Genomic DNA, 461,373 nt, shown 5'->3' on the forward strand with positions numbered 1-461,373 from the left:
CCTCTGCAGCGTTCCCGACTTTCTGCGCGATCGCAGATGTGGAGAGTAGCAGCACGCATGCAATAACACGCAGTGTCAAATGGGCTGCACACAAAGCATTTCTCTTGGGGAAATAGCTCACTGAAACGTACTCCGAAGTAGTAAGCCAGGCCTTGATATGAAGGATAACTGGTTGTCCTTGATTCACCATCCACGGCAATCGCATTCGAAAATCCTCCTAACTCCCGAGGATTATCGCTTCCAACGCCTCTTGTGACCAGCCGGCGACTTTTCGTTTTAGCATGGGAAGCGGCGGACAATCCTCTACTCATCTCAAGCTACAAAATCACCCAGCTGCACTCAACAATCCCCTTGGCAATTACCCGACAACCGGGTGCTCACGCAGACGTGAGCCCCCGGTTAAACCCGAAGCAAGAAGTTGCCTGCCGGCAGGCAGATGGGTTACGCTTCCACTATCTCAGCCTGGGAGCCATCTGCCCGAGAACGCGATGGCCAGCGATACCGATATTTCGGTAGATGTCTGTGGTTTACGCTGAGTAGGTAGCGAAAGCTCTCATTGGCGTTCGAATCCCCGCTCGGGCATTCGCTCACTCTCGTCAGGTGCATCTCGCCACACCACCGTTTGCTGATGCGATTTGCGACTATCAACCTGGCTTAGCAAGACCAGGTGCGTCAAAACGCCCCCGACCCGTCTTGCAGCGAACCTCTTCCGCGTTACGAAAACCGACAGGGCCCGCCAAGCAAACATCGACCAGAAACCGGTTGAGAGAGGTTGCCACATTGAATGGCTTGCAATACATTGGCTAACCATGCAATCTTCGCCCACGAAAAAAGAGGACTGGAACGATGAGCACACTCTATTCAACCACCGTCACTGCCACAGGCGGACGTAGCGGACGCGTTACCAGCGATGACGGCTTGCTCGAACTCGATCTTGCTATGCCCGAACGCCTGGGGGGCAAAGGGGGGGCAACCAATCCCGAACAACTGTTCGCGGCGGGCTATGCCGCCTGTTTCGGCAACGCTGTCATCCATGTGGCTCGTAGCACGCACAAGATCACCGATGACGATGTGACCGTGACCGGGACTGTCTCCTTGGCGCCGAACGGCAGCGGCGGGTTTGCGCTAGAGGTTGCACTCGATGTCGCCATCACGGGCGTCGACCAGGAAACGGCTGAAAAGATCGTCGAGAAAGCGCACCAGACTTGCCCGTACTCGAACGCGGTGCGCGGCAATATCGATGTCGTGCTTTCGGTTCGCAACTCGGCATAGGCTCTCGCAAAATGGCAAAGAAACACCTTCCGTCAGGTGCAAAGGGGGATGAACTGTTGCGGCTCGACCAGCAACTATGCTTCCCCCTCTATGCGGCGACCAATCTAATCCAGCGTCTGTATCGCCCGCTGCTAGAACCGCTTGGCCTTACTTATTCGCAATACCTAGTGATGCTGGTACTGTGGGAACGCGAGCCGTTGACGGTGCGCGAACTGCAAGGGTGCCTTCATCTCGATGTCGGCACGCTCAGTCCGATGCTCAAACGCATGGAAAGCGCCGGCATGATCACACGGCTGCGCGATCCGCAGGATGAGCGCCGCGTGCTGATCGCGACAACGGCACAGGGTAGTCAACTAAAAGCCAAGGCGCGGAACATTCCGCATGCGCTTGCGAAAAAGACAGGGGTTGAATTGAACCAGATCGAAGACCTGCGCGATCTAACTCGTGCGTTGGTTGTCCAGTTGAGCGAAGCAGCTGAGAGGTAACCGGTCTGAGCTGCAGCAACCGCTCGCTCTTGCCAGATTATCAAATTAGCAACATCGATTCAGGCGAGCAGTCAGCGGGTGTTTGCAACGTTTTGGAGACATCCCTATTAGATCAATATTTGTGCGACGAATGGCAATCGCATAGCCTGGGTTAGCGGCTAAACGTATCCCCGCAATTACATCCCAGCAGGACCTGGTGCGTCGAGACGCGTCCTCCGTTTCTAGCTCTTAGCTTTGATCATGCGAATCGTCATCCAAGCGCCTCTGCAGGGATGAAGTGAACTGATGTCTGACGGTACTGCCAGCAGTGAGTATTGCTGTAAGTAATTCAAGTCCGCATTGCTACAATACTCGCCGTGCTGTTATCGTTTGACTCGCGCCGACATCAACAAGCGTAATTTAAAGGAGTAGATTGTCGTCATGCATCAATTAGAAATGAATCGATCTTGGGGTGCATGCTGCAAGAGTCGAAGCGGCTTTTCGATGATTTTGCCAATCTCTTTTGGCAGGGCTCTGGCGGTTTTGGCCGTTCTTGTTTTCGGCTCATTACCAGCGCATACCGTAGCAGCCGATGATGTTAGCAATGCCCTCTCGGCTCTTGGGACAGGCTACGATACCAATCGACGCGCTTTCGATAATGTAATCTGTCACTACCAGGTCATTCAGGGGAAGTCGTCTCGCGATGTTGCTGAAATCAGGAAAAATGGTCCCGACAAGGCGTTGGCCAATTTGAACTGTACCTGGGCCGCAAGTGGGGACAACGTTCGCCTTACGAAAGTTCCCGAATCCAAGAACGGTTCACCTTATGACCTTTCAGGCGCATACCTGGCAAATCGCCGCTTTCAACTCTCTTTTCATGGTGAGATGGGGGCCGGCTCCATCCACTCGCCAGACAATCCTGCCCAAGGTTATGAAGGCACACCCTTTGACATGGGAATATTCGCACAAAACGAAGTCTTAAGCCCTGGGGCATTGATATCAGCAAACCGAAAAGCTTCCACTAAGACTCTTCGATACGATGGAGAAGTAGAGGAGGACGGCATGAGGCTCGAAAAATTCACGCACGTCAACCAAGGCTCAGACCAAAGAGAGCATTTCAACTGGGAATATCTGCTTGACCCCATGCGTGGCTACTTGCCGGTGAGAGTCAGGCTGCAAGAGAGGAAGACTGGCAACGTAACGCTAGAGGCATACATCGAAGAGATTGAGGAAATAGAGGCTGGAGTATTTTTTCCCATGAAATCAACCGTCGTCACCTATTTCCAAAATAAAGATGGTTCTGTCTCGAAACAAAAGTTGGTCAGGCAGTTTGTCGTAAAGGACATTGCTATCAGGACTCCTTCTGAGAAAGAGTTATCCCTGGACCTTCCTCGAGGGGCCATTGTAAACGACAACATCGATGGCAATTCCCAGTTGGTATTCCAAAAGCCAAGGTCGTTCCACGTATCAGATCTTGAAAGGCTCTACCACGAAACACGCCAGGCAATCCTCCGAGGTAGACTATTTTGATTTTAGGTACTCTGCGGCAGCGCAACCCTGCAAAGACAAATCATTGAAGACGCTGGGTTACGCTTTCGCTGGCGCAGCCTACGTGAAATAAACCTGGTTGATTCTTCGGTAAGCCCACCTTACCAGGCGCGTAAGCAGGAAGCCGTAGGCTATCCAAGGTAGGCCAACGATTAGCGTGTAGGTTGCCAGGGCGATGGCGTTGGAGGGGAATTGGACACCATCAAAGAACCAAAAGCTCCACGGCAGATCGGCGATGAAAAAGGGAATCCAAACCATCTGCCCTGCATCGATATCAGGACCACCGATCGGCACCTGCACCAGCAGTAACCCGTAGATCAACACGGCACACGCCCGCAACAGGTAAAGCGCGATGCCGATGCCCCCTGCCAAGAGCAAGCCGTTTGCCGAAGGCAAATAGGTCGACGCATTCTGGTTGCCTTTGGGCGTTGCGAACGGGTTGTCCATGTTGTGTCTTGGGGGATGCGATTCGCCAGAAGTAGGATGCATAGCCTGGGATTAGCGGCTGCGTGTTCCCCTACTGTAGTCATAGAAGGGGGCTAGAACGTTGGTTTGTCTCCACGGTAATCCGCTACGGCTACTTCCGATCCTACTGCCCTATTCGTGGTTGATCGCCTGCTTTTGCCCTCGATTGTTCTGATTCGCCCGCTTTTTCTCTTGCACCGGTTTCTCGCGCCTAATGGGGGCCAATCCTCCGCTACAGCCGATACAATCCAATCTTGTTGATATAAAACTCAATTTTTGGGCTAATTTTTCCCTCAAGCCATGTTAGCGGGAATAAATTGCTTATCAAACTAAGAAGACGAGTTTAGCGATTGGTTGTTCCTAACAGCTTGGTTGCTGCGGCTAGAGAATCCCTTCACTTAATCTTCCCCGGTGCGGTGGCCTGCATTCGCTTGAGCCCGACGCGCTGGAGCATGCCCCCAATAGCTCGTCTGCGACCTCGCGTCGCGCTTCGTTTCGAGGTTCCGATGTATTTCAAATTCAAGTGCCCCGAGTGCGGTCAATCCCTGAAAGTTCGTCAAGAGTTAGCCGGTCAGAAACGGAATTGCCCCTACTGCAAAGCGACCGTCCGGATTCCGCATGCCGAGGAAGTCGCGGACGACTCGCCGAACTTGCCTGAGTTCGGCAGCGAATCTGGGGTCAGCGCTGGCGGGCTCGATCTAAGCAACCTGCAAACCGATTCCCCTTCCTCTCGCAAGAACCTTACGCCGAGCAAGAAGGCAGCCACCGCCAAGCCGAAAGCGTCGGAAGGGAGTTCTTCGTCCGAGGGGGACTTTACCGACCCGAGCGAAATCAACCTGGTGCCGACGGCCCTGGTTGGTCTGGCAGGGGCGGTGGTCTTTATGCTGCTGATGATTCCCCTGACCGGCACCTACTTCGGTGACTTGTTCATGAAGGGTGGAATCACGGGGGTTGGGATTCAAAGCATCTCTAGCTTCCTCTTTTTCTGGTCGCTGGCGATCCTCTGGCAGAAGCATCGCAAAATCGCGCGGCAGCGTGACTACTTGCTGATGGACGTGTTGCCGACCGATATCTCGCAGGAAATCACCGTCGAGAAGGTTGGGGCGTTTCTGGAAAACATCCATAGCCTCCCTGGCGAACATGGCGAAAGCTTCCTGGTCAACCGCGTCACGCGCGGCCTGCAGCACTTTCGCGTGCGGCAAAGCGCTGCCGACACGGCCACGATGATGTCTTCGCAGTCTGACATCGACGCCAACAATGTCTCGTCCAGCTACACACCACTGCGGGTGCTGATTTGGGCGATTCCGACGATGGGGTTCATCGGGACGGTGCTGGGGATTAGCCTGGCCGTTTCGGAATTGGCTGGCTCGCTCGGCGGGGGTGATTTAGAGAAGCTCACCGAGTCGCTGCAAGGGATGTTTGGTGGTCTGGGAACGGCGTTTAATACCACGCTGGTCGCGTTGGTGATGTCGATGATTATCAAGTTCCCGATGTCTTCGCTGCAGTGGAGCGAAGAAGGCGTGCTGAACTGGGTCGACGAGTACTGCAACGAGAACCTCTTGCGGCGGCTGAAAGATGGCCGCGAAAAGGTCGATGATAAACCGACCAGCCCGTACGATACCAAAATCTTCCGCCGCGCCGTCGAAGAAGCGATGGCAACCCAGCAAGCCGAGCTAGAAGGATGGGTCAAGAAGCTGGAACTGGTCGGCCAAACCATCACCCAGCAAACGTCCGACGGCTGGAACGAGATTAACAAAAAGATCTTGGTAAGCCAGCAAGACACCACCGGCAAGATCATGGATCAGGTCCAAGCTCGCACGGTTGATATGCAGAAGCGACAGGAAGAGCAGCAAGCGTTACTGCAAGACCAACTGAATCAAATGCAGGAAGTCAGCGCGCAGCTGCAAAACACGCTCGGCCAGTTGGCCAGTGCCTCGGTCGATTCGCACGTGAAGGTCAACGAAACGATGACCGACACTTCCGAACGCCTGGAAAAGTACCTCGGCGGCGTCGAGAAAGGGCTTTCGAGCCTCAGCGATGTGCTGGGAAAACTTGGCAACGAACAAGTCATCGTACAGCAAGTCGAAGCCCCGGCGGTCAACGGCAAAGGAGGAGGCTGGTTCGGTTTCGGGGGCGGCAGCAAAACGAAGACGCGCCGTAACGGGAGACGATAAATGGGACGGCGAAATAAGGAGACAGGAGAAGACATTTCGCTTTTCCCCTTCCTCAGCGTGCTGGCCTGTGTGATCGGTACGCTGGCAATGGTGATTGCCATGATCGCGATCCAGTCGCTCGACAACGACACCGTCGATCGGGCGATCGAGTACCAAAAGAAAGAAAAGGAACTCGAACAAGGCAACCAGGAACTCGCTAAGCTGCGGGAAGCGCTCAAAAAGAAAGAAGCCGAGCTCAGCAGCGAACGCTCCGAGGAACAACGTTCGCTGGAAAACGCTAAGAAGCGTTTGGCCGAACTGTTAGCCAAGCTCGAAAAAACGAACGAAGAGCTTTCGAAGATCTCTGTCGAGGGGCCCAAGGTCGACGTGGCCGCCCAAAACGAAGAGATCGCCAAGATGGAAGCAGAACTGAAATCGCGGCGGGAAAAAATCGCCCAACTCACCGCGCAACTCCAAGACCGCAAGTCACCTCCTGAGGAAGCCGAAGTTTCCATCGTCCCTGGCGGTAGCGGTGTTGGCTTCACGCCAACGTTTGTCGAGTGTGACGAAGGACGCATCGTGATTCACGATGGCGGCCAAACGACCCCGGTTCGCACCGCCGAACTGAACACCAACCCCGACTTCGCCAAGGTGTTGGAAGAAGTCAAAAGCGATGAAAAAGGGACGCTGGTCTTCCTGATTCGCGACGACGGGCTCAGCACCTATCACACAGCCCGCAACTTCGCCAATGCCAAGGGAGTCCGCAACGGCAAGCTCCCCGTGATCGGCGATGGCCGGATCGACCTGAGCTACTTTAAGAAACAAGCCAAGAACTCGTAAGCAGAAACACTTCCCCGCCATGGCCAAACGCAAAGCCGCGCAAGAAGATGAGGGACTCGACTCCCTGCTCGATACGATGTTCAACGTGGTGGGCATTCTCATCATTGTGTTGGTCGTGGTCCAGATCGGGATGCAGCAATCGGTCCAGCAAATCGCCAACAGCATCAGCGTCGACCCCGCCGCATTAGAGAAGCTGATTCAAGAGCTGGAAGAAGTCCACCAGGACAAGCTGAAAGTAGAATCCAATATCCAAGAGCTTAACCCCAACGAAGCCGACCTGGCCGAACTGATCAAACGCATCCAGTCCGAGACCGACAGCAAAGAGGCGGTGCTCAAATCGCAGCAAGGTGAACTCAAACAGGCCCTCGTCGCCCAAGAGAACGCCTTAGAAATGCAAAAAAAGGCTGAACAGAACAAAGAGGAGCGGCAAAAGCTCTCCACCGAACTGGGCAGTTCTCTGGAACAAATCGCCAAGCTCGAAGCGACGCTCGACGACACACCACCCCGGGCCCAGCGTCCGGCCAAAGTGGTGAACTTGCCTGATCCACGACCTGCCCCGGAAGGCATCAAGGAAGCAATCTTTGTTTGCAGTGGCAACCAGGTCTATCCGATTGTGATCGATCCGATCCGCGACGCTGCCAAGAAGCGATCCGAGTACCTGGCCGAGAAAGGGCTGCGCAAGTATGTCGACGATCCGCAGCAGGGGATCAACGCCGAGAAGTTTGTGAAGGACTTCAACGAACGTCCTTTCCAAGACGACTACTTCCGCATCGAGATGTACGCCGCCGGACGCGATCCTCGGCTGCGGCTCGAACCGAAAGAGAACGCTGGCTTCAAGATCGCCGAGATTCAAAGCCCCCGTTCGCGCTTCCGCAAGCTCTTAAGTCAGGTCGATCCAAACCAGTTCTACTTCAAGTTCATCGTGCTGCCCGATAGCTACGAAGCGTACGTCGAAACCCGCCATGTCACCGACGAAATGGGCTATCTCAGCGGTTGGGATCCACAAAATCAGGACTGGAAGTACACCACCTGGGTCGGCGGCAAAGTGAAGTTTGGCCCGGAACCTCCTCCGCCTGATCCGAATGCCCCCAAACCACCCCCGAAACCCCCTGGTCCGAAGCCGAACGTGCTCGACTAGCGGAAAATTCGCCAAAAACATTGCCAGGGTGACTCTTTATGCCTCTGCAGATGGGCCCTGGGCTGGTTTTGCATTAAACCAGCATTCGCTTCCCTCAAACCAGTCCTTATGGATTAGTTTACTTCATTGCTATTGGGGGGTTATTTGCGCGAAAAAACCACCTGCCTGGGAAAGATGGGGGCTCTTGGAAAAATATACCAAATCGTCGATCATCACCATTGCTTTATGCTTCGAGGGTGCTTATCAATCTACCTACGGCTTATTCAGTACCCCCTAATTCCTACGTCATTCGGAAACCCAATGAGACGAACATTTGCCCTTACAACCACTGTGGTTGCGGCACTTTTGGCCCTGACGATCGCGCCTTGCTGTGAGGCAGGCATCCTCACTGGCAACGAGTCCGGCAACACGCCTACCGGCAGCAACAGCTTCAACTACGACGGCACTAGCTACGACTTCATCGCCAAGTTCGACAACGGCCAACCGTTCCCCTTTGCGGACTTCACCTTTTACACGCTCGATCCCACTGGCTCGACTAGCTATACCTGGAATCAAGACGGAGATTGGGGAACGCACACATTCTCGGAAGTCGAGTTTATTCCTGGCACGACCAATCCCCAAGACATCCTCGATTCCATCCTGGGGCAAGAAATCGCAGGCTTCGAATATCACGGTACCACCAACATCGATTACTACTTAGTCAAAGCCAGCAACGAATATTCCGTGTGGGAGTACCAACCAGGGTTTAACCAGTTGTTCCTGGATGACGACGGCCAGCCAGGAGGTGCTCCTTGGGTTTCTGGTAAAACCCAAGGCATTTCCCACATCAGCTTTTATGGCAACCCGGCCGTCTCTTCTGTCCCTGAGCCAGGCTCGCTGGCCTTGTTTGGGCTAGGGGCACTAGGCATGGGCGCGATTGCCCGTCGCCGGCTGAAGAAACAAGCCGCCGCCTAACACGTCGGCTACCACCATAACAACCACGCATGAACGCGTCTCTTTCCTTGCCGAGAGAGACGCGTTTTTGCTACGCCATACGTTTTGCTGGCCACGGTAACCAAACCGTGGCAAAATGATCCTGCTCCCATTCCGACAAACAATCAATTGCAGCACTTGTGGCGGAACGTGCGTCTCGGATGATTGAATTTATGTAAGCCAGCCATTGGTCACGAAGCGATGAAAGCAGACTTCTTTTTCGACGAGACCTGCAACGGCCATCTGCGCGATGGCGAACAGATGGTGTGGCGCGGCTCTGCGCGGGGAAGCATTCCGCAAAATATCTGGATCACCAGTGGTTACTTCACCGCGACCGGAATCTTAGCAGGGCTGGCCAGCAATGCATTTTTTCCGCCACGCAGTTTTTCGCAAACGGCCTGGGGCGTGGCCTTGTTATTGGTAGCGTTCTTCGCGCTCTATCAAGCTGTCATGCCTCATGTGCGGACGTTGGCTATTATGCAGAAGACGCGATATGTCATCACCAACCAGCGAGCGCTGATTCTGGACGGCGTCGTAGAACTGCCTAGCGGATCGGTTGCCAGCGATCCGGTCACCGTTCGCTCGATCTCGCCAGAACAGTTGGCCCTGCGCACGAAGCCTGCGGCCAACGGCACCATCTTGCTAGGTCACGATGAAGTTGACAGCCTCTGGCAACGGTCTCCTTGCCGATTCGGTTTCTACGCCTGCAGCGAACCCGAAGGCGCCGAGATGGAAATTCGTCGGTTGCTGGGAGAACTTCCTCAAGTAGTTGAACACTCGGAACAGCCCCTGGATGGCCCTATACCCACGTTGGCTAGTTCATTCAATAAACGGCAGATAGGGCGTTTCGAGCGAGATATCTAGGCCAGGCTGAATAGGCATGCCGAACGCGTGCTTGAGGACTTCCTGGCTAATCCTGCATTTCCTCTCTGGCGAGGTCTGGCCTTGGTAGAACTTCGAGGCTTTTTCGAGTTCTCCTTTTTCAACCAACGCCGCAACCAAAACGCCGGTCAAAACTGGCTTGTAGCTATTATTCTGCGCACGCTGCAGCATCCGCTCGATTTCTTCGGTCGACATTAACCGTGCAAAGACTTTGAATTCCTCGGTAGACTCACCTTGGGAATCTTGGAAATGGTACCAATCCCCGGCATTGCTGAGTTCCACTTCGATCGCATGCAGAAACGCTTGTCTTGCGAAGTCGGTCATGCCGGCCTGATCGGCGACTTTGCCGATCTGTAACGCCACGTGATGGGTTTGCTTTGGATCAGTGGAACGCAGCACTTCGCTGGCTTTCAACAGTTGCCGCTCGGCCAACCGCTTGTTCCCTTTGGCCAACGCCACTTCTGCTTCCGCCACCCAGCGGATGATGCCAGCGTCGTACGCAATGGCAGCCTTCGTCTTATATTTCGAATACCCCGGCTCTTCTGGTGTTCGCCGTTTACGCAACACTTTCAGACACGACTCCGCGTTTTCACGCACATCGGCTTGTCCGATGGTGGTCAATAGCTTTTCCGCTTCGTCGTACTTCTTCTCGCGAGCGTACTCCACGCATATCGCATGAATCGCAAAGTCCTTGGCCTGGGGATCGGCGTCCGAGATTTTCGGCAATAGCTGGAGCGCGTCTTGAGTGTCACCACGCTTCGCTTGGGCAGCCACAATCAATTGCAGAGCGATTGCCTTATCTGGCTCGGTCAGTTGGTCGGCCAATTGCAGGGCATAATCAACCTGATCGGCACGAGAAGCCCACTGCGCAACAAGCAGGTAGTCCTCGACGGTCAACTGACGATGCGACTCGATCCAGGACCAAGCTTCATCGAAACGCCCCGCCATCACCAAAACACTCGCCACTCGCCGGACATCATCTTCAAAGGACGACTCGGAATACAAATCGTCGTTTTTATCTACTTGAACCAGAGCCTGGGTAGCGCTCTCCTTCAGCCGGGTGACCCACTTACCGCGTTCCGCCAAATCACCTTGAGCCGCCGCAGGGCCGTTGTTGCCGAGCAGCACCACGGCCGTGAGTACCGCTAGGAGAATGCCAGATTTCTGTTTTCTTTTGGTCACAGCTCTGTTCCTTCGCAAATCTTCTCGCAGCTTTTCCCGCTCGTTCCGATCGTATCTCATCGCTCCCCAGAGAGCAAAAAATGAGGGCAATTCGAGGCCAAAGAACTTAATGTCAGGTGGATAGCATTCTTCCTAAGCGTTTCATTGCAAACAACTTAGCGACTTATCCCGCACCCCCAAATTGACAACCGGGCATTCATCCGGCATACTTTCATCTCTGGCAAACGAAATTTCGTTTACCCCGGGTAGACCAGTTTGAATTATTCGTTAAACTGGTGCTTTCCTAGATGAGGGAATTGGGTCCTTAAGGGGATCTCACTTTCCTTTTGCGGGTGTAGCTCAGTTGGTAGAGCACAACGTTGCCAACGTTGTTGTCGACGGTTCGAATCCGTTCACCCGCTCTTACTTTTGATTGCTCTGCGATTGTTGCCTTTCCAGGCACACGCAGTGCATCAAAAACATCTGGTGGATGTGGCTCTTGGCAATTGCTTTTGCCGCATCGCCACGTTTTATCCGAGACGCTGTAACGCTTAAAACAGAGCGACGAGTCTCGCGGCGTGGGTGAGGACAAACCCACCCATTCTGCTCTGACATCGCTTGCTTTTGAAACCCGCGAACGATGCGGGGTTTCTTGTTATTCACCCCCAGATTTTGCGGAATCGCTGAATGAATTCGCCTGACATTGAAAACGCCGAAGGCTCGGTCGCTGAAGCGGATGCCCCTAAGAAGTTGACGCTGGACGTCAAAGTCGACGCTCCTAGCTCCTGCCAGCGGCATGTCACGGTTACCGTCTCGCGCGAGGACATCGATCGTTATTTCGATGTCGCCATCGAGGACATGATCCCCAATGCCGCCGTGCCTGGTTTCCGCAAGGGTTTTGCCCCTAAGAAGCTGGTCGAAAAACGCTTCCGCAGTGAAGTGAAAGACCAGGTCAAGGGAACGCTGCTGATGGACAGCATGACCCAAGCTACCGAAGAACAATCGTTCTCGGCCATTAGCGAGCCTGACTTCAACTACCAGGTCATCGAACTACCGGACGAAGGGGACCTGACCTTCGAATTCGATATCGAAGTCCGCCCCGAGTTCGACCTGCCCAAGTGGAAAGGTCTGAAACTCGAAAAGCCGAGCAAGTCGTTCGAGAAAGAAGACATCGACAAGCACCTGACTCAGGTTCTCAGTCGTTACGCTTCGTTGGCTCCGTATGAAGGTGCCGCCGAAAAGGACGACTACCTGGTCTGCAATCTGACCTTCAAGCACGACGGCAAAAAGATCGAACATGCCGAAGAAGAGCAGATCCGTCTTCGCGACAAGCTGAGCTTCCAAGACGCCAAGTGGGAAGACTTCGGCAAGGAAATGGACGGCGCCAAAGCAGGCGACAAGAAGACCGTCACCCTGACCATCAGCGACGAAGCTGCCAACGAGCAAATGCGTGGCAAAGAAGTCGAGATGGAAATCGAAGTTCTAGAAGTGAAGCGGATGGAACTTCCAGAAATGGACGAAGCTTTCCTGAAGCAGATCGGCGGCTTCGAGAGCGAAGGCGACCTCCGCGACTACGTGAAGTCCGACATGGAACGCCAGTTGGCCTACTACCAACAGCAACGTCTGCGTCAGCAAATCACCGAAGAGCTGACCAAGGACGCCGGTTGGGATCTGCCGCCAGAACTGCTCAAGCGTCAAGCTCGCCGTGAACTGGAACGAGCGATCCTCGAACTCCGTTCGGCTGGATTCGGCGAAGATGACATCCGCGCTCACGAGAACGAGCTGCGTCAAAACAGCATGGCTTCGACTCGCAAGGCTCTGAAAGAACACTTCATCCTCGAGCGAATCGCCGAAGAAGAAAAAATCGAAGACTCGCCGCAAGACTACGACATGGAAGTCATGCAAATCGCAATGCAGCGTGGCGAATCGCCTCGCCGTGTGCGTGCCCAGTTGGAAAAGGGTGGCATGATGGACGTGCTGCGGAATCAGATCATCGAACGCAAGGTGATCGACCTGATCAACAGCGAAGCGACCCACACCGAAACGGACGCCGACCTGCAGCAAGGCAACACCGCTGCGGTTAACATCCTGATCTGTGGCGAAGGGGAAGAAGCTGCCCCAGCCGCCGAAAAGGAAGAAGCTTCGGACGCCGAATAGTCCGCACCGCTTTGAAGTAAATCACGCATCAGCCCTGGTCAAACGGCCAGGGCTGATGTCGTTTCTTGCCTTTCCTATCTTGCCGCACCACGCATCTTGTGCGACTTTTACCGATCTCACATTTCATGTTCAAATCCAATTGTTCGTAGACTGGCACCTCGCGCAGTCTTCTGCCAGCTCCAACGGAGCGACCGTCAATAGCCAGGGGCGGAAGCCCCTGGCACGCGATCACAAGAACACAACGAGCCCCAACGGGGCGAACGTAGTATCGAGTTCAGCACGACGAACGCCCCGTTGGGGCTTGTTTTCTCGACCGACTCCAGGGGCTTCCGCCCCTGGCTATAAACGGCCGGCCCTGTGGGCCTTAGGTCAATTGTCAGCAGACGCAGGCAATCACAAAGATCGATTCCCGTCCGCAACACTTCATCCGTGGTCATCTTCCTGCCAGAGTCCCGGTTCACGACATCGTGTCTGCCGGTGATAGCACCCTTCATTCCTTGAATTTCGACGTTCACACACGCCGAAACTTTAATGCTGGCAAAATTTTCCGGCTCGTACCGGTTAGCAAAAGTACAAAAAGTTCGCCGCCCCCCTGTCTAAGTGTCTTCTACGGTTGTCTTCCCTGGTTAAGTGGAGACAATAACAGGGTACTTCTCGATGTTTGCTTCGCCGGAAGCGGACCGGGCGGGCAGGTGGGTTTGTTCCAGTGCCACGGCGTCCTTTCGCGGCACTTTTGAAATGGAAGGATCGACGACCATGAATTTTGACTATCTCAATGCACCCGTCGGGCCCAAGGCGATGGCCTACGCCGAATACCAACGGCAGCGTCAAATGACGCTGAACGATCTCTTGCTGGAGAATCGGATTATCTTCCTGCAAGGCGAGATCTACGACGGCAACGCCAACCAGTTGGTGATGCAGTTGTTGTACTTGCAGAGCGAGAATCGCCGCAAGCAAATTCACTTCTACATCAACTCGCCTGGTGGCAGTGTCACCGCGACGATGGCCATCTACGACACGATGAACATGCTCTCGTGCCCGGTTGCCACGTACTGCGTTGGCTTGGCGGCCAGCGGTGGGGCGATCTTGCTGGCCGGTGGTGCTGCAGGCAAGCGGTTCATTCTGCCGCACGCCAAAGTGATGATCCACCAACCGCACGGCGGCGTCGGTGGCCAGGTTTCGGATATCGAAATTCAAGCCAACGAAATCATCAAAACCCGCGAAGAACTCAACAAGATCCTCGCCCAACATTGCGATCAGCCGATCGACAAGATCGCCAAAGATGTCAACCGCGACTACTACATGAACGCCCAAGAGGCTAAGGAATATCGGATCGTCGACGAAATCCTCAACAAGCCGCCCGCCGAGGTAGCTGAAGAGGAATAAGGCCGCGCCAACCTACCCTCTTCCTCTTGGCCCTGCGGGGAGAGGACTAGGGCGAGGGGGAACCAAGCACACGCCAACTACTTTCAACGAAACTCGACATTCCGATACCTAAACACACATTCCAGCTACTGGAGCCTATACCATGCCTCTGATTCCTTACGTGGTGGAAAAAAGCGGACGGGAAGAACGCGTCTTCGATATCTACAGCCGTTTGCTGAAAGACCGGATCATCTTCCTGGGCACTGGCGTCAACGACGAAGTCGCCAACCTGATCGTCGCACAAATGCTCTTCCTGCAATCGGAAGACCCCAAGGCCGACATCAACCTATACGTCAACTCGCCTGGCGGTAGCGTCAGCGCCGGGATGGCCATTTACGACACCATGCAGTTTGTGACCTGCGATGTCGCCACCTACTGCATCGGTCAGGCCGCCTCGATGGGCGCCGTCCTGCTCACCGCCGGTGCCGCTGGCAAACGTTACGCGTTGCCCAACGCCCGCGTGATGATTCACCAACCGCTGGCCGGCATGCAGGGTACCGCCGAAGACATCCTGATTCACGCCACCGAGTTCAAGCGGATCAAACGCCGCATGAACGAAATCTTGCTGAAGCACACCGGCAAGCCAATCGATCAGATCGAAGCCGACACCGACCGCGACCGCTTCCTCAGCGCCGCCGAAGCCGCCGAATACGGCCTGATCGACAAAGTGGTCGAGCACATGACCAGCTAACGACGGTTTGGCTCCACAATAGAATCGACAAAAGCTGCCTGGTATCGTACCTGGCAGCTTTTTTTGTTGGTTACGTTTTGTATTTTAGATGAGGCCCCCAAATGCCGAGCACCGGCTTGTCTTCGCTGACTTACGCCGGATGCCATACTCACGCCTGCAAGAGCGTGGCACCCTGGCCAAGAATTATTGTTCGACACGTGAACACTTACATCGGACAATTTCCGCTTGAATCGATGCGTTTAGAATTTTTACCACTCCGAATTTCAAGCGGGAGAGGGGATCATGCAGATGGTTGCTTGGGGGGATGCGGCGAATACGATTGACCTGTCCGACGAATTACTAGGTTATCCGCTCGTCACCCCGCAATGGGCTCCGCTGGTGCCCTTAGCCGAGCACCATTTGCCTGAATTTCCGACGTATGCATTGCCGGAAACTTTGCGTTTGTTTGTGGAAGCGGCGGCAGCGGAAACCCAAACGCCAATCGACTTGGCCGCGATGCAGTCCCTTGGGGTTTGCAGCGCGGCGATTGCCCAGAAGGTGCGGATAAAAGCTCGACCTGGGCTCGTGCAGCCGACCAATTTATTCCTCGCTTCGTTCACCGACGGCACCCTACGCGAAGAAGATTTGCTTGCGCGCCTGCGCCAACCACTGATCGATCTTGAAGCCGACCGGGTTGACGCCGCCCACGCCGAAATCGCCCAGGCCCAAACATTGCGGCGGCAAGATATGATTCGTCTTCGCCTGAACGAAAAGCTTGGTCCCGATGGAACTTCGTATCGCGATAAAGCCGTGCAAATTGCCCGGGAGATCGCCGAAAACCCTCTGCCAGTCATGCCGCGTCTGTTGGTCGACGACCGCACACCGCAGCACATCGAGACGCTGCTAGCCGAACAAAACGGCCGCTTGGCCTGTTTCTTTGGCGAAGGGGCGGTGCTCGATCAATTCACCGGTACCACCTCGCAACGGCAACTGGCCCGCCATCAACTTTTTCGTCAAGCCTATCGAGGCGACACCATTCAGGTCGACCTCCCCCGTGGAAACCGGAAAGTGTTACGCCAGGCCTCGCTGACCTGCGCGTACGCGATTCGTCGCGACACGATCGAAGCGTTACAACAACGCCGCACGCGGCGTGGGCGTGGGCTACTCGATTGCTTCTTATTCTCATTACCATCCAGTAATCTCGGGCGGCGCGAAATTGCCGCCCCGGCGATCTCTACCGCAGCTTCGGTCCACTATAAATCGCGGATTTGCTATCTCGACGCAATCGAAGGCCCTCTTACGCTGCAACTGGATGAAGAAGCCCGCGCGCTATTTGAAACGTGGGAAACAGAAGTCGAAGGGATGTTGTCCGGTGACGATTCGCGCGAAACGTTCCGGGCCTGGCTCGATCGGCTGCCAGCCAACATGCTGCGTGTTGCTGGCGTCTTGCACTGCTATGCCGGTTGCGTTGTGCCAGACATTCCGACCCAAGTCTCGGTCGATGTCATCCGTTCGGTCATCGAAATCGGACGTTACCTGATTTCGCATGCCGAGGCCGTGCTGGGCACCATGCACTGCCACGATGCCAACCCCGTCGATGGTGCCCGGTACCTTGCGCAGTGGATCAAGCAGCACCGCATCCGCGTTTTCACCCGTCGCGAAGCCCACCAACGCAGCCGAGCTCGCTTTACTTACGTCGAGCAAATCAACGCCCCGCTGGCCGAACTCGTCCGTCGTGGCTATCTGCGTGTGGTCGAAGAACCAAGCGACAACAAACGCCCAGGCCGCCCTCTCACTCCGCGCTACCACGTCAACCCAGCAGTCTTTGCCCCGCCCGAAGAAGTGCCTGAGGAAACGCCTGATCCGAGTTTTGAGTATGAAACCGATTCGCTACCATCTGACGTTTCAAACACCCCGACTGCGAACCCCACAGCTGCGCAGCCAGCGGCCCAAGAGAGGAATCTCGCCTCGGTTACGAGCGACACCAACCAGCCCGTGGGTTCGCAACTGAAAGAATCGAACGCAACGCAGCCGAGTTTTGAGTATGAAACCATTTCGCACAAACCGACCGCTTCCCCCCTCAAACCGCGAGCCATCCCCCGCCGCAAACCCCGCAAGCTGCCCAACAAACGCCGCCGCCGTAAGTAAAGCAGGCTGAAACGAGGACCAGACTGCGAATGGTACGGCTAGCCCCGTCCGTCTACGATTTCATATTCATCTCAATCATGCGCAGGCCTGCTATGGCCAGGCCATTTTGGGGATTCATTTCAATTGCCTGGCGATAGCAAGCGGCCGCTTCCTGGGTGTGCCCTAGTTGCAAGTGGCAATAGGCAATGTTGCATAGGTCCATCTCGCGATAACTGATCGCCGAAGGAGACATCAAGACGAACGCTCGATAGCGATCGATCCAAGAATATTTCGTGAAGAACTCCAGGCTTCGCTGATAAGCTACGATGGCCTCTTCAAATCGAGATTGACTCGTTAATCTCAACCCGCGGCGGTGATCGTGCGGAACCAGATAACGAGAGCCCATCGAATAGACCAAGACAATGGGAATTCCAATCGTAATGCCACGATCTTTCGAGCCGGTAAGGAAGACAACCAGCAAGTAAACGCATACGTAGATCAACATCTGCGGCAAAACAGAGAGCCACGAGATCGAACGATAGGTCGGTAGCGACGCCATTGATGATTCTTTCAGGTCTAAACATTTGCCGATTTGCACAACGAGCTCTTAATTTAATGTAGTCGGCTGGGTTAGCGAAGCGTAACCCAGCGATCTTGTCCCAACGCACACACGAATCAAGATCTTCCCTATACCAGCCGGTCCGCACCGCTTCGTTGGAATCAACAGATCGGATCGGCGTGTGGCCGCCGGTTTGTCTTCGCTGGGTTACGCTGGTGCTAACGCCAGCTTGCGTGACGGCAAACGGGGCACGGATCGAGTAGCCTTTCAACGCTTTTCGTCATGGTTGCCGGAGAGGAACTTTTCTAGCTCTTTCAAACCGTCGACGTGTTGTTGGAGTTGCGGAGGGACAGGCATGCCGCGCATCGTTTTCATGGCTTCTTCCATTTGTTTCCGCTGGGTCTGCACGACATCTAAGGGCGTTTGGCCATTGGGGCCCGGGCGGTCTAGGTCGGCGCCGGCTTGGATCAGCATTTTGACGATTTGCTTCGAGCCCCGCTTGGCTGCGGCATGCAGCAGGGTGCCGTTCTTGGGGTTCGCTTCATTCACATCCGCTCCCAATTCAAGCAGCGCTTGCACATTGTCGGCTTTGCCTGCCATCACCGCCATCCGCAGCGGCGTGCCGTTTTCGGCCTCGGCGGGTGAGGCCAAGATGTTCGCTCCTAGCTCGACCATGGTGCGTAAGACATCCGGCGACGCATTACTAGCGGCGAGTGCCAAGGGTGTCACCATATAAATCGGATTCGTCTCGTTGATGTCGGCTCCTTCCGCTACCAGTCGCTTGATGGTCGCAATGTCTCCTTGCATGGCAGCTTGGTGCAGCGGCGCAACAGGGATGGTCATTGGGTTCTCCTCGTCCAAAATTTCTTCACTGAAGGGCAGGTCGAAGGTATTGGGATGATCGCTGGCAGGTAAGTTGGCGGGCGGGAACTTCCCTGTCTCTTGCTTTCCCCTTACATCATGGCAAACAGCCCCAAAAACACGAGCCAAATCGCGCCGACCACGGCGTTGACGACCAGCGATTGCACGATCTGCTTGCGAATCTCAGGCGAAAACGTCCAACTCAGCCGCAGTGCCGCAAACAGCAGGAACAAAGAATAGAGCGTACCGAACAGGGGAATCAAAATCCCCAGCACGGCAGCATTGGCCGACTGAATCACCAGGTCGTCCGCTTCCTCCTGAGCCAGATTCGCCTCGTCGTCGATCGGTTCCTGCATCTGGCGCACGAGAGGCGGGGCGTATGGGTTGGTCTGGGTTGTCCCGCTTGCTGGCGGCAGCAAAGCGTTGTCAGGGTCGGTCGTGTCGCTTCCGCTTGGCTCGCTTGCCAGGTCCGCAACTTCGGGAAAGGGCGCCTCGACTTTGCTCCGTTCTTGCCCACACGACCAACACAAATCGAAGCCAGCATCGACCACTTCTTCACAAGCTCCACAAAACCATGGGCTGGTCTGTGGATCGCGTGATTCCTGAATCAATGCTTGCAACAGCTTCGAGGCCCGCTCGGCATCGACCGTCCGTACGACCAGCTTGACGTCTCCTAGAGCCGTTCCGATATAGCTCAAGCTCGTCTTGAGATCGGCCCCTTCGAGAAACGCGTCGATACCATTCCAATTGAGTACCGCTTTGGCATGCTCGGCATCGGCGGCGTTGAGCCAGCTGGCAATTCTTTTGAATTCAGGAGAGGGCATCGTCAGGCAGTCCTCGGTTGTTTGATGTCTGCGCACAGAAGTTGATGCGCTCACATCGACAAGTGCCTCGAAAATACACCTTCCATGTGGCATGTCAAACAATTTTTCGTCGGATCATGTCGTTTCGAAATGCCAAAGGCCACCGGTTGGTGGCCTTTGGTTCCGTGAGGAAGCATTCTGGTGGTAACACGCCCTTCACTTAGTAGTCGATCTGGCAGCGAACCGCGTAGATGTCGGCGAAGCTGCTGCCGTAGGTCGGATCGTTCAGGTCCGAGTAAATATAGTTGAACTGAAACTTCGTATGAGCATTTAAATACCAGTTCACACCCAGCGTCGTGTTGCCCATCTGACGGCCAGGCCCAGGCGAACCACTGGCGGCCAGCCAATTGCCGTTGAAGTCGGCGAACGAGTACCGAGCGGCCAGTTCCCACGCACCCCAGTTGCCACAGTACGGGTTAAAGTCGTGCCGCGGCACGACTCGACCGAACACGGCGTTCTTCTTATTGTACTGCAGGCTCTCACCGGTCAGGCTATAACGGACCAACGCATAGGCGTTCTCGATGACCTGAGTCGGGGCGTTGCCGCGCTGATTCAACCGAGTCCAACGGGCTTCCGATTGGATCACGAAACGGCCATACTTGGCAGCCAGTTCAAAGTTGATCGAGTCCACATGGTTGACCGAAACGAACCCAGTATCGATGAACGGCGGCACGCTGATCGAAGGATTCGGCGCGACGTCCACCACCTGAATTTCTGGTTGCGAAAGGAACCGCACTTCGTTCTGTGACGGGTTCGCGTAGTAGTAATCGATGCCCATGTGAATCAAACGTTCGCCATCGCTGGCATAAACCGGCAGCATCGTCAAACGCCCAGCCCCAGCGTATCCGCCGTTATCGCCGGCGTTGTCTCCAAAGCCATCGCTCGGGTAACGAAACACCGAAGCCGCCCAGGTCACGCGGTCTGGCTCGTTGCTGCCAAAGAACCCCAAACCGGTTTGCCGGAAAGGAGCCACCGAGAACCCAGACGAGCGTTCCAAAAACGGTAGCTCGCGAATGCTGGTCAGCTCGGACATCCCATAAGGTTGACGCCAACGACCGATGCGTATGTTCTGAAAGAGGGGCGCGTTGCTATACTGAGCCCATACGTCGACAAACGTTGCCTGGCTCGAAGCGAAGTCGAACTCCATGATGTACGAGAAGTTCTCGGCCAAATCCCCCTTCGCTGCCAGACGAGCACGACGGAAGTCCCACCCATCTTGCAGGTCACCATTGGGACCGAGCGTGGTGCGGTTGGCTTGGTTTTGATTAAACCAAACACCATCTAACTGAAAGAACCCCGTTAACTGAACCGTGGGGTATTTCTTTCCGTCTGCCGGCGGGATGCACGGCACTAACGACCCATTGTTTCCAATGATCCAGCCAGCTTCCTGAGCCGGCACCATCCCAGCCTGGCTGCTTGCCTCGACTTGGGTGCGTAGCATCTGAATCTCATCTTCAAGCTGCGAAAGACGCGACTCGATATCGGTATCTGGTTGAAGATCTTGACCCACTAAAGGTGCCACGACGCACAGTAGCGCCAGCATCGACAGCAGCTTGACCTGCCAAAACGTTTTCATCTGAAACCCGTCAGTATATCTAAGAGTGGCTTCTTCCAACGAAATCTCAGTGGGGATGCCAATACCATCGGCGTTTGGCCAAATCGATTTCACTTTGACTACTAAGCGAGAGTCCAGAACGTTGGAAAACTAGAAACAACTTTATTGATTAAGGGAAAACTCCCATGCATCGATTGCATCGCTAGCCGCTCGCGTATCCTCTAGTTGGCGGGTTTGATAGCAAGCAATTCAACGCTCCGCCGGGAATCGCAAATTACCGCATGCTATCGCGGCATTGGGTTTGACCTGGGTCGTCATTTATCGTACTTATGCCGCATGCGCGTCAGGATCTTTAACCAATCGTGACGTCACGTGGCCAATTTGCCAGGAAAGTTTCAGCGACGTGCTATCACGTTTTACTGCAATTCGACTCGCTGCGATCTGGGTATCGCTGTTCGCCATCGTCGGTGGTTGCCGTTCCACCGATCCGTCTGTCCAATTGCTCGAACACGAATCGCGCGGCCTGGAAGACAAGGTCTATCACCTGCACGACATCGTGCAGCGGAAGGAAGCCGAAATCGCTTCGCTCCGCCGCGAGAACGAAACGCTCCGCAAACAACTTGGTCTGCCGCAAGGCAATACGGCCGCTTCGATCGAAGAAGAGTTGGTACCCGCGCCAGCTTCCCGTTCGATGGATATCAACATCGAAGAGCTCGAAAACTCGATGAGCCCGGTGATTGAAATGGGCATGTCGAGTAATTTGCCCGAACTAGAAAGCGTAGCTCCTGGTCCTGAACTAATGGCCGGGCCGATGCTGGAAGAGTTGCTGCCGCTGCAGGAAGTCGTGACCGATCGCGTCGTCACTAAGATCTCGCTCAATTCCAAGCTGACCGGCGGCTACAACGTCGACACCAAGCCAGGCGACGACGGCGTGATGGTGGTAATCGAACCGCAAAACGCAGATGGACAATATGTTGACGTGGCCGGCCCCGTCTCGGTAGTCCTGCTCGATCCGACCTACTCTGGCAAAGAAGCGTTCGTCGACCGCTGGGATTTCGATGCCACCTACTCCGCCGATCACCTACAATGCACATTGCTGGGCAAAGGGGTTCATCTGAAAATTCCTTGGACCGAAGGCCCGCCTGAACACGAAAATCTGCAGTTGCACGTCCGCTTCACCACCGAAGATGGCGAAGTGCTGCAAGAGAAGAAAGACATCAAGATCGATCTGCGTGGAGGCACTTCGCAAAGCTGGACGCCAGCCACGATCCCGCTTCCCGGCCCCCGCACGGCGGCCAACCCCGCAAAAGTCAGCGACGAATCTTCGCCCGAAAAACCAGGCCCGCTCAAGAAACCGCTCTGGAAACCGTTTCGTTAGACAACACGAAATTGCTGGAATAGCCTTCGCAGCCTTCTTATTGCGGACTCTGCCGCCAATCGAATAATCAGGTGGAATTGCCCACGAACAAATTGGCTTGGTGCAAATGCACAATTCTCAATTAGGCACAGCGGTATAATGCCCGCGTCGCACCACTCTTTGCCTTCATCTTGTGGTTCTAGCAGCTTGCATCATGCTTGGAATGCGTTGCGACACCTCGCCACGTTAAAGGTTTCACTTCGCGTCGTTCTTGTTTGCCGGGTACGCTGGCGTTAGCAACCGCTGCCTCCGTTGGCAGAGCATCGCTTTCGAAACGAAAAAAGGAACGCGGGTAGGCGTTCCTTTTGTTGGTTGAATCGTCCGACTAGGGTCGGCGAGGTCCAGGCCCTAAGCGCTTTTGCGCTGCTGCGGAGCCTCGAGGTTGGCTTCGATGCCGTAAAAGCGGGCAATCGACGACACGACGGCTCGTTGTTCGGCGTCGGTCAGCTCGGGGAAGATGGGCAAAGCCAACACTTCCTCAGCAGCCTTTTCGGTTTCCGGCAGCGGGGAAAGATCTTCTTTCAAGCTGGCGAAGCATTGTTGCTGATGCAGCGGGACCGGGTAGTAGATCTCGCTGCCGATCTTGTGATCGGCCAGGTGCTTGCGAAGCTGATCGCGGCCACCACGCGGAACGCGAATCGTGTATTGGTTCCAAACGTGATGGTTGCCTGCTTCTTCGGTCGGCAAACCAACCACCAAATCCAATCCGCAGTGTGCGAACAACTGGGTGTACTTTTGGGCGTTCTGTCGACGCATTTCGGTCCAGGCCGCCATGTGCTTCATTTTGACATTCAGGGCGGCAGCCTGGAGCGTATCTAAACGGCTGTTGATCCCGACCAATTGGTGGTAGTAACGTGGCTCCATGCCATGGCCACGCAACAACTTCAACTTGTTGGCGAACGCTTCGTCGCTGGTGACCAGCATCCCGCCGTCACCCATGCCACCCAGGTTCTTGGTGGGGTAGAAGCTGATGCAACCGGCTAGGCTCATGCTGCCGGCGCGCTGTCCGTTGTGTTCGGCTAAAATGGCTTGGGCGGCGTCTTCGATCACCGGAATGCCATGCATTTGTGCGATCTTGTTGATCTCGGTCATGTTGGCACATTGGCCGAACAAGTGCACCGGAATGATCGCTTTGGTGTTGGGCGTGATCTGCTCTTGCAGGCGAGTTGGGTCGATGTTGTACGAGCCTGGTTCGATGTCGACAAACACCGGCTTGGCTCCCAAACGCCAGACGCAACTGGCCGTCGCGAAGAAGGTAAAACTCGGCACCAGCACTTCATCGCCGGGGCCGATTTCCAAGGCCATCATCGCCAGCAGCAGGGCGTCGCTGCCTGAGGCACACCCAATACCAAACTTGGTCTGCGAAGCGGTCGCGCAGGTTTCTTCCAACTCGAACACATCCGGGCCAAACAGAAACCGGCCAGAGTCGAGAACCGACTCGAAAGCGGCCATGAACTCTTCTTTCAGAGGCGCGTTACCGCGGCCGATATCGAGCAGTGGAACTTGAGAAACACCGGTTGAGGCCGGGCCTTTGTTTGCTGTCGTCATCCCTGACTTCCTTGCTGTTTTTCGGACTTAGGCCACGTCCGGTTCCAGTGTTTCCTGCACTCGCTCAAACGCGGCAAGCGAAACGATAGGAGGATTGCCAAATAGGGTCAAGGGCAAGAGAAACGACCTTGCCCGCTTTGGACCCGCAAGCGCGTTTTGGATCGTGATATCACCCTTCTGAAGCCGCTAGCAACTACGCTAGCAGCCCGGTTCGCCGCTCTGCTTTTTCGTTGGCCTGCCAAAACTGGCCACTGGCGACATCCAAACAAGTCAACCAACCGTCCCCGTAAATCCAGGTATCAATACAGATAGAATGCCCCACGTTGAGCGGCCAGCCCGACTTCTGCGAAGAGTGCCCGCAGATCACCGTCTTGCCGGAACAGTGCGGGCCGTTGTTGGCAAAGCGTTCCCAAAAGAGGACCGAATCGGACTGATCTGCCAGCGACAAACTAGGCCAGGCGTTGGCATGCACAAAGATATGGGTGTCGGTCTCGTGGTAACGCCGACACGTTTCATCCAGAAACAACCAATGCGATTCCGGAATGCGGGCCATGTGCTCTGGCAGAAACTCTTCTTCCGGCGGACCGTACGAAAGCAGCGTTTCTTCACCCCCATACATCGCCCAAGTGTGAAAGGCCATCTCGTCATGGCGACCTTCCTGCATCATGATCTCGTGGTTACCGCGCAAGCAGACCACGCTGTGCTGCTTCTGCAAAGCCAGAATCCGTTCGATCACTCCCTGGGAATCGGGACCACGATCGACGTAGTCCCCCAACGTGACGATTTGGTCTTCTACCGCCGGGTCCACAAATTCCAGCAAGGTATCCAGGGCGGTGAGGCATCCATGAATGTCACCGATAGCCAGCGTTCGCAAAGTAGTCCTCAACTTTTCAATCAGGAAATAACCAGCACAAACCTTCGCCCGTCCCGTAGGGTACGCTATGCGCACCACGGATACATCACCGGTTCCAAACGAGCCATTGGTCCGCACAGCGGACCCTACGGGCTAATCGAAGCGAAAATCGATACAGCACGGATCGGGAACGTCGATCTGATGTCCGTTGGACTTCAACGTGCCGTTCTCTTGATTGATTTCGTAGACCACGATATTGCCCGAATTTTGGTTGGCGATCAGCAGGTGCTTGCCTTGGGGGGCAATCTGAAAACTGCGTGGGGTTTCGCCCATCGAACTCACGTGCTCGACAAAGGTAAGTTTGCCCGTTTCCTGATCGACGTCAAACACGGCAACGCTATTATGACCTCGATTCGAGCAGTAAAGCCACTTGCCGTTGGGGTGCAGAAAGATCTCAGCGGTCGTGTTGCTACCGTCGAAATCTTCCGGCAACGTCGACAACTTCTGCACGTGCTTGCTGTTGCCGGTCTGCGGATCGAACTCAAACACGTCGACCGTCGAGGCCATTTCGTTCAGCACATAGATCTTGTCGCCCGCTTGGTTGGTGGCCAAGTGCCGCGGCCCTGAGCCAGGCTTGATCTCGATGAACGCTGGGTCGTGTGGCTTGAGTTCCCCCTCGTCGGTCACGTCATAGATCATCACCTTGTCGACACCCAGATCAACACCCAACGCCAATTTAGTGCCTGGCACCAAATACATGCCATGGGCATGTGGCCCTTGCTGGCGGCTTTTGTCGATACTGGAACCAACCTGCTGCATCACGCTTGCCGCTGGCTTTAGCTTGCCGTCCTCGGTCACTGGCAACGAGGCAAACGAACCACCCCCGTAGTTGGCCACCAAGACGGTCTTCTCGTCGGGGCCCAGCAGAATGTGGCAAGGACCGCGTCCCCCAGAAGCTTCCTGGTTGAGCAGCTTCAGCGTGCCGTCTTCGTTAATCGCGAAAGCTGAAACGGCTCCGGACGCTTTGTCTTTGAAGTTCGAGACCTCACCCACGGCATACAAATGGGTGTGATCCCCGTTAATGGTCAGAAACGAAGGGTTATCCAGTTCGGCGGCCAGGACCGGTTGAGAGAGCGAACCATCTTCCAAGTTCAAGGAACTTAGATAGATGCCTTGGCTGTCCCCTTTGGTGTAAGTGCCGATGTAAAAGGGCTGGCTGCTATCTTGGGCATTGGCCAACGAACCTAGCGGCAGCAAGCTGCAGAGGGCCAAGGCCGAAAGAACAAGTTTAGACGAGATCATCGTGGGTGCTCCAGGTCTGGGGGTAATCCCTCTATCGTAATCTCGCTTGTCCTTCTTTTCATCTCCCCTGTTTCGCCCGATTTGGCTTGTCCGAAGTGAGCCACTATGGGAAAATCGTAAGAATCCCACCTTCGTCGCCATCCCCCTGAATTGTCATATGACCCGAACGCTTCTTGCTACGCTGTGCTGTCTGCTTGCCAATCTAGCGCAAGGTGCCGCGCCAGAACGTATCGATCCGAATCAGCCTGCCTACCGCCAACCGGAAGACATGGTGCTGACCCCCGATGGCCACTATTTGTTGACGGCCAACCGAGGGAGTGGCACCCTAACCATCGTCGACCGCCTGCAGCAGCGCGTTGTGGCCGAGTGGAAGGTCAGCCGAAGTCTGGTTCATTTAACCCTGCTTTCTGGCGACCGGCTGCTAGCGATCGATCCGGTCCAGCAAGAAGCGATTCTCCTGCACTTGATCGATAGCCAACTAACGGAACTGGGGCGAGTGCCGCTGCCTTACTCGCCGGTTCGCGCGGCTGTCTCTCCTGCTGGCTCCCAAATTGTGGTGAGCTGTGTCTGGCCGCGCAAGCTTGTCTTGTTGAAACTCGACGACGAGCAGCTTTCCGTTGAAAAAGAATTGATCTTGCCCTTCTCGCCGCGTGAAGTCTTGTTTGAACCAACCGGTCAAACGTTGCTGGCCGCTGACAACTTCGGCGGCAAACTGGGCTTGGTCGACATGGCCTCGTTCACGCTGCGGCATGTCCGCGAGTTCCCGGCGCACAATATTCGGGCGATGGTTCTTTCTCAGGATCAGACCAAGCTTTTGTTCGCCCATCAAATGCTCAACAGCCTGGCCGTAACCAATAGCAACGATATCCACTGGGGCCTGGTGATGAGCAACGACCTGCGGTGGGTAGACCTAGCGCGGGTGTTGAACCCGGAAGAAGATTTTTACAGAGAAGGGTTCATGCACCCAATTGGTCAGCCAGGCAAGGGGGGCGGAGACCCAACCGACATTGCCGTGATCGACGCCGACCAGGCCATCGTTACGATGGGCGGCACCGGCCAAGTGGGCATCGGCAAACACGAGTCGTACGGGCTGTTCCGCTCTACCGTCGGCGAGCATCCCACCGCCGTGGTCGTTTCGCCCGAGAAAGATATCGCCTACGTCGCCAATGGTTTTGAAGATTCGATTTCGACGGTCAACCTAAAGACCGCCAAAACGAGCGGCAAGTTTCCCCTGGGCGTGCAGCGCGAGCTGACAGAACGGGAACGTGGCGAGAAGCTGTTTCACAATGCTCGGCTGTCGATGGAAGGGTGGATGTCGTGTCATAGCTGCCATACCGACGGCCACACCAATGGCCTGGCCAGCGACAACCTGAGCGATCGTTCCTACGGCGCGCCAAAACGGATTCTCTCGCTGCTGGGCAAGGCCGACACGGCGCCCTTCGGCTGGCTGGGCGTGTCCGATACGCTGAAAGCTCAGGCCCACAAGTCGGTCGAACTGACGATGCACGGCGGAAAACTGGCGGACGAAGACGCTCAGGCATTGGCGACCTACATGGCCAGCTTGCCCTTGCCCCCTCCGATCGACCAGTTGCAAGCGACCCGCGATCAGGCCGCGGTCGAGCACGGCCGACAGATCTTCCTGCGCCAGAACTGCATCAAATGCCACGCCCCACCCAAGTACACCGCGCCAGAACTGTACGACGTGGGCATGGAAGACAAAGAACGCAACCGCGCGTTCAACCCACCATCACTTCGCGGGATCGGCCATCGCGATACTTACTTCCACGATGCCAGCGTCACTTCGCTACGTGATGTCTTCGAGGTTCACGGACACCAGTTGCAGACCGAACTCAGCCAGCAACAACTCGACGATCTGCTCCACTTTCTACGCAGCTTGTAGCCGAGCCAGCAGCAGACGCTGCCCTGGGGCAGGCGGCTGGCTTATTCGCTCTCGGTGGCGAGCTGAACCTCTTTCGCACGGAGGCTCTGATATTTCAGGAAACCGACATACCCGACCGCCACGATCACCACATAGATCAGGCAAAGCTCCCAGTTGTAGACGCTGAGTGCGATCAGCGAGATCATGGCAATCACCAACGCGACCGCCGGAAAGATGGGATAGAAGGGCACCTTGAAAGGACGCTCGAGGTCGGCGTGGTTCTTACGCAGGGCGAAGAAGGCGATCATCGACACCACGTACAACGTCAGGGCCCCAAAGCAGGCAATCGTGATAATCTCGGTTGTCTTGCCGGTTAACAGGGCGACAATCCCTATTCCCGTGTTCACCAGCAATGCGTTTACGGGTGTCTTGGTACGGGGATGCACCACGCCGACAAACGGCGTGACGTAATGCTCGCGTCCTAGTTCCAAGGTGGAACGGCTAGCGGCCAGGATGATACCGTGGAACGAAGCAATCAATCCAAACAAGCCGATCGTGATCAGCAGGTGATACAAGACGCTCCCTTCCCCCACGATATGTCCCAAGGCCAACGGCAACGGTGAATCAGACGGCTCGGCCCCAGGACTGGGATAGACGATCGCTTCCCAACCAGCCACGCCGACCGCCGAGGTGAAGACAAGCAGGCAAAGCACCACCAGCGTGGTGATCGCCGAGCCAAAACCCCACAACACATCGCGTTGCGGGTTCTTGGCTTCCTCGGCCACATTCGCCACGCCTTCGATCGCCAGGAAAAACCAGATTGCAAATGGGATCGCGCGGAATGCCCCTTCCCAGCCGTTGGGCAAGGCGTTGATAGTCAGATTCTCTAATTTGAATGCCGAATAGCTTACCCCGGCGAACAGCAGCAATTCGAGCACGGCCAGCACGGTGACGAACAACTCGAAGTAAGCCGCCGAACGCACCCCCACGATGTTCAGCCCGGTGAAGATCACATAGGCCCCAATGGCAATCACAGTCACGTTCAACTGCGGAAAGAACGCGTTGAGATAGGCACCAATCGCAAAGGCAATCGCCGGTGGGGCGAAGACGAACTCGATGCTTTGGGCGATCCCGGCCAGGTATCCCCAATGCTTCCCCAGCCCCAAGCGGGCATAGTCGAACGCCCCGCCAGCTTTGGGAATGGCACAGGCCATCTCCGTATAACTGAACGTAAAGGTGACATACATAATGATGATAAAGAAAGTCGCCACGGCCAAGCCGAGCGTTCCTCCTTCGGCCAGGCCCAAGTTCCAGCCAAAGTACATGCCAGAGATCACGTAGCCGACGCCGAGCCCCCACAGCATCAACGGGCCAAGTGTTTTCTTCAGTTCGCTATTGGGTTCGGTCATCAAGTCGTTCGTCGATAAATAGGTCTTTTAAGGAAACGCCAGAGAGCTTGCGGCGGAGCGATTCTCCGATCAGAAAGCTCAACTTGTGGGCCGCGTGCTCGTGGGGCAAGCCTTCGCGGCGAATGTTAGAGATGCAGTTTCGTCGTTCGTCGGTATTTCCAGTGCGGGGCGCATAAGTAAGATAAACCCCCATACTGTAAGGAGACGTTAGCCCAGGCCGCTCGCCGATCAAAATGACCGAGAGCTGACTCCCCAGCAAATCACCAATCGAATCGCTTATGGCCACGCGTCCCTGACGCACGATAGAAATCGGTGCCAGGCGATAAGCCTGCAGCAGCGGAAGCAAGCACTTCAACAATGCAACCGCGTTCCGCTCGATAGCGATCGCGGAGAGACCATCGGCGATGATAAGGTTGATTTCGTATTGCTGCCTGGGTCGCGCACGCAGGCTGGCCTCCGAGGAATCACTTAGCAGCCGCCCTAAGTCAGGCCGCTGCACATACTGCTGCCGGTCGTGGGCTTGGCTGTCCAGCAGTATCACCTCCTGGCCGAGGTCTGCCAGTTCCGTTTGCAGCTTGTCGACATCCAGATCGGCCCAGACGGCATCGCTGGCCAAAGCATGATCGGTGCGAAAGTCCAGCATTTGCTTCGTGGTCAAGCTGCTGCCGGTGCGTCCCATACCGATGCGGGCCTGGGTAAACACCCGGTATTTTTCCCAGATGTCGTTTTGGTTCATAGGATCATCAACCGATGCCGTGCTGCTGCGGGAAGAAGCTTGCCGTCGTCGCCAATCAGGTGCATGCCCTGTAGCCAGGCTTCGAACTCAGGGGCGTGCTGCAGCCCCAACAGTTCGCGAAGGTAAAGCTGATCGTGATACGAGGTACTTTGATAATGCAGCATGACATCGTCTGCCCCTGGCACCCCCATCACAAAGTTGCAGCCCGCCATGCCCAGCAGCGACAGTAGATTGTCCATGTCGTCTTGGTCGACGTTGGCGTGGTTCGTATAGCAAACATCACACCCCATCGGCAGCCCCATCAGTTTGCCGCAGAAGTGGTCTTCCAGACCAGCTCGGATGATCTGCTTGCCGTCGTAAAGGTATTCTGGCCCAATGAAACCGACCACCGAGTTGACCAGCAGCGGCTGATACTTCCGCGCCACGGCATAGGCCCTGACCTCGCAGGTCTGCTGATCGACCCCGTGATGCGCGTTGGCCGAATGAGCGCTGCCCTGGCCGGTTTCAAAATACATGCAGTTCTGCCCGACGCTGCCACGTCCCAGTTCCAGCCCGGCCTGGTACGCTTCGTCCAGCATGGCCAGCGTGACGCCGAAACTATCGTTGGTGGCCTCGGTGCCGCCGATCGATTGGAAGATCAAATCAACCGGGGCGCCAGCTTCGATCAGCTCGATGGTGGTGGTCACGTGCGTCAAAACACACGTTTGGGTAGGGATCTCGAAACGCACACGCAGTTCGTCGAGCATCTCCAAAAGGTTCCGCGCGATACGGGGATCGTCCGAGGCGGGATTAATGCCGATGACCGCATCCCCCACCCCGTACAATAGGCCATCGATCGTGCTGGCCAAAATGCCTTTCGGGTCGTCGGTCGGGTGATTCGGCTGCAGCCGTGTCGAGAAGTGCCCGGCCAGCCCCAAGGTATCGCGAAAGCGCGAAACAACGCGGATCTTGGCGGCGGCCAGGATTAGGTCTTGGTTCGACATCAACTTGCTGACCGCTGCGACCATCTCTGGCAAGAGACCAGGGCGAATGCGTGCGATCGCTTCGTTGTCGGTCTCGTACGACAACAACCAGTCGCGAAACTCTCCGACCGTCAACTGGCTGATCTCGGCAAACGCTGCGACCTCGTGCTGATCGACCGACAACCGTGTGACCGAGTCCAACTCGTACGGAATGACCAGTTCCTGCAGAAATTGAGCCAAGGGGACATCGGCCAACACATGCCGAGCGGCCATTCGCTGCTTGTTGTTCTCGGCAGCCAAGCCAGCCAGTCGATCGCCGGAACGCTCGGGCGTTGCCTTGGCAAGAACGTCTTTAAGATCGGGAAACGTGTACGAAACGGTCCCAATACGATGCTGATACTTCATGATCCCACGATAAAGAGGCTGGCGAATGTCGCCTTATCGTACCCCATCGCTTCACGCGAATGCACTAACACAATGCGCAAAGTTCTAGGATTCTTACTGCCGGCCCCAACAGCCGTATCTGGCTGCCGGTTGGTTTGCACGCCTCGCCAGCAAGCCAGCACTTGATGAAGAAACCGTTCAGACCTCAAACGAGCTTTCCCCTGCTGTCGTTGGTTAACACTCGCTTCATGAAACGTGCTAAGGCTCTTTGCCGAGACGTTAAAAGCCCTCTATCGTTGCCTCGTTTTCCCTGCCGGTTGGCAGAGCATTTATCTACCAAATCGCTAGATTTTACGGCTGCTAAGTTTCCGCGAGACGCACGTTAACAATCGCTTCAGACGCCGTGCATAACATCAAATCTATTGCGTGTATTGTCACTACTGGCCTGAGCTGATCTGGCTATTCTGAAACGGCATTAACACGGCGGTCTTTCACGCCTGCTTGCAGTTGCTGGCAGGAGTGCCTGGTTTCGAGCTCTTGGAAACCCGCAGGGCGAATCGATCGCCGCAGGTGATTTGTGTCGTTTATCTCGGTCCACGATTGGCTTGGCCCAGTGCCAAGCCGAAGAGGAGAACCCATGGTGGGAAGGCTTTGTGTCTTGCTCGGTTTTTTGAGTCTGCTGGTTGGCTGCGGCGATCCGGCGCTGCATCCGATTACGGGCAAGGTTTCGCTCGATGGCAAAACCTACGAGCGGTTGCTGGTCTATTTTCATCCGCTGGATCGCAATCCAGATCAGTTCTCGATTGGCGTGGGCGAGACCGACAAAGATGGCGTGCTGCTGCTGCGAACTACTGCTGGGCCTGGCATCGCCGCCGGCACCTACCGCGTAACGTTCTCTTGCATTCAAGCAATACGCGGCGGCAAAACGGTCACACTCGGGGCCGCTTCGGAAAAAGCGGATGATGACCGCAGCCTCGTTACCAAAGATATCGTTCCGACTCCTTATGGCTCGAAGACGAACAGCCCGGTCGAGTTTGTCGTGAAGTCAGGCGAGAACGTTTTTGAGTTCGACATTCCTAGCAAATAGTCGTTTCATTTTACATCTTACGTCTCCTACAAAGGGAAAGCTCTCATGTCGATTTCCAGCACGAAACGAGGCGCGTTCACCCTCGTCGAGCTATTGGTCGTGATCGCGATCATTGGTGTCTTGATTTCTTTGCTCTTGCCGGCAGTGCAACAAGCTCGCGAAGCCGCGCGGCGAATGCAATGCAGCAACAACTTGAAGCAACACGGCTTGGCCGTACATAACTTTGCTTCGACCTATAAAGACCAACTGCCGATGCTCGGTGAAGCCCAAGAAGGGGGCCATTGGACGGCTTTCATCCTGCCGTACATGGAACAAGCCAACATGTACGAAGCGCTCACCTTCGGTTCGACCAACTGGGCCGCAGGGACCGCGATGAGCAATCCTTCGATCACCTCGGCCAACGCAGCCGAACGGCAAATTGCTGCTTGTCAAACCAAGCTCGAAGCGATGACCTGTCCTTCGTCCACCGTCACCATGCCGATTTACGATGCTTCTGTCTATTCGCCACCTTGGTTTGTGGCCGCTCGGCAGCCAGCGAACTATCTGGGTGTGGTCACCGGCATTCAGCCGAACGACTGGAAACCGAGTGCAGGCTGGGGTCGATCAGGCATCGGCTCGTGGACCGACGCCAGCGGCAACTCGCACCCGACCAAGGGGCATTATGAACTCGACGGCGTGTTCATCACGCGTCCTTCTAAGACATCCCGCATTGCTCAAGGGGGCATGGGGGGCGCTTGCCGGATGGCCGACATCACCGATGGGACTTCCAATACGCTGATGATTGGCGAAGCCGAACCAGACCCACAGTTGCAAACCCTGGCTTCGGTATCGGAAAACGCCAACACCGGGCGCAAAGACCACTGGGCCATCGGTGGCGACGACTTCGACAACTGGGAAGGAACGGACTGGTCGGAAATGGGTGGCTCGACCGGCGTGCGGATTAACTACCCTCGTCCCCAAGGTTCGCCCAACGATGCCTCCGATAGCGATCCAAACTGGGCAGCGTACGAAGTCAGCTTCAGCAGCCGTCACCCAGGCGGATGCAATTTCGTTTCGGCAGATGGCTCGGTCCGCTTCATTACAGAAACCATCAACGCTTCGATCTACAGCGCCCTTGGGACCCGCAGCAACGGAGAAGTCGTGACGACCCAGTAGTCGCCAGCATTAGCGAACCTTCGCATCCACTATAAGGACGCCTTTCTTTGCGAGAGGCGTCCTTTGTACGTGATGAACCCTGCCAAATTTTCGCCCCGCACGATCATCAATCGGCGGTCAGCTTCACTGTTCCTTCTTTGGCTCAACCAAGATCTCTTTCAACAGCCAATCGCCGGCCAGTTTCGGCCACTGGGTAACACGCTGCTCGGTGGGGCGCAGGCCGTAGCCGTGGCCACCTTGCGGGAAGATATGCAGTTCCGCCGGAACATCGTGTTGCTTGAGACCTAAGTAGTAGGCCGCACTACCGGTCGCAGAGACGCGGTCGTCGCTGGCATGAACCAAGAAGGTCGGGGGCGTGTTTTCGTCAACGCTGGTTTGCGGTGTCAACTCGGCTGGTTGCCCCTCTGGGTTCAAGTAAGCAGGATAGATCAGCAGGGCGAAGTTCGGGCGAGGATCAAGCTGATCAACCGCATCGACTTCTTCGTAGGTGTTCTCTGTGGCGTTCGACGTAACGGCAGCCAGATTGCCTCCGGCCGAGAAACCGAGGATGCCAATTTTGTCAGGGTCGATCTTCCAATCGGTCGCATGCGCCCGAACCAGACGAATGGCGCGTTGGGCATCTTTCAGCGGATTCTCATGCGGTTCGCCTTCTTTCGCCCGAGGCACACGATAGTGCAAAATCACCCCAGTGATACCAATCTCGTTGAGCCAGGTCGCGACTTCGGTTCCTTCTAAATCGTACGCCAAGATGTGGTAGCCCCCGCCAGGACAAATTACGACGGCCGCTCCGGTGTCTTTGGCCGGGTCAGGCTTATAGACGGTCACGGTTGGTTTCGTTACCTTGGTCACCTTGCGACCAATTCGCTCGTCGATCACCTCTACAATTTCCTCTTTCTCACCTTTCCCCAGCCCCGGCACTTTGCCTTCCGGCCAAATCGCCTCGCTGATTGGTTCGGCAGCGGACAAGGAAGATACCATCAGCAACACAAAGAGGCAGCTCGATCGTAGCAGGGTGTTCATGGGGAAGATTCTCGACTGGAAGAGGTGTCAGAAAAAAAGTGGGGTAGGCACCAAACGTGGTTAGAATGGTATAAGCTTCTGAGCGTACCCTTCCGCTAAGCCGTTTGCAAACCTTCCTGAGGGGAACAAACACCAAAGGGCTTTGCTTTTAGGCACGCGGTTTGCAAAAGCCTTTTTCCCATCAGCCCCCACAAACTTCGCTCGATTGAAGGTTTGGTAAATTACTTTGCCATAATTGGTAAAGAACGTGATAATATACCCCGATAACCCTTGCGGAACGGGGACTGATTAAGCATTAATAGTATGCTGACACTTCCATTTACTTTCTGACTTTAGGAACCCTACCCATGGGTGGCAAAGCCGTTGCCGTCGTTTTGCTCGATGGCCAGTCGGCGGGCGGAACGTACCTTCTTCGTTGCATTACCGATGCTCTTGAAGGGGACACACTTCCCAACTTGACCTTACTTCCCACCACGCCCATCGAGGCCCTGCACGAGGCGCAAATCACTTCTCCGCATGGGGTTATGTTCCTTGGAACTTCGATAGCCCAGCGAGACACCGAAATTGGTCGATTGACCGATATCGATCTCTGGAATCCCCAAGAATATAAGCACGAGTTGTTGAATACTTGGCATCGCAAGCTGACCAAGGGGAAGAAGGAAAACACGATCCCAGCTAACGCGCGAGCTCTCTTCCTGCATCACGAAGAGCGAATCGAACCGGAGCAGTTGGAATCGGTTATCCTACCGATGGTTCGCCGCGTTGCGCTCTGGACACGATTCTGGAACAATCAGCAACATCGCAAAAAGGCTTCTGCCTCGTAATCCTTGGCGGTTGCTGCAATGGAAACGGCGTGGTGCGATCCTCACCCGCCGCAGATGCTGCATGGTTTGCCCTCTTCGGCGTTGCAATACTTCCCCCGCTTCGTCTTGCCAAAGTGTTTGCAAGACGCGTTGTGCCGCACACCGCTCGAGGTGTTAAGCCAGAATTTGGTGGGGGTCGTTGGCTCGGATGGATCTTTCTCAGCGGCCACTTCTTTCCGCCGCTTCTCATCTAAACGAAAACGCCACGGCTGTTGTGGCTCGTGATCTTGCCACAGCCCGACTTTTTTCTCCGCCGCTATGGCCTGCGTTTCGGCCAACTGCTTGTCGCCGCTGAAATGACGATAGTGCCAAGCCCATCCGTCGGTGATCATTTGCCGATTGACCCATTGCCCATCCAGGTAAACCTGGCCCAGAATTCTTCCATAACTATCGCTCTTCTCGTAAGTAACGAGCACCTGTTTGCCATAAACCAAACGGTTGAGCGATTGGCGACTTTTGTTACCGTAAGCCTGGCCACTTTCGGGCGCGTCGATTCCATCGAGGCGAATACGATGTTCGGTCTTCTTGTCGTCTAACACGACGATCGTGTCGCCATCGGCAACATAGATCACTTTGCCGCGCAATAGGTTAAGTGGATGGTCCGTTACCCATTGCCGATCCGCTACGGATAGCCGTGCCTGCGGAATAAGCACGATTTGCCCAGATTGTGGCAACAACGCGACCTGATCTTCTTCGAGGTACGCCAAGCGATATTTTGCGAGAATTTTATCTTCGTGGTCGTGCCACTCGCGCAGCAAATCGACCAGCGGTGGATCTGGCTGGGCTTGGGCCAGGGTGAAAGAGAGTGGCAGCAGTGCCAGCACGAGCCCACAAACAAACGCAATCGTTCGATTCATCAAGAGAAACTATCTTGCTCGACGCAGATACCGCGCACTTTGATCTGCGCCGAGCGAAGATAGCCTTTTCCATTATAGGTTTACTTGTTCAAAGCGGCAGCCGCTGCGTTTTGGAAATCCTTGCGCAGCTCGCTGGCATCGCTATTGGGGAAGTTCGATCGTTGCACGAGCAAGATATAGGCTCGCTTCTTTTCAGGGTCGCCCCAGCTTTGTGTGCCGAATGCTCCCCCATGACCGAAACTACCTTTGCTGAGCGACTCGGTAACACCTTGCGGCTCTTGCACCACGCAGTAACCTAGTCCCCAGCCGTTGCCCGGCGTGAAACCGGTAACGATGTCACCTGTTTGCAACTTGGTAAGTTCTTTCACCGAATCGCGGCTGAGGATCTTAGCATCGCCTAAGAAACCGCCGTTGAGCATCATGTTGTAAAATTTCGACAAGTCGCGAGCTGTCGAATACAAACCGGCACTGGGGTTGGGGTACGGGTCGGTCTCGAAGTTACCGATCCAGCTATCCGCTTCGGTCAACTCGCCTGAGTCCTTGTCTTTTGCGTACAAGGTTGCAATCCGAGATTTTTGCTTTTCGTTGGGGTGAAAGGTGGTCGCGTTCATCTTTAAAGGGTCCAAGATACGCTCTTGCAGGAACTCGCCGTAGGGCTTGCCGGAGGCAACTTCGATCACGCGGCCAACCACATTAAGCCCAGGGCTATATTCCCACTTGGTACCTGGCTCGTAGCGCAGTGGTCGCTGAGCAATTTCCTTGGCGGTGCTTTCAAGCGAACCAACCACCCGTTGGCTTCCACCGAGACCAGCGGTGTGCGTCAGGCACTGGCGAACCGTGATTGGCTTATCGAGCAGTTTGCCATCGAGTTTCACCTCGGCGAACTCCGGGATGTACTTCGAGACGGGATCGTCCAGGCCAACTTTGCCTTCTTCGACCAAGGTCATTAGGGCCGTTGCGGTGATCGGCTTGGTCATTGAAGCAATCGCGAACATTGCCCCAGGTCGCATCGGTTTGTCTGCTTTCAAGTTCGCCTTGCCGAGCCCGCTGAGGTGAACGACCTTGCCATCTTCGATCACCAAGGTAACGGCGCCAGCGACATCGTTGTCGTTGATATGCTTGGCAACCGCTTCGTTTACGCTTTCGATCGCCGGCGGCTTGCGTCGTTTTTCCTGCGCCAATGCTGGGCAGGCCACTGCCAAGCACAACAATACGGTCAGAACACGGCTAAGTGTCCAAGGAGAAGCAAGCATCGCAATCATCCTACTTACGAAACATGTTTTGGAGGGGAAAGCCGCAGCCTACCGCAATCCATCGCTCTGTCAAGCTTCTCGTTCCCCCCTCTTCCTGGCCAGTATCCGCCGCAAATTCAGGATAAAGTGCGGCTAATTCCATTGAGTCAAGCGAGCTATTCTGCCTAGAATAGCTGATGGATCGTGTTTGATCCTCAACCTCTATCTATGGTGCCCATGCGACGCATTGGTAGTTACGCTCTGATTACCACCTATTTGGTGGTGCAGCTGTTCGGCCAGGCCATACATGCCTGGAGCGGCTGCGAACATGCGCACCTGCCAGGGCTGATGGCGTCGCACGCCACGCTTGCTCACCATGGTGCCTGTGGCCAGGCCGATGACCATGGTCATCGTCATCTTCAAGTTGCCGACACGCATTGCAACTTAGCCCAGCCCGGCCAAGACCCTGGTTGGAATGCTGGTCATCAGCACCGTCTGACGATCGACGGCTGTTTGCTTTGCCAGCACTTGACACTGGGCCAGATCGCTCCGACGACGACCCACCTTGTCGACGCATCAATCCCTCTCGAATCGCTTGTTCTCCAATCGTCGCGTCCAACTCTTAACCGATGGCTTGGACCGAATTCTCCCCGGGCTCCTCCGGTAGCGTAACTTGAAACGAGCGCACTGCGGCGCTGTTTGTCCGTTTGTCCCGCTAGGGAAGACGGTTTCAATCTGGCATGGGGCTAACCAATTGGCTGTCCCCTAAGCCTAAGTTTCCTGAACGCTCAAGCTCTGCACCATTCGTGTCTGGGCTTCTGGTGTACCGAAGCTATCCCTACATTTAATATCGCCAACGTGCTTCGCGCGTTTGGCTGCCCATACGAAAGAGAATTCGCATAATGTCTTCGCGCAAAGGTTTTACACTCGTCGAGCTGTTGGTGGTGATTGCCATCATCGGCGTTTTGATTGCTCTTCTTCTTCCTGCGGTGCAACAAGCCCGTGAAGCGGCACGCCGGATTTCGTGCTTCAACAATTTGAAGCAGCTTGGTCTGGCAATGCACAACTATCACGACACATTTGGCTCGTTCCCCAGCGGCTATATCGCGACCAATACCGATCACAAAACGCCATTGGCCACCGGCAACCCTGGTTGGGGCTGGGCGTCGTTGATTTTGCCACAGATGGAACAGCGCAACTTGGCTGATTCGATCAACTTTCGTTTAAGCATCTTGGACCCTAGTAACCAAGCTGCCCGCACGACACTAATGCAAGCCTATTCCTGTCCGAGTGATCGCGCACCGGAGGTCTTTCATATTCACGACGAAAGTGAGAACGAGCTAACCGAACTGGCTTCTGCAAATTACGTCGGCTGTTTCGGCACGACAGAAATCGACGTCTGCGAAGGCTTGGCCTCAGGCCAGAAGTGCATGGGAACTGGCATGCTCGATCACAACGGTCGCTACGGCATGAAGGACGTAATCGACGGAACCAGCAACACGATGATGATCGGCGAACGGGCCTCGCCCCTTTACAGCGACCACGTCGAACTTAGCACCTGGGTTGGAGCCGTCAGTGGCGGAGAAGAAGCGGCTGTGCGAATCTTAGGGATTGCTGACCATCCGCCAAACAGCCAGTACCACCAACACAATGGCAGCAGCGGCGGTCACGAACACCAACACCTCGACGACTTCGGCAGCCGCCACCCCGCCGGCACCAACTTTGTCTTCGCCGACGGTTCGGTTCATCTCATCACCGAAACGATCGACGTCGCCGTCTACCAAGCCCTCGCCACCCGCGCCGGCGGCGAAATGGTTTCCGGCGATGCGTTCTAAATGCTGGCTCTGATGTTTCGCGACCATGCCCATGATGCTGTGGGCATGGTGGGGACATTGTAATTGATCTCGATCGTAAGGGTTGTCTCTAGCTTGCAATTTCAGCAACAACTCTTCCGGCTAACTGTGCGGCAAAAGTTCGCAAGCTAGTCATAGTGTCGATCTCCGAGTACGTGCCTTTGGCAGCATGTACCTTAGAACTCAACATGAATGCCGCAGCGTCGCAAAGCTTCTCTTGCATTAGCTTCTTACAAAGCAAATGGTAACGATCTGCATAGGATGCTCCTATAAACTCTTCCAAGACAGGAAAGTGAGGGGATCGATCATTAACAGGCCGACGGGATTTCGGACAATCTTCTAGCAACATCATCCAGCCAACAAATGGTTTCACTTGGTCGCCCAACGCTCCCTCTCGGTATGCTGTATCGAGATCAACTGCTGTACCGATGGCCTCTTCTGTCCTGTTGTTAAAGTTATTGCCAAACGACCCCACTTGGCTCTTAAATTCAACTGCCGCAATCAATCGCCCCGCATGTGTTACCAGCAAGTCCCACCTTTTCGTTGGACGATAGAAGCCTGGCAACGTTAGAAGAGAACTCGTCAGATGCAAACTGCTTTTTGGCAATCCATGTGATGTTACCACATCGCAAATCAGGCGGACGAAACCATCCATATTCTTGCCGGCAGTCACTTCAGCACGCGTCCCCTGATCGGAACGCCCGATGTCCTTCTGCCGATCGGCAGCCGATTGTCGTGCTTGCCAAAACAGTCGAACTGCCCTGCGAGTCTTTTTGTCGAAATCACCGAGATCGACACTCATGACACCCCCTCACGTGCATGAGACGCGAGAACTAATCGCTGTGGCTTTGTGAGGTCATACAGCTTAGAGACGAGGCTGATTCCATCCTCCCAAGCTCCTGCTTGGCCTGCTTCAATTAGCTCTTTCTGCAGGGGTGCAGCAATCGTCCTCCACATGGGTAAACGAATGCGTCGTAAGTGCTGAGCCTGAAATCGAAGATAGCCACCTCGCATCTTCGTTGAATAGTTCGCCACAAACAAATACGCAATCCCGGTGGAAAGCACTAACTTCAGCGCTTCAATGTCCCATTCTCCTGCGGTGATGAAATACAAATTGTGGTGTGGATAGAGCTGGCCACTTTCAGCGACAACATTGGCTGCCCCTTTGATATCTGGGATCAATAGTTTGGGCGTATGCGCTAGATCTGCCCGAATTCGATCGATCGTACGATACCAATTTGCCGGTGCTTTCTTGACAACATGCCTCTTACAAAGTTCTTCTCGTCGAGCATTCAGATAATTTCTTAGTTTAGGATACCTATCAAGTTCGACTAGCTTTCCTGAATCTGAAAATGGATTAACAACCCCCAGGCCTTGCCACTCAACTTGCCCCCCGGCAATATCTTTCGTGGTCGCTAAAGGGAGCTTACGGTCTTCTTCTACGTCAAGTTGATCGTAAGGTGCAATGAAAACACGATCTGCTCCCGTAGCCACACCAATCCCAACCTTACAACCGGTTTGTTCAATCGTCGGAAAATCATGCTCCAAATGACGCAGCAGTTTAGAGCTATCGCACTGCGTCATGATCCATGGTGAAGCCCCATCCGAGAGAGCTTCAACGGTAACCACTTCTTCGTCTTGGATCTTAGTACCGCTGCTCAATTTAGATGCGAGCATTTTTAAAGATGATTCGTCTCCACTGGCCCTAGAAACAATTTTCGTCGGACCTGGATTCGAGTTCCGGATAACGGTAATTGCTGGATAAGCAATCACGTCTGAGGAAAATGCATCAACACAATTCATGTCGACATAACTCTCAACATGAAACCCCTCGGCAACTTTTCTTCTTAAAGGGCCGCCATACCGATTCTTCGTCCACCGGTCTGCGCAGATGAATCCTAGCTTCCCTCCGTCTGCCAATAGGTCTAACGAGCGTTCGATGAACGGGACGTAGATATCGGCGCGGTCGTAAATCGTCTTGTAACGTGCCCGGTACTCACGCATCAGCGTTTGGGGAATGCGTTCAATCCGAACATAAGGTGGATTCCCAACAACAAAATCAAATTCACCTGGAATCCGTTCAAGCAGAAAGTCGCCTTGGACAAGCCAATGGTCAACCAGCTTAACAGCCACCCTTCGTATCAGCCCAAAGTCGTTAAGAAGTGCTAATACGGCTGCCCGGGTCTTTTCATAGGAATCTGGATGTAGTTCGATTGCCCAAATCGACATCTTAAGCGAATCCGGATCGCTAGTCCCCAATTGTTGCCAAGACGATAACAATCGTCGCAAGGCCGGCAAGAGAAAACTACCATGCCCAAAAGATGGCTCTAAAAATCGCTTTTCAAACAAGCGATGTTCTGCCTGATATCCTGCTAAATCGAGGATAAATTCCACAATCGCAGGTTTCGTAAAAACAGCGCCTCGTTCCTCGATTCCTGAAGTCGCAAGATTCTTGATCGACGCCTCAACATCGTCCATACCTGGGAGCATCGTTTGATGCAAAACGAGTTTACGAGGCATGATCGGGCCATTGTTCGGTCAACTTGTCACTTGAAAGCAGAATCTTTGCTGCATTTTAGCAAGCAAAAAGTGCGGTAGCCACCACTCAGAGAGGTTTACTTTCATGTGCGACCAGCAGGCTTCACGCCGCATAGTGTGAAGCTTGTGATGGTGTTAGTAATCGATGCCTTGCGAGGATTGGATCTGCTGGTCGTAGTCGTACCGCTTTTCCCGCATCGTTTCGCCGCCGCCGGAGTAGCCTCCTCCGAAAGCCCCGAACAGCAAGTCCGATACCGCGCAGCCAGTATTGGCGGTTAGAAGCAGCAGACCAACCAGTAGTAACACTCGTTGCGTTAGATTACCACGTTTCATTTCATGAACGCTCTGTTTGGGGTACCGAGTAAAGCGGAATCCTCATTCGCTATTTGCCAAGAAGGCGATGAATACCCAAAGAGGGGATCTGAAACAAGAGAAGTTAGGGGTGTGGCTTTCGCTAGCAATCAATCGGCATAGAAATAGTAGAACGTCACCCACAAGCAAACAAAGTGCAGGTACTGATCGAAGCCGACCGTGGCGAAGAAAGCGTGCATGTTTTGCCGCTTGTAGAAATAAGACGTGATGCGGCTGGTGATGAAATCGACCACGAAGTGAAGCACCCCGTTGGCCAGGGCAAACCCAATCCCCGGCGCGATTCCCAGCAGCGGCAAGCAGCAGATCCCCAAGACCGCCGTGTACGTTCCGACATGGGCCGAAAGCGCCCCCAGGTTCGAGCTCTTATTCTCGGCCATCCACCGACTTTGACAAAGAAAGTCGGCGACCCAGTGGATTAACATCACGTATAGCATCAAACTGCTTCGCAAGAGAATTCAAGGAGTGAATCCGAGCCTGGTTTCCTCCTCTTCAATAAACATCGGTCCACATGGAGATAGTGTGGAATAATCGACTTTAGGCTCAGCCAACATCGTTGTCTCTTGCAAGCGATTACCGGAAAGGCCGCAAAGTCGCTTAACCATGTTGGAAATCTGGTGATGGCTATAGACCATCTGAGGAGATCCCAATCCATACACGATCATTGGGACACCTCGTAGGTCCGGCAGGTTCTCGGCTGCCAGCAACTTTTGTGTCGGTAGGGCAGTCAGCGACCAGGCCAACACAATTGTGATCGTCAACAATCTTCGTGCCATCATCGTTCTCTCCCGTTGGGCCCCCAGAATTGCTTTCGCGGCAGGCTACCAAATGGGGAGACGGCGAGACAAGCGGAATTAATTTGCTCGGGGATGGGCATACGAGCGCAGCAAGCCGCACTGCGGGCAGCAGTACGAGGTAATCAATCGCGTTCCTTTGGGCTCGAACCAATAGAACTTGAGGCAAGTACCAAACGTTGCGTTTCCCGGGAACCAACGTGCCTGTTGAAGCTCGCCGTATCCTCTGTCCGGTATGAACCCCTTCACCATCGAGACGTCACAATCAGGGCATTTGATTACTTGTTCCATGAGTTTTCATCCTAGTAGGCTGTTAATTTCCTGCTTCGAGAGCGATTTCTTGAGCATGGGCAGAGGGCAACGCGTGAATCCGCAGGCATATCCAAGAGGTACGTCGAGAAATTCAACTGACTGCTAACCAATCTCGCCACCTGCGAAACCACATTCACACGGAAGGCGGATGGCCGAGTAGCGGACTTTGCCGCACGCTGCACATCGCCCGCAGCATTGGCAGATCTTCACTTGGCACTGCGGACACACTTGGTAGACTTCCGCCCGTAATCGGCCACAACCCAAGCAACGACCACAGCCGGCACAAACGGGATTGCGCGAATCGACCGTGGCGAGGCAGCCTGGGCATTCGATGAAATAGGGTTGCGACATAGTAGGTTGCTCTCTTGCTGCTCGCTTTCCGAATGGGAATCGCCTATTCTCAAGGGAATGATCCCCGTTCCGGCATCCCACCTCAAGGCCAACTCTCATGAAGATATTCGCTTGCCTGGCTCCTTTCTTGGCGCTAATCGCGGCCGTTTCTATCCATGCCGAAGAGGCCCCCACCAAGAACCGTTTGCGGCTGGAGACCAGTGCCTATTTGCAGATGCACGCCGAGAACCCGGTCGATTGGTACCCGTGGGGAGAAGATGCCCTGGCCAGGGCGAAGAAGGAGAACAAGCCGATCTTTGTCTCGATTGGTTACGCCAGTTGCCACTGGTGCCACGTGATGGAGAAAGAGAGCTTTTCCGATCCGAAGATCGCCGCTTTCCTGAACGAGCATTTCGTCTGCGTGAAAGTCGATCGGGAAGAACGCCCCGATGTCGATGCGGTTTACATGCTGGCCGTCCAGGTCATGTCGCGCAGCGGAGGTTGGCCGCTGAATGTCTTTCTGACGCCTGATGGCAAACCGTTCTTCGGTACGACCTATCTTCCGCCGGAAGATCGCGAAGTGGAGTTGCCTGACAACCAAGGCGTCGGCCTGGTTCCTGGCTTTTTGACGCTGGCCAAACGAATTGCCCAGGTTTGGCAAACGGAGCCGCAACAATTGCACGACGCCGGCGATTCGATCACCCGTGCCCTGAAGCAGGTGATGGGACGTCCCCTGCTTCCGCCAGCTTTGGCCGAGAAGGATTCGATTTTGCGAACCTTCGACGAACAATTGGAAGACGAGTTCGATGCCCGCTTCGGTGGGTTCGACTTCGACGAGAACAATCCCAACATTGCCAAGTTCCCGCAGCCTTCGTACCTGACGTACCTCGCGCGGCGGCAAGCGTGGGGCGATGCTGCGGCTGGCAACATGCTGAAGCTAACCTTGGAAAAGATGGCCGCTGGAGGTATTCACGATCAAGTCGCTGGCGGCTTCCATCGTTACAGCACCGACCGGCATTGGCAGATCCCCCACTTCGAGAAGATGCTGTACGACAACGCCCAGTTGTTGCCGATTTATGCGGCCGCTTCCGTGTCGCTGGACGAACCAAAGTTCGCCGCCGTGGCCCGCGATGTGGCCGATTTCGTCCTGGCTGAAATGACCGGGCCGGAAGGCCAGTTCTATAGCGCGCTCGATGCCGACTCGGACGGCGAAGAAGGGGCCTACTATCGTTTCACGCCGGAAGAGTTGCAGAAAGAATTGACCGCCGACCAGCTTCGCTTGGCAGAACAAGCATTCGGAATGAGCGGCCAGCCCAACTTCGACGACAAGTATTACGTGCCGCAGTTCCATGGGGCGCCGGAAGCGGACAAGTTGGCACAGTTGAAAGCTTCGCTCTTGGCTATCCGGAAGCAGCGTAATCGGCCGTTTCTCGATCAGAAGGTCATCACCAGTTGGAACGGGCTCATGATCACCGGCCTGGCTAGGGCAGGGGAGACGTTGCACGAACCACGCTACACGGCTGCCGCCGCGAAGGCCGCCGACCATTTGCTGAAGACGGCCCGCACGAAGGAAGGTCGCCTGCTTCGCACGCCGGATACCAAGGCCGAACATCCCAGCGCGTACCTCGACGACTACGCGATGCTGATTGAAGGGCTGCTGGCCTTGCACCAAGCCACCGGCGAGCAGCGTTGGCTTGACGAAGCGGTAGCACTGCAAGCCATCCAAGAGCAGCACTTCGGCGACGAAGCTGGCGGCTACTTCTTCACGCCTGACGACAACTCGAACTTGATCGTGCGGGGTAAATTGTTTTCCGACAGCGCCTTACCGTCAGGCAACGCGGTCGCGGTCGGCAACTTAAAAACCTTCGCCAAGCTGGTTCCCGCCGAAGCGGAGAAGTATAACACTTTGGCCGAGAAAACAATCGAGGCGAGCGCTCAGCTATTGAACACGCACCCCAACAGCACCGCCCGCATGGCGGCAGAGTTGGTTCGACCTGAATGAACATGCACGAGACCAACCCGTATGTTTCCCCCCAGCACGAAGAAGAAGCTGCGGCAGCGGCGTTTGATCCGACGCGACCCAAACCGTGGTCGGTGCTGAGTTTGCTTTCTACCTTGCTTGTCGGAGCCGTGGTTTGTTCGTCAGTGGGGCTGACGATTTACAAGTGGGCGCATGCCTCAGGGGCGCCGCAGCCGGGGGACGAAGCGGACTTGGTGATCTTGGTGACGCTGCAAGGGTTTGTGCTGGCGTACTGGGTCGCGGCAGGCAGCGGGCATATTGTGGTGCGGTCGGTCTTGGGGACGCTGCTGTTTGCTGGGCTGTACGGCGAATTAGTGCTGGTTGCCTATGATCCGGTCTTTCCGTTCATCCCGCTTTGCCTGGGCGCGCTGACTATGACGGCCCTGGTCGATACCCTTTTGCTGGCGATTAGCTCTCGGCGATCCGTACGGAACGTGTTCGCTTCGTGCATGAAATTTATCATTCCGGTCGTGTTCTCGCTTGGTTTGATCTACTGGCTGCGGTGGTTCTACCCGAACAGTTGGCTAGTTCGTTCTCGTGCGCTCAGTTTGGAAATGACCGTCCCGGTAGCCGTAATGTTGGGAAACTGCGTCGCAGCCGGAGGCATTTTCCTGCTGACCGCCAAGCATCGTCTGGCGTGGCTGGGATGGTGGATCGGAGGCGTAACGTTGCTGGTCGTGCCGGTGATCGGCGCGATCATGGAAATGAATGTCGAAGGGGCGTTTTCCATCAAATTAGAATCGATCCTGTTGCTGCTGCTGTTAGAATTCGTTTCTCTGCTTGGTATCTACGTCACCCACCGCACTCTGCGGAGCTACGGCGGGGCGCTGGTGACGGTGCCTACCACAGATGACGACTAGCAGACTATCCTGATTGGACAGGGACCGATTGGGGGTCGTCGTCTTCATCAGCATGCCCACGAAGACGTGAACTTGGCACCGCTCAGACCGAGTTTGGCAAAGCACTAGTTTCAACCAAAAAATGTTTTGCCAATCACGCGGATCGCTTCCGGCAGAAACCACGCCCCCATGGCCAAAATGCCGATCCAATGGACCGCATCACGGTGACGACCATTTTGCCAACCATCAAGGATGCTCAGCACGATCAGATACGCCAATCCCAACGGGTAATTCCAGGGAAACCATCGCAGCAAGAGGCTCAGACCAGGAAAAGTAGAATCAAAGGCCGTCCAGATCTGGGCATAAATGATCATCCCTAAGAAGACCGTAAACCGAAATAACATTATCCACCAGTACCGCGGTCGAACCGGTAGCAGCAACCCCACGCCAAGCAGGGCGATCCATGCAGTGATTGTCAGGCACCCGCTGACCACGAAATAGATCTGAAACTCTCCGAACGGCGCCGGCGTTTGAAAACAGTAATAGTGGTAATCCCACGCGACGTTCAATAAATGCCACGGGGCAAGCACTCCGATCAGACATAACAGCCAATGCCCTGGTTGCCACGTGCTGAACATCGCCTCCTTGGGTTGTCGAGAGAATCGATAGAAGGCAAACAACCCTGTTCCCAAGCACAGTGCTTTGATCATTTGTGCAGCCCACAAGGCGAAATGAATTTCACTCGGTTCAAGCCACGGGGTACTGAATCGTTCCGCTCCGATCATCAACCCACAAAGGAAAGTCCACACGAAGAGATCACGCAACGATAGTGTTAGCTGGCCCTGGGCAGCGTGCTCTTCCACAAGCAGTTCCTCCCCGTTCAAAAAGCAAACAGTCTCAGCCGGACCAACAACGTCAGCGTGAAATACAAAAACGTCATCACGCAGCCGACCCAGTGCAGCCAATCGCGCGTGGTAGGTGTCGTCAGGCGATCCCAAATCGTTAGGCCAATCAACAAGAGAACTCTCAAGCTAGTCCCGACCTGCCCCGCCAGATCCGCCGATCTCATCGTAAATGACAAACGGAGATGTGGCGGAAGGGACGGGGTACTCGCCATCGAATGCATGGCATAGAACAAAAATAAGAACGCTACCATTTCCAAAAACGGGGAAAGGAGCAAGATTCGCCATGGCCACCTTACCGGCAAGATCAATCCAGCCGCCAGAAACAACAGGTGACGCAGGGCGACAACAAGAAACAGATAGCTCATGGTCGTCAGCACGTCTTCCGTGACCGTATCGAACGATACGAAGAGCCAGCTTTGCAAACGCCGGTCGATAACCAGCAACACGAACAATATTCCTAGCAGGCATAACAACCAGTGCCCCGGTTGAAAGTCGATGGGGACCTTTCGCCACCACCGCCAGGCAAAGTACCAGCACGCCCACATGCCGGTGGCTTGCGTAAGCGAAGTTGTTAATGCAATGAAGGTGGACAACGATAGTGAACTGGACGAATTGCCGAGACGATTCAGCCACAACACCACGGCAATCGCGGCGGTTGCAGCGAAAAGATCTAAGAGCGACAGCTGAATGGGTGTTTTTACTTGCGGTTCAATTTCTCTCAACAGAAAAATCCCTTCCAACTAAGCTTGGTAAATCGCAAACAACACCAGATCCGAGCCCTCACAACACGCAGACCGCCGCCGCCAGGGTTGTCCACACGAACAAATCGAGCAGGGAAAGCCTGGGCGGAGCGCTATTGCTTGAGTGGATTTTTTCCATCGGCGACTTCTCAGCGCGAAAAAAAGTTATCTCAGCATGACGGAAATTTGTGCTATTTTCCACTTTTCCTTGCAGAAATAAACCAACCTCCAGAAGTTGTCCGTTTCAGAGACGCGAAAGCGATTGCTCCGCGAAAAATCGCTTTTAAGATGGAAATGCCCCCAATTTAATCTTTATCGGCGATTTCGAAATGATGTCATTTTTCCGCACCGTTTTACTTGGCCTTTGTTCGTTTTGTTTGGTCTCGCCCCTGCTGGCGCAAGGGACGGCCGAAGATTATCAGCGAATGGAACAAGTTGCCCGCGCTGCTCAAGGCAAAGTCTTTCGCGACAACGTCGTCCCGCACTGGTTCGGCGAGAACGACTTCTTCTGGTATCGCGTGAACAGTGGCCCGCAGCAACACGAGTTCGTGTTGGTCGATGCCGCCGCTGGCAAACGGGAACCGGCCTTCGATCATGCCCAACTGGCCCAGCAGCTTGCCGAGGAACTCGGGCGACCAATCACCGCTGAGACGTTACCCTTCCAGGCGATTTCCTTTTCCGACGACCTGCAATTGGTAACGTTCCGTGTCGGCGATCAGGCTTATCAATATCAGCGTACTGCAAACAAGCTGAGCAAACTGGAAGGGGGTGCGTCTGTTCTCACCAACGATCAGATCGGTCGGAGGCCTTACCCTTCGCTCGATAAAGGGGGCGAAGTAAAGCTGGTAATTCAAAACAATTCGCCGGAAACGATCCGCGTGTTTTGGGTCAACCGCGATGGCCGGCCTCAGCACTACGAAGACCTAGAAGCGAACGACGATTTCCAACAGCGCACGTTCGTCGGGCACGTCTGGCTCGTCTTGAATCAGCGCGGCCAGGCGATGGCATTGTACGAAGCGAGCGACGGCGAAAATCATGTAAAGATCGACGGCAAAACGGTATGGGACCTGCCCCGTCGAGGCCGCGGTCGGGGTAATTTCGGCGGACCACGCCGCATCACTCGAACTTCGCTAGATGGAACGTGGACCGCTTCCATCAAAGACCACAACCTGGTCGTTAAGAATACCAAAACCGACGAAACCACTCGTTTGACCGAAGACGGTACCAGCGATAAGTACATGAACGATCGATTCTATTGGTCGCCTGACTCGCGATACTTGATCGCCATGCAAGTCACCCCAGGGGACGACCGGCATATCTATATGGTCGAGTCTTCGCCGAAAGATCAACTGCAACCCAAACTGCACGAACACAGCTACGCCAAGCCAGGAGACAAGCTCGATATCGATCGTCCCCGTCTGTTCGATATGGAAAAGGGGGAAGAGATCCCGGTTGATAGCAGCTTGTTCGAGAACCCTTGGGATCTTTCCCGTTTGCACTGGACCGCTGATAGTGGCGAGTTCCGCTTTCTGTTCAATCAGCGCGGGCACCAAGTAATGCGGCTGCTGGCCATCCAGCCTGATGGCACCGTGCGGACGCTAATCGACGAAGTGAGTCCGACGTTCATCGACTACACCAACAAAGTTTACCTGGACGAACTGGAAGAAAGCGACGAACTGGTTTGGATGTCGGAACGAAGCGGTTGGAATCACCTTTACCTGATTGATGCCGAGACCGCGGAAGTGAAGAACCCGATCACCAGTGGCGAATGGGTAGTGCGGGAAGTAGAACAAATCGATCCTGAGAAACGCCAGATCTGGTTCACCGCCGGTGGGATTGTACCGGGGCAAGATCCTTACTACATCCATCATTGCCGCGTAAATTTCGATGGTAGCGACTTGACGGTACTTACCGAAGGAGACGGTACGCACAGAATCGACTATTCGCCTGATCATCGCTACTTGATCGATAAGTACTCGCGCGTCGACCTGCCGCCAGTCCACACATTACGAAAGGTGGAAGATGGTTCGCTGGTTTGCGAATTGGAGCAGGCCGATCAATCCGCCCTGCTGGAAACCGGCTGGAAACCGACCGAGCGTTTCACCGCCAAGGCCCGCGATGGGAAGACCGACATTTACGGTGTGATTTACTTCCCCACCAATTACGACCCGGCCAAGAAGTATCCGGTGATCGAATACATCTATGCCGGACCGCACGGGGCGTTTGTGCCGAAGCAGTTCTCGCCGCGCAGCCAATGCCGCGAAATGGCCGAGCTTGGTTTCATCGTGGTGCAGATGGATGGTATGGGAACCAATTTCCGCAGCAAGGCGTTTCAAGATGTCTGCTGGCAGAACCTGGCCGATAGTGGCTTCCCTGATCGTATCTTATGGATGCAAGCTGCGGCTGAGAAGTTCCCCAGTATGGACCTCGACAAGGTCGGCATCTATGGTGGTTCGGCTGGCGGGCAAAGCGCGCTGGGGGCGATGCTTTCGCACGGTGATTTCTACGACGCAGCCGTCGCCGATTGCGGCTGTCACGACAACCGGATGGACAAAATCTGGTGGAACGAACAGTGGATGGGGTGGCCAATCGGCAAGCATTACGAAGAACAATCGAACGTCACCAACGCTCATAAGCTGCAAGGTGATTTGTTTTTGATCGTCGGCGAGCTCGATACCAACGTCGACCCAGCCAGCACCATGCAGGTGGTGAATGCCCTGGTCAAGGCCAACAAAGATTTCGACCTGCTGGTGGTCCCGGGCGCCGGTCACGGAATCGGCAGTGGCAGCTACGGCATGCGGCGGACGCGTGATTTCTTCGTGCGTAAGTTGCACGGAGTGGAACCACGACGGTAAAGTATTGCCTGTTATTGGATGCCGAGCAGCAAGACGACGGCCGCCAGGTACGGATAAAGCATCAAAAGGCTCCACGCCGCAACGCCGGCCCAGTGCATCCAATCGCGAGGCTGTTCGTTCATCACGCCGTCCCACAGAGCTAGAATCAAAATCGGCAAGGGGCTGATCGTGGAGATTATGCCGTAACCCCATATCACAACCGTGTAGGTTGTACTTCCCGAGGGAATTAGTAGCGGCTGGAAGATCGCAAAGTAAAGCTCCAACACCAGCGATAACGAACGGGTGATTGCTTCGGGAAAAAGCGCCAAAGTCCACACATGCCGCATGGGAGCAAAGAAGATTACGCCCCAGATCGCCAGCACTGCGGCCAATAAAAACACGTAAGGAAAGCTCTGCTGAATCAGTAGACCAACGGGATTGGGATAAGGATCGATTCGCCAAAAAATCTCGAGCACAAGCTTCGATAAAATCGGCGACAATCCAACGCACCCAACCAAGCACAACAGCCAATGCCCTGGCTGCCAGGGGATGTTTCGTCCTTGCTTCCACCACCAAATGCGCAGGCCCAAACCACTCAGCCCGGCGCTCCAAATGACCAATTTAATTCCCACCAGGCTGTCCCAAGCCAAATCTTCAGAGCGGGAATTTCCTTGACGCCAGAACTCGATTAGCACCGCACAAATGGCCACCCACACCAGCAGCATTCGCAGCGTGAACGGGGGCATGCCAGAATCGTCTGTGGTTGCTGCAATATCGTCTGCGTTTGGCTGGTCAGGGTTCAAGGGTCGGCTCTCATTTATCAGGCGGGCAGGGGATACAAGCTCTTCAAATTAACCATTCGCTAATTCCCCCTGGAAATTTAGGCACCTGTCGAATGTTTACCCAGAATTCGACTATCCTAGAACCTATACTCGTAGATTATCTCTCTCGAAAGTAAAACTTCACCGTTCGTTTTACGCATCCGTTAGGTTATAACAACTCCGTTTCCCCAGCCCCACATGGTGGAATGAACGAAGAGGAACCAGCCGACGAAAACGACTTATCCCCCAACGCCGTGCTGAAGGTACGCGATGTCAATCGCACGTTCACCATGGGGGAAGTCGAAGTCGAGGTCTTGCGAGATCTTTCGTTCGATATTTACGACGGCGAAGTCTTGGCGATGGTCGGGCCGAGTGGTTCGGGCAAGTCGACGATCTTAAACCTGATCGGCGGGCTCGATCAGCCAACCGCCGGGCAGATTCTGTTTGAAGGGACCGATCTGGCGAAGGTTTCTGCCAGCCAGCTGACGCGATACCGCCGCCAGCACGTCGGGTTCGTGTTTCAGTTCTATAACCTTGTGCCCAACTTAACGGCGCTCGAAAACGTGCTGGCCGCTGCCCAGTTGGCCAGTAAGCCGCTCGATGCTGAAGAGATGCTGGCCAAGGTGGGTCTGGCCGAGCGGATGCACCATTTCCCTGCGCAGCTTTCCGGTGGCGAACAACAACGCGTGGCAATTGCGCGGGCCGTAGTGAAAAACCCGAAGCTACTGCTCTGCGACGAACCAACCGGAGCGCTCGACTTCACCACCGGAATTAGCGCGCTCGAACTGCTGCTGCAGTTTAATCGTGACTTGGGGACGACCATCTTAATCATCACCCACAACACCGCCTTGGCCGATGTGGCGCATCGCGTGATTCACTTGCGTAGCGGCGAGATTGTCAACGTGCAAGTGAATGCTCAGCCCAAGCCGCCAGCGGAGATTGTCTGGTGAGCATCTTGAATCGCAAACTTCTCCGCGACTTGATTGCAGCCCGAGGTCTGTTGATTGCCATCATCAGTATCATGATGCTCGGTACCGGCTTGCTGGTTGGCATGCAGTCGACCTTCACCAACATGCAAGCCGCCAAAGACCGTTACTATCGCCAGTGTCGTATGGCCGATTTTTGGATTGATTTGAAGAAGGCACCGCTGGCCGAATTAGAGGTTCTACAAGACATACCAGGCATTCGTAACTGGCGCGATCGCATTCAATTTCCCGTTACCGTCGATATCGAACAACGCATCCGCCCTTTAAACGGCACCGTGATCTCGCTGCCCGATCAGCGGCAGCCGGTGACGAATGATATTGTCTTGATCCGAGGAGATTATTTCTCAGACCGGGGCGAGCCAGAGGTGATTGTCAACGACAAGTTCGCCGAGGCCAATCGCCTGCATCCAGGGCAGAAGATTCATTTGCTGCTGAACAACCGCCGCGAAGAGTTTCTGATCGTGGGGACGGCCATCAGTGCCGAGTTTACCTACCTGATCGGTCCTGGCAGCTTAACGCCAGACCCCGAGAACTTCGGCGTCTTCTATTTGCCTCGTCGGCAGATGGAAGAACTGTTCGACTTTGAAGGAGCCGCCAATCAGGTCGTTGGGCACTTTACGCCTGGGATTGGCAACGACCGTCAGGCCGTACTCGACTTGGCCGAACGGCGGTTGGAATCGTCTGGCTTCATCAGCGCGACCTTGCTGAAGGACTTCACCTCGAACTATTTCGTCAGCAACGAGATCGACCAACTAAGCAACATGGCAACCGTTCTGCCAGGCATGTTTCTGGCGGTAGCGGCTGCCATTTTAAACGTGCTAATGACCCGTTTGGCCCGACAACAGAGGACCACCATCGGCACGCTGAAAGCAATCGGCTACAGCGATGCTACGATCTTCTGGCACTTCCTGAAGTTTGGAGCGGTAGTGGGTTTGATCGCGGGGATGCTTGCGAGCGGGATCGGTACGCTGCTGACTTGGATGATGCTGGCTCAATATCAACAGTTCTTTCAATTTCCCGACTTGCGAAACGGATTCTTTCTGCAAACGCATTTGATCGGTTGGAGCGTTAGTATCGTGTGCGCGGTGCTCGGCAGTCTGTATGGAGCCCGGCAGATGCTTCTCTTGCAGCCAGCCGAAGCAATGCGTCCAGAACCGCCAGCCAAAGGAGGACGGGTCCTGGTAGAAAGGATCACGCTAATTTGGAATCAGCTATCGCCCGGTTGGCGGGTGACGATTCGTTCGATGATTCGGCAACGTTCCCGCACAACAATTGCGTTATTCGCAGGCACCGTGGGGGCCGGCATCTTGGTCAGCGGTTTGATGATGATGGAAGCGACGGAGTACTTCATCCGCGACGAATTCGAACGCCGCAATCGCAGCGACATCGAGTTGACCTTCAAAGACGCCCTCGACCGCCAGGCCTGGTACGACCTTTCGCACCTGCCGGGGGTCGACTTGGTGGAACCGCAGTTCAATCTCGCGTGTGATTTCGTGAACGGCCCTTACAAGCGCCAAGGGGCGATCAACGGCATCTTGCCTGACGCGCAATTGACCGTACCGACCGACGAAGCCAAACGGCGGATTGCGATTCCCAGTGTCGGCTTGGTGATGGAGCGCCGCCTGGCCGACCACTTGCAGCTACGCGTGGGAGACATCGTCGAAATACGCCCAAAGTCAGGTCGCCGCAATCCGCTGCACGTTCCTGTGGCGGCGATCAGCGATAGCCAGTTTGGTTTGAATGTTTACGCCGACATGGAGTATCTCTGCCGCATTCGGGATGAGTCGTTCGCGATGAGCGGCGCACAGCTCAAGATCAATCAAGCCGACCACGCCCAGCGCGAACTCTACCTGAGCTTGAAACAGATGCCGGCGATGGAAGCGATTAACTCTCGCTTGGAACTGATTAAGAACATGCGAGATACGATCATCGAAAATCAAAACATCTCGATCGGAATCATCGTGGTGTTCGCCGGAACGATATTCTTTGGCAACGTGCTCAATGCGTCGTTGGTGAATCTTTCCGAGCGGCAACGAGAAGTCGCCACAATGGGAGCGATGGGCTATACCCGCTGGGAGATCGGGTTGCTTTTCTTACGAGAAAGCCTCGTGATCAACACCATCGGTGCGGTGCTGGGGATTCCGGTAGGATACTTCTTGATTCACTTAATGGTTCAGATGGTCGATCAAGACTTGATTCGTTTTCCTGTGGTCACGGCGTCTTGGATCTGGATTTCCGTCTTTGCGACCGCCTTATCGTTCACGCTGTTGGCTCACGCCGTGGTCCAATGGCAAATCTATCGCATGAATTGGCTCGATTCGTTGAAGGTTCGTGAGTAGCACGGCACTACCGCCATACCACGCATCGTGGGAAAATATCGCCATGTACAAAACCATTGCCATCGTCGTCGCGGTTGTCATCGTGGGTGGATTGCTCTACCTCGCCACACGAGACCGAGGGCCTCAAGTGGAGGTGGTGACCGCCGCCGAGTTGCCGATTCAAGAGTATATCGACGAACAAGGTAAGACACGGCTTCCTCGTATTTATAAGATCTCGATGCCTTTCGCAGCACGGGTTGGCGAGATCACGTTAGAAGAAGGAGACCACGTTCAAGCGGGCCAAGTGGTCGCCGAGATCGTGCAGGAAGACGTACAAGCCGAGTACGCCGAAGCCCAAGCAGCCGTCCAGCGGCTAACGGCCTCGATTCGAGAAACGGCGGACAAATCGGTTGAAACCACCACCAAACAGCAAGCAGAGTACTTCGTTCAATCGATGATCAATACGGTGGAATCGGCCAAAACGCAAATGACGGCCAGCCGGTCTCGCTTCGAATATGCCACCACGTATCTAGAGCGGGTGCGGAAGTTGATCCCGCAAGGCGCCAAGACCGAAGACGACCTCGACCGGGCCCAACTGCAGAAGGTCGAAAACGAAACGGAATATCAAACCGACGCGCTCACCTATCAAGCGATCTTGTCAATTGATGCCGCAACCAAACTTCTGCCCAGCATGGTGAGCCAGTTTATCGATCGTAAAGACTTATCTGTTGCCGTGCTCCAACAAGAGAAAGCGGAAGCGGAAGCCCGTCTGCGCACGGCAGAGCTACGCTTGGCCCGCTCGAAAATGACCAGCCCGGTCGCTGGGATCGTGTTGCACAAAGAGTTGACCAGCGAACAACAAGCGGCTGCCGGAACGCTGTTGTTAGAGATCGGGCAAATGGATCAGTTGGAAGTCGAAGCAGAAATCCTTAGCCAAGACGCCACCCGCATCCGGCCTGGCAATCGGGGCGAAATTTTTGGCCCTTCGCTCGGCAAGCAAGCCGGGGCAGGGGTGCCACTAACGGTCGATCGTGTTTACCCAGCTGGCTTCACCAAAGTTAGCTCGCTAGGTGTCGAGCAGCAGCGAGTGCTTGTTATTCTGCGATTCGACTCGAACCAGATACGACAAATTTTGGAAGAACATGGCCTGGGCGTTGAATACCGAGTGCAAGTTCGGATTTATACGGAAGAGAAACCTCAAGCGTTGGTGATCCCTCGCTCAGCCATTTTTCGAGACATGAACGGCAACTGGCAAGCTTATGTTGAATTGGGCGGGCGGCTGGAGAAGAGAACCTTAAAACTTGGCTTGATGAACGATTTGCAAGTCGAAGTTTTAGACGGAATCGAGTCAGGCGAGCATGTTCTGGTCTCGCCAGAGTCGTCCCTTTCCGCTGGCGAAACGGTCTCGCCGGTGCTTCGATCGGAGAATAGGCGAGTCCAATAAAAAAACCCCACAGACGGGGCAGTGCCTGTGGGGCCCGATGCCTGTCATGCGAACATGACCGGCTTCATTTTGATTTACTCTGATTTAATCGGGGAAATACCGAAATAGCAACTAGTTGGGACAACATCTCAACTAGTTTACCGGCTTCACTCAGCAATTAAAAAGAACGTTAGAATATGGTCTTTATTGGCCAATGGTATACCCAACACGAAATTTTCTTTGCTTTTTCACAGAAATATAACCAAACACGAGGATTGCAACTCTCGTGACAAAGGGACAAATTTTGTCAGGTGGGTGGGGGTAGGAAATGGGCCGATATTGTTGTCGAATGTAGCGCAACACAAAGTTCCAAAATCGGGCACCGCCTGAAAAATCATCTATTACAACATGGAGGATTGCTAGCAACCTCCAGAAGAAGTGGAGACGGATGTCCTCGATTAGCATTGAACCAGTCGTTAACAAACGCCAACAAAAAGAGTTTATTGATCTCGCTTGGGCCCTCTACCGCGAAGATCCTCTCTGGATTCCTCCTTTGCGGCAAAATATTAGCGAGCTAGTCAATTTTTCTGCTCATCCGTTCTATGCTCGTAACAAGGTGCAATGCTTCCTCGCACGCCGCGAAGGCAAAGTTGTAGGTCGGATCGCGGCCATCTTAAACGTGGGGCACAACGAACGATACAACGAGAAACGTGGCTTTTGGGGGTTCTTTGAATCGATTGACGATACCGAGGTCAGCGGGGCTCTGTTCGATGCCGTGAAATCTTGGTTTGCCGAGCAAGGCATCTACAAGATGCGCGGACCCACCAACCCTTCGCTAAATCACGAAATAGGGACTCTTGTCGAAGGGTTTGATACCTCGCCTGCTTTCATGATGACCTATAACCCGCCCTACTACGAGAAATTGATCGTCGATTACGGCTACGAAAAAACCCAGGACCTTTACGCTTTCTGGGGACATCTGAACATGCTGGAAGGTTTAGATCCGAAGCTCAAGTTTATCGTCGACGAAGCTAAGCAGCGGTTTAATCTCAAGCTCCGTCGAATGGATCGGCGACGTTTCAAAGAAGACGTCTACACATTCCTCGACATCTATAACCGCTCGCTCGTGGGAACATGGGGCTTTGTCCCGATCGATAAGGCGGAAGTCGATAAGATGGCCGCCGACCTGAAACATCTGCTGGTTCCTGAAATAACATCGGTGTGCGAAGTCGACGGTCAGGTAATTGGCTCGATGTTCGGCATGTTGGACTACAACCCACGTATTAAGCAGATCGACGGTCGCCTGTTTCCTTTCGGTTTTTTCCGTCTGCTGTGGAACAAGAAAGCGATCAAGAACATGCGGCTCATTTCGACCAATGTGGTCCCTGAGTATCAACGCTGGGGAATTGGGTTGGTGATTTTAGAGCGGCTCGTTCCAGATTTAAGAGCTTGGGGCGTCGAAGAAGTCGAGTTCTCGTGGGTTCTGGAAAGCAACCATCTCTCGCGAGCTTCGCTCGAACGGGGCGGGGCCAAGAAGTCGAAAACTTACCGTATCTACGACTACGCACCGGCTGAACGAGAAGCACTTACCCCCTAAAAGAAAGAGCTTTTCTTCTCCTTAGGTCGCTTCTTCGGCATGCAATCTGCGTTTGCGTTTGGGTAGGTTATCGATATACTAATGCTGGCATGATTATGAATGCCCCCAATTACTGTCTACTAAGTTGAAATCCTTAGGAGTGTTATGTCTAAGAAAGAAGAGGCCCTCGAAGTCGAAGGCACAGTTACCCAAGCCCTAGCCAATACGCGTTTCCGCGTGCAGTTGGACGTTGGCCCGACGGTCATGGCGCATGTGGCTGGCAAGATGCGTAAGCACTTTATTCGTATTGTTCCTGGCGACCGCGTCCGGGTGGAATTGTCCCCTTATGACATGACCAAGGGACGAATTGTCTTCCGAGAGCGCTAAAGCTGGCGCCGCGAGATTCCTTCTACTCTCTCGCCTGTCCCAATCGCAGGAAGCTGACTAAGCCCATCATGCGCGTCAGCCAACACGGGGACTAAGTAAGTAAGATATCTGATACTGCGCGCTCAGTTCGTTCGCGCATGGCCCATGCCTGATCGTTTTTTCGTCCCATAACACCGATTTTTCGGTCGGGGAACCGGGGCGATTACCTAATGTTTCCAAGTTTCGAGCCGGTTTTTCCCCAGTGCGTCTGAAACTTATGTGTTGATCTAGGAGTAGGCTTGGTATTGAGGTGCGCGCCGTTAGGGTGCTTCACATCATTGTTAGCTTGCTGATTGACCCTGGCCTACCGGGCGCCTTGGCTTCAATGGGGCCTCGGTCTGCGGTACATTTTAGAAATGGTCCCCCAATCGGGCAGCCAACCGTCAGGTATAGTTCCTAGTTGGATGGGGTCACCAATCCAAGAATCAAAACCTCTCAGGAGACGGATGCAGTGAAAACGTTGATTCAAAAAAGTCGCCTTGTATGGGGCCGACTAGCTCTCGCGAGCATGTTGCTATTGGCCATGCCGTTGGCAGCGCTTCATGCTCAAGAAGCCGAAACGAAGCCGGTAGCAGTCATATCAGTTTCGCCGATTAAGAAGATCTTAGCGGACACGCAGTACCTGGCCGACGCTGCTGGGCAAAGTGATTTCGGTCGTATGGCCGCCATCATGAGTTCTCCGTTCACCCAGGGAATCGACAAGACACGTCCTATCGGCGTTGTTGTGATGACCAATGGGCAAGAGTTCTCTCCCTTGGCGTTCATCCCGGTCACCGACATGGACTCGCTACTGCTGATCATCAAAGAGCAGTTCGGCCCGGCGCAAGACATGGGTAACGACGTGAAGATGCTTCCCACACCCATGCCTGTCTTCGTGAAGCAGTCTGGCGATTGGGCCTTTGTTGCCATGGACATGGACAAACTGTCCAATGTGCCTGCCGCCCCAGCCGACCTTTTGAAAACGCTGCCAACCGACTACGACTTCGCCGTTCAGCTTTACCCTGGCAATGTGCCGGAAATCTACCAGAGCATCATGGTTTCCCAAATGAAGGCCGGCGTCGAGCTGTCCTTGGAACAAGAGCCAGATGAAACCGATGAAGAGTTCGCCGCTCGGAAAGAGCAAATCAATGCTCAACTGAACGATATCAACCGGCTTTTCACCGAAATTTCGGATTTGACGATCGGCTGGAATGTCGACGCGAGCCAACAAGCCACTTACATCGACGTCAAATACACCGCTGTCGAAGGTAGCCAACTAGCCGAACAATTGGCGCTGAACACCAACCTGACGACCGAGTTCAGTGGTTTCAATAAGAAAGGTGCTGCGTTTAACCTGATCGGTTCGCAGAAGACCCCACCAGAGGAAGCTGAAAAGCTTGCCAAGCAAATTGACGACGCCCGCGAGCAAGCAATCCGTCAACTTGAAACCGATGGCGAATTGGAAGGTGAAGAACTGGAATCGGCCAAGAAGGTTGTCGATCTGATGATCGATACGCTAGTTCAAACCATTCGTACCGGCAGCATGGACCTGGGCATGATGGTCGACCTGGACGGTGGTAAAGCGGTTGTCCTGGCTGGCATGCACGTTGCCGATGGCAAGCGTGTTGAAGATGGCTTCAAAGAACTGATGAAGCTGTTGGAATCAGAGAAAAATGTCCCGGAAGTGAAATGGGATGCGGAGTCTTACCAAGCAGTCCGTTTCCACGTGATGGAAATCCCGATGGACGATGCTCCGCCAGAAGCCAAAGAAATCTTGGGTGCTAAGCCTACGCTTGTTGTTGGTATCGCCGATAAGAGCGTCTACTTCTCGTTTGGTAACGACTCGGTTGCCCGCTTGAAGAAAGCCATCGACGACTCGGTCGCCGGCACCGCGACTCCTCTCAACAAAATGATGGAAATGAACATTTCCCTCCTGCCAATCTTGACGTTGGCTGAGAAGCACGACAAGAAGAACGCAGCTGCCCTTAACGCCGCGGTCGAGGCCCTGTCAGCTGGCAACGATCAAATCTTGCTGAAGAGCGAAGTTAACGGCTTAGAGGCCCGCGGTCGGTTCATGATTCAAGAAGGCGTGATCAAAGCATTCGGCGCCGGAATGGCTGCTCAGAATGCAGCTCGCGACTTCGATCAGGAAGAAGCTCCTGCTTTCTAAGCCAGAAGCCTAAATTCCGCAGCAAACCATCTGGGGGGAGACCTTTTTCCAAAAAGGTCTCCCTTTTTTTGCGCCCGGTGGGCTAAATCGTGTGTCGCACTACAATAATGTTCACGTATTCTTGCCTGTTTCAACCATGGTTATCGACATGCCACAAGTCCCCACATTCTCAACTTCGCGCCAGGAGATCGCCGGCGTCAGCGTTACGCAGCTTGCCGCCGAGTTCGGCACCCCCACTTACGTTTACGACGCCGCTAAAATCATTGAACGGATCCACGATCTGTCTGCGTTCGATGTGGTTCGTTATGCCCAAAAGGCCTGCTCGAATCTGGCCGTTTTGAAACTGGTTCGGGAACATGGCGTTGTTGTGGACGCAGTTAGTGCCTGGGAAATCCGCCGTGCATTGGCTGCCGGGTTCGACAAGCATGGCGACCCGCCACCGATTGTCTACACAGCCGATATCTTCGATCGCGAAGCCCTTGAACTTTGCGTCGAACATGGCCTGCACGTCAACTGCGGCTCGCCTGATATGATTCGCCAGCTGGGCGAAATGGCCCCAGGCCGCGAGATCACCTTGCGAATCAACCCTGGCTTCGGTCACGGTCACAGCCAAAAGACCAACACCGGTGGTCAACAATCGAAGCACGGTATCTGGCACGAACAGCTCAGCAACTGCTTGATGCTGGCCGATGCCAACGGTCTGCAGATTACCGGGCTGCACATGCACATCGGCAGCGGGACCGACCTGCATCATCTTTCCCAGGTATGCGATGCCATGGAAAAAGCGGCCCTGGAAGTTGGCCGCAGCATCAAAACCATCAGCGCCGGGGGTGGCCTGCCGGTTCCGTACAACAGCGAGCAAACCTACGTCGACCTCGATAAGTACTTCGAGCTGTGGGATGCGACTCGCAAGCGTTTGGAAGAGGCGTTCGGTCATTCTCTCTCGCTTGAAATCGAACCAGGCCGTTACCTGTCGGCTGAAGCTGGATACCTCATCGCCGAGATCCGCGCTGTTAAGGAAATGGGGACCAACCTCTTCTACGTCGCCGACGCTGGGTTCAACAACCTGGCCCGACCGATCATGTATGGGGCTTATCATCCAATCTCGGTCGCCCGCAAAGATGGTCAGGCATTAGAAGCCACCAACGACGTGATCGTCGGTGGGCCGCTCTGTGAATCTGGCGACATCTTCACGCAGGAAGAAGGGGGCTTCGTTAGTGCCCGTAAGCTTCCTCCGGCCACAATTGGCGATCTGCTGGTAATCGAATGTGCCGGCGCGTACGGCTACTGCATGAGTTCCAATTACAACTCGAAACCACTGGCCGCCGAAGTGATGATCGAGGACGGCAAGGCCCGCGTTATTCGTCGCCGCCAGACGTTCGAAGGCTTCATCGCCGACGAAATGGTTTAGTAACCCTAGGCAGGAATCGATCTCTCTTATGCCCCGTAATATCGAAATCAAGGCCCGACTCCTCAGGCGATCCGACGTGGAAGATCGGATCGTCCCCTTGGCGGACTCCGGCCCGGTGGTGCTAGAGCAGGTCGATCACTTCTACCGTGTGCCGGAAGGGCGTTTAAAACTACGAGAGATCAACGGCGAACATGCCGAGTTGATCTTTTACCGCCGCCAAGATTCAGCCGGTCCGAAAACCTCCCACTATCGCCGCGTCCCCATTTCGCATCCAGAATCACTGGAGGCACTGCTGACCGATGCCCTGCAATTGATTGGCTTGGTCAAGAAAACGCGGACCCTTTACCTGATCGGGCAAACTCGCATCCATTTAGATGAAGTCGAAGACCTGGGAAGCTACCTCGAACTAGAAGTCGTGCTCGACGACGACCAGTCCGAGATCGTTGGCCAAGCGATCGCCAAGGATCTGATGGCGACGCTCGGGATATCTGAAGACGATTTGGTCGCAGGGGCGTACATCGATCACCTGGGGGCCTAAAAAGGTCAAACTGTCCACTTCTGGCTTGCGCAAGTTAGAGCTAAAGGCATGCTGGCGAAGACGACGGCACGGCACCTGTTTTACTCTTCCTCATCCCCAAATCGAAAGCTACGCGGTGGCATCTTCCCGCCGCAAGATCTCTAGCAAACCAGACTGCGGCGCGGTGACCGTGCGGTGGCGGTTCCAAGCGGCGCAAATCGTACGATAAGGCTGAAATTTCCGAAGCGGACGGTAGGCAATTGTTTTATCAGCAGGATCAATCGCCATCTCTGGCAGCAACGAGATCCCCAGCCCCAAACGAATCATCTCTTGAATCGTCGAGATCTGGGCGCTTTCGCAGACAACGTGCGGCTGGAACTCTTGCTGGCGGCAGAAGCCCAGGATCTGTTCTCCCAGGCAGTGGACTTCATGCAGCAGCACGAACGCCTCTTGGCGAACCTGGCTGAAAGAAACCGACGGTTTCTCGGCCAGCGGGTGGGCAGGGGGCATCGCTACCAGCAGCGATTCGCGAAACAACGGCTCGACCTCTAACCGCTGGTCTTCGATTGGCAAGGCCATGATTGCCACATCAAGCGTACCTTTTAGCAGCCGTTCTAAGAGGTGATCGGTGTAGTCTTCCACAATCGTGAGCGTGACCTGAGGCAACGCTTCGCGGAAGTGGCAGATGATTTGCGGCAAGAGAAACGGAGCAATCGTGGGTAAAGCTCCTAGCCGTAGTGAGACCGCTTCCGGCCCCTCTGGCTGTTTGAACCAGCCTTCTGCCGAATCGACTTCTTTTAATATCCGACGAGCCCGAGGCAGTAGTTCCTTCCCCGAGTCGGTCAGCACGACGCTACGCCCGAGACGATCTAACAGTCGCGTTCCCAGTTCGCGTTCCAGCTTAGCGATTTGCTGGCTAAGCGACGGCTGGGTCACGAGGCACTGCTCGGCCGCTCGGGTGAAGTTCTCGAGTTCGGCAACCGCAACGAAATACCTTAGCTGATGGATTTCCATAGGAAACACTTATCATCCAAATAGGAACAAGATATTTCCGTTATAACTCAAGCCTCGTTACCTTGAAAGCTATGGATACCCGCAAACAGGTAAACGCTGCGCCACCTCTTTAGCTCAGAGGCTTGCTTGGTGCGGACAGCCATAAAGAATGCGTTGGCCGGTATTTGTCGATGTGTGGGAACGGTGACTTTGACCCGGCCAACGCGTTTCTTTTTTGGGAACGGCTCTATTTCTGATCGAGCTTCCAGGTCGGATGATCATCGCCGGCTAAATGCGGATCTTGAAGCAAGGCCAACGCTCGGTCGCGGAGGCAACACGTGGGCCCATCGGCCCGGAGTTCATCGATATGGGAAATCTGGTCAAGCGTGTTCAGCGTATCGAGAAAATGACGCGACTCGAATTGCTGTAAAGCAAGCTCGAACTTTTGGCACAAGTGATTCCACTGGCCATCGGTTGTTGTCGCTAGTTGATGAACCCGAATCGGTTCCGGAATGTTGACGACTTGAATCGAACCAAGCTGCCGCGTTGGCATGCTGGCACGTAACGCCAAGCGAGTTGCGTCGGTAATTAAGATATTGGGCGGTTGGTAGGCGGCTCCTGTTTCCAGTTGCGCTCGTTTCGGACAGAAGTGCTTTGTGGCCCCTTGAACGCGGCTGGCAATGTTGACGGTTGGTCCCAAGGGCCCCCACATATATTTGTACTCGGTCCCTTTCTTTCCCACGACACAATCGCCGGTGTTGATTCCTATGGTCAAGCCAAAAGGAAGCAAGTGCCGTGGAATGCGATCCGACCAACTCTCGTTTAGACGCTCGAGCTTGCCAATCATGTCGACCGCCGCTTGGCAAGCCAGATCGGCATGGTTGGGCTGCGCGTCTGGGGCACCCCACATGGCGACCATTTCGTCACCGACATATTCCAGCAATACTCCGTCGTACCGAATGACACTCTCGGAGAGTTCCCCCAACACATCGCGCAGCCATTCCATGGTGCGGATCGAGCCGATTGCCGAACTGATGGTGCTGAACCCACGGATATCGCAAAAGAGAACCGAAATGTTCTCTTCCCGCGTTTCAAGCAACGTTTCGTCATACAAAATGCGATCGGCGATCCCCGGCGGAAAGAACTGGGCCAGGCAGACTTGATGTTTGGCCGCCTCTTGTTCTTGCTTCAAACGCTCGAGGCCAACCGTTAGGCAGTCGCGAATCACTTCGACAAACTTCACTTCGCAATCGATTAAGACATCGTCCCCCAGCATGCCTTGTTGCTTCGTAGCGTACAGAGCGCCCACCACAAAATCGTGCGACAAAACAGGCGTAACCACGATTCGCTGAGAAACGGTTGCTTCACCAAACGAAGGGGGCGTCGCCCAGGTTTTACGATGCGACCAAACGTATTCGAGTGCTTTGCTGTCGAAGTGGGGCTCCTCGTTGCGACCTGAGTCGTAAGCAGGCCAGGTCGCTTCGCATTGCCATTGATTGGTGGTCGGATCGAGCCCCAAGTAAGAACACGAATCGAAGTTGCCCAGGTTGCAAACCTTTTCAGCGGCTGTGATGAAAAAGTCGGGCGAACTGGCTGCTTTCTCTAGCACGGCACTGACCGCGCTTAAGATACGTTCGATGTCGGCACTCGAAGGCCCGTGCGGCGTCGCGTAGCCGTCGGTCATTCGGCTTTGACGTAGCAGCATCGCCACATCAGTCACACTTTGCGAAATGCTGGTTTGGTTATGTGTTGGCTGGGGGAATTCCTTTTCGGCAACCACTCCATTGACGCCAATTTCGATCGCAATGTTTTTCGCGACCATTAACCGAATGGGCTGACGCTTCAAGTCTTCGACAACAAACGTGCGCACTTGATGATGAGCGATGCGTCCCTCGCTGGTCGGAACGATGTCGACTTCATGCGTTCCAATATTGCCCACCCGCATATAATTTGCCTGCGGGTCGAGAGCCAGATCGAGAGACCGCCGCGAGACCTCGCGTCGCTCGTAGGGTGTGACAATCAGCTTGCGGTGGTTGGTAAAGGTGATGGTCCGAAAGGGATTTGGATCTCCCTTGGTGACATCCTGCCGCCCTATAATCAGCCGGTCCGATAGAATCAGCTCTTTGACCTCGCGGCCCAATTGATCGTCAAAGATCGTTTGCTGCTGGCCATCCAGAAAAACCCGCAGCGCAACCTGGATAGGTATCGGAGAAGCTGGTGTATTTGAAGAAGGAACTTGCATCGCGGTCGAAGCACATCGCTAAAAGTGTCAAGCAAGAGGATCCGCTATTTGGCCGAGATAGCGATGAGTGCCATCCTATACGTTTTTTATCGTCAGATTCCCACGTAATTTTCTCAACAATACCCGAAAGATCGCTAGTTTACCAATTCCCCCGATTTGGCAAGGTCACTGGATCGTCGAGGGGAACTGGGATGATGGTATCATTTCAATTGTTCCCATCCACCTGGGGGATAAAATAAAATCAGGCGCACGCTGCTCGCGACTTTTTTTCCTTTTTGACGAGTGTGCCATGGATCTTATCCGGTACCTTTTCGGCTCCTCGAAACGAGACATTTTTGCCCAACGCTTACTACGCCAGGTTCAAGAAGCTGGCGAAACGCGCGAGGTTCGTTATGATCGCGATACCTATCAATTTCTTTTTTTCGATCAGGGAGAGCCGGCCGGTGTCACCAATCTGAACAACATCTTCGGCGAATACGATCGCCTGCCAGTCCACCAGCGTGATGCCTTTCTGACGAAGATTGCTCGGGCAATTCTATCCCACCATAAACCGATTCCCGAAGCTTTCGAAGATGCCCAGTGCGACATTCTGCCCATTGTCCGCAACCGTGCCTATCTGGAAATCGGCAACCTACAGCGTCGTTTGCAGGGTCAAAAGCCGATCTTTCACCAGCATGTCGAAATCGGCAGTCATCTGCTAGCCATGCCGGTTTACGATCTTCCCGAAACCACGCGAAGCATCGATCCCGAGTTGCTTAAGCAGTGGGGTCGCTCGCTGTACGAGTTGATGGAAACGGCATTGGAGAATCTTAACCAAGTCAAAACTACCATCACTACGCTGGACGAGCGGGTATTTTTATTTCGTAATCAAGACAATTACGATGCCTCGCGTTTACTGATGCTGGACCGCATTCGCAATCTGCCACTGCTTGGGCTGCCGGTAGCGATGGTACCGACGCGTGACTGCCTGCTGATTACCGGCGATGAAGACGACATCGGACTCCAACTGATGGTCGACCTCACGAAGCAGCATCAGCAAGATCCACGACCGATTAGTTCTACTGCTTGCCGCATGACCGGCGAAGGGTGGCAAACGTGGCTTCCTCCGGTGGGGCATCCCTTGCACCAAGCGATGCTGGAGTTGCATTTACAAGGGCTTTCTAACGAATACCACGAACAGCACGAGGCGATCGAAATTGCCTTGGCTCAGTCAGGCCGCAAAGGTTTTGTCGCGAATCACTACCTCTTTCGCGATTTAAATTCCCGCGAGCTGTACTCGTATTGTGTTTGGCCTGAGTGTCCCTACGCGTTGCTCCCCGAGACCGACATCATTGTGTTCATGGACCAGCATCACATGAAACCGCTCGCTAGTGGCCGATGGGATGTGGTTCAGGCAATCCTTGGTTCCAAAATCGAGAACCTAGAAACGTATCCACCACGTTATCGTGTGCTGAGCTTTCCGACCGCAGACGAGCTGAAGCAAATCGGTTCGCTACCACGTTTCTGTCTGTAAGTTTCCTGCGACTGCTAGCGGCGGGAAAATTGATCTTGGCCCAATCGAGTGGCTCGCTATACTTGTGCCGCCTTGAACTGTGCCCACATGGCAAGCAATTACGGGACCAGTGCGATTTGGCCGAGAGGGATACATGCGGATTCCGACTACTATCAAAGTAACGTTACCAACCATTCTGCTGTTCGCGCCATTGGGCTTGGCCAGTGCCGACCCGATTCGTCTGATGCTAGACGAAGCGGATCGCCCGATCCAAGAAGCAGTGTTAGCGCCCCCAGCAGAGCCAGCGAAAACGGCTGCGCCAGCCGTTCGGCGTCCTTTCTCCCTTTCGCTGTCGGCCGATGACGAACCCATTACCCCCAATGCTTCGTCGAAGGTTCGCCTCGTTTCGGGTGAATCGCCACCAACGCCTGACCACCCCTTAGATGTCCAGGTGATTTCTTCGCCGCCAATCCGAAATAGCCTGCGCGAAGCCCACGGCCCGTTGCGAGTTCGGCGTATTCATCAAGAAGAAGTCCAGGAATCCTTACCTTCGGTAGAAAAGCAAACCTCTTCCGACAAACCGATTCGCGCGATGGTCGTCGCTGATGAAGGTACGCCGAGCGCCACTTTGCATGATTCGCCGGCACCCCCCAGCGCTCGCTTTACGTTGAACACTCAACCGACAGCCGGCCAGCCAGAATCGTTTCCGCCAGCCTCTCCGCATGAGACCGCTCCACCTATCGAAGAACCGGGCTTGCCGATCGGGAACGTAATCCCTGGCCAGACGCCGCTTGCCCGCTTGGATCAAGAGTGGGGCGAACCGGCCAAGCAGCGCCGTATCGATCAAGACAAACGGGTTCGGTTGTACGAAAATCGACCTGGCTTTTCCCAAGTCGAAGTCGCCGTGGATGGCGAGAAGATTATCTCGCTACTGCTGATTCCAGCGCAGCCGATGTCTTTGGACGAAGTCGAAGACCAGTTCGGTCTGCGTCAGATCGATCCGGCAGACGTTCGCGATGCCACAGGCCGCAGCTTGGGTTGGATCTATCCCGAGAAAGGGATCATGCTTCCTCAGCCAGCCGATTCCAATTCGACCAAGATTGATCGCATCTTGGTTCAAGCGGTTTCGCCGGAAGGATTCCTGATTCGAGCCCGAGGCCGCTCTGCTTTGGTGTATCGCGATCGGTTGGAAGACTATCGCCAGGCCTTGGCGGTGGAACAACACAGTGCAGAAGCTTGGTACGAAACTTCCAAGATCTTAGAACAAATCGGTCGCACGGAAGAAGCCTTCGAGGCCTCGCGGCATGCGATCGCTGGTATCGGCGCTCAGCCAGAGCATCGCCTGCATCGTGGTCGCCTTTCAGCCACGCTGGGCAACGTTGACGCGGCGATTCAAAGCACCAAACAAATCGCGGAAGATCCGGCCGTCGCCAAACAAGTTCGTGCAGCGGCCTATTGCCAATGGGGCGACCTGCTGCAAATCGCTCGTCCAGAGAGTAACCAGGAAGCCGTTTCGCTGCATGTGAAAGCGATTGAAACGGCCTCCCCTTTGGTGAATGATCCGAATCGTGACATCCGCCGCGCCGCCAAGCAGGTTCTGATCGACGCGCATTTGTCGCTGGCCATGGATATTGCCACGGGTGATTGGGAAAAAAAGCCGGAAACCGTCAATCAGTGGCTTAATCGAGCCAAGATCTACGTCGACGATGTCATCACCAACGAAGAGGGGACCGAACTTCTACGTTTGAAACTACAAACCCAGTCGCTCGCGGCCCAAAGTTCCTTTCTCCATAAATTCGATCCTAGTGAAGGTGTCGACCAGATTGTGGGGAGCTATCGCGAGCTCGTTCGTAAGTCGGACGATCCATTCCTTCACCGGGCGATCGAATGGCAAGCCGGATTGGCGCTGGCCAAAGCGGTGACCGTCGAAAACGAGCGGGGGCGCTACCTCGAAGCACTCGCCTTGAGCGACCAAGCAAAAACCTATATCAAAGCTGGCCTCGTCGGACGCGATTTGAGCAAGGAAGATCATCTGCTGCTGGGAAATGTTTTCTTCCGAGCTGGGACGATCCAAGCTGTCCAGAAGGAAAACCACCACGCTGCCGCGGACTGGTACGACCTAGCCCTTCCTCACTTGACCGCACCCAGCCTCAAAACAGATTCGCCTGACATCCGCGGCGAAGCATTGGTGAGCATGGGCGTTTCCTACTGGACGATCGGGCATCGTCAGCGAGGGGTCGAACTGAGTGAACAAGGAAAATCGCTCATCGAGTCCGCGATCGCTCAAGATCCCAGCTTGAGGAAGAAATTGGTCGTTCCGCTTGATAATCTGGCCCAAATGTACCGCCAGTTGGGCGATACCCAACGTAGTGAGCAATACGTCGCTTCGTCGAAAGAGATTCAGCAAACCCTCGGCACCGGCCAGGTCCAACGATAAGGGTTGGTTTCCCTTAGCCATAGCGATATCGGGCGGCTTCTTTTATGATAGAAGTAGCGAGCGAAACCTCGCGCGCGTTGCGTTTCTCGAAATAGCCGCTGCGAGTTGGATATGGTTTTCGAGCATATCGAAAAGCTCAAACGAGAGTACACCGACAAGTACGTCGCCATCGCGAATATGGTGCCAGAACTCAAGCGATTTGAAGGTCGCACCGGAGTCGTTCGTACCGTGAACATGAGCGGTCGCGCTTTGGTGGAGTTTCTCGGGTCAAATGACATTTCGTGGTATGATATAGACGTCGACTTTCTGAAGATCGTCCCCCCGCCGGAACCGACTTCAGAGAAGAAGCCTGCTGAAAAAGCAGCTGCCGACAAGCCTGCGTCCCCGCAAACACCCGCCCAGAAAAAGCCAGCGACCAGCTCCGCCGATATCTTGGCGATGGCCCGTGGCAAGGCGAAACCCCAAGCTGCGAAAGCCGCCAAACCAGCCGATTCCAAGCCCAGCACGGCCGATATTTTGGCCTTGGCACGAGGGAAGGGGAGTGGGGCTCCGGCCGAAAAAGCTCCTCCCACAGAACCAAAAGACACGAAAACGCTTTCCACCGCCGAGAAACTTGCCCTGCTGCGTGGCGAAACCAAACCGCCGGCTGCCGAGGCAAAAAAGGAAGACGATCCTCCGCAAAAGCCAAGCACCGCCGATATCCTGGCCATGGCTCGCGGTAAGAAAGCTGCGGCTGAAAAGACCGAGAAAAAAGAAACTGCCCCCAAAAAGCCAAGTACAGCCGATATTCTCGCTATGGCACGGGGAAAGAAAAAGAAGCCCGAAGATAAACCGTCACCCGAGCCTGACGAGGAGAACCCTTCGCAGCCGTAAACCACCATGGAATCGCGTTTGCCAAGCGAACACAGGGGGAATCAATGTTGTCCCTGACAACGGTTTCCGAAAAACGATAGCCTGACCTCAATTTGATTTATTGCCCCGCTGAGCCCGCGCATGATCCTTTTGATCGACAACTACGACTCGTTCACTTATAACCTGGTCCAGCGCTTGGGCGAGATCGATCCGACGCTTGATTTGCAAGTGTATCGCAACGATCAAATCGACTGCGCGACGATCGAAAAGCTGAAACCAACCCACCTGATCGTTTCCCCCGGACCTTGCACGCCGAACGAAGCTGGTATTTCGGTCGAAGCCATCAAGTATTTTGCCGACAAATTACCTATATTGGGTGTTTGCCTGGGGCATCAATCGATGGGACAAGCGTTCGGTGGAACGATTGTTCGAGCTGAACGCCTGATGCACGGGAAAACGGACGAGATCTACCACGACAGCCAAGGCTTGTTCGCCGACATGCCTAACCCGTTTATTGCCACGCGCTATCATAGTCTGGTGATTAAGCCCGATACCTTACCCAGTGATTTCGAGGTCGCCGCTTGGAGCGTGATGCCCAATGGCGAGAAAGAAATCATGTCGATTCGCCACAAAACACTCCCCTTGCTTGGTCTACAGTTTCACCCGGAAAGTTTCCTTAGTGAAACGGGGACCGATATGTTGCGTCGCTTCCTTGAGATTCAACCAGTGTCAAGTTAAACCGTATTTATCAATACTTTGAACGCAGTTTCCAGGACAATCAGATCCGCCCCGTGCCCTGACTGCTGAACATGGGAGTCACATCATGCATTCCGTCGAAGAGGCTTTGGAACTGATCGGCAAGCATTCGTCCCCTCTGCCAGACTATGAATGTGATGCCGTCGAAGCCCTGGGCTCGGCCATGGCCGAAGACCTGACCAGCGAGCAAGATTCGCCCGCGTTCGACAAATCGATGATGGATGGCTACGCCGTCATCGCAGCCGACCTGGAAGATGGCCCAGCGAACTTGGAAGTCGTTGACGAGATCGCCGCCGGCGTGACCAGCGTGGAAGTGATCCGCCCTGGTACCTGCGCCCGCATTATGACCGGTGCCCCTATGCCTCCGGGGGCAGATGCCGTCGCATTGGTCGAACATACCCAAATCGACTCTGAAAATGTTCATCGAGTCATGATTACCGAGGCGGTAACGCCCGGTAAGAACGTTCTCAAGCGAGGCAGCCTCTTAAGCAAGGGGCAGGTTGTTCTCTCCGCCGGTTCGCGGATTCGCCCGATTGAAGTTGGTATTCTCTCTGACATGGCGAAAGGCCGGGTGACCGTTCATCGTTCTCCGTCGATTTCCATCATCAGCACCGGCGACGAACTGGTCAGTGCCCAAGAAGAGCCTATCTCTGGCCAAATTCGCAACAGCAACGGTCCCATGCTCGAGGCCATGGCCATCGAAGCAGGTGCTCAGGTGATCCAGCTTGGCATCGTCAAAGACAAACGCGAAGACTTAGCCGCCGCGATCTCAAAAGGGTTGGAGTCGGACATTCTGATTCTCTCTGGCGGTGTCTCTTCTGGCGTGCTCGATCTGGTTCCCGCGGAGCTAACCGCCCACGGCGTCGAGCAGATTTTTCATAAGGTCTGCATCAAGCCCGGCAAGCCGCTCTGGTTTGGCAAACGCGTTTCCGCAGGGAAGACTACGCTCGTGTTTGGTTTGCCTGGGAACCCGGTTAGTAGCCTGGTCTGTTTTCATCTGTTTGTGCGTTGTGCGTTGAACCAATTGCAAGGCCGTGCCGAGGAACCACTGCATGTGCCAGGTTTCCTTTTGACGCGTGATTTCGTCAATAATGGCGACCGGCCCGTCTATTTCCCGGCAATGGCCTGCCGGAAGGAAGGCGCCGGAGCAACACTTTCGCCGCTAAACTGGAAAGGGTCAGCCGACCTGGCCACCCTCGCCAAAGCCAATGCCTTGGCTATTTTCGCACCTAATTCCGAGTATGAAGCTGGCCAATTCATCTCGGCGATAATGATCTAGATCGCGAGCGTACCGGTTGGGAAATCACTTCTTCTGGGTTAAACTCCTCCTTAGATCGAGGGGCCTGGCCAGGTAAGCCCCGTTTTAATTTAGGGGCGCGAACATTCGGAAGAGGAAGTGAGTCAACTCTCGCGATTGGCAAGAACTTGGTTCGAAGAGGTTTGGAATCGTCGTAACGATGACGCTATTTTCGAACTCACGGCGGAAGATGCGATCGGCTACGCCGAGTCGGATGTTCGCTATTTCAGCATGCACGCTTTTAAAGAATTCCGCGACAACGTCTTGGCCGCCATGCCTGATTTGAAGATGGATATCGAGGCGATCATCGAACAGCCGCCTGATGTCGTGGTGCGATGGTTCCTGACCGGCACGCACACCGGACGAGGCTTTGGCTTCCAACCAACCCATAATCGGATTACCCTGCGCGGCATGACTTGGTTTCGGGTCAATCAAGACAACAAGCTGACCGAAGGGTGGGACTGCTGGAACCAAGGACGGATGTTACAAACTTTCATTGGCGGTGGACCTGGCATGCCACCGGATGACGAGACAGACGATTCCGATCGATAGCCCGCCGCGCAACTCGCTGAGTGTGACTTGCCAACGAATCGACCTAGGACGTTGGCCGAAAACTGCTTAGATTAGGGGCTTTCTGTTGCCCCGAACTCGTTGTGAGCCCAACCAGCGTGCCCCAGACTGAACCGCAGCCGAAGCCCATTTCCCCTGCGCTAACGTGGCGCGGCGTTCTTCTATTTGGCATGGCCAGCGCTTTGCTCTTGGCGCTGGCATTTCCTCAGGCCAACCTCACCCTGCTGGCCTGGGTTGCGCCGATTGGCTGGCTGATACTGATTCGAGCCGAAACGCTTCCGAAGCGGGCCTATTGGTTGATCTATCTTTCTGGCTGCCTTTTCTGGCTGACGGTGCTGTACGGCATTGGTAAGGCGCATTGGGCGACACGCGTGTTTGGTTGGCCAGTGCTTAGCGGCTACTTGGCCGTTTATCTGCCTCTGTTTGTTGGCCTCAGTCGTCCTATCGTACATCGCTTGAGAATCCCAATCCCGCTCGTTGCCCCCGTGGTGTGGACCGCGCTAGAGTACGTAAGAGCCTATTTTGCAACCGGGTTTTCGATGGCCCAATTGGGGCATACTCAAGTCGATATCCTCCCTCTCATTCAAATCGCTTCGATTACCGGGGCTTACGGAGTTAGCTTTTTAGTGATGTTGGTTGCATCACTGTTGTTGCTGCTGGTCCCACAGTGGGAAGCTGGCGTGGCAAATCGCGTAAAGCCCAAGTGGACCCACCAGGTGGCGTTCGTTGCGGCAGTGCTGCTTATCGTAGGCGGCTCGTATTTCAGCGGACAACATTGGCTGCAGGAAGGTGAGCGGCTCGATGCCGAGAATATCGCCCAACGCAGAGACTCAGGCCAAGCGGCCGTGCGGATCGGCTTGGTTCAAGGTTCCATCGATACTGTCTTCGGCGACCCAACCCAATCGGAGCGAACGTTTGATCAGTATTCGAAGTTAACCGATATGCTTGTGGCCGAGCAACCCAACCTCGATCTGATCGTCTGGCCCGAGACAACGATGGGGCCGCATATGGTTTTTGAAATCGCCAGCGACTTTGCTCCGCCTGCCGCTTGGAGCACTTCAGGCGAGCGTGTGAAGCAAGACATGCTGCAAAGAATCCACGGCTTCCAAGGATTTCTGCACGATTTAGCCGTCAATCGATGGCGAGCGCCCCTGTTGCTGGGGACGTCGGTCATTCGGTACGGCAACCAAGTGGTCGATCACTACAACGCCGCGATTCACGTGGGAGACGAGGGGAGCATTGTAACCCGCTACGAGAAGACGCATCCCGTCATGTTCGGCGAATACGTGCCGTTGGGCGACTGGTTCCCGTTTGTGTACGACTGGTTACCGATTGGTGGCGGCTTGACGCCTGGCCAAGGGCCGATTGTGGTGGATGTGTCAGGGGTAAATCTTGTTCCGTGCATTTGTTTCGAGAACACGGTTCCTCAACTTGTCGCCAACCAAGTTCGCACCATCACTCAAGCGGGAAAAAAAGTCGACGCGTTGGTAACCCTAACCAACGACGGTTGGTTTTGGGGGACCAGCATCTTGGACCTGCATTTGACGTGTGCCCGCTTTCGTGCCGTCGAAAACCACCGTCCGATGCTGGTCGCCGCCAACACCGGCGTCTCGGCCGTCATTGATGCTCAAGGCAAAGTTCAGCAGTACGCGCCCATTCAAAAGACGAGCTATTTGGTGGCGGAAGTCGTCCCGACCGCACGCCCCCTTTCTCCCTATACCCGTTACGGTGATTGGTTCGCCATGGGCTGCTTGCTGCTAACAGCCCCCCTCTATCTAGTGGCCCTATTTCTCAATAAGCGAATCAAACAGCCCAGCCCGCATGATCCGCAAAACATACCCATTCAGGGGTAATGAAACCGCAAATAGGTGGCAAAACGTTCGGCTATCCGGAATTCTGTGCGGGAAATCCGTCGTAAAACGTTATCGTCGTTTATATTAGAGTCAGAGGACATGGCGTTGACGCAACAAGGTTCCGATTTTGCAGCCATATTTCCTAGAACCCCCAAACTAATTTTCCCGATTTGTTGACACTGTTCAAACCCCAGAATTATACTGGCCCTAAATACTCACGCATCTTGTCCCTAATCACACATCCAGTACCTTTCGAGAGTGACCTCGGAAGAGCTGCTTTTCGGTTGTTGGATCCGTCAACCTGCATGGACGCGGCTTGCTTATCACACGTGGATTCTTCCACAGAAGCTGCGAGCGACGTGAAACCGATCCCGGCAAGGCCTTGGCGGAAGCCATTGAAGGAGTCAAATCCATGAAATTGATCGGAAATATCTTTACCTTCCTCATCCTAATCATGAGCTTGGTCTTCATGACCGTAGCGATGATGACGTACGCCACGCACAAGAACTGGCGAGCGGAAGTGAAAGGGGATGGCGCCGGTAAGGCTGGGCTCGAGAAGATGCTCAACGAGCTCAAAGCCCGGGAAACCGCTTTGCAGGATCAACTGCAAAAGGTGCAGATGAAGCTCAAACAGGAACGTGTCGCCCGTGCTTTTGCTTTGTCGGCTTTGGCTGCCCGTAACCAATTGCAGCAAGCCAACCTGGCCCGTCTCGATCAAGAGAACGAGCGTCTGGTTAAGTCAGAAGCCGACATGAAAACGCTGCTCGAAGTGGCGGAAAACAACTCCAAGAACCTGAAAGAAGAAGTTGCTCAACTTCGTACCGATATCAAGACTGCCCAAGCCGATCGTGACAAAAGCTTCGGTGAAGTGGTTGCCCTTACCGACAAAGTGCAGCAGTACAAGGTCGAGCAGGAACGCTTGAAAGAACGCGAAATGCAGATGGCCCAGCAAGTCGCCCGGATGGGTAAGGTGCTGGCCGCTAACGGGATGAATGAATTCACCCCGGTCGATAACATTCCACCACGTTTGGATGCCAAGGTCTTAGCCGTCAACGACAAAGACATGGTTGAGATCTCGGTGGGTGCCGACGATGGGATTCACGAAGGCAACACGCTCGATGTCTTCCGTGGCGATACCTATCTCGGCCGTATCATCATCAAGCAGACCCAGCCTGATCGTGCGGTTGGCGAAATTATCAGGGACTATCGCCGCGGCGTGATCAAGAAAGGTGACAATGTCTACACCAAGCTCGGATAAGTCAGGACGCAAGTCCCCGTTAAATATCTATACCGTTATGCTGATGTTGTCATTCATCGCACTGACAACCGGCTCGATCTTGTTGTTCATGGAGCTTCAACGCTACGGCAGTTGGCCTCAGTGGACCATCAAATAAGATCAGCTAGGCAGAACACGAGTCCATCAAGGCGAAGCTGCATGCTTCGCCTTTTTCGTTTCTTGCAAGTTCTTCAGACGTTCCCGAGAAACAATTTGCGTTACGCGATTGCCGAGCGATGGATTGCCCCAAGTTCACCGGCCAGACGGATGACTTCGCGGTGGCTGCTATAGTACAAGCGAGTCGGCAAAACCATGTTGATATGGTATTCGACCCAGACCCGATGCTGGTCTGCATCGAGATGGAGCACGATCCGTTGCCGGGCATATCGTTCCGGGCCTAGCAAAGTCGACCAAAGATTACCGCGCCAAAAGGTTAGTGGGGCGCGGGCAATTACCTGGGCATTGGTCGCTTCGTAGAAAGCAATCGCCAGGGGAACAACTTCGGCCATTTCCGGCACATAGAACTCATACCGGTCGACGAACCAACTTAACGTGATCCCACGAAAGATATCGGTAGCGATATAAGTCTCAGCCGTCTTTTCCGGCTGAGGAGAACGGAATGGATTGTCGTTTTCCATGAACGCACCCCAGGCAAAGCAATCTGGTCATTGCCTTTTATTGTAGTGCGATACGACAACCGCAGCATCTTTTGATACCAAACAACCGTCTTGATTACCTAACAAACTCTAACCGCTCTGTTTTGTTGGCTGTTCTTCTTGGCGATGTACTTGCGGCGTGGGGCTCCAGCCGGCTTCGAAGAGCATATCGAATAAATGCGCCTTCGATTCCACGCTCGTTTTACGGAAGATGCTTGATCGACGGAATTGAACCGTTCTTAAGCTCAATTGCAAGCGATCCGCAATCTCTTGATTGGTACGCCCTAGGAACATCAATTCCAGTACCTTCATCTCCTCGTGTGAGAGATCTTGTAGCAGCTGATTCGCTTCCAATCGGCGAAGATGCTTCTCGAAGGTTTGCTGGTTCTTTTCCAAGGCCAGACGAATCGCCTCGATCAATCGAGACGTATTACAAGGCTTCTGAAACAACTCGAATGCACCGAGTTTCATTGCCTGTACGGTCGTGGGAACATCGGCATGCGCTGATAAAAAGATTACGATCAGCGGATAACCGGCATGATTGATTCGACGATGGACTTCCAGCCCCGAGATACCCGGTAAACGGATATCTAAAACAACACAGCCTGGTTGAGATGCCTGGACTTGCTCCAGAAACTCTTCCCCAGAGCTATAAGTATAGGCGGTGAGCCCAACCGACCTAGCAAGCTGCAAAAGAGCTTCTCGCGCGGCTGGATCATCGTCGACGAAATGGACAATCGATAGTTCTGAAGTCATGGGATGCAAACTGCCTACCCGGAAAAACGGACATGCCTGTTTTACCTCTAGTCATGTTGCTGCCCTTGATTTAGTTCAAAACCAAGCTGAATTCTCGCTGCCCCTTGAAAGTGAATCATCTCATAAGATGGGTCACTATCCAGCAAGATCTTGGATCAGAACTTATTTGTATGTTTGGTCTTTGGCGGTCCAAACCAATAGCTGATTTTAGTTTGGCTCTGCGGATCGAACAGTGTCACAAAAACCTGATCATACTTTCTGCCAGTTTCTTCTTTCAAACCTTACATCGGATTCCGCAGCCAATGCCTCAAACAAAAGCTACGTCATACCTGTTTTACGAAGATAAATCTACACAACCTTGGTAATTTGGCGTATTTACTGCGCCTTGCCCGCAATACCCTACCTTTTCTCTGGCTAAAAATAGGGGCCTATGACAAATATAGGCTCTGAATCTGCTTCCGAAGAAGCGAATTAACTGATTATTGAGGCATTTTCTTGAAAACTATACCATTGCAATTTTTGCTCCAAACGGGCGATCTAATTCCCAAAATTGCGGATATCCTCCTCCCTCATCCGCATTATTACCTCAATTGTCAGGACATTTCTCTTACATAGCCAACGAAAAATAATTGTCGTCCGCGTTAATTACTCAAAATGATCGCGGTTAATTTCTGTTTCTTGATCACTAAGCTTCAAATCGAAAAAGGGACCAACGAGAGCATCGGAACTTCTGATGTCGTCGGTCTGAGAGAGATTCATTTGGGCGCGAAGAAACCAATAGCAGGTCGCCGCAGAATGCAGAAAGGCCCCAAACTTGAAGTTTGGGGCCTTTAGGTTGTTTAGAGATCAAACAAACGCCTACGGCAGTTGGTTCTCGTCGCGATCTTCTGGCAGACGAACGAGCATCCACGTTTCGTCTCGCTGCGTTCCGTAATGCACCAGCACCGAAGACGCTTCTTGCGACAGATTGTAGATGCCTGTCTCCATCACGGTGGAAGACGTTTCTCCAATCATCCAAGCCACACGTTGGGTGGCCGGATCGACCTTCCCCCAAATCGGTAACGAGTTGCCCGTCGTAGCGTTGTAGTAGGTGCCGGCGATCAAGCCGTCCTTGTCGACAGCCAATTGCAGATAGATACTCCCATCGCCAGTCTCGGTGTCGGTCAGGACGAACACTCCCAGCGGTAACCAATCTTCCGGGCTTCCGTTTCCTTGTATCGGCGGGCGGCTTTGCAGTTGCTGTCGCCCTTCATTCGCCAACGCGATGGCTTGCAATGCGTACTGCTCGCGAGTTGCGATCGGCTCGTCTTGCACATAGATATACTGCGTGTCGTAGACAACCGTCGTTCCGTAGTCGTAGTACACCGGATAGGTCGGATAGCTACCCCAGAAACCGCACGTGCTTAGCCGATAAGGGGATCCCCACGACCACCAGTAACCAGGACGTGGCGTGTACGTGAAGAAGAACCAATTGTTGAGGTAGCGATTGTTTGGCCGCCAGTTGTTGTTCCAACCGTAGTGGAAGTGACGATAGCTGTTGTTGCGGACATTCGACGCGTGACGGTACCAGTTATTGGGTACGTGATGCCAATCGTTCTTACCCCAACGCCCGTCCCAATTCCGGTCGAACTTACCGTTGGGATGGCGATCGTAGTGCCCACCGTGATCGCGATTGTGCTTTTCGGCGGTAACCAATTGATTGCGAATCTTGTCGCGATCGAGCGAACCCCGACGCTGCACTTCTTGCAAGTTTTCGCGGAATTTGGGGTCTCGTTGAGATCGATCACGCCAATCGAAATCAGGGCGTACGTTTGGCTTGCGATTGCCTAATTGGTTGTTGTCTGGGCGATTCCCATTAGGTCGATTTGCCCCAGGTCGGTCTCCTATCGGAGGCCGCTTGCTGAAATCGGGGCGGTCACGATTTTCCATATCAGGACGTCTTGGCGAATTATCGCGTTCGGCCTGTGGGCCTCGATTACGGTCCGATGGTTTCGGAAGTTTGCTGTCTTGACCACGGTTCAAGTCACGCAGTCGATTGCGAATGTCATCCATGTTGCCAGGTTGAAATCGATTATTGGACGGCCCACGCGGGTTTTCTCGCATGTCGCGCAATCGATCTTGAAGTGAAGGAGTCGCCCCTTTGTCCGGACGACCTGGAGTTTGTCCTCGACCAGCATCGGGACGATTCCGATCGGCTGGTTGATTGCGTTGAAAAACGTCACGCACATCCTTGGGCATTTGACGATCGCCGTTACCAGGCCGCGATCGATTGTTGTCTCGATTAAAGTCGGGACGATTGACCTGAATGCGTTCAGGCTTGGCGTTCGGTCGATCTGGGCGATTGGGTACGTTTAACCCGGGATTGCCTCGCTTTGCATTTGATTCAATCCGCTGACGCATACCATCGAACGAGGCAGGAGTACGCGAAGGCTTCGTATTTCGACTTGGCCCTTGTACTTCACCACGGCTTGGTCGTGAAAAAGGTTGGCTGGGACGGGCACCAGGAGCTTGTTTTGCTCGGGGTGAAGCAGATGGCTGAGGCTTAGGAGCCGACCGGCCACGATCTTGGTTAGCACTCGGCGACGGACGCGAACGTTCAGAGCGGCCTTGGCTGCGGTGCTCTGATCGCTGCGATTCACCTTTCGATTTTCCTTTGTCTTTACCTTGAGCTTCAGCAAACGATGGAAGCCCAATCAGACAGATCAGCAGACCTGTCAGCCATAACGAGCGGGGGGGCATTGCGATACTCCTTATTTTGTATCTTCAACCTTAACGGTTCTCTTATCTACTTCTCGCAAACATCGCGCTGATCAAGCGAAATGAAACGCGCCAAATGGCAGAGCATTCGGAGTTGATTAAGGTTACGCATGCTTTATGCCAACCACGCAGCCGGTGACGCCAAAGCCCTCAATTGCAGCAAAACAGGCTAATTGCAACGCTTATCCGGGTTATCTTCCGGTAGGGAGGCTGATGAAGAAGGTCATTTTGATAACAACTATTTCAAAATGAGTCGCTTTATTCCCGTCCGCAACTTCTTTCGCAAACTGAGTTTCTCTTCGTTCAGCTTGACCGCCAAGTGACCAACCGTGTCCTAGACTTTAGGAGAATCTTTTCAGAATGTGACCTTGGCATCGATTTTGCCTTGTTCTTTGACTGGCCTATGAAACAATGACTTTGTTTTGTTGATGGGCTGACCAGAAGACAAAATCAACTTATCAACACGAGAAGGGGGGATCTATATGTTTCGAAGTCTTTTGATTGCTGGGGCGGTCCTAGTTGCGCCGCTATTCACCACGACGTTTGCCCAGGCCCAAGTCGTGACAACGGTGGCGCCTCCGATTGCGGTTGGCTATGTGCCAGTTCGTACGGGGCTGTTCGGGCTTCGAACGACCATGAAACCTGTGCTCGTCCCCGGAGCGGTGACCACCTATGTGGAAAACCCGGTAGTGACAACGAACTACCTTCCCACAACCACTTATTACCAACCGGAAGTGACCACCTACTACCAGCCGGAAGAAACCACGACCTACTACGCTCCGCCGGTGGTTAACACCACTTACTACGAGCCGCTCAATGCTCAACCAGCCCCTTTGGCGCCGGTGACGACCTCTTATTACCAACCGGCGCCTGCCAATACGTACTACCGCAAGACGTACTGGTACAGCACTCCGGCTCCAGTGCCGCGATCTGTTGGCATGCCGATTATTGGGTACTAGTGCCCACCCTGAAATAAGAATTTCCTGGGAACTGCCCTCCATTTGGTGGGCAGTTTTCATAGGCTGAAATCGCGGCTACCGACTTCAGGGCTCTTTTCCGGTCGACTACACTGGAAGGACTTCTCATCGGCTGCGGTGAGGTTTGGCTCAATTATCTATTACCGCCCCCTTAGCGGTTTTCCGCTCAACCAGGAGATTCCCCCTCATGAAATTGCATCGCTTGTTCAGTTTTGCCTTGCTGCTCGCCCTTGCGAGTGTTGGTTCCCTTCGCGCTGAAGAAAACGAAGCCCAAGACTCTGGCAAGGAAGGGGAGTGGATCCAATTGTTCAACGGTAAAGACCTGACCGGCTGGACACCCAAAATCCGCTACCACGAACTTGGCGAAGACCCGAACAATACCTTCCGCGTGGAAGACGGTTTACTGACCGTTTCGTACGACAAGGGTTACGACAAGTTCAACGAAACGTTCGGACACCTTTTCTACGAGAAGCCGTTTAGCAACTATCGCATGCGGGTTGAATACCGTTTTCTCGATGGTCAATGCCCTGGCGGTCCTGGCTGGGCGTATCGTAACAGCGGGGTGATGATCCATGGCGAAGATCCTAAGACCATGGGCAAAGATCAAGACTTCCCTGCTTCGATTGAAGTCCAGATTTTGGGTGGCAACGGCAAAGACAACCGCACCACCAGCAACCTTTGCACACCAGGCACCAACGTGGTGATGGATGGCAAATTGTTCAAGCCCCACTGCACCAGCAGCACTTCCAAAACGTATCATGGCGATCAATGGGTGACCGCTGAAATCGAAGTCCATGGCAACGGAACCATCAAGCACATCTTAGATGGCAAAGTGGTTCTCGAATACGAAAAGCCCCAACTCGATCCGAGCGATGCCCACTCGAAGGAACTGATTGAGAAAGCTGGCGGCGAGTTGATGCTCTCTGGTGGTACCATCTCGTTGCAATCGGAAAGCCATCCGATTCAGTTCCGTAAAGTTGAAATTATGCCCCTGGACGAATAGTCCTAATAGCGAACGGATTCGATGAAAACCTTCACGCTCTTCAATGGTCGCTCTGGCGGTGCCCAATCTGTTGGTCCGCAAGTTGAAAAGCTCGCAGAGCGTGATTCGACCACTTGGATCCGCCTCGACGATCTTCCTGAAGAGGAATTGGTCGCGCGGATCGAGCGGGAGAAACCAGATCGTGTGATCCTGGTAGGTGGAGATGGCACGATTTCCAAATCGCTCGGTTTGCTGGCCGCGCCGAGCGAACTTCAGTTCGGAATCGTGCCGACCGGTACCGGCAACGACTTGGCTCGTTCGCTGGCAATTCCGCTTGACGATGTCGAAGCAGCGTGGAACCTGGCGATCGGTGGAGAGGCCCGTCCGATGGATTTGCTGGAAACGTCGGTCGCAGAGCCGAAGCTGCTAATCAACGCCGTCACAGCAGGTATTGGCGGTGTGGTCGCCCGCGAGATTGCATCCGATAGCAAGCAAACCTACGGGGCGTTTGCGTATTGGCTGCAAGCGTTATCGGTGCTTTCCGATCCGCCCGTGTTTCAAATTCGTATGCGCCTAGACGAGCACCAGGTCATTGAACAAGACGTCTACGCGTTCTGCATTGCGAATGGTCGGTGTGCTGGCGGAGGTTTTGTGATCGCTCCGACAGCGAAGTTAGACGACCATAAACTTCACGTCACCATTTTGCCAGCTCTTTCGATGGTCGAAATGTTCGACGCCGGGCTGAACTTCGTGTTGACGAACGAAGACGTGGAAGAGCGAATCGTAACGTACGAAGCGGAAACGGTCGAATTCCATTCGTCGCCGGAAATTCCTTGCAGCCTTGATGGCGAGCAAGGAACGCATAGCCAGATGAAGTTTCGCATCATCCCGGCCGCGCGAAGGGTGGTCGGCGGCCCGGACGCTGCGTTTAGCGATCATTCGTAGTATTAAACAAGCCTACTGCTTGTCGGCTTCCATCTTTTTACGCATCTTCAATTCGTGCGCCAGAAGCCATTCGTACAGCTCTTCGTTGTCGTACGTTTCCGTCCAGCTATCGTGGCCGGCTTCGGGATAGGTCGTCAGTTTGGGATCGCCTCCCTTTTCTTTCAACAGGCGAACCATCTTCTCCGAGTGATCGACATTCACGACCGAATCTTTGCCGCCATGAAAGACCCAAGTCGGGATCGTGACAATCTTCTCGACAATCGTTTCGTCTGAAGGTCCACAAATCGGGGCGATGGCAGCCAGCTTGTCAGGCACAGCCCCGGCAACTTGCCACGTCCCACGACCACCCATGCTTAGCCCGGTCACGTAGACGCGGTTATCGTCGACATTATGAATCTGCATAATGTGATCCAACAGCGCGACCACGTCCTCGGTCTTCCACCAGGTTCCCTTCGGACATTGGGGCGAAATGATAATGAAGGGGAAGTCCTTACCATTTTCGATCAGCTTCGGCGGGCCATGTTTTTTGACCAAGCTCAGATCGTCTCCTCGTTCGCCGGCGCCGTGCATAAAGAGCATCAATGGCCAATGTTCTTTTTCTTCGTAGCCCTTGGGAAGGTACAGCAGGAACTTCATTTCCCGGCCGTCTCCCAGATCAAAAGTTTCTTCCGATTGCCGGGCCGGTTCTTTTTCTTCGGCAGCTGAAAGCGTTGGAACTGCGGTACACAAACATAGTGACACGCCGAGTGCGAGCAGGTATTTCATAGAAAATCCTTGTAAGATGGGATAGCAAATGTGGTTCTCTATTCTACTTCACCTAATCGGCCCATTGCCACGCGGCTTTGGCGAAAGCTTTGCCAGTTCGAATTGGCTTTGCTACAACGAAGCTTTATTGACGTTTGTGCCAACAATCGATAGAGGCTGCCCCTAAGGATGCTTCGTCCAGTTGAGATTCCGTCCGCAGACTTCCATAGCTTCCAAGCCCTGAAATTGAGTTCCTATGTCGCACAGCTATGCCATTCTGCGTGAAGCCGATTGCCAGATCGAACCGGCTCAGGTCGCTTCCATCTTGGCTCCTTTGTTGGGCATGGCACAGGTTGAAGTGCGTCAAGCGCTACACGATCGCCCCGGAATGCTGGCCTGGGATTTGCCGCTCGAGGTCGCTCGGGAAGGTGCCCAAGGATTAATTTTGGCTGGCATGCCATGTCGCGCCGTCCGCGACGATCACCTGATTGCTGTGCCTGAGGTTCCTCGGAACACGATTCGCTCGGCGGTCTTCGAGGGAGAACACTTCGTCTTTCGCTCGGCAGAATGGGAAGGGCATGTGCCGTGGGAGAACATTCGGTTGCTAGATATCGTACAAGAGGTGAAAGCCGCTACTGAACTGATTGGCGACGTCCCCAGCCATCTCGGTTCCGACCCCCGCTCGAACCAACGCCACGTCCGCCGCACGAAAATTGATGTCAGCGTGTTCCTTGAGATTATCTGTACCGATCCTGTTTTGCGGATGCGAATTGATCGCAGTTTGTTCAACTACAAATCGACCGGCCTGACCATGCACACCAACCGCGAGAAGAACTTCCGTGCACTGTGCATCGCGCTGAACCTGCGCTGCCCCGCCGCGCTGATGGGTCCTGGTTTCCACTGGATTGCCAACGGCAACAACTCGCATCACGCCTCAGGCAATACCCGCAAGAAATTCGAGAACTTCGCCACGTGGCTTTTGACGGTTGAAGCGTAACCAGCAGAAAGACCATTTCATGCATGCCCTGCTGAGCCGGTTAGCGATCCTCAAGATGCTGCACTGGGTTACCTGGTGCGTGCTGCTGGTGACGACGCTCGTCTTAGTGTTCATCATAGTGCCAGGCGATCTCGTGCAGTACAGCCAAATTCCTTGGCCGACTCCCTGGGAGCAGCAGTGCGAGAAACTTCGCCTAGCTACCAACGAAATGGCCTACGCTTTCGACCCGCGCGATCGCCAGCTAGTCGCGATGGGGACAACGCGTGTTTCTACCAAAGTTTACCAGCATGGCTGGCCCAGCCCGTTTTTGGCGCGGGCCTTGGCTTTCAAGGTCGATACGTCCGGCCAGGTGAATCGCACTCAATCCGAACCGCTCATTCGGTTTAAGAGTTCGTTCTCGCAATGGGGCGGATCGCTGCACCATGATGTATCGTGGAGCAACTACGACAACTGGCCGTTCGAGATCGATGGTTGGCTGATTCTCCCTTGGTCGCTTCTGCTGGACGTTGCTGTGGCGACTGCGATATTGGCTGTTGTCGGAGGGCTAACCGAGTGGCGACTTCGCCGCAATGGAGGTCTCTTTCGGTTTCACTTGGCCGATCTCTTGGGTGGTCTTACATTGATTGGCGTAATATTGGGCTTCTATGTTTATCACGCTAACCTTCAACGAATAGAACACTTGGGCGAAGAGTACTCTTTCGTTCCCACTTACAACATCGAAGGAAGCTTCCATGCCGGCGTCCGATACGTAGGCCCTGTGTGGATGCGGAAGCTGGCCGGAAACCAATACTTCCTGCCGCTCCTACATCATGTCGATTCGGTCGCGGTTCGCGCCGACGAGAATTGGAATTCGATCTACAGCGAGCTTCCCAAGTTTACCTACCTGACGAGTCTGGATGCCCGGCACCAGTTGCCTTTGAAAGCTTTAGATCTTGTGGAACAGTGCCCGAGTCTAAAACATTTTGCGCTGCCCAATCTCGATCGGGACTCGCCGACTCCGCTCTCTCAGCAGGGAGAACCGTTGTTTCAGATCGAAGACTTGGCCCGGCTGGAGAAGTTGAACTTGATATCGATCCGGCTCCGTGGCGATGCCTATTTTGCCGAGCAAATCGAATTGGTTGCGACGTTTCCGACGCTTCAGCAAATCACCTTGGAGGGGGCCGCCGCTTCGCAAGAAGAGATCGAGAAGATTAAGCGCGATCATCCTGATATCGAATTCATTGTCCTGCCTAGCCCGCGGGTTTGGCTGTATCCTCCGCCAACTCCTGCGACCCCCATCCGATGACATTCCGAGGAAAATCGGGGTGCCGCGTCTATCGGTTCATCCGCAATCATTGCCGCGTCACCTTTCCTTGCCGTTTCTGATCATGGCTAGCCTTTTCCCTTTTTGGCACGCGCAGTGGCGCACACCATTGCTTGGGACAGAGGTAGCCTAGATGGACAAAATCTCTTGATGCCACTACGCCAGCTAGGCCATTTCCGGCCAATGAGTCGGTATGTAATCCGATGGTGAGTATTTCGATCAGATCTGTTGCAGGCAAACTAAAAAAAGCGACCCGAGAGAAAAGCTCTCTCGGGTCGCTTCATTGAATTGGGTTTCGCTGGGCGTCGTGAATTAACGACCGCCGCGATATCCACCGCGGTCGCCACGATCGCCACCGCGACCGCCGCGATCACCACCACGACCGCCACCGCCGCCACCAGGACGACCTTCGCGTTCGCGGGCTTCGTTCACGACCAACTTGCGGCCGTCGATGTCGTAACCATTCAGAGCGTCGATCGCCGCTGAGGCATCGGAGTCTGAATCCATTTCCACGAAACCGAAGCCACGCGATCGGCCAGTTTCGCGATCGGAAATGACGCTTACATAAGCGACATTACCATACTGGGAAAAGAGGTTTTCCAAGTCGGTACCGGTGTAGCTGTAGGGAAGGTTCCCCACATACAGTTTCTTCTTCACGGATCGTAAACCTACTAGCAAGAGAGACAGAAAATCGGAAACGATCGATTCGCCCGATCAAGCGTCGCACCCTTACCCCCGGTAAGGGCTCGGTGCGTCATTCACTTCATCTAGCAGTGGCCTCAGGCCCACCGCGTCTTTCCGTTGCCAAAATCGTCAACTAGTAGGTGGCTCGAGCGATGCCATTTGGCATCCGAACAAACGGACGAACTCGGGCGAGCAGGCCCTATCCGCCATTAGATCTCTCAGAAAACACATCTAACAGGTCGAACTTTGCAGGCAGACTGATGGCCATGCGTAGATTCATCATGAATGTATCGACCCCCGAGAAGTGGAGTCAATGGGAATTCTTGACGTTTGACACGGTTTATTCGAAACTATTAGAAATTCATGTTCGGGTAACCAAAACAAGCACTTTGGATTCGCCATAAGGCCATTTTCTGGTCACCAATTTACGGCGATTGGTGCATCAATTCTATAGCTAGAAAGTGCACGATTACCGGGTTTTTACGCGAAAGCTGCTGACATAGACGTCGCTCAGCTTACCGTCGTCGATCAGACGGTTCAGCTCTTTTAGCAGCCGTCGGCGAAACATAACCAAGTCGGGATCTTCCAATTCCTCGATGGTGGACTCGCGGGAAACGATCATTACCCGATCGCGAATCCGGATTTTCTTCTTCTGGAACTCTTCTTCGAGTTTGGTCAGGTCTTTCTCGTCTACCAGTCCCGCTAACGAGAAATCGAACCGCGTTTGTGTGTTGGAAGCTGGGTCAAAAGCCCGAAACGCGTATTCTCCGATTGCGATCTCGTGCGGTGGCAATGCTTCTTCCTCAGCGGTCGCATCGTTCGCTACCGTTTCCGGTTCTGCCCCGCAGCCCAATAGCAAAGGCAACAGCAACGCTCCGATCAGAAAACCCCATACGTAGCCGGTTCTCATTAGAAACGCTCCAAAACGACATTCGAGAAAACAAACCGCTTGATAACTCCTTGGCCCATAAACTCTTCGGTGAAGTCGCGTAATTGCGATCGAATCAACTGAAGTTCGGGATCGGCTAAGTCAATTAAGTTGGCATGCCGACAAGTCCGGATGATTTCGTCCGAGATCTCTCCTTTACGCTCTTCCAGAAAGGCTTTGACTTTCTCTTCGTTTTCCTGGGCAACCAGGCAATGCAATTGATAATGCAGGGCAACGCTCTCTTGGTACTCGGTCAAATCGGGCTGACGGCTCGGATCATCGGCGACCAAGACCGAAACGTTGAAGTCTCCCAAGTCGATCTCGACCCAGTCTCGTTTTTCCAACGATAGCAACAACTCTTCATCTGCCGAGGCGGACTGCTCGCAGCCACATAGCGCCAACGCCCCCACCACCAGGAGCAGTGCGGTTCCAGATCTCAGATCGAGTTGATTGGCCCACTTCCAGGCGAAATTCATCGGCGTTGCTAACCCATGCTAAAAACCGGCGAAAAGACTTGCGCCATGAAAGTATAGGTCGCCACTGCTTAGCGTCGAACAACTTCCCTTGTTTTCGCGCAGGACCGCAGTTCGGGTCTTAGAGTCTAGTAGGTAAGTAATTTCACTGAAATAAGTTACAACGCCTGGGCCGTACTTTTGCTGGGGCCCTATTCGCAACCTAAACTTGAACGTAAATCGGGCAAATTCCTTGGGACGGGCGTTCTTGCATGGCCGGCAGATTGAAGCAAAGAAGAAATTCTGTAACCCTATGGACACAAATAGGTTGCGTTCTTTTTTCGATCGTTGCTGCACTGCAGATCGGCTGTGGCACGCCCTACGTTCAAGGAGAGAAAGATGCCAAGGACATGCCGGACGCTTTGGTCCCGGTAGAGGTCGATCTCGGCATGTTCGATTGCACGATCCCCAATCCGAAGACGAACAGCACGATCTTGGTTGACTTTCATGCGTTCATAAAGCTGCCTAGGTACAAGAGTTACGAACTAGAGCCGATCCTTGAGAGCCACAAAAGTCGTTTTCGACACAACATGGTGCTGCGGATACGGAAGTTCAACCGAACCGCATTGAACGAGCCAGATCTGACTCAACTGAGGGAAGCGCTCCGAGCCTCACTCGACGAGTTGCTGCCCGATAACAAGATCGAGATGATTGGCTTCTACAGCTTTCAATTCTTGGAAGAGTAGGGGGGCTGTTTGCTGCTCGCGCATGAAAAAAGGGCCCTCTTAGAGAGCCCTTTTCTTGCACGGTGACAAGCAATTTCCGGCGAGAATTATTCTTCCTCGTCGTCGTCCCAATCTTCGTCGTCTTCTTCATCATCGTCGTCGAAGTCGTCGTCGTCTTCTTCGTCATCCCATTCATCGTCTTCGACTTCTTCCCATTCGCTGTCTTCTTCTTCGTCGAGGTCGTCGTCTTCTTCCTCGTCGTCGTCATCGTCGAAGTCATCGTCCCAATCTTCATCGTAGTCGTCGTCTTCGTCGTCATCTTCATCTGGGATTTCGTCGTCGGCCCCATCGTCGTCGTCATACAACTCGTCTTCTTCGTCTTCGATAGGCGGGGCTTGTGCGGACGGTTCTTGCGGGTTCCAAATTGCCACAGGCATGATTTCGGATTCGCCGCTATAAGCCGGGGAATTTGGGGCAAGTGTGATTGTCACCGATGTCTCCTTGTGATCGTCAACCTGAGAGGCCGTAGACGCCTCGGTCTCGGCTTCGAATCGTCGAAACTCGTCTTTACGGGGCAAATCGTCCAAGGACCGAAACCCAAACATTCTCAAAAACGCGGCGGTTGTCGCATAAAGGAAAGGTCTACCCAATTCCTCGCTGCGACCGCGAATTTGAACCAAGTCTCGGTCCATCAATTGGCGAATAATCTCGCCACAATTAACACCACGTATCGCCTCGACATCTGCCCGCAGGACAGGCTGCCGATAGGCAATAATCGCCAGTGTTTCCATGGCCGGAGTCGACAACCGAGTCGGGTCATCGCTACCAACCACCCGCCGAACCCAGTCGGCGAACTTTCCCCGAGTCAACAACTGGTATCCGCCAGCTAACTCCTCCACGCGAAACGCACGGTGGGCGGCGTCATATAGCCGATTCAGGGAACGCACTAGTGTACGGGCTTCGGTTCCATCCGCCAAGTTGGCAAGCTGGGCCAATTTGCGAGAACTTAGTGGTTGTTTGGCGAGGAACAAAATCGCCTCTAACCGCTGCATTCGACGGTTCCGCACGACCGATGCTTTCGCCTTGATCGGTCGCTTTCGCCGTTTTCTTCGGCAAACTCGGGCCAGTTTCTTGCGGGCATTTCCAGAACTGTTTGCGCAGGCGATCAACTGCCCCCAACGACGGGCGGTAAGTCGAATACCAAATTGTGAAGTTGACCGCCGCAATCGAAATATCTCGTGCAAGAGAAAAACCGCCCAGTCCTCTTTCTAGCGGAATGAGAGCAAAGGTCAAATGGCAGGTTTATCCGGCCTATACGGCAGAATTATTCCCTGCCAGCAAGCTCTGAACGAAGCTGAGCCGCTTCCTTTCTCGCTTACGGCCAAAGCGCCAATGGCTTTCTCCTAAGAATAAATCAAAGCACTGCCCTTCGCGCCGTGCGGCAAGAAAGGCATGCTAAACTGAATGCAGCGTAACACCTGGGGAGGAATTGCGCACTCTGGTCATTTGTCGCTTCCAGCAGGATAGGACCTATCTATGCACCAGCAGAACGATCCCCATGGCAAATCCCCTGCGAGTACCAAGACGCAGGAAAATTGGGACGAGCTTACCTTAGACCAGCTTGAAGAGCGGCTGAAATGTTCGCTTGACGGCCTCACTTCCGCTGATGCTCAGCAACGTTTAGCCGATCGCGGCTACAACGAGCTGACGGAAGTCGAGACCAACTTCTATCTGAAATTTCTATCGTATTTCTGGGGGCCGATTCCCTGGATGATCGAAATCGCGGCCATTTTGTCCGCTTTGGTTCAGCACTGGGCCGACTTCTTCATCATTCTAACCTTACTCATCGTCAACGCGGTGGTTGGCTTTTGGGAAGAATTTCAAGCTGGCAACGCGATTGCCGCACTAAAATCGAAACTGGCCCTCGGCGCACGCGTCAAACGAGACGGCAAGTGGCAGCAGGTACCAGCTCGGGAACTGGTCCCTGGCGATCTGATCCGCATTCGCCTGGGCGATATTACCCCCGCCGATGCCCGCTTGCTGGCAGGGGACCCGATTGAAGTCGACCAATCGGCCCTCACCGGCGAGTCGTTGCCGGTCACTCGTAAGACGAACGACTCGATTTTCTCAGGCTCGATCATTCGCCAAGGCGAGACCGATGCACTCGTCTACGGAACCGGCGCCGATACGTTCTTTGGACGAACGGCCAACTTGGTTCAAGCCAGCAATACAACCAGCCACTTCCAGAAAGCCGTTCTGAAAATCGGTGACTTTTTGATTGTCATCGCGGTAGTTTTAGTGGTTTTGATCTTAATTGTGGCCCTATTTCGTGGCGATCCCCTAGCCGAAACGCTTCAATTTGCCCTGGTTTTGACCGTGGCGGCCATTCCGGTGGCGATGCCAACCGTGCTTTCGGTCACCATGTCGGTCGGAGCCCGACTACTCGCTCAAGCAGAAACGATCGTCAGCCGTTTGGCCTCGATCGAAGAGCTCGCCGGGATGGATGTGCTTTGCTCGGACAAAACCGGAACACTCACCAAAAACGCACTGACCTTGGGCGAGCCCTTTCTGCTAGCAGGAGTCACCAAAGATCAAATCCTCCGCGCGGCGGCCCTGGCTTCGCGGGCAGAAGATCGAGATGCAATCGACCTGGCAATTTTGGCCGGGGCAAAGGGAGCGGTCGAAGGTACGCTGCCTGCGATTGAACATTACCAACCGTTCGATCCTGTGAGCAAACGGACCGAAGCGAAGTTTCACGAAAACGATGGGACAGCCCATTGCGTAAGCAAAGGGGCTCCGCAAGTGATTCTGGGCTTGGCGGACAACGCCGATCAGATTCAAGCGTCCTACGAAGAGGCAATCGATCAGTTCGCCCAACGAGGTTTCCGCTCGCTGGGTGTCGCCCAAACCGATGCCAATGGAAAATGGCAAGTTCTCGGCGTGCTTCCTTTGTTCGATCCACCCCGGGACGACTCTGCCACTACCATTGCCCAAGCCAAGCAAATGGGCTGCGACGTGAAAATGGTGACCGGCGATCAGGTTGCCATCGGTAAGGAAATCGCCGGGCAGCTAAACATCGGCACCAATCTTCTTGATGCGAAGATCTTCAAAGATGTCGACTACCACCACTCGGCCCGTATCGATCAAATGATTGAAGACGCCGATGGCTTCGCCCAAGTTTATCCGGAACACAAATACCACATTGTGGACGTTCTGCAGGAACATGGGCACATTGTGGGCATGACCGGAGATGGAGTGAACGATGCCCCAGCGCTGAAGAAAGCAGACTGTGGCATTGCCGTTTCTGGGGCAACCGATGCTGCCCGCGCCGCCGCTGATATCGTGCTGCTCTCGCCAGGTTTGTCGGTGGTGATCGATGCGATTCGGGAGTCTCGCAAAATCTTTCAACGGATGAACAGCTACGCGATTTATCGTATTGCCGAGACGATTCGCGTGCTGCTGTTCATGACCCTTTCGATCCTGGTTTTCAACTTCTACCCGGTGACGGCGGTGATGATCGTGATGCTGGCGTTGTTGAACGACGGCGCGATTTTATCGATCGCTTACGATCGCGTTCGCTATTCCAACCAGCCCGAGAAGTGGAACATGCCGTTAGTCTTGGGAATTTCCAGCGTGCTGGGCTTGGCTGGCGTGGTCGCTTCGTTTGGCTTGTTCTATTTAGCCGAACGAGTTTTCAAGCTCGACTCTGCCACCATCCAGTCGCTGATCTATCTCAAGCTTTCGGTCGCCGGTCAGTTAACGATTTTCGTCACACGAACCCGTGGCCCGTTCTGGTCGATCGCGCCAGCCAAAACTTTGCTATTGGCCGTTTTAGGAGCCCAGTTGGTGGCCACATTGATCGCCGTATACGGTGTCTTCATGGCGCCCATCGGTTGGGAAAAAGCGGGGCTGGTTTGGATTTACGCCTTGTCGTGGTTCCTGGTGAACGATCGCCTGAAGCTAATCGCCTATCGCCTGTTCGATCCCAGCGAAGAAGCCTGGCTCGATAAAGCAGGCACCCCCATCCATCGCCTGCTGGGTCGGTTCCACCGTTAATGCTAACAAAGGTTTCGAACAAACCCCTTCGAAGAGAATGAGCTTATGTCTCGTGCCAAATGATGTAGACGGTCAACGTTCCATCACCGTTATCAACGTAAGCAGCCTTCATGAATCTGACGTTCGGTAGGTTGTAATTAGCACCGATCAAGCCTGACGAGGGTGGATCCCACCAGACTTCGTCCGATCCGCCATTGAAAACATAATTTGGCTGCATCAACAAAGCATCAACCGGTGGCGAAAGAAAGAGTTTGCTCACATCGTTGGTATGCGCCACAAACTTGAACTCCACATAGCGATCGATCCCGCTGAGTAGTTTGAAACCTTGCGGCTCAATAATAATTTGTGGATTGAGGTACATCTCCGAGCGGCAGTACTTCACATGCTCTGCCGTTGGCTTTGTGGTGGAAATGTTGGGACCGAAATCGAGGCAGCCGCTCAGCAGCAAGGCCCCGATGATGATCGCAGGCCAGGCATAATATTTAGTCATTCAATGGTTTCTCGCACACGACCTTAGGGAGCGATCAGCATGCGGAGATTTTCCAGGGCCTCGTCACGTTGATCGGAGTGGAGCGAGTATTCTAGCAGCTTCATCCGCAACAAGCGCTTGATGGCTGGGTTATCGGTTTGCTGCATCATGTCGGTCACCACTTCGCGGCGTTCCTGCCGATTGCGAATCAGTTCCGGCAGATATTCAAGTGCGAACGAAGCGGACAAGACTTCGTCGCTGGCGATGCGAGCTTGGGCCGAGAGACGCTCGAATTGAAAGGGATATATCTGCGGATCACGAGGCCGACGATCCCAGTCCATCCGATCGTCAATCTCGCGTCGCTCTGGCCGATCACGATCCATCCGCCGATCTGCCTCACGATCGCGCGCTTCTCGTTCTTGCCGCACCCGATCGATACGATCTTGAGCGACAGCCGGTTGCGGTGAAAACAATACCACAGCAAACAAAACCATCAGCCACGGCGAAGTCATTGAAGTCGTCATTCGAAAAATGGTCAGCATGATAGGGAATCTCCGGGGAAGATTGAAAGTTGTTTCTGGTCCGCAATGCGGAACCTACATTACAAACGTTGAAAAAGCTCTCGTAGGGTCCGCTGTGCGGACCGAAAATAGATCTGATAAATTCATCCTCATTCGCCGATGGGTAACTTTTGCCACCGCTGTTCATCAGGGGGCAAACGTCCCCAATCAGGTTCATACAATCCTGCTTCCACCCAGCGATTGAATGTTGAATGAGGCCACTCCCCAGGGGCTAAGGCGTGTCCATGTTTCGCTGGGTTCCAATGGATGTAGTCGAGGTATGCCCGGTATTCGTCTTCATCTTGAACCGTATGCTCCCAAAACCTTCGTTGCCATACGCCAAACCGACGGTTCCGGCGACGCGATCTCGATGTCGCTTGCTGCTTTCCTCCTAAACGAAGGTACTCGCGACTGAACTCTTTCTTGATCCATCCCCATCGCAACGAATATCGATCGTCTCCGCGTGGTAGGCCCCAAACCGCATGAAGGTGATCAGGCAGCAAGACCATCGCTTCGACTCGAAATGGCCATCTTTGCTTTGCCTCGCGTAATAATTTGCCAAGTAATCGTACGTAGGTTGAATCGCGAAAGATTGGTGCCCGGTTTTCTGTTACCAGGGTGAAGAAATACATCCCGCCGGGAACTCGCGCTCGTCGATAATTTGGCATCGAGCTAACCTTATGAGCGTGTCGGTCCGCACAGCGGACCCTATTGGAGCCATATCTACGTTCACACGGTAAGGTCCGCTGTGCGAACCAAAAAAACATTACAACCAACCCTTACCGCCCAGCCGGCACAACCTTCTCATTCTGCAGCTGTTTGTTAACGGCGTAACCATCCAGAAAAGCGTAGGTTACGCCCGTACGAAAAAGCAAAATCGGCGCAGTCTTGGTCGATCTCTGCCGCAATCGGGCAGGCGTGACGAATCGAAGACTTGTTATTCGTGACGAAATCAATCGATCAATGCTAGAAATCCTCTTGAGCATCGTTCAATGAGCAAGACTTGCTCATCTGGACAATCCAGTCAAAAGAGAACCTCGCCTTGTCGCTTAGCGATTGCCATGGCAAGAACGACCATAATATCGGATGACGAGATAACCACCGAACTAGCGGCCGCTCCGCTCGCTTCGCCAGGTGCATCCCTTAAACTTAAAGGGCTGTGGTTGGCTGGCGTTGTCGCTTGCTGTGGGTTGGTTTGGCTGGGCTGGTGTGTTTATCGTGGTAACGCCGAAGCCAAGTTGATTGCTCAGATCGAACGTGATGACGGCCATGTCATTCACAACTATCAAATCGATATTCGCGACGACCCGCTAGAATTTCGCCCGAAGCTATTGACCATCTCGAACCCTCCTTGGCTCGATCAGGTGTTCGGTGTCCCGATGCTCTCGCATGTGGTGTGCGTTGAATCTGGCTTCTCTGGGTTTACCAACGATCACTTGTCGCAACTCAGGCAGTTGCCCAAACTACAAAAGCTCGACTTGCGCAACACGCAGCTTACCAATCAATCGTTTGTCGCTTTGGCCCAGCTTCCTTCGCTGCGAGAAGTTCACTTCTACTGGACATTCATCACGGCCGAACAACTGCAAACACTTGCCCATTCGCCAACACTGCAATCGATTCACTTCGTGAAAAGTGGCGCCAGCAACCAAGCGTTACCCTCACTAAAACGCTTTCCGCATTTAACCAAAATCACTCTGACCGGTCCTAGCATTACGGGTTTAGGGATCGCCAGCCTAGCCGAGTGCGAACATCTGCAATCGATCGAGCTGCGCGATATCTCGGACATGACCAACGAAGACCTGCTTCCTTTGGTGAAATTAAAAAATCTGAAAACGTTCACAGCGAAAGGATGCAGCATCGATGAAAACGCCTATCCCATTCTTGCCCAGATGCCTGCTTTGGAAACACTGACCATTCTCGGCGTCAACTACGGTTCCAACTTCACCCCAAGTCGAAAACCGATTCGTTCGCTTGAAGAGCTACGGAAGCAATACGAAGCGGCATCACTCCCATAATATTCTTCTAGCACGTTCCTTGTAACTCGCTCATAATGTCATCTGCTCGATCCGCTCTATTGTCGAGTAGGACAACCAATGGAAGCAATAAGAGTCTCTGGACTAGCTTCCGTTCCACTCCCTGAACGAATCGCTATGAACAAACTTCCCACCCAAAGCATTCGTCCCAAACGTTGCTGGCTTAGCTTCAGCCTCCGCGCTATGCTAATTCTGTTGACGCTCGCCTGTTTGTTTCTCGATTCGGTGGGTACTTTTACGTTCGACCATAAGCTCTGTCATTGTGCTTCACGCGAGATTAGCTAAATCTGCAAGAAGACTTATCGATCAACAAAACGCTGCAGCACTTTCATGCTGCTTGCGTAGATGTAGGCGTCGTTTTGTTTCGACTTCTGATTGGCTTCGGACCACTCTTGATAGCCGAGTTCCTGAAAGGCCACGTCGTCGACTTTGCCTAGCTCCAGCAGAATTTCTCGCATTACTTCGTAGCCACGCAAGTTCATGTCGGCCAGCACTGGCGTACCATCGCTATAGCGCACAGCGGCAAGTTCGCGCATCGCAGGCGAGTTTGGTAAATGGCCTTGAGAGTCGGTTGCTTGCGCGATTGGATTCCACAATACGAATTCTGCATCGTAGGTCAACTGCGTCAACTCGTTCTGCTGCGACTGGCTTTGCGGCCATGGTCCTTCCGCAGGATAACGCACATCCCCGAGATCGCCGGTTGCAATACCATGTTCGGACCAACGTGTCATGCCTTCCAAATACCAACGATTTTTGAAATAGGTGGCGCCATACTGAATCAAATGAAAATACTCGTGTGCAGGAGTTACATTCTTTATGGGATCAACCCGATTATTTATCGTAATGCTGAGCGCGCGTTCCCCAGGCTGGCCTTGGGCGATTATCCGAGCCCGACCCGATTCGTCGAAAGCGATACCGTTCGATTTGCTTTGTCGCAGCGACACTTGAATACATGTGACGCCAGGATAACGTTCAGAGGTTAATGGATCGGGAAATTCCAGCACTTCGCAAAACAACCGATGAGCGACATTCAGTTGCTTGGCAATATCTTCCACACGATCTGGCACGCCTGATTGGTCTTTGTCGTCTGCGGGAACAGCAGAAGTGCCTTCCAAGGAATAAAAAATTCGAAACTTGCCTGCGACGAACGTTTGATCCAAGCGTTGCTTCGGCGGATCCGCGGCAAACGATACGGCGCTTCCTAAACCGACTAACACTACGACTAAACCAATGCTCCATTGATTCATCAAGCGCATACCCAATTTCCTTTACAATGGAACAACAAACAGGACGTCTCACGATATCCGCCTATGCTTCTTCTATTAACTATTGTCGTTCGCTCTTAGTCAATTACAAAGCCGCACAGTCCTTGCTTTTCAGGGATTCTACATAAGAAATGGTTCATCTAAGGGCGTTCTCGCGAAGCTTTGGGTTGAGTGAGTCGGACGATCTGAATAGCATGAATTCACTTTCCTTAGCAGGACTATCGAATTCGTATCAAGCTCGACTCGAAGCAAGAGAGCATCCGTACGATGCCAGCCAAAGCGACCGACGAATTTACCTTCGTCTCTGGCGGCGATAGTGGTTCCAGCAGCGCGGCTCGACGGACGAACAAACTGGCCGCGATTCAATCCCCCAAGTTCGTCCTGCTGGGCGGAGACTTGGCGTACGAAAACGGCGAGTCTTCCACAGCATTTTTGAAGTTCATCGATAACTATTCTGCCGACCTTCGCGACGAGCGCGGGCACCTGATTCCCTTGGTCGCGTGTATCGGCAACCACGAAACGGTCGGCTTCTACGACAAAACACGAAAAGAGGCGCCGTTCTTTTATGCCATGTTCGACGGGCTTTATCCTGATACAGGGTATGCCACGCTCGACTTCGGCGATTACCTTTCGGTCGTGCTCACCGACTCTGGTCACACCTCGCCCATCGAAGGCGATCAAACCGATTGGCTCGCGCGGCAATTGAAAGCGCGGGAAGACCACCCCAACGTCTTTCTAGTGAATCACGTGCCAATGTATCCTTGCGTGCGAAACGCAGACGGTGAACTACATGCCTCGATGCGGCAACATTGGAGCCCGCTGTTGGAACGCTACAACGTCGATGCCGCGCTCGAGCATCACGACCATGCTTTTAAGCGAACGCATCGCATGCTCGACGGGATGGTAAACGACCGAGGCGTTCTCTACCTGGGGGATGGTTCCTGGGGTAGAATTCGTAACCCCGAAGGCCCAGACAAACGTTCGTACTTGGCGAAATCGGCCGAGTCCTATCACATGTCACTGCATTGCCTGGCCGGTAAAGATCGCTATCACATGGCGTTGTCGGATCGCGGGAAAGTGGTTGATGTAGTCCATACACAGAAGCTGGCTCGGACGTAATTCAACAAGGCATTTAATCTTTTGCGAGGATCTATGTTCGACTTTCTATTTCGCCGTGGTAATCCGACCAACGATTGGCAGCGTTCGTCCCATTTGAAATTAACCGCCTCGCTCGATATTCCAGAATTCAATGGTATTCCTCTCGGAGCGCCATTTGAGCGGGTTTCGTTTCTTGGTCGAGACGATGCCTTCGAATTTGGAGCCCATTGTTACCACGACCTGGGAGTTAGTGTAGAACGATCCTCAGACAATAAGATCTCCGGGTTTTGGATCGTGTACGTTGGTGAGGATTACGATAAGTTCCAAACCTATCAAGGAGAACTCACGTGGCAGGGGGAACCTCTTGACGTCAACAAACTAAATCAGGACAACCTGTCGGATGTCTTAGGACCCAGGTATTGGCTTGACACGGACGAGGATGAATCGATCGCGTTCTACGAATTTCCGACGTACGAAATCCAGGTCGAACTTACGCTTTCCGGCAAAATCAAACGATTTGGGATTTGCCAAGAACCGCTCCTGGCTGATCCGCAACATCGCGAGGCTTTAGGGGTTACCAAACCTTGGATCTACGATCGGTAAGAACGGCTATCCTCTATCCGGTGTTTCCGATCACGGCCACGGCCTTCTCGAAATCGGTGTTCTCAAGGTCCGTTCGTCGGATCCAAAAGCAAAGCGACCCGCCGTTTCCCCAGCGCCAGCCGGCGTCTTGTTCGTGATGTTGGATGGTATCGTCGCTGTCGAACTTGGCCAGCATGATCCATGACTTCAGATCGTCGGAGGCTGGCTTACCGGTCCGCTGTTCGTAGAACCGCTGGGCGTCGACCCGCATGTCGGTTCCCAGCGGTTCGTGCACCGAACCTAGCAGGCGATGATCGATACGCCGTTTGCCTCGACGATGGCCGTGCATCTCCTGCATCATTTCTAAAGCGCGACTCCATTCGTTCGAGTCGACATCTTCTTCGGTCATTTCGTCAGCGCGCGTTAGAAGAAGTTTCAGCGAGTCCTTATCCAGCGATAGCGCGCGGCGGAAGCTAACGCGATGTTCCGAATAGGGACGGAACATGGGAGGCTGATAGTGGGGAAGTTTCTGATTGGCAGGTACTTTAGGTTCCCTCAATTCGGGAAATTCTGATCGAAGCAGAGGGGCTTCTTCCGGGGCGAAAGTAACCCAGCCGAACGGATACTCCCTCGATTCTGGTCGTAGCAAACAGGTATGGTTCGATTGCCAATCGGCTAAGATATCGAACCAAAAGTAAAGCCAGCCATCGCGCGGCAGTGGCACCGCTTCGCGGCATTCCTCGGGTAAACTGGCCAAATGAAACTGGGCTAGAAACTGAAGCGGGTGCTCGGCATTGGGCCGAACCGGCCAAAAGGTGCCTTCGGCTAGATGAGGAAGTCCGCCAAATTTGGAAGTGCCTATCCGCAACGAACGACCAGCCTTCGAACCTACATTCAAACGGACCGCTGGTTCAACGCCATCTTGAATCAAAGCGTTGTGACGTTCTAGTCCATATTTGCTGACCAGGCGATCCAGGGATATATCCGTTCTCGTCATCGATCTTGTCGCAGTTGTGAAATCGATCGTTATTTTCAGTTCTTATTCTAAGAAAACAACGTACTACACAACGATTCTAACTAAACGCTGCGCAAACTCGTCGAAAGTTCTTTCAAAGCCAAAAGAAGCTCTGCTGTGCCAGAGGCTAAGAATTTCGCCTTATCGACAAACAACCGAGCGGTATCTCATCTTCGTGGACTAAAAAACTCGTGCGTCAACGACCGTACAGACCTTACAATCCGACGAGACGTTACGACGACTCGTCGGCTGTGATAATATCGATGCGTCACACATGGGCGGTGCTACATTTTGTGAGGTCTTTTCTCGACCGCTGCTTGTTATTGGGGGGGAACAACATGATCGAGTTTGTAGTGGGGCTTACTTTAGGCTTCCTGGCGTACGTATTTTTTCGCGTTGTCTTAACTGGCTTTTATGTGATTCCTCCCGATCAACGGGCCGTGATCACCACCTTTGGCAGGGCCGATCGGCTATCGTCCGATTTCAACGAACCATTGGACGATCCAAACTTAACCGAAGAAGAAAAGAAACGGTACACCTACCCCAAGGTCAAAGTCGTCGGCCCAGGCGGTCCCTATTTTAAGATGCCGTGGCAAGAGGTTCACAAGGTGAACGTCGCCACACGCAGTATCGATCTGGTTTGGGATCCGACCAAGAAACAGGACACCATCGAAGCGGTCACGAAAGACAATCTCACCACCGGCGTCAACGGTCAAATCCGTTACCGCGTGAGTGAAAACAATATGTATGCGTTTCTTTTCGGCGTCGAAAGTCCTTTGGAACATATCATGGGCTACTTCGTTAGCGTGCTGCGCGAACGGATTGCCACCTTCAGCGATCCGAAAGGGGCCAGCTTGCTTGCCAAACCCAGCGACGATGATGACGAAGCCCGTACAACGATCGATCTTTCAGAAGGCGTTTCGATCAACGATTTGCGGAAGAATCTGCCTCTGCTAAATGCCTACATGGAAGAACAATGCCGCTGCACGCCGGGGCGTTATGGGGTGGAACTTGATGCGGCGCTGATTACCACGATCGATCCACCACCGGAGGTCGATCGTGCGCTTTCGGCGATTAACAGCACCCGCAATCAAGTGGCCGCCGATATCAGCACCGCCCAAGCCGATGCCGAGCAACAAATCACCATGAGCAAACGAGCCGTCGATATCGCCTCGAACAACGCCCAAGCTGAAGTCGCTCCACTGCGCGAACTGGCGCGCACGCTCACACAGATCAAATCGGAAGGGGGAACGTCGGCACTGCGGGCATATATCCGCGACATGCGCGTGCCACTACTCGCCCGCGCGACCAGTGTCGTGCAAACGCAGGACGAAAAGTAATTTCGCCGCCAGATTGATTTTACCTAGCAAATCACTTTTCCCCAGAGATCTTTGTTATGTTCCCCACTTTGGTTGCTATTGGATTTTTCGTTGGCCTCTCGTTCATTCCCATTCTGCTGCGAATGGCGACCGGTTTTGGTTTGTATGTGGTCGTGAAGGAATGCGAGTCGCATGTCTACACGCTGTTCGGCAAAGTGATGGGCACGATCGACGAGCCTGGTCTGCACTTTCCGATCTCAATTTTTGGTCCAGGTGCGCTTCTGGTCCCGTTCTTTGGTAAACGACATATCGTCAGCACTGCCCTGCGGCAACATTACCTTCGCGGTCAAATGGTCAACTCGGAAGAAGGAACACCGATGGGGGTGGGCCTCTGGTACGAGATGGAAGTGAACGACCCGGTCGCTTATTTGTTTATCAACACGAATCCGGAAGGTTCGCTGCAAGCCAACGTAGCCTCGAGTGCGATCAGCACACTCTCGAACTTGGAAATGGACAAGATGCTGGAAGACCGTCACAGCCTCAGTCGCACCGTTCGCGCTGCCGTTTCGCCACTGAGCGAAAAATGGGGCTATCGGCTGGGCTCGGTCTATATCCGCAAGGTCTTCTTTACCGATGTGCAGATGGTGCACAACATTACCGACAAAGTGGTCAAACGTCTGATTCAAGTCACCAGTGCGATGAAACAAGATGGCGATAACCGGGTCGGTTTGATCAAGAGTGAAACGGCCAAAGAGGTCTCGCAGAAGATGGCCGAAGCTGGGGCGATGCGGCCTGATATTGTCGGGCAGATGCTCAACCAAATCAGCAAGGCCGATCCAGAGATCATGGACGCCACGCTCGAAGTGATGGAAGTCGAGAATTTGCTGGCCTCAGGCGCGGCGATCAGCATCATCCCGCGCGGAAGCAACGTCCTGCTGAATTTAAACAGCGGCGATGGCAAACACCCTTCCGATCAACGAAGTTACGGGGAAGTTGAAGAACCTCGCCGTTAAGGGACTAGGGCCATGCCCCCAGAATAGAACGAACACTTCCGGCACCAGGCCGTTCGTCGTTCGTCGTTCGTCGTTCGTCGTTCGTCGTTCGGAAGGGCCTAGCCTGGCCGATGGCGTTTTTCAAGTTGTCTTGGGAGACTAACCACCCGCGATGATTCTTCGCGTGGCGGAATTTGCGATACAAAAAAGCCAAAGCGGAATTTCCCAATCCCAGCGTCCAGCAAATTGAACTTGCCCGGAGTTAAGCTGATGCGTGGGCAACTGAACGAAGGAATCGCCTTGCTGGCCGAGAGCGTAACCAGGCGCCGTCAATAATTGGCGATTGGCTTTCTACTGCGGTAACAAGTTATTCGGGCTGAGACGATCAGAGAGGCGATTCCCTAGCCAGTTTGATCAACAAGTTACCCTTTTTCGGTGACAAAAGACGAACTGCTTGACTAAACTCATGATAGCTCTTCTCCGCAACTATCAGATTTTATCGCTTTGTTTGCAAGGCTTCTTCAATGGATCCATACACTTCCCCAACCCTTGAACCGAAACCAGACGACAACCAATTAACCCAAGAAGAGAAAGAAAAGCTAAACGGTTTAAGCGGTTGGTTGGTACTGGTGGGAATAGGGGTTGTTATTGGTCCGCTACGCATCGGTGCGATGATGCTGATGACCTACCCGCCAATATTCCAAACGGATACTTGGGCATTACTCACCACGCCAGGGAGCGAGCATTACAAAGCGCTGTGGGCCCCGATCATTATTGCCGAGATTGCCATCAATGGCCTGCAACTTTTGGCATGCCTCTATATGATTTATCTTTTTTTCGCCAAGAAAGCCGCGTTTCCCAAATGGTACATTGGGCTCTCATTGTTTGTGACCGCGTTCATCGTTATCGATGCCTTCGCGGTTAAGATGGTACTGCCAGAGGCGCCGATATTTGATCAGGATACTCTCAGAGAACTAGTTCGGAGCGTTGTTGGGTGTGCTATTTGGGTTCCATACATGCTTGTTTCCAAGCGTGTTAAGGCTACCTTCACGAACTAATCGCTGGTCTTCAAAGCGCTTGAGGTAGGTTTCGGTCCATTTGGTCCGAATTAGAGAAACGGTCGTGCCAGGCTTGCACTTCGTTGCGAACCTCTTGCATGGCCGCTTCCGGCGTCTCGGCAGTCGCTTCAAAGCGGCGCGAGTACTCGGCCAAACCAATCTTGATGGTCACTGTGCAATGAAAACGGTAGACCCGTGGCGAATTGCCCCAAGATTCCAGACGAATATAAGTGGCGCCGAGTCGGTCTAGTTCCACTTGAATGTCGGTTGTATTTTCGTTGATGATTCCGCTCGAAGGCACCTGCGGAACCGTCAAGCGATCGCTCGGCAGCGGCAAGTCGTCAATCGGGTCGTTTTGCGGCGGAACGAACTGGGGAGGTTCACTCGTTTGCCTGACAATCTGAGAGGGCATCTCCCAGTTGGTCGGTTGAACCGGACCATGTTCGGATGCCGCTCGATGAAGCTCGGAGGAATCGTATTCAGCAAAATGGGCCGTAGGAGAAACGGCGACTTTTTCATGTACGGTTGGGGGAGTCGTGGCGAGCACCGGAAACGATGCTAGCTTGTCCGAAGTTCGCACAGGCGGAATCGGAGGAGACGCCGTCTCGGTCTTGCTTTCCGGCAGAAAACCTTTGAGGGCTCCATGAACGCCCTCAGGCATGATCGCCACAATGGGCAGCCCGATTAAGAACAGCAATACGATTAGCGAACGGATCGTTGTTAATTCCGAGTTCACTTGGCACTTCTTTCACGTAGGTCCATCTACAGAAGCTGTCCATCGTAGATCACAACGTCTCGGAGGCAAATAGTAATTTGTAGCCAAACTAGAAGCGAAAAACGCTTTGGGCGGAAATTACCGTAGAAGAGGCAAACCAGGTAAGAACGTCCAGCCCCATGGCCACTTACTGTCGGCCCAACAAAAAAACCGACCGCCTGACGAATCAAGCGGCCGGTTTCCGGAAATATCGCTACTAAGACCACTACTTTTCAATAGGCACAGCAGTCCGCAGCGGGTGAACTTAGTTGTTGTCGCCGTCGCGAGGTCCACGAGGACCACCTTCACCATCGCGAGGACCACGACGTGGGCCCCTTTCGCCGTCGCGAGGACCGCGAGCCCCTTCAGGGCGATCGCCACCGCGACCACCAAAACCGGGGCGTTGTTGGCCCATTTCCTTCAGCTTCGCTTTTTGTTCTTCGGTCAAGATAGAAGCAAGCTTTTTCTCGACTTCTTCTTGCAGGGCGCGGACGTCACGGCGTTGTTCTTCGCTCAAGCCAAGGCGTTCCATCAAGAAGGGAGGCATCACCATCCCAGGCTGGAACCCCATTCCGGCTCCTGGCCCCATTCCGCGACCCCCTTGTCCGCCTTCACCACGGCCGGGACCACCCTGACCAGGTCCACGGCTGAACGATGCAGTGAGTTCTTCCTTGGTTAGGAAGCCATCTTTGTCGGTATCGACTCGCTCGAACATGGCGGCCATGCGGCTTTCGCCCAGTTCTTCCTTCGAGAGCTTGCCGTCGCCGTCTTTATCCCTTTGCATAACGCGTTGGAGAATTTGTTCAGGATCGAATTGACCGCCACCACGGGGGCCACCTTCACGCGGGCCTCGAGGACCCCGTTCACCATCTTGGGCATTGACCGATGCCGCCGTCGCACCTACCAACAACACCGAGAAAATAGCCAGTGATTGTTTCCAATAAGTCTTCATCATTTATTCACTCTATGATTTGCATTAACAGGGAGAAATGGCTGCTGCGTAGCAAAGGGCACGCTTGTAAGCCGAAATTAGTAAGGACACAAACCGTTCGCGTTTCCATGGATTATCGCAGCGAAATTCAGCTTGTTTTTGCCAGGGAAATCATCCCTTGTCTTCAGTGATAAACCAACCAAAACAAGGAAAGTTACGGTCGGTTCTTAATTTTGTTTTCAGAAGCCAACTAGCGAGACTACTCGAAACCGGCAGGGGTTAACGGCAGCACTAAGTGGGCCAGCCCAGGGTGCCAAGCACTTTCCGGATCAGAAAGAAGGAGGGCACCTTGCTATTGGATTAAACCACTAGCCCCGGCAAGAGTTCCGAATTATTACTAGAGAAACCGTTTTCGTCCGTTGAACTTCACGGCGATTTGGTCTCGCAGAAGAAAAGCAAACAGGTGGCAGATCGCGCAAAAAAAGGACGCTCAATGGTTTGAGCGTCCTTTCTTCTCTGCTGTGGAGGGAACTTACAGCAATGACTATTGTTGGCTGAACGTCTGGCCTCGCAGGGTGTCGCCGTCCTGGAAGTCGCCTGGTTCGTCCAAGCCGCCGGTAAGCAGCAGACCATCAATTTGGGCATGGGCTTTGGCCAATTCACCCAACGATTCGATGTATTGCAAATTCGTATCGAAGTAAGTTCGTCGCACAATCAACACTTGGATGAAGGAGAACTCACCCGCCTCGTAAGCCTGTTCGGCCAAGTCAAGCGTTCGCTTCGCTTTGGGAAGAATCTGTTCTTCGTATCGCTTCACAGCAACCATCGCTGAATCATACTGTCGCGAGACTTCCGCCAAGCGAGCTTTCAACGACATCTCGACACGCTTGACCGAGTGCGTTGCACGAGCATACTCGCGATAGGCGGCCGAGATGTTGCCACGGTTGGCGTTGAAGACCGGAATCGGAGCACCGACTTGCACGTTGATCATGCCACTGCCGGTACCGTTATCGTGACCTGCTTGAAGCTGAGCGGTCAGGTTCGGGATGGCCTGGACCTCTTGCCGTGACAAGTTGGCTCGGGTCTTAGAGACGCGGCTGTAAGCAGAGCGAAGCTCGGGACTGTTGGCCAACAGGTTGTGGTAGACATCATCCCAATTCAAATCGCCTGTGGCAGGATTCAAACTACCGACTAATTGCGACTTCGACATTTCCGGCACGCCTGCGATGGCGGCCATCGCTTGCCAAGCGGCATCCCACTTGAATTGAGCCTGTTGTCGCATGACTTCGACTTCGTTCAATTGGATTTCGGCTTGCAGCTGATCGGATTGAGCGGTTTCCATTGCCTTGAAGCGTTTCTCGGCTAGTTCCGCCCCCTTGGCGGCAACCTGTTGGAAGTTGTCGATCACTTCCATCCGCCGCTGAGCAACCAAAGCATCCAAGAATGCCATCCGCACATCGGTCAGCACGCGGAAACGTTGGGATTCAACATCCCATCGCTGCGCTTGGACCGCGTGGCCCAATACGTTCTCGTTGAGCTGTAGCTTATGAGCGGTGACAAATTCCTGCTCGACAAAAACCAAGTGTTGGTCCGTGTTTTGGTCGGCCAATTGGCTACCGGTATAGCCAACGTTCGGGTTCGCGTAGCGTCCGACTTGGTATTGATAGTCCTGCGCCGCGAAGGCTGTCGCCGAGCTTTGACGAATCGTGGGATTGTTCGCTAAAGCCAAATCTTGAATTTGCTGTAGCGAAAGACCACCAATCATCCCATTGTCTACTGCCACAGGGGCTGGAGCCTGAGCAACCGAAAAAGTTGGTTGCTCGAAAGCATGAACCGCCGGCGGCAGGATGGTGGTAGGCTCTAACACCGGCGGCTGAATCTCTGACGATTGTTGGTGCGAAGCCAACTGCACCGGCGGTTGTGAATTAGGAATCGGTGCCGGCGAAGGATCGAATGCCGCAGTTTCCGAAATATCGGCCGGCAAAATCGTCTCTTGATAAGGCTGATCTAACTTGGCGGAAGACGTGGCACAGCCGACGACGCTCGACAATCCCAGCACAAACCACCAACTACCGCGACCTGAAGTCGTTACTGCCATTCCCATCCTCGCTACCGCCAGTATCAGCACTGACCTGGCTACCCTGAAAATCACTACAAGACCTGCTATAGTTCTCGGCGGAATATTCAGTACGAAATAATAGAAAAGCAGGGTGATAGCAGGCTACTTAATCACTTCGAAGTCAATCTGTACTAGCCCTTGGCTAAAATCGCGCGAATGTTTAACGGTTAACCGGATATCGCGGCCAATATGCCTTGCCAGTGGAATTCCTTCGCCCAGCAAAATCGGTTGGACAAACACCTTTAGCTCATCGATGGCACCCGCCTCGAGAAACGCTGCGGCCAGTTGTCCGCCACCTACGAGCCAGATATCTTGCCCCGGCTGACTTCGCAGCCAGCCAACAAACTCGGAGACCGGTTGCCGCACAATCTCGGCATGCTGGCACTCGAACAGTTTTCGAGAGAAGACGTAGTTCTTTTGGTTGGCGTAAGGATAAGGCCTTAAGCTCAAGACGTGCTCGTACGTATGACGTCCTTGAATAACGGTGTCGATCGAGTTCAAGAACTGCGCGAAACCAAAGTCCTCGTTACCTTCCGCTTGAATCAACCAATCGATGGCACCATTAGGCCGAGCGATAAATCCATCGAGGCTGGCCGTCACGAAGTAAACAATCTTTCTCACAGAATCGTATCTCCTACAACGCTGTTTCCTACAGACGCTTGCAGAACCCAAGCTGGCCAAAGCGGGCTCTCAGAAATTGCTTGCGGCAAATCCATGAGCGTTGAGTACGCAGACGAACGGAAACAGTTCAGCAAGCGCTAATCGATCGGATCAACTGGTGCCTTTTCACCAAAGTCTGGCAGGGTTGGCTTGAGCATGTTCTGCCCCTGAGGATCAAACTTCCAAATGAATCTGCCGTTGGCGTCATCTTTGTCAAAGATTTCTAAGTCCTGCAAATAGTCGACCAACCTAAAAAAAGAATCTCCTAAATAGATCCCCATCTGATCATCTAAACGATGGTGCCTGCGGAGAAAGATCAAAACCCCGACCGTTTCGTCCGAGTTCTTCTTACCAAAGGAAATCAGATCGATGCCGGCCTGCATCTGGACATCACTTAGCATTCGCAGGCACTCGTCATCGTCGGGATAGCGATCATGCTTCTGCTGAAAGGTTGCCACTTGCCGGGCTAACTTCACCATTTCGTAACGCTGGAAGTGACTGGCCGAGAAGTTGGTTTGAAAAACCATCTTTCCCGTAAAATCAGTCACGTCTAACCATAGATAGTCGTTATAGAAACCAGGAAAAGATATCGAGCCAAAAGGAGTGTAAGTCTGTGCCTCGTCGACATAATATTGATCGAGTTCCTGCTCCATCTTTTCAATGATGAGAGGAAGGTTTTCTGCATATAGTATTCGCTCGATAGCGGCCATTCGCCAATATGAAAAAGTAGGATTATTCACCACCGGTGCGGCCAGTAAGTTATCGATCCAATCGACTACCGATTCGTCCATCTCACGTTTTAAAGCTCGGCGGATACTCAGCCGCAAACCTGGAATCGGTTGCAGCATTTCGTCATAAATATCAGCCGGCACTGGCGAGGACTTTCCCAACACTGCCTGAAAAATAAGATAACGATAAAACTCGAACCACTGATAGGATTGGCAATCGTCAATTTGCTCGTCCAGCAATTGGGTTCCCATCGTGCGGAGCAGTTGCAAGTCAAGCAGGACGGCATCTAGGTCGTTGTCGTACAGATGAACCAGGGCATCGTAAGCCAGCAAGCGAGCTACCAGCGGATGCCAATCCTGAAATTGCTCGTCCGATTCGAGCACAAGCATTGGTAGTTGTTGCAGCGGTTCGTGGTAATGATCGACCAGCGGACGCAACTCGTTGATCTGTTTCGAACCTGGCACGAAGGCCCGCAGTAGCTTGGTATCGGGCAGCAAAAAACCTTCGGGGAATTTCGTTTTCATCGGTTGAAAATCGGTAACGTTCCCTCGCCAAACAGGCCGAGACTCTTGCATTAAGCTAAGCAATAAATCGTCGTGCGCCGCAGCCGCTTCCTTGTTTTGCTGGGGAGCTAACTTTTCTTGTGTGGCTAACTGCTCAGCATACTTTTCGCGAAGTCCCTTTAACTTCGAGCTTGCGTGCCAATCGGCTAAGACAAACACCCCCCACGCCAGCAGCACTGCCAATCCACCAGCGACAAACGTGCGAATCAACGGCCAAGTGCGAGCCCAGCGTTCTTTTTTCTCTTCAGCATTGCGCCGTGGCCACAAACCAACGAACGTTCCCAAGGCCATTCCCAGCAGAAAACCAATCCCCGAGGCCAAATAGTCGTTTTCGGATTGAGACAACTCTACTTCGTTCAGCCCTATTTGCGACATGGAAACCTTGCCTGTCCAGATTCCGAAAACCAACAGACCAAGCAAGCCAACAATAGGCAGCCAACCGAACGTCGCCAAAAGAAATCCGCCCACCAGATTCCAGCGAAACTTCAAAAACAGAATCGCTAGGGCAAAGCCAACCAAACTCCAAGCCAGCAGAAAACTAATCAACAGAATGATGTAAACGGTCATGGGTTGGTAGGGGACTCGTGATAACGAAAGTTGTCTACGAAGTTAAAGGATCGTTTTAGCGAGCCCACTTCGACAGTTGCAGTGCGGCCAAGTCGCTTTGTCCAAAGATTATTGCTGCTTGCTCTGCCGTACGTTTCGCAGCACAATTTGGTCACACTTGTTCGATTCGTCAGAACCGTGCTCAATCGATCTTACTGCAATTCATATTCGCTACCTCAGGTTTAAGTTGAAAAACAACGCTGAAAACGCCGAGCGAGAAATTATCGTGTTTTTTTCGCCCATTTCACCGCGATATCATGCCACTGAACAGCCAAGGGCTTTGCGGAAACTGGGCCCATTGATTACGACAGAATAGGAGGGCTTTTGACATCGCATCTTTTTTTGGGGCAGCAAGAGACACGATGAACGGAATACATGCAGGCAGCTATCGCAGTGCGTTAACGACCGCCCAAGAGGAATTTGAGTTGGATATGTCGCGTCTCAAAAAGGCGTTAGCCGATGCGACTTGCTTCGAAGAAGAAGAGGCGATCGTTCTGCAAATGCGTGAGCGTGAAGCAAAACATCGTGACTTGGTCGCCTCGTTACAGCGTTCTCTCTTTTAACGGCTATCTGAACCAAACGCGCCACGCCCAATAACTGGTTATTCCCAGTGACACACACGAATAAGCTAGACAAAAGCCGCCAAATAGAACCGTTAATAGCATCGAATCACCTTATTGCATGATGGGAACTCGCCAGCGATTGCCAATCTCGCTCTACCCATCGAGACATCCCTGATGCAGCTAGGTGATTTGAAATAACCGCGAACCAGGGCTGTATCCGTCACTTCTTGACAATCTGAGCCCAATTCCCCGCATTATGAGGGGAAAATACCTCGCGGAGCGGCGAGAATTAATACGGCTGCGGAATGTCTGCGAGGCCCCTTTGCCCCCAGAATAAAATGTCTTGCTGCCGGGAATCGATCACGGGAGGTTTTCCAGATTATCGAGAAGGCAAATCTAGCTAGCAGCCCCAGGGCATAACCGGCATATTCTTTCCAATCGACCGCTGGGGCCTTAGTTTGGTCGAAAGTGATGCCACTGGGTAGCGATTTAGGCCTTGGCAACCCCAGCAAATTCCAACCATCGTACATCCCGGGCTCGCTAGGCAATGTTACAATTGAGTCATAGTCAGGTCGAATCGATTCCATGGGAGGTGGCAATCGGTCTCGTCTCAACAACGGAGCCGATCTGAGAAAATCAAACGGCTATTAGGCTGCTTTCAGACACCCCGAGGAAGGAAACAGATACATGATTCGCAGCGCACTACTGGCTCTCGACAATTCCCCGTCCAGCAAGATCGCGTTGGACATGGCGATTTCGTTGTGCCAACGTTACGTTGAAAAGAACAATGGTCGAACCGACACCATCCATCTGTCTGGTGTTGCCGTGGTTGATCTTCCCGGCATCAAGGCGCCCACAAGCGTTCCGATTGGGGCAGGGGCCTACAAAAAGCAGCGTGACGAAACGTTGCTCAAAGAAGCCCAAGAGCGGATGGAACAAATCCTGCAAGAGTTTGAACAGCGCTGCCAGGCCGATAACATTCCTTACTCTTGTATTCCCAGCGAAGGCTTGCCCTACGAACAAATCGAACGGCATGCCCTAAGCCACGACGTCATTTTGATTGGTAAAGAGACCAACTTTCACTTTGAAACAAGCGAGTATGTTGGCGCTACTGTGCGAAAGCTGTTGGTCGACAATGCCCGTCCAGTGATCGTTTACCCTGATCAACTGCCTGACAATCATCGGGTGATGATCGCGTACGATGGTAGTAACCCGGCAGCGCATGCTTTGCAGCTTTGGACGCTGTTAGAAATCTACGGTCCACAAACCGAGATTCACTTGGTAAGCATCAGTGGGGAAGAGACCAAAGCCCACGAACGTTTGGAAGAAGCGGCTAAATTCCTGGAGTTCCACGGCCTCACCGCTACCAAACATGCCATTCTTAAAACCAAAAGCGTTGTCGAATTGCTTGCCGAAAAGGTCGCGGAACTAAGCCCTCGCATGGTCATTCTAGGCGCTTACGGTCGCGGTGGCTTCAAAGAAACCTTCTTCGGATCGTCGACGAACAAGATGCTGGAAACTGCCAACTGCCCCTTATTCTTGTACAAATAAGCCGCTGCTTTCCATTGCCAAGTGCTTGATCAATTACTTCTTAACGCCGTGTTTTGAGACACGGCGTTTTTTTATTCCCCCTCGTTTGCTTGCACTATCAGACACGAATTGTAGGGTAACAGGGCAAGCATCAATTAATCGGGAGAATGCATCATGTCTCGAAAATCACGGCAGCCTGTTCGCCGCGGGCAAGCGCTCAAAGGGCCCCTCCTCATGTTTAGCGGCCTTAGCGATATGGTGATGGCGGGCATCCTTTGGTTCATGCTGGGACAAGGCGATGTGATTTTCACACTTGTTTTCGGTGTCATGGCCTTAGCAGGTTTGGGACTTATCGGCTTTGGCCTGATCACTACCCTAAGAAACGTTTGATCAAGCGAAGGGTAGCGAACTCTCGCCCTCTCTATTACTCGCTCTTCTCCCGCGAGCCCTTTGCCTCCTAATCTTCTCCTGCTGTAAAAGAAATGCGCTTTTCGCGCAAAATCCCCCATAAAGAATGAACGCACTCAGTCCTTTAGAACTGCAAAATTGGTTAACGACCAAACTTTCCTGAACGCATTTCAGCAGCCGTATCTCTAAATTACAGCTGATTTTACGTGATTCTCAGAGAAACCCCTCCTTTGGATAAGCAATTAAAGCTAAATAAACAATTCCGGCAATTTACGTTAAATGGGTCATATAAACTGTTTTAAATGGATTTACGAGTAGTTACTTTTAGGTAGAAACAAATCCCTCCTTTACCCGATTTTCGAGAGGCCAGCTTTAATGAAACTGTTACCCAAAACACTACTTGCTCTACTACTTCTGGGCTGTCTGGGGAGCGTCAGCCAGGCAGACATGCTTTCGTCGAATGTCTTCTTCGGAAGTGGAAACTCCAACCAATACTTTACCGTTTCGCAAGCGGGCGGCGTCGAAATCGGGATGCGAGCCAAGCTTCGCTATGATCCTAACGATGGAAATCAGCCTAAAAACTTTGACCAAAGTAGTGATCTAGGTTATGCCATTGAAGAAGGCTCTTACTACTTCTCGACCCCCAATTACGGAACTGATCGAGCAATCTGGAATCTCGACTGGTCAGTCAATAGCGACTTCAACCAAGGTACGCCAGCTAGCACAACCAATAAGCTATCAGCGTTTACTTACAACATTAATTTTGACTTCGATCCAGCAGGGGCGGGGAGCAACTCTTCGACTAACTACAATCCGGTAAATGAACTTTACAACGACAACTCTTACGGAAATAAGACAACTACTTCAGCGAACGATGTCACACCTGGTCCGCTAGTCTTTGGTTTTATTCCAACTGCTCCCTTTGCATCGGATCTGAATGATGACTATACAATCACGCAAAACTCGACGAACGTAGGCTTTTCTGGTTTGCTGCCAGGGACAGTTACGCAAAATGGTATCTACACGATCACCTTTAGCGTTCTTGATGGCTTGATCCCCATCGCGACAAATCAAATCAAGGTTTACGCCGGCGTGAACCCGCCAGCTGCAGTGCCTGAACCTGCTTCCATGGCCCTCTTCGGCATGGGTGTAGTTGGCCTGATTGGTGGTGGTGCGGCTCGTAAGCGTTTGAAGCAAAAACGGGAAGCCGCTAATAGCAACGAAGGCTAAGCCAGCCTAACGGGCTAGGCTAATGAACGATCTGATACGACGGCCTGCTCCCCAGTAAAAGGGTGCAGGCCGTTTTCGTAGGATGATTGCTTCTCGCCAGGGGCGTTTCGACACACTAAACTGAAGTGGTTGAAACAACTTCTATTTTTCCTTCCTGTCTTAAGTTTTACTGACCCAGTGAGCATCACTTCAGCGAAAACGATAAGCATTGATAGCCGTAAGCGAATGACCTCGCGTTTGTTGGCGTTCGCGCTAATCGGCCTCGTTGCTTTGGTGATTGGGGCAGGCGTCGTCATGAGCACGTCGACCCATTCTGGCGAACAGTTCGCCGTCGATGGCTTTCAAACCCGCAGCTTCTCGTATTACGAAGTTTTCGGCATTCGTCTCTCAGCCACCACCTATTTCGATCGGACCGGCAATTTCGAGGAAACGCTCGCCAAGAAGAAATGGATCACGGCAACGGGTAACAAACCCACCGACGACCAATGGATCACCGTCGAGCACGTTACCGGCGGTCGCGCTTATACCAGTGACGCTCAGATCTTGCTCGATTACCTGGCAATGACTGCCACCGAAGGGGCGATTGATCTGCATACTTGGTCGATAAACAACCCTGGCTATGCGGCGATTATGTGGCCAGAAGTCCAAACAGCAGCCCAAGGGAATATGTATATCTTGGTGCCTGATATCATCCACCACATGCTGCATCTAAGCGGCTCGACTGGTCACCCAGCTAAATCGCAGGAAATCGCCAATCTCAATAAGGAAGAACTCGCCACGTTAACGGCTCAGCAAACACAAAAGGGAACTGAAATCCTTTATCCTTACCTCAAAAATCTCTATCTAGAAGCCGCCAAAGCAGCTCAAGGGGCGGATGACCCTACGCGAGCCAAGTTCTGTTACGAACAAGCGTTGCGGTTTGATCCCATGTCGACTGAAATTGCAGCCGAGCTGGCCAAATTCCCCGCCGAACCAACCGAGCAGCCGGCTAAGGAAGTAACCCCAGACGATTCCAAATCATCGGAAGATGAATCTGAAAAGTGATTTACGTCGACAACAACGCGACAACTCGCCTAGCCGAGGAAGTCGCCCAGGCCCTTGCCGAGGCCTATGCCACTGGATACTTAAATCCTTCTAGCCAGCACCAACTTGGCCAAAAGGCCCGCCGCAGGTTGGATGACGCCCGCGAAACAATTCTCAATCTTGTCGGCGGCGAAATCACTAAATTCCAAAGCGATCGGCTCGTCTTCACCAGCGGAGGAACCGAGGCCAACAACCTAGCTTTGTTCGGTTTAGGGAAACCATCTGATGGTCAAGTCATCATCTCGGCAATCGAGCACCCTTCGATCAGCGAAGCCGCCGACCAATTGCGGGCCCAAGGAACAACCGTGCGGCAATTACCGGTCGATTCCAACGGTGTCGTACAGTACGAAGAGCTTGGCAATTGGCTAACCGAACCGACACGCCTGGTTAGCGTAATGCTGGCCAACAACGAAACGGGCGTTCTCCAACCAGTTAGCGAAATCGCAGCAATTTGCCGCCATCGCCAGGTTCCGCTGCATGTGGACGCCGTGCAGGGGATTGGCAAAATACCCGTCAATTTCCGCTCGTTGCAAGCTTCTGCCATGACAATTTCCCCCCATAAATTCCACGGTCCGCGTGGAATAGGGGCACTCGTGCTGGACGATCGCGTGAAGCTGAACCCCACCATGTTTGGCGGTTCACAACAATTAGCCATGCGGCCAGGGACCGAAAGTGTAGAACTGGCAATCGGTTTCCAAAAAGCCCTTGAACTTGCCCTCACGGCTCTGCCCACAGCTGGTCTGCGAATGCAATCGCAACGCGATCGCCTGGAAACGTCCCTGCTCGGGGAATTAGGGCCGGAGGCAATGGTAATCAACGGCGCCCAAGCGTTACGTTTGCCTCACACCTCAAACCTTGCCTTTCCAGGCATCGATCGCCAGGCTTTAGTGATGGCCTTAGACATGGCAGGCGTGGCATGCAGCACTGGTTCGGCATGTGCTAGCGGCTCGTCCGAACCCTCCCCCACGTTGATTGCGATGGGGCTAAACGAAGAGGTAATTTCCGGCTCGATTCGTTTAAGTTTGAGCCGCGAGACAACAGAAGAAGAAATCGACAAGTTAGTTTTTCATATCTCTAATTGTGTCAAAAGGTTACGTCGACGATAAAACCGCCCGAAAAGCGATCCCCTGGCTAGTTTTCCCCATGCAAAAACCCTATAATTGGGACTTCGTTAACTAGTTGTCTGACAGACACTTCGGCAAACGAGCGACGGAGTTTGGGTGGTTACGGAGATCATCACCATAGCTTTGCCCTGGGTCCGGCAAGAGGATCCCGCCCTAAATGGTTCCGCCAAGCGGTCCATAGAGGGACTGCGCCCGTTTGTAGCTGGCCCCGAGAATCGCTTGATTCAATCGGCGGTCGAAGCGTTAAAACAAGATGCTTCGCAGTTCTCTCCCTTAGTGCTCTATGGGCCGAGCGGATCTGGTAAATCGCATTTGCTGCAAGGCTTGATGGGAGTCTTAATCGAGAGAAATCCCAATCTCGACGTGTTGGCCATTACCGGTAGCGATTTTGCTCGCGAGTATGGCAACGCTTTACGGCAAGAGACCGCCAACGAAACGCGTGCCCGCTTTTTCGGGGCCGACGTGTTGGTGCTGGAAGACCTGCACGAGATGCTGCACTTCCCCTCGATGCAGCAAACACTGCTGCACTTGCTCGACGAGCTTGATCGACGTGGGGCAACCGTCCTCGTTTCGTGTCGCGAGAATCCGATCGCGATGGAAGGCTTTTCATCCGAACTACGCAGCCGGTTGTCGGCTGGTTTGTTGATACCGGTCGTCTTGCCAGAGCAGGGGACTCGCGAGGTTCTCATTCAAGGGATCGCCACGCGGCATAATCGCAAAATCACCCAGATGGCCGCCCAAAAGCTGGCCGTCGCGTTTCCGCACGGACTATTGCAGCTCAGCGGGATCGTTAATCGCTTGATCGCCCAAACACCGCCTGAGCGTTGTATCGATACGGCATTGGTCGATTCGCTTTTGCAAAGCGATAAAAACACGGCCAAGATCAGCCTGCGAAACATCGCCAACCTAACGGCCAAGTATTTCCGCGTTAAGGTGGCCGACATGAAGGGAAGTTCGCGGCGACAAAGTATCGTCCAAGCGCGCAGCGTGGCGATGCTGTTGGCGCGGCAACTCACCGAAGAAAGCCTCAAAGCGGTTGGCAAGCATTTTGGTGGTCGAGACCACACCACCGTCATGCATGCCGTTAGCAGTATCGAAGCCAAGCTCAAAAAGGATGTCGCGTTGCGAGAAGCCGTCGCCGAACTACGCGAGGCCATACTGCAACAAAGTACAAACTAACACGGATGAATTTCGAAGCGGGACATTTCCCGTAGGGTCCGCTATGCGGACCAATAAATGGTGAGACAGCCATGCGATCTCACCTCCTTCGAACCGTTTGCATAAGCTGCATACGACTCGAAGAAAAACGCAAGATAGATGCATTAGATAACATGTAATTCCGGCCTGCACCGCGGGCCCTACGGAGATGGAGAGTGGAAAAGATGTCGCTTTTGTGTGCGTGAATGTTGGTAAAGCGTTGCTAGCCGGTTTGGAAAAAAACAACCAACACCGCTAGCGAATTTGTCGACGCGAAAACAACAGGGAACCAACGGCTTAGCGCCAGGTTTTTCACACACATGAAATGAGCTAACGACTCGGGAATCGTCGAGTCAAACAGACTTGTTCACCGACTTATCGACAGCTCGTGGCGGCGCCTTACTACTACTACTCTTTCGAAATACTAAAAGAAGACATTTGTTGGATTCTGTTACTCCATGAAAATCACGTTCGACCGCGAGAAGTTTCAACAGGCATTCCAGACTGCGGCCATGGTAGCCCCTAGCCGTAGTCCCAAGCCGATCCTACAAAACGTCAAACTTGACGCCACTGAGAAATCCGCCATCCTAATGGCCACCGATATGGAAATCGGCGTGCGGATCGAAGTGGAAGGCATTGAAGTCGAACAGCCAGGCAGTATCGTTTTGCCTGTGGCACGGTTCGGTTCTATCTTGAAGGAGGTTCGCGATGAAAAGCTCAGCGTGCAACGCGAAGAATCACGCACCGTCGTGCAAGCCCAACACAGCAAGTTCACCTTGTCGAGCGAAGACCCCGACGAGTTTCCCACTGTGCAAGGATTCGCCGAGACGAAGTACCATGAAGTATCGGCTCGGGTTTTCAAAGAACTAATCCGCCGCACGCTCTTCGCCACCGATACCGAAAGTGGTCGCTATGCCTTGGGTGGCGTGCTGTTGGAACTTGGCGAAAACAGCATCACCGCGGTTGCTACCGATGGCCGCCGTCTGGCCAAGATGGAAGGGCCTGCTACGCAGGTCGAAGGACATGGCCAAACCGACGCGATGACGATTGTGCCTTCTCGGGCGATGCAATTGATCGAGCGAAGTTTGACCGATCTCGAAGCGACGGTGCAAATCGCTTCCCGCACCAACGACGTACTTGTAAAAGTTGGCCCAGCCACGATCTACGCTCGCTTGGTCGAAGGACGCTTTCCGAAGTGGCGTGATGTGTTGCCTGAGAAACGAGATGCGGCCCATATCGAGATGTCGGTCGGTCCCGCGTTCGCCGCTTTGCGTCAGGCTGCCATTGTGACGTCCGACGAGAGCCGTGGAATCGACTTCACGTTCGGCAACGGCTCGATGATCCTTTCTAGCAACACGGCCGAGGTGGGCGATTCTCGCGTCGAGATTCCGATCCCGTTTGATGGCGACCCTGTCGAGATCACGATGGACCATCGCTTCGTTGCCGACTTTTACAAGGTGCTAGGGAGTGAAAACAACTTCACCCTTAATATCCAGAATGCCGAAAGCGCTGCCCTATTCAGCACAGACGACAACTACGACTACGTCGTGATGCCGCTGGCCCGTGATCGGTAAGTTACCCGAATTAGGGTGCGTCGAGACGCACCAAGAACGAGAGTACGGTAATACATGGCGTTCGTGTGGAGACGTAAACGAACTGAGCCGAAACGTGAACACCAAGAAGATGCAAGACAATTAGCAGGTCATGGTGCGTCAAGACGCACCCCACAACAAAGCCCTGTCGGGGCGACGCGGAACTTGAACCCTCAGAAACGGAATTTCCAATCATGAGCGATCGCCAACCAGGCCGGGTGCAATCGATCAAAGGAACGTTGGCCCAGTTGATGGTCCAAAAGGGTTACGCCCAAGTTCAAACGGCCGATGCTTGTCAAAAGGCTTGGAGCGTTGCCGCCGGAGAGCGATTGGCCGAACATAGCATCGCCGGCAATGTCACCCGAGGAAAACTTTTGGTGATGGTCGCCAACTCTACGATTAGCCAGATGATTAGTTTTCAAAAAACAAAGATCCTCAAATCGTTACAGGATCAACTGCCCGACCACAACATCACCGATTTGAAAATCAAAGTCGGCAGAATCGACTAGCGTAGGGTCCGCTGTGCGGACCGTTTTACGATGGTCGTTTCCAAGCATTAACCCTTGAAATTCGATACTTTCATTTCATGTCGTGCTGCGAAAGAAACCTCTTTCACAATTGCGACACGGATTCTGGTCCGCATAGCGGACCCTACAACGAAAAGCGAATATGACTGAACCAAACGAAGTGAACCCGCCCGAAGATCAACCAACTGGGGACGTCGAAAACAAGGAAGCCGCCAAGCAGGCTCAACAGGCCAAGGCCAATTCCGAATATGGTGCGTCCGATCTTGAGCACCTTTCCGACTTGGAACACGTTCGCGAACGTCCGAGTATGTACATCGGCGATCGCTCGACCCGTGGTTTTCACCACTTGGTATACGAAGTGGTCGACAACTCGATCGATGAAGCGATGGCCGAGTTTGCCACCAGCGTGATCGTGACGGTTCATAACGATAACTCCGTCACCGTGGAAGACGATGGCCGTGGTATCCCGGTTGATAGCCACCCGCAACTTTCTGAACAAGTTGGCCGCGACGTTTCGACCCTGGAAGGGGTGATGACGGTGCTGAAGTTCGGCGGCAAGTTCAGCAAAGGGGCTTACCAAACATCCGGCGGTTTGCACGGCGTGGGTGTGACGGTGGTGAACTTCCTTTCGGAATGGTGCGAAGTGGAAGTCTACCGCGACGGGTTCGTCTGGCAGCAGGAATACGAACGAGGTGTTCCCCAAGGTCCGGTTCAAAAAGGTCAGCCGACCAAGAAGCGTGGTACCAAAACCACCTTCAAGCCAGACGGTCAGATCTTTAACGTCAGCAAGTTCAATCACGACACCCTGGCCAAACGCCTGCAAGAGCTCGCCTTCTTGAACCGGGGTGTGATGATTATTTTCGTCGACGAACGAACCAATGATCGGGACGAGTTCAAGTACGAAAAAGGGATCATCGAGTACGTCGAGCATCTCAATCGCGCGACGAATGCTCTGCATCCCGACGTGATTTACTTGAACGGCATGACTGAAGGGGTGGGATACGAAATTGCCCTGCAGTACAGCGAAGAGTACACCGAAAATCTCCACTCGTACGTGAACAACATCAACACGCACGAAGGGGGAACACACGTTTCCGGTTTTAAGACGGCCCTCACGCGTACGCTGAACAACTACGCCAAAAAAGAAAACATGGTGAAGGACATGGCCCTCTCGGGCGATGACTTCCGCGAAGGTTTGACGGCGATCATCAATACCCGCGTGCCGGAACCGCAGTTTGAAGGCCAAACCAAAACCAAGTTGGGCAACAGCGAAGTTGAAAGCTACATCAACTCAGGTTTCGGCGAGTTCTTTAACAAGTACTTGGAAGAGAACCCCAAGGTCGCCAAGATTATCGTTCGCAAGGCGATGTTGGCCGGGCAAGCCCGTGAAGCGGCTCGCAAAGCTCGTGACCTTCTGCGTAACCGTAAAGACGCCCTAGGTGGCGGCGGACTGCCAGGCAAGCTGCGCGATTGCATCAGTAAAGAGATGGAACGCTGCGAACTGTACCTGGTGGAAGGTGACTCGGCTGGTGGATCCGCCGAAGGGGGACGCTTGCGAGATTTCCAGGCCATCTTGCCGCTACGAGGTAAGATCATCAACACCTATAAGGCCCGCGAAGACAAGGTTCTGGCCAACGAAGAAGTCCGTAGCATGATCCAGGCCATCGGCGTTGGGATTGGCATGGACCAAGACATCAACAAGCGGCGTTACAACAAAGTGGTGATCATGACCGACGCCGACGTCGACGGATCACACATTCGTACGCTGTTGTTGTCGTTCTTCTATCGCCAGATGAACGAACTGGTCGCCGGCGGACACGTTTATGTGGCTCAGCCGCCATTGTTCCGCGTGGTCCATAGGAAGCACATCCGCTACGTGCAAACCGAAGAAGAGATGAAGAACCAACTTCTCGAAAACGGTTTGGCCGATTGTGCGTTCGTTGATGAAAACGATAACGTGATCGAAGGGGAGCAAATGGAAAAGCTGTGCCGCACGTTGGCACCGCTAGAAGAAGCCATCATCGCGCTGGAACGCCGCGGCATTGGTTTAAAGATTCACGCTGTCCGAATGGATCCGACCACCAATAAGCTGCCTGTTTTCCGTCTGGTTTTGGGGCGTGAAGATCACTGGTTTATCACCAAGAAAGAGGTTGACGCATTCCTGGAAGAACGTGGTTTGCTGGCCGAACCAGAAAGCACTCTGCCGGAAGCTGGCCCAATTATCGAGGGCGCTGTGGTCGCAGGGGAAGAAGGGACTGCCAGCGAAGAGCCTGTGGTCGAGCAAGATCCGAGCGAAGTTCCGCACATCACCGAGATGCACGAAGTGCGGACGATCAATATCAAGCTGAGCGAACTAGCCGAACTCAACTTCGATATCCATGCTCTGATTCCTCAAGAGAGAACCGGCAGTACCGAGTCGCGTTATACGCTGCGTCGGGGCGAAGCAGAGACCGGCTTGGAAGACTTGCGTGGTCTGTTGGCTGCGGTTCGTAGTGCTGGGGAGCGTGGCCTACAGGTGACCCGCTTTAAAGGTCTGGGCGAAATGAACGCGGAAGAGCTTCGCGAAACAACGCTCGATCCTCAGAACCGCACCTTAATGCAGGTTACCATGACCGACGCCTCCGCCGCCGACGACATGTTCCGCATTTTGATGGGGGACAAGGTAGAACCTCGCCGCGAGTTCATCGAGAAACACGCTTTGGATGTCCGAAACTTGGACGTTTAAGCAAGGCATAAAAAAAGGCCCATCAAACGATGGGCCTTTTTCGTTGGGTGTTGGCTGACGATTAGCTTCCGTCGGCGTTTTTCAGCGATGGCTTGCCAGTCTCATCACTATCGCTAGGTGAGTTTGCCGTGTTGGACTTTTTGCCTTCCACGGTTTCTTCAATCGTCTCTTCCTTTTCTTCGAAGGTCGTCACTTTGCGTTCGACCACAGTCCCTGGCTTCATGGCCGGAGTTGGTTGGCTGGGCGAGATAACCTCGCGACGCGTGGTGGTGGCCGGCGCGATGGTGATTGGATTGCCGTAGTCATCCAACGGAATCCGCATCGTGACGGTGCGTGGTGTCCGCTTCGTGTAGGTGTACTGAACCCACTTTGGGTTCAGCTTGGTCTCAGTGACGGTGCTGGTTTCAGCAACCCACTTTTGCACCTTCACTTCGTACGGTTCCACTTTTTGCTCGTACACCATTCGCGTTGTGGTGACCGGCACCTTGCGGACAACTTCTTCCGGAACCCACTTGCAGACTTTAACCGGAACGATGTTCTCGATTCGTTCCACCACTTGTTTCTGCACGGTCACCGGAATTTGGTTGACCTGTTGAACTTGTTCGTAGCGGGTCACGTTGTACGGGATCCGTCGAACTTGAACTTCGTCTTCGTATCGAACACGTTGAACAGGAACTTGCTGCGTGACCTGAGTTGGCACGTATTGCGTGGTCGGAACTTGCTGAGCAACGACGTTCGGCACGTACTGCGTGACATTGGAAACCGTCCCAGGGCGTTGCTGCGGAACCCAGTGGAGCCCGCCTCGATCGTACATCACCTGACCTGTGGCAGGATCAACGTAAGTTTGCCCAGTCGTCCAGCGCAAACGATTACGAACCGGACCTGGCGTATAAACCTGAGAGGTTTGATAGCTACCTTGGTCGACGTACTGCGTGCGACAAACGGTTTGCGGTTGGTACATCGTCACAGTTTGATTTTGGATAACCGTTTCGGTCACCGGTCGGCGGACGACGCGTTGCTCTTCCATGAACTGAGTTTCGACGACCGGACGCATCACGGTTTGAACCTGTTCGCGCATCTCGGTCTCGTTCACGTAACGAACTTGATTGTAGCTGCGATCTTCGGTTCGTTCTTCCCACACCGGCTTCATCACGGTGTACCGTTCTTCCCGTTCGGAAGTTTCCGTAACTGGCTTGGCTACGGTATAAACCCGTTCTCGTTGTTGGGTTTCCCAAACAGGGCGATAGGTGGTGACCTCTTTAGGAACTTCCACCCGTTCGTATTCCAAGCGATAGGTAGTGACCGGTTGTTCGTCGACAACGGTCTGAGTAACGATTTTGTAGCTCGGTCCGCAACCGCCGCAACTTTGAGCCAGGGCGATGTTCGGAGTAATGCTCGAGCCCAACATACCCAGCAGGGCAGGGGCTACCATTGCCATTTTAAGGTGAGCGAGTTTCATGATTGTTTAGTGTCCTAACCAAGATGGTTTTTCGAATACGACCTGTGGAGGCCTATCCGCCGACGAAATCCTTCTCGCTCCTGCTCGGTTCTAATCCCTTAAACGGGGCGCCTCTTCCACATGGATGAGCCTTATTTAGCGTCGCAAAAATCATGCGGACTGGCAAACAGAAAAGTTTACCAACCGAATTGATTTCAACTGGAAAAGCATACCTTACATAGTCTTACGGCAAACAAAAATGTTTCAAGATTTCCTTTCGAATTGCCGACGAACTAATCCGTTTTTTTGGCAAACTGCAACTACTTTGCAAGGTCGTTGCGGGCTAGCTTAACCAGTCGGAAAAGTTTACCGAAAGCATCATCCGCAGTAGCTGGGCGTTGCGTATCCAAAACGGATGTTGCGAAATCACAACATCACGCTCCACAGCCTTGCTGCGGTCGATGCTGTCAGGGGGGATGCTGGCAATACTTGCTACAAGCCGGTTCGCCAGCTTATCCCAAAGTATGCTGACTGCTATCGCTTGGACTTTCTGCCGCTAGAGTGTTGCCTTTGACAGGCAATTATGAATTTTCCAGCCGAACTGCTTGATGAATCGCTTCGGCCGTTGACATGGGACGATGCGAGAAACGCTTCTCTGCCCGATCATCACTTACGGTCGTTGGGTTCCGTAGACCTTCAATCAGATGGCGTCCCACCTCGGCGCTGGTCGGGGTGACAAGACCTAGCCACAAGCTTGACAGGTAAGGGGTGAGAAAGGGAACGCGAACCAGAATCCGTGTTAGGTTCTTTTCCTGGGCATACATCTGAATCAGTTGCCCATAGGTCACCACATCATGGCTACCTACTTCGAAAATATCGCTTTGGGTAAGGGGCAACGCAATGGCCTCAAACAGATACTGCAAGATATCTTCCGTGGCGATTGGTTGGGTGGGCGTCGATAGCCAGCGCGGGCAAATCATGATGGGCAGTTTTTGTGTTAGCGAACGAATCATTTCGTACGACAAACTGCCAGGCCCTAAGACTACCGAGGCACGTAGCTCGATCGTGGGCACCCCGGACTGTTGAAAAATCTCTCCGACTTCATGCCGGCTGCGAAGATGCGGAGAAAGGTCGGGATCGTTGTCGTCGCCGAGACCACCGAGATAAATAATCCGCGAAACGTTCGCTTGCTTGGCTGCAGCCACGAAACTTTGCGCCGCCAGACGATCGTTCTTCTCAAAGTCTTTCGCGTTTCCCATGCCATGAATCAAATAGTAAGCCACATCAATCCCTTCTAGCGACTTACGGATGGTATCGGAATGAAGTACGTCACCGATGCTGATTTCAACTTGATCTCGATAAGAGGGATCGAGGCGGTCCGGATTTCTCACAAAGCAGCGGACGTTGTGAAACGGCAACAATTTCGGTACGAGACGACTACCGATATAGCCAGAGGCGCCGGCTACTAGAATGGACTTTCGGGGAAGTGAATCATTGGGAATTACGCAGGTCATGGGCATTCTTATGTCGCCAGACAAGTGAGGTTATCTCGCGTAAAATCCTACGGTTAACGGCTCTAAGTAGGAGAGCATGAATAGACAGTGCGTAATAGGAACCGCAATGTTTCGATTTTCATCACCTGATTCCGAGACGGTCGAACGATTCTTGGCTGATCAACGGAATCGCCCTTTGACCTATGGACATCAAGGAAAAACGGCGACAACTCCGCCGTCTGGCTTTAACCTTGATCATACGCGGGTTTGTCTAGGGCAGGGAATTGAAATATTCGACAAAGCAAAAATGGGGCTGCAAGGATGGCAACAATTTGAATTAGGTTGGGTTTCCGCCAGGCCTGTTTCGACGCCCATCGGCGAAGGAGAGCAAATCTGCATTGTCGGTCAGGCAGTTGGTTTGTATTGGTTGAACGCCTGCCGGATTGTCTATGTCATCGACGACTCGACGAGCCACCCGAAATTCGGATATGCCTACGGGACCCTACCAGCACATATGGAGATGGGTGAGGAACGTTTTCTCGTTGAAATGGACTCGCAGGGGGATGTGTGGTACGACATTTTGGCTTTTTCCCGCCCCAACCGATGGCTCACCAGGCTGGCCAATTACTACATGAGAACACTACAAAAACGCTTTGGCCGCGAGTCGGCAGCTCACATGAAGGCGATTGCCCAAGGCAAGATTCCCTCCAGTTTCTAAGTACACTTCGCCAAAGTGTCGCGTATCGTATTGATACTTCGTGGTATGAACCGGGGGTAAACTCGGATGCCTTGGTGGAATCGGTGCAGGCGATGCGTAACAATGGTCGCAAGCTCGCGCGGTGAGCCAGAAGGTTGACGAAATGGTTTTGTCGGCCTGGAATACGCAAAGAACTCCCGTAGGAGAAAAAGCATTATGAAATTAGGCATCCTGTCCCTATCCGTTTTATTATTTGCAGTCCCTGGCTTGGTTATCGCTCAAGAAGCGGAACACGCTCATGCCGATGCAAAACACGCGGAAGAAATGTTGCCAGAGGAAGCCGTTGCTGTTTTCGCATCGACCAGTGGTAGCGATGTGAAAGGGGTGATTTATCTAACGCAAGAAGATGGCTACGTTCATCTGACCGGTAAGGTGATTAACCTGGAACCAGGCGAACATGGTTTCCATATCCATCAATATGGCGATCTGACGAAAAAAGACGGTACGGCTGCTGGTGGTCATTACAATCCATCCGATCACGAGCATGGTGCCCCTGGTGCCCATAGCCACGTTGGCGACCTGGGAAACATCACCGCCGATGACAAAGGCGAGGCCAAGGTCGACGTCAAAGCCGAAGGTCTTAAGCTGCACATGGTGCTAGGACGTTCGCTTGTGGTGCACGCCAAAGCAGACGATCTGAAGAGCCAACCTTCCGGTGCCGCCGGTCCGCGTGTTGGTGTCGGCGTGATTGGAATCGCTCAGCCGAAAGAAAAAGAATAAGACCAACGTGTAACAACGTTTGGATTTAAAACGAGCGAGGCTTTTGGGTTCAAAGGCCTCGCTTTTTCATGCGCCCTGTATGCGTTGCAAGCCTTGCCAGAATCTCTCAACCTTCAAGGGAGAGGGGACAAGAGGTTGGGTTAAATGCCCAGGTATTCTTCTAAGGCTTCGCGCATGACGGTGGGGTCTGGATCGACGCCGGTCCAAATCTTGAAACCGATCACTCCTTGGTTGACCAACATTCCCAAACCGTCGATCGTCTGACAGCCAGCTTCTTCGGCCGCTTGCAAGAAGAGAGTCTGGGGTGGGTTGAAGATCACATCGGCCACCACCATCGACTCGCGGAAAGTACTTGGATCGACCGGAACCATGGCACTGCCATCGCATAGGCCGATGCTGGTGCCGTTGATTACGATATCGGTATCTTCGGCCAAGCCATGTGTACCGTTCCAGGGAGTCCATTTCGATTCGATGCCGACCCGTTCCGACAACAATTCGGCCAAGGCACGCCCTCGGCTTGCGTCGCGGTTGACGACTTCGATACTGGCTGCTTTGTTCAAACCGAGTTCCACGGCAATCGCCCTGGCCGCGCCCCCAGCACCTAACAGCACAATCTTTTTCTCTGCCGGGTCAATTACTTCCTTCAAGGCCGATACAAATCCCTTGCCGTCGGTATTCTCACCGACGAAACCATCTTCTTCTGCGTAGATACAATTGACGGCCCCCATCAATTCGGCGGCTTCGGTCAGGCGTGTGAGATAAGGAATGACGGCCACTTTATGGGGAATTGTGAAGTTGCCCCCGCGAAAACCCATCGCCTTCATCCCGGCAACGGCGGCGGCAAGATCTTCTGGCGCGACTTCCAGTGTCAAATAACGCCAATCTAAACCAGCCGCAGCGAAAGAACGCTCCATCATGAACTGTGATGGGTTGCCTGCCACCGGCTGACCCATGCAACATACGATTTCCTGCAATGATTCGTCCGCCATGGTTTCTCGCAATCCTTTTTTCGCTGACAAATGCCTACAAGCGTTACATTGTGAATTTTATGCACCTTTTTTGCAACTTCCCGGGCAGAAGGAATACGTGCAATTGTTGCCTGGTCCAATCACTATGGAGAAATGATCACCCCCGGAAAACTTCTGCTCTTCTTATTAGTCGCGGCCAGCATCTGTGTCGATATCGCCTTGGCTGCAAACACTTACGCGCCAGATCCTTCTCAAACCATGTTCGGCTGCTTGTTGGGGCTGATCTTAGGGCAAATCGGGCTGTTGGCTTCCGCTTGGGTGAAACGACCAGAAACGTGGGCGTGGTGTTCGGTCGTCTTAATCACGGCAGTAGCCGGAGGTAGCTTCATACTCGGATCGCTGGGGAAGGTCCCGCTGTTGCACTGGACGATTATCTTGGCGGTCTTTGCCTCGCTGTGCGTTTCGCTGCCGATGATCTATCGGATTAGCCACGGTCAGGCCAAGTCGCAGTTCTCGTTGGCGGCCATCTTTGCTTTGATGACGGCGGCGACTTTGATTTGCTTCGCCGTGATTCACATCGACTTCCCTTGGCAGGAACTTCCTATCGCGCTGCCTGGCCTCATGGTTTGGAGTTGTCCGGCCATGGTTATTGGCCTGACCATGGTCGAGCAGAAGGAAGATCCACGCCGCCAACTGGCGATTGGCTTAGGGGCAATCCTCGCCATGTCGCTCACGGCGGCTTGGCTGCTGCCCAGCATGTGGAATCGCCTGCCGGTGGTGATCGCCTGGGAGAGCATCTACTTGATCATTGCCGGCATGGTAGTCTTCCAAGCACGAGCCAACGACACAGAAGCAGCCTCGCCAGAAACAACGTTTTTGGAAGGCTAATAGCTTTTTTTTTCGTTCAAGGATCGCTAGGCTAGGCCGTATGAAAAACGACTTTGCCAAGTACGCGATTCCTCTGCTGGTCTTCAATTGCCTATGCATTGACGCCTTGTTGATTGCAATGGCCTACGCGGAAAGTCCTAGTGAAGGTCCGTTCTATTTGAACATCGCCATGGGAACAATCTGGGGACAGTACGCACTGTGCTGCGCGGCACGGCTTCGTTTTCCGGAACACCCGATGCTCACGAAGATTGGCTTGGTGGCAATTCCGCTGGCGACTCTACTTGCTTATCCGCTGGTCGATCCCACTGAGGATCTTAGCATCATGTTGCCTTTGATTTTGATGTGCTTTGCACTGACGGCGATCTTTTGTCTGGCCCCTGCCACGATCGCCCATTGGCTTTATCACAAGCATGGTCGTCAGTTGAGGATGAAGCACATGCTGGTTTTAACCATCGTGTTTGCGGTGGCGTCGTTCGGTTTTTCGCAGCTGGACTTCGCCGGTATTCTGCTGCTGTTTTTTACCTTAGTTGCTCTTCCTTCGATCATGGCTTGCCTCATGCTTTCGTTGCCTGATCAGCCGATGCTGTATAGCGTTACGATGGTTGTCTTTCTGGCGATTGCTTTATTGGCTAATCAATTCGATATTTACCATCGATATGTTGGAGACGCGCACGTTATCCTTGTTTCGCAAACGCTTTGTTTGTGGCTTGGGGGGCAGTTCTTGCTTGCTGCCGGGAGAGGTGTTCCGCATGAGTTGGAACGAGTGGAAATGGATGCCGCCTAACAACCGTCACAAGCTGCGTGCTATCGTGGCAAATCGGCCAATAGTACGTCGGTAGGCGTACTGTTGTACGTTGGATTACGAGCGCCGAAATCAATAGGTTATTAGCTGCCCGGCAACCACAAGCTGCCTGCTTCGACCCGTGGTTTGTCTTGGCCAACGCGGCGGGCTTTGATGCGGACGTAAGGGGCGATGAACATGCTGCGGTCTTCGAAGCTGTTGGGCTCGGCTTCTTTCTTGGCGTGGATCGGTTCGACCAAATCTTCGATCACCATCCCGGCCTGGCAGATTCCGCCGACCAACTGATCCCAGCGATGCAGATACTCGAGCGTTCCTTCTTCGCGATGGCGGCTTCCTTTGACTTCGGGCAGGGGGCCGGTGCGATAGTAAGGCTCGGTCAGTTCGTACCCGCGATCGCTCCGTTTGACGTCTGCTTGTAAGCTGGTCGGTGTTTTGTGTTGGCTGATGTAAAGCCCACCGCTGCATAGCACCTTGGCAACTTCTCGAAACACGGGTGCGACGTCCGGCACATAACAGGTACTGACCGGGTGGATGACGATATCGAAGTCGGCAGGCGCGAACATCGATAGATCGTCCATCGAAGCTTCAACCGTCTTCAATTGCAGGCCACGGTCGGCGGCCACTTTGCGGTCGATCTCGAGCTGGGCTCGGCTGATATCGACTACCGTGACGATTGCCCCAGCGGCGGCGTACAGCGGCCCTTGGCGTCCACCCCCAGAAGCCAGGCACAACACGCGCTGCCCGTAGATGCTTTCCCCGAGCCAGCCCCATCGGTCGAGCGTCTTCAGCGGATTTTTGAATTCTGCTTCCTGGGCTGGCTGAGCGAACCGGTGTCCACCACGGGCCATGCGATCCCAAGCACCGCGATTGTGCTTCTTTGCGGGCGAGTTCTTTTCAGAAGAAGGAGAAGAATCGTTCAAAGGTTTGTGCTCGGTGAATGCCATGCGGAAAATCGTTCGGTGTCTCTTCGATCATACCTTCCGCCAGCTTCGTGAAACATGGGGACCCCTATGATGCCACGCCGAAGTAGTACTTCCGAGAAGCTGGCACCGACAAGAGCACCAAGACGACTCCGCTGGCGAGCATGCCGAGGTAACTCCAATGCATGTACTTCGCCGGGATACAGCCTGAGCACAAAATGTTGCCGGTGAAGAACGAGGCAAACAATGCTCCGTAAAAGAGATTCCCCATCCACCAGGTCGAGGGCATTTTCATCAACAGTAGCATGCTAAATACAAAGTTGAATCCCGCCACTAAGACACCAGCAGCGCCAAGATAATAGAACCCGAGCGGAACGCCTGGCGTGAGTGCCATCGCCAGCAGCATGAGCATCACCACCGAGGTCGGGGCGAGTTCTTTTTTCTTCTTGAATGGTGGTTCAGGAACAAGTTGCGCTGGAAGTGGTTCGTCGTCGACAAACCGAGGGGACTCGAACGGATTCTCTGGTTCGGATTCGGAGGCCATGAACTTTCAATTAACGTGAGTAAAACCGTAGTAGCGGCGCGAACTGGGAAAGGCCAACAAGACCAAGCTAAGGGCACACAATATCGCTGGCAACAAAAGCATCAACCAGTTTTCTGAAACCAACCCCACGGCACTGGCCGCAATCAGACCAACAAAAGTTATTAGCAGCAAACTTAAATACGTGATCGCTACGTTCCAGATGGTACGAATGCCCAGGAACAACAGGCTGCCGCCAAAAATTAAAAACCAACCGTTGATTGCCAACAAAACACTGCCAAGACGATATTCGAGCAGATACGAAACCAATAACAGGATAAGTCCCAAGAACGAAGCATTGAGGATGGCCAGCAACGAAGCGGCCGGCAACATCCCTGCCGGTTGTTCGTTATCGAGTGATGATTCTTCGATCAATTGCGGCGAAGCAAACGGATTTTCATGTTGTGGTTCGATGGTAATAGTCCCAAGCAGATCGTTGAAATAAACAACCGCAAATAATCAGGCAAAGCGTCACACCAACCACCACTACGATTGCTACCATCAGAAGGCCAAAGTGAATTGCCGCAGCGATTCCTATGGCGAGAAATGCAGCATCGAACAGAAAGAAAACCAGCGCTGCTGGCCAAACCCAACGTCGAGGTTTTAACAGATAAACAAGCATTCCTACTAAAGCGGCAATCATCAATACTCCGCACGGTCCGAATACCAGCAAGGAGATGAATTTGATTGGCAAGAGTACCACGCCCAGGAGCCAGGCTAACTGTAAGCTAACGGGCGGTGCCTGACGTTTCGCCAAATCTCCATCTACGGAAACGAGCTTGACTTCGACCGTTTCTTCTTCGATCAATTGCGGCGAAGCAAACGGATTTTCGGTCATCCCTTATCCTTCCTCGGGCTCGCTCTGCTCTGGGGAATCAAAGTAATAGCGACGCGAGGTTTTTAAGAGGATCGCTACAATCAAAAAGTAAAGCACCAGTGGGGATAGCTCGTAAAGGGTCGGCGGACGAGATTCGGTAAACCCTACTGCACTGGCCACCAGCATGACCAAGCTCATCAAACTGGCGTAACCTAGTCCTAGCCCCCAGGCCAACGGCGAGGGGTAAAGAACTACGAAACCAGCGGCACCGCTCAAGATCGAGACAAATCCCATCCAGGGGATTCCCAAGTTCAAGCTGACCATCCCATGAATTGTGGCCGTAAACAAAAACAACATCCATGTCAGCGCTACTAAGCTCGGCATCTGGTCTTCGAGCGATTGTTCCTGATCGGGACTTGGCGGAATTTGTTCTAAGACCGTAGGCGATTCAAACGGGTTATCACTTGTGGGCTGCATTGCTCTCTTTTTCACCAACGGAAACCACACGAACGACAACGTCTCTGGAAGCAAAGCAGGTCATCGCCGTTGGCGTTGATCTTGTGACATTGCGGACATTCTAACTGGTGATATTTTCGCACAGTCGGCCGGCCCAATGCCAGGAAAATGAAAAGGCAAAACGCCGCTTGAACCAAGCCAGACCAAATCGCCAGAGGTGGTTTGCCGACTGAGTACGCCATGATGGCGAAACTGACTGCCATCAAACCATGGAAACAAAAATAGAACCGCGCTAGCGCCCAAGTCGGACCACTTCGCGCGATCAAGCCCGAGGTAATGAACAACGACAACACCGCTCCTACCAACAGCGTGAACTGGTTGGACGACTGACGATCGCCAATCAGCACGAACTCGCCTACCTGCAGCAGCATCAGCAGATAGCCCAACAACATTGCCACGGCCATCGGACCGGGAATAGAAGAGAGCTCAGTCGAGGGCTGCTCGTCATCGCCGTGAGGGGAAGTGAACGGATTTGACTCTGGCTTTTCAGGCATCAATCGGCAAAGCTCGCAAAGTTATCGACAGGTAGCAACATTTTATCAAACGCCTATCGACCAATTACTGACCAGTTATCGACGTCTTATCGACCGGTTAACGACATGCTACTGACAGGTTATCGAACCGTTATCGACGGGTTATCCACATGCCTGGAGGGAACAAAAAAAGCCGGACCCAAGAGAGTCCGGCTTTTGAATTTCGAAAGTTGTCAGGCGAACTTCGCCCGGGACTAGTCGAGGAAGCCGACCAAGTCTTGGCTGCGGCTGGGCTGTTGCAGCTTGCGAACGGCTTTGGCTTCAATCTGGCGGATACGTTCGCGGGTCACCTTAAAGATGTGCCCGACTTCCTCCAGGGTGTAGCTGTAACCGTCGCCTAAACCGTAGCGAAGTTTGATGATCTCGCGTTCCCGGTAGCTGAGGGTTTTCAGTACGCGACCGATTCGGCCTCGCAACATTTCCTGAGCGGCACCGTTGGCTGGGCTTTCGGCTTCGCCATCGGGAAGCAAATCGCCGAACTGGCTGTCTTCGCTGTTACCGACCGGACGATCTAGCGAGATCGGGTAGCGGCTCATGGCCAACACGCGACGAGCTTCCTCGACGGTGGTGCCGGCACGACGGGCCGTTTCTTCGATGGTTGGTTCGCGTCCTTTTTCCTGCAGCAGCTGACGAGCCACGTTACGCACGCGAGACATCGTTTCGACCATGTGAACCGGAATACGGATCGTACGGCTTTGGTCGGCCACGGCGCGGGTGATCGCTTGGCGAATCCACCAGGTGGCGTACGTGCAGAACTTGAAACCACGGCGGTACTCGAACTTGTCGACCGCACGCATCAAGCCAGCGTTACCTTCCTGGATCAGGTCCAAGAAGCTCAGTCCGCGGTTGCGGTACTTCTTAGCGATCGAGACGACCAAACGCAAGTTTCCTTCGGACAGCTCGCGCTTGGCTTGCTGGTATTCCGAGTAGATCGATTTGACCATCTGGCAGCGACGATTGAGGCTCTTGGGAGTCTCTTGCGTGGCCATTAACAGATTGCGGTATTCAGCCAGCAGCGGTTCGCGATCTTCCTGCGGGGTGTTGTTGGCTTTGTGATCGTCGAGGCGAGCTTTAAGCTCGTTCACACGACGGCAAAATTCTTCCAACACGCCGATCTTCGATTCGATACGCTGGGTACGCAGACCGAGTTCTTCGATCAGTTTGACCACGCGTTGACGGCGATGCCCCAGACGCTTCCAAGCAGCGGAACGCTTTTCAGCGGAAGCCGACTTGCTGAGCGAAATGATGTAATCGCGACGATTGCGTTTGAGCAGCTTGTCGATCGTGACCAGATTCAAAGGCATACGCCCCATGATCTGTTCTTTTTCCAACCGATCGGTCACCGAGACCTGAACCGTTCGATCGAACGGCAACTCACCATCTTGAACGCGCTGAAGCACTTTGAAGGAATCTTGCGCGACGTAATCGCATTCCAACAGTAAGCGACGGAACTTAGCGCGGGTTTGCTCGATCTTGCGAGCCAGGAAGATTTCTTGCTGGCGGGTCAACAAGGGAATCTCGCCCATTTGTGTCAGGTACATGCGTACCGGGTCGTCCGACCAGGTTTCGCTGTCCTCGCTGAACTCGTCGGACGAATCATCTGCCGAATCGTTCGACATATCGTCCGTATTGTTCAACATGCGATCGTCATCGGAATCATCAATAACATCGACGGCAGCATCGTCGAAGCTACGTGGCCGTACACGAGCGTCATCATCTTCGAAATCGTCAATCAACGAATCGTACAACATATCACTCCTTCACTCGCCAAAGTGAGGCTGGTGTTCTTCTAGGTTTAACCCATGGGTGGACGGGAACAATGGTTTCGTCTTCCCGCCGGTTCCACACATTGAAAAGTGAGTACTGCTTGCGAGGAAAAACTTCGCAAGTCTACCACCCAACGCGTGAATAACTGCCGTCCTTGGATATTTGGAAAGAGATTACTTTTAACAAGTCCATGCGGTCTGCTTAGTTTGCCCAACTGATAAAAGTTCTGTGCTGAGCCGGGCGAAGGTCGCTGATCTTGCGAGCTCATCGCGGCATCCAAGCAACTAACGGACAACGTCGGCGTGCTTCTGGTTATGTTGTTTGGTAATCCGTGCCCCTTTCCACCAGCACCAAGTCCTCTTCTTGGCACTGAACGACGCAGCCTCTTGCCGCGTCACAGAAAATCACTCTAACCCTTTTTAATGACCAGACTTTCAACTCCTAAAAAATCGGCCTGTTCACCTAGTGTAATCAACCGGAATGCCGCATTTCCACGAAGTTTGCCGCTTCTATACGACCTTGCAGTCAAGGAATGCTAGGGAAATTCGCTTAGTTGATTTCCTAAATTACGCATCTTCACCAAAGTAAAACCAGCTTCACCAAACTTCCGTTGTCTTTGTGAATTGTTTCTTTGTTGAAAACGTCCTCGTCTGTTCCCTCAATCTTATGAGTGTCGCGCTTCTACATTGCGGGGTAACACTCACAAACCTTTATGATTACCAAACCTCAACTCGTTTCACGACTTTCAGAAGTCCGTCTACGGAGCCGCGGGTTTATGACCGCGGAATAGATGTTCGTGCGAGAGATGAGGGTTTGGTGGATCCGGAAGTTGTTGGCCAGAACTTATCGAGAGTCCATTCGTCGATTGAATTCACCCAATTCTAACTAGACCCTAACCAGGGTCCATACTTTCGTTAAGGAAAAGTGGGCCTTTCCAGGCCTTTTCAGCTTGCGGACAACCACAGTCTATCTCACGTTTTCGAGGGTGTTGCGATTTCTTTTCCCTTAGCCTCCTTCCTGGGGGATCATTGTGCCAATGCATCACTTTTCGGCGATGCGAGTTGCCTTTCTAAGACCTCCGTCTTCCTGATTCCACAAACGGGACACCTCGGAAAACTTCGATGCAAATCACGGTTTTTCCCTTTCAGGGCGAACGTAATAGGTCATCGTTTATTCGCCAAATTACATCGATTCTGGCTTACATCCCACCTTCAAACCACTTCGCGAATTGCGAGTCTACGTCGGCCTCGGTAGCATAGGCCGATTGAAACCCACAATTTCTCCCCAAATCCACACTCCACCATCTCTGGAAAACTAACCATGACGCAGCGTGAATTCGAAGGACAAGTGGTCCTTGTGACAGGTTCAAGCCAAGGCATCGGTCGATCGGCCGCCGTTGAATTTGCGCGACGGGGAGCCAATGTCGTGGTCAACTATCATTCCAACCCCGCCAAAGCAGAAGAAGTGTTGGCAGAAATTGAAAAATTTGGGGCCGAGGCAATCGCGGTAAAATGCGATGTCTCTAACTACGATGCGGTCGAAGCGATGGTAGCCCAAGCTGTCGAACGGTTTGGCAAGCTCGATGTGGCGGTCTCGAACGCCGTTTACAGCGACCGAGAATTTTTCTACGAAGCCGACCTCGAAGGCTTTCGCCGGACGATCGAAGTCACCATGTGGGGTGCATTTCACCTCTTACGGGCCGCCTCGCGCCAGATGATCGCCCAGGAGACACCTGGGGCGGTCACCATCGTTAGCTCGCCACACGCATTCATTCCGGCCCCCAAGGCGATGGCTTACAACATGTCGAAAGCGGCCATTGAGCACATGGCCAAAACAGCGGCGATCGAACTTTCCGACTTCAAAATCCGGGTCAATATCGTTCAGCCTGGCTGGACCGATACGCCTGGTGAACGCAAGTTCGCTACCGACGACATCCTGCAGGAAGGGGGTGCCAAGATTCCTGCTGGACGTCTGGGCACACCTGAGGAAATGGCCGAAGCGATCGCCTACATGAGCAGCCCTCGCAACACTTACACCACTGGGGCGACTTTGTTGGTCGATGGTGGCATCTCGCTTCCTTGGTGGGGCAAAACAGGCCGCGCGGCACCTAGCTAGCCCGAATCCGATTTGGCTACAAATTGAACCGTGTAACCAGTTTAGTCGTAAAGATTTCCAAGAAAAGCTGCTGGAGCAACGAGCGTAATGTTGCCCCAGGCTTGGCCGGGGCGATTACACTAGACCGTTTCGGTATGACTTCTCCGTTCTGAACTACTTATCGGCTCTACAATCGCGTCATGGCTCAAACATATCTGCTGAAGACTCCCGATGGGGAAGAGGTCCACGTCGAAACTTCGCAAGCGGGCGAAACCATTACCACGCCCAGCGGCAAGCAGGTGGAAGTTCCCACGCTCCGCGAACTGAAGAAGCTGCCGCTGGTCGAACCGGAAAAGACCACGGTTAAACGTAAATGGTCTTTAGGACAGTCGATATTGCTCGTGTTTGGGCTGCTGATCGCGTTTTTCTCGCTCGGCGGGATACTCATGTTCACGGTCATCTTTCCTGCCCCCTGGCAAACCATCGAAACCGAGCTCCCTACGGAAGTGGTCGAGGTGATCGAAGGTGATATCGACACGTGGAATTTAGAACGCATGCTCGGTTTCTGGGAGTTCGCCACCCAAAAAGATGTGATGGATCAAATGCGTAGCAACGGAGGAATCGATCGTTTCTACATCGATACGGCCCGTAATCGTCAGATGAGTTTGATCGGTTCAGTGGTGGGATTGGTCGTGGGATTGGCCATGATGATCACTTCGTTCCTCTTGCCTGGTAAGAAGGTTGCGTAGGTTACCGGTCGTGGCAAAGATGCAGCTTTTGGATCTCACGCTTCCTACCCCGGAAGAAAATCTGGCACTGGACGAGGCATTATTAGAAGAAGCCGAACAAGCCACCTCGCCGGTCGAGCTTTTGCGGCTGTGGGAACCGGACGATCCGCTGGTCGTTATCGGCCGAGCCTCGAAGCTGCATGAAGAGGTCGATGTCGAAACGTGCCAAGCCCGCGGCATCTCGGTCTTGCGCCGAGCAAGCGGAGGTGCTTCCGTAGTGACGGGCCGCGGCTGCTTGATGTATGCCGTGGTGTTGAGCTACGAACTTCATCCGGAACTAGCCGCGCTCGATGCTTGTCATCGTTACGTAATGGGGCGGATTCAAAGTGCGCTGGTTCGCGAAGTGCCTGAGGTCGACTTTCAAGGGACGTGCGATCTCACGCTCAACGGACGAAAATTCTCTGGCAATAGCTTACGCTGCAAACGCTCGCACTTAATCTATCACGGCACGCTGCTGTACGACTTTGATTTGAGCCTGATTCACACACTGCTCCGCACGCCACCGCGAATGCCTGATTATCGCCAGCAGCGACCTCACCGGTCGTTCGTCACCAACGTACCAATCGCTCGCGATATTTTACGCCGCAACTTGATCGAGGCCTGGCAAGTGCAGGAAAATACGAAGACTTGGCCCGAGGCAATGACGGCCAAACTAGTTGCGGAAAAATATACAAATCCGCAATGGACCTCAATGCGATAGAGAATTCATTGGGTTACGATAGGACCTAATCACATCGCGGTTCCGATTCGTTCTGTAGCCCAAATTTGAGGTCGATTGATGCGTATCTTTTGGTTGATGCTTGCCGCTGGATTGCTGCTACCTAGTGTTGTGCTTGCTGCGCCAGAAGCAACCGCAGAAGCGGAACTGAAAGTTCAGATCGACGTAACCGAAGTTCCCGAATTGAAAGATTGGGCCGCGCAGTCCGAGAAGTTGATTCGCGAGTGGCATCCAAAAATTGCGGAAATGCTTTCGCAGGAAGGTTTCACCGCGCCGACCGAAGTACGGGTTGTCTTTAAGAAGGACATGGACGGCGTCGCCCATACGATCGGCAACGAGATCACCATCTCAGGCAATTGGGTGAAACAGCACCCAGAAGACACCGGCATGGTGATTCACGAGCTGGTACATGTCGAACAGACCTATCGTCGTGGTCGCCCCTTTTGGTTGGTGGAAGGAATCGCGGACTACATTCGTTTCTACAAGTACGAGCCGCAGACTCGGCTACGCGGTATTAACGCTGAGCGACAAAGCTATCGCGATGGCTATCGTACCAGCGCTCAGTTCATCGCCTGGTTAGAAAAGAACAATCCTGGCTTTGTCAAAAAAGCAAACGAAGCGATTCGTAAACACGAATATCAAAACGTGATGTTGCACGAAATGACCGGTAAAAACTTGGAACAACTATGGACCGAGTTCTGCGAATCACCCGATTCCAAAGGCCGCAGCTAACCAAGTCAAATGACAGCACTTCGCACTGCGGTTTAGGCCGATAATAGTCGCCCCAACTTCCGCCCTGTCGTCGACAAGGGCAACTCGCCAAGCTCGGCAACATCGATCCACTTCCAAACTCGCGGCTGACCATCGGGCCCGGTTTGGGGTTTCAGACGACCTTGTTGGTAGATCATCTCGTGACAGAGCAGGGTGATGCGATACTTGGTGACGCCATGTTTGATGGTCTTCAGATGCTGGTGCATTTCGGCCTGAATACCAACCGCTTCAGCCAACTGCTTAGTCACGCCAGAGAGATCGATGTCCGACTTGGTTTCGCCCAAGGGAAAGCGAGGAAAATCCCATAGCCCGGCCCATCGTTCGTCTGGACCACATTGCCGTACGAGAACTTGGTTCTTCTTACGGACGACCAAGGCGATCTCGGTGATTGGGATAAACTCGATCTTCTTCTTGGGTCGCGGGATTTCTTCTTGGCGGCCTTGATGATAAGCCTCGCAATGAGCCGATAAGGGGCACTGCTGGCAGGTAGGATTCTTGGGCGTGCAGACCAAGCTTCCCACTTCCATCAACGCTTGATTGAAGATGCCAACATTGTCGTCCGGTAGAATGTCTTCCGCGAACTGCCACAATCGCTTTTGGCTGAGAGAGGTTGTAAGAACCTCATCCCAGCCAATCAGCCGTGCATAAAGCCGCTGCGTATTGGCTTCCAAAATCGGGGCCCGCTGGCCGAAGGCAATCGAAGCGATCGCTCCGGCCGTATAACGTCCGATGCCTGGCAGGCTTTGGATGTCGTCGACTTGATGAGGGAACTCGCCGTGAAAGCGAGTCACTATCTCTTGGGCCGCCGCATGCAATTGCCGGGCTCGGCGGTAGTAGCCCAGCCCTTCCCACAATCGCAGCACCTCCTGCTCTTCGGCTGCGGCCAAGTCTTGTACGGTGGGCAGCTGCGCGATGAAGCGGCGGAAGTACTCCTTCACGGTAGCGACTTGGGTCTGCTGGAGCATGATTTCGCTGATCCAAACGCGGTAAGGATCTTGCGATTTCCGCCACGGCAGATCGCGTTGGTGCTGCTGAAACCAGGCTGCAACGTGGGCATGAAAGGCCACTAGCGAGCCGCGAACAGGGGACGAAGCGTCGTTTTTCTTCAATTGAGAACGGGAAGTTTTGGCCATGGCAGCTTCGGCGAGAAAGAGATTTTGGGCCGATCGTACCTGTTTCCTGGTCTCTGACAACCGGTCGATGACATTTGCCGATTTAACTCCAGCGGCCCGGCAGCTACAATGGAAATGCCCCTATCGGCTGTCCTTGCTACCACCCTCTTAGGTTCGTCTTTCATGTCTTTGCGTCTGTCGATCGTGTTATCGGGTCTGTTGCTGCTTTCGGCTGGCCTTTCAGGCTGTTCGAACCAGACCCCGGTCAAAGGGACGATTGTCGAAGAAGAGATCGTCGAACAGCTGCTAGGAGCCCCTGATCGGCTTTCGGCCCTGGTCAAACAGGTGCCAGACGCCAACTTCACTCCTTTAGTAAGTGGCGTCAAAAGGGCAATCGTCAAGGCACCGCTGCCCGAGGGTGGAACGATGACACTTTGGATCTATCAGCCAGATCCGCTTCCTGGCGGAAAGCTGCCGTGCGTCTTCATTGCCCCTGCCGGCACAGGCATGGTGCATGGCAGCGAATTGGGAAAGGGGGCCGAGCTAGAACACATTCCGTGGGCGAAAGCAGGCTTCGCTGTGGTGGCTTACGAACTTAGCGGCGACCCAGGCTCGCAGGATGCCAGCATTTCGCAAATGCAAATCGCGGCAGAAGCATTTCGAGAAGCCAAGTCGGGGCTGCTTAACGCTCAAGTGGCAATGGAGTACGCCAAGGAAAAGCTCTCGTTCGTTGATTCACGCCGCTTCTACACCGTGGGGCATAGCTCGGCAGGAACGATGGCGTTGTACGTGGCCGAGATGGATCCTCAAGTCAAAGCGTGTGTCGCCTTCATGCCGGCGGTCGACATCCGGGCTTGGCTGGGTGTGCAAGGTCTGACCACGATTCAACGCAATAATATCGTGCCACAAGCAGGGGACTACGTGAACAAGATCTCACCTATGACCCACCTTGAACGCTTGAGCCAGCCGACGTTCTTGGTCTACGTGGGCAACGACGACAAAACGTTATGGGGCCCGGCTGAAAAGTTCGCTCAGCAGATGCAAGACAAGGGAAAAGATATCACCGTGGTCAAAATCCCGGTCGGTACGCACTATCAGTCCATGCTCGACGAAGGCATTCCCTTGGCGATTGAGTGGCTGAAAATGGTCAACGGTTTGAACTAACCACTTGATCTGCTACCAGCCGAAAAAGCGGCTACTGACCCGGCAGGTTATCGCCGTAGTTACGAATCATCATGCGTTGCAGAACGCCTTGCTCGGGTGAGTGGGCATCAGCGTTCCAATTCGATTCGATATCATTCGTTAAGAACTTGACCGAGCCATCGACCATCAACACGTTCACGCCGTCGGGATGAAAGCTCGAAAAGCCTTCGCCACACTCGGTATCGCTGTTCCATGGAGGTGCGTTGATTTTTGGCCGGGCGCCAGCGACTACGCTCCAGATCGATGGCCCACCGTCATGGCTCATCGGATTCGGCACGCCGGGCCAACTTCCCGCACGACACTGAGTCAAATCCCGCTCGCCAACCATGATGGTATAGGATTGGCCGTCAGTGATCTGCTCGATGGTAATGCGTGAATTGCCGAAGAAGATGCCAGTGTTCGGCTGGGCACCGGCCACATCGTGCAAGTGCCCGGCGTTCCCTACGTAGGTGGTTAGCCCGAACGGAACCGGTTGTTCGTCATGCACCCACCGACGATCAGGATGGTTCTCGCCTTGATAGGTGTAAACCTCGTCAGCGGGACAAAGGTAGCCTGATATTGCCTCTTGCAACAGTTCCAGCCGCTGGTCGTTCTGCAGCAAAACACTCCCCAGCGTTTTGTCCAAAGCATCGGCACTTGGATAAACCGCGCCGGTCACCGTTAAGACCTTCGCCGGCCAGCCCCAGCCAGGCTGGGGGGGATCTTCGTTTTCGGCCACATCCCAGCCAGCGGGAAACGATTCATGCACGCCGTAGTAGGTGTCCATGTTGAAGGCCAGCTCCTTCAAATTAGCTTCGCACTGGGTACGTCGCGCACTCTCGCGCGAGTACAGCATGAACATCACGATCGGGCCGCCCACAATGCAGCCGATGAACAGGAATCCGACCAAAACAATCGCAATCATCCACGGCATGCGCGAACGGTCGTACTGGCGGTTGGCAGCTTCCAACGAATCGTCGGTATGGGGATCAGGTGCTGCGTTCATGGCGTCTCTCGTCGGGAAGAAATCCAGTGGGGACCATCCGGTCGGGCAACGACCATCATGGAACTTTACCTAGCAACTCTAGCACAGATGCGCAAAACGAGTTTGATGAATTGCCACGGTTCGATTGCCACCATTATTGACGACTACGTTTCTAATCCAACCGGGGCGACCAACGGAGACTCCGGATTCGTGGTAAATCGGCATCTTGCGTCGTTGAATTGTGTGTGCAGCGTTCCTTAAGTTAGCTTCCCGAAAGGAAGGCCATCGCCGGCAGCACGACAAGCAAGCTTGCTAACAGTCCGAGACTGACCAAAACGATTGCTAACCACGGAACTGCCTTCGGAGGTGATTGGGCGAGTGGGTCGGACTGAGGGTATCCGCGATCCAAATCTTGTTGCTTAGACATGTTTCTCTCCTTTTCGATCAACGAACAGGTTACCGGGTTCAAACGCCGGGCTCATTTGGAAGAGTTCCAGAGGCAACAGAAAGAAGCAGCAAAAATTATGCCGCCAAATGCTTAGTAAAAAGGAGGGAGGGAGACGAAGTGAACGTTGCCTCGGGGCAGTGAGACAAACGCGATACCTCGTCTCCCATCCCATGTTTACCTTATTTGCGATCACTAGGAGATTACAGCGGATCGCGAATTATGCAGTCTTGGATAGGTATTATAGCGAAATTAAAGGGTAGATAGTCACCCCAGACCAGCACAAAAAGCGCAACATTTTCGAGAAAAACCAGGTGATCGTTTTTTATACTTACATCGGTGGCTCGAAAATTGATTCAGGCTGAGATTTCGCCCTAAGACTTTTTTATTCGTCCTGCCTGAATAAACCTTGAAGTTCCTTGCTGCAATTCAGTTGGATATGACTCAAGCGATCAAACAATTTTACGTTAGGAATGAATCGTATGCCCCCAATGAAAACGGAAGCCTAAAATAAAGGGAGGGTCGAAGTATACGTTTTCTCGTAAGCCGATGGAGTTGATCCGAATGAATTCTGCTTCTCACACGCCCAAAAGTCCCGACCCGCAAATGGTCAGTGGGGTTTCCATCGGACAGTACCTAATACGTCGTCTGCAAGAGTATGGTTTGCAGGACATCTTTGGAATTCCTGGCGACTATATTCTCTCGTTCTACAGCATGCTGGAAAAGAGTCCAATCAATGTCGTTGGTTGTACTCGGGAAGATTGTGCTGGCTTTGCGGCGGATGCTTATGCTCGGGTGAACGGCCTGGGAGCTGTTTGTGTGACCTACTGCGTGGGTGGTTTAAGCATCTGCAACAGTATGGCTGGTGCCTACGCCGAGAAATCCCCGGTGGTCATCTTGACCGGTTCGCCAGGGCTGCGCGAACGAACAAATAACCCTCTATTGCACCACATGGTCCGCGATTTCAGCACTCAGAAGGATGTTTTTGAGAAGCTGTGCATCGCTGGGGCTGAACTTTCCGATCCAATCAACGCCTTTCGCGAAATCGATCGCGTGTTGGATGCAGTTGTCCGTTTCAAGCGTCCTGGCTATATCGAAATACCTCGTGATATGGTCAACGTCGTTCCCCATATTAGCCACGTTTTCCCCACTGAAGTTTCCTCAAGCGATCCACAAGTTTTGGCCGAAGCGGTCACCGAAGCACGACACTTAATCGAGAAGGCGGAAAAGCCTGTAATCATTGCAGGCGTCGAGATGCACCGATTTCATCTCCAAGACGAATTGCTGGCCCTGGCCGAGCAGACACAAATTCCGGTCGCTGCGACCATGCTGGGCAAAAGTGTCCTTCGCGAAACGCACCCGTTGTACGTTGGTTTATACGAAGGGGCCCTCGGGCGAGAAGAGGTGACCCAGTTTGTCGAAGAGAGCGACTTGGTGCTGCTGCTTGGTACCTTTATGACCGACATTAACTTGGGGGTTTTCACGGCGAATCTTGATCCCGGCAAGTGTATCTATGCGACAAGCGAGCAGCTTCGTTTGAAGCATCATCATTATCATGGCGTCACCCTGCCGGACTTCGTGCGCGAGTTGTCTCAGCAGAAAATTGCTAGTCCGCCACGACCTCTGCCCGAGGGGATTCGCATGGGCATGCCGCCAGTAGGTGAGATTACCGATCAGCCGATCACTACCCAGCGGATGATGCAGATGATCAATCCGTTGTTGGATGACGAAACGATTGTCGTGGCAGATATTGGCGACTCGCTGTTCGCCGCTACCGAACTAGTCACGCGGGGACGAAGCGAATTCCTCAGCCCGGCCTATTACACGTCGATGGGCTTCGCTGTGCCAGCCACGCTTGGCGCACAGACGGCTCGGCGCGATGCACGCATTTTGGCGGTCATTGGGGATGGAGCGTTTCAAATGACCGGCATGGAGCTATCGACCATCATTCGTCACGGCTACGATCCGGTGATCATCGTGCTCGATAATCACGGCTATGGAACCGAACGCTGGTTACATGCTGGCGACTGGAAGTACAACGAAATCCATCCGTGGGCATACAGCAAACTACCGGAGATCCTGCGAGGTGGTACTGGCTATGAGGTGAGCACCGAGAAAGAGTTCTATGCGGCCTTGCACAAGGCCTGGGACGATCGCGAAGCAATGAGCATTATTCACGTCCACCTTCCTGAAAATGACGCCAGCCCAACCCTGCACCGTTTAGGCCAACGTCTCGGAGCCCGGGTCTAGCTACGGGGCGGTTTATCGGGAAAGATAAAGGTACGGAAGTCAATTGAATCGATTTAATGAAGAGGAGATCCTATGCCAGGTTTGTTGCTTAAAGCACTGAAAACCCCTTTGGAACTAGCCGACTACGATCTGGGGGAACTCAAACCAGGCTATGCTAAGGTCGCTTTAAAAGCTGCGGCCCTGAACCACCGGGACTATTGGATCACGCAGGGACTTTATCCTGGGATTGAATTGCCGAAGGTTCTCGGCTCGGACGGGGCTGGCGTGGTTGTCGAAGTGGGACAAGCCGACGATGAAAGTTGGCTCGATCAAGAGGTCATCATCAATCCTGGTTCGGATTGGGGAACGAACGAAGCCGCTCAATCGGACCAGTTTACGATCTTAGGCATGCCTCATCACGGAACGTTCAGCACGCATATTCACGTCCCCATTGAAGCGATGCGAGCAAAGCCGAAGCATTTAAGCTGGGAAGAAGCAGCCGCATTGCCCTTGTCAGGCGTAACGGCATTCCGCGCGACGATGTCTCAAGGACAACTTCGCCCTGGCGAGAAGGTGTTGGTCAGCGGTATCGGCGGCGGCGTGGCAACGTTGGCCTTACAGTTTGCCGTGGCCGTGGGGGCGGAAGTTGCTGTGACTTCTTCTAGCGAAGCCAAGCTGGCCCGCGCAAAAGAACTAGGGGCGATCGCCGGCTTTAACTATCGGGAGGAAGGTTGGACAAAAAAAGCTGCTGAGTCGTTTGGTTCGCCGAACCTGATCATCGACAGCGCGGCAGGGAAGGGCTACACCAACTTGGTCGCAATAGCTGCCCCTGGCGGCCGTATCGTAAACTACGGCGCGACGACTGGAGCACCCGAGAAGCTTGATATGTTCAAACTGTTCTGGAAACAGTTGAAGCTGATCGGATCGACAATGGGTTCGCCAGCCGACTTTCGCGGGATGTTAAACTTGGTCGAAAAGCACGAGATTCGCCCCGTAATCGATCAGGTGTTCAGCCTTGCCCAAGGAAACGAAGCTCTGGCCCGGATGGAACAAGGGGAACAGTTCGGCAAGATCGTGCTGCGGATCTGAGCTTGAAAGAAAAGGCCTGGCGACGAGACATCATTGACTTATGTGCATAGGCATATACACTTCCCGGTAATGAACGTGGAAGTGGAACAGCTCGCTCTCGTCGCCCAGGCCCTGTCCGAGCCGGTGCGTCTTCGTATTCTGGCGTTATTGCCGGCCGAGATGAAGTGCGAAGAGATGTACAACGTTTCGGAGTTAGCCGAAGAGTTGGGCATTTCCCAGCCGGTTGTCTCGCGGCATCTGGCTTTGCTCAAGCGTTCCGGATTAGTAACCTGCGAGCGAATGTGCCAAAGCGTCTACTATGCGATCGATCGGCAGAAAGCTGCCCAGGCAGTCGCCGAGATGGCCCGCTTGTTGCAAACGGACGCGTAGTTTCCTTCCACGGAGCTCTTTCCATCGTCGCCGCTATTTTCCTATCAGGAGATTAAACATGCAAATGCGTAACCTAGGCCCCTCCGGTATTTCTGCTTCGGTGGTCGCTTTCGGAGCTTGGGCAATCGGCGGTTGGACGTGGGGCGGAGCGGACGAAAAGGAATCGATCGCCGCGATTCACGCTTTTCTGGATGCTGGCGGCAACTTGATCGATACGGCACCGATGTACGGTTTTGGCGTCAGCGAAGAAGTAGTCGGTAAGGCAATTGCTGATCGGCGTGACAAGGTCGTTCTAGCAACCAAGTGCAGCATGCGTTGGGATTTGAACGACGAGCAAAAGAAACGAGCTGCCAAGCGGTTTTCGACCACCAAAGAGAACGTCGATTGGACCGGCGAGACGACCAAGGACAGTTTCGACGTCTTCATCTACAGCGGAAAGGACGGGATTCGGGAAGAAGTCGAACGGAGCTTGAAACGACTTAACACCGACGTGATCGACCTTTATCAGACGCACTGGCAAATGGACGACACCCCAATTCAAGAGCGGATGGAAACGCTGATGGAACTGAAGAAGGAAGGTAAGATCCGGGCAATTGGTGTTTGTAATGCCACCAACGAAGAGATGAACGCCTATCGTCAGTTCGGCCAGTTGGACACCGATCAGGAAAAATACTCGATGCTCGACCGCGATCTCGAGCCAACCAATTTGGCCTATTGTGCTAAGGAAAGCCTAGCCTTTCTGGCCTACAGCCCGTTGAGCCAAGGTTTGTTGACCGGCAAAATCACGGCCGACCGCAAGTACGAAGAAGGGGACCAACGGAACTTTAAAGATCGCTTCAAGCCTGAGAACGTGAAGAAGGTGCAAGCGATGCTCGATCCGATGCGGCCGATCGCGGAAAAGCATGACGCCACCTTGGCCCAAGTGACGATGGCCTGGACATTGGCTCAGCCTGGCTGTTCGCATGTGCTGTGCGGAGCCCGAAATGCCCAGCAAGCGGTCGACAACGCCAAAGCCGGCCGCATCGAGTTGACGTCGGACGAGTTAGCTACGATTACCAGAGCGGTGGCAAGCTACGACGGCGTTTAACCCTCTGGAGTGCTAACCAGGCGAGCCCCATCTCTTTATCTTCGGGGGCAGCCGAAGACAATCGAAAACAGCAGAGCACTCGATCTGGATCAGTGCTCTGCGTGGCTTTGTTGAGACCTCTTTCTCAACGGAATTGTCTTGCAAAACCAGTTAGTCCTGTTGAGGGTAGAGCGATTTCCCTAGTAGGACTATTGCCTATGTTCTTACTTGCTTTTTGGGTGACAATCCGTGCTAGCAAAAAATAACCGAAATGTGAGGCTAAGGGAGATAATTTCACGGGAAATCGGATCTATGGTCGTTAATTTCTCCCTGATAAGATGGAATAAGTAGTTATTTTTCATTGTGTAAAAATGCAAATGTGTGTTTAATTCTGTTGTGGAAAAACAAAAGAATTGATTCTTGTTTCACCCAGAGCATCTTATCTCGTAATTCTCTCCTCGAATTTATGCTCGAAAGTGGAATGATCCGATAGAAGCGTTCTGGCGTTACTACACGTCACGAGTTTTGGTTTCCTATTTCCTTGCCCCAAACCTTTTCACACGGGTGCTAGGGATCCAAACACCGGATATGCCCTTTTCTGTTCTCTTCATCCCATTTTCTCTGGAGCATCGAAGATGTTGCCGCGCTTGAATCGTTCTCGTTCAGGTTTCACATTGGTGGAACTGTTGGTGGTGATTGCCATTATTGGTGTTTTAATTGCCCTGCTTTTACCTGCTGTTCAACAAGCCCGTGAAGCCGCACGTCGTAACTCTTGCAGCAACAAGCTGAAACAGCTTGGTTTGGCCTTGCACAATTATCACGACACCTACAAGTCGTTTCCGTTTGGCTCGCTCGTCATGGACAATAACAGCAATCCCATGGGGTGGCATTATTCGATCTTGCCATTCATCGAGCAGAACGCCATGTACGAGCAAGGCAACATGATTGAACAGTATCACCAAGGTGTGAATGCTCCGCTGCGTGAAATTCGCATGGACGCCTACATCTGCCCCAGTGCCGGTAGTAAAGCGGAAAAGGCGGACGACGATTCCAAATATTACACCACGCATTACTACGGAATTATGGGCCCAACCGGCACCAATCCGCAGTCGAACACTGCCTACAAAGAAAATACCAGCGGCAGTCATGGCGGTTTCTCACGCGAGGGGATCTTCTACTTTAACGAACGCCGCACATTCGCGGACGTTATCGACGGAACGAGTAATACCCTCATGTTGGGCGAGATCTCCTGGGCTGCGCGAAAGGGGAATTCGACTCGCTATCGTCCGTGGAACCGTGGTGGTCGATTGAATGAGTTCATGGCTCCATGTAAAAATGTCGCTAATCCAATCAACTCCGATTACACCGCCTTGTTCAATGACATGAGCTACGGCAGTAATCACCCAGGCGGTTGCCAGTTTGCTATGGCGGATGCCTCGGTCCACTTTGTGCCAGAAGTCGTCGATTACAACGTTTATCTGTCATCGGCAAGTACGTCTGGTGGCGAAACGCTGAGCGTATTGAACAAGTAAGCCTGAACCACACGACGCGATCTGAAAGGACGATCATTTCCCATGAAGCATATCCCCCCCTTGCTGGGCTCCTTGTTGGTTATCGGGCTATTGGCATCCATGGGATGCGGCGAGAAAGGTCCGGAAGGACATACGGTTTCGGGTTCTGTTTCCTACAAAGGGAGCCCGGTCTCGCGTGGTACAATTCTCTTCACTCCGGATGCTTCCGCTGGCACCTCCGGAGCAGGGATGATGTTCCAAATCGTCGATGGCAAGTATGCAGAGACGAAAGAAGACCCGAAACGCCATAAAGGTGGTACGTTTCAGGTTCGCATTAACGGGTTCGATGGAAAAGCCGATCCTGCTGCCGAGCTTCCGATGGGCAAACCGTTGTTCAAGGAATATACGACGACCGTCGAGCTTCCCGCGTCCGACGCAACCAGCATCGACTTCGAAGTGAAAAAGTAAAACTCCAAAAGGGCCTTTAAATCGAGTCCCTTTCTCCTGAGGGATGGTTCCGCGTGATTTCTGAGACGATTCAATCCAAATCGTCTCAGGCACTTGGGACCATCCCTTTTGTATTTCTTGGGCGAGCTTATCTCTTGATCTCGCCAGAAGGGGAAGCGATTACGACAAGGTATCCGTCCAGATTAAGAAACGAGCGGAACAGAAAAGAAGGTTTTGCTAAATTCCAATCGGTTATTCTTCTTCCTCTTCCTCTCCATACGCACCAAATCCATCGCTGAAGCCGCCCAACGGTTCGGCTAGATCATCAAGGTGTTCTTCAATATCGAAGACCGTATCGAGGGTGGGGATGACGGTTTTGGTGCAATAACACGTCCACTCACCCGACTCTTCATCTTCTTCCACACTCGTTTCAAATCCGATGAGTTCGGCTTTTGCGGCCATTTGATGACCTACCTCTTCCGAAGGGACTGCCACGAAGAAATCCATTTCTAAGGGCTGTGACATATCGACACCACCCGCCGCAATATCATCGAGCGTCTGTTGCGTTACGGCTTTTGCATCGTGGTCGAACATGGTTCGGTTCCTGAAGGAAGATAGGCAAGGGTGGCGTTCAATTGGCCATCGTGTATCTTACTTCCCCAGATGCTTAAGAGATATCCCAGGGTTTGACCCACGTTTTCTCGTCGGGGATACTAAAGTGTCCGCTAGCGGTTGGGGGCCGTCCGCCTATTTCTCGGTGGAAACAATTTGGTCTCTTCCCTAAATCCTCATCCCTTCCACTGCTCAGGAATGCCCCATGCTTCGCTTTGCCGGGTTGGCTTTGTTTTGGTCGTTACTCACGGTTTCTACCTTTGCCGCTGAGAAGAAGCCAAACGTCATTTTCATTCTGGCAGACGATCAAGGTTCGGTCGACGCGGGCTGTTATGGCAGCGACGATTTGCACACGCCGCACATGGACTCGCTGGCGGTCAACGGGGTCCGCTTTACACAGTTCTATTCGGCAGCACCTGTTTGTTCTCCTTCGCGGGCCGGGGCGCTTACCGGACGTTGGCCAGTTCGAGCAGGCGTGCCTAGCAATTGCTCTTCCGAAAAAGGAGGGGGCGGGGCGCTCCCCAATTCCGAGATCACCATGGCCGAAATGTTCAAGGCCGCCGGTTACACGACCGCTCATATCGGCAAGTGGCATATCGGTTACACCGAAGAGACTATGCCGTTGGCCCAAGGGTTCGATTATTCGATCGGCCACATGGGAGGCTGCATCGATAACTACTCGCACTTCTTTTATTGGAACGGCCCCAATCGACACGACTTGTGGCGAAACGGAAAAGAAGTTTACGAGAGCGGGCGTTACTTCCCCCAGTTGATGGCCGACGAAGCGAGTGCGTTTATCGAAAAGAATCACGACAAGCCGTTCTTTATTTACTACGCGATGAACACGCCTCATTATCCTTACCAAGGCGAAGCGAAGTGGCTCGAGTATTTCAAGAATGTGAAGTACCCCCGTAATTTGTACGCGGCGTTTATCGCCTCGCAGGACGAACGAATTGGTCAACTTTTGGCCACCCTCGACAAGTTGAGCCTGCGTAACGATACGATCGTCATCTATCAATCGGACAACGGTTACTCTACCGAAGTCCGTGCCCACAACGGCGGCGGCAACTCTGGTCCGTATCGGGGTGCCAAGTTCAGCATGTTTGAAGGTGGCATTCGCTTACCAGGCATCATCAGTTGGCCAGGACATCTGCCGGAAGGAGAAGTCCGCGATCAAATGGCCCATGCTTGCGATTGGATGCCGACTTTGGCCGAACTGACCGGCGTTGCATTGCCCCAGACCCATCTCGATGGTCGTAGCCAAGTGGCGGTGTTAAAAGATGGTAAGGCGAAAAGCCCGCATGCCGATCACCCCTTACATTGGCAAGTTGGCAAAGGAAACGGAGCGACCTGGGCGGTGCGAGATGGGGATTGGAAGCTGATCGCCAATACCCGCGATACCGAAGAAGCCGGCAAGAACCAGAACTTCAAGTTGTTCCTGGCCAACATCGCCGAAGATCCAGGTGAAACAACCAACCTGACCGAGCAACACCCAGACATCGTTGCCCGGCTGACAAAGCTGCACGAGCAAGAGCTTAGCCCTTAAGCACAAGCCGTCGGCAACCTTTCCCCGCACTCTATGAGATCTCACCATGCGCATCCTCTTCACGCTGTTTGCTTGCTTGTCGTTTGCGGCAACCACCTTGGGTGCTGATTCGCAGCGGCCTAACTTTTTGATCATTTACGCTGACGATCTGGGCTACGGCGATGTTTCGGCCTACCACGATTCCGACGTCCATACTCCCAATATCGACAAGATCGCGGCCCAGGGAATCAAATTCACCAGCATGCGGGCCAACTGCACGGTTTGCTCGCCATCGCGAGCCGCGCTGTTAACCGGGCGTTATCCGGATTTGGTCGGCGTGCCAGGGGTGATTCGTACTAACCAGGCGAACTCGTGGGGATACCTCAAGCCAGGCACTGCGACCCTGGCCAACGAACTGAAGGAAGTGGGATACCACACGGCGATTATTGGCAAGTGGCATCTAGGACTTAAATCACCGAACACGCCCACCGAGCGTGGATTCGACCATTTTCATGGCTTTCTCGGCGACATGATGGACAGCTATACAACCCATCGCCGCGAAGGTCACAACTATATGCGGTTGAACGAGCAAGAGATCGATCCGGCAGGGCACGCGACCGAGCTATTCGCCCGGTGGGCCGCCGATTACATTACTGCCCGTGGTACGAAAAAGGATGAGCCGTTCTTTTTGTACTTGGCTTTCAACGCCCCTCATTTTCCCATCGAGCCACCGCAAGCCTATTTTGAGCGAGTCAAACAGCAGCAGCCTAATTTGAGCGAGAAACGGGCTAAGAATGTTGCCTTCGTGCAGCACTTAGACGACGCGGTCGGTAAGGTACTGGCTTCGCTCGAAAAAGCAGGCTTGGCCGAGAATACGGTCGTTTACTTCGGCAGCGACAACGGTGGTTCGTTGCCTCATGCCCAGAACAACGACCCGTGGCGCGATGGTAAGCAAAGTCATTACGACGGCGGTTTGAAGGTTCCCTTCTTCGTGCGGTGGCCAGGGCATATCGAGCCAGGACAAACAAGCGACTACGAAGGCTTGAACTTTGATATCTTTCCGACGTTCTTAGAACTGGCGGGTGCCAAGCCTGCTGACGACTTGAACGCGGTGAGCCTGACGCCGATTCTGTCAGGTAAACCGATGCCTGCTCAGCCACGCGAGCTTTACTTTGTACGGCGTGAAGGAGGAATGCGTTACGGAGGCAAATCGTACCAGGCAATCATTTACAACGGCTGGAAGCTAATGCAGAACGATCCTTATTCGCCGCTGGAACTTTACAACTTAAAAGAAGATCCTCAAGAGCAAAACGATTTGGCGAAGTCCGAGCGGCAGATGTTCCGCCAATTGCAACAGGCCATGCAGCGGCAGATTCAAGCAGCCGGCAGCGTCCCATGGCAAGCAGACCAAGAAGATTGATGCAGCTTGGGCCTATGGTTACGATAGCCGTTAAGGTGCCCTCTGTATTTCTCGGAGTCAAATTTGCTTTCTTATTCGCCAGCCAAATGTAACCATGAAACGCATTCTATCTTTACTGCTGCTTGTTAGTCTTGTTGTGACCTCCATTTCTGCTGCGGAGCGTAAGCCACTGAAGGATGTGGACCTCGCGGCGTTGTCCCAAGATACTCAAAGGATTCATCAAGGTACGCTAGAGGACGGAACGAGCTTCGTGGCAATTGCCATGTGGTTGCCGCACGAATATTGGCAGGCAGTCCTCGACAAGAACACCGCGCTGCCAGCCGAGCGAAGATGCTCGATGCAATGGAAGGAGTCACGCTGTTGGCATTGGTACAAGCCGATGTAACGTTGCTCGGCCACTTTGATTATTACAATCGAAATGAGATCGAGAAGAACTTAGAAATTTCGGTTATTGCGAAAGACGGCAAGCGATTTACTATTGAACCAATGCAAGAAATTGAGGGTGATTTGCAGCAGGTAGTGGCGGCCCTGGAACCTGTGATGGCCGGTGCGATGGGGAACTTAGGCCGCAGCATGGAGATCTTCGTGCTCGACAATAAGAACGCTGACGGTTCTAAGGTTATCGATTCCTACGAGTCAGGCCAAATCGATATTCGGATGGTTCGTCGCGATGGTAGCGTCATGGACAGCACGATTGAGCTTCCCATGAACTGTCTTTACGTTCCCCGCAAATGCCCCAACGGAAAAGATGCCCACATCTCGTGGAAGTTCTGCCCTTGGACAGGCGTGCCGCTGGAAGATTAAGACCAACTTAAGAAACGCCCCAAGTCTCGGCTGGAAGTGCGAGACTTGGGATTGGAAGTTTTCGTTTGGGCTGGATCTTATTTCTCGGTCAGAACTTCAGGCTTTTCTAAGACCAAGTAGTGCCCATGGTCGGCAGTCAGGATTAAGCAAGTATCGTCCCAGCCGCCATGTTCTTCGATCCACTTGGTCACATTGTGGAATGCTTGATCGCCACTCAGGACGGCACCGATCGAATTGTCGATGTTGTTCGAGTGGTTTGCCCAATCAACATCGCCAGCTTCGATCATCAACCACCATGGCTTTCCCTTGGCTTCTAAACAATCGAGTGCCGATAGGCTCATGTCCGAGAGCGTGACGTTTTCGCTAATGTCAGCTTCGGTGTATTTTTCAACCTTGCTTGGTCGCGATCCTACCGGGTTGAAGTCGCCGTCGGCCGTTTGAAAGGGGAGGTGGCCACCGCTCACGCCAAAGAAACCAAACAGCCGCTTCTTTTCTGCGATTGCCTTAGCGGTAGCTTCCTGCAGAACTTCTGGACCTGTGCGGCCAGCGGTTCGTTCGGCGATGACATACTTGCCTCCGTTGGCAACATCGATCGAGTCCATGTCTTCTTTGGTCAGGTAAGGATTGCCAGGGACAAAGTTCGCACCTTGTTTGCCATCTTTATCTTTGTGGTCTCCTGAACCACCACCAATCAGAACATCAAGGCCAGGGAGCGCCCCTGGGTGAAAGACCGACGGCAGACCGATCAGGTCACGGGTAATGTCTTGATAGTCGTAACGATGAACATTATTGGCGTACGCGCTGCCAGGAGTTGCGTGACAAATGGGGACACTGGTCACCACGCCCACATGCCACCCTTCGTTTTGCAGTTGCCGTGCGATGGGAAGGATCTCGCGTCCCATATAGTCGACATTAACGGCGTTGTTATAGGTTTTGATGCCGCTGGTCATCGAGGTGGCTGAGGCAGACGAATCGGTGTAGGCATGTTTTGTGTTCTTTCCCTTGGCAATCGGGTAACCAGCATCCGGCGGAATCGACCATGGCTTGTCGCCTGCTTCGTGCGGGTCGTAACCTCCCAGTGTGCTGCCGCCGGGGGAGGTAACGATTTGACGATCGACGTTGACATCGGTGCCGTCGTTGTGAGGAGTCGTCACGAAGTAACCAAAATCGGTCGTCGTGCCACGATAGTCTTGAAAGTGCAGCCCAGTTCCGCGCCCTTCGCGATAAGGAACCTGGCCAGACTTGCTAATCGCGGCGGCCCAGGTGGTTTGCCAATCCATGCCGTCGTAAACGAACAAAATGATCCGCTTCTTGCCTGATTCAACGGCCTGTTTCTGTAGTTGATAGACATCGGTCTGGTCAAAGTATTCCGCAGTCGGATTGACCGTTTTCGTTGGGACGTAGCCGAACAGCGATTTCAATTTCTCTTCGCTGCGATAAACGCTGTTCTCGCCGTTCACTGAATCGAGCGTGATTCCAAAGGAGTAAACAGGAATCAGACGGTTCGAGTGCGTGGTCCAGTTGGAATAGGTCTTGGGGTTTGGGCCCCAATGAAGACCATTGGGTTGATTGGTCTCGGTGTTGGTTTCCTGTAACTGAGCAATTGGATCTTCCTGTTTTGCGCAATGTGCAGAAGGAAGAAAACACAACGTCGTCAGGGCGACAAGCACAAAGGGTAGGAGTTTTCGCACAGGTAGGTCTCAATTGAAGGTGGGAACATGACGGATTGAACTATCTATTGAAACTAGACTTGGCCCGAAAGTTAACCCCTGTTTCCGCAGACTCTCTGGTGATTTGCGCATCGAAAGCTCACCGAAACGCATTCATTGCCCTAGGAGCCGTCCGTTGCCATAGGTATAGACCGCTAATGTAGGGGGTTTCGATACACGGATTCAGCTATTCAGCGTGGTGGGCAGCGGAAACCACTGGTGATGGTCTGAGCATGGGTGCAAGAAGAATAGGCAGGCTCTCGCTAAATCCGGCCTTATTTTTTCGGGGATTCGGCGATTCGCATATTCGGCAAAAAATTACGGATGTTCCCTAATTCATTAGGGTTTAGGTGAATTATTCGTATGGAATCGCGCAATATTTGGCAAGAAAAAAACTAAATCGGCACGATGTTTGCCTTAATGCGGTAAGAGATATCCCGATATATCGTTGTGATATCGCGCAATATTTATGTTTTCTCCCTGCCAGTTTTTTTATGTCTCCTACGGAGAAGTTATCCAATGAGAACCGTCCGCCGAAGCCGTCTGGGCTTCACCCTTGTAGAACTGCTAGTCGTGATCGCCATCATTGGGGTGTTGATCGCACTCTTGCTTCCTGCCGTACAACAAGCTCGCGAGGCTGCTCGCCGCATGAGCTGTAGCAACAATTCCAAGCAGCTTGCTTTGGCATTGCACAATTACCATGACACGCATGGCTGTTTCCCGGTTGGTAGCATTGCGACTAGCAATGGCGAACGCCCAGCCAGTTGGTTGGTGCGTATCTGGCCCTTCATCGAACAATCGGCTGCCTACGATCAATCAACGTTTGTCGGCAACGACTGGTCAGGCCGTGGGTTCGATAAGAACTGGCGTGCTACGACCGTCCTGAACATCGAGTTTTTGAACTGCCCATCCAATCCGATGACCAAGTTCTGGACTCAGACCGCTTCTTCTGCGATGACCAGCGACGGCTGCCCCCAGAATATCAAATACCAAATTCCCGACTACGCTGGTTGCACTGGTGTTTACAACGGTGGACCGCTGACCAACTGGAACGGATACCACGGACGACAAGACTACAACGGTATCATGACGGTGTTGGATTCGCGTAATTCCGAACCGACAAGTTTTAAACACATTACCGATGGAACGAGCAACACGATTGCCCTCGGTGAACAGTCCGACTTCATCAAGATTATGGACTCCTCTGGCAAAATTACCAAAAAGGATACCTACCGAGCCTGGTCGTGGCACGGCGGTGGTTGGTCCGGGGGTGGTGGAGCCGAGAAAGACGAAGGCTATTGGAAAGGTCTGACTTCGGTCCGTGCGGGTATCAACTACGTTCCGTCGACCACGAACGATCCATTTGGTGTCGGTGATTACTGGTACGGTCGACCTGGTTTTCACACGATCTACACCTCCGCACATCCTGGTGGTGCCATGTTTGCCTTAGGTGACGGTTCCGTCCGGTTCATTAGCGAGAACTTGAACTTCACCACGCTGGGACGATTGGCAAATCGTCACGACGGTCAGGTTGTTGGCGAATACTAATCTTCCACCTTTATTCCTTCCAAAGAAGTAAGACGAAACATTGCTATGTTAGTCATCAAAAAGACCCTACTGGCGATCACGCTCCTCAGTGTTATTTCACTCGCAGGATGCGGCGGAGAGTCAGGGCAAGAAATGGGACAAGTTAGCGGTACCATCACCAAGGGTGGTGCCCCACTTGTTGGTGCGAGTCTCGAATTCTACCCGGAAGGTGATGGAGCTGCTTCCTATGGGAAATCGGATGAGCAAGGAAACTTCACTCTCCGATATTCGACTGGTAAGCCAGGTGCTATCGTTGGCGAACACAAAGTGACCGTCATCGGAGGCACATCCAAAGGAGGTGCAGCAGCTCCGTCGGAAGGCTTAGCCACATTAACAGAAGGTGATTCCGTACCGAAGCCAGTGGGTGCTCCAGGAGCAGGTGGCTCGAAGCGTGGTGGAGCACCGAAACCAGTCGAAGGGATAACAGCCACCGTCAAGGCGGGCGAAGAAAACCATATCGTTATCGAACTTTAGAGCATCGCGGACTGACGTCGCGCATGGACCAAGGTCTTACGCAGCAAGTCAAGTTGCTGGTTGGTTCCCGTAGCCTAATGCTGCGGGAGCCATTTTTTATCGACTAATATTCCGCATCGAGAGATTTACCAAGGTAGACAGCCGATGTCTCCGGACTTACTTGATCTTCGATGCGGAGCGTTGCAAACAACAGAAACCATTATTTGCCAATAAGTGTCGTTGGTAGTTGTGTTTCCGTGATGTTGGATGCACTGCGAACTCTACACAACGACCTCTTAGAAAGGAGATTGATCGCTGTGACACGCGCGTCATTATGGCTCCTGGCAATGACCTTGCTGGGAACAATAGGTTGCTCTTGGGAAAAGGGACCGGACCTCCATGCGGTGACCGGTACCATCACCAAAGATGGTGTTCCATTCACAAATGCCTCGCTCGAGTTCTACCCGAAAGGGCCTGGGGCGCCTTCTTATGGAAAGTCGGATGAAGAAGGCAACTTCTCGCTTCGTTACTCCACTGGAAGTCCAGGTGCGATCGAAGGAGAGCACTTGGTAACCGTAATCGGAGGACAAATGAAGAGCGGTGTGACTCCCGTCAAAAAGGAAGAACGCGGCCTAGCTTCGTTGACCGAAGGAGACACTCCACCCGCCAAGCCGGTCGCGAATCCTGAAGCCAAAGGAAGACGCCGAGGTGGCGGTGGGGGGGAACCAGAGTCCATCCAAGGCATCCCGGCTATGGTTAGTGCCGAAAACGAGAACCATGTCGTAATCGAACTGTAATTTCTCGAACCTAGTTCGGTTACGGCGTTTCCACTGAAGTGGCAGAAACGGTGGAACGAAAGAGCTCTCGTGGTGAATGCTGCTAGAGCTCTTTTTTATTGGTCTGCGATCAGTTTGTTTAGCGTGGGCCAGGGGCGTTGATCTCGGACGACTTGCGATCGAAGCCAGGCCAGTCGCCGTAGGGGCGATCGCCGCGGATGCGCTCGCCCGTTTTGCTATCGATGTAACCCATCTCTCGATCGTAGTGATCGATTGTGTAGTTCGTGGGCACGCTGTCACCTGTCTCTTTCTGCCAGGTATCCATCACGCTACGAAGTTCGGCCAAGTGTTTGGCGTATTGCTGATCGCTGATCAGGTTATTGGTTTGCAGCGGGTCTTTTCTGGTGTCGTAAAGTTCCTCGCTCGGTCGCGGTTCCAATAATACATCGGCCTGAGGAGCGGTCAGTTTGCCTTCTGCGTTGGCAGTCTGCAGATCTTTGTGCGAAGGGGAACTGACCGAATCAGCCGGGCCCAGCCACGCTTTCTCAGGCCGAGCATTCCGAACGTATAACATCCCTTGGCTGTCACGCACGGCGCGTCCGTGGGCTTCGTAGTCGTGCCAGTTATGTTCGCTAAATGCGTAATGGCGATGCACTGCGGTTGGATCTTGCAGCACGTTGGCAAAGCTGAATCCTTGGAACTGCTCGGGCACTTTCGCACCAGCCAAGGTGAGCACGGTCGGGGCAATATCGATCACGCTTATCAAGCTTTTCGTTGTGCTGCCGGGCTGCTCAATTCCCGCAGGCCAATGCAGCACAAACGGCGTCTTCATACCGCTATCGTGAACGCGCGTCTTGCCGCGCGGGAAAGGTCGACCGTTGTCAGCCATGACAAAGATTAACGTGTTGTCCAAAGCGTTTTGTTTCTTCAATTCGGCAACCACTTGCCCGATGAAGTAATCGAAGCGGGTGACTTCGTTGTGATACGAAGCCAGATCGTCGCGGGTTGCTGGTGTGTCGCGCAGGTAGGGCGAAACCTCGACGTCCGCTGGATTGTGCTTGGGGCCGTACCGGTCTTCCCTCCACTCGTTGTCACCATTCCAATCGCGATGGGCATCGGTCGCGGCGAACCAGAAGAAGAAGGGCTGGTCTTGCGGGCGTTTCTGCACGACGTCGACCCAATGTCCTTCGCCCCCTTTATTGCCAGGAACATTAGGCCCTCGTTTGGTATCCCATACAGCTTGTTCGTTGGCGTTGTCTTGCGGCATATGATCTTTGCCAGCCAGTGCCGTGTAGTAGCCAGCTTCTTTCAGCAACTTGGGGAACTTGATCAAGTGTTCTGGCAGCGGACGATGCAGCTCGCTGGCCGCCCCGTTGTTGTGTGGATAGCGCCCGGTAATGATGCTACAGCGACTCGGGCTGCAACTGCTGGCGGTCAGATAGGCGTTGGTGAACTTCATCCCATCGGCAGCCAAGGCATCGATGTTCGGCGTTCGAGCTCCTTGGTTTCCATAACAGCCGAAGTCATTCCAACTGACGTCGTCGGCAATAAAGACAACAAAATTTGGCCGCTCTGCCGCCGAGAGAAGTGAGGGGGCAAAGCAAATCAGCAGCAGTGCAAACCGAAAGGGAAGGGGAGGCATGACGAGGAAACCTGGGGGGATGGAAGACAAGAGCTGAGAGGGGAGCACTGGAACTTAATGATGTCTGCGCCGGTAATCCAACATGCCAACGGACCGATTTGCCACGAATCCAGGGCTTCCGTTGGTTGCCCCTATTGGATTGATGTCGCAGACCTCAATAGTATCATCAACTTCTCGGGGAAGTTCAAACGGGAAGTCTCCTAAGATAAAAGGGGATCATCATCTTGCTGCGATGTTCTTTGGCTTGGTGGATCAATCGATGATCCCAGAAATGTCTTCCAAAAATTTCTGAAACTCGATGCGGTTCAGATAGTAAATCGTCCACACCGTCCACAGCCCCCAGGCAACAACTAAGTTGCCCATCACCGAGACATAGGTAATGAGACGCCCCACTGTAACCATCGGCCTGCTCAGCACCCACGTTCCCCAGGCCATGCTGATCAGCAAGAGGCACCACGCGTACTGATATAGAATGAAGTGGATCGAGGCGTGCCAGGGAAGTTGCCGCTGCGCGATCGGTTCCCACGAATAATAGTATTCATCTCTCGCCGCAAACCGGGTTGTCAGGACGACCAGAAACGTGAAGAAGCAGACGCTTGTGACAAGATGGGCCGCAACTCGCCGAGGTAGTTTTATTTCGTCCAATCTCATGGTGAGCTTTCTAGCTGCCTGAAAACGCTGTCGCCAGGGTCGTTATCGGCGAAACTTAAAGAAACGGCGCGTTTGGTTCCAGTCGCATGACATGGGAGTGGTGGATAACAAAAGCCACCACCAAAGTCCAGGCAATCCAAGCCACTGCCAGATTGCCGGTAATGCCGAGATAAAGAAACAGGCTCCGTACTTGGACCTTCGGCCTGGTAAGAAGCAAACCGCCCCAAATCGTGATTCCTAGGAATACAGGCCATAAGAAGGGATGCGTATCGAAGTACGAATCCATTACTACTGAACCGTAGTGGATAATGATTCGAGACTCTTCAAATTGCACGAACAGATGTGTGAAACCGACGGTTATGCCCAGGAACAGCCAGCAACTAGCCATGAGGGGAAGTGCGATGTTGCGCGGAAGTTGCGGTGCGCTTAGGTTCATAGGTGGGAACCATGTCGGTAGATAGAAGGGTCAAGGTTTTTGTTCTAAGTGTATAGCGGTCGCAGCAAGTTCTGTCATCTTTTGGGTCGGCAATGCAGCGAGATATTTGGTGAACGTCGCCAAAGCACCTAAAATAAAAGCAAGACCTTCCTCCCTTCCTTGCAGGCCAATCTCATGTCCCTTCCCCTTGATCGCCGACGATTTACCAAACTGGCTGCCGCGGGTGGGTTTTTGGCTGGGACTGCGTTGCCGGATTGGGCTTGGTCCGCGGAAACGAAGCAGGCCACAGACCTGCGGTTGATGGAATTGGGCATCAACGCGTTGGCTCGCTCGCCGGAGAGGAGCTACTTTGCCGATGGGCATCGCGGAGCGAGTATGATCTCGGCGTACTTGCTGTGTACCGAGAACGATTTACCTCCGGCTGTTTTGGTGCGCATGACCGAGTTGTTTGATCTTAACTGGGCGAAGACGAAGCTCTGCGCGTCGTTTCCTGAAGGAGACCCAGACCCCAAAGCGATCGAAAAGGTGAGTCTTGCCCTGCTCGATGGCGGGCCAGTTCTGCGGGAAGTGGGGCACAATGTCATCTTTGCCAGTCTGGCAATTAAAACGTTCAGCGCGATGCCTCAACTGGCGACTCAACAACGAGTCGCAGGCGTGTGCCAATTGATTCGGAGTTTCAAACCTTGGCGCGATGTCGAACCTGACGCCGATATCCAACCCCCTTCGTTCGCCGATCAAGCCGCTGCTTCGAAATTCATCCTGCAGGAAGCCAGTGCGGCGGTTGATCGCTTTCAGGGATTCGGTCAAGGTTTCGCCGGGCACATGCTGACCTTCGGTCAGGCGTTGGTCGAACTTGCCGAGATGGGGAACGAAGAATTAGCGGAAGGATGTCGCACGGCGTTCTGCAAATATGTAACGGTTACGCGGAAAGGGCCTGATGCTGACGCCCGACGCATTGCCGATCATCGTCCCTCGAAACTGCGACCCAACGAGGTAGAGTACTGGCAGAAACGAGGTGACAAGTCACTGGGAATCGGGCACGTCTTTAAATATCCATACGGATACTATTATCTCTTGGCGAAGGCCAACGATCCGCAATTAGCCGAGAGTTGGGATGCCAAGGCCTTTTATCTTTTCTAGCGAGCCCAACGCCGCGAATCGAACTGGGGCTCCCCTTGAATTCGCTGGTAGTACGCATGCGAAAGCAACGATAAATCCCATTTCTTTTCTTGAGATTTAAATGCACCGGTTGTTGCGATTGTTCTATGCGCTAAACCACATCTGCCGAATGAATGCCACACGCGAGTTGTAACTCTTCTTGGGGTGGTGCCGAAGGAAAGGGACGGATGGATTGACGCGGATGAAATGGTTGGACGGATATACTTTGAAGGGCAACGAGTGATGGATCATTCGTTTCGGGGCAGGATTTTGGGCGTGGTACTGCTAGGAATGATTGTCTTAGCTGATGCTGCGACTTTGCAGGCACAGTATGCGTTGCCCGATGTTCCGCCACCACCAGTCGTAAGCCCTGATATTAGTGCTGACATCGATGAACTGTACCGCCGTATCTCGGAGCTCGAACAGAAGATTGCAGAAACTCAGCCGGCAGCGGTTTCGCCAGGGCCGATCCAGTTGTTGCCACCTTGCGAGGGTGAGGAACCGCCACCGTGTCCGTTCTCGAAGTGTGTGGGATACGATAACGGGTTCTATCTTCGCACGTGCGATTTGAACTACACGCTGAAGATTCGGGGTCTCTTTCAATTTCGGCACTACGCAGATTGGCGAAACACGACCGTCAACGACGAGTTTGAATCTGGCTTTGTGATCGAACGTGCTCCCATTCTGTTTTCCGGTAACTTCATTTCTCCCCAGTTAAAGTACTGGTACATCCTGCAAGCCAGTCGAGCAAGCGGTACCGAGTTTTTGGAAGAAGGGAAGATTATCTACGAGTTCGATAATGGGCTTCAATTTCAAGCAGGCCGATTTCGCGACCCTGGTTTTTTGCGGGAAATGGAGATTAGTTACGCACGTCAGCTTGCCGTCGAACGGTCTTACTACAACAGCGTATTCGCGACCGGCGTGCTGGAAGGCATCTCGCTTTCGAAGCAAAACGAAAATTACCGTTGGATCGCGTTTCTCAACGATGGTCGCAACTCAGGTTTCTCGTCACGCAGTAAGGACTTCTATCAAGACAATGCGGATATCGCCCTTTCAGCATCGACCGATATCAAATTCTGTGGTGAGTGGGCCCAGTATGGTGACTTCACTTCCTGGCCAGACGAAGAACGTGCGAGCTTCCTGAGGCTGGCCATGTTTTGGGAAAACCCAGAACATGGTGACACCGATCCGATGAACGATGAGGCTGGGCTCATTTCTTACGCCACCGAAATGACCTACGAAAGCCACGGATTCGCGGCATTCGCCTCCTTCGTGGGGCGTCACTCTTTAGTCGAAGGGCAAGACATCAACCAGTTTGGTAGCATGTGCCAAGTTTCCTACCAAGTGATTCCGAATCATGGGGAGCCGTTCATGCGGTACGAGCACATTTGGTTCGATGGTTTCACCGATGTCGGGTCAGGAATCACGCCGGTCAACGATAGTACGCTTAATATCTTAGCCGCCGGTTTCAATTGGTATTTCCATCGTCAAGGTTTGAAATTCACGATAGAAGCGATGCACGCCTTCGACGAAATTCCGTTCTCTTCGCCAAATACCGGTTTCTTGATTGACGAGCCTGGTGAGAGTGGCCAAACAGTGCTTCGTTCTCAGATCCAGCTGTTCTTTTAACAGTTATCGCCCCGGCAGAGGGGATGATTGTGCGGATTATTGTGATGCAGACGGCCTGAGAACTTAGCTCGTCAGCTTCTCAAACGGAAACCATTGAGCCGCCTCGCCCCTTGAATTAGAGTGAAAATCATCTCTTTCACTTCTAGTCTTGCAAGGGTTAGGTTCATGATTCGCCGCGTTGCCTTGTTATTGTTTGTCACGCTGGTCGTTGTGGGAAGTTCCGTCAACGTAGAAGCGGGAAACCTCTTTCGTTTTCGTCGAAGTTCGAACACGCACTACACACGCCACCTAGCTCCCCGAACGGTTACCCCGACCCCTGGTTACGAATACCAAACCAGCCGCTTCGAAGCTCGAACGACTACCGGCTACACGATGTTATTCGGAATGTAACCGCGGTGGTTCGTTTGTTAGCCATGCCCTCAAGCGAATGTGGCATTGCCTCTAGACCTTGAAGCCGCCAATCAGGTCGTTGATTTCGTGGGCGAATTCGGCCAGATTGTCGCCGTACGAGCGAGTCGTCGTTGCGCCGGTGGCGGTTCGTTGCGTTGCTTTATCGACAACAATTACGTTTTCGGTGATCTCTTGGCTGGCCGTAGCCGAGTCGTTAACCCCGGCAGAAATTGCCTTGGCGGACTCGGCGGTTTGGTTGATATTGGTCGAAATCTGTTTGGTGGTGACGCTCTGTTCTTCGACAGCCGAGGCAATTGAAAGACTTGCTTCGCGAATCTGTTCGATCACCTGAGTGATTGCACCAATCGAGTTCACGGCATCGCTGCTAGAGTCTTGGATGCCGCTGACCGACTTGCGAATGTGTTCAATCGCTTCGGTTGTTTGGTGGGCAAGTTCTTTGACTTCGGTTGCTACCACCGCAAACCCCTTGCCAGCTTCCCCAGCACGCGAGGCTTCGATCGTGGCATTCAAAGCCAACAAATTGGTCTGTTCGGCGATATCTTGAATCACACCAACAATCTTTCCTATCGACTCGGCAGCGTCGCCCAGCTTTTGGATCTTGCCGTTACTCTCTTCTGCCAGGCGGGTGGCGTTGATCGCGATCGATGATGCCTTTTCGGTGTTTTTCGAGATATCTTCGATTGAACTGGTAAGCTCTCCGACCGAATCTCCAACAAAGGAAATATTGCCGGTGAGTTCCTGAATGGAAGTTGCCATGGTATTCATCGTGGTGGCCATCTCTTCAGAAGCGGCCGCCACGCTGGTGCTGCGGCTTTTCGCTTCGCCAGCGCTATGAGTTAGCTCGGAAGCCGTGGTCAACATTTTCTCGGAGGTCTCTGAAAGCGATGACGCACACCCGGCAACGCGGCTGATGATGCCTTGCAGCTTGTCCATAAAGAGATTAAACCAGTTGGCCAACTCGCCGATCTCGTCTTTCGATTGAATATCGAGACGTTTCGTTAGGTCTCCTTCTCCTTGGGCAATATCTCGTAGCGAAGCGGTCATGCTGTTGAGCGGCTTGACCAAAAGACGCGAAGCCACCACGGCAAAAATCGTGACGAAAGCCAAAACGATCACCGCCCCGATACCTACGTAGATCAGCAGCCAATTCAGACTGCTCCGCGCCGAAGTCACGGAAGAGCGAAAGTCGTCTTTGTAGACGCTAACACCGACAACCCAGTCCCAAGGTTTGTAATAAAACAAAGCAGCCAGTTTTTCTCGGGGGATTGGCTCTTCCTTGTTTTGCCAGAAATATTCGTGCTCGACAATCTCTCCAGGGGCCGCAGCCATCGATTTTGCGATCATCTGCTCGATACATGGTTCGCCGTTGGCATCAAGCGTAGCAAGGATGTTCTCGCCGTTGCGGGCGCTGTCTTTGGAAACAAGATACATTCCTTTGTCCTTACCGCTTCCTTGCACTACAAAAACGTAGCCACTTTTACTTAGGCTCACCTTTGCTAAACGCTGAGGAAGATCGGCGGCTTCCTCTTGCAGAAGCCCCACATACAACGCGCCGATCACTTCGCCGGCAGCATTTTTCACTGGATGGTAAGCCGTTGAATACCATTTATCGACGACGAACGCTCGACCGTGATATGGTTCGCCACGAAGGAGCTTGTCGACCACGGGGTTGTTCGTGCCATCGGGGTTAACGGCGGGAATAAAGGTTCCAATTGCCCGTTGATCATCCTTCCCTTGAACACTCGTTGCCACCCGCAGCATGTCACCGGTTTCAGGTATTCGTTGAAAGATGGTACAGGTACCACCAGACCATTGAGAGACTTCATCTACAAAAGGAACGGGCTCATTAAGATCGCGAACCTGACCTAAGGGAGCACCATTGATTGAGAGGGCAGGAAGCTGCGTGAGCTTGGTATCGCCGGTGTACTGATTCGTACAGGCCCATTCCAGTAAGTTCGCTTCTTGGACCAGGCTCCCCTTTTCGTCGAGCAACTGTTCGCTGAAGGCGATCGTGGTATCGAGTTGTTGACTTGTCAGTGTGTTCTGTGATTCAAGAATCAAGCGAACATTATGGGCCGCTGTCAGACTTTGCGTGTGGGCCATTTCTTCCGCTTGTTCTAACACGGTCTTATCGAGCGAAGATCCGCTGATGAGCACAATCGTCAGAATAATGATCACACAAGCCAGAGGCCCAGTAAGGCTTAGCAGCAAGATCTTCGTTCCAATTCGCATCGCAATTGCCCCGTACGCTCTTTGATAATCTCATGGAGTCCGCCTTGACGTTGAACAAACAAAACTAGGTTGTGGATTGATTGAGCGAAATTCCAACTCATTAATTCCCGCTGTTGCCCAGCGATTCACGCTGTCGAAATCGTGAAAAGAAACAACGTTCGCAGCTTCTTCCTCATACAGAAGTTCTGCTTATCGCAGACGAATAGATACCGAAAAATCAAATCGCCATATCAAACATAGAAATACTTAAGCGCAAATCAGGACGAGAGTTAAACGAGCAAGCAGATGGGACTCAAGTCGCTACCTGGGGGTATCGACCGAAGCCGAAATGCCTCTCAGCTTAGATGTTCAGGAAACCTTTGCTTTGGCTGCGAACGAAGGTTGTGGATCACCGCAATGCGGAGGCGGGAATGGCTGCGTTTGACCGAGCCGAATGGTCAAGAGATACTGAGAGAACGACTCGTTATCGATTTTCTGCTTCCCACCCGCCGAGGCCCTCATGCTCCGTTTTGTCGTTCTGACACTGGCCATTGCCCTGCTTCCCGCGTCCCTGTTTGCTGCGGAAGAGAACAAGCCCAATGTCATTTTTATCTATGCCGACGATCTCGGTTACGGAGATGTGGGTTGCTTCGGTCAGCAGATCATTCAAACGCCCCATTTAGATCAGATGGCCAACGATGGAGTAAAGCTCACAAGTTTCTACGCTGGCTGCACCGTTTGTCGTCCTTCGCGCTTGGTGCTGTGGACCGGCAAGCATCTCGGCCATCAGCCGATCAACGATAACAAGCCGTACACAATGCAATCGGATGACTTCACCCTGGCCGAACTAATGAAGGAGCAAGGCTACGTTACCGGCGGCGTTGGCAAATGGGCGATGGGCACGCCAGGCAGCGGTGGTGAGCCAATCCATCACGGATTCGACTTTTGGTGTGGCTACCTCGACCAAAGCGCGGCCCACAATTATTACCCAACGCATCTCTGGCGATGCGAAGGAGACAAGTGCGAAAAGCTACCACTAGCAGGTAACGTGCTGATGGGCGACAAGAAGCCAGAGAATCGCGTAGCAAAGCTCGATGCTAGGAAGACTTACTCGCACGATGTTATGACAAACGAAGCGTTTGACTTCATTCGCCGGAACCAAGATAAACCGTTTCTGCTGCATCTGCACTGGACCTTGCCGCACGCTAACAACGAAGGGGGCCGCGTCACCGGCAACGGCAGCGAAGTTCCCACCTACGGTCAATACAAAGATAAGGCTTGGCCCGACGCCGAAAAAGGTTTCGCAGAGATGGTTACCTACCTAGACGGAAGCGTCGGCCAACTGCGGGCTTTGTTAAAAGAATTGGACCTGGAAGAAAATACGCTAATCGTCTTCACCTCCGACAACGGACCGCATAACGAAGGAGGCCACGATGTGAACTACTTCGATTCCAACGGACCTCTGAAAGGTTTCAAGCGATCGGTCTACGAAGGTGGTATCCGCGAACCATTTATCGCCGTCTGGCCCGGTAAGATCCCCGCCGGTACCGAGTCAGGCACAACGTTCAATGCCTACGATGTGTTGGCCACGTACGCCGATCTAACCGGCGCGAAAGATGTGCCTAAGAATGACGGCCTCAGCTTCCTGCCCACACTGCTGGGCAAGCCAGATCCAGAAGCCGCCGAGCGAATCAGCTATTCGTCGTTCAACAAATCAGAAGCGGCCCGCTACAAAGAATTCAAGGGAGTCCGCAAAGGCCCGAATCAGCCGCTGGAACTGTACGACCTGAGCGTTGACATCGGAGAAGAGCACAACATCGCGCAGGACAAGCCTGAGATGGTCGAGAAACTGACGAACTTTATCACCGAAGCGAAAGCGAACTAGCGAGAACTGAATGAGGTGCATTCCCTCTTTGCTTGCTGTTGCGTTACTTGTACATGTGGTGAGTTCCGTAAAAGCGGTCGACGCCAACGACTTTGAGTTTGCACGGCCTTTTGTCGAATCGCTGGACGAGGGGATGTCGTGCGAAGTTCGCTACGATTCGGGGCGATTGCTGATTGAAGTGACGCTGCCTGACCAGCAGTTGGTTCCTCGGCGCGGAACTGGCTTGCCCATGGACGAAAAGATCGGGCCTTGGCGTGCGACCTTTCTGCTGGTCCCGATACTCGGCGCAGAGGACTTGAAACAAATGGAGGCTCTCGCGATTTCGGGCGATTCAAAACAAGGAAAGCATCAACCGACCTATGCCCACTTTGCGGTCGATTCATATTGGTTTCGCGTCGGCTATCCCCTGTATGCTCCACGAGAAAAGGACGGACGGCAGAAAGTTGAAAAGTTTGTCCAACGCCTGAGCGAGAAAGCAAAGACCCTGTCAGGCACCGATGCATCGCCTCTTATTTCCCGCCTCCTCGTCGCACCGTAACCAACCTTTCTCTTAGGCAAACAAAGTCCCCATATTAGGGGTCCGAACTCTTCGTAACTTCAACTGTCCTAACAAGATCGGTTCTCTCTGCCGTGTCATGTAACATCTTCCCGCGTTACGGCAGAGTTTAGGGCCCTTCGATTGGTCTTATGGGGTGGCTAAGCCCAGCCTCTTGTCCATACAAGGGGGGCAAACTATCATGCGGGTTTCAATTTACGGTTCTGGGAGAAAATAATGCGTCACGTGCTCTCGGCGGTGGTACAGAATGTGCCCGGGGTACTCGCCCACATTTCCGGGATGCTCGCCTCTCGCGGATACAATATCGATTCGCTCGCGGTGGGTGAAACCGAGGATACTAACTTGTCGCGGATGACGTTCGTACTCGTCGGCGACGATCATGTCCTTGAGCAAGTACGCAAGCAACTGGAAAAGATTGTCACCGTCGTACGCGTACTCGATGTCAGCTCGCAAGATTTCGTCGAACGTGACTTGATGTTGATCAAGGTCAACGCCGAAGCTGGCGGTTCGCGAAACGAAATCCACGAACTGGCCGAGATCTTCCGTGGCAAGATTGTCGACGTCGGGCGTAACGAGGTGATCATCGAAATCTCCGGTACCGAAAATAAGATCGTCGCATTCATCGATTTGATGCGACCTTATGGAATCCGCGAACTGGTGAGGACGGGACGAATCGCTATGGTTCGCGCGGGCACCTCCCTGGAAGAACAGGTCGTAGATCCGCACGCTGTAGAAGCTTAACGGCTTCGTCGTAGTTTGAAGTGTTCAGCAAGAGGGACGTTGATGTAGGCCTTCCCTCTTTTTCTTACTGACAACTTCAAACTCCCCCTCCAAATTACACCGTCCATCACTAGATACAACTTAGAGACAAAGAACGAAATGACCGCCAAAATTTACTACGACAACGATGCTGACCTGTCCGTGCTGAAGGGCAAAACGATTGCCATTCTCGGTTACGGTTCGCAAGGGCATGCCCAAGCTCAGAACCTACGTGACAGCGGCTGCACCGTTATCATCGGCCAGCGTCCTGGTAGCCCGAATTACGACTTGGCCAAGTCGCACGGCTTCGAGCCGATGAGCGTCGAAGAAGCGACCAAGAAGGCCGACATCGTCAACATGCTGCTGCCTGACGAAGTGCAAGCCGACATCTACAACCAGTTCGTCAAGCCGAACCTGAAGCCAGGCAACGTGCTGATGTGTTCGCACGGTTTCAACATTCACTTCAATCAAGTCGTTCCGCCGGAAGGTGTCGACTCGGTCCTGGTCGCCCCTAAGGGCCCTGGTCACCTGGTTCGTAGCGAATACGAAAAGGGTGGCGGTGTTCCTGGCCTGATCGCTTTGGGCGAAGGCGTTTCGGACGAATCGCGTCAGATCGGTTTGGCCTACGCCAAGGGGATCGGTGCGACGCGCGGTGGTGTGATCGAAACCACCTTCGCAGAAGAAACCGAAACCGACCTTTTCGGCGAACAAGTCGTGCTGTGCGGTGGCCTCAGCGAACTGATCAAAGCAGGTTTCGAAACCTTGGTTGAAGCTGGCTACCAAGAAGAAATGGCCTACTTCGAGTGCATGCACGAAGTGAAGCTGATCGTCGACCTGTTCTACCAGGGCGGTCTGAACTACATGCGATACAGCGTGAGCAACACGGCTGAATTCGGCGACTACTCGACCGGCCCACGCATCATCACGCCTGAAACCAAGGCTGAGATGAAGAAGGTCCTGACCGAAATCCAAGACGGCACGTTCGCGCGCAACTGGATCCTGGAAAACAAAGCTGGCGCTGCCCGCTTCAAAGCGATCCGCCGCCGCGAACGGACCCACCAGGTCGAAGAAGTCGGCAAACGCCTCCGCCGCCTGATGAGCTGGATCGACTCGAAAGAAGTTTAATTTGCTTCGCGGATCGAAGAAGTTAATAATCAAACGGCACCTGGGAAACTGGGTGCCGTTTTTTTTTGCGCACCTTCTCGCAGGCCTCGCTGTGGTTTTATTCGTTCCGGACCAGTAATTCGTAGAACCTCATCATGGTGCAAGATTATCTACCGGAACATTAGATGGTTAACGGCCTTGTTGCTAATCCGTGTGGATCAACTGGTAACTTCACTATGACACGTCTTCTTCTCACTCTGGCGATTCTGTGCTGCGCTGCTCGAAGTGGTTACGGCAGCAACAATTACTTTCTTCCTGGCGATGCGTTCTTTCATGCCACGTTGACGCAAGAAAGCATCGAAGCGTTGGCTAAACAGAAGGTGCCGCGGGTAATTGGCTACTCATTTCAAGATACGTTCGAGGGAGCATTCTGCGGCTACGCTGGCTATTCACGGGCACGCGTTCCAGCGATGAACGACAAGTTTGTCGCGAATCTGAAATGGACGTACGACCACATTCGTGAAACGGACGGGCGAGAACTGCGCGAATCTCGAACTGCCGACGGAATCGAGTTATGCGAGACCAACGGCTTGCACATGTTTTTGGTGCGAGACGATTTCGATCTTTCCGACTCTGGGTTGCGGCTTGGGCTGAAGTATAACGAGAATTGGATTGCGGAAACGAAGAAGTTTGTCGATCATGCTCGACTTTGTTGCTTTGTGGATACGGCCCAGGCGGTCGAAGCTTGTTGGGTGGATGGGCCCCGGTACCCTGGTCTGGAAGTGAAGCTTCCCGCTGTCGAGCTTGAGAGTGGCCAACCGATTGACGAGCCGGTTGAAATCGAAGGCAACGTGAAGGCCATCGTCATGCCAGCTGGTCCGCTGAAACCTTACTTTCAACGGGAAGAAGATCGTTATATCTATGTAGTGACGGAGAAAGAAGTCGTTACCTATTACGCTGAAGGAGGCCGCTGGAAGGTCTTCGACGAAGATGACTTCCATCTATTTGACGAGTAACTTATCGCTTCTTTCACTAGCGGTAACCGCCTGGTGGGCAAGTGCGTCGTGCTGGGCAGTTTGGTATGATAGGGCATCTTTGATACTTCTTGATTCGCTCAACAACTACTAAACCATCCCATGCAATTTCTGCTGCTTCTGGCCGACGCAAAAGACGACTTCAACCAGTACCTAGAAGAGAACCCGGCTGTGTTGGGTGCGCTGGCCTTGGTATTGGGGCTAATGGTTGCTGGCTGGGGAACTGTGTCGCTGATTACCGGGAAGGCACGAGATAACTACGGCAGCAAGATGGAAGGGGCCTGGGTACCGGTGGTTGCTATCATTCGCATCATCTGCGGAAGTGCGGCGGTTGTGTTCGGGATTTATAAGATCGTGTTCGGTTAAGCTAGACAGGGACACCCTTTCTCGGCCAGTTTGCTAGCATCAGTGCTACATCAGGCGACTTCGATTCTCATTCTGCGCTCGATGCTCGATTGCCAAATCGGACCCCGCTGGGCTCTATCTCTCAGTGCGACCACCTACTTCTGGGTTCGTGCTGTCGCCGGATCGCGATGTATCAAAAAATCAACATCGCTGCATAACATCAGCAGCTAGCCGTCTGGTTTGTTTTCTTTTCGCCACAAATGTCGGATTGAGTCGACTTGGACTTGAGCGATTCTGTGGATTTTTTCAGAATCCGTGCCCGCTCGATTTGACGCCAGGGAAGGCGCGACCGATCTTTCCGCAGGAGCTTGCGGAGTGGGCAGAACGCTAGCAAGGATTGCCAGCATCTGTCTTCTTAGAAAGTCTCCTTACTCCCCAGCGTGACGGGCAGCCCAGCTTTTGGCAGCGAAGGTGATCCGCGTCACGCACCTGCTATTCACGGCGTTCGCTGAAACGTGATGCCGTGTTCCTGCTGGCACGCAGCAGCCGGGCCCCAGGCAATTTCGGGACGGCAAGCGGCGACCAGCAAGCACTTGTCCAAAACCGTCGGTCTGGGTGGAACCTGACCGGAAGGTGAATTGTAGGAGCAGTAAGGTGGGAAGTTCCGATAGCGATAGCCCAGAGGCATGTTCTCGGCTGGCAAACTGGTTGCGTCACCTGACATCGAATCCCAATCGTCTAACGAAAAGCCCTCGTCGTAAGAACAAACGCTCGGCCCACCAATGCGCGATCGAATCGCTCGAAGTTCGCAGCATGATGGCGGCCGATATCTCGTCGATTTGGTTCCAAGACGTTTCTGGTAGCGATTTCGAACGCTCTGGCGGAGGTCTTGAGACCGACTCGACCGGTATCACCCAGCAATCAACGCAAGATCCTTACACGAACGACTGGATCGTTCAACTTTCGACAAACGTCGCCAGCCAGATGACGTCTGTTACCCAGGTTGGCGCGCTGCTGGGTGGCAGTGGATTTAACGTAGAAGTGGTCCGTGGCTTGGGGCTGGTCGGGCAAATTCTGGTTCACAGCGAAGGAGCGACAGCGGAACAAGTCGGCGCCTGGTTCAGCTCGCTCGACGCAGTCGCCAACTACGAACTCGACATCGCGTCCGTTTTCAATGTCGCACCCAACGATCCAAGCTTCTCGGCGACTTACGGTTTGAAACAAATCGACGCTCCAGAGGCCTGGGATAAGACCACCGGTTCCGATAGCGTTGTTGTGGGTGTCATCGATACGGGCGTCGATTGGACTCATCCTGATCTGGCTGGCAACATCTGGACCAACCCAGGCGAAATTGCTGGTAATGGAATCGACGACGACAACAACGGTTTCATCGATGACGTGCATGGGTTCGATTTCGCCAACAACGACGGCGATCCGATGGACGACAATCACCACGGCACGCACGTAGCAGGAACGATCGCCGCCCAGGGCAACAACGCACGCGGCGTAACCGGGGTGGCCTGGAACACGTCGATCATGGCGTTGAAGTTCCTTTCGGCCAGCGGAACCGGTTACACTTCCGACGCGGTTCGCGCGATCAACTACGCCACAATGATGCGAAACCAGTACGGCGTAAACATTCGCGTGTTAAACAACAGCTGGGGTGGCGGCGGTTACAGTGCTTCCCTTGATGCGGCCATTCAAGCCAGCGAAGCAGCCGATATTTTATTCGTCGCTGCTGCTGGAAATAACGGCACCAGCAACGACGTCAATCCGCATTACCCCTCGAACTACAATGTCGGCAATGTGATCACGGTTGCCGCGACGGACAAAAACGACAACCTGGCTAGCTTCAGCAACTACGGTGCAAACTCGGTCGATATCGCCGCCCCCGGCGTGGGTATCTACAGCACGATTGCCGGTGGCTATTACGCGACGTTTTCAGGCACCAGCATGGCCTCGCCGCATGTCGCTGGGGTGGCTGCCTTGGCGTTCGCTTACGACCCAGATGCCACGGCTGCCGAAGTGAAAGACGCGATCTTGGCCGGTGGCGATTGGATCTCGGGCTTGGATGGGAAGGTCGCGACGGGGATGCGTCTTAACGCTGCCGGAACGCTGGCCCATTTGAACTCAGAGAGTAGCACGCCTGACCCAGATCCGACGCCAGACCCTGAACCAGTACCGAATCAGGCTCCGACCGTCGGCAGCGTTGCCAGCGACACCGGCACGATTTACCTGGGCGAAACGAGCACCATCACGCTAACGGCTAAGAACGTGGCTGATTCCGATGGAACGGTTTCGCAGGTAGCGTTCTATCGCGATAGCAACGGCAACGGTGTGTGGGATGAAAGCGATGCCCTTCTAGGAAGCGATTCAACCATAAGCGGCGGGCTGGCTACGCTGACGATCAGCAACCCGTTTACCTCAGCCGGAAGCTACAAGATCTTCGCTCAAGCTATCGATAACGAGGGCGCGAAGAGCAACCTGGTGGGAACCTCGGTAACGGTGATTCAGCCTGACGATCATGCCAACACGGCATCTGGGGCCACCCTGATTTCTGTCGGAAGTCCCCTGGCTGGCAAATTGAACTACGGTGGCGACGTCGACTACTTCCGCTTTAGCGCTGAAGCTGGCAAGACGTATGTGATCGATACAAATCACAACTCGTTGTCTGCCTCGGTGCTGACGCTATACAGCAGCAACGGCGCCTCGCAGTTGGCCCAAGATACGAGTAGTGCCGGGACGAAAGTGGTTTGGACCGCCACGACCAGCGGAACGGTTTATTTCTCTGTAAAGGGTGCTGATAGTTCTCAAATGGGGAACTACTCGGTTTCGGTTACCGAATCGTCGCCGTTTAAGCTTAATAGCGGAACGCTGGCGATCTTGGGAACCGAAGGCAACGATAACATCTCGGTGAACTACAGTGGTTCGACGGTTACCGTGACGATGAACGGTAAGTCGTCGACCTTCAATGCCTCGCAGGTCAGACGGATTACCTTCGATGGTGGAGCCGGGAACGATACGGCTACTTTCTACGGAACTTCAAACCGCGAGATTTGGACGTTCCAAGGCGACACCATGAAGGCGACCGGGAGCGGTTTTACTTGGTCGACCATCAACACCGAGAACAACATCGGCCATGCTAGTTCAGGCGATACGGTGCGAATGCTCGACACGGCTGGCAATGATACGTTCAGCAGCAGTTCGACCAAGTTCACCATGAGCGGCACCGGCTACAAGAATGAAGTGAGTGGTGCCCGCAATGTGATGGCCACGGCCAACAACGGTGGCATCGATACGGCGGTGCTGTACGATTCGAGCGGGAACGATTATTTCATCGGTCGCGGTAAAGATGCCTACATGATGACATCAAACTCGACCGTCTCGACTTACGGCTTCGAACGTACGAGCGTTTACAGCACCGGTGGAAACGATCAAGCCTATCTGTATGATTCGGCAGGGAACGATACTTTCAATTCGTACGGCACGTCGAGCGTGCTGAGCGGCCCCGGCTTTGTTAACTCGGTTTATAACTTCTCTCGCGTGACCGCCATGGCGATGAACGGTGGCAACGACGTCGCCACGTTCTACGATACCGACGGGAAGGATACCTATGTCGCGCGGGGCAATCAGGCTTATATGTATGGGGCTGGTTACTACACCATCAGCCAAGGCTTCAGCCGGTCGACGGCCGTTTCGACCAAGGGTGGCAACGATCAGGCGTTCTTCTACGACACGGTCGGCAACGATACCTATTACAGCCGAACAGTTGAAAGCTCGATGGTTGGCCAAGGCTATGCGAACTCGGCACGTGGTTTTAAGAACGTCAACGCTATCGCCACGATGGGCGGGCACGACGTGGCTTACTTGTTTGATACGGCCTCGGACGATCGACTTGTGGCCAGGTCAAACTATGCAGCCCTATATGGAGAAGATTTCTCTAGTTACGCTGCCGGTTTTGACGTTGTGGTTGCCTATTCGACAAGTGGTTCTGACAAAACTTATGTGGGCGACATCGACTTTTTAATGCAATACTTAGGAGAGTGGGACGACTAAGCCAACCTTTTAGTCGACCCTTGATGCTTATCCCTCTGATCTGCCTGACGATAGTTGAGTTTTCCTCACCCCTATGCGGCCTGCCAATCGCCTAGATCGCCCTGATCTGGGCGATTTTTTTGGTTCACGATTTCAATGGCGAAAGCTGCTCCTGAGTTGAAATCGATCGTAGGGCAACGCAGAATAGGCAGAGAATCCTGCCTTGCAATCTCTCCCCCCAAACCAACCCTCGACCTATCGCGGAACAAAACGATGATGCGTTTCGGTATCGTTGGATTTCTTTGCGTTATGCTGCCCGCCGCTGTTTGGGCTGCCGATGCGCGACTAGACGTAGGCGATTCTCACGAAGACTGGCAGTCATGGCGTGGTCCGACAGGAAACAACATTGCCCTTGGCCCACCGGTGCCTACCGAATGGGATGAAGCCAAGAACGTAATCTGGAAAATCCCGCTGGAAGGTCGGGGACACTCTTCGCCGATTTTGGTCGGTGATTGTCTCTATCTGACTTCAGCCGATCAAGAAAAACAAATTACCACCGTGGTTGCCTTTGATAAGCATACCGGAAAACAACTCTGGCAAACGCCGGTTACGCGAGGTGGTTTTCAAACCGATGTTCACGCCAAGAATACGCACGCTACGTCGACCGTGGCTTCCAATGGCAAGCAACTGTTCGCGGTGTTCCTGCAAAATGAAGCGGTGATTCTGACCGCTTTGGATTTAGAAGGGAAGATCCTGTGGCAAATCAACGCCGGACCTTACAAGCCAGAACAGTATAAGTTTGGCTACGCGCCTTCTCCGATGCTTTATGAAGACTTGGTGCTTGTAGCCTCCGAATATGAAGAAGGTTGGCTGGCCGCGTTTTCGCAACAAGATGGCCAACAGCGCTGGCGGATTGATCGGAAGGGAACGTCCTACAGCACACCCATCGTGGCTCCCCTGGCCGGTCGCGATCAGTTGCTCTTAAGCGGGCAAGCGAAAGTCGCTTCATTTGATCCCCGCACCGGCGAACAACTGTGGGAAGTCGACGGCACGAATCTTGCCACGTGTGGCACCGCCGTCTGGGAAAAAGACATGGTCTATGCCAGCGGAGGCTATCCCGCTTCGCCCACGCAAACCGTGGCGATCAAGGTTAGCGAAACACCTGAAGTATTATGGACCAGCCGCGAGCAATGCTACGAACAATCTCTGCTGACGCACGGCGGCTATCTCTACTTGATTAACGACCGAGGAATCTTCTATTGTTTGCACGGACAGACAGGCGAAACCATGTGGAAGCAGCGCCTCGGCAGCCCTGTCAGTTCCTCTCCTTTGCTAAGCGGTGACAACATCTTCATTGCCGATGAAAAAGGGAACATGTACGTCCTCAAGGCAAATCCTGAAAAGTACGAGTTCGTCGCCAAGAACCAACTCGGAGACGAAACGTTCGCCACGCCGATCGCCAGCCAAGGACGCCTGTATGCCCGCTACGCCGATAGCTCGTCCGGAACCCGGCAAGAGTATTTGATCTGCATCGGTAACCAATGATCGTTCTTTTTCCATGCACAACACCAAGCGATCGGTGTGACATCGCTTGCTTACTGCATCTTGAAGAAATCGTCGGTAGGTTGGTGTTCAACCTCGGTGAGAGGTGCTTCCTGACAGGAGGCAGAGGGCTGCTCGGGACGGTTCCAAGCTTGAATCAGGGTGGGAAAGGCCCAGCGTAAAGGGATGAACGTGCCCCAAGCCAGGGCGACTTGAGAGAAGTGGGTGTAGTACAACAATTCATAGTCAGGATCGGCGAGACCAAGCAGTAAGAAGAGTTGCTTTTCTAGGACAGGCAGCACGGATAACAGAATCAGCATCACCAAGCTCGCGATGCCTCGGACTTTCCAACCGGTGGCCAAGATCGGTAGCCCGGCTATCGTCAGGAAAATGCCTGTTGCGAGCGAGAACGTGAGGAATTCGCCTCCATCTAGGCCAAACCAGGTTTGCCAATCCAGCAGGTCGTTCACCAAGATGGTCCGCAGCACGGCCAGGGCAAGCGCGATCAGGCAAGTCGCGACGATAATTTCCCACAACGCAAAGCGAACCTGCCAGCCATGCCAGCCTGGGAAGTAAGCGGCAATACATCCGAGTCCCAGCGTGCCCAAAGCCACGCTCGAAAGTGTCGTCGCGTAGGCGGGGGCCAGCACCATCGGGTGAACATCCCAAGCCTGCAAGCCTATCGTCAAGAGCGTGCAGTAACCAACGATGGTTACCAACAGCCGCAACCAAGCACGCTGGCTTCCCACAACCAACCAGAAGCCAAGCACACCCATATCGGCAAACGGTATGACAAGAAGGTAAACAAACTCGTAGTCAGGCAGCGGATAAGGAATTGCGTCTAGCAGGATGCCGTACGCCACCACATGCACCAACAACACAAAGAGGATTGCCAGCCAGTTTTTGTAAATTCCAAACACACAAACTACCTTGAAGTTGGGATGGGCACACCGTTTACCAATCTACCTAACCTGACATAGCCTGATGAAATGCTGTGGGACAAATGAGTTGCTTTTGGCAATTTGTCACGTGATATCCGCTTGTTTCGGCTGCATAAAAAAGGGGGACCAGGGGTTGTCCAAAAAATTAGCAATCATGATTTTCTGTGCTTTGCTGTTAAGCATTGCTCATAAAGCCGAACGAAAATGATAGTGGAACTGAAGTCAGATAAGTCAAGTCTCCCTTAGAGTTACGACCATCTGTCGGTAACCCGTTTGACCAATTGGCATAGGTTTCGCATAGGGTCGAATGTCTGCATTCCGGAATGCGAACGAAAAATCAGAACTCTCCGCTCCGTGAACGGAATTCGCGGAACTCTCCGTATCCAACGAATGGCAAATGGGAGACGAGTATGACCTCGTTCGTCGTCGCATCCATCTTATCGATGGCATCGCTGGGGGCTTCTCCAGCCGAAACAGATCTGGTCGATCATGTCGACCTAATCGAAATCAATCACTTGTACGACCTCCAAGGTCGACACGTAATCGATCAACTTATTTTCTACCAATGGGAAAGTGCTTCCCAACGTTTTCAGGTCCGTGCTTGGCGGCTGTTGAAAACAGATGATCAGCTTCCACGTAAGTCATGGAACCAAGATAAATTCATCTGTCATTGGCGCGATTTGAATGTGTATCGAAAAGTTTACGCCGACAACGTACGGGAAACTTGGACCACATCCGATCCGGAAGTATTGGAAAGAAACATGCTGCCGATCGAGAAACGCAGCGAACTAAGTCAACCAGATTACACTTCAACCCGTATGGCTTTGGCCAACCAACCGTAACAAGATCAAGACAACCACGCACTTCACAGCGGCAGGGGCATAGGTCGGGTGATTTGCGGAAGAGTGTTGGGTGTGCCAACGTGGTTTCGCCTGCGATTTTCATCTTCGACACTGCCGTTTGCTCGTCAGTTTCCTAGATGACAATCCCAGCGTCGAAACCGGACCCACGGAAACGAACGCCTCGGTTTTTATCGCCGCCGCCGTTTCCGAAAATCGGAGAGCTGAATCTCTGGATCTTCTTCTATTTCTCTTTCGTAACGGAGATACCTCCGTTCTAGCACATGCCCGACCCAACCGGCGTAGCAAAACATGGTAAGCCCGACCAGGACGGCAACTGCTTGCATCCAATAAGCCAGCGGGACGTAGCACAGAAACACGATTCCTAAGATAGGCAACACCAAGCAGGGCAGGGCAGTCCAACGGGCAATCCGTTCGCTGGTGGTTTTGGCCGGCAAGAACAAGCCCGCCATAGCGCCGTAAAGAAAACCGCTCAACGAATCGAGTGCGTCAAACGAGTCGTAGCTATCGTCTCCCTGATAATCAGGCCCAAAATAAGTCATCGTACGGTGTTGAATCGCTTCCGAGGGTAGCTCTACCGAGTTGCTTAGCTTTTTGATCGTCGTGCTTACTATTGTATCAAGTCGAGTGATTCTCGATTATCTTTTGCTTGACCTCCTCATGAGATTCGCAGCTGCGAGGTATTTATTTTAAAATCCATCGTGGCGTCTTGGCAAAGCAAACGAGCTAACTCGTATTTCTTGCTCGCACGATGGAAGTAATGTGTACTGAAGCAAATTCGGAAGAGCCTCAGGACGGCATGGTTGGTCTGGACGAGTTCCCACCGTCGACCGAGCCAGAACGCCCGATGATTGGGGCTATCTTGTTTGTTTTTCTCGGGGCGGAAGCATTTGTTTTGGTCCTCACCCACGGCTGGGATAATGTGGTCCCGCTGGGTTTCCGCCTGGGCCAAGTTGGCCTGCTTGGTTTTTGGTTGGCCTGTGGTCGGGCCAGGTGGTGGCTGCGATGCATTGCGGTTGTCGTGGCGATTCCTCTGTTGGCAATGCACGTGCTCCGAAATGGTGGATACATCATCTTTATTTTGGCATTGGCGGCCTTGCTCATTACGGGGCTGACGTTTGGATTACGTTTGCTGGTCTCGCTGTGGTGTCGCGAATCGAACGAGCATCAGACGATTTCGCTAAAAGGGATCTTCGTTGCGATGATTGCCGCTGCGTTATTTTTTCTTGTCTTGCGGATACTCTCGACGCAGTTTTTCGGTAATTCAGTAATTCGACTTGTTAAGACGGTCACTCAATACACCATCCTTGGGATGACTTTAGTGGTCCAGTGTGCGGTGCTATGGGCGAAACCAACATCGTTTCATCGCTGGTGGGCTTGCGGAGGAGCTTTTGCTTTCCTTGCCTTCTTGGGTTCGTACTACCTGCAGGAAATATTCGAGGGGTATGCTCTCATTAATGAATGGCTGTCCGTTTACGGTATCGGAGTGATTTCGCTGTGGATATTCACCTATCCGTTAGATTGGGCTTTACGTGAAGTCGGTTGGTCGTTGGTGCAACCTAATTGGCTTGTCACCGTACGGCAGCAGCGTGCCAGAGCAGGACGACCCGAGACGAAGGCCTTGGGGACAATCCCAGCCGAAATTTCTCATTCCACGAACGAGGCTGTTGATTTCGACGATATCCATTAAACTAGGAAAGGTTGTTTCACCGCGAACTTGAACGCACAAAATGGCTGACGAACTTTCCCAAACCTGGTTGCCAACTTTGCCAGAAAACCCGCTGGAGAAGCGGGCCTGGGATACTGCGCCGACACGCATGTATCTGCAAGCGTTGATGCTCATTATGTTGAGTTCGGCGATTACGGTTGGGTTGTTCGGTGACGAGTTCTGGTTTTTAAGCCAAGAGTTTCGCTTAGCCTTGGCAGGCATCGCCGGGTTTTACGTGGGCTGTGGTTCCGGCAACTTCGGCAAACGCTTGATGGTTAGCTTTTTTGCGACGATCGTTTTAGGACTTCGGCCACCCAACTTTCCGAACGAGCCCCTGCAAGACCTGGGGCTGGTGGTGATTGCCACTGCGTTGGCAAGTTTAACTGCGGCGATCCTCTTTGCGTGGGCCGACTGGCAGAAAGAATCGCTGCCTCGGTTTGCTTGGCTGAAGCTATTGGTGTTGCTGGGCTTGCTCGGCGTTTTATTGAGCGGAGCAAATCATCGTTTCGCTGGCATGCCACCGGAAGCGGCCTACCGCGAAGGAGCGATTCTGATTGGCCGAGGTGCCGTGTTCGCCCTGGCGGTCGTGCTGCAATTGTTGCCACTGCGTGCTAGCACCTTGTTACGGATGATCCCTTACGTGATCGTCGCGTTAGTGGCCTTTGGCTCGGCCCCGGCGGTCGACGGATTGGTACGAAACCTCGATGGTGCCCACGGCTTGTGGGAGACCAGCAACGTGTATCGCCTCAGCTTGGCTTGCGTCTGGCTGATAGGCTATCCGCTGCACTTTGCCCTGGGGGCATTAGATATTCGCTTGGTCGATCCTTGCTGGAAACAATCGATCCCGAAGCAGGAATCTCACCGCGAAGAATTCGAGCGACTCGCCGAGAGTCGATTCTCGCTGCATTAGCAACCCCTTTATCTAGCAGCCGAAATACTGAACGTCTGGCGCGGCGTTTGCTTACTAGTACAGAGTAAGCATTCTTAAAGAATTTCACACCAATACGAGGTGAAATAGAGCGTTATGGCGTCATTTCTTCCAATACTCTCATTATTGTTGGTCATCGTGATCTCGTTGATGGTCGTCCGCGTGGCAACGATCGCCTTGGTGCTGACTGGCATATCTCACCAGTTGGCTCAATTTCAAGCACGTTCCGCATTCACTGGTTCCGGTTTTACCACTTCGGAATCAGACCGCGTGGTTCAGCATCCGGTGCGGCGCAAGATCATTATGATTCTGATGCTTCTGGGGAACGCAGGGATTGTGACGGCGGTTAGTTCCTTGATGCTGTCCTTCGTCCACACTAGCAGCGAGACGCCTGCCTATTGGTGGCTGCGAGTTGTGTTTTTGGTGGGTGGCGTTTTGGTATTGTGGATGATCTCGCGAAGTCAGTGGGTCGATAAGCGGTTGAACCAAGTGGTAGAGATGGCGCTTCGTCGTTGGACCGATTTGGAAGTGTGCGACTACTCGAACTTGTTACATTTGGCACACGGCTACACCGTGATCGAGATGGAAGTCCAAGAGGAAGACTGGTTAGCCGGACAAGAATTGGTCGCGCTGCGATTGTCGGAAGAAGGGGTCTTGGTCTTGGGTGTCGAACGCCCTGGCGGCATCTATCTGGGCGCGCCCCGAGGTTTCACCAAATTGCACGCCGGAGACACCGTCATCATGTACGGCCCGAGCGATATTCTGATGAACTTAGACGAACGCCGGGCAGGCTCCTCAGGAAACTGGGACCACCACAAAGCCGTCGATCGCCATCTACAGGTCAAACGCGAGCAGGAAGAAATTGAACGGACTACCGAGCAAGAAGAGCCCGTTACTTCATAATGACGACGTTGCCGACTTATCAGAGGCAACGAAAGGAAATGCCTCGTCTCATCGAATCTACTTAGGCTACAGCTTAGTGGGTGCCTGTTGGATGTAACGCAGGAAGTACGATTCCAACAGATTCAGATCGGCTCCGAACGCATTTTGGAAATCTTCTACACGCTGTTCGGCCGTATACGGTTCGCCTGCTGGGCGATTGGCAACGGTTTGCATGTACTGGGCAAATTCGCGGGGACGCGTTTCAATTAAGTAGAAGGCCAACGCCCAACCTTCGCCATAAGCCGTGCTGGGACGCTGACGATATGCGTCGTCGGTGGCGATAAACTCTTGCAGCGAATTCGGTTGTCGTTGCGTTTTCATGTACGATAGAAACTCGCTCATGCGAGCTTGGTTCAGGCGTTCACGAAACTGAGGATGATTGCGCGAGTCCCACACGCCAGGGGCCTCGAACATGGTAGCCAAACCTTCAACCAGCCATTTCGGCTGACGAGAGTAACGGCTATGGACACCGGTGTTAAAGGCCGTTTGATGGGTGGCTTCGTGGATGATGGTAGCTAGGTTCTCGCCCCATAGCGGATGATTGGGATCTCCTCGGGTCACATCGTACAAGGCAACCCGATTGGTTCTAGGCGAGTAGTAACCGACGACACCTTTGCTAACCCGCATTCCTTCTGCCGCAGCGTATTTTTGATAGGTTGGAAAGTCGGGGAAAACAATCGCCACCAACGGAAATTCATTTCGCTGTAGCGGGATATTCCGGGCGGTGAAATATTGGTGGAACGAGCGATAGAGTTGCTCGAACTGATTGGCCCAACGCTCCTTTGCCCCAGCCGGGTGAACCACCAAGTAGCTGCCGGTTCCACTTACATCGAAGCCGCGGCCAAACTCGTCGAGCAGCTTTCTCCGCAGTTCATTTTGCGGCAGAGGTTGAAATGGTTGGGCAAGTCGCGCAAAGTTGGTGGCATCTTCTGGGGCGAAATCCCAGAGTTGCCCATCTCGACCCAGCATGATGACTTGCTGCTCGGAAGCGATGACTGGCGTTGCCTGGATCGTTTCGTCCTGCAAATCGAGCTGAATCATGACTGGGTAGGTTTGCCCCTGAGCCAAGATATTCGGGGGAAAAAATGCGGAGTAAACGACCACAAACAAAAGGGTTAGGGCCGAATCAATGCGTACTGCTAGCATGGCAATTGCTTGGGGTTTCAGAACAGTTGGCGTTTACCTTATCCCTAAGGTTAGCTCACCGTTGATAAACTCACCCTGCGTCCGAGGGGGAAACTTTCGAAGATTTCGCTGGATTCAGATGCCAACAACCTCTAGAATGGAGCCTACCTCATCTAAAAATAACCTTATCTGGAAGAATTCTCTTACCCTTTTCATGGACGCGTTACGAGTCGTAGTATGGGTGGGCCTAGTGTTCGCGCTAGCGGGCCCTATTTTCGCGCAAGATGCAGAGCCAAGTTTGTCCGATCAGGTAAAAGCCTGGGTGCGGCGACTCGACTCTGACACACTTGAAGAACGCGCTCGCGCTGAGCAGAAGATTATTGAACTAGGGCACGAGTCGCTCGACTTTCTTCCCCAGGTAAAACCGAACACGGCTGCTGAAACCAAAGCCCGCCTGCAGCGGATTCGTACCATTCTGGAAAAAGCCCGTGCTGATAACGCCGCCAAGGCGTCCAAGATCACGCTCTCGGTGAAGGACAAACCATTTACAGAGGTCCTGGCTGCAATCCAAGAACAAACGGGCAATCAACTGGTCGACTTCCGCCGCAACTTCGGCCAAAACGCTGATGCGACCAAGGTTACCGTCGATTGGAAAGAGGTTCCGTTTTGGGAAGCATTGGACGAGTTGTTCGCCCAGACCGGGCTCGAAGCCTATCACTATGCCGGACAGCCTGGGGTGTTAGCTTTCGTCGGACGGCAAGCAGCCACAAACGAAAAGAACCCGCTAGTACGGACCAGCGAGATCTTCCGTTTCGAGCCAACCCGGATCGAGTCGTTTCTGAATCTTTCGAATCCAGAACAACGCGGCACGTTCATGAATCTGCAAGTTGCCTGGGAACCTCGCTTGACGCCGATTGTCATCAAGTTGCCTTTAGATCAACTTCAGATCGAAGATGAAAACGGAAAAAGTTTGGTATCCGGCGCCTCAGAAGGTTCGCTGGATACCGAAGTGCTTCAAGGTGTTTCGGCGGTCGACATTCAACTTCCCTTGGGTGGCGTCGATCGGACATCTCAGAAGATTGCCAAGATGAAAGGGCAGATGGTCGCCTTGCTGCCTGGCCGTGTCGAGACGTTTACTTTCGATAAGTTAGAAAAAGCCCGTAACGTGAAAGACGAACGCGGTGCGATTGAAGTCATCTTTGAAGCGTTTCGGCCCAATGGTGACATTTACGAAGCAAGTATCATGCTGCGAGTTCTCAACGAGCAAGGAGCGCTCGAATCGCATCGCGGCTGGGTATACAACAACGAGGCATACCTGAAAGGTCCTAACGGGGAACGTGTCGACATCGCCGGATTTGAAGAGACATACCGCGACGTTGATACCGTTGGACTTTCTTACAAGTTTGTATTGGAACGAGAAGCGAGCGATTACGAGTTTGTCTATCGATCACCGGCCTCGATTATTTCGTTGCCGATATCGTTCGAGTTAACGGATATTCCGTTGCCCTAGCCGATGACCACACTTCCCGCGAAAGATGGCCATCTTGGCAATGGAACAAGACATCATTGAGAGCAAGCTTATGTTGTCCAAACCTTGTATCGGATCCCCCACGTTTATCCTGGTGATCATCTGTCTGATGGTGTTGCCAGAAGCTGCCAACGATGAGAGTTTGTCTGACGATTTAGAGTATTCTTCAGGACCTAGCAATTTATCTGAAGAGATCTTAGTTCATCCCACAACCGGTGCGATTGTACTCGCCAGCGTAAATAATGTGCCGGTTTACGATGTTGAAGTGCAGCGATATTTGGACAGGCTCGATGTCTTTCAAGGGCTACCAGAATCGACGCTTCAGATTTACCGTTCTGGCGTGTTGTCGCAGTTGGTTCGCCAGCAAGGCGTTTTTTCTTACTTGCAAACCACGGATTATCGTGCCACAGAGCAAGAGGTGAATCTGGCCTTGGCCGAAGTCACAAAGACATTAGAAGCACGTGGGCAATCGCTCGACGCGTTCCTGGCTGCCGGCAAGGCGGACAAGGCCATGTTGCGACGAAACCTCGCCTGGAAAATCGTGTGGAATCGTTACCTCGATAGCTATCTAACCGAAGTCAATTTGCGCCGCTACTACGAACGTCACTATGCCCAGTTCGACGGCACGACCCGGCGCGTCGCCCAAATTTTTCAAGGTGATCCGAGCAACTCAGATGATTTCGAGTGGGACAGAGCATTCCGAGATACCGTGCTGATCCGTGATCGAATTCAGCAAGGGGAACTCAAATTCTCGGACGCGGTCAAACAGTATTCTAACTCCCCCAGCGCGGCCGATGGTGGCGATTTGGGATGGATCGGATATCACGGCCCACTCGATCCAAGAATACACGAAGCCGCCTACTCGCGCCCGGTCGGTAGCATCGTTGGCCCCATTCAGACACGGTTTGGCATTCACCTCTTGTACATTATGGAAGAGAAACGAGGGACAGCCACATGGGAAGAGATGGTCGACGACATCCGGGCCGCCGCCGCCTCTTACTTGTTTGCGAATGTCGCCGAAAAGTACCTGTCCGATGCAAGGGTCTTCTACTTTGGAGAAGAAGAAGCCAGTGAAATGGATCCCACGCTTGTCCACATGTTCCACAAAGAATTCGTTGCACCGTAACCCGTTTTAGAAACGAATTATCGAGCAAGCGGAGACCGGGCTGCTAAGGCTCGACCCAGTTGCCGTCGCGGTAAACGCACTTTTGGGGATCGAAGTCAGTTCCCTTCCGCAACGAAAGCACCGGAAGTGATTGCAAGAAGCTATCGTCCAGATAGTAGCCCCACTGAGGCTGCATGACTGCTCCGGTCTCGCTCGAACTAAGTTCGTACTCGGCTGCCACGAGCTTCTGTAGCATGTAATTAGGAACTATCCCAGACTGGCAACCAGGGCACGTCCCATTGGCCAGGTCAAGACACTCTTCCGGGGTTATCTTGTTGGTGCCTTGGCGCATCGCGGCTTGAAGTTCCTCGCTGCGAAGTCGCTGCTTAGCATCGCTGCGTTTGGATTGCCGCAAAAGGTGAAACACTTCGATTACCTGGGTACGCTGTTCTTCGTCGAGAGGCACACCATTGGCATCGTTTTTCAACGCGGCCCCTTCCAGCAACGCAACATCGTGCTCTGCTCCTACCAAATAGGCAATCGCACGAAGTTGACGCACACCTTGCTGATCTTTCATCAGTGGCGTCATGCCCAGTAACGCACTACGCCCTTCTTTCGCCGGATCGAGGTAAGCAGCAATCAAAAACAGCCGCATCGCCGTTTCAACAGCGTCTGGGTCGGACTTCTTTTCGACCAGCTCTTCCGCGTATTCTCGGTAGGCTTGAGGGTTGTCGGGGGAAAGCTGTTCCAAGCGACTCGGGTTGACTGGTTGCAGCAACAGTTCAATCTGCGCACGACTAATCGTACGAAGGATTTCCTCGCCGTCAGGCGTCTTTAGGCGGAGCTCGATCGTCTTGTCGTCGGAAGATTCAAGATGCCCCGCAATCGGCTCTTTTTCTCCCTTTAGATAAACGACTGCTGCGAAGAGGTGGCTCGACAACGGTAGCCAAGCGAGGAACGCCACAGCCAACAGTTTTTGAGTTTGCAAGCTGCGAATCATACGGCACCTCCGGACAGTTCCCAGAATTTAACCAACGCCATCTCACCACTGCGAAGCTGTTCAAGAAGGTTTGACGCGGTAGCATCTTGGGTTTCGAGTTGTTCTAACAGTTTCTCAAGGGGAACTTTCAACTGAGGGCGTTCCTTGCCCAGCCGTAACGCCAGCAGCTTCAACCACACCCGTTGCCGTATGGCCATGCTGGCTATGGGGGAGTTGCCTAGGTAATCCAACGCAATTTTCTGACGGGTGATGTCCTGTAACTGCGATGTTTCGTCATCAGTAAGTGCCATATCGCTGATTCGGTTTTGTTCCAACTCGATCAGTTGATCGGCGATTGCGTCTGGTAATTCGAGGCCTGATAACTGCTCGTTAGCAATGCCTTCCAGTTGCGCGTGCCGACGATAGTAATCGACCAAATGGGAAGCCGCATCATTTGCAACTTTTGCCGAGAGGCTATCAGGGCTAGAACTTTGGTTGCCCAAGCTGTCTAGCGCGTGCCGCAAAAGGATGTTGCGAAACTCAATGCGGGCAGTACGGACCTCGTTGAATGGGACGGTCTCGCCCAGCAAGGCGCTGACAATCTCTTGCAGATCGTCTGCCGCACGACGGGCATCGGGTAGTTGATCGGCCATGGCCAGCTTGAAGGTAGTCCAATGCGAAAACGCGCGGAACCCTAGCTGAAGTTGGCTTTGCTCGGCCCGTGGCTTCGGTGCCAGAATGTATTGGGCGAGTTGGGATGCGGTTTCGTAATCGACATCGTTGACGTCGCCTGCTAAGACGCACAGTTCACGATAGTTGTCGATGCGGCTAATAGGGTTTTTGGCTTGGGCGAGCCGCGCAATGAGTGCTTCTACTTTCGAAAGGGCTGCCTTCGCAGCCGTAGAAACCGTCTTGCCACTATTGGAATCGTCTTCTAGTTCCGGCGCACCTTGGGTCAGCATTTCCTGAAAAATACGTTGTCCCATGTCCCCTTTTTCGGCCGCGTGCCCCAAGACCGACAGAAAACCCAGCGTGGTGACCTCATTCACCAGCATGTTTGGTGGTATGTCGCTAGGGACATCCCAGGAGTAAACCGAGGCCCGTTGCGAGAACATGCGTTGCATCTCTCCGTCGCTGGCGGCGATTGTATCAAGCCCAAGCTCGGTGCGAACCAACGCCGCCGATTGCACCGGATCGTCGGCATCGAGCCCGCGACCAATCCGCTGAGAGAGCATCGCGGCGAGTTCTTGCTGGATGTTCCTATCCTTCAACGACTGAGAAAAAACATCTAACAGCGGCAAGATTTCAAGGGCGTTGGGAGAATCGATCACTGCTTGAACAAGAGGCTGGTACGCTTTCCAGTCGCCGGTCATTTGAGCGAGAATAACAGGGGCAAGGCTGCTATCCTTGGCTGTGATTTGATCTGGTCGAAGATAGTGCTTGGCGGCCTTAGAAACGGCAGCATGTTGTGCGGCTGCCAAGTTCGGATCTGTTTTTGCCAAGGCATGAAGTTTGCGATACTGATCGCCCACGATTTCGTTGATTGTCAATTCCAATGGTGCAATGGAGCCGGAATAGTTGATACCTAGCTGCCGGGCGATCTTATCAAGGAACGCATCTTTGCGAACCGCAGGCAGCGCCGTTTGACCTGCTGCCAAGGTGCTGAGGTAGGCCTTTTCCAAACGCTGATCCGGCGATATGGCTGCTGCCGAGTTGGCATCTGGCAGCGAAATTCCTGTCGTCAGTTCTTCCGCAATCGCAGCCACCGCATCGTCGCTCGGCTCGTCCCGAACCAGGTCCACAATTGCTTTACGGATTGCCAATTGCTGCGCTTCTGCTTGATGAGCGATTGAAGTGGTGACCAACTGCCGAATTAGTTCCCGATAGGCACTAATTCGGCGTTTTTCGTCCGTAGTGCAGGTCGCCGTCAGCGATTCTTGTAGTGATGGTTCCTGCTGATAGATTTCAAGAAGGGCGAGCGAGAGCTGTTCGCTCCACCATGGTTGCCGCTGCCAGACCGGTTTCTGCGGCACTTCGGGGACCGGTTCGATATTAGTAGCGTGAGGATCCGTCGAGTCTACCGAGTGATTGGATGCCGTTAAATTGGTGAGCGTCGGCGTCCCTTCTGGCAGTTTGGAATCGACATAAAGAACGTAAAAGCCACCACCCACCAGCAAAGTAAAAAAGGCAGTAAAGATTAGCACCACTTGCCGCTGTGTGCGGTGCTTCTTACGAGTGAACTCCGCGACACGTTGATCGATCAATTGTTCGCAGCGGCCAGGAGTCAGTCCCCACTGTTCTCCCTCGGCCATCAACCGTTGCCGGTTTTGAATGGAAAGAAACTGTTCTTCCAGCATGATATCGTCGACAAGAGCACTGACATGCGATTTGGCCTGTTCAACGGTAACCAACCGCAGATCTTCTTCCTGCAGCACTTCGCGCAGTGTATGCCAGGCCAGTTCTTCGCCGATGCCGTGCATGTCGACACCGATTTGAACCAGCTTTTGTGCCAGGGAAGCAATGACAATGCCATGAGCGATCGCTTCCAGCTTGACCCGCACGAATTCTCGATAGGAACTGGCCCGCTGCTGAAGCCGGGCGTCGACTTCGTTCTTTTCGGTTTGTCTTTGAATAGAAGCGAGGGCCGCATCGCGTTGTTCATCGCTCAGCCCCAGATCGTTGGCGACTTGGGCGATCATGATACGTGTCAGTGAGTTCACGCCTCCCTGACCGGCAATGATGGCGGCAGCCCGCTGTTGAAAGTCGACCAACAGTTCTTCTGCTGCCGGCTCGTTGCCAGGCTGCTCGGACTTTTGTTGTTCCGAGAGAAGCACATAACCCTGGTTCTCGGCCACCTCCAACAGGAGATCGCGGGCCAGAACTTCGCTCAGGCCAAGTTTCGCGGTTCCCTCATGAATTAACTTCTCTTCACGCCGTTGGTTAACCCGTTTGGTCGGCAGCGCCTCGAGGGCCTTCTTCAAATAGTGGGTATAAAGGCGGCTCGGTGAATGCCGTTTCTTCCGCTCTTCTATCTGCCTGACTTCCTCTTCTTCTTCCTCTTGAGCGGCATTCGGAACCGTTTCTTCAGGTTGCAGAAGATCGCCTACCGAGCTCGCATCGAGCGACTCAGGCGATGTTTGTTCGGCAGGAGGTGATGGGGTGAAATTAGGGTCTTCCAGCTTGCGGAACAGTTCACCCCGTACGGCGTGCGGAATCAGCAGTTGGTCGGCCAGAAAATTAAGCCGAGCCAACGAACGTTCGTTCCAGCCCTGTTCGTCGGCCAAGACCAATCGCGCTTGCCGCACAAACTGGTACAGATCTTGAGGACGAACGCCAGGCAGTTCATACGCCTCATTTAACTCAGAGGAGAGGAGTGTTTCATCCGCCGAGTTGGTATCTTCTACGATGGTCGAAGCGATCGCACTTTCTGCAAGAACCTCTGGCGGGAAAAGCTCGTCGTCGTTCGAGCGAGCAGAGGGCTGCTCGGCGACCGACGGCTTGGACGGTTGCTGGGAGGCCTGACTTGACTTCTCGGACGAGACATTGCGCGGGGCGCCAGGCGGAGACGAATAGACCTGATACATGGCCTCCTGAAATTCGTCTCGGTTTAAGCCAAACTGATAGGCGAGCGCAGGCAGAGCGCTGGGATCGAGCCCACCGCGTGAAGCTAAATACGCTTCCGCTTCTCGGACAAACGCCTCGATTCGCTGTTGGCGGCTGTCATCGTAAGGTGTGGGGGATGAACCTTGCGCCATTCCAATGTTGGGGTTATGGGAAACAAAATGATTTAAGAGCCAGATCAGCCAGAGATCTGTTGGGCGACCGCTTTTATTTTATCGCGCCACGGGGCCAAACCCCAATCAGGGTGCAAAAGCTGGAACTGTTCTAGGACCGCTTTGGCTTGGGCGGGGTCGATTTGCTGCAAGCAAGCCAACTGATAATACTTGGCCTCGAACCAATCTTCGCTCCCTTTGTCGAGTCCGACTAGCAGGGTTCGCCATTTATCAACGGCGGTTGTGTAGTTACCCAATTTGAACTCGACTCTTCCCAGCCGCTGCAAATATTCCTGCTCGGTAGGGTAGGCTTCGATCAATGCACGCAAATAGGTTGCTGCATCGTTCCACTTGCCCAGCTTTTCCGCAAATTCGGCTGCTTTCGAACAGGCCACTTTGGCGTTCTTGCTTTGCTGGATGGCTCCCGATGTCGATCCCAGATGCTTGAGCAGACGCTTGTAAATGGTAAATCCTTCTGCTAACAGCTCTTGCCCAGGCGAGTTGGTTGCCGCAACTAAACGATCGATCTCGAGAGCCCGAATAATTAAGGCGGTTTGTTCGTAAGGCGTACCGGGAGCATTGTCTAACAGCCACTTGGTGTGTTCGGTGACCTCGCCAGTTTGTTTTTGTTCGCGGGCTAAAAGCAAAGCTTGATAGTGGTAATCAACCCAGGCTCGGTCTTCCTGAGGAAGCCGTTCGACCAACTCCTTCGCCTCGCTAATGCTGCGACTGAAGAGAGACGAGTCGAGCAAGTCTTTGCGGGCCAGATCGGCTACGTTTAAAAGGCAACGAACGACCCCAGAGATTTGCTCAGGTGGGGCCGAATCGGGTTGAAGTCTTGTTTGCAGGTCGGCCACGACCGCTTGAAGCTGGCGAGCGAGTTCTTTCTTTTCCTCTTCGGAAGCAGCTTGATCGATCTTCTGTCGCAACAAATTACAAAGGTCGAACTTGGCCGACCAAAAATTGGCATCTGAGGGCTGAATACTTTGTAATTGCCGAATGGACGAGGTCATCGAGCCGCGCGACTGCTGAAGCTTGGCGATAAAGTAATCGGCTTTTTGGGCGTAGGCATGCTCAGGGAAGGCCCGTTTTAAGTCCTCCAGCACTTCGATGGCCCGTAACCCGAACTGAGGCTGATCTTTGGCCAGCGTTTGATACGAAATAAAGCTCATCCAGGCGGCTTCTGCTGCTTTGCCAGGATTCGGTCCACGGAGGCCAACCACGGCGTTTTGAAAACTTTGTCCCGCTTCCAAATATTCGCCTAACCGATAGAAACACCAAGCAAGCGTATAACGGCACTCGCTGGCGGAAAAAAGATCGTCCTTCGCTTCGGGAGCAGCGAGGGCTTTCGTAAGCTCGGCTTGAGCCAAACGATACTCGGCCTCGGACATGGTCTTTTCGGCTTCGGCAAATTTGTGTTGTCCGATCAGCCACAGCATGTAGAAATTGGGAGTCTCTTCCAATTCCACATGGTACTTGTCCATCAGTTGAATCGCGGCAGAGTGATGCCCCAACTTGGCCAGGCCAACTAACCCCAGCACGCCCATTTCATATAGCTGAGGGTTGTTCTCTTGGCCCCGCAAGCCGGTATCGGCCAGCAACACGCACAAGCTCGTTTTGCCTGGCGAAGTCGCGCCTTGATACCCTTCGACGATCGATTTGGCGATCTCCAACGCTTGCTCTTCTTTGTGTGCATTGAGCAAACCTCGGACGTACCAATAGTCGGACTGATCGATAATCGCAGCGCTGGTGGGGCCTGATTTCAACAGTGTGAAACAACGCCGGGCGTCGGGAAGGTCGTTGTCCAGAATCTCGGCCAAAGCCAAGCCTATCAAAGCCCGGGCTCGCCATTCTTGTTGCAAACCCATGCGGTTGGCATCGGCTTGTTCGTGCCAGGCCGTGGTGGCTTGAGGATCTTCCACCAGGTTAAGCAGTTGCCGGAACAGGTCGATGGCGATCTTGGTTTGCGGAGACTTGGGAGGTAACTCGTCGACAAGGACCAAGTAGTAATTCGACCACGCCCCAAAGAATGCTGCCCGGCCAACGACCGCTTCCAGTTGTTGGTTCTCTTGCTCTCGTTCGTCCCTTCGCGGGCCAGGTACTAAGTGATCGATCTGTTCGTACTCGGCGTCCACGCGTTTGGCGAGCATCCGATGGAACTCGACCAGTTGCGGGGCGATGTGCGAGAGAATGTCGTGGGCAATCTTCTTCGATTCCTCGTCACTCGGATCGTTCAACCAACGCGAAGCCGCCGATTCGGCTCGATTGTAATCGGCCTGCAGCAGCATCACCTGCAGTTCAGGCGTATCGGCTTGAGGATTCGCCCCCAGAAACTCGTCGACTTGCTCTAAGTAATACTTGGAACGTGCTGCGTCATCCGCATAGTTCATCAATTGCGTGGCATACAACCGCGATACGGTCTCCAGCAGTTTTTCTCGCTGCTTAGGTGGAATCGGACGAAGCAGATACCGCTCGATGAGAAGAATACGTTGGTCGGTTAACTTCAGCTTGCTGAGATATTGATCGACACGATGATACTCTTCCAGCATCCGTTGAGGGTCGCGCGGATCGTGGAAAGGAACGCTTTGGGCCTGGGCCAACGAACCGAGCGCAAGGCCAACCAAGACCACACAGATAATCCGTAGAGCCTCAAGAAAAGTTCGCGTTATCACTCGCACCGGCACTGGGGAAACGATCTCCGTTACATTTCGACGACAGGAACATAGGAAACGCCAGGGAAGTCGGCGTTCTTGCAAGCTTGAATCGCCGCCGCAGCTTTGCCGTAAGGAGCCGCATCAGGGGCTCGTACGTAGGCTCCGTCCGCTTTGTTAGGGAACTTGTCGAGTACTTCCTGGAGTTCGGCAAAGGTAGAGAGATTATTCGAGCCGATTTTGTAAACCCAGTTCCCGTCGACGTTGGCCAGCACGATAACGGCAGGCTCTAAATCGGTTTGCGCGGCGGCCGCTTTTTCGCTGACCTTGGTTACCGTATCGAGGTCACGTTCGGTCTTGGTGAAGCTGGCCGTGACGATAAAAAAGATCAACAGCAAGAACACCACGTCGATCATGCTGGTCATTTCCAGCGTGATCTTTCGTTTCTGAGCTCGTTTGCGACTGGATAGTTTCATGATGCTGTTCTTGGTTGTGAACTTGAGCGGCTTGACGAATCGCGAGGAAGGAACGCCTTACTGGGGAACTTGTACAGCCAGGCGAACCTTCGAGATCCCTTGGCTGGCCAACTGTTTGACCAACGCGTTGGGAACTTCGCACGTGGCGCGTTGGTCGATTCGAACGACGACCGTCACCAGCCCAGGATCGCCTCCGTTGGTTTCCAATTCTTTGCCCACCAGGAAAGCGACATCGGCGACTTCTAACGGATTGTCCGCGACAATGATTTGGCCATTTTCGCGGACGTTGATCACCAGCGAAGTCTTCTTCTGATCTTCCGCACCTTTGAGTTCCGGCAGTTCCAATTTCTCGCGGTTGGTCTCTGAGACCTGGGTCACCGTGATGAAGAAAATCAGCAGCAGGAAAACGATATCAATCATCGGTGTGATATCCATCCCCTTGGTATGCTGGACTCGTTTTTTGGAGAGTCTCATGCGTTTTCGCTCCGAAGGGGATTAGCGACGTCGGCCCAGCGGCGTCAAAATTTGTTCTACGCGTTTTCCCACTTCCGCGACTAGTGAATCGATGCGGTTGCCAAAATAGCTGTACGCCACCATCGCCGGAATGGCGACCACCAGACCCAACAGGGTAGTCACCAGGGCTTGCCCAATCGCCCCGGCCAGGTCGTCCGGTTTCGGAGTTCCTCCGGTCGCGGCGATGGTGTTAAACGCACGGATCATACCCAGCACGGTGCCGGTGAGCCCGAGCATGGGAGCAATCGAGCCGATCATGCCTAAGACCTCGGTCTTACGATAGAGCCGAGCCGTTTGGTCTTCGCCAGCTTCTTCGACGGCCGCTTTGTATTCGGCAAACCCGAATTCCGCACCACGGAATCGTTCGAGGCCAGCTTCTACCACGTAGGTTAGCAGCGAGGCGTATTCTGGGTTCTTACATAGCTCCAGTGCCTCGTCCACACGTCCCTGGGCGATCATTTCTTCCAACTCATACGCGACCCCTTCCGGCATGAGGACGCTTTTGCGAATGGTAAGAAAATGTTCGACGATAAAGCCAATGGCCACCATCGAGAGTAAACCAATCAAAACCCCCACCGTGCCGCCGTCTTTAAGCGTGTCGAGGACCGTTTTCTCTTGATGATCTGTCCCTGCAGCCGTTGTCGCTGCGTTCGATTCGTCCAATGACAACGTATCGGGCGCGGACGTTCCCTGGGCCCATGTTTGCATGGCGAAGATGCCCATCATCAGGACCAAACAAGAGAAGATGCCCATCATGGGCGTTACTTTGCGTCGCATATCGAAGGTGCCTCTCAAGGGTTGCTGGTTGGTTTGGGCTTGGTGCGCAGCTGTTCCGCGTGCAGCGTGCCGCCGTAAAAGAACAACAACTGTTGGCGAACTCCAGTTGCTTGGTCGGTTTGCTGAATACGCTGCAAAGCGAGCTTGGCTTCCGCTAAGGCAGCGGCTGTTAGTGCGGGGTGGTCTTGTCCATAAATGGCCGGCAAATGCAGCAGGTCGAGAATTCCATTTTCGATCGTGATGAACTCCTTCGATCGGGTTCCTGAAAGCCCCAGCAAATACCAGGCAACCGGTCGGTTCCACGGTTCGAAGGCATGGATTTTTGGTTCCAGCAGATTTCGTGCTTCGCTTAGCTCACCGGTTTGAATGAACTTGTACGCCGAAAGTAGTTCTGGCCATTCTTTGAGGATGGTATTTCCGCTACGGATTTTTTTGGTCCAAATGTCCGCTTCCGGATATTGCTCTGCGGCGATCAGCAGCGAAGAAAGATATACGAAAACACCATCCGGTGTCCCACTGCCGAGGCTTTTCGCGGCGGTAATCGCCCGTGGAATACCCTCGGCGGCTTGCTCTTTGTCGAAGAACACCGGCAGCAGATCACTGGTCAACCCGGTCGACTTATCGTATTTCAGATGTCGACTGCCTGGCAATTGATTTACTTCCACCTTGTTGCTGCGGAGGATTCGCAAGCAACAGAAATAGGCTTCTAAAGCGGTCGCGCGATTTCCTTCCGCCAAACGTCCCCACATGGTGGCTTGGCAAACCATGTAGGCGACGTTGCTATTGCGATCTTTGTAGCGTGGAAAGACCTGCTCTGCCGGTTCCCGCGCGCCGGCGTAGTCGCCGACTTTCAAGCGTTGATGGATGCGAAATAAAGGAATGCCCAACTCGTCGCGAAGACGATCGAAGTCGGCTTGCTTGTCGGGGCTAATCGTTCCTAGTTCAATTTCGTGCCAGGGTATCAGGCTTTTATCGGTGACCTTGACCCCTTCTTCATCGAAAGCGATGACGGTTACGTTTTGAATCAACGTGAGATCGCGCAGGATCAAACGGTCGGCGTGGGCGAGCGAGGCACATCCAAAAAGCCAAAACGTAATGCAAAACGCCAGCGATCGAAGGTGCCACGCGTCGGCCTGGACGGGCTCAGAAGGCGGAGACATGGCGATAACTACCTCCGGAGTCCGTGGCGATTTGTCGCATGAATTGCTCTGCCGATTTATCGATAAACGAGATCGCATGAATCTTGGCTTTCGAGCTTCCGCCGATATTCATGATCTTAACCTGAGGAGGCACATCCGGCTCGAACAAACCATCGGTCATGAAGAAGATTGCATCAGGGGCCGGCATCAACTTAAACGCTTCCTGAAAAGCAGGTAACGGCATCGTGCCCCCTTGGGCGTGGACCGTGCTAAGCCACTTTTTGACGTTCTCGAGATCGCGTTTGGGATTGCGCCAACCTTTTTGCGTGTAGGGAACCGCTTGGCTGTTGAAAAAGATGATTTGAAATTCCGATTCCCGCGACATGCTGCGAACCGCTTCCAAGATCTCTTCTTTCACAAAGTCGAGCTTCGCGCCATCCATACTGCCACTACAGTCCGCGATGATGCAAATGCGTGATCCTTCAGCACGAACCCCCATGAAGGTCGTTCCGGCACCGACCGCGCCGCCCCCACCTCCGATGGTATTCAGAGAGTTGGCCGCGCCGCCAGAGGCTCCGGTGGGTAGAAGCTGCGACAAGCTGACCTCTTGCCCCATGTCGGAAGTCGCCGACGTCGGAGGTTGAATGTCGGCCACCAGTTCATCGAGGCTGGCCGTATCCGAAGTTTGCTCCATCTCGCTTGCGTCGAGCACGTCGCCAGAGTTGTCGTTTAAATTGACACTAGGCAGCGGGCCAATATTGACTTCGTTCCCCTCGGGTATTCCGCTGGAATAGTCACATGTTAGAAAAGCCAAGACAATGAAAAGCCCGCCATGAAATAACAACGAGGCAAACCCCGAGATGCTATCGGTCAACCAACTGTGGAGGGGCGCCTCTTTATGCTCTTCTTCGGTTGCATGAAGGGTTTCTGCATCGGGTAGGCGGACGACATTGCCGCAATGCGGACACATCACTTCCCCACCCAATTGTTGGGCAGTCGCCGTCAGGTGCTTGCCGCAGTAAAAGCAGGAAAGTTGCATGGGGGGAGAAACTCGTGAAAAGCGACAGCTTATCGAGAGGTACGGCAAGCTGCTAAAATCAGATGAGTATAGCAGTTGCGTCCTATTTGTGGGGGGCGACTGCACATACATCATCCTAGGAATAGAATTCAAACCGGTCAATGAAACGGCACGAGAGTTTTCAGGGGACCCCCCAGCCTATTTCCCACCAGAAACGTTGGTTTAACGGCGATAACCAGGCGTCCTTCTATCCCGGTAAGATCTACAACCAGTTAAACTAGGAACGCCTTTGCCATCGATTCGCTGGGGACCACTAACAGGGAAGCTCCTCCCGGAAATCCCCTTAATCGGTTCGTTTGATGGTGAAAGCAGGGAGGTATTGCCCTAAAACTGCCTCTCGGCCAGCTACTCACCCTGTCGAGCTATAAGCACGAAGAGAAATTGATGTCAGATAATGGAAAGAACTTCGCCGGACTGCATGTCGCCTCGTTCGAGAGTCGTCGCGGTAAGGAAATGGCGATGTTGATCGAAAAATTCGGCGGCATCCCGCACGTTAGTCCTTCGATGCGAGAAGTGCCCCTGGCAGACAATCAGCCTGCAATCGATTTCGCCAACCGGGTGATCACGGGACAGATCGACATCGTCATCTTGATGACTGGGGTGGGTTTCAACCACTTATTGGCGGCCATCGATCGGAAAGTGGACAAGCAGCGTTTTTTTGACGCGCTGTCCGACATTGTCACGATTTCACGGGGACCGAAACCAGTTGCCGCGATGCGAGAAGTCGGGCTCACACCAACGATCAAGGTTCCCGAACCCAACACCTGGCGCGAGATTCTACAGACGATTGATACCGAAATCCACATTGCCAACCAGACGTTGGTGGTGCAAGAGTACGGCGTAACCAACGCCAGCTTGGTCGCCGGTTTAGAAGCCCGCGGGGCGAACGTTGAGTCGTTACACGTTTACGACTGGGATTTGCCGGAAGATATTGGCCCATTGGCAGCGAACATTCAAAAGGTGATCGACGGCCAGATCGATGTTTCTCTTTTCACTTCCGCCAACCAGTTGAATCACGTGTTGAAGCTGGCCGAACGCCAAGGGCAGCTGGAAGCATTTACTACGGCGCTACGTGGTACTGTGATTTGCAGCGTTGGCCCCACCATGAGCGAACGGCTGCGTGATTTGGGATACCCGGTCGATGTCGAGCCAGAACATCCTAAGATGGGGCCTTTGGTGGCCTCAGCCGCTGAACGCTCGAAAGATATCTTGGTTCGCAAACGTCAGATTCGTGCTGTCCTAGAGGAGACAACCAAAGTGGCCCTGAACAAAGACGCTCCGTGGTACAACAGCCCCTTTTTGAAAGCTTGCCGCCGCGAGCCAACCGAAGTCACCCCGGTTTGGTTAATGCGACAAGCAGGCCGGTACATGCAAGAGTACCGCGAAGTTCGCGCGAAAACGACATTCTTAGAACTGTGCCGTAATCCGCAGCTTTGTAGCGAAGTGATGTGTACGGCAGTCAACAAACTGGGCGTCGATGCGGCGATTATCTTCTCAGACTTACTGCCGATCTTGCAGCCGATGGGGCTCGATCTGGAATTCGCCAAAGGGGAAGGCCCGGTCATTCATAATCCGATTCGTGAAGCGGCGGACGTCGACCGTGTGTTAGAGCTGGAAAGTACCGACTCGCTGCATTACGTGATGGAAACGGTCAAGCAAACGCGAGCTGACTTGCCGGCTGATATGCCACTAATCGGTTTCGCTGGCGCTCCGTTTACACTGGCCAGCTACGCGATTGAAGGAGGGGGCAGTCGCGATTATGTAAACACCAAGACCCTCATGTTCCGTGATCCGGGTGCCTGGCGAGAACTGATGGAGCGTTTGGTTCGTGCCATCTCGCGTTATCTGAACGCTCAAATCGCCGCCGGTGCACAAGCGGTGCAGTTGTTTGACTCGTGGGCTGGAGCCCTGGGGCCGGATGATTACCGCCGTTACGTCTTACCGTACGTGAAGGATATCGTTGCCCAAATCGCACCGGGCGTGCCGGTGATTAACTTCGCCACCGGAAACCCGGCCCTGCTGCCCATGCTGGCCGAGTCCGGTGCCGCAGTCGTTGGGGTCGATTGGCGAACCCGTTTGGATGTCGCTTGGGATACCATCGGCCACAACATTGCCATTCAAGGAAATCTCGATCCGGTCTCCCTTCTGGCCGATCCCCTGGAACTTCGGCGTCGGGCGAAGGAAGTCTTGGATCAGGCAGCTGGTCGACCAGGGCACATCTTCAATCTTGGTCATGGCGTCATGCAACAAACGCCAGTCGACAATGCCCGCGCATTGGTCGACATGGTGCATGAAATGAGCCAGCGCAAATAGTATTAGCTATTGGGGAGGATCGTCCCGGGGACGATCCTGATCTCTTCAGGCGATCGCCGGCATCGTATCGCTGAGACGACGCTGGTCGAAGTCGCCTCCGCTGACGATTGGTGTTTGCAACGTAATTTGCAGCGGTTCGGCCAGTTGGCGGAATGCGGTGGTGGGCATGGCCATGGTTTTCCAGCGAGGCGATATTTTACGGGCCCAAGCCAAGTACAAGTCGAGCCGGACACCAATAAACGCGTACAGCCGCTCTTGATGAGTGAACAGTAAACGTTCTGGTACCGGGGCCATCTCGCCGATTACCTCGTAGGCAAAGACTAGCAAGCCGCGAAACTGCGGACCGAGCAGCCGTTGCCACTGCGAAAGACTTTGCAAATCGTCGGTCGTGGTCCAGTTCTTCCAATAACGGTTGCGGCGACCAGAAGGGAACTTGCGTCCCTTGATGTCGATCAGCCACGACATGTCACCCCCAGATGGGGAGGCGATGAAGTCGAGGCTCTTCAACGAGCCGCTCCCTAATAGAGCTCGGCGACGCTCGTCGACGGCGATATACGGAACCTTCTCCTCACGTAGGAACGCTTCGAAGGCCACTTCGTAGTGGTTGGTTCGGATGGTCATCGTGTTGTCACTCCCAAGGGGCGCGAATGGGAAGCCGGTATCCTTGGCTGGCTTCAATATCGCAATTTGGGGTGACAACAGATTGTCACGGGGGTTATGCGGAGTCCCGTAGAATTTCCGAAATAGCCGTAATTAGTTCGGCAGCACCGTTGGCCAAGCTGACCGTTTGTGAATCGCCGCTCTTAAGATCTTTCAGTTGACAGTTGTTTTCGGCCAGTTCCCGGTCGCCAGCGACGATAGCGACTTTGAACCCCCGTCGGTCGGCATATTTCAGTTGCTGGCCAAGCTTTTTCGCTTCCGGATATAGCTCGACGTTGAAGCCGGCACCACGCAGCTGCGCCGCGATCTTTAAGTAAGACTGCAGGCTTTGCGCGTCAAAATAAGGAAGGAATACCTCGGCTGGGGTGGTTCGTTGTTCGAGCTTGCCCAGTTCTTCCATGGCTGCCAGCAAGCGGTCGAGGCCGAGCGATGCCCCGATTCCAGGAAGTTCCTGGTTCGTGTACAGACTGGCCAGATCGTTGTAACGACCACCACTGCATACGCTGCCAATTTCCGGCAACTCACCCAAGAAGGTCTCGAAGATCGTTCCAGTGTAGTAGTCTAAACCTCGGGCAATTGAGACATCGATTTGCAGCCGATCTGCCGGAACGCCTGCGGCTGCGGTGGCTTGGGTCAGTTCGCGAAGTTGGCCAACGCCCGTTTCCCCTTTTTCACTTCCCGCAATCAGCTTATCGAGCGCGCTGAGGATCTCGTCTGAGGAACCACCTATCTCGGCCAGCTTCAAAACCTGGGCCGCTTGTTCGGCGGAAGCACCGGCAGCTTCCTGCATCTCGGCCGCGACTTTTTCAGGGCCGATTTTCGCCAGCTTGTCGAGCGCCCGGAGAATCTCGGTCGATTTCTCGGCCAAATCCAGCTTTTCCAGCAAACCAGAAAGGACTTGGCGATTGTTGACCCGGACCGTGAACGACTCGAACCCGATAGCCAGCATCAAGTCGTGAATCACCAGGGCCGTTTCGATATCGGCGACCAGCGACTTGGTGCCGATGGTGTCGAAGTCGCACTGCATGAACTCGCGGTAGCGTCCCCGCTGCGGTGCTTCGCCGCGCCAAACGGTTGCGATGTGATAACGTTTGAAAGGGGTGCCCAGCGTGCCGATGTGCTGCGCCGCGAAGCGGGCCAAGGGAACCGTCAAGTCGAACCGCATTCCCACATCGCGGTTCCCTTGATCTTGAAAGCGAAACATCTGCCGGTCGGTTTCATCGCTTCCCTTGCCGAGCAAGATTTCAGCGTATTCCAACGTCGGCGTGTCGATCGGAGCGAAACCATACGACCGGTAAACTTTCCGGGCGGTGTTGACCAGTTCCTCGCGAGGCATCATCGCACCAGGCAGGTAATCGCGAAAGCCTTTGAGCGTACGAGGCTGAATCAGTTTCTTCTTGTTCGACATGGAATTGGTTTAGCAATCGGGAAGGGAAAGGGCTGTTTCGAGGGACAAGCTTGCCCCCAGCGTGGTTCGCGTGCTGCAACGTTACGAAAGTATCGGCAATTCCGGTGGCTTCGGGCTACGCAAGCTTTGGCCAGGCCGACGGGGCATGGTTGCTTCGGCGTACTCCCAGATCTGTTCCGGGGTTTCAAAGTACTTTTCGTAGCACCAATCGTCGTCGTACTCGCAGGCATCGGTGGTGTAGTCGCGACAGATCTGCGGACGCGTCTCGTAGATGCCGCACATGTTGTCCGCGCGAAGATGCTTGCAGGTGGTATGGACCAACAGATACCAGACGTCGTCGTCTTTGAAGACCGAAGCCCGATCGTGCAGCAGGTACCAGCGGATGAACTCGAAATCGGCGAATTCGGTTGGGGTTTCAATCGGCAGCGCGAAGTAGCGACAACACTTGGCAGTGCAGAATTCACACAGGACCTGATCAGGCCCCACGTCTTCTCGGCTTGGCTTGGTATCGAGCATTTCTGGCCATCCTCGGCGTTCTGGTGGCGTAGGTAAGATATGCAGCTTGTTCGGACAGAGTAGCAAACGCGTGCTACAATGCCTAGTTCGGGTCGATGTTCGAACAGGTGATATTCATGCGATTTCCGCTGGTTTGGCTCGTTTTTGTGAGATCCCGCCAGGGCGATTGATCGTCGGGAAGCCAAACGATGTCCATGCGAAAAGGCTAGTAGTTAATGTTCGTTGTGATTACTGCGGTTGGGCCTGATAACGTGGGTCTGGCAGATCCGATTATTCACTATGTGACGGGGCTCGGGGCGAATATTACCGAGATCCAGATGTACGACCATGACGAAGAAGCGATCTTCGCCATGTTTCTGCGGATTCAAATCGAAGCCGATCTCTACGCTTCGCTTCGTGCTGCTTTAACCGAGATTGGTCGTTTAAAAAAGCTTTCTATCCGAGTTTGGTCGGCGGAAATTCGTCAGGAATCCCCCCGCTTGGCGATCTGCACAACCTATCGGCCCGAACCCGCTTTGGCAGTGCTGGAAGCGATTCAATCGGGTGAAATCGAAGCGACTCCGGCGGTGATGATTGGGAATCGTGACCATTGTCAGCAACTCGCCCGGCAGTTTGGTGTCGACTGGCACAGCATTGGTGGCGAAATGGGAGAAGCGAACGACGACCGGATGATCGACTTGTTGGACGAGTACGACATCGATTACGTCTTATTGGCTCGCTATATGCGAATTTTGCCAGCTTCGAGCTGCTGGAAATATGCTGGCGGGCGGATCATTAACTTGCATCACGGCCTTTTGCCGAGCTTTCCTGGGATTCGCCCTTATCACGATGCCAACGAGGCCCGGATGTTGACCTTTGGGGCGACTTGTCACTTTATTGTGCCGGAACTCGACGCGGGGAATCAGATCATCCACCAAGAAACTTTCTCGGTCGAACCAGGGACCAAGATCGACGAGATTGTCCGCATCGGCCAAGAGATCAACGAGCCAGCCTGTTTGGTTAAGGGCTTGAAGCGTGTCGTCAATCGAGAAATCGAACTTCACTTTCACCGCGTTGTGGCTCGTAAGACCTCATAAGCCTCGGTCTTCTTAGCGACAAGAAATTCAGTTCTTAGATGTGAGAGCTCTTACGTCAGTGCTCGATTTGCGGATCGTAGCAGTTTGTCGGGGCAGAACGGGGGGCAAACTCTAATCCTGGCCCGGACTTTATTTGCCCCCCTATAGCGAGAGCCTAAGTTTGATAGATGTCTGCGCACACCACCTAATCGGGCTTCCATTGGTCGCCTTTGCTCGATAGGCAGCACTGACGTTACAGGAAGGCATTTACCCCGGAAATCGCGAATTCAGTTCGCAGCGGAAATGGGGGCCTTCGCAACTTAAGTCGCCACGGATTGGGCGTAGTGGGCAAACAATGCGTAATCGATTACTGATAATTGAAAGCAACGAGGCAATCTGCCGTCAGTTGCTGAACGCTCTCTCCGGGCATCACGATGTGAAAACATTGTCGGATGGAAGTGACGTTCAGCAAGTGATTCTGGAATTCCGCCCCGAACTGGTCTTGCTCAGCTTTCATCTGGCTACTGGTTCGGCGATCGAAATATGCCAATCGATTCGACATCTACGGGTCGAACGTCAAATTCAATTACTCATTCTCGGCCATGGGCTCAGCGAGACCGAACGTTTACAGGCGTTCTCAGCCGGGGCTGACGACATTATCGAGAAGTCGATTAGCCAGTTGGAACTGAACGCCAAGATTGATGTATTGATGCGTTTACGCAGCGCCTTGGTACGGGCCACCACTGCCGAACGCAAGCTGGAAGGTTATACGCGCGAGTTAGAACGCATTGTCGAAAGACGATCGTTAGCTATTCAAGCGACGCAAGATGTCGCTGTGTTCGCCTTGGCAAAACTAGCCGACTCACGCGATACGGAAACCGGCGAGCACTTGGTGCGAATGCGAGCCTATTCGCAGATCATCGCCGAGCAGTTGCGGATTAGCGGGCCGTATCAAGATCAAATCGACGACTCGTTTCTGCAAGATCTGTTTCGCTCGAGCCCGTTGCACGATATCGGCAAAGTCGGGATTTCCGATGCGATTCTGCTGAAACCAGGGAAACTGACGCCGGCAGAATTCGATGCGATGAAGCAGCATGTTCGCATTGGGGCGGAAACGCTTGAGGAAGCCGCCCAAAGTGGACAAAGTGGTTCTTTCTTTCACATGGCTGCGCAGATTGCTCGGTATCATCACGAGCGGTGGGATGGCCAAGGCTACTTGGAAGGTCTGCGAGGAATTCAGATTCCTTTGGCGGCACGCATTGTAAGCGTGGCAGACGTGTTCGATGCGTTGACTAGCAAGCGTGTCTACAAAGAAGCTTTCTCCGTCGAGTCCGCACGCGAGATGATTTGCCAAGGGAGAGGTTCGCAGTTCGATCCCGCCATTGTAGACGCTTTCGTAAAAACATACGACAAGCTGAACGCCTTCCCGATCGATTCGGCAAAATCGGTTCGTTTCCTAGCCGCTCTGGAAACAAACGGAATGTCTCATTACTGGGGAAAATACCAGGATAATTCCAATTCGATCAGCAGCGTGAAGATGCTTGTCGTCGAGAATGGATCGGCCGAACTCAATCTGCTTGCCAGTTGGATGAGAGCGGCCGGGATGAACGTGCGAAGTTGTGCGAACTACACCGACGCAATGCAGCAGGTTCGCGATGATTGCCCGAAAGTCGTGATCACCAGTTGGGGCAGTACGGATCCTGACTGCGAACTGTTTTACCGCTGGATTCGTGAAGAGCACTTGCCACATTACATTTATACGATGGCAGTCATCGATGGCCACGATTTCTTCGAGGCCTCTAAGATTCATCGCCTTGGCGTAGACGATGTTATTTCGCAATCGATCAGTCGCGAAGAACTCTTGGCACGTTTGAATTCAGCTGGCCGCGTGATCGATCTAGAGAACCATCTAAGAAACATCGAGAGACGCGATCCTCTCACCGGATTAGCAACGCTACGCTACTTAAACGATCAATTGAAACGCGAGTGGGCACGGACTCGCAACTATCGTTTGCCGGTTTCTTGCGTGATCATCGACATTGATGATTTCAGCGGAATCAATCGGAAATATGGCATGGAGACAGGCGACAAAGTACTGCAAACTCTGGCCAAGACAATTTCGGAACAAGGCCGAGTCATCGACTACCTTTGCCGCTTGGAATGCGACCGACTGCTGCTGGTGCTGCCGGAATGCGCCGAAGTCAACGCGCTTCGTACCGCGAAGCGAATTGAGATGCAGGTGGAAAAATTAAGTGTCAATCTTGGCGACGAACAGATCTATTTCTCGGTTTGCATGGGAGTTGCCGAGCGAACCAAGAAAACACCCAGTCTCGAAGCGCTGCTCGATAACGCAAAGATTGCGCTCGAGGTTGCCAAGAGTTCAGGTAAGCGCAACGTCGTGTGTTACCAAGACTGTCAAAATTCGTCGGCAGCGATGATTGAGGTCGATCAGGTGCGTGAACATTTAGAACACCTGACCGCTGCCGAAATTATGACGAGCCCGATTGTTAGTATCGTTCAAAGCGAGCCGGTGGAAGCTGCGGTAGAATTGTTGTTACAGAATCAGTTCAACGCGGTTCCGGTCATCGATGAGCAAGGCAAATTGACAGGCGTGATTTCTGAGAAGGATCTCATGCAAGCATTGCGAAAACCAGATGCGTGGAGCTTGCCCATCGCGGAATTTATGCGTCGTGATGTAGTTCGATTCGAGGAAAGCGAACCGGCTATTCAGGTTTATGAATTTTTAAGCCAGGCGGCCATCCATCGAGTTATTATTGTTTGCAACGATCGGCCAACCGGTGTGGTCAGTCGGGGAAGCTGTCTTCGCTCGCTGCAAACGCAAGATACCAACGTGGTGCTGGGAACTCCCGAGGAAATAGCGTCGATCTTCGATTCCGGGATCTATGAATCCGCCACTCTCGGACAGCTACGCGACTTAGCCCAACGAGTTCGCCAGACCAACAAATTTAATGAACCCAAACGGCTGCCAATCTGACCACGGCGCGACCTCTTGCTATTCAGCTTCGCTTGGGGCTGTTACGATGATTGCTGCGTAACGAGTCTGTTTTTGAACGCATGCCATGGGGTGTCTTGTCGTGTCGCAGGAAGTTTTCGACCAATTCCGTCAGCAAATCCAGTCTCTCGAAACGGAAGCGGCCATCGATCAAATGATCGAGTATTTCCGCCAGGAAAAACAGCACTTTCCGTTGTTCGAAATGTTCAAACTGCGTGCCCGTGCGCGGCTGGGGCTGCCTCTCTTGTTTCCAGGGGTGGCCGAGAATTTAACGGAAGAGCAACGCAACCAACTGGAAGACGCCTTGGTCGAAGCTTGCGACGAAGTCGGTCGTATGCTCCTAGATGAAGGCAAGATCCGAGAGGGGTGGTACTATTTACGCCCGGTTGGCGACAAGACCCCGGTAATCGATGCTCTGCAGCAAGCCGAAGTCGACGAGGAAAACCTGGAAGACTTGATCGAAGTGGCCCTGTATGAAGGGGTCGCCCCAGAGATTGGTTTTCGCTGGATGCTGGAACATTACGGTACCTGTAATGCCGTCACCACCTACGAGCAGCAACTCGCCGGTCTGCCTCCGGTAGCTCAGCAGCCGCTTGCCGCGCTCTTGCTCGATCATGTTTACGACGAACTGCGGGCAACCGTTATCGCTGATATTGCCCAGCAGGAAGGAAGCGACCCGCAGGAGAAGACTCTCAGCGAAATGATAGCGATACGAGATTGGTTGTTTGCCAATTCCGCCTATCACATCGATACGAGCCACCTGGCCGCGACGGTTCGCTTTGCCCGCGTGCTCAACGACGAAGCCCATCTGCGTAAGGCACTTGAACTGGTCGCATACGGATCACAGCTGGACCCGGCGTTTCAATACGAACAAACGCCTCCATTTACGGAGCTTTATCCCAGCCACAAAAGCTATTTCCAGATTCTGCTGAACGAAGAGACCGAAGCAGGGCTGGCCTATTTCCGCGAAAAAGCTGAAGCGTCGGATATCCGCCGAGAAGGTTCGTTGGCGATCGAAACCTACATCGAACTACTTTCCCGCTTAGGCCGGCACGACGAAGCACTGGATGTTGCGTTGAAGATGATTCCTGCTGGGGTTCACACGATTGGCGTTGCCCCCAGTTTGATCGAACTGAGCCAGAAGGCGAACAACTTCGAGCGTCTCGCGAAGTTCTCACAAGAGCAAGGAGACATGCTCGGTTACGCCACCGCGCTACTGTTTGCCAAGCGAAATGCAGAGGCGTAATTTCCTGCCTGGTGAATCGTTACGAATAAAACCCAGGTGGAACCTCATCGCTGCCAAAGCGTTGTTCCTGCCACGGATCGCCCAGGCTGTGATAGCCGGCACGTTCCCAGTATCCGGGCTCGTCGGTCGCTGATAGTTCGATTGCTTTGATCCATTTGGCTCCCTTCCAAGCATACAGCCGAGGGACGATGCCTCGTACTGGTCCGCCGTGGTTGGCGTTGATTGCCATACCGTCATGGGTGTCGGCCAGCAGGCAGTCTTCGTGCAGGAATTCTTCTAGCGGGATATTGGTCGTCCAGCCGTTATCGAAGCCATGGCAGATAACAAATTTGGCTTCCGACTGCACCCCAGCTTGGTCCAGCAAAGTTTTCGTCGCAACTCCTTCCCATAAGTTACCCAACCGAGACCACTGCGTTACACAATGAAAGTCGGCGAACACTTTCACACGGGGCAGGGCTTGGAATTGTTCCCAGTTGAAATGCAGTTCACGCTCGACCAGGCCAAACACACGCAGCGACCAGGTTTCTAGCGTAACCTCTGGGACGGTCGTCGCGTGCAGCACCGGCCACTTCTTCGTCCGGCTTTGCCCGGGCGGAATGCGATTATCGCGAAAAGTATCCCGGCTGACGATCACCTCTTGATCGTCAATGTCTTGCGGGCTCGGGAATCCACTGCTTTGGTATTTCGCGCGATCGTGTTCTTCAGGCGTCATGAGTTGTCTGCGGGAAAGGAAGTCAGGTTTAACAAGTCGCTCAGCCGTTGGCTGGCTGGTGCTGGAAGTTGATTTTGAAGCAATTGTTGGGCTTGTTCCAAGTGATCGAGCTGACGCAGGGTGAAAGGTATCGCTTGGCCAACGTCAGGCCGAACCGGCACCAGTTGCGTTACGATCGCCGAGATCAATTCCGGCACACCTTGCCCGGTGACGGCGCTGGTGGCCAGCATTTCGCCTCCCTCGGGAAGTTGCAGATCGTTGGCCAGATCAATTTTATTCACCACGTGCAGCGCCGCAGGAAGTTGCTTCAGCGAGTCGTCCAACTCGTGGGGACGAAGATTGGTCGCATCGTGTAAGACCAACACGGCATCGGCTTGCTCGAGCGCGGCTTTCGCTTTGAGGATGCCGGCTTGCTCCACCTGATCGTCCGACAGGCGAATACCAGCCGTATCTGAGAACTGAACCGGCCAACCATCGAGTGCCGTCGTGGCATGCAACACGTCTCGCGTGGTGCCTGGCATATCCAGCACAATCGCTCGATCGTACCCAAGCATCTTGTTTAGCAAGCTGCTTTTGCCAACGTTCGGCGGGCCTGCCAAGACAACCGACCAAGGACGCGTCAGGTGCTGACCAAACGGGGCGAATCGCAGGAGTTGGGCAATTTGCTGCTGGGCAATTTCGAAGTTGCCGTCTTCAATGTCCCTTACAATCGCGCTAACCCGATGCGACAAGGCGCCAGCGGCTTGGTCTATCAGGTGCAGCGCGGCTTGCTGGGTGGCGGCTTCCGGCAAAGCAATTTGCGCCTCAGCCACGATGGCATCGGCAGCTTCGCGCCGCGTCCATTGTTGCCAGGTTCCAATCTCGCAGCCGACCGATTCCAGATGCTTCACAATGCGGCGGCTGGCTTGGACGCCGCCGTGACAATGGATTTCGACGTAATCTTCGGCCAGTTTAGCGACGACTAGTTCTTCCCCTAATTCTTCCTCTTCGGCCTGCCATTGTCCGACCAAGATACGCCCCACCTCGGCCTGACAGAGCGGAACCTTGCTAAAGCTGGTGAAGAATCGATCTGACCAGACAACCGCCGCTTGTCCGCGTACCGCGACCGTAGCGATGGCACCTCGGGCCGGAGGTGTCAGCACGGCAGCGAACGTTTTTGCGGAAGCGGCAGTCATGCTTTCGCCTAGAAAGGTTTAGAGTCCCAAGAACTTGCTGGCCTGAGCGGCAACTTCCGCCAAGCAGCCTGGCTGGAAAGGACTGGTCAGGCCGGCGCTCTGGCTCAATTGTTGGAAAGGCAACGTTCCGCCGCGGGCACACAACGCCAAGTAATCTTGCATCGCCTGGTCGTAATCGTGTTGGGACCGGACCCAGAACTGCAGAGCACAACACTGCGCCAACGTGTAGTCGATGTAGTAGAACGGCGACATGTAGATATGCCGCTGACGTTGCCAGCGCCCACCATGCGGTAGACGGGGCAAGTCGCCGTATTGCATGTGAGGCAAGTAGATCTTTTCCAAGTCGAGCCAAGTCTGGTTCCGCTCTTGCGGGGTCATTTCTGGCTTTTCGTAAACCAGGTGTTGGTAGTGATCGACCGCCACGCCGTACGGCAGGAAAAGGAGGCGATCGGTCAAATGGGAACGGCGGAATCGCTCGGCCTGGTCGCCAAAGAACTTCTCCATGTGGGGCCAGCACAGGTACTCTAAACTCATCGAGTGAATCTCGCACGATTCGTACGTCGGCCAAACGTTATCGGCCAGCGGCAGATTGATACTGGCGTAGCACTGGTACGCGTGCCCCATTTCGTGCGTGAAGACCTCGACATCCCCCATCGTGCCGTTGAAGTTGGCGAAGATAAAAGGAAGGTGTTCGCTGAGCATGCTCGTGCAAAACCCGCCGCCAGCTTTGCCAGGGCGATTTTGCAGGTCCATCAGGTTCTTATCGCGTAAGACATGAAAGAACTGACCAAGCTTGTCGTCCATGCCATCGAACATCGCTTGCGCTTGTTCGATTTGATGCTCGTAGGTCCCTTGCGGACGGGGATTGCCCTGCGGATCGTGAATCGCTTCGTCCCAATACATCAGCGGATCGAGACCAAGCAGTTCTCCCTGGCGACGGCGAATTTCGGTACAAAGCGGGACGATGTTGTCGCGAACTTCCTGGCGATAGTTGTTGACGTCGTCGTTGTTGTAGTCGACGCGGTTCATGCGTTGGTAGCCAAGCTCGATGTAGCTGGGATAGTTCAGCTTTTTGGCCATCGAATCGCGGAGCTTGACCATTTGGTCGTAGATTTGGTCGAGCAATAAACTGTTCTCGTCGAACCAGTTCCACATGGTAGCCTGGGCACTGTGGCGGATGCTGCGGTCGGCGTCTTCAGCAAATTCAACGATGCCCGATAAGTTGGTCGTCTTGCCTTGGAACTCAAACGAGGCACTGGCTAACAGTTCGTTGTAACGCGAAATCAACCGAGCTTCTTCAACCAGGTCGTCCTCGATCGCTGGGTCGAACGAGCGGACCTGACATTCCCACAACGCCACGGCTTGTTCGCCAAACGTGTCGCTGATCTTTTGCTTGGGACCATCGACCAGCAGCAACTTTTTGATTTGCACGTCTAGGTCGGTTAGCTTCGGATCGATTTCATCTCGTCGGTCCATGGCCGCTTTGTAGTCGGCGTTTCTGGTGTCTTGGTTGAAGCGAATGTCGACCAGGTTCCGCCACGAATCAATCACCCGCCGCAGATCGTCCCACTGCTTCACTAGCGACAGCAACCGTTCGCCGGTGCGATCTTCACCACTGAGGCTCGCCAAGCCTTGGACGATCTCGGCGTATTGCTTGTTGAGATCACTTAGATTGGGTTCTTCGAGGCTGAACTGGCTGAAATCGTCCATCGATGAAAATACCTAACAGGGAAAAATCAAAAAAATGTGCATCGTCTCAGGTGTGCAAAAAAGCAGTTTGACAGGATCCCCCCCATCAAGCAGGATAAGATTTTCCCCGCCCGCTTGCTTGTTCTAATCAACTAACTGAGATCATACCCCATGGCCGACGAATTCTTCTACAAGACCAGCCCGAATGAGGATGAGCAAGGCCCGATCGATGCGAAAACGTTGAAGAACCTAGCAAAAAATGGGGTAATTCGACCACAGAGTATGCTTCGTCGTGGCAACCGCGATTGGGTGGTGGCAGCGAGTGTTAAAGGGCTCTTTCCCGAACCTCCTGCCGAGAGCGTGCCGGAGGCGATTCCGTTCGAGCCTGCGCCGGCCGCGCCAATTACACCTAAATCAGCCAAGACGGGGGGGATGTCGTTTCCGGATCTAGCCGCTCCAAAGTCGGCCCCCGAGGCTCCCTTAGGGTTAGATTCGCTGATGGTCGGCGGCAAGAAACCCAGCAGCCAACCGACGAAAGAGAGCCCTGCGGAAGCGAAGCAGCCTGCTCCGATGGCGACCCCAGTCAAAACGCAAGCCACATCAGGGGAAGCTCCACCGGCGGCCTCTATTCCGGGAACCGAGCCCAACCCATTTGCCAGCGATTCCCAGGCCAGAGTTCAAACGCCACGACGCGCGAGTGGCGGGCTCGGTTCGCTATTCAACTTCGATGTGATGATCGCCCCAACCGTTATTAGAATACTCTTCTTACTAGCGGTTGCCTTGGTTATGCTTGGCTGGCTGGCTTCGACAGCGTTCATGTTCATAGAAATCCTTTCGCGAGGTGGGGGGATTGGCGAGTACATAGTTGCTTCATTTTTTGCGTTACTTGGTCTGGTTGTTGTGTTTATCTACATAATTTTCTTCCGTATCTGCGCCGAGGCCAGCCTCGTGTTCTTTCAGATCCACAACAACGTGCGGGACATCCTTGAATTAATGGAAGACAAATCTGGCGTCATCGATTAGAGGCCCAATGGCAAGTTCCGACGCGGGTTTTCCCTTGGTATTACCCGCGACGAGGGGCCTCGGGTGGTTGACGATTTCCCTGCCAACAGCATAAAAATGGGCTTACCATGCCCGTAGGGTTCTACCCTCGATATTCTGCTTTAGGTTGGGTTCACGATGTCTCAAAATCCCGTCATTCAAAATGCCATCATCAGTGTCAGCAACAAGCAGGGGCTGACCGAGTTCGCCCAAGGATTGGTCGCAGCGGGAGTCACCATCTACAGCACCGGCGGCACGCGGCGGCATCTGGAAGAGGCCAGCATCCCGGTCAAGGATGTCACCGAGTACACCCAGTTCCCCGAAATGATGGATGGGCGATTGAAGACGCTGCATCCTAAGATCTTCGGCGGCATCCTTTGCCGACACGACCGCGAAGACGATATGGGCGCGATCGGCGAGCATGGTATTTTCCCGATTCCGCTGGTCGTGGTGAACCTATACCCGTTTGAAGAGACCATTGCTAAAGAAGGCGTTACCGATGCTCAAGCGATCGAGCAAATCGACATCGGTGGTCCGAGCCTAGTCCGGGCTGCTGCCAAGAATCATGCCTTCACGACGATCGCCTGCAAGCCGAGCCAATACCCAGAGATCTTGGCCGAGCTAAAAGATGGCGGCACGACCAGCCTGGCTTTGCGTCGCAAACTGGCGGCTGCTGCATTCGCCCACACGGCCGCCTACGATGCCGCAATCGCCAATTACTTTGCCAAAGACGAAGAGAACGCCTTCCCAGAAACGCTGCGGCAAACGTTCGAGCGAAAAGCAGTGCTCCGCTACGGCGAGAACCCGCACCAAGCCGGGGCGTTGTATGCCGTGCCGAAGTATAGCGGGGCATCACTGGTCGACGCGGAGCAACTCAACGGCAAAGAACTGTCGTACAACAATCTGCTCGACCTCGACAGCGCCCTGGCAATCGCCCGCGGGCTGCCCGATGCCGCCGTGTCGGTCATCAAGCACAACAACCCATGTGGTGCCGCTTCTGCCGCGACCTTGGCCGAAGCGTGCGAGAAAGCGATGCTCGGCGACCCACTGAGTGCTTTCGGCAGCGTATTGGCGATGAATCGCCCAGTCGATGCCGCGACGGCTGAGTACCTTGCGACGCCAGGTTTGTTTGTCGAAGCAATCGCCGCCCCCAGCTTCGAGCCAGCCGCCATCGAGATTCTGACAACCAAGCCCAAATGGAAGTCGAACGTGCGTTTGATGTCCGTAGGAGCCTTGGAAGGCCCGCGTCCAGAGTTTCAAACTCGCTGGATCGAAGGTGGACTGCTGGTGCAGAACACCGACTTCACCCCCGATGACCCCGCAACTTGGCAAGTCGTGACCGAAGCCCAGGTCGACGAAGCAACCCGCGAAGAGCTGCTGTTCGCCTGGGAGATCTGCCGTTTCGTCAAGTCGAACGCGATTGTGTTGTGTAAAGATCGTTCGCTGATCGGTGCCGGGGCAGGGCAGATGAGCCGTGTCGACTCGGTGCAAATTTCGATCGAAAAGGCTGGCGAACGGGCTCCTGGTAGCGTGCTGGCCAGCGACGCGTTTTTCCCGTTCCCAGATTCGATTCACGAAGCGGCCAAGGCAGGCGTGAAAGCGTTCATTCAGCCAGGCGGATCGAAACGGGACCAGGAAGTAATCGACGCCTGCAACGAACACAAGTTGCCGATGTTGTTTACCGGCGTTCGCCATTTCCGTCATTAATCGTTTAAGCGAACCACCGCATGTCCTCGACTGTGCTCGATAAGATCGTCGCCAAGAAGTGGGAAGAAATTGCCGCAGCCAAGTCGCGCTGCCCTTTGGCGGATGTCGAGGCGAAGCTGGCCGATGCCCCGCAACCACGCGACTTCTTAGGGGCCCTAGCTGCTGACGGACCGGTCAAACTAATCGCCGAGGTGAAGAAGGCCAGCCCGTCGAAAGGGCTCATTCGGCCAGACTTTCATCCCGTGGCGATCGCCAAAGATTACGAAGCAGCCGGAGCGACCTGTATTAGCTGCCTCACCGACGAGCATTTCTTTCAGGGGCATCTCGACTATCTAATCGCGATTCGCGCGGAAGTTGGGCTGCCGATCTTACGGAAAGATTTCGTGCTCGATCCGTACCAAGTGATCGAAGCCAGGGCCGCCGGAGCCGACGCGGTCCTTTTAATCGCCGAGTGCCTAGACGACAACGCTCTGAAATCGCTGCACGATCAGATCTGCGAGCTGGGTATGACACCGCTGGTGGAACTGTACGAAGAAGAGAACGTCTCGCGCGTGCTCGATATCGGGGCACAGCTGGTCGGGATCAACAACCGAGATCTGCGGACCTTCGAGGTCGATTTGCAACACACAGTCCGCCTGGGCCAGCAAATTCCCGACGACCGCGTTCTGGTAGGCGAAAGCGGTATCTTTACCCACGACGACATTATCCTTCTCCAGAGCAATAACGTCGACGCCGTTCTGGTGGGAGAAAGCCTCATGCGGCAAGAGGATGTGCAAACCGCCGTGAAGAAGCTATTGGGTTGTGCATAGCCCAATGGTAGGATGAATCCTCTGGCGAGACTTAACTGCCGCTTGCATTTCTTTAAACGGGCGAGCTGCTGCTGCAATAAGGTCGACCAGGCTGCCAGCTGCCGGTCGAATGTGCGAGGGGGGAAGATGCCTTGGAGGGATTACTGCTTCCATGGATGGGAATCTGTCCGCTGCTAGCCACAATAGCAGTCGGGATTCTCGCCGTGCATGTTGAAGGCCACTCGGTGGTTGCGATTCCGATTGTCTTTTTGTGCGGGATGATGGTCGGGGCTGGGCTAAGTGGATGTGGTATCCATTTTTCCTATATCCACTGCTTGGTCGCTCTGATGGCAATCCTGCTGGGGATCGCCTTGGCCGCGGGGCGGAGGTATCCGGTGATGATCACAGCAATTGCGTTTGTATTGATCGGCATCGTATTGGGGCATGACGATGGGTTAGCGATCCCTCCCAATAACTCGCCGCTGGTGTTCTTGCTGGGCATGTTACTAAGCTCTCTGATTCTCTTAATTATCGGTCTTTGGTTGGGGATGTGGATGGAAGCTCAGTCCATCCCTTCCCGAGTCTTCGGCGTACTGGTTACTGCAGCGGGAACCGGCATTCTTATTTGGTCCGTCGTCACTTAATGCGGCTTCACAAGTGCTAGCACTGCTGATGTGTCTTGCTTTCGACAGGGCATCTCGGGTAAGTAGTAGTGGTCGTAGATTTCCCACTACTCAGCCAACGCGTGGTTGAATCGGTAAAGTCGTAGAAATCGGCTTTACAACTTCAGGTTGAAGCGTCGATGCAGAAGATGGTTGCCAATTCGATTTTATCTTCTCCGCGATCGTCCCCTGGTGCGCTGACTATGCCTGAACTGCACAATTCTATGCAGCCCCCAAGCCAGTCTCTTTCGACAAAACCACCGGTGAGCAGCGGTCCGGTATCGAATCGGTTGTTGCTGTGGATGGTGGCTGCACCCTTGTTGGTGTTGGCGGTACTGACCACGCTGTGCTATCTGACTCCTTTAGATTTAGTAACCACGCGGCAATTTTTTAGCGCCAGTGGTAATCCGTTTCCGTTTCGCGAAACGTGGCTGGCTAACCTGATATACGACTACGGCCCGCTACCGGCCATCGTGTTCGGCACGTTGAGTGGCGTGGTGTTCTTGGCAAGCTTTGTCTTCGCTTCGCTACGGCCAGCGCGTAAGGGAGCTTTCTTCTGTTTGCTAGCGATTGTGATTGGCCCTGGTATTTTGATCAATTCGGTTTTGAAACCTTACTGGGGACGGCCCCGCCCGTGCGATATTGTCGCCTTTGGTGGTCAGCAGAATTACATTCCACCAGGCACGATTGGTCCTTACGAAATGGCCAAATCGTTTCCCAGCGGGCATGCTTCGATGGGCTATGTCTTCATGTTGCCAGCCTTCTTGCTGCTAAATAAGCATCGCCGCACCGCTGCTGCCGTGTTTGCGATCGGTGTGTTGTTAGGTGCTGGCGTCGGGGCATCACGGATCGCCGAAGGGGGGCACTTCCTGAGTGATATTGCTTGGAGCGGGGCGATTGTCTACTTTACCGGCCTTGCTTTGTACGTCGTGATGTTCGGCTGGGATAGGGCCGCTACGCAATCGCTGAAGCAAGCGGAAGCACCTGAGAGGACGATTCCGTTTTCACGCCCGCAGCGGGAAGCGGAACCACGAGAAACTTCAGCCGCCTAACAAATACACGATTTTGGCATGACAACGATCCAGAGGTACGTTCTGTGGGAGATCATCAAAATCTTCCTCCTCTGCTTAGGGGTCACTGTCCTGATGATGACCGTCGGTGGTGGCGTGAACGAAGGCCTGAAGAAGGGCCTGCCTCCGAACATCATTCTGAACATGCTGCCGTACTTCGTGCCGGAGATGCTTCGCTACACGATTCCCGGCTGCATGCTGTTTGCGGTCTGCACCACATTTGGGCGTATGGCCGCAACCAATGAAGTCACCGCTATCAAGTCCGCCGGGATCAACCCGATGGAATTGGTTTGGCCGGTGCTCATCTTTGCATACTTTCTGAGCTTCTTCACGTTTTGGATGTACGACGTTTGCGCGGCGTGGTCTCGGCCGAATATTCACCGAGTGATTGCCGAGTCGCTCGACGATACCGTTTACGGCGTGCTGCAAACCAAACGTAGTTTCAAAATGTCAGGCATCGAGGTGACCGTGAAAGAGGTCAAAGATCGGAAGCTGATCAAACCTCGCATCGATATCGCCGCCACCGAATCACGACCGCAAATCTACCTGGAAGCTGCCGAAGCCGAGCTGAACACCGATCCCGAAACAGGCACTCTCAAGCTCAGCTGTCGCGACGGAAAAATCGAACAAGGAAACAGCCAGTCGTACGACTTTTCCGACGAATTTGTGCTGTACCTGGACGAGTTGAACTCGGTGGAGCTCGACGTTAACAGTGCCTCGCCTGCCAACTTAACTTTGGCCACCATTCCCGACCAAATCACACGCGAACAAAAAATCGTGCAAGAGGCCAAGGCCGAACTCGAAATAGCGATCGCCAGCGACGACTTCGATCATTTGAACGCTGTCGAAGGGCATTTAAAAGCCAATCAGAAACGCCTCTTTCGTTTGCAAGCCGAACGCCAGCGCCGCCTGGCCAATGGGTTCGGCGTGTTCTGCTTTGTGGTGATGGGCGTACCGGTGTCGATCTGGCTGAAGTCGTCTGACAACGTGCGAACGTTCTTCGTTTGCTTTCTGCCGATCTTGTTACTTTATTACCCGCTGTTGGTGGTGGGCGAGCAGTGGGCGCGCGATGGTAACTTTGGTTCGGCCCCGGTTTGGATTGCCGACGTGGTTCTGTTAGCGGTCGGCGCGTTTCTGATGTGGCGCGTGAATCGAAATTGATAGGCATCCATGAATAACGAAGCGCTCACGAACAGTGCGGAACAAGCTGATGCAGCCGTGTGGACCCGCCGTTCTCTGTGGTTTTTACTCGGTCTTGGATTGTTTCGCGTGCTGTACCTGGCCTGCGATCCGTTCGATCTGGTTCACGACGAAGCCTACTATTGGGATTGGTCGCGGCAGTTAGATTACGGCTATTACAGCAAGCCGCCGATGATTGCCTGGATCATTGGTTTATCAACGCGGTTGTTGGGCGATAGCGAGTTCGGCGTTCGTTTACCGGCGGCCTTGTTAGGTACCGGTAGCCTCTTGTTTGTGTTCCTACTCGCCCGACGCATGTACGATGCTCAGGTTGGGTTCTGGGCGATGCTGCTGACCGCGCTCACCCCGGGCAATGGGGCGATGAGCTTGCTGATGACGATCGACTCGCCGTTTCTCTTCTTCTGGAGTGCTGCGATGTACGCATTCTGGCGGCTGCTAGAACGGGGCGAAGATCGCTGGCGCTGGCTGTTGCTGACAATCTTATTCATCGGCCTAGGGCTGCTCACGAAGCAAACGATGATTGGCCTGTTAGTCTTTGGCGGGCTCTTTGTGTTGTTGTCGAAAGAAGATCGCTTTGAAGCCGTGCGTCCCACGCTTTACCTTTGTGCCTGCGGAGCATTGCTCTTTCTGGCTCCGGTTGTCTATTGGAATTACCAGCACGATTGGGTCACGCTGCAGCACACCAGCGAACACTTCCAAGCCGAACCTGTCTCGGTACTGCGGCGGATTGCGATCTCGCTGGAATTTGTCGGGGGTTTGTTTGGGGTCATCTCGCCGATAACCTTCTTTCTGCTGATTACGGTCGGGGCGTTTGGATTGCTCTCGTTCCGCCAAGTAGGACGTCGCGAACGGTTTCTGCTGTGTCTAAGCGCGGTACCGATGGTCTTGGTGTTGGGGCTAAGTTTAAAGCAACGGCTAGAACTCAACTGGCCGGCGCCGTTCTTCAGTGCGGGGATCATTCTGGCCACTGCCTGGGCGTTGGGGCATGTCTCGCTACCGAAGTTCTTTCTTATGCCTGGTAAGTGGCGGCTGAAACATGCGGCCGTGGTCGGTGGAGTCTGCCTGGCGGTGACCTACGCGATTCCTTTTGTGCTGAGTCCGTTAGGGCTGAACGGCAGCCCAATCGATGTCATTGTGCGGCTGCGTGGCTGGGAAGAGCTGGGGCAGAAAGTTGGCCAGGGGATCGACGCGAAGGAAAACGCACGTCCTGAAATGATCGTTACCGCCGGACGTGCAGTCGCTTCGGAGTTGGCTTTTTACATGCCACAGCATCCTCGCGTTTACCTCTGGGGCGAGAACACGGTTCCTCTCTCCCAATACGATATCTGGGGCGGTCCTCAGCATGCCGAAGGACACGACTTGCTGTTGGTGGCCCATGCCGACGAAGAACTGCCCGCCGCGCTACGTTTTGCTTTCGAGTCGATCACGCCGCTGGAAGAAGTGGAAGTCGAAGTCGGCCCAGGCAGATCGCACGCCGTGACGGTTTACCAAGGAAAGAACTTTCGTGGCTGGTCCGTAGCTAAAAAAATGCAGACCGCCCCGGCAACCATGCGACGGTAGCAGACATAAAGCCGCTCAGCGTACCATGCTAACGAAGACGCGAGTTGAGCACCGTTGGTTAGAGCAAGTGTCGGGCTTTGATTTCCAGGTATTGATTCACCAAGTTGGCGGTAAGGTCTTCGGGGAAGAGATCCAGAGCGAGCACGCCTTTGTGGCTCATGTCGGTCAACACATGATGCCGCCACGTGAGGATATCTGCGGCGGCAGCGGCGCGAAACAAATTGCTGCCGTACGGCTTGTCGGTTTCAGCAGCATCGAACAAACGTTGATCACGCAATAAAACGCCCAGCGGTAAGTGACGCCCGACCAGCGTGGTCAGATACTGTTCGACCTGGTGCGAGTTGACTTCATCGATCACGTTGGTAATCAGCACCACCAGCGACCGCTTACGGCAGTTGGTCCGCAAGTGCATGAATGCTTCGTCGTAACGCGATTCCACGAAGTTCGGAAATTGGTCGTAGCTGGCATGCAGCAAATGGTTCATCTGGCTGGCGCCCGCCTTGGGAGGGACGAACTTATGAACGCGATCGGAAAACAAGATTGTCCCGACCGAATCTCCTTGACGTAGCGCCACATAGCTAAGCATCAGCATCGCGTTGAACGCGTGATCCAGCAAGCTGATTCCTTCCGCCTCGTTGGTCATCATTCGCCCGCAATCGATCATGAAGATGATGCGTTGGCTTTGGCTGGTTTGAAATTCACGCACCGTCAAACGTCGTCGTCGGGCCGTACTCCGCCAATCGATATGCTTGTAGTTGTCGTCACGAGTGTAATCGCGTAGCCGCTCGAAGTCGTGGTCTTGTCCCACCTTTCTCGTGCGCCGAACACCCACCAAGCTCAAGCGATTGGTGCGAGCCAACAACGCGTACTCGCCCAACTGCTTCATGTCGGGGTAAACGCTGATAGTGATCGAGACCGGAAGCTTGATCATCTTCTTCCAGAACCGCAAGCGGCTATCGACCTTCAAGTAGACGGTATCTAGCGAGAACGAGCCGCGTTTGGTCGGTTCCATCTCGTAATGGACCGTTGTGCGGCTGCGTGGTTCTAGGTCGGCTTCAAACTGTTCTGGGGCAGCTTGGAATTGCTGCGGAACGTCATCCTTGGCGGTCAGATGAACGGTAAGCGGCCCTTTGTAAGTAATTGTCAGGACAACGCGTTGTTTCTTCAGCAGCGAGGCAATGCGTGACGTTTCTCGCTCGGCGGTAAAATGCTTGGCTCGGGGTAAGCTTGCCAGGTCAACCGCAGCGACCGTGGCAATTACCAGATTCAACCCCACCAGCAGCCAGGCCACCATCGTCAGCGAGTTGCCCACCATCGCTATGATCAACAGCATGCTCATGGCCAGCCCGGCTGCGGCTAGGATGCCTGCCCAGATTCTGATCGAGAAGGGAAGCCGTTGCAGTTGAAAACGTTTCCAGCCGGTCGAATAGGCAAGTAATTGCAGCAGCGCGAACAGCCCCACTGCACCGGTCACCGAGATGAAAAACAGCAGCGGACCAAACAGGTTGCTGGCGTCTCCTAACAAGATGGCAATCACCGGCACCGGCATCAGTCCGGCAAACGTGAGGGCCAGCCAGATGGTCGGCGTTGTTTTGAACCAACGGCTAATGACCACCAGCGGCAGAAACATTAACAGCAACTGCGTCATGGGTAGGCTGAGGACATTGGTCCACAAACCGACGAAAAAATCTTGAACCAGCGAGATCACAGGCGAGGCACCTCGATCGTGCGGATTAGTTCCGTTAAAAGTTCGTCGACGTTATGTCCTTCAACTTCCGCTTCGGCGGAAAGGACCACACGATGTCGCAGCGCGGGCAACGCAATTTGCACCACGTCGTCCGGCACCGCATAATCGCGACCATTGAACGCGGCCAGCGTCCGGGCACCTTGCATTAAGGTGATGCCAGCCCGAGGGGACGCCCCCAGGTGAAACTGCGGCCAGGTTCGCGTGAGACGGACGATCTTGTTGATGTAATCGATCAGCTTGTCCGCGATCAGCACATTGCCGTTTTCGCGGGTGACTTCCAAGATTTTCTCAGGTGAGGTAACGACCTGAATCTCTTCTTCCAGCCGCTTGCCGATATCGACTTGCTGGCTGTGCTGCTTGAGGATTTCCGCTTCTTCAAACTCGCTGGGATAATCAAGATTCAACTTGAACATAAACCGGTCGAGCTGAGCTTCCGGCAGGTTGTACGTTCCTTCCGATTCGATCGGGTTTTGCGTAGCCATTACCAGAAAGGGGCGTTCGATCTTGTGGCTGGTGCCGTCGATCGTCACACGGAACTCTTGCATCACTTCTAGCAGAGCCGCGTGCGTTTTGGCCGGAGAACGGTTGATTTCGTCCGCCAAGAGTAACTGCGTAAAGATAGGTCCTGGGCGGAAGCGGAACTCGTTCGCTTTCATGTCGAAGAAGGGAGCCCCGGTGATATCCGACGGCATCAAGTCGGCCGTGAACTGGACACGACCGAAGTCACACCCCAAGACCCGTCCCAACGTGCGGACAAAAAGCGTTTTGCCAAGCCCCGGCGCACTTTCTATCAGCACATGCCCGCCACTGAAGAGGGCGACTAGCGTCCCCAGCACGAGCTCTTCCTGACCGACATAGATCTTCGAGATCTCGCTGGTGATGTTCTGGAAAAGCTCGCGCGTGGCAGAGAAAGCCGTGTCGTCGCTGTGATGTCCAGCCAAAGTGGTGCTGGACGAGGGGGGGCTCGCGGGCGAAGCTGTTGGCGGTTTGGTTTCCTCGCTCAGCAAGCCAGAGAACATATCGTTATCTAGCACCGAACCACCATTTTCGGCAGTTGGACTGGGCGAAGAGGACTCTTCCGAAGCGATCGGTTCCAGCGGAGGAACGGTCGCTTCAGACGGAGACGCTCCATCCGGTTCGCTCTTGGCGGGCACAACTTGAATGGTATCGCACTGGGGACAACGGGCCTTCTTGCCGGCCGCATCCTGGTTGACCCGTAACTTCTTGCCGCAACCAGAGCAGGCAAACTCGATAATATCTGGCGTGGAACTACTCATAGATGCTCGCTGATCGTGACTAACGCCGAATAAAAACTAATTCAAAAGAGGCAAAGCTGGGCCTAGGCAGGGGACTACTTCCCTTCGCCACGGCGCGTTTTGGAACGGCGGTAGACGGCGTCTCCTTTCATGATTTGTTGATACTGCTGCAAACGAAGTTGGGCATAAGCATGGTCGTCGGTTGCTTCCAACAAGTCGCCTACGGAATCGATATGCTTCTTGAAATCGGATGTCTCGGCGGCAGGTAATTGCTTCGGGCGACCGAAAATCGGGTACAAGGCAAAGCAAAGTACAATCATCCACCAGGCCATCTGTAAACCGACCAAGTTCAGCGGCCACTTGGATAGCCACTCCCAACCGCTGGTCGCATCGGTGGTATCGTCGGCCCGGCGAATATCGACGTAGTCGCCCGTTTCTAAAAACGCGACCGTTTCCGGAGAATAAGAGTCGCGGTCGCACTGGTTAACCAACTTGGCTGCCAGTTTGCGATGCTCGGGATTCACCAACGGCAAGTTCAACAGAAACGAGCCGTTGGTCACCAAGATCAGTTGACTATCGCTGTAATCGCTGCCCATGCGAGTCACAATCGCTTCCCCTCGGGAACTTAGTAGCACGTCGATGTCTTCCACCGCGTAGACGGGAGGTTCGTCGGAGTCGAGGGTGTCGTAGCCTTCGTACAGGGCGTCGGTTGTTGCCGGTAAGATTCTCGTGCGGAGGACGATGTTGGTTTTCGAGGCGTCAATGTCTTTCGCCCATGGTCCTCGCAGTGACTTGGCCACGCGGCGGGGAGCATCACGCTCGGTTTTAAAGAAGTAGTAATCTTCTTCCTCGGCGATGAAGTTGCGTAGCTCGTCGAAGTCTTGAATCGCCAAACTGCGCTGACGCATGGTGTCCAGTTTTTGCTCAGGCGGGACCTTCTGAATCGCTTCCTCCCAGTATTGGACCGAAGCGTCAAAGTCGCGGCCAATGTAGATGAACGTGCGCCCATCTTTTTCGGCCAACCAGTTTAAGATGACTTGTTGAAATTCATAATTGGGGCCTTCAAAGCTTTCGGGCACCCATACGATGACATCGTTCTTCAACAGGCTGGGCGAGACGACCGAATAGCTTTTCACCCAGTAACCGGCGCTGCGAAACATTTCGGATAGCACCTTGGTCCCGTTGACACTGGCCCCAGCGTTGCCAGAGCGTTTGCCGTAAGTGGTCGGTAGCCCACCGCTTTGCTTACCACAGCCAGCCAGCACAAGGCCCAACATTACCAGCAGCAAAACCAGGAGGTGGTTCGTACGTGGCATTACGTTTTCCCTCCTGAGAGCAGTTGGTCGAATTGAGAAAGTTGATTCCAGCAACGCTCGAAGCGGTCGCGAGTTAGCTGTCGATTGCCGAAGAAGACATCCTCGAAAGCGTTCATCGTTCCTTGCAAGATTTGCCGCAAGTTACGATCTCGGCCGATCTCGCGCAGGTACTGGCCGTTGGTCTTGCCTTTGGCCAGGCGAATGATGTGCCCCTTGTCGAGTTCGAGCAATTGAAAGCTAAACAGATAGACGATTGCTTCGTTGAAGTTGCCCCCTTCGTAGCAGCGACGAGCTTCATCCAAGAGGTTGGCGTCTTTCTTTTTCACCTCGAACGGAAGATGTTCGACCTTATCGACCTGGCGTGTCTTTTCGTCCAGCTTGTCGGAGCCGGTCTCTTTGCCGACCATCGCCGTCGAACCGCCAGCTCGGATCGCCCGAAAAATCAGGAAGCCAATCACTGCCAAGATGATCATTAACAATGAGTAAACCATCAGCGTCCCAATCGGAACGCCTCCGATGCCGGGATTCCAAGTGCCTCCACCGGTAGTGACAGGGGTAGAGTTTTTCGCTGCTTTGGGTTTAGGTGGGGCCCCTGGTCGCGAGTTGGGCATCTTGGTTTCGCCTGGCACCGGAATGGTTTGCAGATCGTCCGAGTCGCCGTCGTACCAGTTGGCTTGGGGAATATTGGTGAACGCATTGCGGCCATGTTCAACAGGCTCGTGAATCGAACGTTCGCCGATTGGCTCGCCGTCGAATGCATCTTGAGCGGTCAGCGGGAAGCTGGTTCCGAGCAACAGCAGTGCGGCGATAGCTGGGGACAGAAGGTATCGCATCATCCGGCGATCTCCTTCATCCGCGCAGCCTCGGCCCGGAGCACCAGCTCTACTTCCCAACCTTCGCGGCGAATACGCAGGTCGAGGTAGCACAAAAAACGCACCACCGTCATGAACGCGACCACCAGCCACAAGCCCAGCGGAAACCAGACAAACAGGAAGACTTCGTCCCAGTTCCAACGGCCAAACACAAAGCCACGGATACCGAAAATGTTCATCACAATGCTACCGGCCAGCAAAATGCTAATCGACGAAGCCATGCCGCGAATCAGCAAGTCGCCGAAATTTGGGTTGTGCAACGAGGCACTTCGCAGCCCGACGGTGATCGCCCCTTTTTGCTTGCCGAAGACGGGGTTCTTTTCTAAAACCAAAATCTCGCCGATATAGGGCCGCCAAATGCGGAGCACACTGGCATAGCCACACAACAAAATCAGCAGCAAGAGGGGTGAAAAGGCTTCTTCAAACGAGGCCCAAAACAGTAAAAGCATGCCTGGCAAAATACCGCGCAGTAGGAAGACAACCCAGAAGATACGTGGGATCACTGGCCACAGCCCGGTACACATGCGGCGCCAGTCTGGCTTGTCGTGAAACAAGGCGTCTCCTAGCAGCACCGTAATTGGTATCCCGGCTAAGGGGGCTTCTAAGAAGATGGCCATCACCATGTAAACGATAAACATGCCCGCCGTCTCGTTAATCACCAAATCAGGCTGCATCGCCCACAATAACCCAGCGTTGATCAGGGTGAGTGGAACGGCCGTGATCGCGAGCGCTTGGATGATTTTCCACCAATAAACGCGCATCACGATCAGTGCCAGATCGTAGATCTCTAGCAGTTCGCGTTCTCGAATGGCGATGCGTGTTTTATCGAGTTGCACGGTCGTCCTTTCGTGGATAGCCGAGCACAATGAAGTAGACCATCAACAGCCCACTGGCGATGATTGCAATCACTTGTTTCGCCGCTTCGGGCAAAGCCGAAGGGGATACCCACGCTTCGATCATCGCGGCCAAGACAAACAGAATGGCCGAGGCCCCCATGATCGGCAAGGCCCGCTTCGCCCCGATCCGTAACGAATCGATACGTTCGTAGGCGACCTGACGCGATTTATCGAACAAGCTCGTTTCTTCCTCGAGCAGTTCGTCGTGGTAGAGCGATTCTTCCTTGTGATAAGGACTAATTAGTGAAAACCCTAGCCTTAGCCCAGCCCCAGCGGCCAACACGATGGCGGTTAGCTCGAACGGACCATGTGCCGTGACAAACTCGAAGAAGTGATCGCTGATCTCTTCCGAAACGTTGGGGCTGGCCATGTGCCCGAAGATCGTTCCTAAATAAGAGGCATTGAACAGCAGAATGCACAAGCCGCCAATCACGGTAATGCCCACCACAAAGCACTGAATGCCGATGCCTGTGTTGTGATTCACATAAAATGCCGCGCCGGTTGCGGTGGGCGTGCCGCTGTTAGGAGCTTGCGAATACATTTGCTCCATCTGATCAAGCCCTTCCGCGCCGACGATCTCGTTGGCAAAGTTCGGGAAGCGATCGGGATTGGCGGCCATGAATCCTGAAAGCAGAAAGACCGCCCAGAACAGCCAGAACGTGAGTTGCACGCAGCGATCCTGAAAGATCTCACGCGGAATTTGCCGTAGCAGCATGTCGCCAATCTGGGCCCAGTCGATACGGCGGCTGCGATAAAGTTGTCCGTGAGCCCGCCCGACCAACTTGTGTAAGTATTCGACAATATTCGGCGGCAGTTGATAAGAGTCGGCCAGGGCCAGGTCGGCGCAGGCAGCCCGGTACAACGCCGCAAACCGGGCGATATTGCGGGCTCCGATGGTTTTCTTCCGCGAAGTAGCCATCTGGGCGCACAGGTTCTCTAGCTCTTGCCAGTAGACCCGCCGCTTTTCAATCAGATGGGCAACTTTCATGGTGCGTTTCCTTTACTTCGTCCCGACCGAGACCGGCGTGTGAGCTTTTCCGTAGGTTGTGGCCTGAGCCGGATTCTGTAGCAGTTCGTTATCGTCGCTCGTTCCATCGGCAGATTGCCTTGAGAGGAACGTGCGATAATAGAGCGCGCAGAGGAGTAAATCGTAGCTGGTATCACTAGGCAGACCAAATTTTTCCAGCAGCGGTTCGGCCAAGTGCCGGGCAATTTCTCGCCGCCGCGCGGTGGTGAAATAGCGTCGCCGCTCGACATAAGTTGCCACGGCTTTAATCATACTGCGCGGGGCAACAAAGTTCGGAGGAATGTAATCGGCTAGCTGCCGAGCCCGGTCGTCTTCGATCTTGGCTATTTTCATCAGCCACGAGCGGTCTTCGATGACAACCATCGTGCCGGCGATTAAGTCACCGATGCGTTGAAAGCGTCGATTGAAAATAGGGACCAGCAGGGCAAACAGAAACGTCAGTACGATCGGGCCGTCGTAAAACTCTTCGCGCATCCAAGCAAACGGCAGCGGAACCAGAGGCCACATATCGACATACCGAAACAGATTTCGTACGCCCGATTGGAATGCGTTGATCGGCTCGCCGTCGTCGGTGGTTACGCGCAGGTTCAATAGCCACTTGCCAGGCGTGGTGCCGTTCCACCAATACTCGAACGCAGCCATGTAGAACCAAGTGAAGAAGAAGATCGCAATGGTTCCGGCCGCTTGCAGCAGATCATCCAGCCCGGCGTTGGCAATCGCACTGCCTATGCCCAGCATATTTAGCAAAATGAACGCGGCCAGAATGATCGCCCCGCGAATGAACAGATCCAACATGAACGCCACCAGACGCCGGAACGGTCCGGCGACTTGGTAGTTGAACGCGATATTCTCTGGCGTCACGACCTTAAACTGCGAGTCGATTGCCTCGGTGTTCCACGGAGCTGCCATCGAGGAGCTTTTCTACCTTGTTCAGGGATCGGCCTGATTTTTACGACGCTGCCGAATCGAGATGAGCTAAAGGGATCAACCTTTCCAGCCATGTTGTCATCTGACAAGCTTTCTCAAGTCTAACGCAACTCAAGAGCGGCTGACGAGGACTCGTCCAGATTAATTGGTTTTCATCCCCCTCGACAGAGGTGAGGTATGTTTCCTGCGATTTCTGGCGACAAAGTTGGGATTATTAGCCTCTTAAGCACGAGAAGCCCTGGTATTACCACGTAGAAAACCCTTCTCTTGGCCGGTAAGTAGGTGTCAGCCAAGCGGCGAAAAAGTTTCGTTTGCCAGCTGGTCACATTCTTCCAACGTTGACGATCTGAAAACGAACCAAGCCTCTCGGGTTTTTCGCTAGACAGAGGTCATCCTTTGAACCACCCCCGAGCGTAGAACCAGCCCATGAAGGCAAGCCCCACCGCCACCATCAGTCCCCAGCAATACAAGTAGCCATATTTCCAATCTTGCCACGGCATGTTGTTGAAATTCATCCCATAGACCCCAGCGATGAAGCTCAGCGGGATGAACACCGTAGCGATGATCGTGAGCGTCTTGGTGACCTCGTTGGCTCGCTGGCTGGTCAGCGCGAAGTGGAAGTCGCGTAGGTCGGAGCAAATTTGCCGGTAGGTATCGATCGCGTCGAGCAGTTGCGAAATATGATCGTCCGCGTCCCGCAAGAAGACGGCGGTGTTGTCGGTATAACGAGTAAAGGTTGAACTCATCAGGTTGCGAATGGCTTCCTTATGAGGGAGCAAGTTGCGACGAATCGTGAGAAGGTCGCTACTGATTCGCTGAATCTCTGGAATCAAATCGTTGGTATAACCGGCGGCCAGAGGGTCGTCGATTTCGTCGAGCCGGTCGCCAAACGTTTCTACGACCGGAAAGTAATGATCAATAACCGAGTCCATCAGCGCGTAGGAAAGATAATCGGGCCCCATCTGGCGAATCCGTCCGACCGACTTGCGGAGACGTACTCGGATTGGATCGAGTAGATCGTCGAGGCCAGCTTCTTCGATGGTGAGAACGTAGTTTGGCCCCACCACCAAGCAAAGTTGTCGCGTATCGAGCCGGGGAACCATTTCGACCATACGCACCACCAGAAACGAATATTCGCCATACTCTTCGGCTTTGGCGCGCTGGTGAGTGTGCAGAATGTCTTCGTAAACCAAAGGATGCAGATCGAACATCGTCGCCAATTGACGCAGTTTCGAGGCATCGCCTAGGCCATGCACATGAATCCAAGTCACGTCATAGTTGCCCAGATATTGCTGCACTTCGTCCGGATCGTCGATTTCGGCTTCTACATAATCCTCTGGGCCAAATGCCGCCAAGGTGATATGGCTAGTCGTTTCTTCCTCGGGCTGGGTCGCCGTACCAGGGGCCGCGCCGGGGGGCGTACGACGCTCAAACGGATGGCGGAGAAAATGCAAGTCGATCGGTAGCTTCATGGCTATTTCGCATCCTGTGCGGCTTCAAGGAGTTTTTGAACGACTTCCGGCTTTTCTTCAGCCAGATTGTCTGTGGGATCGGGGGTTCGGCGAACGTCGTAGAGTTCCACGTTTTCCATTTCCCCCTTTTTCGCTCGGGCAATTAGGCGGTAATCGGCAGAGCGTATGCTTACCTGGCCCCCTTGCCAGTAACTGATTGCGGTGTCGCGAACGGCTTCCTTTTCCCCCCGGATGACGGCGGCCTGACTGACGCCGTCTAGCGGAAAGGTGGTCTCGCGAAACTTCGGCTGGCATAGGTCGATCAGCGTTGGATAAATATCGAGCGTCTCGGCCAAGGCTTCGGTTTGTTGGCCTTGGTCGGTCACGCCAGGCACTTTGATGAACAAAGGGCTTTTCAAAGCTCGTTCCAAAGATGTGTGTTTCCCCCAGATCGCACTTTCTCCCAGATGCCAACCATGATCTCCCCATACCACTACGATCGTCGATTGATCGAGGCCGGTCTCTTGAAGAGCGGTCATGACCTTGCCGATTTGCCGATCGGTGTAGCGAACACACGCCAAATAAGCTTTGCGGGCTTGGATTTGGTCTTGCTCAGCGAGGGGATTCGTCTTGGGGAAGTCCGCTTGATATTTGTAAAACTCATTCGACTTGTGCCAATAGGCGGTTTCTGGCTTGGTGCCGTGCGGGGCTGGTTCGATGTCCATGGCATCGACCGCTTCCCAGTCTTGCTTGGTGGCGACAAAGGGAAGATGCGGCTTGAAGAAACCCAAACCCATAAAGAACCGTTCGCCACTTTGTTGATAGCTTTTCAGCTTCTCGATCGCCGTTTCGGCCATCATACCGTCAGGCAGATCGGTATCTTCTTCGGCGGTGAACTGCATCAGGTCGGAATGACCTTGGCCATCTTCGCGATGCTCGCCGTTGGCATAAGCAAAGAAAATGCCCCAACCTCGTTTCCAGGGGCCATAAGGAGTGGCCAGTTCGTCCCAGGCATGGGGGACTTCATCACGACCATCCCCCTGGCCGTTGTAGGCATATACCTTGCCGTCGGCAGTGTGCGAGACTTTACCAATCAGCGTAGTGTGATACCCACTACGCCGAAAGAGTTCGGGCATGGTTTGAGCCGCCGGCAACTGCTCGGGCGAAAGTGCCGTTTTGCCGGAATAAAGAGCGGTGTTGCTCAGCGCCTGCGAATGCTTCGGGCTACGTCCGGTCAGCAGGGCATACCGCGAAGCCCCACACGTAGGTACTTGCACAAAGTGTTGTCGAAAGACACACGATTGCTGGGCCAACTGGTCCAAGTTGGGGCTAACCGTGGGGGAACGCCCAAAACAGCCCATTTCCGGGCGGAGGTCATCCACGGCGATAAAAAGCACGTTGTAGTTGTTCTGTCCTTGGACACTAGCAGGCAGTGCCAGCATGGCCAAAACAAGCAGTCCGAAGCGGATCATGACGTTATTCTCTAAGTTAGGGTACGCATGCATGGTTCTTCATACCTAATCGATCTGACACCGTCCGGCAAGGTTCCCTCGCGCTTCGGGACTAGTCCCGAGTGCGCCATTACAGTAGGCTAAACGATGTATTTTTCAGGGTCCGCAGGCCGCTATTATCCCGCCAGGGGACCAATAACGCCGCGCCCCGCGAACTGGGATATTGGCTAGTGGCAACGGATTCAGCCCCACGAAACGAAGCCGGCGACCTGTCGGGAAAACGGATCGCCATTGTCGGCAAACTGGCCGGCATGACGCGCCGCGAGGTCTTCGCGGCCCTGCGCGAAGCCGAGGCGCATCCCAGCGAAAAGATCGACCAGCGAGTCGACGTGATCGTTTTTGGCGAAAACGATCTGACCGATCTGGGGCAGCAAGGTATCTCGGAAGAGCTACAGGAAAAAGCCGCCGCTGGCGAACTTCAATTCATCAGCGAAACGACCCTTTGGCAGTGGCTTGGCTTGATCGAACCCCACCAGAAGCTGCACCGCTTATATACCCCGGCGATGCTTTCTGATTTGCTGGGCGTTTCTAAATCGATCATTCGCCGTTGGCATCGGCGCGGGCTCATTGTGCCTGCCCGGCAAGTCCGCAGCCTGCCTTATTTCGACTATCACGAGGTCGCCTCGGCCAAGCAGTTGGCGGGCATGTTGGCCTCGGGCATGTCGCCGGAAAAGATCGAACGCCAACTGTCGGCCATTTCCGAATACTACCCCGATGTGCAGCGACCGCTGACGCAGCTTTCGGTAATTGTCCAAGGAAGCGAGATCTTGCTGCGGCAAGGAGAAGGCCTACTCGAACCTGGCGGGCAAATGCGGTTCGACTTCGACCGAGACGACGACTTCGCGATCTCGTTCAATGTGGTTGACCCCAGCGACGAAATGCCCGAGACGCCGGAAGCATGGGAATCGCGGGCTGCCGACTACGAAGACGACGAGCAGTTGGACGAAGCGATTCGTTGCCTCCGTTCAGCGCTGTCGGTGGGTGGTCCCTCCGCTGATCGATCGTTCCGTCTGGCCGAACTACTGTATCGAGCCGGTCACCTCGGTGGAGCGATTGAACGTTACTATGTGGTGATCGAGCAAGAGCCAGAGATGATCGAAGCCAGGGCGAACCTTGGCTGCGTGCTGGCGGAAACGGGCCAACTGGTCGAAGCGGTCTCGGCACTGCGCGAGGCGATCGCCGTGTACGACGACTACTGCGACGCCCACTATCATCTGGCCCGCGTGCTGGATGAACTAGGTCGCCAGCGCGAAGCAGTCTCCCACTGGGAAAAATGCCTGGCCCTTAACCCTGATTCCCCTTGGGCCGACGAAGCCTATGCCCGACTTCATCCTGAGGAAGAAGATTAGCCACAGATCTCACCAATGAGAATAGCTAATATCTTGTAGGGTACGCTGTGCGTACCGAAACGGAAGGATCCACCGAACAAAAAAGGGCTCGCAAAATGCGAGCCCTTATCGATTTCTTTCGATGCCCTCTGTGGCAACCGCTTACTCGGTCCCTAGGTTCACTTCCAGGCCAGGGTTCTGTGCTTGAAGCTTGGCGACGCCGTCTTGGGTGGCGCCGGTTTGCCAGAGGTAAAGGTGCTTCAGGTTTGGCAGGTTGGCCAGCACGCCGATGCCGTCGTCGGTCACTGGGGTGCCGTATAGGTTCAAGTAAACCAGGTTCGGATGAGCGGCCAGGTAAATCAGCGCGTCGTCCGTGACTTTGGTCTTGGCGAGGTTCAGCCGCTGCAGGTTCGGCAGACCAACTAACGCTTTGACGGCCTCGTCGGTAACATCGGTACCCCGAGCGTTGATTTCGACCACGTTGCGCAGCCCACGCACCAAGGCTAACGCTTCGTCGTCGATTGGCTTATCGCTTAGATGGAACGAAACGACCTTCTCGTCGGTGTTCTGGGCCAGCACGTTCACTCGGCCGCCCCGAGCATTGATCTGCTTGATTGCTTCTGCTTCGGAAGCGTCGTCGACTGTTGGTAGCGGATTGGCTTCCTGAGCGGCGATCAGCTTGAACTGAATCTTGACGGTGTCGGCCAGGCTCTTCCGCATTTCGGCCATCAGTTCGGCTTTGACTTCCGCTTTCAGTTCTTCTTTCAGCTCTTGCTTCACTTCCGGCTTTAGCTCGGTTTTGAGTTCGGCCTTGGCTTCGGCTTTGATGGCTGCTTTGCTTTCAGCTTTAATCTGATCGAGGGCCGCCCCGAGCATGGCCAAGCCGCTGCCTGCCGGAGCAGGATCGACTGTTGGCTGCGTTGCAGGGGCCGGTTCTGGTTTAGGCTCAGGCTTCGGTTCCGGTTTTGGCTCGGGCTGTGCCTCCGCTTTGGGGGCTTCCGCTGGCAGATTTCCGGCGGCCATATTGGCGGCGAAGGTGGGAGACTTGTCGTCGTCCTTGCTCAGCTTCATGCCCCCGATCTTGTCGAGCACGGCAATCACTTCGGCCTTGGCGGCGTCTTTCTCTTTCGCTAGACGGTCTTTGCCGAAGTTGGCTTTGTCGAGTAGCTCGTCCATCGCCTGGCCGTAGGCGTTTCGCTCTTTCTTGCTTTGGCCATCGATGTGACAGACGTTGCACTTGGCAGCTTGAGCGGCCGCAACAAACTTCTTACCGGCGTCATCCTTTGGGGCTGGGGCAACGTATTTCTCGTTGAAGACTTCCCAGAAGAAAGGAATTGCCTCAGCGGGTTGCTGCAGCAGGCCAATCGTCATTAAGGCCATCAGGGCGGAAAGCAAAATTCGTACGAACATCGGGCTACCTCGACGTCTTCGGACGCAGTGGATGGGTGAATATGGGAAGGAGCCAAGCGGGAATGGCCGTGCCGATCCCGTAGCTTTGGCGATTTGGGCGAGTTACTACGATTCTGGCTCGTAAAAGGGGATGATGCAAGCGCCCCTGGCAAATCGGGGCAAAGACTTCACTCTTATTAAGCGATAGGGCAACGATTGATCGGCTTGGCCTGAAAATCGGCCTCATGCCCCCAGCCGGCCTGGCTTGCGTTACGATAGGTACCACGAGCTTTTCACCCCGATCAGTCGCAGGACCCCAGATCATGACTTCGATACCCGCCGTCTCCCTCAATACCGGAGCCAAGATGCCTCAGCTTGGGCTGGGGACTTGGAAGATCGACAAGCGTACGTGTGCCGAAGTGATCGTCACCGCCGCCAAAGCAGGCTACCGGCACTTTGACTGTGCGTGCGATTACGGCAACGAGGCGGAAGTCGGCCAAGGACTAAGACGCATCGTCGAGGAAGGGATCGCCGCGCGGGACGAACTGTGGATTACCTCGAAGCTATGGAACACCTACCACGCCGCCGAGCACGTTCAGCCAGCGTGCGAAAAGACGCTGAGCGACCTGGGGCTCGATTACGTCGATCTCTACTTGATTCACTTCCCCATCGCGCTGAAGTTCGTGCCGTTTGCAGATCGCTATCCGCCAGAATGGTTCTACGATCCTAGTGCGAAGGAGCCTGGCCTGGTTTCAGAACCCATTCCCATTCGCGAAACGTGGGAGGCCATGGAGAAGCTGGTCGATGCCGGGTTGGCCAAGAACATCGGTGTTTGCAACTTTGGTGTGTCGCTTATCCGCGACTTGCTGTCCTGCGCTCGTATTCGCCCCAGCGTGCTGCAAGTCGAACTTCATCCGCTGCTGACGCAAGAGAAACTGCTGCGGTACTGCGCGGCAGAGCAGATCGCAGTCACAGCGTTCTCCAGCTTCGGGGCAGAATCGTACTATGCCCTGGGCATGGCGCAGCCGACCGAGTCGCTGCTGAAGCACGACGTAGTCAGCACCATCGCCGCCGCCTGTGACAAGTCGCCAGCCCAGGTTTTATTACGCTGGGCCGTGCAACGCGGGACGATCGTGATTCCGAAAGCGAGCAGCCAAGCTCACCTCGAACAAAACGCCGCGATCTTCGACTTTGAACTCACTGCCGAGCAAATGGCCCAACTCTCGGCCCTGAACAGCGGTCGCCGCTTCAACGACCCCGGCGACTTCTGCGAGGCCGCGTTCAATACGTTCTTCCCGATTTACGAATAAGCGGGAAGACGTGCGTGATTCACCACGGACCAGAACTGATAGACACGAATAACCAAAACCTGTTGAGAGATACTAAGTTCTGAGCCCCAACGGGGCGTTCGCCCCTGTGGAGCTATCGGAAGGCCATGCTGAAGGAGGCACGGCACAGCGCCTGAACGCACTTCACGCTGGGCGTTGTCAGCTCTCTCTGGCTACTAAGCCTTGAGCGATTCGGTCCAGGCTTCTAGCATGGCGAATTGCTTGGCGAAGTCATTTTCTTCGGTTCCTAGGGGCGACTTAAAGAAGCAGGCCAGTTGTTGCAGGAGGCCCGTTTCTCCCTTTTGTTTGGCCAGATCGGCAAAGCGGGCCAGGTCGATCACCAACGGAGCGGCCAGCAGCGAGTCGCACCCTTGCCAGGTGAACTGCATCACCATGGGCGTGCCAAGGAAGCCTTGGAAGTGGATATGATCCCAGGCCGTTTTCCAGTCCCCCATGCTTTCGATGTTCTCGATCGTGACCAAGGTCTGCGGTGTGTACCCGAAGATCTTGCCCAAGAGCCGATCTTTGCTGACGGCCTTGGTCTTTTTGTTCTCAGGGTCGTCCAGCACCTTGGCGTCCATGTTGCCGAAGATATTGTGGCCAACCCAACTCATCACCTTCAGATTGCGATGGGCGAACATCGGGGCCAGCGTGCTCTTGAGGAGCGTTTCGCCCGTCTTGCCGTCGTGCCCCATATGGCAGGTATTGTTCTGCTTGGCCAGGTCATCCAGGGCCGGAATTGCAGTCCCTAGCGACGGAGTAAAGTTAATGTAGGGGAAGCCAAGTTCCAGCGAAGCGATGCCATACAGCGAACTAGCTGGCAGGGGGCAACCGGTTTCGTTGAGCTGCGGTTCTAGCTCTTTCCAGGTTTGGGGGAACTGTTTTTCGTCGACTGGGGGTTCGGTCGAAGCGACATTCACGACCACGACGCGCTGTAAGTCGTTGGCCTTGGCGAAATCGGCAATGTGTCCTTTCAGGCGATCCACGGCAGTTCGAGGTGTTTCCTGAACCGTGCGGAGCTTCGTATCGGAAAGGTCGACGATGGTCTTGCCGACGTTGTAAAGCGTTCCGTCTTGAATGTTGGCATCAAGGGCGGCGAGATCGTCTCGCAGCTTTTCCACGATGCGGCCATCGATGGCGCGGCTTTCGTAGACCAGCTTCCAGGCTTCTTCGACCAGGCTCGTGCTGCGGATATCGTGGCCGCCGATGACGATATCTTCCCACCGGACCAGGTCGAGACCGGCGAATTGGGGGAGTTCGCTGACAAGGCCTACGTTTTCGCTGAGGCCCTTCTTCAGGGCAATCAATCCAATAATAGTGGTTGTGGCGACGCCACCTTTGGCGCCGATCAGCCAGATTCCGGTACGCGGGCGTGCCATCTGTGCGGTACTTTCCAATCGAAAGGCAAACGGTCGAGCCCAGCAAACGCCTCTTGAAATCCTGGTTTCGGGCGACCTTAAGACGTCCTCGTACGACTTAGGAAAGTCGAAACGGCTCCGTGAATTGGGTGGGGAGCAAGCCAGGTAGGCATCACTGGGAAGGGTGAAGCCTGCCATTATGATTAGTTTGGGCGCAAAATTCACCCCGACAAACGGGCGAGGTAGGCAAGAATCCGCTGCATTTTTCCGAAGTTGGGACATTTCTACCGCCCTGGCGAACTATTAGACCCGCTGGCGATCTTTTAGAATGAACTTGTTTTTCACCCTGTAGTCCTCTTACCCATGGGAAGAGTATGTTCCAGCAAGTCCAAACGGCACCCCCGGACTCGATCTTGGGGCTCAACGAAGCTTTCCGCAACGATCCTAATCCAGAAAAGATCAATCTGAGCGTTGGTGTCTACAAAGATGAGAACGGAGTGACGCCGGTTCTCAAGTGCGTGAAACAAGCCGAAAAGCGGTTGCTGGAAACCGAGAGTACCAAAAGCTATCTGCCAATCGATGGACGCGCTGGCTACACCAAATCGGTCCGCGAACTTCTATTCGGCGCCGATCATGAAGTGCTGACCGCCAAACGTGCGGTTACAGTACAAACGCCTGGGGGAACGGGTGCTTTGCGCGTGGCAGGCGACTTCCTGGCCGATAGTTTTCCTGGCCGTACGTTGTGGCATAGCCAGCCGACCTGGCCGAATCATCCCAATATCTTCACCGCCGCCGGAATTCCGCTAAAGACTTACCCTTACTTCGACAAAGCGACCAACGGCCTCGATTTTGCCGGCATGATGCAGGCCCTGAAGCAGGCCCCCAAGGGAGATATCATTCTGCTGCATGGGTGTTGCCATAATCCAACCGGCATCGATCCAACTCCGGAGCAGTGGAAAGTAATTGGCGACCTGATCCAAGAGAACGAACTGCTACCGCTGTTGGACTTCGCCTACCAGGGCTTAGGCGACGGGCTCTTGGAAGATGCTGCTGGCTTGCGCGAGCTTGCTCGACCAGGGCAAGAGATGCTGATTTGTAGCAGCTTCAGCAAGAATTTCGGTCTCTATAACGAACGTGTGGGTGCTTTGACCGCCGTGGCCGAGCACGAAGCGGAATCGGTGGCAGTGCTGAGCCAACTGAAGAAAGTGATCCGCTCGAACTATTCGAATCCTCCTACGCATGGGGCTGCCGTGGTCGAAACGGTGCTCGGCGATGCCGAACTGAAGGCGATGTGGGAAGAGGAACTGGGCGACATGCGCGATCGCATTAACGGCATTCGCAAGCTGTTTGTCGACAAAATCTCGGCCTGTGGGATCGACCAAGACTTCTCCTTCATTCAACAACAGAAGGGAATGTTCAGCTTCTCTGGCTTGAATCAGATGCAGGTCGATCAGCTCCGCAACGAGATGAGCATCTACATCGTCGGATCAGGCCGCATCAATGTCGCTGGCATCAGCGAAGCCAACGTCGATCGCTTGTGCGAAGGCATCAAGAAGGTGCTCAGCTAGTCCGCTCCTTGATGCGGATTAGATAGCTACAGAGAACAGCGAGGGAAGAGATTTTAACCAACGGACCAGCACCGATAGGTACGGATCAGCATGCGATCCGTGATATCGGTGTTTCTCTGTGGCAAATCTCTTCCTCAAATCGCTAGTAACTCGCTGGTTGCTACGGAACTAGCTTTCTTCCTGGGCGTTGTCCAACTCGCCAGCATCTTCCAAGCGGGCTCCCAGTGAGGCCCATTCGGGGCGGTCTTTGTTAAAGGCCTGTAAATATTCTTGGCCGGTATGGATGAAATAAGCTTCGCGTGGGCCGATAGGATGGCGGCTTTCGCCTGCAGGATAGAAGGTGGTGTTCCTGGCATCGGCCACGGCTGTACCGGCTTGCCCTTCACGGCGGGTCGCCGCAATTAAGCGAACATCACCAAAGAAAAAGCCCAGCATGGCTACTTGGGGGGATTCGTAGCCTTCGCTGGCGATGCGCTGACGAAGGCTCTCGGCCAATTGTGCTTGATTGGGTTGCCACTTGCCTGGTTCCAATTCAAACACCTCGGCGTGTTCGGCTTGCCAACCAGCGAAGGCAGCGTAGATGTCTTGAATCGGCAATGATGTCAAATCGACAGCAAAGCTTTGAATCGCTGGTCCGACGATCCCCACACTTTGAAACGTTCCGCCAGGCATGTGATAGGCGTAACGAATCAAATGGCACTCGACCGGTTCCTCGAAACCAGGCCAACCCAGCGTGCGTTGGTCGACGCGTTCGATTTCGTGAGGTGGCAAACCAAATTGGCTATCGAGTGAGAGCCAGGCGGCCAGTTCCCCGATGACCTTCGCTTCCTCGGTTTGATACTCGGATGCGATCTTGTCGAGCATCTCTAAATCTTCGGCAACCGAGAGGACTCGTGGGCGACAAACGGGCTCGGCGGCCAGCTCGATAAGCTGCTGTTTCCCTTCTTCGTTGCCCAACAGAGCCAACGCGATGGCAGCTTCCAGACGAAGCTTTCGATGAGCTAAGTCCATGGCTGGTTTGATTTTACCGACAGCCTTGTCGTTGCCTATCAGGGCCATCGCTTCGCAAATGGCCAGGGCAATGGAAGTGGCTTCGGTGACTTGCAGCTTGGCGGCGGCGAACTCTTTGACATCGGTTGGCGGTTGGGCCTCGAACTTAGAAAGCCGCGCGATCAACCCGCTGAAGAGTTCCCCCAACGCGTCGACGCGATCAGAGGCCGGATGCTTGTCGACCATCCCGTTGCGTGTGACGTAGTTGGCTAGGTCTAACACGAGCGCTGCGACGGCAAGATGCGAGAGTGCTTCCAACAATTTTGGAAAAAGTGTCTCGGTAGGAAACTCTTGTCGGCGCAAAAGTGGAACAAAAGCGATCGCGGCGGAAGCAGAATTAGTAGGTGGTTGTTCAACGACCAACTCGGCGAAAATTTCCAGCGACGATTCGCTCGCCAAGGCGCTCAGCAGCGCGAGTAGCAGATGCCCCAACCGGTGCGTCGCGCCCCATTTCCGATAGGCGTTGGCAACACGCTCGAGGTCGCTTTCGTCCAACTCGTCGAAGTCGCGCAGGCGGATCGCTAATAGATTCAAAACGCGGTCTAAAAACTTCCGTTGGGCATCGCTGATAGAAGGTGGAATCGATTCTAAAAACCTTAAAATACCGGCAATTTCGAGCTCATCCGCGCTGAGAATCCATTGCAGCGCTTCGGGATGAGCGGCCAGTGTTTGCAGGGGAGAATCTCCTTCCAACCAGGCACTCAAAACAACATTCAAACGGTCCGACATGGATTCACTTTCGCACTTGGGAGCATTGCTGACGACTTCGTCCAACTACAGTCTAAAGTCCCGAACGAATTGTCGCGACCACCATCCTTGCCGCAATGCGTGAAGCACGCGCGGAACCGACTCGGACGCAACATCGCGAAAGGTTTTTCGAAGAAGTCTTTCTCACCTGAAGAACTTTTTCTGAACAAATTCGATTTAAGGAACGATAATTCACCTTGACGAAAGAAAGGCAAAGTTGATTCAATTTGCGTGAAGTAGTTTTTCATTCGTCGTGATTGGTTGTTCTCCTGTTTTTTGAAGAACAACAATCACCATTCACGAAGTGAAAAACACCGGCTTGAAAGTCCCGCGAGGATGCCGAGTCGAAATGGGTGAAGGTAGGCGATTGATGTTCGCCACCAAGCGATGCCTTCCACCCAATCGAATCTGCCATGCATTCGGACGGATGGAAATGGATGTTCAACCCTCGCGTAAGCTGAGGGCTCGGCATACTGCCTAAGCAGATTCGAGAGATCTTTTGTGATGCCCCAAAAGTTCTCTCTATAAGAATTCGGGCATCGAATCTTGAGGAGCCCACGGAACGATGGCAACCAAGAAGAAAGCTGCACCGAAGAAGACCGCTAAGAAAGCAACCGCGAAGAAAGCTTCGCCTAAAAAGGCTGCTAAGAAAACGGTCAAGAAGGCTGCAACCAAGAAGGCTTCGCCTAAGAAGGCCGCCAAAAAGACAGTGAAGAAGGCTGCGACCAAGAAAGCCGCAACCAAGAAGGCTTCGCCAAAGAAAGCCGCTAAGAAAACCGTAAAGAAGAAGACCACCAAAAAGAAGGCTGCTGCTGCCGCTCCGGCAACTCCAGCTTCCTAAGGTCATCTGCCGGCAACTGGCCGGTTGATTGGGTTTTTCTTAAAACAGAGTCCCCCCCTGGGCGGCCTGCTGATAACGACGAGAAAGGCCGAACCTCTGTCCCGTTTCGTCAAACGGGCTAGTGGTTCGGCCTATTTGTTTGCGCTTCTGGGGTTTGTTGGACATTACCAAGGCTAACGAGGGGGTTGATCGATTGTCCTATTGCCGTTTGTGAAGTATTTTCTAGTACATACAAATAGATTGATAACCACTTGAGTAGCCCTTTGGAGGGCTCTTTCCAGAAACGGCACAGAACCTTGTCGACCCCTGAAGACACTCCCCAACTACGATTTTCTGATCTCCATCTCTCTGAGAAAATGCTCGCCGCGCTGGCCGATGCCCGCTACGAGGTTCCTTCGCCCATCCAAGAAGGTGTTATCCCGCTTGCCTTGGACGGGAAGGATGTTCTGGGCCAAGCTCGGACCGGAACTGGCAAAACAGCCGCTTTTAGTATTCCCATCATCGAAACGTTGCCCGAAGGGAAAGGCCCCCATGCGCTGATCCTGGTACCTACCCGGGAACTGGCCGTTCAGGTACGCGACGAGATCGTAAAGCTCTCGAAAGGGATGTCGATCCAGTGTGTGGCCCTTTACGGCGGCAAGCCGATTCGTGGCCAGATGGATAAGCTAAAACGCAACCCGCATATCATTGTGGGGACACCAGGGCGTGTGATCGACCACATGACACGACGTTCGCTCAATCTCGACCACCTCTCGACGGTGGTGTTGGACGAAGCGGACCGGATGCTTGATATTGGTTTTCGACCTGACATCGAAAAGATCCTGCGTCGCTGCCCTGAAGATCGACAGACGATGCTGCTTAGCGCGACGGTTCCTCCGCCAATCGAACGACTGGCCAACCGTTACATGCGCGACCCGGTTAAAGTCGACTTCTCGCCTACCAATATCTCGGCCGATACGATCGAGCAGCGTTACTTCACCGTCGATGGACCCAAGAAGATGGAACTGCTGGTCCGTTTGCTCCGCCGCGAACAGCCGAGCAAGTGTATCGTCTTCTGCCGCACCAAACGCGGAACCGAGAAGCTGTTCCAGAGGCTGCAGAAGAAGACCCAACTGGTCCGCTGCATCCACGGTGACTTGCACCAAGGGGCGCGTAACCGGACGATCTCCGACTTCAAAGCGAACAAATACCGCATTCTGATCGCTACCGACGTGGTTGGACGCGGCATCGATATCTCAGACGTCACGTTGATTATCAACTACGACGTGCCAGAGTTCTCCGACGATTACGTTCACCGCGTGGGGCGTACCGGCCGGATGGGCAAAGAAGGAGTGGCTTACACCTTTGTAACACCGGAAGAAGGTGGTCAGCTGACACGGATCGAGATGCGGATCGACAAGCTGCTCATTCGCGACGAAATCGAAGGTTTCGATCCGTATTTGAAGACAGCCGTTGAAACGGGCCCGCCGCATGCACGCGATACCGATCCACCGGAAGGGGAAGAGCCCAAAGAAGATCCTCCGAAGAAGACGCCCCGTCGTCGTCATCGCCGGGCACTTTAATTCGTAAGAATCGTTTCCCGCAGAAATTCGGCTGCGGGGTTCCATTGGTCGAGTGCTTGGCTCCAATCGACCTGCATCGCCTTAATTTCCTGCGGCGTTTTCACTCGCAGGGGGATGTCGAGATTCTTATTCAGCGGGATCTGGGCACTAGGACCTTCGGCTAACGCTGTCTCGACGTTGGCCGATAACAAATAATCGACCAGCTTCTTCGCGGCATCTGGGTTGGGGCCTCCCTTGATGATCGCCAGCGTGTTGGGAATGAACAGCGTGCCGAGTTGGTCTGCACCTTGGTCTGGATAAACAATCTTCACCGGGCGGCCTTGTTCGATTTCTACCATCGCGTCGTCCGTATCGGTTAGACCAAAGGTGATTTGCCCGCTGCTGACGGCCTGGGCGACTTGCTTGTTGCCAGGAAACATCTGGGCGTTGCCTTGTAATTGATGGAAGAACTCTTTCGCTTTCTCGGGCCCCAACTCTGCAAACAGAACGGCCGCATGCGTGGCCGTGGTCCCGAACAAGGGCTTCGCGTAGCCACCTTCTCCTTGCCAGCTTTCGTCGGTTAAGTCGAATAGGGAAGTGGGCGCTATGCGTTTTCCCAATTTCTCGGTGTTGACCAGTAAAATTCGGGCTCGAGCGGCAAAGCCAACCCATTGGCCGTCTGGATCGACGAATTCGGCGGGATACTCGTCGTAATGCAAGGGTTTGTAGCTTTCCAGCATGCCTGCCTTTTGCAGACGCAGCGTGTTGAGGATTTCGTTATTCCAGAAGACATCGCAGCGGGGCCGATCTTTTTCGGCGAATAGTGTTTCGGTCAAGCCGACGGTCTTGTTGGCTTCCGTATCAAACTTGGGAACGACCGTAGCGCCGGTTTCCTGCTGATACTGCTCGAAGTGCTCTTCTGAGAACTCTTGGTCGAGCGCCGTGTAGACGACAACCTCGCTCGTCGCGGCAGGCCGGCAGCCGCTGGCGATCAACGCGGTAAATAGCAATACGTACGCGAGCAGCGGAGTAGGGCGGGGCACAAGCAGCTTTCCTTTGTGTTTAGAGGGAATGACGCGAGCCAAGGGCCAGGGCCTTCCAGCGAACGCCCCACACAGCCAGCGAGATGAGGCTGGTGACCAACAAGCTGACCAGCGTAGTCGCCTGTCCGGCCAGCAACGGAATCGATTCCGCTTGGCGGGCATAAAACATCGCCACCACGATCAGCACAAGTACATTGGCCACCATCCAGCCGAAGTCCGACTTGGATTCGTAAGGTCCGCTGCCAAAAAGGTGCTGATGGTCGAGGATTGAGGTGCGTAGATGGCCTGCAGCGAGCAAGAATTGATACAACGCGGCCACGCCCCAAATGAGCACAGCCGGTACAAAGACCGAGCCATGTTGTGGGGCCGGCGATGGCCAATCGAAACAAGTCGCCATCGCTCCGGCAAAACAGACCAGCGCGCAAGCTCCATGAGCTTTGGGCAGACCAACTTTTTTAGACTGCGAGGTTTCCCGCATGGTGCAACATTACATCAACAAAGACGCGAATTGGATTTTCGTCTAAAATAACACCAAATCGACCATTTGTCTTCTCTTCGGGCAGAGGCGGCCCATGAACCGAACGATTGTTTTGCTTTTCTGCGTTGCCCTCATGCTGCCTGGCTGTGGCAAGCCGGAATCAGATGCGCCGCCGGCGGCTGAAACCTCGGGGCAGCAAAAAGCGACCACACAGCCCCAGCCCAATAAACCGAAGCAGGCCATTCGCTCGGCAACGGCGGGTGACCCTGCGGCCCCGAAACGCGCCTCAGGCGATTTCTTTGGTGGTAATTTCCTCAATTCCGATCGGCTCAAAGAACGCCTGAAGGTCGGGCGGATTGAGCCGGAAGTGAAGTTCACCGCCGATCCATCCAAGCTAGAAGCGGCGGGAATTCGGGTCATCGAAGGAAAGCACGTGCAGCTCTACACCGACCTGGAGCCGTCGCCAGAAATCGACGAGCTCCCCCAGGTGTTCGACGCGGCATTTCCCCAGTGGTGCGAGTATTTTCGAGTCGATCCGGTGGAAAACGCCGATTGGAAGATCAAAGCGGTGCTGATGACGAACAAAGAGAAATTCCGCGAGGCCGGGCTCTTTCCTGATTCGCTACCAGAGTTCTTACATGGCTACTATCAAGGTGACTCGGTCTGGCTGTTGGATCAGCCAAGCGACTACTATCGCCGTCATTTACTGCTGCACGAAGGAACCCATGCGTTCATGTACATCTTGCTTGGTGGAGCAGGGCCGCCGTGGTACATGGAAGGGATGGCTGAACACTTCGGCACGCACCAATGGGAAAACGGCCAGCTTATCACACGGGTGATGCCTCCTTCGAAGGAAGCCACACCCATGTGGGGACGCATCAAGATCATTCAAGATGAAGTCAAAGAAGGCAAAACGCTTTCGCTGGTCAGCGTGATGGCCACTCCGCAGCAAGCTTTTCTAGAAAATCGACCCTATGCATGGTGCTGGGGAGTGTGTGCGTTCCTCGATAATCACAGCTTGTCGAAGGAAGAATTTCGCAACATGGTTAGCCAGGTGAAGCTCACCGGCGGGTTCAGCGAGCGTTTGTTCGATCGTCTCGGAGCTGTAATGCCCAAGCTTTCGGAAAGCTGGCAGTTGTTTACGGTGAACGCCGACTACGGCTACGACTGGGCGCGAAACGAAGTCGTCTATAAAGAGCCAGTGCCCATGATTGGCGAGACAGCTACCGCCGAAATTGCGACTGATCGGGGCTGGCAATCGACCGGTATCGCCTTGGAGCCCAATGTGGTTTACGAAGTGAAAGCGATCGGCCAATACCAGATTCGTAACGATGGCCAGCCATGGATGAGCGAACCGAACGGTGTGACCATTCACTATTGGAAGGGACAACCACTAGGCGTGCTGTTAGGTTCTCTCCGGCACGAGCAGTGGGATGGTACCTCACTGACTCCGTTGGCCAAAACGTACCCGGTCGGTTACGGGACGAAGCTTTATCCCACCGCTCCTGTCACGTTATTCCTGAAAGTCAACGAAAGCCCGGCTGAACTTGGCGATAACCAAGGAACGATTCAAATCCAAATCAAACGAGTCGACGAAAAACCACCCACCTCAGACGGTCAGTAACGTAGCAGCGGAAAAAAGCTGCAATGATCTAAGGTGCCATACCGTCGTCTTCGTCGGCATGCTCTTTCTCTGTGTCTCAGGCTCACGCAGACGAGAGCATGAGACCGAAGTTCAAGGCTGGCTCGCTTACTTTCCAATACAGTACAACGCATTCTTACCGCGAATGAATAGCTTGCCATTGGCAATCGCAGGCGAAGCGATTGTCGTGTCGTTGATTTCGTTCACGGCGATTTCTTCGTACTTGGGCTTCACCGCTACGACGGTACACTTGCCGTCGAGGTTCAAGAAGTAGATCTTACCGTCGGCCACCACCGGCGAGGCCTTGAAGTTACCTCCGAGGCGTTCTCGCCAATGCTGCTGGCCAGTTTTGGCGTCGTAGCAATTGGCGATACCATCGTCGGTAACGGTGAACAGCATCCCGTTGGCGAACACCGGCGAAGGAGTATCGGGCGTTGTCTTTTCGACCGTCCATTCGATTGCTTCTGCTGGGACTTCTCCTCGGAAGTCGGCCAGCTTGACCGCCAAAAGTGGCTTACGCATGCCCCGCGTGGTGAAGATGTTCCCGTCCCCTAGCACCGGGCCGGTGACCGTGCGTCCGCCGACCAGGTTAGGTAAATGCCAAAGCTGCTTTCCGGTGTACGGATCGTAAGCATCCAAGGCATTGCCCCCCATAATTACGATTTGCGTCTGGCCATCTTTCTGGACCAACAGCGGGGTGGTGTAGGCGTCAAGTTCTTCGGCAGAACCATCTGGCATGCGGGGTGTGAACCAGCGCACTTTGCCTGTTTTCAAGTCGTGCGCTACCACGTAGCTTTCGATCGGTTCCTGTCGCAAGTCTGCCAAAGAGTCTTGCATGCAGACGGAAATCACCATCCCCTTGAAAATCACCGGGCTGTTGGCATGCCCCCACCAGATCGAGTATTCACCATATTCCGACTGCAGATTGTGTCGCCAGACTTCTTCTCCCTCCAGCGTGTAGGTTGCCAGTAAGCCGTTGCCGAAATGGACCACTACGTAATCGCCACTGACTACCGGCGAAGGACTGGCCATGTTGTGCAAGTTGTGGAACTTCTGAGAACTACGTTGCGGGGCTTCCCGAGGTGTCTCGGCTGTATCGACCAAGATGTTCCGCTCTATTTGCCCAGTGTTGGCATCCAAACGCAAAAGCCGTAGTTCGTTGGCTTCGTTCTGCAGCGTTAAGAATATGTGGTCACCGACAACGGCCGGAGTGGAATCTCCCCACCCATTGAGCGACGTTTTCCAGGCCAAATTCTCGCTACTGCTCCAGTGCGTGGGGAGGTTTTTGGCTTGGCTGACTCCATCCCCTAGCGGGCCTCGCCAAGCTGGCCACGAAGCGGCATCTCCTAGCGGAACCGGCTTCCAGACGGAATCTTCGGCATAACCGGCCACCGGAAGTAGTAACAGGACCAAACTGGCAAGCCAGTACCTACGAATCGGAGTGAGAGAAATTTCGATCATAAGAAGTTGTGAGGTAAGATGAAGGGATCGAGAGGGGGAGGTATCGTCGCTCTAACTTACCACGGGGCGAACGTGAAATCGAGATTTTCCCTGACTCGCAGCTTATCTAATCCGAATCGCCGCTCGTGCGTTCTTAGCTAGGAAAACCTATGTCTGAACCAGATCCGTATCGTGAACTTGCCGACTATCTGCACAGCCAGAATTTCTCGGAAGATGAGATCGGTCGCATTATTGCTCGCGTGCAAGAATATGACGTGGATACCCGTGTTGATTCAATCATGGACAGTGTCGCCTCTGGGGAAATGAATCTGCAAGCGGTGATCGATGAGGCCCTCAAAGACTCCGCAGAATAGGGCAATAATTTGCATAGCAATTGTGTGGTAACGCACCGTAGCGGATCGTTTTTCCTCTTTTCTCGCTAAATCCAACTGGCCGGAGCACTTGTTTCTCCAATAATTGAGAAACAAATCGGACATACCAGGAACGGGAAGGCACTATTTCCATGTTCCGTATCTCCCACCAATGCGATCCCTCCGAACGTCCGCTTTCCACTTTGATGAGTCGCGGACAATGCTCTAGCAAAGGACACCCTCACCATGACACGTGTTTCCATAGCGACCCTTATGTTGCTTGTTACCCTTGGCTGTGCCGCTGAAGTGCGGAGCGAGGACGACGCCAAGAAGCCAGCCGCTGCTGCTCAGCCTGCCCAACAGGCCCCAGCGAAGGCAACATCAGCGCTTGTTGGCGCCGACGATTTAAAGTCGTTCCAAGCCGATAATTCCGACTTGAACAAGCTGGTTGATTTCGCGCGGAAGAACCTGCAAGCGATCGACGCCGTGATTGAAGAAGCGCCAGACCAAGCCAAAGTCCAAGTCGAAGCGATGCGGAAGGCGCTGGACGAACTGAAGATCAAAGGCAACCAAGATGCCGAGAACATTGTCGGTCAAATTCGTGAAGCGCTCGATTTGTTTTCCGAACGCATTAAGCTGCAGCGTCATTCTCTGGAAGAACTGAAAGCCGATGTCGCGAAAGCACCCGACGATATCGATCGAATCAAGCGTTACACATTGAAGCTGATGACCGGGCTGTCGCAGAGCATGGACGACGACGTCAACAAGATTGAAACAACGCTCAAGACCGAAGGTAAGTTCATCGCCACGACTAGCGAAAAGGCGACCGACTCGGAAGCCAAGCTTGCTCTGAAGCGAGCCGAGCTAATCTTGCGATCGATGGAAAGCAACGTCGAACGTCTGAAGTCTTACGAAGCGGTCGTCGGTAAGCCGATGCTGCCCATCAAGGCCGATGCCTGGGTGAACGGCAAGCCTCTGACCACGGAAGAGCTGAAAGGCAAAGTCGTTCTGTTCGACTTCTGGGCCATCTGGTGCGGACCTTGTATCGCCAGCTTCCCTCACTTGGTGGAACTGGAAAAGAAATACGGTGACGAAGGTTTCCAAGTCATTGGCATTACCCAGTACTACGGCTTCAACTGGCCAGAAGGTGCCGATCAACCGGGGCAAACCGAAGATGGCAAAGTGAACGCCAAAGAAGAGCAAACGGCTCTGACCAAGCTGACCAAAAGGTACGAACTGAACTATCCCACGGCAGTTTTGGAAGATTCGGACGAGTTCTACCAGTACTATGCAGTCTCGGCGATTCCGCACATGGTGCTCGTCGGTCGTGACGGCAAGGTGCAAAAGGTGAGTGCCGGGATGAGCGAATCGGTCGCCAAGAAGCTCGACGAGAAGATTCAAGAGCTTCTCAAAGAGCCAGCCCCAGCGAAGTAAGCAGCGGGCCAGCCTCGTTTACAGATAGCCAAGGCGATCGAGCTGACTCGGTCGCCTTGGCTTTTTCTTGCGAAGGGGGAACAGCCTACTAAGCGATGATCCGTTTGCTTGTGTCGCCAGCAATTTCTTCCACGTAACGTGGGACCAGGTAGCCAGGCAGCGAGCTTCGCATGGTTGCGACAATCTGCAAACCTTGGGCCCGCTCGACCTGGAAATGGGCCGCGCCGGCAACGCGGTCGAGCTGATGCAGGTAATACGGCATCACCCGACAAGCGAACAGGCGTTCGGAAAGTTCGATCAAAGTTGCCGCGTCGTCGTTCACACCACGCAGCAACACCGTTTGATTCATTAGCGGAACGCCAGCCTCGGCCAGGCGTCCCAGGGCGGCAGCGACATCGTCCCCCAGTTCGTGCGGATGGTTCGCATGAACCACCATTATTGGCCGTAACCTGGTTTCGGTAAGCCAGGCCAACAGGTCGTCGTTCACCCGGCTGGGGATCATAATCGGCAAGCGAGTATGGATTCTTAGCCGCTGAACGTGGCTGGCTTGGGCGATTTTGTGAGAAAGTTGCCGTAAAATCGGATCGCTCAACGTCAACGGATCGCCGCCGGAAAGCAAGATTTCCTGGATCGAGGCGTCCTCGGCAATCGCCGCCAAAGCGGGTTCCCAGGCCTCTAAGCCCTTAGGACTTTCTCCATAAGGAAAGTGCCGCCGAAAGCAATATCGGCAATGAACTGCACATGCCCCGGTCGTTATCATCAAAGCCCGACCGTGATACTTTTGTAGCAACCCTGGCGTTAGGGTCGCTTCATGATCGCCGACAGGATTTGTTGTAAATCCTTCTGTGGCAATAGTTTCTTGCTCGGAAGGCAGCACTTGCCGCAGCAGTGGGTCGCTAGCATCGCCCGGCTGCATCTTCGCGGCGAACTCGCGGGGGACGAAAAGGGGAAAGTCCTTGGTCGCCGGCAAGCCGCTCGCGACGGCCTCGACCGGCAGTTCGAGATAGCGGCACAAAGCATCTAAGCTGCGAAAGGCGGCCTTCATCGAGCTACGCCAACCCTCGCTAGGCGACGGGACCTCGCGCGCGATACAATTGCCACTCGCAGATTGCGTTTCGGTAGTTACAATGTTCATCTTTCCATTTTACAACATTGCCCAGACCCAACAGGGGTCTTCAGGGCTTTGGATAGACGACGGATATCTTTTTTCAGCGAGTCCCCCAGTGCAATACAGTACCAGCGATTTTCGTAAAGGTTTGAAAGTCCAGATCGACGGCGAACCCTACATCATGTCCGAGTGCAACTTTGTGAAGCCGGGCAAGGGAAACGCCTTGTACAAGTGTCGGTTGAAGAACTTGATCCGAGGTACCACGTTGGATCGGACCTACCGCGGTGGCGAACAGTTGGAATCGGCCGACGTGGAAGAAACCGACGTGCAGTTCTTGTACAAGCAAGGGGAAACGTGGGTCTTCATGGACAACACCACCTTCGAGCAGTACGAGCTAGACGCCGATGCCGTGGGGGACGGGTGGAAGTTCCTGAAGGACGGCATGAAGTGCATGATGACGTTGTTTAACGGTAACCCGCTGGACATGACCCCGCCGATCCAAGTCGAAATGGAAGTCACCTACTGCGAACCAGGTGCCAAGGGCAACACGGCCACCAACGTGACCAAGCCCGCCACCATTGAAACGGGTGCCGAAATCCAAGTCCCCGCTTTCGTGAACCTGGGAGACGTCATCCGAGTTGATACTCGTGATGGTTCCTACGTGGAACGCGTGAAGAAATAAGCGTTTCGCTTCCAGTAACCGCTCAACCAAAAACGCCTGGCCTCGCTGCCAGGCGTTTTTCTTAGGAGGGGCTAGTTGCGGACGAGTGATTAGCGTTTGGGGGGCCCTAGGCCGCCAGCGTTTCTCCGCAACTCGGCGGGCTCGGCGAAGTGGGTGGGTTTCGCCAAACCGTGTAGCTGCAAGCACTTGCTGAATTTATCGAATGTCGAATTGAGGACCGTACACAAGAAGATCGGAAGGTCTTTCTGGGTGATCGGTGTGCTACTAACTTGGTAGAACTGCCGATAGGCTTCTGCGGCACGGCTTTGCGGAGCCAGCCGCATTTTGGTGAACAGCCGATTAATCGACGGCGCCGTGACTCGCTCGATGCCGTACGACGCACGGGCATCGTATTCTTGCTGCCAACTTAACGTGGCATGCTGTGCTGCTGCCAGGTCGCCGTAATGCACTTGCCAGTTAGTAACGACCGCTGTTTGGTCGTCGACTTGAAAAACTTGAAACGCCGGATTGTTGCCAAAGATGGGACTGACTGCTGGGGCAATCTTGTGCAGCAAGATTGGCTCGCCTTGGATGCGGTCGACGCGGTAGTCGTCCATGTGCGTGTGGCCAGTAAAGGAAACGTGGAGGACATCGCGGTACTCGTCGATCAGCGCCAGGTAACGCGTGGTGAACTCTGCCGTCCACAATTCAGCCGCTTTGCTTTTTCCGCTGTCTTGCTCTTCCACATAACTATCGAGCCCTGGCGGAACGTGCATCAACAGCCAAACTCGCTTCTGTTCGGCTCGGGCCTGTGCTAGTTCTTCTTTCAGCCACGCCATCATGGCCCTTCCTGGTTGGGGGCCGGGGGCTGTGCAATCGCAACAGTTTTGCTTCCCCGGGGCATGATACGCGCAGCAATAACTGCCTGACCAAAACACCGAGTTCAAAACCAACAACCGATCGGCTGGCAAGCCAGGCAGCTCGGCACGAAACGCCCCCAGTGACGCGAACGATTGCGAGAACGTTTCTGCCTCGACCGTGTCGCGCAACAGCGGTTGCCAAACTTTCGCGAACGACGCCAGGAATGGCCCCCCAGGCTGAATCCAGTAGTCGCCGCAATACGAATCTTCGTTCCCCAGGGTTGCCAGCACCGGAGTTTGGGGAAAACGTTTTCCAAATTCACAGGCCACAACTGCCAATGCTTGCTTGGTGAAATCGCGATAGGCCTGCGGGTTCTCGGCAATCGTCTCTGGGGCCAGTCGATCGTACTGGGCTTGCCAGTCGTGGGCTAAGAAGTCGCCAGGGTACAGCACGAAGGCAGGCTGCGGCTGGCACACTTTGGCGGCATCGAGGGCCGAGGTCATCAGCGTGTAGTTGCTATCTTGCCCATAAGAAACCGGCGGCTGCTTGAGCGAATCGAAGTACGCTCCCCACCGCTCGGCAGGAAGCTGCTGCAAGGTGTGAAACTGCTCCCGACTTACCCCAGCCATCGGGTTGAAATGAATGTCGGAGATCACCAGGAACTCCGCCGCTTGAGCAGAAACCAGCAGCCAGAACCAGCAGAAGCACGGGATGACCCAACGAAAGATTCGGCGGCTTACATGCTGCATTCGGATTCGGCCTACTGAAATTAGGAGTTAACGGCGAGCGACAACGCCTATCATCCCTGATTCGTTCGATACCGTGCAACTATCCTTTTCGCAACGACGTCACGAGATTGCCGAACACCCTATTCGTTGCCTGGCAGTCAGACGCGTCTTGCGTCACCTGTTTGGAAAGCAGACATCAACGAAATGGATACTGCAGAAGGCAAGGAAGACGAAGAAAAACACTAAGCAATTTGCGTGTTAACGCTGGATGGTAGGGAACGCTTGATCGACGACCGGTCGAAAGCCAAACGCTTGTCGTAGGACCGGTCCCGATTGTTGATAGGCTTTGTCGATCTCTTGCCAATCGATATTCTTCAGCAACGGGTTGTCGTTTTTTTTCCGGAGATCAAAGCCTACCTGCATGGTCATGCTGATGATTTGGTTGACCGCAGCATTGACGTCTTTTTGGGTTGGTGCTCCCTCGGAGGTTTGCTCTTTCTTTCCCGTGATCACGGTGAAGTCGGCTGGCATCGTTTTGAGATCAGGAAACGGAGGCCAGGGCGGAATTGAATCGTCGTTCAAGGAAAGATTGGCCAAGATAACCTGCGCTTTGCCTGTGAGGAGCGATCGCATCTCGAACCGCCGCAACGTGTATGGGGGATGGCGATCGAACGTAATCAATACGTCGAAGCCGCCGGTAGCGCTGATCGTGCGGACGAGCCAATTGCCGTTTGCATCTTGCTCGACGACGGGACGACCAGCCCGACGATTGATGAGCGTGGAGAGGTCAATTTCAATGCCGTTGCCTAGATTTGTGGGGTTGTTGCCAAACATTAAGTTTACTTCTGGTTGCGAGGCCTCTCCACGTCGAAGTATCAATTGAGGCTGCTTGCCGTTGGCGAGCACTAACTCGTGACTCGATATTCGACTGAGCATCCCTTGATTCTGGGATGCAAAATACGCTGGCGTTTGCCAGGCCGTACTGCTCATGAGAAATCCAACCGGTTGATTATGGGCCCACTGGACATCGAACCGCATCGGATATTCCCATTCCTTATGAAGCCAGGCCCATAATGTGAACCGTGCGTTTCGGATCTGATTGTTTTTCGGCGAGAGAACGGGTATCGAGTCGAGCAACTCATTTAACGTTGGCGTGCGAACGTTGGATTCGTCTGCGCTGGCAGGCAAAGCCAGCATAGCGAGCATTAAAACGGCGAGAAGCTGGCAATGGCGTGGCATCGAGGCGTCCTTGCTAGCACAATGTGGTCGTTAGTGGGGTAGTAACTCCTTCGGAGGATATCATTTTTCTACATTGCTACTAGATCAATCTGCACGGTTAGTGGGTTCGCGGTGTCCTTCCCACAAACTTCATACCGTGTTGCCCAGGCAAACAAAAAAACGCTCAGCCGAAGTGACCGAGCGTTTTCACAGGACTTGTCGTTGCGATCGCGGTTACTTCTGCACCGCTTCGATTTTGCGGACCATTTCTAAAAACTCTTGCCGGTACGAACTGCCTGGGCCGTCGACGTTCGAGGCGACCAGTTCTTCGATTTCGGCGAAGTTGGTGTCGGTGTGGAAACGATCGCCGCGAAGTTTTAAGCCAAACATCGCCACGGCTGAAGCAAACTGGAAGTCGCCACTAGACTGATTGAATTGGTGTCCTTCATCGACCACCGGGTAGCTCATCAGCGTGCTGACGTCTTCTTCCGGCTGTTTGTAACGCAGCTTCAAGGTCATCAGCTCGTTCGACTTGGCGGCTTTGGTAGGCTTGCGCTCGGTCTGGTACTTCAGATCGTCCACCATCGGCTCGACGGCGGCCAGTTCTTCGTTGCCTTGGGTGGGGACGATTTCGTAAAAGGCGGTTACCGTGTGCCCAGCCCCGATTTCCCCGGCGTCCTTTTTGTCGTCGTTGAAATCCTGGGCGGCCAGGATGCGGTTTTCGTAACCGACTAGGCGATACGAAGCGACCTTCTGCGGATTGAACTCGATTTGAATCTTCACGTCTTTGGCGATCGTTAGCAGCGTGCCGCTCATCTGTTCGACCAGCACCTTTTTCGCTTCCTTGTCGTTATCGATGAACGAGTAATTACCGTTGGCTTTGTTCGAGAGTTGTTCGAGCATCGAGTCGTTGTGATTGCCGATGCCGAAACCAAGGATGCTCAGGTAAATGTTCTTCTTGGCTTGCTCGGCCGCCATTTCCACCAAGCCGCCGGTGCTCGTTTCGCCGACGTTGAAATCGCCGTCGGTGCAAAGGATCACCCGGTTCGTGCCACCCTGGATGAAGTTTTCCGTCGCGGTTTTGTAAGCCAGTTGAATCCCTTGCCCGCCATTGGTCGAACCGCCCGCTTGTAGGTGATCGAGAGCGGCCAGAATTGTCGCTTTGTCGTATCCGTAGGTCGGCTCCAGGACCATGCCAGCGGCACCAGCGTAGACGACGATCGAAACCTTGTCGTTTTCTCCCAACTGATCGACGAGCATCTTCATGCCCTTCTTGAGCAGCGGTAGCTTGTTCGCTGAATTCATCGAGCCGGAGACGTCCAGCAGGAACACAATGTTGCTGGCCGGGCGTGCTTGGGTGTCGATCTCTTTCCCCTTGATGCCTACCCGCACCAAGCGGTGCGCTGGGTTCCAGGGGCAACTGGCCACTTCGACATTGGCCGCGAAGGGGTGTTCGTCGGTCGGCTGGGCGTAGTCGTACTGGAAGTAGTTGACCAGTTCCTCGACACGCACGGCGTCCCGGGGGGGTAGCTGGTTAAACTGGCTGAGGTACGAGCGAATCTTCGAGTAAGAAGCCGTATCGACATCGATCGAGAAAGTCGAGAGCGGCTGATCGGCGACCGTGATGAAGTTGTTCTCTTCAATCGGTTGAAACTTGTCGCCACCCTCGCCAGGACCGACGCCATCGCTTGGTGGATTGCCAGTCACTCCGCCGATTGCTGGGATGGTGTTGCCGGAAGTCTGTGGTGTGAATTCAGACTCAGGCTTCGCCAGGTCGCGACTTCTGCGCGTCCTGACTGCGGCGGAGGCAGGGACCTCGGCCAGCGATTCCTTCATCTCTACACCGTAGCCGCCGTAACCAGCGTCATTGCGGATGCCACCGTATGGATCGGAAGGAGCTGTGCTTGGGCCATTAATTGAGAAGCCAAAACCTGTGCCTGACAGACTATCGCCACCATCATAGCCGCCGCCGCCCATGCCACCCATTCCGCCACCCATCCTCGCAGGAGCCGAACGATCGCTTGGTGCAGGGCCATACCCTCCAGCAGTCTCGGTACCGTTTGATTGATCGAATCCTGCTGGGAGGCGTAGCTCGTCGATCTCAAGTTGTTCTGGATCAGAAGTCGAATACGTTTGTGCGTTCTTTTTCGCTTCAGTCGCGCGATTGTTGAGCTCCAGCGGACGTTCTAATAGTGCCTTATCAACAACCTGAACCTTCGAGTTACTTGAGTTACTTGCTTCCGCGCCGGGGGCGGAATCGACCGCCGATTGCGGTTGAGCACCACAGCCCCAGATCGCGACGCCAAGCAGCAAGGGGGTTAGAATCCATGTCTTTTTCATCGTTCGAGATCCGCACAATTCGATTTTCGGATAAGTCATTCGCGTTTTACGTGAGCTCGAAAGGTAAGACGAGAGTGTCGCAGAGACCGTTTTCCCAGAATCAGAGTTTTTGGAAAATTTTAGAGGAGTGAGTAACTCGCTGTTTCTGGTGTTCGGTTGGAACCGCCCCCCTCTTGCTGAAAACTGAACACTGGAAACTTCAAACTAACTTCAGTATCGAGACAGATCTGCTAGCGAAACCCAATCGACCGGATCGGAAATCGAATCCGCGTTAAACATCGTATGGGTCAGAAGGGGAACTTGGCAGCGGGCTTCGAGTTCGCTGCGGTTCGATGCGCGGCTGGCGTCGTCTGGTTCAAGCGAGACGTCGTTGAGGACGATTCCAGCGATCGGCAGGCCGTTGCTGTACGAAGTGGCGGTGATCAGCGTTTGCAGGGTCTCGTTGATCACGCCCAAGCGATTCGCCGCCACGACCACCAGCGGGAAACCAAACTCGACGGCCAGGTCGGCTACGTAGTCTTTGTCTGACAGGGGCGACATCAGCCCGCCTGCCCCTTCGACCAAGATCAAATCGCAGTTTCCGGCCTCTTGCTGAGCGAACCAGAAGTGGAGGCCGGTTCGCAAAAGCCGCGTGTCGATTTCTTTGCCTTCAGCCCGAGCGGCCAGATGCGGGGCAAGTGGGGCCTTGAAAGTTTGGGGGCAAATGGCCTGCGGATCCCAAATTCGGCCTGACTTATCCCATAGCGTCCACACGTCTTCCCAGATCGGTTCTCCGTCGCGCCAAATCATGCCGCTGGCCGCCGGTTTGTAAACTCCAACCCGTTTACCGGCATTTCTGAGGCTTTCAGCGATCAAACCGGCCACGTGGGTCTTGCCGACGCCCGTATTATTTCCGGTAATGAAGAGTCCCTGTGGTGGTTTTCTGTCCATAGGGGAAAGGGTACCATTTTGCCAGTTCGCGTCCCAGGGTTTACACGAGGGAAAGAAGCCAGAAAGATGAGCAAGCCGGAAAAGGTCAACGTCGCGGTCGTGCAGATGACTTGTACCGCCAACAAGCAGGCCAACGTCGATAAAGCGATTGAAAAGATCGCCGATGCCGCCCAAAAAGGGGCGAACATTGTTTGCCTGCAAGAGCTGTTTCCTGGGCTCTACTTCTGCCAGACGGAAGACCACATCCAATTCGAACTGGCCGAACCAATCCCCGGGCCAACCAGCCAGCGGATTCAAGCCGCCGCCAAAGAGCACGGCGTGGTCGTGGTGGCCTCGCTGTTCGAGAAGCGGGCCGAAGGGGTGTATCACAACACGGCCGCTGTGTTCGATGCCGATGGGGCGTTTCTGGGCATTTACCGCAAGATGCACATTCCGGACGATCCCCACTACTACGAGAAGTTTTACTTCACGCCGGGGGATGTCGGTTTCCGGACGTTCGATACCAAGTTTGGCCGCGTGGGCGTTTGTATTTGCTGGGATCAGTGGTTCCCCGAAGCGGCCCGCTTGACGGCTTTAACCGGCGCTCAAATCTTGGTTTACCCAACCGCCATCGGCTGGCTGCATCCTGAAAAGGAAGAGTACGGTCCGGCTCAGGTTTCGGCTTGGGAGACGATGATGCGGAGCCATGCGATCGCCAACGGCGTGTTTGTGGCCGCACCCAACCGGGTTGGTATCGAAGAGAACATCGAGTTCTGGGGACATTCGTTCGTGGTCGATCCGACCGGAACGCTGCTGGAAGTGGCTTCGCACGACCAGGAAGAGACGTTGATTGTTGAATGCAATCTGGCTCAGATCGACTTCTCTCGCACGCATTGGCCTTTTCTACGCGACCGCCGCATCGACGCCTACAGCGGGCTGACCAAGCGGTTTATTGATGGGGATATCACCACATGATCGAGCGGCAAACGCCAAAAGCAGAAGGGTATCGCTGGCCAGCCGAGTGGGAACCGCACGTCGGCACGCTTCTTTCGTGGCCGCACAATCGGGAGTCGTGGCCGGGCAAGTTCGAGCCGGTGCCAGGCGTCTATAAGAAGCTGGTAACGGCGCTGAGTGAGGTAGAGGACGTCCACATTCTGGCGGCCGCAGGCGAGGTACTGACCCAGGCCGAAGACCTGGTCGGGCATTTGCCGAACGTTTCGATCCACGCCATTCCGACCAACGATGCCTGGGCACGCGACCATGGACCGAGCTTTTTGAAGGCGCCCCAAGGGAAGCCGTGGATGGCGGTCGATTGGAACTACAACGCGTGGGGCGGCAAGTATCCTCCGTGGGATAACGACGACGCCGTGCCGAGCCGCCTGGCCGAGAAACTGGGCTTTGGCCGCTTTCAGCCAGGCATTGTGATGGAAGGGGGCGCGGTCGACGGCAATGGGGCTGGGTTGGTGCTGAGTACCACCGAGTGCCTCCTGAATCCCAACCGCAATCCGCACCTTTCCCAGGCAGAGACCGAGAAGTACCTGTGCGATTATTTGTGCGCCGAGAAGATCTTGTGGCTGCACCGTGGGATCGCCGGGGACGACACCGACGGGCACATTGACGAGCTGGCTCGTTTCGTCAGTAAGAATACCGTTCTGGCCGCCTACGAAGAAGATTCGAGCGACGAGAACTACGAGGCACTGCAAGAGAACTTCCAAGAGCTGCAAAAGCTGACCGATCAAAACGGGCAGCCGTTGGAAGTGGTGCCGCTGTTCATGCCCAAGCCAAAGTATCAAGACGAGCAGCGATTGCCGGCCAGTTACTGTAATTTCTACATCGCTAACGGAATTGTCATCGTGCCGCAATTCGGTGACGACGCCGACGAGAAAGCCTGCGACGCACTCCAACAAGCCTTCCCTGAGCGAAAGATCGTACCGATCGACGCGATCGACCTGGTTTGGGGGCTAGGAGCGTTCCATTGCATCTCGCAGCAGATCATGAAGTGAGAACGAGTAGAAGGAAGCAGCCTACGCCAAGCGGCTGCCGTTGGGGACTGGTTGGTCGGGGACGGCCAGGGTGACGGTGCCGTCCGCGCCTACGAAACCGGTCACGAGGACTTCGCTGCGAATGGGGCCGATTTGTTTCGGAGGAAAGTTCGTGACGGCGATGATTTGCCGTCCGACGAGTTCTTCCCGGTTATACAGCTTGGTGATCTGGGCACTCGATTTTTTGATGCCGATCGGCTCGCCGAAATCGATCTTCAGTTTGTAGGCTGGTCGCCTGGCTTCGGGGAAATCTTCGGCCTCGATGATTGTGCCCACGCGGAGTTCCACCGCTTCAAAATCGTTCCAACTGATCTCTGACATGGGTTAGCCTAAGTAAGGTTCTAGCTTTTTCAGGGTCGATTCTTTACCGAGGGCCAGCTTGCCGAAACCAGGGACGGCACCTGCAGCTTCAGCGGCGGCCTGGGCGTCTTCGTAGTTGGAAAGCAGCATTACCGGTGTCTGGGCAAATTGCTCGTCGGCTTTGATCGTTTTCATCAATTCGATGCCGTCGGCATGATCGCGATCGAGCTTACGGTTAATGACCACCAGGGCGAACGTTTGTTCGCGCAGCATCTTTAAGGTGTCGGCCGGGCCGTGCGATGGGAGGACTTTGGCATCGAAGTTTCGTTCGATTAGCGATTTGAGGCTGCTGTGATCGTAGCCGCAGTTGCCGACATCGAGAACCAGTTTAGGCATGAGCAAGACTTATCAAGTGAGAGAGATGATTTTTAGGCCCAATGGCCACGAGGAACAAAAAAACGCGGGAGAGCATTGCTGCCACTCCCGCGTCTTGTTGGATGTCGCTGGGAACGAGTAGGTTACTCGCCTCCCTCGGTAATTGCGAAGAGGTGAGTCTTGTTGGCGATGTACAAGACACCATTGGCAACGATGGGGGTCGAGTAGACCGAGTTGCCCATGTTGATCTCTTCGATCGGCTCGGCATCAGCTGGATCGGCAGAAAGCTTGAAGATCGCAACGTCACCATCTTCGTCGCCAATGTAGACATGATCGTCGACAATCAGGGCAGAACCCCAAGCTGCGGCGAACATATCGTAGGTCCAGTTCGGCTTGCCGGTCTTGGCATTCAGGCAGTGAAGCAGGCCGCTAAAGTCGGCGATAAAGAGAATATCGTCCTTGATCGTGACGGTGCCGATGCTGCGGTGCATCGTTTCCTCGAAAGCGATTTCGCCGTCGCCATCTTGATCCGCAGTGGAATAGTGCCAGATCACGGCGCTGTTCGGGTTGGGCACGGCGACTTCGCCATCTTTTTCGATCACGGCTTGGATGCGGCGATGTTCTAGCGGCACACGCTGGCTTCCTTCGATCTTCATCGCCAGTTCGGCGCTCACGTCGCCACGTTTGGTGGGATCGAGGCACCAAAGATGACCTTCCCCTTCACCATGTTCGGGGTCTTGGCCGACGGCGACGTAAACGTGGTCGTCGTAGATGACTGGGGTGGCGATGATGTTGTTACGAGTACCGCGACCACCCAGAACCCACTTCGAGGTCTTCGGATTGCCGTCGAACTTCCAAAGCAGTTCTGGCTTGCCGTCTTTGCCTTTGTCGGCCTTGAACGAATAGATCCAGCCGTCACCGCCAGCGAAAATCACTTGCGGCACGCCACCAAGCGTGGCGACAGCCGGGCTCGACCATTGGCCATGCAAAATGTTGGTGCCGGGTGACTTATCGGTCCATAAGATTTCACCACTGTTTTTGTCCATGGCGAAGAAGCTGGGAGCTTCGGTCGAGGGAATCACGATGTGCGATTCATCGACACCATTCGAAGTGTTGACGAACAAGATGTCGCCCAAGGCGGTGATCGAGCAGCTGCACATGTTGTGCTGCGAGGTGCCCAATTCTTTCATCATGTCGAAAACCCAAACAACGTCAGCTTCCTTTTCACCGGTGTATTCCTCTTCGGTGTAAGGTCCGTCGTTTTCGCCGTCGCGGAAACCATTGGTATCGAGGCAGCGAACTTCACCCCGGCTGGTCACAAACCAGAGACGATCTCCTTCAACGTAAGGAGCACAGCAAATGCCTTGTAGCGGCCAGTCGTGAACGCGACCGGTGGGTAGCTTCTCGCTGGAATGTTGCCACAGGAAGTCGCCGGTAGCTTCATCGAAGCAAACTAAGCAGCCGAGGTCGACGTTGGGGGGGTAGCGATCGATGTAGCCGCTACCGTTATTCGTACCGACGAAAATCTTACCGTCGGCTACGACTGGATTACCGTACGATTGGCTGCCCAGCGGAGCAACCCATTTGATGTTTTCGGAATCTTCCTTGAGCCACTCGCCGGTCGACCGATCGAAACCACCGACTTCCCACGTGGTAGGAATATTGGTGGCAGTGGGCGTGTTGTTGCGTTGGGAATCGCCGCCCCATTGCGGCCAATCCTTGGTCGTTTCGGCTTTAGCCGCCGGCTTCGCTTCCGTCTCTTGAGCGTTGGCTCGTTCTTCCGGCAATAGGGCCGCTACTGTCATGCCAAAGCAGGTTGAACCTACGATGGCGAAGTAAGCGAATGTCGATTTCATGGATATATGCTCGTGAACCAAATAGATGAATCAGGGGGGAAAGGGATGTTAGGTGGGGATTCCGTTTAACTATTCGGAGTCACCGTGATATTGTCCAGGAAGATTTCGCCTGTTTTCGCGTTGCCGAACAGGCCAGGGCTGCCGGTCGTATTCGGAACTTCGTCCACAATCTCGACCATCCAGGCTTCCGGCTCGGCTTCGTCTTTCTTCCAGACTTTTGCTTGCGCCAGGGCAGTTCCATCTTCCTGATTGGACACCTTCAGCTTCATGCGAAACCAGACACCAGGCTCGAGCGTGAAGGGGACATCTTGGGCGATGCGCTGCTGGGTGATCCAGCTTAAAGCTCGGGCTTTCGATTCGTTGCCCATCAAGATGAACTCGTAGCCTTGGGCGATCAAACCGATATCGGGCAGTTGACCTTCCAGCTCGTTCCCCATGACGTCGGCTTCGATCGTATAATCGTGCAGATCGCTATGACCCATCCAGGACTGGCTGCGGGTTCCCTTGGGGATCGTGGTGATCTTGACCATGACTTTGTTGCCGTCCACTTCGCGAACAATGTGACGGTAGCGGGCCCCAACCCAAGTAATGGGTGGCTCCCCCTTTTTGGTCTTTTCGTCGATGGTGATCTTCTCGAAATCAAAGCTCCACGGCAGATTGGGCACAATCCGCAAACGGGCTGAACCGGTCAAATCGTCGACCTTGGCGGTGACATAAGCGGGTTGATGAGCGGCGTCTTGGTTGGCGGTCAACTGGCCAGACTTGTCGATGCTGGCTGGACCTTCAACACTGAACTCCGCCGAGTCCGCATCTTTAAGGAACTGGCCTCGCGAGTTGAACAGCTTGACCTGGTAATCGATCTTGTCGCCAGGATAGATCAGCGCTTCGGCAGGAATCACTTGGACGTGAGCTGGCTCGGGATCCTCGGAAACGGGATCTTCCTGCGGTGTTTCAGGCAGGCCGCTGAAACCGGTTTCTTTGCCTTCGGTTCCCACACAGTAGAGAGCACTGGTGGTGGGGAAGTAAAGTTTACCGTGAGCACAGATGGGCGAGGCCAGACCATCGCCATCGGGCAAACGTCCCTTGGTAAGGATCTCGACGTTGCCATCTTCTTTGATACCGAGCACGTAGTAACGACCGTTTTCGGTGATGGTGTAGATCTTGCCGTCGGCGTACAACGGCGAGCCAAACATCTTGGTTCCCAACGCGGTCTTCTTGAACAGCTCTTCGCCGGTGTTCGGGTCGAGAACGAACAATTTGGCGCGGTCGTCAATCACGTACAACTTGTCGTTCACATACAGCGGAGCACTGCGATTGCCGTTCAGTTCAACGACTTTCCACTTCTGGCCGGTGACCGAGATATCGCCTGATTGCGTAGCATCGACCGCCACGACAGCACCCATCGTGTTGTCGACGTCGATGATAATCTTGCCATCTTCTTCGCGTGGGCTCACATTTTCTTCCCCTTGGGCCATGAAGACGGTGTCCCCTTCGATGATCGGGGTGCCGTACAAACCACGAGCTGCGAAAGAGAAGCTCCAGTTGTGTTGGCCGGTGCGGGGCTGAATGCTCCAGATCTTGCCGTCGCCAGCACCGATGATGTACTGCGGAATGCCGTTGACGATCTTAATGCTGGGGGCACTATAGGTGGTGTCGTAAGGAAGGGGAGTCGTTTGAGTGAACCATACCACTTCGCCTGTCTTTTTATTCATGCCCAGAAAGCGGTGAGCTGGTTTGGCCATGTCGCCCCAGCCGATCACGATACCGCTGATGATGACCAGGTCTTCGTAAACGATCGGGAAGTTCGTTCGGCCACCGTAGGTGGTCAGCATGCCAAATTCTTCGTGCATCTTGCGAAGCCAAACCGTCTTACCGGTATCGGCGTCGATACATTGGAAATGGCCAGCAACCCCCAAAGCGAAGACGGTGTTCGTTTCCGGATCGGCAGTTACCGACGACCAGCCAACACGTTCGACCGGCACGTCGGAAAGATAAACGTTGAAGCGGTTTTCCCAGATGGTGTCGCCGGTCTTGGTATCGACACAGACAACACGTTCTCCTTCACGAGGCGTTCCTTGTTCGGCTGCGGCCAGCATGAAGAGCTTGTCGCCCATGACAACCGGTGTGCTGCGCGTGCCCAGGTCGTCGCGAGTCCAAAGTACGTTGCTCCCTTCGCCCCCTTCTGGATTCCAGCTATCTGGCAAACCGGTAGCGCGAGAAATGCCGTTGAACTCAGGGCCGCGCCAATAGAGCCAATCCTGAGGATCGACCTTGCTAGCAGCTTTCGCCGAGGTCGCGGTGGTGGTTGTTTTCGCGGAAGCAACTTCTGCGGCGGGTTCTGCTTTTGGTGGGGCTTGGTTGGCAGAGGTCGTTTCAGCAGCGGGCTTCTCTGGCTGCTCTTCTTTTTGCTCTTCCTTCAATTCTTCCTTAACCGCTTCCTCTTTCTTCATGGCGTCTTCCGGAGTTGGCGTGACCTGAGGGGGTGTCAGGTCTTCGCTATTCGCGGGAGGATCGGTCTTGATATCCAACGCTTCGGTTTTGCCCTGAAGATCGTCCGGGGTGAGTACCGGCGTTAATTCTTCGCTGGGCAATGCCGGAGTGACTTCGGCGTTCTCGACAGCCTTTTCGGTCTTGTCGGCTGGAAGATTGGCCGGGTCTTCTAACGGCTCGGGTGATTTATCGCGAGGAACGGTGGTGTTGAGGGTTGTGTTGTCGGTGGAAGGACGCCCAGTAGGAGGTGGCGTGCATCCAAGTGACGTGACAACGAGAGACAACAACAGCACCAACGTCGCTGAGGCCGCCGTTGGAAAGTGCATGAGAGCGATAGGCCGGAACATAGGTATCTCTAGAAATCGTTGGAGGGTGTAGGCGAAACGCAGCTTCCAGCTTATACCTGTTTAAACGACTATGCAAGGATTCTCCGGTCTGCACAGTTCAGGAAGGGGAGCAGGAAGTTGCGGCTGCTAGCAATCTGGAGGCGAAAAATAGGGGTTCTAAGGCAGGATTTATGGGCAGCCTCCTAGTGAAGCCAGCGGGTGGACTATTCGTCGAACCATTCGTCCGTAGGATCGAACTTGGGGAAAACGATATTCACGATCTTCATTTTGCCAAGTGCCCGATGCCGGGTGCCTGGTCGAATCATGATGCACATTCCAGGATGTACCGGCAGAATCTCGTCGTCTAGCTCCATTTTGGCATCTTCGCCACACTCGAGAAAGAAATATGTCTCGGTAAGTCTTTTGTGGTAGTGAGTTTTGGCATCTGTTGAGATTTCGGTGACGTGGATTGTGCCTGGGTAGTCACTCACATCAGCCAAACCGCGCTTGGCCGTGCCACAAGGGCAGGGCACCCCTGGGATCTGGGCGAAGTCAACGATTTCGTATCCTTGTGCGGGCGGCGTCGAGGGCATGCTTGCTCCGGGTAATTGGGCGGGTCGTGGCTCGTTTTAGGCGGATGAGGCCCCTTTGCTTCTCAAATATTTTACCTGCCACGCGCCGGAGGGGATACCGAGCGAATGCTGTTAAGCTGTAGCGAATAGCATGTATTTTGCGGCCCCAGGTGGTTGAGTTTGATGGTTGTCAGAGGGGTGTTAATCGTCAAGGTTTGCCTGGCTTGCGTGGCAGGTAAACTTCTCGCAAACAGAGAGGTAAACCAAGTAGCTGAAATTGGTTTCGAGTGATCAAGCCTAGCCTCCGAATCCGCCGATACGGACATTCAGACATAACTACACAGGTATGTCGAAAACGGAATTCCCTCTGGCGGATCATGAGGGGCTGCCGAGTTTCGATGGGGAACTTCGGGTCAAGGATTGGCTCGACGAAACTTAGGTAGAGGACTGTGGAGACGATAGAGACCAATTCTCTTTGATTAACCAGGTTCGACTACACGCTCAAACTCCTGAGGTTTGTTGTCCAACCCGCCATATGGACAGCTTTAGGGGTGCGAGCAATCGCGGCGTGGTAGTCGCATACCGTGATTGTTCACGAGAGCGCCGGCCTGGCGACAGAGGATATTGGGATCTGGAGTCCACCACTCAGAAGGAGAAATGACTCGATGAAATGGAACATGCTATTGGCAACGCTGTTGGTCACCTTCGTGTGTAGCCAAGCGACTGCCGGGGGACTTCTGAACCAAATGCTCGGTACCGGGTGTGGTTGTGATACGTCCTGCTGTCAAACACCGAAGTGCTGCACGCCAAAGCCGCGTTGCTGCATGCCGAAACCTTCTTGCTGTGCTCCGGTTGCCGCAACTTGCTGTGCTCCGGAACCGACCTGCTGTGCTCCTGAAGCAACTTGTGCTGCTCCTTCGGCTTGCGACGCTTGTGACACTTGTGCCACCAGCTGCTGCAAGAAGAAGCACTGCACTCCGCTTCGTGACGCTTTGCACAACTTGTTCTCCTGCAAGAAGAGCCACTGCGGATCTTCGTGCGGTTGCGAACCTTCGTGTGCCGCTCCTGAAGCTTCGTGCTGTGCACCAGAAGCAACTTGTGCCGCTCCTGCTGATTGCGGTTGCGAACCAACCTGCGGTGCTCCTTCGTGCGGTTCGTCCTGCCACAAAGGTTGCGGTCTGTTCTCCGGCAAGTGCGGATGCCAAAAGTCCTGCACCCCGCTGAAGGACGCCATCGCTCGCCTGTTCTGCTGCAAGAAGAGCTGCGGAACGAGCTGTGGTTGTGACACCGGCTGCGATGCTGGTTGCGGCGACGGCTGCGGTTGTGGTGCTACCTACTCGGCTCCGGCTGAAGCTGGCGAACCAACCGAAGCTGACATGATGCCACCGGCTCCAGTTCCGGCTGACACCATGACCTACGTTCCAGCTCGTCGTCGTCTGGTTAGCGTTCACTAAACCAAACGAAGACTGCTCGAAATAAAAAAAGCCTGGCTGGGGAAACTCAGCCAGGTTTTTTTATGCGCCGATTGTTTGATTACTGCTTGTCCTTTGGCTTCGGCGTATCGTCTTGGTACTTCTTTCGCAGTTCGTCCAGCTGCTGATGCATCTTGGTTTGCACCTCGGCATAGTCTGGGTGGCCATAAACGCTGTTTAGTTCGTGGGGATCTTCTTTCAAATCAAACAGCTCCCATTCGCCGAGCTGATAGTAGTTGATCAGCTTGTAGCGTCCATCGAATACGCCGTAGTGTCGTGGCACGCTGTGGGCACCAGGGAATTCGTAATAGTGATAATACAACGCCGGTCGCCAGTTTTTGGGGGCATGGCCGTCGCCTTCCAAGATAGGTAGCAGGCTTTCTCCTTGCATCTCGGCCGGGATCTTCACACCGGCAGCCGCCAGCATGGTTTCGGGGAAGTCGATGTTCATGACCAAAGCATCGCTGACAGTGCCAGGTTGGACGTGACCGGGCCAACGCACCAACAACGGTGTGCGGAACGATTCTTCGTACATCCAGCGTTTGTCGAACCAGCCATGTTCGCCGAGATAAAAGCCTTGATCCGAGGTATAGATGACCAGCGTGTTGTCGGTGAGGCCTTCGTCGTCCAGGTAATCGAGTACGCGACCAACATTCTCGTCGACCGAGTCAATGCAGCGAAGGTAGTCTTTGATGTAGCGCTGATACTTCCAACGCACCAAGTCTTTGCCGGTTAAGTTAGCTTCTTCAAAGGCTTTGTTTTTCGGCCCGTATGCCGCGTCCCAGGCCTCTTTCTGCTTTGGTGTTAAGCCGCGCGCAGCATTCAATTTGAGATCGTTTTGGTTCATCGTTTTGGCGATCGTCATGTCTTGGTTTTTCGCTCCGCTGGCCCGATTGCTGTAATCGTCCCACATCGTTTCTGGCTCAGGGAACTCGACATCGTCGTACTTGTTCAAGCGCTTGGGGCTGGGCATCCAATTGCGGTGAGGGGCTTTGTGTTGGTAGACCAACAGAAACGGCTTGTTGGGATCCCGTTTTTCTTTCAGCCAGTCGAGTGCGATGTCGGTGATGATATCGGTAGTGTAACCTTCGTACTTTTTGGGCCCCTCCGAGGTCAGCATCTGCGGATTGTAGTAAGGGCCTTGGCCGCGCAGGACGCTCCAAAAATCGAAGCCAGTTGGGTTAGAGACTAAGTGCCACTTGCCGACGACCGCCGTTTGATAGCCTGCTTTTTGCAGCAGCTTTGGATAAGTAAGTTGGCTACCATCGAACTTGCTGCGATTGTCGATGAAGCCGTTCAAGTGGCTGTACTTACCGGTCAAGATCACTGCCCGTGCCGGCCCGCAGATGCTGTTGGTCACATAGCAACGATCGAACCGCATGCCTTCTTTCGCTAGGCGATCGATGTTCGGAGTTTGATTCAGTGCGCCGGGATAAGCCGAGATCGCCTGATAGGCGTGGTCGTCCGCCATGATGAACAGAATGTTCGGCTGCTTCGGTTTCGTGGTATCCGCCGCTTGGGCTGACGAAATTACTTGAAGACTGAGCAGTGTGGTCAAAAGAAACAAGGACGCAAAGAAGCGGAACGTTGAGGACATGAGATCTCCCAGCAAGCCAGCAAAAAAAGGTGGGACAGACGAAGTTCGACTACGACGCGCGCGTGAACCCCAGACAAGGTGAGCCAGAAATGAGCTGTTACTCATTTTGTAAGCGGACGAAAGCAGAGTCAATTCGTCGGCGCAAGCAAATGCAGAGCGGTACGCGGGGGCAGGAGCGAAGCAGCGTCTATCAGCCGAGAAGGAGCAAACCTAATAAAAAGGGCCAACCGAGTATTTCTCGGCTGGCCTTTTTTGGCGTTAATCTTTCCGAGGCCAGCAATGATCGGCCTCAGGGAAACGAAGCGGATTACCCTTCGTTCTTGATCGCTTTCGGCAATTCTGGATCGACCAAGCCCATGATGCCACGACCTTCCAGCAAGCGGTCGCTCACGTCAAGGTTGAGGAACTCGATGTCAGGTCGATAGAACTTCACGGCTTCCTTCTTACCCACTTCTTCCAGCGGACGAATCACGCGAAAGCCAACGCAGGTCGAAGGATAGCTGGTGAACCACCAAGGGCTTAGCGGAATGTTGGGGTCTTCTTCCTTCCAATCGTCTTCGCTGCTGCCCATCTTGGCGGCGATGCGGCAATTCTCGGCGTCCTCGTCCCAGCCACCACCTTTAACCATCAACGGTTCAGGTTCGGTTGGCCAATTAACCGTATCAAGGGCGGTTAGGTCTTTCTTGCCTTCCAGCTTGGCGAAACCTTCGTCGCTGTATTGATCGAGAACCCATTCCCACACGTTGCCGTGCATGTCGTACAAGCCGAACTGGTTGGGCTTCTTGCCTTTGACAAGGTGCGGCTTCTCTTCGGCGTTGCCATCGAACCAAGCGAATTCATCTAGTTTCTCGGCATCGTCACCAAAGTGGTATGCTGTTTCTGCTCCGCCACTAGCAGCATGTTCCCATTCGGCTTCGCTGGGCAAGCGGTATTGATTGCCGGTCACACCACTAAGCCACTTCGTGTATTGGCGCGCGGCGTAGTTGGTCATGGTTGTGGCGGGCAGTTGAGGATCTTCGCCATACTCGAAGGTAAAGCTGGGTTCGTACAACGGGGTGGGGGCGGTAATCGCATCGATTCGATTATCGTCGTTCACCAAACGAATTCTCTTGGACTGGAACTTCTTAAAGATGTTGTAGAGGTCCATGTACGGCTTGTACTGGGCCCAAGTCGTTTCATGCTCGGCCATCCAGAAAGGTCCGACGGTGACTTCCACCTCGGGGCCTTCAGCATCGGTATGACCTTCTTCCGATTCGGGACTGCCCAGTTTCACCTTGCCGCCAGGGACTGGGATCATCTTCAAAGTGGTTTGCGTACCGGGAATCGTGAATTCGTAAGGCACCATATAGCCTTGTTCGACTTTCACGTATGGGCCAGATTCGGGTTTGGTCTGACTGATACCGGCCACTTCCGCAGCGGCAGCCGAAGTGGTTGCCAGGCAGACAATTGCCAAGGTCAAAACAAGATAACGCATTCGCTTGATCTCTTTCTTGAATTGCAAAACTACAGCCTCAGATCGGTTCTCGCCTATTGTAAATCAGCGAGAATCTCGATGATATCCCCCGAAATCTTACTGGAGGATCGGCGTGAAATCTTATTAGTAGTATAGGCGAACAAGTCAACTTTTTCCGGTCCAAGGAGCGGGAAAAAGAACAAATTACCGCCCAAGGTGAAAGAAAGCCTACTTTGCGCCAGTTTCTAGTTTAATGGAAATAGGGTTACTGGTAACATCTTCCCCGTTACGTTTGGCGGTGGCAATCAGATGGACACTGGCTAATTGTTCCGGCTTAATGCCTGGGGGCAAGGTAATCTCGATCGTAAACTCGGATTTATCCGCCGGGACTTCGACAGCAGCCGACTTTGCATTTTGTGGAAGGCCGTTGGCCGTCACAATCACCGGATGTTGGAAGCCGCCGGCTCGCTCGATTTTCCCCTGGAAACGAACCACGGTCTCGCCGCTGAGGGCAAGGAAGAGCGGCGACCCCAACGAAAACCGTTTCGCTGGACTGACTGCGGTGGCCAGCACTTTCTGCTGGTCGGCCGAGAGGAGTTCGGCCTTGGCGGCGATGTCCCAGGCAATATCGTCCAACTGCGGCGGTGTAATGAGGGTAAGCGTGGCGTCTGTCTGATCGGCTGGCAGAATGATTTCCTTAGCCAACTTGATGGCCTTGGACTGATCGGGCTTGCCTTTGTCTTGGGGGATGACTTGAGAGGTAATCAAGGAAAAGCGGACCGGGCCTGTCTGTCCCTCAGCACGTTTCACGCTCAGCGGAAGTGCCGTCACTTGTCCTAACCCCAAGGCATCATCCGGCAGGTCGCTGCTCCAAGTCACGAGCAATTTTGGTTTTTGCACAATGCCGAATCCAAGCTGCGAAGTTTCCGGCGCTAGACCAAAGATCGGCTTGTTCGGACCAATGGAAGCTTCACGTACGATTGGCAACCCGTTGAGTTTCGTCTCGCCGATGATCGGGCCGATGCTGGTCGCTTGAGCATCGCTGGCCGCAGTGAAGGTAACCAGCGCTCGATCGGTCCGGGCTGGGATTTCGTGCAGCGAAGTCGTAACGCCAGGCGGCAATTGCGGAAAGCGAAGTGCGATCGCTTCGTTAAAGCCACGTCGTTCAGCTACGACTTCCACAACAGCACTTCCCCCAGCAGGGATGTTGATACTTTGCTGGGCAACGTGCAATTGAAAATCAGGACGATTCTCGGGCGTGACCCGCAAACGATACGCATGCATTGGGCCGGCAGCGTGGCTAAGATCGTAAACAACAAGTTTGACTTGCTGAACCTCTGACGGCACATCAAACGTGGTGGCAGGGTCGGGCGTGTTGCTTTGGTCGTCCGAAGTTGCCAACATCGCGCCGTCAGGTTTACGAACTTCCAAAACGGCGTCGACCGGCGAGTGAATCCGCTGGGCGAAAACTTCCGCCCGATACTTGGTGCCGGGGGTGACATCGATCAAGAACTCGTCTCGCTCTTTCGGTTCCCGCAAGATTCCACTGATGCCCAGCGGGGCCGCCCCGATCGAAGTGGCACTCTCAGAGGACTCAGGTTCGCGGAATTCTGGTATGTCGCTACGCTCAACGGTTGGCTGAGGCCCAGTCGTTGCTCCGATAACTTCGACGGAAAGATTGGTCACGGTAGGATCATTTGCGTCCCAGTTGGTTAAACGGGCATCCAAGGGAGGTTCCGTCGCCAACGTGGTTAGTGGTTTAAGCGAGGCTGCGTCTTCTGCTTGATAAACGGCTAAAGGGAAAACGCGATCGGCAAAGGCGAGATCACCAATTTTTAAGCGGAAATGGCCCGGCGATCCTCCTCGAAAGAGGGCATCTTGTAGCTTGATGGAATAAAGCCCATCGCGGGGTAGCTCTACCACCAGGCGAGCATCGCCATGCAGGGAGATTTCACGCGATGAATAGCCCAACTGCGTGTCGCGGCTATCGACTAAGCTGACCAGCGGCTCTAGCTTGCTGCCCAACCGTTGCGCCTCGACTTCGATTGCCACCCGTTGCCCAGCTTTCCCTGTGAAGCTTGTGGTTAGCAGTTGAGCACCAGAAAGTTTGCCAGAAAGGGCGATCGGTAGCGCGTCGATCGTATCGGTGAAGGAAGCTTGGGGAAGCGAATCGATGCCGAGCGTGATTGGATTTGAAATGCCGGTCTCGGTGGCGACTCGGAGGTGACCATGCCGAGGAGACGTCTCTGCTGGAAGGTCGATTTCCAGTTCGATGGTCTGCCCATTCGAACCCGGCAGCACCCGTACGTCGCTGACAGGGAAGTCGAGCTTGATCACCGGGCTCGGAGCAAGTTGTTTGCCGGTGAGCGTCAGATGGGTTGTCTTGCCACTGGTCAGACCATACAGCGAGGCTTTTTCAATTTGCGGAGCAGCGGTAAGGTCAGTCGTGCTGCCCAACAAAAGCGCGAGACCAAGCAGCATGGCAAAACGCAGCATGAGAAGCTTTCCTCGATATAGGCAGGAACGCCCAGGGGCGTGAGAGGGGGGGAGGCAGCGTATCGGATTTGGTATCCGAGACGGAACAAAGGCGCGTTCATGCAACGCGCCTTTGTTTCGTTCGTTAGCATTTCGCCGGGCAAGCTTGCGCCTGCCGGACTAGTTGTCGCCGAATGGATCGTTGGCGGGCATTTCTGGTGCCTCTGCTGGCGAGGCAGGAGGCCCACCAAACGGATCGTCTGAAGCTGGCGGCGACCCGAAGGGATCATCCGAAGTGGGTGGGGCGCCGAAAGGATCATCCGAAGGTTCTTCTCCCTTCGGGCTTAAAGGCATGATCGGCTCTTCATTTTTAGAAGCCGGCGGAGTAGCAAATGGATCGTCGGATGGTGGTGCCGAGCTGCCAAAAGGATCGTCTCCGGCTGGTTTGGGAACAGGCTTTTCGTCGAATGGATCGTTGCCAGGGGCATTCGCCGGAGGTGCCGAAGCGCCAAACGGGTCGCCATTCGAAGGCTGTGGCATCGGCCCGCCGAATGGATCGTTGCTCGGTGCTGGCATATCCCCAGGACGTGGTGCCGAACTACCGAATGGATCGTTGTTATTGGCTGGAGGGCCACCAAAGGGATCATTCGAAGGCATCGGACCGCCTGCAGGAAATCCACCGTCAGCGGGCGTGGCTGGCCCCATCCCTGGAATGCCTGGCATGGAAGGAACTTTGACACTGGGAATCAACGCTCCGCCAATTGCCGAGATTGCTGCGGTAACCGGGTTTGGCTTGCTGGGGCCGGCACCCAGACCGTTGTTCATCGCATCAGGAGGCAGGACGGCATCTTGTTCGTCGGTAGGAGCAGCTTCTGGAGGCGCACCAAACGGGTCGTTCGCTGGAGCAGCCGGAATGGTCATGGGTGCAGGAGGATCAACCGGAGCGGCTCCGAATTGATTGCCTTCGCCAGGTGTGTTCGGGGAAGCACCAAAGGGATCTTCGCTGGGGTTGGTCATGCCCGGCATCGGACTTTCACCAAACTGGTTGGTGTCCATTGCTGGCGTGGCGGCAGGCGATTCGCCAAACGGGTTGGTATCGACAGCGGGAGTTTCTGCCGGGGCACCACCAAATGGGTTGGCGGAAGGATCGGCAGGAGCAGCTTCTTCTGTCTCTTCGACCGGAGCCGGCATATCTGGCACGGCAGCGGCGCCTGGCGAACCGAACGGATCGGTTTCGTCCGCTGCAGGAACTTTAACCGGGATGTCCTGGGCAGCTTTCTTCGCCCGACTGCGAAGGACTTGTTCCTCGGCCGACTTACGAGCTTCGTACAGGGCGCGTTCTTCTTTCTTCTTCTGCAGATAGACTGCCGTACGGACCTTTTCTCGATATTCTTCTAGCAACAAGCGTTCAGAACCTTGGACTCGTTCCAGCGACTTGCTGACGGGGTAAACTTGAGAACGGTCTAGTTCTAGTTCGGCCCCTTTGGTGAAGTTGGCTTTGGCTTGATCCTCTTCGCCTAGCTTATGATCGGCCAAGCCAAGGAAGTAATAAACGCGTGGGTCGGATGTGCCTTCCTCGACGACCGTTCCGAGTAGTTTCTGCGCTTCGGCGAAGTCTCCCCGGTAGTAGGCGTGGACACCACTGCCGTACAGGTCTGTCAAAACAGTGTCTTGCGCCGCTGATTCTTGGGTTACCAAGGCAGGCAGCAACAGACTTAGGCAGGACAATAGCCCGCAGGCGATAACGTTCCTCGTCATCAAAATAAACTCCCCAGGAACCGATCGGTTGGCCGCGCTCGAAGGGCGCTACGGCGTGAAGACTTGATTTTTCGGACTAGCTAGTGACGATTCCGCGAAGCCGCGGACGGTGAGATCCCTCACAAGACACGATTGATTTAACCGTCGTCCTTCGTCCTTGAAGAGCACCTTCCACTCTACGTCGGGGAGTACAAGGTGTTGAATTCAGTACAGTAAAACGGTACCGAGATACTCCGGTATCGTAGTTGCGCCGAGAAAGAATTGCAAGTTTTCCCTATTCGACCCACCATTTGGGGTAAGTTCTCCCGCAATGGGGACTTGCGGCAACCGATCGCCCGTTAAGATTGGCGTTAGCGCAAAGTTGGATCTCCCTTTAGACGGAAAGCATCAGTACATCATGGCAAAAAATGTCCTCGGAACGGACCTGCAAGATTGCAGCCACGACCCATTAACCGGTTTCTATCGCGATGGCTGCTGCAATACAGGAGCGGATGATACGGGGCTGCATTTGGTTTGCTCTGAGATGACCGAGGAATTCCTGGCTTTTTCGCGGCATGTGGGGAACGACCTTTCCACGCCTCATCCCGAATGGGGCTTTCCTGGACTTAAACCTGGGAATCGCTGGTGTTTGTGCGCGCTTCGTTGGAAAGAGGCATTTGAAGCCGGCGTCGCTCCGAGGGTTGTACTCGAGTCGACACATATCTCGACGCTCGAATTCATCGATCTGGAAGACTTGCAGCAAAACGCGGTTGAAGGGTGAAATACTTTCCGCCGCAATTAATGGTCGCGGGAAAGCCGTATGTTAGGCGATTGGGGGGCGTAAGCCTTTTTGTACCAAGCCTTCCAGGGGGCAGGATCGAAGCCGAAGTCTTCTCCATCGCAGATCTTAATTAGTGCCTGGCGAACGCCGTGGTTTTCAATCCATACCGTGTCGTAGGCATTATTGCTACGGCTGAGGAATTGCTGCAGCGTTAACGAGCGGTACGAGGCCCGCGGGCCGTTGATATCAAAGAACAAAGTAGGGCGAGCCGCAGTGTAAAAATAGGTGTAATTCGCCGAATGAGGGGCCAGGTGACGGGTTTGCAACGCGCTGGCGAGTGGCCCGATCGCCGTCGGGTAGTCGAGCAGGCCCAAGATTTCGGCCGTGCGATTAACGATCGCGTTGTCGTAGCTTCTCAGGAAACTTGCGTAGAATTCGACCATCCGCGGGTCTTTATTGCGGACGACTTCGCGCTGGCAAAGCAGCCGATGGTTCGGATTGTTTTGAAAAACGGCGTTCTCCATCAGGAAAGTACGGGCCTGGTAGCTATCGATGCGACCGAGAACACGGATGTAAAGTTCGACCAAATCGGAATTTGCCTCGTCTCCTAGCAAGCTGATCAGGCCAGGCACCATATCCGGATCGCTCTCGTTTTCAAAATCGATTTGCACTTCCGGGGCTTTGCTTTTGCCGAGTTGTTGCCGCCATCGTCGTAGACGTAACGACCAATCGACTAGGCGTTGCTTGTGCTTTTCATGGGCAACAGCCAGCGCGGCTTCTTGTACGGTCATCCATTTGCCATCGTGCCGGATGTAACCACGCTCGCGTTGTAGCTCGTCTTGGCTAACCCACTGCGTGCCCCGCTGTTGATAGCCCAACACGTGCCGAGCTGGGGCGAAGTTGGGGTCTAATTCAAGCACATGCTGAGCGTGGCGTAGGAAAGAATGCTCTAAGCCGTTCTGGCTGCACCATTGAGCCAATTTCCATTGGTCTTCGGCCGTGTCGGCGTATTTGCTGGCTTCGTCAAAGTAGGCGTCTTCTGAGATCTGCGGACTTTCAACCCGGCGGATCTGCTCTTTCGGGAGGACAACGGTACCAAAGCTGCCCACTTCCAATTCCACTTGGCTCGCTTGGGCTCGCGCTGAATTGTGAACCGGCGTAGCATCCAACTGGCGACCGTTGGACAACTCTACGACTTCGCCGCGCAATGCCAAGGGGCACAGAGCAAGCCAGAGCAAGTTCGCGATGATAGCAGTCCGGTGCAAAAGAAAGTAACTCCTGAAAGCAGAATCAAACCCCCTCCAAGATAGGCGCCGATAGCACGTCTGACAACGATTTCGCGCGGAAATGATCTGGAACCGCTTTGCCTGTTTGCTGTAAGGTCTCGCACCCCTGTTGTGTGCGCAGCGGAGAAGTGTGGAAAGACTAGTCCCGTTGCTCAAGACTTTCGGGACGTACTGTTAGATCTGAATCGATCGCGGGAGAGAAAGCGGTGAAGCGAGTTAGTGCCTTGCTGTTGGCCATCGTTGCTGGTGCTGGCGCTTGGTTCTTCTTTCAGAATTACCAGATTAACGGGTTAGATAACCTGGTTGTCGTTCCGCGCAATGACTCTGCGGCAGCTTCTGGAACAGAGGATCATTTGCCGGGCACCGTCCCGACAATGGCCCGCAAGCAAGATACTATCCGTATCGCTTCGTTCAATATTCAAGTCTTTGGCACCGCAAAATCGCAAAAGCCGGAAGTCATGGCCCGCTTGGCGGAAATAGTTCGCCAGTTTGATGTAGTGGCGATTCAGGAAATCCGCAGCAAGTCGGACGGTTTAATTCCTAGCTTTATAGAGCTGATCAACTCCACCGGCCGACATTACGATTTCGTCATTGGCCCTCGGCTGGGACGAACACAAAGCAAAGAACAGTTTGCCTATATCTTCGATACGGCCAGTCTCCAGGTCGATCGATCGCAGGTTTATACGGCCCAAGATCCGTACGACGTTTTGCATCGCGAACCGCTAATTGCCTGGTTCCGTGTTCGCGGGCCTGATCCGAGTCAGGCGTTTACGTTCACGTTAGTCAACGTGCATGTCGACCCAGACGAGGTCGAGCAAGAGATGAACGTGATGGACGACGTCTTCCGCGCGGTACGAGACGACGGACGGCAAGAGGACGACGTGATCTTGCTGGGGGACTTCAATGCGAACGAATCGAAGATGGGTCAACTGGCCACCATCCCAGGCATTAACTGGGCAATCAGTGGTGTGACGACCAACACGCGCGGGACCGAACTGTACGACAACATCTTCATGCAACGGACTGCCACCAGCGAATACACCTGTCGCAGCGGCGTGTTCGACTTCTTGCGACAATACAATCTGACGTTGGCCGAAGGTTTGGAGATTTCAGACCATCTACCGGTCTGGGCCGAGTTCAGCATCTACGAAGGAGGCGCGGCCCAGCCTATTGCTACCTTGCCGAAGGAAAAGCGGTAACTCATCAGGAAAGAAACGTGACAAGAATATCGCGTCGGAGTTAGCCCGCTTCTTGCTTGGGCTCCGCAGCCTTTCCTGGCTTTTGTTCCGTGCCAAAAATTTCGATATATAGAATCGCAAAGCCGATCAGCGAAATCAAAATGCCTAACAGCGGGCAAACCACGCCATACAAAGCCCGCATCCACATTGCTTCTCCAATCCAACCATAAATGGCTTGGGTGATGCCGACGCCAACAAGGACGAAGCCGCCTAAGAACCATTTGCTGGCAGAATAGATTGTCTTGATCTTGCGCATAAAAAGGGCATTCGCATTGGGGGACTATGATGAAGCTGATAATCGCGGTGCGACCATATTAGTGATAGGGAGATGAAGGTGCAATTATTTTCGTTGATGGGCATTGGATAATGTCGTAGCAATAACGTATTGCTCATTTGTCCGTCTCCCGTTTATTCCGAAGAGCAATAGCGAAGCCAGCCTTCTTATTGCCACTCGGTGCGAAACACACGCCTAAGTTCCTCGCTGCCGGTCTTCTCGACCGCCATTTCGGTGCGCTGGCGGATTTCTCCTTGGTCGCCGTGAAGGCGGAGGGCCTTGACCGCATCGGCTGCGGTGCGGAGGTCGCGGGCATCGATTAGTGAGAGTAAGAAGTCTTGCGATTCAGACGAACGCAATAGGCCGATGCAAAGGAGCAAGCTTTCGCGAACCCCCAGTTCCGACCGATGCCCCCAGGTGCTTCGTAATAGATCGAACGTGCCAGGGAGCTTGGCTTCTCCCAGGGCAAGTGCCGTTTGCACGCAGCAATCGGCATCGTGCGAAGCGAGAAAGGGACGGAGGATTTCAAGGCCTGCCTCTCGGTCAATCTTCAATAACGCCGAGCAGCATTCGCCGTGAACTTCCGCTTGATCGTCCCCTAGTTTTAGTTTCATCCGCAATAGGGGCGTTGCCTCGGCTTGTCCCAGGGCACCCAGCGCTTGCGCCGCCCCTAAGCGGGCTTCCGGCCATCGATCGACAAGCAGCATCGCGCAGTGATTCAATACTTCGAGCGTCGGCACGAAGTGGACCAGCCCGATCGCGCAGATGCCACGCAGTTCCGCAGCCGTGTCGCGGTCTCCTTTCCAGTGTGGTTCAATCTGCTGATAAACGACCCCGTCGCGGAAGACCTCTGGGTCGGTATGTTCAAGTTGGATTAACGCTTTCACGATCGCCGTCTTACCGAGGCAGCCAGGGTCCTTCTTGAGGGGATTCCGTTTGAGTCGCCAATAGGCTTTCAAGAGTGGCGGAGTGAAGGAGTTTTCTTCTGTCTCGGCGATCAACTCGGCTGCGCGCTCAACAACCCGATTCGAGGGATCGCCCAACGCCTGCTTTAATTGGGCATGCGACTCCGCCGCAGCGAGGTCCGCTCGAAGTTGGTTCAGGGCATGCAGTTGCTGGCCAACGGAATCGGGCGTGTTCATCTGGGAGGCAATCTTCTGACAGGGGAAATTCGAACCACGCTCCTAGCTTAACCGACCAGTCATGCAACTAAACCGGCGTTACTTCTGCCGGAAGAGTTTGGGGTGCCATGCCGTCGTGTTCGTCGGCATGTTCTTGTTCGCTTCGCAGGCTCACGAAGACGAGAGCATGGCACCGGTTAACAAACCGTTAGATTAACTCCGGCAACACGCTAGTTTAACCGACTACTACCACGGCTAAACGGCCATCGCTTGCTAAGGGGGACCGGGCAGGTAATCCAGGGGAATGCTTCTGCGGTAGCTTGGTTCAAGAATCTTGTTGACAAATATGGTTTACGCGGGATATCTTCTTGGGAAATCTATCCTCCTGGTTTTCGGAGCCTGCCATGTTTGCGCTGCGTACAATCGTTCTGGTCTTGTTGATGACGGCAATTTGGGCCCGTTGGACCGAGGCAGAAGACATCGTGGGAATTCAAAGCGAGCAGCCTGCAGCGGGGCCGTTTGTCAAGATCGAAGAAGGGTACATGGTTCCTTACGAGATAGCTGTACCCAATTCGACGGCCAAGCTACGAATGATTCCGATCCCTGGCGGAACGGTCAAATTGGGCAGCCCAGAAAGCGAAGCCGGGCATACCGCTGCCGAAGCTCCGGAAGTGACCGTCACGATCGATCCGTTCTGGATGGCAGAAACGGAAACGACCTGGGGACAGTATTATCCCTTCATGGCGATGTACGACATTTTCAAGAAGTTCGACCGGGATGGGGTTCGAGGAGTTACGGATACCAATCGAGTCCACGCCGTCACGATCCCTACGCCGCTGCATGATCCTGGCTTTACGTACAAGTATGGCGAGAACCCCCAGCTACCGGCGATCACCATGACCAACTATGCCGCGCGGCAGTATACCAAGTGGCTTAGTGGTGTGACCGGCCAGCAAATCCGTTTGCCGAGCGAAGCGGAATGGGAATATGCAGCCGCTGGCGGAGCAACCACGGCCTATCACTTTGGCAACGAGCCAGAGAAGCTCGCGGAATATGGCTGGTTCGTCGACAACTCGGAAGAACGCCCACACTTCGTCAAAGAGAAGAAGCCGAACCCGTTTGGCTTGTACGACATGCATGGCAACGTCTGGGAGTGGGTGCTCGATCAATACGATGAAGAAGGGTACCAGCGGCTGGCCGGGAAAACGGTTTCTGCCCAGCAAAGCGTGAACTGGCCCACGGAAGTCGAGTCGATGATGCTCAAGGGAGGAGGCTGGGACGATAAGGCAATCGATTGCCGTTTGGCTGCCAAGCTGGAAAGCTCGGAAGAAGATTGGAAGGGAGAAGATCCCAATAACCCCCTTAGCCCGTGGTGGTACACCGATCCGATTTCTACCGGCGTCGGTTTTCGGATCGTTCGTCCGTTGAAGAAAGATGTCTCCCCTGAGGCGGTCACCAAATTCTACGACCCGGTGATCGAAAACTTGGAGTTCGATGTCAATTTTCGGCTGGACGATGGACGTGCTGCCCTGGGCTTGGCCGATCCGGAATTGCCTGCCGCGATCGAGCAAGTGAAGTAAGAACTTACCGCGCGGCTGACTTGGCAGCGTGGGCTGGGTTCGGAACCGGCTGCTGCGAATGTAGTGCTTGAACGATAAGCTTGGCGGCCATTTCGGCGCCGTCGTAGGTGGCTAAGCGATCGGCGAACTGGGTGGCTTTCCGTTGAAAGGAATCGTCCTGCAGCATGCGCGTAAGTTCGCGTTGCAGCCGCGCTGTTGTCACGTGACGCACCGGAATACAGCGCCCATTGCCGAGGTACTCGACCCGTTTGGCAACGCCTGGCTGATCGTTGGTGACCGGCAAACACAGCATGGGCACGCCCTGGGCCAGGCACTCCAAAGCGGTGTTCATCCCCGCATGGGTAATGACCAGCTTCGCCCGTTCTAATAGGCGAAGCTGTGGGGCCCGCTCGACAACCAAGACGTTGTCGGGAAGCTTGCCCGGTAGATCGACTAGGCCGCCCCCTTTGCTGAGCACAACTTGCATGGGCAAGTCTTTCACGGCTTCAACAATGCTGTGAAAAACGTGGTTCAAGTTGTTCTGCAACGTGCCCATCGAGGCATAGATCAACGGCCGTCCGTCGAGCCAATCCCACGGGAAATCGACCGTCGCGTCGTCACGGGCTGCCCGATGCCAGGGGCCGGTAAAGTGCAAGTTGGGTGGGTAGGTTGTACGTGGGTATTCGAAGAAGTCTGGTTGCTGAGCAACATGGATAACGCCTCGCTCGACTTCCCGAATCAAAAGGAGCGGGTCGACCGTTTCGCGTTTAGAGGCAAACCAATAGTAAGCCGCCAAGACCATGTGCTTGGCAAGTTCGTTACGTGCCCGCCCGAACCAGTCGTTGCGATAGTCCCACGCCAACGGGGGCGGAGGAACCAAGGGATCCCAATAAACGGCCAACGCATTGCAAGCCACCGCATAGGGAAGGCCACGGCGTTCTGCTTCTAAAGCGGGAACAGGGCAAACCTGATCGATCACCAAGCCATCGAGGTTCAGTTCATTGAGTGCCTGAGGAAGGTACTTTTGTGAAAGCTGACAGTGTAGGGCATAGATCTTGCCGGTCTGCATCATCGCTTGAAAGCCACTGGTGGTTCCCAGCAGACGAAAGCCTGCTTCCAGCTTTTCGTTCAGTGGATCGTCTGGCCCCAGGGGATAGAAGGGAAGCTGAGCTCGCGCGACGATACTGGCCGCACGTTGACAACCGACCATGGTAACTTCGTGCCCTTGGGCGACCAGTTCGCTGGCCAGCGTGGTCATGGGATTCAGGTGGCCAGGCACTTCTGGGCAAAACAGACCGATCTTCATGGCCGCTTAGCTATCTGCTTCCCAAGGGTTTTCCCAATCGCCCCAGCCGTCGAGATAGGTTTGGTAGATGGGCGTTTCTGCGGTGCGTTGTTCGAGCCAATGCTTGGTTTGCTGGATCAGTTCTTGTTCGCGTTCCAACGTCAGCTTGCCTAGTAGCACGCAACTGCGGAGAAACACGAAGTAGGTATCCAGCACATCGCAGCGGCAATACTCGTTGATCTCTTCCAGCTTGCCCGCGTGGTAAAGATCTTGCACCATCCAACCTTCGATTTCCATTTTGCCCGGCTTGCCTAGCAGGTTCGCTGCCAGGTTCAAACCACCAGTGAACCGGCTGGCTCCGTAGTTGGTCAGAATGTCGTAGAGATCGAGATGCGAATCGGTGTTGTAGCGGTAACGCGACTGCTCGAAGTTCTTGGCATTCAAATTGAACCAATCTGGCACGCTCAGGCCAAAGCGAAACGCAGCCAGTTCCATTAGCGGGATATCGAACGCTCGACCATTGAAGGTCACGAACGTCGGCCTGCGATACGCTTTCCAGCCTCGCCAAAAATGATCGGTAATGACCGGCGGGCGGAACTTCGGAGAGTCGAGAACGACCTGATCGATGAGGTTCAAATCGATATCGAGTTTGGCAATCGCTACCGAGACCGGCACTTGATAAGTGTAGGGGATGAAATCGCTGCCCTTTTCCGCGAGCAGTTCGGCCCGGAACTTGTTGACGGCTTCCTCTGGCGAGAGACCCTCGTTGGGGTACTTCAGTCGCGAAACGAGTTGACCATCGGCGACCGATTCGACATCGAACACCAGGTATCGCACCGCCGCTTCCGCCATGGTTTTAGCCTTCCGTTCTAAAATTTCACCGCACGCCTAAGTTGATGGCTACAACCTAGCACAACATGGCCGCTGAAACGACGGGAGAAAGGGACCGTGTCTGTTGGATTCGAGCCAGTTTTACTAAGCTGGTGGAAATGAATTTGCCCAGCCAAGGAACTGACATGAGCCGCGAACGATTACTGAACCGTTTTCTGAAGTACACTCAAATCGATACCACCGCCGGAGAGCCGGGCGAGAAGTATCCTAGCAGCGACGGTCAGTTAGTGCTCGGCAAGTTGCTGGCGGAAGAAATGCGCGAGATGGGGATTGTCGACGCCGAGCAAGACAAGTTCGGGATTGTTTACGGAACCGTGCCTGGCAAGGTGACCGATTGCCCCGTGGTGGCGCTCAATTCGCACGTCGACACTTCGCCGGAAACGACCGGAGCGAACGTTAAGCCTCAGGTCATCCACAATTACGCTGGCGGCGATATCCCTTTGCCTGGCGATCGCTCGAAGGTGATCACGGTAAAAGATAATCCCGAGTTGAATGATTTGCATGGTTGCACGTTGATCACGACCGATGGTACGACTCTGTTAGGTGGTGACGACAAAGCCGGCATCGCGGTTATTTTGGAAGCGGCACAGCGTATCCTAGAGAATGACTCGCTGGTGACCGGGCCACTGAAGATCTTATTTACCTGTGACGAAGAGATCGGTCACGGCGTCGATCACGTCGACCTCAAACGCCTGGGAGCAGATGTTTGCTACACGCTGGATGGTCCAGGGGCGAACGAGTTGAACGCCGAAACGTTCTCGGCTGATCTAGCAACGGTGACCGTCAAGGGGGTGAACATTCATCCCTCGATTGCCAAAGGTCGTATGGTGAATTCGATTCGAGCGGCATCCTTGCTGGTAGCTAAGCTGCCGGTTGATAAGCTCTCACCGGAATCGACCGAAGAGCGAGAGGGATTCATTCACCCTTACATCGTCCAGGGAGGCGTGGCAGAGACGGTCGTGCAGTGTATCTTGCGATCGTTCGAAACGGAGGAACTGACCGAGCAAGCAAATCTGCTGAGGACCTTAGCCAAGGAAGTGGAAGCGGAATTTCCTGGCTCGGAAATCTCGATCAAGATCACGCCCCAGTACCGCAACCTTCGCGACGGCCTCGACAAAGAGCCAAGAGCCGTACCATTGGCTGAAAAGGCTCATCAGGCGTTGGGGCGGCAAGTCAATAAGAGCGTAATTCGTGGCGGCACAGATGGATCGGCTTTGACTGCCCAGGGATTGCCGACTCCAAACCTTTCGACCGGACAGCACAACCCGCACTCCCCCTTGGAATGGGCTTGCCTCGACGAAATGGAGCAGGCCGTCGAGCTGGTTTTGAAGCTTCTCGAGCTCTGGTCGAGCGAGCCCAAACGCCCAGCAGCAAGCAGCTAGCAAAGCGACATTGCCAATTTCTGCCAGCGTCATCGTTGGTTTTGAGGCAAAACAGGTAAACTTGTGACCATGTTTAGTCCGAATACTTCGAAAGTGAGCCCGGCCATCTAGCCCCATACTCTCATGCGATTTGGCATTCCCCCGAAATACCGGCCGCGGCAGAAGGATGAGATTCTGTGCTGAAAGTCTCTATCGTCATCCCGAGCGTGAACAACGCCCGCCGATTAGAAACCACCTTAGTTTCGCTACTGGAGAATCGTCCAAGCGATTGCGAGATCGTTGTGCCGCATTGCGGCTACTACGACGATCCGTACAACATCGCTGACGAGGTCCGCTTGGTAGAAGTGCCTGCAGCACGTACCGAGATGGAACTGCTAGCGGTTGCTTGGTCGATGTGCCGCGCACCCATTGTGCATACGCTGGTTGCGGGTGCCACCGTCGAAGTAGGCTGGCTAGATACGGTGCTCCCAAAGTTCGAGCGAATGGAAGTCAGTGCGGTTACGCCAGCGGCTTTGTTTGCCGATCGCGATGACCCGGTCTTTGGTGTTCAAGCCGACACGATGGGCGTTCGTGCCGCTGGTACTGCCAGCAGCATGCAAGGGCCGATGTGGCAAGCGGCCTTTTATCGGTACTCGCTACTGGAAGCGCTGGGCGGTTTCTGTACGCGTTTGGAAGAATATGCGGACTTGGACATTGCCTTATGGATTGCTCAAGCTGGCGGCGTTTGCCCGGTGGCCAGTGATTGCCAGATCGAGATCAATGATCCTTGCGATTTGAACCAGGTAACGTCGCCACGTATTCGCTTAGCGAAGACATTGCAGCTACGGCATCAAAACTGGTTTGCCGCGCAGGGCAAGGGAAGTGGAAAGCTAGGCTGGCTATCGCGCAGCGTGGGAAGTGGCTCCCTGGCGACGATGATGTCGGCTCTTACTGCTAAGGCGGACATGAACGCCGCTCAGCATCGTTTACCCAATTTAGATGAGGTGCGCGCGGTTATCGCCGGTCAGGGGCAGACCTTTCGTTTCGAGCCCCGCCCGGAAGATCAAAACTCCGCATATCACCGCCACGCTGCGTAGTACGCGGTCGACAGGATGAACGTGGAGACCACCACGTTTGCTCTCCGGCAAGAACAAAAAAAGAGGCTGGAACCGATCGGTTCCAGCCTCTTTTTATTTATCGTAAGGAAAGCAGCAAGCTAATTGCTCGAGGCTTCAAACTCTTCGGCACCTGCTTCTTCCTCGTCCGTCTTGGTAGCGTAGAACAGATCGCGAGTGGCGGTCAGCAGTTGGTAGGCTTCCGATTCGCCGGGCTTCTCGTCAATCTTACGGCAGAGCGATTCCAACAGCGGACGCCCTTCAGGCCAGCGGACCGACATGATCTTCTGGCAGTCTTCCAACAGTTGATAAATACGAGCACGGGTAACACCCAGGTTCCGGGCCTGCATTCGCACACTCTGCGGAGAGCCTTCGATACCAAGGCGACCGGCTGCTAAGTCGTGCACCGTTTCGCCAGCATCGACTAAGATCTGCTGCAACATCGGGCGAGTCAGGCGATCCATTACGTCGCTGCGGCTAAGCGGGGCTTCACCCACCAAGCGTTCCAAGCCCCACGATTGAAGCACCGGCACAAACTTCGGACGAAGCAAAATTGCCAAATGAGGTTGGCCTTGAGCCAAATCCAACGTCTCATGGACGCGATAAAAGACTTCCAGGACAACTCGAATCCGCTTTTCGCCGTGGGTCTTCAGGCGGCGGATTTCAGCCAAGCTGTGACCCATGTAGAACTCAAGCGGCGTGTTCCAGATGACCGTCGGCAAGTCCATCAGTGTCGGCGCCAAGCGGCCCAGGCATTCGTTGCCGAGGTTGTGACGACGCACCGTTTCGCGCCAACGTAGCCACAAGACTTCCGAAACCAAAGCAGGATCGAAGTTGCCATCGGCATCTAGCGGGCTTTTGGTCGAGAAGTGGTCGTCGGCAGCGACTTCAGGGGCCGCAGCCTGAGAAGGCTCGAAGCCAGCGTCTTCCTTGGTGGCCCGGTTCAGCAGGGTGACCAAAGAACTGATTTTCTTCTGGCCAATCCCGGGAGTGGCCGAGAGTTCTTCGAACGGCGTGGCAAGTAAGTCGCCAATCGTTCGGCCTAGAAAGGCCAACGGCAGACGTCGATCATTGGGCAGAGCCCAGTATGCCAACGGCTTGTCGAGCCGATCCGAAAACTTAGTTTCTTCCAACAAACGGCGCTTCACTTCATCGAAGCTATTCACCAGTTGGAAATCTTCCGCAGAAGTGATTTTGTTGAAACGCATTCAAAGCCTCTTCGAATGATTTACCACAACTTGGATCGAGTTGTGTTGAGTAACTAAAAGTTACCCAGGGTTAAAACCAACCCAGGAATTGTTCCGCGCTTCCTAGGAAAGTTGATATCGCGTGTAAAAAATTCTAGTCTGCTAAAAAAGAATTTTGCTACCTAAGAAACAAATTATTTCAGAAATTAACCAAAAGGCTAGTAATCTTGTATGAAAAAACGCCAACTATCCAAAAATCTGTTCATGTGAGGGGTGGCACGCTATCAAAAGTAGCGGCTACTACAGTAGTTATGATAAGCAGCAATAAAATTCTGCAATTATCTAATTCTACTACTAAACACTAGAAGAGACCAAAGGTGTCGGTAAATTATCTACAAATGAACGAAAAATGGCCCTGGCAATTGTTTGATCACTTCTGATTAGAGGAAACTCACAGCAGATTGAATACGTGATAATGGAACGTCATCTTCCGCTGTATCGATCCTCACCCTTCACCTGCAAGCGGCTACAATGGCAACCATGCATCACTCCGCCGACTTTCATGTGCTTGTCATCGGGGCAGGGCCATCAGGGCTTGTCACGCTGAAGACTTTGCGCCAATTAGGAATCAAGGCAACTTGTGTCGACCGAGGTGAACGGATCGGTGGGAATTGGGATATTCAATCTCCCTTCAGCAGCGTTTATGAATCGACGCATCTGATCTCCTCGAAAGGAATGACGCAGTTCGCCGATTTCCCGATGCCAGACGAGTACCCTGAGTATCCCAGCCACCACCAAGTGCTAGCTTACCTCAACTCTTACGTAGAGAGGTTCGACTTAGGTCAGTATATTCGCAAAAAAATTGCCGTTAAACGAATAGAAAAATGCAATGATGGCTGGAACTTAACCGTTTCCCCCTCGGACGGTCTGTCTTCAATGGTTGAAAAGTATGATGCCGTGGTTATTGCCAACGGACATCACGCTGTTCCCATAATGCCAGAGTTTGTTGGCCAGTTTTCTGGCGAGTTGCTTCACGCACACGATTACAAGCATCACCGTCAGTTGCAAGATCGCCGAGTACTGGTGGTGGGGGCCGGTAATAGCGGCTGTGATATCGCCGTGGAAGCCGCCATTCATGGACGGTTAGCCGCAATTAGCATGCGGCGAGGCTACCATTTCTTTCCCAAGTTCATCCGGGGTAAGCCGGCCGATGTGGTCGGAGACCGGGTGCGACGCTGGCCTCTTCCTCAGGCCTGGCAGCGATGGCTTTCCCAGTTGGTTGTCGACTGGACGATCGGTCGGCCTCAGCGATATGGATTACCGCAGCCAGAACACCAATTGTTTGAAGCCCATCCGATTATCAATTCCCAACTGCCATACTACGCAGGCCATGGCAAGCTGGCCGTCTTTCCTGATATTCGCATGTTGGATGGCAACCAGGTCGAATTCATCGACGGTCGCCGCGAGACCTTTGACACAATCATTGTGGCCACCGGTTATCAGCTTACGTTCCCCTTCATCCAGCCAGAGTTACTGAACACGGTGGATGGGATTCCTCAGCTTTATCTGCATGCGTTTCATCCGACGGACGATACGATCTTCGTGGCGGGCATGATTCAACCCAACAGCGGACAGTGGCCGTTGACCGATCTTCAGGCCCAGGTCATTGCACGCTTTTTGAATGCCTATCGGAAGGGAGATCCCCAGGCCGAGTTGTTTCGCCGACAGAAAAGTACTCCGCACAGCACAGCAACCTCGCGTCAGCATTTCTTGACCACGCCACGGCATCGTTTGGAAGTCGATTACTTTAAGTACCGCCGCACGCTGCAGAAGATTGTCCGGCAGATGGATGTTGCCGGTACCACTGGTTAGAATGCAAGACGCTCGCCCTTTATCTCACCTCGGTCTCTCGTCGCCTCGTCTCTTGCTCTTAAGGAACCTCTCTTCATGAAACGCATTCTTTTTGCTGCGCTGTGGGTTGTTGCCTGGGGGATATTTGCGTCGTTATCTGGGGCGGCAGAGACGAAGCGACCGAACATTGTATTTGCCTTTGCCGACGATTGGGGGAAGCAGGCGAGTATCTATGGTCAGCTTGAACCTGGCGGCATCAACGATGTGGTACGGACTCCCAATTTCGATCAGATCGCCCGGCAAGGCGTTTTGTTTAAGAATGCGTTTGTGAATGCTCCTTCGTGTACGCCTTGTCGCAGTTCGCTGCTTTCAGGGCAATACTTCTGGCGAACTGGTCGCGGGGCTATTTTGCGTGGTGCTGTGTGGGATCCGACGATTCCCAGCTATCCGCTTTTGCTGCACGACGCTGGCTACCATATCGGACAAACTTATAAGGTTTGGAGTCCTGGGACTCCGGTCGATGCGCCTTATGGGGGCAAGCGTTACGCCTACGAGAAGACAGGCGGAGCGTTCAACCAGTTCTCGCAACGGGCCACCGCTTTGATCAAGCAAGGGAAGTCGGTGGAAGAGGCCAAGCAAGAACTTTATGGCCAAGTTCGTGGTAACTTTCAGGCTTTTCTAAACGACCGAAACGAAGACGCTCCGTTCTGTTATTGGTTTGGTCCGACCAATGTCCATCGCAAATGGATCGCTGGCAGTGGGAAAGAGCTTTGGGGGATCGAGCCTGACGATTTAAAAGGCAAGATGCCGGCGTTTATGCCTGATGTGCCCGTGGTTCGACAAGACTTGGCCGACTATCTCGGCGAGATTCAAGCATTCGATGCGGCTCTGGGGATCTTAGTGGAAGAGTTGAAGCAAGCTGGCGAACTCGACAACACGATGATCGTCGTTAGCGGTGATCACGGCCCCCCTGGTTTTCCGGAAGGAAAATGCAACCTGTACGACTTTGGAACGCATGTCGCCTTGGCGATTGCAGGCCCAGGCGTGCAAGGTGGCCGGGTCGTTGATGACTTTACGATTTTGCCCGACTTGGCACCAACGTTTCTCGAAGCGGCTGGGGAACCGGTACCAGAGGTAATGACAGCCAAAAGTTTGTGGCCGGTGCTGAAGTCCGAGAAAGAAGGCCTGGTCGACCCGACCCGTACCGCTGCGCTGACTGGTCGCGAACGTCACGTTGAGATGGCCCGAAGCGGCAATTTGCCCTACCCGATGCGTGGCATTCAAACCGCCGACTATCAATTGATTATCAATTTCAAACCCGACCGCTGGCCACTCGGCGAACCTTACCACTTGGACAGCGATAGCCCGCCTACCCAGGATGAACTGACGAACCAGACAGCGGTAACGTTTCCTGATGACGATGCCAGTCCGACGAAAGCCTACTTGGTGCTACATCGGAACGATCCGGCAGTGAAGCCGCTGTTCGAGCGGAACTACGGCAAGCGGCCACACATCGAGCTGTATGATCTGAAGAAAGATCCTGCTCAGATGACTAACGTGGCGGACGAGCCGAGCTATGCTGAGGTGAAGTCCGCGTTGACCAAGCGGTTGATGGACGAACTGAAAGCAAGTGGCGATCCACGTGTAATCGACGAGGGTAAGTACTTCGAGACACCTCCCCTGGCAGGCCCTTTGCCTGACGATGTGCCCAAACCCAATCGGCAACGGGCACGCAAACCGTAAAAGAAGAAAGGGCTCGTTTGTTACGAGCCCTTTCGATTTCATTGCCAGTGATTCGCGGTTGGCGTTACTTCTTCGCTTCGATTTTCGCCAGCAACGTTTGCAGTTCTTTCAGCTTGGCAGGATGTTCCTTGGCAACGTCGGTTGTTTCGCCAGGATCGCTGGCTAGATTGAAAAGTGAAATCTGGTTGTTCTTTAGGCGAACCAGTTTCCATTTGCCCACACGCAAACCAATACCACGTGGAGATTCTTCGACCACGTAGTCGCGCCCTTTGGCATCGGCTTTACCTAGTAGAGTTTCGGTAAGGACTTCGCTGTCTGGCAACGCCCCGAACGGTACTTCTTGTCCTACGATCGCGGCGAATGTTGCCCCGAGATCGGTCGTGGTGATCATCTTGTCCGAGGTCTCGCCCGGTTGAACAACGGCAGGCCACTTCACGATGAAGGGGGTGCGTGTACCTCCTTCAAACGGTGTGTACTTGCCACCGCGATATGGTCCCGCCGGGAGGTGGTCCCCCAGTTTTTCAACGGCGCCGTCTTGGTAGCCGTCGTCTAGTACCGGGCCGTTGTCGCTGCAGAAGACGATCAGTGTATTGTCGCTCAGATCCAGTTCGTCCAGTTGGTTTACTAGCTCGCCCACGCACCAATCAAGCTGAACGATCGCGTCGCCACGCAGGCCAACCGAGGTTTTGCCTTGGAAGCGTTCGTGCGGCATGCGAGGAACGTGCGTATCGTGCGAAGCGAAGAATAGAAAGAAGGGTTCGTCTTTGTTGGCTTGGATCCATCCTTTCGATTTCTTCACCCATTCGTCGGCCAGGTCTTCGTCTCGCCAACGCGCTGCGTGCCCGCCGGTGAAGAAGCCAATGCGGCCAATACCGTTATGAATCGTATTGTTGTGGCCGTGGCTCCAATCGAGTTTCAAGGTGTCGCGAGCCGTAACGCCGGTCGGTTGGCCATCTGGGTTTTTATTGCCAACCCACAGCGGATCGCTGGGATCGAGATCGCGGACACGGTGGTTTTCCACGTAAACGCTCGGTACTCGGTCGTTCGTGGTGGGCAACAGGAAGCAGTAGTCGAACCCAAGTTCTAGGGGGCCTGGTTTTAGTTCGCCATTCCAGTCTGGGCCTTCCCCTTCGCCCAAACCCAAGTGCCACTTGCCCACAACGGCTGTTTTGTAGCCAGCGTTTTGTAGCACTTTCGGAAAGGTCTCGGTTGTCGGTTTGATGATCGAAGTGGCATTGGGCGGAGCAATGCCGGTTCCTTGCTGACGAAACGCGTACATGCCGGTCAGAAAAGCAAAACGGGTCGGCGTGCACGTCGAGGTAGAACAGTACCCACTGGTGAACCGCAGCCCATCGCTGGCCAAGGCATCGATATGCGGAGTCGGAATGGCCTTCGAGCCATAGCAGCCGACATCGCCGTAGCCAAGGTCATCGGCCATGATCACGATGATGTTCGGTTTCTTGGTTTCGGCAAAACCGTCAGAGGCGAGCATGCTAAGCATTAAGCAGCACGTCAGAGCGTGGAGCAGCGTCTTCATTGGCTGAAGTGTTCCAAACGAGGAGAATTGGTGGGAGGGAAAATCAACGAGCTTATTGTAACCTAAAGTAGTGCCCACTTTCTAACTCACAGGCCTGTAGGGGGTGAGGAGACGACCTTCGTAGGGGCCGTCTATTTAAGATGACTTCGTTCGGCCAATCATCACAACGCGTGTTGGCTGAATCGACGGTTGCCTCGACTCGATTGGTAGCACGAGCGGTGTGCAAATTGGAACCTTACCAGGAGATCGCAATGAAATACATTTTGCTCATGTACCATACCGAAGGTGTCTTCACAGAAGAGGAACTGCCAGGACAAATGGATTTGGCGTTAGACGTTTGTCATCAATTGCAAGCGAAAGGAGAGTTCCTGGGGGCGTCTCCCTTGTTGCCGGTTAGTTCGGCCACCAGTTTAAGCTGTAAGTCAGGCCGGTTAGAGGTGACCGATGGCCCCTTTGCCGAAACGAAGGAACAGCTCGGGGGCTATGTGCTTATCGACGTGCCGAACTTAGACGACGCGATTGAGGTTGCCCGGAAATTTCCTGCAGCCCAACGAGGGACCGTCGAGATCCGTCCCTTGTTTGAACTGCAAGGAATACCCCAGGTCGGCAAGTAGCCGCACGAAGAAAGCGTCCGTTCTCGGTCTGCTTAGTTGGCTTCTCCGACAAGAACCCAGTCGTGATTGTCTGGGGCTTGGAAGACGCCAGGCTTGTTCGGCTTGGCGGAAGTTCGCTGGCCGGTACGGGGATCGAACCAGGTGAACTTCTTCACGGCAGGAATCAGCGAAGTATCGAGCACCACCTCGCCACCCACCGGCAAGTAGGCAACAAGTAGGTCGCCAGCCGCCGAACTGGAAACGGAAACATGCTGGGCTGGATCTTGTTTGCCAGAAGGTGATTTCAAGATGGTGTTATTGGGTTGCAACGTCCACCAGTCGATGCTGGTCATCAGTTGGGCCAGGTAGCCCATGTTGGTACTGCCTGGCAGTTGCATGGCCTCGTGCCATGGCTTAGCGATTCCAGATCCGCCATGATTCAGAGGCGTATTGGGCTTGGTTTCCCAGCTCCAAACGCCGTGGGCTCCGTAGCTAACGCCAGCCGTAGGAGCATTCAGCAGGCTCCAGTAAGCCGCGCGGCGAATATTGTAGGCCGTGTGCGGCTGCTTGGACTGGTAGGCAACGTGGTCTTCGTAGGGTGGTTCAGCATTGATGATAGGACGGGCTGGAGCTTGCTTCCATTTTTTTGAGGGCGGCCCAGAATGGATCCAGGCCAGCGAATTGGAGTGGTCGCCGTGACCACTTTGATAGATCAGCACATCGAGCCAATCTTCGTCCGCGAACGGATCAAAGGGCCAGTGCATGCCTTGTGGGTGCAATGTGACCGGGGCATGTTGCCGCTTGCCAAAAACTGCTTGGCCAATGGCTTTCCAATGGTCCACTCGCTGGGGTTTGTAGTTTTCGTCTCCGGCGAGAATCCACAGCACATTGTTGCCACCGTAGCGAGCTTCGATGTACTTGGCCAGCTTGGTTGCTTGATCTGTAGGAAGTTTGCCCGGTGTGTAGCTGGGATCACCTAACGACCACAGCATGACCGGAGCGGCAAGCAGGTTGTGTGCGTTCACCGCGTCGATGCGGGCATCAAGACGCTGGAAGAATTCAGGGTGAATCTTGAGCGAGTCTCCCCCTTCGTAGGCAACCTGGCCTTCAGGGTTTTGATAAGCGGTACGCCACTGGGTGGCGACCAATTGAATGGCCGTGAAGTGTTTGTTCTGACGATCGCTAAGGTAGGTGTCCCAGTCTTTCTTGTCCGACAAGAGGGCTCCATTCCAGGCGGTATCTGCCAGCCAGAAAAACGGTGTTCCGTCGGCGTGTTGAAGGTAGCGACCATTCGGGGCGACTTCTACCGGGCCATGCTGTTGGAAGACTGTTTGGCCAGCGTTCTTCACGCATTGAAAGCTACCTGTTTGATCGCTTAACCCTGGGAAGTTATCGCGGGCGGATGTTTGGAATTTCCACGTTCCCAGTTCATTTGGTTGAAAACGAACTTTCCACGTATTACCTCCATCCCAAAAGGCGCGTCGTTCGATCTTCTTGCCAGAAGGGCTGGTCAGCAAGACCGAAATGTCAGCTGAATCTGGGGTGTTGTTGGCCGCCGTGAAAGTGTGTTCCCAACGAACCCACTTGCCGACCTCCTCTCCCCAGCAGCATGCCGATGACCAAAAAAGGAAAGCCAGCGACGCAATGAACATCGACGAGTAACGCATCGAAGAGGAACTCCAAAAGGGGGCAGGCAAGATGGGGAGCGAGTAGCGACGAGTTGGGGAAACTCGCCGAAGCGGCATGAGCAGCTGCTTAAGGAAAGAGCTGCCCTGGATTGATTTCGAGAAGTGTGGTGGAGACTATCCTTGGTTTTTAAAGACCATCACCTGAACGATCGTTTTGGCTCGCTGTGAATCGAGTTCGAGCTTGATCAGCAGGTCGTCAATAAAGGCCTTTTCATCCGCCTCGACAACGCCATCGGCCAGCACGATATCGCAGGCGTTGGCGAAAACCGTTTCGCGAAGTTCCGGGGGGACAACCGGGACGGCCAAGGCGATCAGCTTTTCCGGGCCGCCTCGCTTCAAAATACCTAACAAACGATCCATCATCGCGTTAAAACGATGTGGTGGAACGTGCTGGTACATCTTCATGCGGGTCAGCGTGGTGACCAGAGTCCCCACTTCTTCGTCCGCGATATGGCCATCGCAAGCCGAAGCTGCCAACAACGTGCCTGCGAAGGCTTCTTGAGGACCAAACTGTTCGGGGGCGAACGACGAATCGTCGAGAACATCATCAAATAGGGACATAACAATAACTTCCAAATCGTCTTATTGATGTCTGCGGATGTGAGCAAAAATTGGTCAGGCGTACTGCCTCAGAATTCCAGGGATTCCTTGGGCTGGCAGTTGGTAGGTTCGTGTTGCCTAACCTTTGTTCTTGATGACCATGACTTCCGCGATGGTCTTGGCAACTTTGGGATCGAGTTGCAGCTTATCGCGTAGTCGTTCCATAAATACCTTCTCGTCTTGCTCGACGACACCGTCGGCCAGCACAATATCGCACGCATTGGCAAAGGCCGCTTTGCGAAGTTCCTGAGGAAGCGTCTCCGTACAGGCATCGATCAACGCATCGACACCTTTCTTTTTCATAAAGCCGTGCAGTTTATTCAGGGTTTTGCCATATTGGCGGCCGTCGTAGCGTTGATAAAGTTTCATCCGAATCAAGCAGGTAACCAGGCCGCTGACTTCATCATCGGCGATATGTCCATCGCATCCGCTGGCACCCAATAGAATGCCTGCGAACGACTCCTGAGGCGTGAGCTTGGAGGAGCTTTCAAGTCCTCCGAACAGCGAGTCCAGTAGTCCCATCGTGTTGATTCCCTAGTAAAGGTTAGTTCTTTTGGATGGTGGTGATAGGTGTTCGTTGAGTAACGATTGTTCTTGGAGTGTTGGAACCGAAAAGTTGCCATGATTCATGGAAAAGTGACTCAAGTAATCATGGCAAACCGTTGGCAGAGGCTGCGATTGTTTCTATTAGGAGACGCGGCATAGCGATGACGGCCAGGCAGAGGATAAAGGAAGAGATATTTGTTGAGGTCTGCGATAGCAATTCAACAGGGGAGGGGGACGACTTACGAAAGCCCCAGAATGCGTGGCAAATTGGATGGAAGCCAGGCTTGAATTCCTCGCGTATGCATCAATAAGCAGCCGAGATTATGATGTTTCCGATTTGCCACGTCAAAGATTTTTCGGGCAATCGAACAAGAGAAAATCACACCAGCAGGGCAAAAGTCGACCACGAGATCGGACCTGCTTGGAATCAGCGGCAGCAACCCAAGAGTCCGTCACGTGCGCTCTAAATCGAACGAGCAACAGCCAAAGTCGATTCGCCGTGTCGAGTTTGGCGTCGCTTCTTTTCCGCAGGCGACGACGTCGGGATGAAGTTGGTAGATCACAAATCGCCCTTGTTTCTGGCTCTGAACGACTTCCGCATGCCGTAAAACGCCCAGATGATGCGAGATTTTGACGATTTCTTCCCCCAAGGTCTCCGAAAGCTCACTGACGTTCATTGCCCCTTGGAATAGCTGCTCCACGATCCGCAGTCGATCGGGATCGGCCAGGGCTTTCAATCGCGTGGCACACAGTTCGTATTCGACTCTTTTCTTCATCAGGCGACCACGATTTTTGGGCGGAGATCGTCGGCGATTGGCCTGTCGAAATGATTCGCGAGGAGCCGACGACGATGGACCCAATTGTAAGCGTAATTGCTTCCATTCACCAGATGAAAGGAGGCTTTCCCCAGAGAGGCCCACTAAGCGGCCATTCGTCTTGGCGAGCATAAGGTGTATGATCGAAGCTCTCCACCTGGTGGGCAAATCGCCTGCTACCGAACACATTTCGATGAAGTGGCAACGTTGATGATTGCAAATGGGAAGTGGCTGAACGTGTGGGACCGGATTCGAGCCAGCTTATGGTTTGTGCCCATCCTGTGCACCTTGGGCGGTATCATGTCGGCCGTAGTGATGCTCACGCTTGACTACAACTGGAAGGAGAAGTGGACGCTTCCTTTTTGGCTGGAAACGACCACCGATGGGGCGCAGACGATTCTCTCGACCATCTCTGGCGGCATGATTACGGTGGTTGGTGTGGTGCTGTCCATGACCATGGTGACCCTCTCGATCACTTCTTCGCAGTTTGGTTCACGCGTGCTACGAAGCCGGATTCGCGATCGCACCACGCAGTGGACCATCGGTGCGTTTCTCGGCACAACCGTCTATAGCTTGGTTGTGCTGAAGATGGTACGCAAGATTGGCGAAGATGACTTCTTGATCCCACATCTCTCGGTCATGGCGGCCATTCTCTTTGCGATTGCTAGTTTGGTGATTTTGCTTTACTTCATCCACCATATCACGATGATCGCCCAGGCCCCTGAGATTGTGGCTAGTTTGGCACACGATTTGAATCACTCGATCGAAACCATCTTTCCCGAAAAGATCGGCGACCCACCACCTCAAGAGATGCCTTCTGACCAGAAGTTCACGGACGAGCAACGCAAAGCGATTCAGGACGGCGTGCAGATCCTTTCGAGTTCGGAAGGGTATATCCAAATGATTGAGGCAGACGAACTCTTGGGGCTGGCGAACAAATACAACCTGATCATCGAGCTGCCGAAACGACCTGGCGACTTTATCGCACGTGATGAGACAATTGCGATGGTCGCTGGCCTATCCAAGGAGGAGGAAGAGAAGCTGTGCAAAGCGATCAACGACTCCTTCTATCTCGGCAACAGTCGTTCTCCGCGACAAGACGTCAACTGCTCGGTGCATGAATTAGCCCAAATGGCCGTGCGCGCGTTAAGCCCTGGAATTAACGATCCTTATACGGCGGTGAATTGTATCGATCGTTTATCGGCGGCATTGGGGCAGTTGGCCCGTCGTCGGATGCCTGATGAAAATCGGTTTGATGCGGAAGGAAACTTGCGGTTGGTGGTCGATCGGCAGAGTTTCTCTGGGGTTATGCACGCTGCCTTCGATCAGATTCGCTGTTGTTCCACCACCAGTGCGGCCGTATCCCAGCGATTGTTCGAGGGCTATTTGCGGATTGCGGAAAGTGTCAGCGATGCGGATCAAGCGACCAATGTCTTGCACCAGGCCCGACTAACGCTCGAGGGCGTTGCCGAAGAGAAGCATCATCCGGCTGACTTGCTGATGATGCAGGAGAAGTATAGCCGCTTGCAGGAGAAGCTCGCGCCGTTCGGAATCCCGGCAGAACCGCAAAAAAAAGAAGAGCCAGACGACCCAGGCACGGAGGAGAGTCGCGAGGAAGGAGAGGCCAGTGGCGAGGTGATTGGCTAGACAGATTCAAGGAAAAATAGACCTCGCTAGAAAATCTTACCCCTCACGCCGCTTTTTTTCGCCATAACTATTGAGCGAAAGTCATACCCAAGGGGATGTCTCGGAAGGATAACTCTTGTTGCGGAAGAACCGATGATCGAATTGCAAGAGATCAGCAAATCGTGGGATGGTGGGCAAAGTTACGCTGTGAAGGATATTTCACTGCAAGTCCCAACCGGCCAAGTGCTGGCGCTGTTGGGCGGCAGTGGCAGTGGTAAAAGCACCACCGTGAAGATGATCAACCGCCTGATCGAGCCAACCTCTGGTCGCATTTTGGTTGATGGCGAGGATATTACCCAGCAAGATCCGGTCTTGCTGCGGCGTCGGATTGGTTATGTCTTTCAAAGCATTGGCCTGTTGCCGCATCTTACCGTGACCGATAACGTAACCTTGCTGCTCAAGTTGCAAGGCGTACCGACCGCCGAGCGAAACGCGATCGCCAATCGTCTGCTCGATATGGTCGATTTGCCTTCAGCAACCTACGCCCAACGGAAACCGAGTGAACTCTCGGGCGGGCAGCGACAGCGAGTAGGTTTTGCCCGCGCCTTGGCTGCCGAGCCCAAAGTCATGCTGTTGGACGAACCATTCGGAGCCCTCGACCCGGTAACCCGTGATACGCTGCAAATCGAATTCAAGAAGATTCAAGAGACGCTCGGCCTCACGGCGGTGATTGTCACGCATGACATGGCCGAGGCATTGCTGTTGGCGGACGTGATTGCGGTGATGAATCAAGGGGAAGTCTTGCGAATCGGGACCCCGCGCGAACTACTGCAAGATCCTGGCGATGACTACGTTGCCAAGCTTTTGGAAACACCCCGACGTCACGGCGAGTTAGTCCGCGAATTGAGTGCTTAGCCCTTTCCTGGTTTCTCTTTGACAGGCTACCGGTCACCCCCTACCAAGTTTTCCCCAATCCTCTTGGGGCAATGAAAAGTGAGCTGCCGATATGTTTGACTCCGATTTTTGGGCTCGTCTGCCGCATCAGCTAAGCTTTCTGCCAGATCGTTTATGGGGGCACGTCTTCCTGTCGTTTTCGTCCATTCTGGCGGGCGTCCTGATCAGCATTCCGCTAGGGATCTACTGTTCGCGACGACCGAAGTTCGAGAAGGTAGCGGTCACCATCGCCAACATCATCCAGACGATTCCTGGCATGGCGTTGTTAGCGATCATGGTCTTTGCTCTTAACCGAACCGGCATGCTGCCGGCCTGGATTGCGTTGGTGCTGTACAGTATTTTGCCGATCTTGCGAAACACAATTGCTGGGATGAAGTCGGTAGATGCTGGCTGCTTGGAAGCCGCAGATGGGATTGGTCTGAACCGGTGGCAACGGCTGCGGATCGTTGAACTTCCTTTGGCTGCCCCGACGATCTTGGCAGGCATACGCACGGCGTCGGCCTGGGTTGTGGGGGCTGCGACGCTGGCTTATCCGGTGGGAGCCACTAGCTTGGGCGACTATATCTTCGCTGGGCTCCAAACAAGCAACCCGGCGGCTTTGATGGTGGGGTGTGTTTTCTCGGCTGGGTTAGCGTTGCTCTTAGATATGATCTTAGGCGGGCTCGAAAAAGCGTCGCAGAAACGCAGCCTCGCGTGGGCTTTGGGATCGCTGGGGTGCTTGGTGCTAGTCGCCGTGAGCCCGTTGTTGATGAAAGTTATGCAGCAACAACAAACGCGTTCCCTGACCGGCGAGGCCATCGCTTCAACCGACTTCGTGCAAGAGCAGCCCTACGTCATCGGCGGCAAGGCGTTCACCGAACAATACATCCTGATCGATTACCTGCGTGGTGTTTTGGCTGAAGAGAATCGCGAGACGGAGGCCAAAGCTGGGCTTGGTTCAACGATCGTCTTAGACTCGCTGAAACGAGGCGAAATTGATTGCTATGTTGACTACACCGGCACCTTGTGGGCGAACGCGATGGAGCGGAAAGACAATGTCTCGACCGCAGAAATGATGATCGATATCGGCACCTATCTGAAAGAAGAAAGTGGCGTGCTGGCTTTGGGGCCCCTTGGTTTCCGGAACGACTATGTCTTCGCTATGCGGAAGGGACAAGCCGAGGAGCTTGGAATCGAATCGATTGACGATTTGGTCCAGCATGCCGACAAGTTGACGGCTGCCTGCGAGATCGAGTTCTGGTCGAGACCGGAATGGGAAGCCGTGCAGTCGAAGTACGGTCTGCAGTTCGGCAAGATCAAGTCGATGGATGCGAATCTGATGTATGGAGCCCTAAGCCGAGGAGATGCCGACGTGATTGTGGCTTACCGCACCGATGGTCGTTTGGCCTCCGGCGAGTTCGTGGAGTTGGAAGATCCACGCTTTGCTTTGCCCCCTTACGATGCCGTCCTGCTGGTCTCGCCGCGCCTAGCAAAAGACCGGGTGGCGACTGAAAAATTGCGAAATTTGGTGAACACCATCTCGACCGAGAAGATGCGTAAAGCCAATAGCCAGATCGATATTAAGGGGAAGCCTGTTTCTGCGGCGGTTGAGGTTCTGACCGATTCGGCCCTTTAGGCTGGTATCGGTCGAGGGGATCTCAAGGCACAATAGGCTCTTTGGAAGAGGGATTCGCCACACAGCTAGCGGAAGGGCAGGTCGGCTCGGTGGCAAATTCCTCTTCAGCCTCTCCATTCTCCATTGAGAAGAGCCGAATTGCCTTATTCTGATGCGGTCGATTGTTATGACTATCCCCAGTACTGGGATCTCTCGTTCCGGGATGAAACGCCCATGGAATGCGATTTCTTTGAGGCGGCTTTTAAGCAGTTTGGGGAAGGTGAGTTTCACCGCGTGCTGGACATCGGCTGTGGAGGCGGGCGAAATGTTGTCGAGATGGCGGCGCGTGGGTTCGACGTGCTGGGGCTCGATAACAACGAGAAGTCGCTGAAGTATCTGGCCAAGCGGCTGAAGCGACGTGAACTCGAGGCCGAGATTCTGACCGCTGACATGGCCAACTTCGAGCTCGAAGAAACAATCGACGCTGCTCTCTGTACGTTCAACACGTTCCGTCACTTGGTCAGCGAGAACGACGCGCTAAGCCACTTACGCAGCGTAGCCAATGCTCTTCGCCCGGGTGGGCTGTATATTCTGGGCTTCCATATCATCCCGCTCGATGCCGACCCTGAGTGTCACGAACGATGGACCGCGAAGCATGGCCAGACAAAGGTGACCACCACGCTGAAGGTCGTCCGCTTCAGCCGAGCCGAACGCCGCGAGGTGTTGCGGTTCAATCTGCATGTGAAAAAAGGGGACGAGGTGCTTCGGTTGAAAACCGAGTATCCCTATCGGCTGTACACCGGCGACGAATTTCGCAAACTTTTGAGCAAGGTCCCAGAGCTAGAGATCCGCGAGGTCTACGACTTCTGGTACGAGATCGACTATCCCGTCCCCTTCGACCACGAACTAAGCGACGCGGTCTTCGTCCTGCAGAAGAAAGCCGACGCCTAACCGCTTTCCAGTTCGAGGCTTCTCGATCTCCTAAGCCCTGCAGGGCAAAATGAAACAGCCGCCGAGAAGAATCGCGGCGGCTCTTGGGTTGGACGTTTGGGAAAGGCGATTTACTTGTCGTCTTTGTTCAGGTGAGCCAGAGCCAGCAGGGTATAGCCGGTCACTAGGTTCGGGTCCCCTTCCATCCAGCGTTCAGCCTCGTTGACCCAACTGCCGTTCTCTTTCTGCAGGCTGATCAACTGATCGGTGAACTCGGCACGCCAGTCGTGCTGCTTGCCGTCAGCGGTAACGAATTTGTCTTCACCGTAGGCATCTAAGGCCTTGGCGACGGTTTGGTAGTAATAGTACAGACCCGTTTCACCCATGCCCGGGTTTTGCTTGGTGTCGTAGTTCTTGGCCAACCAGGCAACGGCTGCTTTGACGCGCTCGTCATCTTTGTCGACGCCAGCGTAGATCATGCTTTTCAGCCCGGCATAGGTCATCGAGCCGTAGCTACGCAGTCCACCGTTCTCGGTCGTGCCGGCTTGGCTGCTTCCGCCAGCGGCGATGGTGTAATAAAAACCGCCATCCGGGTTCTTCGGGGCGAACTCGAACTGGTTGTGGGGCGATTCCAAGTTTTGGCAGCGGCTCACAAAGATCAGGGCCTTTTGCATGGCCGGGTCATCCGCAGCGGTGCCACTGGCTTTCAAGGCTTCCATTAGGAAGGTGGTGTTCGACATATCTGGTCGCGAGTGACTACCATAGCCGGCGCCACCGTAAGCCGGATCATCTTCGCTCTTGCCTTCCTTCTCGTCCCACTGCAGCCCTTTCAGGAATGCGTTGGCATTGGCGATGAGCTGGTCGTATTGACCATCTTTATTGGCGGCACTGAAGGCCAGCAGCGACAAGCAGGTTTCGTAGTTGCGGTGACGTGTGCCGGCGACATAAATCCCACCGTCGGGCTTCACGTGCTTTTCCATCGCCGCCAATGCCTTCTTCACGGCACGGTCGAGCGGGGTGCGGCCATGTTCCAAAAGGCCCAGAGTACAAATCGCCGTCACACCAATTCCGGTGTTACTGCTAAACGTACCATCGGAGGCTTGCCCTTGGTTGGTCAGGTAATTGACGGCTTTCTCGACCGATTTTTCATAGGCGGAATTGTCGGCGGCACGAAGAGCGACCGGCGAGATCAATAGCGAAGCGGTCAGCATCGCCGCGAAAACGGGACGCCAGCGGTTAGCGAGCAACAGAGTCATAGATGAAACCTCTTTTTTCCTAAGTGTTTCCAAATCAACGCGGATGACGAAGCCAGGCGTCATCGGGCGGATTGCTAGGTGCTCGTCGCTGCTATTCAGCAGAGGCGGATTTACCGCGCTGGATCATGCGGAGCAGCGTTGATCCAAAGCTTGGCACCGTTGCGAAGCCCAGGACGAACCTTATTGTTCGCCATGAAACCAAGCACTGGACCCGATATTGTAGAGCGCCAAATTGAATCGGGCCAACCAGACCGCCTGAGAATCCAGGCGTCCGGCGTGTAGAAAAACCGTAATAAAAGCAGGCCCGCTGATGGCTAAACCACTTTAGACAAAGAAGTTACCACCACAGCGATGAAGGCCAGCCTACTTGCGGATGGCCAGGATGTCTCCTTCGGCCATGATCAGCAACTCTTCTCCTTCGACCTTAATCTCGGTGCCAGCCCACCCGCTGAAGAAGACCTGATCCCCTTCTTTCACCGATAAGGGGGCCTTGGTGCCATCCTTCAAGACATGACCATCGCCGACGCTGAGAACGCGGCCTTGTTTCATTTTCTCTTGAGCACTGCCAGGCAAGACGATGCCGCCGGCTGTGGTTTCTTCCGATTCCATCCGCCGCACGACCACATTGGCTCCCAGGGGAACAACTTTCATTACTTGCTTCTGCTCCAGAGACGAACAATCAAGGGTTAAACGGAATAACACGTTTTCTGAAGATTGATTCTGACATCCCAGCGCCTCCCTTTCAAGAACTGACGAATTACAGAATGTGAATGGATGGCCCGTTAAGGGGGAGGAACGTTTGGTTTAGGGGGAAGTGGTAAAAGATAGTGCTAGCGTTAAAGGAGCGTCAAACGGAATAATTGGCCCATTGCCCCTATTTGGGGTGGTTTTGTCTTAGAGCGGTTCTTCGATTCCGGTTTCTGGTAAGTAACATTCCAACGGGCAGCCCTGACATTTGGGCGTCTTTTGGCAGAATTCTTTGCCGGTGCGGACGATCAAGGCGTGAAACTCGTTGTAATGTTCGACTTCCGCTGGCACTTGGCTCACGAAATGATCTTGGATTTGATGGTAATCGGCTTCCCATTCGATCCAGCCATGCCGCTTCAAAATCCGAGCCGTGTAGGCATCGACAACAAACGCAGGGAGGTTCCCGGCATACAGCAAAATCGAGTCCGCTGTCTCAGGCCCGATACCATTAATACTGAGTAGTTCTTCGCGCAGTGTGGCCACGTCGTGGCTGAACATCCACTCAAGGTCGCCGTCGTAACGAGTCATCACGTGCTCGACCAGATTGTGCAGCCGCTTCGCTTTCAAGCGGTAATAGCCGGAAGGACGAATGATTTCGGCTAGTTCCTCCACGCGTGTTTCATGCAGCCGCCCCAGGTGGATGAGGTCGGCATCTTTGAGGTTGGCGATAGCCTTTTCAACATTCTTCCAAGAGGTGTTCTGGGTCAGGACCGCCCCAATCATGATTTCTAGCGGCGAATCGCCTGGCCACCAATCTTGCGGGCCGTAATGTTCCAGCATTTTCTCGAAGACGGTATTTAGCGAAACGTGCGAGTCGTTCAACGGGGCGATCCCATAGGATTTAGGAATTCAGAAGTGTGTGTCCGGTCGTAACAGTTGTTCCTGTCAGGGGCTTGGGAATCAAGTCCTGGCCGGTAAAGTTCCGACCAGAAAGATAATAACGCGGTCTCTCTCCCCCCAGTACCTAATATCGCCAGCAAAGCGAATCTCCATGCCGGCAACGGAAGTGGAACTCGAACAAGCTTCTAGCCAAGCTTCAAACAACTATTGGCAGGCCACTTCGCGGCCGCTGACTAGTTTGATCTTTGTGCTGCCAATGTTGGCAATTTACGAATCTGGCGTCCTGTGGCTGGGGCCAGAGGCGATTCGCAACGGGGTCGATGTCTGGTTGCGGCAGTTTCTCCGGCTCATGGGTTTGGGGCAGTACTTTCTGCTGCCGGTGCTGACGATTGCCATTTTGCTGGCCTGGCACCATTTGAAGGAGTACCCGTGGCAGTTCAAGCCGACTAATCTGCCGCTGATGGCAGCCGAGTCGATGGTGCTGGCGTTGTTTCTGCTGTGCCTGGCGCACTTTCAAGCGTCAGTCATGAAAATGGAAGTCGTCGCCACCGCAGCCCCTCAGGTCGATATGACCACCAAGCATGTCGTCGCCTACTTCGGGGCAGGCATCTACGAAGAGCTGCTTTTCCGCTTGATGCTGATCCCCGTGCTGATTGTCTTCATCCAAGGCTTTGCTTTCCCCAAGGTGGTCGCCACGTTTGCGGCGATGCTGATTAGTAGCTTGATTTTTGCTGCTGCTCATTACAACTTTTTTGTGATCGGGGGAGACTCGATCGACGCCTACTCGTTCCTCTTCCGCCTCTCGGCCGGGCTGATCTTCGCTTCGATCTTCGCCCTCCGCGGCTTCGGCATCGCTGCCGGCTCGCACGCAATGTACGACGTGCTGGTGGCGTTCTCGTAGACGTTCACTGCGCGGAATTTGTCTGATCAAGAGAAGACGATAACCGCTCAGGCTTGTCCCAGCTTGAGGCCACACAATTGTCTCGCTTTTGAGCCATGGATAAGCTGCGGTCGCAGTCGTAGCGAGCCTCTGGCATTTCGCGGCGCGTTTTATACTCAAAACTCTTTTGCCTCGGCTTTTGATTGTCCCGTTGGTTATTGGGTGGGCGTTTTGTGTTGCGCACGTTTCATACTCAAAACTCTCCCCGGGGAATCCATTCTGGCAACTTGCTGCCGCAAGTCGCTATGCCACAAAGGGGTTATCTCAAATCGGTGATCTTGCCGAGAACATACTCAAAACCCTGCGGCTTCTATCTGGCGACTGCTTTGGGGGATGGACGCCGAGATGAATCGTGCTGATCGGTTTCATACTCAAAACTCTTGTCGCGACCTTCTTATAGGTAGGGCAGGGGTCTCGTGGTTACGGTGGCAAGGATTGGCGGACAACTTTGTCCCACGGTCTTCATTGCGTCCGAAGTTATGTCTACCAATCGGACGCGTCTCGATCAGGGGCAGTGCCTGGCGAGACTTTGTCCCGCCCCTAAGTGCACCGGTTGGGTGGTTAACGGCAGCGCCGTCAGGCATCGCAGTAGACGACAAGATATCTGTTGGTCTGTTCACGGGGCAAGCAAAACGCTGGTGGGCTGCCAGTTAACGTTTCAGCAAAATCTTTGGGAAACGGGGCAGCGGGGGGTATAACATGCCCTAGTAGCCGGAAAAGCAGCGCAAACGGATGACAACCGTAGGAAATTCATGACAGAAAAGCCGGATCAAGCAAGCCATTCCCCGAGGACGTTCTATTTGCTGCTGGTGCAGGTGATACTCTCCGTGGTGCTCGTTGGAGTTTTGGTTGCAACTCAGCTGCGGACAAAACAGGAAGACAAGCAGGCGGAAGCGATCGAGTTACAACTCAAGGGCCTTGATGCAGAGATCGATCACTTAAACGCTCAAACGCGATCGATGTTCATTAACGTTGAATTTAAGTTACCCAAGCTGCAAAAGCTGGCAGCCTTGCTCGACAAAAGCCGCGTGGTGGCGACAGTGCTGGAGAAAGGGGGCGAGTCTGCCTATCTCCAGCGTGAAGCCCAAATTAATCTGCAACTTGCTCAGGCCAGCGACGAGGACTTGCGCGAGATTGGCCAACGCTTGACCGAGGTGCTGCCAGTATACGCGACCTTTGAAATCTTGGGAAAGCTTCCCCTTATGTTGCCAGATCGTTTTGAGATCGTGGCTGCTGAGATCAGGCCGTGGCTTGAAACACAATATGCTACCCACTATCAAGCTTCAGTCAGACCCTTGCTGCGGCCCTACGGTTCGTCGATCAAGCAAGCTCGGACCAGCATACGGCGGAAGTTTCTGCCCGAATCACGAGTGCGAGCGATCTACATCGCACCGCTCATTTCGTTGCTGTCCCCCTTACCGATCGATGTCAGGCCAATCGTGATGGAAGGCGATTACATGCTGCGAAGCAGTGGTCCGCTATTGGGTGGAGGATACTAATGAGCATCCCGCAAGATCGACGACAGCATATTTTTCTCCATCTGCTATTTTTGGTGCCTCTAATGATGGGATTGATCTCGATGTTCAGTTGGGATCTGTTCTCCCCTTCGGTTCGTATCCGTTCCTTAGAAAACAGCCTTGCCAAATCTGCCGCGCAGTTGGAAAAAGCGGAGGCTGAAATGCAGGAATTCGAGGTGTTAAATACGGAGGCGATGCAGGAACTGGCAGAGATTCAGCAGCTTGTTTTGCAGCGGGTTCAAGAGGGAGTACCGGTGCCGATTGACGCAACCTTTGTCGATGTGGCCGATCCCCAGCTGATCGACAAAATCGTACAAGCATATCGCCCAATGCTGGATAGCCCCAATCCGTATCATCAAAAAGCGGCCGCCCAATCGCTGTCAGAGCTGTTAAGAGATTCGCCAGAGCAGCTGCGGACGATCTTGCCTCAAGTGGTGAAGATTTATGTCGACTCCGAGGTGAACGAGATCGATCGTTTTTCGGAGATTAACGATATTCCTTTTCAAGAGGCAATATTGGAACCTGCGATTGCCGAGTTGCAAACCTACCTGAATCAGACAGACCCCAAGATACGCATTGCGGCTGCCGGTCTGTTGTTAGAGGTGACATGGTCCGATCCTAAGCAGCGAGAGCACTTCCAACGCCCCTTGTTGGAAGCGCTCCGCCCGATTGTTGAGGAATCGGAAGATGAATTTCGTAGGATGCGAGCAGCCGAGATTGCCGCAGCAATGCAGCCGGAACCTGCCAAGTGGCTACCGCTGCTGCGGGAACGAAGTGAACGGGCCCCAGAGTGGCAACGTTCCCAATGGGGCGATGCGATGCTGCAAATCGATCCTCAAGATGAATACGCGATTCAACTGCTGCTCGATATCATTGTGCAAGACAAGCTGAATTGGGAGTACGCCCAATCAATTCTTACCCAAGATGCGTCGGAAACGGCAGTGCGTCAGGCAATTCAAAAAATACTCAAAGAGCAAAAACTGAGCGAAGGAAAACAAACGTTCTTGTTGAGCATGCTGGATGAGATGGAAAGGAACCAGGCAAAAGCTACCCAATAGCGTTTGCCCTATTGAAACGGGGGAAGTTTAGATGACCGAATCAGGCAACTCCGGCGTAAGGGGGCGGTTTCGGTTCCCGTTGTGGATGTTGGTATTCGTCTTGCCGACGATCGCTGCGTTGGGGTTTGCTTACCTCTCGCTGACTTGGCAATGGGCTAAGCAGATCGAGCAGGCCCAAGCCGATATTGCCCAACTGAAGGCTGAAGAGTTAATGGCTAGTGTTGAGAATCACTTCGTGCGGCAGCAGATGGCTCCCATCGAAGCGCAGCTCGAAAAATACCGCCAGCCGCAAGCAATCGTTCAACAAGCTCAATTGCGTCTCTATGGGGGCGGGCTAGGGCAAACGGAATGGGGGCTCAGCTATTTCGCCTACCAGGCCAGCGACGACGATATCCGCGAGCTTGTGCTTGGCTTTCAGCAGGAACTTAACGATGCCTCGGAGAAGCACAAGCTTCGTATCCTCGATTTTTTAGAGCGAATGCTCTTTGTTTTTGCGGATCGAAAGAGGCTGTTTGCGCACGACGTCTCGGCGATTGCCAAGCAGCTTGGCAACGATCCTTCTGCCAAGGTTGCCGCGCGAGCCAAGCGGGTCGACGCTTTGTATCAAGCGGCCTTATCGGCGGAGAACCAGCAATGAGCCTCACGCGTGCTGGCTGGGTGCGAATGCTTAAATGGTTTGGTCTGGCCGTATTGACGTTTACCCTCGTCGTGCTGGGCGTACGGGTGATCTACAAGTATCAAGAGGCCCATGCGATGTTGACGAAGCTGAACGACGAGCGAGCTGAACTTCAAGCCGAAGTGCAGCGGCAAAAGTCCGAAACCGAGGCTCAACGACAGCAATTGCTTGCGTACCTGCGAGCAGGGTTGCCCATTAAAACGGATTCTGGTTTTTGGAGCATGTTTGACGAACAGCAACAACACGAAGCAATTGCGATCTTATGCCAACAGATCGATCACGTCGATCCGCAAGTGCAAGTGCTCGCGCTAGAGCGGATCGGAGACTTGGCTTTGAACCTAAGGCGCTATCCCTCTTTCGGAGCAGACGAGCAGCATGAGGTGATGATGTTTCTAGCTGCCAGGCTAAATGATGAGCAGCCGGAGACGTTGCTCTGGTATCGAATTCAAAATGTCTTAAATAACTTAATGGTTCGTAGTCATCCTTCGGCTAATAAGTTACGAGAAATGGTTAAGAAAGAGTCTGATCCTCTTTCCTGGGTTGCCCTTTGTGTTCTGCTGCGATTGTATCCAGAGCAAGACATTTCCCCAGAACTGATCGAGGTAATTCGTTCAGGAGAAAAGACCTTGGATCAGGTTAAAGAAGAAATTCGATTTAGGAGCTCAGACGAGCGGGCACGGAATCTTATATGGGAAATCGAAAAGCAATTGAAAGAAGAAGGCCAGCTTGAGGAATTAAATCAGCTGTGAGCGACCCCTCCGAAAACCCGCCGCCTCGATCGAAGTTTCAGTTCCCGTTGTGGGTGCTGATGTTCGTCTTGCCGACGATCGCTGGCTTGCTTTTCGCTATGTACGCCAATCAGCAGCGGCAGTTGAAGGTGCGGGAAGAACTGATGATGCAGCAAGTTGGACTTCATGAAACGTTGGCCGAGTTGCGGCGAAACCGGGATGGTTGGCGTCATTTGCAAGACGCGATGCGGAAGAATTTGCAAAAGTACAAAGACCCGCAGTGGGTGCTTACGCGGATGAATCACCCGTTCGCCCCGCCGACTGCACCGAAACAAGGGAGTCAGGGGTATTACGAGGTCGAAGACGCCTCCGAATTTCTGACCTTCTTCGTCCAAGCCAGCGACGACGATATGCGTGCGCTGCTGAGGAAGATGGAAGAGGTCTATCCTCAAACAACGCACGTGACCCAGTTTCAAATCTTGAACCTCTTGGCCAGACTACCAGAGTTTGCTCCGGAACGAATGCCGGCGATTGCCGCAGAGGTGAAAGCTTTTGTCGAGCCGCTGCTAGAGCAAAACGACCAAAAGCTGGCCAGCCAGGCGAAAGCGGTGTGGCAGACGTTTGGTTTTGAGGAGAAGCAGTGATGAACCAAGCGAAACCAAGCCGCGTAGCGAAGTGGATGTGGGAAGGTTCGATCTTGCTGATTGTGATTTTGGCAGGCGTCCTCTTTTGGCAATATCAAAGTGCGGAGAAAGCCAATCGCGCGTTATTTTTGCAGAACCAAAAGCTTGAACGAGAGATCTCCGACGAGAAGAAGAAAATCGCTTCGATCCAGGCCGCAATTGTCACCAAACTAGACACTGGCGTGCCCCTGATTGCGTTGCATCCTCCATCTCACAAGATGATTTCCCTGCCCGATCCTAGTTCGTACCGGGAAATCGAGGCCGTTTTGATTCGGCAATTGCACGATAAGCGACAACAAGTTCAAGCTCACGCGTTGGTTGGTTTGTGCAGAGTGGTTGGAAGGCAAGGAAATCGTTCGCTCTTTGTGACTACGGTGGTTCGCGAAACGATCCCGTGCTTGCACAATCCACGGCTACGCTACTATGCGTTGAATCTGCTGCGGGAGATCGGGCCGCAGGCGAAGGAGGCGGTGCCTGACATCCTGGCGACCGTTTCCGGCGAGTATTGGTTTCCGGTACAGAAAGCCGCCATGGATGCCCGAAGAATCGACCCTCAGTGCGACCTGAGCGAGTTCCTGGCTCGCTACATTGTCGAAGATCGCTACGGGAAGGAAACGTTTAAGAACCTGATCGAAAACTTCAAACCGCAAGAAGTCGCACTCGCCTACGAAGCTGCCGCCGCGCTGGCTAAAACGCCGGAGAAGAAAACGCACATTCAACAAGTTCAAGCCTACATGAAGTCGCCAGCGGCCAGAGCGGGATGGTGGTCGGCCCGAGGCTTTCAGGGTTATTTGAAGTCGGTTAACCAGCCCCAGGAAACGAAGTGACCAGCGATCAAGAACCCAAGCCCAGCATCTTACGCGGCCAGTTTCCGCTGTGGGTGCTGCTGTTTGTTCTGCCGACACTGATTGCAAGCGGCTGCGCGGTTTATCTGGCGTTTGCTGCCCAGGCCAAAGAGCAAGCCCGGCTGCAAGAACAGGAAGCACGAACCCGTCAGGAACTGGCGGCGGCTCAACTTCGTTTGAGTCGGCTGAACCGAATGAATGCGTCGTTAGAGATCAAGCAACTCCGGTGGAAGTCGCCCCTTAGTATCGTGCAGGCAGTGAAGAATCCACCCCCCAAGACGCCCAGCGTCCAATCGGCATCTCACTGGGAACCGCTTTACTTGGTGCGTAACTCGATCCATTTCTATCTTCAAGCGAGTGACGAAGAACTACAACAACTTGTTTCTCAGTTAATTGCCATCTATCCCGAATCACGCCCAGAGGTTCAGTACCGCGTGCTCGATTGTTTGGAAAAGCTTCCGGCATATGTAGCCGACCGCAGTGAGCTTGTCCGGAAGGAAATCGAGGATTTCCTCGCAACCGTGCCAGAAGATTCGGACCCACGAATACAGGGAATGGTCCGGCGACTTAAAGTACGGTATTCAATCGACGAATCAAAGGAGGCACCGACTCGATGACGCCGAAGAATCAACGTCGCTTGCTCCTTTTCGTGATAACGTTCCCCTTGCTGTGCGTTGGCCTGGTCGGTGGTTGGTACCTATATGGTTGGTACGAAGGAGGCACGGTGGTAAATCGAGGTCTCGAAAAGAAGATCCTCGCCCATCGCACGATGATTGAACAAGTCGAGGTGGAGGCCAGGGCCGTGGAAGATCAGATCTTGGCGAAGATGAGACGTGGCATCCCGGTTCACCCGATTGGCAAGTCTCCGCTGAACGAATCTCCCTTGATAGAGCGTGCCCTGCCAATTTTGCTGCGGCAGCTAGTCGACGAACGCGAAGCCGTGGCGCTCTACGCAGAACACGACTTGTCACGGCTCACCCTCAGCCCGGAGCAAAACCAGTTAGCCGTCGACACGTTGATAGGGATGTTGCCGACCAAGAAACGGTTTCATCATCTCGTCAACGTTCTGCATCGCCTGAAAGCCGATCCGCAGCAGGTCGTTCCGCATCTCGTGGACGCGGTCGATCGCGAGACGTTCGATAATCTGCAGATCATGTCGGTGCGGATTCGAATGTTCGATCACGACTACGACCTGCATCCTCTTTTTCTGGAATGCCTGCGGCAGCAGGCTGAAGGAGGGGAAGAGCTGATAAGTTGGGGGCTGATGGCCCTTTTTCTGCACTACGGCGAACTGGAAAACGCCCTACAGCAGGCAATCGCCGAGAGTAGCGATGCTGAAGAGATTGAGCGGCTAAAACGCTGGGTAAAATACGTCCAGACACGCCCGACTCAGCAGCCCCCGGCACAGCAACAGCCGCCTGAGCCGGTCACCGTGTATTAGGTTCCAACGACCGACAGGGTGCCGTCTTGACGCACCGGGGCCTGCCGTGTCACCGATCGAGGAAAAGAGGAAATGTCGCTTCAATGGAAACCGCAGACGAATCTTCGCTGGCTGGCGTTTGTTGTGTTGGTGATTGCGCTGGGGCTGGGCTGGTATCGTGATCATCAACAAGCCGAGGACGAACTGGCCCGTTTGCCTGGGGAAATTGCGGTTCTCAGAGAGCAGAACGAGGAGCTCGTCGCGCGGATGACTGGGACAGGCCGCTCCTTGTCGCGTGAGCATTTGCGATGGTATTCGACCGTGAATGTGAGTCTTAGTCTTCTTAATGAAGTGGTAGACGATTTTCCTATCTCGGTGGATGCGTACCTGCAGCAGCTGAAAGAGGGACTGCATGAAGTGCAAACGCGTCAGGCTCGTGTTCGTGGTACGCCTTTCTCATCTTTTGCGTTGAGGATTAGTGGGGTATCGGATGAGGAAATGCCGGAAGCAATGGTGCCTTTGCTCGATACCATGCGTCTGGGTGACCCGAGAATTGCTGAGCAAACGGCGTACAGCATCCATCTTTTGCTTCTTAAAGAGCCCAAGCGAATGGAGCCGCATGCCAAGCGGATAGTACCGGCCCTAGTCGCGTGTTTGAACCTTCCGGAAGATAAAGTTCGCTTAGAGGCAATCCTGTGCTTGAAGCTGCTCGGAGCGAAGGCCAGCGATGCGCTTCAGCCGCTACGCGAAATCATGGGCCGCAACGATGACCGTATGGCCATTTTCGCTACGGAAGCTGTCGCAAAGATCGACCCTGCCACACCTGTCGGAGTCCGCATGATGGAATTGATTGAGCGGCGATGTTTGGGGTGGCAGGATGCCGTCGAGCATTTGGACGTTTTTGTTCCGAAGGAAGAGGCCCAACGTTTTCTACAGACGGAACTGACGAAATCAGACAAAGATTTCGAGCGGAGTTGTATCGCAAGAATCCTGAACGATATTAGCCTGAAAGACAAAGCCCCAACCAGGGAGCGACCGTAAGCGATGGATAATCGTCCAACAAGGTGGGGGCAGTTATTGCGTTTCGCAGCTGGCGGACTTGTGCTGGCGATTGCCGCTGGCTGGGCGATCGATCATCGTAAGCAGCAGCAACAACTTGAACCCATTCGTAAGCAATGGTCCGAGAAGCATGCGGAGTTTAATCATCTGCGTGATCAACTGCTGCTGGACGAAGCGTTGCAGAGATTCGAGAGCTGGCAGCAGATTGTTTTTGTGATCGATAACATCGACCATTTTCAATTGTTCGAGCGGTTGGCCCGTAAGCTCGAAAGGGCCGACGATGCAGTCTTCACAGAGGCCGTACCGAAGTTGATTACCATGCTCGACGATCCCCAAGAGCTGCACCGACAACGAGCCTGGCGGCTTTTACAGTGTGCCAAAGAGTCGCCCCGGTTTGCTCCCTTCGAATCGTCGTACCAAGAAGGTGTTGTCGCGCTTTTGCGGCATCCTTCGATTCGTGGTTACAGCAAGCTGCTGCCGTGGCTAGGCAAGCAGAAATTGAATTCGCCTGAGGTGCTGGCCGGGCTACGCGAGCGGATGATGGACGACCGCGATCCCTTCGCACCCCATGCAGCCTATACACTGGCCGAGCTTGACCCAACTGCCGACATCGGGCCACGGTTGTTGCAGTTGATCGAACTGAAGCATTCTCAGTGGCAATCAATTCTCCATCGATTGCCGAAGTATCTGCCTAAGGAAGAAGCCCAAGCGATTTTCGAGAAGTACCACAATCTCCCCTGAGGAGTGGAAATTGATTCGGTGGTTGCTGCAATACCAATTCAATATGGGGGCTATGGGGCGAATGGGAGGCTCTTTGGGCGGGGTTGGCCAGATTCTTGGGCTGTCGTTTTGCTCGTTCCGATCTCGCTCTTCGGTCAGGCTGTTTCTGGGACGAAAACTCGCTTCGTAAATTGGCAATTGCCAAGAACTTAGCACTTCTTAGAAACCGGGTTCCCCTGGTAGTTTGCCCCGTTTGCTTTTGGTACATTACAGCGTGCCAGAAATGCGGCTTATTACGCTTGGGAAAACGTGGTTTTTAACGGTGTTTTTGCTCCTTTTCTGCACCCTAGAACGCTCAGATAAATGAAAGCTTCAGGCTGTCTTGGCTTGGGGCTGACGAACACCTCCGAAAGGACGCTCACTTGGCAACGGACGGGAACAACGGAAACGGTAATGGTGCCGATGGTGGATCGCCGGAAGATCCGACTCGGCTGTTCACAATGTCGATTGAGGACGAGCTGAAGGAGAGCTACCTCACCTACGCGATGAGCGTGATCGTCAGCCGGGCATTGCCAGATGTGCGCGACGGGTTGAAGCCTTCGCAGCGACGCATTCTAGTCGCGATGAACGACCTGAACCTGACGCCGGGCGCCTCGCGGGTTAAGTGCGCCAAGATCAGTGGTGACACTTCGGGTAACTATCACCCTCACGGTGAAAGTGTGATCTATCCGACCCTCGTGCGTATGGCCCAGGAATGGAACATGCGGTACGTGCTGGTCGACAAGCAGGGGAACTTCGGTTCGATCGCCGGTTTGCCCCCAGCTGCCATGCGATATACGGAAGCTCGGATGTCGAACTTCGCCCAGCTTTTGCTGGAAGACTTGAAGTTAGACACGGTTGACTTTGTGCCGACTTACGACGAGCAGCGCACCGAACCGACCGTTTTGCCGAGTAAGTTACCCAACTTGCTGGTCAACGGGGCCAACGGTATTGCGGTCGGTATGGCGACATCCATTCCGCCCAACAACCTACGCGAAGTGTGCCAGGCCGTAATTCAGTTGATCGACGAACCCGATACGTCGCTCGACGAAATCTTGAACATCATCCAAGGCCCCGACTTCCCCACCGGCGGCATCATCTGCGGACGGGCTGGTATCCGCCAAGGTTACCGTACAGGTCGCAGCACAATCGTCGTTCGCTCGCATACGACGATCGAAGAAGCGAAGAGCGGCGCGAAGATCATCATTCATGACATTCCTTACCAGCAAACACGCGATCGTGTGGAAGAGAAGATCGCGTCTCTGGTAAACGAAGGCCGGATTCAAGGCATCCGCTCGGTCAGTAACCTTTCCGACCTGCAAGAGCCGGTGCGGATTGTGATTGAACTGAAGCGAGACGCTGACCCCGATGTGGTGCTGAATCAGCTGTATCAGTTCTCGCCAATTCAAGACACGATTTCGATCATTCTCTTGGCCCTGGTCGACGGCAAGCCGCGTACCATGTCGATCAAGGAAATGGTCGAAGAGTTTATCCGGCACCGCGTGACGGTCATTCGCCGTCGCACGCAGTTCCTCTTGGCCCGGGCTCGTCAGCGCAAGCACACCATCGAAGGCTTGTTGCTGGCTTTGGCTGATATCGACGAGATCATTCGCATCATCCGGGCCTCGAAAACTCAGGCCGAAGCGAAGATCGGTTTGATGGGAGTCGAATGCCCCGCTTCGATGATGGCCCGCGCCTTGGGCGAGCAAGGGTTCGCGTTGTTCCAACAGGAACGTGGCGATGCCCCCGTTTATTACCTTACGTCGGTTCAGGCCGATGCGATCTTGCGGATGACGCTGGGTCAGTTGGTCAATCTCGAGCAAGAGAAACTCGGCAACGAGCATGCCAAGTTGCTGGAAGAGATCACCGAGTACCTCCGCATTTTGTCGGACGAAGCCAATATTTTGGCGATCATTCGCGAGCAGATGGAAGAGATCGACCGCCGCTTTGGGGACGATCGCCGGACCGAAATTTCGCACGAAGAGATCGGCAACATCGATCTGGAAGACCTCATCGAAGAAGAAACGATGGTGGTCTCGATCAGCACCAAGGGCTACATCAAGCGAACTCCGGCCAGCATTTACAAATCGCAGCGCCGCGGTGGTAAAGGGATTAAGGGGGCAAAAAGCGAAGAAGAAGATCCGATTCGCCACTTGTTTGTTGCCTCGACCCACGCCTACGTTTTGTTCTTCACCACCAAGGGGAAGGTGTTGTGGCAAAAGGTGTACGACCTGCCAAATCTCAGCCGCGAAAGCCGTGGTCGGGCTGTGGTCAACTTGCTGCAGCTAGAAGAAGGAGAGCACATCGCCGACTGCCGTGCCGTGCGTGACTTCGATCTGCCCGATCATTATTTGGTGATGGCAACCCGTAAAGGTTTGGTCAAAAAGACTGCCCTGGAAGCTTACAGCCGACCAAAGAAGAACGGTATCATTGCGATCAAGCTCCGCGAGGATGACGAACTGGTCGACGTTGCGATTACCAAGTCAGGGGACGAACTGGTTCTTTCGACCGAACAAGGTATGGCCATCCGTTTCCGCGAAGACGATGCCCGAGCGATGGGACGTAATTCAAGCGGCGTGAAGGGGATCAACCTCTCCGCTGGAGATAACCTGGTGGGCATGGTCGTGGCTGATCCAGAAGCGCAACTGTTAACCGTGTGCGAACATGGTTACGGTAAGCGAACCAGCTTCGGTCCTGGGCTGGCCAGCGAAGAAGAAGATACTTCGACAGACGAAGGTTCCGCCGACGAGAGCGGATCGGACGACGAAGGCTCGTCTAGCGGCAACGCTCGTTACCGTACCCAACGCCGTGGCGGCAAGGGGCTGCGAGACATCAAGACGACCAAGCGTAACGGCAAGGTTGTGGCCGTAGCACGGGTGGACGACTCCGACGAAATTTTGATGATGACCGCTCGCGGTAAGATTCAACGTGTGGCGGCCAGCGAAATCAGCATGGTCGGACGCAACACGCAAGGCGTTCGGATTATGTCGATGGACGAAGGAGACAGTCTGGCTGCCGTGGTTCGCGTGCCGAAGGAAGACGCGGACGATGAACTCTTGGAAGGCGAAGCCCCGCAGCCAGCCGCTCCAGAGGCCGCAGCCGAATCGCCAGAAGCGGAAACGCCCAATAGCGAAGCCCCTGAGTCGCCAGCGGATGAAAGCACCCCAGGCGAAGAGACCGGCGAGGAGTAAGCCCTGATGCGAGTCGCTTTGATAACTGGGATCACCGGGCAAGATGGTGCCTACCTGGCCAAGCTGCTCTTGGAAAAAGGGTACCAGGTCCACGGAATGGTCCGCCGCGGCAGCACGTTACCTTTTGAACGGATTGCCGACCTGACCGATCAGATCACTTTGCATCAAGGCGACTTGCTCGACCAAATGGCTTTGAATCGGCTGCTGGAAGAAGTGCAGCCGACCGAGGTTTACAACCTGGCGGCACAGAGCTTTGTGCCGACTAGCTTCGACCAACCCATCCTCACCGGCGAAGTGACTGCCCTGGGGGTTACGCGAATGCTGGAGGCGATTCGTACGGTCGACCCGAGCATTCGCTTTTATCAAGCATCCAGCAGCGAGATGTTTGGCAAGGTCCAAGAGGAGCCGCAGACCGAGAAGACTCCCTTTTGGCCACGCAGTCCGTACGGCGTTTCCAAGATGTACGGTCATTGGATGACGGTCAACTATCGCGAAAGCTACAACATGTTCGCGTGTAGTGGGATTCTGTTTAATCACGAGTCGCCACTGCGTGGAATCGAATTTGTCACCCGTAAAATTTCGTACGCGGTGGCTCGGATTGCTCATGGTTTGCAAAAAGAACTGCGGCTAGGCAATCTCGATGCAGAACGCGATTGGGGCTTCGCAGGCGATTACGTCGAAGCGATGTGGCTGATGCTGCAAGCCGAGCAACCGGACGATTATGTGGTGGCGACCGGCAAGAAATATACCGTTCGCGAGTTTGCCAAGCTGGCCTTCGGGCGGGTGAACATCCACTGGGAAGAGCACGTCGTCGTTGACGAAAAGTTCTATCGCCCGGCCGATGTGAACACGTTGTGCGGCAACCCGGCCAAGGCAAAGCAGGAGCTTGGTTGGCAGCCGAAAGTTTCGTTCGAGCAGCTTGTTCATCTGATGGTGGACGAGGACATGAAGCGTGTGAAAGCCGAGTTAAAGTTGAAACAGGAGCAGTTGTGAACTCCCTGATCACCGGCATCAACGGATTTGTCGGCCAACATCTCGCTGCCCATTTGAAAGACTGCGGCGACCATGTTTGGGGGACGTGCATCCGACGGCAAACAGCCGTGGGCGATAACATCGCATGGGATATCTCGCAGCCAGCCACGCCTGATTTGATTGACCAGCTGAAAGACTTTTCGCCAGAGGTCATCTATCACTTAGCGGCGATCAGTCACCCTGGTAGTTGCGGCGACGACTTGCCTTCTGAAACCTGCCAGGCGGTCAATATCTTGGGTACGCGGCACGTGGCCGACTTGGCCTTGGCGTTGCCTTCGCGGCCTAAGATTGTCTTTATCAGCAGCAGCAAGGTATACGGCGGACGCACCGCCGAGCAACCGTGGGCTGTCGAAAGCGATCCACCGCAACCCAAAGGAGGCTATGCACACAGCAAGTGGGCTGCCGAGAATGTGCTGCGCGATCGCATTAGCACAGGGCTAGAGGTGATGATCGTGCGGGCCTTTAATCACACCGGGCCAGGGCAAAGCCCGCTCTACTTGGTGCCAGAGTGGTGTCAGAAGGTGGCTTCCGGGGTGTCGCCGCAGAAAGTGCGTTCGCTGACCACTTCCCTCGATTTGAGCGACGTCCGCGATATCGCTCGGATCTATCGATTGCTGGTCGAGAAGGGAACTTGGGGCGAAACATACAATGTCGGTTGCGGTCAGGCGGTAACAACCGCCGACATCTGGAACACATTGTGCGAAGTCAGTGGTCATTCGCTTGAGGTTATCGGGGAGAAATCGGAACCGGCACAGCAGCCGATCGCCGATGTGACCAAGCTGCATGCGGCGATTGGTCCGATCGAGCGTTTCACGCTCAAGCAAACTTTGACGGACGTTTACCGCAGTGTCGCTACTTAACGCGTCACGATGGTTTATGCTGCTGGGCGGCCAATGCCACTCCGCGCAGAACAAGGTGGTCGACCGTTTGGATTTCAAGATCCATCCAGGGAGCAAAGTAGTGGACGTCGCCACCGGAAAAGAAGATCTGCGGCGAACTGTCGGAACCTAATTGGGCGGATACACGGCGAATCGTTTCTTGCACGGCGCCGACCGAGCCCCAGAATAGCCCGCTTTGCATTGCTTCGGTGGTGTTGGTTCCAATTGCCTGGGGGCAATCTTCCACGTGGATTTCAATTTGCGGCAAGGCATCGGTCTGCGAAGCCAACGCTTTGGCGGATGTTCGCATGCCTGGCAAGATAGCCCCGCCCACAAACTTTCCTTCGGTGGAAATCGCATCGACGGTGATCGCGGTGCCGGCATCGACCACGATGGCCGGGCGATTTTTATCGCGCAGGTAGTTTGCCGCTACTGCAGCGGCCAGGCGATCAGCCCCGACTTTCTCTGGCGCCGGCAGGGTGACGTCGATTGGAAGCTGCTGATACCCAAACGCTTGGAAAGAAGTAACGCGGGGCTCAATTTTCGAGAACGCTTCCAATGAGGCCAGAGCAGGGCGGTGGACGCTAACGGCGAACCAAGGAAGTTCTTCGTCGTTAAGCCAGTCCCGCAGTCCGTTGATATCGATGGAAGAAGTGGGATACGAGAAGGTCGATACCGGGGAAGTCGCTTCCGCGGCGCGAAAGTTCTCGAAGCGTCCGAGGTGAACTCGCGAGTTGCCGATGTCGACGGTGACAAACGATTCGAGCGACACTAGGCACCTTCCGTTTGGTTCTTGGCTGCCTCCAACTGAGTGGCGACTTGCCGCACTAATTCATTTAGGCCCTGACCGGTTACGGCCGAGATCAAGCGAAGCTCGTGGCCAAGTTCCGCTTGGAGCTGGGCGTGAATCTCTTCCGCTTCGGGGAGTTCCGCTTTGGTTACGCAAACAATTTCTGGGCGGGCGGCGAGCTTGGGGTTATAGGCTTCCAGCTCGTGGCGAATGGAGCGATAGTTTTCTAGCGGATCGGTTCCATCGATCGGTGCCGGTTCAACCAAGTGAACCAAAAGACCTGCCCGTTCGACGTGGCGGAGGAACTCGTGTCCCAGGCCAACCCCTTCCGACGCGCCTTCGATCAGACCGGGAATGTCGGCCAGGATAAACGAAGTGTCCATGTCGAGTTGGACCTGACCAAGATTGGGGAACTTGGTGGTAAATGGGTAGTCGGCAATTTCAGGTCGGGCCCGCGAAAGCCGCGAGAGGAGAGTGCTCTTGCCGGCGTTTGGTTTGCCCAGCAGTCCCACGTCGGCGATCGACTTGAGTTCCAGCAGCAAGCGGCGTTTTTCGCCTGGGTCGCCTGGTTGGCATTCGCGCGGGGCGCGATTGGTCGACGTTTTGAAGCTTTGATTGCCTCGCCCACCTTTACCACCACGAGCCGCGACCAACTGATCGCCGTTTTGGGCCAGGTCTTTCAGGATGAAATTTTCTTTGGCATCGTATACGACCGTTCCTGGCGGAACCTTGATAACGATGTCTTCCCCTTTGCGACCGGTTCGGTTTGCCCCGCCGCCATGTCCACCGCGATTGCCTCGCCAATGGTGTTGGTGAGCAAGCTGAACGAGGCTGTTCACCCCTTCTTCGGCCATAATCAAGATGCTGCCGCCATCGCCGCCATCGCCGCCGTCGGGGCCCCCTTTGGGGATATACCGCTCTCGACGAAAGCTCGAGCAACCATTGCCACCGCTGCCGGCTTCGACTTCGATTTGTACCCGATCGACGAACATGCTTGCTCTGGACTTGGGAAAGAGGATCGACAAATGCCCAAAAAGGCGAAAGTGAAATAAAAATAGGGATGGTCAATTCGACCATCCCTATTGTGTTCTCTCTGTGTTGCGAATCGTACGCCCTGGCCTAGTAAAGGAAAGGGGCGTCGGCTTGCGAAACTAGTTCGCTTCCGCAGTGACGATGTTCACCCGTCGGCTGCCTTGATCGAACATGACGGTCCCTTCGGTCAGGGCGAACAAGGTGAAATCCTTGCCCATACCAACGTTCTTGCCGGCACGGAACTTCGTACCGAGTTGGCGAACGAGAATGCTACCAGCTTTCACCACTTGGCCGCCGTACTTCTTAACACCGCGATATTGCGGGTTGGAATCGCGACCGTTGCGGCTAGAACCTTGACCTTTCTTATGGGCCATGACATCTGCTCCTGAGGTATTTTACGAGGCCGCGACGGATAAAGGTGCGGCGATAGCTTTTGGTGGATCTTGATTATCCCTAGGATAAGTAAAGTGCCCAGGGAAAACTCGTTTTTTAGCGGAAGACCCACTCGTAGTCAACCTGCCCTGGGGCTCCGAAGCGGATTTCCCGCTCGTTTTCGTCCAATCGGTCGCCGGGACGCCAGAAGTTGAGCTTCAGAGTTTTCTGCTGATACTGACGGTAAGTCAGCGGATCGGCCTGAGGATCGTAGTTTTCGTCCTTGTCCTGCCAGCGGAACGCATTGGTCAGGCCGTCGATATAGATGCTGAAGAAGTCGGTTTCCGGATCGACATCTTCCCACATGGCCACCCCCCAAATGCTGTTGTCTTGGTCTTTGGTGGTGACAGGGATGTCGAAGCGGCTAATTTCGACCGAGTTGTACAGTTTGGTCCCGCCCGTTTCCCGCTGCGCGATAATATCCATCGCGGCAGGAATGATTCGATCGAGGTACTCTTTCTTGACCTTGGTATCTTGCGATTCCAGGACAAAGCGGGGGAAAAAGCGAATCGGAGCCGAAGGAAGCCCTTCGATCTGTTTCACTTCGTATTTGACATTATCGAACTTGTCTTTGACCGGAACGCGGCGGAGCGGTTCGCCGTGGTTGGTTACTTTGTAAACCATGTACCAGATCAGCTTCTTTTGCAGCTTACCACTTGGCTGTGGCACGCCTACTTCGATCATGCGGACCGGTTTGAACGAGAATTCCAAGCCCCACACATCGCGGCGGTAAATGACCTTACTGGCCATGGCCTTAAGCGTGCGGGTGTCGGACATGAAATTGGGTTTCCAATCGAGATTGGGAATCCCTTTTAAAATGTCTTGGTACTGATCGACCGGAGAGAAAGTGTCTTGGGCCTCAAATTCCATCGGAATCGTGGTCAAAACTCCGTCGGCGAACTTGCGATTCGGTGGGTTGGCTTGAGCCAGCCGAATTGCGTCTTGCACGACATCTTTCGTTTCTTCTGTAGCTGCCATTTCGGCCAGGGAAACCGACATCGCCGCAGACGATACGACAAACGTCAAAGCGAGTAGCAACCAGGATGTGCGAATTGTGCGAAGAGTCATGCGGAAACCGCCTGCGGGTTGGAAAAGGGGCTTACCGTTCCAGCGCATAGGCACTGGCCGAATTTATCTCAAAGTCTAATATAGTTGCCCAATTTAACAAGCGTCAAGTTTTTGGGGACTTTGAGGTTCGGAAGGCCCCAGGAAGCCACTATTGGGTGGGGCGATATGCAATGGCGAATGCCCTGGTCTGTGTTTTTTGCAGAATGTACGGGTTATGCCGAAACTTCGAGCATTCGTTCCAGGGCAACTCGCGACCATTTGGCCGTTTCTTCGTCGACATGGATTTCGTTGACTGGGGTGCCTGCCGCCAGGTTTTCGAGCGACCAGCAGAGGTGGGCCAAGTCGATGCGATACATCGTGGCACACATGCAAACGACCGGCGAAAGGAAATGGATTTCCTGTTCGGGGTGTTCTTTTTTCAGCCGGTTGACCAAGTGAAGTTCCGTGCCGATGGCCCATTTGGTGCCAGCCGGGCTATGGCGGACAGTTTCAATAATTTTGCCGGTCGAGCCCGAGACGTCGGCGATTTCGTTCACTTCTCGCATGCATTCCGGATGAACCAAGATTTTGATCCCGGGGTGATTCTGGCGGAATGTGGCGACGTGCTCCTTTTTGAACATCTGATGCACGCTGCAATGTCCTTGCCACAGAATCACTTTGCTGTCAACGAGTTGCGCCTCGGTGTTGCCTCCCAGGTTTTGGGCGTACGGGTTCCAGACGGGCATCTGTTCTTCGGTGATACCCATGGTTAGGGCCGTGTTGCGGCCCAGATGTTGATCGGGGAAGAAGAGAACGCGGCTGGTGCGGCTAAAGGCCCACTGCAACGCCTTATCGGCATTACTCGAAGTGCAGACAATCCCGCCGTGCTTGCCGACAAACGCCTTTAAACTGGCCGCAGAATTGATGTAAGTGACTGGGGTGATGTCGTTTGTGTCGATCACTTCACCGAGGTCGTCCCAGGCATTTTCGACCTGATCAATGGCCGCCATATCTGCCATCGAGCAGCCAGCGGCCATGTCGGGCAGAACGACCGTAACCCGCTGTCCATTTCGCTCGGCGACTTTTTCGGGGCGGTTGGCCAGAATGTCGGCTGTTTCGGCCATGAAATGGACCCCACAGAAAGCAATGAACCGACAATCGCTGCTTTCGGCGGCCAGTTTGCTGAGTTGATAGCTATCGCCACGCAGGTCAGAAAGCTCGATCACCTCGTCTTGCTGGTAGTGATGTCCCAGAATCAGCAGCTTGCTGCCCAGTTCGTCGCGGACTTTCTGGATGCGCTGGTGGAGTTCTTCGTTCGAAAGGGATCGATAGGGGGCAAAATCGTAGGATCCCAAGGAAACGGTCGACATGATGGTTTCTCGCGGCTTAGCTACCAAACCGGTGATCGGTTGGCTCGTTTCAGGAAGCAACGTGTAGGCAAGGGGTTAGGCCGAACGGATTCGCCCACACGGTACCGTATTATAGGCACGTTAAGGCAACTTCCCCACCCACCAAAATCAACGTTGTGCGAGGAGGTTGCTGGCAGTTTTCCTCGGTAGAGGGGCTTTGTGGCGGAAGTGATCTTCCGTAAGTGGCGTTATTTGCTTAGGTTAGCGTCTGCAGCAAAGTCACTTGCAACGCGAAATAAACCGCTCGCAGCTGGCTTGTTGTGAACTTGTGAGGGTGAGATTGGCTGGGTATACTGCTAAGCTTTAATTTCCCGGCGGAAGGTCCCTAAGGGCATTGGTAAAACATCGGAATCGCTAGTGAGCTGAGATGAAGTTCTGTCTGATCGATCAAATCTCGGAGATTCATCCTGGCGAGCGAATTTCAGCGGTCAAATGCTTGAGCCTTGCCGAAGAGTATCTTCAGGATCACTTTCCACGGTTTCCCGTCATGCCTGGGGTATTGATGCTGGAAGCCATGACACAAACCGGTGCCTGGCTGGTTCGTGTTACGAATGATTTTAGTCATAGTCTGACGGTGCTGAAGGAAGCACGTAACGTCAAATATGGCAACTTTGTCGAACCGGGAGAAATCCTGATCGTCAAAGCAGAGCTGATGAAAATGGATGGTAACTTGGCCTCGCTGAAAGTATCCGGCGAAGTCAACGGTAACGTTGCGGTCAGTTCTCGCATCGTGCTGGAAAGTTACAATTCGTCTGGTACCGACCAGCCGAATACTACGGATCTTTGTGCGATCCGCCAACTCAGACAACAATACGATCTGCTGTGCCGCCAGAAATCGTCGGTGTAGACAATCGTTCCCCAAGTCGCAGCGTGCGGCATCCCTGAATCGCTTAGGGCAACGTTTTTCAGCTAGATAGCCAGTCTTTTCCCAAGTCGGAGAGCAAGAAATTATGGCACCCTCGGATGACGAAATTTTTGAAAAGGTCCGCGAAGCCTTGGTAGACGCCTTGGGCGTTGACGAGGAAGAAGTGGTACCAGAGGCGACCATGGTGGGCGATCTAGGTGCCGAATCGATCGACTTCTTGGACATCGTGTTCCGCCTGGAAAAGGCGTTTGGCATCACCATTCCGCGTGATGAGCTGTTCCCAGAAGACATTTTGACCAACGCCCAGTACGTTCAGAACGGCAAGGTCACTCCGGAAGGCTTGGCCGAGCTGAAAAAGCGGATGCCGTTTGCCGACCTCAGCAAGTTCGAAGCGAACCCCGTGGTTTCCGACTTTGGTAACCTGCTGACCGTCAACGACATGTGCAGCTACGTGAAGTCGAAGCTGGCCTAGTTTGCTAGTCAGGTTTTGTTCGTAATCGGTCCGCCTGTTTTAGATGGTGCGGACCGAATTGCGTAACAGGCCAACCCTACAGAGGCGAGGAATCTGCGGAAATGCGTTGGTTTTGGATCGACAAATTCATTGAGTTCGAAAGCGGCAAGTCCGCCAAGTCGGTTAAATGCGTTTCGTTGGCCGAAGACCACCTGCACGATCACTTCCGCTACCTGCCGGTCATGCCACATTCGCTGGTGATCGAAGGGATTGCTCAAACCGGTGGGGTTCTGGCTGGGGAAGTCTACGACTTCCGCGAACGCGTCGTGTTGGCCAAAGTTGCCAAAGCTACGTTTCACGGTACCGCCCATCCTGGCGATCAGTTGACCTATACCGCTGTGATGAACGATATCCGTGAGAACGGCGCGTACGTTTCGGCGACAAGCCACATCGGCGACAAGTTGCATGCCGAGGTCGAGCTGTTTTTTGCTCATTTGAGCGATAAAGAGGGAGAGCATCGCGAATTGTTCTTCCCGGCCGACTTCCTCTCGATGTTGCGGCTAATGGGGCTTTATAATGTGGGGAAGGCGAAAGATGGTTCCCCGCTACAGCCTCCCGAGTACATGGTTCAGGCAGAAATCGAGTTGGCCAAAACCCCTTCGGTTTCGTGAGTTTACCCGCCGGCGATCGGTGGAATCGAATTTAAGTGTAGCCAGTCAGACGGACAACTTCTGTCCTGTCGGCAGCGATTGAACGCGGAGAGAATCTTCTATGACGAGGCGAGTCGTTGTCACCGGTGTCGGCATGGTCAACCCCATGGGGCACGATGTGGAAACGGTCTGGAAAGGCCTGAAAGAAGGTGCCTCTGGCGTCGGTTACACAACCGTCTTCGATGCATCCAACTTCCCCACGAAAATCTCGGCCGAGGTGAAGGACTGGGACGTCACCAAGTGTGGCGAGAAGATCGAAGATTGGGAAAAAGCAGGCCGCCATACTCGTTTTGCAATCGGGGCCGCCAAGCAGGCCGTCGAATCTTCCGGCGTGCTTAGCAGCATTCAAGATCCGACCCGGTTTGGGGTTTACCTCGGCTGTGGCGAAGGGGATCAAGACTTCTTGACCTTCACCAACATGGTCGTGGCCGCAATCAGCAGCAAGGAATCGGACTGGGACAAGGCCGCGTTCATTCGTAAGGGGTTGGCTACGCTCGATCCTCGTCGCGAGATGGAGCAAGACCCCAGCATGCCGTGCGGTCACTTGGCTTCTCTGTTCAATGCCCAAGGTCCTAACCTCAACTGCTTGACCGCTTGTGCTGCTTCGAGCCAGGCCATTGGCGAAGCCCGCGAGCTGATTCGCCGAGGGACCGTTGATGTGATGCTCTCTGGCGGAGCTCACTCCATGATTCATCCGTTCGGCGTGACTGGCTTCAACCTGTTAACGGCCCTTTCCACACGCAACGACGAGCCAACCCGTGCCTCGCGTCCTTTCGACCGAGAACGTGACGGTTTCGTGTTGGGCGAAGGTGCTTCGATGGTGGTGCTCGAAGAACTCGAACACGCCAAAGCCCGTGGCGCTCAGATCTTCGGCGAGATTATCGGCTACGGCACCACAGCGGATGCTTTCCGTATTACCGACACCCACCCGGAAGGCCGCGGCGGGATTGCTTGCATGAAGATGGCCATGCAAGATGCCGGGATCACCCCGGAACAAGTCGATTACGTCAACGCCCACGGTACTAGCACCACGGTCAACGACAAAGTCGAAACCCTGTGCTGCCACGAAGCATTTGGCGAACTAGCCAAGAAAATCCCGGTTTCCAGCACCAAGAGCATGATGGGACACCTGATTGCCGCAGCTGGCGTGACCGAAGCAATCGTCTGTTTGCTGGCCATTCGCGATAAGGTTCTGCCGCCGACGATTAACTATGAGAACCCAGACGACAACTGCGATCTCGATTACATCCCGAACGAAGCGCGCGAAGCGAAATGCGACATCGCGTTGAACAACAGCTTCGGTTTCGGCGGCCAGAACATCACGCTCGCACTGAGTCGCTTTAACGGCTAAGCCGCTTCAAGCGTGCGAAGAAAAAAATGACGGTCATTCTAGGGGGTATTGTCCTGCTGCTAGCGGGCGATACCCTTTGTCTTGCGCTAGTTGCTGACTCATTTTAATAGACGCCAATCCCCGCCGTTTCTATAATAAACGGCTGGTCCCTCCTTTAAGCCTGCCTCTATCTCTTGTTTTCTTCCCTATCAGGACTCCCAGCCGATGTTGCGGTATCTGCGTGGACGTTTTGTTCGCGTTGCACCAATCTGGTTGCTTGCCCTTGCTTGCGCGCTTGCCGCGTTGCCGGCCAAGGGGGCAGACCGCGCCGAGTTGGCGAGCGACTACGAGGGGAAGATCGTTCCGTTTCTACAGACCTACTGCTTGGATTGCCACTCCAGCGAGTCGCCCGAGGCCGGGCTCGATCTGACGAAGTATCGCAGCTTGGAAGAGGTCACAACGGTTGGGCGCAAGAAGTGGAGTTCAGTGCTCGATATGCTCGTCAACGGCAGCATGCCGCCAGAAGATGCAGATCAACCGAACGCCGAAGAACTGCAGTTGGCGTTGTCGTGGACCCAGTCGGCCTTGGCCAGCATCGACTGTAGCGGCTCGGTGCAGCCTGGACGGGAAACGGTCCGCCGTCTCAATCGAATTGAGTACGAGAACACCATTCGCGATCTGGTTGGCATTGAATACCAAGCCACCGACACCCTGCCAGCCGATGACGTTGGTTACGGATTCGATAACATCGGCGATGTGCTCTCGACTTCCCCGCTGCTGTTCGAAAAATTTTATGAAGCGGCGGAAGAGATTGCCTCGCAGGCGATTGTGGTCGACGAACGTTCTTTGATTCCGCGACGCGATCTGCCGTTGGGCGAATTCAATTTGCGAAGTGGTAAAGCTTCAGGCAACCGTTTGACGTTCGCCTCGAATAACGTCGGACGGTTCGAAGTCGAACTGGAACCTGGTCGCTATACGCTGGCCGTTTACGCGTACGCAAGTCAATCGGGTGACGAGCCTGCCAAGATGAGCGTACAGCTTGGCAAGAAGGAGAAAGAGACCTTCAGCGTTCGCAACACGTCGGCCAGCGAGAAGCCGTTTGAAATCAGTACTCGACTGCCACGCGGAAAACAAATCATCGAAGTGGCATTCTTGAACGATCACTACGATCCCGGCAACCCAGATCCCAACCGTCGCGATCGCAACTTGTTCATTAACAAAATTGAACTGATTGGCCCCGATCACAATATTGCGGCGCTTTATCCGGAGTCGCACAAGCAAATCATCTTTGTGCGGCCTGGCGAGAAGGGTTTAGACGAGTTGCAAGCTGCCCAACAGGTCATCGCACGGTTCGCCTCGAAAGCGTTTCGTCGACCCGTAACCAACGGCGAGATGGAACGCTTGATGATCTTGTATGGTTTAGCCAAGCAAGACGGACTGAATTTCGAGGGCTCGATCCGTGAGGTGGTCGTTGGCATTCTTTGCTCGCCCCACTTCCTGTTCAAGGTAGAAGGGGGACAAGTCGAGAACGAAGTTTACACCTTGAACGACTACGAACTCGCCACGAGGCTGAGTTACTTTCTGTGGAGTACGATGCCAGATGACGAACTGTTGATGCATGCCTGGAAGGGAACGCTGCGGCAAAATCTAGACGCCCAGGTCAAGCGGATGCTGGCCGATCCGAAAGCGATTGCGTTGACTAAGAATTTCGCTGGCCAGTGGCTAGAAATGCGGAAGCTGGAAACCGTGCAGCCTGATCGGCGGAAGTTCCGCGACTTCAGTTCGGAATTGGCTGAAGACATGCGAACGGAAACGGAGCGTTTCTTTCAATCAATTGTCGAGGAAGATCGGAGCGTGCTCGATTTGTTGGCGGCCGACTATTCGTTCCTTAACGAGCGTCTGGCCAAGCATTACGGGATCGACGGTGTGTACGGTGACGAGTTCCGCAAAGTCCCTTTAGCAGACCCAAACCGAGGCGGCATTCTGACCCAGGCCAGCGTCTTGACGGTCACCTCGAACCCCACACGTACGAGTCCTGTGAAACGTGGCAAATGGATTTTAGATAATGTCCTTGGCACGCCCCCACCGAGCCCACCAGCGAATGTACCTACGCTGGAATCGCAGAAGAAATTGACCGGCTCGCTCCGACAGCGCATGAAAGAGCACCGCGAGAACGCCGCTTGTGCCTCGTGCCATGCCCGGATGGACCCGATTGGGTTCGCGCTGGAGAACTTCGATGCTATCGGCAAGTGGCGGAGCAAGGACGAAGGATTCGATATCGATGCCAGTGGCGAGTTGCCCAGTGGTACCAAGTTCGATGGGGCTGGCGGACTGAAGAAGTTGCTGCTGGACGAACGCAAAGACGAGTTCGTGCATAACTTGATCGTGAAGACCATGACCTACGCGTTGGGGCGTGGGGTCGAGTACTACGACGAATGTGCGATTCGGCAAATTCAAGCCGACATGGCTCAGCAAGGCTTTCATTATTCCGCGATGATCCACGCGATCGTTCATAGCGAACCTTTTCAAAAACGTGGCGGCTAGCCAAGAGGGACCGATCATGTCGCATGCAACCAACTCAACGACCATGCTCAGCCGCCGAACGATCTTACGCGGCCTGGGGACTGCGTTGGCACTGCCGTGGCTGGAAAGCATCTGCCCGGTTGTCCGCGCAGCAGGAACCGATTCGCCAGCGGCCAAACCGCCAGTGCGGATGGGGTTCTTCTACGTTCCCAATGGGATGCACATGCCCGATTGGACACCCAACGGAGAGGGTGAACTGAAAGAGCTTTCCCCCACGTTGGCTCAGTTGGCCAAGCATCGTTCAGAGATCATGCCGCTAACCGGGCTCGAACTGCACAACGGGTGGGCTTTGGGGGATGGCGGTGGTGACCATGCCCGTAGTGTTGCCTCGTTTTTGACAGGGGCCCATCCCAACAAGACGGATGGCGCGGACATTCGTAACGGGATCTCTGTCGATCAGTTTGCCGCGTCCCGTTTGTCGCATCTCACTCGGTTTCCATCGCTCGAACTCGGGCTTGAACCGAGTGCCCAATCGGGCAACTGCGATTCAGGATATAGCTGCGTATATTCCTCGAACGTCAGTTGGCGGAACGATACCAACTATGTCAATAAGGAAGTGAACCCGCAAGCTCTCTTCGATCGTTTGTTTGGCAACGGCAACCGTGGCGAAGAAGCAGAGAACAAAGCCCTGCGTCATCGTCGCAAAAAGAGTGTCCTTGATTTCGTGCTGAATGATGCCAAGCGACTGCAAGAGAACATGGCCAGTGTCGATCGTCAGAAAATGGATGAATATCTGCACAGCGTGCGCGATGTCGAGCGACGGGTGGCCCATGCCATCAAACTGGAAGGGAAGGAGATTGAGGCACCTGATTATGCCCGCCCAGAGGGTGTTCCGGCAGAGTTCCAAGAACATGCTCGGTTGATGATGGACATGCTGGTGTTGGCCTTCCAGACCGATGCGACCCGCATTGCGACCTTCATGATGACCAACGCCGGAAGCAATCGTCCGTATCCTCAAGTCGACGTAAGCGATGGCCACCACGACCTTTCGCACCACCAAAGCGATGCGGAAAAGCAAAAGAAGATTGCCAAGATCAACCGCTTCCATATCCAGCAGTTCGACTATCTGCTGACGAAAATGCGGGAGGTGAAGGAAGGGGAGGGGACACTGCTGGACAACTGCATGTTGATGTACGGCAGCGGTTTGTCCGATGGCAATCGCCACAACCATGACGACCTGCCGATCCTCTTGGCGGGCCGGGCTGGAGGGGCTTTCAAACCGGGGCGACACCTCCGCTACGCTGACAAGACACCTCTGTGCAATCTATATGTTTCCATGCTGGAAGTGATGGGGATCGAGGCCGATAAGTTCAGCGATTCCAACGGTCGGCTGACGAATTTGAGCTAAGGCTCAGAGCGAGAGCGGGACGTTTGGTTTGTTGTAACAGGGACACTTGTGCCGGAAAACCGTTGCAATCGCTGCAGGCCGATCTTTGGGCCTCTTCGGGTTCGTTTGGTGTGACCGCGCTTGGACCGGAATCCCCCTCGGGGTATATGATAAAGAAAGGTGTTATTTCCTCTCTTTCATCAGGTATCCGGTGGGTTCTCGGCGGTCTCTCTTTATTCCCGTGGTTCTTTTGGCGATAGGTCTGTCGACTACGTTGCCGCCAAGGTCGGTGCGCGCGGAGGAAGATAAGCTTGACTTCGCCCGCGATGTGCAGCCCATTTTGGCAAGCAACTGTTATCAGTGTCACGGCCCGGATGCTTCGGCTCGGAAGGGGGACGTTCGGTTCGACCAGCGGGAAGATGCCCTACTGCACATCGAGCCCGGCCAGCCAGCCGATAGCGAACTCTATCGCCGTTTGATCGCCAGCGATCCAGCTGAGCGTATGCCGCCTCCCGGTGCGGACATGCAGCCGACGCTTGCCGAGATTGCCACACTTAAGCGCTGGATTGAAGAAGGGGCCACTTGGGAAGAACTGTGGTCGCTAAAGCCACTTCGTTCTGTTGAGTTGCCTACGGTCAGCGACCCGACATGGTGCCAGAACCCGCTCGACCGGTTTGTGCTGGCTCGACTGGAAAAGGAAGGGCTGCAACCAGCTCCGCCAGCTACGAAGTATCAGTGGCTCCGCCGGGTTACCTTCGATCTGACCGGCTTGCCCCCGACGCCCGAAGAGATAGAGGCCTATCTGGCCGACGATTCGGCGGAAGCAGATGACAAGGTAATCGATCGTTTATTCGCCTCGCCAGCTTACGGCGAAAACTTTGCCCGCGCGTGGCTCGACTTGGCCCGCTATGCCGATACGCATGGTTACAGTATCGATGGCCATCGCGATATGTGGCGTTATCGCGAATGGGTTATTGGTGCGCTTAATCGCAATTTGTCGTTTGCCGATTTCACCACGATGCAGTTAGCGGGCGACTTGATCGAACAGCCGACGACCGAAAGCTTGACCGCAACCGGTTTTCATCGCAATACGCCGGTGAACGACGAAATGGGGGCGTTGGCTGAAGAGTATCGTCACGCCTACGTGGTCGATCGCGTGAATACGACCGGTACCGTTTTCTTAGGGATGACGTTGGCGTGCGCTCAGTGCCACGATCACAAATACGATCCCGTTTCGCAAAAAGACTTCTACCGCTTGGCGGCCTTTTTCGACAGCATCGACGAGAAAGGGCTCGACGGCAAATTTGGCAATGCCGCTCCGGTAATCAAAAGCCCTGCTGCCGATCAGCAAGTGGAACTCGATAAAATTGAACAACAGATTCGTGCCTCTCAGAAGTTAATGGACGAAGCGATCGAGCAAGGTCGGCAGAAGCTGCCGCAATGGGAAGCGGAAGCAATGCAGGCGGCCAAGCCGCTGACCATTTCCAACGACCATCTGATCGAGAAGCTGCACTTCGATCACTTACCACTAGAGTCGTCTGCCGTTACGTTACAACGGGAAGAAGGCCAGCCATTGTTGGTGCCGGGGCGTTATGGCAATGCGTTGCTTTTCGACGGGCAAACCTCGCTGCGGATCGCGCGAGAACAAAGTCGCCCCCTCTCGGTGAGTGTTTGGTTGTATCCGACGATTAACAATCGAGTGACGCTGTACCAATGGGAATCTGCCGCTGGCCAACGTGTGGAGCTAACGCAGAAGGGCACTCAGTTTACGCTGACCCATGTTTCGTCCGTTGATGAATCAACGCATTGGGAAGCGACAGCGGACGCTTGGGAAACCAGAGAGTGGCAACACGTGGCCTGGGCGATCGATCCGAGCCAGCCTGGCAAGACCGAGTTATGGGTGCGGGGCAAGCGGTTGTCGTGGAGCGAACCTGTTGTCGAGCGGCAAGAGGAAACGCTCAGCAGCCAAACCGCACCCGAGAATGTGGAAACCCTTTTGAGCGTACGCGGGCTCGTCGACGAGTTACGTCTCGATCGGCGGCGACTGACCGACGATGACGTTGCCGTGCTGCAAGGAGGAAATCCGGTTCAAGACGCATTGGCGATTGCCCCTGCACAGCGGACGGAAGAGGAGCAAGATCTGCTGCTACGTTACTTTGTACGAGAAAAGCTCGCGTCTTTTGCTCAGTGGGAACGTCAAAAACAGCGGGCAGAAGATCAGTTGAATGGCCTGAGGGCTCAACTCCCGGAGACGATGGTTATGCGCGAGCGAGAAACGCCCCGCACGACTTACGTACGGATTCGAGGGGAGTGGGATCAGTTGGGCGAGGAGGTGACCCCAGGGGTTCCGGCTCAGTTGTTTCATCTTGAAGGGGCTCCGGCGAACGATCGCTTAGGGCTGGCACATTGGCTGACCGATCGCGAGAACCCTTTGCCGCATCGCGTGTGGGTGAATCGGGCCTGGCAACATTTCTTCGGAACCGGCATCGTCAAAACGACGGACGACTTAGGAACACGGGGCGAACTGCCCAGTCATCCAGAGTTGTTGGAATATCTGGCCATACAGTTCGCGCGAACTGGAGACATGAAAGGGATTCATCGGCTGATTGTCTCGAGCGCGACGTATCGCCAGTCGAGCCATGTGGGACGCGCGGCCTACCGGCGTGACCCAGAGAACCGCCTGCTGGCTCGTGGTCCTCGGTTGCGACTGGCGGCAGAAGAGATTCGGGATCAAGCATTAGTCGCTAGCGGATTGCTGGTAGACGAACTGGGGGGCCGAAGCGTGAAGCCGTATCAGCCGCCAGGGCTGTGGGAAGAGATTTCGATTGGAGACGACGAGTTCTCGGCCCAGAAGTTTGTACAAGATCACGGCGATCGACTTTACCGCCGGAGCTTGTATACCTATTGGAAGCGTTCGAGTCCTCCGCCGAACATGATGGCGTTTGATGCAACTAACCGTGAGGTCTGCGTGGCTCAGCGAAGTTGTACCAACACGCCCACGCAGGCACTCGTTTTGTTAAACGATGTGACGTTTGTCGAAGCCGCCAAAGTGCTCGCGGCGGATGTGTTGGCTAAGCAAAACGGTGATGTCGAAGCCGCCATGCGGGAAGCGTTCTTGAGGATCGTTTCCCGTCCCATGCAGGACGAGGAAGTAGGCTTGTTTCAGCAGCTTTACCAGCAAGAGCTGACTCGATATCAAGCCAACAAAGAGGCGACCGCAGCCTTGTTGGCTACCGGAGAGAAGCAGGTGCCGGTGAGCCCTGAGGTAGCTGCGATGACCATGATTTGCCACGCGATGTTCAACTTGGACGAGGCCATCGTTACGCCTTAACCCTTACGAGTAACCACCCAATGTCCCACGAATTGAAGCAGCTTGCCAACCGACAAACGCGACGATCCTTTTTAGGTTCGGCAGGGGTGGCCGTGGGGGCGTTGTCGCTACATTCGCTCTTGGCGGACAAGGTCGAGGCAAAAGAACAGACGCTGCCTCATTTCGCCCCCAAAGCAAAGCGGATAATTTACCTTTGCCAATCTGGGGCACCTTCACAGCACGATTTGTTCGACTACAAGCCGGCGTTGCTTGCGCGGCAAGGAGAAGAACTGCCCGAATCGATTCGGATGGGGCAGCGGCTGACGACGATGACCTCGGGACAAGATTCGCTTCCTTTAACACCCAGCCAGTATGCGTTTGCCCAGCACGGGAAATCTGGGATGTGGTTCAGCGAATTAGTACCGCACCAGGCCAAGATTGCCGATCGCATGTGCCAGATTCGGTCGCTGCATACCGAAGCGATCAACCACGACCCCGGCATGACGATGCTCTTCACTGGGCATCAATTGCCGGGACGGCCTAGCCTGGGAAGTTGGTTGAGTTACGGCTTGGGAAGCGAAAACGAAGAGTTGCCAACTTTTGTCGTGCTCGTTTCGCAGGGAAGTGCCAAGTTGAGCCAGCAGCCGATTTTTGATCGCCTCTGGTCGAGTGCGTTTCTGCCGTCGCGGTTTCAAGGGGTGCGGTTTCGTGGTGGTGGCGAGCCGGTCCTTTATCTGAATAACCCAGCAGGTATCTCCCTGGCTGATCGGCGACGCGTGCTTGATACGTTGGCCCAGTTGAACCAACGCCAAGCAGAGCAAGTTGGCGATCCTGAAATTGAAACGCGGGTCGCTCAGTACGAGATGGCTTATCGGATGCAAATGTCGATTCCGCAGCTTACCGATTTCTCGGACGAGCCAGAATCGGTCTTCATGGCTTACGGAGAAGACGCACGCAAACCGGGCAGTTATGCGGCGAACTGCTTGTTGGCACGTCGGTTGGCCGAACGTGGAGTCCGCTATATTCAACTGTTTCATCGCGGCTGGGATCAGCATCGCGACTTGGCCACGCAATTACCGCTGCAATGTCGCGATACCGATCAGGCCTCGGCGGCTTTGGTGAACGACCTGGCACGGCTCGGTTTACTGGAAGACACCCTGGTTGTTTGGGGAGGCGAATTTGGTCGAACCGCCTACGCACAAGGTGACTTGGCCAATGGCAGCTACGGTCGGGATCATCACGGCCGCTGCTTTACGATGTGGTTGGCTGGCGGCGGCGTGAAGGGGGACTATGTGCATGGCGCGTCCGACGAGTTCGGATACAACATCACGGAAAACCCGGTTCACGTTCACGATTTGAACGCGACGCTATTGCACCTGTTGGGCGTCGATCACAGAAAGTTTACGTATCGCTTCCAGAGCCGCGATTATCGGTTAACCGATATCTACGGCAATGTCGTCGACAAGATCTTGGCGTAACCGGTGCGAACATTTTGCTAAGCCCAAACCATCCACCAAGGGCGTTTGGCGACATGCGATTTTGGCTTGAAGGGCTTATGTTTGGCACATGCATTGATGGCCCGTTCGATGTAGGTCTCTTCCAGAATGGCATCGGTCATGCTGGCATCGGTAAAGTTGGCCTCGTCGACTTTGGCCCGCGTTAGGTCGGCTCCGGTTAGATTCGAGCCCCGCAGATCACAGCGAGTAAGGTTGGCTTCTATTAAATTGCACTGTAGATCGCACATGCTGACATCGGCCTCAACAAGCCGCGCCCCGGTCATGTTGCAATTGGGCAACTTGGCATAACGCAAATTGGCTTTGCTCAGATTGGTTCGCACAAAACTCGATTCGTTGAGGATGGCGTCGGTCATGACTACCCGAGTCATGTTGGCCCCATCGAAACAAGCGCGTTTCACGCTCGCGCCAATGAAGGTTGCTCCTTCCAAGTTCGATCTAGCAAACGATGCTTCGTCGAGGTTGTCGCTATCGAATACGCAATTGCGAAGAACCTGTGACGACAAATCGGCACCGGATAAATTTTTGCCGACAAGCTTCATGCCAACCAGCGAGTCCGCCGCAATCTCAAGGAGTATCTCTCCGGTATTGCGGTGTTTAATCTGAATCATGGCGTCACTCCCAGGAAAAATACTGGCCAAGAATGGGGGTGTTTCGTCGTTGGGAAAACCAGCAACGAAAAAGGACGCCTCGACAATTTGTTCCGGAGACGAAAAGCGGTCTGACCAATTCACCGTCAGAGGGCTTTTCCAATTGAACCGATAATGGGCGAGAGAGCTTGTGTGGAATTCTTGATGTTCGCAAACCCCACTGTTCGAAAATCTAACTGAAAAACCGGTCAGTCTCAAACCTCAAAACATGAAGAGTCGTAAATTCTTTTGTAAAAAGTTCGATAGTGTGCTTATGGTTAGCAACGAGTCGGAAGAGGCCATCGCCCTTGGTTTTTGTAGATTTGAGTCGTTCTGTAGAGGTGGGCTGGCTTATAAAAGTTCGACACAGATGGTGTCGCTTAAGAGCAATCCCTCAGGCGTTAAACGAAGGTAATCGCCTGCAAGGGTAAGAAGTCCATGTTCTTGAAACTGGGAGATGATCTGGCCGCATAGCTGCTGAGGAGTTGTTCCGGTATCCTGCTGGAAGGTGGGCAGATGAATCCCTTGTAGCATGCGTAGGCCAAAGACTAGTTGTTCTCTAGCTTTCATTTCTGGCGTAAGAGTTTCTTGCTCAGCGACGGGGGACTGACCCATTTCGATACGCTTGATGTATGTGGTGGTGCTGCGATGATTGGTTTCGCGACGCATCTCGATATGCCGCGAAGCACCTGGTCCGGCGGCAAAGTAGCGGCGGCCAAGCCAATACTGTTGGTTGTGCTGGCTGCGAAAACCGGGCCGGGCAAAGTTAGAAACTTCGTAATGCTCGAGGCCAGCCGCCGTTAGCCGTTCGATCGTAGCCAGGTACATCTCGCGCTGCAGTTCTTCATCGGCTTCGAGTAGTTGCGAACGTTCGCGGCGACTCCAAAACGTGGTTCCTTTCTCAAAGGTAAGGCCGTAAGTAGAGATATGCTGTGCGCCGAGTTCTACGGCGGAACGCAGGTCTTCGTGCCATTGAGGCAGTGTTTCTCCAGGGGCGGCGAAGATCAGGTCGATACCCAAGTTCGGAATCAGGGGCAAGATCCGCGAAGCGGCCAGCTCGATTTCGCGGCGACGATGATCCCGTTCCAACAGCTTGAGTTTGGTATCGTGAAAGGATTGCACACCGAGGCTAATTCGATTGACCCCAGCCGCCGCCAGCAACTCGACCTTTTCTACCGTGATGTCGATCGGGTTGGCTTCCACACTAAGTTCGCCCCCAGGGGCAAGCGGGAACCAGGTTGTTGCCAGTTGGAGAAGTCGCTGGAGTTCCTCTGGCGAAAGATGCGTGGGAGTGCCTCCGCCAAGAAAGAGAGTCTCGACTTCTTGGGGGGCGCCAAGAAGTTCGAGTTCCTTTTCGATCGCGTTCAAGTAGGCGCCCGTCAGATCATCTCGCCCCGCAATGACGGTGAAATTGCAATACCCGCAACGATGCGTGCAGAAGGGGACGTGCAAGTAAGCACTGCGAGGAGGAGCGATCATGACAATCTAGACATAGCGGTGATGTCCCGGGCAGCAAACGCGAGCAGGCTGGCGATTAAAGCCAAAGGTGCAACCGACCATCAAGCATATCGGGGAGCTTGGCTTTGACATGCTCGTAGATCTGGTGCCCGGTATAGCGGGTGCTAAAGTGGGAAGCGATGATCTTCTGGTTCTTGAATTTATCGCGCCGGGCGACCACATCGTCGAGATGGATATGACCCATCTTGTGGATCTTCTCTTTACGATGATCAGGTGCGACAAAAGTCATTTCCATGATCAAGATGTCCGCTTCATAGAACTCGGGCGACTGGTCCATCGCTTCGGCCCGGCTGTCTCCAAGGTAGGCCAGCAGCGGGTGACGATGTTCGTCGGTGACATCGGTACCGCTTTGGCGGAGGTCGCGGATTTCGTCCCCTTTCAGGTTTTGGTACTCGGCTTTCAGCTTACGCCTACGCTGCGACACGATGTACCCGACCGAGGGAATCGTATGTTTGGTCGGTAAGACTTTGACGACCAGTTCGCGCGAGAGCTCAATCTCTTGGCCGGGAACAACAGGTTCCAGCGTGCAGGGCATCTTGCCGCGATCGAGCCGGCTAAATGCTTTCAGCACTTGCAAGGCTGGGCCAACGGCGATTTCAGGCAGATAGATTGTCGGCGGAGGCATCTTCATCAAGCGGCGACGCGAGACATAAACCGGCAGCGCGGCGATGTGATCTAAGTGCGTGTGCGAGATGAACCAGGTTGCCGTGCCCATGAAATCCCAAGGCTGCAAACCCAAGTCGAAGCCGAGCTTCATTTCGGGAATGCGCCAATAGGTTTGGACGGCCGCCCGGGAGTACCCTTCGATTGTGAGGCCGTTGAATTCGAGTTTTCGCAGGGGGGCGTTATCAAGCATGGGTTGTCGGATATCTGAGTGGCAGGCTCGTGGCCCCCAGCAGTTGGAAGTGGTTCAAGCCAGGAAGAAGGGGACGCATTGTCCCGGGGCAAGGTTCATCGTGGCGTTGGATTTCGGGAATGTTAGTTCACGATGATACCGGTTTAGGGCGGCGTCGGTTTGCCCGCTTCGTATTCGTCGACGTCTTCAAAGTGAACTTCATTTTGGAATCCTTCACCGGCTGTGATCCAGATTTCCTGGTCATCGTCTTCTTGGTGAGCCAGCGTATTATAGTGTCGAATCAATTCTAGGAGGGCGAGGAAGATACCAATGATGCGTGTCTTGACCGCATCTGGGGGAAAAAGGGTGGAAAAACGAACCTTTCCCTCGCTGACGATCCGGGCGTGAACCTGCTTCATGTGGACCCGAATGGGGGTGTCGTCGTAAACGATGTTGGTTGGCTGGGCTTGCTTGCTATCGCGCAGCAGGCGGTTGAGGGCGCTAACCAAGTCCCATAGCTCGACCTCGTTGATCGGCTGATCGGCCATATCGACCTTGCGTGGCGGCAAGTCGTCGGCAATCCGGGGGAAACGCTTCTGCCAATCTCGTCCGTGATCTTCCAGCAAGCTGGCCGCATCCTTGAAACGTTTGTATTCGAGCAACCGTTCGACCAACTGATCGCGTGGATCGTCGATGGTCTCTTCGTCCAGGTCTTCCTGTTGCGGTAGAACCAGCTTCGATTTGATCTCGATCAGCGTGCTGGCCATCTCTAGGAAGTCGGCCACGCTGTTGACATCCATCGCTTTGAGAATATCTAGGTACTGCAGATATTGCTGCGTGACCTGGGCAATGGGAATATCGACAATGTCCAACTCATGCTTGCGTACCAAGTACAACAGCAAATCGAGTGGCCCGCGATAGATCGGGATTTCAACTCGAAAGTTCATGTTGGCGTACCTTGGCGTTCACGAGCGGACGGGATAGTCCCCTCCGATTCGATAGGCAATTGCTCGGAAGGGCTAGTTTGAATTTTCAGTGAAAAGCCGGAAGGAGAATACGTGCTGATTTTAGTCTTGCTGAACACTGAAAACGGAACACTTCAAACTAAAATATTATTCCTCTTCCTCGTCGTCCTCGGAAGAGAAATGCGTGGTCCAAGAGTCGATTTGGTCGTGAACCGCTTCCAGTGAGAGTTTCCTCAGCGGAATAGCTTCGCTAGGTTGCCACGATTCGTTCTCGGCAACGAATGTTTCCTTTAGCTCGACCTTGGTCACCTCTTCGTCCAACGCTTTGAGCCACGTTGGAATGTCGAGGCCGACACCGCTCGGTTCCTGGACCAGCGCTTCCGCTTCTTCGTACAGCAAGTTGAAAGCGATGCTAGCTTCTTCCGTGCCCATGTTGGTCATCGCTTGTTTAACCAACGAGCATATCCGATCGACCGCTAAGGGGCGGACAAAGCGTTCTTGAATTCGATCGGCGACGGTTGGCATTTGCATCGCATATTCACGCTGCAGATTCCGCAGCTTCCGAACGTACTTCTCCGCTTCGTCCTCAATGCGATCTGCCAACGCTTTACGCCACATCTGGGCGGCCTCGGCATGTCCGGTACGGACCAGCACTTCGTGCGTCATGACAATTGGCTTCAGGTTCCACGAAACACGATCGTACGCCGTACGTAGTCGCAGGAAATCGAGGAACATGTAGAGGTATTCGCCCCGATCACTCTGGGTGGTGGTGCTGTTGTAGTCGCGGTACTCGGCGAAGTTTTCCAAGACCGCTTCTAAGACCATGCTAAAGCAGTTGATGGCCTCGATCCGATTGATGTTCGTCCCCATGGCTTGGATGAAGAACGGCCAATCGTCCTCTGGCCATTGTTCGCGAACCCGCTCGATCCAGGTTTCTACTCCGCCATGCAAAATGCTGCGAATGTTGCCCCGGTTGAAGAAGTGCTGCGTGAAAAGATCGCGGCCATAGCGTTGGATAAACGCTTGCACCATCTTCCATTGGCCGGCGTCCGAAAACTTCTCTACCGCAGATAAACGAAGGGTACGGCTATGGTTGAGCCACACGATGAGCAAGTTTTGGGTGACGTGCTCTAGGCATTCGACCAAGGCGTTGTCGAGCTCGGTGGCACCTTCCTTGGCGACTTCCCAGCTTTGCGACGAAGCAACCACGGCATCGATGATCGCCAGGAACCCGGTCTCGAACAGGGCATCGAACTCGGTGATCGCGCCGGGGCCGATTGGGTTGTCGTTCTCCATCTTGCGGGCCGTGTCGAGCAGTTGCCGCGAGAGGTCGTACTGGCCAACCCGAGGGAGCCAATGCAGCAGTTCCCGAATCGTCGACTGGCGAACGCGGGCCGAGACAATCCGCAGCGGGCCGCCTCGTTTCGAGATCGGTACGTAGAGCAGCGGTTTGTCTTTGAGCGTGTTCAGCAGCGGGGGGAAGTGTTGTTGAACCGCTTCGGTATCGCCGGCGAGGATCGCGGCCAGCAGATCGACGGCCAACGTTTGTTCGGCGCCGATTTCGTTTTCGAGGTTTTCCAGCGATTGCTTTTGATGGGGGGCGATAGCGGCCACGGCAGAAGACAAAATGCGTGCTGCTGACGCCGTTGAGACGGTTGTCATGATGATGCGTTCGAGCACGAATTCTTTGACGGCCCGTTGGCGATCGTATTCGACCATCGCTTGATGGTCGCCGCTGATTTCGCTCAGCTTGTGTTGATTGACCACCAGCAACAGTTCGAGCAACTCGCGATAGTTGCTGATTGCTTGCTCACGCCACTGCATCAGCTTCTCGACAACTACGGCTTCGCCTGCGGTGCGGATGGCCTGGAAGGCGGCCATTTGCCACAACTGGGCGACGCAGCTAAGAAAAGAGATATGCGTGTTGATGCGACGCGATTCGGCTTGAAGGTCTTCGCTTGTTTCAGAGTCGCCTCCTTCGAAGATCGCTCCTTCGTTGCCATCGTCGGTGCTGTCGGTATAAGTAACGTCTTCGTAGGCGGCGTCAAACAGGTTGTCACCGTCCGGTTCCTCGCCATGGAAAAGGGCTTCCAGTTCTTCGTCGAACTGTCCTTTTTTAGCCGTCTGCGAGAACCAGCCTGGCACTTTGTAGTAAGCACCAGCGTTGGCTTCTTGGAAGTCGAGAAATCGCTGGATCATCTTCCAGGTCTCGGCTTGAATTTGAGGGGAATCGTCGAGCGATGTTCGATACTTCTGATATGCCAAAATCCACTGCGTGGCGATGCCGAAGTAAGACGTATCGAGATGATGCAAGGGAATCTCATCGGCACGTTCTAGCCAGTGCATCAGCAAGGCTAGCGTGGTGACAAAGTCGTTCCGTTCCAGCAGGGCTTCAATCACCAGCCCGTACGCTTTGGGAGAATCGAACATCTCGGCATGCGGCGACCAGAAAGCGACGTCGCCTGCTTCTGCCCCCACTTTATGCCACAGCCGCAAGGCATCGGCCACCCGCCGCGCGGCGGCGAAGGCATCGTCTCCGCTAGGAGAATCTACGCTGGAAACTTCGTGCGTAGCGAATTGATGCCACCACATCGAGAACTCTTCGAACGCCCACGCCGTTTTCGACCGCACGGCTTCGTCGTCGCGGACGGCGGCTTCGCTGAGAGCTTGCGACATAAGATCAAAGATTTGTTCGATCAAACGTGTCAGGTCATCGACACGGTGGTCGCGAACGCTGTTCTCGTAAGCGGGGAACAAGCTGAACTGACCATCGAAACCAAGGATATTCCAGGGATCGACGATCGCACCACATTCGATGGCACGGTGCAGTCGATCGACGATCTTGTGGATGTAGTCGATGGTCTCGTTGAGATCGCCTCGCTTCATGGCCTGGTGGGCTAGGGTGATGAAGCATTCGATGCGACATTGCATCCGAGCGGAAGCCGTGGGAACGATATCGACCTGCTTGCCCGCCGCGTCGGGGTAGCCCATGCGGGAATAGATCAGCGCCAGGCGAACGTGGGCCAATTGCTTCGCTCGGCGGTTGCTGAGGTAAGCATTTAAATGTTGCCGCGCGGCTCCAAATGGTTGGCGACGTTGAATCGACTCTTCGTTGAGTCGCTGGGTCATCGCAGGCGGGCAACTATCGAGCAGTTGGTTGTAAAAGCGATCGCGATAGTTGGCGATTACCGGCACCAGCTTCGAAAGGGTCATCTCGGAATGGTAGGCACCTGGTCCGTTGCCGGTGATGCCGGCCCCCATCAAGATAACGCCAGCCAGGACGGCAGCGGCTTCGTATACGAGCTCGTCGTGCGAGAGATCGCTGGGAGGGTTACGATCGACACGATCGGTCAACGCTTCGAGCGTGACTTGTTGCACGACAAAACGTGTATATCGACCGTGGATATCGATATGGTCAGGATCCCACTGGCCGAACTGGTAGTTAGGGCGTTTGTTGACTGGGTGCTCGAAGTCATAGGCGCGAGGATCGATGGCCAGTTCGTCGAGCTGTTCGGTCGTGAAGCCAGCATCTTGCAGGATGTCGGCGTTTGTGGCATGCAACAGTTCGAGTGTCTTTTCGACGATCTCTTGATGCCGTCCGAGGCAGGCCCCAGCCCCTTTCAGCCAAATCGGGATCGGCCGGCAGTACTCGTGGGGGTACGGTTCTGTCTTGCGAGTCTCTAGCGCCGGGACAGGCCGGTGCCCGATATAGTCGTTCAAATCGTCCAAGCAGAGCTTGCTAACTTTGCTTTCATCGGCCCAATGGTCGGCATGCGCGAGGACCGATTGAGTGACCCGTACGATGAAGAACGGGGAAAAGAGCTTTTCGCCGGTTTGGTGGAACAGTAAGTCGTGATGAAATTCCAGATAGGCTGGCAGCACGACATCGAACACATAATGCAGTGCGGTCTCGGCTTGGGCCGATTCGGCCAGGGCGGCCGACGAAGTTTTAAGCTCGGCCAAACCAGACTTTAGCCGCTGGCCGACTTGCTGCCACGGCCACTCGTGATCGGGGGTTTGGGGGAGGCTTGGTAATCGGAAAAGTTGATCCAACGCGTTGGCAAAACGCGCATCGTATTCTCCCGAAGAGAAATTGAAATAACCGAGAACTTTCTCTAGCAGACCATTCTCTTCAGATCGATCACCCATGAACCTGCCGTTTCATTTTGCCAGTGCCCCACCATTTGGGGCAAAAGACGTGTCTGCCTTCCCCTCATAAGGGTGTTGTCCCCATAACTCAAGTTTCATGGTAGAGGGGACTGACGCCGGGGTCTAGGCGATACAACACGTCGAGAATCGACGAAAAACAAGGATTTAGCGAAAACCGGGCCAAAAACGTGACGCTGGGGTGGTATCTGAATTAAGATGGAAAAACTTGGCAAGGTATTACTCATCCGAGTGTTATGCTTAAAAAAGCATATTCTGAGGATACTTTTCCCAGGCAATCTTATCCAAACTACCAAAACCGATTAAGGTGATGGTACTTGTCTCGCTTGTTTCCGCCAGGAAAGCTGAGCTCATCGAAATGGGCCAGTTGAAGGAATCACGACCGCTATGCCAATTCAGAAACTCGTATCGCGTCTTGCTATTTTTGCCTTGGTCGCCCTGGCCGCGACGCCTGCGATGGCCCAGATTGGGGCACGAACGTTTTCTCCCTACGAGTTAGAACGACTCGGGCTCGAGAAAGTTTGGTCGGGCCAATTGCCGATCGATCCGCAGCGTTCCGAGCTAGAGACGTTTCGTCAGGTGCTTAGCGCGAAAGACCCCATGGTGGTCTTCGAGGTCGAGCAAAACGGTAAGACGGTCACCTTCAGTTCCAATGAACTAGATATCATCGGCAAGCCTTTAGGAGAAGAAGGCGCCAAGAAGAAGGTCGACCAGTATGTGGCCCGTCTCGACTCTAGCAAAGGCGAGCCTCAAGTTACCCGGCGCGAAGTGCCCAACGAAACCTTTCTGGTGCAGAGCAGTTCGGGAATTTTAATGGCGGTTGATGGACGAACCGGCAAGGCTGATTGGGCCGAATTGCGAGGCAACCCACGTTTTCCTCAAACCACGCCCGATGCGAACGACGATATTGTCGTCTCGGTTAGCGGGTTCACGTTGAGTTGTCTCCGGCGAGATAGTGGTGCCGTGATGTGGACACGTGATCTAGATGGCTTACCGATCGCTGGCCCGGTGGTTGGTGACGAATTTATCTACGTGCCGCTGCTGGATGGAACGGTGGTGGCTTACAACTTTGATGGTGGGCCACGGCTAGTGCCACGTTACAAGTCGCTTGGTAGCATTCGTAAGCCGATGCTGGCGACGACTTCGTCGATCGCTTGGGCCACCGATCGCAACTATTTCTATGTTGGTTATGCCGACCGCCCCTTGGTTCGTTATCGCATTGAATCGAGCGGCGAAATCATTGCTCCACCCAGCAACTCTGGAGCATTGCGGCTGTTTTTCACCACGGCGACCGGGTATGTCTATTGCGTTTACTCGACCGATGGTTCGATCCAATGGCGTTTTTCCTGCGGCGAGCCGATCGATAGCTCGGCGATTGCGATCGGTGAGTCCGTCTATGTAACGCTTCAACGGGGTGGCATGTACAAGCTGGGCATCGAAGAAGGGGAAGTGGGATGGTATGTGCCACGGATCAAGAAGTTCCTTTCCGCCGGCGACAAATACGTTTACGCTCTGGACGATGACGGTGATTTAGTCGTCTTGGATATCAACTCTGGGGCGCGTGTCGGTTCGATGAGCCTGCAAGGCTACGATTTCTTTCATACCAACTCGAAGACCGATCGAATCATCATCGGAACTAAGACGGGCAAGATGGTGGTGCTGCGTTCCAGTGCGTTGCCAGATCCGTTGGTTTACGTCAAAGTAACCAAGCCTGGCGAGAAACCTGCCCCGCCTGAAGGTAAGCCAGAAAAAGAAGCAGCCGCACCCATGGGTGAAGCTGGTGGCAATCCGTTTGCCGCTCCGGCAGCTGGTGGCGGGGGAAGCGTTGCAGACCCATTTGGCCCTCCAGCCACCGGTGGTGGAAATACGGCCGATCCATTTGGCAGTGGCGGAAGCGACGGCGGTAGCTCGGCCGACCCGTTTGGTAGCGGATCGAGCGATCCTTTCGGGAGTGGCTCGAGTGATCCTTTCGGCAGCGGAGCAGATAGCGGCTCTGGGATGAAGAATCCCTTCGGCAACTAAGCACTTAGCTTCAATCAGGCAGTCTCTTGATTAAGGCTCGTGTCGAACTTTGTTTCGGCGCGAGCCTTTTTTTATGGGCTGTTGGTGGAGATTCGCACGATTCCGTTAGCTTGCTAAAGGAAGCGTGCCTTTTTTTCCGTGGGTGGCATGACTCATAAAATGGAAGCGAAATTGCCTTTGGATAGTGCATTCAGGGGTGTTTTCCAGCTAAACTAACCAGTTCACTAATCCTATGGCTGTCTCTAGCAGGAACCATCCGACCTGCTGGGCGATGGCGAATCCTCGCAAGTCCTCCCCCTTTCCTTTACCTCTCTCGTTGCCTTGTGTACGTCTTTTGTAGGCAAGGTGATTCACCCAAGATTGCAGGAGATAGACCTCTTATGACCAAGCATCTCGCATGGCTATTGGCCGGCACGATGATCGCCCTGGTGGCGGTTGGTTCGGCTCAGGCCGACGACGACGGCTTCAAGCCGATCTTTGATGGCAAAACGCTTAACGGTTGGAACGGCGCTGAAGGTTTCTGGAGCGTCGAAGATGGCGCAATCACCGGCACGACCACAGCCGAGCATCCGACCAAGGGAAACACGTTCCTGATTTGGGACCAAGGCAAAGTTGACGACTTCGAGTTGAAGCTGAAGTACAAGATTGTCGGCGGCAACTCGGGCATTCAGTATCGTTCGACCGACCTGGGGAACCATGTTGCCAAAGGGTATCAGGCCGACATCGACAGCGGCGACACTTACAGCGGTATCAATTACGAAGAGCGGGGCCGCGGTATTCTGACCCAGCGTGGCGAAAAAACGATTGTCCACGATGGCAACAAAGACCCCAAGAAAGAACGCTTCGCCGAATCGGCGGATCTGCAAGCGAAGATCAACAAGGAAGATTGGAACGACTACGAGATCATCGCCAAGGGGAATCACCTGATCCACAAGATCAACGGTGTGGTCATGTCCGAGGTGATCGACGAAGGAGAAAAAGACGCACGCACCAGCGGTATTCTAGCATTGCAGCTGCATGCTGGTCCCCCCATGAAAGTGCAGTTCAAAGACGTGATGCTCAAGCGGCTTCCATTGGAAAAAGGGAAGAAGAAAGTCGTCTTCGTGCCTGGTCGCCCGAGCCACGGTTATGGTGCCCACGAGCACATGGCCGGTTGTCGCTTGTTGATGTTGGCGCTGACCGAGAACATGCCGCAGTTTGAAGCGGCTATCTACGAAGGGGGTTGGCCTGCTGATCCCACCGCCTTTGACAACGCCGATGCCGTGGTCGTTTACTGCGATGGTGGACCTGGTCACTTGCTGAATCCTCACCTGGAAGAGTTCCAAAAGCTGATGGACAAAGGGGTCGGTTTGGCCTGTATCCATTACGGCGTGGAAACGACCAAAGGGGAAGCGGGGGATAAGTTCGTAGATTGGATCGGGGGCTACTTCGAGCCTTGGTGGAGCGTGAATCCGCATTGGACTGCTTCGTTCGAGAAGTATGGCGATCATCCAATTACCAATGGGGTGAAGCCGTTCGAGATCAACGACGAGTGGTACTACAACATGCGTTTCCGCGAAGGCATGAAAGATGTCACGCCAATTCTGACCGCCGTTCCACCGAAAAGCACGCTCGATCGTCCTGATGGTCCGCATAGTGGCAACCAGCACGTGCGCGCCATGGTGGGGCAACCGCAACACGTCGCCTGGGCAGCCGATCGCGAAGATGGCGGTCGTGGGTTTGGTTTCACTGGCGGGCACAATCACTGGAACTGGGCCGATCCCAATTTCCGTAAGGTGGTTCTCAACGCGATTGTCTGGATCAGCCACGAGGAAGTCCCGGAAGAAGGTGTCGAATCGGCCTCGCTTTCGGAAGACGATTTGAAAGGCCTGATTCCTGGCCCTCCGCCGGAAAAGAAGAAGCCGGCACCGAAGAAGGGCAACAAGGTTTCGCAGAATGTGAAGCCAAAGTTCAAAAGCCCAGTGGTTACGACCAGCACGCCCGGTCACCAGGTCGACATTCGTGTCGACCTGGAAGGGGCCAAGCAGCTTTTTCTCGTCGTCATGGACGGCGGGAACGGCTTTAGCTGCGATTGGGCCGATTGGGTTGAACCGAAGTTAGTCGGCCCAAAGGGAGAGAAGAAGCTGACCGATTTGAAGTGGAAGCGAGCCACTGCCGATTGGGGCAACGTCCAGGTTAATCGCAACGTCGGTGGGCAGCCCCTGCTGGTCAACGGCCAGGCAGTGGATTACGGGATTGGTGTCCATGCGAACTCGGTGATCGCCTACGACTTGCCGGAAGGTTACACCCAATTTGTGGCCAAAGGTGGGCTCGATAACGGCGGTTCGAATCAGCAGAACGGCGACGTGACCTCGGTTCAGTTTGCCGTCTATACCCAAGATCCTGGCAACGTTTCCGAGCAAGCCGCCAGCGGAAGTCACGAACCTGACGAAGCGGTAGCCGCGTTGGACGTTTATGAAGGATTGGAAGCAACCCTTGTCGCGGCTGAACCCGATTTGAAAAGCTTGACGAACATCGACATCGATCACCGGGGCCGCATCTGGGTGTGCGATGTAATGAACTATCGCGGCAACAACGGATCGCGTCCGGAAGGGGATCGCATCCTGATTTTAGAGGACGAAGATGGGGACGGAGTGGCCGACAAAACGAAGGTCTACTATCAAGGTCGCGATGTCGATACGGCAATGGGGATTTGTGTGTTGGGGAACAAAGTAATTGTTTCCGCTGCACCGAACCTGATTGTTTTCACGGACGAAGATGGCGACGACGTGCCAGATAAGAAAGAGTTGCTCTTCACCAAGACGGGCCAACCGCAGCACGACCACTCCGCCCACAGCTTCCTCTTCGGTCCTGATGGCAAGCTTTACTGGAACGTTGGTAACACCGGAAAGCATGTTCACGATGCCCAGGGCAACGTGGTGGTTGATTTGGCCGGAAACCAAGTGATCGACAACGGCCAGCCTTACTTCGGTGGAATGCCTTTTCGCTGTAGCCTGGATGGAAGTGAATTCGAGGTCTTAGGCCATAACTTTCGTAACAACTACGAAGTGACCGTCGACTCGTTTGGCACCCTCTGGCAAAGCGACAACGACGACGACGGTAACCGCGGTGTTCGCATCAATTACGTCATGGAATATGGCAACTTCGGTTACCTCGATCAAATGACCGGTGCTGGTTGGCGGTCGCCGCGAACGAACATGGAAACCGAGGTTCCTTTGCAGCACTGGCACTTGAACGATCCTGGCGTGGTGCCGAACCTGCTGCAAACCGGGGCGGGCTCGCCGACAGGAATTTGCATTTACGAAGGGGAATTGCTACCGAAGATCTTTCAGAACCAAATCATTCACTGCGATGCCGGTCCCAACATTGTGCGGGCTTACCCTGTGCAGAACGACGGCGCCGGCTATTCGGCCGAGTCGGTCGATATCTTGAAAGGTGCACGGGATAACTGGTTCCGTCCTGCCGATGTGTGTGTGGCTCCAGATGGTTCGATCTTCGTCAGCGATTGGTACGACCCAGGCGTCGGTGGTCACGGTCAGCGCGATCTCGACCGGGGCCGTCTTTTCCGGGTTGCTCCTCAGGGAGTCGGCTACAAAGTACCTAAGTTTGATTTCACAACCATCGACGGCTGCCTCGCCGCGCTGAAGAATCCGAACCTGGCAACCCGTTACCTGGCATGGACCAACCTGCATGCCCAAGGAGCCAAGGCCGCAGCGGCATTAAGAGCGGCTTACGATTCATCGGACGACGCCCGCTATAAGGCTCGCCTTTTGTGGCTGCTGGGAAACATTGAAGGCAAAGGCCAAAAAGCGGTCGATCTGGCACTTTCTGCTGAAGATCCGAATCTGCGGATTGTTGGTCTGCGGATGGCGCATGAATTGAAAATCCCCGCCACGGAAATCGTGCCGAAAGTCATCAACGACAAATCGCCTCAGGTCCGTCGCCAAGCCGCGATCGAGTTGCGCTTTGATGGCAGTGACAAGGCATCGCAGCAATGGGCTCAGCTGGCCGAGCAGTACGATGGCCAAGATCGCTGGTATTTAGAGGCCCTTGGGATTGGGGCCGACTTGCATTGGGATTCGCGCCTGGCGGCCTATCTGGCAGCGGTCGAGGGGAAGATCGACTCGCCTGCGGCAAAAGACATCGTCTGGCGAAGCCGGGCTAATCAAACGCCAGAACTGCTGGCGGCGATCATTCAAGACACCAGCAACCCCGCCGAGCAGCTGCCCCGTTTCTTCCGTGCGTTCGATTTCCAGCCGAACGACGCAGGGGTGAACGACGCCGTGGCTGCATTGGCATTTAAAGGTGCTCGGAGCGACGACGCCGAAACGATGATCATTTCGGAATCGGTCAAGCGATTGAAGAACTACGATGTTCACAAAAACGCCGAGTCGACCGCCGCTATGGGCAAAGCCTTAGAGAAAGTCGCCGGGAGCCTGGCCTACGTGGAACTGGTCGATCGGTTCGAACAGCAGGACTACTATCCGCAGTTGTTGAACCTGGCGATCGCCCAGCCTGATGCCGAAGTCGGCGTTGCTGCTGTCGGGGTTTTGCTGCGACGTGGCCAGAAAGAGCTGCTGCAATCGGTTCTGGCGGAAGGGAAGCCAGAGGAAAAAGTCGCTTTGGCCACCGCCATCGCCAACAGCAGCACCGGTCAGGCCAATGCCTGGATGCAGCGCATGCTGAACGAACCTTCGCAAGACCTGCAAGTCCGCCGGATTGCGGTGAAGGGATTGGCCAGCAACCAACGCTCGGCCCACCAATTGTTAGAACTGGCCAAAGCAGGCAAGCTCGACGAACAGCTCATGCAAGCCGCTGCGGCTCCGCTGAAGGTTTCTGTCTGGGGTGACGTTCGTCAGAAGGCCGCCGAGATTTTCCCGCAGCCTCCTTCCAAAGACAACAAGCCACTTCCTCCGCTCGACCAATTGGTGCGGATGCGTGGCTCGGTAGAGGAGGGGAAGCAAGTTTTTGCCACCACCGGAACGTGCAGCAAGTGCCACGTCGTGAACAACGAAGGAAAAGAAGTCGGGCCAAACTTGAGCGAGATCGGTTCCAAGTTGGGGCGCGAGGCGATGTTTGAATCGATCCTTTATCCTAGCGCCGGTATCAGCCACAACTACGAAAACTGGGCGGTGCTGACCGAAAGCGGAACGGCGATTACCGGATTGAAGACCAGCGAAACGGCAGATTCGATCACGATCACCAACGCGGAAGGGTTGGCCCGGACGATTCCGAAGAGCGAAGTCGACGAGATTCGGAAGCTGTCGATTTCTGTCATGCCCAACGATCTGCAAAAGCTGATGACGGTGCAGGAGTTGGTAGATGTGGTCGAATACATCTCGACGCTGAAGAAAAAGTAATTTTCTTCCTGTGAGTTACCCGCTTAAGTAAAAAGGCACGAGTGCATCTCGTGCCTTTTTTGCGGAATAGAGGGGCGTTACTTTGGCCAAGTCGCCACGAGAAGAGCCTGAATATCGAAATTCATACCGCAAAGGGAGGGCATTCCAGCCATTCTGCGGAATTTTCTACATTAAGGTGCTTCGCCCAGGGGTTGGTTACGACCTACAATAGATGGTTTGCGTCAACTTTGCGGCCGCACCGTTTTCGATTTGAATTGATTCCTCGCGATCTGCTCTCAACCACAGTCTGCCATGATCCGACTTACTTCAGCTTTTGTACTTACCGTTATCTTCTGTTCGCATGGGCTTGCCCAGGAAAATTTTCCGGCGGCTGATTTGCTGCCGAAAAAAGAAATCGGCGCGACCCGTTTTTTAGAACAGCACCCCGATTTTGACGGTCGAGGGGTAGTGGTGGCTGTGTTCGATACCGGCTGCGATCCCGCTGCCCCAGGGCTTCAGGTCACCTCCGATGGCAAACCGAAAATCATTGACATGATCGACGGCTCCGGCAGTGGTGACGTACGGACATCGACCGTGCGTAAGGCGGAAGAAGGAAAGCTGGAAGGGCTCACCGGGCGGACGCTGACCATTCCAAAAAAATGGAAGAACCCCAGCGGTGAATATCATCTGGGGATGAAGCCAGCTTACGAACTCTTTCCTGGTGGCGCGATTCCTCGTGTGAAGTCGGAACGACGTAAGCCGTGGGACGAGGCCGTGCGAGGCAAGATTGAAGAACTGATCCGCCAGATTGCCAAGTTCGAGAAAGAGAACCCCAAGCCTAATACCGAACAAAAGAAAGAAAAGAAGGAACTCGAACTGCGACTCGAGGCGTTGACCAAACTGCAAGGAAGTTGGGACGATCCCGGTCCGATTTACGACTGCGTGGTTTTCCACGACGGCAAAACCTGGCAGGCCGTGGTCGATACGGATGAAGATGGTGATTTAGCGGATGAAAAGCTGATGACCAACTATCGGGCCAAGCGTCAGTATTCGACGTTTGGTGAAGTCGACCTGGTTAGCTTTGCGGTCAACATCTACGAAGAAGGCAATCTGCTAAGCATTGTGGTCGACGCCGGCACGCATGGGACACACGTGGCTGGAATTATCGGGGCGAACTATCCTGATCGTCCAGAAATGAACGGTGTGGCACCAGGCGCGCAAATTGTTTCGGTCAAGATCGGCGATACCCGTCTCGGTTCTAATTCGACCGGTACCGGCGAAGAACGGGGCTTGGTTGCCGTGCTGGAAAACAAGTGCGATCTGATCAACATGAGCTACGGCGGTGCTTCGCCCGAATGGAACACCGGTCGAGCAGCTCGGCTTTATTCCGAAATCGTCAATCGTTACGGCGTGATCTTTGTTTCCAGCGCGGGGAACAATGGTCCGGCGCTTAGTACTGTGGGAAGTCCTGGGGGGACCACATCGGCGATTCTAGGCGTTGGTGCTTACATTCCGCCAGCGTTGGCCAGCACCGGCTATTCGGTGCGCGAGCAACTAGCCGAACGGCCTTATACCTGGTCGAGCCGCGGGCCGACGATGGATGGGGACTTAGGCGTCGATATCAGTGCCCCTGGTGGCGCGGTTGCGCCGGTCTCGCGCTGGTCGCTTTCGCCCGGCAAGCTAATGAACGGAACGTCGATGTCTTCGCCCAATGCCTGCGGCGGGATCGCGTTGATCTTAAGTGGGCTCAAGCAAGAGAAGATTCCCTACACCCCAGAAGCGGTCAAGCTGGCTGTGAAGAACTCGGCCCGTGCTTTGGAAAATGGCTCGGTCTTTGCCAACGGTTACGGCTTGATTCAAGTGGGTGCTGCTTTCGAGTGGCTGAAAGAGTACGAGAAAGAAGTCGAACCGGAAGTTCGTTACGTCGTTTCGATCCCTAGCTTACGGACCAACCGGGGTGTCTACTTCCGCGAAGCGGACGATGCCAAGCGTGTCCACGAGATCACGATCGAAGTCGATCCGGTCTTTAACGAAGACGACAAATACGATCCACGAGCTAACTATCAAGCGGAATTCAATTTAAAGTGCGACGCAGATTGGGTGACCATCCCGGCCAGCTTCTATGTGCATCACGGCGGGCGGAACTTCAAAATCGAAGTCGATCCTCGTTCGCTGGACCCAGGGGTTCACTTTACCGAAATCGAAGCCTACTACGCCGACCATCCTGAACTGGGGCCACGTTTTCGCGTCCCGATTACCGTGATTGTGCCGGAAACGCAAAACAAGAACACGCAGTTTCACAAGATGTTGCGTTTAGGCCCAGGCGAGATCGGCCGTTCCTTTGTGGAAGTGCCGATCGGAGCAACGTGGGTGAATGTTCGCCTGAAAGCGACCAACATTGACGACACCAAGCTGTTCGTCTTTCATGCTTTGCAACGTTTGGAAGATCAAGCCTACAGCAAGATCGAAGAGCAAGACTTCTTACCGCTACAGCCGGGCGAATTGCGTGAAATCAGTTTCCCGGTGGAAGAAGGCAAGACGATCGAAATGACCCTGGCTCAATACTGGTCGACGCTGGGCAATACCGAAGTCGAGATGGACGCTACGTTCTATGGAATCGTTCCCAGCCCAGGCACGCTAACGTGGGACGGCAACAACCCGATTCATCGAGTTGACGTGCAAGCCGTGCTCGGCCCGATGCAGATCAAGCCGTCTGCGAAGTTCGAAAAACTTCGCAAGACGATTCGCCCGGTGAAAAGCGAAATTATGCCGCTCGATCCGCAGCGAGATCAACTGCCTGAAAAACGAATGATCTATGGGCTGACGCTCACCTACGAGATTACGCTCTCGGAAGATGCCAAGGTGGCACCAGAACCGGTAGCGTATGCCAACGGCTTCGATTCGTACTCAGGCGGTGTTTATGCGATTTACGACAAGAACAATCAAGTCATAAAAACAGGGGCCGGCGGACGCGATACCTCGCTCGACAAAGGGAAGTACACGCTCACGTTCTTCTTCCGACACGAAGACCGCGACGAACTTCTGAAGATCGAGGACATGCCGGTTTGGCTTGATTTCGAGATCAGCCGTCCTGGCATTCGTACCTACAACAACTACGAAAATGCCTTCAATCGCCAGGGAGGTTTCCGTGGCGAGTGGCTACGTCCCGGCGAGCTAGTGCCGGTTTACCTGACGACTGATCCGAAGGGGATGCCCAAGATGGCTTCGCCGGGTGACTTGTTGTTGGGGGAAATTCAATTTGGTGATCCCGATGCCAAGCTGAACGGTGCTTCGCGTCGTCCGAAAGGCTTTGCCTTGGAATACATCGTGCCGGTACCGGCAAGCGATAAGCCAGAGCCAGCGGCTGACAAACCGAAGGAAGAGAAGCCGACGCTGGAAGACAAGTTATTCGAAACGAAGCTGGCCTATTTGAAGACCTTAAAAGGTAAGGATCAGCAGGAAGAGTTTTCGAAACTGTTCGACGAATTGAAAGAGGCCAAGCCTGAGGATGTGGCGCTGTTGCAAGCCAAGTTGATCATGCTGGACGAAAACGACCGCAAAGATCACCTGCCCGAAGTCGTTAAGGCGGCCAATGCGGTCTTGAAGGCGATCCCGCAAAACAAAGTTCGCATGTACTTCGCCCAGCGACGCGATCCCGAGACGGACGAAGAAAAGAAAAAAATGAAGGAGATGACCGAACTGAAAGAGACGCTCATCGATACGCTCTACCGTAAGGCTCGGGCCTATGCCTACATGGATCTGCCGACGGACGATCCTGAGCACCCAGAGAACAAAGACATCCGCAAGGCACCCAAGGATGAGCAGAAGCGGGCGAAGCTATTTGAGAAGAGTTTCGAACAACTGTCGAGTTGGGTCGATACAACGGAAAAGAAGTACGCTCTGCTGCACCTGCGACGTTTGCGTCGGCATGGCCAAGAGGCCGAGGCGCTACAACTGCTCAACAAAATGATCAAGGAAGATCCTACCAATCTGCTGCTGTACAAGAAGCGTTCGGACATTTACGGCGAGCTAGGTTGGGACTTTGCCGAAAAGAACGAAGAGCAGTGGCGACTGCTTCGCAAACGAGACGCTTTGCTACCGAACTAAGTTCGACAAGTGAAAACGAAGGCAAGTTGGGCGGTGATTGAGCCCAACTTGCCGCTTTACCGCTGCCGATTGAGAATAAAATCTTGCTTGATCGCCCGAATTGAGAAATAATGCGCAGAGACGAAAGCCTTTCGCATTCCTTCCTTCTATCTCCTTCCTGCGGTGATCTATGAGAACCCATTGCCAAACGCTTTTGGCTATCGGTGCCCTCTTTTTGTTGGCGACAACCGTTTCCGCTGAAGAAAGGGAGATCGATTTTGGGCGCGATATCCGCCCGATCTTGTCGGGGAAGTGCTTTCATTGTCATGGGCCTGATCCCGAAACGCGAGAAGGGGGACTCCGGCTCGATCAGGCCGAAGCTGCTTCCGCCGAACTCGATAGCGGGGCGGTCGCAATCGTTGCTGGCCAGCCAGACGATAGCGAATTGATTGCGCGGATTATCACCGACGACGAGTCGATTCGGATGCCACCGCCCGAGATTGGCAAGACTCTTTCGGCTGCCGAGCAAAAGTTGCTGCATGACTGGATTGCCCAGGGGGCGAAGTTTGCCCCGCACTGGTCGTTTGTGAAACCAACCCAGGCCCAGCTACCACAAACCTCGCAGCCTGATTGGGCCCAGGCACCGATCGACGCATTCATTCTCAAGCGACTGGATGAGGTCGGTTTGACGCCAGCCTCCCAGGCCGATCGCTACACACTGGCCCGCCGCGTTTCGTTTGCCCTGACCGGGCTGCCGCTATCGGTAGAAGAAACCGATGCCTTCGTGAAAGATACGTCGCCTGATGCATACGAAAAGCTGGTCGATCGTTTGCTGGCCAAGCCTGCCTATGGCGAACGCTGGGCGCGGGTTTGGTTGGATATCGCTCGGTATGCCGATTCGATGGGATACGAAAAAGATAGTCCTCGTACGATTTGGCCCTATCGCGATTGGGTAATCCGCGCGATCAACGAGAACAAGCCGTTCGATCAGTTCAGCATCGAGCAATTAGCGGGCGATCTGTTGCCGAATGCCAGCGAACAACAAATCATCGCCACGGCGTTTCATCGCAACACGATGACCAATACCGAAGGGGGCACCAACGACGAAGAGTTCCGCAATGCGGCGATCGTCGATCGAGTGAACACCACGGTGCAGGCCTGGATGGGACTGACGATGGAGTGTGCACAGTGCCACACGCACAAATACGACCCGATCACCAACCAAGAATACTTCGAGTTCTTCGCCATCTTCAACCAAACAGCCGATGCCGATCGCAACGACGAATCTCCCTTGCATCGCATGTTTACCGACGGGCAACGAGAGCGGCAAGAAAGCCTCAAGACGCAGATTAGCCAGTCGCAGCAGAAGCTCAAGCAGATGTTGGAAGATTCGACTGAGATTGCTCTTTCTGAAAACAGGCCCAACGTGGGACGTTTTGTGCGGGTCGAAAATATCGCGGATGGGGCTTACCTGCACATTGCCGAGGTTCAGGTTTTCTCCGGGAACGAAAATGCGGCGATGAAAGGAAAGGCCTCGCAGGTCAGTGTCGACTACGACGGCCCGGCGACTAAGGCGATCGATGGGAACACGAACGGCGACTTCTTTGGTGGCATGAGCACCATCCACACCAAGCAGGAAAAGAACCCTTGGTGGGAAGTTGATTTAGGGGCAACCATGACGATCGATAAGGTGGTCGTCTGGAACCGAACCGACGGTGACTTGTTCAACCGCATGAAGTCGTGCCGCGTTGTGATCCTCGACGAGAATCGTCAGCCGGTTTGGGCGGGACGGATAAATGCTCCTTTCAATCCAAGTGCTGAGTTTATTCCTCCGCAAACCGCCGATGGTATGAACGAAGCGGCTCGGCTGGAATTAGTCGCTTATCTGAAAGGGAACTCGCCAGAAATTGAAAAGCAGCGGAAACAGATTGCCGACCTGGAAAAGAAGCTGGAGAACGTCAAGCCGATTGCCATGCCGGTCATGCAAGAGTTGCCTGCCGACCAGCAGCGGAAGTCGTTCATTCAATTGCGGGGCAATTATCAATCGCACGGCGATGAAGTTCATGCCAGTGTGCTGAACAGTTTTCATGCCTTCCCAGCCGCAGCGAAGGCTGATCGACTTACGATGGCCCGATGGTTGGTCGACCAGGAAAATCCTTTGACGGCCCGCGTGGTGGTGAACCGCCATTGGGAACAGTTGTTTGGCATAGGCATTGTCGAAACAAGCGAGGACTTCGGTTCGCAAGGAGAGTTGCCAACCCATCCCGAGCTTCTCGATTACTTGGCGGTCGGGCTGATGGAACACAACTGGGACACGAAGTGGCTGGTAAAGCAAATCGTGATGAGCAACGCCTTTCGTCAATCGGCTCTGACCACCCCCAAGAAGCTGGAACTTGATTCTCGCAACCAATTGGTTTCGCGCGGGCCTCGTGTGCGATTGTCTGCGGAAATGGTACGTGATCAGGCGTTGGCTGTCAGTGGACTTTTAAGCAGCAAGATGTATGGTCCAGCGGTGCAGCCGCCACGGCCGAATCTTGGTTTACGCTCGGCATTCGGGGGTTCGACGGACTGGGTCACCAGCACCGGGGAAGATCGTTACCGCCGAGGTTTGTATACCAACTGGCGCCGGACAACGCCGTACCCTTCGATGACCACGTTCGATGCGCCTAGCCGCGAGGTGTGCGTCATTCGCCGGATTACGACCAACACGCCGTTGCAGGCCTTGGTCACGCTGAACGACCCCGTGTATATCGAAGCCGCTCAAGCGTTTGGGCGTTTAGTGTGGCAGCAAAAGGAATTGTCGTTAGAGCAACAAATCGAGTTTGCGGTCCGCCGCTGCTTAGGACGATACCCCAGCGAAGCGGAAGCCAAGCGACTGGTCGAGTTGTATCAGACCGCCCAATCACGTTACGCAGCTGTGCCGGAAGAAGCCCAGAAAATGGCGACCGATCCGCTCGGTCCGTTGCCAGAAGGGGCATCCGCCCCAGAGCTTGCGGCCTGGACTTTGGTGGGGAATGTGCTTTTAAACCTGGACGAAGCCCTGAACCGATAGTCGACGAATTGTACTTCATGCGAAGTGAGAAGAACTGATGGATCCTGTCACCCGTTCGTTGCAGAATGTCACCCGCCGCTACTTCCTCGCGAAGTGCCAGGCCGGGATTGGTGGGTTCGCGCTTAGCTCGCTCTTGGGTGGCTCGGCCAGGGCAACCGAGGCAACTTCGGCCAGCGATGCCATGGCACCGGCCAAGCCTCATTTTCCGGCGAAAGCGAAGTCGGTCATTTACTTGCACATGACCGGTTCGCCGCCCAATTTAGACTTGTTCGACTACAAGCCAGAACTGATCAAGTACAACGATCAGGATTGTCCTGCTGAGTTTCTGGAAGGACGTGAATTCGCGTTCACCACCGGCACGCCCAAGTTGATGGGAACGCCGCACAAGTTTCGGAAGGTGGGGAAGTCAGGCATGTGGATGTCAGACGCGTTAACGCACCTGGAAGAAGTGGTCGACGACTTGTGCTTCGTTCACTCGATGAACACGGATCAATTCAATCACGCCCCTGCCGAGCTATTGTTGTTTACCGGTTCGCCCCGCTTGGGACGCCCATCGATGGGGTCGTGGGTGACGTATGGACTCGGTTCCGAAAACGCGAACTTGCCTGGCTTCGTGGTTTTGGTTTCTAGCGGATCGAACCCCGCCGGTGGAAACAGCGATTGGGGAAGCGGTTTCCTGCCGTCCGTTTACCAAGGGGTGCAGTGTCGCTCGAAAGGGGATCCGGTCCTCTATTTGAACAACCCAGCCGGGATGGACAAGTCGATGCGGCGGCTAACGCTGGACGCCCTGCACGACTTGAACGAGTTAGAACTCGAGCGGACGGGCAATCCGGAAACGGAGACACGGATCTCGCAATACGAGTTGGCCTTCCGCATGCAAATGGCTGCCCCTGAGGCGATGGACTTGGGGCAAGAAACCCAATCGATGTTGGATGCGTACGGCGCCAAGCCAGGCGAACCGAGCTTCGCCAACAACTGCTTGCTGGCCCGCCGCTTGGTCGAACGAGGTGTGCGTTTCGTACAGTTGTTTGATTGGGGCTGGGATTTTCACGGAACCGGCAAGGGGACTGGCCTGGGAGAAGGCTTAGTCGAAAAGTGTGCCACGATGGATCGCCCGGTAACAATGTTGCTGAAAGATCTGAAGCAGCGCGGACTCCTCGACGAGACGCTGGTGGTTTGGAGTGGTGAATTCGGACGAACCCCGTTCCGCGAAGGACGAACGGCCAAAAGCAAAATCCTGGGTCGAGACCATTACCCGGATGTCTTCACGTTGTGGATGGCCGGAGGGGGCGTGAAGCCAGGGTATTCGTATGGTGCCAGCGACGAATTGGGCTTCAAGGTTGCCGAAGACAAGGTTCATATCCATGACTTGCAAGCGACCATCATGCATTGTTTAGGGATGAACCACGAACGGTTAACCTATCACTTCGCCGGTCGCGACTTCCGCCTGACCGATGTGCATGGCAACGTGGTTCATGATCTTTTGACTTAACTGCCAGTAAAGCAAGCCAAAAGCCTTGCTGGCAACGCTAGCAAGCTTTTCTGTAGGTATTCTTGGGGCTTTTGATCTTGCCTCAAAAGGGAAAAACGAGAATCATCAAGCTCTAGCTGGCTGCTAATCCCGCCATGGCCCCGATTGCACCTCTGCGATCGATCCGAATCGTTTAATGCTCCTCTCCCAGCAACGACGGACCAGGCACCATATTCAGGCGAGGAATGCGTGCTATTGGGCGAGCGGAACGATCCTCGTCAGCGAATGCGACTTTCAAAAAGTTCAGGATTGCGATGATTCGGTTGAAATATGATCCGTGGATGTTGGCGTTACATATGGTCGATGCCAGCGGAACGCGCCGGATCGAATTGTCGCTCGATCGACTGGCGGACATTCTCGCTGCGGCTGTCCAAGTCGAAACGATTCGGTCGGTGCAAGTCCGAGGAATCGAAGCTGACCCTGGCGAAATGGCCGACTTAGTCCAACGAGGACGCATGATTGCGTTGGTCGGCTTTCCGCAGCGAACACTTCTGACCACCGGGCAATGCATGCTACGGCAGGAAGTTGAAGAACTCTTACGGGCGTTCACCACGATCGAGTTTTCGTTGCCGGAGAAGCTGCAGCAGATGCTTTCTCCCTTTCCGAAAATGGAACCGAGCCTGCTTGAAGACCGCCTAGCCGCTTGGTTACGGACGATTGAGTACTTTGCCCGGGTAAAGCAGTCGTGGCAGTTGCCGGCGGACTTGGTTGTGCGGATACCCAACGAGAAACTGGCGATTGATTTGTGCCAACGTTTAGACACGCTCAACTGGCGGTCGGCGTTTCGCGTGCAGCGAGCGTGCGGTGCGGCTGCGTTTTCGTTAGAAGAGCAGCAAGCTCAATACGGAATGAAGCTATGTGAAGAGCCGTATCGCGTGCTGACATTTAGTGCCAGCGGCCAGCTAACCGGATGCAGTGGCGACCAACGGCAACGAGTTTATTTTGGCAGCCTCGAAGAGGACTCGCTGCCCGGCTTGTGGGCCGGAATGGCCATGGAAGCCTGGCGACAAAACCGCACACGCAACCAATGCCAAGGTTGCTCTGGTTTGGGAACGACCGTGCGTCGTCCGTCGCTGATCGGTATCTACGATTCCCTTGGCGAACAGCACTTTCACGAGTTTCCGCAACAACAGTTACGGCGGATTGCGGAAGAGTCGGAGGCGAAAGTAGGCAGCCGCTTGCGGTCTTCTCGCCAAATTTTTCGGACGTCACGCCAGGCTTCATAACACGGCAGTCTAGGAAGTACCGCGCCAAATCCGCGCGAACCAGCTGGGCTGTGGCGAGTGGTGTTGCAGGATTTCCCATGGCTTCGGATCGTCAACAGGAAGATCTTCGTCGTAGCGAAAGCCGCCGAGAGCGACGAACAGTTTCACCGGAACTTCGAAGATGAAATCGACCTGATCATCGGTATCAAGCAGGGCTGTTTGTTCGGCCAGAATCGATTCGTGAATCTCGGGGACCGGGCCAGAGGTAGCGAGATGCTCTGGTCCTTGGTAACCGCCGTCATGCCAAATCGACCAAACCTCTTGGCCGTCGACCAAGGCACTGAGGCTGGTTGTCATGACCGTTTCGCTGACTTCAAGCCGGAAGATCGAAGCCCCGTTCGAGAGTTTCTTGATGATCGACTCGTCAAACACCGGGGCGTTTAAGTACAGTCCGAAGGCTCCGCTGGGAAGCCTGGCTCCGCAGATCGGGTCGTCGGGGAAATCGACGAACTCGTGCGTTGCCGTGAGCGAGGCTTCCTGAAAAATAGCTTGGGGTGTCTTGCCGAAAACAGCAATGTTTTCAACGTTGAATCCCATTTCTTGGAACCGTCCTACTTGGCTGGCGTCGGGGCTTTGTCTTTATCGGGGTTGGGCTTGCTGAGGTCGATCTCTGCTTTGCCGGTCCCTTCAAAGCCAGGCTTGGTGCTGCCGTCTTCGTTCAAGCCGTCAACGGTCCACAGCACGCCGCGAGCTACCAGGCTCAGCCACTCGTCGTTGTTCATGGTTTCGTTGTGGTGACCGAGTGTGGTGGAAAAGGTTTTCGTCCCTTTGTACTCGTTGGTCCAGATGACCGTGTGGTCCTTTTTGGTATCCACGCCGTAGGCTTTGGCCAGGGGAGTGGTGTTGTCCCAGGTTTTTTCGATCTTGTAGAGCTCGCCTCGTTCCACTTTCCAGTTTTGAGGGAAGCCTTGCATGATCGGGTGATCGCTTTCCAGGGTGATGACATCCAGCGGATGGTGGCTTTCGTGGCTGCGCGAGGTCATGCCGATCAACTTGCGCCACTCGTCTGTATCGGCGTTGCGATAGCTGTGCATCGAGCAGTGGATGAAGATCGCAGGGATCTTATTCTCGGTATGGGCGTTAACGATTCCTTCCACGAACGCCACATCGTCGACATGGCCATAGCATTCGTTGTGAACAACCAGATCGTAAGGTTTGATCCAGTCGTGATTCTTGTAGATCGGCACCTTCACGGTTCGATCGTTGCCGGCCAGTTCAACATCCCAATCGATGCTCACGCGTTGGCTGAGCCCTTGGGTGATGATTTTGATTTGGTTGGGATAATCGTGGCAGCAACCACCGGTGATAAGCAGTGCTTTGAGTTTGGCTTTTTCCTCGGCCTGGGAAAAGCCGGTGAAAATCAGCACAAACAAAGCGACGAGCAGAGGACGAGTGAAGCGATGAGACATGAGGGGGAGGTTCCTTGCGGTGAGGTTAGTTCTGGGCGGTTTCGCTGGCACTTGGTGTGGTGGGGCCATCGAGGTCACCCAGCGAGAACTGAATACCATCGAGATAGAACTTCAAGATTTGTGGATTCCAAAAGATCTCTTCGCGATGTCCGAGCGAACTGTAGAAGACACGCCCTTTGCCCCAGCTACGAACCCACGAAACGGCGAAGTCGTCATCGGTTCGATGAATGCCGCGTTTTTCCATATTGGTGTTTTCGACATCCAACGAGAGCAGCACATGCAGAGCCTCACGCGAGTAGGGATCGCGGAACTGATAGATTTCGTCGACGATGTTGAAGTTCTCTCCACCAAAGGCCGCCATCAGCGGGTGATCGGGATCGTCGATCTTGATGCCGACGTTTTCGTGCCAGGGATGGCCATGGAAGTAACCCCCAACCATCTTGCCAAATTCAGGCCACTTGTAATTGGCGTCGCTGGCAGCGTGGAAGCCAACCAGGCCTTTGCCGTTGCTGACGAAGTCGAGCAGGCTCTGCTTGAACATCTGCTCGGCTTCATCCTTGCTCATTTGCTTGCCGGCAGCGGCAAGCTTCTGCATGTCTTCGTCACGTGGCTTGATCCACTCACCGGTTGTGTTGACCATTACCAACGAGTCGTACTGATCCAAGATTTCTGGTTGCAGCATCGTGAGGTCGTTGGTGATACGGGCGCTGTATGCGCCCGTGGTTTCTCCCAACATTTTGGTAGCCACCGCTCCGACTGGAATCGAGCTGTGACGGAAGCCGTCGTAACGGATGAAAACGAGCACGTTCTCCGGTTTCTTCGGTTCGACACGTGCTTCTTCCGGCATGGCCTTTTCCATCTTTTCTAACTGCTCTGGCGTGACCAGTTCGCGAATGTAGATGTTGCGGAAGTAAAGCGTGTTGCCGTGATTCTGCAGTTCGATTTGGCCGGTGCGGTAGATCGGCTTGTCTCGTTCCCAGTAGTTTTCTAGCACGACGTCGTCGACGACGAGCTCGCCGTTTAGCTTGACCGTAACGCGGTCGTCAACCATGCGGATGAAGAAGGTATTCCACTCGCCGACCGGTTTGTCGGCATTGGCGATCGGTTCGCTGGGGTTCTTTTGGTTGTTGTATAAACCACCAGAACCAACACCCTTTGGGTTAGGGCCTAAATTGGTAGGATCCCAGATCTGAACTTGCGGGCTACCACGCAGATAGATACCACTGTCGCCAGCTTCCTTGATTTTGAAGTCGACGTACATCTCGAAGTCGGCATAGTCCTTGGCGGTGCAGATGCTTTGCCCTTTGCCGTCGAACACCATCACGCCGTCCTCAACAGCCCAGTGAGCGTTCATCGACTCATCCGCTTTGGCTTGCTCTTCGGCGAGTTTCTCTTTGGACATCTCGGCGCGAGCCTTTGGGTTGGCGACCAAACCCTTCCAGCCGGTAAGATCTTTGCCGTTGAACAGAGCCTTGAAACCTTGGGGAGGCTCGTTCAGTTTGGCATCTTCAGCAAATACGAACGTGGCCGTGCTTAAGAGCAGGCCGAAACAACACACCAGACGCAACATAGATGCGTTCTCCTCAGGAAGTGATTCATAGGTGGGAAGGGCCGCAAAAGTTGGCCCAAATGGATGGTCGGTCCGTTCGATTTGATGGGGAAGGGTAGACCGGAGACCGCCAACCATCATAATCGGTGCTGTGGGCGTTGGGAATCAATTGCCCGGAATCCTGGGCGGAAACACCCGCCAGGAAACGGAATTCACCCTGAAATAGTGGACTATGAAGCGTTTTCTGCAGCATCTGTACGCGCGAATGATTTACTGGCCGTCGTACCTATATAACTGGACGATGATCCGTCGCCTCAAGTGGTGGCGATGGTACGATGAAATCGACGAGCATGTTTTTGTTGGGGCGGTTCCCTCGCGGCAAATGGCCGAGGACTTAGCGGCCAGCGGAATTGCCGCCGTGATCAATACCTGCCAGGAATACGAAGGCCCGCTCGATATTTATGAAGAGCACGGCATCGAGCAGCTTTATCTACCGACAATTGATTTCACCCCCCCAAGTGTCGAGGATATCGACGAAGGTGTGCGTTTTATCGAGAAGTATGTCGCAGCCGGTAAAGATGTTTACGTTCACTGCAAAGCTGGCCGCGCACGGAGTGCGACGATTGTGCTGTGCTGGCTCATGAAAACCAAGGGAATGACGCCAGAGCAGGCGCAGGTCTTTATGAAAGAGAAGAGACGCCAGGTGCTTTCCTCAATCTATCTCCGCCCAGTTGTGCAAACCTACTATCGAGGGCTACATCCACCTGCCAAGTCGTAGCGAGATTGCCTGGCTGAAAGCGCCGGGCATCCATGCTTGCTTAGAAGTCTTAGTGGGCCCCGCCTGCCGCGTTGGCTTGTTGCATCGCTTCTAGAACTGGTTGAACGAGGAACTGAGTGCAGTAAAGCGTGATGGCGATCGGTAAGACAATCGTTACGCCGATGGTTAGCACCGACACGAGTATTTTCGACCAAAGGGCATACTTGGGGCTTAGCCAGATCAGTGGCAAGCCTAAGGGCCCAAACGAGAGGATCACCACCCAAATCACAAGGTGACTATTGACGATCTTCTGTACGGCAGGGGGCAGACCGGCATCGATTGTGCGAGGAGCCGGTGGCGGAGCTGGCGACGATACCGCAGGTAGTTGGTGCGGGGAATCGAGAATTTCGGTATGCCCAGCCATGGTTCACCTGTGGTCGTTAAGTGTGTGCGCAAAGGGACACACAAGCCTAGGTTACCCACACCGATAGGCAAATAAAGTTCCACGCGACAAGAACATGTTTGCTGTAAGCGTGTTACCGAGACGGCACTTACGACTTCAGTTCGATCGGTACGGAATCAATCTTGGCGGCCAGAATGAAATCGTTCTCGCTCAAGCCACCAATCGCATGCGTCCAAAGTTCAATCGAAACGTTGCGATAGCCAGCAATATGTAGATCGGGATGGTGGCCATCCTCTTCGGCGATCTCAGCCACTTTGTTGAAAAAGTCCATGCCGGCCATGAAGTTCTTCACCGTCCAGTCTTTGCGAATTCGCTGACCGTTGTGCGTGAGGTACCAGCCGTTCAGATTCACCAGCTGGTCGTTCGCTTCGTTCAGGGTACAAGGATCGACCCCTCCTTCGCACGGCTTGCATTTCTTTTGGGTTAGCTGCTCGGTCGTTTGGATGTCCATGGCGATCCGATCCTTTCATAAAAAAGCCCCAGCCGAGACCGGCCAGGGCATTGGAATTGTTAGCGAGCCCGTCTGACGCCATTCTTGCGAAAACAGCCAGGTAAGGCAAACAGAAACCGTATTGGATCGCTGGGCAAGGAACGCAGGCATGGAACGGAATCTGGTTTGCTGCGCATGCCTCGCTTCTGTCAGACGCTTTGACACGAACCTCAATAAGTAGGTGATAAGGTCAACTTAGGAAACCGGGGCCATATCGGGAGCCGGTTCGGTCATTTTGGGCTCAGCCTTTTTTTCTTCGGAGTCGTTCTTCTCTTGCTTCAGCTTCTTCAGCTTGGCTTCCACTTCCGAGGCTGGCCCGGCGATGGTATCCATGGCACCACCTTCTTTGGTGTTTTGGATTTCACGCCACGGTTCGTTCTTTTCGTAAGCCGATAACTCGTTCTTCAGATGCTCGCGAATTTCGGTGGCCGATTCATCATCGCCCGCCAGCTTAACGGCTTCCTTCGACCACTTCCGAGCCGCCTCGAAATCTCCTTTTTCTGCATAGGCTGCAGCCAGGGTGCTGAGGATGTGGGCTTGTTGATAGTCGGTTGCTTCGCATGCTTTGATACCGTATTGCAAAGCTTTGTCGCCGTTGCGAACGTCGTCGAGAGGAGAAGTTGCTAAGACCCATGCCAGGTTGTTGAGGGTACCACCTCTGTCTTCCCCTTCGATTTTCAAAGCCGCTTCGTAATTGGCGACCGCTTCGGCGTGCTTGCCGTACGAGAGTAGGGCGTCCGCTTTACCTCGCAGGGCATTGATATTGTCTGGTTGCTCTTTCAAGATAGCGTCGAAGACTTCAACTGCTTTGCGGGGCCGCTTGTCGAGTTGGTACAGCGAGCCCAACTGCAGGCGAATGTTCACGTTACTGGCATCGCGAATCAGCAAGGCTTCGAAGTCACGAATCGCTTCCGAGTACTTTCCTTCTTGGGCGTTCAGCGAAGCCCGCATGAGCAGGGCTTGGGCGTTACCGGTGTCGGCAGCCAAAGCACGTTCTACGTCGCGCAGTGCCGCTTGATAATCTTCCTGCTCGACATACAAACTGGCTCGCATGAGCAAAGCTGGCACCGAACGTGGCTGCCGCACGAGAACTTGATCGAGGTCTTCAATGGCCGAGTCGAGGTTGCCAGCGAGAAGTTTCAAACGAGCTCGCAGAAGGTAGCCTATCGGCGAATTCGGATTTGCTTGAATCACTTTGTTGACAATGCCAAGTGCTTCGTCGATTTTGCCAACTTTCGCGAGTGTCTCGGCATACGCTTGCAGCGAAGTCAAATCGCCAGGAGCTAATTGCTCGGTGACCATTTTCAAGTCGGCCAAAGCTTCGTCGTACTTTTCTTCTTGCAAGTAGAGAATGCCGCGTAGGCGATAGGCATCGACGTTGTTCGGATCGGACTTGATCGCTTCGCTCAGGATTTCGAGTTGCTTTTCCGGATCTTGGGTAAAAGCCAGCGAAGTGACTAAAGCCTTCGAGTGGTACTCGCCATTCTCTTTGAGCAGTTCCACCGCTCTGTCGATGCTCTTTTTCGCTTCTTCTTTGTTGCCATCAGGCAGCATCAGCAAGCGAGCTTTGAGAAAGTAGAGCGCGCCGACGGTGTCGTCGTACTTCAGCCCTTTGTCGACTTCGGCAACGGCTTGGGTTCGCAGGTCTTTCCAGTCTTTACGTTGCTGGGCTTCTTCCAGAATTCCTTTGGCCATCGCTTCGGCTCTTTGATATCGTACCGAAGTGAGCAATTGTTTCGCGAAGGCTTGGTCTTCCTGGTTTAAGCCTTTTTTAAGAGCCTCTTCGCACAACTCAGCGACTTTGCCGAGATCTTCCATGTTTTCGGCGTCGAGCTTCATGTCGACTGCTTTATCGAGATCGGCTTGACCGGCGTTTTCCTGAGCGGAAATTGGCAAAGTGGTACAAAGACCGCAAACGACAGCGATCGCGAGAAGTAGGGTGCGCCCAACCATGATGTTTTATCTAACTCCCTGAGAACATAACGTTAGCGGACTGGGGTAGACTGTTATTCTATGCGATTGGGTAGCCCTTGCCATGATGAGAAATGAGGGAATTTATTTCGATCGGGCAGATTGCGAAATAGTTTGCCGTCAATTCAAGCTCAGCCTGGGAGACGCAGAATGCGACTGGTTTTTGGTTTTTTGAGCGTGTTGTTCCTAATCTCGGGCTGTCAGCGAGAGCCCGTGGCTGAGATCCATGCGCCTGAGGCAAACAGCGCTGATGCCGGTCACCCGATCGATCTTCCACCTGGGAGCTGGCCCTGGTGGCGGGGACCCGAGCGGAACAATGTGGTGACCGAGAGCTTGGTCGATTTTCAGTGGTCGAGTCAGCCAGCGGTGGCCTGGAGCACTAAAATTCAGGGGCTGGGGCACTCTTCGCCGATTGTTATTGGCGATAAGGTATTGGTCACCACCGCCGATGAAAAGCAGGAAACCAAGTCGCTACTTTGCTACGATGCCGCCAACGGCAAGCCGCTTTGGACCACTGCGGTCCACCAAGGCGGATTCATGCGGACGCATCAAAAGAATTCCCAGGCTTCCGCGACGCCAGCGAGTGATGGCAAGTTTGTCTTCACGGCATTTGTCGTGAAGGACTCTTTGTACGTGACGGCTGTTGATCTGAGCGGCAAGATTGTATGGCAGAAAGAGGCAGGCCCTTTTTACAGCCAGCACGGTTATGGCAGTTCGCCGGTTCTTTATGAGTCGTTGGTGATTGTGCTGGCCGATTCCAATGGGCCAGGCTTCCTGGCGGCCCTGCGTCGCGATACGGGCGAGGTTGTTTGGCGGATCTCGCGTTCGAACGAACCAAGCTACGGATCCCCCATTTTGGCGGATATCGGCGGCAAGCAGCAGCTTCTTGTCGGCGGGACAGGGCACACGATTGGCTACAACCCTAACAACGGGCAAGAGATTTGGCGGGTGAAAGGTCCAGCACCGACGACCGCCAACACACCGAACGTGGCGGGCGAGCTTGTGATTTCGACCGGCGGATTCCCCCGAAATGGGGTGCTAGGAATTCAAGCCGACGGCAGCGGTGACGTGACTTTCGATAAAGTGATTTGGGAGGCCCGAGAACGCATCTACGTGCCGTCACCTTTGGTGGCAGACGGGAAGGTATTTGCCATAAATGACGATGGCATAGGGCTTTGCTACGACGCCAAGACAGGTGAACGCTTAGCTCGGAAGCGAATTGGCGGCAACTTTAGTGCTTCGCTTGCATTGTATGGCGATCAGATGTTGGTCCCCGACGAACAAGGAACGATGCACGTCTTCAAGGTAGGGCCAGAGTTCGATGAGATTGCCTCGTTTCGATTGGAAGGCAACGGGTTCGCCAGCCCTGTGTTCGCCGGGGGAAAGCTCTTCTGGCGAACATCTACCCACTTGTATTGCCTGGTGCCAGACCCCCTCAACCCCTGATGCCTGCTAGCCCATTAACTCCAATAAGAAACCGTGAATTGCGGACGGTTGTTTGGTGACGATTGATCGTCGTTGAGTTTTGTAAGGTCTATTGATTAAAAGACTTAGGTGTGTTTCTGGTAAGGGGTGTTGTTGGGGTTAAAGGGGTTATATTTCTTTTGACAACGCCCTGGAGGCCCGTTATATTGACCTTCCAATGGATAAGGCTACTTCTATCGGAAGTCTCCTCCATCCTGCCCACACCCTACCTGAATTTGCCTACCTACTAGAGACCACTGACATTTCTAGTGGTCGTTTGTTGTCAATCGTTCGCGACGAATTCCCTTGCGCTTCCTTCGAGGGTCGGTCGTGGATCCTTCCGTTTTGCTCGAATTGACGTGTAACTTTTACTCGATTCGAGTCATTCCATTTAAGCAACACGTACAAAGATCAATCTGTTGGAGATGGCCATGACGAAGTGCAAGGGGAATCCGCTGAGCCGACGTAACTTCCTGACGGTCGGTGCCGCCGCCGGTCTGGGGTTGAGTATGTCGGATCTCTTCCGATTGCAAAAAGCTCAAGCCGAGATCAAAGAATACGACTTTATCGAAGCCAAAGCGAAAAGCGTCATTCATATCTATTTGCCAGGCGGGGCCGCCCAGCAGGAACTTTGGGATCCGAAGCCTTACTCGCCGATCGAATATCGTGGCGAAATGAAGACGGTGAAGACCAACACCGGCGAATACTTCAGCGAAGCGCTGCCCAAAACGGCTGGCATCGCAGACAAGCTTTGCATCATCCGCTCGATGACACACGGCGAAGCGGCCCACGAACGTGGCACGCACAATATGTTCACCGGTTACCGACCCAGCCCGGCGCTGAAATTCCCCAGCTTTGGGGCGGTGGTTAGCCACGAGTATGGGCCACGCAAGAACTTGCCTCCTTATGTTTGCGTGCCAAACGTCCCCAACGAATACGCCGGTACCGGCTACTTGAGCTCGTCGTTCGCTCCGTTTTCGCTTGGGGCGGACCCTGCCAGTGGTGGCTTCAAGGTGCGCGACTTGAGCTTGCCCGGTGGCGTGGACGAAGCCCGTTTCTATCGCCGTCGCTCGGCCTTGGATGCGGTGAATTCGTACTTCGCCCAGAAGAACGAATCGGACCAAGTTGCCGCGATGGACACGTTCTATGAACGGGCTTACAGCTTGGTTTCCTCGCCAGAAGCTCGTGAAGCATTCAATATCGATGCCGAAGATGCCAAGTTGCGTGACGAATATGGCCGCAATACGGCAGGGCAACGCATGTTGATGGCTCGCCGTTTGGTGCAAGCTGGCGTACGCATGGTGACGCTAACCTACGGTGGCTGGGATATGCACACTCAGATTACCAACAGCATCAAGCGGCAAGTGCCTGAGTTTGATCAGGCCTTCTCGACTTTGATTCGCGACCTAGAACGCCAGGGCATCTTGGACGAAACGCTCGTCATGGTTTCTTCCGAATTTGGTCGTACCCCGAAGATCAACAAAGATGCCGGTCGCGATCACTGGCCGAAAGTCTTTAGCGTCGCTTTGGCGGGTGGTGGCCTGAAGAAGGGTTATATCCACGGTGCCTCGAACGCAACCTCCAGCGAGCCAGAGCTTGACCCGGTCGGCCCAGAAGATTTGGCGACTACCATGTATCATCAGATGGGGATTGTCGCTGATAAAGAACTGATGGCCCCAGGCGACCGTCCGATCGAAATTGTCGATGGCGGCAAGGTTATCAAAGAGCTATTAGCTTAAGATTTCCATGAAATCTCGCGACAAAGTTCAAAAAAACGTCGACTTTGTGTCAGGCGAGTTACAATGAAAATCGATCGGCCTGAGGGGTAATCTCAGGCCGATCCCGTCATCCCACCCCTAATCGGTCGCTTTACCACTTGTTGGCACAGTCGCCTGCTGGCATGTTGCGGTCGCTCTCACCTACCTTCCGAATGTCCCTTTCACCTGGACGCGGTGCCGATATGAAACGCTTCCATCTTCTTGGTCTGGCTTGGATCGTCAACACGTTGATCGCTGCCGCCACTTTTGCTGCCGAACCCAATTTGCAGCGGATCGAGCCGCCAGGGCTTCAGCGTGGTACGGAAATCGAAGTTATCCTTCGCGGTGATCGAATTGACGATGCCCAGGAGGTAATGTTCTACGAACCAGGCGTGACGATGAAGTCGCTCGAGAAAGTCGACGCCAAACAAGCCAAGATGGTTCTGGCCGTGGCCCCGGATTGCCGTTTAGGGCAACATGCGTTGCGTTTGCGAACGGCCTCTGGGATTAGCGATGTTAACCTGTTCTATGTGGGCGCCCTGCCTGAGGTGAACGAGAAGGAACCCAATAACGATTTCAAAGAACCGCAGCCCATCGAGTTGGGTACCACGGTCAACGGCGTCGTACAGAATGAAGATGTAGACTACTTCGTCGTCGAAGCTAAGAAGGGGCAGCGGATTTCAGCAGAGCTTGCCGGGCTACGTTTAGGGCGAACGTTCTTCGATCCTTATCTGGCTATTTTGAACGAACAGCGTTTTGAACTCGCCAAGAGCGATGACGAACCGCTCGTCTATCAAGATTGCGTCTGCTCGTTGATTGCTCCGGAAGATGGAAAGTACATCATTCAAGTCCGCGAAAGCAGCTACGGCGGCAACGGCAACTGTGTCTATCGCTTGAGCGTGGGGGACTTTCCACGGCCACTGGGTGTCACTCCGACTGGCGGTAAGCCAGGCGAAGAGATCGAACTGACCTGGCTCGGTGATGCTGCCGGCCCGCATACTGCTAAGGTCAAGCTGCCGGAAACGCCAGGTGAGTTTCTTTATTACCCAGAGGACGAACACGGCATTGCTCCTTCGCCGAATCGGTTGTTTGTTTCCGATCTGCCAGCAACGTTTGAAGTTGAACCGAACGCGAATCGCGATCAGGCCACGGCCATGGCAGCACCAGGCGTGGCGACCGGTGTGATCGGTGAAAAAGGGGACGAAGACTACTTCAAGTTCCCAGCGAAGAAAGACCAGGAATATGACATCCGTGTTTATGCTCGCGAAGGCATTCGTTCCTATCTCGATCCGGTCATCAATGTTTTTCAAGGGTCGGATGGCAAGCATATCCAAGGCAACGACGACTCGAATGGCAATATCGATTCCTACCTGCGAATCAAAGCTCCTGAAGATGGCGACCTTGTGATTCGTGTTCGTGATCACCTCAACTCTGGCAGCCCATTGAATGTCTATCGAGTGGAAGTCTCGCAGAGAACGCCTGCTCTGACGGTTGAGGTTCCCGAAGTACGGCAGTATGTCGCCCGCACCGTTAGTATTCCGCAAGGCAATAGCATGGCGATCCTGCTTTCGGCCCGCCGAGAGAACTTTGGTGGCGATTTGAATTTTAGCTTCGAGGATCTCCCTGAAGGTGTCGAAGTTACCACTTTCCCGATGGCCGCCAACACAAACGTTTTGCCAGTACTTCTGACAGCGAAGCCTGAGGCACAACTGGACGGCAAGCTAGTGGATGCGGTTGCCCGGCCGACAAACGAAGACTTGAAGATCGAAGGGCACGTGAAACAGCGAAGCTTGTTGGTGCGTGGCCAGAACAACCGAGATATGTGGGGGCATGATGCCGCTCGCTTGGCCGTCGCAGTCACCGAGAAGGTACCTTTCAAGCTGGAAATCGTTCAGCCTAAGGTGCCCCTCGTGCGGGATGGTTCGATGCAGTTGAAGGTGGTGGCGACCCGCGAAGAAGGTTTTGACGGCGAGATTCGTATTCGTCTGCTAAACGATCCGCCAGGCATTGGGGCGTCGCGCTCGATCAAGATCGAAAAAGGTCAGAACGAAGCGTTGATCCCGATGACCGCCAACGGCGGTGCCCAAGTCGGCACCCATAAAATCTGTGTCCTGGGCTCTGCTGGCTACAAAGCTGGCAGCGTGGAAGTGGCGACTCCTTTTGCGGACTTGGTGGTCGAAGATCGCCTCGTCGATTTTGCCTTCAATAAAGCTGCCGTCGAACAAGGTCAGGAAACCAAGGTGGTGGTCGGCTTGAGCCCGAAACGAGATTTCCCTGGCGAAGCTACCGTGCAACTGCTGGGACTACCAGCCGGAACCACAGCAGAGCCGGTGAAGGTCACCAAGGATGCCGAAGAGGCCGTCTTCGACGTCAAGGTAGCCAAAGATGCCAAGGATGGTAAGCACGCCTCGATTGTTGCTCGGATTACCGTCACGCAAAACGAAGAACCAATTATTCAAACCAACGGCAACATCGAACTACGGATTGATAAGCCGCTGCCACCGAAAGTGGCCTCCGCCGCGCCTCCGAAAGCAGAAGCAAAGAAGGAAGCTCCCAAGCCGGCTCCGGAAAAACCGCTGTCTCGGTTAGAGCAGTTGCGACTTGCCAAGCAGCAGGGCAACTAATCCGCCCTGCTTGTTTGCGTTCCCCGTTGTTAGCCCCCCTTATTTTCGACCTACCTAAGATTTCCGGCATACGCCAGAGGAGAGCCAACCGTGAAACAATACGGCATCGCTCAATGGATGATCAGCGGACTGCTGCTGTGCTTGACGGCCTCCACAGCCCAAGCGGAGAGTTCGATTCGTGAAATCAACGTCTATCCCGCTTCGATCGAACTTCTAACAAGTCGCGATTCGCAGCGGTTTATCGTGGTCGCGACGCGGGACGACGACGTTACCTTGGACGTAACCGCCCAGGCCACCGTTACTCTGGCGGATGAAAGCAAGGTGAAACGCGAGGGGAACTTGATTTTGCCTGCTGCCGATGGCGAGACCAAGCTATCCGTGGAATATGGCGGACACAAGGTCGAAGTTCCGGTTACCGTCGGCAAGGCGAGCGAAGACCGCCCGGTCAGTTTCCATCTCGATGTGATGTCGGTCTTTATGCGGGCTGGCTGTAACACCGGGAGCTGTCACGGTGCCGCACGCGGCAAAGATGGCTTCCGACTTTCGTTGTTCGGTTTCGATCCGAAAGGGGATTACTTCCGCACAACACGCGAACAGGCCACCCGTCGTATCAATTTGGCCAATCCCGAATCGAGCTTACTGATCGAAAAGGCGATCGGCGCTGTCCCTCACACCGGCGGTAAACTGTTCGATAAAGACTCGGAATACTACGCGACCATGCTGCGTTGGCTCGAAACAGGAGCCAAGCAGGATGAGGGAGAAGTGCCTCGCTGCGAAAATATTGAGATCTACCCACCCAAGGCTGTCTTGGAAGGGGAAGGGGCACAGCAATCGTTCATTGTCAAAGCCTACTACTCGAATGGCACCACGCGCGACGTGACGAACTTGGCCGTGTTTATGTCGAACAACGACAATTCGGCCCCGATCGATGCCAATGGACTTTGCACCGCTTCCAAGCGGGGTGAAGCGTTCGTGATGGCTCGCTTTGGTACACACACTGTCGGTAGCCAAGTGATCGTGCTGCCGAAAGACTTGCAGTACGAGAAGCCGCAGATTGCCGGAAACTATATCGACGAACTCGTCGGTGCGAAGCTGCATAAGCTGCGCATCGTGCCGAGCGAAGTTTGCACCGACGAAGAGTACCTTCGCCGCGTGACGGTCGATATTACCGGTAAGTTGCCGACCGAAGAAGAGTATCAAGTTTTCATGGCCGACAGTTCGGAAGACAAGCGAGCTAAGCTGGTCGACCGCTTGCTGGAGCGAAAAGAGTTCTCCGAAATTTGGGCGATGCGTTGGGCCGAACTGCTGATGATCAAAAGCACCAACGATGTGAGCCCGAAGTCAGCCTTTTTGTATTACAGCTGGTTGACCGAGCAGATCTCGAACGACGTTCCGCTTGATCAAATGGTGCGTGAAATCTTGACCGCGTCGGGAGGTACGTTTAGTAATCCGGCGACGAACTACTACGAGATTGAACGTGATACGCTTAAGACTGCCGAGAATGTTGCTCAAGTTTTCATGGGGCTGCGAACTCAGTGTGCCCAGTGTCACAACCATCCGTTCGATCGTTGGACAATGGACGATTACTACGGCTTTGCGGCGTTCTTCTCGCAGATTGGTCGTAAGAACACCGAAGATTACCGCGAACGAATTATCTACGATCGACGCAGCGGCGATGTCCGGCATTTGGTCGATAACCGGGTGATGGAGCCGAAGTTCCTTGGCGATGTTACCCCAGACATGAAGGGCCGCGACCGCCGCGAAGTGTTGGCCGAATGGTTGACCGCGCCCGAGAACCCTTATTTCGCTTCCAGCGTCGCCAACCGGGTGTGGGCCAGCTTCTTTGGCGTTGGGATTGTCGACCCGGTCGACGATGTCCGCGTGAGCAATCCGGCTAGTAACCCTGAGTTGTACAAGAAGCTAGGGGATAAGCTGATCGAATATAACTACGACTTCAAAAAGCTCGTCCGGGACATTTGTGCTTCAAACGCGTATCAGCGAACGACACTTCCCAACGATAGCAACCGTACCGATACCAAAAACTTCGCCTACGCCCAGGTTCGTCGAATCCCGGCAGAGCAACTTCTCGATTGCATTAGTACGGCGACCAATCATGATGAAAAGTTCGGGGGTCTGCCTCTAGGGGCAAGTGCCGTGCAAATTGCCGATGGTCGGACCTCGAATTACTTTCTAACCACTTTTGGCCGTAGTCAGCGCGCAACGGTTTGTACCTGCGAAGCAACCACTTCCCCTACCTTGTCGCAGGCCCTGCACATGCTCAACGGGTCGGCTACGCAAGGGAAGATTTCGCAAGGTAAGCTTGTCGAAGGCTGGCTTAAAGAAGGTTTAGGCGAGGATGTGATTATCGAAAAGATCTTCATCCGTTGTCTCAGCCGTAAGCCAACTGCCGAAGAACGCGAGAAGCTTTTAGCGACGATGAAGGAAGAAGAAAACAAACAGCGCGGGCTAGAAGATATCTTCTGGGCGGTGCTGAACTCGCGCGAGTTCATGTTTAATCACTAAACATGAGCCAATGAAATTTTGACCGAGCTTCCTCCCTGCAGGAAGCTTGGCTCCCTCCCAACGTTTGCCTGCCTTTTTCCGCACAGAGAACGAGCGATGCGATACTGCCTGCCTTTCATCCTTCTGTTCGGTTTGACGACGTTTGCCTTCGCCGCTGACGATGCCAAGCCAGCCGGAGACGGCGCCGAGAAAATCACTTTCGACGATCATGTGCGCGCCATCTTCCGCGAACATTGCTTCACGTGCCACAATCAGAACGACGCCAAAGGTGGTTTGAATCTGGAAAGCTACGGCGCGACGATGGAAGGGGGTGCGAGTGGTGAAGTCGTGATCGAACAAGATCTGGAAAGCTCTCGGTTGTTCGCCTTGATCAGCGGTGCCGAAACGCCCAAGATGCCGCCCGGTTCCGATTTGATTGCGAAGGAAAAGCAAGACATCATCCAGAAATGGATTGAAATGGGCGCGCTGGAAAACAGCGGCTCGAAAGCCAAGAAGAAGAAAAGCAGCGGCTTGGCCATGAGTGGTCCGGTCAACACCGGCAAGCCGGAAGGGCCTGCCGCGATGCCGGAAAGTTTGTGGAAACAACCGGTGATGAAGCTGGACGGTTCTGGTGCGATTACCGCTATGGCTCACAGTCCTTGGGCTCCGCTGGTGGCAATCGCCGGGCAGCAGCAGATTGCTCTTTATAATACCGACACGCTCAAGCTGTTAGGTGTTATTCCTTATCCGCAAGGGATTCCCTATATCCTTCGCTTTAGCCGTAACGGCGAATTGCTGATGGCTGGCGGGGGACGAGGTGGCTACTCTGGTAGTGTCACCCTGTTCGACGTGAAAACGGGCAAGCCGATCGTGACCGTAGGTGACGAATACGACGTCGTCTTGGCCGCCGATGTGACGCCAGATCATTCGCAAATTGCCCTCGGTGGTCCGCAGCGGTTGATTCGTATTTACTCAACCGCCGACGGTTCGCTGCTGTATGAAGTGAAGAAACATACCGATTGGGTGACAGCACTTGCCTACAGCCCCGATGGTGTATTACTGGCCTCCGGTGATCGCTCGAATGGACTTTTCGTGTGGGAAGCCGATACCGCTCGCGAATACCTTAACTTGCAAGGTCACAAAGCAGGCATCAATGCCGTCAGCTGGCGGTCGGACTCGAACGTCTTGGCTTCGGCTGGGGCCGATAACGATGTCAAGCTATGGGAAATGGTCGAAGGAAAGAACATTAAGTCGTTCGGTGCCCATGGGGGCGGAGCCGAATGGATTAGTTATACCCACGACGGCCGGATGGTGACGGCAGGACGAGACAATGTTGCCAAGGTCTGGTCTGCCGACGGTAAAGAGTTGAAGAAGACCCCTGGTTTCGCAGATATGACACTTCGATCGGTCTTTAATCACGATGGTACGAAGATCGTTGTCGGCGATTGGACAGGCGAGATTCGCGTTTACAACGTCGAAGACATGAAAGAGCTCGGCAAGCTCAGAGCGGTTACTCCGACTTACGAGCAATTGATTGCCTCGTTGCAAACAGAAATCGGTGCCTTTGATAAGAATGCTGCCGACACCGGTGCTGCCGCTGCGGCTGCGAAGCAGGCATGGGACAACCACCTCGCTGCGATCGAAAAGACAAAGCAAAGCTCGACTAGCACGCAAACGGCCCTTGAGGCAGCCAATGCCCAGGCAGAAGCAACGAAGAAGATCGTCGCGGATGCAGAGGCCAAGCTGAACCAGCACAAGCAAGAATTTGCCGCCACGGATGCCGAGACGAAAAAGTGGGCCGCCGAGATCGCCCAGGCCGAGCAGTCGCTAAGCCAGGTCAGCGCCAAGCTGGCCACTTATGGCAAGCAGATCGAAGAGAAAAGCTCGGTGATGGTGGCCCTTAAGGGAGCCCAGGCAGAGCATCAAAAGCAGCTCGACGAGCTGAAGAGCGGCACGGCGCCGAAAGAGCAAGCTCAGCAAGCCGCCGCAAAGAAAGTGGCCGATCTAGACGCCAAGATTGCGGAAGCGACTAAGCAGAAGGAAGAAGCGGCCGACGATCAGAAGGAATCGAAGCAAAAGGAAATCGATACCCTCAGCCAAGAGCGGACTGCGGCCCAGGCCGAGGTCGATAGGCTGACCGCCGAACCCAAGCAAGCTGTTGAAGCGGTTGCCGCCAAAGAGGCAGAACTTAATAAAGACGCCGAAATGATAGCGGCAGCAGAAGCAGAAATGAAAACGCTGGAAGCGGAAACGGCCAAGGCCAACCAAGAGAAGGCCAGCCTCGAAAACGCGTTGGCTTCCGCTCAGGAAAATAAGAAAACGACCGATGCTCAAAAGGCTGCGGCAGAGCAAGCCATGGCAGCGGCTCAAAAGTCTCAACAAGAGGCCGCCAAGCAATTGGCCGACCAGCAAAATCAGCTCAAGAAGTACGCAGACGAAATGAGCAAGCTGGCTGAGCAGATGAAGAAGCTGGAAGAGGGCAAGGCAAACCTCGAGAAGGACCTTAACGATAAATCAGCAGCCGCCCAGGCTGCTGCCGAGAAGGCCACTGCTGCCAAGCAAGAACTGGAATCGCTCAAGCAAGAGCAAGCCGAGTTCGCGGCTTACCCAGCCAAGATTCAAGCCGAACAGCAAGCGATGCTCACCGGCCTCAAAACCCAAGAGCAGCTCATCGCCGAAGCTCAGGCCCAGCAAGCCGAAATGGAAAAGCAAATGGAAGCCAAGCTGGCTGAGATCGCGAAGCTGAAAGAGGCTTTAGACAAGGCGTTGGCAGAAAAGTCCGCCGTCTATGCCAAGCTCAGCGAGCAGAAGAAAATGGTCGAGCAAGGCACCGACGAAATGGGCACCGCTCAGGCCAAGCTGGAAGAACTCAAGCGACAACTCGAGTTGCTGCAGAACGTTTACCAGTAAGCCCGTTCTCGTTTGTCACTAAGAAAAAAGGCCAGCTTGAACTGTCAAGCTGGCCTTTTTTAACTTCAGAAGCCAAAGCGGCACTAACCTTCCAGGCCACCGAACAGCGGCGTCGAGAGATAGCGTTCGCCCACGCTGGCCAGAATGACCGCGATTCGCTTGCCCTTCATCTCGGGGCGAGCCGCTACTTGGGCTGCTGCCCAGATGGCGGCGCCGCTGCTGATACCAGCGACCAGGCCTTCTTCCTTGGCCAACATTCGGGCGTATTCAAAGGAATCTTCGTCGTCGACTTGAATCGTTTCGTCAATGATCGAAGTGTCGAGATTCTTAGGAATGAAGCCAGCGCCAATCCCTTGAATGCGGTGCTTGCCAGGCTGGCCGCCGCTGATCACGGGCGAGTTCTTCGGCTCGACGGCGATCGCTTTGAAGTCAGGGTTCTTCGATTTGATAAAGCGGGCGACGCCGGTAATCGTACCGCCGGTGCCTACCCCAGCGACTACGGCATCGACCTTGCCACCCATGTCTTCCCAAATTTCTGGGCCGGTGGTCGCTTCGTGAATGGCTGGGTTGGCCGGGTTTTCGAATTGGCCAGGCATCCAGGCACCTTCTTCATTGGCGACCATTTGTGCTGCCGTGCTGATGGCACCCTTCATTCCTTCAGCTGCTGGCGTGAGAACCAGGTTGGCTCCCATGCCCCGCAAAAGGGCGCGACGTTCCAGCGACATCGATTCGGGCATGGTCAGCGTCAGCTTGTATCCCTTGGCGGCACAAACAAATGCCAGGGCGATGCCGGTGTTACCGGAGGTGGGCTCGATGATGTGTGTATCTTTGGTGACGACGCCCCGTTTCTCTCCGTCCGCGATCATCGCGTAGCCGATACGATCTTTCACGCTGTTGAGCGGGTTGAACCATTCACATTTGGCGAATACTTCGCCCCCTCCCTGGGGAACGATCCGATTGATATGTATCATCGGGGTATCGCCAATGGCTTGGCATGCATCGTTAAACGTCTTATTGCGGGGCATGATTGGATTCCTTCGTTTAGTCTATTAAGAGCGCGAAGCTTGGATGATTTTTGCGCCAAGTATCAATAAACGCCCAATTGTGTCAATAAGATTCTCTCACAGGCGTAAGCCTTTCGCCAGAACACTCATCGAGGCAAAATCGGCATGGATATTGTCAATTTGAACCAGACCGCTCCGTTTACCACCAAAGATGGTTCCGAGATTCGCGAATTGCTGGCCCATCGCAATTCGTGCATCCAAAATCAGAGCTTAGCCGAGGCACGCTTGCCGGTCGGAGCCAGCACAACTGCTCACTACCACCCCAAAACCGAAGAAATTTATTACATCACGCACGGGCAAGGAAGAATGCAAATTGGTGAGGAACTGCGCGAAGTGAACGTGGGAGACGCGATTGCCATTCCGCCAGGTCTGGTTCATCAAATCACCAATACCGGCACCGAGCCACTGCGTTTGTTGTGCTGCTGTGCCCCGGCCTACGAACATGAAGACACCGTCTTGGTGGATCTCTAGGCGTTAGTTATCCAGGCAATCTTCGATGCGATCTTGAATGATCTTCAACATCAAAGGATGCGGCCCTAGGGGATGGGTTACCTGGAAGGGAACGTTAGCAAGATTGGCTGAGGCTTCTTCGGCCAAATGGGGGATGTCTTCGTGCCAATGTCGACCAGGAGAAAGAAAATAGGGATGAACGATGATCTTGCTGGCGCCTTGCTCGACACAGCGGGCAAACGCAGCAGCAATGCTCGGTTCGGCTAGTTCCATGTGAGCCGGTTCCACAATCGGATAGCCACTTGCCTGACGAAATTGTTCGACGACTTCCAGTAGCAGGTCGTTGCTTTCCGCGCGTCGCGAACCATGATCGACGATCACGATACCCAGCTTGGTGTCACCATCTGTGGTTTTGTGCATAGAACGGTTTCAAGTGTTAAAGGAGGACTAAGCCTGATTGTTGCATCGGTTGTCAGCGATTACGCTGGAACGATGTCCCTAATGCAAGTCATTACGATTGTAAGTATCACGGCTGCGGTTTTCACCGTGATGGGGATCGGCGCGGCTGCCCGGTCGCTGAATTGGCTCTCGCGAGAGGCCGATGCGGGTATCTTGAAGCTGTCGATTCGGGTGTTGATGCCGTGCTTCATCTTTGAAAAAGTGGTCGGCAACCCGGTCTTTAACAAGGCCAGCAATGTCTATATGCCGCCGGTGTGGGGATTCCTGGCCGTCGCCGTAGGCTGTTTGATTGCGTACAGCTACGCGCGAGGCAGTGGCACACGGCTGGGGTTCAATACTTCGGACAAGATCCATTCGTTTGCCATTTGCATCGGCATCTTCAATTACGGCTTCATCCCTATTCCGCTGATTTCGGAGATCTTCGGCGAGCGGGCCCTGGGTGTGCTTTTTTTGCATAATGTGGGGGTCGAACTGGGGATTTGGACGATTGGTGTTAGCCTGGCCAGTGGTGGGCTGACCAAGGGATGGTGGAAGAACGTTTTGAACCCACCTAGCATTACCATTGTGATTTCGCTGATTATTAACGGGATGGCCTGGGATAAGCTGGTCCCAGAGTTCATTTCGCAAATCACGGGAATCTTAGCCGACGCGGCAATTCCGGTGATGATGCTGCTGATTGGGGCGACATTTTACGATCAAATCTTTCATGCGAAGGTCGAGGGAGATCGTAGTAGCCCCTGGCCAGTGTATATTTCGGCGGTGATGCTGCGACTGCTGGCATTGCCGATTCTCTTTTTGCTGGCAGCGTTGTGTTTGCCGATCTCGGTGGAATTGAAACAAGTTGTCGCGATTCAGGCCGCCATGCCAGCGGCCGTGTTCCCGGTTGTTTTAACAAAGCATTATGGTGGCGATGCTCGAACGGCTTTGCGGGTGGTGATTGCCACGACGGTCGTTGGATTTGTTACAATTCCTTTGTGGATCTCGACAGGTATTTCGTGGCTTGGGCTCGAAAATACCGTACTTGAGCAAACACCCAAGGAGGCAACCGTGGGACCAAAGTTAGAGCCGGTTGAGGCAATGCGCATCGCAGGCATTTCCGTACGTACTTCCAACCGCAAGGAAATGGCTCCGGAAACAGGGCAGATTCCGTTGCTCTATCAAAAATATGAAGCGGACCAGATCGATCAGTTGATTCCCAGCCCGGTGAACACCAAGCAGCGGATTGCTGTTTATGCCGATTACGAATCGGATCAATCGGGCAAATTCACGATTTTGCTGGGCCGACAAGTGCCTGCCGACGCGGAAATTCCTGATCAACTCGATAAAGTCCGCATCCACCGAGGCAACTATCTGCACTTCACCGGAGAAGGGGAGATGCCTGCTGTGGTTCCCCAGACCTGGGAGAAAATCTGGAACTACTTCGCGGAAAGCACCAGCCATACTCGGACGTACGAGGCTGACTTCGAAATTTACGACGAAGCCAGCCCGAACCGGGTCGACATCTTTATTGCGGTGGAGTGATGCCGAAGTCTTCGATCGTCAGCAAGGTGCGTAGCTCGTAGCCGGCATCGGCGAAGGCTTTTTTGCCACCTTCCATGCGATCGACAATCGCGATCACGCCCAGGACTTTCAAGCCGGCGGCTTCTACCTTTTCGATCGCCTTGAGCGAGCTTCCGCCGGTCGTGACGACGTCTTCCACGATCACGCAAGAGTTGCCAGCCACCACGGGGCCTTCGACATCTTGCCCGGTGCCGTGGGCTTTGGCTTCCTTGCGAACGATAAACCCAGCCAGCGATTTACCTTGAACGGCTGCCATGGTGATCACCGAAGCTGAGATCGGATCGGCGCCGATCGCCATCCCGCCGACCGCGTCGGGCAGGCTGTCTCCCAACATTTCTAAGATACCCAGGCCAACCTGGAGGGCTCCTTCGCTGGAAAGAGTTACCTTGCGGCAGTCGAGGTAATAGGAAGCCTTCTTGCCGGAAGCGAGCGTGAAATCGCCAAATTTCAAACCCTTTTCTCGCACGATCTCGATTAGACGCTGTTTGTCGTACTGCATATTCCTGGTTCCTCAACTGCGGGTGATTCGCTATCTGGATGACCATGGTAACGCATCGACGGAAATTGGCGGAGGGGGCCGGTCGACAATCATTCCGGGGCTGCAGACGGCTCGGTAGGAGCGTCCGCGTGGGGGAGGATCTTCGTTTCGGGCAGCGCGGTACGCAGCTTTTTCAGCCCCTCTGGTGTGATCTTGGTCTCTTGCAGATAGAGTTCTTTCAGCGATGTCATCTGGGCCAACGCATCTAGGCTGTCGTCGCTGACGTTGGTTCCCAGCAGGAAAAGAACCTCAAGATTGGCAAGTTGCGGAAGCTGCTGGATCGCTTTGTCGCCAAGGTCGGTTTTGGCCAGGCTGAGCACTTTCAGCGTCGAGAGTTCCACTAACGGCTTGATGGCATCGTCGGTGAAGCGGGCATGGAAAAGCGTTGGCTCGGTATCAGTAACCACCGAGCCCCCAACGTAAAGCTGTTCGATCTTGGGCAAACCGGTCAGGTGAGCTAAGGCGTCGTCGGTGATCTGGGTGCCGCGCAGGTCCAGGACAGTCAAATTCGGCAGGCCGGTCACCAGGGCCAGGTCTTTGTCAGTCACCAATAGAGGATTGGGAGTGGTGATGACCTGGATTTCGTTTTCCGCATTACGGCCTATCTCGAAACCGACATGGCGAAACTTGCTGACGATGGGGTCTTGGTCGCCCTCAGGAAGCTGCGGCAAAACAGGTTTCGAGGCCCAGTTCAACAGCCACACCCCGACCACCATCAACACCCCCAAGGTCGCCAAGGCGGAAAGTGCAATGGCCAGTTCCATCCCCCAGCTTTCGCGCTGGGGGCGTTTGGGTTCAGGAAGAGAGGGGATGCGCGTCATGAATGGTTGATGGCCAAGGGATGAGGTTGAAGAAGTCCCAAGGATAACATCAACGCACCCTAATGTGCCACGATTTGTTGGCAGACACTTGGTGCTATCACTGGCGGCAAGCCGATTCCAAAGTTTTTACGAACCACCTTTCTCAATGCCTCGTATCAGAAACCATCCCCAGGCGAGGTTCACGACGGAGAGCAACTTCGGTCCTGGCGATGAAGTTCGATTTCACATGGAGGGTAATCTCGTGACCAAGAAACGACAAGCAACTCGCCGCCGTAAACGATCTGGCTTAAGCCTCGTGGCAGGTTTATTCCGAGCTGTCGCAATGGAAGGCTTGGGAATTGCGGTACTCGCTTCACTGGTCGGTTACCCTTTGCTGACTCAATGTCAGTCGCGTGTCTCATGCCTCGATTCCGAACCCTCGGTCATCGATGCCGGTATGTACACGCTGCTGGCCAAGGTAGGTCTCGTCCACGATCGCGATTATCACGTGGGCGATTAGCAGAGGAGTTCGATTTGAGCAACTGTTACAGCGTGCCCTCGTAAGAGGGCACGATTGTTTCGAACCTCAACTTCTACTTCACCCCCGCGCGGAGATGCTTGATAGGCACTCAGCGTTGTCTTGCCAAGCCGCTTGCTCCAATATTCGCCCAGCACACAATGCGCAGAACCGGTCACTGGGTCTTCAGGTACGCCGCATGCTGGCGCGAAGAAACGCGAAAGAAAGTCATAGCGGGCATCGTCGCTAGGGGAAGTCACCATCACCCCACGAACTGCGTAGGTCATCAGGGCAGCATGATTAGGCGACAGTCGACGCAAGCTTGCGGCAGAAGGTATTTCAATCAGCCAATCTCGCCCGTTCTTGCCGCAGAAGGTGGCATCCGAGATGCCCAATGCTTCCAGCAGGCCTGCTTCTGGCGGTTGTTGAACCGCCGGAGAGATGGGAAAGTCGAGTTCGATTTTGTCGGCCACCCGTGCGGCGGTTAGCGTGCCACTAAGCGTTTCGAAGGCAATCGTCTGGTCAGAGGTGAAGCGGCCAACTTGCCACAAAATATGAGCCGCCGACAGGGTCGCGTGCCCGCACAGGTCGACTTCAACTAGGGGAGTGAACCAACGCAGCCGCAGCGAATCTCCTTCAGGGCATACAAACGCCGTTTCGGCAAGATTCATTTCGGCGGCTACTTGTTGCATCCATTTTTCATCTGCTGGCTGCTCTAATAGGCAAACGGCGGCCGGATTGCCTGCAAACGGTTGCAAAGAGAACGCGTCGACTTGAAACAACGTGGATGGCATCAGGGGTTCCTGGGCAACAGGGGCGAGAAGGTATTCTGCGTGTCATGACGCAACTTGCCAGCGGAGGGTTCGCCCACCTCGGCGGAAATCGGCTGGCAGTTACAATAATGAAGCTGGTCTTCACTTGCTACCTTCTGGAAAGTTTCTCGCGTGTCGCAACCTCGAATTATTATCACCATGGGAGACCCTGGCGGCGTCGGTCCCGAAGTTTGTTTGCAATTGCTCAGCGATCCGAAGCAGTACGCCCCGGCTGTGCCGATTGTGTTCGGCGATGCCGCCATTTTGAGCCGCGTGGCCAAGCAGTGCGGTTTTCCCGAACCTAAGGTTGTGGTTCCTTTCGCTGAATCTCTCGACTTTAGGGGCATGGCCGAGGCGACGGTGGTTGATTTCGGAACCATCGAGAGCGAAACGTTTGTGCCAGGCAAGGTTTCGGCTGAAGGGGGAGAGGCTTCGTACCAGTACATCATGCGGGCTATCGATGCGGCCTTGGCGGGCAAGGTCGACGGCATCACCACGGGGCCGATCAACAAAGAGGCACTGCATGCGGCCCAGCATTTTTACCCGGGGCATACCGAAATTTTCATCGAACGCTGTGGCCGTGACTCTGGCTGCATGATGCTGACCAGCGATCTGCTGACTTGCAGCTTTGTGACCACGCACGTTGGGTATCGTGATGTGCCGGAGCTGCTAACGATAGAACGCATTGGTGAAGTTATCGACTTAACGGTGGATGCGATGCGGAAGATTCGCCATCGCGAGCCGAGGCTGTTGGTTTGCGGCTTGAATCCACATGCCGGCGAACATGGTTTGTTCGGCGACCGGGAAGAAGAGCGAATCATCATGCCGGCGGTGCAAATTGCCCGCGATAAGGGAATCCAGATCGACGGCCCAGTGCCGCCAGATACGGCATTTCTGGCCGAACGACGCCCATTGTACGACTGCGTGGTCTGTATGTATCACGATCAGGGGCATATTCCCTTAAAAGCCCTGGCATTTGATATCGCCGTAAACACCACGCTTGGCTTGCCAATTGTACGGACCTCGGTCGATCACGGCACCGCGTTCGATATTGCGTGGCAGGGCAAAGCAAAGGTCTCGAGTATGATTCATGCGGTCCGACTGGCTGGAGATCTCTCGGCGAGGTAGGGGATTGCCTGCTTGTGGCAATTTCAGCCGCAGATGGAATCGACTGAGCAGGCCAGCTAGAATAGACCGGGCGTTTTTTGGAATACCTATCCCGTGCATCTCCCCAACCTTCTGATAGAGCATCTCGAATATGAATCGATTGTCACGTTTGTTGTGTGTGGCCCTGCTGACTTGCGGAATGATTGGGCCAGTCTTGGCTCAGAAACCTGTTGAAGGGCCTCCGGTCCCCAACGACCCAGTGCTGCCGGTCAAAGCGAAGAAGGCGTTTACCAACCTGCGGATTCGTCGCCCGGTGACCATCACCAACGCAGGGGATGGTTCTGGCCGAATTTTCTTTGCCGAACAGCAAGGTGTGATCCTGGCCGTGCCTAACGATCCCGACGTGGAAGAGGCAGATGTCTTTCTCGACATTGAGAACGAAGTCCGTTTCAATCCAAGTCAAAATGAAGAAGGTTTGCTGGGGCTGGCGTTCCATCCCAAGTTCAAAGAGAACGGCGAGTTCTTCGTCTACTACACCATTAAGAAAGGGCTCGTCTCTCGCGTTTCTCGTTTCAAAACGATGAAGGATGATCCCAGCAAGGGAGATCCAAACTCGGAAGAAGTCTTGCTGACCTTAGAGCAGCCGTTCTGGAACCACAACGGCGGCAGCATTGAATTTGGGCCCGATGGATATCTGTACATTGCCCTCGGTGATGGGGGATCTGCAAACGATCCGCAAGGCAATGGTCAGAACCTGGAAACCTGGTTGGGATCGATCTTGCGAATTGATGTCGACAAGAAAGAAGATGGCAAGAACTACGCTATTCCGGCGGACAATCCTTTTGTCGATACTGAAGGGGCCAAGCCTGAAATTTACGCTTACGGCTTGCGAAACGTCTGGCGTTTAACCTTTGACCGCAAGACGGGTGCTTGTTGGGTTGGCGATGTCGGGCAAAACATCTGGGAAGAGATCGACATCATCAAGAACGGTGGCAACTACGGCTGGAACGTGCGAGAAGGATTGCATCCGTTCTCGGATCAGAACGCCAAGCCAGATGCGAAGTACATCGATCCGGTTTTCGAGTACCATCACAACGTCGGAAAGTCGATCACCAGCGGCTATGTCTATCGTGGTAAGAAGGTGCCAGAGCTTGAAGGGAAGTTCCTGTATGCGGATTACGTCTCTGGCAAGATCTGGGCGCTCGACTACGATTACGAAACCGGCAAAGCAGGCCAGAACTATCGTATCGAAGAGCCATCTAACCCACCGGTCGTTTGCTTTGGTGAAACGGAAGATGGCGAAGTGCTGATGAGCGCGATCTTTGGCGAGTACGGTTCGATTTACGAATTCGTGCCTGCCGAATAACGGAGCGGATGCGTGTTAAACGCGTGATCCCAACGTAAAAATAACCAACAAGGGCCGATGCGCGACGAATTCCCAGTCTAGGGAAGACGGAGGCAATCGGCCTTTCTTATTTCCTGGCAGCCGATTGCTCGACGCATCTCGTGGATATGCTGGCTGATTTACGCGTTGCCAACGCCCCAATCTCAATCACTCGCTCACGAAGTAGAAAATCAATAGTCTGCTAGGTGACTTATGAAGCAAGCCGTCTTGATAATTGGTTTAGCGATCCTGGCCAGCGTCGCCTATGGGGTGATCCATGATCAAATAACGGCCCGCCTTTGCGTTGAGTACTTCACCATTGGCCACATGCCAATCTTGGGCGGAACCGAGAATCCTGCGCTGCTTGGTCTGGCCTGGGGCTTTCTGGCAACGTGGTGGGTTGGGGTGATGCTGGGGATACCGTTAGCGTTTGTTTGCCAGACCGGCTCGATGGTCAAGAAATCGGCTAAGGACTTGCTTAAGCCGCTGATGGTGCTGATGTTTACCAGCGGGTGTTTAGCAATCGGAGCCGGAGTTGTGGGGTATCTATTGGCCGCCAACGGACAAGTGCGACTGATGGGAAAGATGGCCGAAAAAGTACCGCCAGAGAAGCACGTTGCTTTTCTGACCGATCTTTGGATTCATAACGCCAGTTACACAGGCGGCTTTTTGGGCGGGATTGTGTTGATGTTGTGGGTCGTGTTCGATCGCTATCGCCGCACGCACATGCAGGTTCCTGACCGTGCGCCTGCCGGTTAACGGCTCGCGTGCGAGAATCGGTAAGTTCTTACGCAATGGCAGATGGGCGTTCAGGTAGCAAAAGCTCAACCTGCGAACCTGCGTGCCCCCTGGTTGGGCAGTATTGAGCCGTTTCTTGGTGAGTAAATCTCCCTAAAGTCTCTATCTTAACGGCTTGCCACATAGACGACGATGCTTTCTTAGCGAAGATATAGGTAGCTAACGAACTGAGGCAGAGCCTCGTGGTTCGATGGCTGTTTCACATTTGGCGACTCTGGTTGGCCCGTTTCCCCCGACGTTTGCCCCCGCCGGCCCGAGTCGCCTTTTTTGATTCTTGCCATCATGCTGATTAGATAAACCATGCTGTGGAACGCCGCATTCTGCTAGCAGCCTCTAGGGAAAAATAGAGCCAATAAATTTTTCAAGGTATATCACCTAATAAGGCAAGCTCTCTTCCCCACTTCGCGATTGATGGAGGGCATTCTTGCCTAAGCCAGGTGGTCAAAAATAGACCTTCGAAAAAGGATTGCGGAAACAAACGCAATGGAGGAATATCGTTCACAGGGAGTTGTGAATCACTGTTTAGTGAAGATTAAATTAACATCGAGAAGAGCTGAGTATCGGCCTGAACAACCAGTGCTCAACCCACCTACCTGAAACGACCTACCGGAACAGAGGAGTATCGCGGATGAGAAAATTCTCAACTGCTCAGATTGGCAAGACGGTACTAACCTTCGTCATTATGGCTGGCGTCCTGGGAGTTGCCTTTGGCGAATCGGCTTACAAGAAAGCGTGCTACCTGAACTTCCTGACTTTAGAATCTTTCCCGACGATGAATCCATTGCAGCGAGACAAGTTGGTCTCGCAGATCGACTACGAAGACCAGATCGGAGTAAAGCACCGGCTGTTTGTTTTCGAGTCTCCTACTGGCAAAGATAAATTGGCCTGTCGGGTGTTGGTCACCGATGAAAACTACCATGTCACTTCGTCGTGGAATGCCGACCGAAAAGACAAGTTGCTGAACGTGGGATTCATGCAGCACTCGGATCCCCCGGTGCTAGAGATCGTGCGTTGCAACGAGGACAAAAATGCGTTGGTTTGTGAGCATCTTTGTCTGCACATGGGCGTGTTGCAATCGTTTGAATACAAGCCTAGCAATACGCGAGTTGCCTCTCGCTAATCGCTGGGCGAAGCCCACCACCGATTGACCCATGGGGTAACCCCAGTAAAATCTTGCGGTAACTGGGGTTACATTCTTTTTACGGTAATTGCGTACCGAAGCTGGCCCCAGGATCGTCCCGCATTCTGCGACACGAACTTCGGAAGGGGCTATGTCCGCCAAGCCAACCAATCGACCGTCAAAGTATCAAGTCTTCCTCCTTTGGTCGAACGACACCGTGAGCCAGTGTCGCGATGTGCGGAAGTTCTTCAAAGAGTTCAACAAGAAGACCGCCAAGCCGGAATTTGGCGTCACCTTCGAGATCATCGACCATTGCTTCGATACTGACGACAAGGGACATCCTGGCGCAGTTCCGGCTGAAGAACTATTGGCCAAAAGCAAGGATACGCTGGCGCTGACGATCGGTTTGTGTACGGACGACGAGACTTCGCTCAATCCTTACACCGTCGATAAAGCTCAACACCAACTCGACTTGGTGGTGGAAAGTGCCCAGCAGAACAAATTTCACCAGGCCATCTGGTTTGTAATGCGGCAGCAAGATTTAGAACGCGAGCAGATCGCCGGTGAAGTCCACGATTTGCTGCGTTTGCCTGCGGGGCTCAAGCCAGGCAACGTTTGCTTGTTTGGCGAGAACGATAAGTTCGCCGACGTGTTGGCAGAAAACCTAACGAAGATGCTTTCGGATGAAAGCCGTCCCTGGATCGAAGATCAAAACGCTGCCGTGCATGCGATTGAAGCGGCTCGTCGCCAGAAGATGGACAAGCTTGTCCAAATGGGGATCGATCCGTGGGGGCATCGCTTCGACAACCAACAGGCGATCGCCGATGTGCGCGCCCTGGAAGGAGAGATCACCGAACAGAAGTCGACCAGCGAAGGGGGCCGCGAGCAAACCACCTTCAGCGGTCCCAAGGTCCGCGTGGCTGGTCGAATCGTGCTGATGCGACCTACTGGTAAGTTGATCTTCATCAATCTGGTGGATCGCACCGGCACCATTCAATTGTTCCTCGGCCAAGCTCAGGTCGGCGAACGGAACTGGGAGATCGCTCAGTGTTTGGATCTGGGTGACATCATCGGTGTCGACGGCGAACTGAAGAAAACGAAAACGGGCGAGCTCACGATCTTCGTGGAAGAACTCCATTTCCTGACGAAAACCTTGGAAGCTCCTCCGGAAAAGCATAAGGGGATCACCGATCCAGAACTGCGTCAACGGATGCGTTACGTCGATCTGGCCTACGGCGAAGGGGTGTTGGAGCGTTTCGTGCAGCGTACCCAAATCGTTCGCTCGATCCGCGAAACGTTGGTGGGCGAAGGGTACTACGAAATTGAAGGCCCTACGCTGCATACGATCGCCGGTGGTGCCGCCGCTCGCCCGTTCGAGACTTTCCACAATGCGTTGGGCATGCCGCTGGTGATGCGGATTGCCTTAGAACTGCACCTGAAGCGGCTTTTGGTCGGTGGTATGGAACGTGTCTTCGAGCTGGGACGCGTTTATCGCAACGAAGGGATTAGCCCCCGTCACAATCCAGAGTTCACCATGCTGGAGGTCTATCAGGCTTTTGGCAACTACGAAACGATGATGGACCTGACGCAGAACATCATTGTCAACGCCTTAGACGCAATCGGTTCTGGGTATAAGGTTCCTTTTGGCGACAAGGAAATCGACTTCACGCCGCCATTCCAGCGTTGCTGCTATCGCGATCTGCTCGCCGAACATGCTGGCATCGATCCGGCTAATGATGCCGAAGTGATCGCATGTGCTAAGAAGCTGGGGCTTGCTACCGAAGGGAAGCATCCTGATGTGCTCCGCAACGAGATCTTTGAGGAAACGGTTGAGGACAAGCTGGTTGGGCCGGTCTTTGTGATCGACTACCCTGCTAGCATCTGCCCGCTGACCAAGCGGAAGAGCGATCAGCCAGAAATTGCGGAACGCTTTGAACTGTTCATTCACGGCATGGAACTAGCCAACGCCTACACCGAGCTAAACGACCCCGATCTGCAGGAAAAGCTGTTCCGCACACAACTTGAGGGGATGGCCGAAGAGGACTCGATGGCACGCATGGACACCGATTTTGTGCGGGCCCTGCGCAACGGAATGCCTCCAGCTGGCGGACTTGGTATTGGCATCGACCGCCTAGTCATGTTACTAACTAACAGCTCGACAATTCGCGAAGTGATTTTGTTCCCGCTGTTGCGGCACGAAGCGACCTAGAATGGTCGCTGAATCCCCCTGATCCCCCCCTGAAATGTAGCCTGCCCCGCGAGCGGAGGCGGGGGGCCAGAGAGAGTGCCGCTTTGCCGAAGGATTGGCAATGTACAAGTTGATGCTCTGTCTGCGTTATCTCCGGACACGCTATATCGCCCTAGCGTCGATCATCAGTGTGACGCTAGGTGTGGCGACCATGGTGGTTGTCAATTCGGTGATGTCCGGCTTCTCGCACGAGATGCACGTCCGTCTACACGGCATCCTCTCGGACATCGTCATGGAAAGCCATAGCCTGGATGGTTTCTACCAGTGGCAACGGCACATGGACGAAGTGAGGCAAGTCGCCGGTGATGATATCGAAAACATGACCGTTACGGTTCATGTTCCGGCGATGCTGGATATATACCATCGCAACGAATGGCTTCCCCGCCAAGTGACGGTAATCGGCATCGACGACGAAACCTACAACAACGTCAGCGATTTCTCGAAGTATTTGAAGCACCCCAGCAATCGGGCCCAGGTCAACTTCAACCTGAAAGACGGCGGCTACGAAGGCCCGGAAGGCTCGCCCCTTGTCGAAGCTGGCTGGGCTCATCGTAGGAGCAAAATTGCTTATCAAAAAGCACTCGAAGAAGAGATGAACCGGTTCGAGATCTTGCATCAAACAGGCCGAATGCCTGGCAAGTCGCAAAGCGATCCTTCGCAATTTGCCGCCATGCCTAGCCCGCTACAGGATCAGTCTAGCGAGCCGATCGTGCCCAAGTTTTCGGACGAGCCGGATGCTCCGCCGCTGCCTGGTCCTCCACCGGCGGAACTAGCCGAGCGAATGGCGCAGAACGAGCCTGTCGCAGGCGGGGCAGCCGAAACCGACGGAGACCCGTTCAACCAACGGCATCAGTTTTCCCAAGAGAATACCTTCGATCCGATGAAGCATCAGTCGCCTGGCATCATTCTGGGAATGGCCGTGGCCAGCATTCGTCAACGCAATGCCGAAGGGGAAGTCAAAGATTATTTCCTCGCGGTGCCTGGCGACGATGTGCGGCTGACGTTTCCTTCTGCCGAGAGCCCACCGCAAGCGGTGAGCGAAACGTTTACCGTGGTCGACTTTTACGAAAGCAAGATGAACGAATACGATGCTGGCTTCGCGTTCGTGCCGCTCAGCCGCTTGCAATCGCTGCGTTACATGACCCATCCGGAACTGGGCAATGCCATCTCGACGATTCAAATTCGTTTGAAGCCAGGGGCAAACTTGACGGAAGTCACTAACCGCTTGCGAGCCGCTTTCCCGCCGCAGCAGTTTCCTTTCCGCATTCAATCGTGGAAAGACATGCAAGGCCCTTTGTTGGCTGCCGTGCAAATGGAAAAGACGATCCTAAATATCCTGCTGTTCCTGATCATTGGCGTGGCAGGCTTCGGCATCTTGGCGACGTTCTACATGATCGTGGTCGAAAAGACGAAGGACATCGGCATCCTCAAATCGCTCGGTGCGAGTGGTGGCGGGATCATGAGTATCTTCCTCGGTTACGGTTTGTCGCTAGGCATCGTGGGCTCTGGCGTGGGCTGCATTCTGGGGCTGCTCTTTGTGTGGAATATCAACCACATTGCCAAGCTGATCGAGATCATCACCGGACGCGAAGTGTTTGATCCGACGATTTACTACTTTCAAGAAATCCCCACAATTATCGAACCGATGGCGATTGTCATGGTGGTGACCGGGGCGATGTTGATTGCTGTGTTGGCCAGTGTGCTGCCAGCGATTCGCGCCGCGCGGCTGCATCCAGTGGAGGCCCTACGTTATGAGTAATATGATGAGCGATAGCTATCTCAGTACCTCCATCCCCACCACAAGCGTGCCACCACAACCCACCCCCTCGAAGCCGGCACCGCACATCAATACCGATCGCTTTGATACGCCTATCGAAGTTGACCGTCCGATCCTCAAGACTACGGGGCTTTATAAAAGTTACCGCAAGGGGCAGCATGTTGTCCCGGTGTTGCGAGGGGTCGATTTTGTCGCCAACGAAGGACGCGTCACGTCGATCATCGGGCAGAGCGGTTCTGGCAAAAGCACGCTGCTGCATCTGCTAGGCACACTCGATGTTCCTGATCAAGGCGAAATTTACTTCGAGGACAAGCGAACCGACAACTTGCCGATTCGCCAACGCGACCGATTGCGCAACGGCCAGTTCGGTTTGATCTTTCAGTTCTATCACTTGCTGCCAGAGCTGACGACGCTGGAGAACGTGCTCACTCCGGCGATGATCTCGCACGGATTTTTCAAATATTGGGCCGTCCGCAAGCAACTGCGTGAACGGGCCAAGGAAGTGCTTGATCTGGTTGGCCTCGGGCATCGTTTAACGCACAAGCCGCGCGAACTGTCTGGCGGTGAAATGCAGCGAACGGCCATCGCCCGGGCCCTGATCAGCAACCCGAAGGTCTTGCTGGCCGACGAACCAACCGGCAACCTCGACCGACAAACGGGCCGAGAAGTGCTTGGCATCCTCCGTAAGCTGAACGAAGAACAAGGCTTGACCATCGTGATGGTCACGCACGACCAAAGCATCGCCGACGAAGCCGACGCCATCGTCCGCCTGGCGGAAGGTTGTGTCGAGACGGTTTAGGTCGAGCAGGCGAATTGCACCAGACTCGACTATTCTCCCCAGTCAATCAAGCAGCCTGACAGGTTATCATCCAATTGCTTGATCACCTCGCGGCTGACGGACGTTTGCCGCAGGTTCAGGTAGAACAGCTTCTCCAGCCGAACGAGCTTCGCCGCGCCTTCGTCGTCGATTTGCGTTCCCATCAGATTAAGTCGCTCTAGCGAGTCTGGCAGGTCGTCAACTGCTGTGTTCGCGAATTGAGTAAATGATAGGTTTAGATCGGTTAATTTGGCGTTTCGCAGCCAGGGGAGGGAGGCTGGGCTAAGATGGGTACGCTCAAGGTCCAGTTTGTCTATTTGAACTGCGGCCAAGATGCGGGCGAGGTCGCGCTCCGAAAAATTAGGAATGTGTATGGTGAGTTTCTCGATCTGATCGAGCCGAGTGATTTCTTTGACCGCAGTTTCGATCTGCTCTCGATTCAAATTGTCATGCAGCGAGATCGATTTAATTCGTTGCCAGAATAGTTCCGTTCCGCTCTCTTGCATCCATTGCGGCGTCTGTTTGACTTCCGTAATTAAGTAGACTCCACTGCCCGGGGTGGTGCTGATGTTCTTGGCCTCGGAAAGCTGCCATTGAATTCGAGAAGAAAAAAAGCTGTGTGGAGACAACGATTCAATCCGCTTGCCAACTTCGTCGTGAACTTGCCCCATGTGCCAAATGCTGCCCAGCCAGGCAAACAGAATGCACGCCAAGGTCATCCCCGCGATTAAGAAACGAAGCGACCAACGTAGCCGCCAGTTTCGTTTGACCGGCTGGGCCTGATCTTGTTGAGCCGATTCCATGGTGGCAGTTCCTGAGGGATTATAGCGGAGCCCACCAAATCTGGCACCACGGCATTTTCTTTTTCAAGTCTTCAATGGCCGCTTTGCTCGTGGGAGTTCGTCGTAGCGTCAGCTCTTTCAGGTTCTCTAGCCGCACCAGCTTCTTCAGCCCATCGTCAGTAATACGAGTGCGTGTGGCATCCAAATATTCCAGCGAATCAGGTAAGTCGTCGAGGACTACATCCGAAAGATGAGTGCGAGAAAAACCGAGCCACTTCAGTTGGCTATCTCGTAAGAATGGCATCGGACGACGACCGATAGTGGAATCGAAAACGGCAAGCGTTTCTAGATTAAATCGCTGAAACAGATGCTCTAGTTGGTCTTCTGAAACCGCGATGCCATCTAGCGAGATCCCCTCGATATCGTCCAAGCGTTCAAGTTCCCGGAGGAAATCGTCATATTCTCCTCGTGAGCTCTTTCGAAAATAGGCGTTTTTAATGCGCTGAAAGAGCGGTTCCGCACCGATTGCGACCATCCATTCAGGGGCTTGTTTGACATCGACGTAGGCCACTTGGACATTGGCTCCAGGCGGCGTTGTTATGGTCGCCGCTGGTGACGCTAGGATGGGAACGGACTGACGCTGGGTCAGCTTCCACGAGGCATGTCCCCCAAGTTCGGCTAACTTTTCTGAGACCTCTTCGTGAAGATGCCCCATCCGCATCTGATAGCTGACCCAAGCTAAGCCAATCGCAACGAGGCCAACGAAGACAAATAGAACCCGCAACGACCAGCGAAACCGCCAGCTTCGCCTAGGGGGAATCTCTTGGCTGAGCGGCTTCTCGCTTGAATGAAGTAGCGTATCTGAATTGCTGTTCATGGTTGCTCCAAGGGATCCCACTCGATCGTGCACCAAGGCATTTTCTGTCGCAAAGCATCGATCGCCACTTCGCTCGTTGGCGTAAGGGCAAGCTTTAGGCTTACTAGATTCTTCAAGCGAACTAGCTTGGGCAGACCATCGTCGGTGATCTTGGTGCTGGTCGCATCAAGATGGGTGAGGGTATCCGGTAGATCGTCGAGGAGTTCATCGGAAAATGGCGTGTTTGGAACGAAGAGAAAGCTCAGCTTCGTGTCCTTCAGGAAAGGTAGCCGTCGATTACCAATGGTTGTTTCTCCGATGCCGAGGCCGTTCATTTCAACTTGAGCAAGTAGATGTTCGAGTTGCTCTTCTTGGATTGGAGTATTGGAGAGATGAACTCCTTCTATGCGGTCCAGTCGTTCGATCTCCAACAGAAACCGGGTCAGCTTTTCAGGCGACTTTTCATGGAAATAGGCGCATTCAATCCGCTGAAACGCAGGCTCTACTCCGAGTGATTGCATCCAGTCAGGGCCTGCCTTGATCTTTCGTGTTGCTACGCCGAAATAGAATATTTGTCCTCCGCCCGGGGTTTGAGATGAATGGGGCATAATCCAGACAGTGCGAGTCAGTTTCCAGGCAACACGTCCACCAAGCTCCACAATATTGTCAGCCACATTGTCATGGAGATATCCCACCCGCATCTTATAGCCGAGCAAGCCCAGGCCAACCGCAACGAGGCCAATGAAGACAAAAAAAACTCGCAGCGACCAGCGAAACCGCCAGCTTCGCTTCTTCTTTCCAGAATCCTTAACCGACTCGTCCATGGTGGGCTCGTTGTGTGAAGTTGCTTTGGGCACTACCTCGCTTGCGGTAGGCTATCGGTTGGGGGGTGGCCTGTCAAACAAGAGGGGGCCTGTGGCTCGGTACGGAGCCGACGGGAAAGAGTTCAGGCAAACGCCTGATGCGACGCGACATGGCCAAGAGTTTGTCGCGTTATCGGAAAGAATTGGCCCACGTCGCAGTGGGTAGGCAGCGAAGGCGTGGGCATTTCGGATTCATCGAATGTTAACGCAGTACGGTCACTTTCGAGCCGACCGAGAGGATTTCGTAGAGGTACTCGGAGTCAGCCGTACTCACGCTGATCGAGCCGCCTGGGCCGCCGGTGCCGTGCAAAACGACGCCTCCGTCCAAGTGAATTGCGTGGCTACCGTACGGATTCGCAGGGTCGCCTGCGGACAGCACGCGTTGGCTGGTTTGATCGAAAAACTGCGGACTGGCTTCCTTACGCAGCACTTCATGCTCGCCTGTCGGAATGACGGCGCCGTTCTCGATGGTGATGGGGAATCGACCGGCGTAGCAGCCGTCGACTTCCAGCGACAATTCGTTATGAGTCATGTCGATCTTGGCCGAGAACGGACCTTGCAAGACTTTCAGCTTCTGCCCAGGCGTCAATTGGTTGGGATCGCTGAGGCCGTTAATGCGTTGCAGTAACAGCGGCGGAACGTCGTACTGCTTGGCGATGCTTTCGAGCGTCTCGCCGCTGCCGACGGTGTATGGCTCTTCCAGCAGGTGCCGCGTCGAGTAGGCGATTGTCCCGCCAAGCTGGTTCAGCAGCAAATTCAGTTCGTCTTTCTGAGCTGGTGTTAACTCAGGGCGATTGCGCCACGGTGTTAGTCGGCGACACGCTTCGACCAAATCATTTTGATTTAAATAGACTTCCGCTTCATCCCAATCGGTTTGGAAATCTCCCGGCGGAGGCGAACTGGCTGCCATCGAGTGCCCTGGCATCTCGGGCATGTTGCGGTTCATTCCGCCCAGGCTACTGCCATGCGAATAAACCGAGGCCAATTGCGTGTGAGTAGCATCCGGGGACGAAGGGATATGCGCTTCGCCCGAAGGAGCCAGCCCAGCAGGGTTGGCTGTTGCCGTGTTGCCAAGCGGTGGCAGATCGCTGGCGCCAGCGAATTGAGGTACGTAAGGTGTTGCTTCCTGCTCGGCGGAATGGTCGCCAGCAAGAGGGGGAGCCGTGTGTGCAGAAGGCAGAGCCGAATCGTTAGGCTGGCCAAGCTGCGGTGCGGTTGATTGAGCGCTAGCAAAGCTGGGGGACGCGCTGAGAGAATTTGCGTTGAAAGGTGGTGGGCCGGAAGATGGGGTGCCCAAGGAATTGGCGGAATCGCCTGGCATACCGACTTGCGGAAACTCAGGCAGCGACAACTCCATGTTACTGGCAGCGCTGGCAACTTCGGGCGGAACTTCTTCCGGCTGATTCAAAACGGTGTAGACGCCGTAACCAATGGCCATCAACACAATGACCATGCAAGCGGTTTTGATCGTTTCCACCTTCGTCCTCCCTGACGATTTCGGCTCATCCACGGCAATCCATTCTGCCGATACTTGATGATGCCGAGGTGTGCTCTGACGTTATTTAACCCATCCTGAAGGTCATGCACGACAGCGACGAATACGACGACGAAGACTGGACCGAAGACTACCTGGCCGAAGACCAGGAAGATACAATCGAATGCCCCGAGTGCGGAGCGGAAATCTTCGACGATATCGATGTCTGCCCAGTCTGTGGCCATGCGATTATCCACAGCACAAGTCCCTGGGCAGGGAAATCGTTGCCATGGGTTGTCTTGGGCCTGCTGGGCATGATTGCCGTAATCGTTCTGATGACGTGCATCCCTCAACCGTCTGCCTAAGTCGGCAAACGTTCTCAGATAGTAACCAAACGCCGATTGCGAACAAAGGCCGGTTTCGTGCGGTGCTAGCTGCCCCGCTTGTTTCCCCTCCGTCATCCAGGGGGAAGGGAATCGGCATAGAGGTTGCCGAGGGGCGCCCAGGCTGAGGTTTTTGGCGGCGTATCGGCTGCTTCCCCCTCTTTCTTAGCGAATCATTCCTCTTCGCCCCGAAGCCGTTTGCGATAGACTTCCACTCGTTTTTGTAGCGTCGCCTCGAAGCCACGGGGGACAGGGCGGTAGTATTCTCGGTCGATGCCAAGGTAGCTTTGGGCGGCGATGCCGTCGGGGGAGTTGTGGGCGTATTGGTAGCCTTCGCCGTGGCCAAGTTCTTTCGCCCCGCCATAGTGGGCATCGCGCAGGTGGGTGGGAACCGGTTGAACACGACCTTCGCGAATATCAGCCCTGGCCTCGCCAATGGCGACCGTGGCGGCGTTGCTTTTCGGGGCACAGGCCAGGTAAGCAACCGTTTGCGAAAGGGTGAGTTGGCATTCCGGCAGACCGATCATCTCGCAGGCTTGCATCGCGGAAACGGCGATTGTCAGGGCGTGTGGGTCGGCGTTGCCGATGTCTTCGCTGGCCGAGATAATCAACCGCCGCGTGATGAAACGAATGTCTTCGCCCCCTTCCAGCATCTTGGCCAGCCAGTAGATCGAAGCATCGACATCGCTGCCCCGGATGCTCTTAATCAGGGCACTGGCCGTGTCGTAGTGCGTATCGCCATCGCGGTCGTACTGCACGGCTTTGCGCTGAATGGTTTCTTCGGCTAGTTCGCGGGTGAATTGAATGGGTTTCTCGTCGCTCGAAAGAACCCCGATTTCTAAAGCGTTCAGTGCGCGGCGAGCGTCGCCGTCGCAAACTTCTGCTAAAAACTCGGCGGCGTCGTCATGCAGTACGACATCGAACTTGCCGAGCCCACGATGGGGATCTTTGAGCGCCGCATCAAGCACTTCGCGAATTTCTTCTGCCGATAACGGCTCAAACTGAAACACCTGGCTGCGGCTGACCAGGGCACTGTTGACCGCAAAGAAAGGGTTGCTGGTGGTGGCGCCGACCAGAATTACGATGCCATTTTCCACGTCCGGCAGCAACGCGTCTTGTTGCGACTTGTTAAAGCGGTGGATCTCGTCGATGAACAACAGCGTTTTGCGTCCACCGGTGGCGACCTCGCTTTGTGCCTCTTGCAAGACTTCGCGCAGTTCCTTGACACCAGAGGTGACGGCGTTCAGCTGACGGTAGCGGCTTTTCGTTTCGGATGCCAGCAACTGGGCGAGCGTCGTTTTGCCGCATCCAGGCGGGCCATAGAACAAAACCGAAGTCAGCCGATTCGATTTGATCAGCCGCCATAGCAGTTTGCCTTCGGCCAGGAAGTGTTTTTGTCCGAAGAATTCGTTCAGGTTACGCGGCCGCATCCGAGCCGCGAGCGGTTTGGCGCGGTCGAAGTTCTTGGTTTCGGCTTGTTCAAATAAAGACATCGCAAGTGCCCGCGAGCAGGGAAGGGGATCAACACCTTCCATTGGACCCGTCACCCGGCTTTGGGGCAACCGCCAGAAAATTGGCAAAGCCGAAAAAATATTTGCCCACGCCGAAAAAGCAACCTATGTTTCAAGTGTCCGGCCGAGTGGGCCCTTTCAGATGGTTGCTCCAATCGTCTGCGGTCGGACAGGGACGCCGCACGGAGCGTTAAGCAATTTCCGCGGTGTAAGCCCGACGTACGTTGATGCTTAACAAACGTACGCCGGGTTTTTTTATTTCTTGTTTCTGGAAGGCAACTAAGCCAACGCTTCCAGCATCCCGTTCCACAGCAGTCGCCGGGCTTCTAGGCTTCTTACGGCGGCATCTTCGGCGGCTTGCCATTTGTCGTCATCGTCGCCGCACAGGTGCGATAGCAGCCGATGGGCCATCGGGCCGTGTTGTTCGCCGTCGAGTTCGATGTGTCGTTCTAAGTAGAAAACGAATTTCGAAGCGGAGCCAGAGAGTTCCGCATTGACTTGCTGGACGATCTTTTGAAACACGCCTGGCAGTAGATCTTCGCGGCCGTAGGTGAAGCCAGATGCGATCGCGGGCAGGTTGTCGCTGGCGATTAGATCGAATGTGTTGGTCACGAACTGGACAATCGAGCGAGGCAGGTCGGCTTCGTACAACGACGCCGTTACGTCGCGGCCTTGCTCGAGCCGCTGTAGAAAACGATCGAGCAGGTAGCTGTTGGCGCCGATCTGCTGCATTGAGGCCTGGTACAACTCGAAGTGGCTGCTAAAGCCCCCTTCGCCATCTTCGTCGCTCTCTTCCCCGAGGACGATCTCGTTTACCAAGCGGCGCCCGAGCTGGTTATCGGTGGGCAGCCACGGTACCTGAACGCAGGTCAGCCGAAGTTGCAGGGCCTTCAGCAGCGACATGAAGTCCCACACGGCAAAAACGTGATACTGCATAAACGTACGCAGGGCCGCAGCGTCGCCAATTTTGGCGTAGACCGGGTGTTCGAGCAGTTCAAGCCGTTGAGGTTCGAGGACTTGTTCGATTCGATCGAGGCGCTCCTGCGCCGCGGGAGGCATCACAATCATGGGACTCAATGGGGTTACAGCAAGAGGGTGGTGAGGGCGCCGGCAAAGCAGCGCCTGCTGAAAGTGAAAGCTATCACATATACATGAAGTCGGGAATGGAACTTCGGGGTTCCGTAAGGAATGAGGCCCGAAAAAACGAAAAGGTTCCATGTAGGGTTGAGATCAATTAATGTTTTATGAAGCGGAACTTACCCCTTACCAGGACCGCATCGGAATAATTCTTGTCCTGTCCCACCTTATTGAGCACCCCGCCCCATGCGTCTACCGTTCACCTGCCTAACACTGCTACTGAGTTGTTTCGGAACAACGTTTCTGGTTCATGCTGCTGTAGCTGCCGAACCGACAGGCGATGCGAAGGTCGTGCTCGATACACCAGGTCTGGTCGCTTTTTGGACGTTTGACGAACAGGCTGGCCACGCCAGGAAGTCGATTGCCCCGGGGGGCGATTACCCGCTTGAAGAAGTAAACGGCCCAATCGCCCGCGCCGAAGGGGGACCTTATTCAGGCTACAGTCTGGAGCTTAATGGGAAGCAGTATTTGCAATTAGCTTACGAGAAGACTGGCAAGCTCAATATTAGCGGCCCAGACGCCCAGGTCAGCATGTTTGCCGTAGTGCGGATTATTAATCTGAATCAAAGCCGCACCATCGCTGGCATGTGGAGCGAAGGGAAGGGACGCGATGACGATACCGGCTCGCGGCAGTATGCCTTGTTGATGAACATGCCAACCTACGGCGGGTCGAAGCAATTGGTGCCGCACATTAGTAGCGAAGGAGGCGTTACTCGGCGTGCTGATGGCTCGGCTTTTCCTTGGTGTTCCGACTACGCCGCCACCAAGCAGCAGGTCCCAGAAGAAACTTGGTGTACTCTGGCATTCACGTACGACGGTCAATACATCCGGGCCTACATCAACGGAACCTTGGAAGAGCGGGAGCTTGATCCGAAGAAAGATCGCCGTGACGATCGTTACTTCACCCAAGAAGGTCCCGATGGGAAGGATCGCGGGATGAACCCTTACTATCACGGACGCGGAATCTTCGCCTACGATCCTGCCAAGCATGCCGAATCGAAACCGGGTGGCGGTTCTGATTTCACCGTCGGAGCCCGATACGCGGTGGGTTCGTTTCTGCGAGAGGCCACCAAAGGCAAGTTTGGAGGTCTGGCCGTTTTTGACCGAGCCCTATCCGACGAAGAAATCGCCAAGCTCCACAAGTCCGCCAATATCGACGCGTTGAACGCCTCCACAAAGTAACGAATCGCCCCACCTACGATAGGTATCTATCATCATGAAACGACGCACCTTTCTACAGGCTTCGGTTGCCGCTGCCATTGCTGCCAAGGCTTACGCTGCCCCCGGAAAACGTCCCCAGATCTTGCTTCGCTCTTCCTGGCAAGTGGTCAACATCGGCGACATCGCCCATACGCCTGGGGTGTTGGCGTTGCTGGAAAAGTATGTGCCGGAGGCCGATGTCACGCTGTGGGCATCCGGCGACTTCTCGGAAGAAGTCTCGGCGATGGAGAAAAAGCGTTTTCCCCAGCTGAAGATTGTGAAGGGATCGATTGGCAAAGATGGCAAAGCCTCGAATGCCGATCTGCAAGAGGCCGTTAGCAGCAGCGATTTCTTGCTGCATGGTTCCGGACCATCGTTTGTGGCGGCTCGCGATACGGGTGATTACGTCGAGCACACCGGCAAGCCGTTTGGGATATACGGCATCACGTTTGGCGGGGCAGGGGCCAAAACGCTGAGCCTGATGAGTAAGGCCCAGTTTGTTTTCTTTCGCGATACCGTCTCGTTGGGCAAGGCAAAGCAAGTTGGCATCAAGAGCCCGATCATGGAGTTCGCACCTGATGGGGCGTTTGCCTGTGATTTGCGAGATGATGCCGCCGCCGAGCAGTACCTGCAGCAGAACGACTTGGCCACCGGCAAGTTTTTGTGCTGCATTCCTCGGCTGCGTTACACACCGTATTGGTTGGTGAAAGAAGGGCGTACCATCGACGAGAAGAAGCATGCCCGCAACGAGGAAATGAAGGACCACGATCACCAGCCCCTCCGCGACGCGATCAGCAAGGTGGTGACCGAGACGGACTATAAGGTGCTTCTCTGTCCCGAGGACATGACTCAGATGCAAGTCGGTAAGGACAACGTCTACGATCACCTTTCCGACGAGGTTAAGCAGAAGGTCGTCTGGCGTGAAAATTTCTGGCTGACCGATCAGGCACTCAGCACCTATGTCCGTTCGGCGGGCTTCTTCGGATTGGAAATGCACTCGCCGATCATGTGTATCGGCAACGGCGTACCGGCAATTGTGGGGCGTTTTGAAGAGCAAACTTCTAAAGGTTTTATGTGGAAAGACATTGGCCTGGGAGATTGGTTATTTGATATCGACCAGCCGCAACAAGTCGCTAAATATACGGATACTGTGTTAGACTTGATCAACAAGCCAGAAGCTACCCAAGAAATGGTCCACGCTGCCCAGGCCGTGGTCACTCAGCGGCAGCAAGCAACCATGGAAGTCGTCCGCCAATCGGTGGGTGTCTAACAGCGAGTGTCTTCCGTCTTGTCCCCTCGCCCCTACGGGGAGAGGGCTAGGGTGAGGGGGCGAAGCAAAAACAAGTTTCCCATCCAGCACGTAGTTAAACGATCAGCAGTTTTCATCCCCTTCCGGTGACCGACGAACTATGACAAAGTCTTTCGCTATCTTATTGCTCGCGTTCTTTACGTTGGGAATGTTCGTTCCGGCTGCCCAGGCAGAAACCAAGAAGCCGAACATCGTTTATATCTTGGCCGACGATTTGGGCATCGGCGATTTGAGTTGCTACGGCCAGCAGAAGTTCGAGACCCCCAGCATCGACCGACTGGCGGCGGAAGGAATGCGGTTCACGCAGCATTACTCAGGCAGCACGGTTTGTGCTCCGACGCGCAGCGTGCTGATGACCGGTTTGCATACCGGCCATACGCCGGTCCGTGGCAATGCAGAAGTGAAACCGGTCGGCCAGCAGCCGATCCCGGCCGAGACGGTCACCTTGCCCGAGTTGCTAAAGAAGGCTGGCTACGTGACCGGCGCGTTCGGTAAATGGGGGCTTGGCTACCCAGGCTCGGAAGGGGATCCGCTGAATCAGGGCTTCGATGTCTTCTACGGTTACAACTGCCAACGCAACGCCCACACGTACTATCCGACTTGGCTGTACGACAACGACAAGAAGATCGAGCTCGACGGCAAGACCTACTCGCACGATCTGATCATGGATCACGCGCTGCAGTTCATTCGCGACAACCAAGACAAGCCATTCTTTTGTTACTTGCCGATCACCATTCCCCACGCTGCGATGCACGTGCCGGAAGAATATTCTGAACCGTTCCGCAAAAAGTTCCCTGAGTTTGAAAACAAGCAAGGAAAGTACGCCGGTACCACGGTGACCAACCCGGTTGCCGCCTTCGCCGGAATGTGTACCAAGATGGACGAAGATGTTGGTCGCGTGATGCACCTGCTTAAAGAACTAAACCTCGACGACAACACCATCGTGATGTTCACCAGCGACAACGGTGCGCATCAGGAAGGGGGGCATAATCCTGGGTTCTTCGATAGCAACGGACCTTATCGCGGTTACAAACGCGACCTAACCGATGGCGGTATCCGTGCTCCCTTTATCGTGCGTTGGCCAGGGCATGTGAAGCCAGGCACTACCAGCGATCTGATCAGTGCCCATTGGGATGTTCTGCCAACCCTGTGCCAACTGGCCGGGGTCGAGGTGCCGAAGACTCTGGACGGCATCAGCATGGTGCCGACCTTGACCGGCGAAGGAGAGCAGCCCAAACACGATTACCTGTACTGGGAGTTCTTCGAGCGAGGAGGCAGAAGGGCCGTTCGTATGAACCAATGGAAAGGTGTGCAGAACGATATGACCAACAACCCCGATGCTCACATCGCACTTTACAATATCGAAGAAGACATCGATGAATCGGATGACGTATCGGAAAAGCACCCTGAATTAGTCGCCCAGATCCGTCAAATCTTCGACGAAGCCCACACCGAAAACGATCGCTTTAAGTTCAAATTCGAACAAAAATAGGTGCCGTCTACGCAGCCCCAAATTACGCCGTAGGGTCCGCTCTGCGGACCGAAGTTGTAGCGTGGTTATTATAGGATTCGTGAAGTTCTTTCTGAAGTAGATAACGTCTTGCGGTCCGCACAGCGGACCCTACGAGGGACCAGGTCTTGGACGAATCACAGCCAGTGCAACCACTTCGCTTCGGCGTGCTTGATCTGTTATTGGCCATGATGCTTATTGCCTACTTCTGTGGGGTCGTAACTTTGGGCTTGGCGGACGTTGGAACCGATGTTCTCAAGGTTATCGAATTTCAACCGCCAGAGTTTTGGCAGTCGCCGGTATTTATCCCAGTGATCGGTTTTATTCTGATCATCGGGCTATTTGTTTATCTGTTCGCCTTGATGACTAGCCCGGTTTGGTTCGTCGCGGCAATTCTTTCAAGCACGCTCCGGCCAAAGCTGTTTCTGCTGGCCAGTGTCCTTGCCGTGCTGGTGGCTTTGGTTTTGCCCATCCTTTTAAAGGATGGGTATCATCAAATATCGTTGATGGTCTGCCTCAGTCTAGGAGCGATGCCGCTAGGATCGGCGTGGATCTTTCATCGGTGGCTTCTGGGGCTTGAGACGTCTTTCCTGGTGAACTTTTGGTTTTTCGGTATGTTTGTCGTTCAGCTATCTGTGATCCAAGTAGCCGGAGTCCTACATGCGATGGCCTACTATTGAGCGCGTAGGGGCCGCTGTGCGGGTCGTAATTGCAAAGTGGTTTGGTAATTCGTGAATATGTGTTGCCAAGTTGAGGGCGTTTTTCGGTCCGCACAGCGGACCCTACTGGGGATCAAGTCTTGGACGAGTCTCGGTCAGATCAACGGCTGCGTTTTCGTATTGGAGATCTATTTTTCGTCACGGGATTGGTTAGTTACCTGTGTGGCTTGATTGCTTACGGTGCTTCTGACGCAGGGGTGAGGCTTGTTGAATTTCTAGAGAAGGCAACGCCTCCTCCGATCGGGATAGCAGCATTGGTGATTTACACGATCCTCTTGTTGGCCAGCCCATTCTGGTTGGTACTACTTGTTCTTTCACAGAAATTAATACCTAGGTGGCTTTGCATTGCGAATGCTTCGCCCGTGATTATCTTGATTGTCATGTTGTTCTTGGGGGAAGGGAAAGAAACGCTTCCGGTTGTAATCGCCCTTAGTTTAGGGGGGCTATGGCTGTGGCGTGGCTCTTAGGGCACCAGAAAAAGGAAAAAACGATTTCCTTGGCGGCGGTATGGACGTTTGCATCCTTTGTCTTTGCCGATTTGATCGTAGTGGAGACGGCAGTGGTACTTTATGGCACCTCCCAATAGCGATCCGATACTACGCTTTGGCCTGAAAGACTTGCTGTTGGTAACCGGCATTTTCGGTTACTTCTGCGGACTGGTTTCGCTGGGGGTTTCCACGTCTGGTAGTGTGCTACTTTCCCTCTTGGTCGGCTGGTTCGGGCAACTGGGGATTCTCGCAATTTTTGTTTGGCCATTCGTATTGTTTGGAAGCTTGGCGTGGTCCATTGAGGTTTTGTTCTTTGGCGACGATTGGACTCGACCGAAAGCATTTCTGTTAACGAACGTAGTGGTTGTCTTGTTCGCGAACATCTTACCGCTTGGTTTTCGCATGTGGGCCATCGGAGACGTAACCCTATCGTTGGCTGCTACGCTAAGTGTGGGATCGTTACCGCTTACTTTGGCTTGGTTGGTACACCGAGCGTCACGCGATATGCCCGTGCTGGTCCCCCAGGTCTTGAGGTGGTTGAATGGTCTGCTATTGTTGGAACTACTGAGTACCGCAGCGATTGCCGGGTTACGGTCGATCGGCACGTAGGGGCCGGCGTGCGGGCCGAAAGAATATGTGAAGATGTGTTTCCGAAGCGGAAAGCGATTTGTGGTCCGCACAGCGGACCCTACGAGGTGTCAAGTCTTGGATGAATCTCGGTCAGATCAACCGTTGCGCTTTGGCCTGAAAGACTTGATGCTGGCGACCGGTGTTTTCGGTTACTTCTGCGGGCTGGTTTCGCTGGGCGTGTCCGGGTTAGGCAGGCGAGTTCTCGATTACTTGGCTCAGGGGATTGGATCGCTGGGCCCTGAGATTATTGCTGTGTGGCCGTTTGCCTTTTTCGGAAGCCTGGCGATGCTGTGCATGGTTGACTTTACTGATAACCCTGCCCGACGTCCTAAGCTGTTCTTACTGCTGAATCTGGCCGTGGTGCTTGCCGCGTGTTGTTTTCCTTTGAACGTTCTTATCCTAGGATGGAATATTTCATTTCTGCCACTCACCAGCAGCTTCGCGCTCGGAGCATTCCCTCTCTCGATCGCCTGGCTGGTTCATCGCTGGGCTCTGGGAATGCCGCAAACACCTGACGTAACGTGGACGTTTTGCCTTTTGATGTTCCTCGATCTAGCAGCCGCCGGTTCAGGGATTGGGCTGTGTGCGTTCTTGGACTTCTGAGGTCTAGGCATGTAGGGTCCGCTGTGCGGACCGAAGTTAGGGATTCGTGAACTTCTTTCTGAAGTAGATAACGTCGTGCGGCCCGCACAGCGGACCCTACTTCAGTTTCTCGCCGAACTGTTTGCGGAACTTGTCGACCTTGGGGCGGACGACCATCGCACAGTAAGGGTTGCCGGGGTTGTTGGCCAGGTATTCTTGGTGGTAGTTCTCGGCGGGGTAGTAGTTGTTGATCTCGGTTACTTCAGTAACGATCTGGGCAGGGAACACGCCGTTGTCGTTGAGCTTGGCAATGAAGGCGTCGGCTGCTTCTTTTTGGGCCTGGCTATGGTAGAAGATCGCACTGCGATACTGTGGGCCGACGTCGTTTCCTTGGCGGTCTTTGGTGGTTGGATCGTGCGTTTGGAAGAAGATTTCTAGCAGATCTTCATAGCTTATCTGGTCGGGATCGAACGTGATTTGAATCACTTCGGCATGGCCGGTCGTTTTGGTGCAGACTTGTTCGTAGGTTGGGTTGGCGACATGCCCGCCAGCGTAACCGGAGGTGACCGACTCGACACCACGCAACTCGCTGAAGACCGCTTCGGTGCACCAAAAACAACCGCCACCAAACGTTGCCGTTTGAATTTCTGCCATGCGTTATTCTTCCGTTTCCTGACCGCTTAACAATGGTTTCAAATATTGGCCCGTGTAGCTTTCGGCCACTTCGGCGACTTGCTCTGGCGTGCCGGTTGCGATGATCTGACCACCGCCAGAACCACCCTCCGGGCCAAGGTCGATCAGCCAATCGGCGCTTTTGATAACGTCCAGATTGTGCTCGATCACCAGGACCGTGTTCCCTTTTTCAACCAAGCGGATCAGCACCGACAAGAGCCGCCGAATGTCCTCGAAGTGCAGCCCGGTGGTTGGTTCGTCTAGGACGTAAAGGGTCGAACCTGTTTCAGTACGGGCCAACTCGGTGGCTAATTTTATGCGTTGTGCCTCGCCGCCGGAAAGGGTCGTGCTGGGTTGTCCGAGCGAAAGATAGCCGAGGCCCACATCGCATAAACTGGACAGTACCCGATGAATGGTCGGCACGTTTTCGAAAAACTCGGCTGCTTCTTCAATAGGTAGGTTCAGTACATCGGCAATCGACAGGTCCTTGTACTTCACCCGTAAGGTCTGGCGGTTGAAGCGTTTGCCATTGCAGACCGGGCACTCGACGAACAGGTCGGGCAGGAAGTTCATTTCAATCTTCCGCAGCCCCTGACCTTGGCACTCCTCGCAGCGGCCCCCCTTTACGTTGAAGCTGAAGCGAGACGCTTTGTAGCCGTACTGCTTGGCCTGGCGAGTGCCGGCGTACACCTTGCGGATTTCGTCGAACACTCCGGTATAGGTCGCTGGGTTGCTGCGGGGCGTGCGACCGATGGGTGATTGGTCGATCGGAATGACCTTGTCGACTTGGCTGGTGCCACGCAAGCTGGTAAAAGGCCCAGGCCGCTGCGAAGGTTGCCCCAAGCGACGTAGCAGGGCTGGGGTGATCGTTTCGTTGACCAGCGAACTTTTGCCGCTGCCGCTCACGCCGGTCACACAGACGAAAGCCCCCAGCGGAATCTGGACGGCAACGTCTTTGAGGTTGTTCGTTGTTGCCCCTTCGAGCGAGATCATCCGGGTCTTGGCGATCTTGCGGCGCGACTCGGGAACGTCGATTTTTCGGCGGCCAGAGAGGTATTGGCCGGTGATCGAGTTTTCAACGTTCGAGACCACCTCCGGCGTTCCTTCGGCAATGATTAGCCCGCCGTGGTGGCCAGCGCCAGGGCCAACATCGACCAGGCGATCAGCCACCCGCATGATCGCTTCATCGTGTTCCACGACAATGACCGTATTGCCATGGTTGCGCAGGTCGACCAATGCTTCGATCAAACGATGGTTATCGCGCGAGTGAAGTCCGATCGAGGGTTCGTCCAAGATATAGCAAATGCCGACTAGCCCGCTGCCGATGCCGGTTGCCAGGCGGACCCGCTGCAGTTCTCCACCGCTGAGCGTATCGGCCGCCCGGTCGAGGGTGAGGTAATCGGCCCCCACTTTTTCCAGAAAGGTTAGCCGTTTGGCGATCTCGCGCACGATTGGCGTCGCGATCAGGCTTTCGTGTTCGTCGAACTCGAGCGTATCGAACCAAGCCCGGGCATCGTTGATGCTCAGCCGCACGATTTCGTGAATGTTCTTCCCGGCAACCCGCACGGCCAAAGCTTCTGGACGAAGCCGTGCCCCATGGCAGGCTGGGCAGGGGAGTTTGCCACGAAACTTGGCTAACTGGTCGAGCCTTTTTTTCCGCGTGGTGGTGACAAACTCTTTCTCTAAGGCGATGAGAATGCCCTGGAATTTGTCTTCGCCAGCGAACAGCTTCTCGCGCTGGAGATCGGTCCATTCGCTGAGCTTGGTGGTGGGATCGAGCTTGTGTTTCCCGAGGAACGTATCGAGCCCTTTGGCCAACTTGTCGACGGCGGCGGAGGTGAGGCCACGCCAAGGAGCGATCGCGCCGTCGGCGAGCGAAAGTTCTTTATCCGGTACAACCAAGTCGGGATCGAACTCTTCGCAGATGCCCAGGCCCTCGCACTTAGGGCAGGTACCGTAAGGACTGTTAAAGCTGAACGTTCGTGGTTCGATGTCGATGAAGCTTAAATTGCAATTAACGCAGGCCAACTCGGTATTGAAGATTTGATCAACCCAGGTTCCCTTCGGATGTTCGTCGTCGACTAGGTTGGTATCTAGATGACAAGACAGCAGCCGCCCGTCTCCCAGCTTCAAGGCCATGGCCACTGAATCACTCATGCGAGAACGTAGTCCTTCGCGGATGATGATTCGATCGATGATGGGTTCGATGGTGTGGTTTTTCTTCGGATTCAGTTCGGGGACTTCGTCGATCTGATAGACCTCGTCATCCACTCGGACACGCAACAGCCCTTCGCGACGGATCTTATCGATGACTTCTTTGTGGGCGCCTTTGCGTCCTTGGACCATGGGGGCCATGATCATCAGCTTGGTTTCTTCTGGCAGGTCGAGGAGCCGGTCTTGAATTTGTTCAGCTGTTTGCTGCGTGATCGGGCGACCACATTGCCAGCAGTGCGGCTGCCCTAAGCGTGCCATCAGCAAACGTAGATAGTCGTAGATCTCGGTGATTGTGGCGACGGTGCTGCGCGGGTTTTGGCTGCCGGTGCGCTGGTCGATACAGATGGTGGGCTGCAAGCCGACAATCAAATCGACGTCGGGCCGCTCCATTTGGTCGAGAAACTGGCGAGCGTAAACCGAGAGGCTTTCGACATACTGCCGCTGGCCTTCCGCGTAAAGCGTATCGAGCGCGAGAGAACTCTTGCCCGAACCGCTAGGACCAGTGATAACAATCAACTGGTCGCGGGGAAGGTCGATGTCGACGTTCTTTAGGTTGTGTACCCGTGCACCACGGACACGAATGTTGTCCGATTCCTGGGTCGGGTCGATGGCCGTCAGCTTGTCTCGATGAAAATCCACGATGGCAGACCGTCATGCTGGGCTGAAAGACCGGGCCTCGCGCCTTGCCCCCGCCATGGGGCAAACCCGACCTTAAAGGTATAAATGAATAGTGGCAATTCAGTTCAGGCTAACAAGACCCGCCAGTGGTGGCAACTAGTGGCGTTGGCTGGCAAGCCGAAGCGGCGGCTTAGGTTCGCCGTAAGTCTGAGACGGTCCTGCGTCAAGTGACGATCAGCTAACAGGTTACATCGCAGGCTTGAGGCAGTTAACAGAACTGTCAAGACAAACGCGGCAAGTAGATCTTCATTCAATTACCGAATTGGATGTCGTGCTCGACCGATTGGGCATGAAGGGAAGTAGCGGAAGGAACCATGCACAGTTTCATGCATTACAACGAGCGAGAAGAACGACTTCTGGCTCCGTATGCTTTGCGCAGTAAGCATTCGCGGGGACGCGAGTTCGAAGAATCGGAGCATGCGTACCGATCGCCGTTTCAGCGAGACCGAGACCGCATCATTCATAGCAGTGCTTTCCGCCGCCTGGCCGACAAGACCCAGGTTTTCATGAACGTTAGCGATTACCACCGCACTCGGCTGACGCACACCATCGAAGTAGTAACGATTGCCCGAACGATTGGCCGGACGCTGGGCCTCAACGAGGAGCTAATCGAGGCCCTGGGGCACCTGCACGATATCGGCCACCCGCCGTTTGGGCATTCCGGAGAAGACGTGCTGAAAGAGTGCATGGTCGATTGTGGAGGCTTTTCGCACAACGCGTTTGGGTTGGTGCTGGTGAAGAACTTGGAAGTTCGTAGCCCTTACTATGAAGGTTTAAATCTGACCTATGAAGTGCTGGAAGGCCAGCATACGCGGGTTGATAAGCGGCAGATGACCTTCCTGCGGCCTCTGCTGGAGGCCCAAACGGTCGAAACGGTCGACAGTATCACCTACGACGCCCACGATACCGATGATGCCTGGAAGTTGGGGCTGGTCAGCTTTGAAGAACTGATGCAAATTCCGCTGTTTGCACAAAGCACCGAGCGGGTTTATCAGCGTTTTGGCGAGCAAACGGGACGACGGCTTAGGAAGCTAGTTGTTCGTCAGCTAATCGATTTCCAGGTGACCGATGTGCTGGAAACCGCCATGGACCGCCTCGCGAAGTGGTCGCCAGGGTCTCCAGAAGAGGCAGAGTTATGTGACCCTATTATCACCGTGAGTGATGACTTGCGTGCGCGTAAGACGCAGTTAGAGCAATTTCTGTTTCACCACGTGTACCGCCACCCCGATATCGTCGAGTTCCGAAGACGGGGGCAAGACCAACTGCGACAGATGTACGAGGGGTATTTACGCAAACCAGAGTTGATTCGGGGGAAGTTAAGCGAGTGGGTCGACGTTTGGGGGCTGCCCCGCACGGTTGGCTATTACATTGCCACGATGACCGATTCTTATTGTCAACGTGAATATGAAGCCCATTTTCGCTGACCAATGGGGATGCTTTCCCTCGTTTTGCAGGGTAGAATACCTAACTTGGAACACAGAAACAGGTTTGTACTTTAGGGAGTTCGCATATCTGCGCGGGGTGTGCAACTACTCCTTCTTGTAGGTCGCGGATCTATACTGCAGGGTCTACATGGCGCTGATTGTCTTACGATTTGTATTTATGCTGGTCGCCGCTGGTGTCGGGATTACCCTGATCAAGGTCGACGCATTTCAAAGTGTCTTGAAGGATGAGCCCCTCTGGGCCTTTCTCGGGATCATGGTGCTTGCCCTCACGGTAATTGGTGTCGACGTAGGCGTTAAGCAAAAACGCTACGATACCATCTCCGGGGTTTACTTTGGATTGTTAGTTGGGCTCTCGCTCACCTACGTCTTAGGCTTGATTACCCAAGTCTGGTTTCCCGCCGACAACTACAACGCAGTAACGGCTCACCGGGCATTGCAACTGGTGGTTGGGATGGTGTTTTGCTATGCGTGTATCAGTCTCGTTCTGCAAACCAAAGACGACTTCCGCTTCATTATTCCTTACGTGGAATTCGCGAAGGAAGTGAAAGGCCCCAAGCCGTACGTGCTGGATACCAGTATCGTGATCGACGGCCGGATTGCCGATGTCGTGGAAACCGGTTTCTTTGATAACGTGCTGATCATGCCCCGCTTTGTGTTGGCTGAACTGCAAGGCATTGCCGACAGTAGCGATAAGCTGAAACGCAGCCGAGGCCGACGTGGGCTCGATATTTTGAACCGGCTGCGGAATAACGACCGGGTTGATTTGAAGATCCACGATCGCGAGACGCCAGACATGGAAGGCCAGCCGGTCGATATGAAGCTGGTGCTGCTGGCCAAGCTGCTGGAAGGCAAGATTGTCACCGGCGACTACAACTTGAATAAAGTGGCCAAGCTACACAACGTGGACGTGATCAACCTGAACGAAATCGCCAATGCGTTGAAGCCCGTCTTTTTGCCAGGCGAACATCTTTCGGTTCGGATTGTCAAAAAGGGAGAAGAAGACAGCCAAGGCGTTGGTTACCTGGACGACGGCACGATGATTGTTGTCGAAGGGGGACGCGACCACATCAACAGCCAGGTTCGCATCTTGGTGACCAGTGTGCTGCAAACCAGCGCTGGCCGTATGATCTTTGGCCGCTACGAAGCGGTTGAAGGGAGCCAGGGTGGCGTTTCCGGTGGCGGTCATAAGTCGCATGCCGGCTCATCGGCTTAAGCGACTATCGCAGCCGATTTTATTCCTACATCCTTTGTTTCTTGAAGTTTATTTGTGACTGATTCCGACACATCTGAAAACAACGCTGGCGAAGATCGTCGCAGCCTCGAACTGGCAACCGCCGCAGCCCAGGTGATCGAAGACAACAAAGGACGCGATATCTGCATCCTGGATATGCGTCATCTGACGCCGATCTTCGATTACTTCGTTATCGGCACCGGCGGTAGCCGTCGGCAATTGCACGCAATGAGCGAAGAAATCGACGACAAGCTCGAAAAAGAGCTGGGCGATCGCCGCATGGGACGCGAAGGGTACGACGAAAGCCGCTGGATCTTGCTCGATTACGGCACGGTCGTCGTCCATCTGTTCGACGAGGAAACCCGCGAGTACTTCCAGTTAGAACAACTATGGGCCGATGCCAAGAAGGTTGATCTGACCGGCATTTTGCGTGGCTCAGAGTAATCGAGCCGCTGGGCTGCGCTGTTTTTCTACGATTGGTTGCCGTTTTCTCGGTCCGCCCAGCAGGCTCTGCGGTACCCGCGTTGCGTTATTTCGCGATAATCGACGTATTCATTCGGACAGATGCGGTGTCTATCTGTCCGAAATGAGTTTGTCGCCGGTGGTCTTCGTCGGCAAGTTTTCTCTCTAGTTGACCGTTTTGCGTTGAAGTCATTCCATGAACATTCTTGCCCTGCTTAAGGCCCGGTTTCAGCCTGTTTTGGAATCGATGTCCGCTGATGTCGCTCCTTTATTGGAAATGATCCGCCCTGCTGGCGACCCTAAGTTCGGCGACTATCAGGCCAACTTTGCGATGGGCTTGGCCAAGAAGGTGGGCAAGAATCCACGTGATCTGGCAACCGAGATCGTGGCTGCGACCAGCTTAGAAGATCTGTGCGAACCGCCAGAGGTGGCCGGGCCTGGCTTCATTAACTTGAAGCTTCGCGACGATTGGCTGCAGATGCAGCTATCCGCCGCCCAGGCCGATACACGGGTGGGTGTCGAGAAGGCGGCCGAGTCAAAGACGTACATTGTCGACTATTCCTCGCCGAACGTCGCCAAGCCGATGCACGTGGGGCACATCCGTAGCACGGTGATCGGCGATTCCCTTTGTCGCACGCTGAAATTCATGGGGCACAACGCGATCAGTGACAATCACCTGGGAGACTGGGGAACCCAGTTCGGGATGATCATCTATGGCTATAAGAACTTCGTCGATCAAGACGCTTACAAAGCAGCACCGGTGCCAGAGCTTTCGCGGATCTATCGTGTTGTGCGGAGCTTGATGGATTACTTCGATGCGAAGAACGCGTTGCCGAAGTTAATTGAAAAGCTGGCCGAACGAACCGCAGAGTATGAAACTGCCAAGAACGCCCCGGAAACAAGCGACAAAGCAGAAGCCAAGAAGCAGAAGAAGGAAGTTGGCCGGCTGCAATCGCAAATCAAAGAATTGAACGAAGAGATCGAAGCGACCAAAGAGAAAGTCGCCAAGACCGACGATTCGCCGCAACTGGCCAAGCTTGCCGCCGAGCATGCCAACATCAGCACCGCCGTCCTGCAGGAAACCGCCAAGCTGCACGCTGGCGATGAAGAAAATCTCGCCCTTTGGAAAGAGTTCCTTCCGTTCTGCGAAGACGAAATCAAACGGGTTTACGAGCGGTTGAACGTCACGTTCGATCATCAACTGGGGGAAAGCTTCTATCACGATCGTCTGGCCGCTGTGGTCGAAGACTTCGAGAAGCGTGGCCTGGCGAAAGAATCCGAGGGGGCAACGTGCGTCTTCCTCGAAGGCTTCAAGGCCCCGATGATCATCCGCAAGCGAGACGGCGCGTTCCTCTATTCAACGACCGACCTGGCGACGATCGCCTACCGAATGGAAACCTGGAAGCCGGACGCCATTTTGTACGTGGTCGACTTCCGCCAGGGAGATCACTTCGACAAGTTGTTCGCAGCGACCCGGCTCTGGGGTTACACCGATATCGAACTAAAGCATGTCAGCTTTGGCACGGTGATGGGTGACGACGGCAAACCGTTCAAAACGCGTTCGGGCGATACGGTGGGCTTGGAGGGTTTGCTCGATGAAGCAGTGTCGCGGGCCTATAAAATTGTGCAAGATGCGGGTGCCGCAGGAGGCGATGCCCTGGAAGAATCGCAGCAGAAAGCGGTTGCTGAAACGGTAGGGATCGCGGCGCTGAAGTATGGCGACTTGTCGCAGAACCGTGAATCGGACTACAAGTTCAGCTACGATAAGATGCTGGCGCTCAACGGCAATACGTCGACTTACATGCAGTACGCTTATGCCCGCGTGCAAAGCATTTTCCGCAAAGGGGAAGTCGATATCGACGCTCTGCGAACCAGCGGCGCGAAGATCGTACTGGGGCATCCGGCCGAACGGCAACTGGCTTTGGCGATCTTGCGATTCTCGGAAGCGCTGGACGATGTGTTGGTCGACTATCGCCCGAACTACCTGACCAACTACTTATTCGACCAGCTGGCCAAGTCGTACAGCGGTTTCTTTGAAAACTGCCCAGTGCTGAAGGCCGAAACAGAAGAGCAGAAGAATAGCCGCCTCTTGCTTTGCGATCTGACGGCTCGGGTGATACAACAGGGCCTGGGTTTGTTGGGTATTCAGACGGTCGAAAAGATGTAACCACCGGGGAACGACATGCCAAGGAAGGTCGCAAGCAAAGCTTCGCCAAGCTTTCAGCTGAACACCGTTTTTCACGGTCACGCGCGAAGTGTCTTGGCGACGTTCCCTGACGAGGTCGTCGATTGTGTGGTGACCAGTCCCCCTTACTTTCAGCAGCGCAATTACGACGGCGACGACCAGATCGGGCAAGAGAAGAAGCCTGAGGAGTACGTCGCCAGCCTCGTCGATGTCTTCCGCGAGGTTCGCCGCACGCTGAAGGAGAGCGGCGCCTTGTGGTTGGTATTGGGAGATAAGTACCTCGATGGCGAACTGCTGGGGTTGCCGTGGCAAGTGGCTCTCGCGCTACGGGCCGATGGTTGGAAACTGCGGAGCGACGTGATTTGGCACAAGCCGAACGCGATGCCCAGTAGCGTGAAAACCCGTCCGACGACTGATCACGAGTACATCTTTCTGCTGGTAAAAAACAACCAGTATTTCTACGACGCCGATGCCATCCGCGAGCCGCACGTCACCTTCAGCGAGAACAGCAAGATGAAGGGGGGCCGCAATCATTTTCACCGTCGCGGCAGCACGCCTGAGGCTGGCAAGAACGGCGGTAACAGCAACCTGCATGATGCAAGGTGGGATCAAGCTTTTCATCCCAAGGGGCGTAATAAGCGAACCGTCTGGTCCGTGCCCCTCTCGAAGTTTCGCAATGCCCACTTTGCGGTCTTCCCCGAAACGCTGGTCGAAACCTGTATCAACGCGACTTGCCCGGAAGATGGTGTGGTGCTTGATCCGTTTCTGGGGAGTGGTACGACGGCGGTGGTGGCGCAGCGGCTAGGTCGCAGCTACTTGGGTGTCGATCAATCGGCCAGGTACGTCGAAATGGCACGCGGCCGTTTGGCGGAAGCGAAACGCGGACAACAGGATTTGCCTGGGATCAAGCGATAAGTGGACAGCGCCGGGCGTTTTTACTTCGCCGGCGTTGCCGTGGGGATCTTCAGCCGCGATGGATCGAGAACCACGTGCTTGATGGTCTCGCGGCGGTAGGTGTAGGTAATATGTACCTTCCCATCCGAGGTTTGAATGACCGCCGGATACGAGTATTCGCCCGGCTGTCGTTCCAGAGTTAGCACCGGGTGCCAGGATTGACCATCGGCTGAGAGGGCCACATTCAGCATGTTGCGACCAGCGGGGAACTCTGACTGTTTGATGGTGTGGTTGTAAACGAGAAGCTGTGTGCCGTCTTTCAAGGTGACGGCATCGGTCCCAGAGTTCGGATTGGGAAGTTCGGTGGCACTTAGCACGCTCCAGGTCTGGCCACCATCCTCCGACCAAGCCGAAGCGACGACGCTTTCGCGCGTGCGGCAGACGATCTGCATTTTGCCATCAGCATAGGTCAAGATGCTGGGCTGGATGGCGTTGAAGAGCTTGGCGTCGTTGATGGGGCCGATCACTTCCCAGGTTTGACCTTGGTCTTTGGATATCTCGAAGTGAACCCGCCAGCCTTTGTGTTCGGTGCTGGAAGGACAGACGATGGTTCCGTCTGCCAGTTGAATCGGTTTATTCTTCACCGGGCCAATCAAATGACCGATCGCATCATTTTCGCCCAGGCGTTTAGGGTCACTCCAGGTCACTCCGTTATCGGTTGAAGTCATTAACATGCCCCACCAGCGGCTCGGGCTGGGGCCGACCTTATAGAACAGCATCAGCGGCCCTTCTTTGGGTTGAAAGAGGACCGGGTTCCAGGTTGGGTAGCGAACGCCTTGCGATTCCTCGCCATGAGCAACTTCGATAGGCGTGGTCCAGCCGTTGCCGGTGTTGCGTGAGATCCAGATTCCGACGTCAGGGTTGTTTTCGTGCGTGCCGCCGAACCAAGCCGCAACCAGCCCCTCTGGGGTCTCGACAATGGTCGAGGCGTGGCTGTTGTTGGTCGGACGCTGATCGACTGGAAAAATCTCTTCCGACGCCACAAAAGCAGGGGTGTCGTGGCCAATTACCTTAGGAAGCGACACTGCAACAGTGTCGGCGGCCACGCAGGCAGGGGAAAGAGCAAGCAGGCCAACAAAAAGGGCGAGCAAGCTACCGATGATTGGCTTCAGGTTCATGGCGATCTATGTCAGTCGTCAGGAGCTGGGGGCTCGAACTAGGAAGGGAGAGGTCGTCTGGTTAACGCCGTAATCCTTTCAATATTCCAACATTCGGCCACCTGTGTCAAAGTGAATCGACCGGAGGAAATGGGCTTCTTTCATTTCCCGCCAAAAATCTTAGCTCAAAAAGGGCTCGCGCACGAAAAAACCCTCGGACACGTGGTTTGTATCCGAGGGTTTTTCGTTAATTGAAGTTGGCCGAGGCCAGGGCGATTAGAGGGTGCCCAGCTTCTTGACCAAGTCAGCCGTACGAGCCGAGTAGCCAGCTTCGTTGTCGTACCACGAAACGACCTTAACCAGCTTGCCGCTGATGACCGCGGTGAACGGAGCAGCGAAGATCGAGCTGTGTGGGTCGCCGATGATGTCGGACGAAACGATTGGGTCTTCGGTGTAAGCCAAAATACCCTTCATCGGGCCTTCAGCGGCTGCCTTGACGGCGGCGTTGATTTCTTCGACGGTCGCTTCCTTGGACAGGTTCGCGGTCAGGTCGACAACGCTACCGGTTGGGACAGGGACTCGCATGGCGATACCGGTCAGTTTGCCCTTCAGTTCCGGAATGGCCAAAGCCACTGCCTTAGCAGCACCGGTCGAAGTGGGGATGATGTTCTGAGCGGCAGCACGAGCACGGTAAGGATCTTTGTGCGGCAGGTCCAGCACGTTCTGATCGTTAGTGTAGGCGTGGATGGTGGTCATCAAGCCGTTTTCGATACCGAAGGTGTCGTTAAGCACCTTGGCAACCGGAGCCAGGCAGTTGGTCGTGCAACTGGCGTTCGAGACGGTGGTCATCTCGGCGGTCAGTTGATCGTCGTTCACGCCCAGCACGCAGGTCAGGTCAGGAGCGTCCTTGGCCGGAGCGGACAGGACAACCTTGCGAGCACCAGCGTCGAGGTGCGAATCGTAACCTGGCTTCGAGTCGGTCTTTTTACCGGTGAAAACGCCGGTGCTTTCGATCACAACATCTACACCCAGATCGCCCCATGGCAAGTTGGCTGGGTTACGTTCTTCGAGAACTTTGATCTTCTTGCCGTTAACCGTCAGGCCTTCGCTGTCGAATTCGACGGTGCCTGGGAAGCGGCGGTGGGTGCTGTCGTACTTCAACAGCGTTGCCAGCATTTCGTTGTCGGTCAGGTCGTTAATCGCGACAACTTCGAACTCCTCAGGGCGAGAAATCATGTTGCGGAAGGTGAGTCGACCGATGCGTCCAAAACCGTTGATTGCAACCTTTACTGCCACGGTACGTATTCTCCTGAGGGGGTAATGCGTTGAGCGACGATCGTCTCGTCGCAGTGATTCGTTTTATTTCTGTCCCACAAGGGGGACATGCCAAGCGGGGCATTTTCTCGGCAACACTAGCACGCCACACAGGGCGTGTCCTGGCAGGCAAGACATCCGTGCCCAGAGCTGCAAGGTTAGCGCCAAGCGAATTTGACGATGCTTGGGTTGCTTTCCTAGAGAAGGCGATTATACGGCCCCTTAATTTGATGCACAAGCGGCGTAAGGGATAGCAAGACGAAGTCCCAGAGCTTGATTCGTAGGGGCGATAATGTCCCTATATGCGTGCGTTAGGGGGTGGTTAAGTTCCGTGGAGCGATTTAAGAAGACGTCTTCTTGAAAAATTCATTCCACGCGGAAGGCCCTCGACGCGAGTTCTGGCCTGGTCTTGAGGGCTGGCGGTGGAATTGGGCGTTTCCTTAGCGGGCGATTGCCGTGGGGGAACTCGAGGGGAGATCACTCGACGAGTGGTGGTCGTCTGAGTCGGAGCGAGAGTTGCCCTCGGTTGCCAGTGGGGCTTTCCCCAGCCCTAAGAACTTGTGAATTCCGTACATAACGCCTGCCACGGCGCACCAAGTGGCAGGGTAAACCAAGATGCCAGGGCCAAGCACAATCGCTCCGAGCAGGCACCACAGAACGATGATAGAGCTTAGCAAAGTAACTAATTTCATCGCGATTTGTCTCCTTGGCCAGGCGTGACCATTCCTATCCGAGGAATGCGATTTTTGTCACTTGTGGAGTTTTAATCCACTTTAGTGGGGTTCTAGGGTAATTATATGCACAGAAATTGGTTTGCGGCTACACAAACTTAGGTTCGCGAAAAAGAAGAAGCTTGTTGTAAAGCTCCACAATGAGCGCGATTTCTCGATATTTTGCGTGGTAAATGGCTGGGTTTTACCACTTCTGGTCGGTTATCCTAGGCACACTCGGCGAAGAGCAGTTCTCCGGTATCGGCAGTTGCCAAGGATGGTTGCGGCAATGCTGGACACGCTACCGCTACCAGAAAAACGCGCTAGATGCGGCCACCTAGGAGGAACCTGATGACCGAAAACGACCAACCCGCTCAGCACGATAGCAGCGTGCGAGGCCTGATTCTTATTCTATTGGGCATTTTTCTCGGGGTGATGCTGGGCTTGTTTTACGGCAAGACGATGTGGCTGGCCTCGAATGGGCCAGAGAAGCAAGTCACTCGCCTGGAAGCCACGATCAAGCAAAAGGAAAAGGACGCCGCCAAGTATCGGCAAGCAGCCGAGGAGGCAACCGATCCCCAGCAACAGCAGCGACTCAATCGGGAAGCTGGTCGGCTTGAAGGGCATATTCCCACCATCGAGAATCGGCTCGCTGCTTTGAAGCAAGAGGTTCAAGTTGTCGAAGCCGATAAAGCTGCTGGCAAGTATGGTGTGGCGCAGTCGGTGTGGATCTTCTGCGAGTTCTGCGGCGATCTCTTCCTGCAAGTCCTCAAGCTGTTAGTGATTCCATTGGTGGTGACCAGCATGATCAGCGGGATTACCTCGCTGGGGGACATCCGCAAGATGGGGCGAGTCGGGCTTTCGACCATTATCTATTACTTCAGCACCGGGGCGATTGCCGTCTTCATTGGAATTGTGCTGGTGGTGATCATTCAGCCAGGCGTCTCGGCAGACGATACGTTCGCTTATCGAACCGATACGGTTGACGCGAAGGAAGGGCAGACCACGCTCGAGGTCTTTTTGGATGTGTTCCGTGGCCGCCAAGGAGACCCTGGCAGCGGCATGTTTCCCTCGAACTTGTTTGAAGCGGCGACCAATACCAACGTGCTAGCGCTGATTGTGTTTGCCATCGTATTTGGTGGGGCGTTGACCACCCTCGGAGAAGAAGGGATGCTCGTGATCCGCTTCTTCAATGTGTGTAATCAGGCGGTCATGAAGATGGTTCACTTGGTGATGCTGTTTGCACCGGTCGGTATCTTTGGGTTGGTTTCCGCCAACATCGCCAAGAACGGGGGAGGTGCCGGATTCCTCGAACAGTTGCATGCGATTGGCTGGTACGTGGCGACCGTTGTGATTGGTTTGACAATTCACGCAGTCGTGCTGGGCACGCTGCTCTGGACGCTAGGGAAACGCAATCCGTTTGTTTACACCTTTAACCTGCTGCGGGCACTGCTTACATCGGTCAGCACGGCCAGCAGTGCCGCGACTTTGCCGGTGACGATGGAATGTGTCGAAGAGAACAACGGTGTCTCGAACCGCGCCGCATCGTTCGTGCTGCCGCTGGGGGCGACCATCAACATGGATGGAACCGCCCTTTACGAAGCGGTCGCCGTGATCTTTATCGCCCAGACATTGGGTATCGATCTCGATATGGCCGACCTGGTGATTATCTTCTTGACGGCATCGTTAGCGGCAGTTGGGGCAGCCGGCATCCCTGAGGCTGGTCTCGTGACCATGGTAATCGTCTTGCAAGCGGTTGGCTTGCCAATGACCGGTATCGGCACCATCCTGGCCATCGACTGGTTCCTCGACCGATTGCGCACGACGGTCAATGTCTACGGCGATGCCTGCGGGGCAGGGATCATCGATACGATGGTCGTCCAGAAACAGGCGACGGCCGTGGAATAGTTAGAAGTGTTCGGTCTTCAGCAAGAAGGTGAGCAGAGAGCACCCGTGGTTTGGTGAACGGTGTCATTCACCTTCTCGCTGGGCAGGATCGTCGCGGAAGCCGAGGACTCGGCGGATTTCGGCAGGGCTGGTAATGCCAGAGGCGAGTAGCTGTTCGGCTTGCGGCCAACGGGTAAGCATTCCGGCTCGGACGGCCCAGCTTTCGATGTCAGCGGAGGTGGCCGATTCCAAGGCCAGCTTGGCCAGGCGATGTTGGTGCGGCACCAACCATTCTGCCAGAAGAGTACGCCCCACGTAGCCAGTGCCACGGCAATCGGGACAACCGCGCGGCTGCTTCATTCCCGCGATAGAAAAACCGAAGCGGTTGTCGTCATCGCATGGGCTCGCACAGTGACAAAGCTTTCGCACCAAGCGTTGATGGAGCACACCCAGCAGGCCGCTTTGAATCATGTAGGGAGGAATCCCCATATCGATCAGCCGCCGCACTCCTTCGGCCGCACTGCCGCTATGAAATGTGCTAAGCACCAACTGCCCGGTCAGGCTGGCCTGCATTGCGGTTTCGGCTGTTTCCGGATCGCGGATCTCGCCAACCAGGATCACCTCGGGGTCTTGCCGCATGAGGCTACGCAGGCCGGTTGCGAAATCAAACCCAGCGTTGGGGCGGATGTTGCTTTGCGAGATGCCAGTAATCTCTGATTCGATCGGGTCTTCCAGGGTCACGACACTACGGGCGCCTTCATCCTGGGCATTGATATGCCGCAAGCAAGCATAGGCAGTGGTCGACTTGCCGCTACCTGCTGGCCCGGCAATTAGGATCATGCCTGATGACTCGCAAAGTAGTGCGGTCAGGTCTGCGGCAATGGCAGGGGGAAGCTGCAAGTCGCCAAGTTGTTGGAGCTCGACTTGTTGCCACAAAATTCGAATAACGACCCGCTCGCCATGCAGTGCCGGAAACGTGCTCACACGTATCTCTTGTCCCTGTGACATTTCTCCCACGCGACCTTCCTGGGGAATATCGGCCCGGTAGGTCAGCAGCCCGGCCATGATCTTCAGTCGGGCAGCGATGTCGGTTTTCTCGCCGTGGGGAAGCTTGCCCAGCAGTTGTAGCACGCCATCAATCCGAACTTTGACCAGAATGCCCTCGGATGTCGGTTGCAGATGAACATCGCTCGCTTGCAGGGCCAATGCCCCAGCAAGCAGTGTATCGACAACCTTCTCGGCGTAAGTTTCCGTGGCCGGGTTATGTGCCAGCAGACGCTGGTGAAGTTCAGGCAGTTGCATGAAAGCGGGCTATTGTGGGGATTGATCGGTTCGTTCGCATGCTTCCTCTCGATTCATTTTCCGAACCGAGAGGCACGAGGCAAGTTCCTAGCTCCCTATCCTCATCTGCCAGACGATCACAAACAAGCCGACCGCAAAGCACCACCACGCGAACCAGTGCAGACGACCGCGTTGGACCATTTTCAAAAGCAAAACCAGCGAGGCCCAGCCGACCGCAAAGCTGACGAGTGCCCCCAGAAGAAGCAGCCATGTCGGTATCCCGCTTTCCGATTCGCCGGCGTCCCCTAGCTTCTTCGCGGTTTCCAGGGTGATGGCTCCGAGGATCGCCGGAACCGCCATCAAAAACGAAAAGGTTGCGGCCCCTTCACGGGAAAGCCCCAGTGCCTGACCGCTGCAAATGGTCGAACCACTGCGGGAGATACCGGGCAAAATCGCAAGGGCCTGGGCACAGCCGATCCACCAAGCTTGCCACCACGTGGTTTCCGCGTACGACTCTTCCGTTTGGCTTAATTTCTGCGAGAGCAGCAGGATTGCTCCGGTAATTAAGAGGCATACGCCAGCCACCTTGGGCGATTCCAGGATCGCGTCGGCGTCGGTTGCTTTGAGTAAGACTGCCGCAATGACTGCCGGAACCGTGGCCAAGCCAAGCAAGACTAAAAGCCGCCAATCTTTGGTAAACGCCTCGTACAGCTGTTTGCGGTAGACAACCAAAATCGAGCCTAACGTTCCGGCATGCAGCACGATGTTCAGCTCGATCATGTCGAACTTTTCAGGGTCGGCACCCAAAAGCGTAGCCAGCACGACAAGGTGGCCGGAAGAACTGATCGGCAGGAACTCGGCAATTCCTTGCACGACGGCAAGCAAGATGATCTGCCAGGCTGGTACGTCCACGGAGCAATTTCCCAAATCGAGAGCAAAGCGATACTTTATTTTCCGCCGTGCCCAAGGGCGAGGTGTGAATCACGAAGCGGAAATGTTACCACGATTCAGGGAAGCTGGGGTTAATGCCGTAAGAATCGTTAGAACCAGCAGCAGGCCGCTTTTCGACAGCTAGTCGTTTGCTGGGGAGGCGGGCTCAGACACTGGGGGCGAGCCGACTTCAATGTATCGTACCAAGGTTCCTAACCGGCCAGAACCATGGGCATCGATCACCAAACGGTAACGGCCAGGCGTGGCAGGCAGTGTTACCGGAAGATTGACTTCGCCGTTGGCATTGGTTGTTAAGCGTGGTTGCCACAGAACGGATTGTGGCGCTGTTTGCTTGGGCTGGGCTTCCAGGGGGCTAATGGTAGCGGCCATGGATTTTGGGGCTGGGGAACCTGCGGCTGATTGGTTCTCCATTCCACTGTACCGGTCTGCTGCTTCAAATGGAGCAGGATTCGCGTTTCTTGATCGAGCAGCTCCCCCCAGCGAACGCTCGAGGTTCATGATTTCGGAGGTAGGGCCAGCACTCCGTAGTTGAGGCTGAGGGGGCGGAGCGTCGGCGTTACTTTCAGTCCATTGGCGATCCCGCAAAGCAGCGTCATCGGACGATGGCAGGGTATCTGCAACTGCCGAGCGGCCAGCGGCTAATTCGGTTTGTTGGCTTTTGGCTTCTTCGCTGACAGCAACCATTTGGGGTGAACTAGAAGCAGAAGGGGCAAGGGAATCGAAAGAGAGGCTGGCCGAGAACAGCCCCCACAAGATCGATCCGAACGCAACCACCAGACCTGGAAGCCAAACGGCCATTTTGCGGCGACCTTGAACCACCGCCAAGCCGATCAAGCCAACCGCGAGAATTCCAGCCCCACCGACCAGCATCCAACGCGAGGTCGTATGAACATCGTCCAGGCGGGCTTGCCACTGCTGATGGATAACGGCGAGCGCTTGTTGGTACTTCGATTGAATCGATTTCCGATTGGTGCGACGCACAACCGGAGGCTCGTTTGTTTCGACCGATTCCATGGCCAAATTGTCGCGAGACATGGCCATCAATTGCCCGCCGGTAGGCGCGGCGGTTTCGTTTTTCCAATCGGACAGCACTAGAACTTGGTCGAAGTAGTCACGGTCTTGTTCCAATTGGCGCACGTCTTCCGGCAAATTGTTGGCGGTCGAGGGAAGAGCCACTCGTTGGTTTAGTAGGAATTCTCCTTCCAGTCCCAACGGTAACTGCGTGGCTGGGGCTTCCGCAGGGAGGCGTTCCATTTGCACGCCCAGCGTGGCTTGGGCTGGATGGTTGTATTCGTCCTTGACGGCAACCTGCAGGCTAAGCTGTTCGCCGGGGGAAGCTTGGGAAGGTAAGCCCTGCACGTCGAGTTTGTACCGTTGCACTGGGATGCGATAGACAATCCGCTCGGCAATTAGTTCTGGCATTTGTTGGGAGTTGCCGGTTTCGTCGAACTGAAGGCTGTAAAGCCGCACACGCTGGGCGCCGGTAGCTTCCGTTGGCAAGTTCAGCTTGACGGGTTGCGTGATCGGCGCATTCACACCGACGTCCCACACGTTGTGGCCAATGGTCGCATAGTCGTCTCCGGCAATCAGGGCCATCGTGGTGTTCGGAATGGCCACGCGAACGTCGATTTCCAGCGGCTCGTTCGCCGGGGCGACCCCGTTGTTGATTCTTAGCGTAGCTGGCAACTTCTGTGCGACGAACGATTGCTGCAAGTCTGCTTGCTTCGGTTCTTCCAGCACTTCAACGGTATACTCTTCTGCCGATTGAGGAACGAAGTTGAAGACCCCGAACGCGGTTTCTTTCTCTTGCTGCTGTTTCGAGGGAACTTGAGCTTGATCGTCCGCCGAGCGAATCTGGGTTCGGGCAGGTGTATCGCCAGGAACTGCAACCTGGTTCGAGTAATACAATTGGTTCTCGACCCCAGCAACCAGATTGCCACCTTCCGGTTTCGCAGCAAACCGCGTTTTTTTCGTATCGTAGGCGTATGCCTTTTTGGGCGCCGCATAAGCCGCCGCTAAGGGGCGATTGGAGATCACCGGCACTTCGCGTTGGAATAAGTTGTTTTGTAGCTCGACGCTTTCGATCGTTAGTTCGAGGTTTTCCGGTGGTTCGGTCGCCGGGATCGTCATTTGTCCCTGGGCGACCCCTTTCAAAGTTGAACGCTCGGCGCTGGCAATTCGATTCAATGTCGGGTTATTTTGCATCGACCAGAGGAAGTCGACATTGGCCGAACGATCTTGCTGATTCTGAGGATCGATAACGACGGCGCGAAAGTTGACTGTTTCGCCTGGCTGAGCAGCCGTTCGATCGGTTTGCAGAATGGCGACCGGTTTGGGAGGTGCGGCTTTGACAGCAAGCCCCAGCGTGCTTTCCACATCGCCCCGCTTGGCAATGACTTCTAACTTGGCCGCGCTCGAGACTTCGTCGGCGGGAATCTGGCAAACGACCTGACCGTTCTTGGCTTCGGTAAGACCATAGTAAACGGTTTCGTTGGCAGGCGACTTGAACCAATACTCGACTTGTGCGTCGACCGGCTGGTTGGCTGCGTTCTCGACGGAAACCAAGAACTCGTTTCGCACCTCGGTCGCCATCAGCGAAGGGCCGGTGATCGAGAGCGAGAGATAATCGTCCGCCAAACTCTGGCTTTGCTGTTGCAGGGCCAGGGTCTGCTGTTGCGAATTCCAAGTCAGCTTGGGATACGCCAAGGCCGCGATCAAAAGGCAAGCTGCCAGGCCCGAAACCACTTGCAAACTACGTGTGACCCACCGCGATCTCGAAGGACGAGTGCCCACCGTGCGGCTAGGCATTGGCTGATCGTGCTCGTCTGCTTTACGTTTCCATTGGTCGTAGTTTGGAAGCGGAGAGGTGGCCTTGGTGACTTCGGCGAGCAGTTCGGTTCGCTCTTTGAGCTCCGCATATTCCCGCGCCAGCTGCCCGTCGGAACTGATACGTTCGACCAGCTCTGCGGACTCTTGGTCCGAGAGTAAGCCGTAGATCAGTTCCAGCATCTGCTGCTGGAGTTGTTCGCGGTTATCCATAGCTCGTTCAGTTCTGCCTAAAAGATGGGTACTGAAATTATAAAGGATTCTTTCCTGGCTTTTCGGTGGGGGCTAGGTGTTGTCTTAGGTTAGCCAAGGCCATACGCATCCTTGTTTTGACCGTGCCCAGGGGGATGGAAAGCGCTTCGGCGATTGCCTCGTAAGTGAGGTCTCCGTTCTGACGAAGTAGGAATACCTCCCGTTCTTCTTCGCGGAGCTTCGATACGGCAATCCGTAAATGTTCCATCTGTTCCGACCTTTGGGCGTGGTCACCTGGCGTAGCCTCTCCACTGGGGACAGATTGCTCTTCGTCGCCCAATGCTTGTCGCTTACGCCGCCAGGCGGTCATCCGCATATCGCGACCGGTATTCACCGCGATACGGAAGATCCATGCCCGCACATTCTCAATTTCGGGTAGTTGCTCTCGGTTGCGCCAACATTTGATAAAGGTCTCTTGTAAGGCATCGTGCGCATCCTCCATGTTGCCGAGCAAATGGTACAGCGTGCCCAATAGTTCCCCGTGAAGACCCGAAAAATGGGTCTCCAGCATTTTCCCTTCATCTGCTGAAGGGGGGGGGCTGCTGGCACGACGCGGATGCTCCACAATGGGGCCTTACGAAAACATAGACGAGGTAGTGGACTAAAACGATTCAGTATAAGCATCGATTTTTTAACAGAATGGGTGCGATTTAACACCAGATTGACCGGTTTTATGGGGTAACGATGAAAAGGAACCCTAGTAAATCGCGGGATTGGCTTGTTAAGCACCCCTCTGAATCGGAATAATATACTCTTATGTGGCCTGAAACCGACAAAACGCAGCAATTACTCGATGGTGCCCGGAATGGGGACACTTCTGCACGCGATGCGCTCCTTCAGCGGCATCGCGACTCGTTACGGCGAATGATCGAAATGCGCCTAGACCGTCGGATCCAACAACGAGTCGATGCCAGCGATATTGTCCAGGAAGTGCTTGTCGACGCCAATCGACGCTTAGTCGATTACCTGGAAAATCCCAAAATGCCGTTTCACTTGTGGCTGCGGCACATGGCGAAAGATCGCATTATCGATGCGCACCGGCGGCATCGTGTGAGCGGCAAACGAAGTGTCGATCGCGAGCAAAACTTGAATGTTGGTTTCAACATGGACCAATCGTCGGTCGATCTGGCGGCGCAGCTGTGTGACCACAACGCCACGCCGGGGGCGGCGGCCACCATGCAGGAACTGCATATCCGCTTTCAGGCCGCCATTGAAGAACTAGAAGATCAAGATCGCGAAGTGGTCATCATGCGACACTTCGAACAGCTCTCGAATCAGGACGTTGCTGCGGCGCTCGACCTCACTCCGGCTGCGGCCAGCATGCGATACCTGCGGGCCATTCGCCGCTTGCGTTCTTTGTTGGGCCCGACGGCCCACGACGACTAAACCTTCTGTGGGCACAAGTTCGGCATGCCTCTCGACCCTGATCAGCTTGACCAGCAACTGGCCGAATTGCTCGACGATTTGACTTTCCGTATCCAGCGAGGGGAAGCGGTCGACCTGGATGTCGTCGCCGCCGCGCACCCTCACTTGGCCAGCGAGCTACGCGAAGTTTGGGGAGCCGTAATGCTGGCCGACGCGGTCGCGCTGAACCTGTCGGTTACCAAACCAAGTACGCACGACGAAGAACTGCCCGAAAAGCTCTCGCAGTTGAAATTGCCCCTCAAGTTTGGCGACTATGAATTAATAGAGGAGATTGGTCGTGGCGGGATGGGGGTGGTATATAGGGCCCGTCAGATTAGCTTGAACCGCATCGTTGCGGTGAAGATGATCCTCAAGGCTCAGCTTGCCTCGGAGGACGATCTCAGCCGCTTTCTCGCCGAGGCGGAGTCGGCCGCCCGTTTGAGCCATCCTGGGATTGTGCCGGTTTACGAAGTCGGGCATCGCGATGGTCGCTACTACTTCAGCATGAAGTACATCGAAGGAGAAACCCTGGCCGAGCGTCTTGCGCGCGGCCCGATGCCAGCCCGGGAAGCGGCGCGAATGATGCGAACCGTTGCTAGTGCCGTTCACGAAGCCCACCAGCATGGAATTCTGCATCGCGATTTGAAGCCGTCGAACATTTTGATCGATAAATCAGGCTTGCCGGTAGTTACCGACTTTGGTTTAGCCAAACAGGTTACCGGCGATGTCGAAAGTATTACCCGCAGCGGGGCCATCTTAGGAACGCCAGCGTTTATGGCCCCGGAACAGGCCAGCGGCGACCGTGGCGCCGTCGGGCCGGCCAGCGATGTGTATGGCTTGGGCACGATTCTTTTCGCGATGCTAACCGGACAACCACCTTTTCAAGGGAAGAACCCGGTCCAGGTGCTGTTAAAAGTGCTTGAGCAGGACCCTCCGTTTCCGCATCAAGTGAACCCACGCGTCGATCGCGATTTAGAGATGATCACGTTGCGGTGCATGCAGAAACCGATCGATCTGCGTTATCGCGATGCCCAGTCGTTATGCGACGACTTCGAGGCCTACCTGAACGACGAAGCGATCTCGGCACGCAGCGGCCAGTTTCTGCAGGTGATCTCCCGTTTGTTCCGCGAAACACACAACGCTCAGGTACTCGAAAACTGGGGCGTGCTGTGGATGTGGCACAGCTTGGTGTTGCTGATTTGCTGTTTGGTAACGCAATATCTCGAATGGAACAACGACGGCGTGCGCTGGCACTATATTTTGATCTGGACGGTGATCTCAGGCATTTGGGCCGCATTTTTCTGGTACATGCGGCGGAGAATGGGGCCGGTGACGTTTGTCGAACGGCAAATCGCGCACGTGTGGGGCGCTGGCCTGATCGGGGTGGCGTGCCTATTTCCGATTGAGTGGCTGATGGGACTCAAGCCGCTAGAGCTTTCGCCATTGTTGGCGATCATTAGCGGGATGATCTTCTTGGTGAAGGGGGGAATTCTGACCGGTTGGTTCTACTTCCAGGCACTGGCGTTGTTTCTCTGTAGTATCCCGATGGCCCTGTGGCCACAAGCGGCGCACATGATTTTTGGAGTGGTGGCCGCTGCGAGTTTCTTTATCCCAGGGCTGCAATACTATCGCCAGCGTTTACGCACACGTAGCGAACTGGCGAAAATTGTCGCGCCATCTACTTTTGTAGAATGAGCTTGCCTGACTTGGTCTCGCACAGGCGATAAATAGCATCACCGTGCTGGATCCAAATCTCTTTATCACCTGCCAGGATGTCTTCCGAAGCAATCGTGCGTTTCTGAAGCGGTGCCGCACAGCTCTCCACAGGGGCCTGAGACGAAGTGGTCGAGGCTTGAGGATGGTCGTGAGAGGTATTCATACGAGGACTTCTCGATACTTTCAGATTCGATGGGAAGCTGAGGAAAAAATCGCTGATGTCCGTTGACACTGGCTAACGCTCTGTTAGGTTATAGCGATATTGATACTCGGTATCAACCTTGTGGGTGAAAAAACATGAGGTTGTGCCAGAATCGGCGTCAAGCTTGCCAGCTGCGAACTGCCAGCCAGCTTTAGATCACCCAACGTTGTGGGTGGCATCTTTTCTCTAGAGGGGATAAGTCTGGCATGCGTTCTTTACTACAAAGCAGATCGATGGCGGTCCTATGGTGGGAGCTTGGCTTTCGTGGGACCGCAAAGCTGGTTCAGCGAGTGTTCTGGCTTACGAGTCGAAACCCAGTTGAGGCCAGTCTCGTGCTTGTACTGGCCATGGCACTCGTGCTGATGTCTATGGCTGGCCACGGTGGAAGCTGAAACGTACGAGCAAAAAAGAATAAAACCCCGCATCAGGTCCCAGCGATGTCCTGATAGCGCCTAATACATCGACCGCCTGTTTCCTTAGGCGGTCTCAACGAGTCTCTCCAGCGAAAGCCGCAGGTGGACCCTTTGTCGCAGAAGGATCCCCTGCGGTTTTTTTGAGCTGGGTGATTCAATTAAGGAACGTTCTGTGTGGTTAATCGTTCTCGACCGGCGCTTCCCAGTCGTTGCCTTCTAAAGCGTCTGCAAGTTCCAAGAGCTTGATCGTCGCAAAGCAGGCATCCCCATTGCCTGCCATAACGCCTGCCCCGACGAACTTAAAAACAGAAGATCCGTTGGTGAGGCCAATATTCGCTTGGCTAGACCATGCTCCAACGTTTGCGGAGATACCATTCCCAGCCGAGAAGGCCCACGATTAAGATCAAGTTGATCCAGCTATCACGAGTTGATTCAGGCCAAGTCCATTTGGTTTGCACTTCGATCTCGGTTTCCGGCGGGCTGTTTTTGATTTGATCGAGGAGTTGCGGAAGCTCTTCCGGCGTCCAGGTTCGTCCACCAAACTCTTGCGTAATCGCTGAAAGGGCAGCCAGTTGCGAAGGGCGTGCCGAGGGATCGGCTAGTTCCAAGTCTTGATCAAAGACAAAGAAGCGACCTTGCCCGGTGCCAACTGGGGTACCGTCTTGGCTGGCGGTGACTTCGATGGTGTAGTCGCCGGTGACTTCAGCGGCATCGAAGCTGCCTTCAATCACATTCTCGCCAGGTAAGGTTCGCAGCGGCGAGCGGGTGCCGTCAGGGCTAATGAGTGTGGTCTCAAAGGTGACGTTCCGCAGTGGTTCGCCACTTTGTGAATTGGCCCCAGCGGAAAATCGAATCGGGGCACCAGGGACAAACCGCCGCTGACCAAGTTGCACCCATACGTCGCGTGTTTCTAGCCCGTCTTTCTTGGCCAACCAAAGAATGATCTGCCGCCAGAAGCGTTTATGGATTGCTTCCTTGCCGGCAAATCGCCATTGCCAGGTACTATCGGCTAAAAAAGCCAGCGTGCGGCCGAGGCCATATTCGCCTGCGACCAACAACGGGTCGTCATTCTGAGATTCGAGAACAACCATCGCACGAGGTTTCGGCCCGACGATTTTGTTCGCTCCTTTTAAGCTGGGCACCACCGATAAAGCGGGGCTGCCATCGGTATCGGTGCCTAACGAAGAAAGAAAGTGATTCCGCGAGGCGACGATTTCGAGAGGACCAGCAACGTGCATGTCGGTGCGAATTTCTGCCCCCAGATCCTGGCGATCGAAGCGGCTCATTTCGATCGGCAACACGTTCTGCAAGATCGTTGTCTGGTAGCCACCGGCGCCAAACGAGTTGAACCCGCCCAGCATGAGCATCCCTTTGCCGTCCTCTACTTCCTTGGCGATCGCTTCTAAGGTACCAGCGGTAAGTGCAGTCGAATCGAGATCACCGATAATGTAGACGTCGTACTTTTCTTTCTGAATGTCTTCGGTCAAGTCGATCGGCCAGGCATCGCGGCGGCGGCGATCGATCCAGCGAAAGTCAAGTTCCATATCGGCCGAGGAAGCAACCACGCGGCGAATGCCCATCTGTTCCGGGCGATCGACGGTGCGTCCTTCGAGATACAAAATCTTTAGGCCCCCGTCCAGCACATTGAGATAAGCGCTGAGGGTATTGTTTTTGGTGACCAGTTCCCCTTCCTGAGCCGGAACGACGACACTGAGCTTGTACTGGCCAGAGGTTTGGGGAGCGAATTGAAACGAAACATCAACTGTTTCCTGGACGTTGGAGGTCGAAGCATCCTTGGTTTCGATAATCGTTTTCTGCCCCTTGGCGTCTTCTAAAATCAACTGCACCGGCACCGGTAGGTTGGCCATGCCTTGAACGCGAATCGATGTCTTTACGGTCAGTTCGTTCTTGACGAAGACGGTGTAGTGATCGGCAAGGGTATCGACAGAAATATCGCGGGACTGAGTGGGATCGATCGATTTACCGAAGGGGATCGTATGGAGCGGTGTTTCGAGACGGGCCAGGTCGCGGGCCGCTTGTTGCATTTCGACCTGAGGCGAATAGACACGCTGGGCCCCGTCGGAAAGGAGCAAGACTCCGGCAATCTTCTTGCCGATGTTTTGCTGCATAACAGTGGCCAAGGAAGAACCGATGTCGGTGAAACGACCGTCGGGCTGGCTAGGAAATGGAATATGCCCATCGCTGAAGTCAACCCGCTTGGCTTCCTGATCGAACTGGTAGGCGACGACTTCGATGTTATCGCCGAGGCCAGCCAACTGAGGTTCGAGGCGTTTGATCGCCTGTTTTTGAGCATCCCACCGCGAACGGCCATCGCCGGCGTCGGGGACGGTCATGCTACGGCTGGTATCGAATAGCAGCACCAGCAACGAGGCCTGGGTTTCTTTTACTGTGCGAACCCACGTTGGCCGTAGCAGGGTGAGGGCCAGCAGGAAGATGATGCCCAAGCGAATCCCGGTTAGCGCCCAATGACGCTTTGTCGTCAACCCTTGAAACTGAGGGCGAATCGCCAACAGCGCAACCAACACGAAGACCAATATCCCCACCAGGAGATAGCTTTCGCCCAAAGGTTGCAGGTACCAGTACGACATCATTCGCTGTAGGGTGTTCTCAGGAGGGTCCGCTGTGCGGACCAGGTTCTTGGGATGTGATGTTTTTTTTCGGGTTCGCGATTGGGGAACCCTACGTGGTTTCGACTTGTTGGCGATAAAAACGGTTGGCCAGGAGATGCTCCAAGGCGAACACGATCACCACGATCAGCATCAACCAAGGAAACAGCGGCACACCTAAGCGGGCTTTGCCCTGTTCTCGCACGATTTGTTCCTGCTGCCGTGCCAAGCGATAACGGCCTGCTCCGAGCATTTCGTCGAGTTGGATCTCGTTTAGCTTTTCCATTCGCGTTGCGAAAGGAGGCAGATTCACGCTGAACCCCGTCGCCTTGCCGCCCCCCAAGGGACGAATCCGATAGGTGCCTAGGCTGCTGGTAAAGGGAATGGTGATGACTCCGTTCTCAGGAATTACTTCCTGAGGATCGATCCCGTTCGGGGTGAACAGCAAATGCGTTGCGGTTTCGTTGCCGGGCGAGGTTTGAATGGTGGCGACATCGCCGGCTGTGTAGTTGAAATGCTGGTCCCCCATCTGCACGGCGTACTTGGCCATTTGATTGCTCAGCACGAAGAAGGGCCACGATTGAAACCCGGTGAGCAACGAGTTCCAGGCCTCCTCCTTCGAATCGGAAATCGACGTCGTGAACGTTAGCACAACCCCTTTACCGATACGCTGTTCGACGAGGGCGGCGACTCCGTTGCTGTAAGGGATGACCGTGTTGGCATCTTCATCCATTTCGTTCAGCGACCAATGACGATCGACCGGAAAGTCACGCCAAGGAACGGACGTGCCAATGTCGCGGAAAGGGGAGAGGATGGTGTGTTGGTACTCTTGCGGTTCAAGGAACCAAAGCCGATCACCGGCTCGCCACTGGAGGGCCAGCTTGCCTGGCAGCACGCTTTGCGGGGCCTCTGTGTTGAAGGCTTCTTTCACGGCGGCACGCCCCAGAAAGATCATGAGCCCGCCACCACGCGTGACAAAACGTGAAAGGGCTTGCCAGTTGGCATCCGCCATCGGGCTCGGATCGAGCAAGACGACGGCCTGATGTCCTTCTAGCTTGGCAGCGGTGAGCTCGCTTTGCTTGATGACATCGATCTTAAAAGGAGCAGGATAGCCGGGCGGGGCCAGGGCGGTGACGATATCGTGGCTCTTGGCATTCTCCGATTCAACCACCAACAGCGACCAGGGAAGTCGCGCTTCGATAGTGAACCACCGTTTGTTGTCCGCTTCTAGACCGTCGTCTCCGACCAGGTCGATCCAGCCGTGATGGGTACCAGCAGTTAGCCCTGGCAAACGAAAGGTGATGCTCCGTGGCTGACCGTCCACCAGTTCAATCGTTTGTCGGTTGCGACGAGTTGCCTTGGGGGTGATCAGTTCGCCGTTCTCAACGATCGGCAGCTTGTCGTCGGGAGTCTCGATGAATAATTCAACGGTCTTCGGCTCATTGGAACCATCAGCCACGATCTCGGCTTGCAGCGTGACGTCGTTGTTTTCCGGAATCACCTCCGCCGACATTACCAGATCGCTGATCGCAATGTTGTGAATCTCGTCCGCGCCGACGTCGATGATATACAGCGGAATATCTGGCTGCTCGGCCAGCTTGGCTTTCAGGCGTTGGGCATCCTCTTGGTTCCAAGCGGGCGCGGCTAGGTCGGTAAGGACGTAGATCTCTTTGCGGGCCAGTTCGTTGGTTTCGAGCATGTCGAGCGCGCTCTCGGTTAGCTCGACAAGCGATTTGCCGCCGACTGCCACTTCCAGACGCTGAATTGCCTGACGGGCGGCGCCCCGATCAGGGGCAAAAATGGCAGTGCGGGCTCGCTGGTCGAGCACGGCCATCTCGCTATCTTCGGGCAATTGCGAAGTGAGCCAGGTGCCCAGCTCTTTCGCTTTCTCTAAACGTGTTTGGTTTTGGTAACGATAGAGCATGCGCGGGGAAGTGTCGCAGACAATCACCGCCGCGACAGGGGCCTCTTGTTCGCCGACAATGGGGCCGCTGCTGCTGCTTAAGGCCATCACGGCGGTAACGATCGTGCCGACACCGACCAGCGCCGTTAGGCCGGTTAGCACGTAAGCTAACGTGCGGTTAGAACCGGCCAGCCAAGCTGCTGCTGTGACGAATCCGCCAATTAAAAGAATGATGCCCAGCGAGCCAGAGAGAACCCATTTGCCTACCGCCGCCGAAGCAATTCCTGGGCGGGCCAAAGCCGCCACCAACGCGAGCACGGCCAGGCAACGCAGTGCCAGTAAAACCCAATGTTTCAATTGCAGGCGACGCGTGTTTTGGACGCTACGCTGCCGCACGAAACGGAGGGCGGGGAATTCCAATTGTTTCGGCTGCTGCCGCATCACCAAGTGCAAGATGATGGGCACGGCGACGAGCAGGCCTCCTAGCAGCAGGCCGACGTTGGCAAACTGCATTGGTTAAAACCTTGATTGGCGATTGACGAGATACTCGGTGAGGGCTTTGTCGAACTGCATGCTTGTATCGAGAGGCACGTAATCGACGCCTGCTTGAACGCAATCTTGCTGGTATTTATCTCGGTAGGCGTTCAGTTCTTTTTGATAGTCTTGGCGATAATTGTTGGCATCGATCTTCATCTTCTCTAACGTTTCTGGATCTTCTAGCTCGACCATCCCGTCAAACGGAAACGTGACTTCGGCTTCGTCCAGAATATGAAACAAGATCACGTCGTGGCTGCGATGCCGCAGTTGATACACGGCCCGCATGACTTCTGCCGGTTCGGCTAACAGGTCTGAAAAGATCATTACCACGCTGCGGTGCTTGAGCATGGCCGCTAATTGCGACAAGCTATGAGCGATGTCGGTTTCGCCGGTTGGTTTCAAGTTCGCCAGCAGCGAGAGAACGTCGCCGAGCTGTTTTCGCTTGGACTTAGGAGGAAGGCTCGCCCGAATCTTGGTATCGAAGGTGACTAGCCCGACGGGGTCTTGCTGATGGACCATCAAATAGCAAAGGGCGGCTGCCAGCGAGATGGCGTAGTCGAACTTGGTCATCTCTTGCCGATAGGTGTAGCCCATCGACCGGCTGAGGTCCATCACCAGGTAGCCGGTGATGTTGGTTTCGGCTTCGAACTTCTTGATGTAGTACCGATCGGTCTTGGCGAAGACGAGCCAGTCGATGTCTTTGGGGTCGTCCCCTTGTTCGTAGCGGCGGTGCTCGCTGAATTCGACCGAGAAGCCATGATATGGGCTGGCATGCAAGCCCTGCAGGAACCCTTTCACCACGAATTGAGCGCGCAAGTCGAGCCTTGAGATCTGGCGGATTACCTCAGGCTTCAAATAACTTTCGGCGGTGGTCAACGTTCAAACTTTTCGATTTTGGGTTCCGGAATTTCATTCAACAGCTTGGTGATCACGTCGACGTTCGTCATGCCTTCCGCTTGGGCTTGGAAGTTCGTGCCGATACGATGTCGCAAGACAGGGGTTGCGATCTTCTTGACGTCTTCGATGGCGACCGAGAAACGTCCTTCCATCGCGGCGATCGCCTTGCCGCCGTTAATCAGGTTTTGTCCGGCCCGTGGACCGGCGCCCCAGTCGACTAGTTCTTTGACGAACTGGGGGGATTCGCTGTCGCGAGGACGTGTGGCTCGAACCAAGCGGGCCACGTACTTAATGACGTATTCGCTCACTGCGACCGATTGGACAAGCTTCTGGATGTTAAGAATTGCCCGGCTGCTGAAGACCTTCCGCACTTCGACCTTTTCTTGCCGGGTGGTGGCCATCAAAATCTTTTCTTCTTCGGCCAGCGAAGGGTAGTCGATGATGATGTTGAACATAAAACGATCGAGCTGGGCTTCAGGCAGGGGGTAAGTCCCTTCCTGCTCGATCGGGTTTTGCGTGGCGATGGTGAAAAACGGGTCTGGCAGTTCCATCGTATCGCGGCCAACGGTCACTTCCCGCTCTTGCATCGCCTGCAACAAGGCGGCTTGCGTTTTAGGAGGTGTTCGGTTGATTTCATCCGCCAGCAAAATGTTGGTGAAGACAGGCCCTTCGACAAAGCGGAAGTTACGGCGGCCTTGTTCGTCTTCTTCCAGCACGTTGGTACCGGTGATGTCGGAAGGCATTAAGTCAGGCGTGAATTGAATCCGCTTGAACTGCATGTCGAGCACTTTGGCCAGCGTGCTGACCATCAACGTTTTCGCCAGGCCTGGTACCCCTTCCAGCAGGCAGTGTCCACGAGTAAAAATGGCCGCGAACAGTTGCTCGATGACTTCATCTTGCCCCACGATCACCTTTTGCAACTCTTGTTGCATGACGATCCGTTGTTGCTTGAATTCTTGGAGAACTTCGCCCAGGTTTCTGGTTTTGCCCACGATAGACGCCTTGTCTTGGCTGGGAATCGTCGATGTTGATAAGGAATCCGGCTGGATGGGGACGCCCTCGGTGGCGTACTCTTGCTTGGACAACAAGGGCCAGGGAGGCGGAATGTCCCATCCTTAAGTTATTCGTCGGGTAATTGTAAGTTACGTAAGGTAAAAGAGTTGGTTCTCTTGAAACAATTCCCGCAAACGCTGCCAAGTGATTGTAGGAGTGTACCCCTGAGGAAACAACGCAGGGACAATTTACTTGTGGCTTTCCTACACAAACCTAAGATGAAGGAAGCCAATGCGACGTGTACATGAGGAGAGAATGGGTTTGTCCCCACTTCGAATCACTAGCTGCTGGAGTTTGATTGTAGCGATCTTGCTGATTGCGCCCCCGCTTTGGGCGCAACCGATGGCCGCGCGCGGTGCTGTGACTCCTCAAGATGTGCGAAATGCCATGGAAAAGGCGATTCGTCTTCTGAAAAGCCAGCAAAAGCAAGATGGCAGTTGGCCAGACTATGCCGAATTTGACGCTGGCGTTACTTCGTTGGTCACCTTGGCTCTGTTAGAGGCCGGTGTTCCTAAAGACGACCCCACCATCCAGAAAGCGATGGCATCGCTGCGGAATTCTCGTCCCGACAAGACATACGCGTTATCGCTGCAGACCATGGTGCTGTGCGCCGTCGATCCGCAAAAAGATCTGCAATTGATTAAGGCAAATGCTGCCAAGCTGGAAAGTTTCCAGATTACCACCGGCGAGCGGACTGGGTTGTGGTCGTACGGTGCGCCGCGGGGCGGAGCTGCTGGGGGGGATAACAGCAATAGCCAATTCGCCTTGCTGGCCCTTGATGATGCCGCCGAGCATGGCGCCACCGTAAGCGAGCAAACTTGGCGCAGGGCTTTTCTCCGTTGGAGCACGATGCAGAACGGAAGTGGCTCGTGGGGGTATCTGCCGCACTCGCCTGGGACAGGAAGCATGACCTGTGCCGGGATCACTTCGATGCTGATCACGACAAAACGGCTAGAACAAGGGGATGCGGAAATTATTGGCGACAACGTCAACTGCTGCCTGCCCTTGAAACAAGAGTCGCACGTCGATCGTGGTTTCGACTGGCTGGCCCGAAATATGACCATGCGGACCAATCCGTCGGAAGGGGGCGGGGGGGGAAACTCGCTACTCTATTATTTGTACGGCGTTGAACGCGTCGGACGATTGAGTGGTCGGCGTTTTATCGGCACGCACGATTGGTATCGTGAAGGGGCCGAGCTGTTGGTGGCGTGGCAAGACTCGCTCGACGGAAGCTGGCGAGGAACCGGCGTTGTTGAGCAAAGTAACCCGTTGGTCTCGACTAGTTTCGCACTCCTTTTTCTGGCGAAAGGACGTCGCCCGGTTCTCGTTTCCAAGCTGCGTTACACGGCGAATCAGGATTGGAACCCGCACCGCCACGATTTGCATAACTTAAACCGCCATGTCGAAAGCCTCTGGCAGCAGAAGATGACTTGGCAGGTCATCGATGTCAACGCCGTGAAAAGTGCTGAGGATTTGCTCCAGGCACCGGTGCTGTGGATTAGCGGGAAAGATGGTTTTCAAATCGATGCTCGGCACGAAGAGTTGCTTAAACAGTATATCGAAGCTGGTGGGTTCATCTTCGCCGAGGCTGGCTGTGGCGGGGCAAAGTTCGATAAAGACTTCCGGGCGATGCTAAAGCGAATCTTGCCGGACAGCGATTTTCGTTTGCTTCCGCCAGATCACCCGGTGTGGTTTGCCGAGCAACCGGTCAACCCGGACTATGCGGTGCCACTGTGGGGGCTCGATGCGTGTTGCCGGACCAGCGTTGTTTATACGCCGGAAGATTTGAGTTGTTACTGGGAGCTATTCGGTAGCCGCAGTTTTCTGGACGATCAATCAATCTCGCAGAAGGTCCGCGACCAGGTCAAAGCCAGCAACGCGATTGGTGCGAACGTGTTGGCTTACGCTACCGGACGACAATTGAAAGACAAGCTAGAGCGAGTTGAATTAACCATCGACGCCGGAGTGAAAGATGAGCTCGACCGCAACGTGCTCAAGGTGGCCAAGATCCAGCATTTGGGAGGCTCCGACGACGCACCCGCTGCTTTGGCCAACATGCTTCGCGTGGCTGGCGAGCAATTGGATTTGCGGTTTTCGGTGGATAAGCCAATGGTCACGCTGAGCGACGATTCGCATCAGTTCTATCCCATTTTGTTCATGCACGGGCGTCGCGACTTTGGCTTCAATTCAAAGCAGCGCGAGAACCTCAAACTTTATTTAGAGCGAGGCGGGTTTCTGTTTGCCGATTCGATTTGTGCCAGTCCTCAGTTCACAGCCGCCTTTCGGCGTGAACTGGCGGCCATCTTCCCCGATGCCAAGTTGGAAGCGATCCCGATCGATCACCCAATGTTGAGCCCAGAATATGGCGGGTTCGATGTCACTAAGGTGGTACTTAACGATCCGCAAACACGCGCTGGCAACGAAGGGGGGCTAAAATCGATTCGCCGCGACACAAGCCCCACTTTAGAAGGGCTTTGGATCAACGACCGTTTGGCGGTTGTGTTTAGCCCCTACGATATGAGCTGCGCCATGGAAAGTGGCAGCTCGCTCCAATGCGAAGGCTACATCAAAGAAGACGCCGCTCGCATCGCGACGAATATCTTGCTTTACGCAATGCAGCAGTAGGGAAAACGGCTGTGCAGGGCACTCTATGGGGGTGTCTCTCCAGACCTTACATGCCCCCCAGTCTGGTTAATTTTGTGAGCCTGTTAACTATGTGTATTCACTACATATTGCCCCGCTTAAGTGTAGGCTGTTGTAGCTCTGAATGGGTATAAAAATATAAAAAATAAACTACTTGCACTTGGCATTTGTGGTTGTTACTATAAGTGAGGCAGTAAGGCGTCTTTTCTTTCTTTATTGGCGTTCTTGCCTGGTTTTCATTTCTTTTCTCATCTTTTGTTTTATGCGGAGGTATGTATGCCCACACGGCGATCTGGTTTCACGCTGGTGGAATTGCTTGTGGTGATTGCCATCATTGGTGTGCTTATCGCTTTGCTTTTGCCAGCTGTCCAGCAGGCGCGCGAAGCGGCACGTCGTATGGAGTGCACCAACAACCTGAAGCAATTCGGGCTTGGTATTCACAATTGGCACGATACTTATAAGAAAATTCCTCCGCTTGTTTTGCACTCCGGTCGCGCGAGCATGTTTGTGCAGATCTTGCCTCAGATGGAACAAGGGAACGCCTACGAAATCCTCAATGGTGGCAATCAAGATACCACTAACAAGACGTATCTCGGCATGCACATGGAGACGAACTGGGATCGTTTGAATCAGCGCGAACGAGAAGCGTTGGCTGGGATCAGCTACATGACCTGTCCTTCCCGCCGTACATCAACGGAAGCGATTCGTGATACTGGTACGGGACGTGGTCCGTTGTCGGACTATGCGATGGTTGCGATTCGTTACGATATCGCGTTGGTCAACGATACCTCGGACTCAACAGAAGCCGAGTGGTGGAACCACCACAATTCGAAGGATAATTATCACGTTACGATGTTAAAATCGGCCTTCGTCGTTGCAAAGCCAGATCTCTCGCAGGCGGTCGAGGATAATCAGTACGCAATGGCAAAGCCTCGTCACTCGTTTGCTCGCATTACCGATGGCCTAAGTAACACCGCTCTAGTGGGTGAAAAGGACGTCACCGCCAACGAGTTCGGACGTTGCTGCGGTGGTACGGACAACGCCGATGGTAGCTGGTTGTTCAACGATGGTAGCTGGCGCGAGTACAACGTCGCGCGAAACATTCGCCATCGCTTCGGCCGCGGCGCAAATGACACCGGCGATCAGACTGACCCGGATCGCGAGGTTGGTTTCGGTAGTTGGCACCCAGGTATCGTTCAGTTTCTTTTGGCTGATGGTTCGGTCACGAATCTGACGGTGAATACCCCGGAGTTGATCCGCCGACAATACGGGCACTGCAGTGACGGGACTGTTATTAGCCGGCAGTAGTCTGATGGCTGCTTGATTATGGGGATGCAGTTGTCCCCCTTTGCTGTCAAAACAAGATGAAACGCCAATTCGCGAATGAATTGGCGTTTCCTTTCTCTTCACCCCGGATTTTCTTACCGTCTTTACGGCGTTGATTGATAGGAAATAGTAATGTACCGAGCACTTGGTTTGGTGGCTGTTATTGCACTTCTACCCATATTTGGATGTGGTGGAAACGGTGGAAATAAGGTTATCGCAACCGTTAGCTATGAAGATGGTAGTCCGGTGCCGCTAGGGCAGGTTCGCTTTGTAAGCGATGACTATGAAACGTTCGGTAAGATCGAAAACGGTAAGGTCGATATTGGCAGCATGGATGGGGGGGTGCCTAATGGAACTTACAAGGTTGCCGTCCAAGCCACAGAGCAAGGGGGCGCCGAAGGTGGTACCTATGGCAAACCACTGGTTGACGCGAAGTATGGCAATCCCAATACTTCCGGCATCGAAATCAAAGTCGAAGAAAACAAAGACATCGAAATCGTTGTTGGAAAAAAGCCATAGTGTTTCAACATGGATTCAGGGGCACTTGCCGTATTGCAGTGCCCTTTCTTTTTTTTCTGATCATCCTTGGCGGATGTTCAGCGGAGAAGACCGATTCTGTCCGGGATAAATCGCAGCATTCATCCCCCAAGGTCACGACTCCGGATAACATACCCGATCGAGATACGGCGCTTCTGCCATCCGAATTACCGCGTGAACCTGTCACGCGAGATCCCCACGAAAGTGATTGGTTCGAGGAAGTTGCCCAGGCAAGCGGTGTTGACCACGTCTATCGCGCGGGTTTCGAGGCATCCTTGTACACACTTTTGGAAACGGTCGGCGGCGGAGTCTCGATGGTCGATTTTGATCGAGATGGAGACGTTGACTTGTTCATCAGCGGGGGAGGTGTCATCAAGAAGGGGCCTCCTGTGACAACCGAGGGATTGCCTTCGCGGCTGTTTCGCAACGAGGGGAACTGGACCTTTCGGGATGTTACCGACGAATTGAAGATCCCCACTCCAGGGTTCTACTCGCATGGCTGCAGTACGGCGGATTTCAATCGAGATGGCTGGCCTGATCTGTTGGTGGCAGGCTACGGCGGCGTGCAGTTGTTGAAGAACGACGAAGGAAAAGGCTTCGTCGACGTTACGTCCCAGGCCGGTTTGGGTGACTGTGCACGTTGGTACGTTCAGGGATGCTGGGTTGATTTCGATAACGATGGGCATCTCGATCTGTATCTGATGACCTATGCCGATTGGAGCCCAGATCCTTCGCGGATTTGCCATAACGAACAGAATCGCCGAGACGTCTGCGGTCCCACGCTTTTCGAAGGGCAAAGGGACATGCTCTTGCGAAATCAGCAAGACGGAACGTTCGCCGATGTCACGGAGAAAGCTGGGCTTGTCCCAGAGAATCGCGGTTTAGGGATTGTCTGCGCCGACTTCAATGGGGATAGAATCGCCGACATCTTCGTGGGCAATGACGTCCAGTTCAATCAACTCTATCTCAGCCAGGCCCAGTTGCCTTTTGTGGAAGAAGGGCTCTTGGCTGGAGTGGCCGTATCATCCCGAGGGGAACGGGAGGGAACGATGGGAGTCGCGGTCGGTGACTACAACCGAGATGGTCTACCCGATCTGTGGTACACCAACTTTGCCAACCAAGACAACTCTTTGTGCGAAAAAGAGAGTGCCGAAAGTGCGTCGTTTCAGAATGTCACGGTCAATCGCGGCCTGGCTGGTGTATCGCGTCCATGGGTCGGTTTTGGTACCATCCTGGCCGATTTTAATCACGATCGCTGGCTTGATATCTTCATCGCAAATGGGCATGTTGGTTACGAGCGACTGGAAAGCCCCTATTATCAGCCCCCGCAACTCTTCATGAACGAAGAGGGGAAGCACTTCCAAGAGAATTCTAAGAACGCTGGCCCCTATTTCCATGGCAAGTATTCCGGGCGTGGCGTGGCCGTCGGAGATTTGGACAACGACGGTGCTCTCGATCTGGTGGTCGTCCATCAAGATGATCCGGTGGCCATTTTGAGGAATCGGCTTCCTTGTCCCCATTGGATTCGCCTGCAATTGTTGGGAACCCAATCGAATACGGATGGCATTGGCGCGAAGGTCCGCTTGCTGAATCAAGACTTGCCGCTTTCGGCTTGGGTTACGGGGTCTGATAGTTATGCTTCTTCGTCGGACCGCCGTGTCTTGTTTTCGCTGGACGATGGTTCTCCGGTCGACGTTGAGGTAACCTGGATGTCTGGTATTACGGAAGTATTTTCACACCTTCAGCCGCAAGAAACGCATGAATTGGTCGAAGGACAAGGCCGCTCGCTTTGAGGACCAGTTGGCCTCAGACGAAGCTAGGCGATGGAAGCGAGCTTGGATCACCACTCTGGTGGCAGTTTTGCTGCTCGTTGCTGCGATTACGACATTGATCAGCTTAATGCGTGGTAATCCGCAGGATTTTCTGGAGACCGCGCGGCGAAAATTGGCAGCGGCAAACAATTCGGAAGAGCTTTCGACGAAGCTAGATTATGCAACTCAGGCCCGCGATGCGGCGGAACGAGCATCCGCTCTGTTGGGTGACTCTCCTACGGCCAGTCTTTTGATTGCGGGAGCTCTTGCTATTCGCAAAGATGACCCTCATTTCTTAGTCGACGAAACCTACGCCCTAAATGACGCGCGAAGCAAGATCGATCCCTCAAAATGCAAGACGTTCGATCTCTTGCAGGCAGGGACTGCTTTCTTCTATTCCGGCGATAATATTCTTGCTGATCAATTGCTGACAGAAGCTTTCGAGCGAGACGAACTGCGGGCCGAAGTCCTCAATCCATTGATTCAAGTCCGCTACGACCGGGGAGACGAAGATTCAGTCTTGGCATTAGGTGAGGAGCTCGCGAAGTTGGAGCCTGAGAATTGCCTGCCATGGGTCGCGATGTCGTATGTCTTTGAAGATCGGCAAGCCCTTGAGCAATTGATTGCCACCTACCGAGAACTTTTAAAACGGGACTGTGCCGAACAGGACTTAACGCGTTGGAAGCTGATCGAGCGACTGATTGAAGTAGGCTTGGCTGCCGAGGCTCAACAGGAATGGGATAAGCTTGCCGAATCCTTTCCTGAGGTTGCCAGTGCCAAAGGGGCTACCCTGGCCAAGTTGTTATTTCTTCAAGGGAAGATTGATGAGACGCAGGAAATCATTGAAGAAATCTTAAGAAAGAACCCTGAAAGTCTGGATGCTATTTTGCTGCGTGGTCAGATTGCGACGGCGAAGGACAAGCCGCTTGAGGCGATCCAAGACTTCGAAAAACTAAGAGAGGTCGATCCGACTCATCCGCAAGTGCATTATCTTCTTGGTCAGGCTTATGCGAAAGCTGGGATGCGCGAGGAGGCAACCCAGGAGTTGGCATTGCATGAAAAACTGTCGACTGCCCTGGTCACTCTTCACGGCATGGAGCGGTACGCAGCGAAAAATACAAACAACGCAGCTATCCGCTTGTCCATCGCGGCAAAGTACGAAGAGCTAGGTTTACTTAAGATTGCCGAATATTGGCGTCAGCAAGCTTCGGCAATTCAAAGCAAGTAAAAGCTTGTGTTTATGCCGGACGGGCTATTGGATGGCGCGTTGTTTTGATGTGAAAAAGGCCACCCAGGCAAATCCGCCGAAAAGGAGGACAGCCTGGATGGCCTTTTTCTGGAACACTTCAGAAGTTACGTCAACATTCTTGGAGGGAAATGTCTCGATGTAATGGATACGAGAGCGTTCGCTGGATGGTTCGTTGCGAGATCGATTTTCTTTGAAAAAACACTCGGTCTCGCCTTCGAAGCGAATATAAGACAGACTCTAAGTTGTTCTCTGATGGGATGAAACAGCCGGACAGCGAAGCGTTTGGGCAAAGGATAATAAGCATGACAGATCCTGGAGTGGTCGTGCAGTTAGCGGTGGGATTCCCCAAGGACTACGGTGACCCTGCGGCCACCGAGCCGATGGATAAAGCCTGGCGAACAGGTTTCTTCAAACAACCGGTCGCCGCAGCGGTTCGGCTGAACACGTTGGGCTTCGCGGGAGATGGCGTGGCCGATTCGGTGAATCATGGGGGGCCTGATAAAGCGGTGCTCTGTTACTCAGCTTGGCATTACCCCATTTGGCGGGAAGAGTTTCGCCAGATCGATTCTCTGGCCCAGCGGATCCCGCTCGACCAGTTTGGCCCAGGGGCGTTTGGCGAAAATCTGACCATCGAAGGGCAATCGGAAGAGAGCGTCTGCTTAGGGGACATTTACGAAGTAGGAACGGCTCGCATCCAGATTTCTCAGCCCCGGCAGCCGTGTTGGAAGCTAGGCCGCCGCTGGCGAGTGAAGCAGCTTACCGCTTTGGCGGTCTCGACGGGGCGAATGGGATGGTATGTCCGCATTCTCCGAGAGGGGGAAGTCTCGGTGGGGCAGGAAGTTCGTCTGGTCGAACGCCCGCTGGCAGATTGGCCGATTGCTCGTCTCAACGAGCTTTTTTATCACGACCGGCAAAATGTCCTCGATGCTCAAATAATGGCCGATTGCCATATTTTGGCAGAGGCCTGGCGAGATGAATTTCGAAATCAGATTGAAAAATTCTCGAGCTAGCAGCACGAATTTCAGGGTGTTTTCGCCGCGAGTTAAACGCCGTAATTCTCGCAAAACAAATTGGTGCCAGGATTTACTCAACCTAATGCCCAGTGACGGACGAACATATTCTTCGTGCTTCCGACCTACCCTCCGTTTAATTGCGAGGTAAAATAGGGGAGCAACACCAATACATTGGATCTAAGCCTTCGGCCTCCATCCGGCAGAGGGACCAATTTTTTGCGAATGCCCGTTTCACAAACGGCTAGTGCAAGTGCACGCTAAGAAACTCGCATTTCTCGCAGCGACTCCACTCGTCGCATTGGCCGAAGGTTTACTTACAAAAAACGCCCTGCTGAATAAGCAGGGCGTTTTTTGTTTCTTGCTCTAGGAAACGTTCTGCGATAACTGGTGCGAGGCCAAGCTAGGCCTTGGTCCCCTCCAGCGGAACCAAGTTCTCTTTCGACAGCCTTCGCAACTGCCCACAGGCCGCGTTGATCTTGTCTCCCTTGCGGTGCCGGAATTTCACCGTGATGCCGTAGTTCTCTAAGATCTCGCGAAATCGCTGCTGGGCATGGATCGAGGGGGTTTCGTATGGCAGGCCAGGGACCGGGTTGTAGGGAATTACGTTCAACAGGGCAGGGCGACCTTTAAGCAGCCTGGCCAACTGTTGGGCGTGTTCTGGGCGGTCGTTCAGTTCGGAAAGAAGCACATACTCGAACGTTAAGCGGCGGCCACTAACGTCGAAGTAGTGGTCGGCGGCTTCTAAGATGGCATCGATGCCGATGGTTTTGTTCACCGGGACAATCTGGGTACGAAGCTCATCGTTCGGGGCGTGCAGCGAAACGGCCAGGTGAAAGCGGGTATCGAGCTTAGCCAGCTTGTGAATTGCTGGCGGAAGGCCGACCGTGCTGATGGTGATGCGCCGGGCGCTAATACCCAGGCCATCTTCCGCCGTGGCGAAATTGAGGGCCTGGAGCAAGCGATCGACGTTGGCCAGAGGTTCGCCCATTCCCATCACGACAATATGACTCAGCCGTTCACCTTCCGGCAGAAGCATTTGCAGACGCAGCATTTGCTCGGTAATTTCGCCGGCAGTGAGGTTGCGCTCGACTCCGTCCAAGCCAGACGCACAAAAGACGCACCCCATCGCACAGCCGACCTGCGAACTGATGCAGATCGTGCGGCGGTCGCCGTCACGCAGCAAGACGCACTCGATGCGGCCGCCGTCGTGAAGCTGAATCAGCAATTTCTCGGTGCCGTCGTCTGCCGTGGTGTGTTTGGCGATGGTGGTCGTCCAGATACGACACGACTCGGCCAGCTTCTCGCGGAATTTCTTGGGCAGATTGGTCATCGCGTCGAACGAGTCGACACGCTGCTGGACAATCCATTCGCGCAGTTGTTTCGCACGGAATTTGGGCTGGCCCAATTCCTTGAGGGTGGCTTCTAGTTGGTGGCCGACAATTTGTTCAACAAGATCGATCATTTCAGCATGGTACTCAACACGCCGGTAAAACGTAGGGGGAAATAGGCCAGCCAGGGCAATTCCGCGGAGATCATCAGGCCGCTGGCGGTATTGGGGCTCCGGCTAGAGGAAAGCATTTTCAGTAAAAACATCTGCCCATAGTGAAAGTGGCCAAAATTCGTTATACTGGCGAAAATCACCATCAAGCGAAGTAGGGCGGATTCGGCAGACTCCTCTTTCAATAGATTCTCTATTTCGCTCGTACTTGGTCAACTTACCACAACGGCAAGATTGCACTATGGCCCGAAAAGTCGCTAATCGCAAAGAGTTGCGCGCTCAAGTGGAGGCTGCGGAAGCCGCCGAAGCTCAGGATGACGGAGCACCCAAGAAGAAAAAGGCGAAACGGAAGTCCCGCAGTAAGAAGACAACCGAAGTCCGGATGAAGATGTTCTGGGGTGTCTTCAATCAGTCGATGAAGCGGGTTGCGCTGTACGAATTCGACCAAAAGGAAGAAGCAGAGGCGAAAGCTGCAGACCTGAGCAAGGCCGGTAAGCCGCAGCACTTTGTGCAGAAAGTGAAAGAAACGATCGAAGAAGTTGTCGAGTAATCGAGGCTTTTAGTTTCCACGCGGCTTTTGGGGCCGCGTGAATCTTCGTAGTCGGTTCGTCCCAAGTACCAATATCTCAAGCTTTGGTTGAGTGCGGGAGTCCTGATGATGACGCTGCGAAACTATCTTACGGTATGCGCCCTGCTTTCTTTCGTGGCGCTGGGGTGTTCTACGGAATCCCCCACCCAGTCCCCTCGTGACGCGGTAACTAGCGATTCTGTGGCAAAAGAGTCCTCGTCTGCCCCTGCGGAAGCAAAGAAGTCGGCGATCTCATTAGCCCCGGCCGGTAATGATACTCCTCCACTCGATGGAGGCCGCGTGCAATCGGTCATGCCTCAAGGTTGGAAGTTTTTACCTCGTTCAAGCGATTATCTCTTCGCGGCTTACTTTCAGGAAAAGGGGGGCGTGCCTCGCTTGGTTTTACGAGAAACGGAAGCAGGTGACTTGCCGATGACCGATTCCGCCGAGACAGCCAAGCCGCTGGCGGAGCTTGTTCGAAAGGAGCTCCCCTCAAGCCAAGAGTCGCCACTCTCGGTGCTGAATGTCGGCGAGAACTGGTTTGTGCGTTACGAGAAGAAGATGTCCTTTCGCAGCTTGCCAGCCAGTGGTGTGTTTCTGGTGACCGTGCAAGGAGGAAAGCGTTTCACCTTGGAACTGCTGACCTACGCTGACAAGAAAGAGGAGTTTCTGCCGGCGCTCTACCGCTTTGCCGCAGATCTGAAAGTTGAGACAGAGTCGTCGCCATCCTCGGCCGAAGTTGGGGCTGATGGAGAAGAGGCAGATGAGTCACAAGTCGATTCTTCTGCGTCTCAATAGCTTGCCGGTTGATTGGTGAAAAGTTGCGAACCTTTCTCGTTCATTTTCCCTCCTTCCGGCATGAAATACTTCACGCTGAAATGGTGGCTTGGATTGCAAAAAGGGCGCGGTCCTGATCCGATCGAGGAATTTCAGGAGCACGTCGCGTCGATTCGCAGTGCTCTTCCTCCTGGCTTTCGCGAGTTGTACGAAAGCGTCGCGCTGCATGATGCTCATTTGCGGAAGATGGAATACGATGCCGCAGCACAATCGCTCGAGATGCAGCTCGATAGTTACGGCGAGCAGGGCCAGCGTCGTAGGGTCACGCTACGTTATTTACAGGTCGATTCTTTTCTTTCTACTGCCCATCCTGAGCTTGGGTTGCCTGGCCCGTTTGGTTACGGCGATTTAGGTTATGACGAGCCGTACGTCTTGCCTGGCGGCCTCTTCGAGCATCGGATCCTCTTTTCTTCCGGCATCGAGCTGCGGATTCGTTTTGGCGATTTTAAACTCGTGGTTTGAGCTGCGAAGATCTTATTCGTACTGCTGAAAACGAAAAAAGCGGCCTGGGTGAGGATGGATGTCACCGAGGCCGCTTAATGAAAAGGAAAGGGGGGATTTAAAGAAGAGAAAGGGGTGGAGTTCGTGTTAACCGAAGAGTGCCGTAACGGCTTCGGCCTTCACTAGCTCGCGGGGCTGATTAAGGTGGTTGTAAACAATGGTTTGTGGATCGATGCCGATCGCGTGGTACATCGTCGCGAGTAGCTCGATCGGATGCACAGGGTTGCTTTTGGGGGCAGAAGCCGTTTCGTCCGACTCGCCATAAACTTGGCCGCGAGCGATCCCAGCACCGGCAACACAGGCGGTGTAGCAGTAAGGCCAGTGATCGCGTCCATCGGCGCTGTTGTTGTTGCCGGAAGTGCTTACGCCACGTTGCGGGCTGCGGCCAAATTCGCCGACGGCCACGACCAATGTTTCGTCCAGCAGGCCACGCTCGTCCATGTCGCCAATCAGGGCGGCCAGGCCGGAATCGAGCATGGGGGCCGATTGATTCTTCATCCGTTTGGAAAGGTCGACGTGATGGTCCCAACTGTGGTTGTCCGAGTTGGCAACCTTCGGCCAAATCACTTCGACGACACGCGTGCCTGCTTCGACCAAGCGGCGAGCCAAGAGCAAGCTTTGGCCAAACGTATTGCGTCCGTAGGTGTCGCGTGTCTTGTCGGTTTCTTGGGAAAGATCAAAAGCGTCGCGAGCCCGACCGCTGGAGATCAGGTTCAAAGCCGTTTCGTAATACTTATCGAGGTCGTACGATTGAACAGCCTTGTCGAGCGCCGGCATGCCAGCATTGATCATGTCGCGCAGTTGGGCCCTACGCCCGAGGCGTGTGCTCGTGATTTCCGGCCTTAGTTTAAGGTCGTCGACATTGATTTTGTCCATCTTGTTCATGTCCATATCATCTCCAGGCGGGAAGAGATAATACGGATCGTAGGCGCGCCCGAGGAAGCCAGCGGTGCCTGATTTGTTGACCACGTTGCTTTCTTGCAGGGGGCGGGGCATCATCACGAACGGAAGCATGGGAACTTCCGGTGGCTTGAACTTGATGATGTTGCAGCCGAAGTTAGGGAAGTCTTTCGGCGTGGGTGGTTCTAGCTGGCCACTGGGACTGACTTTGTCCGCCGTGTATCCCGTGTGCATCTGATAGATGGCCGCCGTGTGGTTGAACAGGCCAACCGGCGTGTAGCTCATCGACCGGATCAGGCTGAGCTTGTCCGTTTGTTGAGCGAGCTTAGGCAGGTTCTCGGTCAGGTCCATGCCGGGGACTTTGCTGCCGATTCGTTTGAAAACGCTTTTAACGTTATCCGGCACATCGTCCTTAGGGTCCCACAAGTCAAGGTGGCTTGGTCCGCCTTGAAGGTAAACCAGGATAATGCTCTTCGCCTTACCGAAGTTTGGACCGTGAGATGCAATTTCCGCCGCTTGGGCTTGGTTCGATTGAAGATTGAGCAATTGCCCCAGGGACAGCCCTAGCATGGCCGAGCCACCAACCCGCAATAAATCGCGCCGAGTTGGCCCGAGGTGCGGATCGCAGACATCCTTTGCCTTGCTACCAGGGATGACGAGCATGGGGAATGCTCCTTTGTAAATGGGACGAACACCACCAGGCAAAACGCAAAGTGGATAACTTTGTGACCAGAGGTAGGTGCCAGAATCACAACGGTTTGTGTGATTGTTAGGTAAGGAAAGAACTCCTTCCTGGCATCCGGCGCTTACGGGGATAGCGCGGTCCTCGTCTCCATTGGTTGCTAGGAAAGCCCCCTAAATAGCAACCAGGGACGCAGTATAGAGGCTTTTTAATGCGAATGTCAAGCTTTTTCACGTCAGAACTAGCTAATGGGGAATTGCCGGACATTAAATGACTGTGCAAGCAGCTAGCGGAAAATTCGTAGGTGTTGCCCTTGCTGAAAAGAGCGGGTTTCTGGTATTCCACCCGTCCGTTTTTCTCTTAATAACGGAGGAGTGACACCATGCGACGTCGATTTTTGAAATGGATGACCGGCAGTTTTGCCGTGGGGACGCTTGCTGCGCTGGGGCATGGCTGGCTGTCACCACCTCAGGCAGCAGCCGCGAACACAGGGAACTTGCAAGAGATACTCGAGAAGGGGCTCTACGTTCGCCAGCAATCGCAATACGACTTCATTGCGAGCATTATCTTTTTAGTGGAGCATGATAAGCTATCACTTAAGTTGGTCTATTCTACCTTTAAGTGGGCAATGCAATACGACAAGGGAAGAAGGTACTACTATTTCGAGCTTGGCATGCGAAAACGCGCTTTACAACAGGGCGTTAAAATCTAAGCTCCGTAGATAATTCTTGATGGGTTTGTATCTTTCAAGCCAGCCGGCTAGGCTGTGAGCCTGTGGTTCGTGGTGACTCGGTTTGAGCCGGTGTGGGGATTTTCCTCGCGTATCGTCAATAAGCTTACGAATTACTTGACCTAGTTGAAGATTCAGTGAGAATCGTTGCGAGTGGACCGATACTTGCGAATTGGTGCGCGGTTTATGTCTATTAGCGGTAACCCCAACTTTTCTACCGCCCCCACGCAACAGAGCAGAGAACGATAAGGCAAGAGAATGACGGAGCAAACCCGGAAGAACATTACGCAGGTACTCCTCCCGGGGTTAATCCTGTTTGGTGTGCTTGGTGTTACTTATGGGCCGACGTATTTGCAGTCGATTCGCAATCATTGGCTTGCTTACAGCATGCAGCGAGATTCTCTTCTCGGGCCGGTTTGCTACGACGTTTGCTTGAAATCCGAGTTCGTCTCCGAGGTCGGGGAAAACTGGCGTGTATTTGTGGTTACCGATAAAGAACCCGCCGAGTCGGAAGCAAGTAATCGGCAAGAGTTGTTGTTAGTTAATGAATGGGGAAGTGTCGTCAAGCGTGATCTGCAAACCGATGTCGGCGCGATAAAAAGTACGCATCTCGTTCCGGAAGATGGCTATGCGATGTTAGAAGTGGTGCGGCACGTGCCAGGCGACAAGTTTGCCTCGGAGGTCGTCCACTACCAAGTCACCTCGCAGCAGATTGCCATGGTCGATAGCGAAACGAAGCGGTTTCAGCCTGGCTGGCCGTGGCGTTTTGGCCCGCCTCGCCATGGTCCCCCTTCTTCAGAAGGCGGGAGGCATCCTTGGTTTCGTCAGTGGCAGAAGCCAGGTGAAGGTAGTGGTGACGATCGGGCTGAAAGAGAAGGCCAAGAGCCAAAGTCGTGGCCTCGTGAGCCCAAGGACGTGGCACCTCGCAAGGAAGACGTGGCTCGGATTGGTGCCGACAAGTCCACGCCTACTGTTAAGCTGAACTCTCAGCTATCAAAGCACAAAGAAGACGTGCAACGATCGAGCCCCGTGGGCGCCAATGACGAGAGACTGCTCGATGTCGGCGGTCTTGGAGGGGCCTGAGACAAAGCAGCCGAATTGATTGGCCTGCCAAGATAGCTTCTGGTAGGCCTCGGCTAGGTTATTCACGATGACGTCTTCTACTTGTCCGCTCGGGCAATGCAGTACTAAGCCAACGTGCTGTGGTATGAAGAGGGCCACCCGATGACGAATTGCGGCATCGGTTACCCAGACGGCCCCGTTTTCGGCCACGGCGAATTCGCCTGGCAGAACTGCGAAGTCGACATCTTCCAGCGTATGCGGATCATCGACTCGGTCTAAGTCAACGTTGCCCATCAAGCCGTCGATGCAGCTAACTGTCTTCTTGGCTTCTACGTAAACGGGAAGATCGTTCAACGCTTCGGCCAGCCCATCAACGCCTTCTACGACCACGGCCGTGCCGCCAACGGCTGCCAGGACGTCGCCAAAGTGAGAGACCGCATCGTCGTACTGGATCCAGTCTTGTTGCAAGCTGGGAAGGTCGACCGACGGTACCAGTTGGTTACGAACTGCTTTCAGGATCTGTTCTTTGCTGCTCATTGCGGTTTGTTTTTCTTTGCTCGCTTGGCGTACTGCTGGCGGAAGCTTTCTGCGGGGGCCTCAGGCATTTCGCGGTTCTTGCCCCAAGGGTTCAGGGCGTTATAGATCATGAAACGCGGGAGGTTTCGGAGGAAGAACTTACCAACACTTCCCAGCCAGGCATACAGCTTCGGTCGCTGAAACACCCACGAGGTAATTCGCATGGGCATGGTCTTCGAGATGGGAAGCTGATTCTGATTCTTCACTTCGGTGCGTAGTGTGAGAAGCTGTTCGTGCAGGTTGATCTGGACAGGGCAAACGTCCGAACAGCTTCCGCAAAGGGTACACGCGAATGGTAAAGATTTGTGATGCTTGGCGTCGCGCAAGGGGTTCAAGATCGAACCAATCGGGCCAGGGACCGTCGCCGCGTAGCTGTGCCCGCCACTCCGCCGATAAACGGGACAAGTGTTCATGCACGCACCGCAGCGAATGCATTTGAGTGAGTTGCGATAGTCGTCGCTGTTCATCAAATTACTGCGACCGTTGTCGACCAAGATGATGTGTAACTCGCCCCCTTCTCGTGGACCGTGAAAATGCGAGGAGTAGGTCGTAATGGGTTGCCCGGTTGCGCTACGGGCCAGCAGCCGGAGGAAGATGCTCAGGTGGTCGACGGAAGGGATAAGCTTCTCGATGCCCATGCAGGCAATATGGACGTTAGGAAGCGATACGCCGAGGTCGGCGTTCCCTTCGTTGGTGCAAACCACAATGCCACCGGTATCGGCCAAGGCAAAATTGACGCCGGTGATACCAACATCGGCTTGCATAAACTTGTTGCGAAGATGCTGTCGGGCCGATTCGGTTAAGTAGTCGGGATTGCAGTTCCCCGCTTCGGTATGCAGATGCTCGTGGAACGTATCACTGACGTCCTCCTTTTTCAGGTGGATCGCCGGCATGACGATATGCGAGGGGCCTTCCTGCCGTAGTTGGACAATGCGTTCCCCGAGGTCCGTGTCGACAACCTCGATGCCGTTTTGTTCGAGAAACGGATTGAGGTGACACTCTTCGGTGAGCATCGATTTCGATTTGACAATGCGTTCAGCTTCGTGCTTTCGAAGAATTTCGAGAACGATGCGATTGTGCTCGTCGGCATCTTTGGCCCAGTGGACGGTTGCTCCACGAGCCTTGGCGTTTTTCTCGAACTCCTCCAGATAGTCCGCCAGCTTGCTGATCGTGTGAGCTTTGATCTGGGAAGCGCATTCCCGGAGCGTTTCCCACTCAGGCAAGCTCTTGGCCATGCGATCGCGTTTTTCGCGAATGAACCACAAGGCCGAGTCGTGCCAATGGGTGCGAGCCTGATCTTGGTTGAACTTTTTGGCGTTGGTCGGGTGGTCGAAGCTAGTTGTGCTGCTCATTGGGGAACCTCGTATCCGGCGAGGATTTCGGCGATGTGCATGACGCGGATGGGGTGCTTATCTCGTTGGATCAAGCCGGCCAGGTGCATCAAGCACGACATATCGCCGGCAGTTAAAACTTGGGTGCCAGCTTGCAGGTGATCGGCAATGCGGTCTCGTCCCATCGTGCAACTGACCGCTTCTTCTGCAACCGCAAACGTGCCGCCAAAGCCACAGCATTCGTCCTGCCGTTTCAGTTCGGCCAGTTGAACCCCTTCAATCATTTGCAAAAGCTGCTGCGGCTTGTTGAACTCGCACGTGTTCCGCTCGCTGTCGCTGGCCAGGCGTAATTCGCGAAGACCGTGGCAACTGGAATGGAGGCCGACCACGTAGGGAAAGTTGCCTGGCAGCGAGTCGACTTTTAAAACATCGACAAGAAACTCGCATAACTCGAAGATCTTGGTGCGGAGCTTTTCGTAGCGAGGATCACCGTGGACAATGTGTTCGTAATGGTTCTTGACCATCGAAACACAGCTTCCACTGGGGGCGACAATGGCATCGTAGTCGGCGAAGATTTCCAGAAAGCGTTCTGCCAGCGGGGCGGCATCGGTATCGCAGCCGCTGTTTAGCATAGGCTGTCCGCAGCATGTTTGCGCGGCAGGAAAATCGACGTCGCAACCTAATCGCTCAAGAAGGTCCAGGGTTGCCATTCCGACGCGTGGATAGAGTTGGTCAACATAGCAGGGGACAAACAAGGCAACGCGCATGGCAAGTGGGGTGTCATCTTTGGTTGGCGAGAATCGAGGAGTGCGAGCCCAACATTATAACCGCCCTTTGGCGATTTCCGACGTTGCTTAGCTGAAAGCTTGCGATTTTTCCCGGTTCCTTCGCTTGGGCATCGCACTGGCCAGCGGAAAAACGATTCGCAGAACTTGTCCGGAATCGGGCGTGACCTCCCTTTCGATATTACCCGCTAAAAAGTCTGCGCATTCACGGATTCTAGCCTCTCGGTCTTGGTCGCAAGGCGAGGGAGGGGGGCCGGAACCGTTGCTTGTGAGCGATAACTCCAGCAAATCTTCCTGCTGGCAGAGGTCGATTACGACGGAATCGGTGGTAGGGCATTGGCGTGCCCCGTCGAGAGCGTCCCGAACGAGTTGAACCACCACGCATTCTGCCAAGGGGGTCAAACGGTCGAATTCGATGTCGTGCCGGAAAGCGATGCTATCGATCCAGGTCTCGAACTGCTCGACTAAACGTTGGATTCCAGCCACAACCCCTTCGTCTTGGGTGAGGCAAGGGGAAAGGAGGTTCATCGTTTGCCGCGTGTTTCTGAGACTGGTCCGAATCATTTCGATCGGCGATTCCAGACATTCGTTCAGTACATGCGGACGATCGATTGCCGCCTCTAATTGCAGGAGCGACGAGGTCAGGTTGGGGAGTATCAAGTCATGCAAATCAAGGGCTAAGAGTTGCCGCTCGCGTTCTTGATTTGCCTTGAGAAATTGCAGAAATGCCTTGTCTTCGAGGAGTTCTCGGTTTTCCTGGCGGAGGTCTTCAAGCTCTTCTTGCAATTGGGAATGGTCGGCAGGCTCGACGGTGGGGGTGGGCTGGGAGGCTGGCGATGGTGAAATGGCTAACAAGACAATCGTTGCGATTCCTAGCCCAAACAGAAATATCGTCAAAATTGTGGTAGGGACGAGAAGTGGCGCAAGAGATGCAAGTAGGCCAGCGGCAACGGCAAGAAGTCCGATCGCGGCAAGGAGGGCACTGCTGTATCGAAATTCTTGCATAAAGAAGATGCTCCAAGAGTTTTTGCCGCGCCACCGCAGCGAGATCGCTCAAGCTTTTTTGATACCACCGCCAGACTTAAGAAACAGCCCCTCGCATAGGTTGGTTGAGGTAGTTATTGTTGTAATTTGCCTAAAATGCACAAGAACCTGATTTATCCTTAAAGTCGTAACCGCTAAAATCGCTTTTTGGCCAGCAACTTTCCAATGATTGACTTACAGTTTACGAGGCGTTGGTGATTAACGCTCGATTTTTGACACATTTTGCTTTGCTATAGTTTCTTGGGGGGAACTTACATGATGCTCCGCTCTGTATTAGTTTTGACAATGACCTTTATGATGTTTCCGCAACTTGCGGAAGCAGGACGGCATCGTTGCCGGACGGCCTGTGCGCCGTGTGTTGCATGTAGCGACAGCGCTGCTGGTTGCTCTTCGTGCGGTGAAGCCGCACCCGCTACCATGGTCGAAAAGACGATCATGGTTCCAACAACCGTGATGGAAACTCGTACCGTCACCAAGACCGTCTGCAAGCCGGAAACCCGCGAAAAGACCGTGAAGGTTGCCAAGTGCGTTGCAGAAACCAACTACGTCACGAAGCAGTACACGGTTAATGTCCCGACTTGGGAAACCAAGTCTGTGGAATACACCGTGTGCAAGCCGGTTTATGAAACCAAGACCGGTACGAAGACCGTGATGGTTCCGAAGTACGAAACCAAGTTGGTTGACTACACCGTTTGCAAGCCGGTTTACGAAACGAAGACCGGCACCAAGACCGTGATGGTCCCCACCTGGGAAACCAAGACGGTTGAGCAGACCATCTGCAAACCAGTCTACGAAACCAAGACCGGTACCAAGACGGTTATGGTTCCGACTTGGGAAACCAAAGTCGTCGATTACACCGTCAGTAAGCCAGTTTGGGAAACCAAGACCGGTACCAAGACCGTGATGGTTCCACACCAGGAAGAGCGTTCCGGTACCAAAACGGTTTGCAAGATGGTCCCTGAAACCGTCTCGAAGACCCGCTGCGTCGACAAAGGCTGCTGGCAAACCAAGACCAGCACCGATTGCTGCGGTTGCCCAACGACTTGCAAAGTGTGGGTTCCGAACGTCGTGCAGGAATCGTACGATTGCACCGTCATGAAGCCGGTTACCGAGCAAGTTCCGTACACCTATAGCGTGTGCGTGATGAAGCCGGAAACCAAGGAATACACCTACAAAACCTGCAAGACCGTCTGCGAAACCAAGCAGAAGGAAGTGAAGTACATGGTCTGCAAGCCAGAAACCAAAGAGTACACCTACCAAGTGTGCAAGATGGTTCCTGAAACGGTGACCAAGGAAGTGAAGCACATGGTCTGTAAGCCGGAAACCAAAGAGTACACCTACCAGGTGTGCAAGATGGTTCCTGAAACCAAGACCAAAGAAGTGAAGGTCAAAGTTTGTGTTCCAGAAACCAGAGAGTATACCTATCAGGTGTGCAAAATGGTTCCTGAAACCAAGACCAAGGAAGTGAAGCACATGGTCTGCAAGACCGAGACCCGCACCAAAGAAGTGCCGGTCACTTCCTACAAGACCGTCTACGAAGACAAGGTCTGCAGCTACACCGTAATGGTTCCGCACACCGTGACCGAAGAAGTTCAGGTTCCGGTTTGTAAGATGGTTCCTAAGACCATCCAGGTTCCTGCCGCCAACTGCGGTGGTTGTGCTCCGGCTTGCACCACTTGTGGTGGCTAGTCCGCAGCCAATAACGCATTGAAGAAACAAGAAGCCTGCGATCGATTCGGTCGCAGGCTTTTTCTATGCGCTTTCGCGGTGCAGAGGGCGATCCGAGCGGCTGAAAGCGGCTACGCCTCGCCAACGTAAGCAAATCGCGGGATCTCTTGGGCGTCGATGGTAACCGTTTCCTGAAACATCTTGAGCGGCCGCACCCACAAGCCACGTTCGCCGTAATCTTGGCGGTAGACCACAAGTTCTTCTTCGGTCTCACTATGGCGAGCCACGCCAAGCACGACGTATTCTGGACCTTTGTAGTGTCGGTAACGGCCCACGCGAAACGAAGAATTCATCGGGGCAGAATCGCCTCGCCAGAAGGCCTTCTGGGATTGGTTATCCCGCGAAGGCAAAAAAAGAAAAGGGTGGGTAGAGGGATTCGAACCCACGACCCCTGGAACCACAATCCAGTGCTCTAACCAACTGAGCTATACCCACCACAATTGAAGCGACTTAGTTTAAATTCCGGCGACCACCTCGTCAATTGGGTGGTCGGATCGAATTTTACAACCGCTGCCGCTGCAACGTCTTACGTCGCCTCGTCAACCACAAACGGGAACGTCTCGTCCAGCTGGGCGGCGGAAAGTTGGACCAGAAAAGGGGCTAGGCGGTTCACGATTAACTGCATCAATTGCTCTCCTTTTTCAGCACTGGCTTGGTGGGGATGCCCGGAACCGCTGTTGGTGGTCAACAGGTGCCAGGGGCGGGTGATAGAAACCCACCCTTTTTCCAACGCTTCGAATTGCATCGGTCTGGTCGCGCCGGAGTCAGCGTCGAGCGTCCCATCTGATCGCCTAGCGACCAGTTCAGGGCGATAGGCCAGAATCATCGAGGTTTCCATTTCACCAGCGTGATCTTCCATGTGCTGGAAAATCGAATGGTATTCCTCCGTGCTGAAGGCCTTGAACCAGTTGCAAAGGAAAACCTGGGCCTCGGTCTTGCCGTACAGTTCACGCAGCAGCGGCTTCATTTCGTTACCGCCGTGGCTATTCAGCAGAAGCACCTTCTTGATGCCGCTTTGCACGAGTGAAGCGATCAGATCGGTAACCACGGCGAATAAGGTGGACGGATCAAGGTTCATTGCCAGGGGGAACTCGCGCATGTTGGTCTCGGTGCCGTACGGAATCGTCGGCAGCAAGATAACCTTGGCTCCTTGGGCGTGGGCCGCTTCACAGATTCGCTCGCCAATGATGGTCCCTTCGTAATCGTCGGTACCGTACGGCAAGTGCAGGTTATGCGGCTCGGTTGCGCCCAAGGGAAGGACGGCTACTTCATACTGCGACTGCTTCACATGGGCATAGCTGACTTCTGAGAGTTTCCAAGGGCGAGGGGCAGGCATCGGTGTGGCTCCGGGTTGGAAGGAGGGGACGTGAAGGAGCTATCGATTCTAAAGAAGCCCCAACGCGGTTGCCATGCTACCGACGGCTAAAGATGAATCACAACTTGCGGCAGCGATTGCTTTAGTTGCTGGACGCCCTCTGGGGTGACCTTGGTTTGGCGGGCGTCGATCATTTCCAGATTCTTTAGTTTGGCCAACTGCAGCAGACCTGCGTCCGAGATTTGTGTGACCGCCAACCGTAGCACTTTCAGCTGTGAGAGCGAAGCGAGCTGCTGCAGTCCTTGATCCGAGATGGCCGTGCCGCTCAGATCGAGTTCTTCCAGCGTCGTCAGCTTTCCGATGGTTGCCAACGCGGTGTCGTCGATGTGGGTCGAAGCCACACTCAGATCACGCAGCGATTGGCAACCCTGCAGCGAGGCCACGCCGGCACTAGTAATCGGGGTGAATGTCAGGTCGAGCCATTGCAGTTGGGCAAACGTGCCAATCCGAGCGAGCGCACGGTCGTCGATCCCGCTGCATCTGCCCAGGGCCAAGTCGGTTGTGGGAGAATGTTCGGGTAATGCCAAGATCTGTTCGGTGGTTACGCCCAGGTAGGTCGCGTACTGCTGATCGAGCGGGCCTAGGCTCTTTTGTCCCAGCCGTGTCGCCAGGCTATGTTCGCGGTCTTTCCGCTGGTAGATGTCGACCAAGTACTGGATGAACGGCTCGCGTAGCTTTCGATCGTCGCCATCGAGAAAGAAATGTGCCAGGCCAGCCGATTCGCTATAGATCGCCCCAATGTCAGGGCTCTTCTGTAGTTGATTGCGTCCCATGGCAACCAGTTCGTCGAGCTTGATGAAGAAATCTCCCATCGTAAAACGATTCCTGGCGAACTGCAGCCGGGTGGCATCGATGCCGCCGAGGGTGACGTACCCGTCATGGATCCGTAGGGATTCCATGTACATTGCCACCGCTTCAATGGCCCAAGCGTTGGCGGTCTCGCCCACGTCTTTCGAGGCGGATCGATACTCTTGGAATAGTTGATGGGCGACTTCGTGGTGCCAGGTAGCATGGGCCTGATTGCTATCGTCGTGAAACAGAAAGACCATCTCTTCGTCGAACTGGTAGATGCCCAGCGTGATGCCGATGCGAGGCTGGGTTTTCTCTAAGTAGTTGACGTATTCTCCCCGGGTTTTGAACAGCACCACATCAAACTTCTTGCGCACCGGGCTGGGGGTGCCGCCGTTGAAGTAGCTGGCCAGTTGCCGTTCGTTGCTCCAGTACGAAAAGAACATCTGTTCCCAGGCCGAATAGACAATCTCTAGCCGCTTGCCCAGTTCCAGCCCGGCGGCCTCGCTTTCATTGGTCATGATTTGAAAGTGAGGCGTATCGATCTGCCAGAACGACTTCATCGGCCAGCCAAGTTTCGGATGATCGAACCTGGGCTGCTTGGCTCGGATGGTCACGCCAGGACGACGCCAAACGTCTCCGACCTTGTTGTAGCCCAGTATGCGCCGCGCATCGGCGTGGTCTGGGTTCTCACGTAAGACTTCGTGCAGTGTGCGATACGAGGCGGCTCCGTCTTGAGCTGCGAGCAGGGCCTGGGCGTGGTCGAACAAGGCATCGGCCTGAGCGTTACGCAGCGCGCGAAACTTCTGATACCAGAACTGCACCAACTGCGGAGCGTCTGCTTTGGGGACAAGCTGGGACGAATCGGGGACCAGGAATAAGACGTTTTCTTCCCCGTGCGGTTGGACAATCCACTCGCGCGTGATCTTGGCCTGAGCGGGCAAGCCAACTTCGTCGCATTTGGCTGCCAGTTGGGAAAGTTCGGATTGATACCGTTGGTCAATCTCGCTCCGCGACGGCGCAGCGACATCCATGGCAGCAGCAGAGACCAGCAAGATCGCAGTCGTGAAAAAATGCACAGGCAACTCAAACAGCGAGGCCGAAGCCTCTAGCTAAACAAGCGATA

At 54.3% G+C, this 461,373-nt stretch carries 381 protein-coding genes, 2 tRNA genes and 1 pseudogene; 208 read left to right on the forward strand and 176 right to left on the reverse strand.

The annotated features are described in order from the left end of the window. Window positions 1-205 (reverse strand): hypothetical protein (locus tag DTL42_RS26620; RefSeq protein ID WP_214608585.1); only part of this gene is annotated, 205 nt, incomplete at its 3' end. A 641-nt stretch (window positions 206-846) separates the two neighbouring features. Here DTL42_RS26620 and DTL42_RS07195 point away from each other — a divergent pair. From DTL42_RS07195 to DTL42_RS07205, 3 genes are all read left to right on the forward strand, one after another. Continuing rightward, on the forward strand, window positions 847-1,272 hold the full coding sequence (locus tag DTL42_RS07195; protein WP_114368044.1) for an organic hydroperoxide resistance protein: 426 nt from the start codon (window positions 847-849) through the stop codon (window positions 1,270-1,272). Between the two features lie 11 nt (window positions 1,273-1,283). Next, window positions 1,284-1,757, forward strand: a complete 474-nt coding sequence (locus DTL42_RS07200) for a MarR family winged helix-turn-helix transcriptional regulator (protein WP_114368045.1) — start codon at window positions 1,284-1,286, stop codon at window positions 1,755-1,757. 420 nt (window positions 1,758-2,177) lie between these two features. Further along, window positions 2,178-3,266, forward strand: coding sequence for a hypothetical protein (locus DTL42_RS07205; RefSeq protein ID WP_147274189.1), 1,089 nt, complete (start codon window positions 2,178-2,180; stop codon window positions 3,264-3,266). A gap of 78 nt (window positions 3,267-3,344) precedes the next feature. On the opposite strand, the gene DTL42_RS07210 is transcribed toward DTL42_RS07205, so the two are convergent. Continuing rightward, window positions 3,345-3,731, reverse strand: a complete 387-nt coding sequence (locus DTL42_RS07210) for a hypothetical protein (protein WP_114368047.1) — start codon at window positions 3,729-3,731, stop codon at window positions 3,345-3,347. 524 nt (window positions 3,732-4,255) lie between these two features. Between DTL42_RS07210 and DTL42_RS07215 the strand changes: the two genes are divergently transcribed. From DTL42_RS07215 to DTL42_RS07235, 5 genes are all read left to right on the forward strand, one after another. Then, entirely contained in the window at window positions 4,256-5,923 is a 1,668-nt protein-coding gene (locus tag DTL42_RS07215; RefSeq protein ID WP_158545273.1) for a MotA/TolQ/ExbB proton channel family protein, read from the forward strand. Beyond that, a complete protein-coding gene (locus DTL42_RS07220; RefSeq protein ID WP_114368049.1) occupies window positions 5,924-6,742 on the forward strand; it encodes a hypothetical protein in 819 nt (272 codons plus the stop codon). A gap of 19 nt (window positions 6,743-6,761) precedes the next feature. Next, complete coding sequence (locus DTL42_RS07225) at window positions 6,762-7,880, forward strand: hypothetical protein (RefSeq protein WP_114368050.1); 1,119 nt, start codon at window positions 6,762-6,764, stop codon at window positions 7,878-7,880. A gap of 300 nt (window positions 7,881-8,180) precedes the next feature. Then, complete coding sequence (locus tag DTL42_RS07230) at window positions 8,181-8,834, forward strand: PEP-CTERM sorting domain-containing protein (protein WP_199590078.1); 654 nt, start codon at window positions 8,181-8,183, stop codon at window positions 8,832-8,834. Between the two features lie 183 nt (window positions 8,835-9,017). Further along, window positions 9,018-9,716 (forward strand): hypothetical protein, encoded by a 699-nt coding sequence (locus DTL42_RS07235; RefSeq protein WP_147274190.1) that lies wholly within the window; start codon window positions 9,018-9,020, stop codon window positions 9,714-9,716. Here DTL42_RS07235 and DTL42_RS07240 read toward each other — a convergent pair. Continuing rightward, entirely contained in the window at window positions 9,672-10,916 is a 1,245-nt protein-coding gene (locus DTL42_RS07240) for a tetratricopeptide repeat protein (RefSeq protein WP_114368053.1), read from the reverse strand. The genes DTL42_RS07235 and DTL42_RS07240 overlap by 45 nt on opposite strands. A 328-nt stretch (window positions 10,917-11,244) precedes the next feature. Here DTL42_RS07240 and DTL42_RS07245 point away from each other — a divergent pair. The 5 genes from DTL42_RS07245 (at window position 11,245) to DTL42_RS07265 (ending at window position 17,295) form a co-directional block, all read left to right on the forward strand. Then, window positions 11,245-11,317: transfer RNA gene (locus tag DTL42_RS07245), tRNA-Gly, on the forward strand. Window positions 11,318-11,582: 265 nt separating this feature from the next. Then, window positions 11,583-13,052 (forward strand): trigger factor, encoded by a 1,470-nt coding sequence (gene tig / locus DTL42_RS07250; protein ID WP_114368054.1) that lies wholly within the window; start codon window positions 11,583-11,585, stop codon window positions 13,050-13,052. Window positions 13,053-13,808: 756 nt separating this feature from the next. Next, on the forward strand, window positions 13,809-14,438 hold the full coding sequence (locus DTL42_RS07255) for a ClpP family protease (RefSeq protein ID WP_234824113.1): 630 nt from the start codon (window positions 13,809-13,811) through the stop codon (window positions 14,436-14,438). A gap of 142 nt (window positions 14,439-14,580) precedes the next feature. Further along, the gene (gene clpP / locus DTL42_RS07260) at window positions 14,581-15,168 is read left to right on the forward strand and encodes an ATP-dependent Clp endopeptidase proteolytic subunit ClpP (RefSeq protein WP_114368055.1); all 588 of its coding nucleotides are present in this window, start codon (window positions 14,581-14,583) and stop codon (window positions 15,166-15,168) included. Between the two features lie 282 nt (window positions 15,169-15,450). Then, a complete protein-coding gene (locus DTL42_RS07265; protein ID WP_114368056.1) occupies window positions 15,451-17,295 on the forward strand; it encodes a DUF3987 domain-containing protein in 1,845 nt (614 codons plus the stop codon). Window positions 17,296-17,347: 52 nt separating this feature from the next. On the opposite strand, the gene DTL42_RS07270 is transcribed toward DTL42_RS07265, so the two are convergent. From DTL42_RS07270 to DTL42_RS07285, 4 genes are all read right to left on the reverse strand, one after another. Beyond that, entirely contained in the window at window positions 17,348-17,833 is a 486-nt protein-coding gene (locus tag DTL42_RS07270; RefSeq protein WP_114368057.1) for a tetratricopeptide repeat protein, read from the reverse strand. Window positions 17,834-18,100: 267 nt separating this feature from the next. Further along, a complete protein-coding gene (locus DTL42_RS07275; RefSeq protein ID WP_114368058.1) occupies window positions 18,101-18,676 on the reverse strand; it encodes an ankyrin repeat domain-containing protein in 576 nt (191 codons plus the stop codon). A gap of 110 nt (window positions 18,677-18,786) precedes the next feature. Continuing rightward, the gene (locus DTL42_RS07280; RefSeq protein ID WP_114368059.1) at window positions 18,787-19,518 is read right to left on the reverse strand and encodes a hypothetical protein; all 732 of its coding nucleotides are present in this window, start codon (window positions 19,516-19,518) and stop codon (window positions 18,787-18,789) included. A gap of 199 nt (window positions 19,519-19,717) precedes the next feature. Beyond that, a complete protein-coding gene (locus DTL42_RS07285; RefSeq protein ID WP_147274191.1) occupies window positions 19,718-21,133 on the reverse strand; it encodes an OprO/OprP family phosphate-selective porin in 1,416 nt (471 codons plus the stop codon). A gap of 382 nt (window positions 21,134-21,515) precedes the next feature. Here DTL42_RS07285 and DTL42_RS07290 point away from each other — a divergent pair, with 382 nt between their 5' ends. Next, entirely contained in the window at window positions 21,516-22,490 is a 975-nt protein-coding gene (locus DTL42_RS07290) for a hypothetical protein (RefSeq protein WP_114368061.1), read from the forward strand. Window positions 22,491-22,877: 387 nt separating this feature from the next. On the opposite strand, the gene DTL42_RS07295 is transcribed toward DTL42_RS07290, so the two are convergent. The 3 genes from DTL42_RS07295 to DTL42_RS07305 form a co-directional block, all read right to left on the reverse strand. Next, window positions 22,878-24,077 carry a DegT/DnrJ/EryC1/StrS family aminotransferase gene (locus tag DTL42_RS07295; protein ID WP_114368062.1) on the reverse strand — a complete coding sequence of 400 codons (1,200 nt, stop codon included), beginning with the start codon at window positions 24,075-24,077 and terminating at the stop codon, window positions 22,878-22,880. A gap of 193 nt (window positions 24,078-24,270) precedes the next feature. Further along, complete coding sequence (locus DTL42_RS07300; RefSeq protein ID WP_234824114.1) at window positions 24,271-25,029, reverse strand: metallophosphoesterase family protein; 759 nt, start codon at window positions 25,027-25,029, stop codon at window positions 24,271-24,273. 54 nt (window positions 25,030-25,083) lie between these two features. Next, complete coding sequence (locus tag DTL42_RS07305; protein ID WP_158545274.1) at window positions 25,084-26,232, reverse strand: lactonase family protein; 1,149 nt, start codon at window positions 26,230-26,232, stop codon at window positions 25,084-25,086. 157 nt (window positions 26,233-26,389) lie between these two features. Between DTL42_RS07305 and DTL42_RS07310 the strand changes: the two genes are divergently transcribed. Beyond that, a complete protein-coding gene (locus tag DTL42_RS07310; RefSeq protein WP_114368065.1) occupies window positions 26,390-28,132 on the forward strand; it encodes a cytochrome c peroxidase in 1,743 nt (580 codons plus the stop codon). Window positions 28,133-28,173: 41 nt separating this feature from the next. On the opposite strand, the gene eat is transcribed toward DTL42_RS07310, so the two are convergent. Genes eat through DTL42_RS07325 form a run of 3 tightly spaced genes read right to left on the reverse strand, consistent with a single transcriptional unit; the run spans window position 28,174 to window position 31,623 of the window. Beyond that, window positions 28,174-29,520, reverse strand: a complete 1,347-nt coding sequence (gene eat, locus DTL42_RS07315; RefSeq protein ID WP_114368066.1) for an ethanolamine permease — start codon at window positions 29,518-29,520, stop codon at window positions 28,174-28,176. After that, a complete protein-coding gene (gene eutC, locus DTL42_RS07320) occupies window positions 29,504-30,256 on the reverse strand; it encodes an ethanolamine ammonia-lyase subunit EutC (RefSeq protein WP_114368067.1) in 753 nt (250 codons plus the stop codon). Before eutC ends, eat begins: the two co-directional genes overlap by 17 nt. Next, the gene (locus DTL42_RS07325; RefSeq protein WP_114368068.1) at window positions 30,253-31,623 is read right to left on the reverse strand and encodes an ethanolamine ammonia-lyase subunit EutB; all 1,371 of its coding nucleotides are present in this window, start codon (window positions 31,621-31,623) and stop codon (window positions 30,253-30,255) included. The genes eutC and DTL42_RS07325 overlap by 4 nt, the downstream gene beginning before the upstream one ends. A 616-nt stretch (window positions 31,624-32,239) precedes the next feature. Between DTL42_RS07325 and DTL42_RS07335 the strand changes: the two genes are divergently transcribed. Both DTL42_RS07335 and DTL42_RS07340 read left to right on the forward strand, forming a co-directional pair. Continuing rightward, window positions 32,240-32,689, forward strand: a complete 450-nt coding sequence (locus DTL42_RS07335) for a hypothetical protein (protein ID WP_114368070.1) — start codon at window positions 32,240-32,242, stop codon at window positions 32,687-32,689. 45 nt (window positions 32,690-32,734) lie between these two features. Further along, window positions 32,735-33,844, forward strand: a complete 1,110-nt coding sequence (locus DTL42_RS07340; RefSeq protein WP_114368071.1) for a DUF1559 domain-containing protein — start codon at window positions 32,735-32,737, stop codon at window positions 33,842-33,844. Between the two features lie 123 nt (window positions 33,845-33,967). On the opposite strand, the gene DTL42_RS07345 is transcribed toward DTL42_RS07340, so the two are convergent. After that, a complete protein-coding gene (locus DTL42_RS07345) occupies window positions 33,968-34,864 on the reverse strand; it encodes an alpha/beta hydrolase (RefSeq protein ID WP_114368072.1) in 897 nt (298 codons plus the stop codon). A 347-nt stretch (window positions 34,865-35,211) separates the two neighbouring features. Between DTL42_RS07345 and DTL42_RS07350 the strand changes: the two genes are divergently transcribed. Next, on the forward strand, window positions 35,212-35,688 hold the full coding sequence (locus DTL42_RS07350) for a hypothetical protein (protein WP_114368073.1): 477 nt from the start codon (window positions 35,212-35,214) through the stop codon (window positions 35,686-35,688). 41 nt (window positions 35,689-35,729) lie between these two features. On the opposite strand, the gene DTL42_RS07355 is transcribed toward DTL42_RS07350, so the two are convergent. Together DTL42_RS07355 and DTL42_RS07360 are read right to left on the reverse strand one after the other, a co-directional pair. After that, window positions 35,730-36,584: a thermonuclease family protein gene (locus DTL42_RS07355; RefSeq protein ID WP_114368074.1), complete on the reverse strand. Its 855-nt coding sequence runs from the start codon at window positions 36,582-36,584 to the stop codon at window positions 35,730-35,732. Between the two features lie 80 nt (window positions 36,585-36,664). Continuing rightward, entirely contained in the window at window positions 36,665-37,837 is a 1,173-nt protein-coding gene (locus DTL42_RS07360) for a serine hydrolase domain-containing protein (RefSeq protein ID WP_114368075.1), read from the reverse strand. A 216-nt stretch (window positions 37,838-38,053) separates the two neighbouring features. Here DTL42_RS07360 and DTL42_RS07365 point away from each other — a divergent pair, with 216 nt between their 5' ends. After that, entirely contained in the window at window positions 38,054-38,488 is a 435-nt protein-coding gene (locus DTL42_RS07365) for a hypothetical protein (protein ID WP_114368076.1), read from the forward strand. Between the two features lie 230 nt (window positions 38,489-38,718). Next, on the forward strand, window positions 38,719-39,651 hold the full coding sequence (locus tag DTL42_RS07370) for a DUF1559 domain-containing protein (protein WP_114368077.1): 933 nt from the start codon (window positions 38,719-38,721) through the stop codon (window positions 39,649-39,651). A gap of 88 nt (window positions 39,652-39,739) precedes the next feature. Here DTL42_RS07370 and DTL42_RS07375 read toward each other — a convergent pair whose 3' ends face one another. The 6 genes from DTL42_RS07375 to DTL42_RS25965 all read right to left on the reverse strand — a co-directional run bounded on the left by DTL42_RS07375 (window position 39,740) and on the right by DTL42_RS25965 (window position 44,033). Next, on the reverse strand, window positions 39,740-40,471 hold the full coding sequence (locus DTL42_RS07375; RefSeq protein WP_114368078.1) for a PaeR7I family type II restriction endonuclease: 732 nt from the start codon (window positions 40,469-40,471) through the stop codon (window positions 39,740-39,742). Continuing rightward, window positions 40,468-42,147: an Eco57I restriction-modification methylase domain-containing protein gene (locus DTL42_RS07380; RefSeq protein ID WP_234824115.1), complete on the reverse strand. Its 1,680-nt coding sequence runs from the start codon at window positions 42,145-42,147 to the stop codon at window positions 40,468-40,470. The genes DTL42_RS07375 and DTL42_RS07380 overlap by 4 nt, the downstream gene beginning before the upstream one ends. Before the next feature lie 195 nt (window positions 42,148-42,342). After that, window positions 42,343-42,540 (reverse strand): hypothetical protein, encoded by a 198-nt coding sequence (locus DTL42_RS07385; RefSeq protein ID WP_114368080.1) that lies wholly within the window; start codon window positions 42,538-42,540, stop codon window positions 42,343-42,345. A 128-nt stretch (window positions 42,541-42,668) separates the two neighbouring features. After that, window positions 42,669-43,013, reverse strand: coding sequence for a DUF3307 domain-containing protein (locus DTL42_RS07390; RefSeq protein WP_114368081.1), 345 nt, complete (start codon window positions 43,011-43,013; stop codon window positions 42,669-42,671). A 21-nt stretch (window positions 43,014-43,034) separates the two neighbouring features. Then, window positions 43,035-43,355, reverse strand: coding sequence for a hypothetical protein (locus DTL42_RS07395; protein WP_114368082.1), 321 nt, complete (start codon window positions 43,353-43,355; stop codon window positions 43,035-43,037). A gap of 429 nt (window positions 43,356-43,784) precedes the next feature. Then, window positions 43,785-44,033: a hypothetical protein gene (locus DTL42_RS25965; protein WP_147274192.1), complete on the reverse strand. Its 249-nt coding sequence runs from the start codon at window positions 44,031-44,033 to the stop codon at window positions 43,785-43,787. 97 nt (window positions 44,034-44,130) lie between these two features. Here DTL42_RS25965 and DTL42_RS07400 point away from each other — a divergent pair, with 97 nt between their 5' ends. Continuing rightward, entirely contained in the window at window positions 44,131-46,014 is a 1,884-nt protein-coding gene (locus tag DTL42_RS07400) for a thioredoxin domain-containing protein (protein ID WP_114368083.1), read from the forward strand. Then, a complete protein-coding gene (locus DTL42_RS07405; protein WP_147274193.1) occupies window positions 46,011-46,892 on the forward strand; it encodes a hypothetical protein in 882 nt (293 codons plus the stop codon). The genes DTL42_RS07400 and DTL42_RS07405 overlap by 4 nt, the downstream gene beginning before the upstream one ends. Before the next feature lie 110 nt (window positions 46,893-47,002). Here the strand turns inward: DTL42_RS07405 and DTL42_RS07410 are convergent, their stop codons facing one another. Both DTL42_RS07410 and DTL42_RS07415 read right to left on the reverse strand, forming a co-directional pair. Next, the gene (locus DTL42_RS07410) at window positions 47,003-47,734 is read right to left on the reverse strand and encodes a hypothetical protein (RefSeq protein WP_114368085.1); all 732 of its coding nucleotides are present in this window, start codon (window positions 47,732-47,734) and stop codon (window positions 47,003-47,005) included. Between the two features lie 17 nt (window positions 47,735-47,751). Then, window positions 47,752-48,498 carry a hypothetical protein gene (locus DTL42_RS07415; RefSeq protein ID WP_147274194.1) on the reverse strand — a complete coding sequence of 249 codons (747 nt, stop codon included), beginning with the start codon at window positions 48,496-48,498 and terminating at the stop codon, window positions 47,752-47,754. Between the two features lie 347 nt (window positions 48,499-48,845). Between DTL42_RS07415 and DTL42_RS07420 the strand changes: the two genes are divergently transcribed. Then, on the forward strand, window positions 48,846-51,371 hold the full coding sequence (locus DTL42_RS07420; RefSeq protein WP_114368087.1) for a prolyl oligopeptidase family serine peptidase: 2,526 nt from the start codon (window positions 48,846-48,848) through the stop codon (window positions 51,369-51,371). An 11-nt stretch (window positions 51,372-51,382) separates the two neighbouring features. On the opposite strand, the gene DTL42_RS07425 is transcribed toward DTL42_RS07420, so the two are convergent. Next, a complete protein-coding gene (locus tag DTL42_RS07425) occupies window positions 51,383-52,096 on the reverse strand; it encodes a hypothetical protein (RefSeq protein WP_147274195.1) in 714 nt (237 codons plus the stop codon). Between the two features lie 281 nt (window positions 52,097-52,377). Between DTL42_RS07425 and DTL42_RS07430 the strand changes: the two genes are divergently transcribed. From DTL42_RS07430 to DTL42_RS07465, 8 genes are all read left to right on the forward strand, one after another. Next, complete coding sequence (locus DTL42_RS07430; protein ID WP_114368089.1) at window positions 52,378-53,121, forward strand: ABC transporter ATP-binding protein; 744 nt, start codon at window positions 52,378-52,380, stop codon at window positions 53,119-53,121. A 5-nt stretch (window positions 53,122-53,126) separates the two neighbouring features. After that, a complete protein-coding gene (locus DTL42_RS07435; RefSeq protein ID WP_158545275.1) occupies window positions 53,127-55,496 on the forward strand; it encodes an ABC transporter permease in 2,370 nt (789 codons plus the stop codon). 43 nt (window positions 55,497-55,539) lie between these two features. Further along, a complete protein-coding gene (locus tag DTL42_RS07440; protein WP_114368091.1) occupies window positions 55,540-56,919 on the forward strand; it encodes an efflux RND transporter periplasmic adaptor subunit in 1,380 nt (459 codons plus the stop codon). Window positions 56,920-57,346: 427 nt separating this feature from the next. Continuing rightward, window positions 57,347-58,495, forward strand: a complete 1,149-nt coding sequence (locus tag DTL42_RS07445; protein WP_114368092.1) for a GNAT family N-acetyltransferase — start codon at window positions 57,347-57,349, stop codon at window positions 58,493-58,495. Between the two features lie 144 nt (window positions 58,496-58,639). After that, a complete protein-coding gene (gene infA, locus DTL42_RS07450; protein WP_105331308.1) occupies window positions 58,640-58,861 on the forward strand; it encodes a translation initiation factor IF-1 in 222 nt (73 codons plus the stop codon). Between the two features lie 490 nt (window positions 58,862-59,351). After that, the gene (locus DTL42_RS07455) at window positions 59,352-61,049 is read left to right on the forward strand and encodes a hypothetical protein (protein WP_114368093.1); all 1,698 of its coding nucleotides are present in this window, start codon (window positions 59,352-59,354) and stop codon (window positions 61,047-61,049) included. Window positions 61,050-61,197: 148 nt separating this feature from the next. After that, window positions 61,198-62,460, forward strand: a complete 1,263-nt coding sequence (lysA, locus tag DTL42_RS07460) for a diaminopimelate decarboxylase (protein ID WP_114368486.1) — start codon at window positions 61,198-61,200, stop codon at window positions 62,458-62,460. Window positions 62,461-62,488: 28 nt separating this feature from the next. Continuing rightward, complete coding sequence (locus DTL42_RS07465) at window positions 62,489-62,998, forward strand: class IV adenylate cyclase (protein ID WP_114368094.1); 510 nt, start codon at window positions 62,489-62,491, stop codon at window positions 62,996-62,998. Between the two features lie 108 nt (window positions 62,999-63,106). Here DTL42_RS07465 and DTL42_RS07470 read toward each other — a convergent pair whose 3' ends face one another. Both DTL42_RS07470 and DTL42_RS07475 read right to left on the reverse strand, forming a co-directional pair. After that, window positions 63,107-63,991 carry a LysR family transcriptional regulator gene (locus DTL42_RS07470; protein ID WP_114368095.1) on the reverse strand — a complete coding sequence of 295 codons (885 nt, stop codon included), beginning with the start codon at window positions 63,989-63,991 and terminating at the stop codon, window positions 63,107-63,109. A gap of 226 nt (window positions 63,992-64,217) precedes the next feature. Then, window positions 64,218-66,212, reverse strand: coding sequence for an adenylate/guanylate cyclase domain-containing protein (locus DTL42_RS07475; protein ID WP_114368096.1), 1,995 nt, complete (start codon window positions 66,210-66,212; stop codon window positions 64,218-64,220). A gap of 289 nt (window positions 66,213-66,501) precedes the next feature. Between DTL42_RS07475 and DTL42_RS07480 the strand changes: the two genes are divergently transcribed. The 9 genes from DTL42_RS07480 (at window position 66,502) to DTL42_RS26235 (ending at window position 76,863) form a co-directional block, all read left to right on the forward strand. After that, window positions 66,502-67,725: a DUF1444 family protein gene (locus DTL42_RS07480; RefSeq protein ID WP_114368097.1), complete on the forward strand. Its 1,224-nt coding sequence runs from the start codon at window positions 66,502-66,504 to the stop codon at window positions 67,723-67,725. Window positions 67,726-67,858: 133 nt separating this feature from the next. Further along, window positions 67,859-70,141, forward strand: coding sequence for a tetratricopeptide repeat protein (locus DTL42_RS07485; RefSeq protein WP_114368098.1), 2,283 nt, complete (start codon window positions 67,859-67,861; stop codon window positions 70,139-70,141). Between the two features lie 111 nt (window positions 70,142-70,252). Continuing rightward, complete coding sequence (locus DTL42_RS07490; RefSeq protein ID WP_114368099.1) at window positions 70,253-71,014, forward strand: hypothetical protein; 762 nt, start codon at window positions 70,253-70,255, stop codon at window positions 71,012-71,014. Window positions 71,015-71,134: 120 nt separating this feature from the next. Beyond that, complete coding sequence (locus DTL42_RS07495; RefSeq protein WP_114368100.1) at window positions 71,135-71,731, forward strand: anthranilate synthase component II; 597 nt, start codon at window positions 71,135-71,137, stop codon at window positions 71,729-71,731. Between the two features lie 85 nt (window positions 71,732-71,816). After that, entirely contained in the window at window positions 71,817-73,028 is a 1,212-nt protein-coding gene (gene glp, locus DTL42_RS07500) for a gephyrin-like molybdotransferase Glp (RefSeq protein WP_114368101.1), read from the forward strand. Between the two features lie 117 nt (window positions 73,029-73,145). Then, on the forward strand, window positions 73,146-73,598 hold the full coding sequence (locus tag DTL42_RS07505) for an ester cyclase (protein ID WP_114368102.1): 453 nt from the start codon (window positions 73,146-73,148) through the stop codon (window positions 73,596-73,598). A gap of 116 nt (window positions 73,599-73,714) precedes the next feature. Then, window positions 73,715-75,469 (forward strand): apolipoprotein N-acyltransferase, encoded by a 1,755-nt coding sequence (gene lnt / locus DTL42_RS07510; protein ID WP_147274197.1) that lies wholly within the window; start codon window positions 73,715-73,717, stop codon window positions 75,467-75,469. A 412-nt stretch (window positions 75,470-75,881) separates the two neighbouring features. Then, complete coding sequence (locus tag DTL42_RS07515) at window positions 75,882-76,727, forward strand: hypothetical protein (RefSeq protein ID WP_114368104.1); 846 nt, start codon at window positions 75,882-75,884, stop codon at window positions 76,725-76,727. After that, window positions 76,705-76,863 (forward strand): hypothetical protein, encoded by a 159-nt coding sequence (locus tag DTL42_RS26235; protein WP_158545276.1) that lies wholly within the window; start codon window positions 76,705-76,707, stop codon window positions 76,861-76,863. The genes DTL42_RS07515 and DTL42_RS26235 overlap by 23 nt, the downstream gene beginning before the upstream one ends. Before the next feature lie 100 nt (window positions 76,864-76,963). On the opposite strand, the gene DTL42_RS07520 is transcribed toward DTL42_RS26235, so the two are convergent. The 3 genes from DTL42_RS07520 to DTL42_RS07535 form a co-directional block, all read right to left on the reverse strand. Further along, on the reverse strand, window positions 76,964-77,383 hold the full coding sequence (locus DTL42_RS07520) for a hypothetical protein (protein ID WP_114368105.1): 420 nt from the start codon (window positions 77,381-77,383) through the stop codon (window positions 76,964-76,966). A 108-nt stretch (window positions 77,384-77,491) separates the two neighbouring features. Next, entirely contained in the window at window positions 77,492-78,157 is a 666-nt protein-coding gene (locus DTL42_RS07525) for a response regulator transcription factor (protein WP_114368106.1), read from the reverse strand. 858 nt (window positions 78,158-79,015) lie between these two features. Next, the gene (locus DTL42_RS07535) at window positions 79,016-80,896 is read right to left on the reverse strand and encodes a hypothetical protein (RefSeq protein ID WP_147274198.1); all 1,881 of its coding nucleotides are present in this window, start codon (window positions 80,894-80,896) and stop codon (window positions 79,016-79,018) included. Window positions 80,897-81,396: 500 nt separating this feature from the next. Between DTL42_RS07535 and DTL42_RS07545 the strand changes: the two genes are divergently transcribed. From DTL42_RS07545 to DTL42_RS07555, 3 genes are all read left to right on the forward strand, one after another. Continuing rightward, complete coding sequence (locus DTL42_RS07545; RefSeq protein WP_114368110.1) at window positions 81,397-81,873, forward strand: hypothetical protein; 477 nt, start codon at window positions 81,397-81,399, stop codon at window positions 81,871-81,873. Between the two features lie 205 nt (window positions 81,874-82,078). Beyond that, window positions 82,079-82,894, forward strand: a complete 816-nt coding sequence (locus DTL42_RS07550; RefSeq protein WP_114368111.1) for a 3-keto-disaccharide hydrolase — start codon at window positions 82,079-82,081, stop codon at window positions 82,892-82,894. A 21-nt stretch (window positions 82,895-82,915) separates the two neighbouring features. Further along, a complete protein-coding gene (locus DTL42_RS07555; protein WP_114368112.1) occupies window positions 82,916-83,818 on the forward strand; it encodes a diacylglycerol/lipid kinase family protein in 903 nt (300 codons plus the stop codon). A gap of 12 nt (window positions 83,819-83,830) precedes the next feature. Here DTL42_RS07555 and DTL42_RS07560 read toward each other — a convergent pair whose 3' ends face one another. Then, window positions 83,831-84,583, reverse strand: a complete 753-nt coding sequence (locus tag DTL42_RS07560) for a dienelactone hydrolase family protein (RefSeq protein ID WP_199590080.1) — start codon at window positions 84,581-84,583, stop codon at window positions 83,831-83,833. A 235-nt stretch (window positions 84,584-84,818) separates the two neighbouring features. Between DTL42_RS07560 and DTL42_RS07565 the strand changes: the two genes are divergently transcribed. Both DTL42_RS07565 and DTL42_RS07570 read left to right on the forward strand, forming a co-directional pair. Beyond that, window positions 84,819-85,559, forward strand: coding sequence for a hypothetical protein (locus tag DTL42_RS07565; protein WP_114368113.1), 741 nt, complete (start codon window positions 84,819-84,821; stop codon window positions 85,557-85,559). Window positions 85,560-85,578: 19 nt separating this feature from the next. Then, window positions 85,579-86,844 (forward strand): hypothetical protein, encoded by a 1,266-nt coding sequence (locus tag DTL42_RS07570; RefSeq protein WP_114368114.1) that lies wholly within the window; start codon window positions 85,579-85,581, stop codon window positions 86,842-86,844. A 330-nt stretch (window positions 86,845-87,174) separates the two neighbouring features. On the opposite strand, the gene DTL42_RS07575 is transcribed toward DTL42_RS07570, so the two are convergent. The 3 genes from DTL42_RS07575 to DTL42_RS07585 form a co-directional block, all read right to left on the reverse strand. After that, a complete protein-coding gene (locus tag DTL42_RS07575) occupies window positions 87,175-87,519 on the reverse strand; it encodes an RNA recognition motif domain-containing protein (RefSeq protein WP_114368115.1) in 345 nt (114 codons plus the stop codon). Between the two features lie 496 nt (window positions 87,520-88,015). Next, window positions 88,016-88,456: a flagellar basal body-associated FliL family protein gene (locus DTL42_RS07580; protein ID WP_114368116.1), complete on the reverse strand. Its 441-nt coding sequence runs from the start codon at window positions 88,454-88,456 to the stop codon at window positions 88,016-88,018. Next, window positions 88,456-88,950, reverse strand: a complete 495-nt coding sequence (locus DTL42_RS07585; RefSeq protein WP_114368117.1) for a hypothetical protein — start codon at window positions 88,948-88,950, stop codon at window positions 88,456-88,458. Before DTL42_RS07585 ends, DTL42_RS07580 begins: the two co-directional genes overlap by 1 nt. A 386-nt stretch (window positions 88,951-89,336) precedes the next feature. On the opposite strand from DTL42_RS07585, the gene DTL42_RS07590 reads away from it, so the two are divergent. Next, entirely contained in the window at window positions 89,337-89,672 is a 336-nt protein-coding gene (locus DTL42_RS07590) for a hypothetical protein (RefSeq protein WP_114368118.1), read from the forward strand. 86 nt (window positions 89,673-89,758) lie between these two features. Here DTL42_RS07590 and scpB read toward each other — a convergent pair whose 3' ends face one another. Continuing rightward, complete coding sequence (gene scpB, locus DTL42_RS26525) at window positions 89,759-90,718, reverse strand: SMC-Scp complex subunit ScpB (protein WP_234824116.1); 960 nt, start codon at window positions 90,716-90,718, stop codon at window positions 89,759-89,761. Between the two features lie 469 nt (window positions 90,719-91,187). Between scpB and DTL42_RS07605 the strand changes: the two genes are divergently transcribed. Then, a complete protein-coding gene (locus DTL42_RS07605) occupies window positions 91,188-93,707 on the forward strand; it encodes a plasma-membrane proton-efflux P-type ATPase (protein ID WP_114368119.1) in 2,520 nt (839 codons plus the stop codon). A gap of 43 nt (window positions 93,708-93,750) precedes the next feature. On the opposite strand, the gene DTL42_RS07610 is transcribed toward DTL42_RS07605, so the two are convergent. The 3 genes from DTL42_RS07610 to DTL42_RS07620 form a co-directional block, all read right to left on the reverse strand. Continuing rightward, window positions 93,751-94,197: a hypothetical protein gene (locus DTL42_RS07610; RefSeq protein ID WP_114368120.1), complete on the reverse strand. Its 447-nt coding sequence runs from the start codon at window positions 94,195-94,197 to the stop codon at window positions 93,751-93,753. 23 nt (window positions 94,198-94,220) lie between these two features. Then, on the reverse strand, window positions 94,221-94,718 hold the full coding sequence (locus DTL42_RS07615; RefSeq protein ID WP_114368121.1) for a hypothetical protein: 498 nt from the start codon (window positions 94,716-94,718) through the stop codon (window positions 94,221-94,223). Window positions 94,719-94,846: 128 nt separating this feature from the next. Beyond that, complete coding sequence (locus DTL42_RS07620) at window positions 94,847-95,404, reverse strand: REP-associated tyrosine transposase (RefSeq protein ID WP_114368122.1); 558 nt, start codon at window positions 95,402-95,404, stop codon at window positions 94,847-94,849. A 393-nt stretch (window positions 95,405-95,797) separates the two neighbouring features. Here DTL42_RS07620 and DTL42_RS07625 point away from each other — a divergent pair, with 393 nt between their 5' ends. Then, window positions 95,798-96,751, forward strand: coding sequence for a hypothetical protein (locus DTL42_RS07625; protein WP_114368123.1), 954 nt, complete (start codon window positions 95,798-95,800; stop codon window positions 96,749-96,751). Window positions 96,752-97,068: 317 nt separating this feature from the next. On the opposite strand, the gene DTL42_RS07630 is transcribed toward DTL42_RS07625, so the two are convergent. Continuing rightward, window positions 97,069-98,025, reverse strand: coding sequence for a hypothetical protein (locus DTL42_RS07630; protein WP_114368124.1), 957 nt, complete (start codon window positions 98,023-98,025; stop codon window positions 97,069-97,071). Window positions 98,026-98,301: 276 nt separating this feature from the next. Between DTL42_RS07630 and DTL42_RS07635 the strand changes: the two genes are divergently transcribed. Then, window positions 98,302-99,153, forward strand: coding sequence for a metallophosphoesterase (locus tag DTL42_RS07635; RefSeq protein WP_114368125.1), 852 nt, complete (start codon window positions 98,302-98,304; stop codon window positions 99,151-99,153). A gap of 33 nt (window positions 99,154-99,186) precedes the next feature. Then, the gene (locus DTL42_RS07640; RefSeq protein WP_114368126.1) at window positions 99,187-99,735 is read left to right on the forward strand and encodes a hypothetical protein; all 549 of its coding nucleotides are present in this window, start codon (window positions 99,187-99,189) and stop codon (window positions 99,733-99,735) included. Window positions 99,736-99,748: 13 nt separating this feature from the next. On the opposite strand, the gene DTL42_RS07645 is transcribed toward DTL42_RS07640, so the two are convergent. Then, entirely contained in the window at window positions 99,749-100,711 is a 963-nt protein-coding gene (locus DTL42_RS07645; RefSeq protein ID WP_114368127.1) for a DUF1963 domain-containing protein, read from the reverse strand. Window positions 100,712-101,067: 356 nt separating this feature from the next. Here DTL42_RS07645 and DTL42_RS07650 point away from each other — a divergent pair, with 356 nt between their 5' ends. The 3 genes from DTL42_RS07650 to DTL42_RS07665 all read left to right on the forward strand — a co-directional run bounded on the left by DTL42_RS07650 (window position 101,068) and on the right by DTL42_RS07665 (window position 104,098). Then, window positions 101,068-102,069, forward strand: coding sequence for an SPFH domain-containing protein (locus DTL42_RS07650; protein WP_234824117.1), 1,002 nt, complete (start codon window positions 101,068-101,070; stop codon window positions 102,067-102,069). Window positions 102,070-102,125: 56 nt separating this feature from the next. Further along, the gene (locus DTL42_RS07655; RefSeq protein WP_114368128.1) at window positions 102,126-103,061 is read left to right on the forward strand and encodes an SPFH domain-containing protein; all 936 of its coding nucleotides are present in this window, start codon (window positions 102,126-102,128) and stop codon (window positions 103,059-103,061) included. Window positions 103,062-103,564: 503 nt separating this feature from the next. Beyond that, on the forward strand, window positions 103,565-104,098 hold the full coding sequence (locus tag DTL42_RS07665; protein WP_114368130.1) for a DUF2569 domain-containing protein: 534 nt from the start codon (window positions 103,565-103,567) through the stop codon (window positions 104,096-104,098). 10 nt (window positions 104,099-104,108) lie between these two features. Here DTL42_RS07665 and DTL42_RS07670 read toward each other — a convergent pair whose 3' ends face one another. The 5 genes from DTL42_RS07670 to DTL42_RS07690 form a co-directional block, all read right to left on the reverse strand. Continuing rightward, window positions 104,109-104,834 (reverse strand): hypothetical protein, encoded by a 726-nt coding sequence (locus DTL42_RS07670; protein WP_114368131.1) that lies wholly within the window; start codon window positions 104,832-104,834, stop codon window positions 104,109-104,111. Window positions 104,835-105,117: 283 nt separating this feature from the next. After that, the gene (locus DTL42_RS07675) at window positions 105,118-105,807 is read right to left on the reverse strand and encodes an EF-hand domain-containing protein (RefSeq protein ID WP_114368132.1); all 690 of its coding nucleotides are present in this window, start codon (window positions 105,805-105,807) and stop codon (window positions 105,118-105,120) included. 520 nt (window positions 105,808-106,327) lie between these two features. Beyond that, a complete protein-coding gene (locus DTL42_RS07680) occupies window positions 106,328-107,881 on the reverse strand; it encodes a TolC family protein (protein ID WP_158545277.1) in 1,554 nt (517 codons plus the stop codon). 123 nt (window positions 107,882-108,004) lie between these two features. Next, complete coding sequence (locus tag DTL42_RS07685; RefSeq protein WP_158545278.1) at window positions 108,005-108,523, reverse strand: dihydrofolate reductase family protein; 519 nt, start codon at window positions 108,521-108,523, stop codon at window positions 108,005-108,007. 137 nt (window positions 108,524-108,660) lie between these two features. Further along, window positions 108,661-110,421 (reverse strand): DUF998 domain-containing protein, encoded by a 1,761-nt coding sequence (locus tag DTL42_RS07690; protein ID WP_114368135.1) that lies wholly within the window; start codon window positions 110,419-110,421, stop codon window positions 108,661-108,663. A 401-nt stretch (window positions 110,422-110,822) separates the two neighbouring features. Here DTL42_RS07690 and DTL42_RS07695 point away from each other — a divergent pair, with 401 nt between their 5' ends. The 10 genes from DTL42_RS07695 to DTL42_RS07740 all read left to right on the forward strand — a co-directional run bounded on the left by DTL42_RS07695 (window position 110,823) and on the right by DTL42_RS07740 (window position 122,439). Then, window positions 110,823-111,023: a hypothetical protein gene (locus tag DTL42_RS07695; protein WP_114368136.1), complete on the forward strand. Its 201-nt coding sequence runs from the start codon at window positions 110,823-110,825 to the stop codon at window positions 111,021-111,023. Between the two features lie 687 nt (window positions 111,024-111,710). Next, window positions 111,711-112,574 carry a universal stress protein gene (locus DTL42_RS07700; protein WP_114368137.1) on the forward strand — a complete coding sequence of 288 codons (864 nt, stop codon included), beginning with the start codon at window positions 111,711-111,713 and terminating at the stop codon, window positions 112,572-112,574. 153 nt (window positions 112,575-112,727) lie between these two features. After that, window positions 112,728-112,943 carry a hypothetical protein gene (locus DTL42_RS07705; protein ID WP_114368138.1) on the forward strand — a complete coding sequence of 72 codons (216 nt, stop codon included), beginning with the start codon at window positions 112,728-112,730 and terminating at the stop codon, window positions 112,941-112,943. A gap of 393 nt (window positions 112,944-113,336) precedes the next feature. Next, entirely contained in the window at window positions 113,337-114,191 is an 855-nt protein-coding gene (locus tag DTL42_RS07710; RefSeq protein ID WP_114368139.1) for a PEP-CTERM sorting domain-containing protein, read from the forward strand. A 177-nt stretch (window positions 114,192-114,368) separates the two neighbouring features. Next, window positions 114,369-115,235: a hypothetical protein gene (locus DTL42_RS07715; RefSeq protein ID WP_147274199.1), complete on the forward strand. Its 867-nt coding sequence runs from the start codon at window positions 114,369-114,371 to the stop codon at window positions 115,233-115,235. After that, entirely contained in the window at window positions 115,232-116,380 is a 1,149-nt protein-coding gene (locus DTL42_RS07720) for a cysteine desulfurase family protein (RefSeq protein WP_114368141.1), read from the forward strand. The genes DTL42_RS07715 and DTL42_RS07720 overlap by 4 nt, the downstream gene beginning before the upstream one ends. Window positions 116,381-116,494: 114 nt before the next feature. Further along, a complete protein-coding gene (locus DTL42_RS07725) occupies window positions 116,495-117,577 on the forward strand; it encodes a DnaA ATPase domain-containing protein (protein WP_114368142.1) in 1,083 nt (360 codons plus the stop codon). A gap of 476 nt (window positions 117,578-118,053) precedes the next feature. Further along, window positions 118,054-119,169 carry a DNA polymerase III subunit beta gene (gene dnaN / locus DTL42_RS07730; RefSeq protein WP_114368143.1) on the forward strand — a complete coding sequence of 372 codons (1,116 nt, stop codon included), beginning with the start codon at window positions 118,054-118,056 and terminating at the stop codon, window positions 119,167-119,169. Between the two features lie 212 nt (window positions 119,170-119,381). Continuing rightward, on the forward strand, window positions 119,382-119,696 hold the full coding sequence (locus tag DTL42_RS07735; protein ID WP_114368144.1) for a DUF721 domain-containing protein: 315 nt from the start codon (window positions 119,382-119,384) through the stop codon (window positions 119,694-119,696). A 160-nt stretch (window positions 119,697-119,856) separates the two neighbouring features. After that, window positions 119,857-122,439 carry a DNA gyrase subunit B gene (locus DTL42_RS07740; protein ID WP_114368145.1) on the forward strand — a complete coding sequence of 861 codons (2,583 nt, stop codon included), beginning with the start codon at window positions 119,857-119,859 and terminating at the stop codon, window positions 122,437-122,439. Window positions 122,440-122,500: 61 nt separating this feature from the next. Here the strand turns inward: DTL42_RS07740 and DTL42_RS07745 are convergent, their stop codons facing one another. Further along, the gene (locus DTL42_RS07745) at window positions 122,501-123,898 is read right to left on the reverse strand and encodes a hypothetical protein (protein ID WP_114368146.1); all 1,398 of its coding nucleotides are present in this window, start codon (window positions 123,896-123,898) and stop codon (window positions 122,501-122,503) included. A 560-nt stretch (window positions 123,899-124,458) separates the two neighbouring features. Continuing rightward, on the reverse strand, window positions 124,459-125,391 hold the full coding sequence (locus tag DTL42_RS07750; RefSeq protein ID WP_114368147.1) for an NAD(P)H-binding protein: 933 nt from the start codon (window positions 125,389-125,391) through the stop codon (window positions 124,459-124,461). 106 nt (window positions 125,392-125,497) lie between these two features. Between DTL42_RS07750 and DTL42_RS07755 the strand changes: the two genes are divergently transcribed. Together DTL42_RS07755 and DTL42_RS07760 are read left to right on the forward strand one after the other, a co-directional pair. Next, window positions 125,498-126,088 (forward strand): DUF1990 family protein, encoded by a 591-nt coding sequence (locus tag DTL42_RS07755; RefSeq protein WP_114368148.1) that lies wholly within the window; start codon window positions 125,498-125,500, stop codon window positions 126,086-126,088. Between the two features lie 195 nt (window positions 126,089-126,283). Further along, entirely contained in the window at window positions 126,284-126,847 is a 564-nt protein-coding gene (locus DTL42_RS07760; RefSeq protein ID WP_114368149.1) for a superoxide dismutase family protein, read from the forward strand. 140 nt (window positions 126,848-126,987) lie between these two features. On the opposite strand, the gene aroE is transcribed toward DTL42_RS07760, so the two are convergent. Then, window positions 126,988-127,836 carry a shikimate dehydrogenase gene (gene aroE / locus DTL42_RS07765; RefSeq protein WP_234824118.1) on the reverse strand — a complete coding sequence of 283 codons (849 nt, stop codon included), beginning with the start codon at window positions 127,834-127,836 and terminating at the stop codon, window positions 126,988-126,990. Window positions 127,837-127,968: 132 nt separating this feature from the next. Between aroE and DTL42_RS07770 the strand changes: the two genes are divergently transcribed. Both DTL42_RS07770 and DTL42_RS07775 read left to right on the forward strand, forming a co-directional pair. Next, entirely contained in the window at window positions 127,969-128,703 is a 735-nt protein-coding gene (locus DTL42_RS07770) for a hypothetical protein (protein WP_114368151.1), read from the forward strand. A 40-nt stretch (window positions 128,704-128,743) separates the two neighbouring features. Continuing rightward, window positions 128,744-129,487: a hypothetical protein gene (locus DTL42_RS07775; RefSeq protein ID WP_114368152.1), complete on the forward strand. Its 744-nt coding sequence runs from the start codon at window positions 128,744-128,746 to the stop codon at window positions 129,485-129,487. A gap of 101 nt (window positions 129,488-129,588) precedes the next feature. Here the strand turns inward: DTL42_RS07775 and DTL42_RS07780 are convergent, their stop codons facing one another. From DTL42_RS07780 to DTL42_RS07810, 7 genes are all read right to left on the reverse strand, one after another. Continuing rightward, window positions 129,589-130,449 (reverse strand): class I SAM-dependent methyltransferase, encoded by an 861-nt coding sequence (locus DTL42_RS07780; RefSeq protein WP_234824119.1) that lies wholly within the window; start codon window positions 130,447-130,449, stop codon window positions 129,589-129,591. Window positions 130,450-130,513: 64 nt separating this feature from the next. After that, window positions 130,514-130,969 carry a hypothetical protein gene (locus DTL42_RS07785; protein WP_114368153.1) on the reverse strand — a complete coding sequence of 152 codons (456 nt, stop codon included), beginning with the start codon at window positions 130,967-130,969 and terminating at the stop codon, window positions 130,514-130,516. A 6-nt stretch (window positions 130,970-130,975) separates the two neighbouring features. Beyond that, window positions 130,976-131,380 (reverse strand): hypothetical protein, encoded by a 405-nt coding sequence (locus DTL42_RS07790; RefSeq protein WP_114368154.1) that lies wholly within the window; start codon window positions 131,378-131,380, stop codon window positions 130,976-130,978. 22 nt (window positions 131,381-131,402) lie between these two features. Next, a complete protein-coding gene (locus DTL42_RS07795; RefSeq protein ID WP_114368155.1) occupies window positions 131,403-131,843 on the reverse strand; it encodes a hypothetical protein in 441 nt (146 codons plus the stop codon). Window positions 131,844-131,846: 3 nt separating this feature from the next. After that, complete coding sequence (locus DTL42_RS07800) at window positions 131,847-132,299, reverse strand: hypothetical protein (protein WP_114368156.1); 453 nt, start codon at window positions 132,297-132,299, stop codon at window positions 131,847-131,849. 11 nt (window positions 132,300-132,310) lie between these two features. Next, window positions 132,311-132,832, reverse strand: coding sequence for a hypothetical protein (locus DTL42_RS07805; protein WP_114368157.1), 522 nt, complete (start codon window positions 132,830-132,832; stop codon window positions 132,311-132,313). 233 nt (window positions 132,833-133,065) lie between these two features. Next, window positions 133,066-134,619, reverse strand: a complete 1,554-nt coding sequence (locus DTL42_RS07810) for a sigma-70 family RNA polymerase sigma factor (RefSeq protein ID WP_425305516.1) — start codon at window positions 134,617-134,619, stop codon at window positions 133,066-133,068. Between the two features lie 1,339 nt (window positions 134,620-135,958). On the opposite strand from DTL42_RS07810, the gene DTL42_RS07815 reads away from it, so the two are divergent. The 4 genes from DTL42_RS07815 to DTL42_RS07830 all read left to right on the forward strand — a co-directional run bounded on the left by DTL42_RS07815 (window position 135,959) and on the right by DTL42_RS07830 (window position 138,970). After that, window positions 135,959-136,753 carry an SDR family NAD(P)-dependent oxidoreductase gene (locus tag DTL42_RS07815; protein WP_114368159.1) on the forward strand — a complete coding sequence of 265 codons (795 nt, stop codon included), beginning with the start codon at window positions 135,959-135,961 and terminating at the stop codon, window positions 136,751-136,753. A gap of 179 nt (window positions 136,754-136,932) precedes the next feature. Continuing rightward, the gene (locus tag DTL42_RS07820; protein WP_114368160.1) at window positions 136,933-137,481 is read left to right on the forward strand and encodes a hypothetical protein; all 549 of its coding nucleotides are present in this window, start codon (window positions 136,933-136,935) and stop codon (window positions 137,479-137,481) included. Between the two features lie 19 nt (window positions 137,482-137,500). Then, complete coding sequence (locus DTL42_RS07825; RefSeq protein WP_114368161.1) at window positions 137,501-138,220, forward strand: lipoate--protein ligase family protein; 720 nt, start codon at window positions 137,501-137,503, stop codon at window positions 138,218-138,220. A 78-nt stretch (window positions 138,221-138,298) separates the two neighbouring features. Beyond that, the gene (locus tag DTL42_RS07830) at window positions 138,299-138,970 is read left to right on the forward strand and encodes a basic secretory protein-like protein (RefSeq protein WP_114368162.1); all 672 of its coding nucleotides are present in this window, start codon (window positions 138,299-138,301) and stop codon (window positions 138,968-138,970) included. A gap of 32 nt (window positions 138,971-139,002) precedes the next feature. Here DTL42_RS07830 and mutY read toward each other — a convergent pair whose 3' ends face one another. Beyond that, a complete protein-coding gene (gene mutY, locus DTL42_RS07835; RefSeq protein ID WP_114368163.1) occupies window positions 139,003-140,142 on the reverse strand; it encodes an A/G-specific adenine glycosylase in 1,140 nt (379 codons plus the stop codon). A 162-nt stretch (window positions 140,143-140,304) separates the two neighbouring features. Between mutY and DTL42_RS07840 the strand changes: the two genes are divergently transcribed. Beyond that, window positions 140,305-141,285, forward strand: a complete 981-nt coding sequence (locus DTL42_RS07840; protein ID WP_158545279.1) for an alpha/beta hydrolase family protein — start codon at window positions 140,305-140,307, stop codon at window positions 141,283-141,285. Between the two features lie 31 nt (window positions 141,286-141,316). Here the strand turns inward: DTL42_RS07840 and DTL42_RS07845 are convergent, their stop codons facing one another. Together DTL42_RS07845 and DTL42_RS26240 are read right to left on the reverse strand one after the other, a co-directional pair. Then, complete coding sequence (locus DTL42_RS07845; protein WP_114368165.1) at window positions 141,317-142,309, reverse strand: DUF1559 domain-containing protein; 993 nt, start codon at window positions 142,307-142,309, stop codon at window positions 141,317-141,319. Between the two features lie 241 nt (window positions 142,310-142,550). Beyond that, complete coding sequence (locus DTL42_RS26240) at window positions 142,551-142,715, reverse strand: hypothetical protein (protein WP_158545280.1); 165 nt, start codon at window positions 142,713-142,715, stop codon at window positions 142,551-142,553. Between the two features lie 582 nt (window positions 142,716-143,297). Between DTL42_RS26240 and DTL42_RS07850 the strand changes: the two genes are divergently transcribed. From DTL42_RS07850 to DTL42_RS07875, 6 genes are all read left to right on the forward strand, one after another. After that, complete coding sequence (locus DTL42_RS07850; RefSeq protein WP_199590082.1) at window positions 143,298-144,983, forward strand: alpha-keto acid decarboxylase family protein; 1,686 nt, start codon at window positions 143,298-143,300, stop codon at window positions 144,981-144,983. A gap of 72 nt (window positions 144,984-145,055) precedes the next feature. Next, on the forward strand, window positions 145,056-146,051 hold the full coding sequence (locus DTL42_RS07855) for a zinc-binding dehydrogenase (protein WP_114368166.1): 996 nt from the start codon (window positions 145,056-145,058) through the stop codon (window positions 146,049-146,051). A gap of 81 nt (window positions 146,052-146,132) precedes the next feature. After that, window positions 146,133-146,420: an ArsR/SmtB family transcription factor gene (locus DTL42_RS07860; protein WP_158545281.1), complete on the forward strand. Its 288-nt coding sequence runs from the start codon at window positions 146,133-146,135 to the stop codon at window positions 146,418-146,420. 58 nt (window positions 146,421-146,478) lie between these two features. Continuing rightward, window positions 146,479-147,507, forward strand: a complete 1,029-nt coding sequence (locus DTL42_RS07865) for an aldo/keto reductase (RefSeq protein ID WP_114368168.1) — start codon at window positions 146,479-146,481, stop codon at window positions 147,505-147,507. A 626-nt stretch (window positions 147,508-148,133) separates the two neighbouring features. Then, a complete protein-coding gene (locus DTL42_RS07870) occupies window positions 148,134-149,018 on the forward strand; it encodes a DUF1559 domain-containing protein (RefSeq protein WP_234824120.1) in 885 nt (294 codons plus the stop codon). A 42-nt stretch (window positions 149,019-149,060) separates the two neighbouring features. Continuing rightward, the gene (locus DTL42_RS07875) at window positions 149,061-149,465 is read left to right on the forward strand and encodes a hypothetical protein (RefSeq protein ID WP_114368170.1); all 405 of its coding nucleotides are present in this window, start codon (window positions 149,061-149,063) and stop codon (window positions 149,463-149,465) included. 231 nt (window positions 149,466-149,696) lie between these two features. Here the strand turns inward: DTL42_RS07875 and DTL42_RS07880 are convergent, their stop codons facing one another. Further along, the gene (locus DTL42_RS07880) at window positions 149,697-150,038 is read right to left on the reverse strand and encodes a ribonuclease E inhibitor RraB (protein ID WP_114368171.1); all 342 of its coding nucleotides are present in this window, start codon (window positions 150,036-150,038) and stop codon (window positions 149,697-149,699) included. A 223-nt stretch (window positions 150,039-150,261) separates the two neighbouring features. Between DTL42_RS07880 and DTL42_RS07885 the strand changes: the two genes are divergently transcribed. The 4 genes from DTL42_RS07885 to DTL42_RS07895 all read left to right on the forward strand — a co-directional run bounded on the left by DTL42_RS07885 (window position 150,262) and on the right by DTL42_RS07895 (window position 153,805). Next, a complete protein-coding gene (locus DTL42_RS07885; RefSeq protein WP_114368172.1) occupies window positions 150,262-151,602 on the forward strand; it encodes a sulfatase-like hydrolase/transferase in 1,341 nt (446 codons plus the stop codon). A gap of 46 nt (window positions 151,603-151,648) precedes the next feature. Next, window positions 151,649-153,001: a sulfatase family protein gene (locus DTL42_RS07890; protein ID WP_114368173.1), complete on the forward strand. Its 1,353-nt coding sequence runs from the start codon at window positions 151,649-151,651 to the stop codon at window positions 152,999-153,001. Window positions 153,002-153,095: 94 nt separating this feature from the next. Continuing rightward, window positions 153,096-153,386 (forward strand): hypothetical protein, encoded by a 291-nt coding sequence (locus tag DTL42_RS25970; protein WP_147274201.1) that lies wholly within the window; start codon window positions 153,096-153,098, stop codon window positions 153,384-153,386. Continuing rightward, the gene (locus tag DTL42_RS07895; protein ID WP_114368174.1) at window positions 153,332-153,805 is read left to right on the forward strand and encodes a hypothetical protein; all 474 of its coding nucleotides are present in this window, start codon (window positions 153,332-153,334) and stop codon (window positions 153,803-153,805) included. The genes DTL42_RS25970 and DTL42_RS07895 overlap by 55 nt, the downstream gene beginning before the upstream one ends. Window positions 153,806-153,882: 77 nt before the next feature. Here the strand turns inward: DTL42_RS07895 and DTL42_RS07900 are convergent, their stop codons facing one another. Then, the gene (locus DTL42_RS07900) at window positions 153,883-155,496 is read right to left on the reverse strand and encodes an alkaline phosphatase (RefSeq protein WP_114368175.1); all 1,614 of its coding nucleotides are present in this window, start codon (window positions 155,494-155,496) and stop codon (window positions 153,883-153,885) included. 537 nt (window positions 155,497-156,033) lie between these two features. Here DTL42_RS07900 and DTL42_RS07905 point away from each other — a divergent pair. From DTL42_RS07905 to DTL42_RS07915, 3 genes are all read left to right on the forward strand, one after another. Further along, window positions 156,034-157,062 carry a DUF1559 domain-containing protein gene (locus DTL42_RS07905; protein WP_114368176.1) on the forward strand — a complete coding sequence of 343 codons (1,029 nt, stop codon included), beginning with the start codon at window positions 156,034-156,036 and terminating at the stop codon, window positions 157,060-157,062. A gap of 45 nt (window positions 157,063-157,107) precedes the next feature. Beyond that, window positions 157,108-157,575, forward strand: a complete 468-nt coding sequence (locus DTL42_RS07910; RefSeq protein ID WP_114368177.1) for a carboxypeptidase-like regulatory domain-containing protein — start codon at window positions 157,108-157,110, stop codon at window positions 157,573-157,575. Window positions 157,576-157,871: 296 nt separating this feature from the next. Then, entirely contained in the window at window positions 157,872-158,351 is a 480-nt protein-coding gene (locus tag DTL42_RS07915; protein WP_147274202.1) for a hypothetical protein, read from the forward strand. Between the two features lie 118 nt (window positions 158,352-158,469). On the opposite strand, the gene DTL42_RS07920 is transcribed toward DTL42_RS07915, so the two are convergent. The 3 genes from DTL42_RS07920 to DTL42_RS07930 all read right to left on the reverse strand — a co-directional run bounded on the left by DTL42_RS07920 (window position 158,470) and on the right by DTL42_RS07930 (window position 161,059). Beyond that, window positions 158,470-159,972, reverse strand: a complete 1,503-nt coding sequence (locus DTL42_RS07920) for a sulfatase family protein (protein WP_114368179.1) — start codon at window positions 159,970-159,972, stop codon at window positions 158,470-158,472. Window positions 159,973-160,224: 252 nt separating this feature from the next. After that, entirely contained in the window at window positions 160,225-160,623 is a 399-nt protein-coding gene (locus tag DTL42_RS07925) for a hypothetical protein (RefSeq protein ID WP_114368180.1), read from the reverse strand. A gap of 55 nt (window positions 160,624-160,678) precedes the next feature. Next, complete coding sequence (locus tag DTL42_RS07930) at window positions 160,679-161,059, reverse strand: hypothetical protein (RefSeq protein ID WP_114368181.1); 381 nt, start codon at window positions 161,057-161,059, stop codon at window positions 160,679-160,681. A 174-nt stretch (window positions 161,060-161,233) separates the two neighbouring features. Here DTL42_RS07930 and DTL42_RS07935 point away from each other — a divergent pair, with 174 nt between their 5' ends. The 3 genes from DTL42_RS07935 to DTL42_RS07945 all read left to right on the forward strand — a co-directional run bounded on the left by DTL42_RS07935 (window position 161,234) and on the right by DTL42_RS07945 (window position 164,236). Then, entirely contained in the window at window positions 161,234-162,199 is a 966-nt protein-coding gene (locus tag DTL42_RS07935; protein ID WP_114368182.1) for a hypothetical protein, read from the forward strand. 261 nt (window positions 162,200-162,460) lie between these two features. Further along, window positions 162,461-163,846, forward strand: a complete 1,386-nt coding sequence (locus DTL42_RS07940) for a hypothetical protein (RefSeq protein ID WP_147274203.1) — start codon at window positions 162,461-162,463, stop codon at window positions 163,844-163,846. Between the two features lie 165 nt (window positions 163,847-164,011). Beyond that, entirely contained in the window at window positions 164,012-164,236 is a 225-nt protein-coding gene (locus DTL42_RS07945; RefSeq protein WP_114368184.1) for a hypothetical protein, read from the forward strand. A gap of 51 nt (window positions 164,237-164,287) precedes the next feature. Here the strand turns inward: DTL42_RS07945 and DTL42_RS07950 are convergent, their stop codons facing one another. Next, on the reverse strand, window positions 164,288-166,489 hold the full coding sequence (locus tag DTL42_RS07950; RefSeq protein ID WP_114368185.1) for a methyl-accepting chemotaxis protein: 2,202 nt from the start codon (window positions 166,487-166,489) through the stop codon (window positions 164,288-164,290). Window positions 166,490-166,988: 499 nt separating this feature from the next. Here DTL42_RS07950 and DTL42_RS07955 point away from each other — a divergent pair, with 499 nt between their 5' ends. The 8 genes from DTL42_RS07955 to DTL42_RS07990 all read left to right on the forward strand — a co-directional run bounded on the left by DTL42_RS07955 (window position 166,989) and on the right by DTL42_RS07990 (window position 177,731). Further along, a complete protein-coding gene (locus DTL42_RS07955) occupies window positions 166,989-168,353 on the forward strand; it encodes an arylsulfatase (RefSeq protein WP_114368186.1) in 1,365 nt (454 codons plus the stop codon). 10 nt (window positions 168,354-168,363) lie between these two features. After that, entirely contained in the window at window positions 168,364-168,891 is a 528-nt protein-coding gene (locus tag DTL42_RS07960; protein ID WP_114368187.1) for a hypothetical protein, read from the forward strand. A gap of 234 nt (window positions 168,892-169,125) precedes the next feature. Continuing rightward, window positions 169,126-169,650, forward strand: coding sequence for an acetolactate synthase small subunit (gene ilvN / locus DTL42_RS07965; RefSeq protein WP_114368188.1), 525 nt, complete (start codon window positions 169,126-169,128; stop codon window positions 169,648-169,650). Between the two features lie 105 nt (window positions 169,651-169,755). Next, window positions 169,756-170,793, forward strand: a complete 1,038-nt coding sequence (gene ilvC, locus DTL42_RS07970) for a ketol-acid reductoisomerase (protein WP_261341597.1) — start codon at window positions 169,756-169,758, stop codon at window positions 170,791-170,793. Between the two features lie 215 nt (window positions 170,794-171,008). Beyond that, window positions 171,009-171,788, forward strand: a complete 780-nt coding sequence (locus DTL42_RS07975) for a hypothetical protein (protein WP_114368189.1) — start codon at window positions 171,009-171,011, stop codon at window positions 171,786-171,788. Window positions 171,789-171,908: 120 nt separating this feature from the next. Continuing rightward, a complete protein-coding gene (locus DTL42_RS07980; protein WP_114368190.1) occupies window positions 171,909-172,172 on the forward strand; it encodes a hypothetical protein in 264 nt (87 codons plus the stop codon). 633 nt (window positions 172,173-172,805) lie between these two features. Further along, window positions 172,806-176,207: a S8 family peptidase gene (locus DTL42_RS07985; RefSeq protein WP_199590084.1), complete on the forward strand. Its 3,402-nt coding sequence runs from the start codon at window positions 172,806-172,808 to the stop codon at window positions 176,205-176,207. 252 nt (window positions 176,208-176,459) lie between these two features. Continuing rightward, on the forward strand, window positions 176,460-177,731 hold the full coding sequence (locus DTL42_RS07990) for a PQQ-binding-like beta-propeller repeat protein (RefSeq protein WP_199590086.1): 1,272 nt from the start codon (window positions 176,460-176,462) through the stop codon (window positions 177,729-177,731). Window positions 177,732-177,781: 50 nt separating this feature from the next. Here the strand turns inward: DTL42_RS07990 and DTL42_RS07995 are convergent, their stop codons facing one another. Next, window positions 177,782-178,648 carry a hypothetical protein gene (locus tag DTL42_RS07995; RefSeq protein WP_114368191.1) on the reverse strand — a complete coding sequence of 289 codons (867 nt, stop codon included), beginning with the start codon at window positions 178,646-178,648 and terminating at the stop codon, window positions 177,782-177,784. A 431-nt stretch (window positions 178,649-179,079) separates the two neighbouring features. Between DTL42_RS07995 and DTL42_RS08000 the strand changes: the two genes are divergently transcribed. Further along, a complete protein-coding gene (locus tag DTL42_RS08000) occupies window positions 179,080-179,511 on the forward strand; it encodes a hypothetical protein (RefSeq protein WP_114368192.1) in 432 nt (143 codons plus the stop codon). A gap of 188 nt (window positions 179,512-179,699) precedes the next feature. Here DTL42_RS08000 and DTL42_RS08005 read toward each other — a convergent pair whose 3' ends face one another. Continuing rightward, window positions 179,700-180,071 (reverse strand): hypothetical protein, encoded by a 372-nt coding sequence (locus DTL42_RS08005; RefSeq protein WP_114368193.1) that lies wholly within the window; start codon window positions 180,069-180,071, stop codon window positions 179,700-179,702. Between the two features lie 218 nt (window positions 180,072-180,289). On the opposite strand from DTL42_RS08005, the gene DTL42_RS08010 reads away from it, so the two are divergent. The 3 genes from DTL42_RS08010 (at window position 180,290) to DTL42_RS08020 (ending at window position 183,068) form a co-directional block, all read left to right on the forward strand. Next, window positions 180,290-181,219: a hypothetical protein gene (locus DTL42_RS08010; protein WP_114368194.1), complete on the forward strand. Its 930-nt coding sequence runs from the start codon at window positions 180,290-180,292 to the stop codon at window positions 181,217-181,219. A gap of 40 nt (window positions 181,220-181,259) precedes the next feature. Further along, entirely contained in the window at window positions 181,260-182,147 is an 888-nt protein-coding gene (locus DTL42_RS08015; protein WP_114368195.1) for a hypothetical protein, read from the forward strand. Between the two features lie 114 nt (window positions 182,148-182,261). Continuing rightward, on the forward strand, window positions 182,262-183,068 hold the full coding sequence (locus DTL42_RS08020; protein ID WP_114368196.1) for a TrkA C-terminal domain-containing protein: 807 nt from the start codon (window positions 182,262-182,264) through the stop codon (window positions 183,066-183,068). Window positions 183,069-183,134: 66 nt separating this feature from the next. Here DTL42_RS08020 and DTL42_RS26710 read toward each other — a convergent pair whose 3' ends face one another. Further along, complete coding sequence (locus DTL42_RS26710; protein WP_234824121.1) at window positions 183,135-184,253, reverse strand: DUF1570 domain-containing protein; 1,119 nt, start codon at window positions 184,251-184,253, stop codon at window positions 183,135-183,137. A 229-nt stretch (window positions 184,254-184,482) separates the two neighbouring features. Here DTL42_RS26710 and DTL42_RS08040 point away from each other — a divergent pair, with 229 nt between their 5' ends. Both DTL42_RS08040 and DTL42_RS08045 read left to right on the forward strand, forming a co-directional pair. After that, entirely contained in the window at window positions 184,483-185,742 is a 1,260-nt protein-coding gene (locus tag DTL42_RS08040) for a hypothetical protein (protein WP_147274205.1), read from the forward strand. Window positions 185,743-185,812: 70 nt separating this feature from the next. Further along, a complete protein-coding gene (locus tag DTL42_RS08045; protein ID WP_158545282.1) occupies window positions 185,813-186,886 on the forward strand; it encodes a peptidylprolyl isomerase in 1,074 nt (357 codons plus the stop codon). A gap of 43 nt (window positions 186,887-186,929) precedes the next feature. Here the strand turns inward: DTL42_RS08045 and DTL42_RS08050 are convergent, their stop codons facing one another. The 8 genes from DTL42_RS08050 to DTL42_RS08085 all read right to left on the reverse strand — a co-directional run bounded on the left by DTL42_RS08050 (window position 186,930) and on the right by DTL42_RS08085 (window position 198,212). After that, window positions 186,930-187,865: a hypothetical protein gene (locus tag DTL42_RS08050; RefSeq protein WP_114368202.1), complete on the reverse strand. Its 936-nt coding sequence runs from the start codon at window positions 187,863-187,865 to the stop codon at window positions 186,930-186,932. After that, the gene (locus tag DTL42_RS08055) at window positions 187,862-191,599 is read right to left on the reverse strand and encodes a hypothetical protein (protein WP_114368203.1); all 3,738 of its coding nucleotides are present in this window, start codon (window positions 191,597-191,599) and stop codon (window positions 187,862-187,864) included. Before DTL42_RS08055 ends, DTL42_RS08050 begins: the two co-directional genes overlap by 4 nt. Before the next feature lie 44 nt (window positions 191,600-191,643). Further along, window positions 191,644-194,247 (reverse strand): tetratricopeptide repeat protein, encoded by a 2,604-nt coding sequence (locus DTL42_RS08060; protein WP_114368204.1) that lies wholly within the window; start codon window positions 194,245-194,247, stop codon window positions 191,644-191,646. Window positions 194,248-194,318: 71 nt separating this feature from the next. After that, the gene (locus DTL42_RS08065; protein WP_114368205.1) at window positions 194,319-194,744 is read right to left on the reverse strand and encodes an ExbD/TolR family protein; all 426 of its coding nucleotides are present in this window, start codon (window positions 194,742-194,744) and stop codon (window positions 194,319-194,321) included. A 57-nt stretch (window positions 194,745-194,801) separates the two neighbouring features. Next, window positions 194,802-195,218: an ExbD/TolR family protein gene (locus tag DTL42_RS08070; protein ID WP_114368206.1), complete on the reverse strand. Its 417-nt coding sequence runs from the start codon at window positions 195,216-195,218 to the stop codon at window positions 194,802-194,804. 21 nt (window positions 195,219-195,239) lie between these two features. Next, window positions 195,240-196,034: a MotA/TolQ/ExbB proton channel family protein gene (locus DTL42_RS08075; protein WP_114368207.1), complete on the reverse strand. Its 795-nt coding sequence runs from the start codon at window positions 196,032-196,034 to the stop codon at window positions 195,240-195,242. 14 nt (window positions 196,035-196,048) lie between these two features. Then, complete coding sequence (locus DTL42_RS08080; protein WP_114368208.1) at window positions 196,049-197,194, reverse strand: hypothetical protein; 1,146 nt, start codon at window positions 197,192-197,194, stop codon at window positions 196,049-196,051. Further along, window positions 197,178-198,212 carry a vWA domain-containing protein gene (locus DTL42_RS08085; RefSeq protein ID WP_158545283.1) on the reverse strand — a complete coding sequence of 345 codons (1,035 nt, stop codon included), beginning with the start codon at window positions 198,210-198,212 and terminating at the stop codon, window positions 197,178-197,180. The genes DTL42_RS08080 and DTL42_RS08085 overlap by 17 nt, the downstream gene beginning before the upstream one ends. A gap of 423 nt (window positions 198,213-198,635) precedes the next feature. On the opposite strand from DTL42_RS08085, the gene hemE reads away from it, so the two are divergent. Then, window positions 198,636-200,564, forward strand: coding sequence for a uroporphyrinogen decarboxylase (gene hemE, locus DTL42_RS08090; RefSeq protein ID WP_114368210.1), 1,929 nt, complete (start codon window positions 198,636-198,638; stop codon window positions 200,562-200,564). Between the two features lie 45 nt (window positions 200,565-200,609). On the opposite strand, the gene DTL42_RS08095 is transcribed toward hemE, so the two are convergent. The 3 genes from DTL42_RS08095 to DTL42_RS08105 form a co-directional block, all read right to left on the reverse strand. Next, the gene (locus DTL42_RS08095) at window positions 200,610-201,185 is read right to left on the reverse strand and encodes an HYExAFE family protein (protein ID WP_114368211.1); all 576 of its coding nucleotides are present in this window, start codon (window positions 201,183-201,185) and stop codon (window positions 200,610-200,612) included. Window positions 201,186-201,279: 94 nt separating this feature from the next. Then, a complete protein-coding gene (gene hisS / locus DTL42_RS08100; protein ID WP_114368493.1) occupies window positions 201,280-202,614 on the reverse strand; it encodes a histidine--tRNA ligase in 1,335 nt (444 codons plus the stop codon). Between the two features lie 99 nt (window positions 202,615-202,713). Beyond that, window positions 202,714-203,148, reverse strand: coding sequence for a YkgJ family cysteine cluster protein (locus DTL42_RS08105; RefSeq protein ID WP_114368212.1), 435 nt, complete (start codon window positions 203,146-203,148; stop codon window positions 202,714-202,716). 215 nt (window positions 203,149-203,363) lie between these two features. Between DTL42_RS08105 and DTL42_RS08110 the strand changes: the two genes are divergently transcribed. From DTL42_RS08110 to DTL42_RS08120, 3 genes are all read left to right on the forward strand, one after another. Beyond that, complete coding sequence (locus tag DTL42_RS08110) at window positions 203,364-204,224, forward strand: formyltetrahydrofolate deformylase (protein ID WP_114368213.1); 861 nt, start codon at window positions 203,364-203,366, stop codon at window positions 204,222-204,224. A gap of 334 nt (window positions 204,225-204,558) precedes the next feature. Beyond that, complete coding sequence (locus DTL42_RS08115) at window positions 204,559-207,198, forward strand: diguanylate cyclase domain-containing protein (protein WP_114368214.1); 2,640 nt, start codon at window positions 204,559-204,561, stop codon at window positions 207,196-207,198. 100 nt (window positions 207,199-207,298) lie between these two features. Next, entirely contained in the window at window positions 207,299-208,462 is a 1,164-nt protein-coding gene (locus DTL42_RS08120) for a hypothetical protein (RefSeq protein WP_147274206.1), read from the forward strand. Window positions 208,463-208,481: 19 nt separating this feature from the next. Here DTL42_RS08120 and DTL42_RS08125 read toward each other — a convergent pair whose 3' ends face one another. Genes DTL42_RS08125 through DTL42_RS08135 form a run of 3 tightly spaced genes read right to left on the reverse strand, consistent with a single transcriptional unit; the run spans window position 208,482 to window position 212,059 of the window. After that, window positions 208,482-209,174, reverse strand: a complete 693-nt coding sequence (locus DTL42_RS08125; RefSeq protein ID WP_114368216.1) for a sulfite oxidase-like oxidoreductase — start codon at window positions 209,172-209,174, stop codon at window positions 208,482-208,484. After that, on the reverse strand, window positions 209,171-210,349 hold the full coding sequence (locus DTL42_RS08130) for a GTPase (RefSeq protein ID WP_114368217.1): 1,179 nt from the start codon (window positions 210,347-210,349) through the stop codon (window positions 209,171-209,173). The genes DTL42_RS08125 and DTL42_RS08130 overlap by 4 nt, the downstream gene beginning before the upstream one ends. An 18-nt stretch (window positions 210,350-210,367) precedes the next feature. Continuing rightward, window positions 210,368-212,059 carry a M3 family oligoendopeptidase gene (locus tag DTL42_RS08135; RefSeq protein ID WP_114368218.1) on the reverse strand — a complete coding sequence of 564 codons (1,692 nt, stop codon included), beginning with the start codon at window positions 212,057-212,059 and terminating at the stop codon, window positions 210,368-210,370. Window positions 212,060-212,209: 150 nt separating this feature from the next. Here DTL42_RS08135 and DTL42_RS08140 point away from each other — a divergent pair, with 150 nt between their 5' ends. From DTL42_RS08140 to DTL42_RS08170, 7 genes are all read left to right on the forward strand, one after another. After that, entirely contained in the window at window positions 212,210-213,061 is an 852-nt protein-coding gene (locus DTL42_RS08140) for a DUF4282 domain-containing protein (RefSeq protein WP_114368219.1), read from the forward strand. A 156-nt stretch (window positions 213,062-213,217) separates the two neighbouring features. After that, window positions 213,218-214,786 (forward strand): bifunctional phosphoribosylaminoimidazolecarboxamide formyltransferase/IMP cyclohydrolase, encoded by a 1,569-nt coding sequence (gene purH, locus DTL42_RS08145; RefSeq protein ID WP_114368220.1) that lies wholly within the window; start codon window positions 213,218-213,220, stop codon window positions 214,784-214,786. A 20-nt stretch (window positions 214,787-214,806) separates the two neighbouring features. Continuing rightward, window positions 214,807-215,595 carry an indole-3-glycerol phosphate synthase TrpC gene (gene trpC, locus DTL42_RS08150; protein WP_114368221.1) on the forward strand — a complete coding sequence of 263 codons (789 nt, stop codon included), beginning with the start codon at window positions 214,807-214,809 and terminating at the stop codon, window positions 215,593-215,595. A gap of 131 nt (window positions 215,596-215,726) precedes the next feature. Continuing rightward, window positions 215,727-216,218, forward strand: a complete 492-nt coding sequence (locus DTL42_RS08155; protein ID WP_261341596.1) for a HupE/UreJ family protein — start codon at window positions 215,727-215,729, stop codon at window positions 216,216-216,218. Window positions 216,219-216,439: 221 nt separating this feature from the next. Further along, the gene (locus tag DTL42_RS08160) at window positions 216,440-217,288 is read left to right on the forward strand and encodes a phosphatase PAP2 family protein (RefSeq protein ID WP_158545284.1); all 849 of its coding nucleotides are present in this window, start codon (window positions 216,440-216,442) and stop codon (window positions 217,286-217,288) included. Window positions 217,289-217,306: 18 nt separating this feature from the next. Further along, window positions 217,307-218,467, forward strand: a complete 1,161-nt coding sequence (locus tag DTL42_RS08165) for an LptF/LptG family permease (RefSeq protein WP_114368224.1) — start codon at window positions 217,307-217,309, stop codon at window positions 218,465-218,467. A 9-nt stretch (window positions 218,468-218,476) separates the two neighbouring features. Beyond that, entirely contained in the window at window positions 218,477-220,066 is a 1,590-nt protein-coding gene (locus tag DTL42_RS08170; protein WP_114368225.1) for an ArnT family glycosyltransferase, read from the forward strand. Window positions 220,067-220,124: 58 nt separating this feature from the next. Here DTL42_RS08170 and DTL42_RS08175 read toward each other — a convergent pair whose 3' ends face one another. From DTL42_RS08175 to DTL42_RS08215, 9 genes are all read right to left on the reverse strand, one after another. Further along, entirely contained in the window at window positions 220,125-221,774 is a 1,650-nt protein-coding gene (locus tag DTL42_RS08175) for a DUF58 domain-containing protein (RefSeq protein ID WP_234824122.1), read from the reverse strand. Then, entirely contained in the window at window positions 221,771-223,090 is a 1,320-nt protein-coding gene (locus tag DTL42_RS08180) for an AAA family ATPase (protein WP_114368226.1), read from the reverse strand. The genes DTL42_RS08175 and DTL42_RS08180 overlap by 4 nt, the downstream gene beginning before the upstream one ends. A gap of 74 nt (window positions 223,091-223,164) precedes the next feature. Further along, window positions 223,165-224,385: a hypothetical protein gene (locus DTL42_RS08185; RefSeq protein ID WP_114368227.1), complete on the reverse strand. Its 1,221-nt coding sequence runs from the start codon at window positions 224,383-224,385 to the stop codon at window positions 223,165-223,167. After that, window positions 224,385-225,221, reverse strand: coding sequence for a DUF4129 domain-containing protein (locus DTL42_RS08190; RefSeq protein ID WP_114368228.1), 837 nt, complete (start codon window positions 225,219-225,221; stop codon window positions 224,385-224,387). Before DTL42_RS08190 ends, DTL42_RS08185 begins: the two co-directional genes overlap by 1 nt. Next, window positions 225,218-226,093, reverse strand: coding sequence for a hypothetical protein (locus DTL42_RS08195; protein WP_114368229.1), 876 nt, complete (start codon window positions 226,091-226,093; stop codon window positions 225,218-225,220). Before DTL42_RS08195 ends, DTL42_RS08190 begins: the two co-directional genes overlap by 4 nt. Then, the gene (locus DTL42_RS08200) at window positions 226,080-227,141 is read right to left on the reverse strand and encodes a stage II sporulation protein M (RefSeq protein ID WP_114368230.1); all 1,062 of its coding nucleotides are present in this window, start codon (window positions 227,139-227,141) and stop codon (window positions 226,080-226,082) included. Before DTL42_RS08200 ends, DTL42_RS08195 begins: the two co-directional genes overlap by 14 nt. Window positions 227,142-227,153: 12 nt before the next feature. Beyond that, window positions 227,154-228,089, reverse strand: a complete 936-nt coding sequence (locus DTL42_RS08205) for an RDD family protein (protein ID WP_114368231.1) — start codon at window positions 228,087-228,089, stop codon at window positions 227,154-227,156. Between the two features lie 407 nt (window positions 228,090-228,496). Beyond that, window positions 228,497-229,579 carry a magnesium/cobalt transporter CorA gene (gene corA, locus DTL42_RS08210; RefSeq protein WP_114368232.1) on the reverse strand — a complete coding sequence of 361 codons (1,083 nt, stop codon included), beginning with the start codon at window positions 229,577-229,579 and terminating at the stop codon, window positions 228,497-228,499. 2 nt (window positions 229,580-229,581) lie between these two features. Beyond that, window positions 229,582-231,030, reverse strand: a complete 1,449-nt coding sequence (locus DTL42_RS08215) for a sulfatase (RefSeq protein WP_199590088.1) — start codon at window positions 231,028-231,030, stop codon at window positions 229,582-229,584. Window positions 231,031-231,239: 209 nt separating this feature from the next. Here DTL42_RS08215 and DTL42_RS08220 point away from each other — a divergent pair, with 209 nt between their 5' ends. Next, window positions 231,240-232,418, forward strand: coding sequence for a tetratricopeptide repeat protein (locus DTL42_RS08220; RefSeq protein WP_114368234.1), 1,179 nt, complete (start codon window positions 231,240-231,242; stop codon window positions 232,416-232,418). Between the two features lie 141 nt (window positions 232,419-232,559). Here the strand turns inward: DTL42_RS08220 and DTL42_RS08225 are convergent, their stop codons facing one another. After that, window positions 232,560-233,807, reverse strand: coding sequence for a hypothetical protein (locus DTL42_RS08225; protein WP_114368235.1), 1,248 nt, complete (start codon window positions 233,805-233,807; stop codon window positions 232,560-232,562). A gap of 302 nt (window positions 233,808-234,109) precedes the next feature. On the opposite strand from DTL42_RS08225, the gene DTL42_RS08230 reads away from it, so the two are divergent. Next, window positions 234,110-235,096, forward strand: a complete 987-nt coding sequence (locus DTL42_RS08230; protein WP_199590090.1) for an aldo/keto reductase — start codon at window positions 234,110-234,112, stop codon at window positions 235,094-235,096. Window positions 235,097-235,290: 194 nt separating this feature from the next. Here the strand turns inward: DTL42_RS08230 and DTL42_RS08235 are convergent, their stop codons facing one another. After that, window positions 235,291-236,493 (reverse strand): inositol-3-phosphate synthase, encoded by a 1,203-nt coding sequence (locus DTL42_RS08235; RefSeq protein ID WP_114368236.1) that lies wholly within the window; start codon window positions 236,491-236,493, stop codon window positions 235,291-235,293. 353 nt (window positions 236,494-236,846) lie between these two features. On the opposite strand from DTL42_RS08235, the gene DTL42_RS08240 reads away from it, so the two are divergent. Continuing rightward, window positions 236,847-238,040 (forward strand): aromatic amino acid transaminase, encoded by a 1,194-nt coding sequence (locus DTL42_RS08240; protein ID WP_114368237.1) that lies wholly within the window; start codon window positions 236,847-236,849, stop codon window positions 238,038-238,040. A 168-nt stretch (window positions 238,041-238,208) separates the two neighbouring features. Here DTL42_RS08240 and DTL42_RS08245 read toward each other — a convergent pair whose 3' ends face one another. Further along, window positions 238,209-239,819: a hypothetical protein gene (locus DTL42_RS08245; protein WP_114368238.1), complete on the reverse strand. Its 1,611-nt coding sequence runs from the start codon at window positions 239,817-239,819 to the stop codon at window positions 238,209-238,211. Between the two features lie 583 nt (window positions 239,820-240,402). Here DTL42_RS08245 and DTL42_RS08250 point away from each other — a divergent pair. Both DTL42_RS08250 and DTL42_RS08255 read left to right on the forward strand, forming a co-directional pair. Beyond that, a complete protein-coding gene (locus DTL42_RS08250; protein WP_114368239.1) occupies window positions 240,403-240,678 on the forward strand; it encodes a histone-like protein 2 in 276 nt (91 codons plus the stop codon). Between the two features lie 296 nt (window positions 240,679-240,974). Next, on the forward strand, window positions 240,975-242,240 hold the full coding sequence (locus DTL42_RS08255; protein ID WP_234824123.1) for a DEAD/DEAH box helicase: 1,266 nt from the start codon (window positions 240,975-240,977) through the stop codon (window positions 242,238-242,240). Here the strand turns inward: DTL42_RS08255 and DTL42_RS08260 are convergent. Together DTL42_RS08260 and DTL42_RS26715 are read right to left on the reverse strand one after the other, a co-directional pair. Beyond that, complete coding sequence (locus DTL42_RS08260; protein WP_234824124.1) at window positions 242,237-243,262, reverse strand: extracellular solute-binding protein; 1,026 nt, start codon at window positions 243,260-243,262, stop codon at window positions 242,237-242,239. The two genes, DTL42_RS08255 and DTL42_RS08260, sit on opposite strands and share 4 nt — an antisense overlap. 19 nt (window positions 243,263-243,281) lie before the next feature. Continuing rightward, a complete protein-coding gene (locus DTL42_RS26715) occupies window positions 243,282-243,740 on the reverse strand; it encodes a hypothetical protein (protein ID WP_234824125.1) in 459 nt (152 codons plus the stop codon). A 94-nt stretch (window positions 243,741-243,834) separates the two neighbouring features. Between DTL42_RS26715 and DTL42_RS08265 the strand changes: the two genes are divergently transcribed. Continuing rightward, window positions 243,835-245,364: a hypothetical protein gene (locus tag DTL42_RS08265; RefSeq protein ID WP_114368242.1), complete on the forward strand. Its 1,530-nt coding sequence runs from the start codon at window positions 243,835-243,837 to the stop codon at window positions 245,362-245,364. A gap of 126 nt (window positions 245,365-245,490) precedes the next feature. On the opposite strand, the gene DTL42_RS08270 is transcribed toward DTL42_RS08265, so the two are convergent. Next, the gene (locus DTL42_RS08270) at window positions 245,491-246,843 is read right to left on the reverse strand and encodes a PQQ-binding-like beta-propeller repeat protein (RefSeq protein WP_114368243.1); all 1,353 of its coding nucleotides are present in this window, start codon (window positions 246,841-246,843) and stop codon (window positions 245,491-245,493) included. A gap of 149 nt (window positions 246,844-246,992) precedes the next feature. Between DTL42_RS08270 and DTL42_RS08275 the strand changes: the two genes are divergently transcribed. Both DTL42_RS08275 and DTL42_RS08280 read left to right on the forward strand, forming a co-directional pair. After that, window positions 246,993-247,196 (forward strand): hypothetical protein, encoded by a 204-nt coding sequence (locus DTL42_RS08275; protein WP_114368244.1) that lies wholly within the window; start codon window positions 246,993-246,995, stop codon window positions 247,194-247,196. A 243-nt stretch (window positions 247,197-247,439) separates the two neighbouring features. Continuing rightward, window positions 247,440-248,627 (forward strand): TlpA family protein disulfide reductase, encoded by a 1,188-nt coding sequence (locus tag DTL42_RS08280; protein ID WP_114368245.1) that lies wholly within the window; start codon window positions 247,440-247,442, stop codon window positions 248,625-248,627. Window positions 248,628-248,715: 88 nt separating this feature from the next. On the opposite strand, the gene epmB is transcribed toward DTL42_RS08280, so the two are convergent. After that, on the reverse strand, window positions 248,716-249,762 hold the full coding sequence (gene epmB / locus DTL42_RS08285) for an EF-P beta-lysylation protein EpmB (protein WP_114368246.1): 1,047 nt from the start codon (window positions 249,760-249,762) through the stop codon (window positions 248,716-248,718). An 88-nt stretch (window positions 249,763-249,850) separates the two neighbouring features. Here epmB and efp point away from each other — a divergent pair, with 88 nt between their 5' ends. Beyond that, window positions 249,851-250,417: an elongation factor P gene (gene efp / locus DTL42_RS08290; protein ID WP_234824126.1), complete on the forward strand. Its 567-nt coding sequence runs from the start codon at window positions 249,851-249,853 to the stop codon at window positions 250,415-250,417. Between the two features lie 89 nt (window positions 250,418-250,506). On the opposite strand, the gene DTL42_RS08295 is transcribed toward efp, so the two are convergent. From DTL42_RS08295 to bioD, 4 genes are all read right to left on the reverse strand, one after another. Beyond that, a complete protein-coding gene (locus tag DTL42_RS08295; protein ID WP_114368247.1) occupies window positions 250,507-252,006 on the reverse strand; it encodes a metallophosphoesterase in 1,500 nt (499 codons plus the stop codon). A 237-nt stretch (window positions 252,007-252,243) separates the two neighbouring features. Then, window positions 252,244-253,224, reverse strand: a complete 981-nt coding sequence (locus DTL42_RS08300) for a hypothetical protein (protein WP_114368248.1) — start codon at window positions 253,222-253,224, stop codon at window positions 252,244-252,246. Window positions 253,225-253,437: 213 nt separating this feature from the next. Beyond that, window positions 253,438-255,543, reverse strand: coding sequence for a vWA domain-containing protein (locus tag DTL42_RS08305; RefSeq protein WP_234824127.1), 2,106 nt, complete (start codon window positions 255,541-255,543; stop codon window positions 253,438-253,440). A 210-nt stretch (window positions 255,544-255,753) separates the two neighbouring features. Further along, window positions 255,754-256,473 (reverse strand): dethiobiotin synthase, encoded by a 720-nt coding sequence (bioD, locus tag DTL42_RS08310; RefSeq protein WP_114368249.1) that lies wholly within the window; start codon window positions 256,471-256,473, stop codon window positions 255,754-255,756. 66 nt (window positions 256,474-256,539) lie between these two features. On the opposite strand from bioD, the gene DTL42_RS08315 reads away from it, so the two are divergent. Together DTL42_RS08315 and DTL42_RS08320 are read left to right on the forward strand one after the other, a co-directional pair. Beyond that, entirely contained in the window at window positions 256,540-257,427 is an 888-nt protein-coding gene (locus tag DTL42_RS08315; protein ID WP_114368250.1) for a carbon-nitrogen hydrolase, read from the forward strand. Next, a complete protein-coding gene (locus tag DTL42_RS08320) occupies window positions 257,424-258,455 on the forward strand; it encodes an agmatine deiminase family protein (RefSeq protein ID WP_114368251.1) in 1,032 nt (343 codons plus the stop codon). Before DTL42_RS08315 ends, DTL42_RS08320 begins: the two co-directional genes overlap by 4 nt. Window positions 258,456-258,476: 21 nt before the next feature. Here DTL42_RS08320 and DTL42_RS08325 read toward each other — a convergent pair whose 3' ends face one another. The 10 genes from DTL42_RS08325 to DTL42_RS08370 all read right to left on the reverse strand — a co-directional run bounded on the left by DTL42_RS08325 (window position 258,477) and on the right by DTL42_RS08370 (window position 273,168). Further along, window positions 258,477-258,815, reverse strand: coding sequence for a tRNA-binding protein (locus DTL42_RS08325; protein WP_114368252.1), 339 nt, complete (start codon window positions 258,813-258,815; stop codon window positions 258,477-258,479). A gap of 3 nt (window positions 258,816-258,818) precedes the next feature. Further along, window positions 258,819-259,190, reverse strand: coding sequence for a response regulator (locus DTL42_RS08330; protein WP_114368253.1), 372 nt, complete (start codon window positions 259,188-259,190; stop codon window positions 258,819-258,821). Window positions 259,191-259,312: 122 nt separating this feature from the next. Continuing rightward, on the reverse strand, window positions 259,313-261,025 hold the full coding sequence (locus tag DTL42_RS08335) for a PQQ-binding-like beta-propeller repeat protein (RefSeq protein WP_114368254.1): 1,713 nt from the start codon (window positions 261,023-261,025) through the stop codon (window positions 259,313-259,315). Between the two features lie 65 nt (window positions 261,026-261,090). Continuing rightward, window positions 261,091-263,862 carry a PQQ-binding-like beta-propeller repeat protein gene (locus tag DTL42_RS08340; protein WP_234824128.1) on the reverse strand — a complete coding sequence of 924 codons (2,772 nt, stop codon included), beginning with the start codon at window positions 263,860-263,862 and terminating at the stop codon, window positions 261,091-261,093. Window positions 263,863-264,065: 203 nt separating this feature from the next. Next, window positions 264,066-264,434 (reverse strand): cupin domain-containing protein, encoded by a 369-nt coding sequence (locus DTL42_RS08345; protein ID WP_114368255.1) that lies wholly within the window; start codon window positions 264,432-264,434, stop codon window positions 264,066-264,068. A gap of 763 nt (window positions 264,435-265,197) precedes the next feature. Further along, window positions 265,198-265,647, reverse strand: a complete 450-nt coding sequence (locus DTL42_RS08350) for a hypothetical protein (RefSeq protein ID WP_114368256.1) — start codon at window positions 265,645-265,647, stop codon at window positions 265,198-265,200. A gap of 299 nt (window positions 265,648-265,946) precedes the next feature. Further along, complete coding sequence (locus DTL42_RS08355) at window positions 265,947-267,482, reverse strand: sulfatase family protein (RefSeq protein WP_114368257.1); 1,536 nt, start codon at window positions 267,480-267,482, stop codon at window positions 265,947-265,949. Between the two features lie 307 nt (window positions 267,483-267,789). After that, window positions 267,790-268,956, reverse strand: a complete 1,167-nt coding sequence (locus DTL42_RS08360; protein WP_114368258.1) for a formylglycine-generating enzyme family protein — start codon at window positions 268,954-268,956, stop codon at window positions 267,790-267,792. Between the two features lie 207 nt (window positions 268,957-269,163). Then, the gene (locus DTL42_RS08365; protein WP_114368259.1) at window positions 269,164-271,431 is read right to left on the reverse strand and encodes a hypothetical protein; all 2,268 of its coding nucleotides are present in this window, start codon (window positions 271,429-271,431) and stop codon (window positions 269,164-269,166) included. 159 nt (window positions 271,432-271,590) lie between these two features. After that, complete coding sequence (locus tag DTL42_RS08370; protein WP_114368260.1) at window positions 271,591-273,168, reverse strand: hypothetical protein; 1,578 nt, start codon at window positions 273,166-273,168, stop codon at window positions 271,591-271,593. A gap of 397 nt (window positions 273,169-273,565) precedes the next feature. On the opposite strand from DTL42_RS08370, the gene DTL42_RS08375 reads away from it, so the two are divergent. Next, entirely contained in the window at window positions 273,566-273,928 is a 363-nt protein-coding gene (locus tag DTL42_RS08375; protein ID WP_114368261.1) for a DUF2237 family protein, read from the forward strand. A gap of 17 nt (window positions 273,929-273,945) precedes the next feature. Here the strand turns inward: DTL42_RS08375 and DTL42_RS08380 are convergent, their stop codons facing one another. Continuing rightward, a complete protein-coding gene (locus tag DTL42_RS08380; RefSeq protein WP_114368262.1) occupies window positions 273,946-275,193 on the reverse strand; it encodes a HEAT repeat domain-containing protein in 1,248 nt (415 codons plus the stop codon). A 227-nt stretch (window positions 275,194-275,420) separates the two neighbouring features. Here DTL42_RS08380 and DTL42_RS08385 point away from each other — a divergent pair, with 227 nt between their 5' ends. Beyond that, on the forward strand, window positions 275,421-276,413 hold the full coding sequence (locus DTL42_RS08385; protein WP_114368263.1) for an endonuclease/exonuclease/phosphatase family protein: 993 nt from the start codon (window positions 275,421-275,423) through the stop codon (window positions 276,411-276,413). 40 nt (window positions 276,414-276,453) lie between these two features. On the opposite strand, the gene DTL42_RS08390 is transcribed toward DTL42_RS08385, so the two are convergent. Both DTL42_RS08390 and DTL42_RS08395 read right to left on the reverse strand, forming a co-directional pair. Beyond that, entirely contained in the window at window positions 276,454-276,708 is a 255-nt protein-coding gene (locus DTL42_RS08390; RefSeq protein WP_114368264.1) for a hypothetical protein, read from the reverse strand. A gap of 185 nt (window positions 276,709-276,893) precedes the next feature. Beyond that, the gene (locus tag DTL42_RS08395) at window positions 276,894-277,868 is read right to left on the reverse strand and encodes a HEAT repeat domain-containing protein (protein ID WP_114368265.1); all 975 of its coding nucleotides are present in this window, start codon (window positions 277,866-277,868) and stop codon (window positions 276,894-276,896) included. Window positions 277,869-278,251: 383 nt separating this feature from the next. Here DTL42_RS08395 and DTL42_RS08400 point away from each other — a divergent pair, with 383 nt between their 5' ends. Further along, on the forward strand, window positions 278,252-279,427 hold the full coding sequence (locus tag DTL42_RS08400; RefSeq protein ID WP_234824129.1) for a formylglycine-generating enzyme family protein: 1,176 nt from the start codon (window positions 278,252-278,254) through the stop codon (window positions 279,425-279,427). A 4-nt stretch (window positions 279,428-279,431) separates the two neighbouring features. Here DTL42_RS08400 and DTL42_RS08405 read toward each other — a convergent pair whose 3' ends face one another. Beyond that, window positions 279,432-280,712: a glycosyltransferase gene (locus tag DTL42_RS08405; RefSeq protein ID WP_114368266.1), complete on the reverse strand. Its 1,281-nt coding sequence runs from the start codon at window positions 280,710-280,712 to the stop codon at window positions 279,432-279,434. A gap of 6 nt (window positions 280,713-280,718) precedes the next feature. After that, window positions 280,719-281,543, reverse strand: coding sequence for a 3'-5' exonuclease (locus DTL42_RS08410; protein ID WP_114368267.1), 825 nt, complete (start codon window positions 281,541-281,543; stop codon window positions 280,719-280,721). A gap of 164 nt (window positions 281,544-281,707) precedes the next feature. On the opposite strand from DTL42_RS08410, the gene pepT reads away from it, so the two are divergent. Together pepT and DTL42_RS08420 are read left to right on the forward strand one after the other, a co-directional pair. Further along, complete coding sequence (gene pepT, locus DTL42_RS08415; protein ID WP_114368268.1) at window positions 281,708-282,964, forward strand: peptidase T; 1,257 nt, start codon at window positions 281,708-281,710, stop codon at window positions 282,962-282,964. Window positions 282,965-283,140: 176 nt separating this feature from the next. Then, on the forward strand, window positions 283,141-284,040 hold the full coding sequence (locus DTL42_RS08420; RefSeq protein ID WP_114368269.1) for a glycosyltransferase: 900 nt from the start codon (window positions 283,141-283,143) through the stop codon (window positions 284,038-284,040). Window positions 284,041-284,159: 119 nt separating this feature from the next. On the opposite strand, the gene DTL42_RS08425 is transcribed toward DTL42_RS08420, so the two are convergent. Further along, complete coding sequence (locus tag DTL42_RS08425; RefSeq protein ID WP_114368270.1) at window positions 284,160-285,266, reverse strand: hypothetical protein; 1,107 nt, start codon at window positions 285,264-285,266, stop codon at window positions 284,160-284,162. 519 nt (window positions 285,267-285,785) lie between these two features. Here DTL42_RS08425 and DTL42_RS08430 point away from each other — a divergent pair. Then, window positions 285,786-287,117 carry a flavin-containing monooxygenase gene (locus DTL42_RS08430; protein ID WP_158545285.1) on the forward strand — a complete coding sequence of 444 codons (1,332 nt, stop codon included), beginning with the start codon at window positions 285,786-285,788 and terminating at the stop codon, window positions 287,115-287,117. Window positions 287,118-287,192: 75 nt separating this feature from the next. Next, a complete protein-coding gene (locus tag DTL42_RS08435; RefSeq protein ID WP_114368272.1) occupies window positions 287,193-288,839 on the forward strand; it encodes a sulfatase family protein in 1,647 nt (548 codons plus the stop codon). A 64-nt stretch (window positions 288,840-288,903) separates the two neighbouring features. On the opposite strand, the gene DTL42_RS08440 is transcribed toward DTL42_RS08435, so the two are convergent. Further along, entirely contained in the window at window positions 288,904-290,376 is a 1,473-nt protein-coding gene (locus DTL42_RS08440) for a sulfatase family protein (protein WP_114368273.1), read from the reverse strand. A gap of 251 nt (window positions 290,377-290,627) precedes the next feature. Between DTL42_RS08440 and DTL42_RS08445 the strand changes: the two genes are divergently transcribed. Then, entirely contained in the window at window positions 290,628-290,990 is a 363-nt protein-coding gene (locus DTL42_RS08445; RefSeq protein ID WP_114368500.1) for a YciI family protein, read from the forward strand. 32 nt (window positions 290,991-291,022) lie between these two features. On the opposite strand, the gene DTL42_RS08450 is transcribed toward DTL42_RS08445, so the two are convergent. The 4 genes from DTL42_RS08450 to DTL42_RS08465 all read right to left on the reverse strand — a co-directional run bounded on the left by DTL42_RS08450 (window position 291,023) and on the right by DTL42_RS08465 (window position 294,579). After that, window positions 291,023-292,714 carry a DUF4038 domain-containing protein gene (locus DTL42_RS08450; RefSeq protein WP_114368274.1) on the reverse strand — a complete coding sequence of 564 codons (1,692 nt, stop codon included), beginning with the start codon at window positions 292,712-292,714 and terminating at the stop codon, window positions 291,023-291,025. Between the two features lie 57 nt (window positions 292,715-292,771). Further along, window positions 292,772-293,218 carry a tellurite resistance TerB family protein gene (locus DTL42_RS08455; RefSeq protein ID WP_114368275.1) on the reverse strand — a complete coding sequence of 149 codons (447 nt, stop codon included), beginning with the start codon at window positions 293,216-293,218 and terminating at the stop codon, window positions 292,772-292,774. A gap of 117 nt (window positions 293,219-293,335) precedes the next feature. Further along, entirely contained in the window at window positions 293,336-293,779 is a 444-nt protein-coding gene (locus DTL42_RS08460; RefSeq protein ID WP_114368276.1) for a tellurite resistance TerB family protein, read from the reverse strand. A 476-nt stretch (window positions 293,780-294,255) separates the two neighbouring features. Beyond that, window positions 294,256-294,579, reverse strand: a complete 324-nt coding sequence (locus DTL42_RS08465; RefSeq protein ID WP_114368501.1) for an ArsR/SmtB family transcription factor — start codon at window positions 294,577-294,579, stop codon at window positions 294,256-294,258. A 249-nt stretch (window positions 294,580-294,828) separates the two neighbouring features. On the opposite strand from DTL42_RS08465, the gene DTL42_RS08470 reads away from it, so the two are divergent. The 4 genes from DTL42_RS08470 to DTL42_RS08485 all read left to right on the forward strand — a co-directional run bounded on the left by DTL42_RS08470 (window position 294,829) and on the right by DTL42_RS08485 (window position 299,743). Beyond that, on the forward strand, window positions 294,829-296,265 hold the full coding sequence (locus DTL42_RS08470; protein WP_261341598.1) for a DUF2254 domain-containing protein: 1,437 nt from the start codon (window positions 294,829-294,831) through the stop codon (window positions 296,263-296,265). A 132-nt stretch (window positions 296,266-296,397) separates the two neighbouring features. Continuing rightward, on the forward strand, window positions 296,398-297,159 hold the full coding sequence (locus tag DTL42_RS08475; protein WP_114368278.1) for an ATP-binding cassette domain-containing protein: 762 nt from the start codon (window positions 296,398-296,400) through the stop codon (window positions 297,157-297,159). Between the two features lie 91 nt (window positions 297,160-297,250). Next, the gene (locus DTL42_RS08480) at window positions 297,251-298,813 is read left to right on the forward strand and encodes an ABC transporter permease/substrate-binding protein (protein ID WP_114368279.1); all 1,563 of its coding nucleotides are present in this window, start codon (window positions 297,251-297,253) and stop codon (window positions 298,811-298,813) included. A 138-nt stretch (window positions 298,814-298,951) separates the two neighbouring features. Beyond that, a complete protein-coding gene (locus DTL42_RS08485; protein ID WP_234824131.1) occupies window positions 298,952-299,743 on the forward strand; it encodes a class I SAM-dependent methyltransferase in 792 nt (263 codons plus the stop codon). A 110-nt stretch (window positions 299,744-299,853) separates the two neighbouring features. On the opposite strand, the gene DTL42_RS08490 is transcribed toward DTL42_RS08485, so the two are convergent. From DTL42_RS08490 to DTL42_RS08500, 3 genes are all read right to left on the reverse strand, one after another. Continuing rightward, complete coding sequence (locus tag DTL42_RS08490; RefSeq protein WP_114368281.1) at window positions 299,854-300,978, reverse strand: prenyltransferase/squalene oxidase repeat-containing protein; 1,125 nt, start codon at window positions 300,976-300,978, stop codon at window positions 299,854-299,856. Window positions 300,979-301,341: 363 nt separating this feature from the next. After that, window positions 301,342-301,629, reverse strand: a complete 288-nt coding sequence (locus DTL42_RS08495; protein WP_114368282.1) for a co-chaperone GroES — start codon at window positions 301,627-301,629, stop codon at window positions 301,342-301,344. A gap of 243 nt (window positions 301,630-301,872) precedes the next feature. After that, on the reverse strand, window positions 301,873-302,547 hold the full coding sequence (locus DTL42_RS08500; RefSeq protein ID WP_234824132.1) for an endonuclease III domain-containing protein: 675 nt from the start codon (window positions 302,545-302,547) through the stop codon (window positions 301,873-301,875). A 169-nt stretch (window positions 302,548-302,716) separates the two neighbouring features. Here DTL42_RS08500 and DTL42_RS08505 point away from each other — a divergent pair, with 169 nt between their 5' ends. The 14 genes from DTL42_RS08505 (at window position 302,717) to DTL42_RS08570 (ending at window position 317,333) form a co-directional block, all read left to right on the forward strand. Then, window positions 302,717-303,466 carry a CPBP family intramembrane glutamic endopeptidase gene (locus DTL42_RS08505; RefSeq protein ID WP_114368283.1) on the forward strand — a complete coding sequence of 250 codons (750 nt, stop codon included), beginning with the start codon at window positions 302,717-302,719 and terminating at the stop codon, window positions 303,464-303,466. A gap of 791 nt (window positions 303,467-304,257) precedes the next feature. Next, window positions 304,258-305,004: a hypothetical protein gene (locus DTL42_RS08510; protein ID WP_114368284.1), complete on the forward strand. Its 747-nt coding sequence runs from the start codon at window positions 304,258-304,260 to the stop codon at window positions 305,002-305,004. A gap of 80 nt (window positions 305,005-305,084) precedes the next feature. Continuing rightward, window positions 305,085-306,080, forward strand: coding sequence for a hypothetical protein (locus DTL42_RS08515; RefSeq protein ID WP_147274208.1), 996 nt, complete (start codon window positions 305,085-305,087; stop codon window positions 306,078-306,080). A gap of 31 nt (window positions 306,081-306,111) precedes the next feature. Beyond that, on the forward strand, window positions 306,112-306,717 hold the full coding sequence (locus DTL42_RS08520) for a hypothetical protein (protein WP_114368286.1): 606 nt from the start codon (window positions 306,112-306,114) through the stop codon (window positions 306,715-306,717). Further along, complete coding sequence (locus tag DTL42_RS08525) at window positions 306,714-307,505, forward strand: hypothetical protein (RefSeq protein ID WP_114368287.1); 792 nt, start codon at window positions 306,714-306,716, stop codon at window positions 307,503-307,505. The genes DTL42_RS08520 and DTL42_RS08525 overlap by 4 nt, the downstream gene beginning before the upstream one ends. Continuing rightward, complete coding sequence (locus DTL42_RS08530; RefSeq protein WP_114368288.1) at window positions 307,502-308,128, forward strand: hypothetical protein; 627 nt, start codon at window positions 307,502-307,504, stop codon at window positions 308,126-308,128. The genes DTL42_RS08525 and DTL42_RS08530 overlap by 4 nt, the downstream gene beginning before the upstream one ends. Continuing rightward, a complete protein-coding gene (locus tag DTL42_RS08535; RefSeq protein WP_114368289.1) occupies window positions 308,128-308,994 on the forward strand; it encodes a hypothetical protein in 867 nt (288 codons plus the stop codon). Before DTL42_RS08530 ends, DTL42_RS08535 begins: the two co-directional genes overlap by 1 nt. Beyond that, the gene (locus DTL42_RS08540) at window positions 308,991-309,629 is read left to right on the forward strand and encodes a hypothetical protein (RefSeq protein WP_114368290.1); all 639 of its coding nucleotides are present in this window, start codon (window positions 308,991-308,993) and stop codon (window positions 309,627-309,629) included. Before DTL42_RS08535 ends, DTL42_RS08540 begins: the two co-directional genes overlap by 4 nt. Then, window positions 309,626-310,453, forward strand: coding sequence for a hypothetical protein (locus DTL42_RS08545; protein ID WP_114368291.1), 828 nt, complete (start codon window positions 309,626-309,628; stop codon window positions 310,451-310,453). Before DTL42_RS08540 ends, DTL42_RS08545 begins: the two co-directional genes overlap by 4 nt. Before the next feature lie 72 nt (window positions 310,454-310,525). After that, a complete protein-coding gene (locus DTL42_RS08550; protein WP_114368292.1) occupies window positions 310,526-311,473 on the forward strand; it encodes a HEAT repeat domain-containing protein in 948 nt (315 codons plus the stop codon). A gap of 3 nt (window positions 311,474-311,476) precedes the next feature. Then, entirely contained in the window at window positions 311,477-312,232 is a 756-nt protein-coding gene (locus DTL42_RS08555; RefSeq protein WP_114368293.1) for a hypothetical protein, read from the forward strand. A 479-nt stretch (window positions 312,233-312,711) separates the two neighbouring features. Then, a complete protein-coding gene (gene gyrA / locus DTL42_RS08560; protein WP_114368503.1) occupies window positions 312,712-315,441 on the forward strand; it encodes a DNA gyrase subunit A in 2,730 nt (909 codons plus the stop codon). Between the two features lie 6 nt (window positions 315,442-315,447). Continuing rightward, complete coding sequence (gmd, locus tag DTL42_RS08565) at window positions 315,448-316,434, forward strand: GDP-mannose 4,6-dehydratase (protein ID WP_114368294.1); 987 nt, start codon at window positions 315,448-315,450, stop codon at window positions 316,432-316,434. Next, on the forward strand, window positions 316,431-317,333 hold the full coding sequence (locus DTL42_RS08570; RefSeq protein WP_158545286.1) for an NAD-dependent epimerase/dehydratase family protein: 903 nt from the start codon (window positions 316,431-316,433) through the stop codon (window positions 317,331-317,333). The genes gmd and DTL42_RS08570 overlap by 4 nt, the downstream gene beginning before the upstream one ends. Window positions 317,334-317,337: 4 nt before the next feature. Here DTL42_RS08570 and DTL42_RS08575 read toward each other — a convergent pair whose 3' ends face one another. The 5 genes and pseudogenes from DTL42_RS08575 to nadA form a co-directional block, all read right to left on the reverse strand. Next, window positions 317,338-318,123: a type III pantothenate kinase gene (locus DTL42_RS08575; protein ID WP_158545287.1), complete on the reverse strand. Its 786-nt coding sequence runs from the start codon at window positions 318,121-318,123 to the stop codon at window positions 317,338-317,340. A 14-nt stretch (window positions 318,124-318,137) separates the two neighbouring features. Further along, a pseudogene (gene obgE, locus DTL42_RS08580) lies at window positions 318,138-319,133 on the reverse strand (GTPase ObgE); the annotation flags it as partial. 159 nt (window positions 319,134-319,292) lie between these two features. Further along, entirely contained in the window at window positions 319,293-319,547 is a 255-nt protein-coding gene (rpmA, locus tag DTL42_RS08585; protein ID WP_114368298.1) for a 50S ribosomal protein L27, read from the reverse strand. Window positions 319,548-319,662: 115 nt separating this feature from the next. After that, window positions 319,663-320,673, reverse strand: coding sequence for a hypothetical protein (locus DTL42_RS08590; protein WP_114368299.1), 1,011 nt, complete (start codon window positions 320,671-320,673; stop codon window positions 319,663-319,665). A gap of 212 nt (window positions 320,674-320,885) precedes the next feature. Continuing rightward, window positions 320,886-322,022, reverse strand: a complete 1,137-nt coding sequence (gene nadA, locus DTL42_RS08595; protein ID WP_114368504.1) for a quinolinate synthase NadA — start codon at window positions 322,020-322,022, stop codon at window positions 320,886-320,888. A 406-nt stretch (window positions 322,023-322,428) separates the two neighbouring features. Between nadA and DTL42_RS08600 the strand changes: the two genes are divergently transcribed. From DTL42_RS08600 to DTL42_RS08635, 8 genes are all read left to right on the forward strand, one after another. Continuing rightward, window positions 322,429-322,908: a 3-hydroxyacyl-ACP dehydratase FabZ family protein gene (locus tag DTL42_RS08600; RefSeq protein ID WP_114368300.1), complete on the forward strand. Its 480-nt coding sequence runs from the start codon at window positions 322,429-322,431 to the stop codon at window positions 322,906-322,908. A gap of 103 nt (window positions 322,909-323,011) precedes the next feature. Then, window positions 323,012-323,398 (forward strand): acyl carrier protein, encoded by a 387-nt coding sequence (locus DTL42_RS08605; RefSeq protein WP_114368301.1) that lies wholly within the window; start codon window positions 323,012-323,014, stop codon window positions 323,396-323,398. 101 nt (window positions 323,399-323,499) lie between these two features. After that, window positions 323,500-324,048, forward strand: coding sequence for a beta-hydroxyacyl-ACP dehydratase (locus tag DTL42_RS08610; protein WP_114368302.1), 549 nt, complete (start codon window positions 323,500-323,502; stop codon window positions 324,046-324,048). A 100-nt stretch (window positions 324,049-324,148) separates the two neighbouring features. Continuing rightward, window positions 324,149-325,438 carry a beta-ketoacyl-[acyl-carrier-protein] synthase family protein gene (locus DTL42_RS08615; RefSeq protein ID WP_114368303.1) on the forward strand — a complete coding sequence of 430 codons (1,290 nt, stop codon included), beginning with the start codon at window positions 324,149-324,151 and terminating at the stop codon, window positions 325,436-325,438. Between the two features lie 204 nt (window positions 325,439-325,642). Further along, on the forward strand, window positions 325,643-327,961 hold the full coding sequence (locus DTL42_RS08620) for a DUF1592 domain-containing protein (protein WP_114368304.1): 2,319 nt from the start codon (window positions 325,643-325,645) through the stop codon (window positions 327,959-327,961). Between the two features lie 16 nt (window positions 327,962-327,977). After that, window positions 327,978-329,348 carry a DUF1552 domain-containing protein gene (locus DTL42_RS08625; RefSeq protein WP_114368505.1) on the forward strand — a complete coding sequence of 457 codons (1,371 nt, stop codon included), beginning with the start codon at window positions 327,978-327,980 and terminating at the stop codon, window positions 329,346-329,348. A gap of 268 nt (window positions 329,349-329,616) precedes the next feature. Further along, complete coding sequence (locus tag DTL42_RS08630; RefSeq protein ID WP_158545288.1) at window positions 329,617-332,658, forward strand: DUF1553 domain-containing protein; 3,042 nt, start codon at window positions 329,617-329,619, stop codon at window positions 332,656-332,658. 20 nt (window positions 332,659-332,678) lie between these two features. After that, window positions 332,679-334,115 carry a DUF1501 domain-containing protein gene (locus DTL42_RS08635; protein WP_114368306.1) on the forward strand — a complete coding sequence of 479 codons (1,437 nt, stop codon included), beginning with the start codon at window positions 332,679-332,681 and terminating at the stop codon, window positions 334,113-334,115. 17 nt (window positions 334,116-334,132) lie between these two features. Here DTL42_RS08635 and DTL42_RS08640 read toward each other — a convergent pair whose 3' ends face one another. The 5 genes from DTL42_RS08640 to DTL42_RS08660 all read right to left on the reverse strand — a co-directional run bounded on the left by DTL42_RS08640 (window position 334,133) and on the right by DTL42_RS08660 (window position 342,247). After that, window positions 334,133-334,762, reverse strand: a complete 630-nt coding sequence (locus DTL42_RS08640; RefSeq protein ID WP_147274209.1) for a pentapeptide repeat-containing protein — start codon at window positions 334,760-334,762, stop codon at window positions 334,133-334,135. A 369-nt stretch (window positions 334,763-335,131) separates the two neighbouring features. Further along, the gene (gene hemW / locus DTL42_RS08645) at window positions 335,132-336,259 is read right to left on the reverse strand and encodes a radical SAM family heme chaperone HemW (protein ID WP_114368308.1); all 1,128 of its coding nucleotides are present in this window, start codon (window positions 336,257-336,259) and stop codon (window positions 335,132-335,134) included. A 55-nt stretch (window positions 336,260-336,314) separates the two neighbouring features. Further along, window positions 336,315-337,154, reverse strand: a complete 840-nt coding sequence (locus DTL42_RS08650; protein ID WP_114368309.1) for an MBL fold metallo-hydrolase — start codon at window positions 337,152-337,154, stop codon at window positions 336,315-336,317. Between the two features lie 143 nt (window positions 337,155-337,297). Then, complete coding sequence (locus DTL42_RS08655; protein WP_114368310.1) at window positions 337,298-338,080, reverse strand: segregation and condensation protein A; 783 nt, start codon at window positions 338,078-338,080, stop codon at window positions 337,298-337,300. Between the two features lie 165 nt (window positions 338,081-338,245). Then, window positions 338,246-342,247: a hypothetical protein gene (locus DTL42_RS08660; protein ID WP_114368311.1), complete on the reverse strand. Its 4,002-nt coding sequence runs from the start codon at window positions 342,245-342,247 to the stop codon at window positions 338,246-338,248. 405 nt (window positions 342,248-342,652) lie between these two features. On the opposite strand from DTL42_RS08660, the gene DTL42_RS08665 reads away from it, so the two are divergent. The 6 genes from DTL42_RS08665 (at window position 342,653) to DTL42_RS08690 (ending at window position 359,521) form a co-directional block, all read left to right on the forward strand. Continuing rightward, window positions 342,653-344,287: a PQQ-binding-like beta-propeller repeat protein gene (locus tag DTL42_RS08665; RefSeq protein WP_114368312.1), complete on the forward strand. Its 1,635-nt coding sequence runs from the start codon at window positions 342,653-342,655 to the stop codon at window positions 344,285-344,287. 380 nt (window positions 344,288-344,667) lie between these two features. Continuing rightward, window positions 344,668-349,647 carry a PVC-type heme-binding CxxCH protein gene (locus tag DTL42_RS08670; RefSeq protein WP_114368313.1) on the forward strand — a complete coding sequence of 1,660 codons (4,980 nt, stop codon included), beginning with the start codon at window positions 344,668-344,670 and terminating at the stop codon, window positions 349,645-349,647. A gap of 291 nt (window positions 349,648-349,938) precedes the next feature. Continuing rightward, entirely contained in the window at window positions 349,939-353,733 is a 3,795-nt protein-coding gene (locus DTL42_RS08675) for a S8 family serine peptidase (protein ID WP_114368314.1), read from the forward strand. Between the two features lie 169 nt (window positions 353,734-353,902). After that, a complete protein-coding gene (locus DTL42_RS08680; protein WP_114368315.1) occupies window positions 353,903-356,764 on the forward strand; it encodes a DUF1553 domain-containing protein in 2,862 nt (953 codons plus the stop codon). A 37-nt stretch (window positions 356,765-356,801) separates the two neighbouring features. Then, complete coding sequence (locus tag DTL42_RS08685) at window positions 356,802-358,256, forward strand: DUF1501 domain-containing protein (RefSeq protein ID WP_114368316.1); 1,455 nt, start codon at window positions 356,802-356,804, stop codon at window positions 358,254-358,256. Between the two features lie 293 nt (window positions 358,257-358,549). Then, on the forward strand, window positions 358,550-359,521 hold the full coding sequence (locus tag DTL42_RS08690) for an SPASM domain-containing protein (protein WP_158545289.1): 972 nt from the start codon (window positions 358,550-358,552) through the stop codon (window positions 359,519-359,521). A 9-nt stretch (window positions 359,522-359,530) separates the two neighbouring features. On the opposite strand, the gene DTL42_RS08695 is transcribed toward DTL42_RS08690, so the two are convergent. Genes DTL42_RS08695 through DTL42_RS08705 form a run of 3 tightly spaced genes read right to left on the reverse strand, consistent with a single transcriptional unit; the run spans window position 359,531 to window position 362,539 of the window. Continuing rightward, window positions 359,531-360,097, reverse strand: a complete 567-nt coding sequence (locus DTL42_RS08695) for a hypothetical protein (protein WP_114368318.1) — start codon at window positions 360,095-360,097, stop codon at window positions 359,531-359,533. A 14-nt stretch (window positions 360,098-360,111) separates the two neighbouring features. Beyond that, entirely contained in the window at window positions 360,112-360,969 is an 858-nt protein-coding gene (locus DTL42_RS08700; RefSeq protein WP_114368319.1) for a ThuA domain-containing protein, read from the reverse strand. A gap of 25 nt (window positions 360,970-360,994) precedes the next feature. Then, on the reverse strand, window positions 360,995-362,539 hold the full coding sequence (locus tag DTL42_RS08705) for a family 16 glycoside hydrolase (protein WP_199590092.1): 1,545 nt from the start codon (window positions 362,537-362,539) through the stop codon (window positions 360,995-360,997). Between the two features lie 211 nt (window positions 362,540-362,750). Between DTL42_RS08705 and DTL42_RS08710 the strand changes: the two genes are divergently transcribed. Then, entirely contained in the window at window positions 362,751-363,296 is a 546-nt protein-coding gene (locus tag DTL42_RS08710) for a phosphatidylglycerophosphatase and protein-tyrosine phosphatase 1 family protein (protein WP_234824133.1), read from the forward strand. 49 nt (window positions 363,297-363,345) lie between these two features. Here the strand turns inward: DTL42_RS08710 and DTL42_RS08715 are convergent, their stop codons facing one another. From DTL42_RS08715 to DTL42_RS08725, 3 genes are all read right to left on the reverse strand, one after another. Next, window positions 363,346-363,699 (reverse strand): hypothetical protein, encoded by a 354-nt coding sequence (locus DTL42_RS08715; RefSeq protein WP_114368321.1) that lies wholly within the window; start codon window positions 363,697-363,699, stop codon window positions 363,346-363,348. Window positions 363,700-363,826: 127 nt separating this feature from the next. Further along, window positions 363,827-364,189: a 4a-hydroxytetrahydrobiopterin dehydratase gene (locus DTL42_RS08720; protein WP_114368322.1), complete on the reverse strand. Its 363-nt coding sequence runs from the start codon at window positions 364,187-364,189 to the stop codon at window positions 363,827-363,829. A gap of 234 nt (window positions 364,190-364,423) precedes the next feature. After that, on the reverse strand, window positions 364,424-366,181 hold the full coding sequence (locus DTL42_RS08725) for a tetratricopeptide repeat protein (RefSeq protein ID WP_114368323.1): 1,758 nt from the start codon (window positions 366,179-366,181) through the stop codon (window positions 364,424-364,426). Between the two features lie 168 nt (window positions 366,182-366,349). On the opposite strand from DTL42_RS08725, the gene DTL42_RS08730 reads away from it, so the two are divergent. The 5 genes from DTL42_RS08730 (at window position 366,350) to DTL42_RS08750 (ending at window position 377,456) form a co-directional block, all read left to right on the forward strand. After that, window positions 366,350-367,645: a PQQ-binding-like beta-propeller repeat protein gene (locus DTL42_RS08730; RefSeq protein ID WP_114368324.1), complete on the forward strand. Its 1,296-nt coding sequence runs from the start codon at window positions 366,350-366,352 to the stop codon at window positions 367,643-367,645. A 449-nt stretch (window positions 367,646-368,094) separates the two neighbouring features. Continuing rightward, window positions 368,095-369,402, forward strand: a complete 1,308-nt coding sequence (locus DTL42_RS08735) for a DUF1501 domain-containing protein (RefSeq protein WP_114368325.1) — start codon at window positions 368,095-368,097, stop codon at window positions 369,400-369,402. Between the two features lie 221 nt (window positions 369,403-369,623). Then, window positions 369,624-372,044 carry a PPC domain-containing protein gene (locus DTL42_RS08740; protein ID WP_114368326.1) on the forward strand — a complete coding sequence of 807 codons (2,421 nt, stop codon included), beginning with the start codon at window positions 369,624-369,626 and terminating at the stop codon, window positions 372,042-372,044. A 90-nt stretch (window positions 372,045-372,134) separates the two neighbouring features. Further along, window positions 372,135-374,567, forward strand: coding sequence for a DUF1549 and DUF1553 domain-containing protein (locus DTL42_RS08745; protein WP_425305514.1), 2,433 nt, complete (start codon window positions 372,135-372,137; stop codon window positions 374,565-374,567). 96 nt (window positions 374,568-374,663) lie between these two features. Beyond that, on the forward strand, window positions 374,664-377,456 hold the full coding sequence (locus DTL42_RS08750; RefSeq protein ID WP_114368327.1) for a c-type cytochrome domain-containing protein: 2,793 nt from the start codon (window positions 374,664-374,666) through the stop codon (window positions 377,454-377,456). Between the two features lie 83 nt (window positions 377,457-377,539). Here the strand turns inward: DTL42_RS08750 and cysK are convergent, their stop codons facing one another. Next, window positions 377,540-378,481 carry a cysteine synthase A gene (cysK, locus tag DTL42_RS08755; protein WP_114368328.1) on the reverse strand — a complete coding sequence of 314 codons (942 nt, stop codon included), beginning with the start codon at window positions 378,479-378,481 and terminating at the stop codon, window positions 377,540-377,542. 144 nt (window positions 378,482-378,625) lie between these two features. On the opposite strand from cysK, the gene DTL42_RS08760 reads away from it, so the two are divergent. Further along, window positions 378,626-378,991 carry a cupin domain-containing protein gene (locus tag DTL42_RS08760; protein WP_114368329.1) on the forward strand — a complete coding sequence of 122 codons (366 nt, stop codon included), beginning with the start codon at window positions 378,626-378,628 and terminating at the stop codon, window positions 378,989-378,991. Window positions 378,992-378,994: 3 nt separating this feature from the next. Here DTL42_RS08760 and DTL42_RS08765 read toward each other — a convergent pair whose 3' ends face one another. Beyond that, the gene (locus DTL42_RS08765) at window positions 378,995-379,390 is read right to left on the reverse strand and encodes a CbiX/SirB N-terminal domain-containing protein (RefSeq protein WP_114368508.1); all 396 of its coding nucleotides are present in this window, start codon (window positions 379,388-379,390) and stop codon (window positions 378,995-378,997) included. An 81-nt stretch (window positions 379,391-379,471) separates the two neighbouring features. Between DTL42_RS08765 and DTL42_RS08770 the strand changes: the two genes are divergently transcribed. Continuing rightward, complete coding sequence (locus tag DTL42_RS08770) at window positions 379,472-380,950, forward strand: AEC family transporter (RefSeq protein WP_158545290.1); 1,479 nt, start codon at window positions 379,472-379,474, stop codon at window positions 380,948-380,950. On the opposite strand, the gene pyrE is transcribed toward DTL42_RS08770, so the two are convergent. Together pyrE and DTL42_RS08780 are read right to left on the reverse strand one after the other, a co-directional pair. Beyond that, window positions 380,934-381,488 carry an orotate phosphoribosyltransferase gene (pyrE, locus tag DTL42_RS08775; RefSeq protein WP_114368331.1) on the reverse strand — a complete coding sequence of 185 codons (555 nt, stop codon included), beginning with the start codon at window positions 381,486-381,488 and terminating at the stop codon, window positions 380,934-380,936. The two genes, DTL42_RS08770 and pyrE, sit on opposite strands and share 17 nt — an antisense overlap. Before the next feature lie 89 nt (window positions 381,489-381,577). Next, entirely contained in the window at window positions 381,578-382,348 is a 771-nt protein-coding gene (locus DTL42_RS08780; RefSeq protein WP_114368332.1) for a hypothetical protein, read from the reverse strand. A 241-nt stretch (window positions 382,349-382,589) separates the two neighbouring features. Here DTL42_RS08780 and DTL42_RS08785 point away from each other — a divergent pair, with 241 nt between their 5' ends. Then, window positions 382,590-382,847 carry a hypothetical protein gene (locus DTL42_RS08785; RefSeq protein ID WP_147274210.1) on the forward strand — a complete coding sequence of 86 codons (258 nt, stop codon included), beginning with the start codon at window positions 382,590-382,592 and terminating at the stop codon, window positions 382,845-382,847. Here DTL42_RS08785 and DTL42_RS08790 read toward each other — a convergent pair. Next, the gene (locus DTL42_RS08790; protein ID WP_114368334.1) at window positions 382,844-383,638 is read right to left on the reverse strand and encodes a PhzF family phenazine biosynthesis protein; all 795 of its coding nucleotides are present in this window, start codon (window positions 383,636-383,638) and stop codon (window positions 382,844-382,846) included. The genes DTL42_RS08785 and DTL42_RS08790 overlap by 4 nt on opposite strands. Before the next feature lie 150 nt (window positions 383,639-383,788). Here DTL42_RS08790 and pdxA point away from each other — a divergent pair, with 150 nt between their 5' ends. From pdxA to DTL42_RS08825, 7 genes are all read left to right on the forward strand, one after another. Continuing rightward, complete coding sequence (gene pdxA, locus DTL42_RS08795; RefSeq protein WP_234824134.1) at window positions 383,789-384,784, forward strand: 4-hydroxythreonine-4-phosphate dehydrogenase PdxA; 996 nt, start codon at window positions 383,789-383,791, stop codon at window positions 384,782-384,784. Between the two features lie 130 nt (window positions 384,785-384,914). Next, the gene (locus DTL42_RS08800; RefSeq protein ID WP_234824135.1) at window positions 384,915-386,129 is read left to right on the forward strand and encodes a PQQ-dependent sugar dehydrogenase; all 1,215 of its coding nucleotides are present in this window, start codon (window positions 384,915-384,917) and stop codon (window positions 386,127-386,129) included. A gap of 231 nt (window positions 386,130-386,360) precedes the next feature. After that, complete coding sequence (locus tag DTL42_RS08805; RefSeq protein WP_199590094.1) at window positions 386,361-386,906, forward strand: hypothetical protein; 546 nt, start codon at window positions 386,361-386,363, stop codon at window positions 386,904-386,906. A 667-nt stretch (window positions 386,907-387,573) separates the two neighbouring features. Then, window positions 387,574-388,065: a hypothetical protein gene (locus DTL42_RS08810; RefSeq protein WP_114368335.1), complete on the forward strand. Its 492-nt coding sequence runs from the start codon at window positions 387,574-387,576 to the stop codon at window positions 388,063-388,065. Between the two features lie 673 nt (window positions 388,066-388,738). Then, window positions 388,739-390,274: a lysine--tRNA ligase gene (gene lysS / locus DTL42_RS08815; protein ID WP_114368511.1), complete on the forward strand. Its 1,536-nt coding sequence runs from the start codon at window positions 388,739-388,741 to the stop codon at window positions 390,272-390,274. A 100-nt stretch (window positions 390,275-390,374) separates the two neighbouring features. Further along, the gene (locus tag DTL42_RS08820) at window positions 390,375-392,072 is read left to right on the forward strand and encodes an ABC transporter permease (protein ID WP_114368336.1); all 1,698 of its coding nucleotides are present in this window, start codon (window positions 390,375-390,377) and stop codon (window positions 392,070-392,072) included. After that, window positions 392,065-392,889 (forward strand): ABC transporter ATP-binding protein, encoded by an 825-nt coding sequence (locus DTL42_RS08825; protein ID WP_234824136.1) that lies wholly within the window; start codon window positions 392,065-392,067, stop codon window positions 392,887-392,889. The genes DTL42_RS08820 and DTL42_RS08825 overlap by 8 nt, the downstream gene beginning before the upstream one ends. 29 nt (window positions 392,890-392,918) lie before the next feature. Here the strand turns inward: DTL42_RS08825 and DTL42_RS08830 are convergent, their stop codons facing one another. The 4 genes from DTL42_RS08830 to DTL42_RS08845 form a co-directional block, all read right to left on the reverse strand. Next, a complete protein-coding gene (locus DTL42_RS08830) occupies window positions 392,919-393,710 on the reverse strand; it encodes a hypothetical protein (RefSeq protein WP_114368337.1) in 792 nt (263 codons plus the stop codon). Between the two features lie 19 nt (window positions 393,711-393,729). Next, the gene (locus DTL42_RS08835) at window positions 393,730-394,566 is read right to left on the reverse strand and encodes a hypothetical protein (RefSeq protein WP_114368338.1); all 837 of its coding nucleotides are present in this window, start codon (window positions 394,564-394,566) and stop codon (window positions 393,730-393,732) included. Further along, window positions 394,563-395,369 (reverse strand): hypothetical protein, encoded by an 807-nt coding sequence (locus DTL42_RS08840; RefSeq protein ID WP_114368339.1) that lies wholly within the window; start codon window positions 395,367-395,369, stop codon window positions 394,563-394,565. The genes DTL42_RS08835 and DTL42_RS08840 overlap by 4 nt, the downstream gene beginning before the upstream one ends. A 241-nt stretch (window positions 395,370-395,610) precedes the next feature. Continuing rightward, entirely contained in the window at window positions 395,611-396,885 is a 1,275-nt protein-coding gene (locus DTL42_RS08845; protein WP_114368340.1) for a L,D-transpeptidase family protein, read from the reverse strand. 104 nt (window positions 396,886-396,989) lie between these two features. Between DTL42_RS08845 and DTL42_RS08850 the strand changes: the two genes are divergently transcribed. Then, window positions 396,990-397,247 carry a hypothetical protein gene (locus DTL42_RS08850; protein WP_114368341.1) on the forward strand — a complete coding sequence of 86 codons (258 nt, stop codon included), beginning with the start codon at window positions 396,990-396,992 and terminating at the stop codon, window positions 397,245-397,247. Between the two features lie 191 nt (window positions 397,248-397,438). Here DTL42_RS08850 and DTL42_RS08855 read toward each other — a convergent pair whose 3' ends face one another. Both DTL42_RS08855 and DTL42_RS08860 read right to left on the reverse strand, forming a co-directional pair. Then, window positions 397,439-398,758 carry a replication-associated recombination protein A gene (locus DTL42_RS08855; protein WP_114368513.1) on the reverse strand — a complete coding sequence of 440 codons (1,320 nt, stop codon included), beginning with the start codon at window positions 398,756-398,758 and terminating at the stop codon, window positions 397,439-397,441. Between the two features lie 297 nt (window positions 398,759-399,055). Then, complete coding sequence (locus DTL42_RS08860) at window positions 399,056-399,835, reverse strand: DUF3050 domain-containing protein (RefSeq protein ID WP_114368514.1); 780 nt, start codon at window positions 399,833-399,835, stop codon at window positions 399,056-399,058. A 264-nt stretch (window positions 399,836-400,099) separates the two neighbouring features. Between DTL42_RS08860 and DTL42_RS08865 the strand changes: the two genes are divergently transcribed. From DTL42_RS08865 to DTL42_RS08895, 6 genes are all read left to right on the forward strand, one after another. Next, window positions 400,100-401,095 (forward strand): hypothetical protein, encoded by a 996-nt coding sequence (locus DTL42_RS08865; RefSeq protein ID WP_114368342.1) that lies wholly within the window; start codon window positions 400,100-400,102, stop codon window positions 401,093-401,095. 34 nt (window positions 401,096-401,129) lie between these two features. Continuing rightward, window positions 401,130-402,383 carry a polysaccharide pyruvyl transferase family protein gene (locus DTL42_RS08870; protein WP_114368343.1) on the forward strand — a complete coding sequence of 418 codons (1,254 nt, stop codon included), beginning with the start codon at window positions 401,130-401,132 and terminating at the stop codon, window positions 402,381-402,383. Window positions 402,384-402,522: 139 nt separating this feature from the next. After that, window positions 402,523-403,914: an arylsulfatase gene (locus DTL42_RS08875; RefSeq protein ID WP_114368344.1), complete on the forward strand. Its 1,392-nt coding sequence runs from the start codon at window positions 402,523-402,525 to the stop codon at window positions 403,912-403,914. A 146-nt stretch (window positions 403,915-404,060) separates the two neighbouring features. Next, window positions 404,061-404,612 carry a hypothetical protein gene (locus DTL42_RS08880; protein ID WP_147274211.1) on the forward strand — a complete coding sequence of 184 codons (552 nt, stop codon included), beginning with the start codon at window positions 404,061-404,063 and terminating at the stop codon, window positions 404,610-404,612. A gap of 608 nt (window positions 404,613-405,220) precedes the next feature. Next, window positions 405,221-405,748 (forward strand): hypothetical protein, encoded by a 528-nt coding sequence (locus DTL42_RS08890; RefSeq protein WP_114368347.1) that lies wholly within the window; start codon window positions 405,221-405,223, stop codon window positions 405,746-405,748. A 96-nt stretch (window positions 405,749-405,844) separates the two neighbouring features. Further along, window positions 405,845-406,372: a hypothetical protein gene (locus DTL42_RS08895; RefSeq protein WP_114368348.1), complete on the forward strand. Its 528-nt coding sequence runs from the start codon at window positions 405,845-405,847 to the stop codon at window positions 406,370-406,372. Between the two features lie 96 nt (window positions 406,373-406,468). On the opposite strand, the gene msrA is transcribed toward DTL42_RS08895, so the two are convergent. Further along, complete coding sequence (msrA, locus tag DTL42_RS08900) at window positions 406,469-407,005, reverse strand: peptide-methionine (S)-S-oxide reductase MsrA (protein WP_114368349.1); 537 nt, start codon at window positions 407,003-407,005, stop codon at window positions 406,469-406,471. A 3-nt stretch (window positions 407,006-407,008) separates the two neighbouring features. Then, window positions 407,009-409,876: an excinuclease ABC subunit UvrA gene (gene uvrA, locus DTL42_RS08905; RefSeq protein WP_234824137.1), complete on the reverse strand. Its 2,868-nt coding sequence runs from the start codon at window positions 409,874-409,876 to the stop codon at window positions 407,009-407,011. Between the two features lie 353 nt (window positions 409,877-410,229). On the opposite strand from uvrA, the gene dgt reads away from it, so the two are divergent. From dgt to DTL42_RS08930, 5 genes are all read left to right on the forward strand, one after another. Further along, window positions 410,230-411,339, forward strand: a complete 1,110-nt coding sequence (gene dgt / locus DTL42_RS08910) for a dGTP triphosphohydrolase (RefSeq protein WP_114368350.1) — start codon at window positions 410,230-410,232, stop codon at window positions 411,337-411,339. Window positions 411,340-411,487: 148 nt separating this feature from the next. Continuing rightward, window positions 411,488-412,573 carry a PIN/TRAM domain-containing protein gene (locus tag DTL42_RS08915; protein WP_234824138.1) on the forward strand — a complete coding sequence of 362 codons (1,086 nt, stop codon included), beginning with the start codon at window positions 411,488-411,490 and terminating at the stop codon, window positions 412,571-412,573. Window positions 412,574-412,627: 54 nt separating this feature from the next. Then, window positions 412,628-413,035: a ribosome silencing factor gene (gene rsfS / locus DTL42_RS08920; RefSeq protein ID WP_114368351.1), complete on the forward strand. Its 408-nt coding sequence runs from the start codon at window positions 412,628-412,630 to the stop codon at window positions 413,033-413,035. A gap of 214 nt (window positions 413,036-413,249) precedes the next feature. Then, a complete protein-coding gene (gene argS / locus DTL42_RS08925) occupies window positions 413,250-415,220 on the forward strand; it encodes an arginine--tRNA ligase (protein WP_114368352.1) in 1,971 nt (656 codons plus the stop codon). A 15-nt stretch (window positions 415,221-415,235) separates the two neighbouring features. Further along, entirely contained in the window at window positions 415,236-416,153 is a 918-nt protein-coding gene (locus DTL42_RS08930) for a DNA-methyltransferase (RefSeq protein ID WP_114368353.1), read from the forward strand. 20 nt (window positions 416,154-416,173) lie between these two features. On the opposite strand, the gene DTL42_RS08935 is transcribed toward DTL42_RS08930, so the two are convergent. The 3 genes from DTL42_RS08935 to DTL42_RS08945 all read right to left on the reverse strand — a co-directional run bounded on the left by DTL42_RS08935 (window position 416,174) and on the right by DTL42_RS08945 (window position 419,295). Beyond that, window positions 416,174-417,310 (reverse strand): sialidase family protein, encoded by a 1,137-nt coding sequence (locus DTL42_RS08935; protein ID WP_114368354.1) that lies wholly within the window; start codon window positions 417,308-417,310, stop codon window positions 416,174-416,176. Window positions 417,311-417,565: 255 nt separating this feature from the next. After that, window positions 417,566-418,585, reverse strand: a complete 1,020-nt coding sequence (gap, locus tag DTL42_RS08940; protein WP_114368355.1) for a type I glyceraldehyde-3-phosphate dehydrogenase — start codon at window positions 418,583-418,585, stop codon at window positions 417,566-417,568. 458 nt (window positions 418,586-419,043) lie between these two features. Continuing rightward, window positions 419,044-419,295: a hypothetical protein gene (locus DTL42_RS08945; protein ID WP_114368356.1), complete on the reverse strand. Its 252-nt coding sequence runs from the start codon at window positions 419,293-419,295 to the stop codon at window positions 419,044-419,046. Window positions 419,296-419,507: 212 nt separating this feature from the next. Between DTL42_RS08945 and DTL42_RS26245 the strand changes: the two genes are divergently transcribed. Together DTL42_RS26245 and DTL42_RS08950 are read left to right on the forward strand one after the other, a co-directional pair. Continuing rightward, a complete protein-coding gene (locus DTL42_RS26245) occupies window positions 419,508-419,654 on the forward strand; it encodes a hypothetical protein (protein ID WP_158545291.1) in 147 nt (48 codons plus the stop codon). A gap of 10 nt (window positions 419,655-419,664) precedes the next feature. Further along, window positions 419,665-421,221, forward strand: coding sequence for a cation:dicarboxylate symporter family transporter (locus tag DTL42_RS08950; RefSeq protein WP_114368357.1), 1,557 nt, complete (start codon window positions 419,665-419,667; stop codon window positions 421,219-421,221). Window positions 421,222-421,284: 63 nt separating this feature from the next. Here the strand turns inward: DTL42_RS08950 and DTL42_RS08955 are convergent, their stop codons facing one another. From DTL42_RS08955 to DTL42_RS08970, 4 genes are all read right to left on the reverse strand, one after another. Beyond that, on the reverse strand, window positions 421,285-422,502 hold the full coding sequence (locus tag DTL42_RS08955; protein WP_114368358.1) for a GspE/PulE family protein: 1,218 nt from the start codon (window positions 422,500-422,502) through the stop codon (window positions 421,285-421,287). An 87-nt stretch (window positions 422,503-422,589) separates the two neighbouring features. Next, the gene (locus DTL42_RS08960) at window positions 422,590-423,393 is read right to left on the reverse strand and encodes an undecaprenyl-diphosphate phosphatase (RefSeq protein WP_114368359.1); all 804 of its coding nucleotides are present in this window, start codon (window positions 423,391-423,393) and stop codon (window positions 422,590-422,592) included. A gap of 159 nt (window positions 423,394-423,552) precedes the next feature. Then, entirely contained in the window at window positions 423,553-426,471 is a 2,919-nt protein-coding gene (locus tag DTL42_RS08965; RefSeq protein WP_114368360.1) for a hypothetical protein, read from the reverse strand. Window positions 426,472-426,508: 37 nt separating this feature from the next. Then, window positions 426,509-427,021 carry an RNA polymerase sigma factor gene (locus DTL42_RS08970; protein WP_114368361.1) on the reverse strand — a complete coding sequence of 171 codons (513 nt, stop codon included), beginning with the start codon at window positions 427,019-427,021 and terminating at the stop codon, window positions 426,509-426,511. A 245-nt stretch (window positions 427,022-427,266) separates the two neighbouring features. On the opposite strand from DTL42_RS08970, the gene DTL42_RS08975 reads away from it, so the two are divergent. Together DTL42_RS08975 and DTL42_RS08980 are read left to right on the forward strand one after the other, a co-directional pair. Beyond that, the gene (locus DTL42_RS08975) at window positions 427,267-427,896 is read left to right on the forward strand and encodes a sigma-70 family RNA polymerase sigma factor (protein ID WP_114368362.1); all 630 of its coding nucleotides are present in this window, start codon (window positions 427,267-427,269) and stop codon (window positions 427,894-427,896) included. Between the two features lie 24 nt (window positions 427,897-427,920). Next, entirely contained in the window at window positions 427,921-429,609 is a 1,689-nt protein-coding gene (locus tag DTL42_RS08980; protein WP_114368363.1) for a serine/threonine-protein kinase, read from the forward strand. On the opposite strand, the gene hemP is transcribed toward DTL42_RS08980, so the two are convergent. The 5 genes from hemP to DTL42_RS09005 all read right to left on the reverse strand — a co-directional run bounded on the left by hemP (window position 429,593) and on the right by DTL42_RS09005 (window position 437,141). After that, on the reverse strand, window positions 429,593-429,793 hold the full coding sequence (gene hemP, locus DTL42_RS08985) for a hemin uptake protein HemP (RefSeq protein ID WP_114368364.1): 201 nt from the start codon (window positions 429,791-429,793) through the stop codon (window positions 429,593-429,595). The two genes, DTL42_RS08980 and hemP, sit on opposite strands and share 17 nt — an antisense overlap. Before the next feature lie 793 nt (window positions 429,794-430,586). Then, window positions 430,587-432,857, reverse strand: a complete 2,271-nt coding sequence (locus tag DTL42_RS08990; RefSeq protein WP_114368365.1) for a glutamine amidotransferase — start codon at window positions 432,855-432,857, stop codon at window positions 430,587-430,589. An 88-nt stretch (window positions 432,858-432,945) separates the two neighbouring features. Beyond that, entirely contained in the window at window positions 432,946-435,288 is a 2,343-nt protein-coding gene (locus tag DTL42_RS08995) for a BatA domain-containing protein (RefSeq protein WP_114368366.1), read from the reverse strand. A gap of 3 nt (window positions 435,289-435,291) precedes the next feature. After that, window positions 435,292-436,188, reverse strand: coding sequence for a DUF58 domain-containing protein (locus DTL42_RS09000; protein ID WP_114368367.1), 897 nt, complete (start codon window positions 436,186-436,188; stop codon window positions 435,292-435,294). Then, entirely contained in the window at window positions 436,185-437,141 is a 957-nt protein-coding gene (locus tag DTL42_RS09005; RefSeq protein ID WP_114368516.1) for an AAA family ATPase, read from the reverse strand. Before DTL42_RS09005 ends, DTL42_RS09000 begins: the two co-directional genes overlap by 4 nt. Before the next feature lie 382 nt (window positions 437,142-437,523). On the opposite strand from DTL42_RS09005, the gene DTL42_RS09010 reads away from it, so the two are divergent. From DTL42_RS09010 to DTL42_RS09035, 6 genes are all read left to right on the forward strand, one after another. Then, on the forward strand, window positions 437,524-439,887 hold the full coding sequence (locus DTL42_RS09010) for a DUF4159 domain-containing protein (RefSeq protein WP_158545292.1): 2,364 nt from the start codon (window positions 437,524-437,526) through the stop codon (window positions 439,885-439,887). A gap of 294 nt (window positions 439,888-440,181) precedes the next feature. Beyond that, a complete protein-coding gene (locus DTL42_RS09015) occupies window positions 440,182-441,213 on the forward strand; it encodes a DUF1559 domain-containing protein (RefSeq protein WP_114368369.1) in 1,032 nt (343 codons plus the stop codon). A gap of 150 nt (window positions 441,214-441,363) precedes the next feature. Further along, complete coding sequence (locus tag DTL42_RS09020) at window positions 441,364-441,750, forward strand: hypothetical protein (RefSeq protein ID WP_114368370.1); 387 nt, start codon at window positions 441,364-441,366, stop codon at window positions 441,748-441,750. Between the two features lie 38 nt (window positions 441,751-441,788). After that, entirely contained in the window at window positions 441,789-443,561 is a 1,773-nt protein-coding gene (locus tag DTL42_RS09025; protein WP_147274212.1) for a CRTAC1 family protein, read from the forward strand. After that, entirely contained in the window at window positions 443,527-444,807 is a 1,281-nt protein-coding gene (locus tag DTL42_RS09030; protein WP_114368372.1) for a tetratricopeptide repeat protein, read from the forward strand. The genes DTL42_RS09025 and DTL42_RS09030 overlap by 35 nt, the downstream gene beginning before the upstream one ends. A gap of 323 nt (window positions 444,808-445,130) precedes the next feature. After that, window positions 445,131-445,838 (forward strand): MOSC domain-containing protein, encoded by a 708-nt coding sequence (locus tag DTL42_RS09035; RefSeq protein ID WP_114368373.1) that lies wholly within the window; start codon window positions 445,131-445,133, stop codon window positions 445,836-445,838. A 403-nt stretch (window positions 445,839-446,241) separates the two neighbouring features. On the opposite strand, the gene rlmN is transcribed toward DTL42_RS09035, so the two are convergent. Further along, window positions 446,242-447,303, reverse strand: coding sequence for a 23S rRNA (adenine(2503)-C(2))-methyltransferase RlmN (gene rlmN, locus DTL42_RS09040; RefSeq protein ID WP_114368374.1), 1,062 nt, complete (start codon window positions 447,301-447,303; stop codon window positions 446,242-446,244). 277 nt (window positions 447,304-447,580) lie between these two features. Here rlmN and DTL42_RS09050 point away from each other — a divergent pair, with 277 nt between their 5' ends. The 3 genes from DTL42_RS09050 to DTL42_RS09060 all read left to right on the forward strand — a co-directional run bounded on the left by DTL42_RS09050 (window position 447,581) and on the right by DTL42_RS09060 (window position 449,206). Next, complete coding sequence (locus DTL42_RS09050) at window positions 447,581-447,889, forward strand: hypothetical protein (protein WP_114368376.1); 309 nt, start codon at window positions 447,581-447,583, stop codon at window positions 447,887-447,889. A gap of 105 nt (window positions 447,890-447,994) precedes the next feature. Beyond that, window positions 447,995-448,705: a hypothetical protein gene (locus DTL42_RS09055; RefSeq protein ID WP_147274213.1), complete on the forward strand. Its 711-nt coding sequence runs from the start codon at window positions 447,995-447,997 to the stop codon at window positions 448,703-448,705. Between the two features lie 15 nt (window positions 448,706-448,720). Beyond that, window positions 448,721-449,206 carry a hypothetical protein gene (locus DTL42_RS09060; protein WP_147274214.1) on the forward strand — a complete coding sequence of 162 codons (486 nt, stop codon included), beginning with the start codon at window positions 448,721-448,723 and terminating at the stop codon, window positions 449,204-449,206. Window positions 449,207-449,332: 126 nt separating this feature from the next. Here the strand turns inward: DTL42_RS09060 and DTL42_RS09065 are convergent, their stop codons facing one another. Further along, window positions 449,333-450,808 (reverse strand): DUF1501 domain-containing protein, encoded by a 1,476-nt coding sequence (locus DTL42_RS09065; RefSeq protein ID WP_114368379.1) that lies wholly within the window; start codon window positions 450,806-450,808, stop codon window positions 449,333-449,335. 401 nt (window positions 450,809-451,209) lie between these two features. Between DTL42_RS09065 and DTL42_RS09070 the strand changes: the two genes are divergently transcribed. Both DTL42_RS09070 and DTL42_RS09075 read left to right on the forward strand, forming a co-directional pair. Next, entirely contained in the window at window positions 451,210-451,539 is a 330-nt protein-coding gene (locus DTL42_RS09070) for a hypothetical protein (protein ID WP_114368380.1), read from the forward strand. Window positions 451,540-451,815: 276 nt separating this feature from the next. After that, a complete protein-coding gene (locus DTL42_RS09075; RefSeq protein ID WP_114368381.1) occupies window positions 451,816-452,640 on the forward strand; it encodes a hypothetical protein in 825 nt (274 codons plus the stop codon). Here DTL42_RS09075 and DTL42_RS09080 read toward each other — a convergent pair. The 4 genes from DTL42_RS09080 to DTL42_RS09095 form a co-directional block, all read right to left on the reverse strand. Beyond that, window positions 452,551-453,156: a LutC/YkgG family protein gene (locus DTL42_RS09080; RefSeq protein ID WP_114368382.1), complete on the reverse strand. Its 606-nt coding sequence runs from the start codon at window positions 453,154-453,156 to the stop codon at window positions 452,551-452,553. The genes DTL42_RS09075 and DTL42_RS09080 overlap by 90 nt on opposite strands. Then, window positions 453,153-454,547 (reverse strand): lactate utilization protein B, encoded by a 1,395-nt coding sequence (locus tag DTL42_RS09085; RefSeq protein WP_114368383.1) that lies wholly within the window; start codon window positions 454,545-454,547, stop codon window positions 453,153-453,155. The genes DTL42_RS09080 and DTL42_RS09085 overlap by 4 nt, the downstream gene beginning before the upstream one ends. Continuing rightward, window positions 454,544-455,293, reverse strand: coding sequence for a (Fe-S)-binding protein (locus DTL42_RS09090; RefSeq protein ID WP_114368384.1), 750 nt, complete (start codon window positions 455,291-455,293; stop codon window positions 454,544-454,546). Before DTL42_RS09090 ends, DTL42_RS09085 begins: the two co-directional genes overlap by 4 nt. An 87-nt stretch (window positions 455,294-455,380) precedes the next feature. Continuing rightward, complete coding sequence (locus tag DTL42_RS09095; RefSeq protein ID WP_114368385.1) at window positions 455,381-456,316, reverse strand: sensor histidine kinase; 936 nt, start codon at window positions 456,314-456,316, stop codon at window positions 455,381-455,383. A 294-nt stretch (window positions 456,317-456,610) separates the two neighbouring features. Between DTL42_RS09095 and DTL42_RS09100 the strand changes: the two genes are divergently transcribed. After that, window positions 456,611-458,044 (forward strand): hypothetical protein, encoded by a 1,434-nt coding sequence (locus DTL42_RS09100; RefSeq protein ID WP_114368386.1) that lies wholly within the window; start codon window positions 456,611-456,613, stop codon window positions 458,042-458,044. 110 nt (window positions 458,045-458,154) lie between these two features. Here DTL42_RS09100 and DTL42_RS09105 read toward each other — a convergent pair whose 3' ends face one another. From DTL42_RS09105 to DTL42_RS09120, 4 genes are all read right to left on the reverse strand, one after another. Then, the gene (locus tag DTL42_RS09105; RefSeq protein WP_114368517.1) at window positions 458,155-458,376 is read right to left on the reverse strand and encodes a DUF1653 domain-containing protein; all 222 of its coding nucleotides are present in this window, start codon (window positions 458,374-458,376) and stop codon (window positions 458,155-458,157) included. A 68-nt stretch (window positions 458,377-458,444) separates the two neighbouring features. Continuing rightward, window positions 458,445-458,518 (reverse strand) — tRNA-His (locus tag DTL42_RS09110). A gap of 91 nt (window positions 458,519-458,609) precedes the next feature. Next, entirely contained in the window at window positions 458,610-459,419 is an 810-nt protein-coding gene (locus DTL42_RS09115; RefSeq protein ID WP_114368387.1) for a creatininase family protein, read from the reverse strand. An 86-nt stretch (window positions 459,420-459,505) separates the two neighbouring features. After that, a complete protein-coding gene (locus DTL42_RS09120; protein ID WP_114368388.1) occupies window positions 459,506-461,326 on the reverse strand; it encodes a hypothetical protein in 1,821 nt (606 codons plus the stop codon). Window positions 461,327-461,373 lie beyond the last annotated feature (47 nt).

The sequence above is a fragment of the Bremerella cremea genome (assembly GCF_003335505.1).
Lineage (GTDB): Bacteria > Planctomycetota > Planctomycetia > Pirellulales > Pirellulaceae > Bremerella > Bremerella cremea_A.

What these genes read in the sequence shown, in the direction of transcription:
- DTL42_RS08340 (WP_234824128.1), bottom strand. Translation starts at nt 263,862, where the DNA reads ATGTTCCGGCCTATCGCTCTCATGCACTTTCCAACGGCGGCCTCAGCG.
- DTL42_RS08825 (WP_234824136.1), top strand. Translation starts at nt 392,065, where the DNA reads ATGAGTAATATGATGAGCGATAGCTATCTCAGTACCTCCATCCCCACC.
- DTL42_RS07390 (WP_114368081.1), bottom strand. Translation starts at nt 43,013, where the DNA reads ATGCTATACGTGATGTTAATCCACTGGGTCGCCGACTTTCTTTGTCAA.
- DTL42_RS08330 (WP_114368253.1), bottom strand. Translation starts at nt 259,190, where the DNA reads ATGCCTAAACTGGTTCTCGATGTCGGCAACTGCGGCTACGATCACAGC.
- DTL42_RS07935 (WP_114368182.1), top strand. Translation starts at nt 161,234, where the DNA reads ATGTCCCTTCCCCTTGATCGCCGACGATTTACCAAACTGGCTGCCGCG.
- DTL42_RS08665 (WP_114368312.1), top strand. Translation starts at nt 342,653, where the DNA reads ATGCCAATTCAGAAACTCGTATCGCGTCTTGCTATTTTTGCCTTGGTC.
- DTL42_RS07745 (WP_114368146.1), bottom strand. Translation starts at nt 123,898, where the DNA reads ATGAAACTCGCTCACCTTAAAATGGCAATGGTAGCCCCTGCCCTGCTG.
- DTL42_RS08850 (WP_114368341.1), top strand. Translation starts at nt 396,990, where the DNA reads ATGCACGACAGCGACGAATACGACGACGAAGACTGGACCGAAGACTAC.
- DTL42_RS08655 (WP_114368310.1), bottom strand. Translation starts at nt 338,080, where the DNA reads ATGAACTTTCGAGTTGAAATCCCGATCTATCGCGGGCCACTCGATTTG.
- DTL42_RS08390 (WP_114368264.1), bottom strand. Translation starts at nt 276,708, where the DNA reads ATGCGCAAGATCAAGACAATCTATTCTGCCAGCAAATGGTTCTTAGGC.
- DTL42_RS08505 (WP_114368283.1), top strand. Translation starts at nt 302,717, where the DNA reads ATGCCGGCAACGGAAGTGGAACTCGAACAAGCTTCTAGCCAAGCTTCA.
- DTL42_RS07405 (WP_147274193.1), top strand. Translation starts at nt 46,011, where the DNA reads ATGAACATGCACGAGACCAACCCGTATGTTTCCCCCCAGCACGAAGAA.
- DTL42_RS07775 (WP_114368152.1), top strand. Translation starts at nt 128,744, where the DNA reads ATGAAAAACGACTTTGCCAAGTACGCGATTCCTCTGCTGGTCTTCAAT.
- DTL42_RS08130 (WP_114368217.1), bottom strand. Translation starts at nt 210,349, where the DNA reads ATGACTGCCGCTTCCGCAAAAACGTTCGCTGCCGTGCTGACACCTCCG.
- DTL42_RS07695 (WP_114368136.1), top strand. Translation starts at nt 110,823, where the DNA reads ATGAACGGAATACATGCAGGCAGCTATCGCAGTGCGTTAACGACCGCC.
- DTL42_RS26235 (WP_158545276.1), top strand. Translation starts at nt 76,705, where the DNA reads ATGTCTACACCAAGCTCGGATAAGTCAGGACGCAAGTCCCCGTTAAAT.
- DTL42_RS07930 (WP_114368181.1), bottom strand. Translation starts at nt 161,059, where the DNA reads ATGAACCTAAGCGCACCGCAACTTCCGCGCAACATCGCACTTCCCCTC.
- DTL42_RS07610 (WP_114368120.1), bottom strand. Translation starts at nt 94,197, where the DNA reads ATGACTAAATATTATGCCTGGCCTGCGATCATCATCGGGGCCTTGCTG.
- DTL42_RS07865 (WP_114368168.1), top strand. Translation starts at nt 146,479, where the DNA reads ATGCAAATGCGTAACCTAGGCCCCTCCGGTATTTCTGCTTCGGTGGTC.
- DTL42_RS08450 (WP_114368274.1), bottom strand. Translation starts at nt 292,714, where the DNA reads ATGCCGCTTCGGCGAGTTTCCCCAACTCGTCGCTACTCGCTCCCCATC.
- DTL42_RS09085 (WP_114368383.1), bottom strand. Translation starts at nt 454,547, where the DNA reads ATGAGCAGCACAACTAGCTTCGACCACCCGACCAACGCCAAAAAGTTC.
- rpmA (WP_114368298.1), bottom strand. Translation starts at nt 319,547, where the DNA reads ATGGCCCATAAGAAAGGTCAAGGTTCTAGCCGCAACGGTCGCGATTCC.
- DTL42_RS09095 (WP_114368385.1), bottom strand. Translation starts at nt 456,316, where the DNA reads ATGCAAGAATTTCGATACAGCAGTGCCCTCCTTGCCGCGATCGGACTT.
- DTL42_RS07890 (WP_114368173.1), top strand. Translation starts at nt 151,649, where the DNA reads ATGCGCATCCTCTTCACGCTGTTTGCTTGCTTGTCGTTTGCGGCAACC.
- DTL42_RS07875 (WP_114368170.1), top strand. Translation starts at nt 149,061, where the DNA reads ATGAAGCATATCCCCCCCTTGCTGGGCTCCTTGTTGGTTATCGGGCTA.
- DTL42_RS07195 (WP_114368044.1), top strand. Translation starts at nt 847, where the DNA reads ATGAGCACACTCTATTCAACCACCGTCACTGCCACAGGCGGACGTAGC.
- DTL42_RS08250 (WP_114368239.1), top strand. Translation starts at nt 240,403, where the DNA reads ATGGCAACCAAGAAGAAAGCTGCACCGAAGAAGACCGCTAAGAAAGCA.
- DTL42_RS08225 (WP_114368235.1), bottom strand. Translation starts at nt 233,807, where the DNA reads ATGTTCGTACGAATTTTGCTTTCCGCCCTGATGGCCTTAATGACGATT.
- DTL42_RS07255 (WP_234824113.1), top strand. Translation starts at nt 13,809, where the DNA reads ATGAATTTTGACTATCTCAATGCACCCGTCGGGCCCAAGGCGATGGCC.
- DTL42_RS07700 (WP_114368137.1), top strand. Translation starts at nt 111,711, where the DNA reads ATGATTCGCAGCGCACTACTGGCTCTCGACAATTCCCCGTCCAGCAAG.
- DTL42_RS07625 (WP_114368123.1), top strand. Translation starts at nt 95,798, where the DNA reads ATGGCAAGAACGACCATAATATCGGATGACGAGATAACCACCGAACTA.
- DTL42_RS08075 (WP_114368207.1), bottom strand. Translation starts at nt 196,034, where the DNA reads ATGCGACGCAAAGTAACGCCCATGATGGGCATCTTCTCTTGTTTGGTC.
- DTL42_RS08600 (WP_114368300.1), top strand. Translation starts at nt 322,429, where the DNA reads ATGAAGTTCTGTCTGATCGATCAAATCTCGGAGATTCATCCTGGCGAG.
- DTL42_RS09070 (WP_114368380.1), top strand. Translation starts at nt 451,210, where the DNA reads ATGCGACGTCGATTTTTGAAATGGATGACCGGCAGTTTTGCCGTGGGG.
- DTL42_RS25970 (WP_147274201.1), top strand. Translation starts at nt 153,096, where the DNA reads ATGAAACGCATTCTATCTTTACTGCTGCTTGTTAGTCTTGTTGTGACC.
- DTL42_RS07475 (WP_114368096.1), bottom strand. Translation starts at nt 66,212, where the DNA reads ATGCAAGTTCCTTCTTCAAATACACCAGCTTCTCCGATACCTATCCAG.
- DTL42_RS07830 (WP_114368162.1), top strand. Translation starts at nt 138,299, where the DNA reads ATGCGTATCTTTTGGTTGATGCTTGCCGCTGGATTGCTGCTACCTAGT.
- DTL42_RS08095 (WP_114368211.1), bottom strand. Translation starts at nt 201,185, where the DNA reads ATGACCATCCGAACCAACCACTACGAAGTGGCCTTCGAAGCGTTCCTA.
- DTL42_RS07800 (WP_114368156.1), bottom strand. Translation starts at nt 132,299, where the DNA reads ATGCAGCCCACAAGTGATAACCCGTTTGAATCGCCTACGGTCTTAGAA.
- DTL42_RS07750 (WP_114368147.1), bottom strand. Translation starts at nt 125,391, where the DNA reads ATGACCTGCGTAATTCCCAATGATTCACTTCCCCGAAAGTCCATTCTA.
- DTL42_RS08020 (WP_114368196.1), top strand. Translation starts at nt 182,262, where the DNA reads ATGGCGTCATTTCTTCCAATACTCTCATTATTGTTGGTCATCGTGATC.
- DTL42_RS26245 (WP_158545291.1), top strand. Translation starts at nt 419,508, where the DNA reads ATGGCTGGGTTTTACCACTTCTGGTCGGTTATCCTAGGCACACTCGGC.
- DTL42_RS07470 (WP_114368095.1), bottom strand. Translation starts at nt 63,991, where the DNA reads ATGGAAATCCATCAGCTAAGGTATTTCGTTGCGGTTGCCGAACTCGAG.
- DTL42_RS07350 (WP_114368073.1), top strand. Translation starts at nt 35,212, where the DNA reads ATGGGTGGCAAAGCCGTTGCCGTCGTTTTGCTCGATGGCCAGTCGGCG.
- DTL42_RS08475 (WP_114368278.1), top strand. Translation starts at nt 296,398, where the DNA reads ATGATCGAATTGCAAGAGATCAGCAAATCGTGGGATGGTGGGCAAAGT.
- DTL42_RS08185 (WP_114368227.1), bottom strand. Translation starts at nt 224,385, where the DNA reads ATGCCACGTACGAACCACCTCCTGGTTTTGCTGCTGGTAATGTTGGGC.
- DTL42_RS07705 (WP_114368138.1), top strand. Translation starts at nt 112,728, where the DNA reads ATGTCTCGAAAATCACGGCAGCCTGTTCGCCGCGGGCAAGCGCTCAAA.
- DTL42_RS08085 (WP_158545283.1), bottom strand. Translation starts at nt 198,212, where the DNA reads ATGCAACTTTCCTGCTTTTACTGCGGCAAGCACCTGACGGCGACTGCC.
- DTL42_RS08490 (WP_114368281.1), bottom strand. Translation starts at nt 300,978, where the DNA reads ATGACTCTGTTGCTCGCTAACCGCTGGCGTCCCGTTTTCGCGGCGATG.
- pyrE (WP_114368331.1), bottom strand. Translation starts at nt 381,488, where the DNA reads ATGCAGTACGACAAACAGCGTCTAATCGAGATCGTGCGAGAAAAGGGT.
- DTL42_RS09080 (WP_114368382.1), bottom strand. Translation starts at nt 453,156, where the DNA reads ATGAGCAGCAAAGAACAGATCCTGAAAGCAGTTCGTAACCAACTGGTA.
- DTL42_RS09115 (WP_114368387.1), bottom strand. Translation starts at nt 459,419, where the DNA reads ATGCCTGCCCCTCGCCCTTGGAAACTCTCAGAAGTCAGCTATGCCCAT.
- DTL42_RS08730 (WP_114368324.1), top strand. Translation starts at nt 366,350, where the DNA reads ATGCGACTGGTTTTTGGTTTTTTGAGCGTGTTGTTCCTAATCTCGGGC.
- DTL42_RS08160 (WP_158545284.1), top strand. Translation starts at nt 216,440, where the DNA reads ATGCCTGAACTGCACAATTCTATGCAGCCCCCAAGCCAGTCTCTTTCG.
- DTL42_RS08440 (WP_114368273.1), bottom strand. Translation starts at nt 290,376, where the DNA reads ATGAAGACGCTGCTCCACGCTCTGACGTGCTGCTTAATGCTTAGCATG.
- DTL42_RS07545 (WP_114368110.1), top strand. Translation starts at nt 81,397, where the DNA reads ATGTTTCGAAGTCTTTTGATTGCTGGGGCGGTCCTAGTTGCGCCGCTA.
- DTL42_RS07380 (WP_234824115.1), bottom strand. Translation starts at nt 42,147, where the DNA reads ATGGACGATGTTGAGGCGTCGATCAAGAATCTTGCGACTTCAGGAATC.
- DTL42_RS07640 (WP_114368126.1), top strand. Translation starts at nt 99,187, where the DNA reads ATGTTCGACTTTCTATTTCGCCGTGGTAATCCGACCAACGATTGGCAG.
- DTL42_RS09015 (WP_114368369.1), top strand. Translation starts at nt 440,182, where the DNA reads ATGCCCACACGGCGATCTGGTTTCACGCTGGTGGAATTGCTTGTGGTG.
- DTL42_RS08135 (WP_114368218.1), bottom strand. Translation starts at nt 212,059, where the DNA reads ATGGACGATTTCAGCCAGTTCAGCCTCGAAGAACCCAATCTAAGTGAT.
- hemW (WP_114368308.1), bottom strand. Translation starts at nt 336,259, where the DNA reads ATGATCGCTCCTCCTCGCAGTGCTTACTTGCACGTCCCCTTCTGCACG.
- DTL42_RS07740 (WP_114368145.1), top strand. Translation starts at nt 119,857, where the DNA reads ATGACTGAACCAAACGAAGTGAACCCGCCCGAAGATCAACCAACTGGG.
- DTL42_RS26715 (WP_234824125.1), bottom strand. Translation starts at nt 243,740, where the DNA reads ATGCGGGAAACCTCGCAGTCTAAAAAAGTTGGTCTGCCCAAAGCTCAT.
- DTL42_RS08200 (WP_114368230.1), bottom strand. Translation starts at nt 227,141, where the DNA reads ATGAAAGTTGCCCATCTGATTGAAAAGCGGCGGGTCTACTGGCAAGAG.
- DTL42_RS08965 (WP_114368360.1), bottom strand. Translation starts at nt 426,471, where the DNA reads ATGGATAACCGCGAACAACTCCAGCAGCAGATGCTGGAACTGATCTAC.
- DTL42_RS08860 (WP_114368514.1), bottom strand. Translation starts at nt 399,835, where the DNA reads ATGCCTCCCGCGGCGCAGGAGCGCCTCGATCGAATCGAACAAGTCCTC.
- DTL42_RS08300 (WP_114368248.1), bottom strand. Translation starts at nt 253,224, where the DNA reads ATGCCACGCCATTGCCAGCTTCTCGCCGTTTTAATGCTCGCTATGCTG.
- DTL42_RS08640 (WP_147274209.1), bottom strand. Translation starts at nt 334,762, where the DNA reads ATGATTCAGATTAAACACCGCAATACCGGAGAGATACTCCTTGAGATT.
- DTL42_RS08080 (WP_114368208.1), bottom strand. Translation starts at nt 197,194, where the DNA reads ATGTCTCCGCCTTCTGAGCCCGTCCAGGCCGACGCGTGGCACCTTCGA.
- DTL42_RS08110 (WP_114368213.1), top strand. Translation starts at nt 203,364, where the DNA reads ATGTTCGTTGTGATTACTGCGGTTGGGCCTGATAACGTGGGTCTGGCA.
- DTL42_RS07215 (WP_158545273.1), top strand. Translation starts at nt 4,256, where the DNA reads ATGTATTTCAAATTCAAGTGCCCCGAGTGCGGTCAATCCCTGAAAGTT.
- cysK (WP_114368328.1), bottom strand. Translation starts at nt 378,481, where the DNA reads ATGCCCCGCAATAAGACGTTTAACGATGCATGCCAAGCCATTGGCGAT.
- DTL42_RS07360 (WP_114368075.1), bottom strand. Translation starts at nt 37,837, where the DNA reads ATGCTTGCTTCTCCTTGGACACTTAGCCGTGTTCTGACCGTATTGTTG.
- DTL42_RS08425 (WP_114368270.1), bottom strand. Translation starts at nt 285,266, where the DNA reads ATGCGTTTCAACAAAATCACTTCTGCGGAAGATTTCCAACTGGTGAAT.
- DTL42_RS07850 (WP_199590082.1), top strand. Translation starts at nt 143,298, where the DNA reads ATGAATTCTGCTTCTCACACGCCCAAAAGTCCCGACCCGCAAATGGTC.
- nadA (WP_114368504.1), bottom strand. Translation starts at nt 322,022, where the DNA reads ATGTCGACCGTTTCCTTGGGATCCTACGATTTTGCCCCCTATCGATCC.
- DTL42_RS08840 (WP_114368339.1), bottom strand. Translation starts at nt 395,369, where the DNA reads ATGGACGAGTCGGTTAAGGATTCTGGAAAGAAGAAGCGAAGCTGGCGG.
- DTL42_RS07620 (WP_114368122.1), bottom strand. Translation starts at nt 95,404, where the DNA reads ATGCCAAATTATCGACGAGCGCGAGTTCCCGGCGGGATGTATTTCTTC.
- DTL42_RS07690 (WP_114368135.1), bottom strand. Translation starts at nt 110,421, where the DNA reads ATGACCGTTTACATCATTCTGTTGATTAGTTTTCTGCTGGCTTGGAGT.
- DTL42_RS07945 (WP_114368184.1), top strand. Translation starts at nt 164,012, where the DNA reads ATGATTCGCCGCGTTGCCTTGTTATTGTTTGTCACGCTGGTCGTTGTG.
- DTL42_RS08055 (WP_114368203.1), bottom strand. Translation starts at nt 191,599, where the DNA reads ATGGCGCAAGGTTCATCCCCCACACCTTACGATGACAGCCGCCAACAG.
- DTL42_RS09100 (WP_114368386.1), top strand. Translation starts at nt 456,611, where the DNA reads ATGATGCTCCGCTCTGTATTAGTTTTGACAATGACCTTTATGATGTTT.
- DTL42_RS07495 (WP_114368100.1), top strand. Translation starts at nt 71,135, where the DNA reads ATGATCCTTTTGATCGACAACTACGACTCGTTCACTTATAACCTGGTC.
- DTL42_RS08590 (WP_114368299.1), bottom strand. Translation starts at nt 320,673, where the DNA reads ATGACTCTTCGCACAATTCGCACATCCTGGTTGCTACTCGCTTTGACG.
- DTL42_RS08520 (WP_114368286.1), top strand. Translation starts at nt 306,112, where the DNA reads ATGACCGAATCAGGCAACTCCGGCGTAAGGGGGCGGTTTCGGTTCCCG.
- glp (WP_114368101.1), top strand. Translation starts at nt 71,817, where the DNA reads ATGCATTCCGTCGAAGAGGCTTTGGAACTGATCGGCAAGCATTCGTCC.
- DTL42_RS07940 (WP_147274203.1), top strand. Translation starts at nt 162,461, where the DNA reads ATGGATCATTCGTTTCGGGGCAGGATTTTGGGCGTGGTACTGCTAGGA.
- DTL42_RS07710 (WP_114368139.1), top strand. Translation starts at nt 113,337, where the DNA reads ATGAAACTGTTACCCAAAACACTACTTGCTCTACTACTTCTGGGCTGT.
- eat (WP_114368066.1), bottom strand. Translation starts at nt 29,520, where the DNA reads ATGACCGAACCCAATAGCGAACTGAAGAAAACACTTGGCCCGTTGATG.
- DTL42_RS26710 (WP_234824121.1), bottom strand. Translation starts at nt 184,253, where the DNA reads ATGCTAGCAGTACGCATTGATTCGGCCCTAACCCTTTTGTTTGTGGTC.
- DTL42_RS08700 (WP_114368319.1), bottom strand. Translation starts at nt 360,969, where the DNA reads ATGTCTCATCGCTTCACTCGTCCTCTGCTCGTCGCTTTGTTTGTGCTG.
- DTL42_RS07910 (WP_114368177.1), top strand. Translation starts at nt 157,108, where the DNA reads ATGTTAGTCATCAAAAAGACCCTACTGGCGATCACGCTCCTCAGTGTT.
- DTL42_RS07665 (WP_114368130.1), top strand. Translation starts at nt 103,565, where the DNA reads ATGGATCCATACACTTCCCCAACCCTTGAACCGAAACCAGACGACAAC.
- DTL42_RS08610 (WP_114368302.1), top strand. Translation starts at nt 323,500, where the DNA reads ATGCGTTGGTTTTGGATCGACAAATTCATTGAGTTCGAAAGCGGCAAG.
- DTL42_RS08790 (WP_114368334.1), bottom strand. Translation starts at nt 383,638, where the DNA reads ATGCCATCCACGTTGTTTCAAGTCGACGCGTTCTCTTTGCAACCGTTT.
- rlmN (WP_114368374.1), bottom strand. Translation starts at nt 447,303, where the DNA reads ATGATCGATCTTGTTGAACAAATTGTCGGCCACCAACTAGAAGCCACC.
- DTL42_RS08235 (WP_114368236.1), bottom strand. Translation starts at nt 236,493, where the DNA reads ATGGCACGCCCGCGTACCGGAATCTGGCTGATCGGCGCCAAAGGTGGC.
- DTL42_RS07820 (WP_114368160.1), top strand. Translation starts at nt 136,933, where the DNA reads ATGGCTCAAACATATCTGCTGAAGACTCCCGATGGGGAAGAGGTCCAC.
- DTL42_RS08405 (WP_114368266.1), bottom strand. Translation starts at nt 280,712, where the DNA reads ATGAAGATCGGTCTGTTTTGCCCAGAAGTGCCTGGCCACCTGAATCCC.
- DTL42_RS07635 (WP_114368125.1), top strand. Translation starts at nt 98,302, where the DNA reads ATGCCAGCCAAAGCGACCGACGAATTTACCTTCGTCTCTGGCGGCGAT.
- DTL42_RS08510 (WP_114368284.1), top strand. Translation starts at nt 304,258, where the DNA reads ATGACAGAAAAGCCGGATCAAGCAAGCCATTCCCCGAGGACGTTCTAT.
- DTL42_RS08270 (WP_114368243.1), bottom strand. Translation starts at nt 246,843, where the DNA reads ATGATCGAAATTTCTCTCACTCCGATTCGTAGGTACTGGCTTGCCAGT.
- DTL42_RS07585 (WP_114368117.1), bottom strand. Translation starts at nt 88,950, where the DNA reads ATGAATTTCGCCTGGAAGTGGGCCAATCAACTCGATCTGAGATCTGGA.
- DTL42_RS07825 (WP_114368161.1), top strand. Translation starts at nt 137,501, where the DNA reads ATGCAGCTTTTGGATCTCACGCTTCCTACCCCGGAAGAAAATCTGGCA.
- DTL42_RS07275 (WP_114368058.1), bottom strand. Translation starts at nt 18,676, where the DNA reads ATGACCATCCCTGTTGCGCCGCTGCACCAAGCTGCCATGCAAGGAGAC.
- DTL42_RS07920 (WP_114368179.1), bottom strand. Translation starts at nt 159,972, where the DNA reads ATGCCTCCCCTTCCCTTTCGGTTTGCACTGCTGCTGATTTGCTTTGCC.
- DTL42_RS07615 (WP_114368121.1), bottom strand. Translation starts at nt 94,718, where the DNA reads ATGCTGACCATTTTTCGAATGACGACTTCAATGACTTCGCCGTGGCTG.
- DTL42_RS09050 (WP_114368376.1), top strand. Translation starts at nt 447,581, where the DNA reads ATGGCCCGAAAAGTCGCTAATCGCAAAGAGTTGCGCGCTCAAGTGGAG.
- DTL42_RS08275 (WP_114368244.1), top strand. Translation starts at nt 246,993, where the DNA reads ATGTCTGAACCAGATCCGTATCGTGAACTTGCCGACTATCTGCACAGC.
- DTL42_RS07305 (WP_158545274.1), bottom strand. Translation starts at nt 26,232, where the DNA reads ATGATCTCGTCTAAACTTGTTCTTTCGGCCTTGGCCCTCTGCAGCTTG.
- DTL42_RS08710 (WP_234824133.1), top strand. Translation starts at nt 362,751, where the DNA reads ATGAAGCGTTTTCTGCAGCATCTGTACGCGCGAATGATTTACTGGCCG.
- DTL42_RS07535 (WP_147274198.1), bottom strand. Translation starts at nt 80,896, where the DNA reads ATGCCCCCCCGCTCGTTATGGCTGACAGGTCTGCTGATCTGTCTGATT.
- DTL42_RS07805 (WP_114368157.1), bottom strand. Translation starts at nt 132,832, where the DNA reads ATGCCTGAAAAGCCAGAGTCAAATCCGTTCACTTCCCCTCACGGCGAT.
- DTL42_RS08180 (WP_114368226.1), bottom strand. Translation starts at nt 223,090, where the DNA reads ATGAGTAGTTCCACGCCAGATATTATCGAGTTTGCCTGCTCTGGTTGC.
- DTL42_RS08525 (WP_114368287.1), top strand. Translation starts at nt 306,714, where the DNA reads ATGAGCCTCACGCGTGCTGGCTGGGTGCGAATGCTTAAATGGTTTGGT.
- eutC (WP_114368067.1), bottom strand. Translation starts at nt 30,256, where the DNA reads ATGAACCAAAACGACATCTGGGAAAAATACCGGGTGTTTACCCAGGCC.
- DTL42_RS08350 (WP_114368256.1), bottom strand. Translation starts at nt 265,647, where the DNA reads ATGGCGTCCTTCAGCGGGGTGCAGGACTTTTGGCATCCGCACTTGCCG.
- DTL42_RS08950 (WP_114368357.1), top strand. Translation starts at nt 419,665, where the DNA reads ATGACCGAAAACGACCAACCCGCTCAGCACGATAGCAGCGTGCGAGGC.
- DTL42_RS08345 (WP_114368255.1), bottom strand. Translation starts at nt 264,434, where the DNA reads ATGCCCTCGACGCCGCCCGCACAAGGATACGAAATCGTTGACTTCGCC.
- DTL42_RS07675 (WP_114368132.1), bottom strand. Translation starts at nt 105,807, where the DNA reads ATGATGAAGACTTATTGGAAACAATCACTGGCTATTTTCTCGGTGTTG.
- DTL42_RS09030 (WP_114368372.1), top strand. Translation starts at nt 443,527, where the DNA reads ATGAATTGGTCGAAGGACAAGGCCGCTCGCTTTGAGGACCAGTTGGCC.
- DTL42_RS07840 (WP_158545279.1), top strand. Translation starts at nt 140,305, where the DNA reads ATGTCTTTGCGTCTGTCGATCGTGTTATCGGGTCTGTTGCTGCTTTCG.
- DTL42_RS08065 (WP_114368205.1), bottom strand. Translation starts at nt 194,744, where the DNA reads ATGAAACTATCCAGTCGCAAACGAGCTCAGAAACGAAAGATCACGCTG.
- DTL42_RS07480 (WP_114368097.1), top strand. Translation starts at nt 66,502, where the DNA reads ATGGATCTTATCCGGTACCTTTTCGGCTCCTCGAAACGAGACATTTTT.
- DTL42_RS07420 (WP_114368087.1), top strand. Translation starts at nt 48,846, where the DNA reads ATGATGTCATTTTTCCGCACCGTTTTACTTGGCCTTTGTTCGTTTTGT.
- DTL42_RS08615 (WP_114368303.1), top strand. Translation starts at nt 324,149, where the DNA reads ATGACGAGGCGAGTCGTTGTCACCGGTGTCGGCATGGTCAACCCCATG.
- DTL42_RS08750 (WP_114368327.1), top strand. Translation starts at nt 374,664, where the DNA reads ATGCGATACTGCCTGCCTTTCATCCTTCTGTTCGGTTTGACGACGTTT.
- DTL42_RS08215 (WP_199590088.1), bottom strand. Translation starts at nt 231,030, where the DNA reads ATGATCCGCTTCGGACTGCTTGTTTTGGCCATGCTGGCACTGCCTGCT.
- DTL42_RS08635 (WP_114368306.1), top strand. Translation starts at nt 332,679, where the DNA reads ATGTCCCACGAATTGAAGCAGCTTGCCAACCGACAAACGCGACGATCC.
- DTL42_RS08760 (WP_114368329.1), top strand. Translation starts at nt 378,626, where the DNA reads ATGGATATTGTCAATTTGAACCAGACCGCTCCGTTTACCACCAAAGAT.
- DTL42_RS08315 (WP_114368250.1), top strand. Translation starts at nt 256,540, where the DNA reads ATGAGCAAGCCGGAAAAGGTCAACGTCGCGGTCGTGCAGATGACTTGT.
- DTL42_RS08515 (WP_147274208.1), top strand. Translation starts at nt 305,085, where the DNA reads ATGTTCAGTTGGGATCTGTTCTCCCCTTCGGTTCGTATCCGTTCCTTA.
- DTL42_RS08280 (WP_114368245.1), top strand. Translation starts at nt 247,440, where the DNA reads ATGACACGTGTTTCCATAGCGACCCTTATGTTGCTTGTTACCCTTGGC.
- DTL42_RS08855 (WP_114368513.1), bottom strand. Translation starts at nt 398,758, where the DNA reads ATGTCTTTATTTGAACAAGCCGAAACCAAGAACTTCGACCGCGCCAAA.
- DTL42_RS08550 (WP_114368292.1), top strand. Translation starts at nt 310,526, where the DNA reads ATGTCGCTTCAATGGAAACCGCAGACGAATCTTCGCTGGCTGGCGTTT.
- lysA (WP_114368486.1), top strand. Translation starts at nt 61,198, where the DNA reads ATGCCACAAGTCCCCACATTCTCAACTTCGCGCCAGGAGATCGCCGGC.
- DTL42_RS08995 (WP_114368366.1), bottom strand. Translation starts at nt 435,288, where the DNA reads ATGCAGTTTGCCAACGTCGGCCTGCTGCTAGGAGGCCTGCTCGTCGCC.
- DTL42_RS07375 (WP_114368078.1), bottom strand. Translation starts at nt 40,471, where the DNA reads ATGAGTGTCGATCTCGGTGATTTCGACAAAAAGACTCGCAGGGCAGTT.
- DTL42_RS08545 (WP_114368291.1), top strand. Translation starts at nt 309,626, where the DNA reads ATGACGCCGAAGAATCAACGTCGCTTGCTCCTTTTCGTGATAACGTTC.
- DTL42_RS08230 (WP_199590090.1), top strand. Translation starts at nt 234,110, where the DNA reads ATGACTTCGATACCCGCCGTCTCCCTCAATACCGGAGCCAAGATGCCT.
- DTL42_RS08695 (WP_114368318.1), bottom strand. Translation starts at nt 360,097, where the DNA reads ATGGGATTCAACGTTGAAAACATTGCTGTTTTCGGCAAGACACCCCAA.
- msrA (WP_114368349.1), bottom strand. Translation starts at nt 407,005, where the DNA reads ATGGCAGAAATTCAAACGGCAACGTTTGGTGGCGGTTGTTTTTGGTGC.
- DTL42_RS08445 (WP_114368500.1), top strand. Translation starts at nt 290,628, where the DNA reads ATGAAATACATTTTGCTCATGTACCATACCGAAGGTGTCTTCACAGAA.
- purH (WP_114368220.1), top strand. Translation starts at nt 213,218, where the DNA reads ATGTCTCAAAATCCCGTCATTCAAAATGCCATCATCAGTGTCAGCAAC.
- DTL42_RS08930 (WP_114368353.1), top strand. Translation starts at nt 415,236, where the DNA reads ATGCCAAGGAAGGTCGCAAGCAAAGCTTCGCCAAGCTTTCAGCTGAAC.
- DTL42_RS08000 (WP_114368192.1), top strand. Translation starts at nt 179,080, where the DNA reads ATGACCTCGTTCGTCGTCGCATCCATCTTATCGATGGCATCGCTGGGG.
- DTL42_RS08805 (WP_199590094.1), top strand. Translation starts at nt 386,361, where the DNA reads ATGAAGCAAGCCGTCTTGATAATTGGTTTAGCGATCCTGGCCAGCGTC.
- DTL42_RS07280 (WP_114368059.1), bottom strand. Translation starts at nt 19,518, where the DNA reads ATGCCCTCTCCTGAATTCAAAAGAATTGCCAGCTGGCTCAACGCCGCC.
- DTL42_RS08050 (WP_114368202.1), bottom strand. Translation starts at nt 187,865, where the DNA reads ATGATTCGCAGCTTGCAAACTCAAAAACTGTTGGCTGTGGCGTTCCTC.
- DTL42_RS08320 (WP_114368251.1), top strand. Translation starts at nt 257,424, where the DNA reads ATGATCGAGCGGCAAACGCCAAAAGCAGAAGGGTATCGCTGGCCAGCC.
- DTL42_RS07645 (WP_114368127.1), bottom strand. Translation starts at nt 100,711, where the DNA reads ATGACGAGAACGGATATATCCCTGGATCGCCTGGTCAGCAAATATGGA.
- DTL42_RS08365 (WP_114368259.1), bottom strand. Translation starts at nt 271,431, where the DNA reads ATGCTGCGTTTTGCCATGCTGCTTGGTCTCGCGCTTTTGTTGGGCAGC.
- DTL42_RS08765 (WP_114368508.1), bottom strand. Translation starts at nt 379,390, where the DNA reads ATGCACAAAACCACAGATGGTGACACCAAGCTGGGTATCGTGATCGTC.
- DTL42_RS07200 (WP_114368045.1), top strand. Translation starts at nt 1,284, where the DNA reads ATGGCAAAGAAACACCTTCCGTCAGGTGCAAAGGGGGATGAACTGTTG.
- DTL42_RS08460 (WP_114368276.1), bottom strand. Translation starts at nt 293,779, where the DNA reads ATGGGACTACTGGACTCGCTGTTCGGAGGACTTGAAAGCTCCTCCAAG.
- DTL42_RS08675 (WP_114368314.1), top strand. Translation starts at nt 349,939, where the DNA reads ATGATCCGACTTACTTCAGCTTTTGTACTTACCGTTATCTTCTGTTCG.
- DTL42_RS08555 (WP_114368293.1), top strand. Translation starts at nt 311,477, where the DNA reads ATGGATAATCGTCCAACAAGGTGGGGGCAGTTATTGCGTTTCGCAGCT.
- DTL42_RS07370 (WP_114368077.1), top strand. Translation starts at nt 38,719, where the DNA reads ATGTCTTCGCGCAAAGGTTTTACACTCGTCGAGCTGTTGGTGGTGATT.
- DTL42_RS07230 (WP_199590078.1), top strand. Translation starts at nt 8,181, where the DNA reads ATGAGACGAACATTTGCCCTTACAACCACTGTGGTTGCGGCACTTTTG.
- DTL42_RS07340 (WP_114368071.1), top strand. Translation starts at nt 32,735, where the DNA reads ATGTCGATTTCCAGCACGAAACGAGGCGCGTTCACCCTCGTCGAGCTA.
- DTL42_RS07560 (WP_199590080.1), bottom strand. Translation starts at nt 84,583, where the DNA reads ATGAAATACCTGCTCGCACTCGGCGTGTCACTATGTTTGTGTACCGCA.
- DTL42_RS08725 (WP_114368323.1), bottom strand. Translation starts at nt 366,181, where the DNA reads ATGGTTGGGCGCACCCTACTTCTCGCGATCGCTGTCGTTTGCGGTCTT.
- DTL42_RS07335 (WP_114368070.1), top strand. Translation starts at nt 32,240, where the DNA reads ATGGTGGGAAGGCTTTGTGTCTTGCTCGGTTTTTTGAGTCTGCTGGTT.
- DTL42_RS08410 (WP_114368267.1), bottom strand. Translation starts at nt 281,543, where the DNA reads ATGGCGGAAGCGGCGGTGCGATACCTGGTGTTCGATGTCGAATCGGTC.
- DTL42_RS08535 (WP_114368289.1), top strand. Translation starts at nt 308,128, where the DNA reads ATGAACCAAGCGAAACCAAGCCGCGTAGCGAAGTGGATGTGGGAAGGT.
- DTL42_RS08455 (WP_114368275.1), bottom strand. Translation starts at nt 293,218, where the DNA reads ATGTCCCTATTTGATGATGTTCTCGACGATTCGTCGTTCGCCCCCGAA.
- DTL42_RS07265 (WP_114368056.1), top strand. Translation starts at nt 15,451, where the DNA reads ATGCAGATGGTTGCTTGGGGGGATGCGGCGAATACGATTGACCTGTCC.
- DTL42_RS09035 (WP_114368373.1), top strand. Translation starts at nt 445,131, where the DNA reads ATGACAGATCCTGGAGTGGTCGTGCAGTTAGCGGTGGGATTCCCCAAG.
- DTL42_RS07220 (WP_114368049.1), top strand. Translation starts at nt 5,924, where the DNA reads ATGGGACGGCGAAATAAGGAGACAGGAGAAGACATTTCGCTTTTCCCC.
- DTL42_RS07655 (WP_114368128.1), top strand. Translation starts at nt 102,126, where the DNA reads ATGTTCCCCACTTTGGTTGCTATTGGATTTTTCGTTGGCCTCTCGTTC.
- DTL42_RS07780 (WP_234824119.1), bottom strand. Translation starts at nt 130,449, where the DNA reads ATGGCATTCACCGAGCACAAACCTTTGAACGATTCTTCTCCTTCTTCT.
- DTL42_RS07550 (WP_114368111.1), top strand. Translation starts at nt 82,079, where the DNA reads ATGAAATTGCATCGCTTGTTCAGTTTTGCCTTGCTGCTCGCCCTTGCG.
- DTL42_RS07785 (WP_114368153.1), bottom strand. Translation starts at nt 130,969, where the DNA reads ATGGCCTCCGAATCCGAACCAGAGAATCCGTTCGAGTCCCCTCGGTTT.
- DTL42_RS08435 (WP_114368272.1), top strand. Translation starts at nt 287,193, where the DNA reads ATGAAACGCATTCTTTTTGCTGCGCTGTGGGTTGTTGCCTGGGGGATA.
- DTL42_RS08715 (WP_114368321.1), bottom strand. Translation starts at nt 363,699, where the DNA reads ATGGCTGGGCATACCGAAATTCTCGATTCCCCGCACCAACTACCTGCG.
- DTL42_RS08265 (WP_114368242.1), top strand. Translation starts at nt 243,835, where the DNA reads ATGAACCGAACGATTGTTTTGCTTTTCTGCGTTGCCCTCATGCTGCCT.
- DTL42_RS08245 (WP_114368238.1), bottom strand. Translation starts at nt 239,819, where the DNA reads ATGTCGGACCGTTTGAATGTTGTTTTGAGTGCCTGGTTGGAAGGAGAT.
- DTL42_RS08660 (WP_114368311.1), bottom strand. Translation starts at nt 342,247, where the DNA reads ATGGGTGATCGATCTGAAGAGAATGGTCTGCTAGAGAAAGTTCTCGGT.
- DTL42_RS07580 (WP_114368116.1), bottom strand. Translation starts at nt 88,456, where the DNA reads ATGAGAACCGGCTACGTATGGGGTTTTCTGATCGGAGCGTTGCTGTTG.
- DTL42_RS08935 (WP_114368354.1), bottom strand. Translation starts at nt 417,310, where the DNA reads ATGAACCTGAAGCCAATCATCGGTAGCTTGCTCGCCCTTTTTGTTGGC.
- DTL42_RS08170 (WP_114368225.1), top strand. Translation starts at nt 218,477, where the DNA reads ATGAATAACGAAGCGCTCACGAACAGTGCGGAACAAGCTGATGCAGCC.
- DTL42_RS07755 (WP_114368148.1), top strand. Translation starts at nt 125,498, where the DNA reads ATGTTTCGATTTTCATCACCTGATTCCGAGACGGTCGAACGATTCTTG.
- DTL42_RS09105 (WP_114368517.1), bottom strand. Translation starts at nt 458,376, where the DNA reads ATGAATTCTTCGTTTCGCGTGGGCCGTTACCGACACTACAAAGGTCCA.
- DTL42_RS07960 (WP_114368187.1), top strand. Translation starts at nt 168,364, where the DNA reads ATGAGGTGCATTCCCTCTTTGCTTGCTGTTGCGTTACTTGTACATGTG.
- infA (WP_105331308.1), top strand. Translation starts at nt 58,640, where the DNA reads ATGTCTAAGAAAGAAGAGGCCCTCGAAGTCGAAGGCACAGTTACCCAA.
- DTL42_RS08990 (WP_114368365.1), bottom strand. Translation starts at nt 432,857, where the DNA reads ATGATGTCGTACTGGTACCTGCAACCTTTGGGCGAAAGCTATCTCCTG.
- DTL42_RS08105 (WP_114368212.1), bottom strand. Translation starts at nt 203,148, where the DNA reads ATGCTCGATACCAAGCCAAGCCGAGAAGACGTGGGGCCTGATCAGGTC.
- DTL42_RS07345 (WP_114368072.1), bottom strand. Translation starts at nt 34,864, where the DNA reads ATGAACACCCTGCTACGATCGAGCTGCCTCTTTGTGTTGCTGATGGTA.
- DTL42_RS07855 (WP_114368166.1), top strand. Translation starts at nt 145,056, where the DNA reads ATGCCAGGTTTGTTGCTTAAAGCACTGAAAACCCCTTTGGAACTAGCC.
- gmd (WP_114368294.1), top strand. Translation starts at nt 315,448, where the DNA reads ATGCGAGTCGCTTTGATAACTGGGATCACCGGGCAAGATGGTGCCTAC.
- DTL42_RS07270 (WP_114368057.1), bottom strand. Translation starts at nt 17,833, where the DNA reads ATGGCGTCGCTACCGACCTATCGTTCGATCTCGTGGCTCTCTGTTTTG.
- DTL42_RS07955 (WP_114368186.1), top strand. Translation starts at nt 166,989, where the DNA reads ATGCTCCGTTTTGTCGTTCTGACACTGGCCATTGCCCTGCTTCCCGCG.
- DTL42_RS08735 (WP_114368325.1), top strand. Translation starts at nt 368,095, where the DNA reads ATGACGAAGTGCAAGGGGAATCCGCTGAGCCGACGTAACTTCCTGACG.
- DTL42_RS09020 (WP_114368370.1), top strand. Translation starts at nt 441,364, where the DNA reads ATGTACCGAGCACTTGGTTTGGTGGCTGTTATTGCACTTCTACCCATA.
- mutY (WP_114368163.1), bottom strand. Translation starts at nt 140,142, where the DNA reads ATGGCCAAAACTTCCCGTTCTCAATTGAAGAAAAACGACGCTTCGTCC.
- DTL42_RS07440 (WP_114368091.1), top strand. Translation starts at nt 55,540, where the DNA reads ATGTACAAAACCATTGCCATCGTCGTCGCGGTTGTCATCGTGGGTGGA.
- DTL42_RS07525 (WP_114368106.1), bottom strand. Translation starts at nt 78,157, where the DNA reads ATGACTTCAGAACTATCGATTGTCCATTTCGTCGACGATGATCCAGCC.
- dgt (WP_114368350.1), top strand. Translation starts at nt 410,230, where the DNA reads ATGCACAGTTTCATGCATTACAACGAGCGAGAAGAACGACTTCTGGCT.
- DTL42_RS08770 (WP_158545290.1), top strand. Translation starts at nt 379,472, where the DNA reads ATGCAAGTCATTACGATTGTAAGTATCACGGCTGCGGTTTTCACCGTG.
- pepT (WP_114368268.1), top strand. Translation starts at nt 281,708, where the DNA reads ATGAGCCGCGAACGATTACTGAACCGTTTTCTGAAGTACACTCAAATC.
- DTL42_RS08740 (WP_114368326.1), top strand. Translation starts at nt 369,624, where the DNA reads ATGAAACGCTTCCATCTTCTTGGTCTGGCTTGGATCGTCAACACGTTG.
- DTL42_RS09055 (WP_147274213.1), top strand. Translation starts at nt 447,995, where the DNA reads ATGATGACGCTGCGAAACTATCTTACGGTATGCGCCCTGCTTTCTTTC.
- DTL42_RS07395 (WP_114368082.1), bottom strand. Translation starts at nt 43,355, where the DNA reads ATGATGGCACGAAGATTGTTGACGATCACAATTGTGTTGGCCTGGTCG.
- DTL42_RS08205 (WP_114368231.1), bottom strand. Translation starts at nt 228,089, where the DNA reads ATGGCAGCTCCGTGGAACACCGAGGCAATCGACTCGCAGTTTAAGGTC.
- DTL42_RS08140 (WP_114368219.1), top strand. Translation starts at nt 212,210, where the DNA reads ATGGCCGACGAATTCTTCTACAAGACCAGCCCGAATGAGGATGAGCAA.
- DTL42_RS07385 (WP_114368080.1), bottom strand. Translation starts at nt 42,540, where the DNA reads ATGAAACGTGGTAATCTAACGCAACGAGTGTTACTACTGGTTGGTCTG.
- DTL42_RS08045 (WP_158545282.1), top strand. Translation starts at nt 185,813, where the DNA reads ATGTTGTCCAAACCTTGTATCGGATCCCCCACGTTTATCCTGGTGATC.
- DTL42_RS07895 (WP_114368174.1), top strand. Translation starts at nt 153,332, where the DNA reads ATGCTCGATGCAATGGAAGGAGTCACGCTGTTGGCATTGGTACAAGCC.
- argS (WP_114368352.1), top strand. Translation starts at nt 413,250, where the DNA reads ATGAACATTCTTGCCCTGCTTAAGGCCCGGTTTCAGCCTGTTTTGGAA.
- DTL42_RS09065 (WP_114368379.1), bottom strand. Translation starts at nt 450,808, where the DNA reads ATGCTCGTCATCCCTGGTAGCAAGGCAAAGGATGTCTGCGATCCGCAC.
- trpC (WP_114368221.1), top strand. Translation starts at nt 214,807, where the DNA reads ATGTCCTCGACTGTGCTCGATAAGATCGTCGCCAAGAAGTGGGAAGAA.
- DTL42_RS07605 (WP_114368119.1), top strand. Translation starts at nt 91,188, where the DNA reads ATGCACCAGCAGAACGATCCCCATGGCAAATCCCCTGCGAGTACCAAG.
- clpP (WP_114368055.1), top strand. Translation starts at nt 14,581, where the DNA reads ATGCCTCTGATTCCTTACGTGGTGGAAAAAAGCGGACGGGAAGAACGC.
- DTL42_RS25965 (WP_147274192.1), bottom strand. Translation starts at nt 44,033, where the DNA reads ATGTCGCAACCCTATTTCATCGAATGCCCAGGCTGCCTCGCCACGGTC.
- DTL42_RS08355 (WP_114368257.1), bottom strand. Translation starts at nt 267,482, where the DNA reads ATGTCCTCAACGTTCCGCTTCTTTGCGTCCTTGTTTCTTTTGACCACA.
- DTL42_RS07950 (WP_114368185.1), bottom strand. Translation starts at nt 166,489, where the DNA reads ATGCGAATTGGAACGAAGATCTTGCTGCTAAGCCTTACTGGGCCTCTG.
- DTL42_RS08830 (WP_114368337.1), bottom strand. Translation starts at nt 393,710, where the DNA reads ATGGAATCGGCTCAACAAGATCAGGCCCAGCCGGTCAAACGAAACTGG.
- DTL42_RS08370 (WP_114368260.1), bottom strand. Translation starts at nt 273,168, where the DNA reads ATGACGAGGAACGTTATCGCCTGCGGGCTATTGTCCTGCCTAAGTCTG.
- DTL42_RS08325 (WP_114368252.1), bottom strand. Translation starts at nt 258,815, where the DNA reads ATGTCAGAGATCAGTTGGAACGATTTTGAAGCGGTGGAACTCCGCGTG.
- DTL42_RS09005 (WP_114368516.1), bottom strand. Translation starts at nt 437,141, where the DNA reads ATGCAACAAGAGTTGCAAAAGGTGATCGTGGGGCAAGATGAAGTCATC.
- DTL42_RS08800 (WP_234824135.1), top strand. Translation starts at nt 384,915, where the DNA reads ATGAATCGATTGTCACGTTTGTTGTGTGTGGCCCTGCTGACTTGCGGA.
- DTL42_RS07925 (WP_114368180.1), bottom strand. Translation starts at nt 160,623, where the DNA reads ATGAGATTGGACGAAATAAAACTACCTCGGCGAGTTGCGGCCCATCTT.
- bioD (WP_114368249.1), bottom strand. Translation starts at nt 256,473, where the DNA reads ATGGACAGAAAACCACCACAGGGACTCTTCATTACCGGAAATAATACG.
- DTL42_RS08190 (WP_114368228.1), bottom strand. Translation starts at nt 225,221, where the DNA reads ATGATGCGATACCTTCTGTCCCCAGCTATCGCCGCACTGCTGTTGCTC.
- DTL42_RS07680 (WP_158545277.1), bottom strand. Translation starts at nt 107,881, where the DNA reads ATGGCAGTAACGACTTCAGGTCGCGGTAGTTGGTGGTTTGTGCTGGGA.
- DTL42_RS08915 (WP_234824138.1), top strand. Translation starts at nt 411,488, where the DNA reads ATGGCGCTGATTGTCTTACGATTTGTATTTATGCTGGTCGCCGCTGGT.
- DTL42_RS08620 (WP_114368304.1), top strand. Translation starts at nt 325,643, where the DNA reads ATGTTGCGGTATCTGCGTGGACGTTTTGTTCGCGTTGCACCAATCTGG.
- DTL42_RS08875 (WP_114368344.1), top strand. Translation starts at nt 402,523, where the DNA reads ATGACAAAGTCTTTCGCTATCTTATTGCTCGCGTTCTTTACGTTGGGA.
- DTL42_RS08890 (WP_114368347.1), top strand. Translation starts at nt 405,221, where the DNA reads ATGGCACCTCCCAATAGCGATCCGATACTACGCTTTGGCCTGAAAGAC.
- DTL42_RS07310 (WP_114368065.1), top strand. Translation starts at nt 26,390, where the DNA reads ATGACCCGAACGCTTCTTGCTACGCTGTGCTGTCTGCTTGCCAATCTA.
- DTL42_RS08465 (WP_114368501.1), bottom strand. Translation starts at nt 294,579, where the DNA reads ATGAAGAAAAGAGTCGAATACGAACTGTGTGCCACGCGATTGAAAGCC.
- DTL42_RS07365 (WP_114368076.1), top strand. Translation starts at nt 38,054, where the DNA reads ATGCGACGCATTGGTAGTTACGCTCTGATTACCACCTATTTGGTGGTG.
- DTL42_RS07630 (WP_114368124.1), bottom strand. Translation starts at nt 98,025, where the DNA reads ATGCGCTTGATGAATCAATGGAGCATTGGTTTAGTCGTAGTGTTAGTC.
- DTL42_RS08650 (WP_114368309.1), bottom strand. Translation starts at nt 337,154, where the DNA reads ATGCTTGATAACGCCCCCCTGCGAAAACTCGAATTCAACGGCCTCACA.
- DTL42_RS08820 (WP_114368336.1), top strand. Translation starts at nt 390,375, where the DNA reads ATGTACAAGTTGATGCTCTGTCTGCGTTATCTCCGGACACGCTATATC.
- DTL42_RS07975 (WP_114368189.1), top strand. Translation starts at nt 171,009, where the DNA reads ATGACACGTCTTCTTCTCACTCTGGCGATTCTGTGCTGCGCTGCTCGA.
- DTL42_RS07760 (WP_114368149.1), top strand. Translation starts at nt 126,284, where the DNA reads ATGAAATTAGGCATCCTGTCCCTATCCGTTTTATTATTTGCAGTCCCT.
- DTL42_RS08015 (WP_114368195.1), top strand. Translation starts at nt 181,260, where the DNA reads ATGGCTGACGAACTTTCCCAAACCTGGTTGCCAACTTTGCCAGAAAAC.
- DTL42_RS08690 (WP_158545289.1), top strand. Translation starts at nt 358,550, where the DNA reads ATGATTCGGTTGAAATATGATCCGTGGATGTTGGCGTTACATATGGTC.
- DTL42_RS08375 (WP_114368261.1), top strand. Translation starts at nt 273,566, where the DNA reads ATGGCAAAAAATGTCCTCGGAACGGACCTGCAAGATTGCAGCCACGAC.
- DTL42_RS07425 (WP_147274195.1), bottom strand. Translation starts at nt 52,096, where the DNA reads ATGCCCCCGTTCACGCTGCGAATGCTGCTGGTGTGGGTGGCCATTTGT.
- DTL42_RS08680 (WP_114368315.1), top strand. Translation starts at nt 353,903, where the DNA reads ATGAGAACCCATTGCCAAACGCTTTTGGCTATCGGTGCCCTCTTTTTG.
- DTL42_RS08125 (WP_114368216.1), bottom strand. Translation starts at nt 209,174, where the DNA reads ATGACGCCTGAAGAACACGATCGCGCGAAATACCAAAGCAGTGGATTC.
- DTL42_RS07990 (WP_199590086.1), top strand. Translation starts at nt 176,460, where the DNA reads ATGATGCGTTTCGGTATCGTTGGATTTCTTTGCGTTATGCTGCCCGCC.
- DTL42_RS08970 (WP_114368361.1), bottom strand. Translation starts at nt 427,021, where the DNA reads ATGCTGGAGACCCATTTTTCGGGTCTTCACGGGGAACTATTGGGCACG.
- DTL42_RS08470 (WP_261341598.1), top strand. Translation starts at nt 294,829, where the DNA reads ATGATTGCAAATGGGAAGTGGCTGAACGTGTGGGACCGGATTCGAGCC.
- DTL42_RS08605 (WP_114368301.1), top strand. Translation starts at nt 323,012, where the DNA reads ATGGCACCCTCGGATGACGAAATTTTTGAAAAGGTCCGCGAAGCCTTG.
- DTL42_RS08975 (WP_114368362.1), top strand. Translation starts at nt 427,267, where the DNA reads ATGTGGCCTGAAACCGACAAAACGCAGCAATTACTCGATGGTGCCCGG.
- DTL42_RS07735 (WP_114368144.1), top strand. Translation starts at nt 119,382, where the DNA reads ATGAGCGATCGCCAACCAGGCCGGGTGCAATCGATCAAAGGAACGTTG.
- DTL42_RS07845 (WP_114368165.1), bottom strand. Translation starts at nt 142,309, where the DNA reads ATGAACGCAGCACCTGATCCCCATACCGACGATTCGTTGGAAGCTGCC.
- lysS (WP_114368511.1), top strand. Translation starts at nt 388,739, where the DNA reads ATGCTTTCGGATGAAAGCCGTCCCTGGATCGAAGATCAAAACGCTGCC.
- DTL42_RS07490 (WP_114368099.1), top strand. Translation starts at nt 70,253, where the DNA reads ATGGTTTTCGAGCATATCGAAAAGCTCAAACGAGAGTACACCGACAAG.
- epmB (WP_114368246.1), bottom strand. Translation starts at nt 249,762, where the DNA reads ATGAACATTGTAACTACCGAAACGCAATCTGCGAGTGGCAATTGTATC.
- DTL42_RS07885 (WP_114368172.1), top strand. Translation starts at nt 150,262, where the DNA reads ATGCTTCGCTTTGCCGGGTTGGCTTTGTTTTGGTCGTTACTCACGGTT.
- DTL42_RS08705 (WP_199590092.1), bottom strand. Translation starts at nt 362,539, where the DNA reads ATGTTGCGTCTGGTGTGTTGTTTCGGCCTGCTCTTAAGCACGGCCACG.
- dnaN (WP_114368143.1), top strand. Translation starts at nt 118,054, where the DNA reads ATGAAAATCACGTTCGACCGCGAGAAGTTTCAACAGGCATTCCAGACT.
- DTL42_RS08865 (WP_114368342.1), top strand. Translation starts at nt 400,100, where the DNA reads ATGCGTCTACCGTTCACCTGCCTAACACTGCTACTGAGTTGTTTCGGA.
- DTL42_RS07520 (WP_114368105.1), bottom strand. Translation starts at nt 77,383, where the DNA reads ATGGAAAACGACAATCCATTCCGTTCTCCTCAGCCGGAAAAGACGGCT.
- hemE (WP_114368210.1), top strand. Translation starts at nt 198,636, where the DNA reads ATGTCAGATAATGGAAAGAACTTCGCCGGACTGCATGTCGCCTCGTTC.
- DTL42_RS08305 (WP_234824127.1), bottom strand. Translation starts at nt 255,543, where the DNA reads ATGAAAAAGACATGGATTCTAACCCCCTTGCTGCTTGGCGTCGCGATC.
- DTL42_RS07295 (WP_114368062.1), bottom strand. Translation starts at nt 24,077, where the DNA reads ATGACGACAGCAAACAAAGGCCCGGCCTCAACCGGTGTTTCTCAAGTT.
- DTL42_RS07355 (WP_114368074.1), bottom strand. Translation starts at nt 36,584, where the DNA reads ATGAATCGAACGATTGCGTTTGTTTGTGGGCTCGTGCTGGCACTGCTG.
- DTL42_RS08670 (WP_114368313.1), top strand. Translation starts at nt 344,668, where the DNA reads ATGACCAAGCATCTCGCATGGCTATTGGCCGGCACGATGATCGCCCTG.
- DTL42_RS07400 (WP_114368083.1), top strand. Translation starts at nt 44,131, where the DNA reads ATGAAGATATTCGCTTGCCTGGCTCCTTTCTTGGCGCTAATCGCGGCC.
- DTL42_RS08010 (WP_114368194.1), top strand. Translation starts at nt 180,290, where the DNA reads ATGTGTACTGAAGCAAATTCGGAAGAGCCTCAGGACGGCATGGTTGGT.
- aroE (WP_234824118.1), bottom strand. Translation starts at nt 127,836, where the DNA reads ATGGCGGACGAATCATTGCAGGAAATCGTATGTTGCATGGGTCAGCCG.
- DTL42_RS08430 (WP_158545285.1), top strand. Translation starts at nt 285,786, where the DNA reads ATGCATCACTCCGCCGACTTTCATGTGCTTGTCATCGGGGCAGGGCCA.
- DTL42_RS08835 (WP_114368338.1), bottom strand. Translation starts at nt 394,566, where the DNA reads ATGAACAGCAATTCAGATACGCTACTTCATTCAAGCGAGAAGCCGCTC.
- ilvN (WP_114368188.1), top strand. Translation starts at nt 169,126, where the DNA reads ATGCGTCACGTGCTCTCGGCGGTGGTACAGAATGTGCCCGGGGTACTC.
- DTL42_RS07570 (WP_114368114.1), top strand. Translation starts at nt 85,579, where the DNA reads ATGCATGCCCTGCTGAGCCGGTTAGCGATCCTCAAGATGCTGCACTGG.
- DTL42_RS08955 (WP_114368358.1), bottom strand. Translation starts at nt 422,502, where the DNA reads ATGCAACTGCCTGAACTTCACCAGCGTCTGCTGGCACATAACCCGGCC.
- DTL42_RS07430 (WP_114368089.1), top strand. Translation starts at nt 52,378, where the DNA reads ATGAACGAAGAGGAACCAGCCGACGAAAACGACTTATCCCCCAACGCC.
- DTL42_RS07445 (WP_114368092.1), top strand. Translation starts at nt 57,347, where the DNA reads ATGTCCTCGATTAGCATTGAACCAGTCGTTAACAAACGCCAACAAAAA.
- DTL42_RS08810 (WP_114368335.1), top strand. Translation starts at nt 387,574, where the DNA reads ATGAGAAAATTCTCAACTGCTCAGATTGGCAAGACGGTACTAACCTTC.
- DTL42_RS09090 (WP_114368384.1), bottom strand. Translation starts at nt 455,293, where the DNA reads ATGCGCGTTGCCTTGTTTGTCCCCTGCTATGTTGACCAACTCTATCCA.
- DTL42_RS08780 (WP_114368332.1), bottom strand. Translation starts at nt 382,348, where the DNA reads ATGACGCGCATCCCCTCTCTTCCTGAACCCAAACGCCCCCAGCGCGAA.
- DTL42_RS08685 (WP_114368316.1), top strand. Translation starts at nt 356,802, where the DNA reads ATGGATCCTGTCACCCGTTCGTTGCAGAATGTCACCCGCCGCTACTTC.
- DTL42_RS08070 (WP_114368206.1), bottom strand. Translation starts at nt 195,218, where the DNA reads ATGAGACTCTCCAAAAAACGAGTCCAGCATACCAAGGGGATGGATATC.
- DTL42_RS07465 (WP_114368094.1), top strand. Translation starts at nt 62,489, where the DNA reads ATGCCCCGTAATATCGAAATCAAGGCCCGACTCCTCAGGCGATCCGAC.
- DTL42_RS08870 (WP_114368343.1), top strand. Translation starts at nt 401,130, where the DNA reads ATGAAACGACGCACCTTTCTACAGGCTTCGGTTGCCGCTGCCATTGCT.
- DTL42_RS08980 (WP_114368363.1), top strand. Translation starts at nt 427,921, where the DNA reads ATGCCTCTCGACCCTGATCAGCTTGACCAGCAACTGGCCGAATTGCTC.
- DTL42_RS07815 (WP_114368159.1), top strand. Translation starts at nt 135,959, where the DNA reads ATGACGCAGCGTGAATTCGAAGGACAAGTGGTCCTTGTGACAGGTTCA.
- DTL42_RS08480 (WP_114368279.1), top strand. Translation starts at nt 297,251, where the DNA reads ATGTTTGACTCCGATTTTTGGGCTCGTCTGCCGCATCAGCTAAGCTTT.
- DTL42_RS07325 (WP_114368068.1), bottom strand. Translation starts at nt 31,623, where the DNA reads ATGAAGTATCAGCATCGTATTGGGACCGTTTCGTACACGTTTCCCGAT.
- DTL42_RS09075 (WP_114368381.1), top strand. Translation starts at nt 451,816, where the DNA reads ATGACGGAGCAAACCCGGAAGAACATTACGCAGGTACTCCTCCCGGGG.
- DTL42_RS08240 (WP_114368237.1), top strand. Translation starts at nt 236,847, where the DNA reads ATGTTCCAGCAAGTCCAAACGGCACCCCCGGACTCGATCTTGGGGCTC.
- DTL42_RS08625 (WP_114368505.1), top strand. Translation starts at nt 327,978, where the DNA reads ATGTCGCATGCAACCAACTCAACGACCATGCTCAGCCGCCGAACGATC.
- DTL42_RS08115 (WP_114368214.1), top strand. Translation starts at nt 204,559, where the DNA reads ATGCGTAATCGATTACTGATAATTGAAAGCAACGAGGCAATCTGCCGT.
- DTL42_RS08720 (WP_114368322.1), bottom strand. Translation starts at nt 364,189, where the DNA reads ATGGACATCCAAACGACCGAGCAGCTAACCCAAAAGAAATGCAAGCCG.
- DTL42_RS07515 (WP_114368104.1), top strand. Translation starts at nt 75,882, where the DNA reads ATGAAATTGATCGGAAATATCTTTACCTTCCTCATCCTAATCATGAGC.
- DTL42_RS07650 (WP_234824117.1), top strand. Translation starts at nt 101,068, where the DNA reads ATGATCGAGTTTGTAGTGGGGCTTACTTTAGGCTTCCTGGCGTACGTA.
- DTL42_RS08335 (WP_114368254.1), bottom strand. Translation starts at nt 261,025, where the DNA reads ATGAAATCGACATTCGCTTACTTCGCCATCGTAGGTTCAACCTGCTTT.
- DTL42_RS08165 (WP_114368224.1), top strand. Translation starts at nt 217,307, where the DNA reads ATGACAACGATCCAGAGGTACGTTCTGTGGGAGATCATCAAAATCTTC.
- DTL42_RS26240 (WP_158545280.1), bottom strand. Translation starts at nt 142,715, where the DNA reads ATGTCTAAGCAACAAGATTTGGATCGCGGATACCCTCAGTCCGACCCA.
- DTL42_RS08400 (WP_234824129.1), top strand. Translation starts at nt 278,252, where the DNA reads ATGTTTGCGCTGCGTACAATCGTTCTGGTCTTGTTGATGACGGCAATT.
- DTL42_RS07795 (WP_114368155.1), bottom strand. Translation starts at nt 131,843, where the DNA reads ATGACCGAAAATCCGTTTGCTTCGCCGCAATTGATCGAAGAAGAAACG.
- DTL42_RS07905 (WP_114368176.1), top strand. Translation starts at nt 156,034, where the DNA reads ATGAGAACCGTCCGCCGAAGCCGTCTGGGCTTCACCCTTGTAGAACTG.
- DTL42_RS07880 (WP_114368171.1), bottom strand. Translation starts at nt 150,038, where the DNA reads ATGTTCGACCACGATGCAAAAGCCGTAACGCAACAGACGCTCGATGAT.
- DTL42_RS08360 (WP_114368258.1), bottom strand. Translation starts at nt 268,956, where the DNA reads ATGCGTTATCTTGTTTTGACCTTGGCAATTGTCTGCCTGGCAACCACT.
- DTL42_RS07285 (WP_147274191.1), bottom strand. Translation starts at nt 21,133, where the DNA reads ATGAAAACGTTTTGGCAGGTCAAGCTGCTGTCGATGCTGGCGCTACTG.
- DTL42_RS07225 (WP_114368050.1), top strand. Translation starts at nt 6,762, where the DNA reads ATGGCCAAACGCAAAGCCGCGCAAGAAGATGAGGGACTCGACTCCCTG.
- DTL42_RS08295 (WP_114368247.1), bottom strand. Translation starts at nt 252,006, where the DNA reads ATGCAGCATGTAAGCCGCCGAATCTTTCGTTGGGTCATCCCGTGCTTC.
- DTL42_RS07980 (WP_114368190.1), top strand. Translation starts at nt 171,909, where the DNA reads ATGCAATTTCTGCTGCTTCTGGCCGACGCAAAAGACGACTTCAACCAG.
- gyrA (WP_114368503.1), top strand. Translation starts at nt 312,712, where the DNA reads ATGTCGATTGAGGACGAGCTGAAGGAGAGCTACCTCACCTACGCGATG.
- DTL42_RS07565 (WP_114368113.1), top strand. Translation starts at nt 84,819, where the DNA reads ATGTCGCACAGCTATGCCATTCTGCGTGAAGCCGATTGCCAGATCGAA.
- corA (WP_114368232.1), bottom strand. Translation starts at nt 229,579, where the DNA reads ATGAAGCTACCGATCGACTTGCATTTTCTCCGCCATCCGTTTGAGCGT.
- DTL42_RS07590 (WP_114368118.1), top strand. Translation starts at nt 89,337, where the DNA reads ATGCCGGACGCTTTGGTCCCGGTAGAGGTCGATCTCGGCATGTTCGAT.
- tig (WP_114368054.1), top strand. Translation starts at nt 11,583, where the DNA reads ATGAATTCGCCTGACATTGAAAACGCCGAAGGCTCGGTCGCTGAAGCG.
- DTL42_RS08005 (WP_114368193.1), bottom strand. Translation starts at nt 180,071, where the DNA reads ATGACTTATTTTGGGCCTGATTATCAGGGAGACGATAGCTACGACTCG.
- DTL42_RS08495 (WP_114368282.1), bottom strand. Translation starts at nt 301,629, where the DNA reads ATGAAAGTTGTTCCCCTGGGAGCCAATGTGGTCGTGCGGCGGATGGAA.
- DTL42_RS07770 (WP_114368151.1), top strand. Translation starts at nt 127,969, where the DNA reads ATGATCACCCCCGGAAAACTTCTGCTCTTCTTATTAGTCGCGGCCAGC.
- DTL42_RS07205 (WP_147274189.1), top strand. Translation starts at nt 2,178, where the DNA reads ATGCATCAATTAGAAATGAATCGATCTTGGGGTGCATGCTGCAAGAGT.
- hemP (WP_114368364.1), bottom strand. Translation starts at nt 429,793, where the DNA reads ATGAATACCTCTCACGACCATCCTCAAGCCTCGACCACTTCGTCTCAG.
- DTL42_RS07210 (WP_114368047.1), bottom strand. Translation starts at nt 3,731, where the DNA reads ATGGACAACCCGTTCGCAACGCCCAAAGGCAACCAGAATGCGTCGACC.
- DTL42_RS07485 (WP_114368098.1), top strand. Translation starts at nt 67,859, where the DNA reads ATGCGGATTCCGACTACTATCAAAGTAACGTTACCAACCATTCTGCTG.
- DTL42_RS08395 (WP_114368265.1), bottom strand. Translation starts at nt 277,868, where the DNA reads ATGAACACGCCCGATTCCGTTGGCCAGCAACTGCATGCCCTGAACCAA.
- DTL42_RS08945 (WP_114368356.1), bottom strand. Translation starts at nt 419,295, where the DNA reads ATGAAATTAGTTACTTTGCTAAGCTCTATCATCGTTCTGTGGTGCCTG.
- DTL42_RS07555 (WP_114368112.1), top strand. Translation starts at nt 82,916, where the DNA reads ATGAAAACCTTCACGCTCTTCAATGGTCGCTCTGGCGGTGCCCAATCT.